Source organism: Pseudomonas petroselini (assembly GCF_045037875.1).
Classification (GTDB): domain Bacteria; phylum Pseudomonadota; class Gammaproteobacteria; order Pseudomonadales; family Pseudomonadaceae; genus Aquipseudomonas; species Aquipseudomonas petroselini.
On sequence record NZ_CP173614.1, the window covers coordinates 3,277,288 to 3,738,660 of the forward strand.

Annotated in this window: 349 protein-coding genes, 1 tRNA gene, 8 pseudogenes and 2 riboswitches (1 of these 360 only partly in view); of the genes and pseudogenes, 164 read left to right on the plus strand and 194 right to left on the minus strand. The window is 61.5% G+C overall.

Translation table 11 applies throughout. From position 1 onward, the window contains the following. Window positions 1–10 precede the first annotated feature (10 nt). Complete coding sequence (locus tag ACI512_RS15335) at window positions 11–181, plus strand: metallothionein (RefSeq protein ID WP_012723680.1); 171 nt, start codon at window positions 11–13, stop codon at window positions 179–181. A gap of 962 nt (window positions 182–1,143) precedes the next feature. Here ACI512_RS15335 and ACI512_RS15340 read toward each other — a convergent pair. After that, entirely contained in the window at window positions 1,144–1,416 is a 273-nt protein-coding gene (locus ACI512_RS15340) for a hypothetical protein (protein WP_046036226.1), read from the minus strand. A gap of 16 nt (window positions 1,417–1,432) precedes the next feature. Further along, on the minus strand, window positions 1,433–1,675 hold the full coding sequence (locus ACI512_RS15345; protein ID WP_064054525.1) for a DUF6555 family protein: 243 nt from the start codon (window positions 1,673–1,675) through the stop codon (window positions 1,433–1,435). Window positions 1,676–1,792: 117 nt separating this feature from the next. On the opposite strand from ACI512_RS15345, the gene ACI512_RS15350 reads away from it, so the two are divergent. The 3 genes from ACI512_RS15350 (at window position 1,793) to ACI512_RS15360 (ending at window position 3,811) form a co-directional block, all read left to right on the plus strand. Beyond that, window positions 1,793–2,557, plus strand: a complete 765-nt coding sequence (locus ACI512_RS15350) for an AraC family transcriptional regulator (RefSeq protein ID WP_405121862.1) — start codon at window positions 1,793–1,795, stop codon at window positions 2,555–2,557. Window positions 2,558–2,647: 90 nt separating this feature from the next. Then, complete coding sequence (locus ACI512_RS15355) at window positions 2,648–2,821, plus strand: DUF1427 family protein (protein WP_012723684.1); 174 nt, start codon at window positions 2,648–2,650, stop codon at window positions 2,819–2,821. Window positions 2,822–2,851: 30 nt separating this feature from the next. Further along, window positions 2,852–3,811 (plus strand): zinc-binding alcohol dehydrogenase family protein, encoded by a 960-nt coding sequence (locus ACI512_RS15360; RefSeq protein WP_236381243.1) that lies wholly within the window; start codon window positions 2,852–2,854, stop codon window positions 3,809–3,811. A gap of 49 nt (window positions 3,812–3,860) precedes the next feature. On the opposite strand, the gene ACI512_RS15365 is transcribed toward ACI512_RS15360, so the two are convergent. The 3 genes from ACI512_RS15365 to ACI512_RS15375 form a co-directional block, all read right to left on the minus strand. Beyond that, a complete protein-coding gene (locus ACI512_RS15365) occupies window positions 3,861–4,904 on the minus strand; it encodes a purine nucleoside permease (RefSeq protein WP_236381242.1) in 1,044 nt (347 codons plus the stop codon). Window positions 4,905–4,918: 14 nt separating this feature from the next. After that, entirely contained in the window at window positions 4,919–5,866 is a 948-nt protein-coding gene (locus ACI512_RS15370; protein ID WP_046036232.1) for a nucleoside-specific channel-forming protein Tsx, read from the minus strand. A gap of 155 nt (window positions 5,867–6,021) precedes the next feature. Beyond that, entirely contained in the window at window positions 6,022–6,960 is a 939-nt protein-coding gene (locus tag ACI512_RS15375) for an AraC family transcriptional regulator (RefSeq protein ID WP_236381241.1), read from the minus strand. Window positions 6,961–7,170: 210 nt separating this feature from the next. Here ACI512_RS15375 and ACI512_RS15380 point away from each other — a divergent pair, with 210 nt between their 5' ends. Next, window positions 7,171–8,481: a sugar ABC transporter substrate-binding protein gene (locus ACI512_RS15380; protein ID WP_236381240.1), complete on the plus strand. Its 1,311-nt coding sequence runs from the start codon at window positions 7,171–7,173 to the stop codon at window positions 8,479–8,481. 19 nt (window positions 8,482–8,500) lie between these two features. Continuing rightward, window positions 8,501–9,274 (plus strand): L-iditol 2-dehydrogenase, encoded by a 774-nt coding sequence (locus ACI512_RS15385; RefSeq protein ID WP_236381238.1) that lies wholly within the window; start codon window positions 8,501–8,503, stop codon window positions 9,272–9,274. A gap of 6 nt (window positions 9,275–9,280) precedes the next feature. On the opposite strand, the gene ACI512_RS15390 is transcribed toward ACI512_RS15385, so the two are convergent. Then, window positions 9,281–9,973, minus strand: coding sequence for an NUDIX hydrolase (locus ACI512_RS15390; RefSeq protein WP_012723691.1), 693 nt, complete (start codon window positions 9,971–9,973; stop codon window positions 9,281–9,283). A gap of 146 nt (window positions 9,974–10,119) precedes the next feature. Between ACI512_RS15390 and ACI512_RS15395 the strand changes: the two genes are divergently transcribed. From ACI512_RS15395 to nadE, 3 genes are read left to right on the plus strand one after another with little or no spacing between them, the layout of a single operon-like run. Continuing rightward, a complete protein-coding gene (locus tag ACI512_RS15395) occupies window positions 10,120–10,767 on the plus strand; it encodes a nicotinamidase (protein WP_046036236.1) in 648 nt (215 codons plus the stop codon). Between the two features lie 11 nt (window positions 10,768–10,778). Continuing rightward, window positions 10,779–11,996, plus strand: coding sequence for a nicotinate phosphoribosyltransferase (gene pncB / locus ACI512_RS15400; RefSeq protein ID WP_236381236.1), 1,218 nt, complete (start codon window positions 10,779–10,781; stop codon window positions 11,994–11,996). Window position 11,997: 1 nt separating this feature from the next. Then, a complete protein-coding gene (gene nadE, locus ACI512_RS15405; RefSeq protein ID WP_236381234.1) occupies window positions 11,998–12,807 on the plus strand; it encodes an ammonia-dependent NAD(+) synthetase in 810 nt (269 codons plus the stop codon). 100 nt (window positions 12,808–12,907) lie between these two features. Here nadE and ACI512_RS15410 read toward each other — a convergent pair whose 3' ends face one another. After that, window positions 12,908–13,396, minus strand: coding sequence for a type VI secretion system tube protein Hcp (locus tag ACI512_RS15410; RefSeq protein ID WP_064054518.1), 489 nt, complete (start codon window positions 13,394–13,396; stop codon window positions 12,908–12,910). Window positions 13,397–13,580: 184 nt separating this feature from the next. Here ACI512_RS15410 and ACI512_RS15415 point away from each other — a divergent pair, with 184 nt between their 5' ends. Both ACI512_RS15415 and ACI512_RS15420 read left to right on the plus strand, forming a co-directional pair. Beyond that, window positions 13,581–14,495, plus strand: a complete 915-nt coding sequence (locus tag ACI512_RS15415; RefSeq protein WP_236381232.1) for an NAD synthetase — start codon at window positions 13,581–13,583, stop codon at window positions 14,493–14,495. Beyond that, window positions 14,492–14,980 carry a hypothetical protein gene (locus ACI512_RS15420; RefSeq protein WP_236381231.1) on the plus strand — a complete coding sequence of 163 codons (489 nt, stop codon included), beginning with the start codon at window positions 14,492–14,494 and terminating at the stop codon, window positions 14,978–14,980. The genes ACI512_RS15415 and ACI512_RS15420 overlap by 4 nt, the downstream gene beginning before the upstream one ends. 4 nt (window positions 14,981–14,984) lie before the next feature. Here ACI512_RS15420 and ACI512_RS15425 read toward each other — a convergent pair whose 3' ends face one another. The 7 genes from ACI512_RS15425 to ACI512_RS15455 are packed head-to-tail and all read right to left on the minus strand — an operon-like array spanning window position 14,985 to window position 21,424. Further along, window positions 14,985–16,016 carry an ABC transporter substrate-binding protein gene (locus ACI512_RS15425; RefSeq protein WP_236381230.1) on the minus strand — a complete coding sequence of 344 codons (1,032 nt, stop codon included), beginning with the start codon at window positions 16,014–16,016 and terminating at the stop codon, window positions 14,985–14,987. 14 nt (window positions 16,017–16,030) lie between these two features. After that, window positions 16,031–17,128: an FAD-binding oxidoreductase gene (locus ACI512_RS15430; RefSeq protein ID WP_236381229.1), complete on the minus strand. Its 1,098-nt coding sequence runs from the start codon at window positions 17,126–17,128 to the stop codon at window positions 16,031–16,033. After that, on the minus strand, window positions 17,125–18,468 hold the full coding sequence (locus ACI512_RS15435) for an FAD-dependent oxidoreductase (RefSeq protein WP_405121863.1): 1,344 nt from the start codon (window positions 18,466–18,468) through the stop codon (window positions 17,125–17,127). Before ACI512_RS15435 ends, ACI512_RS15430 begins: the two co-directional genes overlap by 4 nt. Then, the gene (locus ACI512_RS15440; protein ID WP_236381227.1) at window positions 18,465–18,755 is read right to left on the minus strand and encodes a (2Fe-2S)-binding protein; all 291 of its coding nucleotides are present in this window, start codon (window positions 18,753–18,755) and stop codon (window positions 18,465–18,467) included. Before ACI512_RS15440 ends, ACI512_RS15435 begins: the two co-directional genes overlap by 4 nt. Next, window positions 18,755–19,549 carry an ABC transporter permease gene (locus ACI512_RS15445; RefSeq protein WP_046036242.1) on the minus strand — a complete coding sequence of 265 codons (795 nt, stop codon included), beginning with the start codon at window positions 19,547–19,549 and terminating at the stop codon, window positions 18,755–18,757. The genes ACI512_RS15440 and ACI512_RS15445 overlap by 1 nt, the downstream gene beginning before the upstream one ends. A gap of 4 nt (window positions 19,550–19,553) precedes the next feature. Beyond that, on the minus strand, window positions 19,554–20,399 hold the full coding sequence (locus ACI512_RS15450) for an ABC transporter permease (RefSeq protein WP_064054511.1): 846 nt from the start codon (window positions 20,397–20,399) through the stop codon (window positions 19,554–19,556). Then, window positions 20,396–21,424 carry an ABC transporter ATP-binding protein gene (locus tag ACI512_RS15455; RefSeq protein WP_122811665.1) on the minus strand — a complete coding sequence of 343 codons (1,029 nt, stop codon included), beginning with the start codon at window positions 21,422–21,424 and terminating at the stop codon, window positions 20,396–20,398. The genes ACI512_RS15450 and ACI512_RS15455 overlap by 4 nt, the downstream gene beginning before the upstream one ends. 243 nt (window positions 21,425–21,667) lie before the next feature. Here ACI512_RS15455 and ACI512_RS15460 point away from each other — a divergent pair, with 243 nt between their 5' ends. Together ACI512_RS15460 and ACI512_RS15465 are read left to right on the plus strand one after the other, a co-directional pair. Beyond that, window positions 21,668–22,498, plus strand: a complete 831-nt coding sequence (locus tag ACI512_RS15460; protein WP_405121864.1) for an IclR family transcriptional regulator — start codon at window positions 21,668–21,670, stop codon at window positions 22,496–22,498. Window positions 22,499–22,682: 184 nt separating this feature from the next. After that, window positions 22,683–24,260 carry a hypothetical protein gene (locus ACI512_RS15465; protein ID WP_236379926.1) on the plus strand — a complete coding sequence of 526 codons (1,578 nt, stop codon included), beginning with the start codon at window positions 22,683–22,685 and terminating at the stop codon, window positions 24,258–24,260. Window positions 24,261–24,265: 5 nt separating this feature from the next. On the opposite strand, the pseudogene ACI512_RS15470 reads toward ACI512_RS15465, so the two are convergent. Together ACI512_RS15470 and ACI512_RS15475 are read right to left on the minus strand one after the other, a co-directional pair. Further along, a pseudogene (locus tag ACI512_RS15470) lies at window positions 24,266–24,628 on the minus strand (cation:dicarboxylate symporter family transporter); the annotation flags it as partial. 118 nt (window positions 24,629–24,746) lie between these two features. Further along, window positions 24,747–25,541 (minus strand): annotated as a pseudogene (locus tag ACI512_RS15475) (lyase family protein); the annotation flags it as partial. Between ACI512_RS15475 and ACI512_RS15480 the strand changes: the two are divergent. Then, window positions 25,528–25,950, plus strand: a pseudogene (locus tag ACI512_RS15480) (GntR family transcriptional regulator); the annotation flags it as partial. The pseudogenes ACI512_RS15475 and ACI512_RS15480 sit on opposite strands and share 14 nt — an antisense overlap. Here ACI512_RS15480 and ACI512_RS15485 read toward each other — a convergent pair. Together ACI512_RS15485 and ACI512_RS15490 are read right to left on the minus strand one after the other, a co-directional pair. After that, window positions 25,947–27,005, minus strand: a complete 1,059-nt coding sequence (locus ACI512_RS15485; protein ID WP_405121894.1) for a methyl-accepting chemotaxis protein — start codon at window positions 27,003–27,005, stop codon at window positions 25,947–25,949. The pseudogene ACI512_RS15480 and the gene ACI512_RS15485 overlap by 4 nt on opposite strands. 69 nt (window positions 27,006–27,074) lie before the next feature. Further along, window positions 27,075–27,587, minus strand: a pseudogene (locus ACI512_RS15490) (MCP four helix bundle domain-containing protein); the annotation flags it as partial. A gap of 187 nt (window positions 27,588–27,774) precedes the next feature. Between ACI512_RS15490 and amiE the strand changes: the two are divergent. Then, window positions 27,775–28,080 (plus strand): annotated as a pseudogene (gene amiE / locus ACI512_RS15495) (aliphatic amidase); the annotation flags it as partial. Window positions 28,081–28,254: 174 nt separating this feature from the next. Further along, window positions 28,255–29,610 (plus strand): MATE family efflux transporter, encoded by a 1,356-nt coding sequence (locus ACI512_RS15500; RefSeq protein ID WP_012723742.1) that lies wholly within the window; start codon window positions 28,255–28,257, stop codon window positions 29,608–29,610. On the opposite strand, the gene ACI512_RS15505 is transcribed toward ACI512_RS15500, so the two are convergent. Continuing rightward, the gene (locus ACI512_RS15505; RefSeq protein ID WP_236379930.1) at window positions 29,594–30,181 is read right to left on the minus strand and encodes a TetR/AcrR family transcriptional regulator; all 588 of its coding nucleotides are present in this window, start codon (window positions 30,179–30,181) and stop codon (window positions 29,594–29,596) included. The two genes, ACI512_RS15500 and ACI512_RS15505, sit on opposite strands and share 17 nt — an antisense overlap. Window positions 30,182–30,321: 140 nt before the next feature. On the opposite strand from ACI512_RS15505, the gene ACI512_RS15510 reads away from it, so the two are divergent. After that, complete coding sequence (locus ACI512_RS15510) at window positions 30,322–31,494, plus strand: MFS transporter (protein WP_064054506.1); 1,173 nt, start codon at window positions 30,322–30,324, stop codon at window positions 31,492–31,494. Here ACI512_RS15510 and ACI512_RS15515 read toward each other — a convergent pair whose 3' ends face one another. Continuing rightward, on the minus strand, window positions 31,495–31,860 hold the full coding sequence (locus tag ACI512_RS15515; protein ID WP_012723745.1) for a type II toxin-antitoxin system HicB family antitoxin: 366 nt from the start codon (window positions 31,858–31,860) through the stop codon (window positions 31,495–31,497). Continuing rightward, window positions 31,857–32,108 (minus strand): type II toxin-antitoxin system HicA family toxin, encoded by a 252-nt coding sequence (locus tag ACI512_RS15520; RefSeq protein ID WP_038846635.1) that lies wholly within the window; start codon window positions 32,106–32,108, stop codon window positions 31,857–31,859. The genes ACI512_RS15515 and ACI512_RS15520 overlap by 4 nt, the downstream gene beginning before the upstream one ends. A gap of 210 nt (window positions 32,109–32,318) precedes the next feature. On the opposite strand from ACI512_RS15520, the gene ACI512_RS15525 reads away from it, so the two are divergent. Together ACI512_RS15525 and ACI512_RS15530 are read left to right on the plus strand one after the other, a co-directional pair. Beyond that, window positions 32,319–46,358 (plus strand): non-ribosomal peptide synthase/polyketide synthase, encoded by a 14,040-nt coding sequence (locus ACI512_RS15525; RefSeq protein WP_405121865.1) that lies wholly within the window; start codon window positions 32,319–32,321, stop codon window positions 46,356–46,358. 3 nt (window positions 46,359–46,361) lie between these two features. After that, on the plus strand, window positions 46,362–58,211 hold the full coding sequence (locus ACI512_RS15530) for a non-ribosomal peptide synthase/polyketide synthase (RefSeq protein WP_405121866.1): 11,850 nt from the start codon (window positions 46,362–46,364) through the stop codon (window positions 58,209–58,211). A gap of 158 nt (window positions 58,212–58,369) precedes the next feature. Here ACI512_RS15530 and ACI512_RS15535 read toward each other — a convergent pair whose 3' ends face one another. Further along, the gene (locus ACI512_RS15535; RefSeq protein ID WP_236383717.1) at window positions 58,370–60,805 is read right to left on the minus strand and encodes a TonB-dependent siderophore receptor; all 2,436 of its coding nucleotides are present in this window, start codon (window positions 60,803–60,805) and stop codon (window positions 58,370–58,372) included. A gap of 110 nt (window positions 60,806–60,915) precedes the next feature. After that, window positions 60,916–62,568, minus strand: coding sequence for a cyclic peptide export ABC transporter (locus tag ACI512_RS15540; RefSeq protein WP_044287024.1), 1,653 nt, complete (start codon window positions 62,566–62,568; stop codon window positions 60,916–60,918). Between the two features lie 200 nt (window positions 62,569–62,768). On the opposite strand from ACI512_RS15540, the gene ACI512_RS15545 reads away from it, so the two are divergent. Further along, window positions 62,769–63,599: a N(5)-hydroxyornithine transformylase PvdF gene (locus ACI512_RS15545; RefSeq protein ID WP_231807729.1), complete on the plus strand. Its 831-nt coding sequence runs from the start codon at window positions 62,769–62,771 to the stop codon at window positions 63,597–63,599. A gap of 874 nt (window positions 63,600–64,473) precedes the next feature. On the opposite strand, the gene ACI512_RS15550 is transcribed toward ACI512_RS15545, so the two are convergent. Genes ACI512_RS15550 through pvdM form a run of 3 tightly spaced genes read right to left on the minus strand, consistent with a single transcriptional unit; the run spans window position 64,474 to window position 68,007 of the window. Then, complete coding sequence (locus tag ACI512_RS15550; RefSeq protein WP_046036819.1) at window positions 64,474–65,334, minus strand: formylglycine-generating enzyme family protein; 861 nt, start codon at window positions 65,332–65,334, stop codon at window positions 64,474–64,476. A gap of 33 nt (window positions 65,335–65,367) precedes the next feature. Beyond that, window positions 65,368–66,639: an aminotransferase class V-fold PLP-dependent enzyme gene (locus ACI512_RS15555; protein WP_236383875.1), complete on the minus strand. Its 1,272-nt coding sequence runs from the start codon at window positions 66,637–66,639 to the stop codon at window positions 65,368–65,370. 18 nt (window positions 66,640–66,657) lie between these two features. After that, window positions 66,658–68,007 carry a pyoverdine-tailoring dipeptidase-like protein PvdM gene (gene pvdM, locus ACI512_RS15560; RefSeq protein WP_405121867.1) on the minus strand — a complete coding sequence of 450 codons (1,350 nt, stop codon included), beginning with the start codon at window positions 68,005–68,007 and terminating at the stop codon, window positions 66,658–66,660. Window positions 68,008–68,149: 142 nt separating this feature from the next. On the opposite strand from pvdM, the gene ACI512_RS15565 reads away from it, so the two are divergent. The 5 genes from ACI512_RS15565 (at window position 68,150) to ACI512_RS15585 (ending at window position 99,381) form a co-directional block, all read left to right on the plus strand. Then, the gene (locus tag ACI512_RS15565) at window positions 68,150–69,775 is read left to right on the plus strand and encodes a PvdJ/PvdD/PvdP-like protein (protein WP_236380537.1); all 1,626 of its coding nucleotides are present in this window, start codon (window positions 68,150–68,152) and stop codon (window positions 69,773–69,775) included. Window positions 69,776–70,246: 471 nt separating this feature from the next. Further along, the gene (locus ACI512_RS15570) at window positions 70,247–83,107 is read left to right on the plus strand and encodes a non-ribosomal peptide synthetase (protein WP_236380540.1); all 12,861 of its coding nucleotides are present in this window, start codon (window positions 70,247–70,249) and stop codon (window positions 83,105–83,107) included. Continuing rightward, entirely contained in the window at window positions 83,104–94,425 is an 11,322-nt protein-coding gene (locus ACI512_RS15575) for an amino acid adenylation domain-containing protein (RefSeq protein WP_405121868.1), read from the plus strand. Before ACI512_RS15570 ends, ACI512_RS15575 begins: the two co-directional genes overlap by 4 nt. Before the next feature lie 1,842 nt (window positions 94,426–96,267). Next, a complete protein-coding gene (gene macA, locus ACI512_RS15580) occupies window positions 96,268–97,419 on the plus strand; it encodes a macrolide transporter subunit MacA (protein WP_236381304.1) in 1,152 nt (383 codons plus the stop codon). 3 nt (window positions 97,420–97,422) lie between these two features. Then, entirely contained in the window at window positions 97,423–99,381 is a 1,959-nt protein-coding gene (locus ACI512_RS15585; RefSeq protein WP_236381305.1) for a MacB family efflux pump subunit, read from the plus strand. Between the two features lie 70 nt (window positions 99,382–99,451). Here ACI512_RS15585 and ACI512_RS15590 read toward each other — a convergent pair whose 3' ends face one another. After that, window positions 99,452–100,123 carry a helix-turn-helix transcriptional regulator gene (locus ACI512_RS15590; RefSeq protein ID WP_405121869.1) on the minus strand — a complete coding sequence of 224 codons (672 nt, stop codon included), beginning with the start codon at window positions 100,121–100,123 and terminating at the stop codon, window positions 99,452–99,454. A 155-nt stretch (window positions 100,124–100,278) separates the two neighbouring features. Continuing rightward, window positions 100,279–101,514 carry a methionine gamma-lyase gene (locus ACI512_RS15595; RefSeq protein ID WP_046034022.1) on the minus strand — a complete coding sequence of 412 codons (1,236 nt, stop codon included), beginning with the start codon at window positions 101,512–101,514 and terminating at the stop codon, window positions 100,279–100,281. Window positions 101,515–101,637: 123 nt separating this feature from the next. Here ACI512_RS15595 and ACI512_RS15600 point away from each other — a divergent pair, with 123 nt between their 5' ends. Both ACI512_RS15600 and ACI512_RS15605 read left to right on the plus strand, forming a co-directional pair. After that, window positions 101,638–102,108, plus strand: a complete 471-nt coding sequence (locus ACI512_RS15600) for an Lrp/AsnC family transcriptional regulator (protein ID WP_012723762.1) — start codon at window positions 101,638–101,640, stop codon at window positions 102,106–102,108. A gap of 372 nt (window positions 102,109–102,480) precedes the next feature. Then, complete coding sequence (locus ACI512_RS15605; RefSeq protein ID WP_012723763.1) at window positions 102,481–102,918, plus strand: carboxymuconolactone decarboxylase family protein; 438 nt, start codon at window positions 102,481–102,483, stop codon at window positions 102,916–102,918. Between the two features lie 3 nt (window positions 102,919–102,921). On the opposite strand, the gene ACI512_RS15610 is transcribed toward ACI512_RS15605, so the two are convergent. Then, on the minus strand, window positions 102,922–105,084 hold the full coding sequence (locus tag ACI512_RS15610; protein ID WP_236381306.1) for a TonB-dependent siderophore receptor: 2,163 nt from the start codon (window positions 105,082–105,084) through the stop codon (window positions 102,922–102,924). 87 nt (window positions 105,085–105,171) lie between these two features. Beyond that, window positions 105,172–106,059 (minus strand): helix-turn-helix domain-containing protein, encoded by an 888-nt coding sequence (locus tag ACI512_RS15615; protein ID WP_046034024.1) that lies wholly within the window; start codon window positions 106,057–106,059, stop codon window positions 105,172–105,174. 210 nt (window positions 106,060–106,269) lie between these two features. Here ACI512_RS15615 and ACI512_RS15620 point away from each other — a divergent pair, with 210 nt between their 5' ends. Together ACI512_RS15620 and ACI512_RS15625 are read left to right on the plus strand one after the other, a co-directional pair. Then, entirely contained in the window at window positions 106,270–107,358 is a 1,089-nt protein-coding gene (locus tag ACI512_RS15620; RefSeq protein WP_012723766.1) for a polyamine ABC transporter substrate-binding protein, read from the plus strand. Continuing rightward, entirely contained in the window at window positions 107,355–108,650 is a 1,296-nt protein-coding gene (locus ACI512_RS15625; protein WP_236381307.1) for an FAD-binding oxidoreductase, read from the plus strand. The genes ACI512_RS15620 and ACI512_RS15625 overlap by 4 nt, the downstream gene beginning before the upstream one ends. Window positions 108,651–109,019: 369 nt before the next feature. Here ACI512_RS15625 and ACI512_RS15630 read toward each other — a convergent pair whose 3' ends face one another. Next, the gene (locus tag ACI512_RS15630; RefSeq protein ID WP_064053916.1) at window positions 109,020–110,276 is read right to left on the minus strand and encodes a hypothetical protein; all 1,257 of its coding nucleotides are present in this window, start codon (window positions 110,274–110,276) and stop codon (window positions 109,020–109,022) included. Window positions 110,277–110,417: 141 nt separating this feature from the next. Next, on the minus strand, window positions 110,418–111,311 hold the full coding sequence (locus tag ACI512_RS15635) for a LysR substrate-binding domain-containing protein (RefSeq protein WP_236381309.1): 894 nt from the start codon (window positions 111,309–111,311) through the stop codon (window positions 110,418–110,420). A gap of 127 nt (window positions 111,312–111,438) precedes the next feature. Here ACI512_RS15635 and ACI512_RS15640 point away from each other — a divergent pair, with 127 nt between their 5' ends. The 3 genes from ACI512_RS15640 to ACI512_RS15650 are packed head-to-tail and all read left to right on the plus strand — an operon-like array spanning window position 111,439 to window position 113,704. Beyond that, on the plus strand, window positions 111,439–112,443 hold the full coding sequence (locus tag ACI512_RS15640; RefSeq protein ID WP_236381310.1) for an aldo/keto reductase: 1,005 nt from the start codon (window positions 111,439–111,441) through the stop codon (window positions 112,441–112,443). Between the two features lie 17 nt (window positions 112,444–112,460). Next, window positions 112,461–113,258: an SDR family NAD(P)-dependent oxidoreductase gene (locus ACI512_RS15645; RefSeq protein ID WP_012723771.1), complete on the plus strand. Its 798-nt coding sequence runs from the start codon at window positions 112,461–112,463 to the stop codon at window positions 113,256–113,258. A 29-nt stretch (window positions 113,259–113,287) separates the two neighbouring features. Beyond that, on the plus strand, window positions 113,288–113,704 hold the full coding sequence (locus ACI512_RS15650; protein ID WP_405121870.1) for an SRPBCC family protein: 417 nt from the start codon (window positions 113,288–113,290) through the stop codon (window positions 113,702–113,704). A 78-nt stretch (window positions 113,705–113,782) separates the two neighbouring features. On the opposite strand, the gene ACI512_RS15655 is transcribed toward ACI512_RS15650, so the two are convergent. Together ACI512_RS15655 and ACI512_RS15660 are read right to left on the minus strand one after the other, a co-directional pair. Beyond that, window positions 113,783–115,177, minus strand: coding sequence for a HAMP domain-containing sensor histidine kinase (locus ACI512_RS15655; RefSeq protein WP_236381313.1), 1,395 nt, complete (start codon window positions 115,175–115,177; stop codon window positions 113,783–113,785). Then, the gene (locus ACI512_RS15660; protein WP_010564812.1) at window positions 115,155–115,838 is read right to left on the minus strand and encodes a response regulator transcription factor; all 684 of its coding nucleotides are present in this window, start codon (window positions 115,836–115,838) and stop codon (window positions 115,155–115,157) included. Before ACI512_RS15660 ends, ACI512_RS15655 begins: the two co-directional genes overlap by 23 nt. Window positions 115,839–116,141: 303 nt before the next feature. Here ACI512_RS15660 and ACI512_RS15665 point away from each other — a divergent pair, with 303 nt between their 5' ends. Next, a complete protein-coding gene (locus ACI512_RS15665) occupies window positions 116,142–117,047 on the plus strand; it encodes a hypothetical protein (protein WP_405121871.1) in 906 nt (301 codons plus the stop codon). 286 nt (window positions 117,048–117,333) lie between these two features. Here the strand turns inward: ACI512_RS15665 and ACI512_RS15670 are convergent, their stop codons facing one another. After that, complete coding sequence (locus ACI512_RS15670) at window positions 117,334–118,242, minus strand: MurR/RpiR family transcriptional regulator (RefSeq protein ID WP_012723775.1); 909 nt, start codon at window positions 118,240–118,242, stop codon at window positions 117,334–117,336. 284 nt (window positions 118,243–118,526) lie between these two features. Here ACI512_RS15670 and iolC point away from each other — a divergent pair, with 284 nt between their 5' ends. The 13 genes from iolC (at window position 118,527) to ACI512_RS15735 (ending at window position 133,917) form a co-directional block, all read left to right on the plus strand. Beyond that, a complete protein-coding gene (gene iolC, locus ACI512_RS15675; protein WP_405121872.1) occupies window positions 118,527–120,464 on the plus strand; it encodes a 5-dehydro-2-deoxygluconokinase in 1,938 nt (645 codons plus the stop codon). Between the two features lie 169 nt (window positions 120,465–120,633). Further along, on the plus strand, window positions 120,634–121,527 hold the full coding sequence (iolE, locus tag ACI512_RS15680; protein WP_043205231.1) for a myo-inosose-2 dehydratase: 894 nt from the start codon (window positions 120,634–120,636) through the stop codon (window positions 121,525–121,527). Further along, the gene (iolB, locus tag ACI512_RS15685) at window positions 121,524–122,312 is read left to right on the plus strand and encodes a 5-deoxy-glucuronate isomerase (protein WP_012723778.1); all 789 of its coding nucleotides are present in this window, start codon (window positions 121,524–121,526) and stop codon (window positions 122,310–122,312) included. The genes iolE and iolB overlap by 4 nt, the downstream gene beginning before the upstream one ends. A 28-nt stretch (window positions 122,313–122,340) precedes the next feature. Next, window positions 122,341–123,162: a TIM barrel protein gene (locus ACI512_RS15690; RefSeq protein WP_236383212.1), complete on the plus strand. Its 822-nt coding sequence runs from the start codon at window positions 122,341–122,343 to the stop codon at window positions 123,160–123,162. 56 nt (window positions 123,163–123,218) lie between these two features. Beyond that, on the plus strand, window positions 123,219–125,150 hold the full coding sequence (gene iolD / locus ACI512_RS15695; RefSeq protein ID WP_236383223.1) for a 3D-(3,5/4)-trihydroxycyclohexane-1,2-dione acylhydrolase (decyclizing): 1,932 nt from the start codon (window positions 123,219–123,221) through the stop codon (window positions 125,148–125,150). Window positions 125,151–125,169: 19 nt separating this feature from the next. Then, window positions 125,170–126,180, plus strand: a complete 1,011-nt coding sequence (locus ACI512_RS15700; protein WP_236383224.1) for a Gfo/Idh/MocA family protein — start codon at window positions 125,170–125,172, stop codon at window positions 126,178–126,180. 152 nt (window positions 126,181–126,332) lie between these two features. Continuing rightward, window positions 126,333–127,361, plus strand: a complete 1,029-nt coding sequence (locus ACI512_RS15705; protein WP_250949245.1) for a Gfo/Idh/MocA family oxidoreductase — start codon at window positions 126,333–126,335, stop codon at window positions 127,359–127,361. A gap of 127 nt (window positions 127,362–127,488) precedes the next feature. Next, window positions 127,489–127,665, plus strand: coding sequence for a hypothetical protein (locus ACI512_RS15710; protein ID WP_012723783.1), 177 nt, complete (start codon window positions 127,489–127,491; stop codon window positions 127,663–127,665). A gap of 48 nt (window positions 127,666–127,713) precedes the next feature. Next, the gene (locus ACI512_RS15715; RefSeq protein ID WP_250949243.1) at window positions 127,714–128,649 is read left to right on the plus strand and encodes a sugar ABC transporter substrate-binding protein; all 936 of its coding nucleotides are present in this window, start codon (window positions 127,714–127,716) and stop codon (window positions 128,647–128,649) included. 65 nt (window positions 128,650–128,714) lie between these two features. After that, window positions 128,715–130,268 carry a sugar ABC transporter ATP-binding protein gene (locus ACI512_RS15720; RefSeq protein WP_043205233.1) on the plus strand — a complete coding sequence of 518 codons (1,554 nt, stop codon included), beginning with the start codon at window positions 128,715–128,717 and terminating at the stop codon, window positions 130,266–130,268. A gap of 27 nt (window positions 130,269–130,295) precedes the next feature. Further along, a complete protein-coding gene (locus tag ACI512_RS15725) occupies window positions 130,296–131,318 on the plus strand; it encodes an ABC transporter permease (RefSeq protein WP_016975559.1) in 1,023 nt (340 codons plus the stop codon). A gap of 420 nt (window positions 131,319–131,738) precedes the next feature. Next, on the plus strand, window positions 131,739–132,143 hold the full coding sequence (locus ACI512_RS15730) for a TraR/DksA C4-type zinc finger protein (protein WP_003191666.1): 405 nt from the start codon (window positions 131,739–131,741) through the stop codon (window positions 132,141–132,143). A gap of 547 nt (window positions 132,144–132,690) precedes the next feature. Further along, window positions 132,691–133,917 (plus strand): methyl-accepting chemotaxis protein, encoded by a 1,227-nt coding sequence (locus ACI512_RS15735; RefSeq protein ID WP_375232518.1) that lies wholly within the window; start codon window positions 132,691–132,693, stop codon window positions 133,915–133,917. Window positions 133,918–134,138: 221 nt separating this feature from the next. Here the strand turns inward: ACI512_RS15735 and ACI512_RS15740 are convergent, their stop codons facing one another. The 3 genes from ACI512_RS15740 to ACI512_RS15750 form a co-directional block, all read right to left on the minus strand. Further along, entirely contained in the window at window positions 134,139–134,375 is a 237-nt protein-coding gene (locus ACI512_RS15740) for a DUF2789 domain-containing protein (protein WP_064053904.1), read from the minus strand. A 67-nt stretch (window positions 134,376–134,442) separates the two neighbouring features. After that, the gene (locus tag ACI512_RS15745; RefSeq protein WP_093546923.1) at window positions 134,443–134,673 is read right to left on the minus strand and encodes a hypothetical protein; all 231 of its coding nucleotides are present in this window, start codon (window positions 134,671–134,673) and stop codon (window positions 134,443–134,445) included. A gap of 110 nt (window positions 134,674–134,783) precedes the next feature. Further along, entirely contained in the window at window positions 134,784–135,059 is a 276-nt protein-coding gene (locus tag ACI512_RS15750; RefSeq protein WP_064053902.1) for a hypothetical protein, read from the minus strand. Window positions 135,060–135,476: 417 nt separating this feature from the next. On the opposite strand from ACI512_RS15750, the gene ACI512_RS15755 reads away from it, so the two are divergent. Then, on the plus strand, window positions 135,477–135,926 hold the full coding sequence (locus ACI512_RS15755) for a hypothetical protein (RefSeq protein WP_046034041.1): 450 nt from the start codon (window positions 135,477–135,479) through the stop codon (window positions 135,924–135,926). Between the two features lie 133 nt (window positions 135,927–136,059). After that, window positions 136,060–137,076: an ABC transporter substrate-binding protein gene (locus tag ACI512_RS15760; protein ID WP_064053901.1), complete on the plus strand. Its 1,017-nt coding sequence runs from the start codon at window positions 136,060–136,062 to the stop codon at window positions 137,074–137,076. A gap of 320 nt (window positions 137,077–137,396) precedes the next feature. Here ACI512_RS15760 and ACI512_RS15765 read toward each other — a convergent pair whose 3' ends face one another. Then, complete coding sequence (locus tag ACI512_RS15765) at window positions 137,397–139,523, minus strand: TonB-dependent siderophore receptor (RefSeq protein ID WP_236383830.1); 2,127 nt, start codon at window positions 139,521–139,523, stop codon at window positions 137,397–137,399. Window positions 139,524–139,618: 95 nt separating this feature from the next. Continuing rightward, the gene (locus ACI512_RS15770) at window positions 139,619–140,008 is read right to left on the minus strand and encodes a DUF2946 domain-containing protein (protein ID WP_250949528.1); all 390 of its coding nucleotides are present in this window, start codon (window positions 140,006–140,008) and stop codon (window positions 139,619–139,621) included. A 92-nt stretch (window positions 140,009–140,100) separates the two neighbouring features. Here ACI512_RS15770 and ACI512_RS15775 point away from each other — a divergent pair, with 92 nt between their 5' ends. Beyond that, on the plus strand, window positions 140,101–140,538 hold the full coding sequence (locus tag ACI512_RS15775) for a DUF3995 domain-containing protein (protein ID WP_078048046.1): 438 nt from the start codon (window positions 140,101–140,103) through the stop codon (window positions 140,536–140,538). Here the strand turns inward: ACI512_RS15775 and ACI512_RS15780 are convergent. Genes ACI512_RS15780 through ACI512_RS15790 form a run of 3 tightly spaced genes read right to left on the minus strand, consistent with a single transcriptional unit; the run spans window position 140,481 to window position 146,143 of the window. Further along, window positions 140,481–140,984, minus strand: a complete 504-nt coding sequence (locus ACI512_RS15780) for a DUF6896 domain-containing protein (protein ID WP_250949527.1) — start codon at window positions 140,982–140,984, stop codon at window positions 140,481–140,483. The genes ACI512_RS15775 and ACI512_RS15780 overlap by 58 nt on opposite strands. A gap of 47 nt (window positions 140,985–141,031) precedes the next feature. Continuing rightward, window positions 141,032–141,391 carry a hypothetical protein gene (locus ACI512_RS15785; protein WP_236383930.1) on the minus strand — a complete coding sequence of 120 codons (360 nt, stop codon included), beginning with the start codon at window positions 141,389–141,391 and terminating at the stop codon, window positions 141,032–141,034. Between the two features lie 6 nt (window positions 141,392–141,397). Next, window positions 141,398–146,143 carry an RHS repeat-associated core domain-containing protein gene (locus tag ACI512_RS15790; RefSeq protein WP_405121873.1) on the minus strand — a complete coding sequence of 1,582 codons (4,746 nt, stop codon included), beginning with the start codon at window positions 146,141–146,143 and terminating at the stop codon, window positions 141,398–141,400. Window positions 146,144–146,396: 253 nt separating this feature from the next. On the opposite strand from ACI512_RS15790, the gene ACI512_RS15795 reads away from it, so the two are divergent. Together ACI512_RS15795 and ACI512_RS15800 are read left to right on the plus strand one after the other, a co-directional pair. After that, window positions 146,397–148,898, plus strand: a complete 2,502-nt coding sequence (locus ACI512_RS15795) for a TonB-dependent siderophore receptor (protein WP_405121875.1) — start codon at window positions 146,397–146,399, stop codon at window positions 148,896–148,898. A 91-nt stretch (window positions 148,899–148,989) separates the two neighbouring features. After that, entirely contained in the window at window positions 148,990–149,319 is a 330-nt protein-coding gene (locus ACI512_RS15800; protein ID WP_231809423.1) for a hypothetical protein, read from the plus strand. A 4-nt stretch (window positions 149,320–149,323) separates the two neighbouring features. Here the strand turns inward: ACI512_RS15800 and ACI512_RS15805 are convergent, their stop codons facing one another. Beyond that, entirely contained in the window at window positions 149,324–150,223 is a 900-nt protein-coding gene (locus ACI512_RS15805; RefSeq protein ID WP_236381890.1) for a LysR family transcriptional regulator, read from the minus strand. Between the two features lie 109 nt (window positions 150,224–150,332). Here ACI512_RS15805 and ACI512_RS15810 point away from each other — a divergent pair, with 109 nt between their 5' ends. The 4 genes and pseudogenes from ACI512_RS15810 (at window position 150,333) to ACI512_RS15825 (ending at window position 152,782) form a co-directional block, all read left to right on the plus strand. Continuing rightward, window positions 150,333–151,385, plus strand: a complete 1,053-nt coding sequence (locus ACI512_RS15810; protein ID WP_064053894.1) for an AbrB family transcriptional regulator — start codon at window positions 150,333–150,335, stop codon at window positions 151,383–151,385. Between the two features lie 66 nt (window positions 151,386–151,451). Beyond that, a pseudogene (locus ACI512_RS15815) lies at window positions 151,452–151,874 on the plus strand (fumarylacetoacetate hydrolase family protein); the annotation flags it as partial. 196 nt (window positions 151,875–152,070) lie between these two features. After that, window positions 152,071–152,517 (plus strand): GNAT family N-acetyltransferase, encoded by a 447-nt coding sequence (locus tag ACI512_RS15820; protein WP_064053893.1) that lies wholly within the window; start codon window positions 152,071–152,073, stop codon window positions 152,515–152,517. A 4-nt stretch (window positions 152,518–152,521) separates the two neighbouring features. Next, window positions 152,522–152,782 carry a hypothetical protein gene (locus ACI512_RS15825; protein WP_236381898.1) on the plus strand — a complete coding sequence of 87 codons (261 nt, stop codon included), beginning with the start codon at window positions 152,522–152,524 and terminating at the stop codon, window positions 152,780–152,782. Window positions 152,783–153,048: 266 nt separating this feature from the next. Here ACI512_RS15825 and ACI512_RS15830 read toward each other — a convergent pair whose 3' ends face one another. Beyond that, a complete protein-coding gene (locus ACI512_RS15830) occupies window positions 153,049–153,993 on the minus strand; it encodes a diguanylate cyclase (protein WP_043205241.1) in 945 nt (314 codons plus the stop codon). 103 nt (window positions 153,994–154,096) lie between these two features. Between ACI512_RS15830 and ACI512_RS15835 the strand changes: the two genes are divergently transcribed. Then, entirely contained in the window at window positions 154,097–154,234 is a 138-nt protein-coding gene (locus tag ACI512_RS15835; RefSeq protein WP_279615285.1) for a hypothetical protein, read from the plus strand. Here ACI512_RS15835 and ACI512_RS15840 read toward each other — a convergent pair. After that, window positions 154,231–154,371 carry a hypothetical protein gene (locus tag ACI512_RS15840; protein ID WP_163825752.1) on the minus strand — a complete coding sequence of 47 codons (141 nt, stop codon included), beginning with the start codon at window positions 154,369–154,371 and terminating at the stop codon, window positions 154,231–154,233. The two genes, ACI512_RS15835 and ACI512_RS15840, sit on opposite strands and share 4 nt — an antisense overlap. A gap of 211 nt (window positions 154,372–154,582) precedes the next feature. Here ACI512_RS15840 and ACI512_RS15845 point away from each other — a divergent pair, with 211 nt between their 5' ends. Genes ACI512_RS15845 through ACI512_RS15860 form a run of 4 tightly spaced genes read left to right on the plus strand, consistent with a single transcriptional unit; the run spans window position 154,583 to window position 156,406 of the window. Next, window positions 154,583–154,894 carry a YXWGXW repeat-containing protein gene (locus ACI512_RS15845; protein ID WP_236381900.1) on the plus strand — a complete coding sequence of 104 codons (312 nt, stop codon included), beginning with the start codon at window positions 154,583–154,585 and terminating at the stop codon, window positions 154,892–154,894. Between the two features lie 20 nt (window positions 154,895–154,914). After that, window positions 154,915–155,493 carry an RNA polymerase sigma factor gene (locus tag ACI512_RS15850; protein ID WP_231809420.1) on the plus strand — a complete coding sequence of 193 codons (579 nt, stop codon included), beginning with the start codon at window positions 154,915–154,917 and terminating at the stop codon, window positions 155,491–155,493. After that, on the plus strand, window positions 155,490–155,921 hold the full coding sequence (locus ACI512_RS15855) for a hypothetical protein (RefSeq protein ID WP_064053891.1): 432 nt from the start codon (window positions 155,490–155,492) through the stop codon (window positions 155,919–155,921). Before ACI512_RS15850 ends, ACI512_RS15855 begins: the two co-directional genes overlap by 4 nt. Beyond that, complete coding sequence (locus tag ACI512_RS15860) at window positions 155,918–156,406, plus strand: periplasmic heavy metal sensor (protein ID WP_236381907.1); 489 nt, start codon at window positions 155,918–155,920, stop codon at window positions 156,404–156,406. Before ACI512_RS15855 ends, ACI512_RS15860 begins: the two co-directional genes overlap by 4 nt. A 57-nt stretch (window positions 156,407–156,463) precedes the next feature. Here the strand turns inward: ACI512_RS15860 and ACI512_RS15865 are convergent, their stop codons facing one another. After that, window positions 156,464–156,778, minus strand: a complete 315-nt coding sequence (locus tag ACI512_RS15865; RefSeq protein ID WP_012723812.1) for an SCP2 sterol-binding domain-containing protein — start codon at window positions 156,776–156,778, stop codon at window positions 156,464–156,466. 56 nt (window positions 156,779–156,834) lie between these two features. Further along, entirely contained in the window at window positions 156,835–157,545 is a 711-nt protein-coding gene (locus ACI512_RS15870) for a histidine phosphatase family protein (protein ID WP_236381909.1), read from the minus strand. 195 nt (window positions 157,546–157,740) lie between these two features. Between ACI512_RS15870 and sohB the strand changes: the two genes are divergently transcribed. Next, on the plus strand, window positions 157,741–158,766 hold the full coding sequence (gene sohB / locus ACI512_RS15875) for a protease SohB (RefSeq protein ID WP_012723814.1): 1,026 nt from the start codon (window positions 157,741–157,743) through the stop codon (window positions 158,764–158,766). Between the two features lie 210 nt (window positions 158,767–158,976). On the opposite strand, the gene dhaL is transcribed toward sohB, so the two are convergent. From dhaL to ACI512_RS15910, 7 genes are all read right to left on the minus strand, one after another. Continuing rightward, window positions 158,977–159,621 (minus strand): dihydroxyacetone kinase subunit DhaL, encoded by a 645-nt coding sequence (gene dhaL / locus ACI512_RS15880; protein WP_236381911.1) that lies wholly within the window; start codon window positions 159,619–159,621, stop codon window positions 158,977–158,979. A gap of 3 nt (window positions 159,622–159,624) precedes the next feature. Beyond that, window positions 159,625–160,626 carry a dihydroxyacetone kinase subunit DhaK gene (locus ACI512_RS15885; protein WP_064053887.1) on the minus strand — a complete coding sequence of 334 codons (1,002 nt, stop codon included), beginning with the start codon at window positions 160,624–160,626 and terminating at the stop codon, window positions 159,625–159,627. Window positions 160,627–160,681: 55 nt separating this feature from the next. Further along, the gene (locus tag ACI512_RS15890) at window positions 160,682–161,797 is read right to left on the minus strand and encodes an alcohol dehydrogenase catalytic domain-containing protein (RefSeq protein WP_064053886.1); all 1,116 of its coding nucleotides are present in this window, start codon (window positions 161,795–161,797) and stop codon (window positions 160,682–160,684) included. A gap of 26 nt (window positions 161,798–161,823) precedes the next feature. Next, window positions 161,824–162,579, minus strand: coding sequence for an SDR family oxidoreductase (locus tag ACI512_RS15895; protein ID WP_236383546.1), 756 nt, complete (start codon window positions 162,577–162,579; stop codon window positions 161,824–161,826). 146 nt (window positions 162,580–162,725) lie between these two features. Next, the gene (locus ACI512_RS15900) at window positions 162,726–163,733 is read right to left on the minus strand and encodes a substrate-binding domain-containing protein (protein ID WP_236383548.1); all 1,008 of its coding nucleotides are present in this window, start codon (window positions 163,731–163,733) and stop codon (window positions 162,726–162,728) included. 34 nt (window positions 163,734–163,767) lie between these two features. Next, the gene (locus ACI512_RS15905; protein ID WP_231808231.1) at window positions 163,768–164,757 is read right to left on the minus strand and encodes an ABC transporter permease; all 990 of its coding nucleotides are present in this window, start codon (window positions 164,755–164,757) and stop codon (window positions 163,768–163,770) included. Next, window positions 164,754–166,241 (minus strand): sugar ABC transporter ATP-binding protein, encoded by a 1,488-nt coding sequence (locus ACI512_RS15910; RefSeq protein WP_231808232.1) that lies wholly within the window; start codon window positions 166,239–166,241, stop codon window positions 164,754–164,756. The genes ACI512_RS15905 and ACI512_RS15910 overlap by 4 nt, the downstream gene beginning before the upstream one ends. 283 nt (window positions 166,242–166,524) lie before the next feature. Here ACI512_RS15910 and rpiB point away from each other — a divergent pair, with 283 nt between their 5' ends. From rpiB to ACI512_RS15925, 3 genes are all read left to right on the plus strand, one after another. After that, window positions 166,525–166,986 (plus strand): ribose 5-phosphate isomerase B, encoded by a 462-nt coding sequence (rpiB, locus tag ACI512_RS15915; protein WP_236383552.1) that lies wholly within the window; start codon window positions 166,525–166,527, stop codon window positions 166,984–166,986. A 63-nt stretch (window positions 166,987–167,049) separates the two neighbouring features. Beyond that, window positions 167,050–168,030 (plus strand): sugar-binding transcriptional regulator, encoded by a 981-nt coding sequence (locus tag ACI512_RS15920; RefSeq protein WP_405121876.1) that lies wholly within the window; start codon window positions 167,050–167,052, stop codon window positions 168,028–168,030. A gap of 374 nt (window positions 168,031–168,404) precedes the next feature. Then, complete coding sequence (locus ACI512_RS15925) at window positions 168,405–169,973, plus strand: TerC family protein (RefSeq protein WP_405121877.1); 1,569 nt, start codon at window positions 168,405–168,407, stop codon at window positions 169,971–169,973. Here ACI512_RS15925 and ACI512_RS15930 read toward each other — a convergent pair. Continuing rightward, window positions 169,930–170,286: a thioredoxin domain-containing protein gene (locus tag ACI512_RS15930; protein WP_250949348.1), complete on the minus strand. Its 357-nt coding sequence runs from the start codon at window positions 170,284–170,286 to the stop codon at window positions 169,930–169,932. The two genes, ACI512_RS15925 and ACI512_RS15930, sit on opposite strands and share 44 nt — an antisense overlap. Window positions 170,287–170,359: 73 nt before the next feature. Continuing rightward, window positions 170,360–170,608, minus strand: coding sequence for a hypothetical protein (locus ACI512_RS15935; RefSeq protein WP_231808235.1), 249 nt, complete (start codon window positions 170,606–170,608; stop codon window positions 170,360–170,362). Between the two features lie 332 nt (window positions 170,609–170,940). Between ACI512_RS15935 and ACI512_RS15940 the strand changes: the two genes are divergently transcribed. The 8 genes from ACI512_RS15940 (at window position 170,941) to ACI512_RS15975 (ending at window position 177,477) form a co-directional block, all read left to right on the plus strand. Next, window positions 170,941–171,789: a transporter substrate-binding domain-containing protein gene (locus ACI512_RS15940; protein ID WP_012723817.1), complete on the plus strand. Its 849-nt coding sequence runs from the start codon at window positions 170,941–170,943 to the stop codon at window positions 171,787–171,789. 51 nt (window positions 171,790–171,840) lie between these two features. After that, window positions 171,841–172,503, plus strand: a complete 663-nt coding sequence (locus tag ACI512_RS15945) for an amino acid ABC transporter permease (RefSeq protein ID WP_236381704.1) — start codon at window positions 171,841–171,843, stop codon at window positions 172,501–172,503. A gap of 11 nt (window positions 172,504–172,514) precedes the next feature. After that, on the plus strand, window positions 172,515–173,177 hold the full coding sequence (locus ACI512_RS15950; RefSeq protein ID WP_012723819.1) for an amino acid ABC transporter permease: 663 nt from the start codon (window positions 172,515–172,517) through the stop codon (window positions 173,175–173,177). Continuing rightward, complete coding sequence (locus ACI512_RS15955; protein ID WP_236381706.1) at window positions 173,174–173,956, plus strand: amino acid ABC transporter ATP-binding protein; 783 nt, start codon at window positions 173,174–173,176, stop codon at window positions 173,954–173,956. The genes ACI512_RS15950 and ACI512_RS15955 overlap by 4 nt, the downstream gene beginning before the upstream one ends. 16 nt (window positions 173,957–173,972) lie before the next feature. Beyond that, entirely contained in the window at window positions 173,973–174,362 is a 390-nt protein-coding gene (locus ACI512_RS15960; RefSeq protein ID WP_012723821.1) for a RidA family protein, read from the plus strand. Between the two features lie 107 nt (window positions 174,363–174,469). After that, window positions 174,470–175,234, plus strand: coding sequence for an IclR family transcriptional regulator (locus ACI512_RS15965; RefSeq protein ID WP_012723822.1), 765 nt, complete (start codon window positions 174,470–174,472; stop codon window positions 175,232–175,234). Window positions 175,235–175,242: 8 nt separating this feature from the next. Next, window positions 175,243–176,451 (plus strand): amino acid deaminase, encoded by a 1,209-nt coding sequence (locus ACI512_RS15970; RefSeq protein ID WP_236381708.1) that lies wholly within the window; start codon window positions 175,243–175,245, stop codon window positions 176,449–176,451. Between the two features lie 117 nt (window positions 176,452–176,568). Beyond that, on the plus strand, window positions 176,569–177,477 hold the full coding sequence (locus ACI512_RS15975; protein WP_236381710.1) for a sugar kinase: 909 nt from the start codon (window positions 176,569–176,571) through the stop codon (window positions 177,475–177,477). 120 nt (window positions 177,478–177,597) lie between these two features. On the opposite strand, the gene ACI512_RS15980 is transcribed toward ACI512_RS15975, so the two are convergent. The 18 genes from ACI512_RS15980 to gloB form a co-directional block, all read right to left on the minus strand. Then, a complete protein-coding gene (locus ACI512_RS15980; protein WP_003174397.1) occupies window positions 177,598–177,873 on the minus strand; it encodes a peptidylprolyl isomerase in 276 nt (91 codons plus the stop codon). A gap of 43 nt (window positions 177,874–177,916) precedes the next feature. Then, entirely contained in the window at window positions 177,917–180,412 is a 2,496-nt protein-coding gene (locus tag ACI512_RS15985) for a PAS domain-containing sensor histidine kinase (protein WP_236381719.1), read from the minus strand. Between the two features lie 135 nt (window positions 180,413–180,547). Next, entirely contained in the window at window positions 180,548–182,506 is a 1,959-nt protein-coding gene (locus tag ACI512_RS15990) for an acetoacetate--CoA ligase (RefSeq protein ID WP_236381721.1), read from the minus strand. A 99-nt stretch (window positions 182,507–182,605) separates the two neighbouring features. Next, window positions 182,606–183,379: a 3-hydroxybutyrate dehydrogenase gene (locus ACI512_RS15995; RefSeq protein ID WP_236381723.1), complete on the minus strand. Its 774-nt coding sequence runs from the start codon at window positions 183,377–183,379 to the stop codon at window positions 182,606–182,608. A 7-nt stretch (window positions 183,380–183,386) separates the two neighbouring features. Continuing rightward, complete coding sequence (locus tag ACI512_RS16000) at window positions 183,387–184,778, minus strand: GntP family permease (protein ID WP_046034062.1); 1,392 nt, start codon at window positions 184,776–184,778, stop codon at window positions 183,387–183,389. 292 nt (window positions 184,779–185,070) lie between these two features. Beyond that, window positions 185,071–186,471 carry a sigma-54-dependent Fis family transcriptional regulator gene (locus ACI512_RS16005; protein ID WP_102060309.1) on the minus strand — a complete coding sequence of 467 codons (1,401 nt, stop codon included), beginning with the start codon at window positions 186,469–186,471 and terminating at the stop codon, window positions 185,071–185,073. Between the two features lie 59 nt (window positions 186,472–186,530). After that, entirely contained in the window at window positions 186,531–188,102 is a 1,572-nt protein-coding gene (locus tag ACI512_RS16010; protein ID WP_405121895.1) for an ABC transporter ATP-binding protein, read from the minus strand. Window positions 188,103–188,113: 11 nt separating this feature from the next. Further along, window positions 188,114–189,136 (minus strand): ABC transporter permease, encoded by a 1,023-nt coding sequence (locus ACI512_RS16015; protein ID WP_405121212.1) that lies wholly within the window; start codon window positions 189,134–189,136, stop codon window positions 188,114–188,116. Next, window positions 189,136–190,197: a microcin C ABC transporter permease YejB gene (locus ACI512_RS16020; protein ID WP_012723832.1), complete on the minus strand. Its 1,062-nt coding sequence runs from the start codon at window positions 190,195–190,197 to the stop codon at window positions 189,136–189,138. Before ACI512_RS16020 ends, ACI512_RS16015 begins: the two co-directional genes overlap by 1 nt. Then, window positions 190,197–192,056, minus strand: a complete 1,860-nt coding sequence (locus ACI512_RS16025) for an extracellular solute-binding protein (protein ID WP_012723833.1) — start codon at window positions 192,054–192,056, stop codon at window positions 190,197–190,199. Before ACI512_RS16025 ends, ACI512_RS16020 begins: the two co-directional genes overlap by 1 nt. A 130-nt stretch (window positions 192,057–192,186) precedes the next feature. Further along, window positions 192,187–192,468 carry a peptidylprolyl isomerase gene (locus ACI512_RS16030; protein ID WP_010210937.1) on the minus strand — a complete coding sequence of 94 codons (282 nt, stop codon included), beginning with the start codon at window positions 192,466–192,468 and terminating at the stop codon, window positions 192,187–192,189. Between the two features lie 499 nt (window positions 192,469–192,967). Then, window positions 192,968–194,581, minus strand: a complete 1,614-nt coding sequence (locus ACI512_RS16035; protein ID WP_405121213.1) for an ABC transporter ATP-binding protein — start codon at window positions 194,579–194,581, stop codon at window positions 192,968–192,970. Window position 194,582: 1 nt separating this feature from the next. Beyond that, entirely contained in the window at window positions 194,583–195,602 is a 1,020-nt protein-coding gene (locus ACI512_RS16040; RefSeq protein WP_012723835.1) for an ABC transporter permease, read from the minus strand. A gap of 1 nt (window position 195,603) precedes the next feature. Next, on the minus strand, window positions 195,604–196,680 hold the full coding sequence (locus ACI512_RS16045) for a microcin C ABC transporter permease YejB (protein ID WP_236382275.1): 1,077 nt from the start codon (window positions 196,678–196,680) through the stop codon (window positions 195,604–195,606). Further along, entirely contained in the window at window positions 196,681–198,519 is a 1,839-nt protein-coding gene (locus tag ACI512_RS16050; RefSeq protein ID WP_236382273.1) for an extracellular solute-binding protein, read from the minus strand. After that, complete coding sequence (locus ACI512_RS16055) at window positions 198,516–200,345, minus strand: extracellular solute-binding protein (protein WP_231809026.1); 1,830 nt, start codon at window positions 200,343–200,345, stop codon at window positions 198,516–198,518. The genes ACI512_RS16050 and ACI512_RS16055 overlap by 4 nt, the downstream gene beginning before the upstream one ends. A 208-nt stretch (window positions 200,346–200,553) precedes the next feature. After that, the gene (locus ACI512_RS16060) at window positions 200,554–201,969 is read right to left on the minus strand and encodes a lytic transglycosylase domain-containing protein (RefSeq protein WP_046034069.1); all 1,416 of its coding nucleotides are present in this window, start codon (window positions 201,967–201,969) and stop codon (window positions 200,554–200,556) included. A 98-nt stretch (window positions 201,970–202,067) separates the two neighbouring features. Next, window positions 202,068–202,835, minus strand: a complete 768-nt coding sequence (gene gloB, locus ACI512_RS16065) for a hydroxyacylglutathione hydrolase (protein WP_236382271.1) — start codon at window positions 202,833–202,835, stop codon at window positions 202,068–202,070. Window positions 202,836–202,900: 65 nt separating this feature from the next. On the opposite strand from gloB, the gene ACI512_RS16070 reads away from it, so the two are divergent. From ACI512_RS16070 to ACI512_RS16090, 5 genes are all read left to right on the plus strand, one after another. Then, a complete protein-coding gene (locus ACI512_RS16070) occupies window positions 202,901–203,671 on the plus strand; it encodes a class I SAM-dependent methyltransferase (RefSeq protein ID WP_043205244.1) in 771 nt (256 codons plus the stop codon). An 18-nt stretch (window positions 203,672–203,689) separates the two neighbouring features. Next, window positions 203,690–204,142 (plus strand): ribonuclease HI, encoded by a 453-nt coding sequence (rnhA, locus tag ACI512_RS16075; RefSeq protein ID WP_003173571.1) that lies wholly within the window; start codon window positions 203,690–203,692, stop codon window positions 204,140–204,142. An 82-nt stretch (window positions 204,143–204,224) separates the two neighbouring features. Continuing rightward, window positions 204,225–204,965, plus strand: coding sequence for a DNA polymerase III subunit epsilon (gene dnaQ, locus ACI512_RS16080; RefSeq protein WP_163825756.1), 741 nt, complete (start codon window positions 204,225–204,227; stop codon window positions 204,963–204,965). A gap of 141 nt (window positions 204,966–205,106) precedes the next feature. Then, on the plus strand, window positions 205,107–207,362 hold the full coding sequence (locus tag ACI512_RS16085) for an Orn/Lys/Arg decarboxylase N-terminal domain-containing protein (RefSeq protein WP_012723843.1): 2,256 nt from the start codon (window positions 205,107–205,109) through the stop codon (window positions 207,360–207,362). 8 nt (window positions 207,363–207,370) lie between these two features. Beyond that, window positions 207,371–207,952 carry a GNAT family N-acetyltransferase gene (locus tag ACI512_RS16090; protein WP_064053935.1) on the plus strand — a complete coding sequence of 194 codons (582 nt, stop codon included), beginning with the start codon at window positions 207,371–207,373 and terminating at the stop codon, window positions 207,950–207,952. Here ACI512_RS16090 and ACI512_RS16095 read toward each other — a convergent pair. Next, window positions 207,949–208,842 carry a LysR substrate-binding domain-containing protein gene (locus ACI512_RS16095; protein WP_236383781.1) on the minus strand — a complete coding sequence of 298 codons (894 nt, stop codon included), beginning with the start codon at window positions 208,840–208,842 and terminating at the stop codon, window positions 207,949–207,951. The genes ACI512_RS16090 and ACI512_RS16095 overlap by 4 nt on opposite strands. Before the next feature lie 109 nt (window positions 208,843–208,951). On the opposite strand from ACI512_RS16095, the gene ACI512_RS16100 reads away from it, so the two are divergent. Next, window positions 208,952–209,293 carry a hypothetical protein gene (locus ACI512_RS16100; RefSeq protein ID WP_064053865.1) on the plus strand — a complete coding sequence of 114 codons (342 nt, stop codon included), beginning with the start codon at window positions 208,952–208,954 and terminating at the stop codon, window positions 209,291–209,293. 61 nt (window positions 209,294–209,354) lie between these two features. Here the strand turns inward: ACI512_RS16100 and ACI512_RS16105 are convergent, their stop codons facing one another. Further along, window positions 209,355–209,591, minus strand: a complete 237-nt coding sequence (locus tag ACI512_RS16105) for a hypothetical protein (RefSeq protein ID WP_064053864.1) — start codon at window positions 209,589–209,591, stop codon at window positions 209,355–209,357. A gap of 227 nt (window positions 209,592–209,818) precedes the next feature. Here ACI512_RS16105 and ACI512_RS16110 point away from each other — a divergent pair, with 227 nt between their 5' ends. Next, window positions 209,819–210,376 carry an NADPH-dependent FMN reductase gene (locus tag ACI512_RS16110; RefSeq protein ID WP_236383782.1) on the plus strand — a complete coding sequence of 186 codons (558 nt, stop codon included), beginning with the start codon at window positions 209,819–209,821 and terminating at the stop codon, window positions 210,374–210,376. 168 nt (window positions 210,377–210,544) lie between these two features. Here ACI512_RS16110 and poxB read toward each other — a convergent pair whose 3' ends face one another. After that, window positions 210,545–212,269, minus strand: coding sequence for a ubiquinone-dependent pyruvate dehydrogenase (gene poxB, locus ACI512_RS16115; RefSeq protein WP_236380476.1), 1,725 nt, complete (start codon window positions 212,267–212,269; stop codon window positions 210,545–210,547). 77 nt (window positions 212,270–212,346) lie between these two features. After that, window positions 212,347–213,579, minus strand: a complete 1,233-nt coding sequence (locus tag ACI512_RS16120) for an NADH:flavin oxidoreductase/NADH oxidase family protein (RefSeq protein WP_236380479.1) — start codon at window positions 213,577–213,579, stop codon at window positions 212,347–212,349. Between the two features lie 71 nt (window positions 213,580–213,650). Between ACI512_RS16120 and ACI512_RS16125 the strand changes: the two genes are divergently transcribed. Then, the gene (locus ACI512_RS16125; RefSeq protein WP_236380486.1) at window positions 213,651–214,064 is read left to right on the plus strand and encodes a MerR family transcriptional regulator; all 414 of its coding nucleotides are present in this window, start codon (window positions 213,651–213,653) and stop codon (window positions 214,062–214,064) included. A 105-nt stretch (window positions 214,065–214,169) separates the two neighbouring features. Here ACI512_RS16125 and ACI512_RS16130 read toward each other — a convergent pair whose 3' ends face one another. From ACI512_RS16130 to ACI512_RS16140, 3 genes are all read right to left on the minus strand, one after another. Then, window positions 214,170–214,664, minus strand: a complete 495-nt coding sequence (locus ACI512_RS16130; RefSeq protein WP_012723852.1) for a DUF934 domain-containing protein — start codon at window positions 214,662–214,664, stop codon at window positions 214,170–214,172. Beyond that, window positions 214,648–216,306: a nitrite/sulfite reductase gene (locus ACI512_RS16135; RefSeq protein WP_012723853.1), complete on the minus strand. Its 1,659-nt coding sequence runs from the start codon at window positions 216,304–216,306 to the stop codon at window positions 214,648–214,650. The genes ACI512_RS16130 and ACI512_RS16135 overlap by 17 nt, the downstream gene beginning before the upstream one ends. A gap of 426 nt (window positions 216,307–216,732) precedes the next feature. Beyond that, entirely contained in the window at window positions 216,733–216,948 is a 216-nt protein-coding gene (locus ACI512_RS16140; protein WP_231809868.1) for a DUF2970 domain-containing protein, read from the minus strand. A 170-nt stretch (window positions 216,949–217,118) separates the two neighbouring features. Here ACI512_RS16140 and ACI512_RS16145 point away from each other — a divergent pair, with 170 nt between their 5' ends. Continuing rightward, window positions 217,119–224,105, plus strand: a complete 6,987-nt coding sequence (locus ACI512_RS16145; protein ID WP_236380490.1) for an NEL-type E3 ubiquitin ligase domain-containing protein — start codon at window positions 217,119–217,121, stop codon at window positions 224,103–224,105. Between the two features lie 112 nt (window positions 224,106–224,217). Continuing rightward, window positions 224,218–231,234 carry an NEL-type E3 ubiquitin ligase domain-containing protein gene (locus tag ACI512_RS16150; protein ID WP_236380494.1) on the plus strand — a complete coding sequence of 2,339 codons (7,017 nt, stop codon included), beginning with the start codon at window positions 224,218–224,220 and terminating at the stop codon, window positions 231,232–231,234. Window positions 231,235–231,254: 20 nt separating this feature from the next. Here ACI512_RS16150 and metH read toward each other — a convergent pair whose 3' ends face one another. After that, the gene (gene metH, locus ACI512_RS16155; protein ID WP_064053857.1) at window positions 231,255–234,965 is read right to left on the minus strand and encodes a methionine synthase; all 3,711 of its coding nucleotides are present in this window, start codon (window positions 234,963–234,965) and stop codon (window positions 231,255–231,257) included. A gap of 165 nt (window positions 234,966–235,130) precedes the next feature. On the opposite strand from metH, the gene ACI512_RS16160 reads away from it, so the two are divergent. Next, a complete protein-coding gene (locus ACI512_RS16160) occupies window positions 235,131–237,422 on the plus strand; it encodes a fatty acid cis/trans isomerase (protein WP_405121214.1) in 2,292 nt (763 codons plus the stop codon). A gap of 303 nt (window positions 237,423–237,725) precedes the next feature. Further along, on the plus strand, window positions 237,726–238,310 hold the full coding sequence (gene nfuA / locus ACI512_RS16165) for a Fe-S biogenesis protein NfuA (protein ID WP_003190728.1): 585 nt from the start codon (window positions 237,726–237,728) through the stop codon (window positions 238,308–238,310). Between the two features lie 186 nt (window positions 238,311–238,496). Here the strand turns inward: nfuA and cobM are convergent, their stop codons facing one another. The 4 genes from cobM to ACI512_RS16185 form a co-directional block, all read right to left on the minus strand. Continuing rightward, the gene (cobM, locus tag ACI512_RS16170; RefSeq protein ID WP_064053855.1) at window positions 238,497–239,243 is read right to left on the minus strand and encodes a precorrin-4 C(11)-methyltransferase; all 747 of its coding nucleotides are present in this window, start codon (window positions 239,241–239,243) and stop codon (window positions 238,497–238,499) included. A 69-nt stretch (window positions 239,244–239,312) separates the two neighbouring features. Then, window positions 239,313–239,705: a cobalamin biosynthesis protein gene (locus ACI512_RS16175; RefSeq protein ID WP_064053854.1), complete on the minus strand. Its 393-nt coding sequence runs from the start codon at window positions 239,703–239,705 to the stop codon at window positions 239,313–239,315. Further along, window positions 239,702–240,406: a CbtA family protein gene (locus ACI512_RS16180; RefSeq protein WP_064053853.1), complete on the minus strand. Its 705-nt coding sequence runs from the start codon at window positions 240,404–240,406 to the stop codon at window positions 239,702–239,704. Before ACI512_RS16180 ends, ACI512_RS16175 begins: the two co-directional genes overlap by 4 nt. Before the next feature lie 11 nt (window positions 240,407–240,417). Continuing rightward, a complete protein-coding gene (locus tag ACI512_RS16185; RefSeq protein WP_012723860.1) occupies window positions 240,418–240,606 on the minus strand; it encodes a CbtB-domain containing protein in 189 nt (62 codons plus the stop codon). 96 nt (window positions 240,607–240,702) lie between these two features. Beyond that, window positions 240,703–240,909: riboswitch (cobalamin riboswitch) on the minus strand. A gap of 890 nt (window positions 240,910–241,799) precedes the next feature. Further along, window positions 241,800–241,999, plus strand: a riboswitch (cobalamin riboswitch). Between the two features lie 92 nt (window positions 242,000–242,091). Here ACI512_RS16185 and cobW point away from each other — a divergent pair. From cobW to ACI512_RS16205, 4 genes are all read left to right on the plus strand, one after another. Next, on the plus strand, window positions 242,092–243,153 hold the full coding sequence (gene cobW, locus ACI512_RS16190; protein ID WP_405121215.1) for a cobalamin biosynthesis protein CobW: 1,062 nt from the start codon (window positions 242,092–242,094) through the stop codon (window positions 243,151–243,153). A gap of 3 nt (window positions 243,154–243,156) precedes the next feature. Next, window positions 243,157–246,918, plus strand: a complete 3,762-nt coding sequence (gene cobN, locus ACI512_RS16195; protein WP_405121216.1) for a cobaltochelatase subunit CobN — start codon at window positions 243,157–243,159, stop codon at window positions 246,916–246,918. A gap of 219 nt (window positions 246,919–247,137) precedes the next feature. Beyond that, window positions 247,138–248,136 (plus strand): ATP-binding protein, encoded by a 999-nt coding sequence (locus ACI512_RS16200; protein ID WP_012723863.1) that lies wholly within the window; start codon window positions 247,138–247,140, stop codon window positions 248,134–248,136. A gap of 53 nt (window positions 248,137–248,189) precedes the next feature. After that, window positions 248,190–248,792, plus strand: a complete 603-nt coding sequence (locus ACI512_RS16205) for a VWA domain-containing protein (protein WP_236380594.1) — start codon at window positions 248,190–248,192, stop codon at window positions 248,790–248,792. 108 nt (window positions 248,793–248,900) lie between these two features. On the opposite strand, the gene ACI512_RS16210 is transcribed toward ACI512_RS16205, so the two are convergent. After that, window positions 248,901–249,848, minus strand: coding sequence for a DUF1853 family protein (locus ACI512_RS16210; protein WP_236380593.1), 948 nt, complete (start codon window positions 249,846–249,848; stop codon window positions 248,901–248,903). 146 nt (window positions 249,849–249,994) lie between these two features. Between ACI512_RS16210 and ACI512_RS16215 the strand changes: the two genes are divergently transcribed. From ACI512_RS16215 to ACI512_RS16270, 12 genes are all read left to right on the plus strand, one after another. Beyond that, window positions 249,995–250,885, plus strand: a complete 891-nt coding sequence (locus ACI512_RS16215) for an NAD(+) kinase (protein ID WP_003217892.1) — start codon at window positions 249,995–249,997, stop codon at window positions 250,883–250,885. Next, window positions 250,882–251,856: a metallophosphoesterase gene (locus ACI512_RS16220; RefSeq protein WP_375232514.1), complete on the plus strand. Its 975-nt coding sequence runs from the start codon at window positions 250,882–250,884 to the stop codon at window positions 251,854–251,856. Before ACI512_RS16215 ends, ACI512_RS16220 begins: the two co-directional genes overlap by 4 nt. A gap of 39 nt (window positions 251,857–251,895) precedes the next feature. Continuing rightward, entirely contained in the window at window positions 251,896–253,245 is a 1,350-nt protein-coding gene (locus tag ACI512_RS16225; RefSeq protein WP_012723867.1) for a 26S protease regulatory subunit, read from the plus strand. After that, on the plus strand, window positions 253,245–253,730 hold the full coding sequence (locus ACI512_RS16230; protein WP_122810660.1) for a hypothetical protein: 486 nt from the start codon (window positions 253,245–253,247) through the stop codon (window positions 253,728–253,730). Before ACI512_RS16225 ends, ACI512_RS16230 begins: the two co-directional genes overlap by 1 nt. Further along, window positions 253,730–254,653 (plus strand): lipopolysaccharide assembly protein LapB, encoded by a 924-nt coding sequence (locus tag ACI512_RS16235; RefSeq protein WP_064053847.1) that lies wholly within the window; start codon window positions 253,730–253,732, stop codon window positions 254,651–254,653. The genes ACI512_RS16230 and ACI512_RS16235 overlap by 1 nt, the downstream gene beginning before the upstream one ends. A gap of 50 nt (window positions 254,654–254,703) precedes the next feature. After that, window positions 254,704–254,964, plus strand: coding sequence for a YeaC family protein (locus tag ACI512_RS16240; protein WP_012723870.1), 261 nt, complete (start codon window positions 254,704–254,706; stop codon window positions 254,962–254,964). After that, on the plus strand, window positions 254,961–255,791 hold the full coding sequence (locus tag ACI512_RS16245; RefSeq protein WP_012723871.1) for a DUF2797 domain-containing protein: 831 nt from the start codon (window positions 254,961–254,963) through the stop codon (window positions 255,789–255,791). The genes ACI512_RS16240 and ACI512_RS16245 overlap by 4 nt, the downstream gene beginning before the upstream one ends. 13 nt (window positions 255,792–255,804) lie before the next feature. After that, the gene (gene pepN, locus ACI512_RS16250) at window positions 255,805–258,462 is read left to right on the plus strand and encodes an aminopeptidase N (protein WP_043205254.1); all 2,658 of its coding nucleotides are present in this window, start codon (window positions 255,805–255,807) and stop codon (window positions 258,460–258,462) included. Between the two features lie 226 nt (window positions 258,463–258,688). Then, window positions 258,689–259,405 (plus strand): YafY family protein, encoded by a 717-nt coding sequence (locus ACI512_RS16255; protein ID WP_012723873.1) that lies wholly within the window; start codon window positions 258,689–258,691, stop codon window positions 259,403–259,405. A gap of 52 nt (window positions 259,406–259,457) precedes the next feature. Beyond that, window positions 259,458–259,793, plus strand: coding sequence for a nuclear transport factor 2 family protein (locus tag ACI512_RS16260; protein ID WP_012723874.1), 336 nt, complete (start codon window positions 259,458–259,460; stop codon window positions 259,791–259,793). Window positions 259,794–259,808: 15 nt separating this feature from the next. Next, a complete protein-coding gene (gene zapE / locus ACI512_RS16265) occupies window positions 259,809–260,912 on the plus strand; it encodes a cell division protein ZapE (RefSeq protein ID WP_236380592.1) in 1,104 nt (367 codons plus the stop codon). A gap of 172 nt (window positions 260,913–261,084) precedes the next feature. After that, the gene (locus ACI512_RS16270; protein WP_236380591.1) at window positions 261,085–261,576 is read left to right on the plus strand and encodes a GNAT family N-acetyltransferase; all 492 of its coding nucleotides are present in this window, start codon (window positions 261,085–261,087) and stop codon (window positions 261,574–261,576) included. A 106-nt stretch (window positions 261,577–261,682) separates the two neighbouring features. Here ACI512_RS16270 and ACI512_RS16275 read toward each other — a convergent pair whose 3' ends face one another. From ACI512_RS16275 to ACI512_RS16290, 4 genes are all read right to left on the minus strand, one after another. Continuing rightward, window positions 261,683–261,904, minus strand: coding sequence for a hypothetical protein (locus ACI512_RS16275; RefSeq protein ID WP_064053844.1), 222 nt, complete (start codon window positions 261,902–261,904; stop codon window positions 261,683–261,685). A 144-nt stretch (window positions 261,905–262,048) separates the two neighbouring features. Then, window positions 262,049–264,292, minus strand: a complete 2,244-nt coding sequence (locus ACI512_RS16280; protein ID WP_236380590.1) for a TonB-dependent siderophore receptor — start codon at window positions 264,290–264,292, stop codon at window positions 262,049–262,051. Between the two features lie 114 nt (window positions 264,293–264,406). Further along, entirely contained in the window at window positions 264,407–266,155 is a 1,749-nt protein-coding gene (locus ACI512_RS16285; protein ID WP_236380589.1) for a phosphoethanolamine transferase CptA, read from the minus strand. Between the two features lie 160 nt (window positions 266,156–266,315). After that, the gene (locus ACI512_RS16290; RefSeq protein ID WP_012723880.1) at window positions 266,316–266,495 is read right to left on the minus strand and encodes a DUF6026 family protein; all 180 of its coding nucleotides are present in this window, start codon (window positions 266,493–266,495) and stop codon (window positions 266,316–266,318) included. Window positions 266,496–266,764: 269 nt separating this feature from the next. On the opposite strand from ACI512_RS16290, the gene gnd reads away from it, so the two are divergent. Genes gnd through ACI512_RS16305 form a run of 3 tightly spaced genes read left to right on the plus strand, consistent with a single transcriptional unit; the run spans window position 266,765 to window position 270,089 of the window. After that, window positions 266,765–267,748 carry a phosphogluconate dehydrogenase (NAD(+)-dependent, decarboxylating) gene (gnd, locus tag ACI512_RS16295; RefSeq protein ID WP_012723881.1) on the plus strand — a complete coding sequence of 328 codons (984 nt, stop codon included), beginning with the start codon at window positions 266,765–266,767 and terminating at the stop codon, window positions 267,746–267,748. After that, the gene (zwf, locus tag ACI512_RS16300) at window positions 267,745–269,268 is read left to right on the plus strand and encodes a glucose-6-phosphate dehydrogenase (protein ID WP_093545352.1); all 1,524 of its coding nucleotides are present in this window, start codon (window positions 267,745–267,747) and stop codon (window positions 269,266–269,268) included. Before gnd ends, zwf begins: the two co-directional genes overlap by 4 nt. After that, window positions 269,265–270,089: an HAD family hydrolase gene (locus tag ACI512_RS16305; RefSeq protein ID WP_236379725.1), complete on the plus strand. Its 825-nt coding sequence runs from the start codon at window positions 269,265–269,267 to the stop codon at window positions 270,087–270,089. Before zwf ends, ACI512_RS16305 begins: the two co-directional genes overlap by 4 nt. A gap of 66 nt (window positions 270,090–270,155) precedes the next feature. Here the strand turns inward: ACI512_RS16305 and ACI512_RS16310 are convergent, their stop codons facing one another. After that, complete coding sequence (locus ACI512_RS16310) at window positions 270,156–270,416, minus strand: hypothetical protein (RefSeq protein WP_231807975.1); 261 nt, start codon at window positions 270,414–270,416, stop codon at window positions 270,156–270,158. 342 nt (window positions 270,417–270,758) lie between these two features. Between ACI512_RS16310 and ACI512_RS16315 the strand changes: the two genes are divergently transcribed. Further along, a complete protein-coding gene (locus ACI512_RS16315) occupies window positions 270,759–272,084 on the plus strand; it encodes a sigma-54 dependent transcriptional regulator (protein ID WP_231807974.1) in 1,326 nt (441 codons plus the stop codon). Window positions 272,085–272,200: 116 nt separating this feature from the next. Here the strand turns inward: ACI512_RS16315 and ACI512_RS16320 are convergent, their stop codons facing one another. The 8 genes from ACI512_RS16320 to ACI512_RS16355 all read right to left on the minus strand — a co-directional run bounded on the left by ACI512_RS16320 (window position 272,201) and on the right by ACI512_RS16355 (window position 283,485). Continuing rightward, entirely contained in the window at window positions 272,201–273,505 is a 1,305-nt protein-coding gene (locus ACI512_RS16320; protein ID WP_236379726.1) for a hypothetical protein, read from the minus strand. Window positions 273,506–273,554: 49 nt separating this feature from the next. After that, window positions 273,555–274,301, minus strand: coding sequence for a hypothetical protein (locus tag ACI512_RS16325; RefSeq protein ID WP_064053839.1), 747 nt, complete (start codon window positions 274,299–274,301; stop codon window positions 273,555–273,557). Window positions 274,302–274,340: 39 nt separating this feature from the next. After that, window positions 274,341–275,021 (minus strand): C39 family peptidase, encoded by a 681-nt coding sequence (locus tag ACI512_RS16330; protein WP_012723888.1) that lies wholly within the window; start codon window positions 275,019–275,021, stop codon window positions 274,341–274,343. 75 nt (window positions 275,022–275,096) lie between these two features. Continuing rightward, window positions 275,097–275,843, minus strand: coding sequence for a hypothetical protein (locus ACI512_RS16335; RefSeq protein WP_236379727.1), 747 nt, complete (start codon window positions 275,841–275,843; stop codon window positions 275,097–275,099). A 67-nt stretch (window positions 275,844–275,910) separates the two neighbouring features. Next, window positions 275,911–276,462 carry a hypothetical protein gene (locus ACI512_RS16340; protein WP_012723890.1) on the minus strand — a complete coding sequence of 184 codons (552 nt, stop codon included), beginning with the start codon at window positions 276,460–276,462 and terminating at the stop codon, window positions 275,911–275,913. Continuing rightward, window positions 276,462–276,911, minus strand: coding sequence for a hypothetical protein (locus ACI512_RS16345; RefSeq protein WP_231807971.1), 450 nt, complete (start codon window positions 276,909–276,911; stop codon window positions 276,462–276,464). Before ACI512_RS16345 ends, ACI512_RS16340 begins: the two co-directional genes overlap by 1 nt. A 329-nt stretch (window positions 276,912–277,240) precedes the next feature. Next, window positions 277,241–278,236, minus strand: a complete 996-nt coding sequence (locus ACI512_RS16350) for a FecR family protein (RefSeq protein WP_046033784.1) — start codon at window positions 278,234–278,236, stop codon at window positions 277,241–277,243. Window positions 278,237–278,397: 161 nt separating this feature from the next. Further along, window positions 278,398–283,485: a dermonecrotic toxin domain-containing protein gene (locus ACI512_RS16355; protein WP_236379728.1), complete on the minus strand. Its 5,088-nt coding sequence runs from the start codon at window positions 283,483–283,485 to the stop codon at window positions 278,398–278,400. A gap of 206 nt (window positions 283,486–283,691) precedes the next feature. On the opposite strand from ACI512_RS16355, the gene ACI512_RS16360 reads away from it, so the two are divergent. After that, on the plus strand, window positions 283,692–284,729 hold the full coding sequence (locus ACI512_RS16360) for an Ldh family oxidoreductase (protein WP_236379729.1): 1,038 nt from the start codon (window positions 283,692–283,694) through the stop codon (window positions 284,727–284,729). A gap of 50 nt (window positions 284,730–284,779) precedes the next feature. On the opposite strand, the gene ACI512_RS16365 is transcribed toward ACI512_RS16360, so the two are convergent. After that, complete coding sequence (locus tag ACI512_RS16365) at window positions 284,780–285,100, minus strand: YqjD family protein (protein ID WP_010172915.1); 321 nt, start codon at window positions 285,098–285,100, stop codon at window positions 284,780–284,782. A 163-nt stretch (window positions 285,101–285,263) separates the two neighbouring features. On the opposite strand from ACI512_RS16365, the gene ACI512_RS16370 reads away from it, so the two are divergent. After that, window positions 285,264–285,518 carry a hypothetical protein gene (locus ACI512_RS16370; protein WP_003190904.1) on the plus strand — a complete coding sequence of 85 codons (255 nt, stop codon included), beginning with the start codon at window positions 285,264–285,266 and terminating at the stop codon, window positions 285,516–285,518. Here the strand turns inward: ACI512_RS16370 and ACI512_RS16375 are convergent. After that, window positions 285,490–286,410 (minus strand): LysR family transcriptional regulator, encoded by a 921-nt coding sequence (locus tag ACI512_RS16375; RefSeq protein ID WP_236379730.1) that lies wholly within the window; start codon window positions 286,408–286,410, stop codon window positions 285,490–285,492. The genes ACI512_RS16370 and ACI512_RS16375 overlap by 29 nt on opposite strands. A 90-nt stretch (window positions 286,411–286,500) precedes the next feature. Between ACI512_RS16375 and ACI512_RS16380 the strand changes: the two genes are divergently transcribed. Beyond that, window positions 286,501–287,427: a carbon-nitrogen hydrolase family protein gene (locus tag ACI512_RS16380; RefSeq protein WP_236379731.1), complete on the plus strand. Its 927-nt coding sequence runs from the start codon at window positions 286,501–286,503 to the stop codon at window positions 287,425–287,427. Between the two features lie 227 nt (window positions 287,428–287,654). Here the strand turns inward: ACI512_RS16380 and ACI512_RS16385 are convergent, their stop codons facing one another. Together ACI512_RS16385 and ACI512_RS16390 are read right to left on the minus strand one after the other, a co-directional pair. Next, window positions 287,655–288,116, minus strand: coding sequence for an LEA type 2 family protein (locus ACI512_RS16385; protein WP_012723897.1), 462 nt, complete (start codon window positions 288,114–288,116; stop codon window positions 287,655–287,657). Window positions 288,117–288,128: 12 nt separating this feature from the next. After that, complete coding sequence (locus tag ACI512_RS16390) at window positions 288,129–289,556, minus strand: nucleobase:cation symporter-2 family protein (protein ID WP_012723898.1); 1,428 nt, start codon at window positions 289,554–289,556, stop codon at window positions 288,129–288,131. Window positions 289,557–289,792: 236 nt separating this feature from the next. On the opposite strand from ACI512_RS16390, the gene ACI512_RS16395 reads away from it, so the two are divergent. Then, complete coding sequence (locus tag ACI512_RS16395; protein ID WP_064053830.1) at window positions 289,793–291,418, plus strand: methyl-accepting chemotaxis protein; 1,626 nt, start codon at window positions 289,793–289,795, stop codon at window positions 291,416–291,418. A gap of 137 nt (window positions 291,419–291,555) precedes the next feature. Here ACI512_RS16395 and ACI512_RS16400 read toward each other — a convergent pair whose 3' ends face one another. The 5 genes from ACI512_RS16400 to ACI512_RS16420 are packed head-to-tail and all read right to left on the minus strand — an operon-like array spanning window position 291,556 to window position 296,652. Then, window positions 291,556–292,533: an NAD(P)-dependent oxidoreductase gene (locus ACI512_RS16400; RefSeq protein ID WP_236379733.1), complete on the minus strand. Its 978-nt coding sequence runs from the start codon at window positions 292,531–292,533 to the stop codon at window positions 291,556–291,558. Further along, window positions 292,530–293,822, minus strand: coding sequence for an MFS transporter (locus tag ACI512_RS16405; protein WP_064053828.1), 1,293 nt, complete (start codon window positions 293,820–293,822; stop codon window positions 292,530–292,532). Before ACI512_RS16405 ends, ACI512_RS16400 begins: the two co-directional genes overlap by 4 nt. 45 nt (window positions 293,823–293,867) lie before the next feature. After that, window positions 293,868–294,809 carry a sugar kinase gene (locus ACI512_RS16410; protein WP_231809725.1) on the minus strand — a complete coding sequence of 314 codons (942 nt, stop codon included), beginning with the start codon at window positions 294,807–294,809 and terminating at the stop codon, window positions 293,868–293,870. Further along, on the minus strand, window positions 294,802–295,584 hold the full coding sequence (locus ACI512_RS16415) for a sugar phosphate isomerase/epimerase (protein ID WP_064053826.1): 783 nt from the start codon (window positions 295,582–295,584) through the stop codon (window positions 294,802–294,804). The genes ACI512_RS16410 and ACI512_RS16415 overlap by 8 nt, the downstream gene beginning before the upstream one ends. 42 nt (window positions 295,585–295,626) lie before the next feature. After that, on the minus strand, window positions 295,627–296,652 hold the full coding sequence (locus ACI512_RS16420; protein WP_329615456.1) for a LacI family DNA-binding transcriptional regulator: 1,026 nt from the start codon (window positions 296,650–296,652) through the stop codon (window positions 295,627–295,629). 262 nt (window positions 296,653–296,914) lie between these two features. On the opposite strand from ACI512_RS16420, the gene ACI512_RS16425 reads away from it, so the two are divergent. The 3 genes from ACI512_RS16425 to ACI512_RS16435 all read left to right on the plus strand — a co-directional run bounded on the left by ACI512_RS16425 (window position 296,915) and on the right by ACI512_RS16435 (window position 303,585). Continuing rightward, a complete protein-coding gene (locus ACI512_RS16425) occupies window positions 296,915–298,903 on the plus strand; it encodes a hypothetical protein (RefSeq protein ID WP_236379734.1) in 1,989 nt (662 codons plus the stop codon). Between the two features lie 131 nt (window positions 298,904–299,034). Continuing rightward, on the plus strand, window positions 299,035–301,071 hold the full coding sequence (locus tag ACI512_RS16430) for a hypothetical protein (protein ID WP_236379735.1): 2,037 nt from the start codon (window positions 299,035–299,037) through the stop codon (window positions 301,069–301,071). Window positions 301,072–301,329: 258 nt separating this feature from the next. After that, complete coding sequence (locus ACI512_RS16435) at window positions 301,330–303,585, plus strand: autotransporter outer membrane beta-barrel domain-containing protein (protein ID WP_064053823.1); 2,256 nt, start codon at window positions 301,330–301,332, stop codon at window positions 303,583–303,585. A 54-nt stretch (window positions 303,586–303,639) separates the two neighbouring features. Here the strand turns inward: ACI512_RS16435 and ACI512_RS16440 are convergent, their stop codons facing one another. The 5 genes from ACI512_RS16440 to ACI512_RS16460 form a co-directional block, all read right to left on the minus strand. Then, a complete protein-coding gene (locus ACI512_RS16440; protein WP_236379737.1) occupies window positions 303,640–304,227 on the minus strand; it encodes a LysE family translocator in 588 nt (195 codons plus the stop codon). 39 nt (window positions 304,228–304,266) lie between these two features. After that, on the minus strand, window positions 304,267–305,121 hold the full coding sequence (locus ACI512_RS16445; RefSeq protein WP_231809729.1) for an AraC family transcriptional regulator: 855 nt from the start codon (window positions 305,119–305,121) through the stop codon (window positions 304,267–304,269). 73 nt (window positions 305,122–305,194) lie between these two features. Beyond that, window positions 305,195–305,836: a DUF1345 domain-containing protein gene (locus ACI512_RS16450; protein WP_236379738.1), complete on the minus strand. Its 642-nt coding sequence runs from the start codon at window positions 305,834–305,836 to the stop codon at window positions 305,195–305,197. 606 nt (window positions 305,837–306,442) lie between these two features. Then, window positions 306,443–309,535 (minus strand): efflux RND transporter permease subunit, encoded by a 3,093-nt coding sequence (locus ACI512_RS16455; RefSeq protein WP_236383233.1) that lies wholly within the window; start codon window positions 309,533–309,535, stop codon window positions 306,443–306,445. A gap of 6 nt (window positions 309,536–309,541) precedes the next feature. After that, window positions 309,542–310,684, minus strand: coding sequence for an efflux RND transporter periplasmic adaptor subunit (locus ACI512_RS16460; RefSeq protein ID WP_236383236.1), 1,143 nt, complete (start codon window positions 310,682–310,684; stop codon window positions 309,542–309,544). 171 nt (window positions 310,685–310,855) lie between these two features. Between ACI512_RS16460 and ACI512_RS16465 the strand changes: the two genes are divergently transcribed. Then, the gene (locus ACI512_RS16465; RefSeq protein WP_064053817.1) at window positions 310,856–311,557 is read left to right on the plus strand and encodes a response regulator transcription factor; all 702 of its coding nucleotides are present in this window, start codon (window positions 310,856–310,858) and stop codon (window positions 311,555–311,557) included. A gap of 3 nt (window positions 311,558–311,560) precedes the next feature. Continuing rightward, window positions 311,561–312,862, plus strand: a complete 1,302-nt coding sequence (locus ACI512_RS16470; protein WP_236383237.1) for an ATP-binding protein — start codon at window positions 311,561–311,563, stop codon at window positions 312,860–312,862. On the opposite strand, the gene ACI512_RS16475 is transcribed toward ACI512_RS16470, so the two are convergent. The 3 genes from ACI512_RS16475 to ACI512_RS16485 are packed head-to-tail and all read right to left on the minus strand — an operon-like array spanning window position 312,863 to window position 314,615. Continuing rightward, window positions 312,863–313,531: an anti-sigma factor domain-containing protein gene (locus ACI512_RS16475; protein WP_064053815.1), complete on the minus strand. Its 669-nt coding sequence runs from the start codon at window positions 313,529–313,531 to the stop codon at window positions 312,863–312,865. Next, the gene (locus tag ACI512_RS16480; RefSeq protein ID WP_236383240.1) at window positions 313,528–314,043 is read right to left on the minus strand and encodes a sigma-70 family RNA polymerase sigma factor; all 516 of its coding nucleotides are present in this window, start codon (window positions 314,041–314,043) and stop codon (window positions 313,528–313,530) included. The genes ACI512_RS16475 and ACI512_RS16480 overlap by 4 nt, the downstream gene beginning before the upstream one ends. A 50-nt stretch (window positions 314,044–314,093) precedes the next feature. After that, a complete protein-coding gene (locus tag ACI512_RS16485; protein WP_012723914.1) occupies window positions 314,094–314,615 on the minus strand; it encodes a DUF3455 domain-containing protein in 522 nt (173 codons plus the stop codon). A 138-nt stretch (window positions 314,616–314,753) separates the two neighbouring features. Between ACI512_RS16485 and ACI512_RS16490 the strand changes: the two genes are divergently transcribed. Both ACI512_RS16490 and ACI512_RS16495 read left to right on the plus strand, forming a co-directional pair. Further along, window positions 314,754–315,524: a class I SAM-dependent methyltransferase gene (locus ACI512_RS16490; protein WP_231809498.1), complete on the plus strand. Its 771-nt coding sequence runs from the start codon at window positions 314,754–314,756 to the stop codon at window positions 315,522–315,524. Window positions 315,525–315,615: 91 nt separating this feature from the next. Then, window positions 315,616–316,401 carry a sulfite exporter TauE/SafE family protein gene (locus ACI512_RS16495; protein ID WP_236383245.1) on the plus strand — a complete coding sequence of 262 codons (786 nt, stop codon included), beginning with the start codon at window positions 315,616–315,618 and terminating at the stop codon, window positions 316,399–316,401. Between the two features lie 402 nt (window positions 316,402–316,803). Here ACI512_RS16495 and ACI512_RS16500 read toward each other — a convergent pair whose 3' ends face one another. Beyond that, the gene (locus ACI512_RS16500) at window positions 316,804–318,045 is read right to left on the minus strand and encodes an acyl-CoA dehydrogenase family protein (protein WP_236383868.1); all 1,242 of its coding nucleotides are present in this window, start codon (window positions 318,043–318,045) and stop codon (window positions 316,804–316,806) included. 267 nt (window positions 318,046–318,312) lie between these two features. Between ACI512_RS16500 and sfnG the strand changes: the two genes are divergently transcribed. Next, window positions 318,313–319,398, plus strand: a complete 1,086-nt coding sequence (sfnG, locus tag ACI512_RS16505; RefSeq protein WP_405121217.1) for a dimethylsulfone monooxygenase SfnG — start codon at window positions 318,313–318,315, stop codon at window positions 319,396–319,398. Here the strand turns inward: sfnG and ACI512_RS16510 are convergent. The 3 genes and pseudogenes from ACI512_RS16510 to ACI512_RS16520 form a co-directional block, all read right to left on the minus strand. Beyond that, window positions 319,397–319,607: pseudogene (locus tag ACI512_RS16510) on the minus strand (ribosomal-protein-alanine acetyltransferase); the annotation flags it as partial. The gene sfnG and the pseudogene ACI512_RS16510 sit on opposite strands and share 2 nt — an antisense overlap. Window positions 319,608–319,756: 149 nt before the next feature. After that, entirely contained in the window at window positions 319,757–320,518 is a 762-nt protein-coding gene (gene map, locus ACI512_RS16515) for a type I methionyl aminopeptidase (protein WP_236379616.1), read from the minus strand. Next, the gene (locus ACI512_RS16520; protein WP_064053810.1) at window positions 320,518–320,718 is read right to left on the minus strand and encodes a ParD-like family protein; all 201 of its coding nucleotides are present in this window, start codon (window positions 320,716–320,718) and stop codon (window positions 320,518–320,520) included. Before ACI512_RS16520 ends, map begins: the two co-directional genes overlap by 1 nt. Window positions 320,719–320,992: 274 nt before the next feature. Here ACI512_RS16520 and ilvA point away from each other — a divergent pair, with 274 nt between their 5' ends. Continuing rightward, window positions 320,993–322,015 (plus strand): threonine ammonia-lyase, biosynthetic, encoded by a 1,023-nt coding sequence (gene ilvA / locus ACI512_RS16525; RefSeq protein ID WP_082893942.1) that lies wholly within the window; start codon window positions 320,993–320,995, stop codon window positions 322,013–322,015. Between the two features lie 234 nt (window positions 322,016–322,249). Beyond that, window positions 322,250–322,519, plus strand: a complete 270-nt coding sequence (locus ACI512_RS16530) for a DUF1652 domain-containing protein (protein ID WP_043205265.1) — start codon at window positions 322,250–322,252, stop codon at window positions 322,517–322,519. Here the strand turns inward: ACI512_RS16530 and ACI512_RS16535 are convergent. From ACI512_RS16535 to ACI512_RS16575, 9 genes are all read right to left on the minus strand, one after another. Beyond that, entirely contained in the window at window positions 322,516–322,914 is a 399-nt protein-coding gene (locus tag ACI512_RS16535; protein WP_236379617.1) for a hypothetical protein, read from the minus strand. The two genes, ACI512_RS16530 and ACI512_RS16535, sit on opposite strands and share 4 nt — an antisense overlap. Window positions 322,915–322,992: 78 nt before the next feature. Beyond that, window positions 322,993–323,262 carry a DUF2790 domain-containing protein gene (locus ACI512_RS16540; RefSeq protein ID WP_043205266.1) on the minus strand — a complete coding sequence of 90 codons (270 nt, stop codon included), beginning with the start codon at window positions 323,260–323,262 and terminating at the stop codon, window positions 322,993–322,995. Window positions 323,263–323,346: 84 nt separating this feature from the next. After that, window positions 323,347–324,285, minus strand: a complete 939-nt coding sequence (locus ACI512_RS16545) for a carbohydrate kinase (RefSeq protein WP_236379618.1) — start codon at window positions 324,283–324,285, stop codon at window positions 323,347–323,349. Between the two features lie 12 nt (window positions 324,286–324,297). After that, window positions 324,298–325,779: a xylulokinase gene (xylB, locus tag ACI512_RS16550; RefSeq protein ID WP_236379619.1), complete on the minus strand. Its 1,482-nt coding sequence runs from the start codon at window positions 325,777–325,779 to the stop codon at window positions 324,298–324,300. Between the two features lie 78 nt (window positions 325,780–325,857). Beyond that, a complete protein-coding gene (locus tag ACI512_RS16555; protein ID WP_236379620.1) occupies window positions 325,858–327,339 on the minus strand; it encodes a mannitol dehydrogenase family protein in 1,482 nt (493 codons plus the stop codon). 18 nt (window positions 327,340–327,357) lie between these two features. Beyond that, window positions 327,358–328,473: an ABC transporter ATP-binding protein gene (locus ACI512_RS16560; protein WP_236379621.1), complete on the minus strand. Its 1,116-nt coding sequence runs from the start codon at window positions 328,471–328,473 to the stop codon at window positions 327,358–327,360. Between the two features lie 37 nt (window positions 328,474–328,510). After that, the gene (locus ACI512_RS16565) at window positions 328,511–329,341 is read right to left on the minus strand and encodes a carbohydrate ABC transporter permease (protein ID WP_064053806.1); all 831 of its coding nucleotides are present in this window, start codon (window positions 329,339–329,341) and stop codon (window positions 328,511–328,513) included. A gap of 10 nt (window positions 329,342–329,351) precedes the next feature. Beyond that, window positions 329,352–330,242: a carbohydrate ABC transporter permease gene (locus ACI512_RS16570; protein WP_046033800.1), complete on the minus strand. Its 891-nt coding sequence runs from the start codon at window positions 330,240–330,242 to the stop codon at window positions 329,352–329,354. 154 nt (window positions 330,243–330,396) lie between these two features. Further along, a complete protein-coding gene (locus ACI512_RS16575; protein WP_405121218.1) occupies window positions 330,397–331,719 on the minus strand; it encodes an ABC transporter substrate-binding protein in 1,323 nt (440 codons plus the stop codon). 272 nt (window positions 331,720–331,991) lie between these two features. Between ACI512_RS16575 and ACI512_RS16580 the strand changes: the two genes are divergently transcribed. Beyond that, window positions 331,992–332,276, plus strand: coding sequence for a chitin binding peritrophin-A domain-containing protein (locus tag ACI512_RS16580; protein WP_405121219.1), 285 nt, complete (start codon window positions 331,992–331,994; stop codon window positions 332,274–332,276). A 91-nt stretch (window positions 332,277–332,367) separates the two neighbouring features. Here ACI512_RS16580 and ACI512_RS16585 read toward each other — a convergent pair whose 3' ends face one another. From ACI512_RS16585 to ACI512_RS16595, 3 genes are all read right to left on the minus strand, one after another. Further along, window positions 332,368–336,126: a hypothetical protein gene (locus ACI512_RS16585; protein ID WP_236379622.1), complete on the minus strand. Its 3,759-nt coding sequence runs from the start codon at window positions 336,124–336,126 to the stop codon at window positions 332,368–332,370. 98 nt (window positions 336,127–336,224) lie between these two features. After that, the gene (locus ACI512_RS16590; protein ID WP_064053802.1) at window positions 336,225–337,130 is read right to left on the minus strand and encodes an AraC family transcriptional regulator; all 906 of its coding nucleotides are present in this window, start codon (window positions 337,128–337,130) and stop codon (window positions 336,225–336,227) included. A gap of 72 nt (window positions 337,131–337,202) precedes the next feature. Further along, window positions 337,203–338,492: a glycosyltransferase gene (locus ACI512_RS16595; RefSeq protein ID WP_236379623.1), complete on the minus strand. Its 1,290-nt coding sequence runs from the start codon at window positions 338,490–338,492 to the stop codon at window positions 337,203–337,205. A 158-nt stretch (window positions 338,493–338,650) separates the two neighbouring features. Here ACI512_RS16595 and tpx point away from each other — a divergent pair, with 158 nt between their 5' ends. The 8 genes from tpx (at window position 338,651) to ACI512_RS16635 (ending at window position 353,443) form a co-directional block, all read left to right on the plus strand. After that, the gene (tpx, locus tag ACI512_RS16600; protein ID WP_012723935.1) at window positions 338,651–339,151 is read left to right on the plus strand and encodes a thiol peroxidase; all 501 of its coding nucleotides are present in this window, start codon (window positions 338,651–338,653) and stop codon (window positions 339,149–339,151) included. A gap of 231 nt (window positions 339,152–339,382) precedes the next feature. After that, window positions 339,383–340,687 (plus strand): MdtA/MuxA family multidrug efflux RND transporter periplasmic adaptor subunit, encoded by a 1,305-nt coding sequence (locus ACI512_RS16605; protein ID WP_236379624.1) that lies wholly within the window; start codon window positions 339,383–339,385, stop codon window positions 340,685–340,687. After that, entirely contained in the window at window positions 340,684–343,785 is a 3,102-nt protein-coding gene (locus ACI512_RS16610) for an MdtB/MuxB family multidrug efflux RND transporter permease subunit (RefSeq protein WP_046033802.1), read from the plus strand. Before ACI512_RS16605 ends, ACI512_RS16610 begins: the two co-directional genes overlap by 4 nt. Continuing rightward, a complete protein-coding gene (locus tag ACI512_RS16615) occupies window positions 343,782–346,889 on the plus strand; it encodes an efflux RND transporter permease subunit (RefSeq protein ID WP_405121220.1) in 3,108 nt (1,035 codons plus the stop codon). The genes ACI512_RS16610 and ACI512_RS16615 overlap by 4 nt, the downstream gene beginning before the upstream one ends. A gap of 152 nt (window positions 346,890–347,041) precedes the next feature. After that, window positions 347,042–348,445: an efflux transporter outer membrane subunit gene (locus ACI512_RS16620; RefSeq protein ID WP_236379626.1), complete on the plus strand. Its 1,404-nt coding sequence runs from the start codon at window positions 347,042–347,044 to the stop codon at window positions 348,443–348,445. Window positions 348,446–348,660: 215 nt separating this feature from the next. Next, entirely contained in the window at window positions 348,661–350,418 is a 1,758-nt protein-coding gene (locus ACI512_RS16625) for a tectonin domain-containing protein (protein WP_405121896.1), read from the plus strand. A 127-nt stretch (window positions 350,419–350,545) separates the two neighbouring features. Continuing rightward, window positions 350,546–352,642, plus strand: a complete 2,097-nt coding sequence (locus tag ACI512_RS16630) for a bifunctional diguanylate cyclase/phosphodiesterase (protein WP_236379628.1) — start codon at window positions 350,546–350,548, stop codon at window positions 352,640–352,642. 54 nt (window positions 352,643–352,696) lie between these two features. Then, the gene (locus ACI512_RS16635) at window positions 352,697–353,443 is read left to right on the plus strand and encodes an SDR family oxidoreductase (protein WP_046033806.1); all 747 of its coding nucleotides are present in this window, start codon (window positions 352,697–352,699) and stop codon (window positions 353,441–353,443) included. Between the two features lie 31 nt (window positions 353,444–353,474). Here the strand turns inward: ACI512_RS16635 and mapR are convergent, their stop codons facing one another. The 3 genes from mapR to ACI512_RS16650 form a co-directional block, all read right to left on the minus strand. Beyond that, window positions 353,475–354,884, minus strand: coding sequence for a GntR family transcriptional regulator MpaR (mapR, locus tag ACI512_RS16640; RefSeq protein ID WP_236379629.1), 1,410 nt, complete (start codon window positions 354,882–354,884; stop codon window positions 353,475–353,477). A gap of 67 nt (window positions 354,885–354,951) precedes the next feature. Then, complete coding sequence (gene ccoG / locus ACI512_RS16645; protein WP_236379630.1) at window positions 354,952–356,361, minus strand: cytochrome c oxidase accessory protein CcoG; 1,410 nt, start codon at window positions 356,359–356,361, stop codon at window positions 354,952–354,954. A gap of 184 nt (window positions 356,362–356,545) precedes the next feature. Beyond that, window positions 356,546–356,785, minus strand: coding sequence for a DUF3203 family protein (locus ACI512_RS16650; protein WP_012723944.1), 240 nt, complete (start codon window positions 356,783–356,785; stop codon window positions 356,546–356,548). Between the two features lie 137 nt (window positions 356,786–356,922). Between ACI512_RS16650 and ACI512_RS16655 the strand changes: the two genes are divergently transcribed. Beyond that, a complete protein-coding gene (locus ACI512_RS16655) occupies window positions 356,923–357,414 on the plus strand; it encodes an MgtC/SapB family protein (protein ID WP_012723945.1) in 492 nt (163 codons plus the stop codon). Here the strand turns inward: ACI512_RS16655 and ACI512_RS16660 are convergent. After that, window positions 357,392–357,568 carry a hypothetical protein gene (locus ACI512_RS16660; RefSeq protein WP_163825743.1) on the minus strand — a complete coding sequence of 59 codons (177 nt, stop codon included), beginning with the start codon at window positions 357,566–357,568 and terminating at the stop codon, window positions 357,392–357,394. The genes ACI512_RS16655 and ACI512_RS16660 overlap by 23 nt on opposite strands. A 205-nt stretch (window positions 357,569–357,773) precedes the next feature. On the opposite strand from ACI512_RS16660, the gene ACI512_RS16665 reads away from it, so the two are divergent. The 4 genes from ACI512_RS16665 to ACI512_RS16680 are packed head-to-tail and all read left to right on the plus strand — an operon-like array spanning window position 357,774 to window position 366,596. Then, window positions 357,774–359,762 carry an alpha-1,4-glucan--maltose-1-phosphate maltosyltransferase gene (locus tag ACI512_RS16665; protein WP_405121221.1) on the plus strand — a complete coding sequence of 663 codons (1,989 nt, stop codon included), beginning with the start codon at window positions 357,774–357,776 and terminating at the stop codon, window positions 359,760–359,762. 34 nt (window positions 359,763–359,796) lie between these two features. Further along, window positions 359,797–363,144 carry a maltose alpha-D-glucosyltransferase gene (gene treS / locus ACI512_RS16670; RefSeq protein ID WP_236379632.1) on the plus strand — a complete coding sequence of 1,116 codons (3,348 nt, stop codon included), beginning with the start codon at window positions 359,797–359,799 and terminating at the stop codon, window positions 363,142–363,144. Beyond that, complete coding sequence (gene glgB / locus ACI512_RS16675) at window positions 363,141–365,378, plus strand: 1,4-alpha-glucan branching protein GlgB (protein ID WP_012723949.1); 2,238 nt, start codon at window positions 363,141–363,143, stop codon at window positions 365,376–365,378. Before treS ends, glgB begins: the two co-directional genes overlap by 4 nt. Window positions 365,379–365,429: 51 nt before the next feature. Then, window positions 365,430–366,596 carry a diguanylate cyclase gene (locus tag ACI512_RS16680; RefSeq protein WP_236380803.1) on the plus strand — a complete coding sequence of 389 codons (1,167 nt, stop codon included), beginning with the start codon at window positions 365,430–365,432 and terminating at the stop codon, window positions 366,594–366,596. Window positions 366,597–366,599: 3 nt separating this feature from the next. Here the strand turns inward: ACI512_RS16680 and ACI512_RS16685 are convergent, their stop codons facing one another. From ACI512_RS16685 to ACI512_RS16695, 3 genes are all read right to left on the minus strand, one after another. After that, complete coding sequence (locus ACI512_RS16685; protein ID WP_236380806.1) at window positions 366,600–368,780, minus strand: GAF domain-containing protein; 2,181 nt, start codon at window positions 368,778–368,780, stop codon at window positions 366,600–366,602. A 153-nt stretch (window positions 368,781–368,933) separates the two neighbouring features. Next, window positions 368,934–369,785: a CAP domain-containing protein gene (locus ACI512_RS16690; RefSeq protein WP_250948392.1), complete on the minus strand. Its 852-nt coding sequence runs from the start codon at window positions 369,783–369,785 to the stop codon at window positions 368,934–368,936. Window positions 369,786–369,866: 81 nt separating this feature from the next. Beyond that, window positions 369,867–371,081 carry an MFS transporter gene (locus ACI512_RS16695; RefSeq protein WP_405121222.1) on the minus strand — a complete coding sequence of 405 codons (1,215 nt, stop codon included), beginning with the start codon at window positions 371,079–371,081 and terminating at the stop codon, window positions 369,867–369,869. 112 nt (window positions 371,082–371,193) lie between these two features. Between ACI512_RS16695 and ACI512_RS16700 the strand changes: the two genes are divergently transcribed. Then, window positions 371,194–372,099, plus strand: a complete 906-nt coding sequence (locus tag ACI512_RS16700; RefSeq protein WP_236380809.1) for a LysR family transcriptional regulator — start codon at window positions 371,194–371,196, stop codon at window positions 372,097–372,099. Between the two features lie 21 nt (window positions 372,100–372,120). Continuing rightward, a complete protein-coding gene (locus ACI512_RS16705; protein ID WP_064053785.1) occupies window positions 372,121–372,810 on the plus strand; it encodes a GNAT family N-acetyltransferase in 690 nt (229 codons plus the stop codon). Here the strand turns inward: ACI512_RS16705 and ACI512_RS16710 are convergent. Then, complete coding sequence (locus ACI512_RS16710) at window positions 372,779–373,384, minus strand: TetR/AcrR family transcriptional regulator (protein WP_231807494.1); 606 nt, start codon at window positions 373,382–373,384, stop codon at window positions 372,779–372,781. The two genes, ACI512_RS16705 and ACI512_RS16710, sit on opposite strands and share 32 nt — an antisense overlap. 69 nt (window positions 373,385–373,453) lie before the next feature. Here ACI512_RS16710 and ACI512_RS16715 point away from each other — a divergent pair, with 69 nt between their 5' ends. Further along, entirely contained in the window at window positions 373,454–374,053 is a 600-nt protein-coding gene (locus ACI512_RS16715) for an NAD(P)H-dependent oxidoreductase (protein ID WP_064053783.1), read from the plus strand. A 111-nt stretch (window positions 374,054–374,164) separates the two neighbouring features. Further along, window positions 374,165–374,428: a hypothetical protein gene (locus ACI512_RS16720; RefSeq protein ID WP_012723958.1), complete on the plus strand. Its 264-nt coding sequence runs from the start codon at window positions 374,165–374,167 to the stop codon at window positions 374,426–374,428. Window positions 374,429–374,492: 64 nt separating this feature from the next. Here ACI512_RS16720 and ACI512_RS16725 read toward each other — a convergent pair whose 3' ends face one another. The 3 genes from ACI512_RS16725 to ACI512_RS16735 form a co-directional block, all read right to left on the minus strand. Further along, window positions 374,493–374,879, minus strand: a complete 387-nt coding sequence (locus ACI512_RS16725; protein ID WP_043205271.1) for a hypothetical protein — start codon at window positions 374,877–374,879, stop codon at window positions 374,493–374,495. Between the two features lie 32 nt (window positions 374,880–374,911). Beyond that, window positions 374,912–376,168, minus strand: coding sequence for a 3-phosphoshikimate 1-carboxyvinyltransferase (locus ACI512_RS16730; RefSeq protein WP_236380811.1), 1,257 nt, complete (start codon window positions 376,166–376,168; stop codon window positions 374,912–374,914). Window positions 376,169–376,366: 198 nt separating this feature from the next. Continuing rightward, window positions 376,367–376,930, minus strand: a complete 564-nt coding sequence (locus ACI512_RS16735) for a UPF0149 family protein (RefSeq protein WP_236380812.1) — start codon at window positions 376,928–376,930, stop codon at window positions 376,367–376,369. A gap of 301 nt (window positions 376,931–377,231) precedes the next feature. Between ACI512_RS16735 and ACI512_RS16740 the strand changes: the two genes are divergently transcribed. Both ACI512_RS16740 and nudC read left to right on the plus strand, forming a co-directional pair. Next, a complete protein-coding gene (locus ACI512_RS16740) occupies window positions 377,232–378,044 on the plus strand; it encodes a crotonase/enoyl-CoA hydratase family protein (RefSeq protein ID WP_046033823.1) in 813 nt (270 codons plus the stop codon). 5 nt (window positions 378,045–378,049) lie between these two features. Beyond that, window positions 378,050–378,883, plus strand: coding sequence for an NAD(+) diphosphatase (gene nudC / locus ACI512_RS16745; RefSeq protein WP_046033824.1), 834 nt, complete (start codon window positions 378,050–378,052; stop codon window positions 378,881–378,883). On the opposite strand, the gene ACI512_RS16750 is transcribed toward nudC, so the two are convergent. The 5 genes from ACI512_RS16750 to ACI512_RS16770 all read right to left on the minus strand — a co-directional run bounded on the left by ACI512_RS16750 (window position 378,851) and on the right by ACI512_RS16770 (window position 383,651). After that, window positions 378,851–379,630, minus strand: coding sequence for a TSUP family transporter (locus tag ACI512_RS16750; RefSeq protein WP_236380813.1), 780 nt, complete (start codon window positions 379,628–379,630; stop codon window positions 378,851–378,853). The genes nudC and ACI512_RS16750 overlap by 33 nt on opposite strands. Before the next feature lie 183 nt (window positions 379,631–379,813). Continuing rightward, window positions 379,814–380,530, minus strand: coding sequence for a phosphatidylcholine synthase (gene pcsA, locus ACI512_RS16755; protein WP_012723966.1), 717 nt, complete (start codon window positions 380,528–380,530; stop codon window positions 379,814–379,816). 148 nt (window positions 380,531–380,678) lie between these two features. After that, window positions 380,679–381,593, minus strand: coding sequence for a class I SAM-dependent methyltransferase (locus tag ACI512_RS16760; protein WP_043205274.1), 915 nt, complete (start codon window positions 381,591–381,593; stop codon window positions 380,679–380,681). Between the two features lie 168 nt (window positions 381,594–381,761). Then, a complete protein-coding gene (locus ACI512_RS16765) occupies window positions 381,762–382,250 on the minus strand; it encodes a DUF1289 domain-containing protein (protein WP_122810628.1) in 489 nt (162 codons plus the stop codon). Between the two features lie 150 nt (window positions 382,251–382,400). Further along, a complete protein-coding gene (locus ACI512_RS16770) occupies window positions 382,401–383,651 on the minus strand; it encodes a ribonucleotide-diphosphate reductase subunit beta (protein WP_005788524.1) in 1,251 nt (416 codons plus the stop codon). A 258-nt stretch (window positions 383,652–383,909) separates the two neighbouring features. Here ACI512_RS16770 and ACI512_RS16775 point away from each other — a divergent pair, with 258 nt between their 5' ends. Beyond that, window positions 383,910–384,536: a transcriptional regulator gene (locus ACI512_RS16775; protein ID WP_236380816.1), complete on the plus strand. Its 627-nt coding sequence runs from the start codon at window positions 383,910–383,912 to the stop codon at window positions 384,534–384,536. Here ACI512_RS16775 and ACI512_RS16780 read toward each other — a convergent pair. Together ACI512_RS16780 and ACI512_RS16785 are read right to left on the minus strand one after the other, a co-directional pair. Beyond that, window positions 384,524–384,904: a RidA family protein gene (locus ACI512_RS16780; protein ID WP_236380819.1), complete on the minus strand. Its 381-nt coding sequence runs from the start codon at window positions 384,902–384,904 to the stop codon at window positions 384,524–384,526. The two genes, ACI512_RS16775 and ACI512_RS16780, sit on opposite strands and share 13 nt — an antisense overlap. Then, entirely contained in the window at window positions 384,901–385,866 is a 966-nt protein-coding gene (locus ACI512_RS16785) for a threo-3-hydroxy-L-aspartate ammonia-lyase (protein WP_236380821.1), read from the minus strand. Before ACI512_RS16785 ends, ACI512_RS16780 begins: the two co-directional genes overlap by 4 nt. 238 nt (window positions 385,867–386,104) lie before the next feature. Between ACI512_RS16785 and ACI512_RS16790 the strand changes: the two genes are divergently transcribed. Continuing rightward, entirely contained in the window at window positions 386,105–386,623 is a 519-nt protein-coding gene (locus ACI512_RS16790) for a sigma-70 family RNA polymerase sigma factor (RefSeq protein ID WP_046034241.1), read from the plus strand. Further along, window positions 386,620–387,540, plus strand: a complete 921-nt coding sequence (locus ACI512_RS16795) for a FecR domain-containing protein (RefSeq protein WP_236380823.1) — start codon at window positions 386,620–386,622, stop codon at window positions 387,538–387,540. The genes ACI512_RS16790 and ACI512_RS16795 overlap by 4 nt, the downstream gene beginning before the upstream one ends. 159 nt (window positions 387,541–387,699) lie before the next feature. Here ACI512_RS16795 and ACI512_RS16800 read toward each other — a convergent pair whose 3' ends face one another. From ACI512_RS16800 to ACI512_RS16810, 3 genes are read right to left on the minus strand one after another with little or no spacing between them, the layout of a single operon-like run. Beyond that, complete coding sequence (locus ACI512_RS16800; RefSeq protein ID WP_236380825.1) at window positions 387,700–388,416, minus strand: ABC transporter ATP-binding protein; 717 nt, start codon at window positions 388,414–388,416, stop codon at window positions 387,700–387,702. Continuing rightward, the gene (locus tag ACI512_RS16805) at window positions 388,413–389,234 is read right to left on the minus strand and encodes an ABC transporter permease (protein WP_405121223.1); all 822 of its coding nucleotides are present in this window, start codon (window positions 389,232–389,234) and stop codon (window positions 388,413–388,415) included. The genes ACI512_RS16800 and ACI512_RS16805 overlap by 4 nt, the downstream gene beginning before the upstream one ends. 10 nt (window positions 389,235–389,244) lie before the next feature. Then, entirely contained in the window at window positions 389,245–390,201 is a 957-nt protein-coding gene (locus ACI512_RS16810) for an aliphatic sulfonate ABC transporter substrate-binding protein (RefSeq protein WP_236383864.1), read from the minus strand. Window positions 390,202–390,519: 318 nt separating this feature from the next. Here ACI512_RS16810 and ACI512_RS16815 point away from each other — a divergent pair, with 318 nt between their 5' ends. Further along, entirely contained in the window at window positions 390,520–390,735 is a 216-nt protein-coding gene (locus ACI512_RS16815) for a molybdopterin-binding protein (RefSeq protein WP_003173733.1), read from the plus strand. A 55-nt stretch (window positions 390,736–390,790) separates the two neighbouring features. Here ACI512_RS16815 and ACI512_RS16820 read toward each other — a convergent pair whose 3' ends face one another. Beyond that, entirely contained in the window at window positions 390,791–391,936 is a 1,146-nt protein-coding gene (locus ACI512_RS16820) for a MalY/PatB family protein (protein ID WP_236383863.1), read from the minus strand. A gap of 404 nt (window positions 391,937–392,340) precedes the next feature. Here ACI512_RS16820 and ggt point away from each other — a divergent pair, with 404 nt between their 5' ends. Next, window positions 392,341–394,065: a gamma-glutamyltransferase gene (gene ggt, locus ACI512_RS16825; RefSeq protein WP_231809316.1), complete on the plus strand. Its 1,725-nt coding sequence runs from the start codon at window positions 392,341–392,343 to the stop codon at window positions 394,063–394,065. Between the two features lie 143 nt (window positions 394,066–394,208). On the opposite strand, the gene ACI512_RS16830 is transcribed toward ggt, so the two are convergent. From ACI512_RS16830 to ACI512_RS16840, 3 genes are all read right to left on the minus strand, one after another. Continuing rightward, window positions 394,209–394,727: an AAA family ATPase gene (locus tag ACI512_RS16830; protein WP_236381784.1), complete on the minus strand. Its 519-nt coding sequence runs from the start codon at window positions 394,725–394,727 to the stop codon at window positions 394,209–394,211. Further along, window positions 394,724–395,287 carry a nicotinamide riboside transporter PnuC gene (pnuC, locus tag ACI512_RS16835; protein ID WP_102060432.1) on the minus strand — a complete coding sequence of 188 codons (564 nt, stop codon included), beginning with the start codon at window positions 395,285–395,287 and terminating at the stop codon, window positions 394,724–394,726. Before pnuC ends, ACI512_RS16830 begins: the two co-directional genes overlap by 4 nt. A gap of 260 nt (window positions 395,288–395,547) precedes the next feature. Beyond that, on the minus strand, window positions 395,548–397,182 hold the full coding sequence (locus tag ACI512_RS16840; RefSeq protein WP_236381782.1) for a methyl-accepting chemotaxis protein: 1,635 nt from the start codon (window positions 397,180–397,182) through the stop codon (window positions 395,548–395,550). Between the two features lie 219 nt (window positions 397,183–397,401). On the opposite strand from ACI512_RS16840, the gene ACI512_RS16845 reads away from it, so the two are divergent. Continuing rightward, the gene (locus tag ACI512_RS16845; protein ID WP_012723992.1) at window positions 397,402–398,232 is read left to right on the plus strand and encodes an undecaprenyl-diphosphate phosphatase; all 831 of its coding nucleotides are present in this window, start codon (window positions 397,402–397,404) and stop codon (window positions 398,230–398,232) included. After that, window positions 398,229–398,612, plus strand: coding sequence for a DUF1294 domain-containing protein (locus ACI512_RS16850; protein ID WP_012723993.1), 384 nt, complete (start codon window positions 398,229–398,231; stop codon window positions 398,610–398,612). Before ACI512_RS16845 ends, ACI512_RS16850 begins: the two co-directional genes overlap by 4 nt. Here the strand turns inward: ACI512_RS16850 and ACI512_RS16855 are convergent. Together ACI512_RS16855 and ACI512_RS16860 are read right to left on the minus strand one after the other, a co-directional pair. Further along, window positions 398,601–398,957 carry an MmcQ/YjbR family DNA-binding protein gene (locus ACI512_RS16855; protein WP_236381780.1) on the minus strand — a complete coding sequence of 119 codons (357 nt, stop codon included), beginning with the start codon at window positions 398,955–398,957 and terminating at the stop codon, window positions 398,601–398,603. The two genes, ACI512_RS16850 and ACI512_RS16855, sit on opposite strands and share 12 nt — an antisense overlap. Continuing rightward, the gene (locus ACI512_RS16860) at window positions 398,954–399,862 is read right to left on the minus strand and encodes a LysR substrate-binding domain-containing protein (protein WP_231809317.1); all 909 of its coding nucleotides are present in this window, start codon (window positions 399,860–399,862) and stop codon (window positions 398,954–398,956) included. Before ACI512_RS16860 ends, ACI512_RS16855 begins: the two co-directional genes overlap by 4 nt. 125 nt (window positions 399,863–399,987) lie before the next feature. On the opposite strand from ACI512_RS16860, the gene ACI512_RS16865 reads away from it, so the two are divergent. Both ACI512_RS16865 and ACI512_RS16870 read left to right on the plus strand, forming a co-directional pair. After that, complete coding sequence (locus ACI512_RS16865; protein WP_012723996.1) at window positions 399,988–400,599, plus strand: FMN-dependent NADH-azoreductase; 612 nt, start codon at window positions 399,988–399,990, stop codon at window positions 400,597–400,599. A 207-nt stretch (window positions 400,600–400,806) separates the two neighbouring features. Next, the gene (locus tag ACI512_RS16870; protein ID WP_236381778.1) at window positions 400,807–401,844 is read left to right on the plus strand and encodes a dienelactone hydrolase; all 1,038 of its coding nucleotides are present in this window, start codon (window positions 400,807–400,809) and stop codon (window positions 401,842–401,844) included. On the opposite strand, the gene ACI512_RS16875 is transcribed toward ACI512_RS16870, so the two are convergent. The 3 genes from ACI512_RS16875 to ACI512_RS16885 form a co-directional block, all read right to left on the minus strand. Beyond that, the gene (locus tag ACI512_RS16875; protein ID WP_236381776.1) at window positions 401,838–403,013 is read right to left on the minus strand and encodes an MFS transporter; all 1,176 of its coding nucleotides are present in this window, start codon (window positions 403,011–403,013) and stop codon (window positions 401,838–401,840) included. The genes ACI512_RS16870 and ACI512_RS16875 overlap by 7 nt on opposite strands. Window positions 403,014–403,309: 296 nt before the next feature. Next, window positions 403,310–404,896 carry an ABC-F family ATPase gene (locus tag ACI512_RS16880; RefSeq protein ID WP_080567188.1) on the minus strand — a complete coding sequence of 529 codons (1,587 nt, stop codon included), beginning with the start codon at window positions 404,894–404,896 and terminating at the stop codon, window positions 403,310–403,312. Between the two features lie 142 nt (window positions 404,897–405,038). Further along, window positions 405,039–406,277, minus strand: coding sequence for an MFS transporter (locus ACI512_RS16885; RefSeq protein ID WP_012724087.1), 1,239 nt, complete (start codon window positions 406,275–406,277; stop codon window positions 405,039–405,041). A gap of 155 nt (window positions 406,278–406,432) precedes the next feature. Here ACI512_RS16885 and ACI512_RS16890 point away from each other — a divergent pair, with 155 nt between their 5' ends. Continuing rightward, entirely contained in the window at window positions 406,433–407,245 is an 813-nt protein-coding gene (locus ACI512_RS16890) for a bifunctional 2-polyprenyl-6-hydroxyphenol methylase/3-demethylubiquinol 3-O-methyltransferase UbiG (RefSeq protein ID WP_236381774.1), read from the plus strand. Between the two features lie 147 nt (window positions 407,246–407,392). On the opposite strand, the gene ACI512_RS16895 is transcribed toward ACI512_RS16890, so the two are convergent. Beyond that, window positions 407,393–407,779: a TIGR03067 domain-containing protein gene (locus ACI512_RS16895; protein ID WP_236381772.1), complete on the minus strand. Its 387-nt coding sequence runs from the start codon at window positions 407,777–407,779 to the stop codon at window positions 407,393–407,395. A gap of 361 nt (window positions 407,780–408,140) precedes the next feature. Here ACI512_RS16895 and ACI512_RS16900 point away from each other — a divergent pair, with 361 nt between their 5' ends. Together ACI512_RS16900 and lpxO are read left to right on the plus strand one after the other, a co-directional pair. Then, the gene (locus tag ACI512_RS16900) at window positions 408,141–409,457 is read left to right on the plus strand and encodes a Wzz/FepE/Etk N-terminal domain-containing protein (RefSeq protein ID WP_236381770.1); all 1,317 of its coding nucleotides are present in this window, start codon (window positions 408,141–408,143) and stop codon (window positions 409,455–409,457) included. Between the two features lie 249 nt (window positions 409,458–409,706). Continuing rightward, window positions 409,707–410,606 carry a lipid A hydroxylase LpxO gene (lpxO, locus tag ACI512_RS16905; protein ID WP_046034230.1) on the plus strand — a complete coding sequence of 300 codons (900 nt, stop codon included), beginning with the start codon at window positions 409,707–409,709 and terminating at the stop codon, window positions 410,604–410,606. A gap of 19 nt (window positions 410,607–410,625) precedes the next feature. Here lpxO and ligD read toward each other — a convergent pair whose 3' ends face one another. Further along, the gene (ligD, locus tag ACI512_RS16910; RefSeq protein WP_405121224.1) at window positions 410,626–413,130 is read right to left on the minus strand and encodes a DNA ligase D; all 2,505 of its coding nucleotides are present in this window, start codon (window positions 413,128–413,130) and stop codon (window positions 410,626–410,628) included. Between the two features lie 3 nt (window positions 413,131–413,133). Continuing rightward, complete coding sequence (locus ACI512_RS16915; RefSeq protein WP_236383775.1) at window positions 413,134–413,967, minus strand: Ku protein; 834 nt, start codon at window positions 413,965–413,967, stop codon at window positions 413,134–413,136. A gap of 183 nt (window positions 413,968–414,150) precedes the next feature. Between ACI512_RS16915 and ACI512_RS16920 the strand changes: the two genes are divergently transcribed. After that, window positions 414,151–414,465 (plus strand): hypothetical protein, encoded by a 315-nt coding sequence (locus ACI512_RS16920; protein ID WP_236383774.1) that lies wholly within the window; start codon window positions 414,151–414,153, stop codon window positions 414,463–414,465. 12 nt (window positions 414,466–414,477) lie between these two features. Beyond that, window positions 414,478–415,635: a PQQ-dependent sugar dehydrogenase gene (locus ACI512_RS16925; protein ID WP_236383773.1), complete on the plus strand. Its 1,158-nt coding sequence runs from the start codon at window positions 414,478–414,480 to the stop codon at window positions 415,633–415,635. 68 nt (window positions 415,636–415,703) lie between these two features. Here the strand turns inward: ACI512_RS16925 and ACI512_RS16930 are convergent, their stop codons facing one another. Both ACI512_RS16930 and ACI512_RS16935 read right to left on the minus strand, forming a co-directional pair. After that, on the minus strand, window positions 415,704–416,183 hold the full coding sequence (locus ACI512_RS16930) for a nuclear transport factor 2 family protein (RefSeq protein WP_064052436.1): 480 nt from the start codon (window positions 416,181–416,183) through the stop codon (window positions 415,704–415,706). A 56-nt stretch (window positions 416,184–416,239) separates the two neighbouring features. After that, entirely contained in the window at window positions 416,240–416,803 is a 564-nt protein-coding gene (locus ACI512_RS16935) for a TetR/AcrR family transcriptional regulator (RefSeq protein ID WP_236379519.1), read from the minus strand. Between the two features lie 123 nt (window positions 416,804–416,926). Between ACI512_RS16935 and pssA the strand changes: the two genes are divergently transcribed. Beyond that, entirely contained in the window at window positions 416,927–418,270 is a 1,344-nt protein-coding gene (gene pssA, locus ACI512_RS16940) for a CDP-diacylglycerol--serine O-phosphatidyltransferase (protein ID WP_236379520.1), read from the plus strand. Window positions 418,271–418,333: 63 nt separating this feature from the next. Here the strand turns inward: pssA and efeO (ACI512_RS16945) are convergent, their stop codons facing one another. From efeO (ACI512_RS16945) to ACI512_RS16965, 5 genes are all read right to left on the minus strand, one after another. Further along, window positions 418,334–419,152: an iron uptake system protein EfeO gene (gene efeO, locus ACI512_RS16945; protein WP_093544625.1), complete on the minus strand. Its 819-nt coding sequence runs from the start codon at window positions 419,150–419,152 to the stop codon at window positions 418,334–418,336. A 27-nt stretch (window positions 419,153–419,179) separates the two neighbouring features. After that, the gene (efeB, locus tag ACI512_RS16950; RefSeq protein ID WP_405121225.1) at window positions 419,180–420,484 is read right to left on the minus strand and encodes an iron uptake transporter deferrochelatase/peroxidase subunit; all 1,305 of its coding nucleotides are present in this window, start codon (window positions 420,482–420,484) and stop codon (window positions 419,180–419,182) included. 14 nt (window positions 420,485–420,498) lie between these two features. Then, window positions 420,499–421,701 (minus strand): iron uptake system protein EfeO, encoded by a 1,203-nt coding sequence (gene efeO, locus ACI512_RS16955; RefSeq protein WP_093544622.1) that lies wholly within the window; start codon window positions 421,699–421,701, stop codon window positions 420,499–420,501. 10 nt (window positions 421,702–421,711) lie between these two features. After that, on the minus strand, window positions 421,712–422,557 hold the full coding sequence (gene efeU / locus ACI512_RS16960; protein ID WP_012724102.1) for an iron uptake transporter permease EfeU: 846 nt from the start codon (window positions 422,555–422,557) through the stop codon (window positions 421,712–421,714). Window positions 422,558–422,671: 114 nt separating this feature from the next. After that, entirely contained in the window at window positions 422,672–424,066 is a 1,395-nt protein-coding gene (locus tag ACI512_RS16965) for a J domain-containing protein (protein ID WP_236379522.1), read from the minus strand. A gap of 130 nt (window positions 424,067–424,196) precedes the next feature. Between ACI512_RS16965 and ACI512_RS16970 the strand changes: the two genes are divergently transcribed. Next, window positions 424,197–425,240, plus strand: a complete 1,044-nt coding sequence (locus ACI512_RS16970) for an AraC family transcriptional regulator (RefSeq protein ID WP_236379523.1) — start codon at window positions 424,197–424,199, stop codon at window positions 425,238–425,240. 205 nt (window positions 425,241–425,445) lie between these two features. On the opposite strand, the gene ACI512_RS16975 is transcribed toward ACI512_RS16970, so the two are convergent. The 6 genes from ACI512_RS16975 to ACI512_RS17000 all read right to left on the minus strand — a co-directional run bounded on the left by ACI512_RS16975 (window position 425,446) and on the right by ACI512_RS17000 (window position 434,886). Further along, window positions 425,446–425,754, minus strand: a complete 309-nt coding sequence (locus ACI512_RS16975) for a hypothetical protein (RefSeq protein ID WP_236379524.1) — start codon at window positions 425,752–425,754, stop codon at window positions 425,446–425,448. Window positions 425,755–427,284: 1,530 nt separating this feature from the next. Next, window positions 427,285–428,700, minus strand: a complete 1,416-nt coding sequence (locus tag ACI512_RS16980; RefSeq protein ID WP_405121226.1) for an efflux transporter outer membrane subunit — start codon at window positions 428,698–428,700, stop codon at window positions 427,285–427,287. Continuing rightward, window positions 428,697–431,876 carry an efflux RND transporter permease subunit gene (locus tag ACI512_RS16985; protein ID WP_064052427.1) on the minus strand — a complete coding sequence of 1,060 codons (3,180 nt, stop codon included), beginning with the start codon at window positions 431,874–431,876 and terminating at the stop codon, window positions 428,697–428,699. Before ACI512_RS16985 ends, ACI512_RS16980 begins: the two co-directional genes overlap by 4 nt. 15 nt (window positions 431,877–431,891) lie before the next feature. After that, window positions 431,892–433,133 carry a multidrug efflux RND transporter periplasmic adaptor subunit MexE gene (gene mexE / locus ACI512_RS16990; protein WP_012724112.1) on the minus strand — a complete coding sequence of 414 codons (1,242 nt, stop codon included), beginning with the start codon at window positions 433,131–433,133 and terminating at the stop codon, window positions 431,892–431,894. Between the two features lie 211 nt (window positions 433,134–433,344). Further along, the gene (locus tag ACI512_RS16995) at window positions 433,345–433,872 is read right to left on the minus strand and encodes a sterol desaturase family protein (RefSeq protein WP_012724113.1); all 528 of its coding nucleotides are present in this window, start codon (window positions 433,870–433,872) and stop codon (window positions 433,345–433,347) included. Between the two features lie 99 nt (window positions 433,873–433,971). After that, complete coding sequence (locus ACI512_RS17000) at window positions 433,972–434,886, minus strand: LysR family transcriptional regulator (protein ID WP_102060448.1); 915 nt, start codon at window positions 434,884–434,886, stop codon at window positions 433,972–433,974. Window positions 434,887–434,992: 106 nt separating this feature from the next. Here ACI512_RS17000 and ACI512_RS17005 point away from each other — a divergent pair, with 106 nt between their 5' ends. Both ACI512_RS17005 and ACI512_RS17010 read left to right on the plus strand, forming a co-directional pair. Next, on the plus strand, window positions 434,993–435,808 hold the full coding sequence (locus tag ACI512_RS17005) for a phytanoyl-CoA dioxygenase family protein (protein WP_012724115.1): 816 nt from the start codon (window positions 434,993–434,995) through the stop codon (window positions 435,806–435,808). 79 nt (window positions 435,809–435,887) lie between these two features. Further along, entirely contained in the window at window positions 435,888–436,856 is a 969-nt protein-coding gene (locus tag ACI512_RS17010; RefSeq protein WP_236379526.1) for an ABC transporter substrate-binding protein, read from the plus strand. Window positions 436,857–436,865: 9 nt separating this feature from the next. Here ACI512_RS17010 and ACI512_RS17015 read toward each other — a convergent pair whose 3' ends face one another. The 4 genes from ACI512_RS17015 to ACI512_RS17030 are packed head-to-tail and all read right to left on the minus strand — an operon-like array spanning window position 436,866 to window position 441,518. Further along, window positions 436,866–437,375 carry a response regulator gene (locus ACI512_RS17015; RefSeq protein ID WP_231807949.1) on the minus strand — a complete coding sequence of 170 codons (510 nt, stop codon included), beginning with the start codon at window positions 437,373–437,375 and terminating at the stop codon, window positions 436,866–436,868. Beyond that, window positions 437,372–439,687: an ATP-binding protein gene (locus ACI512_RS17020; protein WP_405121227.1), complete on the minus strand. Its 2,316-nt coding sequence runs from the start codon at window positions 439,685–439,687 to the stop codon at window positions 437,372–437,374. The genes ACI512_RS17015 and ACI512_RS17020 overlap by 4 nt, the downstream gene beginning before the upstream one ends. Then, window positions 439,684–440,337 carry a response regulator transcription factor gene (locus ACI512_RS17025; RefSeq protein WP_122811522.1) on the minus strand — a complete coding sequence of 218 codons (654 nt, stop codon included), beginning with the start codon at window positions 440,335–440,337 and terminating at the stop codon, window positions 439,684–439,686. Before ACI512_RS17025 ends, ACI512_RS17020 begins: the two co-directional genes overlap by 4 nt. Then, window positions 440,334–441,518 carry a sensor histidine kinase gene (locus tag ACI512_RS17030; protein ID WP_236379528.1) on the minus strand — a complete coding sequence of 395 codons (1,185 nt, stop codon included), beginning with the start codon at window positions 441,516–441,518 and terminating at the stop codon, window positions 440,334–440,336. Before ACI512_RS17030 ends, ACI512_RS17025 begins: the two co-directional genes overlap by 4 nt. 170 nt (window positions 441,519–441,688) lie before the next feature. Here ACI512_RS17030 and ACI512_RS17035 point away from each other — a divergent pair, with 170 nt between their 5' ends. Continuing rightward, on the plus strand, window positions 441,689–442,207 hold the full coding sequence (locus ACI512_RS17035) for an SgcJ/EcaC family oxidoreductase (RefSeq protein WP_012724121.1): 519 nt from the start codon (window positions 441,689–441,691) through the stop codon (window positions 442,205–442,207). A gap of 57 nt (window positions 442,208–442,264) precedes the next feature. Here ACI512_RS17035 and ACI512_RS17040 read toward each other — a convergent pair whose 3' ends face one another. Both ACI512_RS17040 and ACI512_RS17045 read right to left on the minus strand, forming a co-directional pair. After that, on the minus strand, window positions 442,265–444,340 hold the full coding sequence (locus tag ACI512_RS17040; RefSeq protein WP_236379529.1) for a TonB-dependent receptor: 2,076 nt from the start codon (window positions 444,338–444,340) through the stop codon (window positions 442,265–442,267). Between the two features lie 51 nt (window positions 444,341–444,391). After that, window positions 444,392–444,781: a DUF2946 family protein gene (locus ACI512_RS17045; RefSeq protein WP_012724123.1), complete on the minus strand. Its 390-nt coding sequence runs from the start codon at window positions 444,779–444,781 to the stop codon at window positions 444,392–444,394. 283 nt (window positions 444,782–445,064) lie between these two features. Here ACI512_RS17045 and ACI512_RS17050 point away from each other — a divergent pair, with 283 nt between their 5' ends. Beyond that, on the plus strand, window positions 445,065–446,405 hold the full coding sequence (locus ACI512_RS17050) for an ABC transporter substrate-binding protein (protein ID WP_236379530.1): 1,341 nt from the start codon (window positions 445,065–445,067) through the stop codon (window positions 446,403–446,405). Window positions 446,406–446,408: 3 nt separating this feature from the next. Here the strand turns inward: ACI512_RS17050 and ACI512_RS17055 are convergent, their stop codons facing one another. The 6 genes from ACI512_RS17055 to ACI512_RS17080 all read right to left on the minus strand — a co-directional run bounded on the left by ACI512_RS17055 (window position 446,409) and on the right by ACI512_RS17080 (window position 454,591). Then, window positions 446,409–448,031 carry an ABC transporter ATP-binding protein gene (locus ACI512_RS17055; RefSeq protein WP_236379531.1) on the minus strand — a complete coding sequence of 541 codons (1,623 nt, stop codon included), beginning with the start codon at window positions 448,029–448,031 and terminating at the stop codon, window positions 446,409–446,411. After that, a complete protein-coding gene (locus tag ACI512_RS17060; protein WP_250948460.1) occupies window positions 448,028–448,927 on the minus strand; it encodes an ABC transporter permease in 900 nt (299 codons plus the stop codon). The genes ACI512_RS17055 and ACI512_RS17060 overlap by 4 nt, the downstream gene beginning before the upstream one ends. Before the next feature lie 3 nt (window positions 448,928–448,930). Next, on the minus strand, window positions 448,931–449,881 hold the full coding sequence (locus ACI512_RS17065) for an ABC transporter permease (RefSeq protein WP_064052407.1): 951 nt from the start codon (window positions 449,879–449,881) through the stop codon (window positions 448,931–448,933). Then, window positions 449,878–451,488, minus strand: coding sequence for an ABC transporter substrate-binding protein (locus ACI512_RS17070; protein ID WP_236379542.1), 1,611 nt, complete (start codon window positions 451,486–451,488; stop codon window positions 449,878–449,880). The genes ACI512_RS17065 and ACI512_RS17070 overlap by 4 nt, the downstream gene beginning before the upstream one ends. A 62-nt stretch (window positions 451,489–451,550) precedes the next feature. After that, a complete protein-coding gene (locus tag ACI512_RS17075) occupies window positions 451,551–453,983 on the minus strand; it encodes a TonB-dependent receptor plug domain-containing protein (RefSeq protein ID WP_405121228.1) in 2,433 nt (810 codons plus the stop codon). A 281-nt stretch (window positions 453,984–454,264) separates the two neighbouring features. Beyond that, window positions 454,265–454,591 carry a DUF2388 domain-containing protein gene (locus ACI512_RS17080; RefSeq protein ID WP_012724130.1) on the minus strand — a complete coding sequence of 109 codons (327 nt, stop codon included), beginning with the start codon at window positions 454,589–454,591 and terminating at the stop codon, window positions 454,265–454,267. A gap of 216 nt (window positions 454,592–454,807) precedes the next feature. Between ACI512_RS17080 and ACI512_RS17085 the strand changes: the two genes are divergently transcribed. Continuing rightward, window positions 454,808–454,894: transfer RNA gene (locus ACI512_RS17085), tRNA-Leu, on the plus strand. A 172-nt stretch (window positions 454,895–455,066) separates the two neighbouring features. Next, on the plus strand, window positions 455,067–456,383 hold the full coding sequence (locus ACI512_RS17090) for an integrase arm-type DNA-binding domain-containing protein (RefSeq protein WP_231807940.1): 1,317 nt from the start codon (window positions 455,067–455,069) through the stop codon (window positions 456,381–456,383). Window positions 456,384–457,130: 747 nt separating this feature from the next. On the opposite strand, the gene ACI512_RS17095 is transcribed toward ACI512_RS17090, so the two are convergent. Together ACI512_RS17095 and ACI512_RS17100 are read right to left on the minus strand one after the other, a co-directional pair. Further along, complete coding sequence (locus tag ACI512_RS17095; protein ID WP_029290773.1) at window positions 457,131–457,487, minus strand: type II toxin-antitoxin system RelE/ParE family toxin; 357 nt, start codon at window positions 457,485–457,487, stop codon at window positions 457,131–457,133. Between the two features lie 2 nt (window positions 457,488–457,489). Beyond that, the gene (locus ACI512_RS17100) at window positions 457,490–457,780 is read right to left on the minus strand and encodes a type II toxin-antitoxin system ParD family antitoxin (protein ID WP_029290775.1); all 291 of its coding nucleotides are present in this window, start codon (window positions 457,778–457,780) and stop codon (window positions 457,490–457,492) included. A gap of 449 nt (window positions 457,781–458,229) precedes the next feature. Here ACI512_RS17100 and ACI512_RS17105 point away from each other — a divergent pair, with 449 nt between their 5' ends. From ACI512_RS17105 to ACI512_RS17120, 4 genes and pseudogenes are all read left to right on the plus strand, one after another. Beyond that, a complete protein-coding gene (locus ACI512_RS17105; protein ID WP_029290777.1) occupies window positions 458,230–458,790 on the plus strand; it encodes a TetR/AcrR family transcriptional regulator in 561 nt (186 codons plus the stop codon). Between the two features lie 702 nt (window positions 458,791–459,492). Next, window positions 459,493–460,047 (plus strand): OsmC family protein, encoded by a 555-nt coding sequence (locus ACI512_RS17110; RefSeq protein ID WP_029290780.1) that lies wholly within the window; start codon window positions 459,493–459,495, stop codon window positions 460,045–460,047. A 72-nt stretch (window positions 460,048–460,119) separates the two neighbouring features. Beyond that, on the plus strand, window positions 460,120–460,893 hold the full coding sequence (locus ACI512_RS17115) for an SDR family NAD(P)-dependent oxidoreductase (RefSeq protein ID WP_029290782.1): 774 nt from the start codon (window positions 460,120–460,122) through the stop codon (window positions 460,891–460,893). A gap of 93 nt (window positions 460,894–460,986) precedes the next feature. Further along, window positions 460,987–461,373: pseudogene (locus ACI512_RS17120) on the plus strand (TetR/AcrR family transcriptional regulator); its annotated part runs 201 nt beyond the window's last position; the annotation flags it as partial.

The following is a 461,373-nucleotide window of genomic DNA, read 5'->3' on the forward strand; positions in this document are numbered from 1 at the left end:
GAGTCTGACCATGCCAGATGAAACCTGTGCCTGCCCACACTGCAAGTGTGTGCTGGGTGTTGACGCGGTAATGAAGGACGGTAAAGGCTATTGCTGCCAGGGCTGTGCCGAGCACCATGCCCATGGTGAACCGTGTTCGGCGGCCACCGGCTGCGAGTGCGCCAAGTCGGCCAAGGGCTGAACGCAGTCAAAATGTGGGGCTGGCTTGCCGGCGATGGCGGTGAGTCAGTCACCTTGGCTCATCGATTGACACCCCCTCATCGCAGCAGAGGTATCTACACAACTTTGTAACAACCACGCTAACCCTAACCACGATGCGAAGCGAGCCGCTCTCGATCGTGATCTTGATCTTGATCTCGCTTTTGATCTCAGGCGCCCCGTCAAACACGCTGGCCGGAATTCGACAGGGATTTGGGGGGTAAACCGGCAGGGATGCCGGTTTAGCCGCCCCGCGCCATGGATGGCGCGTGGCGGCGGCCCCCCAAATACCTGTCGGATTACGGGCACACCGAGCGTGAGCGAGGTGCCGAGTGTTGGGGCGAAGCGTTTTTGGTTACTTTTGGCGCTCTTCCAAAAGTGACCCGGTGTAAGAGCGGAACCATAAGCCGCCGTTACCTAAATAACGGATATGTACCCTGTCTGATCCAACATCGAGGCCAGCTGTCAGGCCGCCACGGGAGCAAGCTCCCTTGCCACAGGTCCAGCGCCATACCCAGAGTGGTGTAGATACAGATGCCCCGATGGGGCTGAATCAGTCATCTGATGAATTGACTGACACACCGCTATCGGGGGCAAGCCCCCTCCCACATTTGGATCGCGGTCTAACCGTTAGATGGCGGTGGGCTGTCAGGCAGCCGGCGGGAGCAAGCTCCCTCGCCACAGGTCCTGCGCCATAGCCAGAATTGTGTAGATATAGATGCCTCGACGATGGCGCTGAATCAGTCACCTGATGAATTGACTGACACACCGCTATCGGGAGCAAGCCCCCTCCCACATTTGGATCGTGGTCTAACCGTTAGATGGCGCTGGGCTGTCAGGCAGCCGGCGGGAGCAAGCTCCCTCGCCACAGGTCCAGCGCCATACCCAGAGCGGTGTAGATACCTAGGGCCATCGAGCTCCCACAGGTAAGCTGCGGTTTATTGCCTATTGGGTTTCCAGTTCAAGCCGCAAGCTATGGTCAGACAGGTGCTGGCTATCCTTCACCACTGCACGAGTACGCCGCCCCTCCAGCGCAAACACCACGGTCTGCGCCGCGTGCAGATCGTCCGGCAAAGGCTGGAACACCTTCAGCACAGTCCCGCCCGCTCGCCGTTGCACGCTCACTTGGCACTCGACATGCTTGGCCATGGGCCCAAAAAGCGTTTCCTGGGTGTAATCAATGCGCGCCTTGCCATTGACCGGTATGGATAAATTCATGTTTGTCACTCCCTGATCAAGCCTGGGCGCGCGCGTCCGAGCGGCGCCATTGTACGTGGGTAATACCGAACTTTTCGGCTTGCTGCTGGCTGGTCTTCTTCACTTGCTCGCGGGCGAACCGACCGATACGGCCCACCCCTGCGTCACAGCTTGCCCAGTGCCAGGCTTCTGCTGCATCGAGCTTTTCCAGGCGAATGATGAAGGACTTTGGTTCACCGTGCAGGCAGTAGTCGATCACAAATAGTTTTGCGTTATTCATTGGTCCATTAACCCTCCATGTATAAACAAGTGATCGTCCCGTGCCGCAAAAATTCACTCGGATTCTCCAGCGGTGGTCATTACCATGGCGACTCTCCCTTGATTGATGTGCATCCCCATGGCCCTGGCCGCGCCCCCCGACCTCAGTGATCACGCCGTTCCCGTACAGCCCTTGGCGCGTACCTACCCGCGTGGGCTGTACGTGGAGCCGCATAGCCACGAATGGGGCCAGTTGCTCTATGCCATGAGCGGCGTGATGTGGGTCGAGACGCCCCGTGAAGCCCTGGTGGTGCCGCCTCAGCGTGCGGTGTGGCTGCCGCCGGGGGGGGAACATGGGATCCGCGTGGTGTCGGATTTGCAGATGCGCAATATCTACTTGCGACCAGCATTGGCAGCGACGTTGGACAGCCAGGTGCAGGTGATTGAGGTGGGAGGGCTGCTCCGCGAGTTGATCGTCACGCTGGTGGACGAGGGCGACAACGGTGAGGCGGCGTACTACGACGCGGTGGTCAGCCTGGCCTTGCTGGAGCTGCAACGGGCGCGCCGCTCGCCGATCCGCATCGCCATGCCAGTTGAGGCTGACCGTCGACTGATCAATGTCTGCCAGGCGGTCATGGCCGCGCCCTCCCTGGAGATCCCTTTTGAGCAACATGCCGAAACCGCTGGTGCCAGCGTGCGCACCCTGGCGCGGTTGTTCCAGCACAACCTGGGCATGGGCTTCGCCGAGTGGCGTCGCCAGGTGCAATTGGCCACGGCGGTGGCGGAATTGATCCAGGGTCAGTCGGTCAGCGGGATTGCCCGCTCGCTCGGCTATTCACCCAGCAGCTTCAGCGACATGTTCCGCCGCGAACTCGGCGTGGCGCCCTCGCACTACGCCGGTTGAACGGATGGCCGAAATCCTGAAGCACTTGGCCGATGCTTCAGGAATCGCCTCTCTACACTGAGCGCCTCTCACCACACGGCGCTGCTCACCATGAACTATCTGATTTCCCTCGCCATCGGCCTGTTTGTTGGCGTGATCTATGGTGCCCTGGATTTCCGCTCGCCCGCGCCCCCGGCCATCGCCTTGATAGGCCTGATGGGCATGCTGCTGGGCGAAAAGCTCTGGCCCATGGGCCGGCAGCTGGTGGGCACCTGGTTGTCTTGACCTCCTTTTTTTCTTCGATGGATATTGGCCATGAAAGCACTGCAATTTACTGCCACCGGCGATCTCGCCGCCCTCGGCTTTGTCGACGTCGCCACCCCGGTGCCGGCCGCGGGTGAAGTGCTGGTACAGATCAAGGCCGCGGGCCTCAACCCCAGCGACGTCAAGAACGTGCTCGGCCGCTTCCCCTACACCACCTTGCCACGCATTCCCGGCCGCGACTTTGCCGGTGTCGTCGTGGAGGGGCCACAGGAACTGGTGGGTCAGGAAGTCTGGGGCACCGGCCGCGACCTGGGGTTCTTTGCCGACGGTTCCCACGCCCAGTACCTCACCGTGTCGGCCAAGGGTGTGGCGCATAAACCCACCCACCTGAGTTTTTCCCAGGCCGCGAGCCTCGGCGTACCGTACACCACCGCCTGGGACGCCCTTGAGCGTAGCGGGGTGACCCAGGGCACGCGCTTGTTGGTGATTGGCGCCAATGGCGCGGTGGGCAGCGCGACCCTGGCCTTGGCGAAAATCCGCGGCGCCCAAGTGCTGGCCGCCGTGCGTCGACCGGAGCAGGTTGACGTCTTGCAAGCGCAGGGCTTCGAGGCGATTGCCCTGGGCACGTCGGAAGAACTGGGTGCGCAGGTGAATGCCGTGTTCAAGGGCGGCGCCGATGTGATCTTCGACACCACCGGTTTCTGGCTGCCGGCGGCCGTGGCGGGCCTGGCGCCGTTCGGTCGTATCGCGATTATCGCGGCACCAGTGGACGGTCATGTGCAACTGCCGGCCCTGGCCCTGTATCGCAAGGGCGGCTCGGTGGTGGGGATCAATTCGCTGCTCTACAACGGCGAGCAATGCGCGGTGATGCTGGAACAGTTCGGGCGCTTCTTTGATGAAGGCTTGCTGCCGTTGCCGACGGGCTTGCGTGAAGTCGCGTTGGCAAATGGCGTGGAGTGTTACGAAGAAGTGAACCAGGGCAGCCCCGACAAAATCATCTTCCTGCCCTGACACGATGAAATGTGGGAGGGGGCTTGCTCCTCCCACCTGTCGATCTCCATCAAGCTTCGGGAACACCTTTCTCCCAGGCCGACCAGTTCTTCAGGATCGCCTGTACCAACGGGTTGCCCGTGCGATACAGGTTCTCGAGCGCCGGCACGAAGCCGCCTTGATCGGCGTATTTCAGCAGGTTGTCCACTTCGCTGTAGCCAGGGTAAGGGCGGTCGAAGTCCGAGCCGGCACGTACCACCGCCAGGCGCTGGATATCCACCAAGCCTTCGCGGCTGGCGCGCAGCAACGCTTCATAGGTGGAGTTGTCTTCCTGTTGGGTGGTGCAGTATTCACCTTTGTTGTCGGTCAGCAGCTTGGTCCAGACTTCGGCACGTTCGCTGAGGCGTGTGCCGGAGAACCAGGTATTGCCGGCCAGCGTGTCGCAGCGGGTGACCTGCGGCGGTTGGTTGGCAGGGGCGGCGGGGTAGTGTTTGCGCCAGGCGCTTGATTCCTTGCTTTCCGTCAGCTCGACGTTGTGCGACAAGGCGAAGGCCTTGGCCTGCAATTTGGGATTCAGCTCAAACACTTCGGTCTTGTAGTCCAACGGTGGTTTTTCGTTGGGGCCCTTGGTGTTGATGCCGATATAGCCGGTCGGCCAATCCTTGGGCGCGTCCCGTGAATCCAGCTCCCACTGGGTGCCGAACTCCACCAGGTAATGCGCCCAGGCGGCGGTGCCGATAGTCCCATGCTTGGGGTTGATCCCGGCGATCCCGGCGATCAGGAAGTAGCTCTGGCGCAGGTCGAACTTGGGCGACAGCGCCAATGCCAACGTGGACGCGGCGGCATTGGTCTGGCCCATGCCCGTCACCAGCAGGCACACGTCCTGGGTGTTGCAGCGGATCACCGGGTATTCGGCGGACAGCCCTGGTACACGCACTTCCTGCTTGAGTTCCAGGCGATCGATCCAGGTTTGCGCCTCGGGGGCGAACATGGTGATCAGCATCACCTTGGGTTTGATCGGCGCAGGTGTATTCGCCAGCACCACGTGGGGCAGCAGCGCCAGGCCGACAGCCATCGAGAAGCCGGTAACAGAGCGACGGGTAAATGCTTTCATCTATAGCTCCTTGATCAGAATTGGTAGCCCACGCCGGCGTAATAACCCCAGCCGTCGGAGCGGGCGCGGAAGTTGCCTTCGCCGAAATTCAACTCGCTGCCGTCTTCCCAGTTGCCGCCGTTATGGAAGTAACGGCCGACCAGGGTGAACCGCAGGTGGGTAAACGAATACAGCAGCACGTTGGTGGCCACCACGGAATTGGCGGTGCGCGCCGGGTTGTCCTTGTGCAGGTCCGAGCCGAAATCGTAGTTGGTGAAGCCGATATAGGTCAGTGAGGCGCCGTTGTCGAATTTGCCGATGGGCACGATGTACTTCATTTGCGCGCGGTAACCGTCCCAGGAATATTCATTGCTGGCACCATAGTTTTCCCACTGGTAACGCCCGTAGAAGTTGGCCGACAGGTTGACTCGCGAGTGGGTGTCAATGTCGGTGCCGAGGCCGCTGTACAGGGTGTTGGCGCGATTTTCCTTATTGCTGCCATGGTCGTAGATCCAGTCGAACGCGACATACCATTCCTTGAACGGCCCGATGGCGAGGCTGCGGCCTGCGAGGTAGTCGATGGAGATACGTGGCTCATGCTCCATGAACACGGGCGAGCCATGGTCCCATACGCCTTTGTCATTGCTGTTGCCGATGGTGAGGATCTTCGGCACGTCGATATAGCCGTACAGCTCGAAGGGCCCTTTGCGGCCGAAGTATTCGTACTCCAGGTAGATATCATCCTGCGGCTTGGGGCCGAAGCTGATGTCTTTGCTGCCGATCAACGTCAGGTCCTGGTTGAACCAGTCCGACAGGTACACGCCTTTTTTTGCCGGGTTTGCCTCAGGGCTGAGCGTTTCGCCCTGTGCTGAGTCATCGACAGGTTTTTCCTGCGCCAAAATGGGAGCGCTGAGTACTCCCGTAACGGCAGCCAGTAGCAAGGAAACACCAAAGGGGGTAGGACGCCTTGAGGTGAAGTGCATTGAAAATCCCTATTCGTACGCGGTTTAGACCCGATGCTTCGGGGAGAGGTGAACTGGGTGGCCAAGTTCATACCGCAAACGTTTGCACAGGTTGTACCAACTTTGCTCAATCGATTGATCAGCCTGCAAAAAAACGGGATTAGTCGACCTTTTGGTCAGAATTGACTGGGTGTCATTTTTTCAATGCGCTGGAACAGGTGCATGGCTGTTTCCCGCCGATAGTCACTCGGTGTCTGGTTCATTTCGATCCGGAAGTGCCGGTTGAAATTGGACAGGTTGGCGTAGCCCACTTCAAAGCAGATATCGGCCACCGACATATCACTTTGCAGCAACAGCCGGCAGGCGCGTTGCACGCGGAACTTGCGCATCAAGTCGATAAAACCGTGGCCGGTGTTGCGCTTGAAGAAACGCGAGAAGCCCGGTTCGCTCATGTCCAATTGTTGTGCGATCACCGACAGGCGCACATCGCCCGTCAACTCGCGCATCAAATAGTCGAACGCCTTGTTGATGCGTTCGGCGCTGCGTGCGTCCAGGGTCGGCGCATAGCAGGGGCTGGCCAGGGCCTTGACCTGTTGCGTCGGCGCATTTTTCAGGCTGTCGAGCAGTTGCAGGAACAGGATCAACCGTTGCAGGCCCTGGGCGTTGCCGATGTCTTCCATCAAGTGCGCTGCCTTTACAGCGGCCTCGCCAATAAATTCCAGGCCACGACGGGCCTGTTCGAACAACGCCGAGAGGTCCCCGAGCTCCGGAAGCGTCTTGCGCAGGGCGAGGAGGGCGGCGCCGTCGAATTGCAGCACCACGTCGCGGCCGCTCAGGTATTCGCCGGGCGCCAGCTCACCGATCCAGTCGTGGGGCAGATCGGGGCCGATCAGTGCCACATGCCCGGCACTGAACGCACCAATGTAGTCGCCGGCCACCAGCTTGCCGTTGCCCTGGCGGATCAGGTGGATTTCGAATTCAGGGTGGTGGTTCCAGCGCGCCAGCTCATAGGGATAGTCGTGTTCGAACCAGCGAAAGCAATGATCCGGTTCGGGCAGGATCACTTCGAGTTCGGCGGGACGGTGTTCGAACAGTTGGGCGCGGCTGATGGGCATGGTAATGCCTCTTGTATGGGTGGACTCGCCTCAAAATACGCGGGTTGGCGATACCCGCGCTACCCCCGGTTTCGCTTGGCACTGATACTTTTTTAACTGACAGGCGACGGTTAAAAAAGTATCAGTCGAGCATCCGCCCTGCGTTTGTGAGGGCCTGGCCAAGCTGCTGTAATCGGCCCTCAACAACAAAAACAACAGGTGGAAACCGCTATGTTCAAGCTCCCGCAAGCGTTGTTCCTGCTTTCCGGCCTGGCAGTGGCCATGCCCGGCCAGGCTGCTGACACCGTCACCATCGCCACGGTCAACAACAGCGACATGATCCGCATGCAGCGCCTGTCCAAGGTGTTCGAAGCACAGCACCCGGACATCAAGCTCAACTGGGTGGTGCTGGAAGAAAATGTGCTGCGCCAGCGCCTCACCACCGATATCGCCACCCAGGGCGGGCAGTTCGACGTGCTGACCATCGGCACTTACGAAACCCCGCTCTGGGGGGCCAAGCACTGGTTGGAACCGCTGACCCAGCTGCCCGCCGATTACGACGCCGACGATATCTTCCCCTCGGTACGCCAAGGCCTGTCGGTCAATAACACCCTGTACGCCTTGCCGTTCTATGGCGAAAGCACCGTCACCTATTACCGCACCGACCTGTTCAAGCAGGCAGGCTTGACTATGCCGTCGCATCCTACCTGGACCCAGCTCGGCGAGTTCGCCTCCAAGCTCACCGCCAAGGATAAGGACCAATACGGCATGTGCCTGCGCGGCAAGGCCGGTTGGGGCGAGAACATCGCCTTGCTGAGCACCATGGCCAACGCCTTTGGCGCACGCTGGTTTGACGAGCAGTGGAAGCCTGAGCTGACCAGTCCCGAGTGGACCGCCGCGGCCAATTTCTACGTCAACACCCTCAAGCAATACGGCCCGCCGGGCGTGTCCAGCAACGGCTTCAACGAAACCCTGGCGCTGTTCAACAGCGGCAAGTGCGCGATCTGGGTCGATGCCAGCGTGGCCGGTTCCTTCACCACCGATAAAAGCCAGAGCAAGGTCGCCGACAACGTCGGTTTTGCCGCTGCGCCGACCGAAGTCACCGATAAAGGCTCGTCATGGCTCTACGCCTGGTCCCTGGCGATCCCGGCCACGTCCAAGCACAAGGACGCCGCCAAGGCCTTTATCAGTTGGGCGACTTCCAAGGATTACATCCAACTGGTCGCCGACAAGGAAGGCATCACCAACGTACCGCCTGGCACCCGCCAGTCCACCTACAACGAGGCGTACCTGAAGGCCGCCCCGTTTGCCCAGGTGACCCTGGAAATGATGAAACACGCCGACCCCGCGCACCCATCAGCCAAGCCGGTGCCGTACGTGGGCATTCAATACGTGACGATCCCTGAGTTCCAGGCCATCGGCACCTCGGTCGGCAAGCTGTTCTCGGCGGCGCTGACCGGCGGCATGTCGGTTGACCAGGCCCTGCTGCAAGCGCAGTCCACCACCGAGCGCGAGATGAAACGCGCCGGTTATCCGAAGTGATTTTTGACGGGACATACCCATGAAACGACTGGAAGGTAAGAGCGCGCTGATCACCGGATCGGCGCGCGGTATCGGCCGCGCCTTCGCCCAGGCCTATATCGCCGAAGGCGCCACGGTGGCCATCGCCGATATCAACCTGCAACGGGCCCAGGCCACAGCGGCTGAGCTGGGCCCACAAGCCTATGCGGTAGCCATGGACGTCACCGACCAAGCGTCCATCGACGGCGCGATTGCCGCCGTGGTGGCCCAGGCCGGCAAGCTGGATATTTTGATCAACAACGCGGCGCTGTTCGACCTGGCGCCCATCGTCGACATTACCCGTGAAAGCTATGAACGGCTGTTCTCGATCAACGTCGCCGGCACGCTGTTCACCCTGCAGGCCGCCGCGCGGCAGATGATCAGCCAGGGCCACGGCGGCAAGATCATCAACATGGCCAGCCAGGCCGGGCGCCGGGGCGAGGCGCTGGTGGCGGTCTACTGTGCGACCAAGGCAGCGGTGATCAGCCTGACGCAATCGGCGGGGCTGAACCTGATCAAGCAGGGCATCAACGTCAACGCCATCGCACCGGGCGTGGTGGATGGGGAACATTGGGATGGGGTGGACGCGTTGTTTGCCAAGCATGAGGGTCTGGCACCCGGGGAGAAGAAAAAGCGTGTAGGGGATGAGGTGCCCTTTGGACGGATGGGCACGGCGGAAGATTTGACCGGGATGGCGATCTTCCTGGCCTCGCAGGAGGCCGACTATGTGGTGGCCCAGACCTACAACGTCGATGGCGGCAACTGGATGAATTGACGCCGCCTACTCGGCGAAACTTCGATCAAAGAAGTAAATGTCCCCAGGCTTCAGGTTTTCCACCGTCGCCTGGGGCCTGCCGCCTTCACCCTGCTTCTTGCGCCCCGTCTCCCGCAGATACCCCGCCTCGGTCAGCTTCAACATGCGCTGGCGAATACTGGTCTTCAACACCGGCCGTGCGAGCACCAGGGAAAAGATCGTGGTCGCCTCCGGCGCGCTGAATTCATTGCCCAGGAACATCAGCGGCAAGCTGCTGTACAGCGACTTTGAAAACAGGCGTTCCTGTACCGATGCCACGATCATGTTGTGATCGAACGGCAGCTTGATGCTGCCGTCCGCCACGGCATTCAGTGAATACCAGGCTTGATGCTCGCCGAGCGTCACCTCATCCGCCACGATCGCCAGGTAGTACGTGGACGACGACCAGCAACGCGGGTCGCGAAACGCATCGCCCACCGTGCCGACTTGCTCGCTCCAGGCCAGTTCAAACCCTACCTTGTCACTCGCCCGCAAGCGCTCCACCGCATCCTGGAGGCGCAGATCTTGCACGCCGCCATTCACCACCACCCCCGGCAACGCCCAGTGCCCGGCGAACGGCTCGGCGTCGCGTTTGTTCAGCAGCAGCTTCAATTCGCCCGCGCGGCGGCAGTAGAACAGTACGCACAGGTCGACGGTGTGGAGGTAGGCGCTAAGCGGCATGTGAGCTCCTTGCGAATAACAATGGGGCACAGTCTAACGGATCAAACAGATATGTCATGTACTGACGCCAGGATAGATAACCAAATGTTTCTTGCAATGAAAGTACATGACGTGTACTTTTGTTTCCAGGCCACAGGAGAAACGCCATGACCCTCGCGAAAACCGCCATTGCTTCATTCGACGTCGACGCCCAGAAGAGCTTCACGCCACTGTGCCCCAACGAGTTGCCTGTGGCCGGCGGTGACCAGATCGGTGCCGAACTCAACTACATGGCCAGCCTCGCCGGCCATCGCGTCGGCAGCAAGGACGCCCACACCCCACACGCTCCCTGGGTGGTGTCGCAGCACAGCGAGATGCTGCAACCCACCGGCCTGGCTCATGCCGATGTGACCTGGGTGAGCCACTGCGTCCCTGGCACCGAAGGCTTCACCCTGCTGGACGCGTTGCCCACGCCCTATGACTACGATTACTTCATCTGGAAAGGCGTCGAACCCGACCTGCACCCCTACGGTGCCTGCTACCACGACCTGCACGACAAGCTGTCCACCGGCGTCATTGAGTACCTCAAGGCCCAGGGCGTCACCCGCGTGATCGTCGGCGGCCTGGCGCTGGACTACTGCGTCAAGACCACCGCGTTGCAACTGCTCAAGGCCGGCCTGGACGTGGTCCTGCACCTGCCGGCATGCAGGGGCATCACGGAAGAGGGCGGCGTACGGGCCGTCAATGAATTGCTCAAGGCCGGTGCCGTCATCAGCAGCACCCGCGAAGAACTGGCCGCGATGGCCACGCGTTAAGGAGAGACACCATGGAAAGTGCATACGACTACGAGTCCCCGGTGATCCAGGGCTTGCTCGACACCGACTACTACACCTTCACTATGATGCAGGCCGTGTTGCACCAGCACCCGAATGTCGATGTCGAGTACAACTTCATCGTCCGTTCGAGGGAAAAACTCGGCCACCTGATCCCCGAGCTGCGCGCCGAACTTGAAAAAATGGCCGGCCTGCACATGCGCGAAGGCGAGCTGCGCTTTCTGTTCAACCCACGCTTTCGCGAATACCTCACCCCGGATTACGAGCGCTTCCTCGGTCTGTTCCGCTTCAACCTGCGCTATATCCACGTCAGTGAAGTCGACGGCCAGCTGAACATCCGCGTGGTCGGCCCGATGCTGCACTGCATCATGTTCGAACAGCCGGTACTGGCCCTGGTCAGCGAACTGCGCAACCGCGACAAATACCCTGACGTGACCCTCGAAGACGTCACCCGCAAGCTCTACCAGAAGTTCGACTGGCTGGAGAAAAACCTCAGCCGCGATGAACTGGCCGACTTGCGCGTCTCCGACTTCTCCACGCGCCGGCGCCTGTCGTTCAAGGCCCAGCGCGAAGTGGTCGACATCATGCGTCGCGACTTCCCCGGCCAGTTCGTCGGCACCAGCAACGCACACCTGGCCTACGAATTCGACCTGCCGCTGATCGGCACCATGGCCCACCAATGGCTGATGGTGCACCAGCAGCTGGGCCGGCTGCGCGAAAGCCAGAATGCCGCGCTGGAAAACTGGGTACGTGAATACCGTGGTCGCCTCGGGATCGCCCTGACCGACTGCATCAGCACCGACTTTTTCCTCAAGGACTTCGACCTGTACTTCGCCAAACTGTACGACGGTCTGCGCCAGGATTCCGGTGATCCCATCGCCTGGGCCGACAAGGTGCTCACGCGCTACAAGCAATTGGGCATCGACCCGATGACCAAGGACCTGATGTTCTCCGACGGCCTGAACTTCGAGAAATGCCTGCCGATCCTGCGCCACGTACGCGGCAAGGCCAAGTTCGGGTTCGGCATGGGCACCAGCCTGGCCTGCGATGTGGAAGGCGTCGAGCCGCTGAGCATCGTGATGAAGCTGGTGCGGGTACACGGCGAGCCGGTGGTGAAATTCTCCGATGACCCGGTCAAGAACGTCTGCGAAGACGCCTCGTTTTTGCAGTACGCAGCACAAGTGTTCAACGTTGGCAGTGTGGAGGTGTGACATGCAAGACCGTATCGCACGAGAACTGAACATCAACCGCGCGCTGGTCCAAGGCGGCGAGCCCGAGGAAATCCAACGGCGCATTGACTTCATCAAGGCCACCTTGCGCCACTCAGGCTGCAAGGCCCTGGTGCTTGGCATCAGCGGCGGCGTGGACTCGCTGACCGCCGGCCGCCTGTGCCAACTGGCGGTACAGCAACTGCGCAGCGAGGCGTACGCCGCACGCTTTATCGCCATGCGCCTGCCCTACAAGACCCAGGCCGATGAACGCGACGCCCAGTCCTCCCTGGACTTCATCACCCCGGACCACATCGACACCCTGAACATCGCCGCCAGCGTCGACGGCCTGATGGCCAGCCTGACCGCCACCGAAGCCAGCGCCGAACACGTCGATTTCATCAAGGGAAACGTCAAGGCCCGCACCCGCATGATCGCGCAATACGCCGTGGCCAACCTGCACAGCGGCCTGGTGGTTGGCACCGACCATGGCGCCGAAGCGCTGATGGGCTTTTTCACCAAGTTTGGCGACGGCGCCTGTGACCTGGCCCCGCTGTCGGGCCTGACCAAGACCCAAGTGCGCCTGTTGGCCAGCGCCCTCGGTGCCCCGGTCAACCTGGTGCATAAACACCCTACTGCCGATCTGGAAGAGTTGGTGCCCGGCAAGTTAGACGAACATGCGTATGGCTGCACCTATGCAGAGATCGACGCGTACCTGATGGGCGAGCCGGTGAGTGAGCGGGTGAAAGCGATTGTTGAGGGGGCCTATGCGAAAACAGCGCATAAGCGAGCGCTGCCTATCGTTCCTCATTAGATGCATTTTAACTGTGGCGAGGGAGCTTGCTCCCGTTCGACTGCGTAGCAGTCGCCGGCTTTCAGGGGCGCTTCACACTCCAGTGCACGCGAGCATGCTTCTAGATCTTGATGTTCTCGCGAATACTCCAGCCAAACCGGATAGGCCCACCATCCTTACCGCCATCGGCTTTCTGCGGCTGGTAGCTGACGTCCACCTTGGCGAAGTTAAGGCTGATTTCCTCTGTCAGCACATCATTGGTTGCCGCAGCGCGGGTGTCGTAGGAGGCGACCATGACTTCCTTCAAGGTGATCACCAGGTACTCCACGCTGCTATCGCCCCCGGCCTTGCGCACCACGATTCGCGCCTCGGGGTAATGCTTGCCGGTTGCGCACGCCATCATGAGGTTGGGCGAGGATTTATCCAACGACTTTTCAATCGCGATGTTGGCCATATCAACCTTGCCGGCACCACCGCCCGTGCCACTGTGCATCGAGCCTGACTGGGTCATCCTCCAGCCCCAGCGGGAAATATCGATTTCATCGCGATGCGCCTGGTCCCTGGACTCGCCCTTGATGTCTCCCAGCTTCAAAAACATATCGGTTGTCATGTCCGCTCCTTGTTTTGTCATCCGCCGATAGTGGCGCGGGAGTACTTTTCCGATTTATGGGATTGCCCACAAGGCGCAGGAAGGCGATCAGGAAGTGCCCGTCCAGAAAAAGGAAATCTTCCTACATTCCAGCAGGATATCGATTCTTTACGCTCTGCACTCTTGTGCGTTCAGGAGTAAAGGAATGGCTACCAGTGTATTGAAGGACGGTTTCCCTAAGGCTCACCTCACCACTCGCGAGCGGGTGGAAAGCAGCATTGATCTGCGCCGGTTGTTTGCGGCTATTGACGCCGATCCGGCGATTGCCGGGGCGGGGGTGGTGTATCTCGATTCCAATCTGTGGCCCTTAACGTTGCGTGAGTTTCAACCGATTTGCCGGGTGTTGCCCAAGCGAGTGATCTTGCGGGAAATGCCGGCGTCGATGGCGCAGGCGGATTTTGTGCGCCGGTTGGAGCATGAGCCACGAGAGTCGCACCTTGTATTCGAGGCGCTTGGGATGGGATTGGCGTGTGGGAGTGCGGTTTTAGGTTGGATTGTCGCGGTAAGTGGAACCGCTGCCATTCCATTTTCGGCTGGCGCCAGTTCAGTGATTGCCGCTGTTGGTTACACCTCTGCTGCGGCAAGTTTCGTTCAATGTGTCGTTGGCGGATACCGTGTGTACAACGAGCTCACCGAGCCTTCGAACAACGAATCATTGGACAGTGAACCCTGGTACCAACACACAACCGCTGCATTGGACGCTGTCGCACTGGTGGGTGCAGGTACCTCGTTCCTGACAACCCTGAGAATGGTTAAAGCGACGAAGGTGAGTACCGGAAAGAATTGGCAGCAGGTACTGAGGGGGCTTACCCGACAAGAGCGAGCGAAGCTGACGAAGGAGTTACTGAGTATTCAACACCCACATCTATCTTCGAAAATGTTGAAGTTGAGGCAGTTGGAAGGACATTTACCTAAGCGACTGACACCAGCAAAGCTGCGTCACGCGACAGTAACTCAAATTAAAGATGTTCTAGGCGCATCAATGACTGTAATGGGCAGTGCTGTATCCGGAAATTTTCACACCGTTGCCGTAGGCCTCTATGAGGAGTTTGAAGAATGATCTTTCTGATGACGATTGAGGAGTTCTGGTGTTTTCTGAAACGTTACTTTCCCGTTCATATGGCAGCGCTTTTTGCTCAAGGCTTCGCCGTTGCCGTTGGCGTACCTATGATGTTTGACGGTTATTTTCGTGGATTGCCTGTTGGCGAAAATCTCAAATATTCCTTTTTTTCGGTGCTCGGTTTGGCTTTTCTTATTGCTCACTGCAACTTCATGATCGTGCGTGGCTATCCAAGCTGGCTATGGATCCCGGTAGTTCTGATGGTGCTTAGTCTGTTGGGTGTTTTACCGACCATCGAACACCGCCCTCACAAGGTGTTCTATGTGCTAGGCCTGTTATTCCCGCTGCTGGCTCTATTGCTGATCAATAGTAAACGTCACCGAGAAGCCCGAGCTGAATGGGTAAAGCTTCGTCAACAGCGTCTGCGCATCGCGAAGATAATCCGTACCCAGCGTCAACGAGTTCGGCGCCGGGCAGGGTTATGAAGTTCTACCGCTCAATCGACCGACTCCACCGCGCATTCCACTCCGGCCGCGCTTGGTTGACCTGGTCCCAATCAATCGAAATCGCGGTCTGCAAGTAACCCTGCATGGCTTCCACACGCGCCCGGGTCTTGTCGGTGGTTGGTGTGGTCGGGTTCGACGGAATCTGGTCACCTTCCTCCAACGCTGGTGCCTGGGCCTCGGCGGTCAGCAAAAAGGCCGCGAGTTTCTGCGCCAGTTCCGGTTGGTCGTTGCGCGCGATCACGCATTCGGCCACGTTCAGCACCACCGCGCCTTCCTTGGGTTGTGCATATTCCATCGGCACGCCGAGCAGTTTCTGGGTGGCGACCTGGGTCGGGGTGAGGGGGAAGATCGCGGCTTCGTCGGTCTGCACCATCTCGGAGATTTTCGCCGAGCTGGCGATGTATTCCAGCACGTTGGGGCCGACGGTTTTCGGCCAGGCCTTGAAGCCGGGCTCGACATTGGTTTCGTCGCCGCCCTGGATGCGGTTGAACATCAGGAAGCCGTGCAGGCCGAAGGTGGACGACGCCAGGGACTGGAACACCACTTTTTCCTTGAAGCGCGGGTCGGCCAGGTCCATCCATGAGGTGGGCGCGGCCCAGCCTTTTTCCTTGAACATCTTGGCGTTGTAGCCCAAGCCGGTGACACCAAGGGTCACGGCCACGGCTTCCTCCTTGATTCTGGCCTTGGCCGGGATCTGTTCCAGGGTCGGGCTGGGCGCCAGCTTGTCGCACAGGCCCATGGAGATGGCGCGGTACATGATGCCGTCGTCGAGGAACATCACGTGCATCTGTGGGTTGTCTTTGTTGGCCTGGACCTTGGCGAGGATGTCCGACGAGGTGCCGGGCACGATCACCACCTTGACGTTATTGGCCTTTTCGAACGCGGGCAGCACCTTGTCGGCGTACACCCGTTCCATGGTGCCGCCGTTCATGCCCAGGTACAGCGTGGGCGCGGCGTGCGCGGTGGACGCGAGCAGGGCGAGGGACAAGCAGGACAGCGCAATACGTGGGTTCATGGATGTTTTTCCTCTCAGGCTTGGAAACGACGGATGGAAAACGCTTCGATGGGTTGGCGGCTGGCCCCGTTGCAGACGATCTCTGCCAGGGCTTCACCCACCGCGGGACCGAGCTGGAACCCGGCGCCGGCAAAGCCGAAGCCATGGAGCAGGCCAGGTTGGGTGCTGCTGGGGCCGATCACCGGTTCGTGATCGGGTAGATAACCTTCGGTGCCGCTCCACGTGCGAATCGCCTGGGCACCCTTGAGGAACGGGTACAGCTCGCCGGCATTGCGCAGGATCTCCAGCACCGCTGCCTGCCCCGGCCGCGCGGTCAGCGGGCCCAGGGCAAAACCGCGACCGCCGCCGAGGATGCAGTTGCCCCGGGCGACCTGCCGCGCATAAATCCCGCCGCCTTCAACGCCGGTGCTCACATTCATCACCACCGGCAGCGGCTCGGTGACCAGCATCGCTGGATGCGCCGAGGTGATCGGCACCGCTTCGCCAAACTGCGCGGCGACGGTGCCGGCCCAGGCGCCGGCACAGTTCAGCAGCCAGGGCGCTTGCAGGTGCAGACCGTTGGCGCACTGCACCTGAAAGTGCTGGCCGTCATGTTCTACGCCAATCACCTCAGCCTGCTCGTACACCGATGCGCCAAGGCGCTGCGCGGCACGGGCGAAGGCCGGGGACACCAATCGTGGGTTGGCGTGGCCGTCTTGCGGGCAAAACGAGGCGCCCACCGCAATATCGCCGACCCAGGGAAAGCGTGCGCGCAGTTCGGCGTAGTCGAGCAACTGCAAGCCCAGGTCAAAGCCACGGGTCTGCTCGGCATACGCCTGCAACGCGGCGAAATCAGCCTGACTGCGCGCCAGCTTCAAATGCCCGGAGCGCACGTATTCGCCGTCGATGCCGATCAGGCCCGGCAAGTCGGCCCACAGTTGATGGGCGCGCTGTGACAGCGGCAACTGATGCAATGGCCGGCCCTGGCGGCGCACACCGCCATAATTCACGCCGCTGGAATGCGAGCCACAGAAGTCCCGTTCCACCAAGGCCACGCGCCGGCCTTTCTGCGCGAGCATCAAGGCCGCCGACGCGCCGACAATCCCACCGCCCAGCACGATGACGTCGATCATGACTGCGCCTCCACGCCAAACGGCAGCGGCTTGATTGGCGCCTGGCCACGCAAGCGGCCGACGTTTTCGATGCCCCGGCCGCTGCGCTCGGCGACTATCTCCGCTGCCGCCGGCCCGCACATGCGGCCCTGGCAGCGGCCCATGCCGACGCGACAGTGGGCCTTGACCCGATTGATTTCCCAGTGGCCTTCATCCACCACCGCACGTATATCGCCGGCGCTGACTTCTTCGCAGCGGCACACCATCAACGCATCCGGTGCCTGTGCCGCCCACTGCTCAGGGAAAGGAAACGCGGTTTCCAGGCCCTGGCGAAAGCGCTGGATACCCGCCAGTTGTTGTTCCAACACGGCGGGGCGGCGGTGATCAATGGCATTGCCCGCGCCCTCCAGTACCGCCAGAGCAGCACGTTCGCCGGCCATCTGCGCGGCGTCCGCGCCCATGATCCCGGCGCCGTCGCCCGCCAGGTACACACCGCTGATACTGCTGCGCCCGGCGCTGTCGCGTTGTGGAAGCCAGGCGCGGTTCAACGTGTTCCAGGCGAATTCACAACCGAGCAGATCCGCCAGTTGCGTCTCGCTGCGCAGGGCATGGGCAAAGCCCACGGCGTCGCATGCCAGGCTGTGCTCACCCCAACGAATAGCGCTGACCCGCTGTTCGCCTTCGATCTGCGTGAGCGTGGCGCCCTGATGCACGGCAATCCCATGGGCCGTCAGCCAGGCGCGGTAATACAAGCCCTTGGCCAAGGTCGCCGGTTGCCCGAGCAGCGCCGGCAGCGCTCGGCACTGCGCGCTGAACGGTGCGCTATCGAGCACCGCCACGACCTTGGCCCCGGCTTTGGCGTACTGATAGGCGACCAGGTACAACAACGGCCCGCTGCCACAGAACGCCACGCGCTCACCGATGGCGCAGCCCTGGTATTTCAAGGCGATCTGCGCCGCGCCGAGGCTGTAGACACCGGGCAAGGTCCAGCCCGGCACCGGCAGGATGCGGTCGGTGGCGCCGGTGGCGACGATGATCTGCGCGTAGTCGAGGCTCTCGGCGCGGCCGTTGTTGAGCATATCCAGGCGGCCGTCCTCGGCGTTCCACACCAGGGTTTGCGGCCGGTAGTCGATCAGCGGCGCCAGCTCATCCAGGGTGCGGTGCACGGCTTGGGCCTTGCTCGCTTCAAATCCGTAGAGCTGCCTGGCGGTGCGTTGGAAACCTTGGGGTTGGCGCCGATAAATCTGCCCGCCACCGCGCAGGCTCTCATCCACCAGGCAGGGTGTGATGCCGTGGTCGAGCAGGGTGCGCGCTGCGCTGATGCCTGCCGGGCCTGCGCCCACAATCACCACCGGCTTCATGGCTGGCGCCCCGGATCGCGGCTGACCGCCTCACCTTCTTCCAGCAGCGTCGAACAGGCGCGCACGCGGCGCCCATCTTCAAGGCGCACCCAGCAGTCCTGGCACGCGCCCATCAGGCAGAAACCGGCACGCGGTTCGGCGCTGAAGTCACTGCCGCGCAGGTGCTCGGCGCAGGTCAGCACGGCGGTGAGCACCGTGTCACCCAGCAAACCGCTGGCAGGCTGGCCGTCCAGGGTGAAGGACAGGACCGGGCGTTCGGTCTCGGCTAAGCGTTTGAACAAGGCCATCAATGTTTCCCCACCAGCACGCGGTCCAGGCCGTAGACCCGATCCAGCAGAATCATGGTCGCCGCCGTCAGCGCAATCACCAGCGCCGACACCGCCGCCATCATCGGGTCGATGGACTCGGTGGCGTACACATACATGCGCACCGGCAGGGTTTGCGTGGCCGGCGAGCTGACGAAGATCGACAGCGTCACCTCGTCGAAACTGTTGATGAAGGCTAACAACCAACCCCCGGCGACACCGGGCAGGATCATCGGCAGGGTGATCTGGCGAAACAGCGTGAAACGGCCAGCCCCCAGGGATTCGGCGGCATGCTCGGCGCTGCGATCAATACCGATGGCTGCAGCCAGCACCAGGCGCAGCACATACGGCGTGATGATCACCACATGGGCCAGCATCAGCCAGGTAAAACTCCCGTTGACGCCCATCAGCGCAAACAAGCGCAGCATGGCCACGCCCAACACCAGGTGCGGGATGATGATCGGCGACAGGAACAACGCACTGAAAAAGTTGCGCCCCGCAAACGAATACCGGCTGATCGCCAACGCCGCCGGTACGGCAATCAAGGTGGCCAGTGTCGCAGCGGTGAACGCCAGGATCAGGCTGTTATAGAACGCCTGGATAAAATCCGCCCGCTCGAACACCGCGCGAAACCAGCGCAGCGAGAAGCCCGACGTGGGCAGGCTCAAGGTGTTTTCGGGCGTGAAGGCCACCAGGCACACCACCACCAGCGGCGCCATCATGAACAGCACCACCAAACCGTGGAAACCAAGGGCCAAAGGACCGTTTCTGGACATGCGCTTAAACCCCCAGGGACTTTTTGTAGCGGCCTTCGACCATGCGGTTCCAGCTCAGCATGATCAGCAGATTGACCAACAGCAGCACCACCGCGATGGTCGCGCCCATGGGCCAGTTGAGTTCCGAGAGGTACTGGTCGTACACCACGGTGGCGACCATTTTCAGGCGACGCCCGCCGAGCAGGCCGGGGATCGCAAAGGAGCTGGCGGCCAGGCCGAACACGATCAAGGTGCCGGACAGCACGCCGGGCATGACCTGCGGCAACACGATCTTGCGCATCACCGTGGCCTGGCTGGCGCCCAGGGACAACGCGGCTTGTTCAGCCGACGGGTCGAGTTTCTGCAGGGAGGTCCACACCGGGATGATCATGAACGGCAGCATCACGTGCACCAGGGCGATGATCACCGCGAACGGCGTGTACAGCAGCTTCACCGGGCGCCCACCGAGGAACTGGATCACTTGGTTTACCAGCCCGTCCGCGCCGAGCAACAGGCTCCAGCCAAAGGCGCGCACCACCACCGAAATCAGCAAGGGCGTGAGGATCAGAATCAGGAAGATCGAGCGCCACGGCGTGCCCATGCGACTGAGGATGTAAGCCTCGGGCACACCGATCACCACGCACAGCAGGGTGACCAGCGCGCTGATCCAGAAGGTGCGCCAGAAAATCTCGTAAAAGTACGAATCGCTGAACAATGACAGGTAGTGCGCGAAGGTCCATTCATCGGCCTTCACGCCCACCTGGTAGTCAAAGACGTTGAACGACAGCACCAGGGTCAGGCCCAACGGCAGGATCAGCAGCCCGACAAACAGCACCAGCGCCGGCAGCGAGAGCAGGTAGCCGCGACTCATGGGTGCACCTCATCCGCCGCCAACACGCGCAACAGGCTGGCGTGCCAGTCCAGGCCTACCGCTGTGCCGCAACGCAGCGGCGCGTTGCCGTCGTTGCTGCGCACCACGGTGACTTCGCCGAGGGCGGTGTCGATGTGGTACAGCCATTGACTGCCGAAGAAGTAGCGATTGATGACCTGGCCTTGCAGGCGACCTGTGCCTGCGTCCACCAATTGGATCTTTTCCGGGCGCAGGCTCAGGGTCAGTTCGCCGTCGCCGCTCTCGTGGCGCACTTGCGGGGTGCCGAGTGTGTCGTAGTCGCCCGGCAGCAGGTTGGCCTTGCCGACAAAGTCGGAGATGAAGCGCGTACGCGGGTGTTCGTAGAGCGTGTAGGGCGCGTCGATCTGGGTCACGCGCCCGGCCTGCATCACCACCACGCGGTCGCTGATCGACAGCGCTTCGGCCTGGTCGTGGGTGACCATCAACGTGGTGATACCGACGGCGCACTGGATGCGGCGGATCTCGAACTGCATCTCTTCGCGCAAATTAGCGTCGAGGTTGGACAACGGCTCATCGAGCAGCAACACCGGCGGCTCAATCACCAACGCGCGAGCCAGGGCCACGCGCTGGCGCTGGCCGCCGGACAACTCCCGTGGGTAGCGGTCGGCGTGCGGCGCCAGGCGCACCAGTTCCAGCACGGTCTTGACCTTGCTGGCGATCTCGGCGGCCGGCACTTTGCGCATCTTCAGGCCGAAGGCGACGTTGTCGCGCACGCTCATGTGCGGGAACAGCGCGTAGCTCTGGAACACCACGCCCAGGCCACGGCTGGCGGGCTTGGCGTGGGTGATGTCGCGGCCGTCGAGCAGGATCTGCCCGCCGCTCACATCGACGAAACCGGCGATCATTTGCAGGGTGGTGGTCTTGCCGCAGCCCGAAGGGCCGAGCAGGGAAACGAACTCGCCTTTTTCCACCGCGAGGTCGGTGGCGACCACCGCGTCGACGGCGCCGTAGCGTTTGCTCAAGGCGTTGAGTTGGAGAAATGCCATGTCTGCGTTCCACCTTTTTTTGAGTCGCGTCGAGACGCGCTTTTTTGTTTTGGGCAGATGCGAAAAGGGTGTTGCGGGTGCGTTGGCGCTCGATCTCAAGTCGGCTGCCGGTTGTTGTTCATTTCGCCCCTGTGGACGCAGATTAGGACGAAGACTAGGATGGGCGGAAGATAGAATTTCACTGAACGGACTGTTATTTTCAGTTTTATTCACTCACCGGAATTTGCAAAGAGATGGATTGTTATGGATTCCACTGATCGAAATGAAAAGGGCAAAGAAGTCGGGGTGGGCGGAGTGTCTCGTCTGTTCGCGCTGCTGCGCACCTTGGGTGAAGTGCCGGAGGGTGGCGAACGCGTTACGCAGCTCGCGCAACAGGTGGGCCTGTCCCAACCCACCACCCACCGCCTGCTGCGCAGCCTGATGGACGAAGGCATGGTCGAGCAGGACGCACGCAGCAAGCGCTATCGCCTCAGCCTGGAGTTCTTCGCCCTGGCGGCCAATGCGGGCAAGACCGGCAACCTGCGCGACCTGGTGCGGCCGAGCATGCTGCGCCTGAGTGCTTCACTGGGCGACTCGCTGTTCCTGCTGGCGCGCAGCGGCTTCGATGCGATCTGCCTGGACCGCAGCGAAGGCCCGTACCCGATCCGCACCTTCACCGGCGATATCGGCGGGCGTGTGGCATTGGGCGTGGGGCAGGGCAGCCTGGCGATCCTGGCGTTTTTGCCGGAGGAAGAGCGCGAGACGGTGATCCGCTACAACCTGCCACGGCTCAAGGACTTCCACCTGTATGACGAAGTGCTGTTGCGCTCGGAAGTGGAGAACGTGCGCAACCTGGGGTATGCGGCGCGCAATACCGGGGTGCTGGAAGGCATGGCGGGGTTGGCGGTGCCGATACTGAATCGGGACGGGCATGCGGTGGCGGCGTTGAGCGTGGCGACCATCAGTGACCGCCTGGGGCCGAGCCGGTTGCCGATGGTGGTGGAATTGTTGAAGCGCGAAGCGGCGGCGATCGGGCCACGGATCAATCCGTTTGATCCGACGTTGCGCAGGCCCTCACACACCTTCGGCGGGTAACCGATTTCAGCCTCGATGAAGAGCAAAAAATGTGCGAGCGGGTTGCTTTCCCGCCCGGTAAGTGCTGGTTTTTACCGATGTTCCACTGGAACCGTTGCTCTTTGTGTGGCCACAGATGGGTGTCGACAAAGCGTCCAACCGAGCGTTGGTCGGCTGTGATGCATCTACTCCCTGAGGTGTTGCCATGGTAAATACTCAATACGGTCAAAATTATCCACTCAGTTTCAATCGGCCTGATCTTGACGGGCAACCCACCTCGCGGGAGGACAAATACAAGCACACTTCAAATTTGGATCTGGTGAAGACGTTTGGGAATAACTTTGACTACTTCGTCAATACCAAGACCGGCTTCGTGGACCAGGCCAAACTCCGTGAAGTGGCGGCTCGTCCGCTGACCGGTAATTCCGTTAACGACAATATGACGCTATTGGCAGGCGAAATCCTGAATCGCCCGGACGTGAACCGTAAGTTGGATAAGTTGAATGAGCGCGGTATACACGACGGTCTTGTTGACCGTGAAAACGTTGAACAGCTCGTTGATTACTACACGAGCGATGACGCGTCTGCCGGCCAGCAGTCCAGGGCCGGAGAGCCGAGCACTGCACCGTCATTTTCGCAGGCTTACCCTGCGCAATATGAGCGTCCCATTAATAACGTCGGAGCGTTTAACCAGGCTGCGATGAATCATTCACCGGGGGACTATCGCGCGCCCTCAAATACTACGGTTGCACGGGATTTTGCCGATAGCTTCAGTTACTTCCAGGGACCGTCCGGCTTTGTCACACGTGCAGTCCTTGAGGACGCTGCCAACCGTCCATTGACCGGTCACCCGGTGCACGACCGCATGACAATGCTGGCCAACGAGATTCTCAGCCGTCCTGCAATGAGTCATTTGCTCGATGCAATCAACCATGGCGGCCTTGAAGATGGGCTGATCAGCCAGGGTGACGCGAACAGGGTGGTTGATTACTACCAAACCCAAGAGGCACCGTCCATGCAGAGTGGGGCCGGAAGGTACACCGGTTCCATGCAGCGCCAACGTATTGAAAACACCTATGACGAGAACTATCGCCCCCAGGCATTCGGTACAAATGCGGCCATTCAACCTCTTTCCTGGGTCATGTCCGCATCGTCTCAAGGCGAAGGCATGAGCCCGCAGAATACTGAGGTCGCTTATGCGTTCAAAGGCACCAAGGACTCAGACTTGGCGAGCGAGTTGGGTAATAATTTTGATTATTTCAAACCCGACGCGAATGGAAAAATCACTCAGGGAGCGCTTCGTGAAGTCGCGGGTCAGCCCTTGACTGGCAATGCGTCGGATGACCGGATGACTCTGTTGGCCAGGGAAATCATCAGTCGGCCGGGATTCAATAGCAAACTGGATTCCGACCATGATGCTGACAAGTCCGACGGAATTATTGGGCGCGACACTATTGAAAGGGTGTCCAGGCAGAATGCAGCGCCAAGCTATGAAAAAATGAGTGACGTTGAACTGCTTCAGGCCCTTGACGAAAAGTTCAAACAGTATTGGGGCGCGGATAACTATATCAGCTTCGATAGTTTAAAAAGTGCTGCTGCAGAGTCTCCACCGACAGACCGGTCTGGACTCGCGGCTGAACTTCTCCGGCGCCCGGGCCTGATGAAAGAGGTCGATATTGGCACTGATGGCAAAGGCGGCAGGGGCGCAGAAGATGAAAGGTTTAATTGGGTCAATGTCGACTACGTGAGAGGAGAAAAACAAGCGCAGTCGTTACGGGGTTGAGTGTGGGCCGCGGCGGCGCTGCTCGGGTGGGCGTCGTGCATGCCGGAGCCGATCTGCAACAGGTTGCCCCACAACAGGCCGATGGCCAGGGCAAGGGTGGAGACCACTTCGAAGTAGATCAACGCGCGCAAGCCGACCTTACCGACGCGCTTGATATCGCCGGCCGAGGCGATGCCGTGGACCACGGTGAAAAACACCAGCGGCGCGACGGCGGTCTTGATCAGCTTGAGGAAGATATCGCCAAGGATCTTGAAACTGGCGGCCAGCTCGGGGGCGAGAAAGCGGAAGGCGATGCCGAGGAACATGGCGGCGACGACCTGGAAGGTCAGGTCCTTGTAGAGCGGTTTTTTTGCGGGGGTGGATGACATGTCTGTGATCTCATTGTTGTTATGGGCACATGTTAATAGGTGGCTCTGCCCTGCTTTTTGTGGTGAGCGGGCTTGCCCCGCGCGAGGCAAGCTCGCTCACTACAAAAGCCAGGCCAATTCAGCGTTTGACTGAGCCGGGGCGCGCCAGCGCGATGTCCACCATCTGCGGCGCGAGCCCCAGGTAGTTGGCCGCGTCGGTCAGGCGTTGCAGTTCGGCCAGGTCCAGTTGCGCGGTGGCTTCACCCTGGGCGAGCAGGGCGTCGAGCATCAGCCCGGCGTGTTGGCGCACGCCCTTGGCGGCGGCGTACATCAGCTCGCAGGAAATCGGGTTGCGCTTTTGCGGCATGGTGCTGCTGGCGCCACGGCCCTTGACGAACGGCTCGTACACTTCGCCCAGCTCGCTGGTCATCATCATGATGTCGAGTGCGATCTTGCCCAGGGAACCGGTGACCAGCCCGAGGAAGTTCAGGGTCTCGGCCAGCCCGTCGCGGGCCACGTGCCAGGTGGCCTGCGGTACGCCCAGGCCGAGTTCGCTCATCAACGCTTCCTGGACTTCCAGGCCTTTGTCGCCGAGGGAGGCGAGGGTGCCCGCAGCCCCGGCGAACTGGCCGATTTCGACGCGTGGGCGCAGTTCCACCAAGCGCTCGGCGTGGCGGTCGAACATGCTCAGCCACACCGCGCACTTGTAGCCGAAGGTGATCGGCAGCGCGTGCTGCAAGTGCGTGCGACCGGCCATGGGGGTGTCGCGATAACGCTCGGCCAGGCCGGCGAGCAGCCCGCGCACGGTCTGGATATCGCGCTCGACGATGGCCAGTGCGGCGCGTACTTGCGGGACCACGGCGGTGTCCATGATGTCCTGCGTGGTGGCGCCCCAATGCACGTAGCGGCCCGCTTCACCACAGATCGCCGACATCGCCCTGGCCCGGCGCCTGGGGCTGGAACCGGGCGGGCATTACTTCTGCGTGTCGAGCATCAAGGTCGATGCCGGCGCCGGCAACGCGCCGTTGTGCTGGACCGACGTGTATGCCGAGCAGACCTTTGCCGAGGTGATTCCCGAAGCACGCAAGCACCCGGGTGAACTGATCGCGACTCTGATCGGCAAGGCCTTCTCGCGGCACATCGATGTGGTCGACCAGCAGGTGCGCCCGGTACAGTTATCGTCCGAATTGACCGCCAGCCTCAAGGCGCAGAGCGGTGCGCTGGGGCTGACCATCATTCGCCAGTACCGCGAGGAGGCCGGCCTGCTGATCGCTGTATCGGAATCGGTCGACCCCGCCGACCGTTTCACCCTGACCATGCAGATGAAACGCGACAAACACTAGGCCACGTTGAAAAACGCCACCTTGGTGCTCAAGCGATCCGCCAGCTCCGCCAGTTCGTGATTGGAATTTTCTACCTGCTCGGAGCCCGCCGCCGATTGCACGGTGGAGCTGTGGATGCGCGTGACGTTCTGTGCAACCTCTTCAGCCGCCGCGCTTTGCTGCACGGAAACACTGGCGATCTGCGCGTTCATCGCATTGATCGCGCCGACTTCCTGGCTGATCTTGCCCAGCGTCAACTGAGAGTCGCGGGTCTGTGTCACGGTGGCCTGGGCCAGGCTGCGGCTGCGTTGCATGATGTCGGCGGCGTCCTGGGTGCCGCTTTGCAGCTTGCCGATCATGTCGCGGATTTCCTGGGTGGACTCCTGGGTGCGCGTCGCCAGGGAGCGCACTTCATCGGCCACCACCGCAAACCCTCGGCCATGTTCACCGGCACGCGCGGCCTCAATCGCCGCGTTCAGCGCCAACAGGTTGGTCTGGGCAGCGATGGCGTTGATCACTTCGATCACGGTTTCGATGTTTTCACTGTCGCTGGACACCTGGTTGACCCGAAGGGTGGCCTGGTCGAGGATCGTCGCCAATTCTTCGATGGACACGGTCACTTCGCCCACCAGGCGGTGGCCGCTGTCCACTTCGGCGTCGGCCAGGATAGTCGCCTTGGAGGCGGCGGAAGCGTAGCCCGAGACCTCGCTGACCGAGGCGGCCATCTGCGTGATCGCGGCCGCCACGTGCTGGGCTTCGCTGGTCTGCAGGTTGATCTGCTGGCGGTTATCGCTGGCCACTGACAGCAGGGTGACCGAGGAATGGCGCAGGGCCTGGGCTGCCGAGCGCACTTCGCTGATGGTGTCGCTCAGGCGTGCCAGGGCGTTTTTCAGGATGCCCATTACGCTGTCGGGGTAGCGGGTTTCGATGCGCTGGTTCAGCTCGCCATCGGCCAGGCGGCGGATCGCCTCGGCGACTTCCTCCGGCTCTGCGCCAAGGGTGGCCTTGACCTTGCGGATAATCAGCAGTGACACCAGCACGCTCAAGATGATCGCGACGGCGCTGGCCAGCACCATCAGCACGGCAAAGCTGCCGGCGGCCGATTGCACGGTATCCAGGCGTTGCTTGATGTGCGCTTCTTCGAAGTCGATCAGCGCATTCACGCGTTTGAGCCACTCGGTGTAGTGGGCCGAGGCCTGGGCCAGCAGCAAGTCCTGGGCGCCGGCGATGTCATTGCTGCGACGCAGGTTGATCACCCGTTCGGTGGAAGCCAGGGCCTGGGTCTCGATGGCCTTGATATCACCCAGCAGACGGGTTTCCTCGGCGCTGGCGGTGGTGTTGGCGAACAGGCGGTCCAGCATCACGGCGGAGTCCTGGTAATCGCGCTTGAGCTGGTTGATCTCGGCCAGATGGCGGTTGAGCGCCGGTTCATCCTTGACCAGTACCGCATCGCGAATGGCGATGGCGCGGTTGTGCACGCTGCCACGGAAGTTGATCGCGTAGCGCTGGACGACGGCGGCTTTTTCACCGACATCCTTGAGCGTACTGTCGATAAAACCCACGCGTTGAATACCGACGGCAGTGATCAGCACCAGCAACGACAGGGTGGACGCGAAGCCCAGCCCGATACGCATTGCCAACGACACAGGGTTTTTCATGAAAGGCTCAATATTCAAGGGGGCAGGAGTGATGGCTAAAAGCTATCTTCGCGGCGGAATTTAACGACCTGCCTGCCTGGCGTCCAATCAGTAAATACTTAAGCTGTCATCGAGCGAATTGATGGAATAAAACCGCGACACCGTCGTTCATACGTCATCCAACGTATTTCCCGTTTTTCCTGGCCGCCCGAGACTGGATCGCACGCACCGCGTCATCGCAAGCAAGATTGCCGAGATCATTGTCGGCATGAAACAGGGCCTGCCCGGCATGGACGTGGTGGTGTTCCCGGAATACAGCACCCTGCGGATCATGTACGACCATGACGAGATGATGGCGACTGCCGCGAGCATTCCCTAGTGCCCGATCGAGGGTGGGTATCCGGGGGCCCGCACCTACGTGTGCGACGGGCCCAAGGGCATGAAGATCAGCCTGATTCATCTGCGACGACGGCAACTACCGGAGATCTGGCGCGAGGGGCGCTGGCCAGGCGCTTGCGGGTCGAACTAGAACCTGCGATTGCCGAATGCCTGTTGCAAGGCAATGCCCGACACCTGAGTGCGACAGTGCGCAACGCCTGTTGGGTGGTCGAACCCGAAAGCACAGGAAGATAGGATCCACTTACGGTATAACCCTCGGACGCTTTAGTTCTTCGAGGCCCCGTTTTTCATGCAAAGCCCTTTGCAACGCCCGCTGTGGCAGATCTACCTGATCTTTCTGGCACCGATGGTGCTGTCCAACTTCCTGCAAAGTTTTTCCGGCACCCTCAACGGTATCTATGTCGGGCAAATGCTCGGCACCCAGGCGCTGGCGGCGGTGTCGGGGATGTTTCCCATCGTGTTTTTTTTCATTGCCCTGGTGATTGGCCTGGGGGCGGGCGCCTCGGTGTTGATCGGCCAGGCCTGGGGGGCCCAGGAAACGGCAATGGTCAAGGCAATCACCGGCGCGACCCTGACCCTGGGCGCGCTGGTGGGTGTGATTGCCGCAGTGTTGGGCAGCCTGTTTGCGCGCCCGGCGTTGCAGGCGTTGGGCACGCCGGTTGATGTCCTCGACGATGCGGTCGGCTATGCGCAGAAGATGATGCTGATCATGCCGTTGCTGCTGGTGTTCATCCTCTACACCCAGTTGCTGCGCGGTGTCAGCGACACGATCTCGCCATTGCTGGCGCTGATGGTTTCGACCCTGGTCGGCCTGCTGCTGACCCCGGCGCTGATTCGCGGCTGGGTCGGCTTGCCACCCTTGGGCATCCAGAGCGCGGTGTATGCCGGGCTGGTGGGCAACGCGTTAGCCATGCTGTTTTTGATCTTGCGCCTTCGGCATAAAAACCATGTGATGGCGCCAGATCGCGAACTGCTCGCGGCTTTGCGCCTGGACCGTGTGATTCTTGGCAAAGTCCTGCGTATCGGCTTGCCCACCGGCCTGCAGATGGTGGTGCTGTCGCTGTCGGAATTGGTCATCCTCGCCTTGGTCAACGGCCATGGCTCCCAGGCCACGGCGGCCTATGGCGCGGTGACGCAGATCGTCAACTACGTGCAGTTCCCCGCGCTGTCGATTGCCATCACCGCGTCGATCCTCGGCGCCCAGGCGATTGGCGCCGGGCGTCTGGAGCGCATCGGCCCGATCCTGCGCACCGGCCTGTTGATCAACACCTGCCTTACCGGTGGCCTGATTGTGCTGGGTTATGTCTTGTCGCACTGGTTGCTCGGCCTGTTCATCACCGACGACGCGGCGCGGGTCAATGCCGAACACCTGCTGCACATCATGCTGTGGAGCATCCTGGTGTTCGGCTTCCAGGCCGTGATCGGCGGGATCATGCGCGCCAGCGGTGTGGTGCTGATGCCGGTGGTGATCTCGATTTTCTGTGTGCTCTGCGTTGAACTGCCGATGGCTTACCTGTTGAACGCCCACTTCGGCCTGGAAGGGGTGTGGATGGCGTTTCCGGTGACCTACCTGGCCATGCTGGTATTGCAGACTGCGTATTACCGCTTGGTGTGGCGACACAAGCAGATCAAGCGGTTGGTGTAAGGCTGAGGCCACGCAACAACAGCTCCAGGCCCTGCAAACCTTGCTCCAGCCGCTCGCCCGGATGCTCATCCCGGGCGATCCACAGGGCGGTGTTGACCAGGCTGCCGTTGATCAATTGCGCCAGCGCGGTGCTTGGGGCGGGGCGGATGACACCGGTTTGCATCAAGGCTTCCAGCCGTTCGCGCAATGACTCGACACACTGTTGCTGGGAGCCGGTATCGCCCAGTACGGCCGGCGCATCCTGCAACACAATGCGTTGGATTTCGGCGTTCTGAGCCATGCGCAAATAGGCGCGGCAACGTTCGCAAAAGCCGGCCCATGGATCAGTTGCTTCATCTGTGATGCGCTGTAAGTGTGTGTCCATCTCACTGTCGAGTTGGGCAACCACGGCGGCCAACAGCCCTTTTTTGTCACCAAAGTGATGGTACAACGCGCCGCGTGTCAGGCCGGCGCGAGCGGTAAAATCGTCCATCGATGTGTTCGCGTAGCCTTGGGTGGCAAAGGCCTGTCGCGCGCTGGCGATCAGCCGGGCGCGGGTGTCTTCGATCATTTCGGCACGGGCTCGGCTCATGGTAGGTCTCACAATGGGCAAGTGAACGATTGACATACGTCGCGTATGTTACGCATGATTTGTCACATACGCACCGTATGTATTTTGCCTCGGTCATTGCAGATAGCAAGTCGCAGGCATTCAGGAAGAGGTCCAGCAGGATGGCAAACCCTTACGCCGAGTTGTTCCAGGTCCCCGGCGCCCGGGCTTTTGTACTGGCAGGCATGCTGGCGCGCATGCCTGTGTCGATGACGGGGATTGGCTTGATCACCATGCTTTCCCAGGTGCACGGCGGTTACGGCCTGGCGGGTTCGGTGGCGGCGGTGTTTGCCCTGGCCACGGCGTTTTGCGCACCCCAGGTATCACGGCTGGTGGACCGCTACAGCCAGGGCCGGGTGCTGCCGATTGCCGCGCTGATCGGCGGCGGGGCTTTGTTGATGTTGCTGCTGTGCACCCGCTTGCAAGCACCGAACTGGACGTTGTTCCTGTTTGCCGCCTTGGCCGGTTGCATGCCGAACATGTCGGCCATGGTGCGTGCGCGCTGGACCGAGTTGTACCGTGGCCAGCCCAAGTTGCAGACTGCGTTCGCCCTGGAGTCGGTGCTGGATGAGGTGTGCTTCATCATCGGGCCGCCCATTTCGGTGGGTTTGAGCGTGGTGCTGTTCCCCGAGGCGGGGCCCTTGGTGGCGGCGCTGTTACTGGCGGTCGGCGTCACCACCTTTGTATTGCAACGTGAGACCGAGCCTCCCGTCCATGAACATCAGGACCATCACGGCGGCTGGCTGATTGCATCGCCCTCGGTGCTGATCCTGATGATCCTGCTGCTGGCCATGGGCGTGATCGTCGGCGTGGTGGACGTGGTCAGCGTCGCCTTTGCCCAGCATCAGGGCCAGCCGGCGGCGGCGAGCATCGTGCTGTCGGTGTACGCCATCGGTTCGTGCCTGGCGGGGCTGGCGTTCGGTACCCTCAAGCTCAAGGCGCCGTTGCCCAGGCAGTTCCTGTTCTGCGGCGTGGCCACCGCGTTGACCACCTTGCCGTTGCTGCTGGTGAGCAACATCCCGGGGCTGGCGGTGGCGATCTTTATCTCCGGGCTGTTCTTCGCCCCCACGTTGATCGTGTCCATGGCCCTGGTGGAGCGGGTCGTGCCCGCCAGCCGCCTGACCGAAGGCATGACCTGGCTGATCACCGGCCTCAGCATCGGCGTGGCCATCGGCGCCGCCAGTTCCGGTTGGATGATCGACCACTTTGGCGCCACCAGCGGGTTCTGGGTCGCGTTGGTGGCCGGGGCGGTGGTGCTGGGGGCCGCGGTGCTGGGGTATCGGCGGTTGGGATAATCAGCCTATCGCTGGGCAAGCGTCTGCACTGTGGTGTTGCAGAAAATCGCTCAAGGCTTGGCGAGTCAGGTCATTAAGGGTCACTTTCTTGCGGGTCGCCGCCAGGGCCGCCGCCAAGTGCAGGTCATGGCCGACCCGGACATTGAAGGACCCCTTGCAAGGCTTCTCCGGTGTGTGGCCCAGGGACTGGCACGTAGTGAGGTAGTCGTCCACCGCCTCCCGGAATGCGGCGTCCAGTTCTGCGACGGTTTTTGCTTCGTAGCTCACCAGCGCCTTGATGAACAGAATCTTGCCGAACAGGCAGTTGTCTTCGAGGCTGGCTTCGATAGAGCCGATGTAGCCTTTGTGTTTCAGTTGATTGTTCACTGAATCAGTTCTCCTGATTTCAATTGCTCGATGATCTGGCGCCGAATGTAGTGTTTCAGTTCGTTGCCAGGGTGAGGCTTGTGCAAGGTGATCATTGCACTGGGGTCACCGATGTCGAATTTGACGCGGCTTCCAGCCCCTTCAATCTGTGTGTAGCCCAACCGGCGCAGCAGCGTCACGAGTTCGGGCCAGGTAAATGCCATGTGCTCGTTGAGCAGTTTGGCGAGCAGCTTTTCATTTTTGGACACGGCGTTCCTTGCGTGTAACTAAATGTAGTTGCAAAAAGTGGTGTTCGTCAATGCTAGCTCGTGTTCCGGAGGGCTTGCTGAGATTGATGTAACCCTTGATGACACCTCGCGCCGCACCTCCCATTTCCCCGCTAATTTTTCCCTCTCCGGTTCGTTTTATAGGGACGACGTGCCTTTGTGCTTCCTGCCTATTGCTCCGGACTCCAAGAAATGAATGCTGAAGACTCCTTGAAACTTGCTCGCCGGTTTATCGGGTTGCCCCTGGAAAAGCGCCAACTGTTCCTGCAGGCCTTGCAGAAAGAAGGCGTGGACTTTTCCCGGTTTCCGATTCCGGCAGGGGTGCAAGTGGAGGATCGCCAGGCGCTGTCCTACGCGCAGCAGCGCATGTGGTTTCTCTGGCAATTGGACCCGGCCAGCGGGGCCTACAACCTGCCGGGTGCCGTGCGGCTCAAGGGCGCGTTGAGCCTGGATGCGCTGGAGCAGGCGTTTGCCAGCCTGGTCGCGCGCCACGAAACCCTGCGCACCGTGTTCCAGCGCCAGGCGGATGAACGCCTGTTGCAGGTGGCGGCCGACACGTCGTTGACCGTCGAGCAACTCGATCTGAGCCATCTGGCCCTCGCCGAGCGTGAAGAGGCCGTCAACGCCGCTGCGACCCGTCAATCGCTGCTGCCGTTCGACCTGGAAAACGGTCCGCTGCTGCGCGTGCAACTGCTCAAGCTCGACGCCCAGGAGCACGTGTTGCTGCTGACCCTGCACCACATCGTCTCCGACGGCTGGTCGATGAACGTGCTGATCGACGAGTTCATCCGCTGCTACGACGCCCATGAGCGCAGCGAAGCCCCACAATTGCCGGCCTTGCCGATCCAGTACAGCGACTACGCCCTGTGGCAGCGCCGCTGGCTCGAAGCCGGCGAGCAGGCGCGTCAGCTGGAGTACTGGCAGGCGCGCCTGGGTGATGAGCACCCCGTGCTGGAGCTGCCCACCGACCGCCCACGCCCGGCCATGCCGAGCTATCAGGGCACGCGCCATGATTTCGCGATCGACCCGCAGCTGGCCGCGCAATTGCGCACCTGTGCGCAAAAGCACAATGTCACCCTGTTCATGCTGTTGCTCGGTGCCTTCAACGTGCTGCTGCATCGTTACACCGGGCAGGGCGATATCCGCGTCGGCGTGCCGATCGCCAACCGCAACCGCACGGAAGTCGAAGGCCTGATCGGCTTTTTCGTCAACACCCAAGTCCTGCGCACCGAGCTGACCGGGCAAACCCGTATCACTGAGCTGCTGCAAAGCATCAAGGAACACGCACTGGGCGCCCAGGCCCATCAGGAGTTGCCGTTCGAGCGGCTGGTGGAAGCGCTCAAGGTCGAGCGCAGCCTGAGCCATACGCCGTTGTTCCAAGTCATGTACAACCACCAGCCGGTGGTGGCGGATATTGCCGGCGTCAGCACCGCCTCCGGCCTGGAGTTGTCGCTGGTGGAGTGGCAAGGCCGTACCACCCAGTTCGACCTGACCCTCGACACCTATGAAAAATCCGGCACCCTGCACGCCGCGCTGACCTACGCCAATGACCTGTTCGACGCGCCGACCATCGCACGCATGGCCGGGCACTGGATCAGCCTGTTGCAGGCCATGGTCGCCGAGGGTGAACAGCGCATCGGCGAGTTGCCGATGGTGGCCGCAGAGGAACAGCAATTGCTGGTCCACGCGTGGAACCAGACCGCCGAGGTGTACCCGACCGAGCGCGGCATTCACCACCTGATCGAAGACCAGGTGCAAGCCACCCCTGGTGCGCCGGCACTGGTGTTCGGTGCAACCACGCTGACCTACGCCCAGCTGGATGCGCGCGCCAACCAGCTGGCCCACGCCTTGCGTGAGCAGGGTGTTGGCCCGGACGTGCTGGTGGGGATCTGCGTCGAGCGCTCCGTCGAAATGGTGGTCGGCCTGCTGGCGATTCTCAAGGCGGGCGGTGCCTATGTCCCGCTCGACCCCGAATACCCGCAGGAACGCCTGGCCTACATGATCGAGGACAGCGGCATCCAGTTGCTGCTCAGCCAGCAACGCTTGTTGCCGTTGCTGCCTGTCGATGGCATCCAGGTGATGGCTTTGGACCGCCCCGCCAGCTGGCTCGATGGCCACAGCACCGAGGCGCCGAAGGTCAGCCTGCACGCGCTGAACCTCGCTTACGTGATCTACACCTCGGGCTCCACCGGCAAGCCCAAGGGCGCCGGCAACAGCCATCGCGCACTGGTCAATCGCCTGTGCTGGATGCAGCAGGCCTATGGCCTGGACGCCAGTGATGCGGTGTTGCAGAAAACCCCGTTCAGCTTCGACGTCTCGGTGTGGGAGTTTTTCTGGCCGCTGATGACCGGCGCGCGCCTGGTGGTGGCGGCCCCCGGTGAACACCGTGAGCCGGCGCGGCTGATCGAGACCATCGGGCAGCATGGCATCACCACTTTGCACTTCGTGCCGTCGATGCTCCAGGCGTTTGTCCATGAGCCCGGTGTGCAGGCCTGCGCCAGCCTCAAGCGCATCGTGTGCAGCGGCGAAGCCTTGCCGCTGGATGCGCAGCTGCAGGTGTTCGCCAAGTTGCCACAGGCCGGTCTGTTCAATCTCTATGGGCCAACCGAGGCCGCCATCGACGTGACCCACTGGACCTGCGTCGACGAAGGCGCCGACAGCGTGCCCATCGGCCGGCCCATCGCCAACCTCGGTACCTATGTGCTCGATGCCCAGCTCAACCCGGTGCCTGCCGGCGTCAGCGGCGAGCTGTACCTGGGCGGCACTGGCCTGGCGCGCAGTTACCATCGACGCCCGGCCCTGACTGCCGAGCGTTTTGTGCCGAGCCCCTTCGGTGATGGTGCGCGTCTGTATCGCACCGGCGACCGCGTACGCCAGCGCGCCGATGGGGTGATCGAATACCTGGGGCGCCTCGATCATCAGGTCAAGCTGCGTGGCCTGCGTATCGAACTGGGCGAGATCGAGACACGCCTGATGCAACACCCCTCGGTGCGCGAAGCCGTGGTGCTGGTGCAGGGCGGCAAGCAACTGGTGGCGTACCTGGTGCTGGAGGACCCCGCGCCGGTCGACCTCAAAGCCTGGCTGCTCAGCAGCCTGCCCGAGTACATGGTACCCAGCCATATGGTGCTCCTGGCCAAGCTGCCCGTGACCGCCAACGGCAAGCTCGACCGCAAGGCCCTGCCGTTGCCGGATGCCGCGCCACAGCAGGCCTTTGTCGCTCCGGAAAACGACCTGCAGAAAGCCGTGGCGGCGATCTGGAGCGATGTGCTGGGTGTGGAACAGGTCGGCCTGGACGACAACTTTTTCGAACTGGGCGGCGATTCGATCATCTCCATCCAGGTGGTCAGCCGTGCCCGCCAGGCAGGCATTCGCCTCAGCCCACGGGACCTGTTCCAGTACCAGAGCGTGCGCAGTCTGGCGCGGGTGGCGACCTTCGAGCAGGCGACGGCTATCGATCAGGGGCCGGTGACCGGCGAAGTGATCCTCACGCCCGTGCAACACAGCTTTTTCGAGCAGGCGATCCCGGCGCGTCAGCACTGGAACCAGTCGTTGCTGCTGACCCCGCATGAACCCCTTGAGCCCGCGCGCCTTGAGGCCGCCTTGACCCGGTTGATCAACCACCACGACGCCCTGCGCCTGCGTTTTGTGCAGCAGGCAGACGGTTGGCGGCAAGCTCACGCCGAGCCGGTTGCCACTGCTTCGTTGTGGCAGTCTCACGTCGCTGACGAGGCCGAGTTGGCCGCACTGTGCGACGAGGCGCAACGCAGTCTCGACCTCGAACAGGGCCCGCTGCTGCGCGCGGTCCTGGCCGTGATGGCCGACGGCACCCAGCGCCTGCTGCTGGTGGTGCATCACCTGGCGGTGGACGGCGTGTCTTGGCGCATCCTGCTCGAAGACCTGCAACAGGCTTACCGCAACGCTGCGTTGCCGGCCAAGACCAGCGCCTACCAACTGTGGGCGCAGCAGTTGCAGCGCCATGCGCAGACGCTGGACGAGCAACTGCCGCATTGGCAGGCGCAGACCGCGAGTGCCGATCTGCCGTGCGACAATCCCCAGGGTGGCCTGCAAAATCACTTGGGCAACACGCTCGAAGTCCGCCTCAGTGCCGAACACACCCAGCAACTGCTGCAAGACGCCCCGGCGGCCTACCGCACCCAGGTCAACGACCTGCTGCTGACTGCGTTGGTGCGGGTCATCAGCCGCTGGAGCGAGCAGCCCGCCGCGCTGATCCAACTAGAAGGCCATGGCCGCGAAGACCTGTTCGACACGGTTGACCTGAGCCGCACCGTCGGTTGGTTCACCAGCCTGTTCCCCGTGCGCCTGCACGCCGATGGCGAGCTGTCGGCGGCGATCAAATCGGTGAAGGAGCAACTGCGCGCCGTGCCGCACAAAGGCATCGGTTACGGCCTGCTGCGCTACCTTGGCACGCCTGACGCCCGCGAAGCGTTGTCGGCCTTGGCCGCGCCACGCATCACCTTCAACTACCTGGGCCAGTTCGACCGCCAGTTCAACGAGTCGGCGCTGTTCGTCCCGTCCACCCTGGGCAGTGGCCAGGCCCAGGACCCGCAGGCGCCGCTGGCCAACTGGCTGACCGTGGAAGGGCAGGTGTATGGCGGTGAACTGGCCTTGCAGTGGGGGTTCAGCCGCGAGATGTTCGAGGTGGCGACGGTCCAGCGCCTGGCCGATGACTACACGGCGGAACTCCAGGCCCTGATCGAACACTGTTGCGCCACGCCGGCGGGGCAGGTCACGCCTTCGGACTTCCCTCTGGCACGCCTGACCCAGCAGCAACTGGATGCCTTGCCCATTGCCGGGCCGGCGATTGCCGATCTCTACCCATTATCGCCGATGCAGCAGGGCATGTTGTTCCACACCCTCTATGCACCTGAGGCCGAGGCTTACATCAACCAGTTGCGCCTGGACATCGAAGGCTTGGACCTGCTGGCGTTCGGCCGTGCCTGGCAAGCCGCGCTGGACCGCCATGACATCCTGCGCAGCAGCTTCCACTGGCTCGGCCTGGACAGCGCGCACCAGGTGATCCAGCGCCAGGTCGATGTGCAGTTGCACGTGATCGAAGACATCGACGCCGATTGCGATGCGCTCGCCGTGGCCGAGCGCGAGAAAGGTTTCGCACTGAATGCAGCGCCGCTGTTTCGCCTGATGCTGGTACGCGGTGCCGGTACGGCCTGGCACCTGATCTTCACCAGCCACCACATTCTCATGGACGGCTGGAGTAACGCCCAGTTGCTGGGTGAAGTCATCGCTCATTACGCCGGGCACGCCGTGCCGGCGCCACTGGGGCAGTTCCGCGATTACCTGGGTTGGCTGCAACAGCAAGCCTCGGGCGAGGCGTTCTGGAAAGCCACCCTGGCACCGTTGCAAACGCCAACCTTGCTGGCGCAGGCGCTGCGTGTACCGTCCGAAGGCAAAGGCATGGCTGAGCATCAGGTGCTGCTGGGCGACGACTTCACGCGTGCCCTCGGCGAGTTTGCCCGCCGCCACAAAGTCACCCTCAACACCGTGCTTCAAGGCGCCTGGAGCCTGTTGCTGCAGCGCTATACCGGGCGGGACTGCGTGGCCTTTGGTGCCACGGTGGCGGGGCGCTCGGCACCGTTGCCGGGGATCGAACAGCAACTGGGCCTGTTCATCAACACGCTGCCGATTGTCAGCGCGGCCTCGCCCGCGCTGTCGGTGGCCAACTGGCTGAGCGAACTGCAAGCCCTCAACCTGAGCCTGCGCGACCACGAACATGTGCCGCTCTACGACATCCAGGGCTGGGCGGGGCAGCAGGGCACTGCGCTGTTCGACACCTTGCTGGTGTTCGAAAACTTCCCGGTGGCCGAAGCCTTGAAACAAGGTGCGCCCGCCGGCCTGACCTTCGGCCGCCTGCACAACCATGAACAGACCCACTATCCGCTGACCCTGGGGATCGAGTTGGGCGCCAGCCTGCGCCTGGAGTTCGGTTACGACCAGGCCCGATTCAGCGCGCAACAGGTCGCTCGACTGAGCGGCAACCTGCATCACCTGCTGGTGCAGATGCTCGCAGACGCGCAGGCACCGCTTGGCAACCTGCGCCTGCTCGACGCCGCCACTCGCCGCGACGTGCTCGCCCATAGCTGGGCGCCCGGTGCCGCCCCGCGCCAGCTGCGCGTGCACGAACGTATCGCCGCCCAAGCGGCCGCCACGCCCGACGCGCTGGCGGTACAAGCGGGCGACGCGTGCCTGAGCTACGCACAGCTGAACGACCGCGCCAACCGTCTTGCCCATCGCCTGCTGGCGCTGGGTGTTGGCCCAGGCCAGCGCGTTGGCCTGGCAGCGCGACGTGGCCCGCAGTTGATCGTCAGCCTGCTGGCGGTGCTCAAAAGTGGCGCCGCCTATGTGCCGCTGGACCCGAACTATCCGACCGAACGCCTGGCCTACATGCTGGCGGACAGCCGCCTGGACCTGCTGCTCAGCGAAACCGGGCTGCTGGCCGACCTGCCACTGCCCCAAGGGCTGGTGCGTTTGGACTTCACCGCGGCCGGTGCAGAGTTGGCTGACTACCCGTCGACCCATCCAGCCAACCAGGCCGCCGCTGCCGACCTGGCCTATGTGATCTACACCTCCGGCTCCACCGGGTTGCCCAAGGGGGTGGCCATCGACCATGCCGCCCTCAGCCAGTTCTGCGACAGCGCCGAGGCTTACAGCCGCTTGAGTGCTGCTGATCGCGTGCTGCAATTCGCGACCTTCAGCTTTGACGGCTTCGTCGAGCAATGCTACCCGCCGCTGTGTGTGGGCGCGGCGTTGATCATGCGCGGCGATGAGCTGTGGGATGCCGGGCAACTGGCCCGCGAAATCGTCGAGCAGGGCGTGACCCTGGCGGACTTGCCGGCTGCGTACTGGTATCTGCTCGCCAAGGAATGCGCCGTCGACCGACGCACCCTGGGCAACCTGCGCCAGGTCCACGTGGGGGGCGAGGCGATGTCGGTGGAAGGGCTGCGCGCCTGGCACGCCGCCGGCCTGGGTGGCGTGCGCCTGGTCAACACCTACGGGCCCACCGAGGCCACCGTCGTGTCCAGCGTGCACGACTGCCAGTGGGCGGACGCCAGCGATGCGTTTGGCGTGCCGATTGGCCGGGCCATCGCAGGCCGCGCCTTGTATGTGCTGGACAGTGGTTTCGAGCTGCTGGCCACCGAGGGCGTCGGCGAGCTGTGCATCGGCGCCGAGCACGGCCTGGCGCAACGCTATTTTGACCGCCCGGCGTTGACCGCCGAGCGCTTCCTGCCGGACCCGTTCTCCGCCGTGCCGGGTGCACGGCTCTACCGCAGTGGCGACCTGGCCCGTTACAACGAGGCGGGTGCGCTGGAGTACGTCGGGCGTATCGACCATCAAGTGAAAATTCGCGGTTTCCGCGTGGAAATGGGCGAGATCGAAGCCAGCCTGCAAGCCTTGCCGTCGTTGCGTGAAGCGGCGGTCATCGCACAATCGAGCGCGACGGGCACGCAATTGGTGGCGTACGTGGTGCCCGTCACGGGGCAGACGCTGGACCCGCAAGCACTGGCGGCCACCTTGCGCCAGTCCCTGCCGGACTACATGGTGCCAGGGCACTGGGTCATCCTCGAGGCCTTGCCGTTGAACAACAACGGCAAGCTTGACCGTCGCGCACTGCCGGCGCCGGACCTGAATCAAGCGCACCAGGCCTACCTGGCGCCGCAAAATCCACTGCAGGCGCGATTGGCTGCTATCTGGCAAGCAGTGTTGCAAGTGGAACAGGTGGGGCTCAACGACCACTTCTTCGAACGTGGCGGCCATTCGTTGCTGGCGACCCAAGTGGTCTCGCGGGTGCGTCATGACCTGAAGCTGGAAGTGCCGTTGCGCACACTGTTCGAACAACCGACGCTGGAAGCGTTCGCAGCCGCTTGCGCCGGGTTGCAGACCGCCAGGGCGCTGCCGCTGGTGGCGGTGACGCGGGACCAGCCGCTGGCGCTGTCGTTCGCCCAGGAGCGCCAGTGGTTTCTCTGGCAACTGGACCCCACCAGCGCGGCATACCACGTGCCGAGTGCACTGCATCTGCGCGGCCGCTTGGACGTCGCGGCGCTGGAGCGGGCGTTCCAGGCCCTGGTGCAGCGCCATGAGCCGCTGCGCACCACCTTTGTGGAAGAGGGCGAGCACACCTGGCAAGTGATTCATCCATGCCTGGCGATGCCGATCAAACACCAGCGGGTCGCGGCCTCGGCGATCGAACACGCGGTGGCGCAGGAAATCCAGCGCCCGTTCGACCTGGTCAATGGCCCGCTGATGCGCGTCAACTTGCTGGAGGTCGAGGCTGAGCACCATGTGCTGGTGATCACCCAGCACCACATCATCTCCGACGGCTGGTCGATGCAAGTCATGGTCGACGAGCTGGTGGCGCTCTATCAGGGCCAGTCCCCGTTGCCTGCGCTGCCGATCCAGTACGTCGACTATGCCCAGTGGCAACGTGACTGGATGGCGGCCGGTGAAAAACAGCGCCAACTCGACTACTGGCGCACCCGTCTGGGCACCGAGCATCCGGTGCTTGAGCTGCCGCTGGATCACCCGCGGCCGGCGCTGCAAAGCCATCGTGGCGCACGCCGCCAAGTCCAGCTCGACAACGCGCTGGTCGCTGAGCTCAAGGCCCTGGCCCAGCGTCAGGAGGTGACCCTGTTCGTCGTGCTGCTGGCGTCGTTCCAGACCTTGCTGCATCGCTACAGCGGCCAGTCCCGGATCCGCGTCGGCGTACCGATCGCCAACCGTAATCGCCTGGAAACCGAGCGTCTGCTGGGCTTCTTCGTCAACACCCAGGTGCTGCAAGCCGACGTGCACGGGCAGATGGCCTTCGACCAACTGCTCGCCCAGGTCAAGCAGCAGGCCCTGGACGCCCAGGCGCATCAGGACCTGCCGTTCGAACAACTGGTCGAAGCCCTGCAACCGGAGCGCAGCCTCAGCCATAACCCGCTGTTCCAGGTGATGTTCAATCACCAGGACAACCTGCGTGCAGCCCCGCTGCAGTTGCCGGGCCTGGACCTGCAAGCGGTGGATTGGGCCGGGCACAGCACCCAGTTCGATCTGAACCTGGAAACCGAAGAGTCCGCCGAAGGCCTGTGGGCGTCCCTGACCTACGCCACCGACCTGTTCGATGCCACGACCGTCGAGCGCCTGGCCGAGCACTGGCAAAACCTGTTGCGCGCCGTGGTGCACGATGCATCCCAGGCTGTGGATGAGCTGGCGATGCTCAGCGCGCCGCAATGGCAACAGATGGTCGAGGCCTGGAATGACACGTCGGTTGATTACCCCCGCGAGCGTTGCGTGCACCGGCTGTTCGAGGCCCAGGCCCTGGCACAACCGGACGCGCTGGCGCTGCAGTTCAATGGCCAGGCCCTCAGCTACGGCGAACTCAACCGTCGCGCCAACCGCCTGGCCCATCGCCTGATCGCGGCGGGCGTAGGGCCGGACGTACTGGTGGCGGTGCATGTCGAGCGTTCGCTGGACATGGTGATCGGCCTGTTGGCGACCCTCAAGGCGGGTGGTGCCTACGTGCCGCTCGACCCGCAATTCCCGGCGGACCGTCTGGCCTTCATGCTTGAAGACAGCCGTGCGCGAGTGTTGCTGACCCAGCCGCACCTGGATGGCAGCCTGGCGCACTCGCAGGGTGTGCAGGTGCTGATGGTCGAGGCGGATGACAACGCCGCCGAGCACAACCCGCAGGTCAACGTCACGCCGGAACACCTGGCCTACGTGATCTACACCTCCGGCTCCACCGGCAAGCCCAAGGGTGTGATGGTGCGCCACCAGGCGCTGTGCAGCTTCACCTGCGGCATGGCCGGCACCCTGGACATCGGTGCTGACGCCCGCGTGTTGTCGCTGACCACCTTCTCGTTCGACATCTTTGCCCTGGAGCTGTACGTGCCGCTGACGGTCGGCGCCACCGTGCTGCTGAGTGGTCAGGAACTGGCCCTTGACCCCGAAGCCATCATCGACCTGGTGCACAGCCAATCCGCCAACGTCCTGCAAGCCACGCCGTCGACCTGGCGCATGCTGCTGGAAAGCCCGCGCGCCCAACGGCTGCGCGGTATCAAAAGCCTGTGCGGCGGCGAAGCACTGCCGTCGGACCTGGCCCAGCGCCTGCTCGACCTGCAAGGCCCGCTGTGGAACCTCTATGGCCCGACGGAAACCACTATCTGGTCGGCGGCCCATCGTCTGCACGAGGCCCAGCCTTTTGTCGGGCGGCCTATCGCCAATACCGCGTTGTTCATCCTCAATGCCGGCTTGACCCCAAGCCCGGTGGGCGCGGCCGGTGAGTTGCTGATCGGCGGCGTCGGCCTGGCGCGCGGTTACCACGAGCGCCCGGCGCTGACCGCCGAGCGTTTTGTGCCCAACCCGTACGGTGCGCCGGGCGAACGCCTGTACCGCACCGGCGACCTGGCCCGCTACCGCGCCGACGGTGTGGTGGAGTACATCGGCCGGGTCGACCATCAGGTCAAGGTACGTGGGTTCCGCATCGAACTGGGTGAAATCGAAGCCTGCCTGCGCGAGCAGGCCGGTATACGCGAAGCCGTGGTCCTGGCCGACAACGACCGCTTGATCGCCTACCTGGTGAGTTCCGCGCCCGACGCGCCGGAGGTCTACAAGGCGGCCCTGCGCGAGCGCCTGCCGGACTACATGGTGCCGGCGCACCTGATGTTCCTCGACAGCCTGCCCCTGACCCCCAATGGCAAGCTCGATCGCAAGGCATTGCCGGCGGTGGACACGGCGCTGTTGCGCACAGGTCATGTGGCGCCCGTGACGCCGCGTGAACAGCAGGTCGCGGCCATCTGGGCCGACGTGCTGGACCTGCCGCAGGTCGGTCTCGATGACCACTTCTTCGAACTGGGCGGGCATTCGCTGCTGGCCACGCGGGTGGTCTCGCGGGTTCGCCAGGCACTGGCGCTGGAAGTGGCGCTCAAGACCCTGTTCGAAAACCCGCTGCTGGGTGACTTCGTGCAGGCCCTGGGCGAGGAGGGCGTGGTTGCACCGGCCTTGCTCAAGGCCGACCGCCGCCAACCGCTGCCGCTGTCCTACGCCCAGGAGCGCCAATGGTTCCTCTGGCAACTGGACCCACATAGCACCGCGTACCACATCCCAAGCGCCTTGCGCTTGCGAGGGTCGCTTGACCTCGGCGCGCTGCAACGCAGTTTCGATACCTTGCTGGCGCGCCATGAAAGCCTGCGCACCCATGTGCGCCAGGACGCCGCCGCTACCGTGCAGGTGATTGAGGACTCGGGCCTGATCGAAATCGACCTGGCCGACACCGATGAAGCCAGCCTCAAGGCCCGGGTCGCTGAGGTGGTCGCGCAGCCATTCGAGCTGCTGCGCGGACCGCTGCTGCGGGTCAACCTGCTGCGCCTGGCGGCTGATGATCATGTGCTGGTGCTGGTGCAGCACCACATCGTCTCCGATGGCTGGTCGATGCAACTGATGGTCGAGGAACTGGTGCAGCTGTACGCCGCCTTCAGCCAAGGCCACATGCCAGACTTGCCAGCCTTGCCGATCCAGTACGCCGACTACGCCCTGTGGCAGCGCAACTGGATGGAGGCCGGCGAGAAGGCCCGCCAGCTGGCGTACTGGCAGGCCCAGTTGGGTGGCGTGCAGCCGGTGCTGGAGTTGCCGTTCGACTACCTGCGCCCCGCGGTACAAAGCCACCGTGGCGCACGCCTGGGCATTGAGTTGCCACCGCAGCTCCTGGCCGGTTTGCGCCGCTTGGCGCAAGGCGCCGGTGTGACGTTGCCGATGGTGCTGCTGGCGTCCTACCAGGCGTTGCTGCACCGCTACAGCGGCCAGGAAGACGTACGCGTCGGCGTGCCGATTGCCAACCGCAATCGCCTGGAAACCGAGGGGCTGATCGGCTTCTTCGTCAACACCCAGGTACTCAAGGCCGATATCCACGGGCAGATGAGCGTCGTGCAACTGCTGCAACAGGTACGCCAGCGTTCCCTGGAGGCCCAGGCCCACCAGGACCTGCCGTTCGAGCAACTGGTAGAGGCCCTGCAACCCGAGCGCAGCATGAGCCTGAGCCCGCTGTTCCAGGTGCTGTTCAACCATCGCGTGACCTCGGCAGCCAATCACCTGCAGCGCCTCACCGAACTCGATGTCGAGGTGCTGAGCTGGGATGAGGGCGTTGCCCAGTTCGACCTGGCACTGGATGTGGAGGAAACCCAGGCGACCCTGCGTGCCTCCCTGAACTACGCCACCGACCTGTTTGCGCCCGCCACGATTGAACGCATGGCCGGCCACTGGCAGAACCTGTTGCAGGCGATGGTCGCCGACCAACAGCAACCCATCAGCCAACTCAACCTGCTGGGCCAGGACGAGCAACAACACATTCTTCAGCGGTGGGACCAGACCGACGCCGGCTTCTCGGCCAAGCGCCTGGTTCACGAATTAGTCGCCGACCGCGCCCGGGAAAACCCGGAGGCAGTTGCGGTGAAGTTCGACGCACAAACCCTGAGCTATGGCGAGCTGGACCGCCAGGCCAACCGCCTGGCCCATTCATTGATCGCCCGTGGCGTGGGCCCCGAAGTGCGCGTGGCGATTGCCATGCCGCGCAGCGCCGAGATCATGGTGGCGTTCCTCGCGGTGATGAAAGCCGGTGGTGTCTACGTGCCGCTGGACATCGAATACCCGCGTGACCGCCTGCTGTACATGATGCAGGACAGCCGCGCGCAGCTGCTGCTGACCCACACCCGTGCCTTGCAGCAACTGCCGATCCCCGACGGCCTTGATAGCCTGGCGATTGATCGTACCGAGGAATGGACAGGTTTCAGCGACACGGCACCGCAGGTGAAACTGGATGGCGACAACCTCGCCTACGTGATCTACACCTCCGGCTCCACCGGCATGCCCAAAGGCGTGGCGGTGTCCCATGGCCCGTTGGTGGCGCACATCATTGCCACTGGCGAGCGTTATGAAACGTCGCCGGCCGATTGCGAACTGCATTTCATGTCGTTCGCGTTCGATGGCTCCCACGAAGGCTGGATGCACCCGCTGATCAACGGCGCCAGCGTGCTGATTCGCGATGACAGCCTGTGGCTGCCGGAATACACCTACCAGCAGATGCATCGCCATCACGTGACCATGGCGGTGTTCCCGCCGGTGTACCTGCAGCAGTTGGCCGAACATGCCGAACGCGACGGTAACCCGCCGAAGGTTCGTGTGTACTGCTTCGGCGGTGATGCCGTGGCCCAGGCCAGCTATGACCTGGCGTGGCGCGCGCTCAAGCCGACCTACCTGTTCAACGGCTACGGACCGACCGAAACCGTGGTCACGCCGTTGCTGTGGAAGGCCCGCCGTGGTGACCCGTGCGGTGCCGTCTACGCACCGATCGGCACATTGCTGGGCAATCGCAGCGGCTACGTATTGGACGCGCAACTCAACCTGCAACCCATCGGCGTAGCCGGTGAGTTGTACCTGGGCGGCGAGGGCGTGGCCCGGGGTTACCTGGAACGCCCGGCCCTGACCGCCGAGCGCTTCGTACCGGACCCGTTCGGCAAGCCCGGCAGCCGTGTGTATCGCAGCGGCGACCTGACCCGTGGCCGCCCGGATGGCGTGGTGGACTACCTCGGCCGTGTCGACCATCAGGTGAAAATCCGTGGCTTCCGTATTGAGCTGGGCGAGATCGAAGCGCGTCTGCGCGAACAGGACAATGTCGGTGAAACCGTCGTGGTGGCCCAGGAAGGCCCGACCGGCAAACAACTGGTCGCCTACGTGGTACCGGCAGACACCCACCTGGCCGATGAAGCCGAGTTCCGCGACAGCCTGCGCCGCGCGCTGAAAACCCACCTGCCGGACTACATGGTGCCGACGCACTTCATGTTCCTGGCGCACATGCCGTTGACCCCCAACGGCAAACTCGACCGCAAGGGCTTGCCCGAACCGGACGCGAGCCTGTTGCAACAGGCCTATGTGGCCCCCGAAACCGAGCTGGAACAGCAGGTCGCGGCGATCTGGGCCGACGTGCTGCGCCTGCCGCAGGTGGGCCTGAACGACAACTTCTTCGAAGTGGGCGGCCATTCCCTGCTGGCGATCCAGATCACCTCGCGGGTCCAGGCCGAACTGGGCCTGGAAGTGCCCTTGCTGGAAGTGTTCCAGACCGAAACGCTGCGCGCCTACGTCCAGGCCGCCGCCACCTTCCGCGCCGGCAGCGCGGAAGATTTTGATGATCTTCGTGACTTTTTGAGCGAACTAGAGGCGATTTGACCCATGCTTTCCAACCCTAATATCGATCTGGTTTCGCGCTTTCTTCGCCTGCCTCTGGAACAGCGCCAGCAGTTTTACCAGCGCCTGCAAAGCCGGGGCATGAGCTTCGCCCAACTGCCGATTGCCTCGATCCGTGAGGACGGCCAGAGTCTGCCGTTGTCCTACGCGCAGGAGCGCCAGTGGTTTCTCTGGCAACTGGACCCGGACAGCGCCACTTATCATATTCCCGGCGCACTGCGTCTGCAGGGCCGACTGGACCTGGCGGCCCTGCAACGCGCATTCGACAGCCTGCTGGCCCGCCATGAAAGCCTGCGCACACGCCTGGTACAGGACGGCGAGCGCCTGCTGCAAAGCGTAGCGCCCGAGGCGCGCATCGAGATTCACCAGGACGTTGCCGACGAACACCCATTGATGGCGCGCATCGAAGCCGAGATAGCCCGGCCTTTCGATTTGCAGGCGGGGCCGTTGTTGCGCGTGACCTTGCTGCAACTGGCCGAAGACGAGCATGTGCTGGTGATGGTGCAGCACCACATCATTTCCGATGGCTGGTCGATGCAGGTCATGGTCGAGGAACTGGTGCAGTTCTACGCCGCGCACAGCCAAGGCCAGGAGGTGCAATTGCCGGGCTTGCCGATCCACTACGCCGACTACGCGCTGTGGCAGCGCAGTTGGATGGAAGCCGGGGAGAAGGCCCGTCAATTGGCCTACTGGCAGGACCTGCTGGGCGGTGAGCAACCGGTGCTGGAATTACCCCTCGACCATCCGCGCCCGGCGCAGCAAAGCCATCGCGGCGCCAGCTTACAGGTGCATCTGCCGGCGGACCTGGTGGCCGGTATCAAGCGCCTGGCCCAGCAAGAGGGCGTGACCCCGTTCATGCTGTTGCTGGCCTCGTTCCAGACCCTGCTGTTTCGCTACAGCGGCCAGTCGGACATCCGCATCGGCGTGCCGAATGCCAACCGCAACCGCGTGGAAACCGAGCGGCTGATCGGCTTTTTCGTCAACACCCAAGTGCTCAAGGCCGACCTTGACGGGCAGATGAGCTTCGCCGAACTGCTGCAACAGGCCAAGCGCCGCGCCCTGGAAGCCCAGGCGCACCAGGACTTGCCGTTTGAACAATTGGTGGTAGCGCTGCAACCTGAACGCAGCCTGAGCCATAACCCGCTGTTCCAAGTGATGTTCAACCACCAGACCGACGCCCAGGGCGGGCGCGATGGCCAGCAATTGCCTGGCTTGCGGGTGGCGGAGCTGGATTGGGAGAGCCAGACCACGCATTTCGACCTGAGCCTGGACACCCATGAGTCCGCCGAAGGCCTCTGGGCGGCGCTGACCTACGCCACCGACCTGTTCGAAAGCGCAACCATCGAACGCTTGGCGCAGCATTGGCAGAACCTGCTCCAGGCGGCAGTGAGTGCACCACGCAGCCGTCTTTGCGCGCTGTCGATGCTCGATGCCCCCGAACAACAGCGGATGCTCAAGGACTGGAATGCCCCCGCCACCGTCGCGGCGCCGCACGCCGTGCACCAGTTGTTCGAGGCCCAGGCCCGCGAACATCCGGCGCGCCAGGCGCTGGCCTTGGATGAGCAAACGCTGAGCTACGGTGAACTGAACCGCCAAGCCAATCGCCTGGCGCACTACCTGATCGCCCAGGGCGTAGGCCCGGAGGTGCTGGTGGGCATCGCGGTCGAGCGCTCCTTTGCCATGGTGGTCAGCCTGTTGGCGGTGCTCAAGGCGGGTGGCGCCTACGTGCCGCTTGACCCTGAATACCCGCGTGAGCGCCTGGTGCATATGCTCGACGACAGTGGTGTGCGACTGGTGTTGACCCAATCCCACCTGCGCGACCGCTTGCCATTGCCGGCCGATCTGACGGCGCTGGACATCGACCTGGCCGACGCGCAGTTGGCGCAGTGTGCCGAGCACAACCCGCCTACCGCGTTCGAGCCCCGCAGCCTGGCGTATGTCATCTACACCTCCGGCTCCACCGGCAAGCCAAAAGGCGTTGCCATCAGCCATGCGGCATTGAGCGAGTTCGCCGGTATCGCGGCCGAGTATTCGCGCCTGGTCGCGGACGACCGCGTACTGCAGTTCGCGACGCTGAACTTCGATGGTTTTGTCGAGCAGCTGTACCCGGCCCTGACCCTGGGCGCGACGGTCGTGTTGCGCGGGCCGCAGTTGTGGGACGGCGCTGACCTGTACCGGCAGATTATCGACCAAGGCATCACCCTGGCCGACTTGCCCACCGCCTACTGGAAACTGTTCCTGCAGGATTGCCTGGCAGCGGGGCCACGGCCCTATGGCGCATTGCGCCAGGTGCATATCGGCGGCGAAGCGATGCCGCTGGATGGCCCGGTGCTGTGGCGGCGCGCGGGGCTGGGGCATGTACGCCTGCTCAATACCTACGGGCCGACCGAGGCCACGGTGGTGTCCAGCGTGCTCGATTGCAGCGATGACAACGCCGTGATTGGCGCCACTGCCAGCCCGATTGGCCGCGCGTTGCCGGGGCGTGGCCTGTATGTGTTGGACCGTGACCTTAACCTGTTGCCGGTTGGCGCGGTGGGGGAGCTGTACATTGCCAGTGCCAGTGGCTTGGCCCGTGATTACCTGCAACGCCCGAGCCTGACCGCTGAACGTTTTGTCGCCGACCCGTTCAGCACCCTGGGCGAGCGTCTTTACCGCACCGGTGACCTGGCGCGTTATCGCGCCGACGGGGTGATCGAATACGTCGGTCGCGTCGACCATCAGGTCAAAATCCGCGGTTTCCGAATCGAGTTGGGTGAGATCGAAGCGCTGCTGTTGGCCCAGGAGGCCGTACGCGAAGCCTTCCTGCTGGCGGCTGACAACCAGTTGGTGGCCTACCTTGTGCCGGCCCAGCCGTTGTCCGCCGCCGAGCATGCGGCGGCGGGCGAAACGCTCAAGGCCACTTTGCGTGAGCAACTGCCCGATTACATGGTGCCTGCGCACCTGATCTTCCTCGACCGCATGCCGTTGAACCCCAACGGCAAGCTTGACCGCCAGGCGCTGCCCAAACCCGATGGCAGCGCGGTGCAACAGGCCTGGCAGGCACCGGTTACGCCACTGCAACAGCAGGTTGCGGCGATCTGGGCTGATATTCTTGGCGTCGAGCGTGTGGGCCTGACCCACCACTTCTTCGAACTGGGCGGGCATTCGCTGCTGGCCATGCAGGTGGTCTCGCGCATTCGCCAGGCATTGAGGCTCGAAGTGCCGCTCAAATTGCTGTTCGAGCAGCCGCGCCTGGAGGGGTTTGTCGCCGCACTGACCACCCAGGCCCCAGGCGCGCCGACCGCGCCCGCGCTGTTGCCGGTAGGGCGGGACCAGCAGTTGCCGCTGTCCTACGCCCAGGAGCGCCAGTGGTTTTTATGGCAACTGGAGCCGCAAAGCGCCGCGTACCACATCCCCAGCGCCTTGCGTTTGAAAGGGCAGCTTGACCTGGGTGCACTGCAACGCAGTTTCGATACCTTGCTGGCCCGGCATGAAAGCCTGCGCACCCATTTGCGCCAGGAGCGCGACCGCACGGTTCAAATCATTTCACCGCAGGTGTCGTTGCCGATAGCGCACGCTGAGGTGCAGGAAGCGCAGCTCAAGGCGCGGGTCGAGGCCGAAATAGCCCAACCCTTCAATCTGGAACAAGGGCCTTTGCTGCGGGTTTCGTTGCTGCGCATCGCCGCTGATGAACATGTCTTGGTATTGGTGCAGCATCACATCGTGTCCGATGGCTGGTCGATGCAGCTGATGGTTGAAGAGCTGGTGCAACTGTATGCGGCCTACAGCCAGGGACAGGTGTTGCAATGGCCGGCGCTGCCGATTCAGTACGCCGACTACGCCGTATGGCAGCGCAACTGGATGGAGGCGGGCGAGAAGGCCCGTCAACTGGCGTATTGGCGCGACATGCTCGGCGGTGAGCAGAGCGTGTTGGCGTTGCCGTTCGACCACCCACGTCCGGCTGTGCAAAGCCATCGTGGCGCGCGCCTGGCATTCGAACTGCCCGGCGCGTTGACCCAAGGCCTCAAGGCCCTGGCCAAGCAGCAGGACGTGACCTTGTTCATGCTGCTATTGGCCTCGTTCCAGACGTTGCTGCATCGCTACAGTGGCCAGGAAGAGATCCGTGTCGGGGTGCCGATCGCCAACCGCAATCGCAGCGAGACCGAGCGTCTGATCGGTTTCTTCGTCAACACCCAGGTGCTCAAGGCCGATCTCCACGGCCAGATGAGCGTCGAGCAACTGCTGCAACAGGCCCGGCAACGGGCGCTGGACGCCCAGGCCCACCAGGACCTGCCCTTCGAACAACTGGTGGAAGCGCTGCAACCCGAGCGCAGCCTGAGCCACAACCCGTTGTTCCAAGTGATGTTCAACCACCAGACCGACGTGGGCCAGGCTCAGGTTCAGCAGCAACTGCCGAATCTTTCGGTAGAAGGGCTGGAATGGGAAAGCAAGACGGCGCATTTCGACCTGGACCTGGATATCCAGGAATCCACCGAAGGTATCTGGGCCACGCTCGGCTATGCCCAGGACCTGTTTGAGGCCAGTACCGTGCAACGCATGGCGCGACACTGGCAGAACCTGTTGCAAGGCATGGTTGCCGACCCACGGCAGAATCTCAGCCAATTAAACCTGCTGGACAACGCCGAACGGCAACAGATTCTTCAACTGTGGAACCAGAGCGATGCCGGCTTCTCGGCCAAGCGCCTGGTGCACGAGTTGGTGGCCGACCGCGCCGGGGAAACCCCCGAGGCGGTGGCGGTGAAATTTGGCGAGCAACAGCTGACTTACGGCGAGCTGGACCGCCAAGCCAACCGCCTGGCCCATGCATTGATCGCCCGTGGTGTCGGCCCCGAAGTGCGCGTGGCGATTGCTATGCCGCGCAGCGCCGAGATCATGGTGGCGTTCCTGGCAGTGATGAAAGCCGGTGGCGTCTACGTGCCGCTGGACATCGAATACCCGCGTGACCGCCTGCTGTACATGATGCAGGACAGCCGCGCCCGATTGCTGTTGACCCATTCGGCGGTGCAACAGCGCTTGCCGATTCCAGACGGCCTGGAAGTCCTTGCCGTGGACCAGACGCAAGCCTGGTCCGCTGACGACGACACCGCACCCGAGGTGGCGCTGGACGGCGACAACCTGGCCTACGTGATCTACACCTCCGGCTCCACCGGCATGCCCAAAGGCGTGGCGGTGTCCCACGGCCCGTTGGTGGCGCACATCATTGCCACCGGCGAGCGTTATGAAACCGGCCCGGCCGATTGCGAACTGCACTTCATGTCGTTCGCCTTCGATGGCTCCCACGAAGGCTGGATGCACCCGCTGATCAACGGTGCCAGCGTGCTGATTCGCGATGACAGCCTGTGGCTGCCGGAATACACCTACCAGCAGATGCATCGCCATCACGTGACCATGGCGGTGTTCCCGCCGGTGTACCTGCAGCAGCTGGCCGAACATGCCGAACGCGACGGTAACCCGCCGAAGGTTCGTGTGTACTGCTTCGGCGGTGATGCCGTGGCCCAGGCCAGCTATGACCTGGCGTGGCGCGCGCTCAAGCCGACTTACCTGTTCAACGGCTACGGCCCGACCGAAACCGTGGTCACGCCGTTGCTGTGGAAAGCCCGCCGTGGTGACCCGTGCGGTGCCGTCTACGCACCGATCGGCACACTGCTGGGCAACCGCAGCGGCTACGTATTGGACGCGCAACTCAACCTGCAACCCATCGGCGTAGCCGGTGAGTTGTACCTGGGCGGCGAGGGCGTGGCCCGAGGTTACCTGGAGCGCCCGGCCCTGACCGCCGAGCGCTTCGTGCCGGACCCGTTCGGCAAACCCGGCAGCCGTGTGTATCGCAGCGGCGACCTGACCCGTGGCCGCCCGGATGGCGTGGTGGATTACCTCGGGCGCGTCGATCATCAGGTGAAAATCCGTGGCTTCCGTATAGAACTGGGCGAGATCGAAGCGCGTCTGCGCGAGCAGGACAGTGTCGGCGAAACCGTGGTGGTGGCCCAGGAAGGGCCGAGCGGCAAGCAACTGGTCGCCTATGTGGTGCCGCTGGACCCGTTGCTCGTCGACGACGCCGTGGCGCAGTCGACCTGCCGCGAAGCCTTGCGCCGCGCCCTGAAAACCCGCTTGCCGGACTATATGGTGCCCACGCACCTGATGTTCCTTGAGCGCATGCCGCTGACGCCGAACGGCAAGCTCGACCGCAAGGGCCTGCCGCGCCCGGATGTCAGCCAGATGCAGCAGGTGTACGTGGCGCCACAGAGTGAGCTGGAGCAGAAGATCGCGGCGATCTGGTCCGACGTGCTGCGTCTGCCACGTGTCGGTTTGCACGATAACTTTTTCGAATTGGGCGGTGACTCGATCATCTCGATCCAGGTGGTCAGCCGTGCCCGACAGGCCGGTGTGCGCTTCACGCCCAAGGATCTGTTCCAGCACCAGACGGTCCAGAGCCTGGCGGCCGTGGCCCGGGAAGGCGAGGGCGCGGTGGTGCTGGATCAGTCGGCATTGACCGGCGAGTTGTTGTTGCTGCCTGTCCAGCAGGCGTTTTTTGCCGATGACATTCCCCAGCGTCACCACTGGAACCAGTCGGTGGTGCTACAGCCACACCAGGCGTTGCAGGCGCCGCTGCTGGTGGCGGCGCTGCAGGCCTTGATCGTGCATCACGACGCCCTGCGCATCGGTTTCGTCCAGGGCGCGGCAGGCTGGAGCGCGGCGTATCGCGGGCCGCAGCAGCATCAGGCCGAGCAGGTCCTGTGGCAGACCACCTTGAATGCGGTCGAAGAGTTGGAGGCCCTGGGTGAGGAAGCCCAGCGCAGCCTCGACCTGAGCGAAGGGCCGCTGCTGCGTGCAGTGCTCGTGGATCTGGCCGACGGCTCCCAGCGCTTGCTGCTGGTGATTCATCACTTGGTGGTGGACGGTGTGTCCTGGCGCATCCTGCTGGAAGACCTGCAAACGGCTTACCGCCAGCTTGCCCAAGGTGCCACGGTCGTGTTGCCCGCCAAGACCAGCGCGACCCGGGCCTGGGCCGAGCGTCTGCAAACCTATGCACGCAGCGCCGCACTGGCGCAGGAACTGGCCTGGTGGCAGACGCAGTTGCAAGGCAGCCCCACTGGCCTGCCGGGGGCCGATCCACAGGCCAGCGTGAGCAACCGGCATGCACTGAGCGTGACCACCCATCTGGATCAGGCTTTCACGCGGCGTCTGTTGCAGGACGCCCCCAGTGCTTACCGCACCCAGATCAATGACCTGTTGCTGACCGCACTGGCGCGTGTCGTTGTGCGCTGGACCGGTGATGCGTCGATGTTGATCCGCCTGGAAGGCCATGGCCGTGAAGACCTGTTCGACGAGATCGACCTGACCCGTACCGTCGGCTGGTTCACCAGCCTCTACCCGGTGAAGCTGGTGCCGACCGATTCGCTGGCCGGCTCCCTCAAGCAGATCAAGGAGCAGTTGCGTGCGATTCCCGACAAGGGCCTGGGCTTTGGTGCCCTGCGTTACCTGGGGAATGCCGAGGCTCAACAGGCCCTGAGTGAACTGCCGCGCCCACGCATCACCTTCAACTACCTGGGGCAATTCGACGGCAGTTTTGACGGCGGCGAACAGGAAGGCTTGTTCGTCCCCTCCGGTGATGGCAGTGGTGCCGAACAGAGTGCCGAGGCACCGCTGGGCAACTGGTTGGAAATCAACGGCCAGGTCTACGCCGGCGAATTGAAGTTGAACTGGAGCTTCAGCCAGCAGATGTTCGATGAGGCGACCGTACAACGCCTGGCGGATGACTACGCGACGGAACTCAAGGCGTTGATCGAGCACTGTGGTGTCAACCAGGGTGTCACGCCTTCGGACTTCCCGCTGGCGCGCTTGTCCCAGGCGCAACTGGACAGCTTGCCGGTGACGGTGGCTGACATCGAAGACGTTTACCCGCTGTCGCCGATGCAGCAAGGCATGCTGTTCCAATCGCTGTACGGCGAAGGCTCGGGTGACTACATCAACCAGATGCGCATCGATGTCGAGGGCCTGGATGTACCGCGCTTCCGCCAGGCCTGGCAGGCGGCGGTCGACAGCCATGAGATCCTGCGCAGCGGTTTTCTCTGGCAGACCGAGCTTGAGCAGCCGTTACAGGTGGTCTACAAGCAGATGCGCATGCCGTTCACCGAGCTGGACTGGCAAGGTCGGCCCGGCAGCAGTGCGGCACTCGATAGCCTGGCCGAGTCGGCGCGGGCCCAGGGGTTCGTGCTGGAACAAGCGCCGTTGCTGAGCCTGACGGTGGTCCGTACGGGGGCGTCCGGTTATCACTTGATCTACACCAACCACCACATCTTGATGGACGGCTGGAGTGGTTCGCAGTTGTTTGGCGAGGTGTTGCAACATTACGCCGGTGAACCGCTGCGTGCGCCCATCGGGCGTTACCGCGATTACATTGCCTGGCTGCAGGCACAGGACAAGTCGGTCAGCGAGGCATTCTGGAAAGAGCAACTGCGCAACCTGCAGGAGCCAACCCGCTTGGCCCGTGGTGTACAAGCTGCGCACAGCGAGGCGCTGGCCGTCAACGGCGAGCATCGTCTGAACCTCGACGCCAGCCAGACCGCTCAGCTCAAGGCCTTCGCCCAGCGCAATAAAGTCACCCTCAATACGCTGGTGCAAAGCGCCTGGCTGCTGCTGTTGCAGCATCACACCGGGCAGTCCACCGTGGCGTTCGGCGCCACTGTGGCAGGCCGTCCGGCGCAATTGCGCGGTATCGAACAACAGGTCGGTCTGTTCATCAACACCTTGCCCGTCGTGGCCACGCCGGATGCACAGATGACGGTCAGCCAGTGGCTGCAGCAGATCCAGGCGCAGAACGTGCGCTTGCGTGAGCAGGAGCATTCGCCGCTGTTCGAGATCCAGCGTTGGGCCGGGCTGGGTGGCGAGGCGCTGTTCGACAGCATTCTGGTGTTTGAGAACTACCCGGTGTCCGAAGCGCTGGAGCAGGGCGCACCTTCGGGGCTCACGTTTGGCGCCGTCCACAGCCTGGAGCAAACCCACTATCCGTTGACCGTCTTGCTGGGCATTGGTGACACCTTGGGCCTGGAGTTCAATTACGACCGCCAGGCATTCAGCGCGGCGCATATCGAACGGTTGGCCGAGCACTTCCAGCAGGTGTTGCAGGCATTGGCAGTGGACGGCGCACAGCGTCTGGCAACGTTGCCTTCGCTGGCCCGTTCCGAGCGCGAAACGGTCCTGCATGCCTGGAACGCCACGGCCACGGACTACCCGCTGCACCTGCCGGTGCATCAGTTGATCGAAGCCCAGGTGGTGCGCACGCCGGACGCACCGGCGCTGGTATTTGCCGGGCAGGTGTTGAGTTACGCCGCGCTTAACCGCCGGGCAAACCGCTTGGCGCATCGCCTGATGGCGGCTGGCGTCGGGCCGGATGTCCTCGTGGGGCTGGCGGTTGAGCGTTCGATTGAAATGGTCGTTGGCCTGCTGGCGGTACTCAAGGCAGGTGGCGCTTATGTGCCGCTGGACCCGGAATACCCCCGCGATCGATTGGCCTACATGCTGCAAGACAGCGACGTGAAGCTGTTGTTGACCCAGGCGCATTTGCTGGAGCAACTGCCGATTCCAACGGGCTTGCACAGCCTGGTGCTGGAGCAGGGCGATGAGGGGTTGCAGGCCTACGCCGAGCGGAATCCGCAGGTCGCCGTCGATGGCGAAAACCTCGCCTATGTGATTTACACCTCGGGCTCCACCGGCCAACCCAAAGGTGCGGGTAACCGCCATTCGGCGCTGACCAACCGGCTGTGCTGGATGCAGCAGGCGTATGGCCTGGACGGCAGTGACACGGTCTTGCAGAAGACGCCGTTCAGTTTCGACGTGTCGGTGTGGGAGTTCTTCTGGCCGCTGATGACCGGTGCGCGCCTGGTGGTGGCAGCGCCGGGTGACCATCGTGATCCGGCCAGGCTGGTGAGCCTGATCACCGCCGAGCAAGTCACTACGTTGCACTTTGTGCCGTCCATGCTCCAGGCCTTCTTGCAGGATGCCGGCGTCGGCGCCTGTCACAGCCTGCAGCGCATTGTGTGCAGCGGTGAAGCGCTGCCGGTGGATGCCCAGCAACAGGTGTTCGCCAAACTGCCACGTGCCGGGTTGTACAACTTGTATGGGCCGACCGAAGCGGCAATCGACGTGACCCACTGGACCTGCGTCGACGAAGGGGGTGACGCCGTGCCGATTGGTCGGCCGATCGCCAACCTGGGCTGCTACGTGTTGGACGGCAACTTGGAACCGGCACCCGTTGGCGTGTTGGGTGAACTCTATCTCGGCGGCGTCGGCCTGGCGCGCGGTTATCACCGTCGGCCGGCGCTGACCGCCGAACGCTTTGTGACCGATCCGTTCGGCAGTGGCACCCGGTTGTATCGCACCGGGGACCTGGCGCGTTATCGCGACGATGGGGTGATCGAGTACGCCGGGCGCATCGATCACCAGGTCAAGCTGCGTGGCTTGCGCATCGAGTTGGGTGAAATCGAGGCCCGCCTGCTGGAGCACGCGTGTGTGCGTGAAGCGGCGGTGCTCGCCGTGGACGGTACGCACTTGGTGGGCTATCTGGTGCTGCAGGCGCCGAGCGAGGATTGGAAAGCACAGGTGGCGATGCACCTGGCGGCGCAGTTGCCGGACTACATGGTGCCGGCGCAGTGGGTGGTGTTGACACAGATGCCGCTGAGCCCCAATGGCAAGCTGGATCGCAAGGCGTTGCCTAAACCGGAGGCGCAAGGCGCGGACGCTTATCAGGCCCCGCAAAGCGCCATCGAGCAGCACGTCGCGGCGATCTGGCGTGATGTCCTCGGTGTCGAGCGCGTAGGGCTGAACGACAACTTCTTCGAGTTGGGCGGTCACTCCTTGCTGGTGCTGATGCTCAAGGAGCGTATCCGTAAAGTCAGCGGTGTCGGCTTGTCCGTCAGCCAGTTGATGCTTAACCCGACGGTACGCGGCCAGGTCAACTGCCTGCAGGGCGACGCGCGCAGCTCGTTGATCGTCAAGCTCAACAGCCAGTCCGAAGGCACACCGTTGTTCATGTTCCACCCAAGCTTCGGTTCGGTGCATTGCTACACCGCGATTGCCCTCGCGCTCCGGGAGCAGCGTCCGGTGTTCGGGGTGATTTGCCGTGCATTGGCCGAAGACGGTGCAGCAGTACCCGAATGGCAAGCCATGGTCGAGGATTACGCCGAGCAACTCCTGTTGGCCCAACCCCAGGGCGCCTTCCGCCTGGCAGGCTGGTCGTTGGGTGGCAACCTGGCGATGGAAGTCGCCTACGTGCTGGAGCAAGCGGGACGTGATGTCGAGTTTGTCGGCTGGATCGACGCCGCGCCGCCGCAGTGGCTCACGCCTTATTGGCAGGCGGTCGTCACCGAGGATGACCGTGAAGTCTCGGCGAACGAGCGGCGTGCGGCCTTGTTGGGCGTGATGTTCCCGGCGTTTGCCGTGCGGATTCAGGCGGCCTGGCAGCAATGTCAACGCGATGCCCAAGACGAAGCGGGGCAATGGCAAGGGTTTATCGCCTGGGCCGAGCAGACCCTGGGCGACGCTTTTACCGGTATCAAGGACGAGTTGCTGCGTGGCAATGAGGCGCAGATTTCCTGGGAGGTCGACCGCGCGCTCAGTGAGCGTCTGTCGGCGGCGGACTTCAAGCCGATCAAGGCCCCGGTCAGTTGCTGGTGGGCGTCCATGAGCCGCGCCGGGCAGTTCAAGGAGCTGATCGAGCAGCACATGGCAAGCACCCTTGTTCAGGGGCGGATCGAGCGTTCAGTGGTGATCGAGACTGATCACGACGGGATCATCGACAGTGCCGAGTTCATCCGTAGCCTGGTGGCCGCAATGGAATAACACCTCAAGTGATGAACACTGAACCTGTGGCGAGGGGGCAAGCTCTCTCGCCACAGGGGACTCGCCACAGGGGAGGGCGGGGCACAAAAAAGCCCGATGAAAGCAGCGCTTCCATCGGGCTTTTGGTTGATCGCCGCCAGGGCGATCAAGGCATCACATCAGAAGTCCCAGCGGGTGCTGAACATCACGTTGCGCGGCTCGCCGTAGGCCGCCGAGTTATAGAAGCCCACGTTGGTGTAGTAGGACTTGTCGAAGATGTTGTTGAAGTTGACAGTCGCCGAGAGGTTCTTGGTGACCTGGTAGCGGGTCATCAAGTCCACCAGCCAATAGGACTCCTGGGTGATGTCCTGGTTGGTGTTGAGCTGCGAGTTGTAGATTTCATTCCAACCCTTGCTCTGCCAGCGCAGGCCGCCACCGATGGTGAACTTGTCGAGGTCGCCCTTGAGTTTGTAAGTGGTGTTCAGGTTGACCTGGTGCTCAGGTTCGAAGGTGGAGATCTTCTTGTCGTCTGCGTCCCGCACGATCTTGTGGGTGTAGCCACCCTGTACTTGCCAGCCCGGCGCCAGCTCACCTGAGATTTCTGCTTCGTAACCCTTGGTGACGGCCTTGGAGCTCTTGAACGCATAGTTTTGCGGGGAAGGAGTCTGGTTGTTATAGGCATCGTCCGGGATGGCACGGTTGTCTTCATGCACTTCGAAGTAGGCAATGCTGGTGTTCAAGCGACCGTCGAGAAACTCGCCCTTCAGGCCCAGCTCGTAGTTTTGGCCTTCGTCCGGTTCCAGCAACGTCTGGTTGCGGTCTTTGTACGTGCTTTCCTGGGGTTGGAAGATATCGGTGTAGCTGGTGTACACCGAGAGATTGTCGTTCAGGTCGTAGATCACGCCGGCATACGGCACGAACCGGCCGGTTTCCTTGTAGGAAGGGTTGATACCGGTGACGTGGTAGTTGGCGACGCGCCCACCGAGGATCACGTGCAGGTCATCCATCACGTTCAAGCGTGTGGTCATGTAGTAGCCGGTCTGGCGGATGGTATCGTCGTTGTATTGCTGGACAGGGCCGTAGATCGGCTTGGCAATGTGGCCATTCCAGTTATAGAAATCGACTTTATTGCCGCCTGGCCATTCCGGCGACCAGTACCCCTTGCCTTGCCAACGCGACGTGCCGATTGAGCCGCCCACCACCAGTTCATGTTCGCGGCCAAACAGGCTGAAAGGCCCGGTGGCGTAGAGGTCGGCGGAGGTGCTTTTGGTTTCGCCGGTGTATTTCTGACCGTTGACCTCGGCGGTGCCATCGGCTGCCGGCTGGACAAACTGGATCGAACCGAGGTCGGCATGGTAGCTGTTGATCTTGTGGTCGAGCTGGAATTTGGTGACCCAGCCGTCACCCATATCATGCTCAAGCATGGCAAAGGCGGTGCGGGTGTTCTGTTCCCAGGAGCTCCAGGTGGCGCCGTTGTTGTAGGAGCGTGGCATCTTGTTGATGCTGCCGTTGGAGTTGACCAGCGGGAACGAACCGGACCAGCTGGAGCCTTTGGGCGTGTTGTCCTGATAGTCGAAGCCGACAGTCAACATGGTGTCGGGGGACAGGTCGAACTCGGTAATGCCGTAGTAGGTTTCGGTCTTGCGCGAGTAATGGTCCATGAAGGACTTTTTGTCCTGGTACGCCGCCACTGCACGGCCCCGGACATTGCCGCTGTCGGTCAACGGGCCGCTCACATCCACTTCGCTGCGATAGTTGTCCCAGGAGCCGGCGCCCAATTGCACATGGCCCTTGAACTCCGACGTCGGCTTCTTGCGGATCAAGTTGATGGTCGCGCCCAGGGAGCCGGCGCCGTTGAGCAGGCCGGTGGCCCCCTTGAGCACTTCGACGCGATCGTAGATCGCCATGTCGCTGAGGGTGTTCCCCGCCGAGTAGCCGACGTTGCGCACGGTGGACGGAATACCGTCGTACTGGAAACTGTTGACCGAGAACCCACGCGAGTAATAGTTGGTACGGTCGGTGTCATAGGCCGATACGGTGATGCCAGGCGTGTGGCGCATCACGTCATCGACGCTGTTGAGGCTGAAGTCCTCGATATGTTGACGGGTAATCACCGTGATCGACTGCGGGGTTTCCCGCGGGGTCAGGGTCAGCCGCGTGGCCGTGGCAATGGTGCCCGGCGTGTAGGAGCCGGAGCCCTCGGTGATGTTGCCCAGCACGTTGCCGGTCACTTGGGTCGGACTCAATTCCAGCCCGGCGGACGCGCCGGCGGCGGTAACGGTCAGCGCGTTGCCACTGAGGCTGTGAGTGGTCGAAGTGCCTGCCAGCAAGGTGTTGATCGCCTGCTGCGGATCCAGTTTACCTTTGATCGCCGTGCTGTTTTTTCCCGCCACGTCGGTCGGGCTGTACAGCACCTGCAGGTTGGCCTGGCGGCCGAATTCCTGCAGTGCACTCCCCAGTGCCTGTGCTGGAATATCCAACTCGATCTCCTGTGCCTGCACATAGCTGGCAACCGGCAGCGATACCGCTAGGGCAAGCGCGCTCGGCAGGAGGTTGATGTTCAGGGCCCTGGTTAGCGCTTTGCTCAGTGGGCTGAGACCGAGTCGTGCTGACATGGATGGTTTCTCTTCTATGTTTTAAGTGGGCAAATTTTAATGTTTGTTGAGGTTAGTTCTCATTACCACTAGTGAGACGTTCCTACTTCTGAAAACCGGAAAAGAAAATGTCATGCAGGCTCCATTTCATGCACCACCTGGCCGGCGCGCAGCCGTACCAGCTGATCGGCGATGTCGAAATAGCGGTCGTCATGGCTGATCACGATGATGGTTTTGCCCAGGCGCTTGAGGTCCGGCAGCAGCTCGGTATAGAAAATCCGGCGGAAGGCCGGGTCCTGGTCGGCGGCCCATTCGTCGAACACCAGCACCGGGCGTTCTTCCAGCCAGGCGTTGACCAGTGCCAGGCGCTTGCGCTGGCCGGTGGACAGGTCTGTGGTGCTGAACACACCGTCCTTGACGCTGACCTTGTGCGCGATCTCCAGGCGTTCCAGGTATTTAGTGGCGCTGTCCAGTGACTGGGTGGCGCTGCCCTGGACCAGGTCGTCGAACAGGTAGTAGTCGGCGAATACCGTGGTGAACAACTGGCGATAGTCATCGCGCTCGGGGTCGGTCACGGCCTCGCCGTTGAGCAGGATTTCGCCGGACTGCGGCGGGTAGAGCCCCAGCAGCAATTTGATCAGCGTGGTCTTGCCACTGCCGTTTTCGCCGACGATAAATACGATGTCGCCTTGGGCAATGCTCAGGTTGATCGGCCCCAGGTGAAACGGCTCGCTGCCTTCCACGGCCGGTGGGCTGTAGCTCACGTTTCGCAGTTCCAGGCTGTTGACAATCGGTGTCGGCGCCTCGCTGTCATCCATCAGCAGGTGCGGTTCAGGCGAGGAGAAGCGCTCCGACAACTCGCTGATACGCCCGAAGGCAATCTTCGCCTTGCCCACCACGGGCAGGTAACCCAGCAGGTGTTCCAGCGGGCCTTTCATGTACAACAGCACCAGCACGAAGCCGGTGATCACGGTCGGGTCCGGGTTCGGGTTATAGGCCTGCATCGCCAGGGCCAGGCCGATGACCACGAAGAACAGCATCGAGCCGAAGGTCTTGGCGAGGATGTAGATGTTGACCGAACGCACCTGGATATCGCTGATGCGGTCCGCCGTTTCCTGGATACGGTGGGTGTTCATGCGAAAGCGCCGTGGCCGATGCATGCGCAGTTCCTTGGCGCCGGACGCGATGGCGTTGTAATAACGCTGCAATTCGTCTTCATGGCTGCGTGCCAGGTCGAAGCCTTGGATTCCTTTGCCGCCGGCGATGAACTGCACGGCGCTGCCGATCACGATGGCGACGACCATCATCAGGAACATCGGCACCGACAGGTACGCCAGGTAGCCCAGGCAGCCGAGCGTCACCGTGGCGGCAATGGCCAAGGGCGTGAACGCGAAGGAGAAGTCGCTGATGGTGTCGACATCGTGGGTCAGCACCGGGATCAGTCGGTGGGAGCGGTAGCGCTCGATTTGCCCGATGGGCGCCGACAGCACCTTTTCACCCAGGTCTTTGCGCAGGGCGGCAATGATCCGTTGACCGACGTAGTTGGTGCCGATGTCGGAAATGATCGAGCTGACCAGCGCCAGCACGCACAAGGCTGCAAAGGTCAGGATCACGCCCTGGGTCATGCCTTGTGGCGAGTGCAGGGCATTATTGATCGTCGCCAGCAGCAACGTGATGGCCAGGCCGCCGGCCATGCCCAGGGCGACGGAGACGGTCACTATAGTGCGAAAAGGCCTGAGCAATGCGAGCAAACCGTTGAAGGCGCCGCGCTTGGGGTCGGTCATAAATACTTCCCGGAAAGTGAAAAAGAGGGGGCTGGGCACACAGACCCTTACCCATGACAAACGAAGTGTCGGCGCGACTATTTAGCTCGGCGTGCCCGGCGGTGGCCGCGATGGATAAATTGGGCGGGGCCTGGTTCGTTCTTGTGGTGTAGGCGCACGCGTATCGGCGCGTGCCTGATCTATCCAGTGAGAGCGAAACAATGACGAAAAAGAACCTGGTGTATGTGTGGTCCCTGCGCAATGCCGCTGCCGACAAGGCCGGGCAGCCGGTGGCCTACAAAGACCACGAGCGCTACATGATGTCGGTGCTGGAATCCCTGGCGGGGGCGCTGAACGACACGCCGCTGGGCGAGGCCTACAACCTGGTGGGGGTGGTGTATGACGATGACGAGCAGAACCCGCGTGACCAGCAATTGGTCAGCGACTACGGTTTTGCCTACACGCCGGGTCGTCAGTGGCTGTACCCGGCCGACTTGCGGGTGCAGGGGCGTCTGGTCAATGACTTGCTGTTGAGCGTGCCGTCCACCTATCGCCGCCTGCCACGGGGCAGCGCGGAACACATCGCCGGCAAGCAGGACTTCGAACGCCGCCTGCACGACACGCTGGTGGAACTGAAGGCGGATATCGTGGTGCTGGACGGCCTGCTGGTGATCCTCGACGAGCTGGTGCGTCCCGGTGCACCGTTTGCCCGCCGCATCATGAACATTCACCCGGGCATTACCCGCATCGAATCGCCCTACGAGCGCCGTGGCGCCTACGCGACCTGGAACGCCCTGTACGGTGCGCGTGGGCTGACGGTCACCGATTGGGCGACCAAGGCCACGACGCCATCGGAGCCGCTGTACCTCACGGGCGCGTCGTTCCACTACGTGGACAACGGCATCGACTCGGGCGAAGTGTTCCATGACGTGCTCAAGACCGAGATCTCGCCGGAGGACACCATCCTCGAACTGCGCTGGAACAACTTCAACAACAGCCTGTTTCCGGCGCTGCATGAAGGGTTGGCGTTGTTGGCGCGGAAGGGGCTCTAAAGCGGGCACAGTTAAAAATGTGGGAGGGGGCTTGCTCCCGCTGGCGGCCTGACAGCCGAGCGCCATCTAACGGTTAGACCGCGATCCAAATGTGGGAGGGGGCTTGCCCCCGATAGCGGTGTGTCAGTCGATTCATCAGGTGACTGATTCAGCGCCATCGGGGCATCGGTATCTACACCACCCTGGGTATAGCGCTGGACCTGTGGCGAGGGAGCTTGCTCCCGCCGGCGGCCTGACAGCCGAGCGCCATCTAACGGTTAGACCGCGATGCAAATGTGGGAGGGGGCTTGCCCCCGATGGCGGTGTGTCAGTCGATTCATCAGGTGACTGATTCAGCGCCATCGAGGCATCGGTATCTAAACAATTCTGGGTATGGCGCTGAACCTGTGGCGAGGGAGCTTGCTCCCGTGGCGGCCTGACGGCTGACCTGGATGTTGGATCAGACAGGGTACATATCCGTTAGTTAGGTAACGGCCACTATGGGTTCCGCTTTTACAGCGGCTCACTTTTGAAGAGCGCAAAAGTAAGCAAAACGCTCTTGCCCCAACACTCGGCACCTCGCTCACGCTCGGTGTGCCCGTAATCCGACAGGTATTTGGGGGGCCGCCGCCACGCGCCATCCATGGCGCGGGGCGGCTAAACCGGCATCCCTGCCGGTTTACCCCCCAAATCCCTGTCGAATTCCGGCCAGCGTGTTTGACGGGGCGCCTGAGATCAAAAGCGAGATCAAGATCAAGAGCGACTCGCTTCGCATCGTGGTTACCGTGGTTGCTACAGCGTTGTGTAGATACTTATGCCGCCGATGGCGGTAGGTCAGGTACTGATACACCCCCATCGGGGGCAAACCCCTTCCCACATTTGATCTCCTGCGTTATTACAGGTCGCGCACCACCCGAAACCCAATCCAATCCCCCCGCGTCTGCGGGTAGATGTTGTTGCGGTTGCCGGAGCGCGAGAACACTGGCGCTTCTCCCCAGTCATTGCCGCGAATCATGTAGCCCTCGCAGTTCGGCTCCATCCACGCACTGCCGTCGGTAGGCGCGCCGATGTAGTTGGCGTGCTCGCAGTCGGCCACCCGTTCGTAGACGTTGCCATGCATGTCGTACATGCCAAATGCATTCGGCGGGTAGCTGCCGACCGGCGACGAGTAGCTGTACCCATCGGCCGGGCCATAGGTGTTGGCGTGCTTGGCGATGCTGTAGCCCTTGCCCTCATCGAACGGGAAGGGGAACGGTCCGGTAGAACCGGCGCGGGCAGCGTATTCACGTTGGGCTTCGCTGACCATGTGGTACTGCTGGCCGGTTTTTTTCGACAGCCAGGCCACGTACTGCTTGATGTCCTCCATGTCCATGCACACTGCCGGCTGGCGCGGGCCCTGGGGGTAGCGCGGCTTGCTGGCGATGCATTCGCGGCCGGGGCGGGTGTCACCGTCGGCGATCTTCACTCCGGTCTGGCGGATGTAGCTGTCCCATTCGCCGGCGGTGATGTGGAAGCGGCTCATGGCGAACGGCTTGGCGAAGGTCACGTCGTGCATCGGGCCTTCATCCGGCTCGCGGCCGACTTCATCCTCTGGCGTGCCCATGGTGAAGGTGCCGGCGGGCAGCACCACCATTTCCGGGCAGTCCTTGCAGTCCTTGAACACTTTGCCGGGTTGTGGCGCGGCGGCCTGGGCCAGGCTTGGCAGCAAGGCACCGCACAGGGCGGTGAGTGCCAATGCCGTGAGGGGTTTGTTCATGGAGTCCTCTCATTCAACGTGGAAAAGTGTGCGTTACACCCGCTGGCCCAGCAACGTCATGAAGCGCTGGATTTCTGCGGAAGAGTTAAGCAGGCCAGGCGCGGTGCGGATCACCGGGCCGACATCACGGTCTACCGCGTCAATCACCACACGGTTTTTCATCATGTAGGCGGCTACGGCGTCACTGTCCTGGCCCTTGACCCTGAAAAAGGTAAAACCGGCCGACAGTTCGGGGCTGTGCGGGGTCACCAGTTCGATCTGCGGGTGTGTCAGCAGTTGCTCTTTCAGTTCGGTGTTCAGCGCATGGATGCGCGCCTGCACCTGCGCCTTGCCCAGCTGCAAGTGCAGCTTGAAGGCCTCGTCCGCTGCCCAGCGATGCTCAAAGGCGTGGTAGCCGCCTGGGGTCATGCTGGTGGCGAAGTCTTTGTCTTCGGAGAAGGTCGGCACCATGGGAATCACGTAGTTGTTTTGCGGGTCGCGGGCGCACACCAGTCCGGTGCCGCGTGGGCCGAACATCCACTTGTGGGTGCCGGCGATGAAGAAGTCGCAGTGCATGTCCGGGAAATCGAGGTTTTCCACGCCGAAACCATGCACGCCGTCGACCACGTAGAGGAGGCGGTCCTTGTCGTCACGGTTGCGGTTGTGTTCTTCCACCAGTTTGCCGATTTCGCCGATGGGCAGTTTCACGCCGCTGCCGGACTGCACCCAGGTCATGCCGAGTACGCGGGTGTTGGGGCGGATATTGCGCTGGATGTTGCCCAGTACCTCGTCGACGGACACGCGGTTGGCGTTGTCGAACAGGTGAATCTTGCGAACCTGGGTCTGCTCCTTGCGCACGCGAAAGTCCAGGCTGTACTCGGTGGCATAGTGTTCGTGGACGGTGGTGAGGATCTCCTGGTCCGGCCGTACCTTGATCCCGCCATAAATCATCGCCAGCCCTTCGGAGGTGCTGCTGGTGAGGGCGATCTGCGCCGGTGCGGCCTTCAGGTAGCGGCCGGCCCACTCGCGCACCTGGCCTTCGCGCTTCCAGGCTTCCTGCAGGTCCCAGTCCATGGCCAGCCCTGGGTTGCGGTCGATCTGTGCGCGGTAACGCTCAATGGCCTCGCGCACCGGCTTGGGGTGCGTAGCCACCAGGAAATTGGAAAAGTGCAGGTAGTCCGGGTCCTGGTTGAACAGTTGCTTGAGCCCCGTCCATGGGGCATCGGTTGCGTTGGCGGCGACGGCCTGCGGGAGCAGGGCGGCGCCCAGTGGCAGGCTGGCGGCAAATACACCAGCCTGTTTGAGGAACGTACGGCGGTCGGTCATGGACGGGCTTCTAGATGATTAGCGGTTGGCCAAGGGCTTGGCGGCTTTTTGTACCTGGTCCCACACCCGCAGGAAGTTGCCTCCCCACAGCTTGGCGATGTCGGCTTCGGAGTAGCCGCGCTGGATCAGTTCGGCGGTGACGTTGCGTATTTCGCCGACGTTGTTCCAGCCCTCGACGCCGCCGCCGTCATTGAAGTCCGACGCCAGGCCGACATGGTCGATGCCGATCTTGCGCACGGTGTAGTCGATGGCATCCCCCAGGTCCTTGAGGGTGGCCTTGGGTTCCTCATCGAGGATGGCGTACAGCGCGCTGGCGTACTCGCCGAACTTGTGTTCGGGCCAGGCGGCGATGATTGCGTCGCCCGGCATCAGCGCCATGGCCAGGTTGGGCAGGGGGGGCAGGTCAAAGCGGGCGCGCAGGGCGTTGAGCTTGTCTTGGGTCGGCTGGCTCAGTGGGCGCAGGTAGGCGGAGAACCCCACGATCTGTACCACGCCACCGCTGTGCTTGATCAGTTGCAGCTCTTTGTCGCTCAGGTTGCGCGGGATATCCACTGCCGCGCGCGGTGCCGAGTGCGACGCCACCATCGGCGTACGACTCAATTGCGCCACTTGCTCCAGGGCTTTGGTCGACATCTGCGACACATCGATGATGACCCCCAGGTCATTGAGGCGGTGCACCGCTTGCTTGCCGATCTCCGACAAACCGTCGAGGGCGTCGGTGGAGTCATTGAAAAACGGCAGCGGGCGCGACGAGTCCGACCAGGCGTTATTGCCCACATAGCTGAAGCCGAACATGCGCATGCCGCGTGCCGCCCACAGGTCCAACTGGTTCAGGTCGTTGCCCAGCGGGTAGGCGTTGAGCATGCTGATGAAAATCGCGAATTTGCCCTCGCCATGCAGGCGCCGGAAATCATCCGGGGTGTAGGCGATGCCGACTTGGTTGGGGTAGTCGCGCACCATGCCGCTGATAATCGTGTAGCGCACTTCCTGTTCGTGGCGCGCGGCTTCGACAAAACCGTCGGTGGGCTTGTGCGGCGCGTTGGGGCCGTTCCAGATTTCCGGCCAGCCGAAAATCGTCAGGGCTGCACCGGACAGGCGCCCGCGTGCCGCCTTGGCCAGGTCGAACTGGCCCTCACCGTCCTTGTCGGCCTCGTTGCCGGCGGTGCCGAAATCCACCGGCACGGTGATGTGGCTGTCGAACGACAGCAGCCGATCCTGCATTTCATTGGCCTGCTTGATCACCTCCAGCGGGTAACCGGCATTGCCCTTGAACCAGTGATCCCAGACCAGGAAACCGGCCCCGGCACCGATGGCCAGTGCCAGCGGCAAGCCGATATACAGCGCCTTTTTCGAACGTGGTTTTGTCATTGCCATCTCAGTCAGTTGAGGCCTTCGCTATCAGGGAAGAACGAGTGATGGGCGGGGAAATTTAGGCGGGCAGGGCGCGGCGGTAAATTTCCCCGGCGTGCAAACGTTCTAGCTCTGATAAAGCCGTTTCCTAAGGTAGACAATGACCATCTCTCGACGTGGGTTCATCGCAGGCCTGGCACTGACAGGCGCCGCTGTGCCGGCAGCCTTCTATGCCCATCGCGAGTTGACGCGCGAAGAAGAATTCCCCATCACCCCCGGCGAAGCCACCGTGGACCTGGCCGACACCGCCGGCCAGCACCTGGCGAACACGCTGCGCGGGGTCTGGGACCTGCGCCTGGAAGGCCGCGATGCCGGCCTCAAGGGCCTGCCGTTGCAAGGCCTGGCGCTGTTGCTCGACATCGCCCCCCGTGGGCGTGGCCTGCGCGGCTACCTGGACACCGCCGCCAACCTGCGCGCCGAAGGCGAACCGCGTTACCGCGTGCTCGGTGATCTGCTGACCGGGGAGAGCGCCGTGCTGTACTGGCGGTTGATCGACCGGGACTCGGCCGATGGCACGCCGGCCTATGAATTCAAGATGACCCTCGACGAAGTCTGGGCCGACTTCGGCAACGCCGGCAGTGGCACCCTCAGCGGGCAGATCCTCGACCTCGACCGCCCGTTGGCGCTCGTTGAGCGCGACAACCGTTTCATCGCCCATAAACAGTGGTTCCCCGAAGCCCGCCAGCGTATCGGCCTCAACCCGACCTTGCTGGCCTGGCTGATTTCCCCCGAACACCGCCTGTTCCACCAGCTGTGGCACGCCAGTCGTGACCAGTGGCACAAACTCTCCGAAGAAAAACGCGACGCCCTGCGCGGCATCGGCTGGCAGCCCGGCCCGCGTGGCCAGGAGCGCGACGCACGGGGCAGGCGCAAGGACCGTAACGGCTCGGGGATCGACTTCTTCTTCATGCACCGGCACATGCTCGGCACCGCGCGCTCAATGCAGGAACTGCCCTCATGGCCGCAGTTCCCCGAGCCGCAACCGGTCCTGGAGCGTGATCGCCTGGCCTTTCTGCGCTATTTCGACAACCACGATGGCTTCGCGCTGCCACCGACCTGGTCGGCGCCGGACGACGGCGACTACACCCAGTGGGTCAGCGACATCAAGAGCGCCGAGACCTACCACAGCAACTTCCAGGTCTGGGAGTCCCAATACCGCGACCCGCGCTACCTGGCCAAATTCACCCTGGGGCAGTTGGGCTCCGAGATGGAACTGGGCCTGCACGACTGGCTGCACATGCGCTGGGCCTCAGTGCCGCGCGACCCGTCGAACGGCGCGCCCGTGCCCTTCGCCCGCGACCCCTCCGACTTCGCCCCGCGCTGGTACGCGGCGGAAAACGACTTCCTCGGCGACCCGTTTTCCTCGCACGTCAACCCGGTGTTCTGGCACTTCCACGGCTGGATCGATGACCGTATCGAAGACTGGTTCCGCGCCCATGAACGCTTCAATCCAGGCGAAGTCAGGCGCATGGAGGTCAACGGCGTAGCCTGGTTCGCACCGGGCCGCTGGGTGGAAGTCGGCGACCCTTGGCTCGGCCCGGACACCCATGGCTGCAGCACCACGCCGGGCCTGCAGATGGGCCGGTCGATGGAGATGGACCCGGAGACCATGAAGCTCGCGCTGCGCATTACCTTCGGTGAAGACGAAAACCTATTACAGGGCCTGTTCAAGCGCGTGCCAAGACGACCGTGGTACGCCCGCCACCTCAAACTGCCCTCCGCCTGAATCTGTGGTGGGCAGGCTTGCTGTGGTGGGCAGGCTTGTTGTGATGGGCGGGCTTGCTGTAGTGAGCGGGCTTTTTGTGGTGAGCGGGCTTGCCCCGCGCTGGGCTGCGAAGCAGCCCTAATCCGGCCAACTCGTTTTACCTGAAAGAACGCGGTGGCTGTGTTGGGGCCGCTTCGCAGCCCAGCGCGGGGCAAGCCCGCTCACCACAACAAGCCCGATCACCACAAGGGCCCGCCAGCCACAGGCGTAAGGTGTTTTCATTGAGATTGAACCAACCCTGATCTCTCTTGTCCCCGCTTACCATGTCACCCCCCGCCTGCCAAATCCCTTAATTTTCCAAGCCTGCCGGAAGCCTCTCCAGGCCCCCGGCTGCGCCCGCTTTTTTTGGATGCGCGGCGCCCAGCACCCGATTTACGCGGCAGCTGAAAACGGACTTTCTCCTCAACCGTGACTTACCAGGCAGGTTACCCCATGCAGTTCAGCGAATTATTGGCAGCGATTTCCACCCATGCGATCCGTCTGCAACTGGAAGAAGGCGACCTGATCATCCTCGGTGACGACGAGGCGTTGGAGGATGCGCTGTGGGATCAACTGATTGCTCACAAACCCCGGCTGCTGGCACTGGTGGCCGAGCATGGCGGTGACTGGCTGAGTCCGGCCTACCGCATTACGCCGGACATGCTGCCGCTGGTCAGCCTCGACCAGGCGGCTATCGACCGTATCGTCGCGGCCATCCCTGGGGGCGCGGCGAATGTGCAGGACATCTATCCGCTGGCGCCGCTGCAGGAAGGCATGCTTTACCACCATCTGTCGGCGGAGCAGGGTGACCCCTACGTGCTGCACGCGCATTTCGAGTTCGACAGTCGCGCACGTTTGCACGCCTTTACCGAGGCGTTGCAATGGGTGATCGATCGCCACGATATCCTGCGCACCTCGATAGTCTGGGAGCGTCTCGACGAACCGCTGCAAGTGGTGTGGCGCAAGGCAAGCCTGGCGTGCGAGGCCGTGGATTTCGATGCGCGCAACGACCGCATGGACCTGGGCCAGGCACCGCTGCTGCGCCTGGTGTTTACCCAGGATTCGCTCACCGGGTGTGTGGCGGCAACCCTGCTGTTTCACCACACCATCCTCGACCACACCGCCCTGGATGTGGTGCGCCATGAAATCCAGTTGTACCTGGCCGGCGAGCAAGCCCAAGCGGGAGAGCCGGTGCCGTTTCGCAGCTACATCGCCCAAGTGCGCCATGTCGTCAGCGAGCAGGCCCATGAGGCCTTTTTCCGCAAGATGCTGGCGGATATCGAGGAACCGACACTGCCTTTCGGTTTGCAGGACGTACAGGGTGACGGCCTGGGTATCGACGAGGCACGCCTCGCCGTCGACAGCGCACTGAGCCGCCGTCTGCGCACCCTGGCGCGGCCGCTTGGCGTGAGCGTGGCGAGCATGATGCACCTGGCATTGGCGCGCGTATTGGGCGTGGTCTCCGGGCGCGACACGGTGGTGTTCGGCACCGTGATGCTCGGCCGCATGGGGGCGGGCGAGGGCGGTGAGCGGGCCTTGGGCATGTTCATCAACACCTTGCCCTTGCGCGTAGATGTGGGCGAGCAGAGTGCGCGCGCCGGGGTCAAGGCGACTCACGAACGCCTCACCACCTTGCTCAACCACGAACATGCCTCCCTGGCGCTGGCCCAGCGTTGCAGTGGCGTTGCCGCACCGACGCCGCTGTTCAGCGCCATGCTCAACTACCGCCACAGCGCCGCCACGGACATGGCCGAGGTGATCGAGATCGCCGAGGGCATCCGCGTACTCAGCGCCGAGGAACGCACCAACTACCCGCTGACGGTCAACGTCGATGACCTGGGTGAAGATTTCGCCCTGACCGTGATGGTCGACGCGTCCATCGGCGCCGAACGTGTCGCCACCTACCTGCATACCGCTCTGGAAAGCCTGGCCGAGGCCCTTGAACAGCGACCGGATATGCCGCTCAGCGGCCTGACTATCCTGCCCGACACCGAACGCCACAGCCTGTTGCATCGCTTCAATCACAGCCCCGCGCTTTACGCCGACACCGCCCTGATCCACCAGCACGTCGAAACCCACGCCGCCGCCCAGCCTGAAGCCATTGCCTTGCGCTTCGACAACCAGCGCCTCACCTACCGCCAGCTCAACGAGCGCGCCAACCAAGTCGCCCACCGCCTGCTGGCCCAGGGCATCCGCCCGGATGACCGCGTGGCGATCTGCGTGGAGCGTGGCCCGGAAATGATCATCGGCCTGCTGGGCATCCTCAAGGCCGGCGCCGGCTACGTGCCGATCGACCCGGCGTACCCGCTGGAGCGCATCGCCTACACCCTAACCGACAGCGAACCCTTGGCCGTGTTGGTACAAGCCAACACGCGCCATCTGGTTGGCGACTTGCCACAGGTCGACCTCAACGGCCTGCGCGGTGAATCCATCGTCAACCCGCGGGTCAAAGTCAGCCCGGCCCACCTGGCCTATGTGATCTACACCTCCGGCTCCACCGGCCAGCCCAAGGGCGTGATGATCGAGCACCGGCAGGTCGCCCGCTTATTCACGGCCACCGAGCACTGGTTCGACTTCAACCGCAACGACGTCTGGGCGCTGTTTCACTCCTTCGCCTTCGACTTCTCGGTCTGGGAAATCTGGGGCGCACTGATGCACGGCGGCCAGTTGCTGATCGTGCCGCAACTGGTCAGCCGCTCACCGGACGAGTGCTACACACTGCTGTGCGAAGCGGGCGTGAGCATCCTCAACCAGACGCCCAGCGCCTTCCGCCAATTGATCGCCGCACAAGGCCAGAACCCGCAGTCCCATTCCCTGCGCCAGGTGATCTTCGGCGGCGAAGCGCTGGAGCCGGGCATGCTCAAGCCGTGGTACGCCCGGGCGATCAACGCCGGCACGCAGCTGGTGAACATGTACGGCATCACCGAAACCACCGTGCACGTGACCTACCGCGCCCTGGAGGCGGCGGATGCACAACTGGTCGGTGTCAGCCCGATTGGCGTGCGCATTCCCGATTTGCAACTGTATGTGCTCGACGCGCGTCGCGAGCCGTTGCCGCTGGGTGTGGTCGGTGAGTTGTACGTGGGCGGCGCCGGTGTGGCGCGCGGTTACCTCAACCGTGACGCGCTGACCGCCGAGCGCTTCCTGCCCGACCCGGCCACCGGCCTGCGTATGTACAAGACGGGTGACCTCGGTCGACTGCTGGCCGACGGCAGCGTCGAATACCTGGGCCGCAACGATGACCAGGTGAAAGTCCGCGGTTTCCGCATCGAACTGGGCGAGATCGAAGCGCACCTGGCCAGCGCCGAGGGTGTGCGTGACGCCGTGGTGATCGCCCGTGAAGATGCGCCGGGTGACAAGCGCCTGGTGGCCTACGTGATTGCCGAAGGCGCACTGCGCGCCGCCGACCTGCGTGACCACCTGCTGCTGAGCCTGGCCGAACACATGGTGCCCAGCGCCTTTGTGCAGTTGGATCAATTCCCGTTGACCACCAACGGCAAGCTTGACCGCAAGGCACTGCCCGCACCGGACGCCGGTGCCCTCGCTCGACGGGGTTATGAAGCCCCCCGAGGCGCGGTGGAAACCGCCATCGCGGCGATCTGGCAAGACCTGCTCAAGCTCGAGCACGTGGGGCGTGACGACAACTTCTTCGAACTGGGCGGCCATTCGCTGTTGGCGGTCAAGCTGATCGAACGCATGCGCCAGGTTGACCTCAGCGCCGACGTGCGTGTGCTATTCGGCCAGCCGACCCTGGCGGCACTGGCGGCGGCGGTGGGCGGGCAGCAAGAGGTGCAGGTCCCGACCAACCTGATAACCCACGCCACCACGCACATCACCCCGGACATGCTGCCCCTGGTGGAACTGGACCAGGCGGCCCTCGACCACATCATCCAGCGCGTGCCCGGCGGCATCAGCAACGTGCAGGACATCTACGGCCTGGCACCGTTGCAAGCCGGTATTCTCTATCATCACCTGGCAACCACCGAGGGCGATCCCTACGTGTTGCAGGTGCAGTTCAGCTTCAACGACCAGGCGGCGGTGGACGCGTTTATCCAGGCCCTGCACAGCGTGATCGAGCGCAATGACATCCTGCGTACCGCGATCCTCTGGGAAGGCCTCAATGAGCCGGTGCAGGTGGTGTTGCGCCAGGCCGCGCTGGCCGTCGAGCGTATCGACGAGCCTTTTGAGCAACTGCAGCAACGCTTCGATCCTCGCCACTTCCGCCTCGACCTGAGCCGTGCCTCGCTGATGCGTTTTGCCTACGCCGAGGAACAGGACCGTTTCGTCGGCATCCTGCTGCTGCACCATATCCTGCTGGACCACACCGCCCTGCAGGTGTTGGTGGAAGAAATGAGCGCGAGCCTGTCCGGCAACAGCGCGCAATTACCCGACGCCGTGCAGTACCGCAACTATGTGGCCCAGGCACGGCTTGGGGTCAGCCAGGCGCAGCACGAAGCATTTTTCAGCGAGATGCTTGGCGATATCGACGAGCCGACCTTGGCCTTCGGGTTGCAGGACGTGAATGGCGACGGCAGCGGCATCCTTGAAGCCCAGCTGCCACTGGAACCGGCCTTGAGCCTGGGCCTGCGTGAACAGGCGCGGCAATTGGGCGTGAGCACGGCGAGCCTGGTGCACCTGGCCTGGGCGCAGGTGCTCGGGCAAGTGTCCGGCCAGCAGGCGGTAGTGTTCGGCACCGTATTGCTGGGGCGCATGCAGGGCGGCGAGGGCGCCGACCGGGCGCTGGGGATGTTCATCAACACCTTGCCGCTGCGCGTCAGCCTGGGCAGCGTCGGCGTACAAGCCGGTGTACGCGCCACCCACGCGCGCCTGGCGCAGTTGCTCGGGCATGAGCACGCGTCGTTGTCCCTGGCCCAGCGTTGCAGTGGCGTGCCGGGTTCGCTGCCGTTGTTCAGCACCTTGCTCAACTATCGTCACAGCGCGCCGGGCGAGGCGCCGGGGCACAGCCCGTTCGCGGCCTCCGGCATCCAGATTCTCAGTTCCGAAGAACGCAGCAATTACCCGCTGGTGCTCAACGTCGATGACCTGGGCACAGGCTTTGCCCTGACCGTGCAAGGCGTGGCGAGCCTGGACGTGCAGCGCGTGGGCGACTACATGCTCACCGCGTTGCGCCACCTGGTGACCGCCTTGCAGCAGGCGCCCACCACGCCGCTGCAGGCCATCTCGATCCTGCCGGCCGCCGAGCGCCACCAATTGCTGGTGGACTTCAATGCCACTGCCCGTGACTACCCAGCGCACCTCACCGTGCATCAACTGTTCGAAGCCCAGGCGCTGGCCCGTCCGGAAGCGGTGGCAGCGGTGCATGGCCCGCTGTCGTTGAGCTACCGCGACCTCAACCGGCGCGCCAACCGCCTGGCTCATCACCTGCTCAACCAGGGCGTGCAGCCGGGCGAAAGCGTGGCGATTGCGCTGCCACGTTCGCTCGACCTGTTGATCTGCCAACTGGCGATCCTCAAATGCGCGGCGGTGTATGTACCGCTGGACGTCAATGCGCCGGTCGAGCGCCAGGCGTTTATCGTGCAAGACAGTGGCGCGCATCGGGTGCTCACCAGCCTGGTCGACCTGAACCTGGACGGCCTGTCGCCGCGTAACCCTGAACTGCCCCAGTCCTCGGAGAGTGTCGCCTACATCCTCTACACCTCCGGTTCCACCGGTGCGCCCAAAGGCGTGCAAGTGCCGCACCGCGCCATCTCGCGACTGGTGCTCAATAACGGCTATGCCGAGTTCAACGCGCGGGACCGCGTGGCGTTCGCCTCCAACCCGGCGTTCGACGCCAGCACCCTGGATGTGTGGGCGCCGTTGCTCAATGGCGGTTGCGTGGTGGTGGTCGAGCACGCGGTGCTGTTGTCCCAGGCCGCGTTCGCTGCGCTGTTGCAGGAGCAATCCGTCAGCGTGCTGTGGATGACCGCGGGGCTGTTCCACCAGTACGCCGATGCGCTGATGCCGGTCTTCCGCCAGTTGCGCTACCTGATTGTCGGCGGTGACGTGCTCGACCCGCAGGTGATCGGCCGGGTGCTCGAACACGGCAAACCCCAGCACCTGCTTAACGGCTACGGGCCCACCGAAGCCACCACGTTTTCCACCACCTTTGAAATCACTCGGGTCGGCGAGGGCGGTATTCCCATCGGTAAGCCGATCGCGAATGCCCAGGCCTACGTGCTGGACGCGCGCCAGCAACCGGTGCCGCTGGGCGTGGTCGGCGAGCTGTACATCGGCGGTGCGGGCGTCGCCACGGGCTATTTGAACCAGCCGCAACTGACCGCCGAGAAATTCATCCCCAACCCGTTTGGCGACGGCGTGCTGTACCGCACCGGTGACCTGGCTTGCTGGCAGGCCGACGGCACCTTGCTGTACCAGGGGCGCAACGACCTGCAGGTGAAGATCCGTGGTTTCCGTATCGAGCCCGGCGAGATCGAAACCTGCCTGGCCAGCTTCCCAGGCGTGAAAGACACCGTGGTGCTGGCCCGTGAAGACGAACCGGGCGACAAACGCCTGGTCGCCTACTACACGGCCGGTGCAGCGCTGGAGATCGAAGCCCTGCGTGCGCATTTGCAGGGCCAGTTGCCGGACTACATGGTGCCGTCGGCGTATGTGTGGCTGGAGCTGTTGCCGCTCACCGCCAACGGCAAACTCGACCGCAAGGGTCTGCCGGTGCCGGGCCAGAGCGCGCTGTTAAGTCGTGGTTTTGAAGCCCCGGAAGGCGAAGTGGAAACCCAGCTGGCGCAGATCTGGCAGGACGTGCTCAAGCTGGAGCGGGTCGGGCGTCATGATCATTTCTTTGAACTGGGCGGGCATTCGTTGCTGGCGGTCAGCCTGATCGAGCGCATGCGCCAGGTTGGCCTGAGCTGTGACGTACGCGTTTTGTTCAACCAGCCAAGCCTGGCGGCGCTGGCCGCTGCAGTGGGCAGCGGCCGGGAAGTCGTGGTGCCGGCCAATGGTATTCCGCTGGGTTGCACGCAGATCACCCCGTCGATGCTGACGTTGGTGCCGCTCGACCCGGCGGCCATCGAGCGTATTGTCGCGAACGTGCCGGGTGGTGCGGCGAATGTGCAGGATATCTACCCACTGGCGCCGTTGCAGGAAGGCATTCTTTACCACCACATCAGCGCCGAGCAGGGCGATCCGTACCTGCTGCAATCGCGCATGGCGTTCGACAGCCTGGAGCGTCTGCATGGGTTCATGGGCGCGCTGCAACAGGTGGTGGCCCGCCACGACATCCTGCGTACCGGCGTGGTCTGGGAAGGCCTGGACAGCCCGGTGCAAGTGGTGTGGCGCGAGGCGCAACTGGTGGTTCAGGAGGTTGCCCTTGACCCGGCGGACGGCGGCATCATCGAGCAACTGCACGCACGTTTCGACGCTCGCCACTACCGTCTGGATATCACCCAGGCGCCGTTGCTGCGCATGGTGTACGCCCAGGATCCGCAGCACAACCGGGTCGCCGCGATCCTGCTGTTCCACCACTTGGCGCTGGACCACACCGCCATGGCAGTGGTGGGCCAGGAGATGCGTGCGTTCATGTTCAACCAGGCCCAGGACTTGCCCGTGGCGGCGCCGTTTCGCAATTACGTGGCCCAGGCGCACCTGGGCGTCAGCGTGGAGGAGCACGAGGCGTTCTTCCGCGACATGCTCGCCGACGTGGAGGAACCGACCTTGCCGTTTGGTGTGCAGGACGTGCAGGGCGATGGGCGTGATATCGAAGAGGCCGAACAGCCGGTGGACGCCGCGCTGGCACGGCGGGTGCGCGAGCAGGCGCGGCAGTTGGGGGTCAGCGCGGCGAGCCTGATGCACCTGGCCTGGGCACAGGTGCTGGGGCTTTTGTCCGGGCGTGACGACGTGGTGTTCGGCACCGTGTTGATGGGCCGCATGCAGGCCGGTGACGGTGCGGACCGCGCGCTGGGCATGTTCATCAACACCCTGCCGCTGCGCGTCGACGTGGCGGCGACTGCCGCTGCTGCGGTCAAGGCGACTCATGGGCGCTTGAGCGCCTTGCTCGGCCATGAACACGCGTCCCTGGCGCTGGCCCAGCGTTGCAGCGGCGTGGCGAACGCATCGCCGTTGTTCAGTGCGTTGCTCAACTACCGTCACAGCAGCCCTGACGAAATGGCCCGCGATGGCCATGGCATCTGGGAAGGCGTGCAATTGCTCGGCGGTGAAGAGCGCAGCAACTACCCGTTGACCTTGAGCGTGGACGATTTGGGTGAGGGCTTCGGCCTGACCGTGTTGGCGCTGCCGCAGATCGGCGCCCAGCGCCTGTGCGCCTACATGCACAACGCCGTGGAGCAGTTGGTGGCCGCCTTGGAAAGTGCACCGCAGACCGCGCTCAACCAACTGCCGATGCTGGCGGCGACGGAGCGCGAAACCCTGCTGCGCGACTTCAACGCCACCGGCCATGATTTCCCGCAGGGGCAGACCGTCCACGGTGCCTTTGAGGTCCAGGCCGAACGCAAACCCCAGGCCGTCGCGGTGCTGCAAGGCGGCGAGGCGTTGACCTATGAACAACTCAACCAGCGCGCCAACCAACTGGCCCATCACCTGCTCGCACTCGGTGTACAGCCCGACGACCGTGTCGCGCTCTGCTGCCGTCGTGGCCCGCAGATGCTGGTGGGCTTGCTGGGCATCCTCAAGGCCGGTGCCGGTTACGTGCCCATCGACCCGGCGTATCCCGCCGAGCGCATCGCCTACCTGCTTCACGACAGCGCACCCGTGGTGGCGGTGGCCGAAGCCAGTACTCGCGCGTTATTGGGCGAGGTCGCCAGCGTAGACCTGCATGACCCACGCTTGCAGCACCTCGCCGTCACCAACCCACCACTCGACACGCTGACCCCGGCGCACCTGGCCTACGTGATCTACACCTCCGGCTCCACCGGCCAGCCCAAGGGCGTCATGGTGGAACACCGTACCGTGGAAAACCTCGTGCATTGGCACTGCGAAGCCTTTGGCCTGGGTGCTACGGGCCACACCAGCAGCGTCGCCGGGTTCGGTTTTGATGCGATGGCCTGGGAGGTGTGGCCGGCACTGTGCGTGGGGGCCACCTTGCACCTGCCGCCGGCCAACGTCGGCAATGAAAACATCGATGAGCTGCTGGCCTGGTGGCTGGCGCAGCCGCTGGACGTCAGCTTCCTGCCGACGCCGGTGGCCGAATACGCCTTCAGCCAGCAGCTGCAACACCCTACGTTGCGCATCCTGCTGATCGGCGGCGATCGCCTGCGTCAGTTCACTCACGAGCGGCGCTTTGCGGTGATCAATAACTACGGCCCCACCGAGGCCACCGTGGTTGCCACCTCCGGCCGCGTGCGCGCCGGGCAGGTGTTGCATATCGGTCGGCCGATCGCCAATGCCAGCGTCTACTTGCTGGACGCGCAATTGCGCCCGGTGCCGGTGGGGGTGACGGGCGAGCTGTATGTGGGCGGCAGCGGTGTGGCGCGGGGTTACCTGAACCGGCCGGACCTGACTGCCGAACGCTTCCTGCAAGACCCGTTCAACGCCGGGCGCATGTACCGCACCGGCGACCTGGCGCGCTGGCTGCCCGATGGCAACATCGAGTACCTGGGCCGTAACGATGACCAGGTCAAACTGCGCGGCGTACGGGTGGAACTGGGGGAAATCGAAAGCCGCCTGGCCGCCCTGGACGGCGTCGGCGAAGCGGTGGTACTGGTGCGCGAAGGTCGCTTGATTGCCTGGTTCACCGCACAGCAACCGCTGGACATCGACACCCTGCGCACGCAGCTGCAAGCCCAATTGCCCGATGCCCTGGTCCCGGTCGCCTATGTGAAGCTGCACGCATTACCGCTGACCGCCAACGGCAAGCTCGACCGCAAGGCGCTGCCGGAACCCGATCACGCCGCGCTGCTGACCCGTGTATACGAAGCGCCCCAAGGCGAAGTTGAAACCACCTTGGCGCGCATTTGGGCCGAGGTCTTGCACGTCGAACAGGTCGGTCGCCATGACCACTTCTTCGAGCTGGGCGGCCATTCGTTGCTGGCCGTCAGCCTGATCGAACGCATGCGCCAGGTCCGCCTGAGTGCTGATGTGCGCGTGCTGTTCAGCCAGCCGACCCTGGCCGCACTGGCCGCCGCCGTCGGCAGTGGTCGCGAAGTGCAGGTGCCGGTTAATCGCATTCCCGCCGACTGCCGGCGCATTACGCCGGACCTGCTGACCTTGGTGGAACTCGACCAGGCAACGATCGACCAAGTGGTCGCGCAAGTACCCGGCGGCACGGCCAATGTGCAGGACATCTACCCGCTGGCGCCGTTGCAAGAGGGCATTCTCTACCATTACATCACCGCTGAGCAGGGCGACCCGTACCTGCTGCAAACGCACCTGGCGTTTGACAGCCTCGAACGTCTCAACGCCTTCACCCAAGCGTTGCAACAGGTGATCGATCGTCACGATATCCTGCGCACCGGCGTGGTCTGGGAGGGCTTGGCGCAACCGCTGCAGGTGGTGTGGCGCACCGCCGAACTGCAGGTGCAGGCACTGCACCTGCAAGGCGATGTACTGGCCGGCCTGCACGAAAGTTTCGATGCACGACGCTATCGCCTGGACATCAGCCAGGCCCCGCTGATCCGCCTGATGTACGCCCAGGATCCCGTCCATCAACGGGTGGTCGCGGTATTGCTGTACCACCACATCGTCCTTGACCACACCGCGTTTGACGTCGTGCTGCGGGAAATGCAGGGCTTCCTGCTCGGCCGGCAAGTGCCAGCGGCTGCACCGATGCCGTACCGCAACTACGTGGCTCAGGCGCGGTTGGGCGTGAGCGAACAGGAGCACGAAGGCTTTTTCCGCGCAATGCTCGGCGACATCGACGAGCCGACCTTGCCCTTCGGCTGGCAGGACGTCCGCGGCGACGGCAGCGCCATCGAGGAGCACAGCCTGCGCATGAACAGCGACCTCAACCGCCGCTTGCGGGCCCAGGCCCGGCTGATGGGGGTGAGCACGGCGAGCCTGTTTCACTTGGCGTGGGGCCAGGTGCTGGCGGCGACATCGGGCCGCCACAGCGTGGTGTTCGGCACCGTATTAGTCGGACGCCTGCAAGGCGGCGAGGGCGCAGACCGCGCCCTGGGGGTATTTATCAACACCTTGCCGCTGCGCCTGGACATCGACGGTCAAGGCGCACGTGCCGCCGTACGGGCGACCCACGACCGGCTCAGCGCCTTGCTCGGCCATGAACACGCGTCCCTGGCGCTCGCCCAGCGTTGCAGTGGGGTCGCTGCCCCGGCCCCGCTGTTCAGCTCGATGCTTAATTACCGTCACCGTGGCGCGGCCACCCGCTCGCAAGAGGCGCAGCAGGCCTGGGAAGGCATGCAGACCCTGGTCAACGACGGACGTACCAACTACCCGTTGACCTTGAACGTGGACGATTTGGGCGATGGCTATGACATCACCGCCCTGGCACGCGTCGATGCGCAACGCGTGTGCGATTACCTGCAGACGGCGTTGTCGGGCCTGGTCGAGGCGTTGGAGCACTCGCCGCAACACGCGCTCGATCGTTTGCCGATCCTGGGCGCCGAAGAGCGCAATACGCTGCTGGTCGAATTCAACTCAACCGAGGTGCCGTACGATCTCGATCAGACCCTGCAGGGGCTGTTCGAAGCCCAGGCCGAGCGCACGCCGGAGGCGGTGGCGGTGATTGCCGCAGAGCAACGGCTGACCTACCAGGCACTTAACGAACGCGCCAATCGCCTGGCCCATCATCTGCGTGAGCGCGGCGTACTCCCGGATACACGGGTGGGGATCTGCCTCGAGCGTGGCCTGGACATGGTGGTCGGCCTGTTCGCCATCCTCAAGGCCGGCGGCGCCTACGTGCCGCTGGACCCGGCCTACCCCCAGGAGCGCATCGCCTACATGCTGCAGGACAGCGCGCCGGTGGTGGTCCTCGCGCAAGCGACCACCCACGCGCTGCTGGGCGACGTGCCGGTGATCGAGCTTGATCACGTCACGTGGCAGCACCAGCCCGCGACCAACCCCCAGGTCCCGGGCCTGACCGCTCGCCACGCCGCCTACGTGATCTACACCTCCGGCTCCACCGGCGAGCCCAAGGGGGTGATCAACGAGCACGCCGGGGTGGTCAACCGCTTGCTCTGGATGCAGGACGCCTACGGGCTCAACGCTGAGGATGCGGTGCTGCAGAAAACCCCGTTCAGTTTCGACGTGTCGGTGTGGGAATTCTTCTGGCCGCTGTTCACCGGTGCGCGCCTGGTGATGGCGCGTCCGGGCGGGCACAAGGACCCGTCCTATCTGTGCGAAGTGATCGAGGCGCAGCGGATCACCACCTTGCACTTCGTGCCGTCGATGCTCGACGTATTCCTCGCCCATGGCGATGTGAGCCAGGCCGAAGGGTTAGTCCGTGTGATGTGCAGCGGCGAAGCCCTGCCGGGCAGCCTGGTACGGCGCTTCAAGCAGCAATTGCCGGGCATCGGCCTGTACAACTTGTATGGCCCCACCGAAGCGGCGGTGGACGTGACCGCCTGGAACTGTGCGCGGCCCGAAGTGCCGGACAACACACCGATTGGCAAACCCATCGCCAATACCCGCATGTACGTCCTGGATGCACAGTTGCAACCGGTGCCATTGGGCGTGGTGGGCGAGTTGTTTATCGGCGGGGTGCAGGTGGCGCGGGGTTACTTGAACCGTGCGCAACTGACGGCCGAGCGCTTCCTCAAGGACCCGTTCACCGGCGGGCGCCTGTACCGCACAGGGGACGTGGGCCGTTACCTGCCCGATGGCAATATCGAGTACCTGGGGCGTAACGACGACCAGGTAAAAATCCGTGGCCTGCGTATCGAACTGGGGGAAATCCAGGCGCGCTTGAGCGAACACGCATCGGTCAAGGACGCCGTGGTGGTGGCCCGCGACGAGCGCCTGGTTGCCTACTACACCGGCGAGCACACGCCCGTCGAAAGCCTGCGTGCCCAACTGCTATTGCACCTGCCGGACTTTATGGTGCCTGCGCTGTTCGTGCACCTCGACGCGTTGCCCTTGAGCCCCAACGGCAAACTCGACCGCAAGGCCCTGCCGGCACCGGGCATGGACGCACGGCGGGTACGCGCGTTCGACCCCCCCGAAGGGGACACCGAAATCCTGCTGGCCCGGCTCTGGGCTGAACTGCTCAACGTGGAGCGGGTAGGGCGGCATGACAATTTCTTTGAACTGGGTGGGCACTCGCTGCTCGCCGTCAGCCTGATCGGGCGCTTGCGCCAGGAAGGCATGGAAGCCGACGTGCGCGCGTTGTTCGAACAGCCGACCCTGGCTGGCTACGCCGCATTGACTGAACGAATGGAGATCGTCCTGTGAGCATCAACCAACTGCTGGCGACGCTAAAGACCAAGGACATCCAGCTGGCGCTCAAGGGCGAACAGCTATCGGTGCAGGGCAACAAGCACGCCTTGAGCGACCCGGCAATCCTCGCCGCCTTGCGCGAGCACAAACCGGCGTTGATCGAACTGATCAAGGCCGGTGAATACTCGGCGACGAAGGCGGGCGTGGTCGACGTGCCCGCCAATGGCATCCCGGCGGACGCCGAACGCATCCTGCCGGCGATGTTGACGTTGTCGACACTGAGCCAGGACGAAATCGACCGTATCGTCGCCAGCGTCGACGGCGGCGTGGCGAATATCCAGGACATCTACCCGCTGGCGCCGTTGCAGGAAGGCATTCTGTTTCACCACGTCAGTGCCGAGCGGGGCGACCCGTACGTGATGCAATCGCAATTTTCCTTCGACAGCCTGGAACGGTTCGAGGCGTTTGCCCAGGCGCTGCAAGCGGTGATGGACCGTCACGACATCCTGCGCACAGGGGTGGTCTGGGAGGGTGTGCAGCAACCGTCGCAAGTGGTGTGGCGCCGCGCGCGCCTGCCGGTGCAGGCCCTGGCGCTGGACCCGGCCGATGGCGACATCGCCACGCAACTGCACGCCCTGTTCGATGCTCGCCACTATCGCCTCGACGTGTCCCAGGCGCCGTTGCTGCGTCTGGTGCGGGCCGAAGACGTGGCCAATCAACGTATCGTTGCCAGCCTGCTGTTCCACCATATGGCCCTTGATCACAGCGCCCTGGAAGTGGTGTGCCACGAGCTGCAGGCCTATCTGTTGGGGCAGGGCGCAGCGTTGGGCCAGGCCGTGCCGTTTCGCAATTATGTGGCTCAGGCGCGGTTGGGGATCAGCGAGCAGGAACACGAACACTTCTTCCGCCAGATGCTCGGCGACATCAGCGAACCCACCTTGCCGTTTGGCTTGAGCGATGTGCAGGGCGATGCGCGGGGCATTACCGAGGTACACCTGGCGCTGCCGGCGGTGCTGTCGCAACGGCTGCGAGCACAGGCACGGCAACTGGGGGTCAGCGCCGCCAGCCTGTTCCATTTGGGGTGGGCGCAGGTGCTGGGGGTGTTGGCCGGCAAGGAACAGGTGGTGTTCGGCACGGTGTTGATGGGCCGCATGCAGGGCAGTCATGACACAGACCGGGCGCTGGGTATCTTCATCAACACCTTGCCGTTTCGCGTGGACGTGGGCAGCGAGGACGTGCGCGCCGGGGTCAAGGCGACTCATGCGCGGCTGACGACGTTGCTGCGGCATGAACACGCACCGTTGGCGCTGGCCCAGCGGTGCAGTGGTGTGGTGGCGCCGACGCCGTTGTTCAGCGCCTTGCTCAATTATCGCCACAGTGCCTCGGCGGCCAGTGACGAAGCGATCTCGGCCTGGCAGGGGATCGCTGCGCTGAGCGCTGAGGAACGTACCAACTACCCCTTGACCCTGAGTGTCGACGACCTTGGCGATGACTTTGCCCTGAGCCTGCTGGCCAGCAACCTGGTCGATCCGCAGCGCGTGTGTGCCTACGTGCAAACCGCCTTGGAGAACCTGCTGACCGCGCTGGAGCAGGCGCCAGGCACTGCGCTCAACCACGTGTCAGTGCTTCCGTTCGCCGAGCAGCAGTGGTTGTTGGAACACTTCAACGCCACCCACACGGATTTCCCCCAAGGCACCACGCTGCACGGGCGCATCGAAGCCCAGGCCGCGCTGACGCCTGATGCGATTGCCGCCGTGCATCAGGGCCGCCAGCAGACGTACGCCGAACTCAACCAGCAAGCCAACCTGCTGGCCCATCACTTGCTGGCGCTGGGGGTCAAGCCCGACGACCGCGTTGCCATCGTCGCCCGCCGTGGCCTGGACACCCTGGCCGGCCTGTTGGCGATTCTCAAGGCCGGCGCCTGCTATGTGCCGGTGGACCCGTCGCACCCGGCCGAGCGCCTCAACTACCTGCTCAGCGACAGCGCCCCGGTGGCGGTGTTGACCCAGCAGGCCTTGCTGGAACGCCTGCCGGCCCTGGATGTGCCGGTGATCAACCTCGATCGCTACACCTGGCAGCACCATTCGGCGAGCAACCCCAAGGTGGCGGTCACGCCGTCCAACCTCGCTTATGTGATCTACACCTCAGGCTCCACCGGCCTGCCCAAGGGCGTGATGGTGGAGCACCACACCGTCGCCAATCTGGTGGACTGGCATTGCAACGCCTTTGACCTGTGCGCCGGGCGCCACACTGCCAGTGTTGCCGGGTTCGGCTTTGACGCGATGGCCTGGGAAGTCTGGCCGGCGCTTTGCGTCGGCGCGACCCTGCACCTGCCACCGGCCCATGACGGCGCCGAGGATGTCGACGCGCTGCTGGCCTGGTGGTGCGCGCAGCCCTTGGACGTGTGCTTCCTGCCCACGCCGGTGGCCGAGTACGCCTTCAGCCAGCAGATCGAACACCCGACGCTGCGCACCCTGTTGATCGGCGGTGATCGCCTGCGCCAGTTCGGCCGGGCGCAGCGCTTTGACCTGATCAACAACTATGGCCCCACCGAAGCCACGGTGGTCGCCACCTCCGGCAAGGTCGAGGCCGGCCAGCCGTTGCACATCGGCAAACCCATCGCCAATGCCACGGTGTACCTGCTGGATGAGCAGCAACGGCCGGTGCCGCTGGGTGTGGCGGGGGAGTTGTACGTGGGCGGCAAAGGTGTGGCGCGCGGCTATCTGAACCGCCCGGAGCTGACCGACGAACGCTTCCTGCACGACCCGTTCAACGCCGGGCGCATGTACCGCACCGGCGACCTGGCGCGCTGGCTGCCGGACGGCAATCTTGAGTACCTGGGCCGCAATGATGACCAGGTGAAGATCCGTGGCATGCGCATCGAGCTGGGCGAAATCGAAGCCCAGCTCAACCAGTTGGCGGGTATCCAGGAAGCCGTGGTGCTGGTGCGTGAAGAGCGGCTGGTGGCGTATTTCACTGAAAACCGCCAACTCGACCCGTTGGTGGTGGCCGAACTCCGCGGCCACCTGGTGGCGCACTTGCCGGACTATATGGTGCCGGTCGCCTACGTGAAGCTAGACGCGTTGCCCCTGACCGCCAACGGCAAGCTCGACCGCAAGGCCCTGCCGGCGCCGGACATGGCCGCCGTGTTTACCCGCGAGTACGTGGCCCCCGAAGGTGAAATCGAAAACGTGCTGGCGCAGATCTGGGCCGATGTGCTGCAAGTGGAGCGGGTGGGGCGTCGCGATCATTTCTTCGAGCTGGGCGGGCATTCCCTGCTGGCCATGCGCATGGTCTCGCAGATCCGCCAGCGCCTGGGCGTGGAGTTGCTGCTCGGCGACTTGTTTGCCAATGCCGAACTCGCGGCGGTCGCCGAGGTGTTGGCCCAGTCCGGTCGCAGCACCTTGCCGGATATCCTCCCGGCCAATCGTGACGAAGACACGCCGCTGTCTTTCGCCCAGCAGCGCCTGTGGTTCCTGGCGCTGATGGAAGGCGCCAACACCGCCTACAACATTCCTATCGGCCTGCGTCTGCGTGGGCAGTTGCACGTCGAGGCGCTGCAACGTGCGCTGGCCCGCATCGTCGCGCGCCACGAAACCCTGCGCAGCCGCTTTGCCCAGCACGGCGATGACGCCCAGGTATTAATAGTACCCGCCGAAGACGTGCTGCCCCTGCAAGTGCAGGACCTGCGCCGCCACCCGCAACCCCAGCAGGCGCTGGACGCGTTGATCCACGGCGAAGCCTCGGCACCCTTCGACCTGGAGCGCGGCCCGCTGCTGCGCGGGCGTTTGGTGGTCATGGCTGACGATCACCATGTGTTGCTGCTGACCCTGCACCACATCGTCTCCGATGGCTGGTCCATGGGCGTGCTCACCCGTGAACTGATGGCGCTGTACCAGGCCTTCAGCCACGGCCAGGCGGACCCGTTGCCGCCGTTGCCGATCCAGTACGGCGACTTCGCCGTGTGGCAGCGCCTGTGGCTCAGCGGTGAAGTGCTGCACCGCCAGAGCACCTATTGGCAGCAGACGCTGGCGGGTGCGCCGGCCTTGCTCACGTTGCCCACCGACCGCCCGCGCCCGGCAGAGCAGGACTACGCCGGCAGCAGCGTCGACGTGCGCCTGGACGAACGCCTCACCGCCGGGCTCAAGGCGTTGAGCCAACGTCACGGCACCACGCTGTACATGACCCTGATGAGCGCCTGGGCCTCGTTGCTCGCGCGGTTGTCCGGGCAGCAGGATGTGGTGATCGGCTCACCCGTGGCCAATCGCACGCGCAGCGAGGTGGAAGGGCTGATCGGCCTGTTCGTCAACACCCTGGCGGTGCGCATCGACACCTCCGGCGAGCCGAGCACCGAGGCGCTGCTGGCGCGGGTCAAGGCCCAGGCCCTGGCGGCGCAGGCCCACCAGGACCTTCCGTTCGAGCAAGTGGTGGAAGTCACCCGCCCGCCGCGCAGCCTGGCCCACAGCCCGCTGTTCCAGACCCTGCTGACCTGGCAGGACAGCAGCGCGCCGACCCTGGCCCTGGGCGACCTGGCTTTGGAAGGTATCGTCGAGAACAGCCACTTTGCCAAGTTCGACCTGTCCCTGGACCTGGGGGAAGTGCAGGGCACGATCATCGGTGCGTTGGAATACGCGGTGGCGCTGTTCGATGAGTCGACAGTGCAGCGGTATATCGGTTACTTCACCCGCGTGCTGCAGGCCATGGTCGATAACGACCAGGCGGTGCTGGAGCAGGTGCCGCTGGTGGACGAGCGCGAGCGTCAGCATCTGCTGTTCGACTTCAATGCCACCGATGTGGCGTACAACCTCGACCAGACCTTGCATGGCCTGTTCGAAGGGCAGGCGATGCGTACGCCGGATGCCGTGGCCGTCAAGGCCGGTGACCAGGTATTGACCTATGCCGAGCTGAATGCGCGGGCCAACCAGCTCGCTCACCACCTGTTGGCGCTTGGCGTACAGCCGGATTCACGGGTGGCGATCTGCGTCGAACGGGGCCTGGACATGGTCATCGGCCTGTACGCGATCCTCAAGGCCGGTGCCGCCTATGTGCCGCTGGACCCGGCGTATCCGCTGGAGCGTATCGCCTACATGCTGCAAGACAGCGCGCCTGTCACGGTGCTGGCCCAAGGCGCGACACGTGCACTGCTGGGGGACGTGGCCGTGGTCGACCTGGACCAGCCGACCTGGCAGCACCAACCCGTCGACAACCTGCCAGTGGCTGGCGTCAGTGCCTACGTGATCTACACCTCCGGCTCCACCGGCCAGCCCAAGGGCGTGATCAACGACCACCCCGGCGTGGTCAACCGCCTGCTGTGGATGCAGGACGCCTATGGCCTGCAAGCCCATGACCGGGTGCTGCAGAAAACCCCGTTCAGCTTCGATGTGTCGGTGTGGGAGTTCTTCTGGCCGCTGTTCACCGGCGCCTGCCTGGTGATGGCGCGCCCTGGCGGTCACAGAGACCCGGCCTATCTGTGCGAGGTGATTGCGGCTGAGCGCATCACCACGCTGCACTTCGTGCCGTCGATGCTGGATGTGTTCCTGGCCCATGGCGATGTGAGCCAGGCCGAAGGGTTAGTCCGCGTAATGTGCAGCGGCGAAGCCTTGCCCGGCAGCCTGGTGCGGCGCTTCAAGCAGCAGTTGCCGGGCAGCCAGTTGCATAACCTGTATGGCCCGACCGAAGCCGCCGTCGATGTGACGGCCTGGAACTGTGCCGGTGCGGTGACGCCGGACAACACACCGATTGGCAAACCGATCGCCAATACCCGCCTGTACGTGTTGGATGCCCACCTGCAGCCGGTGCCATTGGGCGTGGTCGGCGAGTTGTTCATCGGCGGCGTACAAGTGGCGCGCGGCTACCTGAACCGGCCTGAATTGACCGCCGAGCGTTTCCTCAAGGACCCGTTCACCGATGGCCGCCTGTACCGCACCGGTGACGTCGGCCGCTACTTGGCGGATGGCACGCTGGAGTACCTGGGGCGCAATGACGATCAGGTGAAAATCCGTGGCCTGCGTATTGAATTGGGGGAGATCCAGGCACGCCTCACCGACTACCCGCCGGTCAGCGAAGCCGCCGTGATCGCCCGCGACAATCGGCTGATTGCCTACTACACAGGCACGTTCAGCGACATCGACGCGTTGCGCGCTCACCTGCTGAACCATCTGCCGGAATTCATGGTGCCGGCCATTTTCGTGCATCTCGACGCCTTGCCGCTGAGCCCCAACGGCAAACTCGACCGCAAGGCACTGCCCGCGCCGGGCCTGGATTCAGTGGTGGCGCGTGAGTACGAAGCACCCCAGGGCGATACCGAAATTGCCTTGGCCAGCCTCTGGGCCGAACTGCTCAATGTTGAGCGCGTGGGCCGTCACGACAACTTCTTCGAGCTGGGCGGGCACTCGCTGCTCGCGGTCAGCCTGATGGGACGCATGCGCCGCCTCGGGTTGTCGGCGGATGTGAAGGTGTTGTTCGGTCAGCCCACGTTGTCGGCCTTGGCGGCGGCACTGGGCGGTGGTCGTGAAGTCGCGGTGCCGGACAATGGCATTGCGGCCGATTGCGCTTATATCACCCCGGACATGTTGCCATTGATCCCGCTGGATCAGCCGGCCATCGAGCGTATCGTCGCCTGCATCCCCGGCGGTGCGGCGAATGTGCAGGACATCTACCCGCTGGCGCCGTTGCAGGCCGGCATGCTCTATCACCATCGCGCGGTGCAGACCGGCGACGACTATGTGCTGCGGGCGCAGTTTGCGTTCGACAGCCCGCAGCGGATGCACGCGTTTGCCCTGGCCTTGCAGGCGGTGATCCAGCGTCACGACATCTTGCGTTCGTCATTCCATTGGGACGGCCTGGAAGAGCCGGTGCAGGTGGTATGGCGCGAAGCCCCGCTGTGCGTCGAAAACGGGCCGGTGCCGGAACGGCTCGATGTGGCCCAGGCACCGCTGATGCGCCTGGTGTGCACCGAGGACACTGCCACGTTGCTGTTTCACCACTTGGTGATGGATCACGTCGCCCTGGAGATCCTGCAACACGAACTGCAGGCGTTCCTGTCGGGCACGCAGCACACGTTGGGCGCGGCCGTGCCGTACCGCAACTATGTGGCCCAGACCCGCCTGGGCGTTGACGATCACGAGGCGTTCTTTCGTGAGATGCTCGGCGAGATCGATGAACCGACGCAAGTCGACAGCCTGGGCCGCACGGAGCAAGTGCAACGGGCCCTCGACCCGGCGTTGAGCCAACGCCTGCGTACTCAGGCGCGCCAGTCCGGGGTGAGCGCCGCCAGCCTGATGCACCTGGCCTGGGCCCAGGTGCTGGGCAAGGTCTCGGGCCGCGAGCAGGTGGTGTTCGGGACCGTGATGCTCGGCCGCCTGCAAGGCGGTGAAGGCGCCGAGCGCGCCATGGGCGTATTCATCAACACCCTGCCGCTGCGGGTCGACCTGGGCCAGCACTCGGTGCGCGACGCTTTGCGGGCCACTCACACGCGCCTGACCCACTTGCTCAGCCATGAGCAGGCGCCGTTGGCATTGGCCCAGCGCTGCAGTGGCGTGCCCGCAACGACGCCGCTGTTCAATACGCTGTTCAACTATCGCCACAGCGCGCCGCAAGCGGCAACCGAGGCGTTACAGGGTATCCAGTTGCTCAAGGCCGAGGAGCACAGCAACTACGGCCTGTCGTTGAGCGTGGATGACCTGGGTCAGGGGTTCTCCCTCAAGGCCGTGGGGCAGGGCGCCCGCCGTTTGTGCGATTACCTGCAGGTTGCCGTGGAGCAGGTGGTGCAGGCGTTGGAACAGGGCGGTACGACTGCCATCAGCCACGTGCCGATCCTGCCCGCCGCCGAACGCCAGCAACTGCTGGATTTCAATGCCACCACGCGGCCCTTTCCGCGCGAGCACACGGTGCAACGCCTGTTCGAAGCCCAGGCCCAGGCCCGTCCTGCAGCGCTGGCGGCGCTGCAGGGCGAGCAGTCACACGGCGTCGTGACAATGAGTTACGGCGAACTCAACACGCGCGCCAATCGCCTGGCTCATCATCTGATGGGCCTTGGGGTGCGTCCCGCCGATCATGTGGCGATCCTGCTGCCGCGCTCGCTGGACCTGCTGGTCAGCCAGTTGGCCGTGCTCAAATGCGCTGCCGCGTATGTGCCGCTGGATATCAACGCCCCCGCCGAGCGCCTGGGCTTCATGCTGCAGGACAGTGGTGCGGCCTGGCTGCTGACCCGCAGCGACGCGTCTGTTGACTACCCGGCGCAGCGCCTGGACCTGGACACCCTGGCCCTCGATCCGCAACCGAGCCACAACCCGGACCTGTCGCAGTCCTCCGACAGCGTGGCGTACATCATGTACACCTCCGGCTCTACCGGCACGCCCAAAGGCGTATTGGTGCCCCATCGCGGCATCACGCGCCTGGTGCTCAACAACGGCTACGCCGACTTCAACGCCAGCGACCGCGTGGCCTTTGCCTCCAACCCGGCGTTTGACGCCAGCACCATGGACGTATGGGGGCCGTTGCTCAACGGCGGCCAGGTGCAGGTGATCGACCACGCCACCTTGCTCGATCCGACGGCCTTTGGCGTGGCCTTGGCGGACGTGACGGTGCTGTTTGTCACCACGGCGCTGTTCAACCAGTACGTGCAGCTGATTCCCCAGGCCCTGGCGGGCTTGCGCATCCTGCTGTGCGGCGGCGAGCGTGCCGACCCGGCGGCATTCCGCAGCCTGTTGGCGCGTGCACCGGCGTTGCGCCTGGTGCATTGCTACGGACCGACCGAAACCACCACTTACGCCACTACCTACGAAGTCCGGTCGCTTGCGGAGGACGCCGACAGCGTGCCCATCGGTCGACCGATTTCCAATACACAGATCCATGTGCTGGATGCGCAGTTGCAGCCGGTGCCATTGGGCGTGACCGGTGAAATCTGCATCGGCGGGGATGGCGTGGCCAAGGGGTACTTGAATCGACCGGCGCTGACGGCTGAAAAGTTTGTGCACGACCCATTCGACGCGGACGTCTTGATGTACCGCACCGGCGACCTCGGCCGCTGGACGGCGGACGGCCTGCTGGAATGCATCGGGCGCAATGACGACCAGGTGAAGATCCGTGGTTTCCGCATTGAATTGGGCGAGATCGAAGCGCGCCTGGCGACCTTCGCGGGTATTCAGGATGTGGTGGTGCTGGCCCGCGAGGACGCGCCGGGAGACAAGCGCCTGGTGGCGTATTTCACCTGGGCCGATGAACCCGTCGCCATCGACAGTGTGCGCGCCTACCTGCAGGGCCAACTGCCGGAATACATGCTGCCGTCGGCCTTTGTGCCGCTGGCGCACCTGCCGTTGACGGCCAACGGCAAGGTCGACCGCAAAGCCTTGCCGGTGCCTGCCCTGGAAGCCTTGAACCGCCGCGATTTCGAGGCGCCAGTCGATGCACTGGAGCAGAGCCTGGCGGCGCTGTGGACCGAGGTGTTGAAGGTGGAGCAAGTCGGTCGTCATGACAGCTTCTTCGAGTTGGGCGGGCATTCATTGCTGGCGATCCGGCTGGTCAGCCTGATGGACGAAGCGGGGTTGGCGGTGTCGCTGGCCGAGCTGTTCCAGCACGCGAGCGTGGCCTCGGTGGCCGCGATGCTGCGCCAGCGTACGGATGCGCCGGTGCGCGACACCTCGGTGATCACGGTGCGCAGCAGCGGGGCGCAAGCGCCGTTGTTCCTGGTCCATGAGTTCAGTGGCATGGACGTGTATTTCCCGGCGCTGGGCCAGCATCTGCCCGGTGACTATCCGATTTACGGCCTGCCAGGCTTGGCGCTGGGCGAGCCGCACCTGAACACCATGGAAGGCCTGGCGGCGCGGCTGGTCGGGTTGATTCGCGGCATTCAACCCCATGGGCCTTACCGGGTCGCCGGCTGGTCGTTCGGCGGGGTGCTGGCCTATGAAGTGGCGATGCAACTATTGGGGCTGGATGAACCGGTGGCATTCCTCGGTTTGATCGACAGCTACGTGCCGCGCATGACCGACCAGGGCAAGGCGCGCTGGAGCGGGCCGGACGCGCTTAAGCGGCACTTGTTGTTGCAGTGCACGGCGTATTGGAAAGCACAGGGAGGTGTGGATGAACTGGCGAGCCTTGGGCAATTGGAGTCGCAGATTGGACAGCTGGACTTTGCGGGCCTGCTGCAACGCTGTCGCGATCAAGGTCTGCTATACGCGCAAATGGCAGCGGCTGCGGACGCGGACCTCTTGAGCTTTATCGAACGGGAAGTCGGGCACGGGCATGCGCTGGCGCACTACAGCGTGTTCCCGTTGCCGGTTGCGGTGCATCTGTTCAGCGCGAGTGAGCGTCCGACCGAATTGTCACGACGCAGTGATTCGCTGGGTTGGATCGATGCCTTGGCGCCAGGGCAATTGCGCCAGGTGGAGGTGCCGGGAGATCACCAGAGCATGATGCAGGCGCCCCATATCCAGGCGCTGGGGCAGGCGCTGACCGAGGCCTTGGCGACGAGTGCGCCGGTGGTTCAGGCGCAGCATCAACCGTTGCTGCGAATTCAGAGTGGCCGGGCGGGGTATGCGCCGGTGTTCTGCGTGCCGGGGGCCGGAGATAGCGTCACCGGGTTTGTGGGCCTAGGCGAAGCGCTGGGGCGCGACTGGCCGCTGTTCGGCTTGCAGCCGCGCGGGTTGGAGGGTCAGGCGGTGCCCCATAGCCAGGTGGAAGCGGCGGCGCGGTGTTACTTGGCGGCGCTGGAACAGGCGTATCCGCATGGGCCGGTGCATTTGGTCGGGCACTCGTTTGGTGGCTGGGTCGCGCTGGAGATGGCGTTGCGGTTGCAGGCGGCCGGGCGGGAGGTGGCGTCGTTGACGGTGATCGACAGTGAGTCGCCTGGTGGGGCCGCGAAGGTTTACACCACCACGGCGGCGTTGATGCGCTTGATTGAGGCGATGCAGTTGTCGGCCGGGAAATCGCTGGGGATTGATCGGGTCGACTTTGCCGGGTGTGATGAGGTGACGCAGCGCCAGCGGCTACACGCAGGCATGGTCGGCGTTGGGTTGTTGCCGGGGCGCGCGGCGGTGGATGCGATGGATGGGCCGGGGCGGACGTATGCGGCGGCTTTGCGCACGGCGTATCGGCCTGTTCAGCGTTTTAACGGTGTGGTGCGGTTGGTATTGGCTGAAGACCCAGCGCTGGATGCGGCGGGGAATCAGCGGGAGCAGGGGGGGATGATTGAGGGGTGGCGGCGGCAGGGGAGTGGGTTGCAGGTTTGGTATGGCGGGGGGAATCACTTTACGTTGCTCAAGGCGCCGAATGTTTTTGGGTTGGCGCGGTGGTGGTTGGGTGGGGTTGTGGTTGGGGAGGTGGTGTCTTGAGGTTTTGCTTGGGGTACACATCCGTTGCTGCGGTAACGGCGGCTTATGGTTCCGCTCTTACAGCGGGTCACTTTTGGAAAGGCCCAAAAGTAACCCAAAGGCCTTCGCCCCACCACTCGGTGCCTCGCCTAGGCTCGGCATGCCCTCACTCCGGCTTTGGAGCGTGGGCCGCCGCGATGGGCCATCCTTGGCCCAGCGCGGCTAACCCGGCGTCCTGCCCGCGTGGTTTTACGGGGCGCCGAAGATCAAAAGCCAAAGCCAAAGCAGGGCGCGGCGGCCTTAAAGCCGACCGGTATTGCGTTTGTCGATCGCGGTCCAAATGTGGGAGGGGGCTTGCTCCCGATGGCGGTGTGTCAGTTGATGCATCTGTGGCTGTCCCACTGCTATCGGGAGCAAGCCCCCTCCCAGAGTTTGATCTCCATAGATCAGGTAGATATCAGTCCGCGGCTAACTCGGCGTCCTGCCGGGTTACCCACGCTCCAAAGCCTGCGTTCGGCCAGCGTGGTTTTACGGGGCGCCGAAGATCAAAAGCCAAAGCAGGGCGCGGCGGCCTTAGAGCCGACCGGTATTGTGTTTGTCGATCGCGGTTCAAATGTGGGAGGGGGCTTGCCCCCGATGGCGGTGTGTCTGTTGATGCATCTTTGGCTGTCCCACTGCTATCGGGAGCAAGCCCCCTCCCACAGTTTGATCTCCATACATCAGGTAGATATCAGTCCGCGGCTAACTCGGCGTCCTGCCGGGTTACCCACGCTCCAAAGCCTGCGTTCGGCCAGCGTGGTTTTACGGGGCGCCGAAGATCAAAAGCCAAGGCAGGGCGCGGCGACCTTAGAGCCGACCGGTATTGCGATTGTCGATCACGGTTCAAATGTGGGAGGGGGCTTGCCCCCGATGGCGGTGTGTCTGTTGATGCATCTGTGGCTGTCCCACTGCTATCGGGGGCAAGCCCCCTCCCACAGTTTGATCTCTATACATCAGTTAGATATCAGTCCGCGGCTAACTCGGCGTCCTGCCGGGTTACCCACGCTCCAAAGCCAGCGTTCGGCCAGCGTGGTTTTACGGGGCGCCGAAGATCAAAAGCCAAGGCAGGGCGCGGCGACCTTAGAGCCGACCGGTATCAGGTTTGTCGATCGCGGTTCAAATGTGGGAGGGGGCTTGCCCCCGATGGCGTTGTGTCAGTTGATGCATCTGTGGCTGTCGCACTGCTATCGGGAGCAAGCCCCCTCCCACAATTTGATCTCCATGCATCAGGTAGATATCAGTCCGCGGCTAACTCGGCGTCCTGCCGGGTTAGCCACGCTCCAAAGCCTGCGTTCGGCCAGCGTGGTTTTACGGGGCGCCGAAGATCAAAAGCCAAAGCAGGGCGCGGCGGCCTTAGAGCCGACCGGTATTGCGATTGTCGATCGCGGTTCAAATGTGGGAGGGGGCTTGCCCCCGATGGCGGTGTGTCTGTTGATGCCTCTTTGGCTGTCCCACTGCTATCGGGAGCAAGCCCCCTCCCACAATTTGATCTCCATACATCAGGTAGATATCAGCCTGCTTTTGATCTGCTTTTGATTTTGATCTCAGGCGCCCCGTCAAACACGCTGGCCGAACGCAGGCTTGAATCCGTGGGTAACCCGGCAGGACGCCGGGTTAGCCGTCCTGGGCCAAGGATGGCCCATGACGGCGGCCCACGGATTCAAGCCGGAGTGAGGGCACACCGAGCCTAGGCGAGGTGCCGAGTGTTGGGGCAAGAGCCTTTTGGTTACTTTTGGGCTCTTTCCAAAAGTGACCCGCCGTAAGGGCGGAACCCATTTCAGCCGTTACCCAAATAACGGATATGTACACGATCAAAGGTTACCTATGGAAAAGTCACGGTTACGCAAACTAGGAATGCTCGCAACACTGGCCATCGCCATCGGCCTGATCATCTACACCGTGCAAGCCCCCGCCGATGCGCCGCAATACCTGACCGCCACCGCCGAACGCGGCGATATCGAAAACGCCGTCCTCGCCACCGGCCTGCTCGAAGGCATCAAGCAAGTCGACGTCGGCGCCCAAGTCTCCGGCCAATTGAAGTCCCTCAAGGTCAAGGTCGGCGACAAGGTCAAGAAGGGCCAATGGCTCGCCGAAATCGACCCACTGATCCTGCAAAACACCCTGCGCAAAGCCCAGGTCGACGAAGAAAACCTCCAGGCCCAACGCCGTGCGACGGCGGCCCAGCTCAAGCAAGCCAAGTCCGTGTACGAACGCTACAAGGGCCTGCAGGACGACGAGTCGGTATCGCGCCAGGACTTCGAAGACGCCGAGTCCACCTTCCAGGTCCAGCAGGCCAACCTGTTGTCCCTGGATGCCCAGATCAAGAGCGCCCATATCCAGATCGACACGGCCAAGGTCAACCTGGCCTACACCCGTATCGTCGCGCCCATCGACGGCGATGTGGTCGGCGTCGTCACCCAGGAAGGCCAGACCGTGATCGCCAGCCAACTGGCGCCAGTGCTGCTCAAGTTGGCCGACCTGGACACCATGACCGTCAAGGCCCAGGTCTCCGAAGCGGATGTGATTCACATCAGTCCCGGCCAGCAGGTGTATTTCACCATCCTCGGCGAGGCCGACAAACGCTACTACGCCAAGCTGCGCGGCACCGAGCCGGCGCCGCAGAATTTCCTTGAAACCCAGGCCGCCGGCACGCCGAAGCAGAACACCGCGGTGTTCTACAACGCGCTGTTCGATGTGCCCAACCCCGACCACCGCCTGCGCATCGCCATGACCGCCCAGGTGCGTATCGTGCTCGACACTGCCCAGGCCGCGTTGATGGTGCCGGTGGCGGCGCTTGGCGCACGCAACAACGATGGCAGCTACCCGTTGCGGGTGCTGGACGCCAAGGGCAAGGCGGTTTCGCGGGATGTGAAGACCGGGATCAACAACAACGTCAAGGTGCAGATCCTCGACGGCCTGGCCGAAGGCGACAAAGTGGTGATCGGCGACGCCACGCCGGCCGTGGCGGGGAACTGACGCATGACCCAGCCACTGTTGGAACTCAAGGGCATCACCCGTAGTTTCATGGCCGGCGAGCGTGAATTCATCGCGCTCAAGGGCATCGACCTGACGATACATGCCGGGGAAATGGTCGCGATCATCGGTGCCTCAGGCTCCGGGAAGTCCACCCTGATGAACATCCTCGGCGGCCTGGATTACGCCACGGCGGGCAGCTACAAGATCAATGGCATCGAGACCCGCTCGCTGGGGGACGAGCAGTTGGCCGAACTGCGCCGCGACTACTTTGGTTTTATCTTCCAGCGCTATCACTTGCTGGCGCACCTGAGTGCCTTGCACAACGTGGAAATGCCGGCGATTTACGCAGGCACACCGGAAACCGCGCGGCACAGTCGCGCGCGGGAATTGCTCACGCGCTTGGGCCTTGCGGGCCATACCACCCATCGCCCCAGTCAGCTCTCGGGCGGGCAGCAGCAACGGGTGAGTATCGCCCGAGCGTTAATGAACGGCGGCGAAGTGATCCTTGCCGATGAACCCACCGGTGCCCTCGACACCCACAGCGGCAAGGAGGTGATGCGCATCCTCGCCGAGCTGCACGCGGCCGGGCACACGGTGATCATCGTTACCCACGACCCCAAGGTCGCGGCGAATGCCCAACGTATCGTCGAGGTGAGTGACGGCGAGATTGTCAGCGACAAGGCCAACGACGGTGTCGGCCTGGAACTGCCCAGCGACACCCCGATTGAGCCCAGGCGCAGCGGCGCCCGGCGCTTGGTGGCGAGCCTGGGGTTGTTCAAGGAGGCGTTCAACATGGCCTGGGTCGCGCTGGTGTCCCATCGCATGCGCACCTTGCTGACCATGCTCGGCATTGTCATCGGCATTACCTCGGTGGTGTCGATCTCGGCCATCGGTGAAGGCGCCAAGCGCTATGTGCTCAAGGACATCCAGGCGATCGGCAGCAACACCATCGATATCTTTTCCGGCACCAGTTTCGGCGACAGTCGCGCCTCGGCCATCGAGACCTTGATGCCCTCGGATGTGGACGCGTTGAACCAGCTGTATTACGTCGACAGCGCCACGCCGGTGGTGGGCCGCAACCTGTTGCTGCGTTTTGGCAATATCGACCTGGATGCGCAGGTCAATGGCGTCAGCGACCGCTATTTCAAAGTGAAGGGCCTGAAGCTCGAGGCCGGTATCGCCTTCAGCGAAAGCGACGCACGGCGTCAGGCCCAGGTGGTGGTGATCGACCACAACACCCGGCACCGTCTGTTCGGACCAAATGTCGACCCGCTGGGCCAGGTGATCCTGGTGGGGAACCTGCCGTGCACGGTGATTGGGGTGACCGCCGACAATAAAAACATGTTCGCCGCCAGCAAGGCGCTGAACGTGTGGGTGCCCTATGAAACGGCGGCGGGGCGTTTGCTCGGCCAGCGCCATCTGGACAGCATCACCGTGCGTATCAAGGACGGCCAGCCGAGCAAAGTGGTGGAAGAAAATGTCAATAAACTCATGCTGCAACGCCATGGCACCAAGGATTTTTTCACCAACAACCTCGACAGCATCATGCAGACGGTGCAGAAAACCAGTCGCTCCCTGGCGCTGTTGTTGTCGTTGATCGCGGTGATTTCGCTGCTGGTGGGCGGTATCGGCGTGATGAATATCATGTTGGTGTCCGTCACCGAGCGTACCCGTGAGATCGGCATTCGCATGGCGGTCGGCGCGCGCCAGTCGGATATTCGCCAGCAGTTCCTGGTGGAAGCGGTGATGGTGTGCCTGATTGGCGGGCTGATCGGGATCTCGCTGTCGTATGCCCTGGGGTTTCTGTTTTCGTTGTTTGTGAAGGAATGGGAGATGGTGTTTTCACTGGGCTCGATCATCACCGCATTTGCCTGCTCGACGCTGATCGGCATTGTGTTTGGCTTTGTGCCGGCGCGGAACGCGGCACGACTGGATCCGATTGAAGCACTGGCAAGGGATTGAGACCGGTCTGCCAATGAGGAGCCAATGTGGGAGGGGGCAAGCTCCCTCCCACATTGTGATCGGTGTTGTCTTAAAAACCAGCGGTGTCCTCAGTGGCATACATCCACCGCAACAGCGAATGCCGGCCACTGATCCCCAGCTTGATCGCCGCGCGTTTCAGGTAACTCTCGATGGTGTTGACCTTCAACGCCAACTGCTCCGCCAGCTCCGGCGCGGTACGCCCGGCCAGCAGGCCCACGCACACCTCAAGCTCCCGCTTGGACAGGCTCAACCCCGATTGCACCAGGCGCTCTTCAATGCGTCGGCGCAGGGTTTCGATGCCTTGGTTTTCCGCCACCACATGCTCGCTGCCCGTGCGGCATGGCTGGATCGCGCTGATGTGCTTTTCCACCATCGGCAATAGCAACGTGGAGAAGTCCTGCAGCATGCTGCGCTCCTGCGGCGAAAAGCTGTCGGACTGGTGTGAGCGATACACCGACAGCACGTAGCGCACGTTGTCCCTGCGGCGGGTGAGGTGCAGTTGGGCGGCGGGTTGTTCTTCGCCCAGTGGCGCGACCGAATCGGTGTAGATCGGGCTGATCTTGCGTTGGGTGTGGCCGTCGGCGCTGACCTGCAATTGCGTGATGTGGGTGGCGTCCACTGCCAGTTGAGTGAGGATCAGGTCATGCAGCATGCGTGGGAAATGGCGACTGCCGGTGCTGGCGATGACCTTGCCAATATGGGGGAACAACTGTGAGTTCATCATTTCGTCCATGAGGCGTGCAGGTATTCGGCTTTATAGCGGCGGGGATTAAGATGCTAGCCAATGCGAATAACCTACCGTGATAGTCCTTTCCGCCGGAACCTATGCTAGTACAGCCTGGCGACGGGAAGGGGATCCAATCTGAAAAAATCGGATTAAATATTCACAAGCTTAGAAGGACGCGTAACGGTACGGGCGCACTTGGCCAGCGCCTGCTGCACATCCGCCAGCAGGTCGGCGATATCTTCCAGCCCCACCGACAAACGCACCAACCCTTCGCTGATGCCGTGCGCCGCCCGCTCCTCCGGTGTGTAGGTGGAATGGGTCATGCTCGCCGGGTGCTGGGCCAGTGACTCTGCATCCCCCAGGCTGACCGCACGCGTGAACAGTGTGAGCGCATTCATGAAGCGCCGGCCGGTGTCGATCCCGCCCTTGAGTTCGAAGGCAATCATGCCGCCGGGCAGTTTCATCTGCCGTGTCGCCAGTTCGTACTGGGCGAAAGAGCGCAGACCGGGGTAAGTCACCCACTGCACGGCCGGGTGCGCCTGCAAGGCTTCGGCCACCGCCTGGGCATTGCTGCAATGGCGGTCCATGCGCAGGGCCAGGGTCTTGAGGCCGCGCATCAACAGCGAGGCGTCCTGGGGCGACATCACCGCGCCGGTCAGGTCCTTGAGGCCTTGCAGGCGAATACGCTGGGCCAGGGCCTGGCTGCTCACGGCGATGCCCGCGGTGATATCGCCGTGGCCGCTGAGGTACTTGGTGGCTGAATGCACCACCACGTCGGCGCCCAGGTCGAGGGGGCGTTGCAGATAGGGGGTGCAGTAGGTGTTGTCGATCACCACGGTGACGTTGGGCTGCTGGTGGGCGAGGGCGGCCACGGCGGCGATATCCACCAGTTGCAAGGTGGGGTTGGCCGGGGTTTCGCAGTAGATCATACGGGTGGCGGGGCAGAGTGCCGCTTGCAGGGCGGCCAGGTCGGTGAGGTCGACATGCCGCACCTTGATACCGAACTCGCCGATGCCGTGGTGCAGTAGCGCGAAGGTGCAGCCGTACAGCGTCTGACTGACGATCACTTCATCACCGGGACGCAGCAGGGTCCAGAACGTGGCGGCGATCGCCCCCATGCCGGAACTGAAAGCCACTGCCGCCTCGCCGTTTTCCAACGTCGCCATGCGTGACTCCAGCAGTGCCAGGGTCGGGTTGGAAATGCGCGTATAAAAGTGGCCGGCGGCTTCGCCGGCAAAACACGCGGCGCCGTATTCGGCGGTGGGGAATGCGAAGGTGGCAGACAGGTAAATCGGCGGTACGAGCGCGCCGTGATGGTCCTTGGGGTCGTAGCCGTGGTGGATGGCGCGGGTGGAAAAGCCGAACGTGTTGTGTTTATTGTTCATGTCGGACGCTCCTTATTTCCTACAATGCTATGCTCATAACCAGAGATGAACTTTGCAATGTTTGCTGCCAATTCCCGCGTCCTGGGATGAAAATCGTCTAAAAATAACAATCAGAGGCACGTTATGCCCGTCAGTCTCGACCGCACCGATAAAGCCCTTTTAAACGCGTTGCAAGGCAACGCCCGACTCACGGTGGCTGAGTTGGCCGACCGCGTCTCCCTGACGACCTCACCGTGTTGGCGCCGGGTGCGCAACCTGGAGGAGAGTGGGGTGATCAGTGGGTATCAGGCGATCCTCTCGCCCAAGGCGCTGGGGTATGGGGTGACGGCGTTTGTCAGCATTATGATGGAGAGTCATACCCAGGAGATTGCCAGGGCGTTTGAGCAACGGTTGTTGGAGATTCCGGAGGTGGTGGCGTGTCATAACGTGTCGGGGCGCTATGATTTTTTGTTGGAAGTGGTGGCTAGGGATCTGGAGTCGTTTGGTGAGTTTGCGCGGGAGGTGTTGCAGACGCTGCCTTGCGTTAAGGAAATTTATTCGAGTTTTTCTTATAAGTCGGTGCGGGCTTTGCGGGTTATTCCGTTGCCGGGGTGATGGGGGTGTGTACATATCCATTACGTCGGTAACGACGGCCTGGAGCCGGCCGATTTCTTACTGTCGATCTCGGTCAAATGTGGGAGGGGGCAAGCCCCCTCCCACAGTTTGATCTTCTATACATCAGGTAGATATCAGCCTGCTTTTGATCTGCTTTTGATCTTGGGCGGCCCCCAAATCCCTGTCGGATGACGGGCACACCGAGCGGCCCGCTGCAAGCGCGGAACCAATAGCAGCCGTTACCCCAATAACGAATATGTACCCAACACACACAAACAATTGGTCACCCCGTCTTACCCAAAATTGGATATTCCTCCCCAAAGCCCCGATGACTAACCTAGCCATCAATCCCCACTGGCCCGGAATATCACCATGCAAACCCGTACCGATTTCTACACCGCCTCCCCAGACGCCATGAAAGCCATGCTCGCCCTGGAAGCCGCCGTCGGCAAACTGTCCATCGAGCTGCCACTGCTGGAACTGGTGCGCTTGCGCGTATCGCAGATCAACGGCTGCGCCTTCTGCCTCGACATGCACACCGCCGATGCACGCAAGGGCGGCGAGACCGAGCGCCGCTTGTACACCCTGTCGGCCTGGCGCGAAACGCCGTTCTTCACCCCACGTGAGCGCGCTGCCCTGGCCTGGGCCGAAAGCCTGACCTTGCTCAGCCAGACCCATGCCCCGGATGAAGATTTCAACACGTTGGCCGCCGAGTTCAGCGCTCAGGAGCAGGTCGACCTGAGCGTGGCGATCGCCACCATCAACAGCTGGAACCGCCTGGCCGTGGGCTTTCGCAAGATGCCCAAGTAATCCTTAGAAGTTGACCGATGCACTCAGGCGCGCCGTCAGTGGCGCGCCCTGGAACAGGTAGTCATCGCCCATGTACTCGCCCGCGTCGCGCCAGTAGCGCTTGTCGAACAGGTTGTCGACGCTCAGGCGAAACACCGTCTCATAGCCGTCCACTTGGCTGGTGTAGCGGCTGCCCACATTCACCACCGCGTAATCTCCCACCTCGACAGTGCCGGTGCGGTTGGCGGACTTCTTGGCGCTGTACTGCACGCCACCGAGCACCGCCAGGCCGTTCACCCATGGCAACGCATAGTCCGCATACACGCTGGCGCGCAGCTTGGGCACGTTGATCGCCTGGTGGCCTTCATAGTCCGGCGTACCGCTGCCGGTGACCCGAGCACGAATCGCGGCCACGCTGGTTGCGATTTGCAGGCGCTCGGTGGCCCAACCGTTGGCCGACAGTTCCAGCCCGGTGTTCTTCTGCTCGCCCTGTTGCACGTAGGTGAAGTTGCCGGCGCCGTCAGGCTTGGCGTACTGGTAGGCCTGACGGGTCTGGAACACGGCGGCGGCAAAGCTGATGCGGCGCCAGTCGTATTTGACCCCGGCCTCGAGTTGCCGCGAGGTGGTGGGTGCCAGGGTTTCATCGGCGTTGCTGGCGAACCATGGCGCGGTACCACCCAGGGACAGGCCTTTGCTGTAGCTCGTGTAGAGCGAAATGCTCTCGACCGGTTTGTAGATCAACGATGCCTGCGGCAGGAACACGTATTGCTGGGTGTGGCGCGCCTGGCTGCCAGTGACACCGTCGAAGGCCTTTTCGTCCAGCCGCACTTCGCGGCCACCGAGGATCGTCTGCCATTGCTCGTTGAAGCGGATGCGGTCGGTGACGAACAGGCCGTACTGGCGGCTGTCGAGGGTGCGATGGCTGGCGTTGAGGGGGTTGTCGGTCGGCGTGAACGAGGGCGCGTCCAGGTCGATGTTGGTGGTGCCGATCAGTTCGTTAACCGATTTTCGCTTGTCGATCACCCGGCGGAACGCACTGGTACCGAACGTCAGCTCATGGCCGAGGCCGGCGGTGTCGAACAGCCCGGTCAGCGCGGCCTGCACCTCATCGTCGCGGCGGGTGTCGTCCGGGCTGCGGTAGTCATAGACGTCGTAATTGCCTTCGGGGCTGAAGTAGTTCGGTACGCTTGACGTGCAACGGGTCGACCCATAGCAACCCCAGGCAAACGAACTGTAATCGTCGATCACCACCTTGCTGCGGGCCGCGCTGAGGCGGCCTTTCCACTGATCGCTGAATCGGTATTCGAACGTGCCATTGAGGTTCAGCGAGTCGATGCCCACCTGTTTGGAGCCGGTCTGATGCCCCAGCAGTTTCTTCGGCGAGGCGCCGTGTGGCACCTCCGTGCCGCCCAGCAATTGGTAACCCGGCACCGAGCGCTGTTGCTTGTCCTGGTACTCCGCGTCCAGTTGCAGCACGGCGTCCGGGCTGATGTTCCAGTCGAACGCCAGGGCCACAAAATCGCGCTGGCCGTTGGCGTGTTCCACATAGGAATTGAGGTCTTCATGGGCGACGTTGGCGCGCAGGCCGAACTGCTGCTCGCTGCCGAACCAGCCGCCAACGTCGGTGGCGACATAGCCGCTGCCGCGATCGTCGGTGGACACGGTCACCGAGCGCACATCTTCCGGGCGCTTGGTCACGTAGTTGATCACGCCGCTGGGCTCGGAGATGCCGCTTTGCAGGCCCGCCAGGCCCTTGAGCACTTCCACCTGCTGCTTGTTTTCCAGCGCAACGTTCTGCTCGCCGGTGATGGTGCGCCCATTGATCTTGTAGCTGCTGGCCGCGTTCAGCGAGAAGCCGCGCACCACAAAGTTTTCGTAATAGCCGATGGGCGCATAGCTGTCGCCCACCGAGGCATCGTTACGCAGCACTTCGCTGAGCAGGCGCGCTTGCTGGTCCTTGATCAGCGCGGCGTTGATCACGGTGATCGAGGCCGGGGTGTCCAGCAGCGGCGCGTCATCGAAGCTGCCGACCGAGGCGGTTTCACTGCGGTAGCCTGACGTGTCCTGGCCTTGGACCTTCACCGCCGGCAGCTCAATTTCAGCCGCCAGGCTGTTACCGATGCTGCCACTGAGCAGCAGGCCGAGGGCGAAACGTGAGGTGACGACGGGACGAAAACGCAAAACCATGGGGGCAAGGCCTTAAAGCGCAGGGCGGGGGGCGCATAAGCTAGGCATATCGGCCAGGTTTTACAAGGTATTGAGAAGGTTTCTCCGTTAGTGGCGATGTTTCAACGTTTCACTGGGCAATTCCTTGAACAGCGCGCGATAACTGTTGGAAAACCGCCCCAAATGCCAGAACGACCAATTCATAGCGACCTCCGCCACCGTGGTGCCGGGTGAGTTCAATAACTCCCGTCGCGCCCCATTCAACCGTCGCAGCCGCAACCACTGCGCCGGGCTCATGCCGGTGTAGGTCTTGAAGCCCTGCTGCAACTGGCGCAACGGCACGCCGGCAATCCGGGCCAGTTCCAGCAGGTTGACGGTTTCGTCCGGAACGTCTGCCGCCCATTCGCCAATGCGCGCCATCAACTGGCGTTCGTCGCTGCGCCGCTGCAACGCGTGGCGGTCCAGGCAGACGCAGGCGTTGTCGAGGATGAACAGGCAATCGTCCAGCAACTGTTGGGTGAGGGGGGCGGGGTCGGTGACCGTGGGCAAGCGTGTCAGCGTGCTACTTAACCAACGGCTGAACAGCGCATTCTGTTGGCACGTCAGCGGGGCCATGAACAAGCCTTCGAGTGTTGCCACATCCAGCCCATGACGCTGCACAAATTGCGGCCCGAACACCACCGCCACTTCGCGGTAGTTTTCCGGGGTGATCCAGGTGTTGCGGCTTTCGCCATTCAGCACGTACAGCGCGTTGTCGCTGCCGTCGAAACAGAACGCCAACGACCCTGACGGCGCGTTGAAATGCTGCTCCACGCGGGTGTTCATGCGCTCTTCGTACACCTGCACGCCTTGCAGGTCGAGGTAGCGGATCTGCCCGGCGAAATGCCCTGGGGACATCTGCTGGTACTGCTGCACCCAGCCGGGTGTCGCACCGCATTGAGCGGCCACATCACCGGTGGTGAAGGCCTGTACCCGCAAAGCGGTCGACTGTGTCATGGGATACCCTGGGCGCACTCTAATGGTGCGTTGTGGTGCGTGCAAAGTGGATAGATGCCGACGGGCAGCAGCCTCAAGATAGACCTCAATGCGCCAGGTGTACAAGCCGACGCCAGTCCCCCAGCCATGGACTGCGACAGGCTCAAGCGATACGTGGGCGTGTGGGTTCGTGCTGTTGAGCGTCTAAAAAACCAATAAAGGGGTGTCGATATGCGTCTTGTGAAACAGCTTCTTCCGCTGGCACTGGTGGCGGCATTCAGCAGCACCAGCCAGGCGGCACCGACGGTGAGCATCTACAACTGGACCGACTACATCGGCGAGACCACTCTGGCCGATTTCCAGGCCAAGACCGGGATCCAGCCGGTCTACGACGTATTCGACTCCAACGAAACCCTGGAGGGCAAGTTGCTGGCCGGGCGCACCGGCTATGACGTGGTGGTGCCGTCCAACCACTTCCTGGCGCGACAGGTCAAGGCCGGTGCGTTCCTCAAGCTCGACCGTGCGCAACTGCCCAACTTCAAGAACCTCGACCCCAAGCTGCTCGCGCTGCTGGAGAAAAACGACCCCGGTAACGCACACTCGGTGCCGTACCTGTGGGGCACCAATGGCATCGGTTACAACGTCGACAAGGTCAAGCAGGTGCTCGGCGTCGACCGTATCGATTCGTGGGCGGTGCTGTTCGAGCCCGAGAACATCAAGAAGCTCAACCAGTGCGGCGTGGCCTTCCTCGATTCGGCGGACGAGCTGTTCCCGGCCATCCTCAACTACCTGGGCAAGGACCCGCGCAGTGAGAATCCCGAGGACTACAAACAGGCCGAAGCCAAGCTGCTGACGCTGCGGCCGTACATCACCTATTTCCATTCCTCCAAGTACATCTCGGACTTGGCCAACGGCGATATCTGCGTGGCCTTCGGCTATTCCGGCGACGTGTTCCAAGCCGCCAACCGCGCCAAGGAAGCCAAGAACGGCGTGAACATTGCCTATTCGATTCCCAAGGAAGGCTCCAACCTGTGGTTCGACCTGTTGGCGATTCCCGCTGACGCGAGTAACCCGAAAGAGGCCCACGCGTTCATCAACTACCTGCTCGACCCTGAAGTGATCGCCAAGGTCAGCGCCTCGGTGGGCTATGCCAATGCCAACCCGGCCGCCAAGGCCTTCATGGCCCCGGAACTGGTGAACAACCCCGAGGTGTACCCGCCACAGGCCGTGCTCGACAAACTCTACATTTCCACCACGCCCACCCCGGCGACCATGCGCCTGATGACCCGTGCGTGGAGCAAAGTGAAGACCAATAAATGATCCAGTCAACTGACCACGCCCACTCCTACTACCGGGCCACGGCCAACGCCCTGGCGGAGCGTCCGGCACTGGGCACCGACCTGACCGCTGACGTGTGCGTGATCGGCGGCGGGTTCACCGGCGTCAACACCGCCATCGAACTGGCCCAGCGTGGGCTCTCGGTAGTCCTGTTGGAAGCCCGGCGCATCGGCTGGGGCGCCAGCGGGCGCAATGGCGGGCAGTTGATTCGCGGCATCGGCCATGACGTGTCGGGGTTCGCCAAGCATGTGGGCGAGGAGGGCGTGCGTTACCTGGAACGCGCCGGGATTGAGTCGGTGGCGCTGGTGGGCGAGCGCATTCGCGAGCACAGCATCGACTGCGACCTGCGCTGGGGCTTTTGTGAATTGGCCAATACGCCAGCACAGTTCGCCGCGTTCAAGGCCGAGCAGGCACACCTGGCCGAACTGGGGTACGTGCATGAAACCCGCCTGGTCGGCCCACAGGACATGCAACAGGTGGTGGGCTCGACAGTGTATGCCGGTGGCCTGGTGGACATGGGCTCCGGGCATTTGCATCCGCTGAACCTGGTATTGGGTGAAGCACGGCTGGCCGAGTCTCTCGGCGTGCGGATTTTCGAGCACACCGAAGTGCTGGAACTGCTCCACGGAGACACTGTGCAGGTGCGCTGCGCCGGTGGCACCGTGCGCGCGGCCAGCCTGGTGCTGGCGTGCAATGCGCACCTGGAGGAACTGGAGCCCCGTTTGAGCGGCAAGGTGCTTCCGGCCGGCAGCTACATCATCGCCACCGAGCCGTTATCGGAGGACATCGCCACCCCGTTGATCCCGCAAAACCTCGCGCTGTGCGACCAGAAAGTCGGCCTGGACTACTATCGACTGTCCGCCGACCGACGCCTGTTGTTCGGCGGCGCCTGCCATTACTCCGGACGCGACCCAGCGGACATCGCCGCCTATATGCAGCCGAAAATGCTCAAGGTGTTCCCGCAATTGGCCCAGACCGCCATTGAGTTTCAGTGGGGCGGCAAGATCGGCATCACGGCCAACCGTTTTCCGCAGGTGGGGCGGTTGAAGCAGTACCCGAATGTGTTTTATGCCCAGGGGTATTCGGGGCATGGGCTGAACGTGACGCACTGGTGTGCAAGGCTGCTGGCCGAGGGTATCCACGCCGGTCACAGCCAGGGCCTGGATATGTTCAGCCAAGTGCCGCACATGACGTTTCCCGGCGGCAAGGCGCTGCGTTCGCCGCTGTTGGCGCTGGGGATGATGTGGTTTCGGTTGCGTGAGATGTTTGGTTAACAACATTTAAGGAGGTCAGGTTTTCAGCTGCTTTTTTGTTTTTACAGGTGTTCGGACTAAATATTCCTGTGATCCAATTTCGGTCAGTTCTTAAAGGAGTAAAAATCAACTTCCCAGGAATTAACGGCTGAAAACATTTGAAAATTTATTGATAGTTGTCCTGGGAATTGATACCAAAAATCATACCCATACGGCGTACCTATCTCTGACGACTTTCCTTTCAGACTCATCGCGCATGTATAGGTAGAGACAAATGCCAAGCTCAACGTTAAGACCCAGCAGCACAACCCGGTTGCTATCTTCACGACGACCTCCTGTTGAGTAAAGGTTCTCTGGCAGTGCCAGAGAACGATGCTTAAGACTTAAAGTTCAGGGTAATGTCGCGGTGACCGCCTTGTTGTCTTCCGTAGCATTTAAGGCTGTTCCATAAACAATCGATCCAGAAGGGTTGATGCCATTGAGCTGGCTTATCGACCCGCTCGGAAGCTGCGGCACCGCTGCGGTTCCCGTGGCGGAGGTCCAATATCCACCACAGGGGTGTTGGTTGGCATCAATGCAGTTCAGTGCAATCGTATCGTTGTCTGCAAAACCCGCGACGGTGGTTTGGATGCTGCCTGGCAATGGCTGGATTGACTGCACGCTGAACGAGTCAGTCGGGTCTTGCACGAAAAGTGGTTTGTCGACGCCTGAAGGGTCATTACCGTACGCGACGTAGTGCCCGGCGTTGTTGATCGCTACGGCGTGGTTTTGCGCATTCAGCGGCATTGTGAGCAGATCCGGGAGGCCGGTTAGTGTTCCCCAGAATGCGGTTTGTGGCACTTCATCGGTCGAGCTATTGAAGAAGCAGGTACCGAGCACCTTAAGCTGATCGTTCATGCCCACGGCCGAGCAGTAACTGGCTCCCGGAGGGACAGCCAGAACCGTCATGACGTAGGCGCTACCGTTCCAGGTTGCGATCGTAGGGACCGGGGTAGCATCTTCACCGGGACAGTTCATGACGATACTGGGGTAGCCGTTGATCAAGGTGTTGTTCACATCGACTCCGGAGCAGTTATCTCCGTAGCTTGAAACCCTGCGGGGTGTGGCATTTCCCGCGGTGTACAACACCACCGTAGCCAGTAAGCTCTTATTGAAGCTTTGGGCCAGTACTGTCCCCTGTTGGTTCACTGCGGTTGGCAATGTCTGCACGTCGGCAGGTCGAAATAGGGGAAACAGGAGGGTCCCCGGCAACGGTGCCGTCTTCGTCGGTACGCTATTAGGTGTCGCAGTATTCCAGAACACCGCAAACCGCCGATTGGTAGCGTTGGAGCAACTTCCAACTATCCAGCCACTGTTGGTGATGGCTTCGACTCGGCAGGGCTTCCTGTTGACCAGCGGTGGCAAGATCTGTTGAGGGCCGGCCGGTGTTGCTGCGTACCAGGGATTGTTATTGGCACTGACACTAAAGGGGGAACAGTTACCAACGACCTGTGCGTTATCGTTGACTCCGACCGTTTCGCATTGCGCTCCGGCAGCGTTACCCGAACTGATGAACGTTGCCGCGTTAACCGTCGCAGCATTACCGCAAAACAAGGCGACACCGATCAGTGCCATTGGAGTGATCGCGTTTTTTCCGATACGTTGCATGACAAGTCCGTCCCTGGAATGTTTGCCTTCCAAGCCAAACGCGCAGTGGCTGCACGTTGGTTTCAACGCCAGTAAACGCCGTGGGCAGGCCTTAAACAACTGTCATTTCTAACAGGTACAAACAAGTGCTCTGGCTAGCGTTCAGCCCTCGGGCTCGGTCAACACCCTCCTGAACGTCTCCACCAACGGCCGCAAATTAACCCGATGCCACGCCGCCCACAGCGGCGTGGTGTAGGTCATCCACGGCAACTCCCGCAACACCACGCCCGGTGGTGCATTGCGGCTCAGGCCTTTTTGCACCATCGCTACGCCCAGCCCCGAAGCGACCAGCCCCAAGGCGGTAAACGGCTCACCGGCCTCCATGGGGATCTGCGGGGTGAAACCGGCGCGGATGCAGGCGGCGACGAAGTCGTCGGCGGGGTTGGCGCCGGGTTTGCGCTGCACGCCGATCCATTCCTGGTCGGCCAGGTGTTCCGGCAACAGCGCGTTTTGGCGGGCCAATGGATGATGCTCGGGCAGTGCCAGCAGCATGGGGTCGTCGAGCACCTGCAGCGCGGTCAGGTCCGGATCATCGGCGGCGGGTGGTTCGCCGACCAGGGCAATGTCAAGGCTGCGTTGGCGCAGGCCTTCGAGTTGTTCGAGGGATGGCAGGTTGTACAGCTTGATATGCACGGTGGGCCGGTCGTCCCTCAGGACGCGCAAGGCGTTGGGCAGTACACCGGCGTGCATGGCGTTTTCGATATAGCCGATGCACAGGCCGCCTTCTTCACCGCGGCCCAGGCGCTTGCCCAGGGACTCCAGGCGATTGGCGTGGGTCAGCAGCGCCTTGGTTTCCGCCAGGAAGGTCTGGCCGTCACGGGTCAGGCGGATGCGTTGCTGGCTGCGTTCGAACAGGGTCAGGCCCAGGCGCTCTTCGAGCTGGGCGATCTGCCGGCTCAGCGGCGATTGGGAGATGTGCAGGCGCTCGGCGGCCCGGCCGACGTGTTCTTCTTCAGCGACCACTTCGAAATAGCGCAGTTGACGGAGATCGATCATGTTGGACCTTTTCTTTAAGACCTGTAGCGACTCAAGTTGGTCGTAGTATGTCTTGGACGGTCCGATCCAGGCAATCTAGCCTCTGCTCAACGGTCACCGCGACCACGAACCGATTGAGGATCCCACCATGAGTTTTAAAGACACACTGCCAGGCGTTCTGGGCTTCGGCACCGCACCGCTGGGCAATATGTTCCGCGCCATCCCCGAAGCAGAAGCCCAGGCCACTGTCGAGGCCGCCTGGAACGCCGGCGTGCGCTACTTCGACACCGCGCCGTTCTATGGCTCGGGCCTTTCAGAATTGCGTCTGGGCCAGGCGCTGTCGCAGTACAACCGCGATGACTTCGTGCTCAGCACCAAAGTCGGCCGGGTGATTCTTGATGAAGTCGAAGAAAGCCCCCGTGACCTTGGCGAAAAAAGCGGCGTGTTCGAACACGGCCGCCCGAACAAGATGGTCAACGACTACAGCGCCGATGCAACGATGCGCTCGATTGAAGACAGCCTGGAACGCCTGCAGACCGATCGCCTGGACATCGTGTGGGTCCATGATATCGCCCAAGACTTCTATGGCGACCAGTGGCTGGAGTACTTCAACCAAGCCCGCACCGGCGCGTTCAAAGTCCTCACCCGGCTGCGCGAAGAGGGTGTGATCAAGGCCTGGGGCCTGGGTGTGAACCGCGTCGAGCCCTGCGAACTGACCCTGGACCTGACCGAAGCGCAACCCGACGGCTTTTTGCTGGCCGGCCGCTACACTCTGTTGGACCACGATCGCGCCCTGCAGCGCCTGATGGACGCGGCCCTGGCGCAGCACGTCGAGATCGTCGTCGGTGGCCCCTACAGCTCCGGCATTCTCGCCGGTGGTGAGCATTTCGAATACCAGCAGGCCAGCCCGGCGATCATCCAAAAGGTCGAGCAGATCAAGGCGATTGCCCAAGCGTTTGGCGTGAGCGTGAAAGCCGCGGCCCTGCAATTCTCCCTGGCGCACCCCGCCGTGGCGGCGGTGATTCCAGGCGCCAGTCGTCCGGGGCGGATTGCCGAAGACGTCGCGGCGTTGTCAGAGAAAATCCCGGCAGCCTTCTGGCAGGCCCTGCGCGATGCCCGATTGATCTCGGACCGTGCACCCCTGCCGCGTTAACTTCAGGAGTTCAACCGATGAAAATTGATGTAAGCGGTAAAGTGGCCATCGTCAGCGGCAGCACCGCCGGTATCGGCCTGGGTATCAGCCTCGCGCTGGCACAGTCCGGCGCCACGGTGGTGGTGATCGGACGTGACGCCGGCAAGGTGGATGATGCATTGGCGAGCATCCGTCAGGCCGTGCCAGGCGCGGACCTGCGCGGGTGGGTGGCGGACCTCGGCACGGTCGAAGGCGCAGAAAAACTGTTCGCCGCCGAACCGCGTGCCGACATCCTGGTCAACAACCTGGGCATCTTCAACGATGTGGATTTCTTTGAGGCGCCGGACAGTGAGTGGACGCGCTTCTACGAGGTCAACGTGATCTCCGGCGTACGCCTGGCGCGCCATTACGTGCCGGGCATGGTCGAGCAAGGCTGGGGGCGGGTGATCTTCGTGTCGTCGGAATCCGGTGTGGCGACGCCGGCGGACATGATCAATTATGGCGTGACCAAAAGCGCTAACCTGGCGGTGTCCCATGGCTTGGCCAAGCGCCTCGCAGGGACGGGTGTGACGGTCAACGCCGTGCTGCCGGGCCCGACCTTCACCGATGGCCTGGAGCAGATGCTCAAGGACGCGACCCAGAAATCCGGGCGCAGTGCGCGGGACGAGGCGGATGTCTTCGTGCGTCATGCGCGGCCGACGTCGATCATCCAGCGGGCGGCGAATGTGGATGAAGTCGCCAACTTGGTGGCTTACATTGCTTCACCCCTGTCTTCTGCCACCACCGGTGCCGCGTTGCGGGTCGACGGTGGTGTTGTCGACAGCATGGCAATCTGAATTGTTTTTCATTTTAGGGAGTATTAATCGTGGCAACAGCGTCTTCGGTCATTGAAGTTCCGGTTTCGGCCGATCAGGTCTGGCAATTGGTCGGCGGCTTCAACAGCCTGCCGGACTGGCTGCCGTTTATCGTCAAGAGCGAGCCCAGCGATGGCGGCCGTGTGCGGCATCTGGAAACCGCCGATGGCGGCGTGGTGGTCGAGCGTTTGCAGACGTTTGATAACGTGGGTCGTACTTACAGCTACACCATCGAGCAGTCGCCGTTTCCGGTGAGTGCGTACCTGGCGACGTTGCAGGTTGAAGCGCTGAGTGAGACGTCGGCGAAAGTCACCTGGTCCGGTGTGTTCACCCCGGCGGTGGGGACTACGGATTCGGCGGTGGAGGAGTTGTTTTCCGGTGTCTACAGCGGTGGGTTGGAGGCGTTGCGAGCCAACTTCCCGGACTGATTCCATCCTTCAGGCCCAGCAATAAAATGTGGGAGGGGGCAAGCCCCCTCCCACCTGTGGACCTCACTGCCTGATGGATCAGGCTTCAGGCATCAACTGTTGGCGGCACTCCAGAATCAGGCGCGCGCCCCCTTGCGCGCTCGTACCCACTTCCAACTTGAACCCATGCAAGTTGATGATCGCCGCCACAATCGACAAGCCCAGCCCGAACCCGCCTTGCTGGTCGCTTTCATCCACGCGATAGAAACGCTGGAACACCGCGTCACGCTCCGCCGCGGGTATACCCGGCCCCGAGTCATGCACTTCAATGCGCGTACTGCCGGCATCATTGACCCCGCGCAGCATCACTTCGCCGCCCGGAGGGGAGAACTTGATCGAGTTGCTCAGCAGGTTGGCCAGGGCTTCGAACAAGAGGGCGCGGTCGCCGGTGATCCACGGCAGGGACTCCGGGATTTCCAGCCTCAGCTGCAATTCGCCTTCTTCGGCCAGGGGCAGGTAGAAGTCATGCAGTTCGCGCAGCAGCGGTAACGGGTCCATGACCAGGAAACCTGAGCGCCGCTGGTGGTCTTCCAGTTCGGAGATCCGCAACAGCCCGCGAAACCGCGCCATCAGGGTGTCGGTTTCGGCAATCGCGTCGTCCAGCTTCACCGCATAGTCCGACTCCGCCTCAGCCTCCTGTTTGATGCGATACAGCTGCGCACGCAGGCGCGTGAGCGGGGTGCGCAGGTCATGGGCGATGTTGTCGCACACACCCTTGACCTCGTTCATGAGCTTCTCGATGCGGTCGAGCATGGCGTTGACGATGGCGGCAAGCATGTCCAGTTCGTCACGCCGATCGGACAGCGGCAGGCGGTGGGTGAGGTCACCGGCGACGATGGCTTCGGCGCTGGCCTGGATGCCGCGAATGCGCCGCAACGGACGGCGGCGTAGCAAGTGCCAGCCGGCGGCACCGGGGATGATCGTCAGCGACAGCGCCCACAACAGCGCATGCCAGATGATGCGGGTCACGCCAAACAACGAACCGTTGGCACGCACCAGCACCAGCCAGCGGCCGTCGTCGGTGTGGGTGGCGACGGCGTCGCAGCTGTCCTTGGGCAGTTTGGGGTCGTCGGAGTCGACGCAATTGGCCAGGGCGTGAATCTTGCCGTCCAGGGGCAGGTCCGGCGGCATCGCGCGGATCGGCCCGTTCAAGGGCCGGAACTGCTCGTCGAACAGGCCGTAGGCGTCCACGCCCTTCATGTCGAAGGTCATGCTGGTGGTCAGGGCTTCCACCAGTTCTTCGCCGTCAAAACGCTGGAACAAGTGCTGGCGCTGCAGCAGGGAATGGCGCGACAGGTCGCCCAGGTACCCGGAAACCTCGTAATACAACACCCCCATCAGGATGCAGCTCCAGGCCACGAACAACGAACTGTACAGCGCCAGCAAACGGCTGCTGGAGGAGCGCCAGCCTTTAGAGGGGTTCAGCAATGACATAACCGGAACCTCGTACCGTGCGGATCAGCGGCGTGAGGCCCGGTGGGTCGATCTTTTTGCGCAGGCGACCGATGTGCACGTCGATGAGGTTGGTACCTGGGTCGAAGTGATAGCCCCAGACTTCCTCGAAAATCATCATCCGCGACAGGATCTGCCCGGTGTTGCGCATCAGGAACTCGAGCAGTTTGTATTCGGTGGGCAACAGGCTCAGGGGCTGGTCGGCGCGGCTGGCTTCGCGGCTGATCAGGTTCAGTTCCAGGTCGGCCACGCGCAGGGCGGTTTCGAATTCCTTGACCGTGCTTTTGCGTCGCAGCAGCACTTCGACACGGGCGGCCATTTCATCCGAGGCGAACGGCTTGGTGAGGTAATCATCCCCCCCGGCCCGCAGGCCGCGCACGCGTTCGTCGACATCGGAGAGGGCACTGATCATCAGGATCGGTGTTGATACACCAATAGTGCGCAGGGTTGTGACGATGGCCAGGCCATCGAGTTCCGGCAGCATGCGATCAAGGGTGATCAGGTCGTAATCCCCACTCACTGCGCGGACCAGGCCTTCGCGGCCGTTGTCTACCCAGTCTACATCCAGTCCATGGCTACTCAGCTCGGCGACGATCTCGCGGGCTGTTACGGCGTCATCCTCGATGGTCAAAATACGGGTCATAGGATTACCTGGTGAGCGATTGACACTAGAAGTGGACACATTTTGCCAAGAAATGCCTGAACGCTTCCTAAATAAAACTTCATCTTGGCAAAACTGACACAGATTTCATCACCGCTCAGTGCATGGAATGCATAACGCCCGCCTTAAACGATCGATTCTTGCAACTTGCATGGTTTTGGTAAGTTCAAAATACTTAAACTATTGATTTATAAAGATTTTAAATTTAATAGCGACTGGCATGGTGACTGCACTGTCCCTTTTGAGACTTGTAACACTATTTTTCTGCCTTGGAGCAAAACAACAATGATCACATCCTCATCCACGCTGCAAGAGTCGAGCGCGCTCTCCGGGGTTTCCTGGGGGGCGATCTTTGCCGGTGCCGCTGCTGCGGCTGCGTTGTCGCTGATCCTGGTACTGCTGGGCTTCGGCCTGGGCTTTTCGGCGGTGTCGCCGTGGGCCGACAGCGGTATCAGTGCCAAGGGGCTTGGCATTTCCACGATTGTCTGGCTGGCGTTCACGCAGATCGTCGCGTCCGGGCTGGGCGGTTATATCGCCGGTCGGTTGCGCGTGAAGTGGGCCAATATGCACGGCGATGAGGTGTACTTTCGCGACACCGCCCACGGCTTCCTGGCCTGGGCTGTTGCCACGCTGATCACGGCGATGCTGGTAGTGGGTTCGGTCAGCAGTGTCGTCAGCGGTGGCGTCAAAGCCGGCGCGAGCGTTGCAGCGGGCGCCGCCAGTGGTATCACCCAAGCGGCCGGCAGTGCCGCCAAGGGCGTCAACGGCGGCGACTTCGATTACTACGTTGACAGCCTGTTCCGCGATGATCGCCCGGTTGCCGTCAGTGAAGACGCGGCCCACGGCGTGGTTGCACGCATCTTCACTCGCACCCTGAGCAACGACGGCCAGCTTGCCGCCGAAGATCGTGCCTACCTGGCCCAACTGATCAGCCAACGCACCAACCTCAGCCAGGCGGATGCCGAGGCGCGAATCGACAAGGTCTACGGCGATGCCCGTAAAGCCGTTGAAGACGCCAAGCTCAAAGCCAAGCAAGCCGCTGACACGGCCGCCAAAGTCGCTGCGTATACCTCGCTGTGGACCTTTATCGCGCTGTTGATCGGTGCATTTTTCGCCAGCTTCGCAGCCACCTTCGGCGGTCGCCGTCGCGATGCCGTGGTGTATGTCGACACCGAACACTTCGTACGTTAATTCAAGGAGAACATCATGCGCTCATTACTTCTGTGGTTCCTCGGTATCCCAATCCCGATCATCATCATGATCGCGATATTCGTGCACTGATAGCGCGTCTTACTCGGTAAAAAACTGTGGGGGCGGGCTTGCTCGGGAATGCGGTGTATCAGTCACTCATGAGTTGACTGACACGGCGCTTTCGCGAGTAAGCCCGCTCTCACATTGGGTGGTGTGTAGCGCCAGCCAACTTGTCACCACGGCGCGCGCTGGCGGCTATTTACTGATCAAAAGGTGGGGCAGCAGGTCAGTCATCAAACCCAACCTGCTCGTGGATCTCGTCCACTTTCAACTCCAACCGGTACGCCACCGCAATAAACAGCGCCTGGCACAGGCACAGGGTGGCGCTCAACGAGCGGAAGGCAAACGACGAACCTTCATTGACCAACAGCACCGCGTTCGCGCGCTTGGCCAGGGGCGACAGGTTGCTGTCGGTGATGATCAGCGTCTTGGCCTGGTGGTGCTGGGCGATGCGCAGGCAGTGCTGGGTCTCTTTGCCGTAGGGCGTGAAACTGATGGCGATCACCAGGTCATTGGCGCGCACGCTGCGCATCTGCTCGCGGTAGCTGCCGCCCAGGCCCGAGATCAGGTGGATGCGCTTGTTGGTGTGCTGCAGGTTGTAGACCAGGTAATCGGCCACCGCAAAGGAGCGGCGCACGCCAACCACGTAGATGTTGTCGGCGTTGACCACCAGGTCCACGGCCTTGTCGAAGGCCACGTCATCCAGTTCCAGCCCCAGGCGCTCGATTCCGGACAGGGTGGCGTTGACGCACTCGCGCGCCAGGTCGCCGCCGCTGGCTTTCTGCGACTTGTTGGCGATCATGCTGCGGATGCGCTGCTGGTAGTTCTGCACCGGTGTGGTCTTGTGGGTGTAGGCCTCGCGAAACAGCGCCTGCATCTCACTGAACCCACTGAAACCGAAGCGCTGGGAGAAGCGCACGATGGCCGACGGGTGCACTTCGCACTCACGGGCGATGTCGCTGATGCGGTCGACCATGATCCGGTCGCTCTGCTGGCTCATGTAGCTGGCGATGCGCTTGAGTTGGCGCGGCAGGCTCTCGTATTCGTCGGTGATCAGCTGCAACAGGCGCTCGGCATTGATCGGAGGGCTGGCGATAGAGTCTTCCAGGGTGGTCTCGGGATCGGTGCGGGACATGGGCAATCCTTCTGGCGTGTTCTTCTGATGCGCTGATGGGTGGCGCAAGTCTACAGGGTAGGCGCAAAAAAATACCTCGGCATCACGGCGGCCGTGGCCTGCTGAAACGATGCACTGCCGCTTGCATGCTCTTGTACAAGCTTAATGGAAAAAATATTCCAATGAAAAAATATATGGAATAAATATTGATTGGTGCCGCAGGACGTTCTAGTCTGCTCCCACCAAGAGCGTTTGCCGTCGCCACGGCGGCACAACGCAGGCTGATAAAAATAACAGGAGCCAGCATGGGCCAGACTCGTTTTGCCAGTGGGCGTCAATTGGATCTGATTTGCCTCGGGCGCCTGGGCGTCGACCTCTATGCACAGCAAGTGGGTGCGCGGCTTGAGGACGTATCCAGCTTTGCCAAGTACCTCGGCGGATCCTCCGCCAACATCGCTTTCGGCACCGCGCGGCTGGGGCTCAAGTCGGCGATGTTGAGCCGGGTCGGCGACGACCATATGGGGCGCTTCCTGGTGGAATCCCTGGCGCGTGAAGGCTGCGATGTCAGCGGCATCAAGGTCGACCCGGAGCGCCTTACCGCGCTGGTGTTGCTCGGCCTCAAGGACCGCGAAACCTTCCCTTTGGTGTTCTACCGCGAAAACTGCGCCGACATGGCCTTGCGTGCCGAAGACATCAACGAAGCCTTTATCGCGTCGAGTAAAGCCCTGCTGATCACCGGCACGCATTTCTCCACCGACGGCGTGTACAAGGCCAGCATCCAGGCGCTGGATTACGCGGCCAAGCACAACGTCAAGCGCGTGCTGGATATCGACTACCGCCCGGTGCTGTGGGGCCTGGCAGGCAAGGCAGACGGCGAAACCCGTTTTGTTGCCGATCAGAATGTCAGCCAGCACGTGCAGAAAATCCTGCCGCGCTTCGACTTGATCGTCGGCACCGAAGAAGAATTCCTGATTGCGGGGGGCAGCGAAGACTTGCTCACCGCCTTGCGTAAGGTGCGCGAATTGACCCCGGCGACCCTGGTGGTCAAGCTCGGTCCGCAGGGTTGCACAGTCATCCACGGCGCCATTCCCGCGCGGTTGGAAGACGGCGCCATCTACCCCGGTGTGCGTGTGGAAGTGCTCAATGTGCTGGGCGCCGGCGATGCGTTCATGTCGGGGTTCCTCAGTGGCTGGATCAACGATGCGAGTGATGAACGGTGCAGCCAGTTGGCCAATGCCTGCGGCGGCCTGGTCGTTTCGCGGCACGCCTGTGCGCCGGCGATGCCGACGCCTGCGGAGCTCGAGTACCTGTTCAACAGCCCGGTGCCGATTACGCGCCCGGATCAGGACGTGACGCTGCAGCGCCTGCACCGCGTGACGGTGCCGCGCAAGAACTGGAAGCAACTGTTCGTGTTTGCCTTTGACCACCGCTGGCAGTTGGTGGACCTGGCGCAGAAAGGTGGCCAAGACACGACGCGCATCAGCGCCATCAAGCAACTGTTTATCCAGGCCATCGAACGCGTCGAGCAAAAACTCGCTGAGCAAGGCGTGGAAGCCGACGTCGGCCTGCTCGCCGACCAGCGCTTCGGCCAGGACGCCCTCAACGCCGCCAGCGGTCGCGGCTGGTGGATCGCGCGCCCGGTGGAGGTGCAGAACTCGCGGCCGCTGGCGTTCGAACATGGCCGCTCGGTGGGCAGCAACCTGATTGCCTGGCCCCAGGAACAAATCATCAAGTGCCTGGTGCAATTCCACCCGGACGACGAGCCGCTGCTGCGCCTGGAACAGGAAGCGCAACTCAAGGCGGTGTACGAGGCGTCTATCGTCAGCGGCCATGAACTGCTGCTGGAAGTCATCCCGCCCAAGGATCACCCGTCCACTTACCCCGACGTGCTCTATCGCAGCCTCAAGCGCCTGTACAACCTGGGCATCTACCCGGCGTGGTGGAAGATCGAGGCGCAGTCGGCCGAGGACTGGAAGAAGCTCGACGAACTGATCCAGGAGCGCGACCCGTACTGCCGAGGCGTGGTGCTGCTGGGCCTGAATGCCTCGGCCGAGTTCCTCGCCGATGGCTTCCAGCAAGCCAGCCAGAGTATGACCTGCCGGGGTTTTGCCGTGGGGCGCACGATCTTCCAGGAACCGAGCCGGGCGTGGATGGCGGGTGAGATTGATGACGAGACCCTGGTCCAGCGGGTGCAAGCCACCTTCGAGCAGTTGATCAACGCCTGGCGCAGTGCCCGAGACTGAATATCGTCCTCAACTTGAAATGCAATCCAATGTGGGAGGGGGCTTGCTCCCGATGGCGGCAGTCCAGTTACAGAAGTGTTGCCTGACACGCCGCTATCGGGAGCAAGCCCCCTCCCACAAAGAGCAAATCTCACTCGGCTTAAGTTAGATAAAAATAAAAGGTGCAGCCATGCCCGCAATCCGAATTGGCATCAACCCGATCTCCTGGAGCAACGACGACCTGCCGGCCCTGGGCGGTGAAACGCCCCTGAGCACCGCCCTGAGCGAAGGCAAGGAGATCGGCTACGAAGGCTTCGAACTCAACGGTAAATTTCCCAAGGATGCCAAGGGCGTCGGCGACGTGTTGCGCCCCTACGACCTGGCGTTGGTCTCCGGTTGGTACTCCAGCCGCCTGGCCCGTCGCTCGGTGGCCGAGGAAATCGAAGCCATCGCCGGTCATGTCGAGCTGCTCAAACAGAACGGCGCCACGGTGCTGGTGTACGGCGAGGTGGCCGACTCGATCCAGGGCTCGCGCATCCGCCTGATCGAACGCCCACGTTTCCACAGTGAACAGGCCTGGCAGGACTACGCTGACAAACTCACCGAACTGGCGCGTTTTACCCTGTCCCAGGGCGTGCGCCTGGCGTACCACCACCACATGGGCGCTTATGTTGAATCCCCGGAAGACATCGACCAACTGATGAACCGTACCGGCCCGGAAGTCGGCCTGCTGTTCGATTCCGGCCACTGCTACATGGGCGGCGGCGAGCCGATCGACGTGCTGCGCAAGCATATCGGGCGTATCTGCCACGTGCACTTCAAGGACGTGCGCAAACCCGTGGTGCAACTGGCGCGCAACCAGATGTGGAGTTTTCCGGATTGCATCGTCAATGGCACCTTCACCGTGCCCGGCGATGGCGATATCGACTTCGCCGAATTGCTCGATGTGCTGCTCGCCGCCCAATACCAAGGCTGGCTGGTGGTGGAGGCCGAGCAGGACCCGGCTGTGGCGCCGAGCTATATCTATGCGAAAAAAGGCTACGACACCTTACGTGCTCTGTTGAATGAGAGGACCGGAAAATGAGCTTGTTGGTCAAAAGCAGCAAACGCGGAAAAACCATGGTCGCCCTGGAAGAAGGGCGCCTGGAGTACGTGGGCTTTGCCGCCTACCGCCTGAGCCTCGGCGAAACCCTGCCGGTCAGCGCCGGTGATCAGGAGCTGTGCCTGGTGCTGCTAAGCGGCCGGGTGAACATTGAGGGTGAAGGCTTCAACTGGCAGAACCTGGGGGACCGCCAGTCGGTGTTTGAAGACAAATCCCCGTTCGCCGCCTACCTGCCACCGGGCACCGATGCGCAAGTTACCGCCTTGAGCGATGTACAGATTGCCGTCTGCGCCGCTCCCGGCACAGAAGGCTACGAACCACGCCTGATCCGCCCGGAAAACTGCAAGCGCAGCGTGCGCGGCAAAGGCGCCAACACCCGCTACGTGTGCGACATCCTGCCTGACAGCGAGCCGGCGCATTCGTTGCTGGTGGTGGAGGTGCGCACGCCGTCCGGGCACTCGTCGAGCTACCCGCCGCATAAACACGACACCGACGACTTGCCGCACCAGAGTTTCCTTGAAGAGACCTACTACCACCAGGTCAACCCGCCCCAGGGCTTTGTGTTCCAGCGCGTCTACACCGACGACCGCAGCATCGACCAGGCCATGGCGGTGGAAAACAGCGACCTGGTGGTGGTGCCCAAGGGCTATCACCCGGTCAGCGTGCCGTATGGCTACGAATCCTATTACCTCAACGTAATGGCCGGCCCCAAGCGCGCCTGGCATTTCCATAACGACCCGCAGCACAGCTGGCTGCTGGACCTTTAATCAGCGGTTTGGACGGAGAACAACAACAATGCAATCGCCTTTACGTTTCGCCCTTAACCGCATGGTCGCTCCCCAATTGTCCCTGCCGGATTTCATCCAATTGGCGGTAGCACTCAAGTGCGATGCCATCGAGCTCCGCAACGACCTGGCGGACAGGCAAATTGAATTCGGCACCCCGGCCAGCCGTGTGCGCGAACTGTGCGCGGTGCAAGGCATCACGGTGCTGTCGATCAACGCGTTGTACCCCTTTGATGTGTGGAACGACGAACGTCGTGCCCAGGCGATCACGCTGGCGACCTACGCGCGCGAATGCGGCGCCCAGGGCCTGGTGATGTGCCCGTTCAACGAGCCGGGTGACACGCGCAATGAAGCCCAGCGCGCTGCCGGCTTGCGCACCGCCCTGAGCGAGCTGGCGCCGATCCTGCGCGAATACGGGATTCTCGGCTTTATCGAACCCCTGGGTTTTGAAGCGTGCGCGATGCGCCGCAAACGCGTGGCGGTGGACGCGATCCAGTCCATCGGCGGCCTGGATGTGTTCCGCCTGGTGCACGACACCTTTCACCATCACCTGGCCAGCGAGCATGAGTTCTTTCCGGAACTCACCGGCCTGGTGCATATCTCCGGCGTGGAAGATGCCGAGGCACCGCTGAATTCGATTCGCGACGGCCACCGCGTGCTGGTGGGCGAGGGCGACATCCTCGGCAACGCGGCGCAGATCGACACCTTGCTCAGCAGCGGCTACAGCGGCTACCTGTCGTTCGAGCCGTTTTCCGAGAGCGTGCATGGCCTGGCCGACATCCAGCAAGCGTTGGGCGCGAGCATCGCCCACCTGCAGAAATCCCGGACCTGATACCGGACAGGTAATCGCGGTTGATCGACAGATTTGCATTCATTCAAGGTGCGAACATGACCACAACAAGATTGACCATGGCCCAGGCCCTGGTGAAGTTCCTGGATAACCAATACATCGAAGTCGATGGCGTGCAGAGCAAATTTGTCGCCGGGGTGTTCACGATTTTCGGCCACGGCAATGTTCTGGGCCTGGGCCAGGCCCTGGAGCAGGACAGCGGTGACCTTGTCGTGCATCAGGGTCGCAACGAGCAAGGCATGGCCCACGCGGCCATCGGTTTCGCCAAGCAGCACCTGCGCCGCAAGATCTACGCGTGCACCGCCTCGGTCGGGCCCGGTGCGGCCAATATGCTCACCGCCGCCGCGACCGCCACGGCCAACCGTATTCCGTTGCTGCTGTTGCCGGGCGACGTCTACGCCAGCCGTCAGCCCGACCCGGTGCTGCAACAGATCGAACAGTTCCACGACCTAAGCATCAGCACCAACGATGCCTTTCGCTCGGTGAGCAAATACTGGGACCGCATCAACCGCCCCGAGCAGTTGATGACTGCTGCGATCCACGCCATGCGCGTGCTCACCGACCCGGCCGAAACCGGCGCCGTGACCCTGGCATTGCCCCAGGATGTGCAGGCCGAGGCTTGGGACTATCCCGATTACTTCCTGCAGAAACGCGTGCACCGTATTGAGCGTCGCCCGGCCACTGCCGCGATGATCGGTGACGCGCTGGCGGCGTTCCGAGGCAAACGCAAACCGCTGATCATCTGCGGTGGCGGCGTGAAGTACTCCGGCGCCAATGCCGCGCTGCAAGCGTTTGCCGAGCGTTTTGATATTCCCTTTGCCGAGACCCAGGCGGGCAAGAGTGCTGTCGTCTCCAGTCACCCGTTGAACGTGGGCGGGATCGGTGAAACCGGCTGCCTGGCGGCGAACCTGCTGGCGCCCGAGGCCGACCTGATCATTGGGATCGGCACGCGCTACACCGATTTCACCACCTCGTCCAAATCACTGTTCAAGCACGCCGAGGTGACGTTTCTCAACCTCAATATCAGCCCGTGCGACGCCCTGAAGCTCGACGGCGTGCAGGTGCTGGCCGACGCGCGGGTCGCGCTTGAAGCGCTCGCCGATGCCCTGGGCGACTACCGTTCCGGCTGGGGCGAGCAGGTGCGCGACGCCAAGGCGCAGCTGGATGCCGAAGTGGACCGCGTGCATCAGGTGGAATACGCCGGCGACGGCTTCGTGCCGGAGGTCGACGACCACCTGGACCGTGCAGTGCTGCGGGAATTCATCGAGCTGACCGGCTCGTGCCTGACCCAAAGCCGCGTGCTGGGCGTGCTCAACCAGAGCCTGGCGGATGACGCCATCATCGTCGCCGCCGCCGGCAGCCTGCCCGGCGACCTGCAACGCGCGTGGCGCAGCAAGGGTGTCAACACCTACCACGTCGAGTACGGCTATTCGTGCATGGGCTACGAGATCAACGCCGCCCTGGGCGTGAAACTCGCCGAACCAACCAAGGAGGTCTACGCCCTGGTCGGTGATGGCTCCTACATGATGCTGCACTCGGAGCTGGCCACCTCGATCCAGGAGCGGCGCAAGATCAACGTGGTGCTGCTCGACAACATGGCTTTCGGCTGTATCAACAACCTGCAGATCGGCAATGGCATGGACAGCTTCGGCACCGAATTCCGCTTCCGCAACCCTGAGAGCGGCAAGCTCGATGGTGGCCTGGTCCCGGTGGATTTCGCCATGAGCGCGGCGGCTTATGGCTGCAAGACCTACAAGGTCAGCACCGTGGAACAACTGGAATCGGCGCTGGCGGACGCGCGTACGCAAACGGTGTCGACGCTGATTGATATCAAGGTGCTGCCCAAGACCATGATCCACGGCTACCTCTCGTGGTGGCGCGTGGGCGTGGCGCAGGTGTCCACCAGCGAACGCACGAATGCCGCCGCAAAAAAACTCAATGAACACCTGGCGAAGGCCCGGCAGTACTAATAACAAGAGGAGTGTTTGTATGTCTTTGAAGCTTGGAGTGATCGGTACAGGCGCCATCGGCCGGGACCATATTCGTCGTTGCAGCCAGACCTTGCTCAACAGCCAGGTGGTGGCGGTGACCGACATCAACCTTGAGCAGGCCGCCAAGGTGGTTGCGGACCTCAAGCTGGACGCCGAGGTGTACCCCGATGGCCATGCCTTGATCAATTCGCCGCAGGTCGAGGCGGTGCTCGTCACCTCCTGGGGCCCGAGCCACGAAGCGTTCGTGCTCGCCGCCATCGCCGCCGGCAAACCGGTGTTCTGCGAAAAACCCCTGGCGGTCACCGCCGAGGGGTGTCGCCGGATCGTCGACGCCGAGGTGGCCTACGGCAAGCGCCTGGTGCAGGTCGGCTTCATGCGCCCGTACGACGAAGGCTATCGCGCCCTCAAAGCGGTGATCGACAGTGGCCAGATCGGCGAGCCGTTGATGCTGCACTGCGCCCATCGCAACCCCACGGTGGGCGAGAACTACAAGACCGACATGGCGATCACCGACACCCTGATCCACGAGCTGGATGTATTGCGTTGGTTGCTCAACGATGACTACGTGTCGGTGCAAGTGGTGTTCCCGCGCAAATCCAGCAAGGCCCTGGCGCACTTGCGTGACCCGCAGATCGTACTGCTGGAAACCGCCAAGGGCACACGCATCGATGTGGAAGTGTTTGTGAACTGCCAGTACGGCTACGACATCCAGTGCGAAGTAGTGGGGGAGACCGGTATCGCCAAACTGCCGGAGCCATCCCAGGTGCAACTGCGCAGCGGGGCGAAGCTGTCCAATGCGATTCTGATGGACTGGAAGGATCGGTTTATCGGTGCATACGACGTGGAGTTGCAGGCGTTCATCGACAGCGTGCGCGCCGGGCAGGTCGGCGGGCCGTCGGCGTGGGACGGGTTCGCGGCGGCGGTGGCGGCGGATGCGTGTATCGAAGCGCAGGGCAGTGAGCAGATTGTGAAGATGAGCTTGCCGGATCGCCCGCGTTTCTACGGCTGAATCACTGGAGAAATACTGTCAAAAATGTGGGAGGGGGCTTGCCCCCGATGGTGGTGGATCAGATAGATATTTATTGACTGACACACTGTAATCGGGGGCAAGCCCCCTCCCACATTTGAATCGGGTTTTCACTTCAAGCAAGGAGTGTAGGTATGCGAATCGGACTAGTCGGCTACGGCCATGGAGGGCGCTTCTTTCATGCGCCGCTGATTGCCACACTGCCAGGCGCCACCTTTGTCGGGGTGGTGACGCGTTCCGCAGAGCGCCGCCAGCAATTGGCAACCGACCACCCCGGCCTCAAGGCCTTTGATTCCATCGGCCAGATCGTCGAAGCCGGGGTCGATGCGCTGGTGATCTCCACCACGCTTAAAGGGCGTCCCGCATTAGTGCTGGAAGCCATCGAACACGGCGTTGCGGTGGTCAGCGACAAACCCTTCGCCGCCAACGCCGAACAGGCCCAAGCCCTGATCACTGCGGCTGAACGCCAGGGCTCTTTGCTCAGTGTCTACCAGAACCGGCGCTGGGACTCGGACTACCTGACCCTGCGCAAACTCATCGACGCCGGCGCTCTGGGCACCATCACCCGGTTCGAATCCCGCGTGGAACGCTACAGCCCGCAAGCCGTGGGCAACGCCAGCGGTGGCGGCTGGCTGCGCGACCTGGGCAGCCATTTGGTCGATCAGGCCCTGCAACTGTTCGGGCCGGTAGATCGGGTGTTCGCCCAACTGCACTACACCGCCGAACACCCCACGGTGGATCATGGCTTCTTTGTCTCCCTGACCCATGCCAACGGGGTGATCTCTCACCTGTGGGGCAATGCCTTGCAAAACAGCCAGGCCCCGCGTTTCAGGGTCAGTGGCACCGCCGGCTGCTACACCGTCGAGGGTTTGGACGGCCAGGAAGACGCCTTGATGGCCGGCAAGTCGCCGAAGACCGAAGGCGAGCATTGGGGCGCTGAAGAACACCGACGCTGGGGCTGGTTCGAACAAGGCCCGGAACGCGAGCGAGTGCCGTCGGAGAAGGGCTGCTGGACGCAGTTCTATCGGCAGTTGCAACTGGCGGTGCAAGGGCAGGGGCCGTTGCCGGTGGACGCCTATGATGCGCTGGAAACCACCCGTATATTGGACGCCGCACGCCTGAGCGCCGAGCGCCAGCAGGTGGTTTCAACAAAAATAGAATAAAATTCTAAAACAGGTTGATATGGAAATTATTTTCCAATAAAGTCTTTTCCAGGTTGCATAAAGTACGTTCGGACTCGATTCGCACGACTCAACAAAAACAAGATCAAAAACAACCAGGTACCGTCAGATGAAAATCTTCAACGCTGTACTGCGAGTTTTACGCCCTGCCCACACGCCACGCGGCCTGCCCCGCGCCCGGCCGTTCTACTTCTCCTTCCTTAATGTGCTGTGCGTCGAAAACAAAGGCGCGCTGGTGTGCTGCATTCCAGGCGCACCGGTCGTCCGGCTGCCTGCCGAGCTCTGAAAAACGCAACGTCCAAAAAACCAACAAGAAAGTGGAGACAGACCGTTCATGAAGACCCCGATCCGTTTTACCGCGCTGGCCTTGTCCATGCTGCTGGCCAGTGGTTTTGCCTCGGCTGCCGACTTGAAGATAGGCGTGAGCATGTCCGCCTTCGATGACACCTTCCTGACTTACCTGCGCGAAGACATGGACAAGCAAGCCAAGTCCTATCCCAAGGGCGATGGCGTGCAGCTGCAGTTCGAGGACGCGCGTGCCGATGTGGTCAAGCAACTGAGCCAGGTCGAGAACTTTATCAGTCAGAAAGTCGACGCGATCATCGTCAACCCGGTGGATACCGCCTCAACCAAGAACATCATCAGTGCGGCGACCAAGGCGGGCATCCCGCTGGTCTTCGTCAACCGCCGCCCCGACCAGAAAGACTTGCCCAAGGATGTGGTCGCGGTGACCTCCGATGACATCGAGGCGGGTCGCCTGCAAATGCAATACATCGCTGAGAAACTCGGCGGCAAGGGCAAGATTGTGATCCTGCTGGGTGACCTGGCGAACAACTCCACCACCAACCGCACCAAGGGCGTGAAGGAGGTACTGGCCAAATACCCGGACATCAAGATCGAACAGGAACAGACCGGCATCTGGCTGCGTGACAAGGGCATGACCCTGGTCAACGACTGGCTGACCCAAGGTCGCGAATTCAACGCCGTGTTGGCCAACAACGATGAGATGGCCATCGGTGCGTCCATGGCCCTGAAGTCGGCGGGTACCAAGCCGGGCAGCGTGCTGATCGCAGGTGTCGACGGCACCCCGGACGGTCTGAACGCGATCACCAAGGGTGACATGGCCGCGTCGGCGTTCCAGGACGCCAAGGGGCAGGCGGTGGGATCGGTGGAAGCGGCGCGCAAAATGGCCAAGAAGGAGCCGGTCGAGCAGAACGTGATTATTCCGTTCCAACTGATCACTCCGGAAAACGTCGCCCAGTTCAAGTAGCCCTGACATAACAACAATAAACCGGCAGGGCGGTCGTGCCCGCCCTGCCGATGGAGTACCTCCCTATGCTCGCTCAAGCCGCTGTCTCGCAGCCCCCCGGCCTCCAGCCGTTGCCGCTGGACGAACCCTACCTGCTGGAAATCGTCAACATCAGCAAAGGCTTTCCCGGCGTCGTGGCCCTGGCCGACGTGCAACTGCGTGTACGCCCTGGCACGGTGCTGGCGCTGATGGGCGAGAACGGTGCGGGCAAATCCACGCTGATGAAAATCATCGCCGGCATCTACCAGCCCGACGCCGGGGAAATTCGCCTGCGCGGCAAGCCGATCGTATTTGAAACGCCCCTGGCGGCCCAGAAGGCCGGGATCGCAATGATCCACCAGGAACTCAACCTGATGCCGCACATGAGCATCGCCGAGAACATCTGGATCGGCCGCGAGCAGCTCAACAGCCTGCACATGGTCAACCACCGCGAAATGCACCGCTGCACGGCAGAATTGCTGGCACGCCTGCGCATCAACCTGGACCCCGAGGAACACGTGGGCAACCTGAGCATCGCCGAGCGGCAGATGGTCGAGATTGCCAAGGCCGTGTCCTACGATTCCGACATCCTGATCATGGATGAACCGACGTCGGCCATTACCGAGAAGGAAGTGGCCCACCTGTTTTCGATCATTGCCGACCTCAAGGCCCAGGGCAAAGGCATCGTCTACATCACGCATAAAATGAACGAAGTATTTGCCATCGCCGATGAAGTGGCGGTGTTTCGTGACGGCCACTATATCGGCCTGCAACGCGCCGACAGCATGAACAGCGACAGCCTGATCTCGATGATGGTCGGCCGTGAACTGAGCCAGTTGTTCCCGGTGCGCGAGACGCCGATCGGCGACCTGCTGCTGTCGGTCCGCGACCTGCGCCTGGACGGTGTGTTCAAGGACGTCTCCTTTGACCTGCATGCCGGCGAGATCCTCGGCATCGCCGGGTTGATGGGCTCGGGCCGCACCAACGTGGCGGAAACCATTTTCGGCATCACCCCAAGCGACGGCGGGCAGATTGAACTGGACGGCAAGGCGGTGCGTATCAGCGACCCGCACATGGCCATCGAGAAAGGCTTTGCGCTGCTGACCGAGGACCGCAAGCTCAGCGGCCTGTTCCCGTGCCTGTCGGTGCTGGAAAACATGGAGATGGCCGTGCTGCCGCATTACTCGGGTAACGGCTTTATCCAGCAGAAAGCCCTGCGTGCGCTGTGCGAAGACATGTGCAAGAAGCTGCGGGTGAAAACCCCGTCCCTTGAACAGTGCATCGACACCTTGTCCGGCGGCAACCAGCAGAAGGCGTTGCTGGCGCGCTGGCTGATGACCAACCCGCGCCTGCTGATCCTCGATGAACCCACGCGGGGCATCGACGTTGGCGCCAAGGCCGAGATCTATCGCTTGATCTCGTTCCTGGCCAGCGAAGGCATGGCGGTGATCATGATTTCCTCCGAGCTGCCCGAAGTGCTGGGTATGAGTGACCGGGTCATGGTGATGCACGAAGGCGAATTGATGGGCACCTTGGATCGCAGCGAAGCGACCCAGGAAAAAGTCATGCAGTTGGCCTCCGGGATGACGGCAGTCCACTGACGTACAGAATAAAAAAGGTGATTGGCTATGAACGCAATAACGGATAACAAACCGGCGACGGTGCCAACCAAGAGTCGTCGACGCATGCCCACCGAGCTGAGCATCTTCCTGGTGCTGATCGGTATCGGCCTGGTGTTTGAATTGTTCGGCTGGATCGTGCGTGACCAGAGCTTCCTGATGAACTCCCAGCGCCTGGTGCTGATGATCCTGCAGGTGTCGATCATCGGGCTGCTGGCCATCGGCGTGACGCAGGTGATCATCACCACCGGTATCGACCTGTCCTCCGGCTCGGTGCTGGCATTGTCGGCGATGATCGCCGCGAGTTTGGCGCAGACGTCCGATTTTTCCCGGGCGGTATTCCCGAGCCTGACCGACTTGCCGGTGTGGATCCCGGTGGCCATGGGGCTGGGTGTGGGGCTGTTGGCGGGTGCGATCAATGGCAGCATCATCGCCGTTACCGGTATCCCACCGTTTATCGCCACCTTGGGCATGATGGTCTCGGCGCGCGGCCTGGCGCGTTATTACACCGAAGGCCAGCCGGTGAGTATGCTGTCGGACTCGTACACGGCCATCGGCCATGGCGCGATGCCGGTGATCATCTTCCTGGTGGTGGCGGTGATCTTCCACATCGCCTTGCGCTACACCAAGTACGGCAAGTACACCTACGCCATCGGCGGCAACATGCAGGCAGCGCGGACGTCGGGGATCAACGTCAAGCGTCATCTGATCATCGTCTACAGCATCGCCGGCTTGCTCGCAGGTTTGGCCGGTGTAGTGGCCTCGGCTCGCGCTGCGACGGGTCAGGCCGGCATGGGCATGTCCTATGAGCTGGATGCGATTGCTGCGGCGGTGATCGGCGGCACCAGCCTGGCGGGCGGGGTAGGGCGCATTACCGGCACCGTGATCGGCGCGCTGATCCTCGGGGTGATGGCCAGCGGGTTTACCTTTGTCGGGGTGGACGCGTATATCCAAGACATCATCAAGGGCCTGATCATTGTGGTCGCAGTCGTGATTGACCAGTATCGCAACAAGCGCAAGCTCAAACGCTGAGATCGTCTTACGGCCAACACCAATCAAATGTGGGCGCTGGCTTGCCTGCGATTGCATCCACTCGGTAGCCCTGACGGACCGAGTCGCCTGCATCGCGGGCAAGCCCGACGCCCACACTTGATCTTTATCAGGCCGTTCTAACCGTTTGTCTTCTATATAGCTCCACAACACTGAATTTCTTGCTATAAACGCACTCCGATAACCATTCGCCAAGCCCGTCCTGGTGCCTTTTGGGGTTATCTCGGAAAAATTGCCTGTCATTTCAGTTGCTGCGCCCTCAAGTCGGCCTTAGACTGCCGCCCCTCGTAAATTGAGTGCCGGGTGGCGCTTGAAATGGACGGCGCCTTTCCGAGACCTGCAGAGGTCGACCGGAACGCTCCCTTATTCGCCTTAATGCACGTATTTTTTATAGAGAAATCAATGACAAAGGAAAAGTTGCTGGCCATGCCGGCGGATGACTACATGAATGCCGAACAGCACGCTTTTTTCGAGAAGTTGCTGCAAGACATGAAAGTGGAGCACCACGAGCGCATCGAACAGAACCGCATCGCCATTGAAAGCCTGGACACCCCGGCTGACCCGGCTGACGCCGCTTCCGTGGAAGAAGAGCGCACTTGGCTGGTCAATGCCATCGACCGCGACCAGCGCATGCTGCCGCAACTTGAGCGTGCACTGGAACGCATCAAGGAAGATTCTTTTGGCTGGTGCGATGACAGCGGCGAGCCTATTGGCCTCAAGCGCCTGCTGATCAGCCCAACCACCAAATACTGCATCGAAGCGCAAGAGCGCCACGAGCAGATCGACAAGCATCAGCGCCAAGCCTGATGCGGTGAAGCTGGGGGATCGCCACGCCGTTCCCCCAGGGAAAGACCCCGTTACACCCCGTCTATTGATCTGCTGCAAGCTACCCCACTAAAGGCCCATGGATAATGGCCCGATAGTGGCGTTTAATGCAGTGACAATAACGACAAGCAGTGGGGTGGCGAAGATGGCTGGAGACGGATCTCTGATGGGCGCAGCAGTGCCACCGCAACCGGTGGTGCGCGGCTTGCCCGGCTGGTTCACGCAGCTGATGCAGAGCGTCGCCCTGGTGTTGCTACTGCTGGGCCTGGCGTTTGCCAGCCTGCCGCTGTACCTCTGCCTGCCACTGGCCTTGCTGGTGATCTGGCTGCCTCAGCTGAAACGCCGCACGCCGGTTATTGCGTCTGCCGAGGCCGTCGATGCCATTGGCGAGCTGACTCGCGACCTGTCCCACACCACCAGCCATAACGCATTGTCCGCTGCCGGCGTGGCCTATTCGGTCAAGCAACTGGCCGCCCGGTTGCAGTCGCAGTTGAGCGCCGCCAAGCAGATTGTCAGCAGTGCCGAAGTGATGATTGGCACCGAAAAGATCACCTCCCAACTCAGTCGTGAGGCTCTGGAAGCCGCGAGCCAAGCCCATCAGCGCAGCACCGAGGGCCGCGAAGTGCTGGCCCAATCAATTACCCGCATGCACCAACTCAGCCAGCGCGCCAACGCGAGCCGTGAACTGATCGAAGCCTTGAGCCAGCGCAGTGAAGAAATCCAGCGGGTGACACTGGTGATCCAGTCCATCGCCAGCCAGACCAACTTGCTGGCGCTCAATGCGGCCATTGAAGCGGCGCGGGCCGGTGAACACGGTCGTGGCTTCGCGGTGGTCGCGGATGAAGTGCGCGGGCTGGCCGGCCGCACGGCCACGGCCACCGATGAAGTTGGCGTGATGGTGGCGGATATCCAGCAACGTACCGCCCAGGTGGTGGAGCAGATTCGCCAGCTTTCGGCGGACCTGCACACTGGCGTCGAGCAGGTGGAGCACGCTGGCGAGCAGTTGCAAAGTATCGCAACGCTGGCGGCGGGTGTGGAAGGCCAGGTGAATGAAATCGCTCAGGGCACCGACACCAATCGCACCCAGCTCGACAGCCTGTTCCATGCCGTGGAACAGATGCGCAGCGACCTGGCCGTCAGTGACCAGCAAACCCGTCAACTGGCCGATGCCGCCGTGCAGATGGAGGGTCAGGCCGAAACCATCAGCGAGCGCCTGGCGGCAGTCGGGCTGGATGACTACCACCAGCGTATCTACGACCTGGCCCGCGAAGGTGCGAGCCGGATTGCCGCGCAATTCGAAGCCGATGTGCAACAGAACCGCATCAGCCTGGATGACCTGTTCGACCGCAGCTACACGCCGATTGCCAACACCAGCCCGAGCAAGTACCACACCCGGTTTGACGGCTACACCGACCAGGTGCTGCCGGCGATCCAGGAGGCGCTGTTGCCACGGCATGAAGGGTTGGTGTTCGCCATCGCCTGCACACCGCAGGGCTATGTGCCGACGCATAACAAAGCGTTTTCCCAGGCGCTGACCGGCGATATCCAGGTGGATGCGGTGCAGAACCGCACCAAGCGCAAGTTCGAAGACCGCACCGGGATCCGCTGTGGCAGCCATCAACAGGCAGTTCTGCTGCAAACCTATACCCGCGACACTGGGGAGCTGATGCACGATCTGTCGGTGCCGATCATGGTCAAGGGCCGGCACTGGGGCGGCTTGCGCCTGGGCTATAAACCCGAGGCTGTGAGGCGCTGACGTAAATTAGGCTTTTCCGGAATGGGCATAAGTATCGACACATATTGTAGTGAGCGGGCTTGTCCCGCGCTGGGTGGCGAAGCCGCCCCAATAAAGACATCGCCGAGTTCCAGATAGAACTAGGTCGCTTGGTTTGGGGCGGCTTCGCCACCCAGCGCGGGGCAAGCCCGCTCACTACAGGGAGATTTTTCAGCCTTTGAACGTTGTGTAGATATCTACCGTCAGTGCGGTTGATGCAGGCGTTGGTTCAGTTCGTCCACCGCGATCGCCCATTCGGCGTCTTCGCGCAGCTCTTCCTTGAGAAAACCTGCCTGTTGTGCGGACCAGAAAGGCGCATCGATCAACTTCACGTCGTCAGGCAAAGGGTGCGCGGCGATAAAGGCGTCGATAGCGTCCGGGGTTGAATCCAGGCCCAATTGTTCAAACAGGGTTTCAAGGGTGGGGATTGGCGCGTCCATTTCGTTCTCCATGCAGGGTGGTCGTTATGCATGGGAGGGTTGTGGCGCGGTAGAGTTCTATCGGATGTCAGGAATTCAGGGCCCCAGCATCCACAGCGGTCTTTAACGCCTTGGCGGCGTCCTTTGCGGCGATGGCGGCGGCGTCGGCGGTTTTGAACCAGCGGTCTTTTTCCACCTGGTGTGTGGTGACAGTGGTCAGCGGTGGCTTGGCCCGCATGACGATCACTGCTTGAAATTCACCGTCTACCTCCCTTGCGTCGCCATGGATGAAAAATTCGCCGATATCAAATTCCGTCACGTAGAGCCTTCCCTTGGAGATTACTGCACTGGAGAAACCTGGCCCGCGGGGCACAAACTTCAGTGGACGGGCCAGTATGGCAGTTGTTGCGGGTCGGCGGCGCAGTTAAGTTACCCGGCGGACGAAACGATTGCGCTGTGGGAGGCCTGCAACAGGGCCTCAAGTTTCTTGGCCAGCTCACAGGCCTTGACATGATCGCTGCGAAAGCCTTTGATTCGACCGCTGAGCACTTCACGGATGTGGAAGAAGTTTCTGCCGGCGGGTACGACTTGGTAGAGAACCGAATCCGAGTACCCACCAAAGCCGTTCAAACGGTAGAATTGAGCGCTGTCCTGACAGGATGAACGGGTGTGCGAAGACATAGCGCTGTAGGGTGATCGTTGCATGGCCTGCTCCTTTCGATCTAGCCGGATGACGTTATTGCAGCGTTTTGAGTGGTTTTGATCCTTGCTGCTGTTTTAGTATTGTTGTCGCTGGCCCGCGCACGGTTCCATGACAGTGTGTTTATTTGTGTTTGCGTGTCGGAAAACTGCATTTTTAATCAGGTTATTCTCTGAAGTTGGTCGGCGCGTATTCTCGTGCCGTGGAACCTGTGATCTCCTGTGGTGCCTGATGACCTCGCACAAGGTCTATCGCATACGTGCGCACTCGTCTTACGGCGCGATGGCGGGATTATCTTCAGTTTTTTTCAAAGAATGAGTGATGTGGTCGTGCCGTGATGGCCGTTTTTTTGTGCTGCCCGCTCTGGCGGACAGCGCTCTTTTCGATGTGGGGGCGTTTCCTTGGCAGTCAGTAATCTGGATATGCACGCGTTATTCGTGCTGGGTGATTTGCGCGCAAAGTTGGTTAAACAGTTTCAATCCCGTTTCGTTTACATCACCGAGCAGACGCCGGAAGGCATCTACATCGCCGAAATCGACACCGAAGCGGCGATGGTGGTGGATGACAAGCCCCGCCTGGAACTCAAAGTCGGTGACCATTTCCGCGCCGCGGTGTTGCCGAGTCGTGAAGGCGGCAAGTTCGAGTTGAAGTTCCGCGACATCAAGTTGACCGTCTATGGCTTGGGCGAATACGCCTTTGTGTCTTCAGCCGAAGGCCAGGGCATTGTGTTCAAGGAAGGCCACAGCGTGATGCTGGTATTTGCCGCCACCGAGCAACTGCAGGAAGGCCTGACCAAAACCCTGAAGGCCGTGACCGGCAAGGCCGCCAAATGGCGCAAGGGTGAACTGGTGACGTTCAAGGCCAGTGAATAATCAGTAAAAACAGCGAACCCCCGTTATCTCCCGGAACCTCTACTACAGTTGAGTTGACTTAATTGTTCAGAGGCTTCGCGCATACGCAGCAAAGCCGTCCGCCATTGGCTGCGATATCGCGAGGTGCGAAGGCATGAAAGGATTGAGAACACTGTTGGCAGCATCCCTGACGACCCTGGCACTGTCAGCGACGACGTTGCCGGTTTCAGCGGCCCAGGCACCGATCCATTTTGCTGACTTGAACTGGGAAAGCGGCAGTCTGATCACTGAAGTATTGCGGGTGATTGTCGAGAAGGGCTACGACCTGCCCACCGACACCTTGCCGGGCACCACCATCACCCTGGAAACCGCCCTGGCGAAGAACGACATCCAGGTGATCGGCGAAGAATGGGCCGGCCGCAGCCCGGTGTGGGTCAAGGCTGAGGCCGAAGGCAAGGTGGTAGGCCTGGGCGATACCGTCAAAGGCGCAACCGAAGGCTGGTGGGTGCCGGAATACGTGGTCAAGGGTGACCCTGCCAAAGGCATCAAGCCCCTCGCACCCGAGCTCAAGAGCGTGAAGGACCTGGCGCGCTACAAGGACGTGTTCAAGGACCCCGAATCCCCAGGCAAAGGGCGCTTTCTCAACAGCCCGATCGGCTGGACCTCGGAAGTGGTCAACAAACAGAAGCTCAAGGCCTACGGCCTGGATGACAGCTACGTGAACTTCCGCAGCGGTTCGGGCGCGGCACTGGATGCCGAGATTGCCTCGTCGATCCGCCGTGGCAAGCCGGTGCTGTTCTACTACTGGTCGCCGACGCCGCTGATGGGACGCTACAAGCTGATCCAGCTGGAAGAACCGCCGTTTGATGCCGAGGCGTGGAAGACCCTGACGGATGCAGATAACCCTGATCCGAAGCCGACGCGGTCGTTGGCGTCGAAGTTGAGTATCGGCGTTTCTACGCCGTTCCAGAAGGAACATCCGCAGATTGCCGAGTTCTTTGAAAAGGTCGAGTTTCCGATTGAACCGCTGAATAAAGCCTTGGCGACCATGAGCGAAAATCACACCGCGCCACGTGAGGTGGCCCAGGCGTTTCTCAAGGAACATCCCGAGGTGTGGAAGGCGTGGTTGACCGAGGATGTGGCGCAGAAGGTTGAAGCCAGCCTGAAATAACCACGGATCTTTCAGTTCAATGCAGATCAAGTGTGGGAGGGGGCTTGCTCCCGATTGCAGCGTCTTAGTCACGGCATGGTTGACTGATTCACCGCTATCGGGAGCAAGCCCCCTCCCACATTCAGTTGCATTCCAAGATTAGAACCGGGTCTGGCGCAGAAGGTTGAAGCCAGCCTGAAATAACCACGGATCTTTCAGTTCAATGCAGATCAAGTGTGGGAGGGGGCTTGCTCCCGATTGCAGCGTCTTAGTCACGGCATGGTTGACTGATTCACCGCTATCGGGACAAGCCCCCTCCCACATTCAGTTGCATTCCAAGATTAGAACCGGGTCTGTACCGCCAACTCAAAGGTTCGTGGCGAGCCCAAGTAATACGCCGGCGACACATGCGCAAACTCGGCATACACCTCATTGGTCAAGTTGCGCACCCGGCCCGTCACCGAGGTGTGCGAGTCCACCTTATAGCGCAGGAACGTTCCGAACAGCGTGTAGGCTGGTACCGTCTGGGTGTTGGCATTGTCCGCATACACCTCGGCCACATACCGCGCATCCACGCCACCTTGCCAGTCCTCGGCAAAATCATACGTCAGCCACAGGTTGCCCACGCGCTTGGGCACGTTGGTGGGCGTGTTGCCTTTGCGTGAGACCACCGCGCCGCTGGCGACTCTCTCATTGAAGTCATCGTATTCGGCGTCAACCCAGGCGAAGTTGCCTTCCGCCAGCAGCCTTGGCGTGATGCGCAGTGAACTCGCCAACTCGATGCCCCTGGAAGACTGCGCGCCGACCGGGATGCTGTTGGTGGGATCCAGCGGATCGGTCACGGCAAAGTCCTTGCGCTCGATCTTGTAGGCCGCCACGGTGGCCGAGCCACGGCCGTCCAGGTAGTCGAACTTACTGCCCACTTCCCACTGTTTGCCCGTCGAGACCTCAAACACTTGCGTGGTGGTCGTCGGTTGCTCAGCGGCGGTGCTGTATTGCACATACACATTGGCCGAGGGGATGAACTGATAGGTCAGGCCCACGCGGCCGGTCACCGGTTCCCAGCGGCGTTTGAAGTGGCGGGGGTTGGTGGCGGTTATCGCCCGGTGATTGGTGACGTCCAGGTCGATGGCGTCATACCGCAAGCCGGTCAGCAGCGACAGTTTATCGGTGAGGCCCAGACGGTTCTCCACGAATAATGCCTGGGTGGTGACTTCGTTGGTCTTGTCCTTGCCGAAGTTCTCTCGGGTTCGCGGGATGTCATAGAAGTGGCCGGGATCGAAGTTGTTCGGGTCTACCACGCTGTTGCCTGGCACATTCAGTGGGGTGTTGGTGGTGCTGTTGACCTTGTACTCGAAACCGCCGGACCAGGTGGTCGAGAGGCCGAAAATGTGGTCCTCGTGGCGCCACTCGAACTGGTTGCCGTTTTGTTCGCCCTGATGGCGCACCTGATAGGCCGTCGAGCGGTTTACCGCGCTGTTGTCGGCGTTGTACTGGTAGGTCTCCAGGTTGCGGTAATCGCGCTGGCTGTCCAAGTGGTAGAGGGTGTTTTTCAGCGTGGTGCTGTCGTTGAGGCGGTAGTCGATGATCGACCGCACCCAGAGCGTGCGCTGTTCGTAGCGGCCGTCGGCGACGTTGTAGTTATTGAAGCGGCTGCGCTTGTCGATCTTCAGTTCGCCGACCTTGGGGTTGAGCACCGGCGTGCCCCAGTAGGGGCTGTCTTCATGCTCGTCCTGGTATTCCAGCGCCAGGGTGTGGGACAGGTTCGGGGTGAGATCGCTGAGCAAGGAAAACGCCAGGCTCCAGGCGTCGCGCTGGTCGCGGTCGATGTAGCTGTGGTTGGTGTTGCGGCTTACATCCAGGCGAGCGTAGTGCTGCACCTCGGCGCCGGGGTCGGTCAGGGCATGATTGACACCGAAGGCCATGCCGGCGGTGTCATAACTGCCGTAAGTGAGTTGCCCTTCGGCAGCCTGTTCCTCACGGGTGGCCAGCTTGGTCACGTAGTTGAGCGAACCGCCCACTGAGCCTGCGCCGTTGATCAGCGAGGAGGGGCCGCCCACCAGCTCCACCCGGTCATAGATCCACGCATCCACCGGGCGTGCCAGGCCGGTGGCGACGTTGATGCCGTTGAACATCTGGGTGATCTGGCTGCTGGTAAAGCCACGGTAGGAGACAAACCCGCCAAACCCCGGTGGAGCGCTGGCGTTGACGCCGGGCAAGGTATTGGCCGCATCGCGGAAAGTCTTGGCGCCGTGGCGCTCGATGTCATTGCGAGTGGCGATGGCCACTGACGCCGGGGCTTCCCGCACGCTCAAGCCCAACCGCGACGCCACGCCGCTGGATTGGTCCAAAGCCAAACCGGGCTCGGCGGCTTGTTCGCCATCGATGGTCGTCGGGGCCAACTCAAGGGCCCAGGCGCAGACAGGCAGGCAGCCGAACAGGCCCGCCAACAGGGGTAGATGTTTCATGGTTGAATCCTGAAAAACTTGGCTTGAAAGCAACGCACAGCCATCCGTATTTCCTGGCGGAAACGGTGCTCAGTGCAGATCAGAAAGCGAAGGACTCAGGCGAAGGCAGGCGGCGCGCGCGGGTGGGCCGTGGGCCAGGTGAAGCGGGCAGGGATGTCAGCAGCCAGGACTACGGCAGGCGGGGGGGCATGAGGCCGTGGCAACACCGCCACATTCAGGCTGGAACTCAGCGCAGGGCCCATGCCGCCGGTGGAACACAGCGGACAACCAAACGCCTTGGACAGCGTAGGCAAATTCTCTTCAGGGGCATTGGACGGCGTGGGCGCCTGGGTGCGCGGGTCTACCGTACAAAACTGACCGCCGATGCCATTGAGCTGCATCCCGACCATCTGCCCATGACCGATGCTGCAGGCGAACACATTGAACAGGACGCAGCAGTAAAGCATCCAGGCAATGAGCGAGCGATCGGCACGGGCAAGTTTCATGGGGCGGCACTTTACCATCAGCCGCCGACGAAATGCCTGCAGAAAATCTCAGGGCGACTATTCTGTTTCGCACCTTTCAGGGAGAGCCAGCCATGAGCTTTGTTGTCGCACGATGGATTGTCGGCGTTTTTACCTGCATCAGCATGGTCCACCTCTACTGGGCCGCCGGCGGCAAACTCGGCAGCCTCGCCGCCATCCCCCAACTGCCCGGCGAATTCGCCAGCGGCCCAAAGCCAGCGTTCAAGCCCTCGGCGCTGGGGACGTTCCTGGTGGCGATGGGGCTGGTGGCAATTGCGCTGTTGGTGTGCCTGCGGGCTGGACTGTACTTCTCGGCGGTGTCCCATGGTGCGTTGCAGTGGGGGATCAGCGCGATTGCCGTGGTGATGTTTGCAAGGGCGATTGGGGATTCGGAGTTGGTGGGGTTTTTCAAGAAGGTGGGTGGGTCGCGGTTTGCGAGGTTGGATACGTATTTTTATTCGCCATTGTGTTTGGTGTTGGGGGTGGGGTTGTTGGTGGTGGCGTGGGGGTGAGGGCCTGATTGCTCGTCAGGATGTGCATTCAATATTAAAGGTTGAATGTAGTACAAGTTGGACATGGAACCGGGGATTTTCTTGGCTTTTCCAAGTTTCAGGTACTCGTCGAATTCATGTGTTAGGTAATTTTTGTCTGTATATTTTTTGTATTTGCGCGGTAGCTCACATGCGTAAATATACAATCGCCAAACGTCAAAGCCGTCGACCCTATCATCAGGCCCGTAATCAAAATCGATGTATAGGTCAGATAGGTAAACGCAGCAACCAATACCGTGCAATTCGTAGGTCACGTCATCGGTGACAGAGCCTCGCTGGGGGATTTTCTTGGAACGCCATAACCGCAGAACGTTTTTAGTTCCGAAGCGTCGTTCGAGTAATTGCGTTGCATCATTCACTTTGGTCAGATATTCCGATATTAGGGTTTCTAATGTCTGCAACTGCATATATGTGCCTGCACTAGGGTATGCCTGTTTATAAGAGGGCTAATTTTTCAATTTTTCGAATTTGTTGTGTTGTGGTATTGTATTAAGCAAGTCAATAGTACTTGCATGAATTTTTTCTGATCAATGACAGGTGCGCTGAAGTAGGTGGCCATGCTTTTAAAAACTGCATCAAAACTGTCGTTTGCGGCTAAAAAGTGTGTGATAGAAGCGATGAACCACTCCTGCTCACTCCTCGTGTAATCTAGAAAGTCCGGCTTAGTCAATTCGTCAAAAAGCTCTATAAGTTCTCGCTCTTTATTTATGTTTTTTGAGGCGATAAGCCTCTCTCTCTCTAAGTTATCCGTATTTTCAATGTCATAAGTGAACAAGAGTCCGCGGATTATCGACATGTCAGGTTTTTTTTTCATTTTTAGTCATTTCTCCGTATATGCGGTTTTTGGCTTGCCTTGATTGTTCAGTATCACTCTTGCTTTACGTTGTTTGCTGTATTCCATTCCATCTTTTGAATATCCTTCGCCAACAACCTTGCCCATATCCATTGGTCGTAATGATGCTGCGAGTCCGTTTCTTCTAAAAATGAGCTGAGCTCGGTATATTGAGTTTAACTGATCCCTGTGACTGAGGTAATGAGTTGCAGCGGGGGGGTATTTAGGTTCCCCTGTTTTTGGACCTGATGTGTAGCGCTCAATAATTCCCGTCGTCGGATTCCTTGCGGTATTCAATCGTTCGAGCTGAGATTCGAGTGTTGTTTGTGCCCCGTGCTTTTCTAGGAAATGTGCTCCTGGAGTTGCTTTCTCAAGCTCGTCTAAGCGTCTATAGGCGTTAGCCTCAGCAAGTTCATCAACTCTTGCCTGGCGCTCAGCACGCGTCAGTTGCGGTAAAGCTGGCTCCCCATTATTAAGACTTGGCGCAGAGTTTTTAGCAGTAGCGCTTGGCTTGCAACCATCTCCGCCAGGACATGAGCTTAAGCCTAACGGATCAACCCACCCCGTAGGATTGGGCACGTACTGGTACGCATTGATCCCACCCGCCAGCTTCACCGGGTCCGGCGTCAGGTACCGACCAATATCCGGATTGTAGTAGCGATGGCGGTTGTAGTGCAGCCCGCTTTCTCGATCGAAGTATTGGCCCTGGAAGCGTAGCGGGTTGTCGATTTTTCCTATGTCGAGCCGGGTGATTTCGCCGTACGCGCGGTAGTGCGCGGACCAGACGATTTCTCCGCCGTTGTCGGTGAGTTCCTGCGGGGTGCCGAGGTGGTCGAGTTGATAGTGGTAGACCTTGGTTTCTTTTGGGCCGAATCCTTCCAGTAGAGCCAGTGGACGAAAGCTGTCCGGTTCATAGAGGTAGCTGCGGTGACGGTCCGCGTGGTGCTCGGCGATCAGTGTGTCGCCTTGCCAGAAGAACTCGGTGGTTACGTCGTCGACGGTTTTGCTGATACGCCGCCCAAACGGGTCGTAGCGGTAGCTGGCGGTCTGGCCGTTAGGTTGGGTGATGCCGATCAGCCGATGCTGACAGTCGTAGCGGTACTCGGTGACGAGTGAGTGGTCTTTGCCGCGGCGTTCGCGGATGAGGTTGCCGAAGGCGTCGTAGTCGTAATGGTGGTCGCCTTGGATCATCAGGCGGTTGCCGGCGACGATGTCGGGGCCGGGACGGTCTTGCATGAGCAGGTTGCCGGCGGGGTCGTGGCCGAAGCGTTCTGGCTCGCCTTGGGTGTGGTCGGCCCGGGTGAGGCGGTTTAGTGGGTCGTAGTGGTAGCGGTGCTCGCCTTTGCGGGTGTCGAGCAGGCGGGTGAGGTGGCCGGATTTGTCGTAGTCGTAGTGGCGTTGGTAGAGGGTGTATTCCGGTTGGGTGACGGCGTGGGCGTGCAAGCGTTGCTGGTCGTCGTAGTGGTAGTGGCTGATCAGTTGGCCTTGTTGGCGTTGGTGTTCCTGGCCGGCTTTGTAGAGATGCGAAGTGAGGATCTCGCCGTTCAGTTCGACGGTGGCCAGGTGGCCGCCTTTGTCGTGGTTGAAGGTGAGGCGGTTGTTGTCGGGCAGGCGCAGGTTTGTTAGTTGGCCGCAGGTGTCGTAGCCGTAGCGCAGGGTGCCCCAGCCTTGGTGTTCGGCGGTGAGGCGGTTTTGGGCGTCGTATTCGTAGGCCAGGGCCCAGTGGCCGTCTTCGACGCTTAGGAGGTTGCCCTGGCGGTCGTAGGCGTAATCAACCTTGCTGTCATCAGGCAGGATTTTTCTTACGAGTCGACCGGCATGGTCGCGCTCGTAGCGGGCAATCAGCTGACTGCCGTCATCGCCGTGTTCGGTCTTTTCCTGAAGATTGCCGTTGAGGTCGTAAACGTAAGCCGTGCGCTGACCGTCAAACCCGGTTTCCTGTTGGATCAGGCCGTTGCTGTGGTACTGAAGTCGGTAGGTTTCGCCAACCTCGTTTTCGATCTCGGTCAGCAGCAAACGCACGTTGTCGTAGCGGTAGTTGACCTGGCTGCCATCGGCGTTGAGGCGACGGCTGATCAGGTGCAGGCCGTCGGCGTATTCGTAGCGGGTGATGTTCCCCAGTTCATCACGTTCGGAAGTGATTTTTCCGTAGGGGTTGTAGCTGTATTGGCGCGTATCCCCGCCGGGATTGGTCAGTTTTACCAGGCGACCTGCTGCATCCCACATATACTGGGTCAGCGCCCCATGCTCATCCTCACGCGCCACCTGCCGGCCAAGATCGTCGTAGCGATAACGCTTGATCCCACCATTCGGCAACTGCTCCTCAAGCAACTGCCCACGTTCATTCCAAACCAGCTTCTGACAGCTGTGATCGGGATACCAAACCCCAACCAACTGCCCATATTTGTTGTAGCTGTAGTCAGTAGCGTTGCCGTCAGGATCGGTCCTACGCGTCACATCGCCCTGATCATTGCGCTCATACTTCCAAACCGCTTCACCACGCCGCACAACCCGTACGAACCCATTGTCATGCTCGTAGGTCGTCGGCTCATCCTCCCCCGGAAACAACGCCACCAAGCGTCCGGCTTCGTCGTACTGATACGCCGTCACCGCTCCCAGTGGGTCCTGCTCAACCGTCAGCCGGCCTTTTTCATCGTAGGATTTAAAGTGCTCGGCCCCGTCCGGATCGACCCGCTGCACCAGCCGCGCCCGCTGGTCATGGACATAGACTTCCTGACTACCATCCGCGTTAAACACCGTAACCTGCCCGTTGTCATCCCAGGCATACCGCGTGTCCATCTGCGAGAAACTGGCCCAGTGCCGCACACACCGCGCCGCCTTACCAGCCCGTTCCCACTCCCAAAAGAAACTCGCCCCACCGGCCAAACCACGCTCAAGAATGACGTGCTGTTCGTCGTACCGATAAACCTCGCTTTCGCCGACAGCGTTAGTCGCCGAAATCAGTCGCCCAGCGCCGTCATACGCGTAGGAAACAACGTTCTGTTCCGTCACCCAGACAAAAGGCTCAAGACCCGTGGCCCGATGGATCTGATAATCCACCGCCACGATCCGCCCCGACGCATAACGCAAAAACAACGAACGCCCGACACCGTTATCCAGCCGCTCAATCTGCCCCAGATAATTGCGGGAAATGCGCAACCGGTTGTCATACGCATCGCTGATCGCCGTCAGCACACCGTCGCGAAAGTGGTAGAACCGTGACGCCTGCGCCAGCACCAACTCATCGGGCGAAGCCCCCAAGTAGATCGCCGCTTCCGCCAAACTATTGGTAATCGCAGGCCGCGAAACCGTGGGCAAGGGCAGGGTGGTCGACCGATTTTCATGATCGGTCCACACCACCGAATCACCGGAAACACTCAGCCGATGCGCCAGCGAGTGACTCCAACCAAACCCCAACCCACAATCCATTTCCACCGCACTGGTGCGGTACAAGCGCGTCCACTCAAACGGCAACACCCCGTCCAACGCCCCATCGGTCAGCGTCAGCAGTTCCTCGCCGGTGACCATCGACACCGGGCAACCGTTAGTGGCTGTTTTGTCGGAAGAGGCAGCCGCATCCCCGTTGGGATTGCGAGCAGCAGCCGGCACATCATCCACATGCTCTTTCTGCTTCAGCACCGCGTTCTGCCGCGCCTTCCAGCGCATCTGCATCGTGCCTTGCTTCAGCGCGCCGACCACCCCGCGAACCGCGACCGCCTTATAGCGATCCACGGCCTGCAGGAACTTCGTCAGAATCGCCAAAAGACCCTTAACAAAGCTCACCGCTGCATCAAGAATCTGCGCCCCATACTTGACCAAGCGCAGACTCAAATACGCCACACCCGCCGCCGGCAAGGCGATGGTCAACACCACGCCAATCACCAAGTCGATCAGCAGCGACACCACAAACCCAGCTGCCACTTTCGCTATTTCACTGGGTGGCAATGCATCCAACCAGATCATCGCCGTGCGCAACATCAGGTACAGCGCTGCCTCGTCACTGGCCAGCAACATGGCCTGTTCCATGACCTTGGGCGCATCGGTGGCGATCTGCGCCAACTTGGCCGCTTCGGTGCCCAACTGCTCGACGTACTTCAGCGGGTCTTCAAGAATCGCCTGCACGAGCTTGATGCTGTCCCACACATCACGAATCGCCGCCCAGCTGCCCGCCAACAGGCCGCTGCCAATTGCACTGGCGGTTGAGCGTTCCCAGTGCGGTTTGAAGCCAGACCACTGCTCCCGAAGCCACCGCTCCAGATCCCCGGTCAGCCCGGCGTAAGAGGCAAACAGCGCGTCGACCTGTTCCTCGGACACCCCGCCCTGCACCCGCACCTGATAGCGCTCGCCCGCCGCGCAGTGGTGCGAGCCCTTACCCTGTTCATCCAGCATGATCACGGTGGAACTGCCATCATCCAGCCCGATGACCTCGACCGGGATATTGCCAATCGGCACGTCATACACCGACTCGAACAGGCTCTCGATCTTCAGCTCGCCGCCCACCGGGCAGCGGGTCACGGTCGAAAAGTCAGCATCGGAAAGGCTCACCGATTGCTGCGCATCCCCCACCCGCAACACCCGGTCCATCCCCAACAACGACGGCATGTCCAGCCCATGGCTCACGGCGTCCAGCGCACGCGAATACCACGCGCCCATCTGCTGGCGATAAATCACCAGGCTTTGATGAAAGCCGTCCAGTTCATGTTCGATCAGGGCAATGTGGGAAGCGTGGGTCATCCGTGACGTCTCGACAGAGGGCAAGGCGTCGGAGCATGCCGCAGCAAAAAGCGGCTGGATGAACGGTTGAGAAATTCAGAAAAGGCCGACTACACAGCGGGAAAATCCGCGAGAAACCCAGCTAAACGGCTACATAAAAAAGCGATAAACCTGATTGCATTCGCACGTCTAAAATAAAAATCGCTCTCATCCTTGCCCGATTTCCCGACATGGCCGTCATGGTTAATAGAACCTCCCTTACGCAGGATTTCCCATGTCGCGTCTCGCTCGTCCCTTGCATCCACTGGCCCTGTCAGTGGCGATGGCTTTTGCCGCCGTGCCGTTGCTCACCGTCCAGTCCTCCTTCGCCGAAGAGAGCAGTAGCACCGTGCGCAGTTTCTCGATTCCTGCCGGTGACTTGAGCCAGGCGCTCAATAGCCTGGCCGAGCAGGCGGGGTTGGTACTGGCATTCGATGCAAGCTTGACCCGGGGCAAACGCAGCAAGGGATTGAGCGGTCCATACGACACCGATGTGGCGCTGAACCAGTTGCTCACCGGCAGCGGTTTGCAAGCGTTGAAGATCTCCGCCGATCGCTACCGTCTGGAAGCCATCCCGGAGAGCGGCGGCGCCATGGAGCTGCAGGCCACCACCATCAGCGGCGCCTACCAGAGCGAAAGCCCGACCGGGCCGGTGTCCGGCTATGTGGCCACGCGCAGCGTGTCGGGCACCAAGACCGATACCGCGCTGATCGAAACCCCGCAGTCGATTTCCATCGTCACCAAAGACCAGATGCGTGCGCAAAACGCCGAGAGCCTCAACCAGATCCTGCGCTACAGCGCCGCCGTCATCCCGGAAACCCGTGGCGCCACCGCGTCGCGTCTCGACCAGTTGACCATTCGCGGTTTCTCCCCGGCCACTTACCTGGATGGCCTGCGCATGCCATCGAGCCGTGACGCCTTGCCGCAAAAAGACGCCTTCGACCTGGAACGCGTGGAAGTGCTGCGTGGTCCGGCGTCGGTGTTGTACGGGCAGGGCACGCCGAGCGGGGTGATCAACATGGTCAGCAAGCGCCCGTTGGACACGCCGTTTCACGAAGTGGGTGTGGAATACGGCACCTTTAACAAGAAGCGCACCACCTTCGACTTGAGTGGCCCGCTGGACGATCAGGGCGTGTATTCCTACCGTGTCGCCGGGCTTTTCGTCGATGCGGATGGCCAGGTAGAGCACACCGAGACGCGCCGTCAGTCATTGTCCAGCGCCTTCACCTGGCGCCCGGACGACGCCACCTCGCTGACCCTGCTCGGGCATTTCCAGAAGGACCCCAAAGGTGCGTCCTACGGTTCGGTGCCGGCCTGGGGCTCGGTGCTGCATAGCCCGACCGGGCGCAGCATCGATGTGGATTTCTACGATGGCGAAAAGAACTTCGAGAAAAGCGACCGCGAGTACTACTCCATTGGCTGGGCGTTCGAGCATCACTTCGATGACGTGTGGACCGTACGCCAGAATGCGCGGTACCTGCGCAGCGAAGGCCAGTATCGCAGCCTCTACAGCAACTACCTGCAGACGGATTACCGCACCATTCGCCGTTCGACCATCGCCAGCGATGTCAACATGGATGCCTACACTCTCGACAACCAGTTGCAGGCCAAATTCGACACCGGCCCGCTGCAGCACACCTTGTTGATGGGGCTCGACTACCAGAACACCAGCACCGACACCCTGTCCGGGTCAGGCGTCTACACCGCAGGCCCGACCCTGGATATTTTCAATCCGGTGTATGGCGCGGCGGTCCCCGTGCCGGCCTACACCACCGATGGCACCTCGCGCAGCGAACAGACCGGTGTGTACCTGCAAGAGCAGATGAAGTGGGACAAATGGGTGTTGCTGCTGGGCGGTCGGTATGACTGGGCCAGCACCGATAACAGCACGCAGACCCTCAGCAGCGGTGCCAAGAGCAAGTCGTCCCTGGACAGCAAGGCGTTCACCGGCCGTATCGGCCTGGTTTACCTCTTCGATAACGGCCTGGCGCCGTATGCCAGCTACGCGGAGTCGTTCAACCCGCAATCGGGTACCGGTTACGGCGGTTCGGTGTTCAAGCCGACCGAGGGCAAGCAGTATGAAATCGGCATCAAGTACCAGCCGCCGGGCAGCAACAGCTTTATCACTGCAGCTATTTTCGACCTGCGCCAGACCAACGTGCTGACCACCGACCCGGACCCCACTCACCTGTGTGGCACCGGCCGTTGCCAGAGCCAGGACGGCGAAGTGCAATCGCGTGGCTTTGAACTGGAAGGCAAGGCCAGCCTCAACGATAACCTGGACATCACCGCCGCCTATGCCTACCTGGACAACCGCCTCAGCAAGTCCAACAACACCGTGCGTTATGCGCCCATCAGCGACATCGGCGTAGGCCCGGCCATCGCTGCCGAAGGCACCACCACGTACGGCGTGCCGCGCCACACCGCCTCCGCGTGGGCCGACTACACCTTCCACGACGGCCAGCTCAAAGGCTTCGGCGTTGGCGCAGGCGCGCGGTATGTCGGTTCGTCCTGGGGCGATACCGCCAACACCCTCAAAGTGCCGGGCTATACCCTGTTTGACGCAGCGGTGCACTACGACATCCCGAACATTACCCACCTCAAGGACAACCTGCGTTTGGCCCTCAACGCCACCAACCTAGCGAATAAAGAGTATGTCGCGTCCTGCTATTCCTACTCGTGGTGCTGGTATGGCTCACAGCGCACCGTGCAGGCAAGTGCGACTTACCAGTGGTGATAAGGGGCAAATAAGGCACTTTAATGGCCCCCTTGTAACAAAATCCTCGCCAGAATCGCTTTTATTTTCAGGTGGTTAGGTGGGGATGCAAATGCGCACTGTTGGAATCATGCTGATCGCCTGCTCCCTGGCCGGCGGCGCGGCTGCCGTGCAGGCACGGGAGCTGCGCGAAGGTGACAAGTACATGTGCAGTTGGGGGGCCGGCACCGCCGCCAGGGCCCAGCAGCTCAAGTTGTCCGGGGTGTCGCTGTATGCGGCGCGGCAGAAGATCCAGTCCATGAAATTCAATAAATCGTGGATGCGCATGATGGCCATGGGCATCACCGAACAAACCTACGACAGCCGCTCGCGGCTCAAGCCTGAGGCGATTCGCCAGGGTTTCTACCAAGATTGCGTGCGCTATAAAGTCGCGCGTAAGTGACCGTTTAGCCCGGCAACGGTGAGCGCTCATCGTCCTGGAAATACGCCTTTGCCGTTTCAATAAACCGCTGATTGGCCTGGGACAGGTACTCGTTGGCGCGCCAGCACAGGTTGAAGTGCATGAACTGCGCGGGCTCGAAAGAAACACCCGCGAGCCCGGGCTCCTGCTCCTGCACTGAGCGCAGCAGGGTGGATATGCCCATTCCGCTGCGGGTGGCGGTAATCACCAGCGGCACGAAATTACTCTCCAGGGCAATGCTGAACCGAACCCGAGCCGCGCTGCAAAAGGCGTCCAGCAGATGGCGCTGCAGGAAGGTGTTGTCGAACACCAGCATCGGCTCGTCCTGCAAACGCGCGGCCGGGATGGACGACGCTGCCGCCAGTGGGTGCTGCGCATGCATGCACAACACCATTTCGTCACTGCCGAGCAACACCGACTCCCAATCCGGATCGACCCGCCGCGACTCCAGCAGCGCCACATCGATGTCCCGCGTGGCCAGGCGATTGCTGATGTCATCGGCGCTGCCTTCCACCACATGCATGGCGATGCCGGGGTAGCGGGCGCGAAATTGCATCAGCAATTCGGGAATATGACGGATGCCATACATCGGCGGCACGCCGACGCGGATCTCGCCGCTGTGCAACTGGGTCAGGTCCTGCAATTCACGCCGGGCACCGGCCAACCCTTCAAGGCACGCCTCGGCACGCGCCAGGAACAATTGCCCCTCGGCCGTCACGCTGATCTGCCGCGTGGCACGATTGAACAGGGCTACGCCCAGCTCCTCTTCCAGGCGACTCACCGCCATGCTCAGCGCCGGTTGTGCCACGTGCAACGCCTGGGCCGCCTTGGTGAAGCTGCCTTGACGGGCGATTTCGACGCAGTACTCCAACGCTTTCAGGTTCATACGGGCTCGCATAACAAAGTGTGATGAGTTGCTTCACAAATAGATATTTTCTGTGATGAAGGCAAGTCTATAACCTGTCGGCATTCTTCTCCATGCCGAGTGCCACACGATGCCCAACTTTCGCGCCTATTGGCTTGTCACCCTGATCGTCGGCGCCCTGGGCGGTAGCCTTGCCAGTTGGGCGGGGTGGCCATTGCCGTGGGTGATTGGCTCGCTGGTGGCCGTGATGCTGACTCGCTGCGCCGTTGGCCGGGTGCCGGAGATTCCCCATGGGCGCCACGTCGGGCAACTCATCGTGGCGGTCGCCATCGGCTGTCATTTCACGTTGCCGGTGATGCAGCAGGTGGCGGCCCACCTTGGGCTGATCGTCACGGCCGTGTTGCTGACGTTGGTGCTGGCGTTGTGTTCGGTGCTGATCCTGCATCGCTGGGGCGTGCCCTTCGGCACGGCGTTCTTCGCCTTGATGCCCGCCAATTCCAGCGAGATGGTGCACCTGGGTCGCCAACGGCAGGCGGATACTGCGTTCATCGCGGCCGCCCACAGCATCCGGTTGCTGCTGATCCTGCTGACGGTTCCTGCCGTTGCCACCTTCGGCCTGCCCGCGGTGGCTGCGCCTGCGCCATTGCCGGTGATCTGGCCATGGCTGATCTTCATCCTGGCAATGGGCTGGCTGGCGGCCCTGGGTTTCAAGCAATGCAAGCTGCCCAACCCGTGGACGTTCGGGCCGTTCCTGATCTGCGCGGTGGGGGTGGGCTGCAATAACTTGTCGATGAGCATGCCGGGCTGGCTCAGCGGCAGCGGGCAGTTGCTGATCGGCTGTGCATTGGGCGTCGCGTTTGACCGCAGTTTCTTCCGTCGTGCGCCGGGTCTGCTGGCCAAGGTGCTGCTGTTATTGACCGCTTCGGTGATCACCACAGCGTTGGCTGCCTGGGCGCTCGGCGCCGGGTTGGGCATGCCGTGGTTGTCGCTGGCCCTGGGCATGATGCCCGGCAGCGCACCGGAAATGAGCCTCACCGCCGAGGCCCTGGGCCTGGCCGTGACGCTGGTGACGGCGATGCAGGTGATCCGCATGCTGCTGATCCAGGCGGCGTGCTTGCCACTCTATCGCCTGCTGAACCCGGAGAAGCAGGTGCAAGCACCGGTCAGTGCAAAATCTGCGTAAGCCTGTCCAACTTCGCCTTGGCGCTCCTCGCCATACTGGGGCCAGGTAAATGAAGAGGAACAGGCGATGACTGACTACGTATTGACACCCACCCCAACCCCATCCCTCGCGGTACAGGGCAGTGCGGCGCGCTTCCCGCTGCGCCGGGTGTTCTGTGTGGGCCGCAACTACAGCGAGCACGCGCGTGAGATGGGGCATGACCCGGACCGTGAGCCGCCATTCTTCTTCATGAAACCGGCGGACGCCGTGGTGCCGGCCGAAGGCGTGATCGCTTATCCGCCGCTGACCGCCGACTTGCACCACGAAGTGGAACGGGTGGTGGCCATCGGCAAAGGCGGCGTGAACATCAGCCTGGAACAGGCGTTTTCCCACGTCTGGGGGTACGGTGTCGGCATCGACCTGACCCGTCGCGACCTGCAAGCCCAGGCGAAAAAGCTTTCGCGTACCGCACTGCAACCGGTGAGTGCGGTAGGGCACCCGTCCAGCGGCGCACCCGCGTTACTCAACTGACTTGCGATCCCCTGGACCTGGAAGACATCCCCATCGACCAGGCCCCCGAGCTGTCGCCGGGGCAGTTTCGTCGCCAACAGCAGGGGGATGCGGTGTAGGCCACAGGTTTACAAATCCACGACAATCGCTGTGTTTGTATTTGCATACAATTGCGACCTTCATCAGGGAGGCCAGTATGCAAACAACGATCCGGGCGGCGACACAGGACGATGTCGATACGCTGTTCACTATCCGTACTTCAGTGGTGCAAAACCACTTGAGCGTCGCGCAGATGGCCGGTTTGGGCATCACCCCGCAGGTGCTGGCCGATAGCATCCGCGCCGCGCCCTGCGCATGGATCGCTGAAGTGAATGGCCAGCCGGCCGCCTTCAGCATGGTCGACCTGGCCACGGGCGAGGTATTTGCGCTGTTCGTGTTGCCGACCCACGAGAACCTGGGCCTGGGCCGTCAACTCATGGCGGTGGCCGAAGCCGCGTTGTTTGAACACCATGCCACGCTGTTTTTGATTACCGATGGGCGCGACCACGTCCGTGCCAACGGGTTTTATCGGCGCCTCGGCTGGGCGGTGACGGGGCAGGTCGAGGGCGACGACGTACGTTACGAGAAGAGCAGGGCGCCGTAAGCTCATGAACGCACCCGAGCTGCCGTCCTCCAATAGCTTTCGCTACTTCGCCGTCGCGGTACTCTGCGTCGCGGTGTTGCTGGGGATCTATTTCGTCCGGCTCAACGCCGACGTGGACCGCGAACGGGAAGCCGCCAATGAGCGCCTGGCACTGTGCAGGCAGGTGGAAAGTGTGGCGCGTTCGGTGTTGTCTAATACTCTTGAAACCCGAGACACATGCGAGCAGTTGATCGGGCACACACCGAAAAGTGCCACACCGCGTTAATCCAATAACCCTTTTTTATAAGTGGAAATATAGGCGCTAGTTGCACCAAAAAGTGGCACTTATATGCCTGGCTACCTTAAAAAAGGTGTGGTTATTGAACGACTTACGGCGCTTTTAATCCGACGAAAGGAATAAAATAATCTTGTTACGGCTTTTTACAGTCGGTACTATAGCCGGGCGTTCACCTCCCACGGTTTATGCATTTTTAAATCCCAAGTTTCCATCAGCTACTTGGGATTTTTTTTGCCTGAAATTTGGCCTCGAGGTCAAACTTCGGCGTTGCTGAACTCCGCACGCATCCGCCCGTTACGTTTGGCCTGGTACAGCAACTTGTCGACTTCTTCGACAAATACCAGCATCGGACTCTCAGGTTTTACCAGGCGAGTGCCGACGCCGAGGCTCAAGGTCAGCAGGTTCGAGACCGCCGAAAAACCATGCTCGATCTGCTGCTGGCGGATCAGATGCAGGCAGCGTTGCGCAACTTGCCTGGCCGACGCGGCATCGGTTTCCGGCAGCAGCCACACAAATTCTTCGCCACCGATACGCGCAATGAAATCCCGTGGCCGGTTGGCTGCCTTGGACAGGGTGTGCGCGACGTGACGCAAGCACTCATCGCCCTTGATGTGGCCGTAGTGGTCGTTGTACTGCTTGAAAAAATCGATATCCAGAATGATCAACGACAGGGGTAGCTGGCTGCGTTGGGCGCTGGCCCATTCCCGTTCCAGCACGGTGTCGAACATGCGGCGGTTGGCGATGCCGGTCAGGCCATCCTGGTAGGAATATTCCTCGAGTTGTTTTTGCAGGCGCACCAAGTGCTCTTCGGTTTTCTTGCGCTCACTGATATCGAACATAAAACCGATCAGCGCCTCGACCTCACCGTCCTTACGCACCACATGCACCACGTCACGAATCCACACGTAGTCGCCGTTCACGGTCAGCGCCCGGTAATCCGCCTCATGGTCCACCCCGGCGCGAGATTGCGATACGCAGAAATTCACCACGTATTCGCGGTCGTCCGGGTGCATGCGCTCGACCCAATCGTCCACGCTGACCCAGCTTTGCGGGGTCCAGCCGAGTAATGTCTCGATCTGCGGGCCGATGTAGCTGAAGGTCATCGTCTGCCAATCGATGCGCCAGGGGATGGCCTTGGTCGACTCCAGCAAGGTCTTGTACACATCGCTGTCGGGCTGGCTCGGAGGGTCGATGCTCATGGTGGGCTGCTCACAATGATGGCCAAAAGCCAAGAGCGTCTTTTGATCGGCGCGTGGAGTCAAGTGCTCACCGACGCAGCAGACGGGAGGTATCTTTGAACCGGTGTCCGGTCGGGTCGAGCTGTTGCTGACGGGCGTGTCCCCCAAGGGTTTGGACAGCATCCGTTCCATCTCAAACCTGATTGGCGAGTTGCGCACCGAGATCAAGGCCGGGCGCCGTGGGTTTGCGGCGGTCAGCTAGCCGTTGACGGTGTGGGACGGCGTGTCGAGCGCGCCGTAATAACGCCAGCAGCAATGGCGGTGTTCCGGCACGATCACACAGCCGCTGAGGCTGACGATCAGCAATGCGGCAACCAGCATGGAAAGTCGGCGGTACATGGTGTTTCCTCTCGGGTTGATCAGCGTTAATCCTTCAACGCTGCCAGCTGCATAAATCCGTCGCGAAGCTTTCAAACATTTCATCAAGCCCCGCCATCCCCTGGGCAATACTGCCCATAAATAATCCGCGCGTTGTGCGACGGATTATTTCCTACCCGCCGTTCAACCCATCAGCGACCTGCACTTTCGCGCGTTGCATGAAGGAGTTGCCATGAGACCCCTGGCCAAATTGCGTTTTGCCTTGTTTGCTCCGCTGGCCCTCGCCGCGTGTATCAGCACCCCGGTGTTTGCCCAGACCGAAATCATCATCCGCCAGGCGCCGCCGCCGGCACGTGTGGAAGTGATCCCCGTGGAACGCCCGGGTTACGCCTGGGACCGGGGGCACTGGCGCTGGGAAGGGCGCGGCTACGCTTGGGTGCCCGGGCACTGGCAGCCGGTCATGCGCAATGCGCGTTGGGAACCGGGCCATTGGGAGGCGCATGGCCCCAACTGGTACTGGCGTGAAGGGCATTGGATCCGCTGAAGTCTTAGAGAACTGCCCGATTGAAAGACACTGATCCGGACGTTGAACTGCTGGCGCGTATCGGGAACAACGAACCCGCGGCCGTCAACGAAATGGTGACGCGCAAACTGCCGCGTCTGCTGGCGCTTGCCGGCCGGATCCTGGGGGATGCCGACGAAGCCAGGGACGTGGCCCAGGAAAGCTTCCTGCGCATCTGGCGTCATGCGGCCAGTTGGCGCAGTGGCGAAGCGCGCTTCGACACCTGGTTGCACCGGGTGGCGCTCAACCTGTGCCATGACCGTTTGCGTCGGCGCAAGGAGCGCCCGCTGGCCGAGGCGGACACGCTGGCGCTGGCAGACAGCGCGCCGCCGCTGGATGAACAGCTGGAAACCATTGAGCGCAACGCCCGCATGGCCGCTGCCCTGGCGGCATTGCCCGAGCGTCAGCGCGAAGCCATTGTGTTGCAGTACTACCAGGAGCTGTCGAACATCGACGCCGCGGCCCTGATGAATATCAGCGTCGAGGCACTGGAGAGCCTGCTGTCGCGGGCCCGACGCCAGTTGCGCAGTCAACTTGCCGACACACCCGGGCTTGCCCGCCCAGGAAGGGGAACATCATGACACCCGAACGATTTGCTTATCTGGCCGACGCCTATGGGGCCGACTTACGGCGTTGGCCTGCGGCCGAGCAAGGCGCGGCCCAGGCGCTGCTCGACAGCGCGAACCCCAGCGCCTGCGAAGCCCTGGAACAGGCGGGCTGGCTGGACGCCCAACTGGACAGCCATCAAGCGGTATTGGCTGACCCGGCCCTGGCCCGGCAGATCCGTCAGTCAGCGCCGCGCCGCGTGTCGTTCTGGTCGCGCTATGCCGCTTGGCTGTCACCTGCGGGCCTGGTGGGCGTGGGCATCGCCGGGGTCGTCACCGGCATGCTGGTGGCGTCCATGAGCGTGCCGCTGCCGATGCTGTCCTCCGAGGTGCTGCCCAGCGTCTTCGATCAGGGTGATGCGCAAGTCATCTTTACCGTCAACGCCGAGGAAGCCGAGCAATGACCGCCCAATCCCTGAAACCGTGGTTGCTTGTTTCGGTATTGCTCAATGTGTTTTTGATTGGTGGGGTGGGCGGTGGCCTGTATCACTGGATGGCCGGCGCCAAGCCTGCCGACATGGTGGTCAACCAGCATGGCTTGCGTCAGGCCATGATCAAGTTGCCGCAGGAGCGGCGCAGGGAGTTGCGTCAACTGTTGCGCCACAACAGCGCTGACAGCCAGCCGTTGATCATGGCCGGGCGTGCGGCGCGCCTGGGGGTGATCAAGCAACTGGAAGCGCCCGCGTTGGACCGGGACGTGCTGGTCACCGAATTGGCCAAGGCCCGCGAAGCGGATATGGCACTTCGCGCGTTGGTGGACACGACCTTGGCGCAGTTCGCCAGCACCTTGCCCCAGGATGAACGGCAGAAACTGGTGGAGGCGTTGTACTTGCGCGGGCAGGGTAAACCTGCAGAAAAGCTCAATAAGCCGGTGTTGAATTCGAGATGACGGGCAAAAAAAATCCCGCCTGTAAGGGCGGGATCAGGATTCAGGGTGGCCCGTGAATCAGGCAGGGAACAGCTCGCTCAGCTTCATCGCCAGCATCATGTCGCCTTCGGTGCGCAGCTTGCCGCCCATGAAGGCTTGCATGCCGTCGGTGGAACCGTCGACGATGCCTTCCAGGGTTGCGCTGTCCATGACCAGGGTCACTTGGGCGTCCGGGTTCTCGCCTTCGTGCAGTTCACAGGTCTTGTCTTTGACGACCAGAGAAAAGTTCTTGGTGTCGTCGATACGGAAACCGAACACCAGGTCCAAGCCTTCGGCAGCGCTTGGGTTGAATTTGGCTTTCATTGCTTCTACAGCTTTGGCTACGTCAGTCATGGTTTCGATCCTTTAGGGTGGAGTCCAGTGACCTAGGGGTCACGGTTGGCCGCAGTTCATCGGAACGTGATGAGCTGCGGCGCCTTCAACAGTTGCAAGTGGGTATGACTGTTGAAGGAAGCCAGTGCCACCTCGCGACCACGGAATTTCAGCTGGTTGAGCGAGGTGTTAACAATTTGCCAGTTCAGTTCGAAGGCCTGGGCCGCGGGCATTCGGGTAATCAGGTGGAGCAGGGCGGTGATGGTGCCACCGGAGGTGAACACTGCGATCTTCTGCGAGTTGTCCGCCGCTTCCAGAATGCGTTGCAGGCCACCTTGGACGCGCTCCACAAAGCCCAACCAGCTCTCCAACCCAGGTGGGTCATAGGTGCCGGCCAGCCAGCGGTCAATGATCAGGGCGAAGATGCGCTGGAATTCGCTGCGGTTCTGCGCGGCATTGCGCAGGATCTCCAGGGCCTCGGGTTCGGTGCTGAGCAGGTCGGGCAGCAGCGCGCGGATGATCGCTTCTGCATCGAATTCGTTGAACGCGCTATCGGTTTCCAATGCCGGCACCGGCAGGCCGAGGGTGTGGTACTGATCGAAGGCGGCGGTGGCGGTGTGCTGCTGGCGGCGCAGGTCTCCGGCCACGCAGCGGTCGAACACCAGGCCCATGTCCGCCAGGTGGCGACCGAGCACTTGCGCCTGCTCCACGCCGACGGGCGACAGGACGTCGTAGTCGTCTGCACCGAAGGAGGCCTGGCCATGTCGAATCAGATAGATGCTGCCCACGTCCGTTTTCCCGGTACGTTGAAAGTCAGGCGAGGTTATGAGGATGCCTGCGAGCTGTCAATGAAAAAACATACGCTTGTTTTAAAAGCGCGTTAGAGCGCTGGGTTGCTGGCTGTTTGATCACTGGCCCGAACGCGATGCCGTCGGTATGCTGGGGCAATCCGCGCCCGGCGCACCGCACTTGTAAGGAGAACTATGGATTTTTTGGCCGAATACGCGAGCTTTCTGGCGAAGACCGTCACCCTGGTGGTCGCTATTCTGGTGGTATTGATCAGCTTTGCCGCGCTGCGCAGCAAGGGCCGTCGCAAGTCCGCCGGCCAATTGCAGGTCAGCAAACTCAATGATTTCTACAAGGGTCTGCGTGAGCGCCTGGAGTCGAGCCTGCTCGACAAGGACCAGCTCAAGGCCCTGCGCAAGTCCGAAGGCAAAGCCGAAAAGAAGAAGGGCAAGCACAAAGCCGACGCCAAGCCTCGGGTGTTTGTGCTGGATTTCGACGGCGATATCAAGGCCTCGGCCACCGAGAGCCTGCGTCATGAAATCACCGCCTTACTGAGTCTGGCCACGCCCAAGGACGAAGTGGTGCTGCGCCTGGAAAGCGGCGGTGGCATGGTCCACAGCTATGGCTTGGCCTCGTCGCAACTGGCGCGTATCCGTCAGGCCGGCGTGCCCTTGACTGTTTGCATCGACAAGGTCGCGGCCAGTGGCGGCTACATGATGGCGTGCATCGGCGAGAAGATCATCAGCGCCCCGTTTGCGATCCTCGGCTCGATTGGCGTGGTGGCGCAGTTACCCAACGTCAATCGCCTGCTGAAGAAGCACGATATCGACTTTGAAGTCCTGACGGCCGGCGAGTACAAACGCACCCTCACGGTGTTTGGTGAAAACACCGAGAAAGGCCGCGAGAAGTTCCAGGAAGACTTGGACATCACTCACCAGCTGTTCAAGAACTTCGTCTCGCGTTACCGCCCGCAGCTGGCCATCGATGACGTAGCGACCGGGGAAGTGTGGTTGGGGGTTGCAGCCCTCGACAAGCAGCTGGTCGACGAGCTGCAAACCAGCGACGAATACCTGGCCACCAAGGCCAAGACCGCCGAGGTGTTCCACCTGCACTATGCCGAGCGCAAGAGCTTGCAGGAGCGCGTAGGTCTGGCGGCCAGTGGCTCGGTAGACCGGGTGTTGCTGACGTGGTGGAGCCGGCTGACCCAGCAGCGGTTCTGGTAATCCGATTGCCAGAATGCAGATGATCTCTTTCTAACGATAGCTACCACTGTAGTGAGCGGGCTTGCCCCGCGCTGGGCTGCGAAGCAGCCCCCATCCAGTCACCGCGCGCTTTCAAACAAACCGCGGTAGTAGGGTTTAGGGCCGCTTCGCAGCCCAGCGCGGGGCAAGCCCGCTCACTACAGGTTGCTCTGTGCACTCAAAAGAAGTCTGCTAAGCCAACCTAGGCTGTATTGAGTCGGCCAACCGCGTCAGGATCAGGCAGCACGACACCGCCCCCGCATCCAGCACCCCCAGCGACCGCTCGCCGAGCCGACTGGCTCGACCAATCTTCGCCACCAGATCTTTCGTTGAGTCTCGTCCCTGGGACGCAGCGCGTTTCATTGATTCCAGAGCATCACTGAAGGAGGCGCCGGATGCCTGTGCCTGCTCAAACGCCTCCACCGCCGGAATCAACGTATCCATCAGGCACTTGTCGCCGACGCCCGCTTCGGTAATGTCCTGCAGCGAGGTCAAGCCCCCGCGCAGCAACTGCGCAAACCTCGCGGCGTCGATGTTATCGCTGTAGCGCACTTCATCGGCCATGCCGATAAACAGGCTGCCGTACAGCGGGCCCATGGAGCCGCCGATCCCTTCCATCAAGCTGAGGGTCAGCTCATCCAGTGCTTCGGCCAAGGTCAGTTGGCGGCCTTCGATCGTGCGCCCGCAATGGGCGAAACCCTTGGCCATGTTGATGCCGTGGTCGCCATCGCCAATGGCGCCGTCGACCTCGCTGAGGTACTCACGGTTGGCCACGATCACGCTGACCAGGTCGGCGACGATGGCGCTGCCGTCACGGGTGGAAAAATGCTGGCTCATGGTTCACTCCGCCTGGGTCATGCCGATGGAGCGGCAGGGTTGGTCGATCAGGGTTGTAAGCTCCGCGTCGAGGCCGAGCAGGGTCAGGGTCACGCCCATCATTTCCAGGGACGTAAAGTAGTTGCCGACATAGCAGCGGTGAATCTTCAAGCCTTTGGCCTTGAGCTGTGTTTCGACCTCGGCATAGAAGATATACAGCTCCATGATCGGCGTGGCACCGAGACCCGAGACCAGCACCACCACGCTGTCGTCCTGGCTGAAGTCGCGGTCGGCCAGGATCGGCGCCAGCATGCGTTCGGCCATCGCGGCGGCGGGCTCAATCGGGATCACCTCAATGCCCGGTTCGCCATGATGGCCGATGCCAAGCTCCATCTGGCCATCGGGAATCTGGAAGTTCGGCTTGCCCACCGCCGCAATGGTGCAGGGCGTCAGGCCGATACCAATCGAGCGGCAGTGGTCGACGGTTTTCTGCGCGACCCGAATCACGTCGTCGAGGTCGTAGTGCTGGGCGGCCGCGGCGCCGCCGAGTTTCCACATGAAAATTTCCCCGGCCACGCCACGACGCTTGGCACTCTCGGCCTTGGGGGCGGACGCGACGTCATCGTTGGCGACCACCGTGCGGATGCGCATGTCTTTGCTGGCGGCCATTTTCATCGCCAGTTTCACGTTCATATTGTCGCCGGCGTAGTTGCCGTAGAGGCAGGCCACGCCTGCGCCCTGGTCGGCGGCGCGGAAGGCGTCGAAGAAGCTCTTGGCGGTAGGTGAGGAAAAGACCTCGCCGACGGCCACGGCATCCACCAGGCCTGGGCCGACGTAGCCGAGGAAGGCCGGTTCATGGCCCGAACCGCCGCCGGTCACAATGCCGACACGGCCGGGCGCAGGCGGCGTGGCTTGGGTGATGACTCGTGGATTGGTCTCGTATTGGCGCAACTCGGGGTGCGCGACCAGAATACCGCGCAGCATGTCCTCGACCACGTGGTCCGGATCGTTGATGACTCGATTCATAACGCGGGTTCCTGTTCTTGTTCTAAAAGGCAACAATGGTCAGCTGCGTGTGTTCTTAAGGTTCGAGGACTACCTTCAGCGACTTGTCGCCACGCTCCATCACCGCAAAGGCTTCCTTGAAGTCCGCCAAGGCGAATTTATGGGTCACCACGTCGCGCATGTCGATCTTGCGGTTGCCGATGAAGTCGATGGCACGTGGGTACATGTACGGCCCCAGGTGTGAGCCCAGCACGTCCAGTTCCTTGCGGTCGCCAATGATCGACCAGTCCACCGTCGCCTCGTCATTGAACACGCTGAACTCGACGAAACGCCCCAGCTTGCGCAGCATCGCCAGGCCCTGGTTCACCGCCTTGTGGTGCCCGGTGGCCTCAATGTAAATGTCGCAACCGTAGCCCTCGGTGATCTCGCGGATTTTCGCCAGCACATCCACCTCGGCCGGGTTCCACACTTCGTCGGCGCCCATGCGCAGGGCGAGGGCGGCGCGTTCGGGCTTCATGTCCAGTACGATGAGTTTTTTTGGGTTGCGCATGCGCACCGCGCCGATGATCCCGAGGCCCAGAGTGCCGGCGCCGGCGACCACCACCACGTCGTCGAAGTCCACGTTGGCGCGTTCCGCAGCGTGCAGCGAGCACGCCAGCGGTTCGATCAGGATCGCTTCGTCCGGGGCGATGGAGTCCGGTACTTTGTGGATGATGCCTTCCTTGGTGAAGATCATGTACTGGGCCATGGCGCCCTGCACATTGTTCTGGAAGCCATACAGGTCATGCTTCTGGCACATCCAGTATTGGCCGTGGTTGCAGAAGCGACAGCCCCAGCACGGCACGATCTGCTCGGAGATCACCCGGTCACCGATTTTCACGCCGCGTTTCTCTGCGCCGGGGCCGAGGGCGACCACGCGGCAGACGAATTCATGGCCGGGAATCATCGGCGGTTTCACATAGCGCGGCTGCTCGGCGTCACCCCAGAACGAAGGGGCGCCGCGATAGGTCTTGATATCGCCCATGCAGATGCCGCACAACTCGACTTTGGTGAGGATTTCATCGGGACCGGGCGTGGGCACGTCGACGGTTTCCAGGCGGTAATCTTCAGGGCCGTGGCAGACCACGGCCTGCATGGTTTTCGGGATGACCGGGGACAGTTGCTCAGGTGTGCGTTCGGTGACGGTGGACATGACAAAACCTCACGACAAAAAATGAATTACTGAATGCTGTAGCCGCCGTCGATCACTATATTGGCGCCTGTGATCATCTGCGCCGCATCGCTGAGCAGGTACAGCGCCAGCCCGGCGATTTCTTCCGGTTGCGCAAAGCGGCCCGCCGGGATCTGCAATTTGGCCTTTTCACCCACTTCACCGGTCCAGGCCTTTTTGCCCAGGGCCGTCTCGACGATGGTCGGGGAGATGGCGTTGACGTTGATCTGCGGCGCCCATTCCATGGCCAGTACCTTGGTCATGCCGACGATGGCCGCCTTGCTCGCGCAATAGGCGACGTGCCGGTCCAGGCCGATCACGGCGGCCTGGGAAGCAAGGTTGACGATCCGCCCGCTGCCGCTGGCGAGCATGTACCGGGCGCAGGCCTGGGCCACGAAAAAACTGGCCTTGAGATTGATGTCCAAGGTGGTATCCCAGGCGTTTTCGTCGACGTCGAGGGCCTTGTCCAATAGCGCTACGCCGGCGCTGTTGATCAGGTAATCCAGGCGTTGGAAGTGTTCGAACACGGTGTCGATGGTGTGTTGCACCTGGGTGATCTGGCTGAGGTCGACGGCGATTCCCAGGTTACCGGCGCCGAGGCTGGCGGCAACTTCGACGACTGCGGGGTCGCGGTCCAGCAAGGCCACGCGCGCGCCACGATCCACCAGCAGGGTGGCGCACGCCAGGCCGATCCCGGCGGCGCCGCCGGTGATCACCGCGCAACGGCCGCTGAGGTCGAAAGCTTGGTTCCAGAATCCAGACATGAATGACTCCATTTTCGAAAACGGTGGAGATCCAATGTGGAAGCGGGCGTGCCTGCGATGCGGACACCTCGGTGTGTCAGTCACACCCGATGGATGCCATCGCAGGCAAGCCAGCTCTCACACTCGACCGTATTTCAAGTCAACATCTATTTACCGCCGCTGACTTGTTTGTAGAGGGCGTCGGCGTTGGCGTTAGTGACCGGCACCCACGGCAGGATGTAGGTCTTGGCGGTGCCATCGCCCCATTTCACGTCCTTGGCATAGCGCTCCCAGATCACCGACTTCGGCGTGTAGTCCTTGCCGGCCAGCGCCCGCAGCGCCACGTCCAGCGCACCCTGGGATTGGGCCTGGGCGTCCTGGAGGAAGGTGGTGACTTCGTCTTTCTTCGCCGCCTGGATTGCATCCGGCATGCCATCGATCGAGGTGACGGGCACGTCCTTGGAGGTCAGCCCGTGAGACTTCAAGGCCTGCACGGCGCCCAGGGCCATGTCATCGTTCTGCGCAATCACGCCGTTGATACCTTTTGGGTGGGCGTTCAGCCAGTCTTCGGTCAGCGCCAGGGCCTGCGCGCGGTCCCAGTTCGCGGTCTTTTTCTCGATGATCTTGATGCCTGGGTGTTTGCCCAGCACTTCCAGTTCGCCTTTTTCCCGGTCGATCTGCGCCGACTGGCCGATCGGCCCCTGAATGATCACCACGTTGCCCTTGCCGTTGAGCTTGTCGACCATGGCCTGGGCCTGGAGGCGGCCGCCTTCCACGTCGTCATTGCCCACATAAGGCACGGCGGCATCGGCGACTTTGGTATTAGAGGCAATAACCACCACGTCGTTGCTCATGGCCGCCTTGACCGTGCCGACACCGGCCTTGGTGTCGATGGGCACGAACAGGATCGCGTCGTAGTGCTGGGTCACCATGTTTTCGATCTGGTTATTCTGGGTCAGGGCGTCGTAGTTGCCGTCGAACACGGTCAGCTGCACGGTGCCGTCCTTGACCGCCGGGTGTTCCTTGAGCTCGCGGACCCAGTTCTGCATGAACTGGCCCTTGAGGCCGTAGACGGCTGCGCCGATTTTGTAGGTCTTGCCATCGGCGGCCATTGCGATACTGCTGGCGAGCAGGGAGAGGGCCGCCGCGGCGGCCAAGGTGGTACCAAGTTTCATAAATAGAACTCCAGTTATTGTTATCGGTCGTTCTCTAGCGTTTTTTCTTGCGCCACACGTCGATCAGTACTGCGAACACGATGATCAGGCCCTTGGCGACCTGCTGGTAATAAGAGGACACGCCGAGCAGGTTCAGCCCGTTGTTGATCACGCCGATCAACAATGCGCCAAACAGTGTGCCGACAATGCTGCCGGTACCGCCCGACAGGCTGGTGCCGCCGATCACCACGGCGGCAATCGCGTCCAGCTCGTAGGAAACCCCGGCCTGGGGCAGGGCGGAGGTAGTGCGCGCCGACAGCACCACGCCGGCCAATCCGGCGAGCAGGCCCGAGACCACGTACACCGAAAACATCACCTTGCGCACGCCGATGCCTGAGGTGCGTGCGCTCTTTTCATTGCCGCCCACCGCGTACACATAGCGGCCGTAGGTGGTGTAGCGCAGCACCATCCAGAACATCAGCGCGACCACGGCGAAGATGATGATCGGCACACCGATCGGGCCGATCTTGCCGATGCCCAACGCCAGGTACGCGTCGGGCAGGTCGGTGATCGGGCTGCCGTCGTTGAGGATAAAGGTCATGCCCCGCGCAATACTGAGCATGCCCAGGGTGGCCACGAACGGCGGGATCGACAGGTTGGCGACCATGAAGCCATTGACCACGCCGAGCATCGCCCCGGCAAACATCCCCGCACTGACCGCCGCCAGCAGGCCGTAACCCTGAGTCGCGACCATGGCGCTGCACAACCCGGCAAAGGCCAGGATCGAACCCACCGACAAGTCGATGCCCTTGGTGAGGATCACGTAGGTCATACCCACCGCGAGGATGCCGTTGATGGAGGTCTGGCGCAGGATGTCCATCCAGTTGCGCCAGGTCATGAAGTATTCGCTGGAGAACGCCATCACCACGCACAGCAGGATAAACACCAGCGGCAGGCCGAAACGGTCGAGAGACAGGTGCAGGCGATTGCGCGGCGCGGCAGCAATGGGGGCAGCGGCAGGTGTAGACAGTGTTTTGGCATTCATGAGGCAAGACTCAACAAGGCTTCCTGGGAAAGGGCGGTGTCGGTGCTGATGGTCACCAGCCGGCCGCCTTTGAATACGGCGATGCGATCGCTCAGGTGCAGCAACTCCGGAGCTTCCGACGACACCACGATGGCGGCGCCACCGGCACGCACGAACTGGTCGAGCAGGTGGTAGATCTCCTGCTTGGCGCCTTCATCGATACCGCGGGTGGGTTCGTCACACAGCAGGCACACCGGCTCGGTGGACAGGCACTTGGCGAGCACCACTTTCTGCTGGTTGCCGCCGCTCATGGAGGCCACCGGCAACGCCAGGGAAGTGGTCTTGATCTGCAGGCGCTTGACCATGTCCTGGGCCAGTTGGGTTTCCTTGCGCGCATTGATCAGCGACCAACTCGACAGACGCTTGTAGGCTGACAATGCAATGTTGGAAAGAATGCTGCCGGTCAGCACCAGGCCGCTGTCCTTGCGGTCTTCGGTGACCAGCGACATACCGGCATTGATGGTCGCCTTGGGCAGCCCGATCGGCATGGGTTTGCCCTGCAGCGTGACGCTGCCGGAGTCAGCCACCGTGAGGCCATAGATGCAGTTGAGGAATTCGCTGCGCCCTGAGCCCATCAAGCCATAGATGCCGAGGATTTCACCCTGGCGCAGTTGCAGGCTGATGTCGTGGAACTCGCCGGCGCGGCTCAGGTTGTCGACCTGCAGGCAGGTGTCGGCGGCACATTCGCGGCCGACCTTGTGGTCGATGCGGGTCAGTTCTTGGCCGACGATGCCGCGCACCAGATGGTTGCGGTCGATATCGGCCATGCGCCCGCTTTCGACAAAGGCGCCGTCGCGAAAGATGCTGTAGTCATCGGCGATCTGCGCCAGTTCGCTGAGGCGGTGCGACACATACACGATACCGGCGCCCCGGGCGGTGAGGCGGCGTATGGCCTTGAACAGGGTTTCCGCTTCGCGCTCGCCGATGGCTGAAGTGGGCTCGTCCATGATCATCACCTGGCAGTCATGGCTGAAGGCCTTGGCGATTTCCACCAGTTGGATCTGCGCCACGCTCAGGCGGTGCATGGGGCGGGTGGCGTCGACCTCGAACTCCAGGCTTTCGAGCAACTCGCGGGTGCGGCGGTTCAGGGTCTTGGTGTCGACAATGCAGCCGGCGCGACGTGGTTCGCGTCCCAGCCAGATATTTTCGGCGACGGTCATGTAGGGGATGGGTTCCAGCTCTTGGGTGATCATCGTGATCCCCGCCGCCAAGGCTTCACTCGGGCGGTTGAACTGCACCGCTGCGCCGTTGAGCAGGATGCTCCCGGCATCACGCGGGGTGATGCCCATCAGGATACTCAGGAATGTCGATTTGCCTGCGCCGTTGCCGCCGCACAGGGCGTGGACGCTACCGGCCCGCAACGAGAGGCGGCCGTCACGCAGGGCAGGAACCCCGGCGTAAGCCTTGGCGACGTGTTCAGCCTGGAGCAGTAATGGCGTGGCCATCGGCGTGTCCTCGTGCTGTGAATTCTTATTAGGTCGCAGAGTCATGTTTCGCTGTGCACATATGTGTATCAAATGAAATTCTGATCAGTCAATCTCTTTAATGTAAAAGCGCTGATTCTCATCTTTGTCGGCAATAACGCCTTTGCAGAGGCGTTTGACTGACGAGTCAGTTAAATCAAGCTTGACAGAGAGGGGCGTATGACCGAGAAATGTCTGAGCGGAATTTCACTGAATGATCATTTGATCAGTCGTAAGTACGATCACGGCAGCGGAGCCAGACGCCATGAACACACCTTTCCCGGTGGCTATCGGATGCGATGAAGCGGGTTTTGAGCTCAAAGAGCTGTTGAAGCGTCATATCGAGGCGTTGGGCTATCCAGTGACGGACTTCGGCACCCATTCCACCGTGCCCGTGCTTTACCCGGACATCGCCCTGGCCGTGGCCACGGCGATCAATGCCGGGCAGCAGCGACTGGGCGTGCTGGTGTGCGGCACCGGGATCGGCATGGCCATTTCCGCTAACAAGGTGCTGGGCATCCGGGCGGCCCAGGCCCATGACACGTACTCGGCGGAGCGCGCACGCAAGAGCAACGATGCGCAGATCCTGTCCATCGGTGCGCGGGTGATCGGCGCCGAGCTGGCCAAGAGCATCGTCAAGTCGTTCCTGGAGTCGGAGTTCGAAGCCGCGCGTTCCGGGGCCAAGGTGGACCGCATCAATGCGATCGAGCGCGATGGGCATCAGTAGTGGACTAAACGGGGCCAGAGTCGGGAGAATGCGCCTTTGACGCCGAAACGGAAGCCCGTCCCCATGAGTGACAGTACCCAGCGCATTGCCAGCGATATCGATCAGATGACCGAAGTGGCGATGCTCTATTACCTCGAGAACGTCACTCAGGAAGCCATTGCCAAGCGCTTCGACCTGTCGCGGGCAAAGGTCAGTCGCCTGCTCAAACGTGCGCGCGATGAGGGTATTGTCGAGGTGCGCGTGCTGCAGCATCCGGCCATGAACAACGAGCTGGAGCAGGCGTTGGTCGCGCGCTTCAAGCTGGATCGCGCGTTGATCGCGGTCGATCATAGCGACCCCGATACCCAGCGTTCGGCCGTCGCCAGCCTAGTGGCCAACTACCTGAACAAGACATTGAGCGATGGCATGATCGTCGCCGTCGGCATGGGGCGCAACGTGGGTGCGGTGGCCGATAACGTGTTCCTGCCGGTGACGCGCAACTGCACGTTTGTTTGCGCGATCGGCGGTTCGCTCAAGGCTGGCGAATACATGAACCCCGACCATATCTGTCGGCGCCTGGCCCTGCGGTTTGGCGGTGAAAGTGAAAGCCTGTACGCCCCGGCCCTGGTGGCCAACCCGGAACTGCGTGGCGTGTTGATCAATAACGATACGGTGCGTTCGACTCTCGACCGGGCGCGGCGGGCGGATATCGCGTTGATTGGCATTGGTGACATGAGCGAAAACAGCAACATGGTGCGCATGGGCTGGTTCTCGCCCCAGGAAATCGCCCAGGCGCGGTTGTCCGGCACCGTGGGTGACATGATGGGGTACGACTTTATCGACATCCACGGGCAGCCCGCGGTCAACGCCATTCAGGGGCGGGTGATCGGCCTGACGGTACAGGAGTTGTTTCGGATCCCGGATGTGGTGGCGATTGCCAGCGAGAACACCAAGGCGGCGGCGACGCTGGGGGCGTTGCGGTCGGGGGTGATCAACACGCTCGCCACGACGGTGACGAATGCCCATACGATTTTGGCGCTTGACGACGCGACGCGCAAAACCTGACATGGCGCAGATTAAAACGTGGGAGCCGGCTTGCTCGCGAATGCGGTGTATCAGCCAGCCTAGGTGTAACTGAAATACCGCTATCGGGGGCAAGCCCCCTCCCACATGGGCTTTGGGTGCGCTTGAAGTACAGATTTTGTAATAGTTTTGCGTTGTAGGAAATTTGTGTTTCGAATGTAGGATTCAAGTCCTTTTGTTATTTCAGGACTTGCATGAACACCCTCTCGGAGCCTCCCAGTCGTCTTTCCCCAAGACATCCGCTGCCGCTGCTGCCTTTCGAACACCCCGTATTCCGACTGCTAGCCTTGTACCGGTCCACTGACCGCACTTTGCCGTGCCCGGCATTCTGAACATTGACTGAAGAGACTCTATAAATGGAATGGTTAGCGGATCCAACGGCCTGGCTCGGCCTGTTGACCTTGATTGTGCTGGAACTGGTGCTCGGCATCGACAACCTGGTGTTTATCGCGATCCTGGCGGACAAGCTGCCACCGGAGCAGCGCGATCGTGCGCGCCTGATCGGTTTGTCCCTGGCATTGCTGATGCGCCTGGGTCTGTTGGCGAGTATTTCCTGGTTGGTGACCCTGACCCAGCCTCTGTTCGAGGTGTTCGACAAGAGCTTCTCCGGGCGTGACCTGATCATGCTGTTTGGTGGTGTGTTCCTGTTGTTCAAGGCCACCATGGAATTGCATGAGCGCCTCGAAGGCCACGTGGCCCAGCGCACGGGCAATGTGGCCTTCGCGATGTTCTGGCCGATCGTGGCGCAGATCGTGGTGCTCGATGCGGTGTTCTCCCTCGACGCGGTGATCACTGCCGTCGGCATGGTGGACGAGCTCGCGGTGATGATGATCGCAGTGATCGTATCCATCGGCCTGATGATTGTGGCGAGCAAGCCATTGACCCGCTTCGTCAATGCGCACCCGACCGTGATCATGCTATGCCTGGGCTTCTTGATGATGATCGGTTTCGCCCTGACCGCCGAAGGCCTGGGCTTCCATATTCCGAAAGGCTACCTGTACGCGGCCATTGGTTTCTCGATCCTGATCGAAGTGTTCAACCAGATCGCCCGTTCACGCCGCAAGAAGTCCGCGCAAGGTGTGTTGCCGGTGCGTGAGCGCACCGCCCACGCGGTGATGCGTTTGCTCGGCGGCCGCAGCCTGGCGGTGGAGGAGGTGGATGAAGAGGTTGCCGATCTGCTGGGCGAGTCGGACGCGAGCCAAGGCCCGCTGTTTGATAGGCGCGAGCGTGTGATGATCAGCGGCGTGCTGCAATTGGCCGAACGGCCGATCCGCACGCTGATGACGCCACGGGCCAAGGTTGACTGCATCGATCTGGCGGATGATCCCGACAGTATTCGTCTGAAACTGATGCATTCGTCCTACTCGCGGCTGCCGTTGATCCGCAACGGGGCCGTCGACGAGCCGCTGGGCTTCGTGCACAAGAAGGAGCTGCTCAAGGAATACCTGGCCGGCAATGAGCCGAACCTGGAGCACTTGGCGCGCCGCGCTATCAATCTGCTTGAGAGCTTTTCGATCCTCAACGCCTTGGAGCAGATGCGCCAGGAGTCGACCCATATTGCGTTCGTGATCAACGAATTTGGTGACTTCATGGGCGTGCTGAGCATGACCGACATTCTCGAGTCCATCGCTGGTGAGTTGCCGGACGCCAGTGAGATCGAAGGGCCGGATATCGTTGAAGAGGGTGCCGGTTTCCGCGCCAATGGTGCGCTGAACCTCAATCAGGTGCGTCAGCGGACGGGCTTTAAGGCGATGGCGACTGAGGATTACCAGACGCTGGCCGGTTTGGTGATGAGCTTGCTGGACCGCCTGCCGATGGTGGGCGATAGCCTGGAGCATGAAGGTTGGCACCTGACGGTGGCGGTGGTGGAGGAGCGGCGGGTCACGCAGGTTCATCTGGAGCCTGCTGCCGCGCATAGCGGCTGAATACCTCCTTGAGTGTTTGCTCCTGGGTTTCCCAGGGGCCAAACCCCTTGAGTATTTCCTTGATTTTGCCATTGGCGTGCACTACCAACGTGGGCGTGCCGGTGACCTGTTCGAGCCTGGGCGTTTTGGCTGTATCAAGCACCACGCTTTTCACTGTCGGCTCGTAGTTTTCGGCGATGGGTTCAAAAAGCTCCACAGCGCTCGCGCACGCCGGGCAGGTCTGCGACACAAACAGCATGAAAACGGTTGAGTGCGCTGCCAGCATGGACTGATAGTCCTCATTGCAGGCAATGATGTCCTTGGCAATTCCCATGATGATCTCCCTGTCGGCTTCGGTGTTCTGGCCAAAGCTAAGCTGGGATATCACCCCCGTCTACTGTCAACCTTCACAGGTCGCCGTCACGCTCTACGCGTTCGCGCGCCTTGCGTGCTTGGCTCGCGCATTTCTTGTATTCCAGGTTGTCCCGTGAGGCCTTTGCCTGGCGGTAGCCATGGTGGTTCTGACTGGTGTAGTTGGTGCTCAAGGCGTCATTGAGCTTGCGCAGTTCTTCTTTGCATTCGCGACGGTCGTTGCTGGCCGAAGCGCTGCCGGCCGTCAGGAAAGCGAGCAAAACCAGGGTGAGACGGAGCTTCATCAGGGCGGGGTCCTTGTCGGCAGAGATGTGCCAAGGCTAGTCCAGCGTGGGGATTTTTCCAGGCTGTCTGCGCACTGCAACGGTGCGCGGCAAGGTCGTTGTGGCGCACTTGAGTGAGGCCTGTCACCGGCATGTGGGGCGTTGGGTAGCAATGTGACTCCAGATGCTGGCGTAACGCCTTGCCGCCCGTGAATAGTCATCTGACTGATATATAACGAATTATATACGTCATATTTTTCTGTTACCGCGTGTGGCACACTTTCTGCTGTCTATTCCGTTGTTACATACTAAGTTCCGGTATAGCGGAATACACAACTCCTGGAGTGCTTGTCATGCATCACCGACCTTCCGTGTTTAAAGCGTGTGTTTTTCTCTTCGCCGCATCGGCTTCCCTCGCCAGCGTAGTGCAGGCGGCGGACAGCAAGCTCGATGATGTGCTCAAGCGTGGGCACCTGATCGTGGGTACAGGCAGTACCAATGCGCCGTGGCACTTCCAGGGAGCGGATGGCAAGTTGCAGGGGTTTGATATCGACATCGGCCGCATTGTGGCCAAAGGCTTGTTCAACGACCCGAGCAAGGTCGAGTTCGTGGTGCAGTCGTCCGACGCGCGGATTCCCAACCTGCTGACCGACAAGGTCGACATGAGTTGCCAGTTCATCACCGTCACCGCCAGCCGTGCGCAACAGGTGGCCTTCACCCTGCCGTACTACCGCGAAGGCGTGGGCCTGCTGCTGCCGAACAACAGCAAGTACAAAGAGATCGAAGACCTGCAGGCCGCCGGCGACGGCGTCACCGTGGCCGTGCTGCAAAACGTCTACGCCGAAGAGCTGGTGCACCAGGCGCTGCCCAAGGCCAAGGTCGACCAGTACGACAGCGTCGACCTGATGTACCAGGCCGTGAACTCCGGTCGCGCCGATGCCGCCGCCACCGATCAGTCCTCGGTCAAGTACCTGATGGTGCAGAACCCAGGCCGCTACCGCAGCCCGGCTTACGCCTGGAGCCCACAGACCTACGCGTGCGCCGTCAAGCGTGGCGACCAGGACTGGCTGAACTTCGTCAACACCGCGCTGCATGAAGCCATGACCGGCGTGGAGTTCCCGACCTACAAGGCCTCGTTCAAGCAATGGTTCGGTGTGGACCTGCCGGAGCCGGCGATCGGTTTCCCGGTTGAGTTCAAGTAAATCGAAAACCTGGGGCGTCGCTGAAGGCGCCCCAATCAGGTACTGCCGACCATGAACTATCAGTTGAACTTTGCCGCCGTGTGGCGCGACTTCCCCAGCTTGCTGGCGGGGCTCGGCCTGGGCCTTGAGCTGGCGCTGCTGTCGATTGCGATTGGCTGCGTGATCGGCTTGATGATGGCGTTTGCCATGCTGTCCAGGCACAAGACGCTGCGCGTGCTCGCCTCGGTGTACGTCACGGTGATCCGCAATACGCCGATCCTCGTGCTGATCCTGTTGATCTACTTCGCCTTGCCCAGCCTGGGCATCCGCCTGGACAAGATCCCGTCGTTCATCATCACCTTGTCGCTGTACGCCGGTGCCTACCTGACCGAAGTATTCCGCGCCGGGCTGTTGAACATTCCCAAGGGCTTGCGTGAAGCCGGGCTGGCCATCGGTTTGGGTGAGTGGCGTATCCGCGCGTATATCACCGTGCCGGTGATGCTGCGTAACGTGCTGCCCGCGCTGTCGAACAACTTCATTTCGCTGTTCAAGGACACCTCGCTCGCCGCCGCCATCGCGGTGCCCGAGCTGACCTATTACGCCCGCAAGATCAACGTCGAAAGCTACCGGGTGATTGAAACCTGGCTGGTCACGACCGCGCTCTACGTGGCTGCCTGTTACCTCATCGCCATGCTGCTCCGTTACCTGGAACAGCGCCTGGCGATCCGTCGTTAAGGAAGGTTTCCATGTACGAATCCCCCAGCTGGTTGCATGAGTTGTGGATCGCCCGGGATACCCTCTGGGCGGGCTTCCAGGCCAGCGTTTATGTGTCAGCGCTGGCGATTATCTTTGGCACCCTGATCGGCATCGTCGCCGGGTTGGTCCTCACCTACGGCAAGTTCTGGATGCGTGCGCCGTTCCGCCTGTACGTCGACCTGATCCGTGGCACGCCGGTGTTTGTGCTGGTATTGGCGTGTTTCTACATGCTGCCGGCGCTCGGTTGGCAGATCAGCGCGTTCCAGGCCGGTGCGGTCGGGCTGACGCTGTTCTGCGGCTCCCACGTGTCGGAAATCGTGCGCGGTGCGCTGCAAGCCATTCCCCGTGGGCAACTGGAAGCGGGCAAGGCGATCGGCCTGACGTTCTACCAGTCCCTGGGTTACGTGCTGTTGCCCCAGGCGCTGCGCCAGATCCTGCCGACCTGGGTCAATTCCTCCACGGAAATCGTCAAGGCCTCGACCTTGCTCTCGGTGATCGGCGTGGCCGAGTTGCTGCTGAGCACCCAGCAAGTGATTGCGCGCACTTTCATGACCCTGGAGTTCTACCTGTTCGCCGGGTTTCTGTTCTTTGTCATCAACTACGCCATCGAGTTATTCGGGCGCTACATTGAAAAGCGGGTGGCCTTGCCATGAACCAACCTCACACCAACCCACCGCTGCTGAACATCCGCGGCCTGCGTAAACAATACGGTGAGGTCGAAGTGCTCAAAGGCGTCGACCTGTCCATGCAGCGCGGCAATGTGGTGACCTTGATCGGGTCCAGCGGCTCGGGCAAGACCACGCTGTTGCGCTGCGTCAACCTGCTGGAAGAATTCCAGGGCGGGCAGATCACCCTGGATGGGGAGTCCATCGGCTACATCGAAATCGCCGGCAAGCGCGTGCGTCACCCCGAGCGCGTGATTGCCCAGCACCGGGCGATGACCGGCATGGCGTTCCAGCAGTTCAACCTGTTCCCGCACTTGACCGCGTTACAGAACGTCACCTTGGGCTTATTGAAAGTTAAGAAAATGCCTAAGGACGAGGCAGTGGTATTGGCAGAAAAATGGCTGGACCGTGTAGGACTTTTGGAGCGCCGCAACCACTTTCCCGGCCAGCTGTCCGGCGGCCAGCAACAGCGCGTGGCGATTGCCCGTGCGATTGCCATGAACCCCAGCCTGATGCTGTTTGACGAAGTCACCTCGGCCCTCGACCCGGAATTGGTGGGCGAAGTGCTCAGCGTGATCAAGGGCCTGGCGGAGGAGGGCATGACCATGTTGCTGGTCACCCACGAGATGCGCTTTGCCTATGAAGTCTCGGACAAGATCGTTTTCATGAACCAGGGCCGCATTGAAGAGCAGGGCACCTCGAAGGATATTTTCGAACGCCCGCAATCGCCGCGGCTGGCGGAATTTCTCAAGAACATTCGTTTTTAATCAGGAGCATAGTTTTATGAGCATCACTCGTTACGGTGCCGGCAGTACTGCCGGCGGCGGCCAGCCCCGTCCCTTCGCCCGCGCCGTGGAAGCGGACGGTTGGTTGTACGTCTCGGGCCAAGTGCCTGCGGTGGACGGCGAAATCATCACCGGCGGGATCATCGAGCAAACCCGCCAGACCCTGCGCAACGTGGTGGCGATCCTTGAAGAAGCCGGCTACGAGCTCAAAGACGTGGTGCGCGTTGGTGTGTGGCTGGAAGACCCACGGGACTTCTGGAGTTTCAACAAGGTGTTCGGCGAATACTTCACCCCGGAACACGCCCCGGCGCGCGCCTGTGTGCAGGCCAACATGATGGTTGATTGCAAGGTGGAGATCGATTGCGTGGCCTACAAGAAAAAAGGCTAAATGCCCCCACTCTCAAGCGCACCGCAAATCCAATGTGGGAGGGGGCAAGCCCCCTCCCACAGTAGAATTGTGTCGTACCCAACAACTTCGACCGGACCGAAATTGCCATGACCGAAGACACCATCAAACGCCGCGCCAAAGGCCTGGACCGTGCATTCGATATCCTCGATTTTCTCAAGGAAATCGGCCAGCCCCTGCGCCCGAATGATATTGCCAGCGGCATCGGCAGCCCCAAGTCCACCGTCTACGAATTGGTCGCGTCCCTGCTGGAGCGACGCATTCTGGAAACGGTGGGCAAGGACGGCCACGTCTACCTCGGCCGCCAGTTGTACTTTCTCGGCCAGGCGCACTTGCGTCATTTCGACCTGACCCGCGAGGCCGACCACGCCTTGCAGGAGATCGTCAGCCAGACCCACGAAACCGCGCAGATGTGCCTGCTCAACGGGCGCAAATACACAGTGGCGCTGATGCGCGAGGGCGAGCGGCATTTTCGCATTTCCTCGGACATCGGTGAAAACGCACCGATCCCGTGGACGGCGTCCGGGCGCCTGTTGCTGGGGCACTTGAGTGACCAGCAGATCGTCGACCTGATCGACCATGATGACTTTATCCTGCCGGACGGCCAGCGCCTGCCGCTGGAGACGTTCCTGGCACAAATCCGCCAGGCCACCCTCGATGGGTTCTTTTCCTTCGACAGCGTGGCCGACACCTTTACCCATTGCTTTGCCGCCCCGGTGCGGGACGCGCAAGGCATCAGCATTGCGACCCTGTGCATCGTCGCCCCACGCGCCGATGCCAGCAAAAACTACAACGACTATCGCCGGGTGTTGATCGAAAGCGCCAACAACCTGGCCCGGCGCATCAACGAATAGGAGTTTCCATGTCTGCCCTCAACGCTGTTGAAAAAGGCGCCGCCGCCGTCGGTGCCCACCTGGTCCGCGATGTCAGCCTGCCGGCCCTGGTGCTGCACCGCGACGCCCTGGAACACAACATCCGCTGGATGCAGGACTTTGTCAGCAAGAGCGGCGCGGAACTGGCGCCCCACGGCAAAACCAGCATGATGCCGGCGCTGTTCCAGCGCCAGCTCGCCCAAGGCGCGTGGGGCATCACCCTGGCCAACGCGGTGCAGACCCGCGCCGCCTATGCCGGCGGCGTACGCCGGGTGCTGATGGCTAACCAACTGGTGGGCGCGCCGAATATGGCGCTGATCGCCGACCTGCTGGCCGACCCGGATTTCGACTTCCACTGCATGGTCGATCACCCCGATAACGTTGCCGACCTGGGCCTGTTCTTCGCCGCCCGTGGCTTGCGCCTGAACGTGATGATCGAATACGGCGTGGTTGGTGGCCGTTGCGGGTGCCGCAGCGAGCAGGAGGTGCGCGACTTGGCCAAGGCGATCAAGGCGCAGCCGTCCCTGGCCCTCACCGGTATCGAAGGCTATGAAGGTGTGATCCACGGCGAGCACGCCATCAGCGGCATCCGCGACTTCGCGGCCAGCCTGGTGCGCCTGGCGGTGGACCTGCAGAACAATGGTGCTTTCGACTTGCCCAAGCCGATCATCACGGCCTCGGGTTCGGCCTGGTATGACCTGATCGCCGAGTCGTTCGAAGAGCAAAACGCTGCCGGTCGCTTCCTCAGCGTGCTGCGCCCCGGCAGCTACGTGACCCATGACCACGGCATCTACAAAGACGCGCAATGCTGCGTGCTCGACCGTCGCAGCGACCTCAGCGAAGGCCTGCGCCCGGCCCTGGAAGTGTGGGCCCACGTGCAATCGATGCCCGAGCCGGGCTTTGCGGTGATCGCCCTGGGCAAGCGCGACGTCGCCTACGACGCCGGCCTGCCGGTGCCGCTCAAGCGCTACAAGGCCGGGATTCTCCCGGCGCAAGGCGATGACGTGGGGGCGTGCAAGGTCACGGCGGTGATGGACCAGCACGCGTTCATGACCGTAGCGCCAGGGGTTGAACTGCGTATTGGCGACATCATTTCGTTCGGTACCTCGCACCCTTGCCTGACCTTCGATAAGTGGCAGGTCGGTTGCCTGGTGGATGAGCAGTTGCAGGTGATCGAGTCTTTGCATACCTGCTTCTAGACCGCGTCGATCGTATCGGGGGCAAGCCCCCTCCCACATTTGAATGGGTTCACACATCAAACGGTGGGAGGGGGCTTGCCCCCGATGAGGCCATCAGCCACGCCCGAGACAATCATTATGAACACCCAACTCCGAATCGCCCTGATCGGCGAATGCATGATCGAACTGCAACACCGCTCCGACGGCAGCTTGCACCAGAGCTTCGGCGGCGACACCCTGAACACCGCGGTGTACCTGCGTCGCGAACTGGGCGACACCGGCAGCGTCGACTACGTCACCGCCCTGGGCGACGACAGTTTCAGCGATGCCATGTGCCGGCAATGGACGGAGGAAGGCCTCGGCCTGGGCATGGTCCAGCGCCTGGCGGGACGTTTGCCAGGCTTGTACTGCATCCAGACCGACGCCAACGGCGAGCGCAAATTCCTCTACTGGCGCAACGAAGCCGCCGTACGCGACTGCTTCACCACGCCCGCCGCCGAACCGATCCTGGCCGCTTTGCCGGACTATGCCGTGGTGTATTTCAGCGGCATCACCCTGGCAGTGCTGGGGGAAATTGGCCGTGGGCGTTTACTGCAGACCCTTATAGAAACCCGTCGGCGCGGCGGCAAGGTGGTGTTCGACAACAACTTCCGGCCGCGTTTGTGGGCCAGTGTCGAGGCGGCGCGCGCGGCGTATCGCACGGTGTTGGCAGAAGTGGATATCGCCTTGCTGACCGAGGATGACGAGCGGGCGTTGTTTGGCTATGCCGACAGTGAGCAAGTGTTCGCGGCGTACCCGGCGATTGAAGAAGTGGTGCTCAAACGTGGCGCGGATGCGTGCCTGATCCGGTGCAAGGGTGAGCGGTTTGCGGTGCCGGCGATCAAGGTCGAACAGGTAGTGGATACGACGGCGGCGGGGGATTCGTTCAGTGCAGCGTACCTGGCCAGTCGGTTTAAGGGTGGCACTCCGGAGGCGGCGGCTTTGGCCGGGCATCGGTTGGCCAGCCGGGTTATCCAGGTGCCGGGGGCGTTGATTCCCAGGGGGTGAATGGCCGCCTGCGGCGGATCGGGGGCAAGCCCCCTCCCACAAGTGACTGCATTCCTCCAGATGAAATGCGGTCAACTGTGGGAGGGGGCTTGCCCCCGATAGCGGTCCGCAGCCAACCCCTCAATCCCGGTAAAACACCTGCACCAAGTGATACCCAAACTTGCTCTTGATCGGCCCGTGAACCACCTTCACCGGCTTCTTGAAGATCACCGCATCAATCGCCCCCACCATCTGCCCTGGCCGCACCTCGCCCAAATCACCGCCGCGTTTGCCGGACGGGCAGGTGGAGTACTTCTTGGCCAGCACATCAAACGCCTCGCCCTTGGCGATACGCTGCTTGAGTTGTTCGGCTTCTTCGCTGGTTTTCACCAGGATATGACGGGCTTGGGCTTTCATTGATCTCTACCAGGTGTGCGACGGCGCGCGATTATGCCTGAACTCATGGGTCGACGCTGATCATGCTGCGGATTTTGGTCGCCAGCAGGTCGATGGAAAACGGCTTGGCAACCATGTCCATGCCGTCCTCGAGAAACCCCTGGCGCTCGGCGGCTTTCTCGGCGTAACCGGTCATGAACAGCACGCGCAGGCCCGGCCTGTGCTGGCGGGCGATCTCGGCCAGTTGTCGGCCGTTCATGCCGGGCAGGCCGACGTCGGTGACCAGCAAGTCCACGCGCAGGTCCGATTCCAACAGCGGCAATGCGGTACGCGCATCGGCGGCCTGGTGTGCGGTGTAGCCCAGCTCATCGAGTACATTGACCACCAACATGCGCACCGCCGGGTCGTCCTCGACCACCACGACCGCCTCACCCGCGAGCGCCAATGGCGCCTCGCCCGAGTGGGGCGGCAGGTTGCTTTCCAGCGACGTACCGTGCAGGCGCGGCAGGTACAGGCGCACGCAGGTGCCCTGGCCCGGTTCACTCTGAATCGTCACGTGGCCACCGGACTGCTGGGCAAACCCGTAAATCATCGACAGCCCCAGGCCGGTGCCCTGGCCGATGGGTTTGGTGGTGAAGAAGGGGTCGAACGCCTTGGCGAGGATTTTCGGCGCCATGCCGGTACCGTTGTCACACACACCGAGCATCACGTAGTCGCCGGCCTTGACCGGTTCCAGGGTGGTGATGTCGGTGCCGTCCAGGTAGCTGTTGGCGGTTTCGATGAGTATCTCGCCGCCATCGGGCATGGCGTCACGGGCATTGATCACCAGGTTGAGCAGGGCGTTTTCCAGTTGGCTGGCGTCGGTGTTCACCGGCCAGATGTCGTGGCCCAATTGCACGTTGAGTGTGATATGCGCACCTTTGGTCCGCCGGAATAAATCTTCCAGGGAGGCCACCAACTGGTTCGGGTTCAGCGGTTGAAGGTCCAACGACTGGCGCCGCGAGAAGGCCAGTAACCGGTGGGTCAGGGCGGCGGCACGATGGGCCGAGGACACGGCGGCATCGGTAAAGCGCCCGATGTCATCGCTGCGCCCGGCGGCGATATAGCGCTGCATCAGGTCCAGGCTGCCGATGATACCGGTGAGCATGTTGTTGAAGTCGTGGGCGATACCGCCGGTGAGCTGGCCCACCGCTTCCATCTTCTGCGCATGGCGCAGGGCATCTTCGGCGCGTTCGCGCTCGAACATTTCGTTTTGCAGGCGTTGGTTGGCCTCGGCCAGTGCCTGGGTGCGCTGGGCGACCCGTTCCTCAAGGTTTTCGTTAAGGTGGCGCAGGGCTTCTTCGGTGAGTTTGCGTTCGGTCTCATCGATCACAAAGATGTAGAAACCATTCACCGAGCCGTCAGTGCTGAAGCGCGGCAGGTACTTCATCAAGGCATGCCGTGGCCGCCCGTCGCAGTGCGGTGTGATGGTCATGAAGCTGCAGGGCTTGCCCTTCAGCGCGGCGGCGATCTTGTCCGCGCGCCCGGCATACACTTCGTCACCGAGCACTTCGCGGATGGTCTTGCCGTACAGCTCCTGGGGCGTCATGCCGTACCACTCCAGGTACGCACTGTTGTTCAGGCGAAAACGCTGTTCATGGTCGACATAGCCGATCAGCACCGGCATGGCGTTGATGATCAGTTGCAGTTCGGTCTGGCTTTGGCGCAGCGCCTGCTCGGTGTGTTTGCGCTCGGTGAGGTCCAGCGCGGCGCCGAGGAAGCGCGCCGGGCGGCCTTGGTGATCCTTGTAGCAACGTCCGCGGGCGAACACCCAGCGCACCTGGCCGTCGGCTTGCAACAGGCGGTACTCCTCGGCGTACTCGGTGCCGAAGGTGATGCAATGCTTGATGCTGCGCGCCACCATGCCCCGGTCTTCGGGGTGCACGCCTTGCAGGTAGTCGCTGATCGGCAGCCTGCCAGCCTCGCTGGGGTCGACGCCGTGCAGGTAGGCGAAGTGGGCGTCGGCGATAAAGTGGTCTTCGCCGATATCCCAGTCCCAGGTGCCCACCGCGCCGGTCGCCGCCAGTGCAAGCTGCAAGCGTTGTTCGGTGTTGTGCTGGGCCTTGCGGCGTTCGTTGGTTTCGATGGCGGTGACCAGGATGCCGGCGACACACCCGCTTTCGTCGCGGATCGGGCTGTAAGTCAGGTCCAGCCATATTTCAGTGTCGCGATTATGGCGTTGCAGTACGAAGCGCTGCTCGCTGAAGGTACGCACCTGGCCACTGAACACGGCGTCGTAGATCGGCGCGGTAAAGCTTTCCAGCTCCGGCCAGGTCTGGTGCGCCGGTTGGCCCATGGCGTCGGGGTGCTTGTTGCCGGCCAACTGGGCGAAGGCGTCGTTGTAGAGTTGCGTCAGTTGGTTGCCCCACAGCAGGAGCATCGGCATCGGCGAGTGGACGACGATATCCACGGCCGTGCGCAGGCTTTGCGGCCACTCATTGGCCTCACCGAGGGGGCTTTGCGCCCAGTCCAGCCGCGCAATCATTGCGGCGGCTTCGCTGCCGGTGGAGGTTGCCTTCATGTAAAAACCCTGAGCGTAACGCTTTGAAAGATGACAACACCCATTATCCCGTGAGTCGGGAATGGGTGACTACCCCCGAAAAATAGCATGCATTCGGGGATTGTCTTCAAATGAGTGCGTCAGCGCTGAAACCTTTCATCTTTCAGTCAGTTCGCGCCGGTCGCGAAACTGTTCCAGGGCTTGCGGGTTGGCCAGGGCGTCGGTGTTCTTCACCGGTTCGCCGTGCACCACATTGCGCACCGCCAGTTCAACGATCTTGCCGCTGATGGTGCGGGGGATATCGGTGACAGCGAGGATCTTCGCCGGTACGTGGCGGGGTGTGGTGTTGGCGCGGATCACTTGGCGGATCTGCTGCTCAAGGGCTTCATCCAGCTCGACACCGTCATTGAGGCGCACGAACAGCACCACCCGTACGTCATCCTGCCAGCGTTGGCCAATGGCCAGGCTCTCCAGCACCTGCGGGACTTTTTCCACCTGGCGATAAATCTCTGCCGTGCCGATACGCACGCCACCGGGGTTGAGCACTGCGTCGGAACGCCCGTGAATCAGCAGGCTGCCGTTGGGGCGTTGCTCGGCATAGTCGCCCTGGGCCCAGACACCGGGGAACTGGCTGAAATACGAGGCGCGCAGCTTCTGGCGATCCGGGTCGTTCCACAAGCCGATGGGCATGGCCGGAAAGTGCCGGGTGCACACCAGTTCGCCTTTTTCGCCAACCAGCGGCTGGCCCTGGTCGTCCCACACTTCAATCGCCATTGCCAGGCTCTTGCACTGCATTTCGCCGCGCCGCACCGGCAACACCGGGTTGCCGATCACAAAGCAGGAGACGATATCGGTGCCACCGGACATGGATGACAGGCACAGCTCGCCCTTGATCTCGCGGTACACGTAGTCGTAGCTCTGCGGCGACAGCGGCGAGCCGGTCGAAATCAGCCCTTTGAGGCTGCCCAGGTCATGGCTCAGGCGCGGTTGCAACCCGGCCTTTTCCAGCGTGGCGAGAAACTTGGGGCTGGTGCCGAACACGCTGATCTTTTCCGCGTCGATCAGGTCAATCAGGCGCTCCGGTCCCGGATGAAACGGCGAGCCGTCATACAGCACCGCCGTGGCGCCGATGGCCAGTACCGACACCAGCCAGTTCCACATCATCCAGCCGCAGGTGGTGTAGTAGAACAGGCAGTCATCGCGGGACAGGTCCGCATGCAGGCCGTGTTCCTTGAGGTGCGTGAGCAGCACGCCGCCGGTGCCGTGGATGATGCACTTGGGCACGCCGGTGGTGCCGCTGGAATAGAGAATATAAAGCGGATGATCGAACGGCACCGCGACGAACTCAGGTTCGCCGCCAGGCCGGTAGAAGTCCGACCACCGCGTGACGCGGGCATGGGTCTGATAGTCCTCGACCCGTGCCTGGGGCCGTGCGTACGGCACAATGATCAACTGCTCCAGGGACGGCAGGCGTGCGAGGATTTCATTGAGCTTGGCGGTCTGGTCGATGTCTTTACCGGCATAGCGGTAGCCCGCGCAGGTGATCAGCACCTTGGGCTCGATCTGGCCGAATCGGTCGATCACACCCTGGGTGCCGAAGTCCGGCGATGAACACGACCAGATCGCCCCGAGGCTGGTGGTGGCAAGCATGCCCACCAGGGTTTGCCAGGTGTTGGGCATGCATGCGGCGACGCGGTCGCCCTGAGTGACACCGGCAGCCCGCAAGCTTTTTTGCAGGCCAGCGACATGGGCGGCGAGTTCGGCGTAGGTCAATTGTTCGCGTTGGCCGTCTTCGCTGATGGCCACCACGGCCGGGTGATCATCGCGGCGGCGCAACAGGTGCTCGGCAAAGTTCAGGGTCGCGCCGGGAAACCACTGGGCGCTGGGCATCTCGGCGTCTTCGATCAGCACCGCGCTGGGCGGGCTGCGAAACTGCACGTCGAAGAACGCCACGATCGCCCGCCAGAAGTCCGGGCGCTGGTCGATGCTCCACTGGTGCAGGGCCGGGTAGTCGCTGAGCTGCACGCTGTAGCGGTCATTGATAAAGCGCCGGAACTGGTCCATCCGCGTGTTGGCGATGCGCTCCGGGGAGGGTTGCCAGAGGATCTCGGACATAGGCAGGTCTCTTTTTATGTATTAATTCATCCAGAGAACACCGGGCCAATGTGGGAGGGGGCTTGCCCCCTCCCACATTTTGAATGCCAGTGTCCGCTGTTACTGGGCCAGCCAGCCGCCGTCGATATTCCACGCGGCGCCGCGCACTTGGCTGCCGGCTTCGCTGCACAAAAACAGCACCAGTTCACCCAACTGCGGCGGCGTCACAAACTCCAGCGACGGCTGCTTCTCCGCGAGCAAATCATGCTGCGCTTGTTGCGGGTCTACGCCGTTGGCGGCGCGATCATCGATCTGCTTCTGCACCAGCGGCGTCAGCACCCAGCCAGGGCAAATCGCGTTGCAGGTGACGTTGCTGGTGGCCGTTTCCAGCCCGACCACCTTGGTCAAGCCAATCACGCCATGCTTGGCCGCCACGTACGCTGCCTTGCCCACCGAACCGACCTGGCCATGCACCGAGGCGATGTTGACGATACGCCCCCAGCCCTTGGCCTTCATCCCCGGCAAGCTCAAACGCGTGCTGTGGAACACCGACGACAGGTTGATCGCGATGATGGAGTCCCAGCGCTCGGCGGGGAAGTCTTCGACCGCCGCCACGTGCTGGATGCCGGCGTTGTTGACGAGGATGTCCACGCCGCCGAATTCACGCTCGGCGTAAGCGATCATGTCGGCGATCTGCGCCGGGTCGCTGACGTCGGCCGGGTGGTGGCCGACCTTGCCGCCGAAGGCCTGCACCTGGGCGATGACCGCACGGGCGTCGCCGAAGCCGTTGAGGATCAGGTTGGCGCCGGCCTTGGCCAGGCTCAGGGCGATGCCCAGGCCGATGCCGCTGGTGGAACCGGTGACCAGGGCGGTCTTGCCGTTCAATGTCGTCATGAAAACCTCACACAATGCCGGTGGCATAGAAAGTACCGATCACCACGAACACCGCGAGGGTCTTGATGATCGTGATGCCGAAAATGTCTTTGTAGGCTTCGCGGTGGGTCAGGCCGGTGACCGCCAGCAGCGTGATCACCGCGCCGTTGTGGGGCAGGGTGTCCATGCCGCCGCTGGCCATGGCCGCGACGCGGTGCAGCACTTCAAGGGGGATATTGGCCGCATGGGCCGCCGAAATAAAGCTCTCGGACATGGCCGCCAGGGCGATGCTCATGCCGCCGGAAGCAGAACCGGTGATACCGGCCAGCAGGGTCACGGTGATCGCTTCGTTGACCAGCGGGTTGGGGATGCCCTTGAGCCAGTCCGCCAGCACCAGAAAGCCCGGCAGCGAGGCGATCACCGCACCAAAGCCGTATTCCGACGCGGTGTTCATCGCCGCCAGCAGCGCACCGCTGACCGCGCTTTTACTGCCTTCGGCGAGTTTGCTTTTGATCGCCGACCAGCCAAACACCAGCACCATGACGATGCCCACCAGCAATGCGGCCTGCACCGCCCAGATCGCCGTCAGCTTGGCGATTTCGGTGGTCACCGGCGTGCTCATTCCCGGCAAGCTGAGGCTGTGGGTCTTGCCGTACCACTGCGGGATCCAGTGGGTGAACAACAGGTTCATCACGCCCACCAGGATCAGCGGCGACAGCGCGATCCACGGGTTGGGCAGGGTGAGGTTCTCGGCGGTTTCCGGCTCGTTGCGCAGCTCGGTGCCATAACCTTCACCGGCACGTTGCGCCTTGTTGCGCTGGCGCGCCAGGTACAGCATGCCGGCGCAGAACACGAAGATCGTACCGATCAACCCCAGCCAGGGCGCGGCCCAGGCCGTGGTGTTGAAGAACGTGCTGGGGATGATGTTCTGGATCTGCGGCGTGCCGGGCAGGGCGTCCATGGTGAACGAGAACGCGCCGAGGGCGATGGTCGCCGGGATCAGGCGCTTGGGGATATTGCTCTGGCGGAACATCTCCGCCGCGAACGGGTACACCGCAAACACCACCACGAACAGCGACACGCCGCCGTACGTGAGCAGGGCGCAGACCAGCACAATCACCAGCATCGCCTGGCGCGTGCCGAGCAAGCGGATCGCCGCCGCCACGATCGAGCGTGAAAAGCCCGACAGCTCGATCAGCTTGCCGAACACCGCGCCAAGCAGGAACACCGGAAAGTACAGTTTGATGAAGCCGACCATCTTTTCCATGAACACCCCGGTAAACGCAGGGGCGACGGCGGAAGGGTCAGTGAGCAGGACAGCGCCGAGGGCGGCGATGGGGGCAAACAGGATAACGCTATAGCCACGGTAAGCAGCCAGCATCAGCAGCGCGAGGGCTGCCAGGGCAATGATCACACTCATGGTGTGTCTCCATCGAATTGTTATTTTTGTGGGTGAGGCTTTGGAGAAGGGCTATAGCGAGATGTGTGCCAATTATTTAAGTGGTTGAAATATATGAATAAATTTCGAAAATCGTATGAGGCTTTTGAATCTTGTCTCAAACTTGAGACAAATGAAGGCACCTGTGGGAGGGGGCTTGCTCCCGATGACAGTGTGTCAGTCAATAATATCTGGCTGACACACTGCTATCGGGAGCAAGCCCCCTCCCACATTAGAAAGTCTCTATATTGATAATGGTGTCTCTTTTTAGAGATCAGTCGATGCCCAGGGCCACCATCTTCTTGTACAGCGTCGACCGCCCAAGCCCCAACCGCTTGGCCGCTTCCACCACATTCCCCTCGCACGCCCTCAACGCCGCGCCAATCACCTGCCGATCAAACCGCTCCCGCGCTGCGCTGAACGACTCACCCTCAACCGCCGGCACGGCACTGCCACGTTCCACGGGGGTGAAAGTGCCAATCGCCGCACGAATCTCACCGGCATTCAGCACCAGGTCATCACTCAGCAACGCCGCCCGCTCCAGCACATTGCGCAGTTCACGGATATTCCCCGGCCACGCATGCTGTGCCAGCAAGGCCAACGCCGCGTGGTCCAGTTCATGCTGGCTGCGCAGCTCCTCCAGGATCGCCTCGCTCAATGCCGGAATATCGTCCAGCCGTTCACGCAACGGCGGCACCTGGATCGGCAGCACATTCAGCCGGTAATACAGATCGGCGCGGAACTCACCGCGCTTGATCGCCGCTTCCAGGTCCATGGACGTGGCCGCGATCACGCGCACATCGCTGTGCAGCATCTCGTTGGAGCCGACCGGCTCGAATTCCTTTTCCTGCAGCACCCGCAGCAGTTTGCTTTGCAGCGGCAGCGGCATGTCGCCGATTTCATCCAGGAACAAGGTGCCGCCCTGGGCAATCTGGAATTTGCCCGGACGGCCCTTGCGGTCGGCGCCGGTAAACGCGCCCGGTGCGGTGCCGAAGAACTCGGCCTCCAGCAGGTCAGCGGGAATCGCGGCGCTGTTGATACTGACAAAGGCCTTGTGCGCCCGCGTGGAGGCACCGTGAATCGCCTGGGCCAGCAATTCCTTGCCGGTGCCGGTCTCGCCCAGCAGCAATACCGGCGATTCGGCACTCGCACTGCGCCGCGCCCGGCGTTTCACTTCGAGGCTGGCAGCGCTGGTGCCGATGAAATGCGCGAAGTTGTACTTGCTCTGGCGTGAACGCAGCAGCGAGCGCGTCGAGGCCAGCTCTTGCTGCATGCTCAGGTAGCGCTCGATCAGCGGCGACAGGTTGCGCAGCTCATCAAACAACGCGAACCCGATTGCGCCGATCACCGCGCCGGCCTCGTTGTGGATCGGCAAGCGCATCACCACCAGTGGCCCCTTGGGCGTGTCCTGGATATCCAGCAGGATCGGCTGGTCATTGCGCACCACCTGGCGCAACAGGCTATTGGAAATCACCTGCTCGCATGGCTGGCCGATGGCTTCGTCGGCGCTTTTCAGGCCGAAGCGCTTGGCGTAGCGCTCGTTCATCCAGACGATATTGGCGTCGCGGTCGACAATCACCGTGCCTTCGCTGGACTGCTCGATGATCTCGAACAGCGACTGGATGGCCAGGCCACGAACCTGTTGGTAGTCCTTGAGGTTATCGGTGATGTTCATGTTTAGGCCACCAACACAAATTGGACATGGAATCGCGATCCTTGTGGGAGCGGGCGTGTTTACAAGGGGATGTGCGCCGCTGCCAGCAGCTCTTGGGTGTACGGGTGTTGCGGTGCATCGAACACCTCATGGCTGGCGCCGCGCTCCACCACCTTACCGTCCTTGACCACAATCATGTCATGGGCCATGGCCCGCACCACGGCCAGGTCATGGCTGATAAACAGGTAGGTCAGGCCGTATTTCTCCTGCAGCTCACGCAGCAATGCCACCACTTGTTTCTGCACGGTGCGGTCGAGGGCCGAGGTCGGTTCATCCAGCAGCATCAGCGCCGGCTTGAGTACCAGGGCGCGAGCGATGGCGATGCGTTGGCGCTGCCCACCGGAAAATTCATGCGGGTAGCGGTGGCGACTGGCCGGGTCGAGGCCGACGTCCTTGAGCACCTGGATCACCTGCGCATCGCGGTCGGCCAGGCTGCACGGCGCGTGCACTTCCAGGCCCTCGCTGATGATCTGTTCCACGGTCATGCGTGGGCTGAGGCTGCCGTAGGGGTCCTGGAACACCACCTGCATCTGCTTGCGCCAAGGGCGCATTTGCTGGTTATTCAACGGGTCGAGCGCTTCGCCTTGGAAGCGGATGCTGCCGGTGGAGTCGAGCAAACGCAGGATTGCCTGGCCCAGCGTGGACTTGCCTGAGCCGGACTGGCCGACAATCCCCAGGGTCTTGCCGCGCTGCACGCTGAGGCTGATGCCGTCCACCGCACGCAGGTAGGTCTTGCGGCGGAACAACCCGCCGCCAAGGGGGAATTGCACGGTCAGGTCATCCACTTGCAACACCGTCTCGCGCGCATCGCTGCACAGCGCATCACCGGCCGGTTCCGCATCCAGCAGCAACTGGCTATAAGGATGCTGGGGCGCGGTGAACAAGGTCTCACAGTCGGCCTGCTCAACGATCTCGCCGGCGCGCATGACGCACACGCGCTGGGCGATACTGCGCACCAGGTTGAGGTCATGGCTGATCAGCAGCAGCGACATGCCCAGGCGTTGTTGCAGGGATTTGAGCAGCAGCAGGATCTTGCGCTGCACGGTCACATCCAGGGCGGTGGTGGGTTCGTCGGCGATCAACAGCTCCGGCTCGCAGGCCAGGGCCATGGCGATCATCACCCGTTGGCGTTGGCCGCCGGACAATTGATGCGGATAAGCCTTGAGGCGTTCCTGGGGTTTCTGGATGCCCACCAGCTCGAGCAATTCGAGGATGCGCGCCTGCGCCGCCTTGCCGCCCAAGCCCTTGTGCAGCAGCAGGGTTTCGCCGATCTGCTTTTCGATGCTGTGCAGCGGGTTCAGGGAGGTCATCGGCTCCTGGAAGATCATCGCAATGCGGTCACCGCGCAGTTTCTGCAACGTCGAGGCCGAGGCGCCGATCAACTCCTGGCCGCGATACGTGATGGAACCGGTGGTGTCGGTGCCCGCTTCCGGCAGCAGTTGCAGGATCGAATGGGCCGTCACCGACTTGCCCGAGCCCGACTCACCCACCAGCGCCAGGCACTCGCCGGGGCGAACGTCCAGGCTCAGGTGGCGGACCACGGTCTGGCCACTGAAAGCGACGTTGAGGTCGCGGATTTCGATCAGGTTCATAGGGGAGGCACTCATGAACGGGGGTCGAAGGCGTCACGCAACGCCTCGCCGATAAAGACCAGCAGCGACAGGATCAGCGCCAAGGTGAAAAACGCCGTGAGGCCCAGCCACGGCGCTTGCAGGTTCTGCTTGCCCTGGGCGATCAGTTCACCCAGCGACGCGCTGCCCGCCGGCATGCCAAAACCGAGGAAATCCAGGGCGCTCAAGGTGGCAATCGCCCCGGTCAGGATAAACGGCAGGTAGCTCAACGTAGCGGTCATGGCGTTGGGCAGGATATGCCGGCGAATGATCTTGCCGTCGCCCAAGCCCAGGGCTCGTGCGGCCTTGACGTATTCCAGGTTGCGTCCGCGCAGGAACTCGGCGCGCACCACGTCTACCAAGGCCAGCCAGGAAAACAGCGCCATGATCCCCAGCAACCACCAGAAATTCGGCTCCACAAAACCTGACAGGATGATCAGCAGGTACAGCACCGGCAGCCCGGACCACACCTCCAGCACGCGCTGGCCGATCAAATCCACCCAGCCGCCGTAATAGCCCTGCAATGCACCGGCGGCAATGCCGATGGCAGCGCTGATCGCGGTGAGCGCCAAGGCAAACAGGATCGACACGCGTGCGCCAAAGATCACCCGCGCCAGCACATCCCGCGACTGGTCATCGGTGCCCAGCCAGTTCACCGCCGAGGGCGGGCTGGGGGCAGGGCGGGTCAGTTCGTAGTTGGGCGTGTCGTCGCTGAACGGGATCGGTGGGAACAGCATCCAGCCGCCGTCCTGCTCTATCAGCTTTTGCACGTAGTCACTGCGGTAGTCGGCCTGGAACGGCAACTGGCCGCCGAACTGCTGCTCGGTGTAACGCTTGAACACCGGGAAATACAGCTCGTTCTTGAAACTCAGCACCAAGGGCTTGTCATTGGCGATCAACTCGCCGCCGAGGGTCAGGATAAACAGGCCGATAAACAGCCACAGCGACCACCAGCCACGACGGTTCTTCTTGAACCGCTCGAAACGCCGACGCGCCACGGGAGACAGATTAAGCATCAGGCGTTCCTCGCGGCGAAGTCGATACGCGGGTCCACCAGGGTGTAGCAGAGGTCACCGATGAGTTTTATCAAGAGGCCGAACAACGTAAAGATAAACAGCGAACCGAACACCACCGGATAATCGCGGGACACCGCGGCTTCGTAGCTCATACGGCCCAGGCCGTCGAGGGAGAAGATCACCTCGATCAGTAGCGAGCCGGCAAAGAACACCGCGATAAACGCCTGCGGAATGCCCGAGATCACCAGCAACATCGCGTTGCGGAACACATGCCCGTACAGCACGCGCCGTTCGCTCAAGCCCTTGGCGCGCGCCGTCACCACGTACTGGCGGGTAATTTCATTCAGAAACGAGTTTTTGGTCAGGATGGTCAGCGTGGCGAACCCGCCGATGACCAACGAGGTGACCGGCAAGACCAGGTGCCAGAAATAGTCGGCGATCTTGCCCACGGTGCTCAGCTCTTCGAAGTTTTCCGACACCAGCCCGCGCACCGGGAACCAGTTAAGCGAGGTGCCGCCGGCAAAGACCACGATCAGGAACATCGCGAACAAGAACGCAGGCATCGCATAGCCGATCACAATCGCGGTGCTGCTCCATACGTCGAAGCTGCTGCCATGGCGCACCGCCTTGCGAATCCCCAGGGGTATCGACACCAGGTAGGTGATCAGCGTGGCCCACAGGCCGAGGGAAATGGTCACCGGCATTTTTTCCAGGATCAGGTCGATCACGGTCTTGCCGCGAAAGAAGCTGTTGCCGAAGTCCAACTGCGCATAGCTCTTGAGCATCAGCCACAGGCGTTCCGGCGCGGGCTTGTCGAAGCCGTACTGTTTTTCGATGTCGGCGATCAGCTTCGGGTCCAGGCCACGGCTCGCGCGGGAGCCGCCGCTGATGCTTTCGCCGGATGAACCACCGACGCCACCGCCGCCAATCCCTTGCAGGTGAGCGATGGCTTGTTCCACCGGCCCGCCAGGAGCGGCCTGTACGATCACGAAATTCACCAACAGGATGATCACCAGCGTCGGGATGATCAGCAGCAGGCGCCGCACGATATAGGCAAACATCAGCGTGCACCTCCGCGTTTGTTCAGCTCAGCCTTCATTTGCTCGTTGGTTAGGGGCGTGGGGCTGATTTCCCACCAGGTTTCCAGGGCTTCGTCGTTTTTCGCCTCGATGGCCGGGCGGCCGAAGCGGTTCCACCACGCGGCGGACGTGCCGGGCGGGTAGTAATTGGGAATCCACAGGTAGTTCCATTGCAGCACGCGGTCCAGCGCGTGGGCGTAGGTGAGCATCTGCGCCTGGGTGTCGGCCTTGACTAGGCCCTTGATCAGGCTGTCGACGGCCGGGTCCTTGAGCACCATGTAGTTGTTGGCGCCGGGGTCAAAGGCGGCGGCCGAGCCGAAATAGTTGTAGAGCTCCATGCCCGGCGAGGTAGTGACCGGGAAGCCGGTGACGATCATGTCGTAGTCCCGTGCCATCACCCGGTTCACATATTGGGAGGCGTCGATACGGCGGATATTCAGGGTGATACCGATCTGCGCCAGGTTGCGTTTGTACGGCAGCAACAGGCGTTCGAGGCCAGATTGGGCGTTAAGGAAGGTAAACTCCAGCGGCTCGCCCTCGGCGTTAACCAGCTTGTCGCCGTCCGGTTTCCAGCCGGCCTCTTCCAACAAGGCCAGTGCCTGCAGCTGTTTGTCGCGGATCATGCCGCTGCCGTCGGTAACCGGCGCCTTGAACACTTGGGTGAACACCTCGTCGGGCACCTGGCCGCGCAACGGTTCAAGAATCGCCAGTTCTTCTTGGGTCGGCGGCTGGCTGGCCGCCAACGGGCTATTGGAAAAGAAGCTTTGTTGGCGGATATACATATTGCGCATCATCTGCCGGTTGGCCCATTCGAAGTCCCACAGCATCGCGAGGGCCTGGCGCACGCGGCGGTCCTTGAAGACTGGTTTTTGCACGTTGAACACATAACCCTGGGCCGGTTGCGGCATCTCCTTGGCCAGGTGCGCGCGTTGCAGGCGACCGTCATCCAGGGCCGGGCCGTTGTAACCGATGGAATAGCCGGTGGCGGAAAATTCGCGGTTGAAATCGTAGGCGCCGCCGCGCAGTACCTGGCGGGCCACTTCGGTGTCGCCGAAATATTCCAGGCTCAGGTGATCGAAGTTGTACAGGCCACGGCTGACGGGCAAGTCCTTGCCCCACCAGTTCGGGTCGCGGGTAAAGGTGATGGTGCTGCCGGAGTCGATCTTGCTGACCTTGTACGGGCCGCTGCCCAAGGGCGCTTCATAGCCGCCGCCATTGGCGAAGTCGCGGGTCTTCCACCAGTGCTCCGGGAAGACGGGCAGGGTGGCGATATCCAGGGGCAGGGTGCGATTTTCATTGCTGGAGAAATCGAAGCGTACCTGACGCTCGCCCTCGACCTCGACGTGCTTGACGTCGGCGAACAGGGTGCGAAAGCGCAGGCTGCCTTGGGTCATCAACAGGTCGAAGCTGTAGCGCACGTCTTCGGCGGTGATCGGCTTGCCGTCGGCAAAGCGTGCCTTGGGGTTGAGGAAAAAGCGCAGCGACAGGCCATCGTCGGCGCGTTCCATCTTCTCGGCGACCAGGCCGTAGACCGTGTAGGGCTCGTCGAGGGAGCGCTGGGCCAGGGGCGCGTAGAGCCAGCCGTCGACCTGGGACACGCCGATGCCTTTGTCGATATACGGCAGCACATGGTCGAAGCGCCCAATCTCGATGGCCGAGCGGCGCAGGCTGCCGCCTTTGGGGGCGTTGGGGTTGGCGTAGTCGAAATGGGTAAAACCGGCGGGGTACTTGGCCGGTTCGCCGTACACCGTCAGGTAGGGTTGGGGCGCCGCGATCACGGCGGAACTGGCCAGCAGCAGGGCCAGGGTCGAGCTCAGCATGTAGGAAAAAGCCAATCGCATTGTCAGCCTTGAACGCCGTGTGAAGAATAAAAGGGATTTGTACGCTAACGGCATCAGCGTCGCCAGTCATCACATGCACAACGGCCCACCAAAAGGCGGGCCGTTGTTTATAGCATCAGCACAGACAGGATCAGTCCTGGCGGCTGGTGACTTCCAGCAGGTGGTAGCCGAACTGGGTTTTCACCGGGCCTTGCACGGTGTTGACCGGGGCGCTGAAGACGACGGTGTCGAATTCCTTGACCATCTGGCCTGGACCGAACGAACCCAGGTTGCCGCCGTCGCGGCTGGAAGGGCAGCTGGAGTTGGCTTTGGCGATTTCTGCGAAATCGGCGCCGCCTTCGATTTGGGCCTTGAGTTCGTTGCACTTGTCTTCAGTGGAAACGAGGATGTGACGGGCGGTGGCTTTGGCCATGGGGAGTAACTCCTTGAGTAAAAAGGGTGAGCGTACCGGATTCAGGCGGTTATTTCCTGGCAAAGTTCCGTGGGATTGGCGTACATATCCGTTTCTTCGGTAACGGCTACTTAGGGTTCTGCTCTTACAGCGGGGCACTTTTGGAAGCGCGCCAAAAATGCTTCGCCCCACTACTCGCTGCCTCGCCTAGGCTCGGCATGGCGTGGTGTAGATCAAAAGCAGAGCTGGTTGATCTCTCCGCCCAGAGTGGCGGCCTTGGAATCGGCCGGTTTCTGACTGTCGATCTCGGTCAAGTGTGGGAGGGGGCTTGCTCCCGATAGCAGTGGGGCAGTTACAGAGGTATCAGCTGACACACCGCCATCGGGGGCAAGCCCCCTCCCACCGTTTGATTTCCCTACATCAGGTCGATACGTTTGGCTGGGCCGGTATCCCGGCTCTTTTCAAAAGTGACCCGCCGTAAGGGCGGACAGCCATCCCCCATTAACGGATAGGTACTGCGTCAATCTACACGAGCAGCAGGCACCAAAAACGCCGCCTCCAGCAACTGCCGCGTATACCCATGCTGCGGCGCAGCAAAAATCCCCGCTGCATCCCCCTGTTCCACCACCTGCCCATGCCTCACCACCATCAACTGGTGACTCAACGCCTTAACCACCGCCAAATCATGGCTGATAAACAGATAGGTCAAGTTGTACTTAGCCTGCAAACTGCGCAATAACTCGACCACCTGCCGCTGCACCGTGCGATCCAGCGCCGAGGTCGGCTCGTCCAGCAGAATCAGGCGTGGCTTGAGCACCAACGCCCGGGCAATGGCAATACGCTGCCGCTGACCGCCAGAGAACTCATGCGGGTATCGGTGCCGTGATTCCGGATCCAGCCCCACTTCCTTGAGCGCCGCAATAATCGCCGCCTCCTGCTCGGCAGGCGTACCCATCTTGTGGATGCGCAGCCCCTCGCCGACGATCTCACTGACGCACATCCGCGGGCTCAAGCTGCCAAACGGGTCCTGAAACACCACCTGCATTTCCCGACGCAACGGTCGCACCTGTTGCTGGGTGAGCCGATCCAGTTGCTGACCTTCAAAACGAATGCCGCCCTTGCTGCCGATCAACCGCAGAATCGCCAGGCCCAGGGTGGATTTGCCCGAGCCGCTTTCGCCGACGATGCCCAGGGTCTGTCCCTGGGGCAGGCTGAAGTTGATGCCGTCCACCGCCTTGACGTAATCGACGGTGGTGCGCAAAAAGCCCTTCTTGATCGGAAACCACACTTTCAGGTCATCGACTTCCAGCAACGGCGGGCCAATCACATTGGTCGCCGGGCCGCCGCTGGGTTCCGCCGCCAGCAGTTCCTGGGTGTAGGGGTGCTGGGGCGACTGGAACAGCGTCTCGCAATCGGCCTGTTCAACGATGCAGCCTTTTTGCATCACGCACACGCGATGGGCGATGCGCCGCACCAGGTTCAAGTCATGGCTGATCAGCAGCAGCGCCATGCCTAGCCGTGCCTGCAGCTCCTTGAGCAATTCGAGGATTTTCAACTGCACCGTCACGTCGAGGGCCGTGGTCGGCTCATCGGCGATCAGCAGTTCGGGTTCATTGGCCAGCGCCATGGCGATCATCACCCGCTGGCGCTGGCCGCCGGAGAGTTCATGGGGCAGGGCCTTGAGGCGCTTGTGCGGCTCGGGGATGCCCACCAATTCCAGCAACTCCAGGGTGCGCTGGGTGGCGACCTTGCCGGTGAGCCCCTTGTGCAGGCCCAACACTTCGTTGATCTGTTTCTCGATGTTGTGCAGCGGGTTCAGCGAGGTCATCGGCTCCTGGAAGATCATCGCAATGCGGTTGCCGCGAATGTGCCGGATGGTTTTTTCTTTCAGTGTCAGCAGGTCCTGCCCGGCATAGTTGATGGTGCCGGAAGGATGCCGCGCCAGCGGGTAGGGCAGCAGGCGCAGGATCGAGTGGGCGGTGACCGATTTGCCCGAGCCGCTTTCGCCCACCAGCGCGATGGTTTCGCCGCGCTTGATGTCGAAGCTGACGTTGTTCACCACGCGTTGGTGATGGTCGCCGGTGACGAACTCGACGGAGAGGTCGCGGATTTCGATCAGATTGTCCTGATTCATCTCATTTCCTCGGGTCGAAGGCATCGCGAGCGGACTCGCCGATAAACACCAGCAAACTCAACATGATCGCCAGCACGGCAAAGGCACTCATGCCCAGCCACGGCGCTTGCAGGTTGGATTTGCCCTGGGCCACCAGCTCGCCCAGCGATGGCGACCCGGCCGGCAAGCCGAAGCCGAGGAAGTCCAGGGCGGTGAGCGTGCCTATGGCGCCGGTGAGGATGAACGGCATGAAGGTCATGGTCGAAACCATCGCGTTGGGCAGGATGTGGCGGAACATGATCGCGCCGTTCTGCATGCCCAAGGCCCTGGCCGCGCGCACGTATTCGAGGTTGCGGCCGCGCAGGAACTCGGCGCGCACCACGTCCACCAGGCTCATCCAGGAAAACAGCAGCATGATCCCCAGCAGCCACCAGAAGTTGGGCTGCACGAAACTGGCGAGGATGATCAACAGGTACAGCACCGGCAACCCAGACCAGATTTCCAGGAAGCGCTGTCCGGCCAGGTCGACCCAGCCGCCATAGAAGCCCTGCAAGGCCCCGGCGATTACGCCGATGATGGAGCTGAGCACCGTGAGGGTCAGGGCAAACAGCACCGACACGCGGAACCCGTAGATCACCCGCGCCAACACATCGCGCCCCTGGTCATCGGTGCCCAGCAAGTTCACCGAAGAGGGCGGCGCCGGTGCGGGCACCTTGAGGTCGTAGTTGATGCTCTGGTAGCTGAACGGGATCGGTGCCCACAACGTCCAGGCGTCCTTGGCCTTGAGCAGTTCCTGGATATAGGGGCTCTTGTAGTTGGCCTCCAGCGGGAATTCACCGCCAAAGGTGGTCTCCGGGTAGCGCTTGAGCGCCGGGAAATACCAGCCGCCGTCGTAGTGCACGGCCAGCGGCTTGTCGTTGGCGATCAGCTCTGCGCCCAGGCTCAGCACGAAGAGGATCAGGAACAGCCACAGCGACCACCAGCCGCGCTTGTTGGCCTTGAACCGCTCGAACCGGCGGCGATTGAGGGGGGACAGGTTCATCTCAATGCTCCCGGCTGGCAAAGTCGATTCGCGGATCGACCAGGGTGTAGGTGAGGTCGCCGATCAGTTTCACGATCAGCCCCAGCAGGGTGAAGATGAACAGCGTGCCGAACACCACCGGGTAGTCGCGGTTGATCGCCGCTTCAAAGCTCATCAGGCCCAGGCCGTCGAGGGAGAAGATCACCTCCACCAGCAATGAACCGGTGAAGAAGATGCCGATGAACGCCGAGGGGAAACCGGCGATCACCAGCAGCATGGCGTTGCGGAACACATGGCCGTACAGCACACGGTGGTTGGTCAGGCCCTTGGCTTTGGCGGTGACCACGTACTGCTTGTTGATCTCGTCGAGAAAGCTGTTCTTGGTCAGCAGGGTCATGGTGGCGAAGTTGCCGATCACCAGCGCGGTAATCGGCAGCGCCAGGTGCCAGAAGTAATCGAGGACCTTGGCGCCCCAGCTCAACTCGTCGAAGTTGTTCGACGTCAGCCCGCGCAAGGGGAACCAGTCGAAATAACTGCCGCCGGCAAACACCACGATCAGCAGGATCGCAAACAGGAACGCCGGGATCGCATAACCGACGATGATTGCCGAACTGGTCCATACGTCGAAATGGCTGCCATGTCGGGTGGCCTTGGCGATCCCGAGGGGGATCGACACCAGGTACATGATCAGCGTGCTCCATAACCCGAGGGAGATGGACACCGGCATCTTTTCCTTGATCAGGTCGATAACCTTGGCGTCACGGAAGAAGCTGTCGCCAAAATCCAGCTGGGCGTAGTTCTTGACCATGATCCACAGGCGTTCCGGCGCCGACTTGTCGAAACCGTACATCTTTTCGATTTCCTTGATCAGCGTCGGGTCCAGGCCCTGGGCGCCACGGTAACTGCTGGAGCCGGCCACCGACACTTCGGCCCCGCCGCCGGCAATGCGGCTGGTGGCGCCCTCAAAGCCTTCGAGCTTGGCGATCATCTGCTCCACGGGGCCACCGGGGGCGGCCTGGATGATGACGAAGTTGATCAGCAGGATCCCGAACAGCGTCGGGATGATCAGCAACAGGCGGCGAAAGATATAGGCCAGCATTTAATCGCCTCCGCTCGCCGGATCGGCGTTGGTGCTTGTGTCTAAAGGAATAGCCGGTTTGACGTTGGGTTTGGCCCACCAGGTCGCGGTGCCGACGTCGTAGCGCGGCGGGACCTTGGGGTGCCCGAGGTGATTCCAATACGCCACGCGGTAGGTCTTGATGTGCCAGTTGGGGATCACGTAGTAGCCAAATTGCAGTACGCGATCCAGCGCCTTGGCGTGGGCCACCAGGCTTTTTCGCGAGTGTGCATCGATCAGTTCTTCTACCAGCTGGTCGACGGCTGGATCCTTGAGCCCCATGTAATTGCGGCTGCCCGGCTTGTCGGCGCTGGAGGATTTCCAGAATTCCCGTTGTTCATTGCCCGGTGAGGTGGACTGGGGGAAGCTGCCCACCAGCATGTCGAAATCCCGCGAGCGGATCCGGTTGACGAATTGCGAGACGTCCACTCGCCGGATCACCAGGTCTATGCCCAGGTCGGCCAGGTTGCGCTTGAACGGCAACAGGATGCGTTCGAACTCCGTCTGGGCCAGCAGGAATTCGATTTTCACCGGCTTGCCGGTGGTGTCGACCATCTTGTCATCGACGATCCGCCAGCCGGCGTCCTGCAGCAACTGGTACGCCTCGCGCTGTTGGTTGCGGATCATGCCGCTGCCATCGGTCTTGGAGGGTTCGAAGGCCTGGGTGAAGACTTCGGGCGAGATCTTGTCGCGCAGCGGTTCGAGAATCGCCAGCTCGTCCGGGCCGGGCAGGCCGGTGGCGGCCATTTCCGAGTTTTCGAAATAACTGCGGGTGCGGGTATAGGCCCCATTGAACAGCTGCTTGTTGCTCCACTCGAAATCCAGCAGCAGGCTGATGGCCTTGCGCACGCGCACGTCCTGGAACATCGGCTTGCGCGTATTGAACACAAAGCCCTGCATCCCGGTGGGGTTGCCGTTGGGGATTTCTTCCTTGATCAAGCGGCCCTCAGTCACTGCCGGGATGTTGTAGGCATTGGCCCAGTTTTTCGCGCTGAATTCCAGCCAGTAATCGAACTGCCCGGCCTTCAGCGCCTCCAGCGACACGGTGCTGTCGCGGTAATAGTCGGTGATGCGGTTATCGAAATTGTAGAAACCTTGGGTGACTGGCAGGTCCTTGGCCCAGTAATCCTTGACTCGCTCATAGCGGATCATGCGCCCGGCCTTGACCTCGGCTACCTTGTACGGCCCGCTGCCCAGCGGCACTTCCAGGTTGCCCTTGGCGAAGTCGCGGGTCGCCCACCAATGTTTGGGCAATACCGGCAGTTGCCCGAGGATCAGCGGCAATTCGCGGTTATTGGTGCGCTTGAACTTGAACAGCACCTTCAGCGGGTCTTCGGCGATCACTTCGTCGACGTCGGCGTAATACGTGCGATAGATCGGCGAGCCTTCCTTGATCAGTTCCTGGAAGGTGAACACCACGTCTTCGGCACGGATCGGGTGGCCATCATGGAAGCGTGCTTCGGGGCGCAGGTAGAACCGCACCCAGCTGTTGTCGGAGGCTTTTTCGATCTTGCCGGCGACCAGGCCGTATTCGGTGATGGGCTCGTCCAGGCTTTGCATGGCCAGGGTGTCGTAGATCAGGCTCAGGTTATCGGCCGGCACACCTTTGCTGATGTAGGGGTTGAGGCTGTCGAAGCCGCCCATGGCCGACTCGCGGAACGTGCCGCCCTTGGGGGCGTCCGGGTTGACGTAGTCGAAGTGCTTGAAGTCGGCGGGGTATTTCGGCGGTTCGTTGTACAGCGTCAACGCATGTTGCGGAGCGGCTTGGGCCACGGTGCACAGCAGCAGGCTGCCGAGCAGGGCAGTACGCAAATACATCATTGGGCTTTCTCCGAAGCTTTCAGCCACCACGCGCTCAGGCCCAGGCTGTAGGGCGGCGTGGTGACAAAGGCGAACCGGTTGCGGTACGCCAAGCGATGATAGTTGAGGTACCAGTTGGGAATGCTGTAGTGCTGCCACAGCAGCACGCGGTCCAGGGCACGGCCGGCGGCCAGTTGCTCCTCGCGGGTCTTGGCGGCCAGCAGTTGTTCCAGCAGGTGATCGACAATCGGGTTGGCGATGCCTGCGTAGTTCTTGCTGCCCTTGATCGCGGCCTGGCTGGAGTGGAAGTACTGCCACTGCTCAAGGCCGGGGCTCAAGGTCTGGTTGAGGGTGATCAGGATCATGTCGAAGTCGAATTGATCCAGGCGCTGCTTGTACTGGGCGCGGTCGACGGTCCGCAGGCGTGCGTCGATGCCGATGCTGATCAGGTTCTCGACGTAGGGCTGCAGGATGCGCTCCAGGTTCGGGTTGACCAGCAGGATCTCGAAGCGCAGCGGTTGACCGTCCTTGTTCAGCAGCCGTTGGCCTGACAGTTTCCAACCGGCCTCGCCGAGCAACGCCAGGGCGTGGCGCAGCGTCTCGCGGGGGATGCCGCGGCCGTCGGTCTGGGGCAGGCTGAACGGCTGGGTAAACAGGTTGGCCGGCAACTGGTCGCGGTACGGCGAGAGCATCAGCCATTCATGCCCCGTGGGCACGCCGGTCGCGGCGAACTCGCTGTTGGGGTAGTAGCTCAAGGTGCGTTTATAGGCGCTGCTGAACAGGGTGCGGTTGGTCCATTCGAAGTCGAACATCAGTCCCAGGGCTTCGCGCACCTTGGTCTGGCTGAAGGTCGGCCGCCGGGTGTTCATGAACAGGCCTTGGCTTTGGGTCGGGATCTGGTGGGCGATCTGCGCCTTGATCACATCACCCCGGTTCACTGCCGGGAAGGTGTAGCCGTTGGCCCAGTTCTTGGCCTGGTGCTCGATATAGATATCGAACTCGCCGGCCTTGAAGGCTTCGAAGGCCACGTCGCTGTCGCGGTAGAACTCCACTTCGACCTTGTCGTAGTTATAGAAACCCTGGTTGACCGGCAGGTCCTTGCCCCAGTAGTCCTTGACCCGTTCGAACACCAGTTGCCGCCCAGGGCTGACCTGGGTGATACGGTATGGCCCGCTGCCCAGCGGCGGTTCGAAGGTGGTGGCCTTGAAGTCGCGGTTCTTCCAATAGTGCTGGGGCAATACCGGCAACTCGCCCAGGCGCAGGATCAGCAACGGGTTGCCGGCGCGCTTGAACACAAAGCGGATGCGGTGACGGTTGAGGATATCCACCCGTGCCACTTCCTGCAGGTTGGTGCGGTATTGCGGGTGGCCTTCGGTCAGCAGCGTGCGATAGGAAAACGCCACATCGTAGGCGGTGATTGGCTTGCCATCGTGGAAGCGCGCCTGGGGGCGCAGGTTGAACACCACCCAACTGCGGTCCTCGCTGTACTCTACCGACTGCGCGATCAGCCCATAACTGGAGGTGGGTTCATCGCCGGACGGCGCATAAAGGCCGGTGCCGACCATCAATGGCTCATTCAGCTCATTCACGCCGTATTGCAGGAAATTGGGCGTGGAAACCGGGCTTGAGCCCTTGAAGGTATAGGGATTGAGGGTATCGAAGGTGCCAAATGCCATGACCCGCAATGTCCCGCCTTTCGGCGCTGCAGGGTTTACCCAATCGAAGTGGGTGAATTTGGCCGGGTACTTGAGGCTGCCGAACTGCGTATAACCGTGGCTCTCGGTAATCGTCGCGTTCGCACCAAAGCTCAAGGCCAGACTTATTAGTAGAAGGAGGGGACGCGTCAAGTCAGAGATCCGATCCAGGCGGCTTGGGCTTTATGATCGGTACAGTAACAGCTTGTTCCGGTTGGAAAAAGCCAGTCGGCTGATGCAGGGCCAATGTGGGAGGGGGCTTGCCCCCGATAGCGGTAGACCTGCCAATGAATCTGTTGGCTGGTACATTGCTATCGGGGGCAAGCCCCCTCCCACATTGGTTCCCCAGTGTTCATGAAACTTAGCGTGGACCTGATACCACCAGCATCTGCCCTGGCTTCAAGGCCTGGCCTGTGCGCGGGTTCCAGCGCTTGAGATGTTGCATCTCAACGTTGAAGCGCTTGGCGACGATGTACAGCGAGTCGCCTTTCTTGACTTTGTACTGCACGGGCTTCTTGCTGTCGGCCTTGGCCACCAGCTTGCGCGTGTCCTGCATTACCAGCGTCTGGCCGACCTTGAGGGCCTGGCCGTTGAGTTTGTTCCAGCGTTGCAGGTCATGCACGTCGACCTTGTTGGCCTTGGCGATAAGCGTGAGGTTGTCGCCACTGCGCACTTTGTAGCTGCGGCTGCGGCCGGCCACCCGGGCGGTCTCGACTTCGTCGAACACCTGCTTTTTCGGACGCATCGCCAGTAATTCTTCCGGCTTCATCGTCGACAGGGTGCTGGTGAGCAGTTGCGCCTTGGAGCTGGGCACCAGCAAATGCTGGGGACCGTCCAGGGTGGTGCGTTGTTTCAGGGCGGGGTTGAGCTGGAACAGTTCGTCTTCGTCGATCTCGGCCAGCGCGGCAACCCGTGACAGGTCCATGCTCTGCTTGACTTCAACCACTTCGAAGTACGGCGTGTTGGCGATCGGGTTCAGGTTGACGCCATAGGCCTCGGGCGCCAGCACCACCTGGGACAGTGCCAGGAACTTGGGCACGTAGTCCTTGGTTTCCTGGGGCAGGGGCAGGTTCCAGTAGTCGGTCGGCAGGCCGAGCTTCTCGTTGCGCTCGATTGCCCGGCTCACCGTGCCTTCGCCAGCGTTGTAGGCGGCCAGGGCCAGCAGCCAGTCGCCGTTGAACATGTCGTGCAGGCGGGTCAGGTAGTCGAGGGCGGCGGTGGTGGAGGCGGTGATGTCGCGGCGGCCGTCGTAGGCGCGGGTCTGGCGCAGGTTGAAGTAGCGCCCGGTGGAGGGGATGAACTGCCACAGGCCGACCGCATCGCTGCGCGAATAGGCCATCGGGTTGTAGGCACTTTCAATCACCGGCAGCAGCGCCAGCTCCAGGGGCATGTTGCGTTCTTCAAGGCGTTCGACGATGTAGTGAATGTAGAGGCTGCCGCGTTCTCCGGCGTTCTCCAGGAAGGAAGGGTTGCTGGCGAACCACAGGCGCTGTTGCTCGATGCGCGGGTTTACACCTAGGCCTTCCTGCAATTGAAAGCCCCGTCGCATGCGTTCCCAGACGTCTTGGGGCACTTCGGGTGCAGGCTTCTCTGACAGCCAGATGACGGGTTTCTGTTTGATCTTGGCGCTAAGGTTCGGCTTGGGTTGCACGGTGGATTGTGCGGTGAAATTGCTTGATTGGCAGCCCGCCAGCGTGGCGGACACAGCCACCGCCACAGCTTGAGCCAGGCGGGTCAATGCGTCTGAATGGTTGGATTTACGAATAGATGACGACATTGGCTGGAAGTAAGTTCCGGGCAAAAATGTCGGGCGATTCTAGAAACCCGTTCGGTTCCGGTCAACCATTCAGAAATTACGTATCAGATTGCTTCTGGTTAGAACTTATCTTTCCACGCCCTCAAGCTAGCAAACACCTCGGCCCCAGAGCGGTTGTCGCGCCCATTCCGTTCGTCCGCTTTTTGTTTAACGGATGTTTCAGAGGTACGTAGGAAAGGGTTGGTCAGCCGCTCCAGGGCCAGGTTGGAAGGCAATGTGATCTCGCCACGGGCGCGCAGTTGGCGGACGCTTTCCACTCGTTCGGCGATATCGGCGTTATCCGGTTCCACCGCTTGGGCGAACTTGAGGTTACTTTGTGTGTATTCGTGGGTGCAGTACACCCGGGTGTCGGCCGGCAGGGCGGCCAACCGTTCAAGGGAGGTGTACATCTGTTCCGGCGTGCCTTCGAACAGGCGCCCGCAGCCGGCGGCGAACAGGGTGTCGCCGCACAGCAGCACGCCGGTGTGATAAAAGGCGATATGGCCCAGGGTGTGGCCGGGCACTGTATAAATGTCGAAGTCCCAGCCGAGTACCGTGATGCGGTCGTTATCGTTCAAGGCCACGTCCCGTGCGGGGATCTTCTCGTTGGCCGGGCCGTAGACCTTGGCGTTGGTAGCGCCTTTGAGCTGTTCGACGCCGCCGACATGATCATGGTGATGGTGGGTGACCAGGATGTCGCTGAGGGCCCAGCCTGGATGCTGTTCGAGCCAGTCCAGCACCGGGGCGGCATCGCCGGGGTCGACCACGGCGCAGCGTTGGGTGTGCGGGTCCTGTAACAACCAGATGTAGTTATCGGTGAAGGCGGGCAGGGCACTGATCTGTATCATTCTTCGATTCGCCAAGCTGAACACATTGGTGCATCTTAGAACGTCTAGGCGAGTTGGAGAATGCAATGACTGATAAAGCGTTCGCCCAGGCCGATCCTGAGTGGCTGGCCCTGATCAGCGCCGCCCGCGAATGGCTGTCCGGTCCCATCGGGCAATTTCTGCTGGACGAGGAACGGCGCATGCTCGAAGACGAGCTGGGCCGGTTCTTTGGTGGCTATCTGGTGCATTACGGCCCTTCGGCCGAGACGCCGCCGTGTGCGCCCCAAGTGCAGCGCAATGTGCGCTTGGGGGCGCCGTTGCCGGGGGTGGAGATCGTTTGCGAAGAACAGGCCTGGCCCTTGAGCGAGCACGCCGCCGACGTGGTGGTGTTGCAGCATGGCCTGGATTTCTGCCTGTCACCCCATGGCTTGCTGCGCGAAGCGGCGAGCAGCGTACGGCCGGGTGGCCATTTGCTGATTGTGGGGATCAACCCCTGGAGCAGCTGGGGCCTGCGCCATGCGTTCGCCCACGATGGCCTGCGCCAGGCGCGTTGCATCTCGCCGCAGCGGGTGGGCGACTGGCTTAACCTGCTGGGCTTCGCGCTGGAGAAACGCCGCTTCGGGTGCTATCGTCCGCCGCTTGCGTCGACCAAGTGGCAAGGCCGCCTGGCCGGTTGGGAGCGCCGCGCAGGTGCCTGGCAGTTGGCGGGTGGCGGCTTCTATCTGCTGGTGGCGCGCAAGATCGTGGTTGGGCTGCGGCCGGTGCAGCAGGTGCGCCGTGAGCCGATGGGCAAACTGGTGCCGATGCCGATGGCCAAGGTCAACCGCAAGCAAAGCGATGCGCAACCCTCTTCTTGAATGAATACCGAGTAACCGATGACCGATAGCGTAGAACTCTTCACCGATGGCGCCTGCAAAGGCAACCCGGGCCCTGGCGGCTGGGGCGCGTTGCTGGTGTGCAAGGGCGTGGAGAAAGAGTTGTGGGGCGGTGAAGCCAACACCACCAACAACCGCATGGAACTGATGGGCGCGATTCGTGGCCTGGAAGAACTCAAGCGCCGCTGCAACGTGCTGCTGGTGACCGACTCGCAATACGTGATGAAGGGCATCAACGAGTGGATGGTCAACTGGAAGAAGCGTGGCTGGAAGACCGCGGCCAAGGAACCGGTGAAAAATGCCGACCTGTGGCAGCTGCTGGACGAGCAATGCAATCGCCATGACATCACCTGGAAATGGGTGCGCGGTCACATCGGCCACCCTGGCAACGAGCGCGCGGACCAGCTTGCCAACCGGGGCGTGGACGAAGTGCGCGGCTACAAGCAGAGCTGATGGCGACTCACGTGTTAAGATCGCGCCCGTTGACGCACACCACACTGCACACCACACCGTTGAGAGCTGAACCCTGATGGCCATCCGATCTGTTGTACTCGATACCGAAACCACCGGCATGCCGGTGACCGACGGCCACCGGATCATTGAAATCGGCTGTGTCGAATTGATGGGTCGCCGCCTCACCGGTCGTCACTTCCACGTCTACCTGCAACCGGACCGCGACAGTGACGAAGGCGCGATCGGCGTCCACGGTATCACTGACGAATTCCTCAAGGGCAAGCCGCGTTTTGCCGAAGTCGCCGATGAGTTCTTCGAATTCATCAACGGCGCCCAGTTGATCATCCATAACGCGGCGTTCGACGTCGGCTTCATCAACAACGAATTCGCCCTGATGGGGCAGACCGATCGCGCAGACATTTCCAAGCACTGCTCGATCCTCGACACCTTGATGATGGCCCGTGAGCGTCACCCCGGCCAGCGCAACAGCCTCGATGCCTTGTGCAAACGTTATGGCGTCGACAACTCCGGCCGTGAACTGCACGGCGCCTTGCTCGACTCCGAGATCCTCGCCGACGTCTACCTGACCATGACCGGCGGGCAGACCAGCCTGTCCCTGGCGGGCAACGCGTCGGATGGCACGGGCTCGGCGGAAGGCTCGGGTAACCGTCCTTCGGAAATCCGCCGGCTGCCGGCTGATCGCAAGCCCACGCCTATTATTCGTGCCAGTGAGCAAGACTTGGCCGAGCATGCGGCAAGGTTGGAAGCGATTGCCAAGTCGGCGGGTGCGCCGGCGTTGTGGACTCAACTGACCCAGCAATAGCCTGGCTGCACGCAATCCAAAGGTGGGAAGGGGCTTGCCCCCTCCCACCGTTGATCTCCATCTGCCTGCGAAATCTTCATTCGCCACATCCACTCCCAGCTTCTACCCTTGAGTGCATAGCCCTCAGGACAACAAGCACTCATGTACAAAGACCTGAAGTTCCCCGTCCTTATCGTGCACCGCGACATCAAGGCCGACACCGTCGCCGGTGACCGGGTCCGAGGCATCGCCCGAGAGTTGGAACAGGAGGGCTTCAGTATTTTCTCGGCAGTGGACTACGCCGAGGGCCGGCTGGTGGCCTCCACCCATCATGGCCTGGCGTGCATGCTGATCGCCGCCGAAGGCGCTGGCGAGAATACCCATCTGTTGCAGAACATGGTCGAGCTGATCCGGCTCGCGCGGCTGCGGGCGCCTAATCTGCCGATCTTTGCCCTGGGCGAGCAAGTCACCCTGGAAAATGCGCCGGCCGACGCCATGAGCGAGCTTAACCAGCTGCGCGGCATTCTGTACCTGTTCGAAGACACCGTGCCGTTTCTCGCCCGGCAAGTTGCCCGTGCGGCGCGCACTTACTTGGATGGCCTGTTGCCGCCGTTCTTCAAGGCGCTGGTGCAGCACACCGCTGATTCCAACTATTCCTGGCACACCCCCGGCCATGGCGGCGGCGTGGCCTACCGCAAAAGCCCGGTGGGGCAGGCGTTCCATCAATTTTTCGGGGAAAACACCCTGCGTTCGGACTTATCGGTGTCGGTGCCCGAACTGGGCTCGCTGCTGGACCACACCGGGCCGCTGGCCGAAGCCGAGGCCCGCGCCGCCCGCAACTTTGGCGCGGACCACACCTTCTTCGTGATCAACGGCACGTCCACCGCCAACAAGATCGTGTGGCATTCCATGGTCGGGCGCGATGACTTGGTGCTGGTGGACCGCAACTGTCACAAGTCGGTGTTGCACTCGATCATCATGACCGGCGCCATCCCCTTGTACCTGTGCCCGGAGCGCAACGAACTGGGGATCATCGGCCCGATTCCCTTGAGCGAATTCAGCCCCGAGTCGATCCGCGCCAAGATCGACGCCAGCCCGTTGACCCGTGGCCGGGCGCCCAAGGTCAAGATGGCCGTGGTCACCAATTCCACCTATGACGGCCTGTGCTACAACGCCGAGTTGATCAAGCAGCAATTGGGCAACAGCGTCGAGGTGCTGCATTTTGATGAGGCCTGGTACGCCTACGCGGCGTTTCATGAGTTCTTCGCCGGGCGCTACGGCATGGGCACTTCGCGCACGCCGGACAGCCCGCTGGTGTTCACCACCCACTCCACCCACAAACTGCTGGCCGCGTTCAGCCAGGCTTCGATGATCCACGTGCAGGACGGCGGCGCGCGTCAGTTGGACCGTGACCGTTTCAACGAAGCCTTCATGATGCATATCTCGACGTCGCCGCAGTACAGCATCATTGCTTCGCTGGATGTGGCCTCGGCGATGATGGAAGGTCCGGCCGGGCGTTCGCTGTTGCAGGAAATGTTCGACGAAGCCCTGAGCTTCCGTCGGGCGCTGGCCAACTTGCGCCAGCACATTGCCGCCGAGGATTGGTGGTTCACCATCTGGCAACCGCCGTCGGTGGCGGGCATCGACCGGGTCGTCACCGCTGATTGGCTGTTGCATCCCCAGGCTGACTGGCATGGCTTTGGCGAGGTCGCCGAGGACTACGTGCTGCTGGACCCGATCAAAGTGACGCTGGTGATGCCCGGCCTCAACGCCGGCGGCGCCCTGAGCGATTGCGGGATTCCGGCTGCCGTGGTCAGCAAGTTCCTCTGGGAGCGTGGTCTGGTGGTGGAAAAGACCGGGTTGTATTCCTTCCTCGTGCTGTTCTCCATGGGTATTACCAAAGGCAAATGGAGTACCTTGCTCACCGAATTGCTGGAGTTCAAGCGCAGCTACGACGCCAACGTGAGCCTGGCCAGTTGTTTGCCATCGGTGTTTGCCCAAGGCCCCACGCGCTATCAAGGCCTGGGCCTGCGCGACCTGTGCGACCAACTGCATAGCTGTTACCGTAGCAACGCCACTGCAAAGCACCTTAAACGGATGTATACCGTTCTGCCGGAGATCGCGATGAAACCCGCGGATGCCTACGACCAGTTGGTCAGGGGGGAAGTGGAAGCGGTTTCCATCGATGCCTTGCCAGGGCGCATCGCAGCCGTGATGCTGGTGCCTTATCCGCCCGGTATTCCACTGATCATGCCGGGCGAGCGCTTCACCGAGTCGACGCGTTCGATTATCGACTACCTGGCCTTTGCCCGGACGTTCGATAGCAGTTTCCCCGGTTTTGTCGCCGATGTTCATGGGTTACAACACGAAGATGACGGCAGTGGTCGTTGTTACACCGTCGATTGCATCAAGGGTTAAGAATGTTTATGCAAGCTGTAATGAACCCGAAGTATCCAGGGCTCAGTGTACGGGTCGCCGACGAAGGCTTTGACGCCTATGTGTGGGGCAATGATTTCAGCTTTGAAGTCAGCGCCTACGGTGAGCCGCAGATGGGCAAGCGGGTCGATCAATGGCCTGTGGAGCGCATCTTGCCGTACCGCAAGTGCTATGGCATCGATCCGGAAGAGTTCGCCAGTTTTCGCGACGCGCCCGACAGCGCGATCTTCATGGCCTACCTGGACGACCGCCCGGTAGGACACATCGTGGTCAGCACCAATTGGAACGGCTTTGCCCATGTCGACGAATTGGCCGTGGCCTTGCCCGCCCGGCGCCATGGCGTGGCCAAGGCGCTGCTGGATGTGGCGCAGTTCTGGAGCCGCAAGAAAAACCTGCCCGGCATGATGCTGGAAACCCAGAACAACAACCTCGGGGCCTGCCGTTTGTACGAGCGCTGCGGCTACGTGATGGGCGGCATCGACCACCTGCGCTATCGCGGCATTGATCCGCAAACCCGCGAAGTGGCGATTTTCTGGTATCGGCTGTTCAAGAGCGAAGTCGACAAGGCTTAGCCCGCCAACAGGCCTTCGGCCTTCTGCGTCACGATCTCCAGCAATGCATTCAGCGCTGGGGAGGTCACGCCCTCCTTGAGGGTCAGCGCATACAGGCTGACCATGATTGGCGGCGACACCGGGCACGCATCCAGCCCGGCCTCGCGTGCGCCGAACGCGGTGAAAGGGTCGACCACCGCCAGGCCTTCTCCCGCTTCCACCATGCTGCGCATCATCTGATAAGTCTGTACGCGCGTCTGCACCACCGGCAGCGGGCGCAGGGCTTGCAGCTTGGCATCCAGCAAGCGGCTGAGCGGGTCCTGGCCTTCGAGCCCGATCATCGCTTGCCCGGCCAGGTCCTGCAGCGCGATGTACTTCTGCTTGGGTTTGAGCCAGCCATGCGGCGCGAGCAATTGCAGCTTGCCTTGGGCCAGCACGGTGCTGTGGATCTGTGGGTGTTCCGGGTCATGCAGGCTCAGGCCTACGTCGGCTTCGTGCAGCAGCAGGCTCCTGACGATCTCGCGGGTCGGCTGGCTTGACAGGTTGCACGGCGTGTCCTGGAAGCGTCGGCGCAGCAGCGCAATGCTTTGCGGCAACAGTTGATTGGCCAGGGGCGGGGTGCAGAGGGCGCGCAGGGTCGGGGCGTGATGGTGTTTCAGGCGGCTGGCGAGGCGCTGCACTGGTTCCAGCGCCTCATACACGTGGGCGATTTCCGCCTGCAGCTCCAGGGTTTCCCGTGTCGCCTGCAAGCGTCCACGGACGCTGGCGAACAGCATAAAGCCCAATTGCGCCTCGGCCTCCTTGAGCGCCGCGTCCACATCGCCCACGGGGAGTTGCAACCACTCGGCGGCCAAGCCTGGGTGTCCGGTCTGCAAGATGGCTTGAATCACTTCGATATGACGTAAACGCATCGCCGGAGTCTATGTGCAGCGCGCCGGGGATTCAATAGAATGGCTGCGCTGATCATCAACGACCAAAGCCGGCTGCCGGCATTAACAACAAAAACAGGTCTGGTCTCACATGCCTCTACCCTCGATCCTCGGGGTAACGGCCAAGCAACTGCTGGTCTTGGTGACCGTCGGGTGCGTGGCTGCTTATCTCTTCAACGCTCAAAACGAAAGCACGCCGGAAAACCTGGCACTTGAAACGTTCATCCGTTCCCAGGAACAGGTGGCCGAACAGGTGGGGGCAGTCTTGGAAGTGGCATTGGTCAGGCAGGTGGTCGCGTATCCGGGTTACCACAGCGCGGGCTACCAGCGTTCGATGTTTGCCGTGCAGGGCGAGCGGGGACGCTTGATGGTGACCTTGAAGAAGGTCGAGGGGGAGCAGGGCATTGAGGTCACGGAGATCCGCCGGCCGTGATCACCCCAGCCCAGTCGACGCCATCAATGGCCAGGACTGAGCAGGTGGATAAGGCGTGATCTTATGACGCGAGGGTGGTTCGCGACTCGCGCACGAGAATCGTGCCCGATTGAATCAACTTGAATTCGTCGCCTTCCAGCTTTTCTACACGATCGCCAATGGCCAGCTTGTAGGTGGTGGTAGGTGCCGAGCCAGCCAGGTCGCCTTGCGCCGGGTTGGATTCCTGGAACTCATGCACCGAATACACACGTCCTTCTGCGTCTCTGGCATGAAACTGTCCGACTAGTACTGCTGCCATCTGTTTAGAACCTCTGGAGATAAACACTCGATTTGCGGTTCTGTAGACCGTCAGGGAGCGGGGTAGTTTACTTACGGAATAAAAATACTATTCGCTTATCTTTTCAGATGATTCCTACATGTCACTGCGTGATGCAAATGCCCGGAGGATTATCAAAACCTTCTGGTGAACACGCCGCGAAGACTCTATAACTACAAGCTCCTTTAGTCAGACGTCGGGAACCCCCAATGAGCAAGGTCTACACCGTAGCCGTCCTGGTTGGCAGCTTGAGAAAAGACTCGATCAACCGCAAGGTCGCGCTGGCATTGGCCGAACTGGCCCCTGCCAACCTGAAGTTGAACATTGTGGAAATTGGCGACTTGCCGCTCTACAACGAAGACATTGACGGTGCGACACCGCCGGCAGCCTACAGTACTTTCCGTCAACACGTGAGCTCATCCGACGCGCTGCTGTTCGTGACCCCGGAATACAACCGCTCCGTGCCCGCGCCCTTGAAGAATGCCATCGACGTAGGTTCTCGGCCCTACGGGCAGAGCGCCTGGAGTGGCAAGCCGGGGGCGATCATCAGCGTGTCGCCGGGGGCGATTGGTGGTTTTGGCGCCAACCATCACCTGCGCCAGTCCCTGGTGTTTCTCGATGTGCCCTGCATGCAGCAGCCGGAGGCCTACCTGGGCGGCGCGGGCAGTGTATTTGACGAGGCGGGCAATGTGTCTGAAAAGACCAAGCCGTTCCTGCAGGCGTTTATTGATGCTTACGCCATGTGGGTGGCCAAGCAGCACGGCTGATTACCCGCCCACTTAAAGCTGTTTACTCTCAATGTGGCGAGGGAGCTTGCTCCCGTTGGGCCGCGAAGCGGCCCCAGGCCTTTGTTTGAAAAGACTGGGACTGCTACGCAGTCAAACGGGAGCAAGCTCCCTCGCCACAGCTAAGGCGCTTCCTTGCGCCAATGAGGGTCAGCGCAACCAGTTGGTGCGCGCCAGTTCGATCACCTCATCGCCCCGGCCGCTCATCACCGCCTTGAGCATGTACAGGCTGAAGCCCTTGGCTTGTTCCAGCTTGATTGTCGGCGGCATCACCAACTCCTGGGTTGCGGTGACCACATCCACCAGCACCGGGCCATCATGGGCCAGGGCGCGGCGCAGGGCGGGCTCCAGGTCTTCGGATTGCTCCACGCGAATGCCGAGGATGCCCATGGCGTTGGACATGGCGGCGAAGTCCGGGTTTTTCAGTTCGGTACCGGCGTCCAGGTAACCTGCGGCTTTCATCTCCATCGCGACAAAGCCCAGCGAGGCGTTATCGAACACGATGACTTTCACCGGCAGTTTCAACTGCGCCAAGGAAATGAAATCCCCCATCAACATGGCAAAGCCGCCGTCACCGGACATCGAAATCACCTGGCGATCCGGGAAGGCCGCCTGCGCGCCGATGGCCTGGGGCATGGCATTGGCCATCGAGCCGTGGTTGAACGAACCGATCAGGCGGCGCTTGCCGTTCATCTTCAAATATCGCGCAGCCCACACGGTCGGTGAGCCGACGTCGGCGGTAAAGATTGCATCGTCATCCGCCAACTCGCTGAGCAAACGCGCCACGTATTGTGGGTGGATCGGCCGATTGGCCTTCGACGGTTGAGCCAGGTCATCGAGCCCTTGGCGGGCTTTTTCATACTGCTTCAAGGAGGTCTCGAGAAAGCTGCGATCGGTCTTGCGCGTCAAGCGCGGCAGCAGGGCGTCGATGGTTTCACTGACATCCGCGGCGATGCCCAGGTCCAGCGTGGCGCGGCGGCCGAGGGCCTGCGGGTTGCGGTCAACCTGGATGATCGTGGCGTCAGTGGGGTAGAACTGGCGATAAGGAAAGTCGGTGCCGAGCATGATCAACGTGTCGCAGCCGAGCATGGCGTGGTAACCGGAGCTGAAGCCGATCAGGCCGGTCATGCCCACATCGAACGGGTTGTCCCACTCCACATGTTCCTTGCCGCGCAGGGCATGCACCACGGGTGCGCCCAGCGCGTCAGCCAGGGCCACCACTTGGTCATGGGCGCCGGCGCAACCGCTGCCGCACAGCAGGGTGACCTTCTGGCTGCTTTCCAGGAGCTCGGTGAGGCGTTGCAGGTCTTGTTCCGCGGGCAATGTGCGCGGCGCGTGCAGGGCTGGCCAGGGCTTGAGCTTATCCTCCACTTCCAGCAGCGATACGTCACCCGGAATCACCACCACTGCCACGCCGCGATTGAGGATCGCCGAACGCATGGCGCGGTGCAGCACGTGGGGCATCTGCTCGGGGTTGGTGACCAGCTCGATAAAGTGGCTGCACTCCTTGAACAACTCTTGGGGATGGGTTTCCTGGAAATAGTTCAGGCCGATCTCCGAAGAAGGAATCTGTGCGGCGATCGCCAGCACCGGCACATGGTTGCGATGGCAATCGAACAAGCCATTGATCAAGTGCAGGTTACCCGGCCCGCAGCTGCCGGCGCACACCGTCAGTTCACCCGTGGCCGCTGCTTCGGCACCGGCGGCGAAGGCCGCCACCTCCTCGTGGCGCACGTGCATCCACTCGATGCTGTCCATGGTGCGCAGGGCGTCGGTGAGGCCGTTGAGGCTGTCGCCGGTCAGGCCCCAGATACGCTTGATGCCCGCCTGTTCAAGGGTGGTCGCCAATTGCTGGGCCAGGTTGATTTTCGCCATGAAGAACTCCAATCGTCAGTGAGGTTAAAAACTGCTGATCAATAGGGGACAGTTCGATCACGGCGAATGCTCCGCCTTTAATGTGAAGATTGCGTCATAGCCGCCCGGTACTGCCGCGTGCGCCGCGCCAGAAACCATTGGTCGCGCACCAGCGCCATGCACGGCACGACGTTGGCTTTGGGCGAATGGCCGCGGCTGAGGCGGCGCATCTGGTAGCGCACCACGGCGAGTATGGCGAGAGAGGCCAGGGGCTTGCGTTGCCAGTCGATAGGCTTGAGTTGCGGGTTGGGGTCGCGGCCTTCGCGCCAGTGCTGGATCAAGTGGGGTTCCAGCGTCAGGGCGGTGGCGATCCCGGCCATGGCGACGCCACTGTCCAGTACCTGTTGCACTATGGGCAGGCGACGGATGCCGCCGGTGACCATCACCGGCATCTTGGCGATGGTTGCCAGTTGACTGGCGAACTCGAGGAAGTACGCCTCACGCGCCAGGGTGCGGCCGTCACGCGCTTCGCCTTGCATGGCGGGTGCTTCGTAACTGCCACCGGATAACTCCAGCAGGTCGATGGGTAGCGGGTTGAGCATTGCGACCACGGCACGTGCATCGGCTTCTGCAAAACCGCCACGTTGGAAGTCGGCAGAGTTGAGTTTGACGGCGACACAAAACGACGGGCTGACGCTGGCGCGTACCGCACGGATCACTTCCAGCAACAGGCGCGCGCGGTTCTCCAGGGCGCCGCCCCAGCGGTCAGTGCGTTGGTTGCTCAATGGCGACAGGAACTGACTGAGCAAGTAGCCATGGGCGCCGTGGATCTGCACGCCGGTAAACCCGGCTTTTTCGGCCAGGCGTGCGCTGGTGGCAAAGCGCTGGATCACGTCCTGGATGTCGTCTTCGGTCATGGCCTTGGGCGTGGCAAACATCTTCGAGAAACCACCGAGGTCGAGCGCCACGGCGGACGGTGCAATGGCTTGCTGGCGTAGGTTGGCCGGCGTCTGGCGGCCTGGGTGGCTGAGTTGTACCCAGAAGTGCACGCCGTTGCCGCGGGCGACGTCGGCCCACTCACTGAAGCTCGCCAGGTACTGCTCATCCTCAAGGGCCACGCCGCCGGGGCCGGTCATGGCGCGGCGGTCGACCATCACGTTGCCGGTGATCAACAAACCGGGATTACCGGCGGCCCAGGCTTTGTAAAGCTGCTTCAATTCACGGGACGGCGCCTGATTGCCATCGGCCATGTTTTCTTCCATCGCCGCTTTGGCGATGCGGTTGGAGAGGACTTGGCCATTGGGCAGTTGCAGGGCTTCAAAGGGTGACATGGGTTGACTCCTGAGCAGAGGAGGTCTCAGGCTAAGCTTAAAGTTAACTTTAATGTCAAGCAGGTGCGGTGATGAATATTGGTGAGCTGGCAAAGCAGAGCGGGCTGGCGGCGTCGCGGATCCGCTTTTATGAGGCCGAAGGGCTGATCAGCCAGGTGGGGCGCCAGGCAAACGGTTACCGGCGTTACGCGCCGGAGGCGCTGCAAACCCTGCAACTGATCCAGAGCGCGCAGCAGGCAGGTTTTACCTTGCAGGAACTCAAGGCATTAATGCCGGCGCCGGGGGAGTACAAGCGTGAGGCGTTGATCGAGGCACTGGAATGCAAGGTCGTGCAGATCGAAGAGATGCAGGCGCAGTTGGCCCACAGCAAGGCGCAGTTGCTGGGGGTGATCGAGGCAGCGCGGGCGCAGCCGGAAGGCGTGCCGTGTTCGATGGGGCAGAAGCAGGTGCTGGCGTCGATCAAGACCGGTCTACAGAGCAAGTAGATGCCAATGTGGGAGGGGGCTTGCCCCCGATAGCAGAGGGCCAGTCAACAGATTCATTGACTGATCCACCGCCATCGGGGGCAAGCCCCCTCCCACATTTGAGACTCAGCGCCGACGGAACAACGGCAGCGGTTCATCCGTTGCTGCCTGGTACGTCACCGAGAAGTCCTTGAGGCTTTCCAGCGCTTCGTACGGGTCTTTGTCGGCGCGCAGGGCGAATGCATCGAACCCGCAGCGGCGCAGGTAGAACAGTTGGTCGCGCAGCACGTCGCCAATCGCGCGCAGCTCGCCTTTGTAACCGTAACGGTCGCGCAGCAGGCGTGCGTTGGAGTAGTTACGCCCGTCGGTGAAGGCCGGGAAGTTCAGGGCGATGACTTGGAAGTGTTCCACGTCCTCACCGATTTCTTCGGCTTCTTCATCGGCGTCCAGCCACACACCCAGGCCGCCATCGCGGGCCTTGAGGGCGTGGCCGTGTTCGCGCCACAGTGCCAACGGCACGATCAGGTCGTCGCAGTTGGAGATGCCGTCGAAGCTCGCGTCCTTGGGCAGCAGGTGCCAGGTTTCGTCGAGGACTTCGTTGTTCTTAATGATTCGCTGCATAGACGCGCTCCTTGAACAGGTCAATGCCGATGCGCTGGTAGGTGTCGATGAAACGCTCATCTTCGGTACGCTGTTCGATGTACACGTCGATCAGCTTGCCGATCACCTCGGGCATGGCTTCCTGGGCGAAGGACGGGCCGAGGATCTTGCCCAGGCTCGCATCGCGGCTGGCGCTGCCACCCAGGGACACTTGGTAGAATTCTTCGCCTTTCTTGTCCACGCCCAGGATGCCGATGTGGCCGACGTGGTGGTGACCACAGGCGTTCATGCAACCGGAGATGTTCAGGTCCAGCTCGCCGATGTCGAACAGGTAGTCCAGGTCGTCGAAACGGCGCTGGATCGATTCGGCGATCGGGATCGACTTGGCGTTGGCCAGGGAGCAGAAGTCGCCGCCCGGGCAGCAGATGATGTCGGTCAGCAGGCCGATGTTCGGCGTGGCGAAACCGCCTTCGCGCAGCTCGCCCCACAGGGTGAACAGTTGGCTCTGCTCCACGTCCGCCAGGATGATGTTCTGCTCGTGGGAGGTGCGCAGTTGGCCGAAGCTGTAGCGCTCGGCCAGGTCGGCCACGGCGTCCAGCTGCTTGTCGGTGATATCGCCCGGTGCAACACCGGTCGGTTTCAGCGACAGGGTGACTGCCACATAGCCCGGCTTTTTGTGCGCCAGGGTGTTGCGGGTGCGCCAGCGGGCGAAGCCTGGATGCTCTTTATCCAGCGCTGCGAGCTCGGCGTCCTGATTGCTCAGGGCCTTGTACTCCGGGTCGACGAAGTGTTTGGCGACGCGGTGCACTTCGGCTTCGGTCAGGGTGGTCTGGCCGCCGCGCAGGTGTTCCATCTCGGCGTCGACTTTCTGGGCGAAGACCTCAGGGGTCAGCGCTTTTACCAGGATCTTGATCCGGGCCTTGTATTTGTTGTCACGACGGCCATAGCGGTTGTAGACCCGCAGGATGGCGTCGAGGTAGCTCAACAGGTCCTGCCACGGCAGGAACTCGTTGATAAACGCGCCGACCACGGGCGTACGGCCCAGGCCACCGCCGACCAGTACACGGAAACCCAGCTCGCCGGCCGCGTTGTGCACCGGCTCCAGGCCGATATCGTGCACTTCGATGGCGGCGCGGTCCGAGGTCGAGCCATTGATGGCGATCTTGAACTTGCGCGGCAGGTAGGCGAATTCTGGGTGGAAGGTGGTCCATTGACGGACGATTTCGCACCAGGGGCGTGGGTCGATCAGTTCGTCAGCGGCCACGCCGGCGAATTGGTCGGTGGTCACGTTGCGCAGGCAGTTACCGCTGGTCTGAATGGCGTGCATTTGCACGGTCGCCAGTTCAGCCAGGATGTCCGGCACATCTTCCAGCGCCGGCCAGTTGAACTGTACGTTCTGGCGGGTACTGATGTGGGCATAGCCTTTGTCGAAGTCACGGGCAATCTTGGCCATCATGCGCGTCTGGCGCGAAGTCAGTTGGCCATAAGGCACGGCCACCCGCAGCATCGGCGCAAAGCGCTGAACATAAAGGCCATTTTGCAGGCGCAGAGGGCGGAACTCTTCTTCGCTCAGTTCACCTGCTAGGTAGCGTCGGGTCTGATCACGGAACTGCTTGACGCGGTCCTCGATGATGCGCTGATCGTATTCGTCGTATACGTACATATAGGTCCTGTTCTCGGCAAATCTGCGCGCACGGCCGCGCACTCCCAACGGAGCGGGGGCACGATACCAGTTTGCGTTTATGCGCAAAAGTGATGTTTGAGTATATGCAAAGAACCAAATCGACTAATGAGATTGATTATCTCGATATCCACATTTGTCATAGGGGCAAGTGTGGACTTTACTGTGGTCGAGTCTTAATGCAATCACCTATAAAACCGACAAGAGGCGATGCGATGAGCAATTCGACAAAAGCCCGTAAACCCGACAGCACCGTTGATGCCTGGGCCATTCTGTTCCTGATCATCCTGGTGGTGGGAACCGCCGTGTTCTGGGTCAGCCATCAGTAGGAAGAGGGCGAGATCCGCAGCAGGACCCGTAACATCCGGAATAAGGGAACGGCCCGCCCGTTCCCTTATTCCGCGTGCTCTACACCCCCGCAAAGTGCAACACCAACTTGACGACGCCGAACAGCGTCAAGGCGAACACGGCCGTGAACAGAATGCCCAGGACGACAAAGTGGCTGGGCTTGCCGTGCGTGAAGTCACGTGCGCGATTCTTCCCGCTTTGCACGCCGAAGGCGGCAGCGACCACGCTGTGGAGCATTTGCCAGAACGTTGGCGGTTTGTTGCCTGAGTCGTCCATAACACCCTCCCGGTTCAGGGTTAGCGCCCTGTGTATCCAGCATAGTCAGTTCCGCGGCAATGACCGCAGCGAAACCAATACAACAGAACCCGCGCAACTATGCACCGCTTCGCCCGTTGATCCGCGTGATGTCCTGAGGCTCCCTAAACAGCATCAGGAACCCATGCCTCATGTCACCACTCGACAGCCCCCTCAGCGAGGGGCTTCACGTCACCTTTATCAAAGGACGCCTGCCCAAGTGGCTCGAACAGCTGACGACCGCCGACATCCAGCGATTGCATCGCGCGCGCGACCCGCTGCAGGCGTTAACAGCCGCCCAGCCTGAGCTTTTTGCCAGTGCCCGGCCTGAGTTGCGCCGAGCATTGCTGGATAGCCAGGCCGGCTACTTGTCCGCCAGTCAAACCCTGGCCAAGACCCTGGCGAACTTCAAGACCCTCACCGACTTCGCCACACCGTTGCTCAACCAGGCGTTGCGCGACACTTTTGGCCTGGCACCGGACGTCAACAAAACCCAGCTTTTCCATCTGCGCGCGCCCAATCGTGCCGACGCCCAGAGCCTATTGCAGGCGGCACTGCGCAACTTCGAGGCCGATGAGCCGTTCGATGAGGTGGCCCTGCAGGAAACCAGCGCCTTGGCGCCAGAAGAGGCACTGGAACAACACCGGTACGATGAAACTGAGCACTACCCGTTTGGCAAGGTGCGTTACCGCATTCGTGACAAGCTGGCGATCAAGCCCGAAGCATTTGCCCAACTGTGTCGCAAGCTGGACCTGGGCACGCAGTATCAGGACCACATTGGCGCGGTGTTTGAAACCCCGGCCACGGCCGACGAGGTACGCCGGCAGACAATCGCGGCCAACAAGGCCGGTTTGCGTTTGCAGGCGCACATAGCGCGCTTGCAATCCAATCTTGATGAAACGGCCTACGCGACCTTACTGGCGATACTCGATGGCCAGCCTGGGCCAATGCTGGATGGCTACCCGGTGGCGTACAGCCAATTGACCGTGCTGGGCGCGGCATTGAGCGATGTGCTGATTATCGGCTCAGCCCCACGCAAGCCTGGGACTACGCTGGTCTTTCCCACGCATTTGCCGGTACCGCCTGCGAGTGAGTACCTGGTACGTGATACGCGCATCATCGTCTACATCCCGGGTGATCCGGCCAGTCCGGTCAAGGAGTACCCGTCACTCAAGGCGTTTGCCCAGGCATTGGCCGTCAAGCTGCGTTCGCCGACTTATCAGCGCTTCTTTGCGGGGTTCTTGCCCCAGGACGAGTCGGCGAACTTTTTCCGCCGCCTCAGGCTTCAGCTCAAGGTGTACCGCTGGAACCCAAGCCCGACACCGCCTGGGCCTGGCTATAACCCTGACGGGTTCGTCGATGGCATCTTCGAGGAGGTCTGGAACGACGAACTCGATCTGCACCCCGACGAGACGTTTCACAAGCCCGAGATTTTTTCCACGCTGTATGACCGCCATCTGGAGCGGATCAAGGCGAATGCCAGGTTGCTGGCGGTACCCACCGCAGAGGTCGACCACAAGGCTTGGATCGAGCGGCTCAAGCACTATGCCGAGTGGGGCCTGAACGTGCTGAATGTCGCGGCGTTTTTCGTGCCGGGCCTTGGGGAAGTGATGCTGGCGGTGACTGCGGCCCAACTGACGTACGAGGTGTACCAGGGCGTCGAGGCCTGGCAGGTGGGGGATGCCGATGAGGCTTGGCAACATCTGGCGTCGGTGTTGCAGAACGTTGTCTTCATGGCAGCGCTGGGCGCGGTGGCGGCCAGGGCTCCGGTAATCAAGGCCAGTGCTTTTGTGGACGGTTTGCACAGGGTCAAGCTGCCTTTTGGTGAACCACGCCTGTGGAACGCCGACCTGCGTGCGTACAACAGCGCAGTCATGTTGCCTCCCGCCCTTAAGCCAAACGCCATGGGCCAGTATGAGGTCGGCGGCAAGACTTACATTCGTCTGCAGGGCCAGGTGTATGAAAAGACCTTCGACGCCACGCTCAACCAGTGGCGGATCAAGCACCCCAGCGATCCCAACGCCTACCAGCCGGTGTTGAGCCACAACCACGCGGGCGCCTGGCGCCACCGCTTCGAACGGCCACACACCTGGGATCGTTTGACGTTGTTGCGCCGGATAGGGCCGTCGACCGATGCCTTCAGTGATGCGCAGCTGCTGCAGTTCGCCGAAATCAGCGGTGTCGACGACGACGCTTTGCGCCGGATGCATAGTGATCACAAGGCGCCGCCTGCACAGTTGGAGGAAACCCTGAAGCAATTTCGGATTGATCGGCAGGTGCATGAACTGATTGACCAGGCGCGCGCGGGGCAGCGCGTGCCGGACAACCGCTACAACTATGTGCCGCCGCTGGTCGTCGACATGCCACGTTGGCCGCGCGGGCGCTGTATCGAGGTGTTCGACGGGCCTGGGCTCACGGGCAAGTCAAGCCGGTGGGGCACGTCGGTCGGGGGCGTCAAGCCGGTGATTCAGGTCACGCACCTGCAAGTGTCCAGCAGCCAGCTGCCCGAGCTGATTCTGGCGGCGTTGGATGAGCCGGAAATTACCGGTTTGCTTGGCGGTGAGGGCGCACGGGTGGTCGCTGAGCGGGTCGCGGTGTTCAGGGAGCAGATTGCCGATTTTCTGCAAACCCAGAAGGCGACGATCTTCGACAGCATCGCGCGCGGTACCGAGCCCGTCGTGCCCGCGTTGGAGGACGTGCGGCGCAGCTTTCGCGGGCTCTCGACCACAGCGGCGCGCGAGGTATTGGCTAACGCTACGCCAGCTGAGCACGTGCACCTGTCGCAGACCAAGCGCCTGCCGCTGAAGATGGCGGAACGGGCCCGGATCCTGCAGCAGCAGGGCCGCTTGAGTCGCGCGTGCGCGGGGCTCTATCTGGAAAGCCTGGCCTCCACCGACAGCGACCGCCTGGCACTGCACGCCCTGGAGCATCTGGCAGGTTGGTCCGACGCGGTGCGCCTTGAAGTGCGAGAGACCGGCGTGGAAGGGCCGTTGCTGGACAGTGTCGGCAGCGAGACGGCACCGCAGCGCAAATACCTGGTCAAGCATGACAATCAATTTCAGGCCTTCGACGATAACGGCAACGCGTTGAACAGCGTGCCCCGGCACGGACGCAATCTGTTTGCATCCATCCTGCACGCGTTGCCGGACGGCGCGCGCGGTGATTTGGGGCTGCCCCATGTGGGCCAGTCCGGCGAGCTGCAAAAGGCCCTGGCTGAGTATGCGGTGGGGCATCGCGAGACGATGTCCCGTGCCTTGGGCCAGCAGCCGATCAAACCGCGCTTCAAGCGGCTGCAGCCCGGTTACACCGGCTACGTGCTCAGCGGGCGCGGGGCAGGGTTCCCGGTCAACCCGCAATGGGTGGCCAGGGTGCGTGATATCTATCCGCAGGTTGACCACCGCTCGGCCATCCAATTTGTCCAGGGGCAGTTACTGGCCGGTCGAACTGATCAGCAAATGCTCAGCCTGCTCAGCAGTCGCCAGAGTGAGCTGGAGCGCTTACAGGGCACGCTGCAACAGTGGGTCGGGGCGCACGAGCCTACAGAGCGTTTTCAGGCCACGGTGGAGCAGTCGCCTGAGCGCATCGTGGCCGAAGGTCTGCGTCTTATGAGGCGTGCGCTGGCCAGTGAGTTGATCAACTGTTGGCGCTCGACGCCCTATCGTGGCGTAGCTGTCAACGAACACCTGGATTTATCGGGCGTCGAAAACCTGCCCCGGCTGGAGGCGGATTTTTCCCATGTGGTCAGGCTGACAGTCAACGCTGCCGACTTGGAGGGGCCCGGCGGTGCGGCGTTGTTCGAGCAATTCCCATCGGTCAGCCGCCTGTCGGTATCACTGGCCGAAGGCGCAGCGCTGCCGCCGGCTATCACACGCAACGCCGCAATCACCGGCTTGCATGTGCACGGCGACGGCCTCGTGTATTCGGCTGCACTGCAGCAGCAGTTGAACGGCATGACGTACCTTGAACACCTGAGCCTGAGAGGGACGATGGAGGGCATCGACGTCAGTGAACTAAAGAAGCTCAAGTCGCTGGACCTCACGTTTTGCCAACTGACCCGTTGGCCGACAGGCGTGCTGGACCTGCCACAGCTGGACGCATTGAGGCTGGACGGCAACCCGATTGCAAGCGTGCCGGCGCGGTTATTCGTCGGTCACGAGCGCTTATGGCGCGGGTTGAGCCTGGGGTGGTCAAGGCTCGACCACGCGTCGTTCATGTCGGTGTATCGCTACCTGTTTGAGCATCCCGCTCACTTGGCGGACGTCCGGAGCATGACCGAAATGTACCGCGTAGAGTGTTTGGAGGGGTTATTAAACACGGCCAGAGAGCATTATCCGGTGGGTTTACGGGCGCCGGGAATTTCGGTTGAGGCCATGCTCGATGAAATCGGCACCTTGCGTCAGGCGTACGCTGACCTGGTCCGCGAACTGGATGAGTGGAAGGTCAAGGCGGTCAGGGTCGAACGCTATGCGGCTGACCGCTACCACCGGGAGGACGTTGCTGACCGGCTATTGGCGTGCTGGCGCAACGGTTTTTTGGAGCGTTTCGCTGATATGCGTGAGATGCCACCGGTGAATAGAGTGCTTAACCTGTCAGGTGGCAGGCTGAACGACCTACCGCATTTACCTGGGGGGGCTTATCCGCACATCCGCAGTTTGAACCTCCGCGGACTGAGTCTGACCGAGCCTGAACTCAGCACGTTTTTGCGCAAATTCCCCCAGGTCGAACGTCTCGATTTATCCCGGATGCGGTTGGATGATCTGCCGTCGGCGATTGAAGGCATGAGGCAGCTTAAAGAGTTAGAGCTGCAGGGCAATTATTTGACCGTCAACCCCGTTATGCAGGTTCGCCTGAATCAACTGACTGCCCTTGAGCGCCTCGACATGAGCCGAAACCGCCTTGGCACACTGGACGTCAGTGCTCTGCGAGCGCTCCAATCGCTGAACGTGAGTGCCACCGCTATCGTTGAATGGCCAAGCGGGGTGCTCGACTTACCGCACCTGCAACACCTGAGTCTGGGCCGCAGTGGCATCACCACTGTGCCTGAGGTGGTACAACCCCACCAAGTGCGGCTTGTGGCCACGGCTAATTTGCGAGGCTGCCCATTGACCGACACCGCCTTTGTACGGCGTGACGAGATTATCGCGCGCTTCCGGGCGGGGCAGGGGTCGTCAGCGAATGCCCACTTGTTACAGACACGAACAAATTGGGGTGAAAGGGAATATTACCCAGCGTCTGACGACGAGCTTCGCGCCTCGAGCGTGTTACCTCAGCTTTCATCCGAGCCGCTTGAGGGTGAGCCGCCATTGAGCGCCCCGGCAAGGTTGCGCCTGCTGGACCCGACAATGGGCGAAAGGGAAGCGCAGCAGATCGTCGACCATTTGCTGAGCCAGCACTTCACGCCGCTGCAAATCGACGCACGCCTCTCGGTGTGGCGCCAGGAGTACCAGGCATTCAGACACGCGCTCAACACCTGGATTGACATCAAACCCTTCCCATTGCTCGACGAAAGGGTAACGCCGACGTTGCGGCGAAGGGCTGCCGACGCGATTCTGAGTGTATGGCGCCAAGAAAACCTGGCGCAAATGCCTGCGCGGGAACTCATCCTGGATTTGTCGCGGGCGCATGTGGGCGATTTGCCCGCGTTGCCCGCAACACTGGAACAGGTCACGTCCCTGAGCTTGAACATGGCCAGGATCAGTGAGCAGGGCTCCAATGATTTTCTCAAGGCGTTCCCCAATCTGCGCCACCTTGACCTGGGCGGTAATGGGCTCGATCAGTTGCCCGAGGCGGTCAGCAGCCTGCAACACTTGGTCCAACTGGATGTTTCCAATAACTACCTGACCCACACGCCGGCGTTGCAACAACGGCTTGGCAGCCTGCCCGAACTGCAACGGCTCAATCTGGGCTGGAACAGCCTGGAAGGCTTGGACTTCAGTGCATTTATCCGGCTGGAGTCCTTGGATTTGCGTAGCAATCAATTGACTCAATGGCCCCACGGCGTCCTTCAGGCCCCGGAACTCAAGTACCTGGACCTGCGCAACAACCAGTTGACGAGCATCCCCGAAGAAGCCCTGCAAGGTCATGACCCGTTGATGCGTGGCACCGACCTGCGGGACAACCTGCTGTCCCGTGAAACCATGGCGCAGATCTATGACTACTGGCAGGACACTCACATCAACTTTCGCTTCACCTCGCGTGAGCTTGAGCGTGGTTTCGAGGGCGCGGATACCGAGACGACCTCCTATGAAGTGAGTGAAGCCGACAGTGACAGTGAGCCTGAGGACGTGACCGAGCAAGAGGCCCATCAGCTCGACCGCTGGCTTGGCAGCGCTGAAACCGATGCGGCTCAAAAACAGCTTATTTGGCGGGCACTCAAGGCTCGTGAAGGTCACCAACACTTCTTCAGTGTCATTGCCGAACTCAAGGAAACCCGTGACTTCACCACTGATCGGCGTGGGCTCACCGCACGCGTGTGGCGATTGCTGGAGGCTGCCCACAGCGACGACGCGCTCCGGGAGTTGCTGTTTGCCCAAGCGAATGCGGACTACACCTGCGGTGACGGGCGGATGCTCAACTTTACCGACCTGACCCTCAAGGCGTTGGAGTTCAATGCCTTGAAAAACGTCGAAGCCGGGCAGGAAGGGCCCGTACTGCTGCGACTGGGTAAAGGGTTGTTTCGTCTGGATAAAGTCGAGGCATTGGCCCATGAGGTCATTCGGCGCAAGCCGCGAATCGACCCGGCGGAGATTCGCATGGCTTACCGTGTGGGCCTGGCCGAGCGTCTGCAATTACCCGAGCAGCCGCAGGGGATGTTGTATGTCGGGGCGTCCGGCGTGACGCCGGCAGACCTCGATGTCATGTTTGCCCAGGTGACCCAGGCGGAGCAGGGTGAAGAGCTGCTCCAGGACCTGATAGCGCGTGGGTTTTGGTCGGACCACCTGAAGATCAAATACCGCAGCCGGTTCGTCGCGCTGCAAGCCCGTCGAGAGGCGGAGCATGTGCGCCTGGAAAATCTGTATCCCGACTTTGGCGAGCGCTATCGGGAGGCCTTGGTCCATTGCGACCTGGAACTTCAAATTGAAGCCGTCGACCTCGCACTTGAATTGACCAGGCTGGAACGCACCGAGATCGGCCAGTAAAGCCCTAAAGGCTCAGCGGCTTGCCGGCAGCGACGGCCTAAACATCTACCGCCTTGCCGGCAGGTGGCGGTGATTTCCTGATGCCTCTCTATGAGGTATCAGGAATAACCCCATGCCAACACCTTCCAAGGGGCTTCATGTCCCATTTATCAAGAGCCGCCTGCCTGACTGGACGCGGCATTTGCACGGCGCTCACCTGCAGGCCATGACCCGGGCGCGTGATCCCGCCCAACGGTTTATCAAGGCCCACCCGGCCGTTTTCGCCCAGGCCTCCTCGGTGCTGCGTCAAGGGTTGCTCGACAGCCAGATGCAAAGCACCACCTCAAGCCAGCAATTGGCCAAGACCCTCAAGGATTTCCAAGGCATCACCGAATTCTGCAAGCCGCTGCTGACGCAGGCCTTGCGCACCACATTCGGGCAAGCGCCTGATCCGGTGGCAACCCATCTGTTTCATCTGCGCGCGCCGAACACCGTCGACCAGCAATCGCTGTTACAAGCAGCACTGCGCAACTTCGAGGCCGATGAGCCCTTTGACGAAGTCTCCCTGCAGGAGACCAGCGCACTCGCCCCCGAGGGCTCGCTGGAGATGCACCTCTATGACGAGACCAGGACTTACCCGTTCGGCAAAACCCGCTACAGCATTCGCGATAAGTTATCGATCAAACCCGCGGCGTTCGCCAGCCTGTGCCGGGAACTGGACCTGGGCAGGCAATACCAGGAGCACCTGAGCCAGGTGTTCGAGGCGCCGGACAACGCTGCCACCGTACGCCAACACACGATCATGGCAAACAAGGACCGCTTGCGCGTGCAGGCCCACATTGCGCGGATGACGTCGGCCATTGATGAAGCGGCCTTTACCCTGCTGTTGGCGGTGTTGGAGGGCAAGGGCCAAGCCAAGCTTGATGGCAAGCCGGTCGCGTTCAGTCGCTTGGAGGTGCTGGGTTCAGCATTGAGCGATGTGCTGATAATCGGGGCAAGTTCCCGCCGAACCAGAGCGCTCCTCAAAAAACCCTGGCTTAATCTATTACCCGGCAGTGGTCTGGTCCAAGAGTCGACACCTCCCGAGACGCGCTTCATTGTGTATATACCCGGGGATCCGGTCAGTCCCGTCAAGGAATACGCCACGGCCAGCGAATTCTCCAAGGACCTGGCGATCAAGCTGCGATCTCCCCAGTATCAGCATTTTTTCTCAGGCTTTGTGCCTCAGGATGAATCGGCACAGTTTTTCCGCCGGCTCAAGCTTCAACTCAAGGTCCATCGTTGGAACCCGAACCCGGTCTACCCACGTTCCTCCTACAACCCCGGCGCCTATGCCGGCGGGATTTATGAGGAAGTCTGGAACGAAGCGCTGAACCTGGGGATGGAGGAGGACTTCATCGACGGTGAAGTGTTCGGCGCGCGCTATGACTTTCATCTCGCCAGGATAAAATCCAACGCCAAATTGCTGGCCATACCGACCGCCGATGTTGACCACAAGGCCTGGCTAGAGCGACTCAAGCACTACGCCGAATGGGGCTTCAACGTACTCAACGTGGCGGCGTTCTTTGTGCCTGGGCTGGGTGAGGTGATGCTGGCTGTCACGGCTGTGCAACTGAGCTACGAGGTGTACCAAGGCGTGCAGTCGTGGCGGCATGGCGACGCCGAGGAGGCGTGGACGCACCTTAAATCGGTGATGGCGAACGTCGCCTTCATGGCGGCATTGGGCGCGGTGGCGGGTAAAGCGCCACCCATCGTGCCCTCGAGGTTCGTCAATGGCATGACCAAGGTCGCACTGCCGTTCGGCAAGCTGCGCTTGTGGCATCCAGACCTGGCGACCTACAAAAGCAGTGTCTCCCTTGAGGGCCTCACCCCCAATGCCTTGGGGCAATTTGAAGTGGGGGGCAAGACTTACGTCAATATTGACGGCAACGTCTATGAAAAGACCTTCGACCCAACCCTCGACCAGTGGGCAATCAAGCACCCGACCGACGCGGATGCCTACCAGCCGATGCTGCAGCACAACGGTCACGGCGCCTGGCGCCACACCCTGGAACGTCCGCTGGAATGGAGTCGCACCGCGTTGTTGCGGCGAACAGGGCCGCACATGGAGCGTTTTTCCGATGCGCAACTGGAGCAGATCGCCGATGCCAGTGGGGTCAGTGACGATGAGCTGCGAGCGTTACACGTCGATCACCACGCACCGCCGCCGGTGTTGTCGGAGATGGTCCGGGTGTTTGAAGTGGATCAGCAAGCAGACGAGGTGATCGGGCAGATTCGCCAAGGCGCGTGCCTGGAGGGCCATTGCCAATTCATGGTGCCGCTGGCCGTGGAAATGCCGAGTTGGCCGGCTGAGGAGGTCGTCGAGGTATTTAACGGTCCTGGGCTGGCGGGGGACTCGCAGCGATTTGGTTCGGTTTCGGCGCCCAGCCATACAAGGCCGACCATCAAGATCACCCAGGCCGAAGTCGATGCCGGGAAGCTGCCGGAGCGCGTATTGGCAGGCCTCGACGAAGCGCGCACCCGGCAACTGTTGGGCAGCGAAAGTGCGAAAGAAGGCGTAGATCGAACGCAGCTGTTCAGGGACCGTTTGGCCGACCGGGCTCAGCTCAGAAAACAGGCCTTGGTAAAAAACCTGATGAGTCGACAAGCCTCTCCCGATGTCGATACCCAGGCACTTCAGCGCAGTTTCCCATCCTTGTCGCCGGAAGCGGCGGGGCAGGTACTGGGCGGCGCGAGTGCCGAGGCGTTGAGCCAGCTCCGCAGCACCGGTCGCATTCCCTTGCGGCTGGCAAAAGAAATTCGTGTTCACCTGCATCAAGGCAGCTTGAGTCGGGCGCTAGCCGGTTTGTACCTGGAGAGCATGGCGTCGTCGGCCAGTGACCGGTTGGCGCTGCACACCCTGGAACGCTTGCCCGGCTGGTCGGCGGATATCCGCGTCGAAGTGCGTGCCCGCGGCCTTAAAGGGCCGCTGGTAGACAGCATTGGCCGCGAGCAGGCGCCGACGCGCTTTTATTTGCTCTGGAACGAGGACGCCTTTCGTGCCTTCGATAGCGAAGGGCGTGCGTTGAACAGTGTGCCCAAGGCCGGCCGGAACCTGTTCGAATCGCTGGTGGAAGTGCTGCCCGATACCTTGCGCGATGCATTGCAGGGTCATCCGGGCGAGGCGTTACACAAACAGGTGACTGACTATGCACGCAGCCTCCGCGATGACATGTCCCGCATCCTCAAGCGCGAACCGCTCAAGGGCGGGGCCGGGCGATTGGTACGTACAGCCTCTGGCCGGATTGGCTACGCTGCCAGCGGTGATGTCGCGGGCTTTGCTGATGAGCCGCTGATCGCCAGGGTGCGCAGTGTTTATCCTAATGTGTCTGATGAACAGGCCTTGCAGTTCATCAGGGAGCGCATGAGTGCGGGTGACTCCGAACAGCAGGTTTTCCACCTGTTGGAAAACCGCCGCAGGGAGTTTGTTGAGCTCTGCAGGGTGCTGCTGACCTGGGCCCATGCTGACGCACAAGGGGCTCCGGGGCTGCGCAGAAATTTTTATGCCGCGCAGATCCTCCGGTGCTGGCGAAACGGCTTGCGGCGCGGGCAGGCGGCGGTTTTCGAGCTTGATCTACTGGGCGCAGAGGCGTTGCCGCAATGGGCGGCCGACTTCTCGCATGTGCGCAAGCTGCGGATAAACAGCACCCAACTCCTCGACGGCACGTTGAGGCAAGCGTTTCCCGCGCTGGAAAGCCTCGATCTTCAACTCGTTGCTGCGGACATGCCCGCCCTGGCGGGTGAGTTGTCCACGCTGGACACCCTCACCGAGCTAAAGCTTGAGGCCGCAGAGTACTCGCCAGACCTGGTGCAAGCGCTGCAGGGGATGACTCAACTGAAGAAGTTACACCTGACCGGTCAACTTCCAGCCTTGGATTACAGTGTGTTGACGAACTTGCGGGACTTGACCCTGGCGGGGCCGTCGAATCAATGGCCGACGGGGCTTCTCGCGCATGCAGGCTTGGCGTCGCTGGACCTGTCAGGTCTGGATATCCCCTCGCTGCCCGATGCGCTGTTCAGTGGGCACGCGCCGTTATGGCGCAGCCTGCGCTTGAACTGGGGGGCGCTGGAGCCCCGCGCCTTCAGGCGGGCGTTTGACTACGTGCACGAAAACCCGGCTCATCTGGTGGATGAGTCGCAGATGGTCACGCAGTACTGTCTGCAGCGCCTTCGCACGTTGAATAGTCAGGACCGAGGGATGGCGGGCAACGCCTTGCTAGCTTTCAAGCAGGACGGACTGGCGGGGCGCGCGCTGCTGGATCATGTCGAGGCATTGCTTGAGCGCTATCGCGTCACGGACGAGGCGCTGGTGACGTGGCAGGAGTCGCCCGTGCGCGTCGATGGCGGGGAAATGTTCGTCGAACAACGTCGGGTGCTGGCCGACAGGATTCGCAAATGTCGGCGTGATGCGCTGGCTGCCCGGTATGGCGCGCGCGAGCCGGTGGCTGGCCCGTCTCGTATCGGTGCGCAGACACTGCGCACAGTGTTGGACCGTGAGTACTCGGGTTTGGGGCGCGAGCCGTTGAACGAGGTATTGGACCTGACGAACTATGGCGCGCCAGGTGATCTGCCGGCGCTGGGGGATGAGGTATTTCCCCAGATCCGTCACCTGATCCTGTCGGATGCAAAGCTATCCGCAACGCAGGTCGATGACTTCCTGCGCAGCTTTCCTGAGCTGCGGGTGCTCAACCTGAGTGGCAATAAACTGACGGAGCTGCCACGGGCCCTTGAGACGTTGGGGCAACTGAGCGAACTGAATCTGGCGGGGAATGAACTGACGATCACCGCGTCAATGCAGGCGCGGTTGAACCGGCTGACCTCCTTGCAGAGGCTCGACCTATCGAGGAACCGGGTCGGCAACCTGACCGTCAGCGCGCTCAGGGACCTGGTGTCGCTGGACCTGGGGCAGACCCAGGTTCGGGCCTGGCCGGAAGGTGTGCTAACCCTGCCAAAGCTGGGTTTTCTGGATTTGAGTCATAGCGCTATTACGGAGATTCCCGATGCCGCGCTGGTTGGCCACGATGTCCTGTTGGCGGGTACCTCGTTGCGGGGTTGCCGGTTGAGCCCGCAAGCGATGAGCAAGGCGCAGACATTCGCTAACCGCACCGCGCCTGGGTCGCCCTTGGCAACGATGTATGCCAGGCCATTCGGCATTGAGCGCACTGTGTTGGCCGCAGGGAGAACCGGAGGTGATCCGATGTATTTCCCGATAGAGGCCTCGGAGCAACCGGACTTGTTGTTGCCGCTGCCGCTGGACGCTGCGGGTGGGGGAGGCCTGACATCGGCCGAACAGCTGCAACGCCTGGATCCGCAGTTGAGCGCGGCGCAAGCCATTGAACGAATAGACGCCTGGCTGGAACAGGGCGTGAGTGCCACGCAAATTGAAACCACGCTGCGCCAGTGGCAGCAACAGCAGGCGCACATGATCGAGCGCTTTAATGCCTGGATCGACACGCCTGCTGTTCGCACCCGCATCGGGTGGGTGAACGCGGTTGACCGCCGCCGCGCCGCTGACCAGCTTCTGACGTGCTGGCGCGAAACACTGCGCGAGGTGCATGCCCCGCAGGACATCCCTAACGACTATGCGCTGGATTTGAGCGGCTTGATCCTTGGCGACTTGCCGGCACTGCCGGTCACGCTCAACCATGTCGGTGCGCTGGACCTGAGCAACGTCAGGCTAACGAGCGCTTCGGACGAGTTTCTGCGCGCATTTCCACGATTGAACAGCCTGACGTTGAATGGCAACGGGCTGGGCGCATTGCCGGAGGCGGTAACGCAGTGTGAACGCCTTGTTCGGTTGAGCGCCAGCCAGAACGGTTTTCTTGACGCAGCACGGTTGCAGCGCCAGTTGCGTGCTTTGCCCCTGTTGCAGGTGCTGGACCTGGAAGGCAATCGTCTGCCTGACTTTGATGTCACCGGCCTTGACCGGTTGCAAAGCCTTAATCTGAGTGGCAACCGACTCAGCGATTGGCCGGTGGGCGTGCTGCAGTCACCCCAACTGACTCGCCTGGACTTGCGGAGTAATTTGGAAATACAGCGGATTCCGCTCGACGCCTTTCTGCCCGAGCATGCCGGTTTGATGGCGGGCACGGACTTGTCCGATAACCTGTTGCTGGAGGAGGAGTTGATACGCTTGCGTGAATACGAGCGCGAAACCGGGCGAGGGCTTGGGTTTACCACGCAGGAAGTTGACCAAATGATCGCGGGGTACGGGCCTGAAGCTGATGACGAGCACTTTGGCGATCACCCTGACGTAGAGACACCTGCGGCGCAAAAAGCCCGATGGTTCGACGGCGTGGCCGCCGACTCGGAAAAGCACCAGATATGGCGCGAAGTGTTGGCCCAGGACACCACGCAGGACTTCTCGAACATGTTGGCGCAACTTCAACACACCAGTGATTTTCAGCAGGACCGCGTCAGGCTGACAGAGCGGGTTTGGGACGTTCTGGAGGCTGCGCACAGCGACCCGGCGTTGAGCGAACGCCTGATGCTCATTGCACGGACCTCAAGGAATAAGGCGACCTGTGGTGATGGTCGAATACTGTTGTTCAACGATGTGGAAGTCGGGGTCTATGAGTTCAATGCCCTTCGTCGCATGGATCCCTCCGATAAGGGACGCACGTTACTGAAGCTTTCCAGGCGTCTGTTTCGCCTGGGGGAGGTTGAGGCGCTGGCGAGAAAGCGCATTCAGCGCTTCCCTGGCACGGACCCGGCGGAGATCCGCCTGGCGTATCGAACCGGGTTGGCGCAACGCCTGGATCTCCCCACGCAGCCCTCTACCATGCTCTACCGCGGCGTGTCAGGGGTACAGGCTGCTGACCTGGACGTGGCCTACGCCAGCGTGATGGCCGAAGAACAGACCCCGGCGTTTATCGAGCAACTGATCACGCGTGACTACTGGAAAAGTTATCTGCAGGAAAAATACCCAACCGAGTTCGCTAAGGTGCAACAGACGCTGGCCGACCAATCGGAGACTCTGGAAGAGCAGTATCCTGACATCAATCCAGCGTATCTCGAGCAAGTCGATGCGTTGCAAAAAGCCAATGAGGTTGAGCTACGCGGGTTGAGAAGAGAACTCTCCACCCGCGAAATCGCCGAACTGGGCAACTAGCCCGGCAAGCGCCTGGCTGATCAGTTGTCATACCCCAGGTTCGGTGCCAGCCACCGCTCGCTCACGCTCAGGTCCTGGCCTTTGCGGGCGGTGTAGCTCGCCACCTGGTCCTTGTCGACCTTGCCCACGGCGAAGTACTGCGCCTGTGGGTGGGCGAAGTACCAGCCACTGACCGCCGCTGCCGGGAACATTGCGTAGTGCTCGGTGAGGAACACGCCGCTGCGGCCCGCCTGCATTTCGCGGGCTTCAGGGTCCAGCAGTTGAAACAGCTGGGCTTTCTCGGTGTGGTCCGGGCACGCCGGGTAGCCGGGCGCAGGGCGGATACCGCTGTACTGCTCCTTGATCAGCGCCTCGTTATCCAGTTGCTCGTCCTTGGCGTAGCCCCAGTGCTCTTTACGCACTTGCTGGTGCAGCCACTCGGCGCAGGCTTCGGCCAGACGGTCGGCCAGGGCCTTGACCATGATCGAGTTGTAGTCGTCGCCAGCGTCCTGATAAGCCTTGGCGACCTCTTCGGCGCCGATGCCGGCGGTGGTGATGAAACCACCGATGTAGTCGGTCACTCCGCTGTCTTTTGGTGCTACGAAGTCAGCCAGGGAGAAGTTCGGCTTGCCGTCGGTCTTGATGATCTGCTGGCGCAGGTGGTGCAGCTTGGCAATCGGCTGGCCATCGTCACCGTAGACTTCCAGGTCATCGTCCTGCACCTGGTTGGTCGGCCAGAAGCCGAACACGGCGCGGGCGCTGATGAGTTTTTCGTCAATCAGCTTGTTGAGCATTTCCTGGGCGTCGGCATACAGCGCGGTAGCGGCTTCGCCGACCACTTCGTCTTCGAGGATGCGCGGGAATTTACCGGCCAGGTCCCAGGAGATGAAGAACGGCGTCCAGTCGATGTATTCGGCCAGTACCTTGAGATCGATATTGTCCAGTACCTTGGCGCCGGTAAAGGTCGGCACCACCGGGGTGTAGGTGCTCCAGTCGAACTGCGGCTTCTTGGCGATGGCCGCCGGGTAACTCAGGCGCTCAGTACGCGCGCTGCGGTTGGACGTCCGTTCACGCACGTCGATGTATTCCAGGCGGGTCTTCTCGACGAAGCCGGCCTTGAGTTCCTTGGACAGCAGCTGCGTCGCCACACCCACGGCGCGCGAGGCGTCGGTGACGTAGATCACTGCATCGTTGCTGTACTTGGGCTCGATCTTCACCGCCGTGTGCGCCTTGGAGGTGGTGGCGCCACCGATCATCAGCGGCAGGTGGAAGTCCTGGCGCTGCATCTCGCGGGCCACATGCACCATTTCGTCCAGGGACGGCGTAATCAGGCCGGACAGGCCGATGATGTCGCACTTCTGCTCCTTGGCCACCTGCAGGATTTTCTCTGCGGGCACCATCACGCCCAGGTCGACGATGTCATAACCGTTGCAACCGAGCACCACGCCGACGATGTTCTTGCCGATGTCGTGCACGTCGCCTTTCACGGTGGCCATGAGGATCTTGCCCTTGGCTTCCGGCTTGTCGCCTTTTTCCAGCTCGATGAACGGGATCAAGTGGGCCACGGCCTGTTTCATCACACGGGCGGATTTCACCACCTGGGGCAAGAACATTTTGCCGGCGCCGAACAGGTCGCCGACGATGTTCATGCCGGACATCAGCGGGCCTTCGATCACCTCAATCGGACGCGCGAACGACTGCCGGGACTCCTCGGTGTCTTCAACAATGTGGGTGGTGATGCCCTTGACCAGCGCGTGTTCCAGGCGCTTGTTCACCGGCCAGCCACGCCATTCCTCAGTCTCGGCTTCCTTGACGCTGCCGTCGCCTTTGTACTTGTCGGCAATGGCGAGGAGGGCATCGGTGCCTTCCGGGGTACGGTTGAGCACCACGTCTTCCACCGCATCGCGCAGTTCGGCCGGGATCTGGTCGTAGATCTCCAGTTGGCCGGCGTTGACGATGCCCATGGTCAGGCCGTTGCGGATTGCGTAGAGCAGGAACACCGAGTGGATCGCCTCGCGCACCGGGTTGTTGCCACGGAACGAGAACGACACGTTGGACACGCCGCCGGAGGTCAGCGCATACGGCAATTCGTCACGGATATAGGCGCAGGCATTGATGAAGTCGACCGCGTAGTTGTTGTGTTCTTCGATACCGGTGGCGACCGCGAAGATGTTCGGGTCGAAGATGATGTCTTCCGGCGGGAAGCCGACTTCATTCACCAGGATGTCGTAGGAGCGTTTGCAGATCTCTTTCTTGCGCGCTTCGGTGTCGGCCTGGCCGGCTTCGTCGAACGCCATCACCACCACGGCGGCGCCGTAGCGCTTGCACAGCTTGGCGTGGTGAATGAACTGCTCGACGCCTTCCTTCATGCTGATGGAGTTGACGATGCCCTTGCCCTGGATGCACTTGAGGCCGGCTTCGATCACTTCCCACTTGGAGGAGTCGATCATGATCGGGACGCGGGAGATGTCCGGCTCGCCGGCAATCAGATTGAGGAAGGTCACCATGGCCTTCTTCGAATCAAGCATGCCCTCGTCCATGTTGATGTCGATCACCTGGGCGCCGGCTTCCACCTGCTGCAGGGCGACTTCGAGGGCTTCGGTGTAGTTGTCTTCACGGATCAGGCGGGCAAAACGCGCCGAACCGGTGATATTGGTGCGCTCGCCGACGTTGACGAACAGTGAGCTGCGATCAATGGTGAACGGCTCCAGGCCCGACAGGCGGCAGGCCTTGGGAATGTCCGGGATCACACGCGGCGCATACCCGGCCACGGCCTTGGCGATGGCCTCGATGTGGCCCGGCGTGGTGCCGCAGCAGCCGCCGACGATGTTGAGGAAGCCGCTCTGGGCGAATTCTTCGATGACCTTGGCGGTTTCCGACGGCAATTCATCGTACTCGCCGAATTCGTTCGGCAGGCCGGCGTTCGGGTGTGCGGAAACGTGGGTGCTGGCCTTGTTCGACAACTCTTCCAGGTATGGACGCAGTTCGCTGGCGCCCAAGGCGCAGTTCAGGCCCACCGAAATCGGCTTGGCATGGGCCACGGAGTTCCAGAACGCTTCGGTGGTCTGGCCCGACAGGGTGCGGCCGGAGGCGTCGGTGATGGTGCCGGAGATCATGATCGGCAGTTCGATATTCAATGTTTCGAACACGCCTTGCACGGCGAAGATCGCAGCCTTGGCGTTGAGGGTGTCGAAGATGGTCTCGATCAGGATCAGGTCGGCGCCGCCTTCGATCAGGCCTTGGGTGGCCTCGGTGTAGTTTTCCACCAGTTCATCGAAGGTGACGTTGCGGTAGCCGGGGTTGTTCACGTCCGGCGACAACGAGCAGGTGCGGCTGGTCGGGCCGAGCACGCCGGCGACGAAGCGCGGCTTGGCGGGGTTCTCGAGGGTCTTGGCGTCGGCGATCTTGCGCGCCAGGCGTGCGCCTTCTACGTTCAGTTCGTAGGCCAGCTCTTCCATGCCGTAGTCGGCCATGGAAATGCGGGTGGCGTTGAAGGTGTTGGTTTCGAGGATGTCGGCACCGGCATCCAGGTAGGCTTTTTCGATACCGCCGATCACGTCCGGACGGGTGATCACCAGCAGGTCGTTGTTACCCTTGACGTCGCTTGGCCAGTCGGCGAAGCGTTTGCCACGGTAATCCTGCTCCTCCAGCTTGTAGCTCTGGATCATCGTGCCCATACCGCCGTCGAGGATCAGGATACGTTCCTTGAGGGCTTGATGAAGGGCTTGCAGACGAACGCTACGATCGGACATGGGACTACTCTGGTCAGGCATTACGGAGGGCGTGGATCATAGCAAACCTGTGCCGATTTGCGGCATGTCCAGGTTTTGCATGAATATCGTTCAAGTTGGTGGCCTGTCGACATCGGTAGAATCACGGCAATTTTTCAGCGCACGCATTGAATCGGGACCGGATACATGTCACTTCGCCTCATCACCAGCGCCGTCCTGGCGCTGGTCGCCTGCATTGCACAGGCCGACGGACCCGCCCCGGCGATTTCGTACACCCGCGACATTCAACCGATTTTTACCGAGAAATGCGTGGCCTGCCATGCCTGCTACGACTCCGCCTGCCAACTCAACCTGGGCAGTGCCGAGGGGGCGGCGCGCGGAGCGAGCAAAATCCCGGTCTACGATGGCGAACGCAGCCAGGCCACGCCGACCACCCGGTTGTTCTATGACGCCTTTGGCAAGCAAGCCTGGCAGCAGAAGGGCTTCTACTCGGTGCTGGACGCCCAGGGCAGCCAGGCTGCCTTGATGGCGCGCATGCTGGAGTTGGGCCATAACGCCCCGCTGGTGCCCAATGCCAAGCTGCCGGATGACATCGTGCTGGGCCTGAACCGCGCAAACCTGTGCGCCATGCCCGGCGAGTTCAATGCCTACGCCGGTGCCCATCCCAAGGAAGGCATGCCGCTGGCGGTCACCGGCCTGACCGACCAGCAGTACCAGACCCTGCAACGCTGGCTGGCTTCCGGCGCGCCGATTGATGAGCAAGGCCTGGCGCCAAGCGCCAAGGAAGCCCTGCAGGTGCAACAGTGGGAGAACCTGTTCAACCAGCCCGGCGCCCGCGAAAGCCTCGTGGCGCGCTGGTTGTTCGAGCATTTGTTCCTCGCTCATATCTACTTTGAGAACGGCGAGCCGGGGCATTTCTTCCAGTGGGTGCGTTCGCGCACGCCGAGCGGTCAACCCATCGACCTGATTGCCACCCGACGCCCTAATGATGACCCCGGCACCCGTGTGTATTACCGCCTGTGGCCGATGCAGGGCGTGATCGTGCATAAAACCCACATCGCGTACCCGTTCAGTGCCGAGAAGATGGCGCGCATCAAGGCGTTGTTTTACGCCGATAACTGGCAGGTCAACGCCTTGCCGGGCTACGGCCCTGGCCGGCGCGCCAACCCGTTCGAAACCTTCGAAGCCATCCCGGCCAAGGCGCGCTACCAGTTCATGCTGGATAACGCCGAATACTTCGTACGCACCTTTATTCGCGGGCCGGTGTGCCGTGGGCAGATCGCCACGGACGTGATCCGCGACAACTTCTGGACGCTTTTCCAGGACCCGGACCACGACTTGTACATTACTGATGCGCGCTATCGCGGCCAGGCCACGCCATTGCTGGCCATGCCTGGGCAGAACGATGACGTCGGCAGTGTACTCAGCCTATGGCTGGCCTACCGTGACAAGCGCAATGAGTACGAGGCCCTGCGCCGTGACAGCTACGCCGACCTGCCGCCGCCGAGTTGGTCGAGCCTGTGGGCGGGCAATGACAATGCCTTGCTGAGCATCTTCCGCCACTTCGACAGTGCCTCGGTGACCAAAGGCCTGATCGGCGAAGTGCCGCAGACGATGTGGCTGTTCGACTACCCGCTGCTGGAGCGTACGTATTACCAGTTGGCGGTGAATTTCGATGTGTTCGGCAATGTGTCGCACCAGGCCCAGACGCGGTTGTACTTCGACTTGATCCGCAATGGCGCTGAGCAGAACTTCCTGCGCCTGATGCCGGCTGATTCCCGTGATGGCTTTATGGATGACTGGTACCAGAACAGCGGGAAGCTCAAGCTGTGGCTGGATTACGAGGCGATTGATGACGATAAACCCACCGGCCTGCATCTGGATGAAAAAGACCCGAAGCGCGATTTTGCCAAGCAGTTGCTTAGCCGTTATGGCGATTTGAACGCCAGTCCGGATCCGATCAACCGTTGCAGCGGTGCGTATTGTTCCCGTGACGGTGTTGATCCGGCCTTACAGGATGCTGAGCAGGCGCTTAGCCGCTTGACGTCGCGCCCGGCCGCCGGGCTCAAGGTCATCGACCAACTGCCCGAGGCCACGATGCTGCGTGTCGAGACGGCCGGCGGCAAGCGCGTGGTCTACAGCATGCTGCGCAACCGGGCCCACAGTAACGTGGCGTTTCTGCTGGGGGAGGCCTATCGCTACCAGCCGGGCCTGGACACGCTGACCCTCTATCCGGGCGTGCTCAGCAGCTACCCGAACTTCATGTTCAACATCCCGGCTCAGGAAGTGCCGGAGTTTGTTGCGCAGATGGAGCAGGCTCACGATGCCAAGCGGTTTGAAAAGATTGTGGATCGGTGGGGTGTGCGGCGTAGTCATCCGTTGTTTTGGCAGTATTTCCATGATTTGTCGCGGTACATCCGTGAGACCACGCCGGTGGAAGAGGGGGTGTTGGACATGAATCGGTACGAGAATTTGTGAGGGGGCCGGTGTTGTGTGTGCCGTACTCGGTTAAAACTGTGGGAGGGGGCTTGCCCCCGATAGCAGTGGGACAGCTATAGAGGCATCAACTGACACACCGCCATCGGGAGCAAGCCCCCTCCCACAGTTTGATCTGCATGCATCAGGTGGATATCAGCCTGCTTTTGATCTTAGGCGCCCGTTGAACACAAATAACAGCTAGGCACACCCATCAAAAAAACCACTATCCCGACAAAAACACTAGGACTTTGTACCTACGTAATATTTTGGCGTAAACTGCCGGCAAGCCTGTGAGGAGTTTCCATGACTGCCATAACCATTACCGACGCCGCCCACGATTACCTGGCTGACCTGCTGTCCAAGCAGAACACCCCAGGTATCGGCATCCGCGTCTTTATCACCCAGCCCGGCACCCAATACGCTGAAACGTGCATTGCCTACTGCAAGCCAGGGGAAGAGAAACCTGAAGACACCGCCCTGGGGCTCAAAAGCTTCACCGCGTACATCGACGCCTTCAGCGAAGCCTTCCTCGACGACGCCGTGGTCGACTACGCCACCGACCGTATGGGTGGCCAATTGACCATCAAGGCGCCAAACGCCAAGGTGCCGAACGTCAACGCCGACAGCCCGGTCAACGAGCGCATCAACTACTACCTGCAAACCGAGATCAACCCTGGGCTGGCCAGCCACGGGGGTCAGGTCAGCCTGATCGATGTGGTGGATGACGGCATCGCCGTGCTCAAGTTCGGTGGCGGCTGCCAGGGCTGCGGTCAGGCGGATGTGACCTTGCGTGAAGGCATCGAGCGCACCTTGCTCGAGCGTATTCCGGAGCTCAAGGGTGTCCGTGACGTGACCGACCACACGCAGAAAGAAAACGCCTACTACTGAGTAAGGTGTTCGCTGCGGACAGAAAAACGGCGCCCCGTGAGCGCCGTTTTTTATGCTTAAAATTCAATGGCTTGCGTTAATTATCTAACAAACAAGATTAACTGTTGAAGTAAGCCCGCTCCGGCATTTTTATTTTAATTTATTAATTTAAATCAGCTGCTTGCGATTAAAAGTGCATGTTGATTGTCATGGTCGGTACAGATGCGCATGCCCGGCCCGGTACAGCGACGACTCACTGAAACTGTCACTCGCCAACACCCGGCCCACCACGATCAGCGCCGTGCGCCGAAACCCTTTCGCCGCCACCTTCCCGGCAATGTCACTCAGCGTGCCCACCGCCCAATCCTGGTCCGGCCAAGTCGCCCGGTGCACCACGGCAATCGGGCAATCGGCGCCATAGTGTGGCAACAGTTCGGCGACGATCTTTTCCAGGTGGTTGACCCCCAGGTGAATCGCCATGGTCGTGCCATGTCGCGCCAGGCTGTCGAAGTCTTCACCGGCGGGCATCGTGGTTTTATCGGCGTAGCGGGTCAGGATCACGCTCTGGGCGATGTCGGGCAGGGTCAGTTCCGTTTCCAACAACGCCGCACACGCCGCGACTGCGGTCACGCCGGGAATGATCTGGAATGGGATACCCCACTCGCGCAGATGGCGGATCTGTTCGCCAATCGCCCCATACAGGCTCGGGTCGCCGGAGTGCACGCGGGCGACGTCCTGGCCTTTGGCATGGGCGGTCTTGATCAGGTCGATGATCTGTTCCAGATGCAGTTCGGCGCTGTTGACCACGGTTTCTGCCTGATGTCCTTCCAGCACGGCAGCGGGTACCAGCGAGCCGGCATAGATGATCACCGGGCAACTGCGGATCAGCCGCTGGCCTTTGACGGTGATCAATTCCGGGTCGCCGGGGCCTGCGCCGATGAAGTAGACGGTCATGGTGATTCCTGTCGAAAAACGGGCGAGCATGAATATTGTTCATGATCGGGAAGGGCAATTATCGGGATTTCAGCCGGCGCAAGCCAATGCAAAGGTGGCCTGCGCGTTTTTTTTGCGCGTGATCAGCAGGCGGGCAGGGGCGTCAGCAAGGTGTTCGGCGAGTGCCAGGGCGGCGCTTTCGGCGATGCCGTAACAGCCGGTATGGGCAAAGGCGATCGCGGATTTGTGGCTCAGGCGGTCTGCGAAAGGCGCCAGTTGTTCTGCGCTGAAACAACGCAGCGGCAGGTTCAGGGCCGCGGCCAGTGCCAGTAGCCCCGGTTCATCCTGTTTGCGCGCGATACTGGCCAGTGCGGTGATGCGCTGGCGCTCGATACCGCCCTCGGCCAGGGCGGCATCAAACAGGCCCAGCAGGGTATGAACATCACAGCCGCGCTGGCAGCCCAGGCCGACCACCAGGGTCATGCGGAGTATTGATCGTCGCGGTTGCGGCGGAACAGCCAGGCGCTGATCAGGCCCAAGGCCAGCCAGAACGCGACGTTGGTCAACTGCGAAGCGATCTTGAACTGTGCTTCCAGGGCTTGCGGTGCCAGCATCGAATGCACCTCAGGCTGCGGCGCGCCGATTACGTGCGGTACTGCAAGGATCGCCACGCCCAGCACTTTCAGCAACCCGTTGCGACCGAACACGATCAAAGCGATACCTGCGGCGGTAGAGGCGGCGGTGCCGATCCACCACGTCTGGCGCAGCGCCAGGTCGGCGGCGGCGGTGCCTGGCAGCTCGGGCGGCAGGCCCATTGTCGGCGCCAGTACAAAGGTTGCATAACCGGCCAGGCCCCAGAGCAGGCCTTGAGCCGTACGGGTCGGTGCGCGCAGGGTGTACAGGCCGGCCAGCATCAGGGCGAAACCGACGGCGACCACCAGGTTGCCGCCCGTGGTGGACAGCACGCGCTGCCAGCCATCTTCCGGCTCCCAGGCTTCGGCGTCGTGGGTATGCGCGGCAGCACCGGCAGCGTGTTCATGCGTCACTTCAGTGACGGTTGGGGCCTTTTCAAAGGTTTCCGCCTGCAGAATCAGCGGGGCGACCCAGAAGCTTTGCAGCAGGGTGAGCAGCAGGGCGGCCAGGAGACCGGTGAAACCTGCGGTTTGCGCAATACGCTTGATCATGTCGGCAGGTCTCAGTGGCACGGGAACGCGGCGCTGTGGCGGGTATCGTGGGCGGCGTTGTGCACGGCCTCGATGTGCGAGAAACCGGCGAAGTACACCAGGCACGCGCCGAGGATCGACGCGCCGATGGCGGCGGTCAGGCGTTGGCTCAACGTAGAGGTGCTGCTGGCGGAGTGCGAGGTGCTGCTGATGATCGACATGGCGCGTCCCTTTCAGGTGTCAGGGTGAAACGAGCGCATGAAAACCCCGCGAGCCAGGCACGCAGATTTCTGAACAGCGCCCGCCCACCGCGGGTTTGTTATCTGATTTTTTCGGGCCGGTCTCCGGGCTTGCGAGGGGCTCAATGCCTGAAAACGTCGCCTTCCCATGCCGGCTGGCACAGTGGATATGACGTTTCGCTCGCTTACCGTTGCGGGGGCAGCACCGGACTGTCATGCGTGTGTGCATGAGTCACCGGTTTCCCGTTTCACCCTTTGCAGGGCACCCGAAACAAGATGTGTAGGAGAGCATGGGGGTGGGAGGGGAGTCAATTGGGGATGTGGGTACATATCCGTTATTTGGGTAACGGCGGCTTATGGTTCCGCTCTTACAGCGGGTCACTTTGGAAAAGAGCCCCAAAGTAACCAAAGGGCTCTTGCCCCAACACTCGGCACCTCGCTTAGGCTCGGTGTGCCCTCACTCCGGCTTGAATCCGTGGGCCGCCGCCACGCGCCATCCATGGCGCGGGGCGGCTAACCCGGCGTCCTGCCGGGTTACCCACGGATTCAAGCCTGCGTTCGGCCAGCGTGTTTGACGGGGCGCCTGAGATCAAGATCAAGATCAAAAGCAAGAGCACGGCGGCCTAGTAGCCGACCTGAGTGGTTGGATCAAAAGCAGGTACGTGTAAGAGCTGGCTTGCTCTCGATGGCGGTGTGTCAGCTGATGCAGTTGTGGCTGTCACCCTGCAATCGGGGGCAAGCCCCCTCCCACATTTAGACCGCGATCAACAGACGCAACTCCGGTCGGCTTTAAGGCCGCCGCGTTTGCCTTTGCTCTACACCACTCAAGCCGGCTGTCAGGCCGCTGTGCTTTTGCTTTTGCTTTTGATCTTAGGCGCCCCGTTAAACACGCTGGCCGGAATTCGACAGGGATTTGGGGGGTAAACCGGCAGGGATGCCGGTTTAGCCGCCCCGCGCCATGGATGGCGCGTGGCGGCGGCCCCCCAAATACCTGTCGGATTACGGGCACACCGAGCCTAAGCGAGGTGCCGAGTGTTGGGGCAAGAGCCTTTTGGTTACTTTTGGGCTCCTTTCAAAAGTGACCCGCCGTAAGGGCGGAACCCATATCTGCCGTTACCGCAGCAACGGATATGTACCCAACCCAACCCCATCATTGACCATCCCCCAAGCACTGCGTAGCCTTGCACCCTCGAGGTTCTTCGGCCCAGGCCGAAGCTAAGAAGGGAACGCGGTCCAAGCCGCGGCTGCCCCCGCAACTGTAAAGGGTTCATCTGACTGCCACGCCACTGCCACCAGGCGGGAAGGCGCAGCCAGCGCCGGTCGCAAGACCCGCAAGCCCCAAGCCAGGAGACCTGCCTCGTAACCGATTTTCCACTTCAACCGGGCGGGGTGATCCGGTGACGAAATCCGCTGCTGCGCGCCGTCGCAGGGCCTATCGTCCCGTATGCCCGCCCCCAAGGGCATCCGATGAAAACACTGGCCAAACTTCCCGTCACCATCGTTACCGGCTTTCTCGGCTCGGGCAAAACCACCTTGCTGCGCCATATGCTCGACAACGCCCAGGGCCGTCGCATCGCGGTGATCGTCAATGAATTCGGCGAGTTGGGCATCGACGGTGACATCCTCAAGCAGTGCTCCATCGGTTGCACCGAAGAAGAAGCCAACGGCCGCGTCTACGAGCTGGCCAACGGCTGCCTGTGCTGCACCGTGCAGGAAGAATTCTTCCCGGTGATGCGCGAATTGGTCGCCCGTCGCGGCGACCTTGACCATATCCTCATCGAAACCTCCGGCCTGGCCCTGCCAAAACCCTTGGTGCAAGCCTTCCAGTGGCCGGAAATCCGCAGTGCCTGCACCGTTGACGCGGTGATCACCGTGGTCGACAGCCCAGCCGTGGCCGCAGGCACGTTCGCCGCGTTCCCGGACCAGGTCGATGCCCAGCGCAAACTCGACCCGAACCTCGACCACGAATCGCCACTGCACGAGCTGTTTGCCGACCAGTTGGCCAGTGCCGACCTGGTCATCCTCAATAAAGCCGACCTGATCAGCGCCGAAGACCTGGCCCGCGTGCGCCTGGAAGTCGCCGAAGAACTGCCGCCGGCGGTGAAGATCATCGAAGCCAGCAGCGGTCGCCTGCCGTTGGACGTGCTGATCGGCCTGGGCGCCGGTGCCGAAGAGCATATCGACGGTCGCCACAGCCATCACGATCATCACCACGACGGTGAAGACGATCACGATCACGATGCGTTTGACTCCATCTCCATCGACCTGCCGCAAGCCGACGAAGCGCTGCTGCTCGACGCCCTGACGCAATTGGTGGTGCAGCACGGCATCCTGCGTGTCAAAGGTTTCGCCGCGATCCCGAACAAGCCAATGCGTCTGCTGATCCAGGGCGTGGGCACGCGTTTCGACAAGCATTTCGACCGCGCGTGGGGCGCCGACGAAGCGCGCATCACGCGCCTGGTGCTGATCGGCCAGGACCTGGATGCGACAGGTCTCGAAGCGCAACTGCGCGCAGCCCTCAGCGTTTAACCCATGCACCTGCTCAGGACTCAGCCCGGTGGTTTTGTCTCGGACGACAATATTGCCGACCTTGGCCAAACCCCCGCTGAACTGGTGATCCTGTGCAGCGGTGATTCCAGCCTGGCGCTGTTGGCCGAAGCGGCCCAGCAGTTGCCCGACGACTACCCCAGCTTGCGCCTGGCCAACCCGATGCAGGTGCAGAACCATGCCTCGGTCGACCTGTACGTCGATGAGGTGCTGCGCCACGCCAAGGTCATCCTGATTTCGCTGCATGGCGGCATCGGTTATTGGCGCTACGGCATCGAGCGCTTGGTGGAGTTGGCCGAGCGTGGCGTGCAGTTGATCCTGGTACCGGGGGATGATCGCCCGGACCCGGAGCTCAGCGCCTTGAGTACCGTCGGCGCAGAAGAGCGTGATCGCCTCTGGCAGTTCCTGCGCCAGGGCGGCCTGGGCAATGCCTTGGATTTCTATCGCTGCCTGGCCAGTGGTTACCTGGGCCGCGACTACGCCTGGGAAGCGCCGCACACCCTGCCGCGCACGGCGATTTATCATCCCCGTCACGCCAATGCCCGTCTGACCGATTGGCAGGCCGACTGGAACGCTGACTGGCCGGTGGCGGCGGTGCTGTTTTATCGCTCGCATTTGCAGGCGGCCAATACCGGTTTTATCGATGTGTTCTGCCAGCGTTTGCAGGCGGCGGGCCTCAACCCGTTGCCGATGGCGGTGGCCAGTTTGAAAGAGCCGGGCTGCCTGACGGTGGTCGAGGACTGGCTGGATGAGGTCGGCGCGGCGGTGATCCTGAACACCACCGGCTTTGCCCAGTCCAGCCCCGAAGCGCCGCACCTGCGTCCGTTTCGCCGCAATATCCCGGTGATCCAGGCGATCTGCGCCCAGGACAACCAGCCCGGCTGGGAAGCCAGCGAGCAAGGCCTCGGCCCGCGTGACCTGGCCATGCACATTGCCTTGCCGGAGCTGGACGGGCGCATTATCAGCCGGCCGATCAGTTTCAAGGACCTGGCCTGGCGCAGCGAGCGCAGCCAGTCGGATGTGGTGTGCTACCGCGCCGCACCTGAGCGCATGGATTTTGTCGCTGAGCTGGCGCGGCGTTGGGTCGAGCTGGCGCGGGTGCCGAATGCGGATAAACGCATTGCGCTGATCCTTGCCAACTACCCGACCCGCGACGGCCGGATCGGTAACGGCGTGGGCCTGGATACCCCGGCCGCCGCGCTGAATATCCTGCGTGCCCTGCAAGCCGAAGGCTATCCGCTGCCGGACACCTTGCCCGACAGCGGCACGGCGTTGATCCACGACCTGTTGGGCGGTGTCACCAACGACCTGGACAGCCTCGACCTGCGCCCGTGCCATCAAAGCCTGGGGCTGGATGACTACGAGGTGCTGTTCCAGCGCTTGCCCGAGGCCAATCGCCAGGCGGTGCTGGAACGCTGGGGCCCGCCGCAGAACGACCCGATGTGCCGCGACGGTCGCATGATGATCGCCGGCCTGCGCCTGGGCCTGACCTTTGTCGGCATCCAACCGGCGCGGGGTTATCAGGTGGACGCCAGCGCGGTGTATCACGATCCGGACTTGGTGCCGCCTCACGCGTACTTGGCGTTTTACTTTTGGCTGCGCCACACCTACGGCGCCCATGGCGTGATCCATGTGGGCAAGCACGGCAACCTCGAATGGCTGCCGGGCAAGGGTGTGGGCCTGTCGGAGAACTGCTGGCCCGACGCGCTGCTGGGGCCGCTGCCGAATATTTACCCGTTTATCGTCAACGACCCGGGCGAGGGCGCCCAAGCCAAGCGGCGCACGCAGGCGGTGATCATCGATCACCTGATGCCGCCGCTGACCCGTGCCGAAACCTACGGCCCACTGCGCAACCTGGAGTTGTTGGCCGACGAGTATTACGAAGCGCAATTGCTCGACCCGCGCCGCGCCCTGGCGTTGCAGAAAGACATCCTCGCGCTGGTGCGTGAAACCCGCATCGACCAGGAGCTGGAGCTGGAGAGCGATGCCGACGCGGCCGTGTGGCTGCCGCGCCTGGACACCTACCTGTGCGACCTGAAGGAGTCGCAGATCCGCGACGGCCTGCACATTTTTGGCGAGTCGCCCGCCGGCCGCTTGCGTATCGACACCTTGCTGGCTTTGCTGCGCATCCCGCGTGGCGATGGCCGTGGCCCGCAGTCGAGTGTGCTGCGGGTGCTGGCCAAGGCGTTTGACTTGGGTTTCGACCCGCTGGACTGCGCCCTGGCCGAACCCTGGACCGGACGGCGTCCCGAGGTGTTGCAGAAGATCGACGCTCAGTTGTGGCGCACTGCCGGTGATACCCGCGAGCGCCTGGAGCTGTACGCGGCGCGGTTGATCGAGCAGGCGTTGGAAGGGCCGCTGGAACAGTTGGAAGAGCCCGGCTGGGAAGACGTGAAAGCCGTGATCGAAAGCCTGCGTATCGTCGTGGCGCCACGCCTGGACGCCTGTGGCCCGGCGGAAATGCGCGGGCTGCTGGACGCCTTGGGCGGCCGTTTCGTGCCCGCTGGCCCCAGCGGTGCGCCGAGTCGCGGGCGTTTGGATGTGCTGCCCACCGGACGCAACTTTTTCAGCGTCGACGTGCGCAACCTGCCCACCACCACCGCCTGGCGCATCGGTTTCCAGTCGGCCAACCTGATTCTGGAGCGACACCTCCAGGACCATGGCGACCATCTGCGCCAGCTCGGCCTGTCGGTATGGGGCACCGCGACCATGCGTACCGGTGGCGATGATATCGCCCAGGCCATGGCACTGATGGGCGTGCGCCCGGTGTGGGCGACGGGCAGCCAGCGCGTGGATGACTTCGAGATTCTGCCGATCAGCTTGCTGGACCGGCCGCGCGTTGACGTGACGCTGCGGGTGTCCGGCTTCTTCCGGGATGCCTTCGCTAACCTGATCCGCCTGTTCGATGCAGCGGTGCAGGCGGTGGCCGCGCTCGACGAACCGGACGCTATGAACCCGTTGGCGGCCAAGGTGCGCAGTGAGCGCGAGGCCTTGCTGGCGTCCGGCCTGGACGCAGAGGCTGCGGCGAAACAGGCCGGCTGGCGCATCTTCGGTGCCAAGCCTGGCGCCTATGGCGCGGGTGTGCAGGGCGCGATCGACGGGCGCCTGTGGCAGAGCCGCGAAGACCTGGCCGAGGTCTACCTGAACTGGGGCGGCTACGCGTATGGCGGCGCCGACGAGGGCACCGCCGCCCGCGAACAGTTCGCCCAGCGGTTGAGCCAGGTGCAGGCCGTTTTGCAGAACCAGGACAACCGCGAGCACGACCTGCTTGATTCCAATGATTACTACCAATTCCAGGGCGGCATGCTCGCCGCCGTGGAAACCCTGAGCGGTGACAAGGCTGCCAGCTACCATGGCGACCATAGCCAGCCGGACCTGCCGAAGATCCGTACCTTGAAGGAAGAGCTGAACCGGGTGATCCGTTCCCGCGCCGCCAACCCCAAGTGGATCGAAGGCGTGAAGCGCCATGGCTATAAAGGTGCGTTCGAGATGGCGGCGACCGTGGACAACCTGTTTGCGTTCGACGCCACTACCGCGCTGATTGACGATCACCAATACGCCTTGTTGGCCGACGCCTATTTGCTCGACCCCGACACCCGGGCCTTTGTGCAACAGCACAACCCGGATGCACTGCGCGATATGACCGAACGCATGCTGGAAGCCCAGCAGCGTGGGATGTGGCAAGAGCCGGGGGCGTACCGTGAGGCGTTGGAAAACCTGTTGCTGGATATAGAAGAAGACAATTGATAGCGCGCCAGACGCACTTTTGTAGTGAGCGGGCTTGCCCCGCGCTGGGCTGCGAAGCGGCCCTGACAAGGTCACCTCATTTTTTCAGGTATAACGCGGTGTATCGCAGGGGGGGGCGGCTTCGCCGCCCAGCGCGGGGCAAGCCCGCTCACCACAGGGCAAGCCTGCTCACCACAGGGCAAGCCCGTTCACCACAGGCAGGATTTAAAGAGAATTCGCATGACTGATATTCCCCATTTTCCGCTGTCCGCCGTGGTCGGCGCCGACGACCTGAAACTGGCGCTGTGCCTGACCGCCATCGACCCAAAGATCGGTGGCGTGCTGATCGAAGGCCCGCGCGGCATGGCCAAGTCGACCCTGGCGCGCGGCCTCGCGGACCTGTTGGCCAGCGGACAGTTCGTGACCTTGCCGTTGGGCGCCACCGAAGAGCGCCTGGTGGGCACACTGGACCTGGACGCCGCATTGGGCGAGGGCCGTGCGCAATTTTCACCCGGCGTATTGGCCAAGGCTGACGGCGGCGTGTTGTATGTCGACGAGGTCAACTTGCTACCCGATCACCTGGTGGACCTGCTGTTGGACGTGGCGGCGAGCGGCACCAACCTGATCGAGCGCGACGGCATTTCCCATCGCCATTCGGCGCGGTTTGTGCTGATCGGCACCATGAACCCGGAGGAGGGCGAGTTGCGCCCGCAACTGCTCGACCGCTTTGGTTTCAACGTGGCGTTGAGCGGGCAGACCTTGCCGACCGAGCGCGGGCAGATCATCCGTCGGCGGTTGGATTTCGACAGCGATCCCGCGGTGTTCTGCGTGCAATGGTCGGAGCCTCAAGCAGCCTTGCGCGAACGTTGTACCCAGGCGCGGGCGCGGCTCGACAGTATCGAGTTGGATGACCGGGCGCTGGCGCAGATCACCGAGCGGTGCTTCGCCGCCGGTGTCGACGGCCTGCGCGCGGACCTTGTCTGGCTGCGAGGCGCGAGGGCGCATGCCGCATGGCGGGGGGCCAACGCCATCGCCGAGGAAGATATCGAAGCCGTTGCCGAGTTTGCCCTGCGCCATCGCCGTCAGGAGCAAGCGCCACCGTCCAGCCCGCCTCCTGAAGGCCAGGCACCGAAACCGTCGGACACCTCGCCCGGCCAAGGCCAATGGGGTGATATGCCCGCCCCGGCGTTACCCACCGGCGCTCGTCGGGATGTGCCCGCCTGGCCAAAAAAGCCCTAGGCATTCGCCCCCGGCCTGACGCGGGGGCGGATGCCCGGCCCAAGGCAGGGCGATTGGACAGCGGCAGGCACGGCAAGGCACGCAGCGCCAAGCAAGGCGCGATCAATTGGCCGGGCACTTTGCTCGGTGGTCGGCCGCAATCGCGAGAGGACGTGCTGTTTCACCTGCGCAGTCGTGCGGCCCATGAGCTGTGGCTGGTGATTGTCGATGCGTCGGCGTCTACACGGCGGCATCGGGCGTTAACCGACGCCAAGGGCTTGTTGGCGCAATTATTTGATGACGCTTACCGCCAACGGGCACGGATGGCGTTGTTGACCGCGAGCGGGCCAGTGCCGAAGTGGCAGGTACAGGGGTTGAAAGCGGCCAAGGGCTTGGCGGGCTGGCTGGAGCAGTTAGGGGCGGGCGGTGGCACGCCATTGCTGGCGGCATTGACCGAAGCCGGGGAATGGCTGGCGGTACGGCGCAAGCGATATCCGGCTGAGCGGCAGCGCTTGCTGGTGATTACTGACGGGCGACTCAAGGATATTAACGGGTTGTCGCTGCTGGCGTGTCCGGGGTTGTTGGTGGATATCGAGCGCGGGCCGATCAGGTTGGGTCGGGCTCGGGAGTTGGCGATCAGGTTGCAGTTGGAGTATCGGCATATCGATCAGCTGTAGTGCCTGGGCAACCGCTATCGGGGTGCAAGCCGCCTCCCACAGAAGAAATGTGCTCACCTGTGGGAGGGGGCTTGCCCCCGATGAGGCCCTGAAACTCACTACAAAAACTCAGCCAGCCCCCGGCACATTCGGCCAAAGATCCGCCACCAGGAATAACCGCTCAGCTTCCTCCCAATCCTCACCCACCTGCACCAGCCGCACCAGCAACTGCGCCGGTGCCATCGGGTCCAGGTCGGCCAGCCAGCCCTGCATCCGCGCTTCACTCCACACCTCATCCGCCGCGTAATGCGCCGGCGCCAACCACGCATGCCGGGGCAGGGGTTGCCAGTAGCCCGGTGCGCTGGCGCTGACAAATGCCTGCCAATCACGCTGATGCAGCCAACGCCCACGCAAATGCTGGGGATGGGCGCCAACGGGCGCCTGGGCTTGGCCAGGCCAGGGATACAGCAGATAACCGCCCAGCCACAAGTGCGCGTCGAATTGTTGGATGTCCAGCGCTTCCAGCGCCTCACGGCTTTCCGCCCGCGCTGAAATCGGCAGTTGATGCTGGGCCAGATGCGCGAGCTTGCGGTCCAGTCGGTCATGGCAGCCCGGACCCAGCCATTGCGCGGCGTCCTGGCCGTTGCCGTCTTGCGGCCCGAGATAGAGTTTGATCGCCAGTTCCAGGTGATGCACGCCATCACGGTCGCGCAGCAGCATGTCCAGCTCGCCGAGGGTATGCCCGGCGCGGCGGATCGGCAGGTTGGCCGCCAACAGCTCCACGCCCGGCGCATGCTGCACGGCGAATTGCCACAGGCGCTCGTAATACAGTCCCAGGCGTCGGGTGCGCGACAGGTTCAGCCACTGCTGCAGGGCGCTGCTGTCCTGGTCCAATTGTCGCAGCCAGTGTTCGAGCCGATGCGGCGCTTGCACCCAGTCGCTGCCGGTCAGCGGGTGGCGCTGCGGCCACGGCGTTTGCGCGAGCATCGGCGGGGCAAGCATCACCCACGCCAGGTCGCGCACTTCGGGGTGGCGCAGCTGGCGGGGCAGGTTGTGCAGATCGGGGAACACAGTCATGGTCCGAGCATAGCCTTTTAACGACGGTGCAGGGGGCCGAGAACCATTGTCATCAAGGCTTCACGGCGACAAAGGATTTTGCCTGACGCGGCCTTTCGCCCATAATCGTTCTTTTTTCGCCGCACCCCACATCCCGCAGGAGCCCCATGGAGCAATTTCGCAATATCGGCATTATCGGTCGCCTGGGCAGTACCCAGGTGCTGGACACCGTCCGCCGGCTGAAAAAATTCCTGCTGGAACGCCACCTGCATGTGATCCTTGAAGACACCATCGCTGAAATTCTGCCGGGCCACGGCCTGCAGACCTCGTCGCGCAAGATGCTCGGTGAAGTCTGCGACATGGTCATCGTGGTCGGCGGCGACGGCAGCCTGTTGGGCGCCGCTCGCGCGCTGGCGCGGCACAATGTGCCGGTGCTGGGGATCAACCGGGGCAGCCTGGGTTTCCTCACCGACATCCGCCCGGATGAGCTGGAAGTTGAAGTGGCCAAGGTGCTCGACGGCCATTACCTGGTGGAGAACCGCTTCCTGCTGCAAGCTGAAGTGCGCCGTCACGGCGAGGCCATCGGCCAGGGCGACGCCTTGAATGACGTGGTGCTGCACCCCGGCAAATCGACGCGGATGATCGAGTTCGAGCTGTATATCGACGGCCAGTTCGTGTGCAGCCAGAAGGCCGACGGCCTGATCGTCGCCACGCCCACCGGCTCTACGGCCTACGCGCTCTCGGCGGGTGGCCCGATCATGCATCCCAAGCTGGATGCCATTGTGATCGTGCCGATGTATCCCCATATGTTGTCGAGCCGGCCGATTGTGGTCGACGGGAACAGTGAGCTGAAAATCGTGGTGTCCAAAGACATGCAGATCTACCCGCAAGTCTCCTGCGACGGGCAGAACCATTTTACCTGCGCCCCCGGTGACACCATCACCGTGAGCAAGAAGGCACAGAAGTTGCGGTTGATCCACCCGCTGGACCACAACTATTACGAAGTGTGCCGCACCAAGCTGGGCTGGGGCAGCCGCTTGGGGGGTGGAGGCGACTGATGCTCGATCCCGCGCGTAGCTACGACCTGATTGGTGACGTGCACGGTTGCGCCCATACCCTTGAGCATTTGCTCGACCGGCTGGGCTACCACAAGCAGGGCGGCACCTGGCGCCATCCGTCGCGCATGGCGGTGTTCCTCGGCGATATCATCGACCGTGGCCCACGCATCCGCGAGGCGCTGCATATCGTCCACGACATGGCTGAGGCCGGCCAGGCGCTGTGCATCATGGGCAACCACGAATTCAACGCCTTGGGTTGGAGCACACCGGCACCGCCAGGCAGTGGCAAGCAGTTTGTGCGTGAGCACAGCCCACGGCATGCGCGGTTGATCCAGGAAACCCTGACCCAGTTCGAACACCACCCGGACGATTGGCACGACTTCCTCGGCTGGTTCTATGACATGCCGCTGTTTGTCGACGCCGGGCGTTTCCGCGTGGTGCACGCGTGCTGGGACGAGGGCTTTATCCAGCCGCTGCGCGCGACCTTCCCCGACGGCTGCATCGACCAGCACTTCCTGCAGGCCGCCGCCGTGCCGGGCAGTTTTGCCTGCAACGCCTTCGACCGCCTGCTGCGCGGCACCGATATGCGCCTGCCGGATGGCCTCACGCTGACCGGTGGCGACGGCCTGACGCGTTCGTTCTTCCGCACCAAGTTCTGGGAAGACGACCCGAAAACCTATGGCGACATCGTGTTCCAGCCCGACGCCTTGCCGGAGCCGGTGGCGCGTACGCCGTTGTCGTCCACCGAAAAGAATTCCCTGCTGCGCTATGGCGTCGACGAGCCCTTGCTGTTCGTCGGGCATTACTGGCGCAGCGGCAAGCCGGCGCCGATCCGCGACAACCTGGCCTGCCTGGACTACAGCGCGGTGCTGTACGGCAAGCTGGTGGCGTACCGCCTGGACCAGGAAACCCGTCTCGACCCGCGCAAGTTCGTGTGGGTCGATGTCGAGCGGCCGGAGGTGCTCACATGAGCCTCCTGCGCACCGCAACCGCACTTTTGAGGAACCTCCATGGATGATTCGACGTTCGACCAGCTGGAGGCCGCGCTGTCCGCTGCCCCCGGCAACGTCGCACTGCTGACCCTGTTGCTGGGCGCCAGCCTTGAGCGTGGTGAACACGCGCGTGGGTTGAAGCTGTTGCCGGCCGACCTTGAGCAATGGCCAGAGGCCGCAGCCTTGAAGCTGGCGGCGGCGCAACTGTTGCTGGCCGATGGGCAAGCGCAGAAGGCGTTGCCCTTGATCGAAGGTGCAGACCCCGCTGCGCGCCTGCTCAAGGCCCGTGCCTTGGCGGCACTGGAGCGCCTCAAGGAAGCCCAGGTGGAATACCGCGCAGCGGTGGACGCCAACCCGGCCCTGGAAGACATGGCGTTGTGGCGCCGCCTGAATGTGTCGGTGGTGGACTTCCCTGGCGCCGAGGGCCGCCCGCGGCTGCGCGTGATCTCCAATGACGACACCGACCAGAGCGAAGTCGTGCGCCTGCTGGTGCCGGAAAACGAAACCCTGACCTTCGATGATATCGGCGGTCTGGATGAGCTGAAAAAGACCATCCATAAAAAGATCATCCTGCCGTACCAGAAACCGGGCCTGTTCCAGCGCTTTCGCAAGAAAGTCGGCGGCGGGGTGCTGCTGTACGGCCCGCCGGGCTGCGGCAAGACCATGCTGGCCCGCGCGACGGCGGGGGAATGCAAGGCGACGTTTTTCAACGTGGCGATTTCCGATGTGCTGGATATGTACATCGGCGAGTCCGAACGCAAGTTGCACGCGCTGTTCGAGCAGGCGCGGGCCCAGGCGCCGGCGGTGATGTTTTTCGACGAGGTTGAAGCGCTCGGTGGCAAACGCGCCAATACCCGCGAGTCGACCTCGTCCAAGCTGGTGAGCCAGTTCCTCTCCGAGATGGACGGTTTTACCAATGACAACCACGGCGTACTGATCCTTGCCGCGACCAACGTGCCGTGGTCGGTCGACTCGGCATTCCGCCGCCCCGGCCGGTTTGACCGCGTACTGTTTGTGCCGCCACCGGATCGCCCGGCGCGGGAGGCGATGCTCAAGGCGATGATGAAAGGCCGCCCCATGGCTGACGACATCGACTTTGCCTTCTTGGCCAAGAACACCTCGGGCTTCTCCGGCGCCGACCTCAGCGAGCTGGTGGAAACCGCCGCCGACGAGGCCATTGAAGCATCTATCGAGAGTGGCGCCGAGCAGTCGATCTGTGACCGGCATTTCAAGCACGCCTTGAAAGAAGTGCGCGCCACCACCCTGGAATGGCTGACCACGGCGCGTAACTACGCGCGGTATGCCAATGAAGGCAACCAGTACGACGAAGTGCTGGCCTTCCTCGACAAACACGGGAAGGGTCGCTGATGGCGCAGTACGGTGGGTATCGCATCGAAGATGAACCGCGCCCGGGCGCCTTGGCCAAATGGGCGGTCTCGCCGTTCTGGCCGCTGCTGGGCCTGATGCTGGGCGGTGCCTGGCTGGGCTTGCCGTGGTTTGTGTTCAACTCCATCGCCGTCGGCAGCCCGACGCGGGTGCGCGAATGGGTGCTGGCCGGCGTGGCACTGCTGGGCAGCATTGTGATCGGTTTTGTATTGCTGCAACTGGTGGGCGCCGGTTATCTGCAAACCCAGGCGCAAATCCAATACGCGTTGCTGGTGCTGGTGGTGTGGAAACTCACCCTGGGTTACCTGCTGTATATGCAGCAAAACGCGACCATCGAGATTTACCAGTACTACGGCGGCGAGCTGAGCCGCTTTGGTTTTCCCTTGGCGTTGATTGGTGGCTTCGTGCTCAAAGGCATGGTCGTCAAATGGCTGCCGTACACCCTGTGGTACCTGGTGGTGAGCTGATGAATACCGACTATCTGCTGCAACTGGCCTACCAGCGCCTGCAGGCTGACCACAATGACGGCGCCATCGACGCACTGCGCCAACTGCTGGCCAGCGATCCGCATTCCGCCGAGGCGCATGCCTTGCTGGCGATCTGCTTGATGAACATGCGCCGCGTGCATGCCGCCAAGCGCGAAGTGCAACTGGCCCTGGCCGCCGACGCGCAGCTGCCGCTGTCCCACTATGCCGCCGCGCAAGTAGCGATTGCCTTGCGCAAGTTCAAGCTGGCTCAGGAACACGTGAGCCAACTGCTGGACATGGAACCGCTGAACCCGGCGTATTACCGTTGCCAGGCCGAGTTGTACCAGCTTACCGGACGCCTGGCGCAGAGCCGCGAGCCGCTGGAAAAAGCCTTGCAACTGGGCCCCGACGACCCCGCCAACCTGGTGGCCCTGGCGCAGTTCCACCGTGCTAGCAGCCAGTGGGACCAGGCGTACCAGTTCGCCCGCCAGGCCTTGCAGGCTGACCCGGCGAATGCGGCAGCGGTGGTGGTGCTCGGTCACCTGTTGTTGCGTGAAGGGGATATCAATGGCGCCCGTGACCACGCGATCTGGGCCTTGCAGGAGAACGCTACCAACGTCGCCGCGCTGCACCTGCTCACGGCAGTCAAGGCACGCAGCAATGTGTTCCTCGGCACCTGGTGGCGTTTCAATAGCTGGATGAACGAGCGCAGCGCCACCCGCGCCATCATCCTGCTGTTGTGCATGTTCGTGGTCTACCGTGTCGTAGTGATTACGCTGACGGACCAGGGCTATCCGCAAGTGGCGGAGATGGTCAACTGGTTGTGGCTGGCGTTTGCCGCCTACACCTTCGCGGCGCCGCAGATCTTCCGGCGCTTGCTGGACAAAGAGCTTGTACAGGTCAAGCTCTCCAAGGAATTCTGACGGGCCGCGCCCGTCAACCCTGTACTCGCTGAACCTCAGAGGCTGTTCACATGTCATCTTTTGCTGAAATGATCGAAAACATCACCCCGGACATCTACGAGAGCCTCAAGCTCGCCGTGGAAATCGGCAAGTGGTCCGATGGCCGCAAGCTCACCGCCGAGCAGCGCGAGCTGTCGTTGCAGGCGATGATCGCCTGGGAACTCCAGAACCTGCCGGAAGAGCAGCGCACCGGTTACATGGGCCCGCAGGAATGCCAGTCGAAATCGACCACCGTGCCGAACATCCTGTTCAAGTCGGATGCGATCCATTGATTGAAATTGGTCGCGGTGCAGTCAGCAAGATGTCGGTGCAACTCGGTGAGCCGACCGTTCAATACGCGTTTCGCCTCGGCGATACGGAGGTGCCGGTCAACCCGTTGATCGGCACTCACGTGCGCCTGGAATACCTCGGCGCCATTCATTGCAGCCATTGCGGCCGCAAGACCAAGACCAGCTTCAGCCAGGGCTATTGCTACCCGTGCATGACCAAGCTGGCCCAGTGTGACCTGTGCATCATGAGCCCCGAGCGTTGCCATTACGACGCCGGCACCTGCCGCGATCCAGGCTGGGGCGAGAAATTCTGCATGACCGACCATGTGGTGTACCTGGCGAATTCGTCGGGGATCAAGGTCGGCATTACCCGCGCCACCCAGTTGCCGACGCGCTGGCTAGACCAGGGGGCGAGCCAGGCGTTGCCGATCATGCGCGTGGCCACCCGCCAGCAATCGGGCTTCGTCGAGGACCTGTTCCGCAGCCAGGTGGCCGACAAAACCAACTGGCGTGCACTGCTCAAGGGCGATGCGCAATCGGTCGACCTCAAGCAGGTGCGTGACGACCTGTTCGCCTCCTGCGCCGAAGGCTTGGTGAGTCTGCAGGAACGCTTTGGCTTGCAGGCCATCCAAACGATTGCCGACATTGAACCGATCGAAATCCGTTATCCGGTCGAGCAGTACCCGACCAAGATCGTCAGCTTCAACCTGGACAAGAACCCGATAGCCGAAGGCACGCTGCTGGGGATCAAGGGCCAATACCTGATCTTCGACACCGGCGTTATCAATATTCGTAAGTACACGGCCTACCAGCTCGCCGTGCATCAGTAGAAGGATGCCACCCATGCGCACCGAACAACCGAAGATGATTTACCTGAAGGACTATCAGGCGCCGGACTACCTGATCGACGAGACGCACCTGACCTTCGAGTTGTTCGAGGACCACAGCCTGGTCCACGCGCAACTGGTGATGCGCCGCAACCCTGAGCGCGGCGCCGGTTTGCCGCCGCTGGTGCTGGACGGCCAGCAACTGGAGCTGTTGAGTGTCAACTTGGCCGATCAGGAACTGACGGCCGATGATTATCAACTGACCGACAGTCACCTGACGGTGCATCCCAAGAGCGAGACTTTTACCCTTGATACCACGGTAAAAATCCACCCGGAAACCAACACGGCCCTGGAAGGCCTGTACAAATCCGGCAGCATGTTCTGCACCCAGTGCGAGGCCGAAGGCTTCCGCAAGATCACCTACTACCTCGACCGCCCGGACGTGATGAGCACGTTCACCACCACGGTGATCGCCGAGCAACATCGCTACCCGATCCTGCTGTCCAACGGCAACCCCATCGCCAGCGGTCCCGGCGAAGACGGCCGTCATTGGGCGACCTGGGAAGACCCGTTCAAGAAGCCTGCCTACCTGTTCGCGTTGGTGGCCGGTGACCTGTGGTGTGTCGAAGACACCTTCACCACCATGACGGACCGTGAAGTGGCACTGCGCATCTACGTCGAGCCGGAAAACATCGACAAGTGCCAGCACGCGATGACCAGCCTCAAGAAGTCGATGCGCTGGGACGAAGAAACCTATGGCCGCGAGTACGACCTCGACATCTTCATGATCGTCGCGGTGAACGACTTCAACATGGGCGCCATGGAGAACAAGGGCCTCAACATCTTCAACTCCAGCGCCGTGCTGGCCCGCGCCGAAACCGCCACCGACGCCGCGCACCAGCGGGTCGAGGCGATCGTTGCCCACGAATACTTCCACAACTGGTCGGGCAACCGCGTGACCTGTCGCGACTGGTTCCAGCTGTCGCTCAAGGAAGGCTTCACCGTGTTCCGTGATTCGGGCTTCTCGGCCGACATGAACTCGGCCACGGTCAAGCGTATCCAGGATGTGGCGTACCTGCGTACCCACCAGTTCGCCGAAGACGCCGGCCCGATGGCCCACGCGGTGCGCCCGGACAGCTTTATCGAGATCTCCAACTTCTACACCCTGACGGTGTACGAAAAGGGCTCGGAAGTGGTCGGCATGATCCATACCTTGCTCGGTGCCGAAGGCTTCCGCAAAGGCAGCGACCTGTACTTTGAACGCCATGACGGCCAGGCCGTGACCTGCGACGACTTCATCAAGGCCATGGAAGACGCGAACGGCGCCGACCTGAGCCAGTTCAAGCGCTGGTACAGCCAGGCCGGTACGCCGCGCCTGGCGGTGAGCGAGTCTTACGACGCCGCGGCCAAGACCTACAGCCTGACCTTTCGCCAGAGCTGCCCGGAAACCCCGGACAAGGTGGAAAAACTGCCGTTCGTGATCCCGGTGGAGCTGGGCTTGCTGGACGGGCAGGGCGCAGGTATTGCCTTGCGCCTGGCCGGCGAGGCGACTGCGGGTGCCACCTCGCGGGTGATTTCGGTGACCGAGGCCGAGCAGACCTTCACCTTCGTTGATATCCCGGAGCAGCCGTTGCCTTCGCTGCTGCGCGGTTTCTCGGCGCCGGTGAAGCTGAGCTTCCCGTACAGCCGTGACCAACTGATGTTCCTGATGCAGCATGACAGCGACGGCTTCAACCGCTGGGATGCCGGCCAGCAGTTGTCGGTGCAGGTGTTGCAGGAACTGGTTGCCCAGCATCAACAAGGCCAGGCCTTGAAGATGGATCAGCGCTTGATCACTGCGTTGCGCAGTGTGCTGAGCGACGAGCGTCTGGACCAGGCGATGGTGGCGGAAATGCTGTCGCTGCCGGGTGAAGCCTACCTGACTGAAATCAGCGAAGTGGCGGATGTGGACGCCATCCATGCGGCCCGTGAGTTTGCCCGCAAGCAACTGGCGGACAACCTGCATGAAGCGCTGTGGTTGCGTTACCAGGCCAATCGCGCGCTGTCCAAGCAAACGCCGTACGTGGCGGCGGCTGAGCACTTTGCCCGGCGCGCATTGCAGAACATCGCGTTGTCTTACCTGATGCTCAGCGGCAAGCCGGACGTGTTGGCGGCGACACTGGAACAGTTCGACACCAGCGACAACATGACCGAGCGCCTGACCGCGCTGGCGGTGTTGGTGAATTCGCCGTTCGAAGCGCAGAAGGCCCAGGCATTGGCGGTGTTTGCCGAAAACTTCAAGGACAACCCATTGGTCATGGACCAGTGGTTCAGCGTGCAGGCCGGCAGCACGTTGCCGGGTGGGCTGGAGCGCGTCAAGGCGTTGATGGAGCACCCGGCGTTCACCCTGAAGAACCCGAACAAGGTGCGCGCATTGATCGGCGCATTTGCCGGGCAGAACCTGATCAACTTCCATGCGGCGGATGGCTCGGGCTACCGCTTCCTGGCGGACCTGGTGATCCAGTTGAACAGCTTCAATCCGCAAATCGCCTCGCGCCAGTTGGCGCCGCTGACCCGCTGGCGCAAATACGACAGCGCGCGTCAGGCGCTGATGAAGGCGGAACTGGAGCGCATTCTGGCGTCCGGCGAGTTGTCGAGTGATGTGTTTGAGGTGGTCAGCAAGAGCCTTGCGTAAGCGGCAGTGTTGAATAAAAAACGGCCTGTTCACCAGGCCGTTTAATGAGAGGGTCACCCCCACACCCTGCGAAGGCTGCGCTTTCGCAGGGTGTTTTATTTTCGCAGACCCTGACCCTGACCCCAGCCTGCAATGTAGGCGGTCAAGGGGCTTTTTTACTGCTGACGTTTTCTGACAGGGGGCTCTGCTAAGCTGCGGCACGTTTCCTTTTTCGGCAGGCATTCCTGTGTCGCGTACCACTCGTCTTCTGACTTTGCTCCAGGCCCTGCGGGGTAAGAAACGTCCGGTGACCGCTGCCGTGCTGGCGGCGCAGTTGGAGGTGTCCGAGCGTACGCTGTACCGCGATATTGCTGAGCTGACGGCCTTGGGCGCACCAATTTTTGGCGAGGCGGGGGTAGGGTATGTGCTGCGCAGCGGCTTGTTTCTGCCGCCCTTGATGTTGAACGCCGAGGAAACCGAAGCCATCGTGCTCGGCTTGCGTTATGTGGACCAGCGCGGCGATGACGTGCTCAGCCGCGCCGCCGCCAATGCCCTGGCAAAAATCGCCGATGTGCTTGACCCGGCCGCCCAGGAAGCCTTGCGCAACCCGACGCTGCTGCCCGGTCCGCCAGGGTTCGGCTACCCGGAAAACCGTGTGCCCCTGAATGTATTTCGCGATGCCATCCGCCACCAGGCCAAGTTGCACATTGATTACGCGGACGCCAGCCAGACCCAAAGCCAACGCCTGATCTGGCCACTGGCCCTGGGGTTCTTGAATGAGGTGCGGGTGATCGTGGCCTGGTGCGAGTTACGCGGCGCCTATCGCACCTTTCGTACCGACCGTGTGGCGAGTGCCGAAGCGTGCGGTGAGCGTTATCCGGGGCGCCGCAGTGACTGGCTGCGGGCCTGGCGCAAGTTGATGGAGCAGAGTGAGTCCGCGCCGTTTACTCCTGACAAAAACTGACACAACCCTGGCTTAGCATGGCCGCACAAATCATCTGGAAAGGAGCTGTGCCATGTCTATCCCTGAGTTGGCGCCGGCCATCGCGGCCTATCTCGCGGCGGCCAATACCCGTGACACCTCGGCTGTCGCCGAGTGCTTTGCCGAGGATGCCAACGTGTTCGATGAGGGCCAGCACCGTGTTGGCACCGCCGCCATTGCGCGCTGGATGGAAGACACCGGGCGTCGTTACCAACCACGGGTCGAAGTGCTCAAGGTGCAACACCGTACCGGCAAGGTGTTGGTCAGCAATGTGGTGTCCGGCAATTTCCCCGGCAGCCCATTGGAGCTGCGCTACACCTTTCGGTTGAATGCGCAGGGCAAGATTTCACGGCTGGATATTTCCCTGTAGGTCATACTGGCGGGCATGACTTTCGACTCGCCCCTCGCTGCCTACCAACACGCCATTGCTCAACCGGGTTTCGTTGCCGACGACGCCCAGCGCCAGGCGGTGGATGCCCTGCAAGCCTGCCACCATGCCCTGCACCACGGCCAGGCGCCGATTGCCGGTGTGTACCTGTGGGGGCCGGTCGGGCGTGGCAAGACCTGGTTGATGGATCAGTTCTACCAAAGCCTGCGGGTGCCCGCGCGCCGCCAGCATTTTCATCACTTCATGGGGTGGGTGCATCAGCGCTTGTTCCAACTGACCGGTACTCACGACCCCTTGCAGGCTCTGGCGCGGGAGCTGAGCCAGGCAGTACGCGTGTTGTGTTTCGATGAACTGTTCGTCAATGACATTGGTGACGCGATCATCCTCGGGCGCCTGTTCCAGGTGATGTTCGAGGAGGGCGTGGTGATGGTCTGCACGTCGAACCAACCGCCCGATCAGTTGTATGCCGATGGCTTCAACCGGGAGCGTTTTTTGCCGGGGATCGCGGCGATAAAGCAGCACATGCAAGTGGTCACGGTGGACGGCGGGGAGGATCACCGGTTGCACCCGGGCGCGGGTATTCAGCGCTACTGGGTCAATCAGCCCGAGGCGCTGGCGGGCGTGTTCGAGCAGTTGGCCGAAGGCCAGCCCACCCACCGCGGGCCGGTTGTCGTGGGGCATCGTTCCATCGTCGCCGTGCGGTCCGGCGCCACGGTGCTCTGGTGCCGCTACGCCGACCTGTGCGAACAGCCCCTGGCCGCAATGGATTTCATGCTGTTGTGCGATCGCTTCAAGGCGATCCTGCTGGGCGAAGTGCCCAACCTCAGCGCTCAGAAACGCCCGGGCCGGATTGCACGCGGCACCGAAGACGGTGCCCTGCGTGTGGTGGCCGGTGATCGCGAATTGCCGGCGTTGTCGGTGCACGATGACAGCGTACGTCGGTTTATCGCCCTGGTGGACGAGTGCTACGACCGCAAAGTGCCGTTATTTATCGAGGCGCAGGTGCCTTTGGAGAGCTTCTATACCGAGGGCTATCTGGAATTCCCGTTTCGCAGGACACTGAGCCGTCTGCAAGAAATGCAATTGCAGCGCTTTGGCTGACGTCTGTGCGAAAAAACCTAGGAATCGGCTGATTGCGAATTTTCGAAGGGTCAACCTTCGCGCTTTCATGCGCATATTTGTAGTTAATCTCCTTCATCTGCCTCCTGCTCCACGCTTACAATCGTGCCCCTCACAGGGAGCGATTCCCTTGTAATCGTGATCGAGGATGGAAATGGACACCCCAGATATCCTGGTGCTGCAAGCCAGCTACACCAACCCCGTGCATGCCGAAGCGATTGGCCATGTGCTCAACCACTACGCCGAAGACCCGATGGGCGGAGGCCACAGCCTGCCCGCCGACTTGCTGGAGCAACTGCCGGGTGAACTGGCCAAGCGCCCCCATGCGTTCAGCGTGCTGGCGTTTGTGGGGGGTGAGCCGGCGGGGCTGGTGAACTGCTTTGAAGGTTTCTCCACGTTTGCGTGTCGCCCGCTGGTTAACGTCCACGATGTGGTGGTGATGGGTGCTTTTCGTGGTTTGGGGTTGAGCCAGAAAATGCTGCAGAAGGTCGAGGAAATCGCCCGGCAGCGGGGCTGCTGCAAGATCACTTTGGAGGTGCTGGAAGGCAATGCTGTGGCTCAAGCGGCGTATCGCAAGTTCGGCTTTGATGACTCGAAATTTGATCCGGCCCATGGGCGCATGTTGTTCTGGAACAAACCGCTTTAATCAATAAGTGGCAAAAAAAAGGCGCCATTAAATGGCGCCAAGTTCACCTTAGCCATAGGAGCGGAATGGTAAAGGGCAGTGCGGTTAAATCAAATGCGCAGTTGAATCAAGTATTCGGTTGTTGCTCGGCGGTGGATTTATCGGTCGCCTCTTTCTTCATGTTTTTTCCATCGGCCTGCGCGGTTTGTTCAGCGGTGCCGTGGGTCTTTTGCTGCATGAACGCGAAGTCGTTGTAGAACGCCTTCGAACGCTCCGAACCGCCTTCGGCAAAGGCCGCGGCAGAGGTCAGGGTCATCAGGGTGGCAAGCATCAAGGTGGAGAGTTTCATGGCAGTGTTTCCATTAAAAGTGATCGGTATCCGCTCTGTCCTTGATCAGATTCATGGGGCGAGTGTGGAGTCGATTTATTAAGTAGGAATTAACGCGAAAAAAACCAGAAGTTAACAATTTCGTTAACTCCTGGTTAAAAAATCTTACAGCTTCCAATCCAGTGCCAAGGTGATCGAACGTGGGTCACCCCAATACACGCCGTTATAGAAACCGACGCGCTCGTAATATTTTTTATCAAATAGATTGTTGACGTTGACCGACGCCGAAACATGTTCGTCAAACTGGTAGCGCGACATCAGGTTGACCACGGAGTAGGCCTGCTGGGTGATTTTCGCCCGCGTGGTGATCCGGTTTCCGTCACCGTCCCGAGCGCCTGTCGGCCTGTTGCTGAAATCGTAGATTTCGCTCTGCCAGCTCACGGCGCCGCCGACCGTCAGGTTGCGCCATGAGCCCGGTAGCCGATAGGCGCTGGACACCTTCAGCAGGTTCAGCGGCTGGCCGGTGTTGTTGCGCTTGTCGGAGCCATTCACCGAGTGGGTATAGGTATAGCCTGCCGTCAGGTTCCAGTCCGGCATCACCTCGCCGGCCACCTCCAGCTCGAAGCCATTCACCTTGTTACCTTTACCGCCGGACTTGTAGTACTCCTCGCCTGTGGTCGGGTTCGGCGGTACCGAATCATCCCGCTCCGCGACGTTGTCCTGTGTGCTCCAGAAATACGCAGCCGCCACGTTCAGTCGCTCCTCCAGCAGACTGCCCTTGATCCCCACCTCATAGTTGCTGCCCACCACGGGCTCCAGGTATTTCTTGCTGGCGTCCTTTAGGCTTTGCGGCTTGAAGATGTCTGTGTAGCTCGCGTAAACGGTGTATTGCGGGGTGATGTCGTAGAGCAGCCCGGCATAGGGCGTCCACATATCGTTGTGGGTCTGGCGGGTCTTGTTGGCGGCGGTCAGTTGGTTGTCGGCGTTATAGGCAGGCGCAGCGCTGACCAGTTCCCAACTGCCGTAGCGGCTGCCCAGTACCGCATGCAAGCGTTCGGTCAGGCTCAGGCGCGTGGCCAGGTAGCCGGCCTTCTGCTGCTTGCTGCTGTGCTCGCCCTTGAGGTCAGTGACGGTGTCGGCAAACTTGCCGATCCCGCCCATGTGTTTCCAGTCTTCGATGCTGTAGTAGCTGGCAGGCAGGCTGCTGCGCATGAAGGGGGAGACGTCGCGTTGCGTGGCCTCGCCATAGCCCATCATCAGTTCATGCTCTCGACCCAGCAACGCGTAGCTGCCGGCGAGGTTGAGATCAACCGCCTCCATTCTCGAGGTGCCGAGCATATGGCTTGCCCATGCCGTCATGCCGCTGCGGTCAGCGTTGGGGAACCCCGCACCGCCGTAGTACACCTTGCCATCCGTGTCGCTTTGTCGATGGGTGTAGGCGGCCTTCACATGCCAGTCGCCGCCCAGGCGATGGTCGAGGGTGGCGAAGGTGGTCTTGTCCGTCAGTGGCCAGGAACTCCAGTGCGCCGCCATATTGGTGGAGCGTGAGAGCCCGGCCTTGCCACCCTGGCTGTTCCAGTAAGGCACGGTGCCCCAGGAAGTGCCTTGGACCTGTTTGTTCTGGTAATCAAAGCCCACGGCCAGCACGGTATCGTCTGACAGGTCGCCTTCGAGAATGCCGTAGCCGACTGCCCGCTGCAGCCCGTAGTTGTCGCGGAACGACTGGCTGTCGCGGTAGGCCAGCACCGTGCGCCCGCGCAGCTTGCCGTCGTACGCCAGGGGGCCGCCGACATCCACGTAGCTGTAGTAGTTGTCATGGCTACCACCGCTGATGCCGGTTTTGGCCTGCCACTGGGCGGTGGGGCGCTTGCGCACCATGTTCACCGTGGCCGACGGGTCGCCGGCGCCGGTGGTCAAGCCCGTGGCACCGCGAACCACCTCGATGCGGTCGTAAATGATGGTATCGGAATCCGACTTCATGTAGCCGAAGGTGTTGAGCATCCCGTCAATCTGGAAGTTGTTGATGCCATAGCCACGGGACGAGTAGGACACACGGTCGGAGTCGTTGTGCTGGACGTTGATGCCCGTGGTCTGGCGCAGCACTTCGGTCAAGGTGTTGAGGTTGAAGTCATCCATTTGCTGGCGAGTGATCACCGAGATGGACTGCGGGGTTTCCTTGACGGACAGGTTCAGGCGGGTGGCGGTGCTCATCGAACCGGTGGTGTAGGCCCCGGTGTGCTCGGTGGTAGCCCCGAGGCCATCGGCACTGATGCGCGTGGCACCGAGTTCGAGGGTGTTGTCTTTGAGGGTGTAGCTTTCGGGGTCGGTTTCAGCCAGCAGGTCCGGGCTCACCACCACGCTGAAGAGGCCGAGGGTAAAGGTCATGGAACGGGTAAAGGGCGCAAACATCGCGGAAGACTCCTTGTCGTCTTTGCAGCCTTCTCAGTAAGAGAAGGCCTTGGCTCAAAGACGAAAGGAGGCGTGGAACTTTAGGCTTAAACGAGAATGATTGTTATCTTTCTGTTACAGCGGTGCTTGGAGTACCACCTCGGTGGTGGCCTTTTTCGGTTTGATCAGGCTGAAGTCGATCAAGCCTTTCTGCTGGCGCTCGTAGGGGTTGCCGATCAACAAGGGGCGTGGCTTGAAGCTGTCGCTGACCAGGCTCTTGCTGCGGTCCCATTCATCGAAATTCAGCCCGGCCAGGTCGGCCCAGGTATGAATCAACTGCGAACTGCTGTACGGGCGTTGCAGGTCGCCGGCGAAACTCCAGTCGTGGGTTTCGCGCCATTTCGGTGAGGCGTAGGCCATGAACGGGATGGTGTACATCGGCGCTGTCGGCTTGCCTTCGTTGCGGCCCAGGGTGCTGTGGCCGGCGGAGTCGAAGACGTCTTCACCATGGTCCGACAGGTACAGCAGGAAGCCGTTGGGGTCGGTCTTGGCGTAGTCCTTGATCAGGCTCGACACCACAAAGTCGTTGTACAGCACGGCATTGTCGTAGCTGTTGTAGGTCGGCAACTGTGCATCACTGACGCCATCCGGCACGCCCTGGCGGTCGGTGAACTTATCGAAGGTCGGCGGGTAGCGGTACTGGTAGCTCATGTGAGTGCCCAGCAAGTGCACCACGATGAACTTGCGCTCGGCAGGGTCGGCCAGGGCCTTGGAGAAGGGCGCGAGCACGTCACCGTCGTATTGGCGGGCGTTTTGGTTGCGGTTGTTGTTCAGGTACACCTGCTCGTCGGCCTGTTCCGAGAACGTCGTGAGCATGGTGTTGCGCTTGGTCATGGTCTGCTGGTTGGTGATCCAGTAGGTCTTGTAGCCGGCCTGCTTCATCACGCTGACAATCGACGGGGTCTTGAGGTACAGGTCCGGGTTTTCTTCGTCGGCGAAGGTCAGCACCTGTTGCAGCGCTTCGATGGTGTAGGGGCGCGGGGTGATGACATTATTGAACACGGCCAGTTGGTCGCGCAGTTTGTCCAGCTCGGGCGTGGTGTTGCGCGGGTAGCCATAGAGGCTCATACGCTGACGGTTGGTGGACTCGCCGATCACCAGCACCAACGTGGACGGCTGGCCGGCCATGCTGTCCTTGAGGTTCTTCAAGGGCGGGATCTGGCTGGCGCTGGTGAGCATGCCTTGCATGTTGTCCAGCTGTTCGGTGTAGCGACGGTACGCCACGATCATCTGCCACGGGACGGCGGGTTCGATACGGGTTTCAAAGCGATCGATGGCCTGTTCCATGTTGTCACTGGTGGCGATCTGCTTGACCAGCGGATAACCCACCACCGCCACAACAATCGCTGCGGCTGCCAGCATCGACTGGCCGCGAGGCAGGTAGACCGGGCGCAGGCGCGTCCACAGGAATACGGCGAAGGCGGTGTGGGCGATGAACGCCAGCACGATCCACCAGGCAAAATACTGGGTGGCGTATTCGCCGGCTTCAGAGATGTTCGACTCGAACATGATGAAGATGACGCTTTGGGAAAATTCCTGCTGGTAGATGAAGAAATAACCCAGGCTGGCCATGGAGCACGCCCATAGCACCACACCGATCAAGGCGGCGAGCAGGCGCGTACGGCGCGGGAACAGCAGCATCGGCGCCAGCCACAGCGCACTCATGAAAAAAGCTTGGCGAAAGCCACTGAAACCGGAGGTGCCGGTCAGTTGGATCAGCAGTTGGGTAATACCCGAGAAGTACCAGAAAAACAGAAACAACCAGCCAAAACCGGCCCAATCAAAGCCTTTCGCAGACGTGGTGCTGCGTTTGAACATCGCCATCCAGCGCTCCAACCCGATAATTTTTCAGTTGACGCGCAGGGGCGCACGCAACAGAGGCCACCCTTGCATGGGGTGGCCCTTCGGGCGGGAGTATCGGGAGGGGCATGTGAAAACTTTGTGAGATTTATGTAGCCGTTATCTTACAAAGTGGTGACGAGGCTTAGCAGAGTGCAGGCTGGGCGCTGGAAGGCTGGTCCAGCTGGGCTTGGATGATGTGCGAACGCAGGCGCAGGACTTCCTGCTGCAGTTGATCGCGTTCGTCCTTCAACTGACGCAACTCATCACGGCGGATGTTGACGTAGAGGGTCTGTGGCGGGCGGGTCATCTGTGCTGTGCTCATTGCTTACCTCGCAAATAGCCGGTAGATCGCGGTGCCAGAACGCTTGATTCGAGGTTCTCGGCATCAGTCGGAAGCAATTCTGAATTCTTTTTTGGAACAAGGGAACTTTTTTATTTTTCACGGTCCTGTGACTTTTATTACCGTGATGGTGAAATGATGGCTACTTTTTTGTCATGAAACTACACGGATCCGCTCTGGACTAACCCTCATTAGCCTCATTGCGCTATAAACTATGTCACACATTTTTTAGTAGTTAGGAGCATCAGCACATGCAACTGGGGATTATCGGACTAGGCCGCATGGGCGGGAATATTGCACGGCGCCTGATGCTCAATGGGCATACCACCGTTGTTTACGACCGTAACGAAGCATTTGTAAAAGGCCTGAGTGAAGAGGGCGCCACCGGCGTTGCCGACCTCAAGGCGCTGGTGACCGGGCTGCAGAAGCCGCGCACCGTGTGGGTGATGTTGCCGGCAGGCGCGCCCACTGAAGACACCATCAATGAATTGAGTACGCTGCTCGAAGACGGTGATGCAATCATCGACGGCGGTAACAGCAACTATAAGGACGACGTTCGCCGGGCCAAGGCCCTGGCTGAAAAAGGCCTGCACTATGTCGACGTCGGTACCTCCGGCGGCGTGTGGGGCCTGGAGCGTGGCTATTGCATGATGATCGGTGGCGACGCCCAGACCGTGCAGCGCCTTGATCCGATCTTCAAGAGCCTGGCGCCGGGCCTGGGCAACATTCCGCGCACCAAGGACCGTTCCGCCAGCGCCGACCCGCGTGCCGAGCAGGGCTATATCCACGCCGGCCCTGCGGGCTCCGGTCACTTCGTCAAGATGATCCACAACGGCATCGAGTACGGGATGATGCAGGCGTTTGCCGAAGGTTTTGACATCCTCAAGACCAAGAACTCGGAAAACCTGCCGGAAGACCAGCGCTTCGACCTCAACGTCGCCGATATCGCCGAAGTCTGGCGCCGTGGCAGTGTGGTGTCGTCTTGGTTGCTGGACCTGACCGCCGACGCCCTCGCCACCGACCCGAAACTGGAGGGCTATTCCGGCTCGGTTGCCGACAGTGGCGAAGGCCGCTGGACCATCGAAGCCGCCATGGAACAAGCCGTGCCGGTACCGGTGTTGTCCACCTCCTTGTTCGCACGCTTCCGCTCGCGCCAGCAAAGCACCTACGGTGACAAAATGCTCTCTGCCATGCGCTTCGGCTTTGGTGGTCACGTGGAGACTTCCAAAAAATGACCGCCAACGGCAAGAAACTCAAGGCCGAACCCGCTCCGCCCACCACCCTGTTTCTGTTTGGTGCCCATGGTGACCTTGTAAAGCGCCTGCTGATGCCGGCGTTGTACAACCTCAGTCGGGATGGGCTGCTGGCCGATGGCTTGCGCATTGTCGGCGTTGATCACAACGCCATCAGCGATGCCGATTTCGCCAAGAAACTCGAGGACTTCATTCGTACCGAGGCCGCGAGCAAGGTCAAGGGCAACGCGGATAACGCCCTCGACCCACAACTGTGGGCGCAATTGGCCAAGGGCATCAGCTACGTCGAGGGCGATTTCCTCGACGACAGCACTTACGCCGACATCGGCAAGAAGATCGCCGACAGCGGCACCGGCAACGCGGTGTTCTACCTGGCAACCGCACCGCGCTTCTTCAGCGACGTGGTGCAGCGCCTGGGCAGTGCCGGCCTGCTGACGGAGACCGACGACAGCTTCCGTCGCGTGGTCATCGAGAAGCCCTTCGGCTCCGACCTGGCCACCGCCGAAGCGCTGAACGCCAGCCTGCTCAAGGTGATGAGCGAGAAGCAGATCTATCGCATCGACCATTACCTGGGCAAGGAAACGGTGCAGAACATCCTGATCAGCCGCTTCTCCAACGTGCTGTTCGAAGCGTTCTGGAACAACCATTACATTGACCACGTGCAAATCACCGCCGCCGAAACCGTCGGCGTAGAAACACGGGGCAATTTCTTCGAAAAAACAGGCACGTTGCGCGATATGGTGCCCAATCACCTGTTCCAACTGCTGGCGATGGTGGCCATGGAGCCGCCTGCAGCCTTTGGCGCCGACGCCGTGCGCGGCGAGAAAGCCAAGGTGATTGGCGCCGTACGCCCTTGGTCCCTGGAGGATGCGCGGGCCAACTCGGTACGCGGGCAGTACACCGCCGGCGAAATTGGCGGTAAACAATTGCCGGGCTATCGCGAAGAAGCCAACGTGGCGCCTGACAGCAGCACCGAGACCTTCGTCGCCCTCAAGGTGATGATCGACAACTGGCGTTGGGTCGGCGTGCCGTTCTACCTGCGCACCGGCAAGCGCATGAGCGTGCGCGACACCGAAATCGTCATCTGCTTCAAGCCCGCGCCGTATGCGCAGTTTCGTGACACCGAGGTCGATGAGCTCAAGCCCACCTACTTGAAGATCCAGATCCAACCGAATGAGGGCATGTGGTTCGACCTGCTGGCGAAAAAGCCGGGGCCGACCCTGGACATGGCCAATATCCAGTTGGGTTTTGCCTATAAGGACTTCTTCGAGATGCAACCGTCTACCGGGTACGAAACCCTGATCTACGACTGCATGACCGGCGACCAGACCTTGTTCCAGCGCGCCGACAACATCGAGAACGGCTGGCGTGCGGTGCAGCCATTCCTTGATGCGTGGAAGGAAGATGACGGGATCCAGGCCTACAAGGCGGGTGAGGATGGCCCGGCCGCCGCCGACGCCTTGCTGGCCCGTGATGGCCGCAGCTGGCACAGCCTCGGATGAGTGACGCAGCGATTCATCCCATCCGTTTTATCCTCAGTGACGTGGACGGCACCTTGCTGCATCCCGATCACAGCCTCAGCCAACGCACCGCCGACGCGGTGCGCGCCTTGCGCGAAGCCGGAGTGTTGTTCAGCCTGGCCAGCGGGCGCCCGCCCAAGGCCATGCTGCACCTGATCGAAACCTTTGGGATCGATGTGCCGGTGGCGGGCTTCAATGGCGGCACCTTGATCAACCCGGATGGCAGCATCCTGGTTGCCCATCATCTGCCGGCGGAAGCGGCGCTGGTTACCCTGGCGCTGTTTTCAGCGGAGTCGGAGGTGGAAGTGTGGGTGTTTGCCGATGGCGACTGGTTGCGCCGTGACCCGCCAGGGCCGATGGAGCCGCGCGAGGCGAATGGCCTGGGCTATGGGCCGGTGGTGGTGGAGAGTTTCGAGCCCTACCTGGACCGGGTCGACAAGATCGTCGCCGCGAGTCACAACACGCAATTATTGGTGGAGCTGGAAGCGCGATTGCAACCCAAGGTGCAGGGGCTGGCCCAGGTGTCGCGTTCGCAACCGGTGTACTTGGACGTGACCGCGATGCTGGCCAACAAGGGCGAGGCCTTGAAGACCTTAGCGGCGCACCTGGGGGTGCCCATGGAGCAAACGGCGGCGATTGGCGATGGTGGCAATGACCCGGCGATGTTTCAGGTGGCCGGGTTGTCGATTGCCATGGGGCAGGCGGAAGAAACCGTCAAGCGCCAGGCCAGTGTGGTGACGGGCAGCAACATCGAAGATGGCGCCGCCGAAGCAATCGAACGGTTTATTCTCGCGGCACCCTAAGCGACGCGTGTTCTAACTCTGAACTTGCGCGCCGTTAACATAGGGCGCGCAAGTTACACGGTCGACTTACTTTGGCATTACCCAGGACTGCAACTGGTGGCCCTCTTTGTCGAGTTCGGCACGCGCTTGCAACAGCAAGTTTTCCAGTTGCGCCGGGTCGGTATAGGCACTCGACGACAGTTGTTTGCTGCCGATACGGTTATTGGTACGGTCGATGACGCTCAGGCTCAGGGCGCCGTTGCCATCGTGCCAGGCCACGCACTGAAAGGGTTGGAAAGCACGGTCTGCGATCAAAAGAGCTTCGTTGATGCGGAGCGGGGCGTTCATGTGGGTTCTCTCTCATTGCCCATTCAAGTGAGTGCCGGCGGTTGGGCTGACCGTGCGGCGGGTTACTTGTACTGATGCACGATGGCGGGGTACGGGTCACATGTTAGAGCAACTATTTTCAACTTTTAGTGATGGACGTCATGTAAGCGGCTGTTTTGAAAGCTGAATGAAAGTTCTGGCAGTGCCTAACTTTTTTGGCGTAAACGCGCGAAAGTGGCTTTTTGCCCAGACTTATAGCGAAACGGTACAAGCCCCGCGTCAAGACCTTGCTAGGGTTAGCAGCAGACGTCACAAACTGTTGTTTCTAAATAACTTTAACAATTTTGACGCCAAGGAACAGTCATGGGTGGACCCCCCGTTCAACGTCGATTGCTAGTGGTTGACCCCTGTGACGACTGCCACGGTCTGTTGCCCGGTTTGCGGACGGCGGGGTGGGCCGTCGACAGCTGTACGTTGGAAGCGGTGGGTGACCGATCCTGTGATGTCGGTCTGTTGCGCCTGCAGCCCTACCATCTGGAGCGTCCGGAAGCGGTCAAGGAGCTGATCGGCCGCAGCGGCACGGAATGGATCGCCGTACTCAGCCAGGACGTGTTGCGCCTGCAGAACGTCGGTGACTTCGTCTGCGAGTGGTTTTTCGACTTCCATACTTTGCCCTTCGACGTTGCCCGCGTACAGGTGACCCTGGGGCGCGCGTTCGGCATGGCACGCTTGCGGGGCAAGGGCCCGACGCCGCTGGACGAACCCGAGCATGAACTGCTGGGGGACAGTCGGCCGATCCGCGAACTGCGCAAATTGCTCTCCAAGCTGGCGCCCACTGAATCCCCGGTGTTGATCCGTGGCGACAGTGGTACCGGTAAAGAGTTGGTGGCCAAGACCCTGCATCGTCAATCCCAGCGCCACGCCAAACCGTTTGTGGCGATCAACTGCGGGGCGATCCCGGAACACTTGATCCAATCCGAACTGTTTGGGCATGAAAAGGGTGCGTTCACCGGTGCCCATCAGCGCAAGGTCGGACGTATTGAAGCCGCGAACGGCGGCACGCTGTTTCTCGATGAAATCGGCGATCTGCCGATGGAACTGCAAGCCAATCTGTTGCGTTTTCTGCAGGAAAAGCAGATCGAACGCGTGGGCGGCAGCCAACCGATTCCCGTGGATGTGCGCGTACTGGCGGCGACTCACGTCGATCTCGAAGCCGCAGTGGAGAAGGGCACCTTCCGCGAAGACTTGTATTACCGCCTCAACGTCTTGCAAGTGGTCACCGCGCCATTACGCGAACGCCATGGCGACGTCGCGATGTTGGCCAACCACTTTTCACGGTTCTACAGCCAGGAAACCGGCCGCCGCCCCCGCAGCTTCAGTGACGACGCCCTGATCGCCATGGGCGAGCACGCCTGGCCGGGCAATGTCCGCGAGCTGGCCAACCGCGTGCGCCGCGGCCTGGTACTGGCCGAAGGGCGCCAAATCGAAGCCGTTGATCTGGGATTGCAGGGCCGGCAGGCAATTTCGCCGCCCATGGCTACACTGGAAGACTACAAGCACCGCGCCGAACGCCAGGCACTGTGCGATGTGCTCAACCGGCACAGTGACAACCTGAGTGTCGCCGCCCGCGTGCTGGGGGTGTCCCGGCCCACGTTCTACCGGTTGCTGCACAAACACCAGATCCGCTAGGGCGGGTAAACCGAAAAGCCCCGCAACGACCCTTATCGTTGCGGGGCTTTTCCTTTGTTGTGGTAAACGGGCTTGTCGCACCGCCCGCGTTGGGCGGCGAAGCAGCCCCTCCTCAATCAAAAGTAATACGGAAACTTCAGGCTGAACGTAAAGTCCGGCGCATCATCCGTCATCCCGATCGCCAGGTTCGGCACAATCGTCAGGTTGTCCGATGCGGCAATCGTCATCCCTACGTTGAAGTAGCCGGCGTTGGCGTCGCTGGACACCACCGACTGCCAATCCCCGCCATTAGGTTTGAGCTTGCTCTTGCGCTGTATCAGGTCGGAGACTGAGAACGACATACTCATCTTTTCGTTCAACGCGAAGGCAACGCCCATGCCGACCTGGAAGCTGTCGCCAAGGCTGACCTTGCCGCCGACTTTCTGGTTGACGTCACTGCTGATGTCATCGAATGACTCTTCGAAGTTGTGGGTGTAGGACAGCGAACCAAACAGCACGGCCGGGTCGAACGTCTTGACCAGGGATATGCCGGGGGTAATCGACCAGACACCGTTACCCGTAGGCAGGTTTTCCGGGACGTACAGGTTGTCGTTGGCGGTAGACCTGACCAGCTTGATGCCAAAGGGTTCTTTACCGGTTGGCGCCTTGACGCGTACCGACACCACCGCATCCGGCAGGGTGGGGGTTTCATCCAGGAATTTGTATGCCACGCCGAAGTTGACGTCGCCGATGGTCGGGTCGCGGCTCACCGACTCTTCCGATGTGGCGTTGCCATTGTTACCGGCACCGCCCGACTGGTAGGTCGATTCGCGGTAGATCACCGGTACGTTCACATCAAACTGCCAGCGGTTATCGAGGTTGTAGCGACCGGTCAGGTCAAGGGTCCAGTTGTCCGACTTGATCCGGTCCAGGTTGATATTGCCGAGGAAGATCGAGTCCAGCGCCAGGAAGCCGTTAAGCGTCAACTGGCGGGCGTCGTAACGCGCATAAGAGACACCGGTTTCAAAGCTGAACTTGCCATTGCCGAAAAAGCCGCTGGCCTCGTTATAGAGGTTACTGACGCTTTGCGCAGGCGCCGAATCGTCCTTGAGGGACTGACCATAGGAACTGCCGCCGCCGCCCGCACCACCCGAGGCGGCCGCAGCGCCGGTACCGGCGACGGTTGCACCGCTGGCCTTCTGGAAGTCCGCCGGGGATTTCGCCAGGCGCTTGGGCGCCGGTGTCGCCGGTTGATCCTCAACCTGGCGTACCCTTTGCTCCAATACCGCCAGGGCTTTTTGCTGCACGTCGTACCGCTGTTTGAGTTCCAGGAGTTCTTGTTTGAGGGTCTCGATATCGGCGTCTGGCGCGGCATACAGCATGGATGCTGGCAAGAGCGTACTTAAACAGACCACCGCGCGTAACGATAACGATCGATGCATGAAATAAGCCGTCCTTTTCTAATGCGAAAGTGTCGAGGGTCAGCGTAGTTCAATAACCGAGAGTGCGTAGGCCTTTAAGTTGATCCAAATTGCAGTTCAACGCCGGGTTGTTCAGTCCGTTATTGCCCATTACCACGTTGAGCTGGGTCATGTTGTTGACGAAGTTGGTATTACCGGTCAACACCGTGCCTTGCAGCACTTGCCCGCCGCCAATCTGCTGGAGGCTATTGCCTTGGTTATGGTTGGCCTGGATCGCCATCTGCAAGCCGCCATTGTTGGCCGATACGCTTACGCGGCCCGCCGCGCTGTCGCCGGTAACCGTACCGCCGGCCACCAAGACATGCCCCGATTGCACAATATTGGAAGGCGCAAAGCCGTTTTCAGTGACGTTGATACCGACATTGTTGTACGCCGTGTTGCCGTCGCCGGCGGTGCGCACGCTTTGCGTCACGCCGGTGCCAGTGCCCAGGCCTGCGCCTCCGGTGACGTTGCCGGTGCCGGTATTCTGGTTCGTACCGGTGCCTGCCGAGCCGGTGGTCTGCACATAAAACTGAGGGGTAATGGTCGATGAATCGACTTGCATGCTGGCTTTGCCGGTGATGGTGTCACCCACGGCATTGGTCCAGGTGCTGCTCATGACAATACCGAAGCTGATGATCCGCCCCGGCATCACGTAGCGGCCGCGCAGCTCGGCCATTTCCGAATCCTTGAGTTCGATCGGTTTGAACCCTGATGAAGCATAAGCGGGCATTGAGGCTGCCAGACACAAGACCGTCAGCCAACGGGAAGTGTTCATCTTTCGCTCCTGGAGCGTCCTGCCCCTTATTGCGCTTCTTTAGAAGAAGTCGCTCTGGATGAAACCGAAATCCATCAGCTCGGCATCGCCTACGGGCCTGAACTCATTCAACTGGTTCTTGGCGGTCAGTGGCGTGGGCGGGTCGAGCAAGGCATTGGCCTTGTCGTAGCCTTCACCCAGCACGGCGAAAACGATGCCATTCCAGCCCTTGACGAAGTCGTCGTGTGAATAGCGCTTATGGCCCAGCACGGGGTCGCCGATATAGACCCAGTCCTTGTCCGCGCGCTGCAACACCACGAAGTGCTTGTAGCCACGAATTTCCAGCAGCACCACCACAGGGATCTTCACGGTCACCAGGGTGTCTGGCCCGATCTTGTAACCCCGGGCACGCATGCCGATGCTTTCGAGGTAGCGCTTCATGTCCAGCATGGAAAAGCCCTGGGTGCGTACCAGGTCCTGGTCCGCATTGACCAGCATGCCTTTGATGACGTGGTCTTCGTCTACGTCCAGCCAATAGCCCTGGCGCAGAATGGTGGCGAGTGCCGCAGCACCGCAGCTGAAATCGGTTTTCTGTTCCACCAGGTTGGCGAACCGGCGCTCACGGATACTCTCGACCTTCTTGTAGATGACTGCACCGCCAGGCATGGCGGAGATCGCCATGGTGCCTGCCCATGTAGGGCCGGTGAGCAACATCAGGAGGGTGAGGGTCGCGAGGCGCATGATCGTGTGACCTGCTGGCTACTGATATAAAAAACAGGGAGTAAAAAAGGGCCTTGTTGCCAAGGCCCCTTTGGATCAGAAGCGCACGCCGCTGGCGCAGACGCTGCAACCCTGGCCGATCGACAGGCTGTTGCTGCCTTGGTTGCCGGCACCGGATTGCAGGTTCACACCCACGTTGCCGGAGTTGCGGTTAACCGAGTTGTCGAGGCTGGAGTTGTTGGACACGTACTGAGGTTTGCTGCCATGGCCATAACCGTGGCTGGTAGCAGCGGTGTTGAGGTAGTTGTTGGCGAGCGAGTTTTGCTCGGTGTTGGCGGCCGCTGCGATGTTTTTGCCATCAGCCGTGGTGATCGCCAGGTTGTTTTTGCCTTGGTTGCCTTGACCGGCTTGGCCGTTGTAACCCAGGTTGCCGGAGTTACCGTTAGCCGAGTTGTCCAGGGAGGCGTTGTTTTGCGTGCCTTTGTTGACGAAGTTGTTCAGCCCGCTGTTTTGATTCACATCGACCACGGCAAACACGGTGGCGAAGTCGCCTTTGGCGCTGGAAATCGCGCCAGAGTTGTCGGCTTGGTTGCCGCTGCCGGCTTGAACGTTCACACCGACGTTACCGCTATTGCCGGTCACCGAGCCATCGGCAGAGGCGTTGTTTTCGGTTTTGGTGTCGTCAAACTTGTTGCCGACGCTGTTTTGTACATCCGTGACCACGGAGGCAACCACGCCGGTTGGTTGAGGCGCAGGGTGCCAGCCACCACCTGCTTGGGCAGCAGCAGCCATCAGGGCGGCGAGAGCGAAAACCAGTGGTTTCAGGGCCATTTGAGGTTTCATGGTGTTTCTCCTTGCTTCTAATTAGTTGGTTAAGTGTTGGTACGGTCTAGCCAGTGCTACCAAGCTGTTACTTGATAGTGATGCCCAGGGTGTTAGCCACTCGGTTCCCCACCCCAGCACTCTGGTTCACCTGAATCACTCCTCGGCTGCCTGTGAAGGCCTGGTCGCTTGTCACGACCTGGCGGCTGCCAGTGGTGGGGGTGAGCCCTGAGTCGGTTGCCAGCGTCGTCGTGTTCTGTTGCAACAGGACGCTGTCGTCTATGGCTTGCGGGCCAGGGTTGATGCTGATCCGCACGGCATTGACTGATTGGTTATTGGCCCCGGCTGACTGGTTGATGCCCAACATGCCGTTGCCATTGGTAAAAGAGGTGCCCTCGATCGCTGCCTTGGCGGCCAGAGAGGGGTCGACCTTGCCGTTCATGTTCTGGATATTGCGGGTGGTGCCCTGGCCACCAAGTGCGACGGCGCGGTTGTTGGCGGTTTGCTGCTGGTTGCCCGCCGCCTGGTTGATCATCACGTTGCCGTTGTAGGCTTGGCCGCTGTTGTTGATCACCGCGGTGTTGTCGGCCATCGCCGAGGCACTGCCCAGCAGGGCCAGAAGGAGCAGGGAACGGTTCATTATTTGCCCCCCATCATGCTGCCGATGTTGTTCAAGGGCGCCATGCCACGCTGGATCGAATCGCTGATCTGCCCACCCACGGAAGCGCCGGCACCGTGACCGGCGGCTGAGCCGGAACCGAGTGTTGAGACACTGTTTTGGGTGTTGTTCAGGCCCGGAATGTTTCCGTTGGGCAGGATGGCGCGGGTAATGCCCGAGCCGCTGGCGATGCCACCGATGTCCATGTCACTGAGCTCACCCGTGGAGCCAAGGATCTCGTGGCTTGGATTGGCGTTGGCGGTGGTGGGGTAGGGATCTTTACCAAATGAAGGTCGGCCGTACATGTGCCCTTGTACGTCGCGGCCGGTCACGATCACGCCGTCACCTGCCAGGGTCGGAAGACTGATGCTGGCGCTGAGTACACAGCTGACCAGCAGTACGTTCATCGAACCTTGAGTGAGTGTGATCACGGCGGCATTCCTTATTCTTCACGCTGACCCTAAACAGCGTTGTAAGGGAGAGAGCAGAAGCCGTGCCGCTTTTTATTTATCTTTGTTATTCAATGGGTTGCGTTTAATGCGAGGCAAAATGATGGCCGCACTGTATCAGCCGTGAGACAGCGACCCTTAAAGCCCAGGCTACCCAGCCACTGCACAACCGCTTCACCTCCCTGTATCAGCGTTGAAACACCGCGCATGACAAAACGATGAACGCGCTCACCGTGGGCGGTTCAGGGCATGCAGGTGTAAAAAAAACGGACACTTCGGGCGCGCGCAAGCCTACGCCGGAGGGCGAAGACTCAGCCTTTAGGGGCTTTACGCGGGATGGAATTGAGTACGGGGTTGCCGTCTTGGTTCTGGGTCAGGTAGACCGGCAGCACCTTGGGCAGGGAGGGCACGAGGTTGTTGACCTCGTTGATGTTGTAGATGCCGCCGATGCGGATCGCCCCGGTGCTGGCGTCGGCCAGCATCACCGGTTTGCTCAGGTAACGATTGATCAGCGGCAACGCATCGGCCAGGGCCAGGTTGTCGAGGATCAGCTTGCCCTGGCGCCAGGCCAGTGCGGTGTCGTCCGGGTTGATCGGCTGCACGCGAGGCGTGGCGTCACCCTGCTGATAGCTGGCCTGCATGCCGGGCGTGAGGGGCACGCTGCCGTGTACCGCGTCGCTGGCGATTTGTACCGAGCCTTCGAGCAGCATCACCCGTACCTGGTCTTCGTATTTCCACACGTTGAACTGGGTACCCGTGACGCGTACCTGGCCATTGCCGGCGCGCACGATAAACGGGTGGGCGTTGTCATGGCTGACCTTGAAGAACGCCTCACCCTTGTTCAGCGTGACCCGGCGCTGGTCCTTGTAGTTGCTGTAGACCAGCTCGGTGCCGAGGTTGAGTTCCACCTGGCTGCCATCGCCCAGGGTGACCTGGCGTAAACCCGTGGTGGCGTCGAAGCGCTCATAGGAACTGGGCAACCAACCGGCTTCCCAGCCGGTAAAAGCGGCGAGGGGCAGGGCGACCAGGCAAATCGCCGCCGCCACTGCGTAGGTGCGCGCCCGGCTGCGGGGCTTGAAGGGCACCACTACTGGCGCAGGTTCGTGGCGTGGCAGGTGGTCGGCGACGTCCCAGATTTCGAGCATGGCCGCATATTCAAAGGCATGCAGCGGATGGGCATCGTGCCATTGGGTAAACGCCTGACGTTCGCCCTCCGTGCAGTCAACGGCGTGCATGCGCATGCACCAATGCGCAGCGGCATCGGTGATCGCGTCATATTCGGCTTCTGATAGAGACTGTTCGCGCATTGACCCATCCTGATTTCCCACATTCTAACTTCACGGGCCCGTGACGAGAACAGCGGTCATGGCGATTGCACATCAATGTTGAACGAATTTAGGCGATACAGCGGTTGAAACCTGCCATATAGCACTCATTCTCATTAATTGGCGTGTCCAGTCTCCTAGGTTCAAGGTGTCGTCGGTGTGGGGTCGAGATGGCGTCCCATCTCGCAGATAAGACGGGCGATGGAGTCGGCGTTGCACAGAATCGTGTCAATGCGTGCGTCCGGTGATGTGCTGTCCAGAAACGCGTCGCGCGCATCTTCCACAGTCGTACTGCCCGTGGACTTTTGGACGGCTTTGAAGATGGGGTCATCGGAGTCCATAGAGTCGAAGCTCTCCCACATGCCCGAGAAGTCGTTCCAGCGTGAGAACAGTTGGTGACGCGGGGTGGCCAATGACAGGGCTTCACGCTGCATCTGCTGCAAACTGTCGCGGGCGAGCCGGCCGGCCACGGTCAAGATTTCGATCAGGTCCGAGAACGGCCGGCGTGATTCAGCCGTGCTGATATCGTGGGCGGGCGTGTAGAGATGGGCGAACTCGTGAATCAGCGTGGCCGCTCGCGCATGGCCGTCAATGTCGAACGGTTCGGTCAATAGATGGGTGTATTGGTGCAGTTGTTGATCAAAAAACCGTTCGGTGAAAAACACTTGCTTGCTCTGGTCTTTGGCGATGACGAACGCTATAACGCCTTCAGAGGGATCACTGCCGGTGCCCACCACGAACCGTGAGCTGTTCAACAGATCAAGGCTGGGGTCCACCAAGGCTTTGCACACCGGGATCAGGACTTTTCTCATTTTTTTCAGCATGCTTTCGTCGATGTTGTCGGCGTCGAACAATTGCCTCAGGAACCCCTCCAGGCGGGTACCGGGTGTCAGCTGCTTGAGCTGCACCAGGTTGTGCATGGCGTTGAACGCATAGAAACGCGCCAGATCCAGCGCTTCGATGATCTGCATGGCCTTGGTTGGATACAGGCGGCGAATCTCCTCCATACCCGTCGCTTCGATGTTCAAGAACATCTTTGCGTTAAAGCGGGTCACGTAGCGATTACCCAGTCGCGAAAGCGCTTTGCCGTATTGCAGCCTGTGATTGTGCGGCTCCAGGACCAGACGCTGCAGACGGGTACTGGACACCAGGGGGCCGTCGCTGCCGGGGGCTTTGCCGGCTATTCGCAGTCGCTTGGCGTGCTTGATCGGGTAGACCTTACCTTCCACTGCGCCGTAGAGCGCTTTGCCATCGGAGGTGGCGTAGAGCCCGGTTTTCGGCTGTATGTGCAAGTCCGCCAAGGCCACATCGTTGACTTCGTAGGATTGCAGGCGCGTACGCCTGGGGTCTGTCACGTCGATGTCCGTGAGGGTTGGCGCGATCGGGGCTGCAGGGGTTTTCAGGTCGCGTTCATCCACCTCGTTGAACACCGGCGGTTGCGCCTTGGGCACCGGCGTGCGCACTAATTGCTCCACCGTCGCCATTCGCGCAACACCGAAGATGAACGATCGCAGTGCATCCTGCCAATGGTGCTGTTGCAGGGCCTCGGCCGAGTCCTTGAACAGGGTATAGCTCTGCCAGATCAGCAAGGGTAGCTGCAGTTTGCCCGGTAAGAACCTTGCCGCGCGCTGCACGCCGCTGCTCAACAGGTGCTTGATGGTGTCCCAGAAGTCTTGGCCATCAGGGTCAAGCTGATGCTCAAGCATGCGTCCCATCACCTGCCGGTTGTCCTGGTACAGCTGTTTGATGGCGTGGCCCTTGATCGGCTGATTGGCCAAGGTGATTTCCGATGTCGCACCTTTGGTACCCGCCAGCAGGTTTTTATACGTGGCCTTGTGCGCACCCAGCAGGTGGGCAACGATCCAGTCTTGCAGCCTGCCGGGTACGTTCAGTTGGTTGAGAAACTGCGCCGTGCTCTCGAACTCCTTGAAACACTGGCTTGGGTAGTACGGCGCATAGAGAATCAACGGGCCTGTGGTGCCGGCACTGATCAGATAAAGGCCCAGCGCCTTGGCGATGCTGGCGCGAGGTGTCGCAATCATTTCAAGGGGGCGAATACTCGCCGTGGCACCGTCGACGGCGGCTCGCGCGATGGCGTCCGGCATGTCGAATACCTGGCGAATCAGGGTGTAGCCGGCGTCCGATAACTGCTCCTGCAGTTTCAGCGCATGGGCGTGTTGCAACAGCTGCCACGGCAATTGCTGGACGAAACGCCGCTCACGCGCCTGGGCGCCCGGTTGGTCGGTTTCCAGTTTTTCCTTGAGGTAGTCCTGGCCGTTTTTGACAATTTTCAAGTTCACGAGGAGTTGGCGGACAGTCGATTCGGTCAGGGTCTTGGCGCCCGATTCCACGGTGAAGGAACTCGCCTGCTCGTTGATGTGCGCCAGGGCGTAATCGACGAGGTTCTGCCGCTGCCCACCCAACGCAAGTGTTGGCGTTATAAACACGTCTTCGGGGTAAAGGGCGTCGTCCACCAGCATGTCGCTGAGCGTGTCGTGGACATGCTGGCGCAACGAGAACAGCTCATACAGGTAGTCTTTCTCATCCAGCGTGTTGCGTCGGTATTGTTCCAGCAACTCGGCATGGTGGCGCTGCTCATCAGGTGGCGCCATGCCCAACCAGGCCGGCAGCGAGCGTTGCGTGACAAAATAATGCGCGAGCTGCGCGGCGCCCTCCAGGGGCGACGCGGGAAGCACGGCTAAACGATTCAAGAATGCCTTGCCGGTCGGCTTCTGTGCCAGCCAATGCGCCCTTTGTGCGATGTAGTGGTCGATCCACGACTGCTGGCGGTTTTCACTGATGGGCTCGGTGATCAGCCAAAACGCCCCCAAGGTATATCTGGCATGGGGCAGGCGTTGGCGCGGGTCAAGGTTTTCCAGGAGCGCCAGGCGTGCGTCGGGATCTTCCAGCCGCGCCTTGAGTTGTTCTTTCGCCAGCGACGGGGACGCGAAGCTTTCCAGGCCCCACGCCGGGGTCCAGAGAATCGCGCGGCCCGAGTGATGGTGGTCCAGGCCGCCGCGTTCGGTGAGCATCAGGCAATTGGCCAAGCGGTGGCGCAGGCTTTGCCCTTCACGTTCGACGGTGACGCAGTAGACATCCGGGATGAACCCTTGGAGGTCCTCCCGTCGACGGCGGTCGGGGGTGTCGCTGTCAAAAACGGCCTGGATGATCGACTCGTCCCTGGCGTCCAAGCTCTTGTTCAGGCGCCGCAGGTGCGCCTGGCTCAATATCGCCTTGGACATCATGTCGCCCATCAGCGGCAACAGGCTTTCAAGGCGTGCACGGGGAATATCGCCGATGTCCTGGTGTTTAAAATGAGTCAGCACGCCCTCGACCATCCGATTGAGGGCCTTGACGTCCAGGTTGGACAGTTTCTCGGCATGATTGCCGTTGCGTGGCTGATAAACGCCGTAATGACGGGTCTCGGGAACCGGTCCGAGACCTTCGGCCAGGCGGCCGATGAAGTGATCCTCCAGGCTTTGGCTTTCCAGAGGCAACGCCACGGCACGCTGGTCGGCGCTGTCAGCGTAGCGATTGATGAATACCCTTGCCGGATCGAGCTGTTGGCGCTCACGCTGTCTCAAGTTATCGATCAGCGGGTCCATGACCGAGGGCAATGGCTTCATCAGGTCTTCCAGTGCCTTTGGGATATCAATCAGTTGTTTGTACAGCCGTTCTGCGCGCTTGGCGGCGGCCGACACCGGCCGCGTGGGGTCGGCCAATACGGAGTGAGTGGTCCAGCGCTGTGCGCTGTCCAGCGCCAGAAGCCGGTCGTCGACCATGAAGCGCACGTCCAGGGCATGGTCCAGCAGCGCCGAGAGGTTGATATCGCCGCGTTCGCGACGGAACTGGCCGAGCACATAGATCAGGTTGTTTACCTGCTTATCAATGATGCGTTCCATCAAGTGTTCGAACACGTTGCCGACGATGAGATTGCCGGTGACCTGAGGCTCGGTAAAGCCGATAAACAGCAGGCGCTCCTCCAGGGACATAAAGTTGTAGACATCGTCTTCATAGGCGGGCGCCTTCACCATCGCCTTCAAGGTCTGGATCAGGTCGGCGTGGTCGGCCAGCACTTGCAGCCCTTTGGGCGGCGAGTAAAACCAGGTGTGGGCGTTGCCAATCATCACGCAACTGGTCAACTCGACACCATGCGCCGCGTGTTCCCAGAACCGCACGGTCTCCCAGCGCAGCCCGCCACTGGCCTGGGCGCGCGGAGCACCGTCAGGGAGGAACAGTGCGGCCAGTTCATCCGCTTCTTCAGGGGTGATGATCGCGTCCTGGCGTTTGAGCAGTAGATCGATCCGGGCCTTGTGCGCCATCGTTTGTGCCAGGAATGTGCGACGCGAGGTGCCGTGTGGCGTGTCGGTGTTCCAGAAAGTCTCCAAGGTGTTTTGCAAGAACGACGACAACTGCCGTGACGCCTGTTCCAGGCCGTTTTCCCACGGGGTCAGTGCTTTGGATGCGGGGGTGTATTGGGGATGGAAAAACTCACGTGTCTGCCCCACGGGCCAAGCCTGCTGACGATAGCGCAACAGCAGTGCATCGGTGATCGGCAGCGAATTGACCCATTGTCGTGGTTCACCGTCGGTGGGCCCCACCTTGAAAAAGTTGACCCGCGCGCGGCTGGGGTCGAGCGTGGGCAGGAGTGGGCGAAACACGCTTTTGAGCAGGTCCTGAAGCATCGTCTCCAGGCTGGGCAGTTTAACCAGCTCGGCGAGCATCGCCTGCAGGTTGAGCGTTTGCTGGTGGTCCAGGGCTTTTTTTTGCGCCTGGAAAACATCCTGTGCAATATCCTCGGCCGTCAGCACCAGGCGGTTGTCCAGAATCAAGCCGGCGCGTGTGCCCAGCGCGATGAACTGCAACAGGTCATCCGCTTGTGTGGCGTCCCTGAGTCGTTCGGTCAGCTCGACGAGCAAGCGTGCACGGTTATCGAACTTCTCCAAACCTCCGTAGGGCGTATAGAGAAACGCCGGGGTGTAGTCGCCTGTCGAACTCATCATGAAGCTGCCCGCCAGCTCCAGCGCCGACGGGGTGTTTTTGTTCAGCCAGAGGGCTTGGGCGATCATCGGCGGTTCTTGCGCGCGTCGCGTGGCGTCGGTGGCGAATGACAGGTTGCGCAGAAACCCGATGTCCTTGGCGGTGATGCTGAAGTGCCGTTCGCGTTCGCGTTCCTTCCAGCCTGTGCGCAAGGCTTCGGTAAAAAAGTAAGGCGGTTGTACCTGGCTCATGAGGCGTTCCTTAAAGACGTTCAGACGGTGCGACGGCCCCGTCCGGTGAGTCTTGAGGCTAAAGCGCGGTACAGCGGCCCGGCAGTAGATATGTCTGGTGCGCGCGGCGCGCGGTGGTCGACAGCCGCGAGGGAAACCCTGTTTAATCGAGGGTGCCGATTGTTCGTACGCAGTTGCCGATTCCAATAATTAAACGGGAGCTACAGATGTCAGCATCGCCTTTGGACCAAGAACCTTCGCTCACGCGGCTCAGCAGTGCGCAGTTGACCCAGCTGTTGCGGCGGATCTTTATCCGGCACGGCACCTCTGAAACAGTGGCCCAGGTATTGGCCGAAAACTGCGCCAACGCCGAGCGCGACGGTGCCCATAGCCATGGGGTGTTCCGCATCCCCGGTTATGTGTCGACGCTGGACAGTGGTTGGGTCAACGGCAAGGCGGTGCCCATCGTTGAAGACGTCGCCAGTGGGTTTGTGCGGGTCGATGCGGCCAATGGTTTTGCCCAGCCGGCGCTGCACGCCGCGCGCGCGCTGCTGGTGGACAAGGCACGCAGCGCCGGGATTGCGGTGCTGGCGATCCGAAACTCCCATCACTTCGCCGCCCTTTGGCCGGATGTCGAGCCGTTTGCCGAAGAAGGCCTTGTCGCGCTCAGCGTGGTCAACAGCATGACCTGCGTGGTGCCGCATGGCGCCGACCGGCCGCTGTTTGGCACCAACCCGATTGCATTCGCTGCGCCCCGTGCCGACGGGCCACCGCTGGTGTTCGACTTGGCCACCAGCGCAATCGCCCACGGCGACGTGCAGATCGCCGCGCGCAAGGGCGAACGTTTGCCACCGGGCATGGGCGTGGACAGCCTCGGCCAGCCCACCCAAGACCCGAAAGCCATCCTTGAGGGGGGCGCCTTGCTGCCCTTCGGCGGGCACAAAGGCTCGGCGTTGTCGATGATGGTCGAACTGCTGGCTGCAGCGCTGACCGGGGGTAATTTTTCGTTCGAATTTGATTGGTCAGGCCACCCAGGCGCCAAGACGCCGTGGACCGGACAGCTGGTGATTCTGATCGATCCCAGCAAATCGGCCGGGCAGGGCTTTGCCGAACGCAGCCAGGAATTGGTGCGCCAGATGCACGGCGTGGGGCTCAAGCGTCTGCCGGGTGACCGACGTCATCGCCAGCGAGAAAAATCCAAGGAAAACGGGATCGCCATTGGCGCCGAAGACGTGGCGAACTTGTACCGATTGGCGGGGGAATGATGCAAATGATCGCGAGGGCGCCGGGCGGCACCCTCGCGGGTAAACGTGGATCAGTTACGGCGGCCCAACAACAGGCCGACCACTAGGCCAAAGCCTGCGGAAATGGCCACGGTCTGCCATGGATGGCCACCGATGTAGGTTTCGGTCGCATCGACCACAGGCTTGCTGCGCTCGCGCACATTGGACACCGAGTCCAGGGCTTGCTTGAGCTTGATGGCGACCTGCTCGCGCAGGGTTTCGCCTTCTTCGCCCACCAGGGAGGCGCTGCTTTTGAGCAGTTTGTCCGATTCCTCGATCAGTGCAGTCAGCTCACTGAACGCTTGATCCTTGATTTGTTCTTCGACGGCTTGCGCGGCAGATTTACGGGCCATTGTGTGACTCCTTGCAGGTAAAGGTGGCAGTGAACAATGGAGTCTCGGGCTGAGGCAAAAGTTGCAGTTTTTTTGCCCGGCAGCCTTTTCAGCTGCAATCCGAATCAAGAAATTTCGACCTACAGTGTAAGATGTCGCCTATTTGTGCAGCAGGTAATTCAACATGAGCTTCAATCTGGCCAACAAGACCCTCGCCGAACGCGCCGAGCTGGAAGATGAAAAGTCCCGTCTCTACGACCTGTGGCAAACCAACTTGGGCAAGGCCAAGGGTGAGGCGGCGCGGTTGTTCGGCGAGCGTGCCAAACGCAAGGGCAAGTGGGCCGAATGGGTCCGTGCGGAGCTGGACGGCATGTCGCCGCCGGAGTTCTCCAACATGGTGCGCAGTGAGGTCAACAAGTTGATGGCGGCGGCGAAGTAAAGCTGGCGACAATCGCCTCGTGCACTTTGAGCAACATCGGATCCAGCTGGGCCTGGGTCAGCCACCCCAGTTCCACCGGGTAACGCGGCAGTGCCAGCGGGCAGGGCAGTGTGCGCAAGCCTGTCAGGCTGGCGATGGCCTCGGCGGCATGCCCCGGAATGGTCGCCACTGCCTGGCTGCCCTTGAGCAGAAACGCCAGCGCGGCAAAGTGGCTGGTCGACGCACACACCTGGCGGCTCAGCCCCAGCGCCGCGAGCCCCTCATCGGTAATCCCGACAAACCCGCCTGACGACACCAGCACATGCTCGCGTGCCACGAACTCGTCCAGGCTGATGCCTTGCTGGCCCGGCGCCAGGCTGTTGGGGTCGACCAGGCAAGCGTAATCGCCTTCTCCCAGCACCCGCCGACTCAGCCGGCGTTCGGCAAAACCTCCCGCCGTGATCGCCATATCCAGGCTGCGATCAAGCAGGGCGTTGCCGACGATCTGGCTGTGGGTCTGACGGAAAATCACTCGCAGTTTCGGCAGGCGCTGCGCGATGGCCTCCATCAGTCGGCGGCCGTAAGCGATCTCGAAATCATCCGACAACCCTACCACCACGGAGCGGCCCTGATAGTGCTGGGTTTGTGGATCGATCATCGCCAGGCTTTGCCGACAACGGTCCAGCGCTTCGCTGATCACCGGTTTCAACTGATTGGCGCGCAAGGTCGGCGCCAGGCCCCGGCCGGTGCGCACAAACAGCGGGTCGCCGTACACATCGCGCAAACGCCGCAGGCCGGCACTGATCGCCGATTGCGTCACACCCAGGCGCAGCGCCGCGCGACTGGCGCTGGACTCATCGTGCAGGGCCTCGAAAGTCTTCAGCAGGTTCAGGTCAACGTTTGCGATATTCATGTGGCTCATATCATTCAGCATTGAAGTGGGCTTTATTCATGATCGAGGCTCGCCGGAGAATGGGCAACCCTATTATTCGGAGTGTGTGTGATGCCTGTTTCTACTGTGGCCGCTTTACAGATAGGCGCGTTGCCGGGTGGCAAGGCCGAGACCTTGGCGCAAATCCTCGGCTACGAGGCGGAGATAATGCGCAGTGGCGCGCAATTGGTGGTGATGCCCGAGGCGCTGCTCGGTGGCTATCCCAAAGGCGAAAGCTTCGGCACGCAACTGGGTTATCGCCTGCCCGAAGGCCGCGAAGCCTATGCGCGCTACTTTGCCAACGCGATCGACGTACCCGGCGTGGAGACCGAGGCGCTGGCCGGTTTGTCCGCCCGTACCGGCGCCAGCCTGGTACTCGGCGTGATCGAGCGCAGCGGCAGCACCCTCTACTGCACGGTGTTGTACTTCGAACCCATCGGTGGCTTGGTGGCCAAGCACCGCAAGCTGATGCCCACCGGCACCGAGCGGTTGATCTGGGGCAAAGGCGATGGCTCGACGTTGCCGGTGATCGACGCGGCGGTGGGGCGTATCGGCGGTGCGGTGTGCTGGGAAAACATGATGCCGCTGCTGCGCACGGCAATGTACGCCAAGGGCGTAGAGGTCTGGTGCGCGCCGACCGTGGACGAGCGCGAGATGTGGCAAGTGAGCATGCGCCATGTCGCTCATGAAGGCCGCTGTTTTGTGGTGAGTGCGTGCCAGGTGCAGGCATCGCCGCAGGCGTTGGGCGTCGAGGTTGCCAACTGGCCGGCTGAGCGCCCGTTGATCGCTGGTGGCAGCGTGATCATCGGCCCCATGGGCGACATCCTCGCCGGACCGTTGCAGGGCGAAGCCGGGCTGCTGACGGCACAGATCAATACGGATGACCTGGTGCGTGCGCGCTACGACTATGACGTGGTGGGCCACTACGCCCGGCCGGATGTGTTCGAGTTGGTCGTGGATGAGCGCGCCAAGCCGGGCGTGCGCTCTATCACTGACTGACACACGGTCGAAATGTGGGAGGTGGGTGAGCCCTGATGCCCGTCAGTTAAGGGCGAATAGTGTACCTGTGGCGAGGGAGCTTGCTCCCGTTGGACTGCGCAGCAGTCCCAGTCTTTCAAGTAAAGAGCCGGGGCCGCTTCGCGGCCCAACGGGAGCAAGCTCCCTCGCCACAGGTTACTTTCTCCCCTTTCAACCGCTTTTGATATTTATCGCTTATTCAGGCGGCTTTACCACGTCGCGGTGTTCGGTAGGTCCAGCGTGCCACGGTCGACGAAGCGCATCGTACCGAACAGCCCGCCCGCCAGTTTGCCTCGCAGCACGTAGGGCAGGTTGTTCAAGCTTTGGGTCTGGCTCAGGCCCAGGGTCTGACGTAACACGGAGAATGCCGAAACACTGACCGGCACCGTCAGAACCGTCTCGGAAAAGCGTGGAATGGAGCCGCTCTGATCACTCACACCTGACGCCAGCGGCCGGCCATTGACCTCGAGGTCCAGGGCCACGCCGTTGTAGTCGATTGCCGTTTCATTGGGGTTCTGCACCCGCAGCTTCACGGCGAAGCGTACTTCCAGGTCCTGGCTTTGCAGGGGCTCGATGCCCACCACGTTGATGTTCACCGGGTCGCGGTTGGGGAACAGGGCGCAGGCGCTCAGGGTCAGCAGCAACAGCGATAGAACCATGAGCTTGCGCATCTAAAAGTGCTCCTATTTCGTGACGTCCGGGTCCTGCATGACTTTGAGGGTAGAGGACTCCGGATCAAATTCATCTTCTTCCAGCTCTATGAACTCTTCCGGCAGGAAAATGTTCAGCAGGATTGCACAGAACGCGCCCACGGTGATCGGCGATTCAAAGATGTTATGCAGCGCCTTGGGCAGCTCGCGCAGCACTTCCGGCACGGCGGCGACACCCAGGCCCATGCCGAGGGAGATCGCCACGATCAGCACATTGCGCCGGTGCAGCCCTGCTTCGGCGAGGATCTTGATCCCGGCCACGGCCACGGTGCCGAACATGATCAACGTGGCGCCGCCCAGCACCGGCTTGGGCATCAGTTGCAGCACCGCGCCGATCATCGGGAACAGGCCCAGCAGCACCAGCAGGCCGGCGATAAAGTACGCCACGTAGCGGCTGGCCACGCCGGTCAACTGGATCACGCCGTTGTTCTGGGCGAAGGTTACCATCGGCAGGCTGTTGAAGGTGGCGGCCATCGCTGAGTTGAGGCCGTCGGCCAGCAGGCCGGACTTGATGCGCTTGATGTACAGCGGGCCCTTGACCGGCTGCTGCGAAATCATCGAGTTGGCGGTCAGGTCACCGGCCGCTTCCAGGGGCGAGATCAGGAAAATCACCGCCACCGGGATAAACGCCACCCAGTCGAACGAGAAACCGTACTTGAACGGCACCGGCACGCTGATCAATGGCACCTGCGGCAACGCCGCCATGTCCACACGGCCCAGCAGCCAGGCCACGACGAAACCCAACGTCAGGCCAATCACGATTGAACCCAGGCGCAGGAACGGGTTGTTGAAGCGGTTGAGCACCACGATCGTCAGCAGCACCAGCGCCGCCAGCCCCATATTGCTCGCGGCGCCGAGGTCGCTGGCGCCAAAGCCGCCGGCCATGTCGGTGACCGCCACCTTGATCAACGACAAGCCCATCAAGGTAATGATGGTGCCGGTGACCACCGGGGTGATCAGCTTGCGCAGCTTGCCGATGAACTGGCTGAGCGCCACTTCGATAAAGGCGGCGAAAAAGCAGATGCCGAAAATCGTCGAGAGGATCTCATCGGTGCCGCCGCCGCGGGCCTTGACCATGAAGCCCGCGCTGAGAATCACACTGATAAAGGAAAAACTGGTGCCCTGCAGGCACAGCAACCCGGAGCCGATCGGACCGAACGTGCGCGCCTGCACGAAGGTGCCGAGCCCCGACACAAACAGCGCCATGCTCACCAGGTACGGCACTTCGCTTTCCAGGCCGAGTACGCCACCGACGATCAGCGTGGGGGTGATGATGCCGACAAAACTGGCCAGCACATGCTGCAACGCGGCAAAAACCGCCGCGGTGAAGTGCGGGCGGTCTTCCAGGCCGTAGATCAGGTCGGATTTATAGCGCGGGCGGGGGGCTTGAGCGTCAGACAAAATGCGGGCTCGGGTCAGAAAAGGGAGGCGCAGGATGCCAGAAACTGCCTATGCTCAGAAGTGTAAATAAATATTTATAAACCCCCTGCGCAAAATCCAAGGCCCGGCCGATAACGCTTATAGGCCCACATACCAATGACAACAGTGGTGACCAAGGTCTGGGCAGCGCGTTGACGCTGACGGATCGTTTCGCGGCAGGGACGCTCGCAAACACAATTTCTGAGAGCACCCCGCCTATGTCCCTCCGTCAGCTGAATATCGCCCCTCGAGCGTTTCTCGGTTTCGCCTTCATTGCGTTGTTAGTGATTTTACTGGGGGTGTTTGCGGTCAACCGCATGACGCAGATCCGTCAGTCCTCGGTGGACATGAGCGCCACGCAACTGCCTAGCGTGACCTTCCTCGGCAACATCACGGAAAACGTATTGCGCCTGCGCATCCTGTCGTTCCGTGTACTGGTCAACCGCGAACCCGCCGGCCTGCAGGAAGCCGAAACCCGCATCGGCGTGCTGGCGGACAAGGTGAAAACCGCCCAGGCCGGCTATGCGGCGTTGCCTATGGGGACGGAGGAGGTGGCGTTGTACAAGACGTTTGTCACCACCCTGGACAACTACCTCAAGGCCCAGGCCGATATGCTGGTGCTGTCCAAGCAAGGCAAGGTGGATGAAATGCGCGCCTTGATCAATACACGGATCAAGGACGGCACCGACCAGATGGGCGAGCAGTTGAACAAACTGATCGCCCTCAATGCGGCGGATGCCAAGCAAGCCGACGCTGAAGCCGGGCAGAGTTACCAGGGCGCCATCACCGGCGTCATCGTGGTCTCGGTGGCCGCCGCATTGCTCACCGTGTTGCTGGCCTGGTTGCTCACCCGCAGCATCGTCACCCCACTGCGCAAAGCCGTGGAAGTGGCCGAAACCATCGCCGGTGGCAACCTGAGCAAAACCATCGAAGACGACGGCAAGGACGAACCGGCGCGGTTGCTCAGTGCCTTGTCCACTATGCAAGCCAACTTGCGCCAGACCATCCAGCACATCGCCGGATCGGCCACCCAGTTGGCGTCTGCGGCTGAAGAGCTGAGCGCGGTCACCGAAGAGGCCTCCAAAGGCTTGCAGCAACAGAACAATGAAATCGACCAGGCGGCCACGGCGGTCAACGAAATGACGGCGGCCGTGGAGGAGGTGGCACGCAATGCGGTGTCGACTTCCGAAGCCTCCGGGCAGTCCAACCAAGCTGCGCGCGAAGGCCGCGACCGCGTGATGGAAACCGTTGGCGCGATCCAGACCATGACCCTGGACGTGCAGAACACGGCGGCGATGATCGAAGGCCTGGCCACCCAAGGCCGTGACATCGGCAAAGTGCTGGACGTGATCCGCGCGATTGCCGAGCAAACCAACCTGCTGGCGCTCAACGCCGCCATCGAAGCGGCACGTGCCGGTGAAGCCGGTCGCGGCTTTGCGGTGGTCGCCGACGAAGTGCGGGCCCTGGCCCATCGCACCGCGCAGTCGACCCAGGAGATCGAGAAAATGGTCGCCGGTATCCAGAACGGCACCGGTGAAGCCGTGCAGTCCATGCAACAGAGCAACCAGCGCACCCAGGGCACCCTGGAAATGGCCCGCGCCGCCGGCGTCGCCTTGGAGCAGATCACGCAGTCCATCAGCCTGATCAACGAACGCAACCTGGTGATTGCCAGCGCGTCGGAAGAACAGGCGCAGGTTTCCCGTGAAGTTGACCGCAACCTGGTGAACATCCGCGACCTGGCGACCCAGTCGGCGGCGGGTGCCAACCAGACCAGCGCGGCCAGCCATGAGCTGTCGCGGCTGGCGGTGGATTTGAATGCGATGGTGGCGCGGTTTGTGATCTGAGTCACTGTGACGGGCGGTTAAGAAATGTGGGAGGGGGCTTGCTCCCGATGGCGGCGTGTCAGTCAGCAAACGCCTGAATGACACACTGCCATCGGGAGCAAGCCCCCTCCCACATGTGTTTTGTGGTGTGTCAGGCGTTAGTGTTTCCAGGCGAGCGGGTTGACCAGGTTCTTCGGTTTTTCCCCGGCCAACGCCTGCAACAGATTATCTACCGCACACGTGGCCATCGCTTCGCGCGTCTCATGGGTGGCCGAGCCGATATGCGGCGTGGCCACCACATTGTTCAAGCGCAACAACGGCGAATCGTGATCCAGTGGTTCCTTCTCAAACACATCCAACCCCGCCGCCCGGATCGTGCGCTGTTGCAACGCTTCCACCAGCGCAGCTTCATCCACCACCTTGCCCCGCGAGATATTGATAAAGATCGTTTCCGGGCCCATCCGCGCGAACTCATCGGCGCCAATCAGCTTCTCGGTCTGCGCGGTGAGCGGCAGCGTCAGGCAGACAAAATCGGCCTGTTGCAGCACGTCGTTCAAGCTGCGGTACTGCGCGCCAAAACGCGCCTCCACCGCCGGTTTGGGCGAATGGCTGTGGTAAATCACCGGCATGCCAAATCCGAAATGCCCGCGTTGGGCCAGGGCTTCGCCGATGCGGCCCATGCCGATGATGCCCAGGGTCTTGCCATGCACGTCGCTGCCGAAATGCGCCGGGCCGATGTTCTTGCTCCACTGGCCGGCGCGCACCATATCGGCCAGTTCGACCACGCGGCGGGCAGTGGCCAGGATCAAGGCAAAGCCGGTGTCGGCGGTGGTTTCGGTGAGCACGTCCGGGGTGTTGCTGAGCAGGATGCCGCGCGCTGTCAGGTAATCGATATCGTAGTTGTCGACCCCCACGGATACGCTGGCCACGGCCTCCAGTTTGGGCGCAAGGTCCAGCAATTTGGCATCCAGGCGCAGGCTGGCACCCAGCAGGCCCTGGGCCATGGGCAGGGCATCGCGCAGTTTTGCCAGGCCGGTGTCGTCCAGCGCTTCAATCAGCGTGACCTCGGCCTGTTCATGCAGGCGGGCCATCAGCGGCGCGGAGAGTTTTTTGTACAACACGGCAGACTTTTTCATGCGGTCTTTACCTTCAATTCCAGGTTTGGCTCCGGCGTGCGGTCACTGGCGCCGGGCTTGAGAAAAATCGTCAGCACCACCGACAGCATCAACGCGCCGCTCATCAGCAGGTACGAAGCGCCGGGCGAGCCGGTGCTGCTATTGAGGTAACCCACCAGGTACGAGCCGCCGAACGACCCGAGGGCGCCCATGCTGTTGATCAGCGCCATGGCGCCGCCGGCGACGTTGGCCGGCAGGATTTCCGGCACAATCGCGAAAAACGGCCCGTAAGGCGCGTACATGCACGCGCCGGCAATCACCAGCAAGGTGTAGGACCACCAGAAGTGTTCGGCGCCGAGCGCGTAAGAGGCATAGAACGCGATGGAGGCGATCAGCAGCGGCGGCCACACAAAGCGTTTGCGTTTTTGCAGCTTGTCCGAGCCCCACGACACCAGCAGCATGCCGATCACCGCCGCCAGGTAAGGCAGCGCCGACAGCCAGCCGGCCTCGACCATGTCCATCTGCAAGCCGGCCTTGAGGATCGACGGCAGCCACAGCACAAAGCCATACACGCCGATGCTCCAGCAAAAGAACTGCAGCGCCAGGATGATGACCTTGGGCGAGCGGAAGGCTTCGGCGTAGTTCTTGACCGCCTTGATGCCCACCTGTTCGGCGGCCAGGGCGGTTTCCAGGTTGTGCTTTTCGCTGTCACTGAGCCACTTGGCATCCTTTGGACGCTCATCGGCCAGCTTCCACCAGATAAACGCCCACAGCACCGCCGGCAGGCCTTCGATGATGAACATCCAGCGCCAGCTGAAATGCTGCACCAGGTAGCCCGAGACCACCGACATCCACAGCATGGTCACCGGGTTGCCGAGGATCAGGAAGGTATTGGCGCGCGAACGTTCGGCACGCGTGAACCAGTGGCACAGGTACACCAGCATCGCCGGCATCACCGCGGCTTCGACCACGCCGAGCATGAAGCGAATCACGATCAGCATGTAGGCGTTGGAGACCACACCGGTCAGGGTGGCCAGGCCGCCCCAGAGGATCAGGCTGACGAAAATCAGCTTTTTCACGCTGCGCTTTTGCGCGTAGATCGCCCCCGGCACCTGGAAGAAAAAGTAACCGAGGAAGAACAGCGCCCCCAGCAATGACGACATGCCGGGGGTGATCATCAGGTCTTCGGCCATCCCGGAGGCGGCGGCGAAGCCGTAGTTGGCGCGGTCCAGGTACGCCAGGCTGTAGGTGATAAAAACGATGGGCATGATGTACCACCAACGGCGGGTGGCGAGTTTCACGGTGTCCATGGGGTTGCTCCTGAGCTTGTTGTAGTTGTGGCAACAGGGTGTGAGTTATGCAACGGATCGACTGGGTAACTCTGAACGCTTGGGCAGGCCTTCCATGTCGCCGCGGCTCTGCACGGCGCGGCTGCCGATCCAGTTGCCGCGCTGTACCGCCTCGCGGAAGCTGAGGTTTTCCAGCAGGGCGCTGATCATGCCCACGGCAAAACCGTCGCCGGCGCCGACCGTGTCCACCACGTTTTCCACGCGTACGGCGGCGACAAAGCCTTGGTCCATCTGGGTGCGGTAGTAGGCGCCGTCCGGGCCGAGCTTGATCGCCACGGCTTCGGCGCCCTGGTCGAGGTAGAACGCGGCGATGTCGGCCGGGTCATCGAGACCGGTGAGCAAACGGCCTTCGCCCAGCCCCGGCAGGACCCAGTCGGCCAGGCCGGCGAGGGCGTTGATTTCGCGGATCATCGTCTGTTGGTTGGCCCACAGCGATGGCCGCAGGTTGGGGTCGAACGACACGCTGTGCCCGGCCTTGCGCATCTGCGTCATGAGCTCGACGGACAATTCGCGTGTCGCCTCGGACAACGCCGGCGGAATGCCCGTGGCGTGCAGGTGGCGGGCTTGCAGCAAGGCTGGGCTGATCGCGGCAACGGACAAGTGACTGGCCGCCGAACCCTTGCGGAAATACTCCACCTGGGGATCGTCTCCGGCGTCTTCACGGGACTTGAGCTGAAAACCGGTGGGGTGCAACGGGTCGACCGCCACATGTCGGCAGTCCAGGCCTTCCTTGCTCAGGGTGTCGACCACAAAACGCCCGAGGGAGTCATTGCCCACCCGGCTCAGCCAGGCCACGTTGAAGCCCAGGCGTGACAGGCCGATGGCGACGTTGCTGTCGGCCCCGGCAATGCGTTTGTGAAACTGCCCGACCTGGGCGAGGTCGCCGGTGTGCTCGGCGACGAACATCGCCATGGTTTCACCAAACGAGAGGATATCGATCTCAGACATGCGCATTCTCCGCACGGGGTTGGCCCAGCAGGGCGAGGGCGGCAACTTGCTGCGCGGTGACCGCGACCAGGTCATCGCCCTGCAACGGAAATTCCACCGCCCGGGTAATACCTTGAGTCATGTGTTTGAGCAGTTGTTCCCACAGATGCAGGTCGGTGGCGCCAGGCGGCAGCGCGACCAGCTTGCCGTCCGCGCGGCGCGCCACGGCCTTGCAGTGCAGGTAGTCCACATGCCGTCCCAGCAGGCGCGCGGCGGTGAGGGCGGACTGGTCCTGCCACTGCCAGTTGCCGATATCGAAGGTCATCTTCACCGGTAAACCGAGGCGCTCGACTTCGGTGAAGAAACGCTGCATCGGCTCGATCCGGCCGCCGTGCAAGGTCTGGTCGTTCTCCACCAACAGTCGGACGGGGTGGCGGTTGAGCAGGGCGTGCAGGCTTTCCAGGTCATTGGTGTCGGTGAAGTAGCCGAGGGAGACTTTCAACCAGCGCGAGCCGAACGCCTGCGCCCGATCCAGGGTGGCCGCGAGCTCGGCATTCGGTTGGGCGCGGCCGGCGACCCACAGTTCCAGGGGCGATGAGAACACCGACTCCAAACCCTGCTCGGCAGCGGCCTGGGCCAGTTCGTGGGGGTGTTCGACGCTCAGCAATTCTTCACGCCATTCGATACGTTGGGCGCCTGCGGCCGTCAGCAGCGCGACAAAACTCAATTGGCCCTGCTGGCGGACAAGGTCGGCGCCGTAGCTGGAAAGGCTGATGGAGACGGGGTACTTATGCATTGTTGTTTACCTCTGAAACCGGTTTCATTTTTGTGCGAAAAATCAACAGATGGGAGCCGGGGGTTGGGTTGAGCCTCGGATGATGAGTCGTGGCAAGAAATCCAAGGTGCGGGTCGGCTCAGTGTCACCGCGCAAGCGCTTGAGCAAACAGTCGAACGCGGTGGCGCCGATGGCCTCGGTCGGCTGGGCGAGGGCGGTGATGCCGTTGCCTACCAACGGGTACCAATCAAGGTCATCCAGGGCGATCAGGCCGACGTCATCGAACAGGTTGCAGCCCAGGTTTTTCAGGGCACGGGTGCAAGTCAGCGCCGCCACGCCGTTGGCGCAAAACAGGGCCTTGGGGCCGGCATTGGCGAGAAAGGTTTCCAGGCGATTTTCCAATTCGCCATCCAGTTCCAGCACCGCACCGGTCAGTGCTGGGCGGCGAGCAATCTCGGCCTTGAAACTGTCCAGGCGCTCCAAGCGCGAACTGGTGCCATCGGGGGCTTCGCTCACCAGCAGCACATGGCGATAACCCTGTTGCTCCAGGTGCTCCACGGCCATGCGCACCGCCGCCGGGTTATCCAGACCCACCAAGTCGCTGTGCAGAGGCTCTACCTTGCGGTCCACCAGCACCAGGGGCATCTCGCGTTGCAGTTCCAGCAATTGGTCGAGGTGATGACCGAGGGTGTTTACGATCAACCCTTCGATGTTGTACGAACGCAGTGCCGCCAGGTGCTGGCGCTCCTGCTCGTCATCACGGTCGGTATTGCACACCACCAGGCTGTAGCCGTGCTGACGGCAAGCGGTTTCGACACCGTGCATCACGGCAATGGAATAGGGGTTGCGGATATCGGCCACCAGCATGCCGATCAGGCGGGTGCGCCCACGTTTGAGGCCACGGGCCATCTGGTTGGGGCGGTAGCCGAGTTGTTCGATGGCCTGCTCGATGCGCAGGGCAATGGCATCCGAGAGCAGGGCGCGGTCGTCGCCGATAAAGCGTGACACGCTGGCCTTGGAAACACCGGCGCGTTCGGCGACGTCAAGCATGGTCACGCGGCTGCGTTGGGCAGCGGAAAAAGTGGTCACGAGGGCGGGCCTTTCTTATTGGAATAGACGAATGCTGGAGCAGCCTGAAACCGGTTTCAGGAAACACCATACGAAATAAGTCGTCAAGAAAAAACCGTGAACGTCTCCCGCCTCATCGATTGAAATCCGACCAGCGGCCGATGCTACCTATGAGTTCTGACAGTATCGGGCGCAAGTGATTGAGTATTTAATTTCCTCAACCGTTGACCAGCCTTTTCTCGATTGCTGGTTCTTTTTTCGTAGCAATGTTGAGGACGTTGTCATGCCGGCCAATTCCAATACAGGCATCAGCGCTGGGGCTTACACACCGAACCCCAACGGCGTGCTGGCACTCGATCCGATGGACATTCCAGGCGTCGACCCCTTGGACCCCACCGGGTTGATACCGGCCGCGCGGATGCTCGCGCCACTGGAAGTTCGGATTCCCCAGTGGGGACCGCCGCCTGAACCGCTGGATACCCCTCATATCCTGACCATTTATTGGGCCAGGGGGGGCAGCGTGGTTTACCAGGATTCGAAGACGGTCAACGCGCCGCCACCCGCGCTGCCACTTGAACATGTGATGTTTATTCCATTGGTCGTACTGCGAGCCCAATCGGGTCCTGTTGAATTGTATTACTCCGTCACGGATTCATTCGGTGGGATCACCGTACTGGACCCTAAGAGAACACTGACTGTCGACATGGATGAGCCGCAGTTATTGAACCCTGCGGATCACCTTGAGTTTGTGGTTCCTCCCTCACCAGCAGTGGGTGAGGCCTATCTGCAGAACAACGACCCGGTCGCGTTTCACGTTCCGCCTTATACGGGCCGAAATGACGGCGATGTTATTCATTTTTACCTGTCCAACTTGCCCAACCCGCCGGTTGCCGGTGAGGATGGAACTTATGAGTGGGCGTCGAGTAGCGACCCGTTGATCGCCTATCTGTCGGCAGATAAGTTTCGCGCGCTGTCCAATGGCCCTGCTTATATTTTTCATCGGATTTTTGACAGGGCCGGCAACTTCAGTGACCTCAGTGCCGGTTTGCCATTCCAGCTGGCGCTGATCCCATTGCCGGGGCCACGACCTTTACCAGAAATCTTCCCGCCTGAACGTTACTTTGATTCATTAATCAATCGTGAAGATGCCAGGGCCGGCATCTTTGTCAGGGTTAATAGCTACACCGACTGGGCGCCAGGGGATCAGGTTCGCGTGTACTGGAAGGGCCGTGCCACGCCGACCCAGGAAGTCTTTGGCTTCCCCACTGACGTGCCGATTGATTGGGCGGTGCTACGTGGGCCGTTGACCGACCCGTTGGCGGCGGAAACCGTGCCAGTGCGCTACGAGATTATCCGCGGCAGCCTGCCGCCTTTCCCGTCCTTCGCAATACCTGTCAATGTCAATCTGACCATCGCCGGGCAGGACCACGCCAATGCGCCGGCATTGCTCAATCTGGATCTGCCGGTGGCGGAGGTGAGGGGGCTTGTTTCAAACACCCCGAACGTCGTCAACCATGATGACAATCCGGCAGGGGCCCGCGCCCGCGTGCGGCTTTACGAAAACCCGCTGACGGGCCAGCTCCTGCGGTTCTTCTGGAACGGCGTTGGGCCGGTTGCGACCTACACCGTCCAGCCAGGCGATGTGGAAGGGCAGTTGGTGTTTTCCACTGTGATTCCCTGGGCCGTGATGGAGGGGGTCATCAATCCGGCATTACCGGTGTATTACACCACCAGTAATGGGGTGAATGATCAGCAATCGGATAACACGTTTGTGAATGTTAATACAGGTACGCTGATTTCTTTCCCAGCGCCTGTGCTGAAACATACATTGGTAGGGGCGGCTGCTTATTTGAGCTGTTGCTCTAAGCCTGAGGTGTTTTATGGTGTTGAGTGGTCTATAGGACCCGGTCATCAATTTGAGCTTAATGATGTTGTAAGGTTCTTCTGGGAAGGTTATTCAAGTAATAACTGGGCACCACCGGTTATTGAAAGTTCGAGATACGCTGAAAGTCAAAGCTTCAATAATTACAATGATCTGGCAAATGGGTTGAATGTCACGGTCAAGCCCTATGAAGATAAAATTGTGCCGATGCGAAACTACGGCTCGGCGCGAGCCTGGTATCAGGTCAGGCGTGGTGGTGTGCTCATAGGTGAATCGCTGAGTAAATATATTCGAGTTGATCTGAACTACCCGGTAGGAGGTTACTGCAAGGCGGGTGATGTTATTACGTGTTCGAATGAAGGTGAGGCAACACTCGTTTCGCGTAAGTAAGTATTCAGCGTTGGCTGAACAGATGTAGTAACTAGGTTTAAATCATTGAAAAAGCGGTTTTTGCGATGTTACTTCGCACGCTTGTGTGCACCCTGAAATTAACGACCCACGTGAAGAAGTTGGAGAAAAACATGAACAAAAAGACTTTGGATGCCATTCAGAACTTCAAAAATTCGCGTCTGGCCAACCCTGGAATATTGGCACTGGACGATGGCACGCTAGAGGGGCAGGTGCCTGGTTTTCCTGGCTTGATTACACGAGCAGCTGCGCTGAAAGAGACGTTGGAATTTACCATTCCCCCATGGGGAGACGCCAGTACCGATCCCCTTAAACCTGACAACGTAAAGGTCTGGTTGTGGGCTAATGATGAAAACAAGCCCGAAGAGCCTTTCAGCCAAGAGTTTGTGTTTTCAGTTCCGGCAACAGGGCATCCCGTGAATATTGCGCGTGCACGTCGTGGTCCCGGTATTCACAGGATTGAATACGAAGTTGAATCTCTAGTTGGCAACGGTGGGCTGTCTGACTTTCAGTTGTTGATTGTCGATCTCGACGCACCCTACGAGGATTTCGTCGGCACCATCCCTGCCCCCATTCCTCCCGCTGACCTGCCTGACTCCGTCGGTTCTGATTACTTCCAAGGCAAGCCCAACGAATCGGCCATATTCACCATTCCCCCCTATGCGAACCAAGGCCAAGCCCCAGGCGATCGGGCACTGTTCTATTATGCCAACTCGGATGAAGCCTACCTACCCGTCGTTGGTAATCCGGATCCCTTTTGGCCCATTCCCGCAGACCGTTCCTTTCCTCTGCCGTTGTCGGTTGTCCAAGGCCATCCTGACGGGCTGAAGAGTTTGCGCTATGTCATCGTCGATGCATCGGGTAATCAATCGCGGCAGTCCGGCGCCTTCAACTTCGATGTGAGCCTGTTTCCCAATCCGTCCAACCTTAAAGCGCCCACCATCGATTTGGCCGTTCCCGGTGATGGGTTGACCAACCGGGCGGATGTGGCGGCACTCAATGGGTTGGTCGCACGCATCCCTCAATACGACAACGTGCTGCGCTCAGACGATATGCTCAGTGTCACGCTCACGACCAGTATCGGCTCGCGAACCTTGCCTGACTTTCCCGTATCGAGTGCGACATTCCCGATACCTGTTCCGGTTGATTATGCAACGTTGGTAGCCCTCTACGGCGCCACGAAAGGCTTGCTTGCGCTGACGGTTTCTTATGCGGTCAAGCGTCGTTCGGTCAATTACCCTTCAGTGCTGACGGCTGTGACCGACCTGGATCTTTATGTGGTAGGACCTGATCCAACCGGACCGGGTCTGATCAACCCAGACTTGAACAGAGTGCTTGTTAAAGGGAGATTACTATTGGGCGGTGAGGGGCCTGACAATGAGTTGAGACCCGAACATGCCCCCCGTGATGCGATTGCGCGTATTACGCTTTGGGACAAACCACCTACACCCGACGCCTTTCCTTTTACGATCAGACTCTTTTATGACGGGCTGTTTGTTCCGCCTGAGAGGCTCGTAACCAATGGTGCAGCCAATCAAATAATTGATCTGGACATTCCATGGGCTGCCATCGTTGCGGGTAAAAACGGTACCAAACTGGCGTGGTACACCATCGGGTCGGCAGGCACTACTAATATTCAACAAGCAGACCCTACAACAGTGGATGTAACGGCGAACTTTGTGCAGTTGGATGCACCCGTTGTTCAAAGAACCACACCGGTTGGTGTCATCAATTGCAACAGCTTCCTACCGTCAGGCACTGCGCCGGTTAATCTTCTGGTAAATATTCCGCCGAGCACTCAGTTTGCGATAGGCATGGTAGTGACGCTGGATTGGCAGGGTTATAGTGATGATGCGGCTACTCTTCCAGTAGCCGCTGCCGTCGGTACGGTTACCAAGACCATTCAGACACAGTCTGAAATCAATCAGGGATTCACCGTAGATCTTGGGCCCTACGCAACGATCTTTAAAACCATTCAGCCGACGTTTTCAACGAGACTTGCCGGTTCGGCAAAACTTCACTACAGCATTCCGCTGGCCGGTGGTCCTTTGTCTTCAAATGACGCGACCCACCTTGTACGTGGCCACAGAACGGGTTCAGCAGGTTCTAACGGAACCTTCTGTGATGGAGCTGCCGTACCCGGCCCATAGTTGCGTCTGAGGGCTGATGCCCAAGAGCGGTGACCCCGCTCTTGGGCATTTTTTTGTCTAAAAAATGCATCACTTTGCCTGAGGCAGGGCAAATGTTTGGAGCATAGATGCCAGTCTTTACTTCGGCTACTTAGGATTCTTCCTACATATGACGGTAATCACTCTGGATACCTTGGCACCCCTCGATTGACAGGCTCCTACGCACTTTGGAACCGGTCAGATTTTTCCGTAAAGGAACGCCACCCAGAGGTACGTCAAATGTCGTCTGTATTCAATTTCAAACCATCTCCTTTAAGTCTTGCGTTGAAGGTCAACGCTGTCACGTTGCTCATGCTGGTGGCGCAAGCTGCTGATGCGCGTCCTGTCACCAAACCTGATGATTTCGTGGTGCCAGGCTTTACCCCGGACCGGTTTGAGTTACAGCCCGGCTCCGGGCTCACCGTCAAAGGTGCAACCACCAAGGAAATTCGTGCTGAGTCCGCCACCCTGGTGGTTGAGCCGGGCAGTTCGACTCAGGACATCACGGCGTACTATTCCGATATCCGTATCGACGGTAGCGAGATCATCGCTCGAAGCACGTCGTCTACTGCGCTGCGTGCTCTGGACAGCAACGTGTTGATCACCAACAGTAATATTGTCCACAACAGTGGTACCGGTCTGGTGGCGGGTCGAAATGACAGCAGCACAGCAGGTTCCACTGTCAAAGTCTTGGGCAGCACGATCACTGGCAGTCAACGTGGCGCTGCTGTCACCGCTTATAGCGTGCTGGACTTGATCGATTCAAAGGTAGAAGCAACAGGGGCCGCTGGTTTGGGGCTGGCGCTGTACAGCGGTCAGGCCAATGCCACCAACAGCCAGATCGTGGGGGGTAAGTACGGTGTGCAAATGGGCATCGATGGCAGCTCCGGCTTCATGGAGAGCGGCCTTGTGCTGGACAACTCCAGTGTTCAGAGCAAAGACGGTGCCGCGATTGTCACCCGCGACGGCATCAACGCCGACATCCAGGTTCGAAACGGCTCAAGCCTTTTCGGTAGCAACGGCAACCTCCTGGAGGTGACCGACGGCTCTACCGCCAACCTGAATGTCGACCGCAGCGAGCTGTTCGGTGACATCGTGGTCGAAGAGGGCAGCACTGCCAAAGCGCAGCTCAACAATGGCGCCTGGCTGACCGGCCAGTTGAAAAACGTCGCCGAGCTGAGTGTGAACGATGCATCCCACTGGGTACTGGTGGGCGACAGTAACGTCACGGCTCTGAAGATGGGCGGCGGCGCCGTGCATTTCGGCGGGCCGGATGAGTTCTACCGGTTGGACGTGAAGAGCCTGGAAGGCAACGGCACGTTCATCATGAATACTGACTTTCTGACCCATCAGACCGACTTCCTCAATGTGGACGGCAAGGCTGAAGGCAACCATAGCCTGATGCTGGCCGCCAGCGGTTCGAACCTGGCCGACGGCGAGCCGATCAAAGTGGTCCACACCGAAGGTGGTGATGCGCAGTTCAGCCTGGCCAGCGGTACGGTAGATGTCGGGGCTTACGCCTACGGCTTGCAGAAGGATGGCACCGATTGGTTCCTCGATCCCAACCGTAAGGGCACCAGCACCAGTGCCCACTCGGTGCTGGCCCTGTTCAACAGCGCGCCAACCGTGCTGTACGGCGAGATGAGCATCCTGCGTACGCGTATGGGCGAATTGCGCTTCAGTGAGGGCGCGGGCAACGGGATGTGGATGCGCAGCTACGGCAACAAGTTCGACGTGGCGGCGAACAAGAACGGTGCGGGCTACACGCAGCGCCAGAAGGGTTTCACCATCGGTGCCGATGCGCCGTTGTCGAGCGGCGACGGGCAATGGATCGCTGGTGTCATGGCCGGTACCAGTACCTCAGACCTCAGCCTGACCCGTGGGAGCACCGGTGAGGTCAACAGTTACTACATGGGCGGTTATGCCACCTGGCTCGACGCCGAAAGCGGGCTGTACTTCGACGGTGTGGCCAAGCTCAACCGCTTGCACACTGAAAACGACGTGACCATGAGCGACGGCAAGAAAGCCAAAGGTAACTACGCGCAAAATGCCGTGGGCGCCTCGGCTGAGTTCGGTCGCCATATCAAGCTGGACAACGATTTCTTCGTTGAACCGTACGGGCAGTTGTCGGCGACCATTACCCAGGCGCAGAGCTACGAGTTGACCAACGGCCTGCAGGCCAAGGGTGACCGCTCCAGCTCCGTGGTGGGCAAGCTTGGCGTGACCGCCGGCAAGAACATCCAGCTGGAAAGCGGTGGTGTGTTGCAGCCTTACTTGCGTACCGCCGTGGCCCATGAGTTCGATCAAAGCAACAAAGTGTTCATCAACGACCAGAGCTTCAACAACGACCTGTCGGGTTCGCGTATTGAGCTGGCAGCCGGTTTGGCGATGTCGGTATCGGAGAGCGTCAAGTTGCATGCTGACGTCGAAACCAGCCAGGGCAAGAAGATTGACCAGCCATGGGGTGTCAACTTCGGCGTACGTTACGACTTCTAAGGCACTCGTTCATTTGAGCAGGGGGACGCTTCGGCGTCCCCCTTTTTTTTGCGTTCAGACCCGCACACTCAGCCAGGTCGAGCCCAGCAGAAGCAGGGCCATGCACCGGTTGAAACGTTGCATCGCACGCGGCGAACGCAGGAACCTGCCCGACCCCGCACCCAGCACAGCCCAGGCCCCGAGACATGGCAGCGATATCAGGAAAAACACCAGGGACAGGCTCAGCACCTGGCTCTGGCGCTCGGCACCGTTACCCGCAAATACACTGACCACCGCAAGCGCCATCATCCAGGCCTTGGGATTGATCAGTTGCAGGCTGGCGGCACCGGTCATGCCCAGCTGTCTTTGGGTTGAATGCGCTTGCAAGGCCTGGGGCGGCGCGCGGTAAATCTGCCAGGCGAGGTAGCTCAACCAGGCCACGCCGGTCCATTGCATGGCGGTTTGAACCCTGGGCAAATGCGCCAGTGAGTGGCCGACACCCGAGCCAACCAACAGCACAATCCCGGCAGCACCCAGGCAGGCTCCCAGAATGATCGGCAGGGCGGCTTTGAAGCCATAGCGCGCGCTGTTGCTCAGTACCAGGATATTGGTAGGCCCAGGGGTAATTGACGCAACAAAGGCAAACAACACAAACGGCAGCATGGCGGGAGACTCCAGAAGATCAATCGATGGCGTCGATCTTCACAAGCCGGCGTGTGACCTGTCTGGAAGATTTGAGCAGCGCTTGCGGTACGCGGCAGGCGTCAAGCCGTAGGCGCGCACGAACCAGCGGCCGAGGTGACTTTGGTCGGCAAAACCCAATGCAATCGCGACATCGGCCGGTTGCTCACCCCTGGCCAGCAAGTGCCGGGCGCGGGCCAGGCGCAGTTGCACCAGATACGCATGGGGCGGCAGGCCAAACGCGCTCTTGAACGCGCGACTCAGACGGAAGCGGTCGACGCCGCAGGCCAGGGCCAGTTCGTCCATGCCCACGTCAACCTGCAGATGGGCATGGAGGTATTCCCGGGCCTTGTGCGCCACCCGCGGCAGACGTGGGTCTTCGCGGTAGCGGGTGCGCCAGTAGAGTTGGCCGGTGAGGCGTTCCAGCAATTGGTCCATGGCGCGCTGGCGCACGATGCGCAGTTCGCCGCTGTGCAGGGTCCGGAAGGCCTGGCTGGTGGCCAGCGCCAGGCGCGGGTCGCTGGTCAAGGTGCTGGTGAAACTCAGCTGGCTGCCCTGCGGTGCTTCTTCGAACACTGCGCTTACTTCCCGCGCCAGCCATTGTGGGTCGAGGTAGAGCATGTGGTAGGTGAAGCCGCCAGCGGTGGGCGCATCGCCGTCATGCAGTTCGCCGGGTTCCACCAGGAACACCTGGCCGGGCACGCTGTGGTGGCGGGTGCGGCGGCAATTGAATTGCTGCACGCCTTGTTCGGTGACGCCGATCAGGTAGCTGTCGTGCCAATGCGGGTCATACGCATGGCCTTCGAAATGCGCGCGCAGGGTCTCGATGCCGGTGTCGGCGTCCTGGGACAGGTCGATCCAATTGTGCGCGGTCATCACTCACCGAAGCGGAATACGTGAGGTTATTAGCGCCCAGCGCCGGGTGGGCGTCTAGAAGGTTTGTGCAGCATCAACCGAACAGCCCGGCGGCGATATTGATCGAGAACCCCAGGATCGCCGTGTTGAACAGAAACCCGATCAACGATTGTCCCAGCACCACCTTGCGCATGCCCCGGGTGGCCACGCCTACATCCGAGGTCTGCACCGCCACGCCAATGGTGAAGGAGAAGTACAGGAAGTCCCAATAGTTGGGGGTCAGCAGCCCTTCGGCGAAGCGCAGCGCCGGCTCCTTGCCGCCCCAGGTGTAATACAGACGGGCGTAATGCACGCTGAAAATCACCCCGATCAGCAGCCATGAACCGATCACCGTCAGCCCGGTAAAGCCGTAGTGCAGCAGGCGTTCGGAGGTGGCCAGGTCTTTGCTGCCGACCAGTTCGAAGGTGATGGTCGCCAGGCTGGCAATGGCCGCGATGCACACCGTGAACAGCACCAGCCCGGCGTTTTCATCTTCGACCTCGGCGATGCGCTTCACGTCCTCGGCCTTGGCGCGGCGGGCCAGCCACAGCATCAGCACCAGATAAGTCCAGACCCCGGCGTTCCAGCCGATGAGGATTTTGCTGACGAGGGAGTCGGCCGGCGCCAGGAGGCCCACGGCAAGGCCGAGCACGGCGGCGGCGGAGAGGCGAGGGTGGGTGCGGGCCAGGAAGGGCATAGAGACTCACAGCTGACGAGGTGTCAGTAGACTGTACCTGATCCCGAATACAACCCATAACCCTTGTGGGAGGGGGTTTGCTCCCGATAGCGGTGTGTCAGTCGATTCATCAGGTGACTGCTACACAATTCTGGGTATGGCGCTGGATCTGTGGCGAGGGAGCTTGCTTCCGTGGCGGCCTGGCAGACGACCAGGCTGTTGGATCAGACCGGGTACATATCCGTTATTTAGGTCACGGCTGCTATGGGTTCCGCTTTTACAGCGGCTCACTTTTGAAAAGCGCAAAAGTAAGCAAAACGCTCTTGCCCCAACACTCGGCACCTCGCTCACGCTCGGTGTGCCCGTAATCCGACAGGTATTTGGGGGGCCGCCGCCACGCGCCATCCATGGCGCGGGGCGGCTAAACCGGCATCCCTGCCGGTTTACCCCCCAAATCCCTGTCGGATTCCGGCCAGCGTGTTTGACGGGGCGCCTGAGATCAAAAGCGAGATCAAGATCAGGATCAACAGCGACTCGCTTCGCATCGTGGTTAGTGTGGTTGCTACTGCGTTGTGTAGATGCCTATGGTCATCGGGGGCAAGCCCCCTCCCACATTTTTTCCCGTGTCTACTTGGGGCTTTTTTTGACCAGCTTCATCACCACCACAAAAAACACCGGCACAAACACCACCGCCAGCGTCGCGGTGATCATCCCGCCGATCACACCCGTGCCGATCGCCTGCTGGCTGGCCGAGCTGGCCCCCGTGGCAATCGCCAGCGGCACCACGCCGAGGATGAACGCCAGGGACGTCATGATGATCGGCCGCAAGCGCAACCGTGCAGCCTTCAAGGTGGCGGTGATCAGGTCTTCACCCTGGTCGTACAGGTCCTTGGCGAACTCGATGATCAGGATCGCGTTTTTCGCCGACAAGCCAATGATGGTGATCAAGCCGACCTTGAAGAACACATCGTTGGGCATGCCGCGCAAGGAGACGGCCACCACTGCACCGAGCACGCCCAACGGCACCACCAGCAACACCGAGGTCGGAATCGACCAGCTTTCATACAATGCCGCCAGGCACAGGAACACGATCAGCAGCGACAGGCCGAGCAGCAACGGTGCCTGGGCGCCGGACAGGCGCTCCTGCAGCGACAATCCGGTCCATTCCTGGCCCAGGCCGGCCGGCAACTGGCTGACCAGTCGCTGGATCTCATCCATCGCCTCACCGGTGCTGTGCCCCGGTGCCGCTTCGCCGGAAATCGCGATGGCCGGGTAGCCGTTGTAACGGGTCAACTGCGTCGGGCCCTGGGTCCACTTGGCTTCGACAAACGCCGACAACGGCACCATCTTCCCGGCGTTGTTGCGCACGTTGATCTTCATCAAGTCCGCCACCTGGCTGCGCTGGTCACCCTCGGCCTGCACCACCACCCGCTGCATGCGGCCCTGGTTGGGGAAGTCATTGATGTAGGCCGAACCGATGGCCGAGGACAGCACGTTGCCGACGTCGGCAAACGACACGCCCAGCGCGTTGGCCTGCTTGCGGTCCACCTCCAACTGCACTTGCGGGGCTTCGGCCAGGGCGCTTTCGCGCACGTTGGCCAGGATCGGGCTTTTTGCGGCGGCGGCCAGCAACTCGGTGCGCGCCGCCATCAAGGCGGCATGGCCGACACCACCACGGTCCTGCAAGCGGAATTCGAAGCCGCTCGAGGTGCCCAGGCCATCGACAGGCGGCGGCAGGATCGCATAGGCGATCGCGTCCTTGAGCTCGCTGAAGGCCATGTTGGCACGGTCGGCAATCGAGGACGCAGAGTCATCGCTGCTGCGTTCCGACCAATCCTTGAGCGTGGTAAACGCCAGCGCCGCGTTCTGCCCCGAGCCGGAGAAACTGAAGCCCATGATCATGGTGGTATCGCCCACCCCAGGCTCGCCGGCGTTATGCGCTTCGATCTGCTCGGCCACCTGCACCGTGCGGTTCTTGCTCGCACCCGGTGGCAACTGGATGTCAGTGATGGTGTAGCCCTGGTCTTCCACCGGCAGGAACGAGGAGGGCAGGCGGCTGAACATCCATCCCAGGCCGACCAGCAGCACCAGGTAAATCAACAGGTAGCGGCCGCTGCGCTTGAGGGCGTAGGCCACCCAGCCTTCATAGCGGTCGGTGAGCTGTTCGAAGCGCTTGTTGAACCCGCCGAAGAAACCGCCCTTGGCGTGGTGCTCATCCTTGGCAATCGGCTTGAGCAAGGTGGCGCACAGGGCTGGGGTCAAGGTCAGGGCCAGGAACGCCGAGAACAGGATCGAGGTGGCCATCGACAGCGAGAACTGCTGATAGATCACCCCCACCGAACCCGCCATGAACCCCATCGGCAGGAACACCGCCACCAGCACCAGCGTGATGCCGACGATGGCACCGGTGATCTGGCCCATGGCCTTCTTGGTCGCGTCCTTGGGCGACAGGCCCTCGGTGGCCATGATCCGCTCGACGTTCTCCACCACCACGATCGCATCGTCCACCAGGATGCCGATCGCCAACACCATGCCGAACATGGTCAGTACGTTGATCGAAAAGCCCAGCAACAACATGGTCGCGAAGGTGCCCATCAACGCAATCGGCACCACCAGCGTGGGGATCAGCGTGTAACGCACGTTCTGCAGGAACAGGAACATCACCGCAAACACCAGCGCCATCGCCTCGAGCAACGTGTAGACCACCTTGGTGATCGAGACTTTGACGAACGGCGAAGTGTCGTACGGGATCTTGTATTCCACATTGGCCGGGAAGAAGCGCGACAACTCGTCCATCTTCGCCCGCACCAGCGTCGCAGTGTTCAGCGCGTTGGCACCCGGTGATAGTTGCACGCTGACCGCGGTGGACGGTTTGCCGTTCAGGCGCGTGGAGAACTGGTATTCCTGGCTACCGACTTCCACTCGCGCCACGTCGCCGATGCGCACGGTGGAACCGTCCGGGTTGGCCTTGAGCACGATGTCGGCGAATTCGGCCGGCGTCGACAACTGGCCCTTGACCAGCACCGCCGCGGTGATTTCCTGGCTGTTCGTACCCGGCAAATCACCGATGCTGCCGGCGGATACTTGGGCGTTCTGCGCGCTGATCGCGGCGTTCACATCGGCCGGGGTGAGGTTGAAACCGATCAGTTTCTGCGGGTCGATCCAGATGCGCATGGCGCGCTCGGCACCATACAGCTGGGCCTTGCCCACACCGTCCAGGCGCTTGAGTTCGTTCATCACGTTGCGCGCCAGGTAGTCACTGAGCGCTACGTCATCGAGCTTGCCGTCGTTGGACGTGAGGGTCACCAGCAGCAGGAAGCCGGCGGAGACTTTCTCCACTTGCAAACCTTGCTGGGTCACCGCTTGCGGCAGGCGCGGTTCCACGGCCTTGAGGCGGTTTTGCACGTCAACCTGAGCCATTTCCGGGTTGGTGCCCGGCTGGAACGTCGCGGTGATGGTGGCCGAGCCCAGGCTGCTCTGCGACTCGAAATACAGCAGGTGGTCGGCGCCGTTGAGCTCCTGCTCGATCAGGCTGACCACGCTTTCGTCCAGGGTCTGGGCCGAGGCGCCTGGGTACACCGCATGGATCTCGACTTTCGGCGGCGCGACGTTGGGGTACTGCGCCACCGGCAGTTGCGGGATGGCGAGCGCGCCGGCCAGCAGGATAAACAGGGCCACCACCCAGGCGAAGATCGGGCGGTCAATAAAGAACTGCGGCATGACAGGTTATTCCTTTACGAGCGGGCTGGCGTCCACTTCAACTTTTTCACCGGGGCGCGCATGTTGCAGGCCTTCGACGACGATACGGTCACCGGGCTTGAGGCCGCTGCTGACGATCCAGCGGTCCTCGATCACCGCGCCCAACTCCACCGGTTGCTGGGTCACCGTTTGCTCGGCGTCCAGTAGCAGCACCATCGGAATGCCGGCGCTGTCACGGGTGATGGCGCGTTGCGGCACGCTGATGCCTTGCTTGTCGACGGCCTGTTCCAGGCGCACCCGTACAAAGCTGCCGGGCAGCAGGTCGAGGTCCGGGTTGGGGAATTCGCTGCGCAGGATGATCTGCCCGGTGCCAGGGTCGACGCTGATCTCGGCGAACAGCAATTTGCCCGGCAATGGGTAGAGACTGCCGTCGTCCTGGATCAGCGTGGCTTTGGCCTGGTCTTGGCCGACCTGCTTCAAGCTGCCGGCGCGGAAGGCCCGGCGCAGATCATTCAGCTCGCGGGTGGACTGGGTCAGGTCGGCGTGGATCGGGTCCAGTTGCTGGATGATCGCCAGCGGCGTGGCCTCGTTCTGGCCGACCAGTGCGCCTTCCGTCACCAGCGCCCGGCCGATGCGCCCGGAAATCGGCGCGGTCACGGTGGCGTAGCCCAGGTTCAGCTTGGCGCGCTCGACCGCCGCCTTGTTGGCGGCGACCTCGGCGTTGGTCTGGCGCACGGCGGCGCGGGCGTTGTCGTAGTCCTGGCCGCTGATGGCGTTGCCTTCCACCAACTGGCTGTAGCGCTGCTCTTGCAGGCGCGCCTGGAAGGCATTGGCCTCGGCCTTGCTCAGGTTGGCCTGGGCGCTGTCGAGATCGGCCTTGAACGGCGCGGGGTCAATGCGAAACAGCACGTCGCCCTGTTTCACGTCGTGGCCTTCCTTGAACACCCGCTGCATCACCACGCCGGCGACTCGTGCGCGCACTTCGGCAATGCGCGGCGCGGCAATGCGCCCACTCAGTTCGCTGGTGATGGACAGGGGCTTGGCGGCGAGGGTTTCGATGCGCACTTTGGCCAGGGGCATTTCCGGTGCCTCGGCGGCGGATTTGTCACACGCGCTCAGGGCCAGGGTGAGGGCCAGCAGGCAAAACGGCGCAAACAGATTCTTCGACATGCTCTTATCCCAATATTGACTGGCGCATCCTAAAGTCACCTGCGCCGTGGTGCTGTGAAGCTGTGTAGGTGGTGTGTGAAGAAATGTAAGGTGCGGCGCGCGGGGCGCCGGGGGCGTATATCCTTGCACAATCCTGCACCACACCAACAAACCGCATTATTTGGAAACACCATGCCCAACATCCTCCTGGTGGAAGACGACGCCGCACTCTCCGAGCTGATTGCCAGCTACCTGGAACGCAATGGCTACCAGGTCAGCGTGCTCAGCCGCGGCGACCACGTCCGCGAACGCGCCCGCCTGAACCCGCCGGACCTGGTGATCCTCGACCTGATGCTGCCCGGCCTCGACGGCCTGCAGGTGTGCCGCCTGTTGCGCGCCGATTCGGCGGGCCTGCCGATCCTGATGCTCACCGCCCGCGACGACAGCCACGACCAGGTGCTGGGCCTGGAAATGGGCGCCGACGATTACGTGACCAAACCCTGCGAGCCGCGTGTGCTGCTCGCCCGTGTCCGCACATTGCTGCGGCGCAGCAGTTTGTCCGAGCCCCAGGCGGCCAACGACCAGATCATCATGGGCAACCTGTGCATCGACCTGTCGGAACGCACCGTGACCTGGCGCGGGCAGTCGGTGGAGCTGTCCAGCGGCGAATACAACCTGTTGGTGGTGCTGGCGCGGCACGCCGGCGAAGTGCTCAGCCGCGACCAGATCCTGCAGCGCTTGCGCGGTATCGAGTTCAACGGCACCGACCGTTCGGTGGATGTAGCCATCTCCAAGCTGCGCCGCAAGTTCGACGACAACGCCGGTGAGGCGCGCAAGATCAAGACGGTGTGGGGCAAGGGCTACCTGTTCAGCCGTTCCGAGTGGGAATGCTGAGCCATGTTTCGTGTACTGCTGCGCCTCTACCTGATCACCATCGTCACCTACAGCCTGGCGATTTACTTGATCCCCTCGCTGGTGATCCAGCTGTTTGAACACCGCTACATGAACTACAACATCGAGCAGACCCGCGGCCAGCAGAAGCTGATCGTCAAGCAATACCTGCGGGCGCCGGTGGAACGCTGGTCACAGGTGACCGAGCAATTGGGCCACGACTTCGCGCCGCTCAAAGTGCAGTTGCTGCTGCGCCAGGACGCCAGCTATAGCCCCGCGCAGGAAAAACTGCTGGAGCAAGGCAAATCGGTGGTGCGCCTTGGGGAATGGGGCTGGATGGAGGAAATCAGCTCGCCGATCAATGAGCAATTCGTGGTCAAGCTGACGATCCCGCCGGATCCGATGGACATGAACGTGCTGTACTGGGCCATCAACGTGCTGATCGTCGCCGCGCTGCTGGCCTGCCTGCTGGTGTGGCTGCGCCCGCACTGGCGCGACCTCGAGCGCTTGAAAAGCACCGCCGGGCAATTGGGCCGGGGCAACCTGGCCGAGCGCACGCGTATTCCGGCCAGCTCCAGCATTGGCAGCCTGGCTTCGGTGTTCGACACCATGGCCGACGACATCGAGCACCTGCTCAACCAGCAGCGCGACCTGCTCAACGCCGTCTCCCATGAACTGCGCACACCGCTCACACGCCTGGATTTCGGCCTGGCCCTGGCGCTTTCCGAAGACTTGCCCGAGGCCAGCCGAGAACGCCTTCAAAGCCTGGTGGCGCATATCCGCGAGCTGGATGAACTGGTGCTGGAGCTGCTGTCCTACAGTCGCCTGCAAAACCCGGCGCAACTGCCGGAGCGGGTCGAGGTGGTGCTCGATGAGTTTATCGACAGTGTGCTTGGCAGCGTCGATGACGAATTGGAAAACCCCGAGATCGTCATCGACGTGGCGCTCGATTGCGCGGTGGAGCGGTTCAGTCTTGATCCGCGCCTCACCGCCCGTGCCTTGCAGAACCTGCTGCGCAATGCCACGCGTTACTGCGACAAACGCATCCAGGTGGGCGTCAAGGTGTGCCCCAAGGGCTGTGAAATCTGGGTCGACGATGACGGTATCGGCATCCCGCTCGACCAGCGTGAACGCATCTTCGAGCCGTTCTACCGCCTTGACCGCAGCCGTGACCGCGCCACCGGCGGCTTCGGCCTGGGCCTGGCCATCAGCCGGCGCGCCTTGGAGGCCCAGGGCGGCACCTTGACCGCATTGGCGTCGCCATTGGGCGGCGCGCGGTTCCGGGTGTGGTTGCCCAGCGGCGCTTGATCACAGCACTTTGACGGCGCGACCGATCGCCTGGATCGGCCCGGTGGGCTTGCCGGTCGGCGAGCCGCGCGGGTCTTCCAGGGTCAGTTCGAACAGCTGGTTCTGCGTCAGCGGCGGCAACTGGTCCAACGGCACCGACAGCGTCTGGCCGGGTTTGACCAACCCCAGCGACACCGGCCCTTGCCAACCATCGCCCTTGGTCCAGAACTGCAGGGCCTTGTCCGCCGGTACTTCCATCACGCCCAATGGGATCAACTGAATCTGCTGGTTATTGCTGGCCTGAATCACCCAGCCCGGGGCCTGGCTTTGCGGAGCCACCAGCACCACCACAAAGCTGGGTTCCAGGTTGGGCGGACGGGTCAGCAGCAGTGCGGCCAGCACCAGCGTAGCCACCAGCCCGGCACCGGCCAGGCCACGCCATACGGCGAGCAGATCCCACCAAGGTGTGCGGGCGCCGGCGGTGCTGCGTTCGATGCGTGGCCACAACTCGGAGGAGGGGGGCACGGGCTCCGCCAAGGCGGTCAACGGCAACAGGCGTTGCTCCCAGGCGTCCACTGCCGCGCGTAACTCGGCGTCGTGGCTCAGGCGCTGTTCCACTTCCGCGCGTTGTTCGCCAGGCAGGGTGCCCAGCACGTATTCGCTGGCCAGTTCGTCCAGTGGGTTGCTCATGTCATGCACTCCCGCAGCGCGGCGAGGCTACGTTTGATCCAGGCCTTGACGGTCCCCAGCGGGGTGCCGAGTTTCTGGGCGATTTCGCTGTGGGAATAACCGTCGACATAGGCATGCAGGATGCATGTGCGACGGGTCGGGTCGAGCTGCTCCAGGCAGGTGTGGACTTGCCCCGTGCGTGCGCTGAACTCAAAGGTGTCGGTTGCAGCGACTGGCTCATGTTCGTCGCCCAACGGGACTTCGCGATAATGGTTACGCACGACGTTGAGCGCCAGGTGGCGGGTCAGGCTGAACACCCAGCCACGGGCCGACCCGCGACAGGGGTCAAAACTGCCGGCGCCGCGCCAGATCTTGATGAACGCGTCATGCACGATATCTTCGGCCAGGGACTTGTCCCTGACGATACGCAGCGCCACGCCAAGCAGATGGCTGCTTTCCTGCTGATAGAGCGCGCGCAAGGCGCGTTGATCGCCACGGGCGCAGGCCAGCAGACAGGCTTCGTAATCAAACACGCGGTGCTCCCCCCAACCAACGTCATTGGGGGCAGCGTAGCCGTATTTATTCAGTTGGCTGCCCAGAAGATGTAATCAGCCTTGTACTTGACCACTTCCTGCTTGCCCTTGTTGGCCGCCGTGCACGCGCTGTTCGGTGCTACGCCCCCCTCTAACGCAACCCGCTGGATGTAACTCACACCGCTCATCGCGCCCTTGCCTTCGGCCGGGTTGGCCTTGACCAGTTGGTACGGAAGGTTGCCTGCACCGGACGGCGCCACGGCCAGCTGGGTGCCGGTGACTGTCGAACCGTCCTTGGCCTGCCAGGTGGCGGGTGGACCGAAATAGGTGCCGACTTGCTTGCCGCTGCGGTCATTCAACACGGCCTTGGGGCCGACGAAGGTCCATTCGGTCTGGCCGGCGGCGTTGGCTTTGTCCCGGCACTCGTAGGTGATTTCGCCGACGCCGGTGGTCTCCAGCGCCACCTTGTGGCCGTCCGGCACTTTGATGCTGTCGGGCAAGCCGGTCTGGGCAAAGGCTGCGGGTGCGGCGGCGAGCAGGGCGGTGAGGCAGAACAGTGCTTTAGCGTTCATGGGTACTTCTCCATTTCAGTAAAACAGCGGGGTGACTGAAAGGACTACCCATGGCACACACGATTGGATGCAGTGATTAGAAAATAAACGCGGGAGGGCGCACACTGTGCCCCCGCTTTACCCGAAGAGAGATTGGCAATGACTGGTGTTCACACGTCTGCTCAACAAGGTTTCTCTACCCAGGCCGTGACCTACGCCCAAGGTCGGCCGGATTATCCAAGGCAACTCACGGGCTGGCTGGCCGAGACCTTGCGCATCGACGCACAGTCGAGCGTGGTTGACCTGGGTGCCGGCACCGGCAAGTTCACCCGTTTGCTCAGCACCCTGGCGCCGACGTTGACCGCCGTCGAGCCCGTGGCGGCGATGGGCGCGCAGTTGCGCAAACTGCTGCCGGATGTGCGCCTGGTCAATGGCACCGCCGAATCCATCCCATTGCCTTCCGCCAGCGCTGACGCGGTGGTATGCGCCCAGGCATTCCACTGGTTTTCCACCGAGGCTGCCCTGGCGGAAATCCATCGCGTGCTCAAGCCCGGCGGCCGCCTTGGCCTGGTGTGGAACGTGCGCGATGAGTCGGTGGATTGGGTCGCTGCCATCACCGACATCATCACGCCCTACGAGGGCGACACCCCGCGTTTTCATACCGGGCTCTGGCGCGAGGCCTTCAACGGCGTGTACTTTTCCGCCCCCGACGTGACCTATTTTCCCTACAACCATGTCGGCAGCCCTCAGGAGGTGATCATGGATCGCTTCCTCTCCGTGAGCTTTATCGCCGCGCTGGCTGATGGGCCCAAGGCGAGTGTCACCGCGCAATTGCAAGCGCTGATCGACACCCACCCGGCGTTGAAGGGGCGTGACACGGTTGCCTTTCCGTATCAAACCCAAGCCTACGTCTGTCATCGCCTGAGCTAAAAGGCATAAAGTCAGATCATATTGATATAAGTCGTTATAAGAAAAATCGCTATCCTGCGGCCAGAAATTTATAAGGCCGCAGGTAGCTTTGATGGATGTAGGTAATGTTGGTTTCGTGGTGGCTGGCCTGATCGTTGGTTTTATCGTAGGGATGACCGGTGTGGGCGGGGGCTCGTTGATGACCCCGATCCTGCTGTGGTTCGGCATCAACCCGGCCACGGCGGTGGGTACCGACCTGTTGTACGCGGCGATCACCAAGTCCGGTGGGGTGCTGGTGCATGGCAAGAACAAGAACATTGACTGGACAATCACCGGTTGGCTGACCTTGGGCAGCGTGCCTGCGGTGGTGCTGACGCTTTGGTTCCTGGCCAGCCTGCACACTGATCCCAGTGCGATGAACGCGGTGATCAAGCAGGCGCTGGGTGTGGTGTTGCTGCTGACGGCGCTGGCGATTCTGTTCAAGAAAAGCCTGCTGGCGTTTGCCCAGCGGCATGCGGGCGATGACTATCACATGAGTCCGCGCAACCTGAATGTGTTGACGGTGGTGACGGGTGCGATCCTGGGGACCATGGTTGCCCTGACCTCCATCGGTGCGGGTGCGCTGGGGACTGTAGCGTTGTTTATTCTGTATCCGTTTCTGGCCACGCGGCGGCTGGTCGGGACTGAGATCGCGCATGCTGTGCCGCTGACCCTGGTGGCGGGGTTGGGGCATGCCAGCATGGGGAATATGGATTGGCATTTGTTGGGGTTTTTGTTGATGGGGTCGTTGCCGGGGATCTATATCGGTAGCCATATGACTGGCAAGTTGCCGGATGGGGTGTTGCGCCCGTGTTTGGCGGTCATGCTCATGGCTATTGGCTACAAATTGGCCTTCTGATTGGGGGGGCATATCCGTTATAAAGCCTGTACGGACCGGACACAGGGTTGACGGGGCGCCTAAGATCAAAAGCAAAAGCGCGGCGGCCTTAGAGCCGACGGGTGTGGCACCTGTCGATCGCGGTCCAAATGTGGGAGGGGGCTTGCCCCCGATAGCAGTGGGGCAGTCACAGATGCATGAGCTGACACACCGCCCTCGGGGGCAAGCCCCCTCCCACAGTTTGATCTCCATACATCAGGTAGACATCGGCCTGCTTTTGATCTTGATGTCAGGCGCCCCGTCAAACACGTTGGCCGGAGTGAGGGGATGTCGAGCCTAAGCGAGGCACTGAGTGTTGGGGCGAAGACCTTACCCGCCCCCCCCCCCCAAATAACGCATACACCCCCCAACCCAACAGCCAACTCAAGCCCCAGTCCCTGGCCCATTCCCAATCTGCCAAACAAACGGCGGCTCAACCCCATTGATCACCCAATTCCCCACAATCCTTGCCTTGTAGATCACCGGATTATGCGACGACACCGTCCGCGCATTCCGCCAATGCCGATCCAGCGCTTTCCCCTGGCGCACATCCGAAGCCCCCAATGCATTGAACAATTCACTGGTCGCACGCTGGATCAACTCAGACACCACCACCTGCGCGGTAGCCGACTCAATCTCCGCCGCCACGTTGGCCTCACGCTCCACTGCATCATCCCCACCAAACCGCGCCACGTACGCGCGTTGCGCCGGCAGCGTCGCTTTCAACGCGCTGGCCTCGGCGGCGTAGACCAGCGCAGCCACTTCGCCCACCACCTGTTGAACCTGTGCGTCCTGGCTGACATGGGGCGCATTGCCATGGCTGTAGATGCGTTTGCGGCTGCGCACCTGATGCGCCACATCGCGCAATGCCGCACGGCCAATGCCAGCCAGACTGGCCAGTAACACGAGCTGGTAAAACGCGGTCTGGTATTTGAATCGGGTGGCAAAGTCGATGACGTTGTCCGCGTCCACCACCGCATCGGTAAAGCGCGACGTGCCGCTGCCGGTGGTGCGCTGGCCAAAGCCGTCCCAGTCATCGCTGTGCACCACGCCCGGCTGGCGGGCGCGGGTGGCGGCGATCACATCGGCGCCGGTGTCGCTGCGTTGGGCGTACACATCGATCCAGTCGGCGAAAATGCTGCCGGTGCTGTAGAACTTTTCGCCGTTGAGTTTCCAGCTGTCGCCGTCGGGGCTGACCTGGGTGACCACATCGCCGATGGCCACGTTGCCGATCTCGGTCCAGGCGCAGCCGACGATATCGCCGTCCACGAAACGCTTGAACCACAGGTCGCGGCCGGCACTGGGCGGCGCGTTCAGACGGTCTTCGGCAAAGGCAAAATGCCCGCGCAGGGCCTGGGGGACATTGGAGTCGGCTTCGGCCAGCTCGATCAGCAACTCAAATAACTGCGGCAGGGACGCGCCGCCGCCGCCGTACTCCACCGGCACCCGCACCGCGCCAAAGCCGGCCTCTTTGAGCCACTGGATCGGCTCGTGGGGCAGGCTGCGCTGCTGTTCGCGCGCCAAGGCGCCTTCGGCGATGCGCTGGAAAATCGGCCGAAAGCGAGCGGCCAGGGTCGGGTAGTCGACACCGGTGGACAGCGGGTTGATGACGTGTTGTTCGGTCATGGGCAAGGCTCCGGGGCAGTGATCAATGCGAAGAGTGATTGCACAGTCCGTGCCGGGTGCCAGGGCCAATGTTTACGCGCCGTTCACGGCCTGTGCTGTTGCCCCAGCAACAGCGATCCAGCAAACCGTCGCAATCCCTGACATTTGCCGGTAAGCCGTGCCTGCCGGGTTTTTTCGCCGCAACCCTCATGGCGCGGGCGTTTCTCGTGGCCTGGCACGCTTGCTGCTCAAGCCTTGGGTACATCCCTATGTACGAGGTACCGCTCGATGAGTCAGCAAGCCGTGAAATTTGCCTATTGGGTGCCCAACGTCAGCGGTGGGCTAGTGGTCAGCAAGATCGAACAACGCACCCATTGGGGCATTGATTACAACCGCAAACTGGCGCAACTGGCCGAGGCGGCCGGCTTCGAATACGGTCTCACCCAGATCCGCTTCACCGCCGGCTACGGTGCCGAAAACCAGCATGAATCCGTGGCGTTCAGCCATGCGCTGCTGGCCGCGACCACCACGCTCAAGGTCATCGCCGCGATCCTGCCCGGCCCGTGGCAACCGGCGCTGGCGGCCAAGCAACTGGCAACCATCGACCAGCTCACCAATGGCCGTATCGCGGTGAATATCGTCAGCGGCTGGTTCAAGGGTGAGTTCCAGGCCATTGGCGAACACTGGCTGGAACACGACGAGCGCTATCGCCGTTCCGAAGAGTTCATCCGCGCCCTCAAAGGCATCTGGACCCAGGACGACTTCACCTTCAAGGGCGATTTCTACCGCTTCAACAACTACACCCTCAAGCCCAAGCCGCTGGGCCAGCCGGAAGTGTTCCAGGGCGGCAGCTCGCGGGCGGCGCGGGACATGGCCGCACGGGTGTCGGACTGGTACTTCACCAACGGCAACACCCCGGAAGGCATCAAGGCCCAGGTCGATGACATTCGCGCCAAGGCGGCGGCGAATAACCATTCGGTCAAAGTCGGCGTCAACGCCTTCGTGATCGCCCGCGACACTGAAGAGGAGGCCCGTGCGGTGCTGGCGGAAATCATCGACAAAGCCGGCCCGGAAGCCGTCAACGCGTTTGGCGACGCCGCTAAGCAAGCGGGCAAGGCCTCACCGGAAGGCGAGGGCAACTGGGCCAAGTCCAGCTTTGAAGACCTGGTGCAGTACAACGATGGCTTCAAGACCAACCTGATCGGCACGCCACAGCAGATCGCCGAGCGTATCGTCGCGCTCAAAGCGGTAGGTGTGGACCTGGTGCTGGCGGGTTTCCTGCACTTCCAGGAGGAAGTCGAGTATTTCGGCAAGCGCGTATTGCCGCTGGTGCGCGAGTTGGAAGCCAAGGCCGGGATCAAGCAGGTGGCGTGAGCAAGGTTTTTTCCAGGCGCAGGGCAGGGCTGTGGTCTTCGTAATAGTCGTTGACCACTGCCGCGCAGGCCTCGCGCTTTAGCAACTGCTGGCCCAGCCCAACGCCGCGTACGCGCGCTGCGCCGCCGAAACAGCACCAGTGCATAGCCGAGCAGTTGCCCGTATTCTTCCGCCACCAGCAATTGGCCGTGGGCGCAGCTGATCGCCCATTAATTCAGGCACATCGAAGGGGGGTGAAACGGATAGCGGGTACGACGATGTAAATGTGGCGAGGGAGCTTGCTCCCGTTGGCGTGCGTAGCCCGCCTTTCTTTAGGGCCGCTGCGCAGCCCAGCGGGAGCAAGCTCCCTCGCCACAGCTCATTCGCCAGTCTGCACCTGCAAGGTCAGGACTTCAAAACCATCCGCCGTCACCGCCACGGTATGCTCCCACTGCGCCGACAAGCTGTTGTCCTTGGTCACCACCGTCCAGCCATCCTTCAGGCTGCGCACTTTGGCGCTGCCCTGGTTGAGCATCGGCTCGACGGTGAACACCATGCCTTCACGCAGTTCCAGCCCGGTGCCGGGACGACCGAAGTGCAACACCTGCGGTTCTTCATGCATCTGCCGGCCGATGCCGTGGCCGCAATACTCGCGCACCACGCTGTAGCCGTTGGCCTGCGCGTGGCTCTGGATGGCATGGCCGATATCGCCCAGGCGGGCGCCGGGCTTGACCTGGCGGATGCCGGCCCACATGGCTTCGAAGGTCATCTCGACCAGGCGCCGGGCTTTGGGGGCGACGGTGCCGATCATGTACATCTTGCTGGCGTCGGCGATATAGCCACCTTTTTCCAGGGTGATATCGATGTTGACGATGTCGCCGTCCTTGAGAATCTCCTTGGCGCTGGGCATGCCATGGCACACCACCTCGTTGATCGAGGTGTTGATGGAGAAGGGGTAGTCGTATTGGCCGAGGCTGGCGGGACGGGCTTTGAGGTCATGGCGGATGAAGGTTTCGACGGCGCTGTCCAGCTCCAGGGTGGAGCGGCCGGCGGCCACGAAGCCATCGAGCATGGTGAAGACCTGTGCCAGCAGGCGTCCGGATTCACGCATCACGGCCAGTTGTGCGGCGGTCTTGATCATCAACGGCGCCCCCGGATCAGGTCGGGCTTGTCCAGCAACAGTTTGTTGATCAACTCGTTGTAGGGCAGGCTGGGATTGAGTTCGGCGAGCAGGCCGATCTTGATCCAGAATTCGGCCTGGGCGTTGATGGAGCGGTCCATCGCGGCGCTGGCCAGGCGCAGTTGTTCATGCAGTTGGTCGGTGATCTTGACGATGCCCATGGTTTTCACTGTACGGTATGGATATACAAAGCGTATACGTTTCGTATGTTCAACGTAAACCCCCTCACCGCGAAATGGCGCTTGGCCATTGACTTGCCCGCCCGTCGCCGGTTAGTTTCGCCCTATGACTTTTCAAGCCTTCCGCAGCCAGCCAAGCATTATTACCGGCATTCCTCATTTGGCGGGATAGCGCACGGCTGCACCCAAACCCGCCCTAGAGGCGGGTTTTGTTTTTCCGTCTCCAGGGTCTTTGACAAAAAGCCAGGAGACACCCATGAGCACCTGCACCGCGCCCCACACCGCCGACCCGGGACTGCTTGAACATTATGTGAAAAAAATCCTCGCCGCGCCGGTCTATGACCTGGCGGTGCGCACGCCCTTGCAGGCAGCCCCGGCCTTGTCGGCGTTGCTGGGCAACCAGGTATTGCTCAAGCGTGAAGACCTGCAACCGACGTTTTCCTTCAAGATCCGCGGCGCCTACAACAAGCTGGTGCAGCTCACGCCGGAGCAAAAGGCCCGCGGGGTGGTCACCGCGTCGGCGGGCAACCATGCCCAAGGTGTGGCCCTGGCGGCGCGGGAGCTGGGAATCAAGGCGCGCATTGTGATGCCCAGCAGCACGCCGGAACTAAAGGTGCTGGGCGTGCGTTCGCGCGGTGCGGAAGCGGTGCTGCACGGGGCGAGCTTCCCCTTTGCCCTGGCCCATGCGTTGCAACTGGCCGAGCAATCCGGGGGCACCTTCGTTTCGCCGTTCGATGACCCCGAGGTGATCGCCGGCCAAGGTACCGTGGCCATGGAGATCCTGCGCCAACAACAGGGGCCCCTGGATGCGATCTTCGTACCGGTGGGCGGCGGTGGCCTGATCGCCGGGGTCGCCGCCTACGTCAAATACCTGCGGCCCGAGGTGCGCATCATCGGCGTCGAACCCGAAGGGTCCAGTTGCCTGTTGGCGGCGCTGCGGGCCGGCGAGCGGGTGGTGCTGCCCAGTGTCGACGGGTTTGCCGACGGCACGGCGGTGGCGCAGGTCGGTGCTTATGGGTTTGAGATCTGCCGCGACTGGGTGGATGAAGTCATCACGGTCAGCAATGATCAGTTGTGCAGCGCGATCAAGCTGATCTACGACGATACGCGCTCCATCACCGAGCCGTCCGGAGCGCTGGCGGTAGCAGGCCTGCGTGAATACGTGAGCAGTCACAATTTGCGCGGGCAGACTCTGGTGGCGATCAATTCCGGGGCGAACATCAACTTTGATAGTTTGCGACATGTTGCTGAAAGGGTCGCCGCGCAAGGTGCCGTTTAAACAAACGTGCAGGGTTAAACGTTTAATCGCAGCGGTTCGACGACGATTTAATCGATACTGTTTAAGTTATATAAACAAGCACAGTGCTTATGAGGAATGGTTACAACAGGGGCCGATTTTGCCGAGTAGGCTTGGGTGTTGTAAGCGTCTTCCAAGGTCGGTAAGACGTGGCGGGCAAGGGCCCGCGGGATTAATAACAATCTGTTGGCAGTCTCAGGAAAGGAGAGGTTGACCATGCTTTCGGAATTAGAACTTCGCAGCATTATTGAAGGAAGTTTCCTGCCCAAACGGTGCGAATGCACCAAAGCCGAAGATGCGTCGCTGACGATCAAGGTCTACGACGAGCGCGACCGTGACCGGGTGGATTTGGAAGTCAAAGGCATCAACGCGGAAAAACTCGACAGCAGCCGCGCCATTTGTAACCTGATTGCCGGGTTGCGTGAAGACCTCAAGCACACCCATGCACCCGCCCTGCAACGAGCGGGAGGGCGCAGCCTCTACTAGCTGGACGCTTGAGTGTGAGGGACCGACGACCTGTGGGCCTGGATGAACGCCAGGCCCAATACGGTTTCCGTTGCCACCGCCAGCAAGATGCCCGGCCCGGCATTCCCATTGATCCACTCACTGAACCCCAGCACTGCCAGCACCAGGCACCCGGCGATAAACCCGGTGGTGAGGGCCCGACGCGTGTCTGAAGGCGGCGCGTGACGTGCGCGGTAGAACATGATGCCGATGCCCAGGAACAGCGCGGCGTTGCGGCGCGACACCAGCCCGGCGCCACTGGAATACTCGACACTCCACACCCACAGCAGCAGGTCGGGACGCAGGCCCCAGATAAGCGCGAGGGCGAAGCACAGCAGCGCGGTGAAGGTGGCGAGGGTGCGGAAACTCAACAGCATGGCGAATCCTTTCGGCCTTGGGACAAGCCCGCAAGACTACTCCTATTTGCGCGGGCTTGGCGTGTTTGCCTCATCGACTCAGTTCTGGAAATCGCAGGCGTCGGACATTTTCCGATAGCTCACGTCTTCCACCTTGCCCGCCTTATCCAAGAACTTGATATCCGCCTTGATGACTTTGCATTCGTCAGTCGGGGTTTCGTTCATGGCCAGGACCTTGTCGATATTCATCGGCATGCCGTACCGGTAAGGCACGGGTTTGGCAGCGGCAGGTTGATCGTCGGCCTGGGCCAGGCCTGACACCGCTGCCAGCGCCAGGCTGGCGCTGAGCATTAAGGTGCGCAGTTTCATGGTGGTTCTCCGCAAGTGGGTACAACTTCACTCTCGACGTGCGGGATTAACCATCGATTAATGTTTAGCTGGCTGACAAAACCTTCATCCAAGCTGCTGGCGATACGGCAAGTCCGGCCCGGTCTTGGTGCAGGTCAACGCCGCGGCGCGGATGGCAAAGCCCAGCATGGCGTCGATCTGCGCACGCGTGAGCTGTTGCAGGCCTTCCACTGAATCCAATTGCTGCTCGGTCAACCAGGAAATCAACGCGGCCTGGAAGGTATCACCGGCGCCTACCGTGTCGGCCATCACCACCTTGACCGCCGGTGCAGACCAGTGGCCATGCTGGCGGCTGTAGACGCTGGCGCCCTCGCCACCACGGGTCAGGAAAACCAGCTGGCAACGGTGTTGCAGCCAGCCTTGCAGCACGCTTTCCGGCGACTGGTCGGGGTAGAGCAGGTGCAGGTCTTCGTCGCTGACCTTGATCAGGTCGGCATGCTTGACCAGTTCCGCTACGCGGTTGCGCCACAGCTGGATATCGGGCTGCGGGTTGAGCCGCACGTTGGGGTCGAGGCTGATCATGCGCTTGCCGCTTTCGCGCTTGACCAAACTCAGCAGGGTGTCGCCGATCGGTTGCACCACCAGCGAAAACGAGCCGATATGCAGGCCGCGAATGTCAGCCCCCAGCGCGGGCAGGTGGTCGATTTCCAGCAGGCGGTCGGCGCAGCCTTCGCCACGGAAGTTGTACTGCGGTGAACCATTGGCACCCACGGCGACCATCGACAAGGTGGTCGGCGCGGCGAATTCCACCAGGAACTGCTCGCTGACACCTTCGTCCTTGAGCACCTGCAACAAGCGACGGCCAAGGAAGTCGGTGGACACTCCGCCGAACAATCCGGCGTCGATGCCCAGGCGACGCAAGCCCACCGCGACGTTGAACGGCGAACCGCCGGCAATCGCCTTGTAATTGACCTTGGAAGCCTGCCCGCTGGCGTCTTCCTCGCTGAAGAAATCAAACAGCGCTTCACCACACACCAGATACATAGTCGTTCGCTCTTAAAGGGTTGCCACGTGCTGTTGATAGCGCTCGTAAGCCTGTTGATAGGCGCTGACGCTGGCCGCCACCGGCAGTGTTCGGCTGGCCGGGTCGACGCTCACGCATTTGTCGCACAGGCTGGCCAGGGATTCGCCGGACTGGCTCCACGCCGCCTGGATCGCCGCGCCCAGGGCAGCGGCTTCGCTTTGTTCGGTGCAGATCACTTCGGTGTTCATGATATCGGCAACCATCTGCCGCCATACCGGGCTTTTCGAGCCACCGCCGATCAAACGGATGCTCTGGCTTTGCAGGCCGGTCTGGCGCAGCAGGTCGAGGCCGTAGCGCAGGCCGAAGGTGGTGCCTTCGACCACCGCACGGCACAGGTTGGCGCGGGTCAGGTTGGTCATGGTCAGGCCGTGCAGGCTGCCGGTGGCATGGGGCAGGGCAGGCACGCGTTCGCCGTTGAGGAACGGCAGCATGCTCACGCCGTCGGCGCCGATGGGCGCCTGTTCGACCAGGGTGTTGAACGCGGCCAGGTCGAGGTCGAACAGCTCGCGGATCACCCCGGTGGCGTTGGTCAGGTTCATGGTGCAGATCAGTGGCAGCCAGCCGCCGCTGGACGAGCAGAACGTCGCGACCGAAGCCTGCGGGCTGACGTTGGGCTGGTCGGCAAACGCATACACAGTGCCCGACGAGCCCAGGCTCATGGTGATCACGCCGGGGGCGATGTTACCGGTGCCGATGGCGCCCATCATGTTGTCACCGCCGCCACTGGCGACGATAGCGTTGGGGTTGATGCCCAAGCGTTCGGCGATGGCGGGCAGGATGCTGCCGACCGCCTGATCGGCCTCAATCAGCTGCGGTAAGGCCTGTTCCAGGCGACCGCTCGGATCGATGTGCTTAAGCAGTGCCACGTCCCACTCACGGCTGCGCACATTGAAATAGCCGGTGCCCGAGGCATCGCCGTATTCCGCGACGGCGCGACCGGTGAGCCAATAGTTGAGGTAATCGTGGGGCAGCAGGATATGCGCGATGCGCGCGAAAATGTCTGGGTGCTGCTCGCGTGTCCAAAGCAGCTTGGACACGGTGTAGCCCGGCGCAATCGCTACGCCGAGGCGTTCCAATGAGCCGCTTTCGCCGCCGAGGTAGGCCAGCAGGCGGTCGTTCTCGGGGGCGGTTTCGGTGTCGCACCACAGTTTGGCCGGGCGCAATACCGCGCCGTGCTCGTCCAGTAGCACCAGGCCGTGCTGTTGGCCGGATACGCCGATGCCCAGGATGTCCTGACCGTCCACGCCGGCTTGTTGCAGGGCGCGGTGGGTGGCTTCGGTGAAGGCGTCCAGCCATTCCTGGGTGTGCTGTTCGCGACGGCCATTGGCGCCGCTGATCAGGGTGTGGCTGGCGGCGCCGAGGCCCAGGACTTTGCCGCTGGAGGCGTCGAGGACGATGGCCTTGGTGCCTTGGGTGCCGCAGTCGATGCCGAGGTACAGGTTTTGCTGGGTCATGAGGGTGTGCTCAGCAGTTTATTGTTCGAGTTGGCAATGCATTCCAATGTGGGAGGGGGCAAGCCCCCTCCCACATTGCTAAGCCGGTTTCTTCAGGAGTTGCTGCAGTGTTTCGGTCACGCCGTTATCACGCAAGCTCACATAACACCGCTCGAACGCTGCCACAAACTCAGCCGACTTGGGAATAGCCGTGCCAAAAATCTCTTCCACACCCAACAGGCGCTTGCTGATCAGTGCATCGTCACACACCAATCCCTGGCAGAACTCGGCACGCGGGTCGGGGATCTTGTAGCTGACGCCATGCTCATCCACACCCTTCAAATACAACGCCCACGCCGCCACCACCAGCGCCGCACGCTCCGTCTCGCGCCCATCGGCAATCAACCGATTGATCGTCGGCACGGTGAACTTGGGAAACTTTGACGAACCGTCCGAGCACACCCGCTCCAACTGGTCGGCAATCGCCTGGTTGGAGAAGCGGTCCACCAGCGTCTGCTTGTACTCGGTCAAGTCGATACCCGGCACCGGCGCCAGGTTCGGCGTGACATCCAGGTCCATATACGCCCGCATATACGCCACGAACACCGGATCGTTCATGGTCTCGTGCACGAACCGATAGCCCTTGAGAAAGCCCAGGTAGGTCAGGGCCAGATGGCTGCCATTGAGCAGGCCGATCTTCATCTCTTCATAGGGCGTGACGTCATGGGTGAACTGCACGCCGACTTTTTCCCAGGCCGGGCGACCGTTGACGAATGTGTCTTCCAGCACCCATTGCACAAAGGGTTCGCACACCACCGGCCAGGCATCGTCGATCGCGTGCTCGTCGTGCAGTTGCTGGCGATGGGCGGTGCTGGTCATCGGTGTGATGCGGTCGACCATGGCGTTCGGGAAGCTCACGTTGGCCTTGATCCAGTTATGCAGTTCGGCGTTGTGCAAGGCGGCGAAGGCCAGCAGTGCCTTGCGCGTCACGGCGCCGTTGTGCGGCAGGTTATCGCAGGACATCACGGTGAAGGCCGGGATGCCGTTGGCGCGGCGTTGGGTCAGGGCGGCGCAGATGAAGCCGAACACGGTTTTCGGCGCGCTCGGGTGGGCCAGGTCGTGCTGGATCTGCGGCAGGTGGGCCATGAACTCGCCGTTGCTGTCGTCGATGCAGTAGCCGCCTTCGGTGATGGTCAGCGACACAATACGGATGGCCGGGCTGGCGAGCTTATCGATCAGCGCCTGGGCGCCGTCTTCGGCCAGCAGCATGTCGCTGATCGAGCCGATCACGCGCACTTCGGTGTCGTCGTTATCGCCCAGTTCATACAGGGTGAACAGGTAGTCCTGGCCGGCCAGGTCGTCGCGGGCCTTGCGGTCCTCAGCGCGCAGGCCGACGCCGCAAATGCTCCAGTCCAGGCCTTCGCCGGTATTCATCAGTGCATCGGTGTAATACGCCTGGTGCGCGCGATGGAAACCGCCGACACCTATATGAGCGATGCCTTGGGTGGTGCTGGCAATGGCGTAGGCCGGCAGTTTTACTTCCGGGGCCAACTGGGTGAGGGTGTGTTTATTCAGCTTCATAACGTCATACTCGCGAAATCAGGCGGCGGCGCGCAGTGGGCGGGCCACGGCCACGCCGTCGGTGTCGAACAGATGGCAGTGCGCCGGGTCCAGGTGCAGGTGCAACGTCTCGCCATACTGGCTGGCCATGTCGCCGCGAATCCGCAGGGTCAACGGTTCGCCGGTAGCGGTGATGACGTGGCAGAAGGTGTCGCTGCCCAGGCGTTCACCGACGTCGGCGGTGACGGTCAGGGTGTTCTGAACTATTGAGCCAGAGGCGTCGGCGATTTCCAGGTGCTCCGGGCGAATGCCGAGCGTAACGGCACTGCCCACGCTCAGGGTTGCGCCGCTCAAAGGCAGGCTGATGGTGGTGCCGGCGTCCAGTTGCACTTCGCAACCCTGGCCCTCGACACGGGTGACGTTGCCCTTGAGGAAGCCCATCTTCGGCGTGCCGAGAAAGCCCGCCACAAACAGGTTGGCCGGCTGGTGATACAGCTCCAGCGGCGAGCCGACCTGCTCGATACGGCCACTGTTCAACACCACCACTTTGTCGGCCAGGGTCATGGCTTCGACCTGGTCGTGGGTCACGTAGATCATGGTCGCCTGCAACTCTTTATGCAGGCGCGACAGCTCCAGGCGCATCTGCACCCGCAGGGCGGCGTCGAGGTTGGACAGCGGTTCGTCAAACAGGAAGATCTTCGGGTTGCGCACAATCGCGCGGCCGATCGCCACACGCTGACGCTGGCCGCCGGACAGTTGCTTGGGCTTACGCTCCAGCAGCGGGCCCAGCTCGAGGATGCGCGCCGCTTCGCTGACCTTGCTTTCCACCAGCTTCTTGTCGACGCCGGCCAGGTCCAGGGCAAACGACATGTTCTTGCGCACGCTCATGTGCGGGTAGAGCGCGTAGGTCTGGAACACCATCGCCAGGTCACGCTTGGCCGGGGTCACTTCGGTGATGTCGCGGCCATCCAGTTCGATGGTGCCTTCGCTGACTTCCTCCAGGCCCGCGATCAGGCGCAGCAGCGTGGATTTACCGCAGCCCGACGGGCCGACGAAGACCACGAATTCCTTGTCGTTCACTTCCAGGTCGATGCCCTTGATGATCGAGAAGCCTTCGAAGCCTTTTTGCAGATTCTTGATTTTCAGGTTGGCCATGATGGGCCTCCACGTGCAGAATTTTTATAAGAAACCGTTACTTCACGGCGCCGAATGACAAACCGCGTACCAGCTGTTTCTGGCTGATCCAGCCAAAGATCAGGATCGGCGCGCAGGCCAGGGTCGAAACGGCGGACAATTTGGCCCAGAACAACCCTTCGGGGCTGGAGTAGGAGGCGATCAACGCGGTCAACGGCGCAGCGGTGGATGAGGTCAGGTTCAGCGACCAGAACGCCTCGTTCCAGCACAGGATCAGTGACAGCAACACGGTGGACGCCAGGCCGCCCTTGGCGATCGGCAGCAGCACGCGGACCATTTCCTGCCACAGCGTGGCGCCATCCAGGCGGGCGGCTTCGAGGATGTCCTTGGGGATGTCCTTGAAGTAGGTGTAAACCATCCACACCACAATCGGCAGGTTGATCAGGGTGTAGATGATGATCAGCGCGATGCGCGTATCCAGCAGGCCAAAACTCTTGGCCAGCAGGTAGATCGGCATCAGCACGCCCACCGGCGGCAGCATCTTGGTGGAGAGCATCCACAGCAGCGTGCCCTTGGTACGTTTGGTTTCGTAGAAGGCCATGGAGTAGGCGGCCGGCACCGAGATCAGCAGGCACAGGGCGGTGGCGCTGAAGGAAATCAGCACCGAGTTCCACGCATAGCTGAAGTAGTTGCTGCGTTCGTTGATGTGCAGGTAGTTCTCCAGCGTCGGCGTGAAGATGAACTGCGGCGGCGTAGCGAATGCGTCGATTTCGGTCTTGAAGCTGGTCAGCACCATCCAGAAGATCGGGAAGAAAATCAGGATCGCGATGGCCCATGCCAACGTGCCGAGCAACAGGCTTTGCAGGCGGCGTGATTGTTGAAGCGTCATGGCACGGCCCTCAAGGCTTGTCAGTCAGGTTTTTGCCGATCATCCGCACCAGGATGATCGCCGCGATATTGGCGATGACCACGGCAATCAAGCCGCCGGCCGAGGCCATGCCCACGTCGAACTGCACCAGCGCCTGGTTGTAGATCAGGTAGGCGAGGTTGGTCGAGGCGTAACCGGGGCCGCCGTTGGTGGTGGTGAAGATTTCGGCGAACACCGAAAGCAGGAAGATCGTTTCGATCATCACCACCACGGCAATCGGGCGGGCCAGGTGGGGCAGGGTCAGGTGCCAGAAGATCGCGATGGCGCCGGCACCGTCCAGGCGCGCGGCTTCCTTTTGTTCCTGGTCGAGGGACTGCATGGCGGTCATCAACAGCAGGATCGCAAAGGGCAGCCATTGCCACGACACAATGATGATGATCGACAGCAACGGGTAGTGTGCCAGCCAGTCCACGGGCTCAGCGCCGAAGAACTTCCACACGGCGGCGAGGATCCCCGACACCGGGTGGAAAATCAGGTTCTTCCAGATCAGCGCGCCGACGGTGGGCATGATGAAGAACGGCGAGATCAACAACACCCGTACCAGGCCGCGACCGAAGAACTCACTGGCCTCCAGCAGGGCGCTGATCAACACCCCGAACACCACACTGATCAGCAGCACGCTGCCCACCAGCAACAGGGTATTGGTGGCGCCGGGCAGGAAGCCCGAGTCGGTGACGAAGTAGGTGAAGTTCTCCAGCCCCACGAATTGGTTTTCACCGGGGTAGAGCAGGTTGTAGCGAATCAGCGAGAAGTACAGGGTCATGCCCAGGGGCACGATCATCCACAGCAGCAGCAAGGCCACCGAGGGGCTGACGAGGAACCAGCCGGGGTTGGCCAGGCGGTTTTTGGCGGGTGTATTCATGGTATTCACGACCGGTACAGAGCAAGAATCGGAGTGCGGTCAGTGTGGGAGGGGGCTTGCCCCCGATAGCGGTGTGTCAGTCACAAAATCATCAACTGGTAGATTGCTATCGGGGGCAAGCCCCCTCCCACATTTGACTGTGGGTGGGTCTGGGTTATTTGGGGTAGCCCGCCCGCTTCATTTCACGCTCGGTGGTGGTCTGCGCGGCGGCCAAGGCTTGGTCCACCGTCTGCTGGCCGGTCAGCGCGCCGGAGAAGAACTTGCCGACCTGGGTACCAATGGCCTGGAATTCAGGAATGGTCACCAACTGGATACCGATATACGGCACCGGCTTGAGCGTCGGCTTGGTCGGGTCCGCGACTTTCAGCGATTCCAAGGTTACCTTGGCAAACGGCGCGGCCTTCATGTACTCGTCGCTGTAGGTCGACTTGCGCGTGCCTGGCGGTACGTTGGCAACGCCGTCGGTCTTGGCGACCAAGGCGCCATATTCCTTGGAGGTGGCCCAGCTGGTGAACACCTTCGCGGCGTCCTTGGCCTTGGAGCTTGTGGGGATCGCCAGGCTCCAGGAGTACAGCCACGACGTGCCTTTGTCGGTCTTCTCGTGAGGGGCAAAGGTAAAGCCAACATGGTCAGCCACTTTGCTCTGGGTCTTGTCGGTGACGAACGAGCCGGCCACGCTGGCATCCACCCAGATGGCGCATTTACCGCTATTGAACAGCGCCAGGTTTTCGTTGAAGCCGTTGCTGGAAGCCCCCGGCGGGCCGGATTTCTTCATGTTGTCGACGTAGAAGTTCAGCGCGTCCTGCCATTCAGGGCCGTTGAATTCAGGTTGCCACTTCTCGTCGAACCAGCGCGCACCGTAGCCGTTGGCCAGGGTGGTGATCAGCGCCATGTTCTCACCCCAACCGGCTTTGCCGCGCAGGCACAGGCCGTATTGCTCTTTGCTCTTGTCGGTGAGTTTGGCCGCGAATTCGCCGATCTGAGTCCAGGTCGGGTGCTCGGGCATGGTCAGCCCGGCGTCCTTGAACAGGTCGGTGCGGTAGTAGGTGATCGAGCTTTCGGCGTAGAACGGCAGGGCGTACAGCGAACCCTTGACTGACAAACCGTCACGCACCGAAGGGAATACATCGTCGAGGTCGTAGGATGCCGGCAGGTCCTTCATCGGCTCCAGCCAGCCTTTGGCGCCCCAGAGTGCTGCTTCGTACATGCCGATGGTCAACACATCGAACTGCCCGCCCTGGGTGGCGATGTCAGTGGTGAGGCGCTGGCGCAGCACGTTTTCTTCGAGCACCACCCAGTTCAGCTTGATCTCCGGGTGCTCGGCCTCGAAGGTTTTCGAGAGCTTCTGCATGCGGATCATGTCGCTGTTGTTGACGGTGGCAATGGTCAGGGTCTGCGCGCCAAGGCTGACGGCGCTGAGGGTCATACATGCAGTTATGCAAGTAGAGGCAAGCAGAGCTTTTGCTGTGAACTTCATCGCGCACTCCATTTCCGCGCCCAGGGGGCTACAGAAGGACAGTTATTGTTGTTGTGTCTTCCCACGAGGCGTCAGGAAGAGTGTGCGTTGATTACAGCCTTGAAATGGCGTTGTGACAAATCCTTGGGAGCACTGCGGCTGATACTTTTTTGCACTGGGGTTGCAGGGTGAGCAGTGCCGCTCAGACGCGCGCCAACCTGTGAGTTCTGACAGTAGACGCTAAAAGGCCACAGAGGGTTAATGGTTTGGCACAACCCAACCAGGAGATGTTCATGAACTGTTCTCGCGTAAACCTCAAAAACAACACGCTTTATAAAATCGCATTGGGCTTGGTCGTTGCTGTTTCGATCAGTGCCTGTACAACAGAACCTACTCCTCCAGTCGAAACAAATGAGCTACCTTGTCGAGTGGCGGGCTATTTTAAAAGTCAAGATAGGGTCGGCGGGTTCTACCGCTGTGTTTGGAACGCTTCCACTAATCGGTGGATTCAATATCCGTATACTTGCCCCACGGGCCTGGAATTCAGCGAACAGTTACAAGCGTGTGTAAAACCCTGATTTTTTCGCCAGGGTCTATTCATCGGTAGCATAAACAAGCGAGTGCACAGGGATCAGTACATGTACTGATCCCTGTTTTTTTGCATTTGCCTCAAATCGGATAAGGGGTCTGGATGATGCAAATATCATCCAGGTCATAGACCCCGCCGGTGGTTGGGTTTCTGAAGGCTATCGACGCGACAAACGGATTGCCGGGCAAGTAGCCGAGCGGGATGTCGACATTCAGCCAGGTATTGATGGCGGGGACCTGAGGCGAGCTACTCAGTGTACCCAGCCGGATTTCAATGAACGTTGGCGCGCCAATGGCGGCAAACTTGTTGATCCGATACCTGAAACTGATCCGGTAATAGCCTGCGGTGGCAGGCGTCAAGGTTTTGTACAGTCGGACCCCGTTGCCAGTAATGGGGCCTGCCTGCCAAAAGAAGTTGCCATTGGGTTCGCGTCGGATGCCCACGTTAGTCCACTCACTGAGCCAGTAATTCACGTAATTGTCGGTGAACGTCGTGCAGTCGTGGACCATCACGCTTTTTACTGTGTAACGCGTTGGCGGAAACTCAATCGCCCGCCACTCATCCCTGATACCGTTGAGCGCGACCTTCAACTGCAGGGTCAGCAGGCTGTTGTTTCCAAGGTCGTGCAGATAACTGCTCAGCACCGTTTCCAGGTGATAACGCTGGCTGATCCAGGCAGCGTCTACCTCGCCACTGACCGTGCCGTCCAGCAGGGTCAAGTTGTGCGCCTTACCGTTGCGGTCGGTACCGAACAACCTGAACCATACGGGTTGGTGCCGGGCAATAAATGGCCATATCCCCGTCCGAGCTGTGGCGTTACTGATCGTGTCCAAATCGATTATGCCGGCGGGTGTGGCTTCATCGATCTGGAGCACGGTTTTTTTCAGGTCGGCTTGGGACAACGGGTCAAGATTCACCGTGAGCAAGACAGAGGGCCGGGTATCCGCACCTTTGGTTACCGTGTACCTGATCGTGAATTGGGTCCTGGTGTTGCCGATATTGGCGGCAATCAATGCGGCGTCCAGGGGCACATTGACGGTGCCATCGGCTTCCCCATAGATCGGCCCGATCGTAGCCGAGCCGGCGCCGGCGCTGCCTAGAACTTCCACATAGATCTCGTCGGTGGTGCTCATCGGACCATAGCTCACCCGCAGATTTGCACCGTATTGTGCATCCAGCGCCTCCAATGTCACCAACGTGCCGGACCCGCTTGCTTCTTCCAAGATGGGCACCGGGTACTGCGCAGGCAAGGCCCTGACGGTGTAGTCGCGTTGCCAAAACCTTACGGCATTGGACAGGTCCAGACTCTGGTCGAAGGTGACGGCACAGCGCATGCTCAATTGCGTGCCGTCCTTGAGCTTGCGTATCTCCGCAATGGGCGCCAGTGGATGAAGACCGTTCTGCTCGCCGTCCAGTCCCACCAGGTCGCCATAGCTGAAGGCATGGTAGAACTGATTGTCGTCTGCGTAGGTGCCGAGCAGTTCGAACCACACCCGCTGAAAGTGATGGATGAAGAACCAGGGATCAACCAAAGCGCGTTCGGTGCCCTTCAGTGTGCTGAGGTCGAGCACCGCATCCAATGTATGGCCTTCCAGATAGGGTTTGGAGAATGGCGGTGGTAACAACTCCAGGTTCAACACGGGCGATGGCGTTCTGTGCAGGCCCCGGATTACGAAGTACTGAACCTGGATAAAGTGCCCTTGTGCCTGGATGTTGGCACCCACTACATCAGGGTCGATGTCGGTGTACAGGACCTTCGATGTATTGCCATTCTGGGTTTCGCAATAGGTACCAATTCCCGGGATTCCGCTCCAGCAGGTCTCGACTTGGTCGGTGGGCCGCAATTGCGCAATATTGGCCACGACGGTCGCTCCCCCTGTTGCGGCAACTGCCGCCAGTTGGTCGGGGTAGCGGGTTGCTTCTGCGACTTCCGGTCGTATCAGCGTGAGTGCTTTTCCTACAGTGATAAGTAGAACATCCGAAAAGCGCTTCGCGCTACCGTTCGCCGGTTGGAGTGTGTAGCTGAGGCGTATTTCTCCATCGTTATTGGCAATGGCATATTTCGCATCTACCGGAACCACCACCTGCCGGCCTGCCGTCGATGAGTTCAGTTTTATGTCATCATTGGTGGAACCGTTGCTGGCAGAACCTCTCAAATACCACTCGAAAATGTCGTCGGGCGCCGTACGCGTTTCGGTCAAGGTCACGTTGAGCGTGGTGCCGATAATGCTGTCAATGTCCAAATTGTTGAACAGGTCTACATATTGCAGTTTCGGTTCAGGCATTGAGCGTACGGCTGCGCCGAAGGTCACTTCCAGAACCTCGGACTCGCGTACCGCCTGAATGCCTGAGCCCATGATCCGCATCCGGCCATCGTTGACGAGATAGAACACGCGGACCAACCCCAGACCGATGAAACGCGAAAAATGCTCCTGGAGCACTGTGCGCGGGGGCGGAGGTGGCTCTTTCGCGCCAGCCAGCAATTCTTCTTCGTACTCGACCAACCTGCCTGTCGAGTCCAGGGCTTCCATGCGGAAGGTCACGCCCCAGTCAGCGTCATAGGGCGAAAATTTTGGGAAAAAGGCCTGGAAATAGGGGATCGATGGGTCAATAAAACCACCTTCGTTTTTATCGATGGTCATTGCAGGCATCGACTTTTTCGTGCCGGAAACCGGGACGTTCAAGCGTCGCGAGGCTCCGAGGAGACCTCCAGTGGCGGTGGTCAGTGTGTAGAGCAATTGGACGTGGCCATTGACCGCCATTTCAATATATTTAGGGTCAATGTCAGTGGTGGCCGACAGGCCGATTCGAGCGGGAAACGCGGGTAATGGGGTGGCGGTATTCCCGCCGTCATCATCGAAGACGACGACTGTCAGGTGGATCAGCGTGCCGACAGGTGTGGTCGTGCCATTGGGTAGGCGCCTGGGAACGAAGACCTCCCCTTTATAGGGGCCATCGCCCGCAACGTCTATATTGACTGCTGTCACAGAGTTCCCGTTGACCACCAAATGCGGCCTTTCGAGCGCGTTCGGGTCCAGGTCCGCTTCTACATTCAGAGGTTTCGACCACTGCGGTACCTCCCCGGAATAGTTGAACACGATGTCGAAGACCCGAAAGTAAATCACCACCCAGCCACTGCCCCCGGCGATGATGGTTGACTCCGGCACATGCACGACAATCGGCTTGATACCGTCGAGGTGGTCCTGATCTATCTCCTGGAATACCTTAAACCCGTTCCACCAGGTTTCAATCGTGTCCCCCACCGCCATCTTCGGGTAGGGATCAACTGTCAAGTCCACGCCTTGCTCAGCCCGTTCGGGGTCGAGTACACCGTCCACCAGATCAGGCGGTAAATGCATGATCAGCCGCGAGTGATAGTAGGGATTGGTGCTGACGCCCCCGGGGCGGTCGGTTTTGACAAGCCAGGTTTGATATGGGGAGGTGCTCAGGGTGTCGCTGCCCACTCGTTTCACTTGGCCAAAACATGGATAAATATAGCCCCTCGGTACCAACCCTTCAGGGATCACCAGCGTGACAAAGGTCTTTTTCGGATCCAAATCTTCTTGCCTGATTTCACCAGCGGCAAGGGCGTAAGTGAAACTGCCCATGAATAACTTGAACGTGTCGCCCTTATTGAAGTTGAACCACTTGCTGAAACGTACGGTAAGCCAGGGCTGCACCAGTCGAATGTTCAATCCGATATCAGCGCCTGGAATCGGCTGCACTGCGTCGCTGACAAACGGGGCGTCCAGCGGTTCGGCAATGACGGGGGGCTTTGGCCCATGGCGATGGGGCTTGCAGACAGGGCAGGGCAGGTTGGAGGACGTGATTTTTTTCATAGTGAGCGCTCCTTATGCAGCATAAAGCTGGGTAAGGAAATCACACACCCCTCGGTGTGGCGCGTATAGCTGTCAAAGTTGACAGTAGCGACGGGTGGTCAGGCCAGGTTCTGCTCCGTCAAGCGCTGCACCGCCAATCTTCTGTAATGCGACGGCGTCATGCCCTTGAGCTGCTGGAAGCGCCGGTTGAAGTTAGAAATGTTGTTGAACCCCGACTCGAAGCATACATCCGTCACCGCCTTATCACCGTCAGCCAACAATTCGCAGGACTTGCTGATGCGCAAGCGGTTGACGAACTCAATAAACGTACGGCCGGTGGCCTGCTTGAACACCCGGGAAAAATACGTCGGCTTCATCCCCAGGTAATCCGCTACTTCCTCCAGCGGCAATTCACGCGCGTAGTGGGCGAAGATGTAGTCCACCGCGCGGTTGGTGCGGTCGATGCTGTGCTCGTCGGCCAACTGCGGTGTCGTCACCCCTGAAAGCAACTGGTAGTCCTCACACGCACTCAGCACTTCCAGCAGGATAAAGAAGTGCCCCAGGCGCGCCATGCCCTGGGCGTCCTCGATGCGTTGCATCAAGATCATGGCTTGCGCGATGGTTTTTTTGCAGCGGAACTCGATGCCGTACTGCGCCCGTTCCAGCAACGGCGCCAGGGTCTTGAGTTCGGTGAAGATGTGGCTGCCTTGCTCGAACAATTCATCAGTGAAGTTCACCAACATGTCGCGCTTGGGCACCACCTCGTCTTCCTCCACCTGGCTGATCCAGTTGTGGGGCAGGTTGGGGCCGGTGAGGAACAGGCTTTCAGGGTAGAAGTTGCCGATATAGTCGCCGATGAACACCTTGCCGGAACTGGCGACGATCAGGTGCAGCTCGTATTCCTTGTGAAAGTGCCAGCGCACCAGCGGGCAGGGGAAACCGTGCTGGCGATAGATGATGGACAGGCCGTTGTGGTCGTCCATCAGCTCGTAGGAAGGGTCGGTGATGCGCGTTGCTCGGGTCATGCTGCCGTCGCTTTATTGTGGTTGCTGCGTAGGATAATGCCCCCTCGCGCGCGACCTCGCCAGCGTCGATGTTTATACCAGGCGGTTTTTCGCCTCGATCCACTGGGACATGTACTGCGTACTTTTATGCGCGTGGTGGCGCAGCATGCTGCCGGTAAAGTTGTCGCGGCGATGGTCAGCGAGATGGCGGCGGCACTGTTCCAGGCACGCCACCAGCGCCGGTCCGTGAACAGCCTGGTCGTAGCGGCGGCCCAGCAGCTGGCGCCCGTCTTCCTGGGCCTGGTTCCAGCGATCGCGGTCCTGGTAAAGCGCTACGGCAGCGGCGGCGAGGGCCGGCGCGCTGTGTTCGATCAGGCCCGGCCATGGCTGTTCATCACCCATGGCCTCGGCGCCGATGGGCGTGGTGATATTCGGTGTGCCGCAGAGCATCGCATCCGCCAGCTTGCCCTTGATGCCGGCGCCGAAACGCAGGGGCGCCAGGCAGATACGCGCGGCAGTCATTACCTGCAAGGCGTCTTCGGCCCAGTTCATCACATGAAAACCCTGCGTCGGGTTGTGTAAGGCCGTGGCCTTGGGCGGGGTGTAGGCGCCATAGATGTGCAACTGCGCCCCTGGCAATTGCTGGCGGATCAGCGGCCACAGGCTGTTTTTCATCCACAGCACCGCGTCCCAGTTGGGCGCGTGGCGGAAGTTGCCGATGCTGAGAAAGTGCGCACGCTCTTCAAACGGCGCGAAGGCTGCAGTCGGCGGTTCCAGCATCAGCGGGCACCAGTGGAGCAGGGCGGCAGGGACCTTGAAGTGCTCGGTGAGCAGGCGGATTTCCACGTCGGAGATCATCAGGCTGATGTCGCAACGGTAAATCGCGGCGATTTCGCGCTTGGCCAGGTCGGACTCGGCCATCAGGCGGAATTCCTCCTGCAACGCCGGGGAAAACAGCGCGCTGAAGTCGTCGCTGTCGGGGTGGGCCTTCAGGTGATCCTTGAAGCGCTGGTGACGTGCGTCGCGCAGGCTTTGCAGGTCGGAGGTTTCCAGTACGCGCAGGGCGTTGGGGCAACATTTCTCGACGCGCCAACCGAACTGTTCTTCCATCATGAAGCGGTCGAACAGCACGATATCCGGGGCCAGTTCGCGGATAAAATCATCGAAACTGCTGTTATTGAGCGCGATGGCGCATTCGGCGATGCCCAGCGCAGGCAAGTCGGCCTTGTGCTCGCCGCGGGTTGCGGGGCTGCTGAAGGTGATGTCCCAACCTTGCGTCAGAAAACTTTCAAGAATTTGCATCATATGCCCGCCTGCGGCCGAGGAACGCGGTTCCGGCCAGACATAACCAATGACCAGGACTTTGGTGGCAGGCTGATTCATCAACAACAGGTTCCTTGAAGGGCAGGGCGGAAGGCGCGCAATTAAACCATAACCGGCGACATGACAATTTATGTCTAGCGGTAGGTAGCCATCGCACTTTGTGGTTAACTTCCGCTTCTCGAATTCGTTTTATCAAACCCAGCATAAGGATTCTGTTCATGGCCCAAGTCACCCTTCGTGGTAACCCCGTCCAAGTTGAAGGCGAACTGCCGAAAACCGGTTCCACCGCCCCTGAGTTCAGCCTTGTCGCTGTCGACCTGTCGGAAGCTTCCCTGGAAACGTTCGCCGGCAAGCGCAAAGTACTGAACATCTTCCCAAGCGTTGATACCCCGACCTGCGCCACCTCGGTACGCAAGTTCAACGCCCAGGCCAACGACGTGAGCAACACTGTCGTGCTGTGCATCTCGTCTGACCTGCCGTTCGCCCAGAAGCGTTTCTGCGGCACCGAAGGTCTGGACAACGTGCTGAGCCTGTCGGACTTCCGTAACGCCGACTTCGCCGTTGACTACGGTGTGTCTCTCGCCGACGGCCCATTGCAAGGCCTGACCGCCCGTGCCGTCGTGGTATTGGACGAAAACAACAACGTGCTGCACAGCGAACTGGTCAGCGAAATCGGCCAGGAGCCGAACTACGAAGCAGCCCTGGCTGTTTTGAAGTAACTGTTTCGGTACGTTACTGCCGTTTTGCAGTAACACGTTTGCTGCATAATTGCGGCCTGGCCTAGTCCAGGCCGTTTTTATTTGTGCCTCAGGGGCTTAGCGAAATAGCGAACGGACTAAGCCCAGAAGTTAAAAGTTGTAAGCCCAAGGTAAATAGCCGGTAAAGGCGCTTTTCTTAATGCGCCCCAGTGCTTATCTTTCAGCCTCCCAAAGAAGAAGCTCTCGCGCCCAATGGTTGATCAATCCATGCAATCCTCCCCCCGCAAGTCCCGCCGTTGGCTGTTTGGCCTGCTCGTGCTGCTGGTTATCGCCGGCCTGTGCTGGAAATTCTGGCCCGGCAGCCACAAGGAGGATGCCGAGCAGAAGCCTGCCGGGCATGCCGGCAAGTCGGGGATGATGCGCCCGGGTTTCGGCGGCTCCACCGGCCCGGTGCCGGTGCGCGTGGCACCGGCGGTGCTGGGGGAGTTCCCGGTCTACTACAAGGCGCTGGGCACGGTCACCGCGCTCAACACCATCAATGTGCGCAGCCGGGTGGGCGGCGAGCTGGTGAAGATCGCCTTTGAAGAAGGCCAGATGGTCAAGGCCGGCGACCTGCTCGCCGAGATCGACCCGCGCAGCTACCAGAATGCTCTGCTCCAGGCCCAGGGCACGTTGATGCAGAACCAGGCCCAGCTGAAAAACGCCCAGGTCGATGTCCAGCGTTATCGCGACCTGTACGCCCAGGACAGTATCGCCAAGCAGACCCTCGACACCGCCGAAGCGCTGGTGCTGCAATACCAGGGCACGGTCAAGACCAACCAGGGCGCGGTGGATGACGCCAAGCTCAACCTCGAATTCACCAAGATCCGCGCACCGATCAGTGGCCGCGTGGGCCTGCGCCAGGTGGACGTGGGCAACCTGGTGGCGGCCAACGACACCACCTTCCTCGCGGTGATCACCCAGACCCAGCCGATCAGCGTGGCCTTCACCCTGCCGGAAAACACCCTGGAAACCGTGCTCGCCCGCTACCACGCCGGCAATAAGCTGCCCGTGGAAGCCTGGGACCGCGGCGACGTGAAAAAACAGGCCACTGGCGTGCTGCAGAGCCTGGACAACCAGATTGACGTCACCACCGGTACCCTGAAATTCAAGGCCCGTTTCGATAACAAGGACCAGGCGCTGTTCCCGAACCAGTTCGTCAATGTGCACCTGCTGGCCGACACCCTGCACGACGTGGTGCTGGCACCCTCGGCGGCGATCCAGTTCGGCAACACCGGCACCTTCGTCTACGTGCTCGACGGTGACAAGAAGGTCAAGGTGCAACCGCTGGTGGTGGGAGACACCGACGGCGACAACACCGTGATCAAAGAGGGCCTCAAGGCTGGCGATCGGGTGGTGCTGGAAGGCACCGACCGCCTCAAGGACGGCAGCGAGATCGAAGTGGTCAACGACAGCAGCGAAGTGCCGACCACCCCGACCGAACACCTGCAAGGCAAGCCTGCGGCTAAAGGGGAGACCGGCAGCACCGCCGGCAAGGCGCAAAAGGTCGGTTCATGAACCTGTCGCGGCTGTTTATCCTTCGCCCGGTCGCCACCACGCTGAGCATGCTGGCCATTGTCCTGGCCGGCATCATTTCGTACCGCTTGCTGCCGGTATCGGCCTTGCCCCAGGTGGATTACCCGACCATCCGGGTGATGACCCTGTACCCCGGCGCCAGCCCGGATGTGATGACCAGTGCGGTCACCGCGCCGCTGGAACGCCAATTCGGGCAAATGCCCGGCCTCACGCAGATGGCGTCCACCAGCTCCGGCGGCGCGTCGGTGCTGACCCTGCGTTTCAACCTCGACATCAATATGGATGTCGCCGAGCAGCAGGTGCAGGCTGCGATCAACGCCGCCACCAACCTGCTGCCCAAGGACCTGCCGGCGCCGCCGGTGTACAACAAGGTCAACCCGGCGGACACCCCGGTGCTGACCTTGGCAATCACCTCCAAGACCATGCTGCTGCCCAAGCTCAATGACCTGGTCGATACGCGCATGGCGCAGAAAATCGCGCAGATCAGCGGCGTCGGCATGGTCAGCATCGCCGGCGGCCAGCGCCAGGCCGTGCGCATCAAGGTCAACCCCGAGGCCCTGGCGGCCAACGGCCTGAACCTGTCGGACGTGCGCACCCTGATTGCCGCCTCCAACGTCAACCAGCCCAAGGGCAACTTCGACGGCCCGACGCGGGTGTCGATGCTCGACGCCAACGACCAGTTGGTGTCGCCCCAGCAATACGCCGAACTGATCCTGGCCTACAACAATGGTGCGCCGCTGCGCCTTAAAGACGTGGCACAGATCGTCGACGGTGCCGAAAACGAACGCCTCGCTGCCTGGGCCAACGAAAACCAGGCCGTGCTGCTGAATATCCAGCGCCAGCCGGGGGCCAACGTGATCGAGGTGGTGGACCGTATCAAGGCATTGCTGCCGAGTATCACCGATAACTTGCCGGCCGGCCTCGACGTGACGGTGCTGACCGACCGCACCCAGACCATCCGCGCCTCGGTAAAAGACGTGCAGCACGAATTGCTCATCGCCATTGCCCTGGTGGTGATGGTGACTTTCCTGTTCCTGCGTCGGGTCAGCGCCACGATCATTCCCTCGATTGCCGTGCCGCTGTCGCTGGTGGGCACCTTTGGCGTGATGTACCTGGCGGGTTTCTCCATCAATAACCTGACGCTGATGGCCCTGACCATCGCCACCGGGTTTGTGGTGGACGACGCCATCGTGATGCTGGAGAACATCTCCCGTTACATCGAAGAAGGCGAAACGCCGCTGGCCGCCGCGCTCAAGGGCGCCAAGCAGATCGGCTTCACCCTGATTTCCCTGACGCTGTCGCTGATCGCGGTGCTGATCCCGCTGTTGTTCATGGCCGACGTCGTGGGGCGGCTGTTCCGCGAATTCGCCATCACCCTGGCGGTGGCGATCCTGATCTCCCTGGTGGTGTCCCTGACCCTCACGCCGATGATGTGCGCGCGGTTGCTCAAGCGTGAACCCAAGATCGAGGAGCAGAGCCGCTTCTACAAGGCCAGCGGCGCCTGGATCGATTGGCTGATCGCGCGTTACGGGAGCATGTTGCAGTGGGTGCTCAAGCACCAGCCGCTGACCCTGCTGGTTGCCATTGCCACGCTGGGCCTGACCGTATGCCTGTACCTGGTGGTGCCCAAGGGCTTCTTCCCGGTGCAGGACACCGGGGTGATCCAGGGCATTTCCGAAGCGCCGCAGTCGATTTCGTTCGCGGCCATGAGCCAGCGCCAGCAACAGTTGGCCAAGATCATCCTGGCCGACCCGGCGGTGGAAAGCCTGTCGTCCTATATTGGCGTGGATGGCGATAACGCCACCCTCAACAGCGGGCGCTTGCTGATCAACCTCAAGGCCCACGGCCAGCGTGACCTGAGCGCAGCCCAGGTGATCACCCGCCTGCAGCCGGAAATCGACAAGCTGGTGGGCATCCGCCTGTTCATGCAGCCGGTGCAGGACCTGACCATCGAAGACCGCGTCAGCCGCACCCAGTACCAATTCAGCATGTCCTCGCCGGATGCCGAGCTACTGGCGCTGTGGAGCGACAAGCTGGTCCACGCGTTGAGCCAGTTGCCCGAACTCACCGACGTGGCCAGCGACCTGCAGGACAAGGGCCTGCAGGTGTATTTGGTGATCGACCGCGATGCCGCCTCGCGGCTGGGCGTGAGCGTATCGACCATCACCGACGCGCTGTACGACGCCTTCGGCCAGCGGCAGATCTCCACCATCTACACCCAGGCCAGCCAGTACCGCGTGGTATTGCAGGCCCAATCCGGCGAAACCCTGGGGCCCGAGGCGCTGAACCAGATCCATGTGAAGACCACCGATGGCGGCCAGGTGCGCTTGTCCAGCCTGGCCCATGTGGAACAGCGCCAGGCCCAGTTGGCGATTGCGCACATCGGCCAGTTCCCGGCGGTGATGATGTCGTTCAACCTGGCCCCCGGCGTTGCGCTGGGCAAAGGCGTGGAGCTGATCAACCAGACCCAGAAAGACATCGGCATGCCGGTGGGCGTGCAGACCCAGTTCCAGGGCGCGGCCCAGGCGTTCGAGGCGTCGCTGTCGAGCACCTTGCTGCTGATCCTGGCGGCGGTGGTCACCATGTACATCGTGCTGGGTGTGCTCTACGAGAGCTATATCCACCCGATCACCATTCTCTCGACCTTGCCTTCGGCGGCGGTGGGGGCATTGCTGGCCCTGCTGCTCAGTGGCAATGACCTGGGCATGATCGCGATCATCGGCATCATTCTGCTGATCGGTATCGTCAAGAAGAACGCGATCATGATGATCGACTTCGCCCTCGACGCCGAACGCAACCAAGGCCTCGACCCGCAGACCGCCATCTACCAGGCGGCGCTGCTGCGTTTCCGGCCGATCCTGATGACCACCCTGGCGGCGCTGTTTGGTGCGGTGCCCTTGATGTTGGCCACCGGTTCCGGCGCGGAATTGCGCCAACCGCTGGGTTTGGTGATGGTCGGCGGCTTGCTGGTAAGCCAGGTGTTGACGCTGTTCACCACCCCGGTGATCTACCTGTACTTCGACCGTCTCGGCCGCCGCTGGCGCAAAGAGCCGCAAAGCCTGGAGCCGGTTGAGTCATGAACCTGTCCGGACCTTTCATCCGTCGGCCGGTAGCGACCATGCTGCTGAGCCTGGCGATCATGTTGCTGGGCGGTGTCAGCTTCAACCTGCTGCCGGTGTCGCCGCTGCCGCAGATCGACTTCCCGGTGATCGTGGTGTCGGCCAGCTTGCCCGGCGCCAGCCCCGAGGTAATGGCGTCTACCGTGGCCACGCCGCTGGAGCGCTCGTTCGGCGCGATTGCCGGCATTACCACCATGAGCAGTTCGTCGAGCCAGGGGTCCACCCGGGTGATCCTCGCGTTCGATTCCGACCGCGATATCAACGGCGCGGCGCGGGAAGTGCAAGCGGCGATCAACGCCTCGCGCAACCTGCTGCCCAGCGGTATGCGCAGCATGCCCACGTACAAGAAGATCAACCCGTCCCAGGCGCCGATCATGGTGCTGTCGCTCACCTCGGACGTGCTGCAGAAAGGCCAGCTGTACGACCTGGCCTCGACCATCCTCTCGCAAAGCCTGTCCCAGGTACCGGGCGTAGGCGAAGTGCAGATCGGCGGCAGCTCCCTGCCGGCGGTGCGAATTGAGCTGGAGCCCAAGGCGCTCGATCAGTACGGCGTGGCCCTCGACGATGTACGCAACACCATCGCCAACGCCAACCAGCGGCGGCCCAAAGGCTCCCTGGAAGACAGCCAGCGCAACTGGCAGATCCAGGCCAACGACCAGTTGGAGAAAGCCAAGGACTACGAGCCGCTGCTGATTCGCTACCAGAACGGCGCAGCCCTGCGCCTGGGGGATGTCGCCAAGATCAGCGACGGCGTGGAAGACCGCTACAACAGCGGCTTCTTCAACAATGACTCGGCGGTGCTGCTGGTGATCAACCGCCAGTCCGGTGCCAACATCATCGAGACCGTCCGCCAGATCAAGGCACAACTGCCGGCGTTGCAGGCGGTGCTGCCGTCCAGCGTCAAGCTCAGCCTGGCGATGGACCGCTCGCCGGTGATCACCGCCACCTTGCACGAAGCCGAGATGACCCTGTTGATCGCGGTGGGGCTGGTGATCCTGGTGGTGTACCTGTTCCTGGGCAACTTCCGCGCTTCGTTGATCCCGACCCTGGCGGTGCCGGTGTCGCTGGTGGGCACGTTCGCGATCATGTACCTCTACGGTTTCTCGCTGAACAACTTCTCGCTGATGGCGCTGATCCTGGCCACCGGGCTGGTGGTGGACGATGCCATCGTGGTGCTGGAGAACATTTCCCGGCACATCGACGAAGGCGTGCCGCCGATGAAGGCGGCGTACCTGGGGGCCGAGGAAGTCGGCTTTACCCTGTTGTCGATGAACGTGTCGCTGGTGGCGGTGTTCCTGTCCATCCTGTTCATGGGCGGGATTGTCACCAACCTGTTTCGCGAGTTTTCCATCACCTTGTCGGCGGCGATCATTGTCTCGCTGATCGTCTCGTTGACCCTCACGCCGATGCTCTGCGCGCGCTGGCTCAAGCCGCATGTCAAAGACCGGATGACCGGTTTGCAGCGCTGGAGCCAGAAGATCAACGACCGCATGGTCGCCGGCTACGCCACCAGCCTGGACTGGGTGCTGCGCCATCGTCGCCTGACCCTGCTCAGCCTGTTGCTGACCATTGGTATGAACGTGGCGTTGTACGTGGTGGTGCCGAAAACCTTCATGCCCCAGCAGGACACCGGCCAGTTGATCGGTTTTGTGCGCGGTGATGACGGGCTGTCGTTCAGCGTGATGCAGCCGAAGATGGAGACCTTTCGCCAGGCGGTGCTCAAGGACCCGGCGGTGCTCAGCGTGGCCGGCTTCATCGGTGGCAACAACGGCACCAACAACGCGGTGATGCTGGTACGCCTGAAGCCCATCAGCGAACGCAAGATTTCCGCCCAGGCGGTGATCGAGCGCCTGCGCAAGGACGTGCCGCTGGTGCCGGGCGGTCGTCTGTTCCTGATGGCCGACCAGGACCTGCAATTCGGTGGCAGCCGCGACCAGACCAGCGCGCAGTATTCCTACATCCTGCAAAGCGGCGACCTCGCGGCACTGCGCCTGTGGTACCCGAAAGTGGTCGCCGCCTTGCGTGAGCTGCAGGAGCTCACCGCCATCGACGCCCGCGAAGGCCGGGGTGCGGCGCAGGTCACGCTGATTGTCGACCGCGACCAGGCCAAGCGCCTGGGCATCGACATGGACATGGTCACGGCGGTGCTTAACAACGCCTACAGCCAGCGGCAGATTTCCACCATTTACGACAGCCTCAACCAGTACCAAGTGGTGATGGAGGTCAATCCCAAGTACGCCCAGGACCCGATCACCCTCAACCAGATGCAGGTGATTACGTCCACCGGCGCACGGGTGCCGTTGTCGACCATTGCCCATTATGAGAACAGCCTGGCCGATGACCGCGTCAGCCACGAAGGCCAGTTCGCCTCGGAAAACATTGCCTTCGACATGGCGCCCGGCGTGACGGTGGAGCAGGGCACGGCCGCCATCGAGCGGGCGATTGCCAAAGTCGGGTTGCCGGAAGACGTGATCGCCAAGATGGCCGGCACCGCCGATGCCTTTGCGGCCACGCAGAAGGGCCAGCCATTCATGATCCTCGGCGCGCTGGTGGCGGTGTACCTGGTGCTGGGCATTCTGTATGAAAGCTACATTCACCCGCTGACGATTCTGTCGACCCTGCCGTCGGCGGGGGTCGGCGCCATGCTTGCCATTTACCTGACAGGGGGCGAGTTCAGCCTGATTTCCTTGCTGGGCCTGTTCCTGTTGATCGGGGTGGTGAAGAAGAACGCGATCCTGATGATCGACCTGGCGTTGCAGTTGGAGCGCAACGACGGGCTGGGCCCGCTGGAATCGATCCGCAGCGCCTGCCTGTTGCGTTTGCGGCCGATCCTGATGACCACCCTGGCGGCCATCCTCGGTGCCTTGCCTTTGCTGCTGGGCACGGGCGATGGCGCGGAAATGCGCCGCCCCCTGGGCCTGACCATTATCGGCGGCCTGGTGTTCAGCCAGGTCCTGACCCTTTATACCACCCCGGTGGTTTACCTTTATCTCGACCGCGCGCGCCATCGCTTCAACGCCTGGCGCGGCGTGCGGACCGATGCTGCCCTGGACACTGCGCTATGACCGATCCAATCAACGCCCCCGTAGGCACCGGTATCCTGTGGCGAGGGAGCTTGCTCCCGTTGGGCTGCGCAGCAGCCCCCAAAATGCTGGGGAGCGCTTCGCACTCCAGCGGGAGCAAGCTCCCTCGCCACAATAAGGGTGCCAAACTGTTGATGATGGTGCTCTGCGGCGCGCTGCTCAGCGCCTGCGCCATCGGCCCTGACTACAAGCGTCCTGACGTCATCGAACCTGCGCAATTCAAGGAAGCCCAGGGCTGGCGCCAGGCTACCCCAAGTGACTCCCTGGCCCGTGGCGCCTGGTGGGAATTGTACGGCGACCGCCAGCTCAATGACCTGGTGCTGCGCCTGAACACCTCCAACCAGACCGTGGCCCAGGCCGAGGCCCGTTTCCGCCAGGCCCAGGCCCTGGTGCGCAGCTCGCGCGGGGCGTTTTACCCCAGCGTCGACCTGAGCGTCGGGAAAACCCGTGCCAGCCAGGGCACCGGCAGTAGCAGCGCCAGCCTCAGCAGTTCAAGCAGCGGCATCCGTGACACCCTCAACGCGCAATTGGGCGTGAGCTGGGAGGCGGACATCTGGGGCAAGCTGCGCCGTGGTCTGGAAGCCAACGAGGCCAGCGCCGAAGCCAGCTCGGCAGACCTGGCGGCGATGCGCCTGAGCCAGCAGTCGGAACTGGTGCAAAGCTACCTGCAACTGCGCGTCATGGATGAACAGACACGTTTGCTGCAAGCCACCCTGGAGACCTACCAGCGCTCCCTGCAAATGACCGAAAACCAATACCGCGCCGGTGTGTCCGGCAAGGATGCGGTGGCCCAGGCGCAAACCCAACTGAAGACCACCCAGGCCAGCCTGATCGACCTGATCTGGCAGCGTGCCCAACTGGAAAACGCGATTGCCGTGCTGATCGGCGAGGCGCCGGCCAACTTCAACCTGGCGGTGAGCAAGGACATACCGGCGCTGCCGCAGATTCCAGTGAGCCTGCCCTCGCAACTGCTGGAGCGCCGCCCGGACATCGCCTCGGCCGAACGCTCAGTGATCGCCGCCAACGCCAATATCGGCGTGGCCAAGGCCGCCTACTACCCGGACCTGAGCCTGAGCCTGGCCGGTGGTTACTCCAGCAGCACCTACGCCGACTGGATCAGCCTGCCGAACCGCTTCTGGTCGGTAGGGCCGAAGTTGGCCATGACCCTGTTTGACGGTGGCCAGCGCTCGGCGGAAGTCGACCGTACCGTGGCCTCCTATGACGAGACCGTGGCCAAATACCGCCAGACCGTACTGGATGGTTTCCGCGAGGTGGAAAACTACATGGTGCAACTCAAGGTGCTGGAAGACGAGGCGGTGGTCAGCAACGAAGCGCTGGAGGCCGCACGCGAGTCGCTGCGCCTGACCCAGAACCAGTACAAGGCCGGCCTGATTGCCTACCTGGACGTGGTCACCGTACAAGCCACCGCCCTGAGCAACGAACGCACGGTGCTGACCTTGCTGCAGACACGCCTGGTGGCGAGCGTGCAACTGATCGCGGCATTGGGCGGTGGTTGGGACGGGCAGACGCGTCAGTAGCGCAAGGTGTCATAGCTGGATCGATGTCTACCTGTCAGAACTGACAGTATAGATTGGGTTCCTAGTCATGTAGCGTCTGGAATGACGCCGCTTTTTATAGGCGGTTCATATCCAGCTCGGCAGGACGAGGTGCTCAAATGCGTCGGCTCATAGGTCTGATCTCTGCCCACGATTGGTGGCGTAAAGCTGGGCAAACGGCGGTCCTCGTACTGGCGATGTCTGGCGTCTCATCCACCGCGTGGGGTGTTGAAGGGCTATGGACCCAGGTCCACTGGAACCCAGCCAGCCGCGCCTTACAGGTCTCAGCCAGTGCCACACGCATGTGGGCTACCGACGTCAATGACTATATTTATGAGTTGACCGGCTCCAGTTGGTTGCTCAAACCTGGTCGGGCCAGGCAGGTTTCAGTCAGCGCCAGCGGCGATGTCTGGGCACTGAATGCAGCCGGGAACATTTATCGTTGGGTGTCTAATAACTGGCAGCAAATCGATGGTCAGGCGGTGCAGATATCTGCCGCACCTGACGGCGCGTTATTCGCGGTAGATGCGGGGGGCAATCCCAAGCGCTGGGCACCCGCTAACCAGCAGTGGGTCGCACTCCCAGGAAAATTAATCAAAATTGCCGCAGCGCCCGGTGGAGAGGCGTGGGGTTATAACGCCTCGAATCTGCTGTATAGGTGGGTCAATAACGGTTGGCAGTCGGTTCCAAAGCCCCTCGGTGTTACCGCCCTGTACGACTTATCAGTGGGCAGTGATGGCACTGTTGTTTTATTGAGCTCGAACGCAGGCATCTGGAATTGGCTGGATACAGAGTCCAGCTGGAAGTCCATTGCGGGGGCAGGCACCAGCGTTTCGGTTGCGGACATAAACAATATCGTCGTGCTCAACAACAGCAACGGGACACTCTGGCAACTGGCTCACCGTTCATCCATTGACATGCTCGTTGTGCATGCACATCCAGATGACGAAGGCATCTTTGGCGGAGGTGTTCTGCCTTTTTACACTCAGGTCCAGCAAAAGCGTGTTGCGGAGCTGATAATGGTCACCCGAGGCACCACTGGCCATGCTCCCTTAATGGCTGAGTCACTCAACCGAATGCAGGAGTTGCGTAATGCTGTCGACGTTTACGCAGGCAGGGCCAACCGCGGGTTGGGGGTATATGCGCCGAGTCTTTATCGCTCCGGAAATGTACTGCTGATTGATGGCGGCTTTGTCGACACAGGCTGCTGCAGTCCCGACCCTGCACAATCCTGGGGGAAAGATGGCCGTGGTTGGGGATCCTCCAACGTGGTAACACAAGTAACCCCTGGATTTGGCAACACTCACAGGATAGCTTCGGGTCGCGAGGCAGCAGCCTGGGTCGTTGCACGAACTATTCGACGTTATCGTCCTCTGGTGGTTGTCAGCGTGCATAATTTTACCGGCGACTACGGTCATTCCAATCACACTGCGACGGCAATTGGAGTGGTTGAAGGGGAAAGAATGGCGGCGGACGCGTCGAAAAATATTGACGGACTGGCGCCATGGACTGTCAGAAAGCTTTACATCCGAGGTTCGCCGCTTACTAACTATTACGTGGGCGGCAACCCAGAATGGGGCCGGATTACCTGGGGGGACTTTAAACCTGGCAGTGCCGTTAATGGTTTTTTCCATCAGGCATCCGAGGCTTCGCAAATAAATAGCCAGACGCCACGCCAAGTCGCTAATTTGGGGTTGGCCCAACATTTATCCCAGGGCGATGTGAGGGCTACGACGGTATTTGTCGCCACCCCATTCGAGCCTAATTACTCCGAATGGTGGACGCTCTACCGATCGAGTGTCGGGGCCGATGCGCTCAGTTCTTTCCGGGTTCCCGGAGATCGTACGGCGACCCATTACCAAGGGTGGGGCCGCTTGAGTTTTTTTGACAACGTACTTGTTAAGAAACATCGGGCCCTCAAATCTGCTGAAGTGCCTGATGTTTCCAGCCAGTAGATTGGCGTCAAAAAGCCACTAATGGCCCTCTGATAATTAATCAAGTACGCAAGAATTATTCTCGCTACAATCGCCCGCTTTGCCACTTGGCACGGGCGTCTCAGGCCCGTTGCGCACGAGAAGTCCCATGCTCATCGGTAGTTATTCACCCTCACTGGTCGTGATTTCGCTGTTCGTCGCGATCCTGGCTTCCTACACCGCGCTCGACCTGTCCGGCCGGATCGCCACCGCCAAGGGACGCGGTGTCTATTTATGGATAACCGGCGGCGCCATGGCGATGGGCGTGGGCGTGTGGTCGATGCACTTCATCGGCATGCTGGCGTTGCGTTTGCCGTTTGCCCTGGGGTTCGACGTAGGCATCACTGCGTTGTCATTGTTGATTGCGGTGTTGTCCAGCGGCTTTGCCTTGTGGCTGGTCAGCCAGCCGCGCTTACCGGCCTGGCAGCTGGCATTGGGCGCGCTGATCATGGGCACCGGCATTGCCAGCATGCATTACACCGGCATGGCCGCGATGCGGATGACGCCGGGTATCGACTACGACCCGGCCTTATTCGGCGCTTCGCTGCTGATCGCGGTCGCGGCGTCCGGCGCTGCGCTGTGGATTGCCTATAACCTGCGGCGCAATACCCCGTACGTACGCCTCGCTCGCGGTGGGGCGGCGGTGGTGATGGGTTTTGCCATCGTCGGCATGCATTACACCGGCATGGCGGCGGCACGGTTTGCCGATGAGAGTTTCTGCGGTGCTGCGCTGAACGGCCTGAGCGGCAAGGGCCTGGATAATTTGGTGCTGGTGACGACCCTGGCGGTGCTGGCCATCGCTTTGCTGACGTCGTTGCTGGATGCGCGTCTGGAAGCCCGCACTGCGGTGCTTGCCGACTCTCTGACCCAAGCCAACCAAGAGCTGACCCACCTGGCCCTGCACGACATGCTCACCGGTCTGCCCAACCGCACTTTGCTCGCTGACCGTATTCAGCAAGCCATGCAGGCGGTGAAGGAGCAGGGTGGCTGCTTCGCACTGATGTTTATTGACCTGGATGGCTTTAAGCCGGTCAACGATGCCTTCGGCCATCATATGGGTGACCAGTTGCTGAGCGAAGTAGGGTTGCGCCTGCGCGAAGACCTGCGCAGCCAGGACACCCTGGCGCGCATCGGCGGCGATGAGTTTGTGTTGCTGGTGCAACTGACCCAGCCGGACGACGCCCTCGGCCTCGCCGAACGCCAGGTGGTGCTGATCAACCGCGCCTTCCGGGTGGCCGAGCATGAGTTGAAGATCTCCGCCAGTGTCGGCATCGCCCTGTTCCCCGGCAATGGCAACAGCCCCCAGGAGCTGTTGATGAACGCCGACGCCGCGATGTACCACGCCAAGGGCATGGGCAAGAACGGCTACAGCTTCTTTGATGCGTCGATGAACACCAATGCGCGCAAACAATTGCAGTTGTTGCAGGACTTGCGCAACGCGGTCGAGCAGCAGCAGTTCCGCCTGTACTACCAGCCCAAGTTCGATGCGCTCAGCGGTATCCCGGTGGGTGCCGAAGCGCTGCTGCGCTGGGAGCATCCGCAGCAGGGCCTGCTGTTGCCGGCGATGTTTATCGAAATGGCGGAAAAGACCGGGCTGATCATTCCCATCGGCGAATGGGTGCTTAACGAAGCCTGTCGTCAAATGAGCCTGTGGTATGCAGAAGGTTACGAACACTGGCGTATCGCCGTGAACCTGTCCGCGTTGCAGTTCTGCCACGTCGGGCTGGTCAAAAGCGTGGCCGCGGCGCTGGAACGTCACCAGTTGCCGGCCAACAGCCTGACCCTGGAAATCACCGAAACCACGGCCATGAGCGATGCCGATGCGAGCATGACCGTGTTGCAGCAGCTGTCGGACATGGGTGTCGATTTATCCATCGATGACTTTGGCACCGGCTACTCCAGCCTGATGTACCTCAAGCGCCTGCCGGCCAACGAGCTGAAGATCGACCGCGGTTTTGTGCGCGACCTGGAGCACGACAGCGACGACGCCGCCATCGTTTCGGCCATCGTCGCCCTTGGCCAGGCCCTGGGGTTGCGGATTGTTGCCGAAGGCGTGGAAACCGATGTGCAGCAGAGTTTCCTGACGCGGCTGGGGTGTAACTCCCTGCAAGGTTACCTGTTGGGCCATCCGCTGCCGGCTGACGTTTTCATGGCCGATATCGTGCGCGCCGAAAACGCCGTAGCGCCTGACAAAAGCCGTGCGTGACGGGTATTCTTGGATCCGACCCTAAACACCAGGTTGAATCAGGAGACCGCACGCATGGACAAAGTCCTCATCATCACCGGGGGCAGTCGTGGGATTGGCGCCGAGACGGCATTGCTGGCCGCTCACCAGGGCTATCGCATCTGCATCAACTACCAGTCCGACGAAGAAGCGGCTCACCGCGTGCTCGAACAAGTGCGTGCGTTGGGCGCCCAGGCCATTGCGGTGCGGGCGGATGTGAGCATCGAGGATGAAGTGATCGCGCTGTTCAATCGCGTCGACAGCGAACTGGGCCGGGTCACCGCGCTGGTCAACAATGCCGGCACGGTGGGGCACAAATCCCGCGTTGATGAGATGTCCGAGTTTCGCATCCTGAAAGTCATGAAGACCAACGTGCTCGGTCCGATCCTGTGCGCCAAGCACGCGGTGCTGCGCATGTCGCCCAAGCATGGCGGGCAGGGTGGCAGCATCGTCAACGTGTCGTCGGTGGCCTCGCGCCTGGGTTCGCCGGGCGAGTATGTCGACTATGCGGCGTCAAAAGGCGCGCTCGATACCTTCACCCTGGGGTTGTCGAAAGAAGTCGCCGGTGAGGGCATTCGCGTCAACGCGGTGCGCCCCGGCTATATCTACACCGACTTCCATGCCCTGAGCGGCGACCCGGACCGCGTCAGCAAGCTTGAGTCCGGCATTCCCATGGCCCGAGGCGGGCGCCCGGATGAAGTGGCGGAAGCGATTATCTGGTTGCTGTCGGATAAGGCCTCGTATGCCACCGGCACGTTTTTGGACCTGGGGGGCGGTCGTTGACCGACTGACGCCATCGCGGGCGACCCTTGGCTCAGAACGACCGCACAATCCGCCCCAATGTCTCCATGGCCTTTTCCGACGCCTCGGTCCACGGGCTGCCATAGTTCAGGCGAAGGCAGTTGCGAAAGCGCTGGGTCGCCGAGAAGATCGGCCCCGGCGCAATGCTGATGCCTTGCGCCAGCGCCATCTGGAACAACTTCAATGAATCCGTCTGCTCCGGCAACTCCAGCCACAGGAAGTACCCGCCGGCCGGCTGGCTGACGCGGGTCTGCGCCGGGAAGTAGCGCGCGATGGCGGCCAGCATGGCGCTTTGTTGTTCTTCCAGGGCATAGCGCAATTTGCGCAGGTGCCGGTCATAACCACCGTGCTGCAGATAATCGGCAATCGCCGCCTGGGCCGGCATTGACGGGCACAACGAGGTCATCAATTTCAGCCGTTCGACCTTCTGCGCAAAGCGCCCGGCCGCGACCCAGCCCACCCGGTAACCGGGGGCGAGGCTTTTGGCGAACGAGCCGCAATGCATCACCAGGCCTTCGGTGTCGAAGGCCTTGGCCGGTTTTGGCGCCTGTTGCCCGTAATACAGCTCGGCGTACACGTCGTCTTCGATCAGCGGCACTTGATGGCCCCGCAGCAGCTCCACCAATGCCTGTTTCTTGGCTTCCGGCAGGGTCGCGCCCATGGGGTTCTGGAAGCTGGTCATGGTCCAGCAGGCCTTGATCGGATAGCGCTCCAGCGTCTGTGCCAGGGCATTGAGGTCGATGCCATCGCGCGGGTGCACGGGAATTTCCACCGCCTTGAGTTTCAAGCGTTCCAGTACTTGCAGGCAGGCATAGAACGCCGGGGCTTCGATGGCCACCAGGTCACCGGGTTCAGTGACGGCTTGCAGGCACAGGTTCAAGGCCTCCAGCGCACCATTGGTGATCAGCAGTTCCTCCATGGGCAGCATCAGGCCCCCGACCATGTACCGCAGGGCAATTTGCCTGCGCAGTTGCGGGTTGCCCGGCGACATGTCGGTGACCACCAGGCGCGGGTCCATCTCACGGCTGGCGCTGGCCAAGGAACGGGCCAGGCGCGGCAGCGGGAATAGCATCGGGCTGGGGAACGCCGAACCGAAAGGCACGGTGTTCGGGTCTTTGATCGAGTCGAGCACCGAGAACACCAGCTCGCTGACATCCACCTCGGTGGACTCATGCACCTGTTCGCTCACCTCCGGCTCGGAAAACGGGCTGGGCGCATGGGTGTTGACGAAGTAGCCGGAGCGCGGCCGCGCGCGGATCAGGCCACGGCGCTCCAGCAGGTAGTAGGCCTGGAACACCGTGGACGGGCTGATGCCGTAAGTCTGGCTGGCATAGCGCACCGAAGGCACCCGCTGGCCGGGGCCGAGCACGCCGGTGCGGATCAGTTCTGCGATGTCGTCGGCGAATTTTTCGTAGCGTTTCATGGGGGCCTAATTACTTTCTTAAATTGTACGCAGGGCTAAATGGGGGTGCTGGCTCGCCTGACAGGCCTCAGCGGTTCAGCGGCGCCACGAAGCGACTCTCGGCAGCACTGTAGATCCACGGCTCATCCACATCCGAGACCTTGAAGCGCAGGGTCTGCGAACTGCTCGCCGGTTTATCCGCCAACAACGCCACCGACACCGGCACATCGCTGATTTCCCCCGCTGCCAGGCTGATCTCAGTCTTGCCTTGCAACTGGAAGCCATCGGCGTCCATCAACGCCAGGCGGTAATCCTGGCGCTGCTGGGTCTTGTTGATCACCTTGAGGCTGTAGATGTTTTCGATCTGGCCCTGAGCGTTCTCGCGGAACAGGCCACGGTCCTTGGTCACGTCCAGCGACACCATCGGCCGTTCCACCAGCGCCACCACCAACGCCGCGATCATCACTAGCAGCACGGCACTGTAGCCGATCAGGCGTGGCCGTAGCAGGTGGGTCTTGCCGCCTTGCAATTGATGTTCGCTGGTGTAGCTCACCAGGCCGCGCGGGTAGCCCATTTTGTCCATGATCGAATCGCAGGCGTCGATGCACGCCGCGCAGCCGATGCATTCCATTTGCAGGCCGTCGCGGATGTCGATACCGGTAGGGCACACTTGCACGCACAGTTGGCAGTCGATGCAATCGCCGAGGCCGACATCGGCGGGTTTGACTTCACGCTTGCGCGGGCCACGGTGTTCGCCGCGCGCCACGTCGTAAGAAATGGTCAGGGTGTCTTTGTCGAACATGACGCTCTGGAAACGCGCATACGGGCACATGTGCATGCACACCGCTTCACGCAGCCAGCCGGCGTTGAGGTAGGTGGCACCGGTGAAAAACAGCACCCAGAACAGGCTGACGCCGCCCATTTGCCAGCTCAGCAGTTCGGCGGCCAGGGGGCGGATCGGCGTGAAATAGCCGACAAACGTCAGCCCTGTCAGCACGCTGATACCCAGCCACAACGTGTGTTTGGCCGAGCGCCGCGCCAGTTTGTTCAGGCTCCAGGGCGCGGCGTGCAGCTTGATACGCTGGTTGCGCTCGCCCTCGGTGACTTTTTCGCACCACATGAACAGCCAGGTAAACGCGCTTTGCGGGCAGGTGTACCCGCACCACACACGGCCGGCAAACACCGTGATCGCAAACAGGCCGAACGCGCAGATGATCAGCAGCGCCGAGAGCAGGATGAAGTCCAGGGGCCAGAACGTCGCGCCAAAGATGTGGAATTTGCTTTCAGCCAGGTCCCATAGCACCGCTTGCCGGCCGCCCCAGTTCAGCCACACGGTGCCGAAAAACGCCAGGAACAGAACGCCTGCACCGGCCACGCGCAAGGTGCGGAACAGGCCGGTGAAACTGCGGGTATGAATCAGGTTGTCGCTGGATTTGGCCTTCACCTTCTTTGGGTGCAAGGGCTCAAAGGTGTCCACGGTGGGGATTCTATCGCTCATGGTCGTTCGCTCATCAGCCTCCATCAGGCGGACGAACTATGCGCGTGGGGCTGTGTGCATAACAGACTCAGGTAGGGCGATAAAAAGCGGATCAGATGACAGGGGCGCAAGGGCCTGCGTCAATGTGCTGCACCCCATGGCGCCTGGGGTGCAGCAGTGTCTGGGGGGAACTGATACAGATCAATTAAATCAGCGAACCAGGTTCGTCGGCCTTTACATGCTGGCGCCCATCGTGCGCCCCGGCGACTGTCAAGGCGTCGGCCTCGGCTTCGGTGATGTAGATGCGCTCGGCAGCCAATTCGACGTAGGACATGGATTTTTCAGTGTCGGTCACGATATTGACTCGGGTCGCCGGCACGCTCTGTTCCTGGCCGTTGTCATCGAGCATGAAGTAGCACAGCTGGTTTTCGATACGTAGGGGCATGCCGTTCTCCTTATTCGTGAGCTATGTAATGCGTGGGCTATGTAAGGTTAGGGGCCGCCGATGTGCAGGGGTTCCAGGCAACTGACTGGCGGTCGCTGCTGTCCATCCTTTACCAACAATGACAAAGGACGGCATCCATGGACGCCTGGTGGCATGAAGTGTGGCAAACCCTGCAGGCCGAATTCGCCGATATCGGCGACGCGAAGCAGCTCACCCAGATCACGGTGCGCCTGCTGATTGCCGCGATCCTGGGCGGCATCCTGGGGTTTGAACGCGAGAGCAAGGGCAAGGCCGCCGGGGTGCGCACGCATATGCTGGTGGCCTTGGGGGCGGCACTGTTCGTGATGGTGCCGCAGATGTCCGGTAATCAGGCGGATGCCATGAGCCGGGTGGTGCAGGGCGTGATTGCCGGGATCGGCTTCCTGGGCGCCGGTACCATCATCAAGGGCAAGGATGATGAAGAGGGCCATGTTAAAGGCCTGACCACCGCAGCCGGTTTGTGGATGACCGCTGCGATTGGGGTCTCGGCCGGGTTGGGCCGGGAATCGACAGCGGTACTGAGTACGTTGCTGGCCTTGGCGGTGTTCAGCGTGATGCCAAAAATCGTCAAGCGCTTTGAGAAGGACTGACGATCACCGGTGGCATGGTCGTCGGCGGTTCTTCAACCGGCGGCGGCTCATTCTCCGGCGGTTCCTTTTCCGGAATCGGTGCGGGCTCGGTGGGCGGCAGGGTGGGGTTGTCGATATTCGGGTCGGGTGTTTCAGCCGGGATCGGGATATTCATCGGTGTGGCCTCCTTTGTGCTTTGCTCTACCGGTGGACAGTGGGCCGGGCGAATTGATTCCCCGCTCAATGGCGACACATCCACCTGAACTTTTATCGACGGCAAAGGTTCGGACCTATTACGGCCGTGCTCAGGGAGAGCTCGGCCGCCTGAAGAATTCGGATCACGCAAAGAGCGTCCACAGGGCGTAAGGGGAAGATGCTCGATGACTGCTGAAACACAGGTTCCAGGCACGTCCATATTGCCGCTGTCCCAGGCGCTGTTGCTGCCCAGGATCGCCATCGAAAGCACCACTCCCGTGATTGACGGCGGCGAATTCGCCGTCAAGGCCGTGGTCGGCCAACGGGTCAACGTCACCAGCAAAGTGTTCGCCGACGGCCATGACAAGCTCGCCGTGCTGATCCGCTGGCGCCCGCTGCAGGATGAAAGCTGGCACAGCGTCGTGATGACCGACGTGGGCAACAATGGCTGGGAAGGCGCGTTTACCGTCACCCAGCAGGGCCCTCATGAATATTGCATTGAAGCCTGGATCGATACCTTCGCCAGCTTCTGCTACGAGTTGCGCAAGAAACACGAGGCCGGCGTACCGGTCAGCCTGGAATTGCAGGAAGGTCGCAGCCTGGTGCTGCAAGCCGCCGAACGCAGTGACAACGAGCTGCGCGATCGCCTGATGCTGCTGCACCATGAACTCTCCGGCCTGCTGGAAACCGAGCAGGTTGCGCAGTTCCTGCACGAAGACAGTGCACATTTGATGACGCAGGCCGATCACCGCGCCTACCTGAGCATCAGCACCGTTTACCCGATTGACGTTGAACGTGAGGCTGCGCTGTTTGCCAGCTGGTACGAGTTGTTTCCACGTTCGATCACCGACGATCCCGCGCGCCACGGCACGTTTAATGACGTGCACTCGCGGTTGTCGATGATCCATGACATGGGCTTCGACGTCCTGTACTTCCCGCCGATCCACCCGATCGGGCGCAGCCATCGTAAAGGCCCGAACAACTCACTGACCGCCGGCCCCGATGATCCGGGCAGCCCCTACGCGATTGGCAGCGAGGACGGCGGCCATGAGGCCATCCACCCGCAGCTGGGCAGCCGCGATGACTTCCGCCGCCTGGTGCAGGCCGCCGCCGACCACGGCCTGGAAATCGCCCTGGACTTCGCCATCCAGTGTTCCCAGGACCATCCGTGGCTCAAGGAGCATCCGGGCTGGTTCAACTGGCGCCCCGACGGCACGATCAAATACGCGGAAAACCCGCCGAAAAAGTACCAGGACATCGTCAACGTCGATTTTTATGCGGCGGACGCCATCCCAGGCCTGTGGACCGAGCTGCGCGACGTCGTGGTGGGTTGGGTGGAAGAGGGCGTGAAGACCTTTCGCGTCGATAACCCTCACACCAAGCCCCTGCCTTTCTGGCAATGGCTGATCAGCGATGTGCGGTCCAAATACCCCGACGTGATCTTCCTCGCCGAGGCGTTTACCACGCCGGCGATGATGGCGCGCCTGGGCAAGGTCGGTTACTCCCAGAGCTACACCTATTTCACCTGGCGCAATACCAAGGCCGAGTTGAGCGAATACCTGACCCAGCTGAACGAGTCGCCGTGGCGCGAATGCTACCGGCCGAACTTCTTCGTCAATACGCCGGACATCAACCCGCCGTTCTTGCATGAATCCGGGCGCCCGGGCTTTTTGATCCGTGCCGCGTTGGCCACCATGGGCTCGGGCCTGTGGGGCATGTATTCGGGGTTCGAACTGTGCGAAGCGGCGCCGGTACCGGGCAAAGAGGAATACCTGAACTCGGAGAAGTACGAGATCCGTCCACGGGACTTCACCGCCCCCGGCAATATCATTGCCGAAATCGCTCAACTCAACCGCATTCGCCGGCAAAACCCGGCGTTGCAGACGCACCTGGGGCTGAAGCTCTACAACGCCTGGAATGACAGCATCCTGTATTTCGGCAAGCGCAGCGAGGATGGCAGCAACTTCATTCTGGTGGCGGTGAACCTTGATCCCTATAACGCCCAAGAGGCCAACTTCGAGCTGCCGCTCTGGGAGTTGGGCCTGCCGGACGATGCCGAGACTCAGGGTGAAGACTTGATGAACGGCCACCGCTGGACCTGGTATGGCAAGCACCAGTGGACGCGGTTGGAGCCGCAGATGCCGTTTGGGATCTGGCGTATCACCACCCCTTAATCCCAGCGCGGTTCACGTATTCCAGGAGCTTCCAATGGCGAAGAAACCCAACGCTGCCACTTTTATCAAAGACCCGCTCTGGTACAAAGACGCGGTGATCTACCAAGTCCACGTCAAATCGTATTTCGATTCCAATAACGACGGTATCGGTGACTTTCCCGGCCTGATCGCCAAGCTCGACTACATCGCCGACCTGGGTGTGAACACCATCTGGTTGTTGCCGTTCTACCCCTCGCCACGCCGCGACGATGGCTACGACATCGCCGAGTACCGTGGCGTGCACAGCGACTACGGCACCATGGCCGATGCCAAGCGGTTTATTGCCGAGGCGCACAAGCGCGGGCTGCGGGTCATCACCGAGCTGGTGATCAACCACACCTCCGACCAGCATCCCTGGTTCCAGCGTGCGCGCAAGGCCAAGCCCGGTTCGGCGGCGCGGGACTTCTACGTGTGGTCGGATGACGACCAGAAATACGACGGCACCCGCATCATCTTCCTTGACACCGAGAAGTCCAACTGGACCTGGGACCCGGTTGCGGGCCAGTATTTCTGGCACCGCTTTTATTCCCACCAGCCCGATCTCAACTTCGATAACCCTCAGGTCATGAAAGCGGTGTTGTCGGTGATGCGCTACTGGCTGGACATGGGCATCGACGGCCTGCGCCTGGACGCCATCCCGTACCTGATCGAACGCGATGGCACCAACAACGAAAACCTGCCTGAGACCCACGATGTGCTCAAGCAGATCCGCGCCGAGATCGACGCTCATTACCCGGACCGCATGCTGCTGGCCGAGGCCAATCAATGGCCGGAAGACACCCAGCTGTATTTCGGTGACAAAAAGGGCGACGACGGCGACGAATGCCACATGGCCTTCCACTTTCCGCTGATGCCGCGCATGTACATGGCGCTGGCGCAGGAAGACCGCTTCCCGATCACCGACATTCTGCGCCAGACCCCGGAGATTCCCGCCAATTGCCAGTGGGCGATCTTCCTGCGCAACCACGATGAACTGACCCTGGAAATGGTCACCGACAAAGAACGCGACTACTTGTGGAACTACTACGCCGCCGACCGCCGCGCGCGCATCAACCTCGGCATCCGCCGGCGCCTGGCGCCGTTGATGGAACGTGACCGCCGTCGTGTCGAACTGCTCAACAGCCTGCTGCTGTCGATGCCCGGTACACCGACCCTGTATTACGGCGATGAAATCGGCATGGGCGATAACATCTACTTGGGTGACCGCGATGGCGTGCGTACGCCGATGCAGTGGTCCATCGACCGCAACGGCGGTTTCTCACGCGCCGACCCGGCCAGCCTGGTGCTGCCGCCGATCATGGACCCGCAATACGGCTACCAGTCGGTGAACGTCGAGACCCAGGCCCAGGACCCGCATTCGTTGCTGAACTGGACCCGGCGCATGCTGGCGGTGCGTAAGCAGTCCAAGGCGTTTGGCCGTGGCAGCCTGAAAATGCTCTCGCCGAGTAACCGGCGCATCCTCGCCTATACCCGCGAGTTCACCGGTGAAGACGGGCGCAACGAGATCATCCTCTGCGTGGCCAACGTGTCGCGCAGCGCCCAGGCGGCCGAACTGGACCTGTCGGCGTTTGCTGGCATGGTGCCGGTGGAGATGCTCGGCGGGAATGCCTTCCCACCCATCGGCCAACTCAATTTCCTGCTGACCCTGGCGCCTTACGGCTTCTATTGGTTTGTGCTGGCGCCGGAAAACCAGATGCCCAGCTGGCATGTGGAACCGGCCCAGAGCATGCCGGACTTCACCACGTTGGTATTGAAAAAACGCATGGAAGAACTGCTGGAAGAACCCTGCCGCGCCTCGCTGGAGCAAACAGCACTGCCGGCCTGGCTGCCCAAACGCCGCTGGTTCGCGGGCAAGGACACGGCGATCGACAGCGTGCGCATCGCCTATGGCGTGCGCTTTGGCGACGCGCAGCACCCGGTATTGCTCAGCGAGCTTGAGGTCAGTGCGGGTGGCCAAATCAGCCGCTATCAGCTGCCGTTCGGTTTCCTCGGTGAAGACCAGTTCACCAGCGCCTTGCCTCAGCAATTAGCCTTGGCCCGTGTACGCCGGGTGCGCCAGGTGGGCTTGGTGACCGATGCCTTCAGCCTCGAGCACTTTATCCGCGCCGTGATCCAGGGTTTGCAAGCGGGCACCGTGCTGGACTCAAGCGAAGGCGAGCTGCGCTTCACCGCTACGCCTCATCTGGCCAAGCTGCAACTGACGGATGAGTCCGAGGTGCGCTATTTGTCGGCCGAGCAGTCCAACAGTTCGGTAGTAGTGGGCGAGAGCCTGGTGCTTAAGCTGATCCGCAAAGTCGCCCCCGGCGTGCACCCTGAGTTGGAGATGAGTGCTTACCTGACCGAAGCCGGCTACCCGAACATCTCGCCGTTGTTGGGCTCGATGATTCGCCACGACGCCGAGGGCCAGGACAACCTGCTGATGATTGCCCAAGGCTACCTGAGTAACCAGGGCGACGCCTGGGGCTGGACTCAGAACAACCTGGAACGGGCGATTCGCGACGAGCTGGCCGAAGCCATCTCCGAGCAGGAACAGCACTACAACGCCCTGGGCGAGCTGGCGGATTTTGCCGGGTTGCTCGGCCAGCGCCTGGGCGAAATGCACGGGGTGCTCGGCGCGAAAACCACTAACAAGGACTTCAAGCCTGAAGTCACCACCGCCAAGGACACCCAGGCCTGGGCCAAGGATGTCGGCGCGCAGCTGGACCGTGCGTTGCACTTGCTCAACCTTCATCAAAACCAGTTGAACCCGGCGGATCAAGCGCTGGTCACTGAGTTGCTGGCGCAGAAAAAAGCCATCACCCGCCATGTGCAGGCGCTGGCGAAAGCCACCCTGGGCGGGTTGCGTATTCGGGTGCATGGTGACTTGCACCTGGGCCAGGTGCTGGTGGTGAAGGGCGATGCCTACCTGATCGACTTTGAAGGTGAGCCGGCGCGACCGCTGCACGAACGACGCGGCAAGCACAGCCCGTATAAAGATGTGAGCGGCGTGTTGCGCTCCTTCGATTACGCGGCGGCCATGGCCCTGAATGTACAAGGGGTGGATCACTCGCCCGAAGCGGACCAGGCGCGCAAACGCGTGACGGACCGTTACCTGAAAGAAGCACGCCAGGCCTTTATCCGGGCGTATCAGTCCGCTACGTCTACACTGGCGCATGACTGGCAGGATGCCAAAGGCCAGGACGCAGCGCTGACGTTGTTCAGCCTGGAGAAGGCCGCGTATGAAGTGGCTTACGAAGCGGAAAACCGCCCGACTTGGTTGCCGGTGCCCCTGCAAGGGTTGCACGGACTGTTGAGCGGGCTTGCACCTATATCGAACACTGCACGCGGTGGGGAGACGTCATGAGCTTTACAAATAAAGAACCGCTGCAAGCGAAGTTGACTGCATTGCCGGCGTCCAAGGACGTCGAAGCGCTGGTACGCGCCGAGCATCACGACCCGTTTTCGATTCTCGGGCCGCACGATGATGAGCACGGTGGCCAGTTTATCCGCGCCTTCCTGCCGGAGGCCTTGAGCGTCCACGTTCTGGCACGCGACAGCGGTGAACAGCTCGGCAGCCTGGACGCGAGCCAGGTGCCGGGGTTGTTCGTCGGTCAGTTCAAGACCCGCGAACCCTATTTGTTGAAGATCCAGTGGGCCGGCGGTGAGCAGATCACCGAAGACCCTTACAGCTTCCAGCAACTGCTGCTGGGGGAGATGGACCTGTACCTGTTCGGCGAAGGCAACCATCGTGACCTCAGCAGTTGCCTGGGTGCCCAGGTGACCAGCGTCGATGGCGTGCAGGGTGTGCGCTTTGCCGTGTGGGCGCCGAATGCGCGGCGGGTGTCGGTGGTGGGCGACTTCAATATCTGGGACGGCCGCCGTCACCCGATGCGCCTGCGTCATCCGTCCGGCGTGTGGGAGATCTTTATCCCACGCCTGCAACCGGGCGCGGCCTACAAGTACGAAATTCTCGGCGCCAATGGGATCCTGCCGCTCAAGGCCGACCCCATGGCGTTGGCCACCCAGTTGCCGCCGGACACCGCCTCGAAGGTGGCCGAACCGTTGCAAGTGGACTGGCAGGACCACGCCTGGATGCAGTCGCGGGTCGACAAGCAAAAGCCCACGGCGCCGCTGTCGATCTACGAACTGCATGTGGGCTCCTGGCAATGCGAGTTGGATGAAGCGGGCGAAGTGGCCCGCCAGTACAACTGGCGTGAGCTGGCTGAGCGCCTGGTTCCCTATGTGCAGCAACTGGGCTTCACCCACGTCGAGCTGATGCCGATCATGGAGCACCCGTTTGGCGGCTCTTGGGGCTACCAGGCACTGTCGCAATTCGCCCCGACGGCGCGGTTCGGCTCGCCGGAAGATTTCGCCTATTTCGTCGACGCCCTGCACCAGGCCGACATCGGTGTGATCCTCGACTGGGTGCCGGCGCATTTTCCCACCGATACCCACGGCCTCGCGCAATTTGACGGCACCGCGTTGTACGAATACGCCAACCCGCTGGAAGGCTTTCACCAGGATTGGGACACGCTGATCTACAACCTGGGCCGCACCGAAGTGCACGGCTACATGCTCGCTTCGGCGCTGCATTGGCTCAAGCACTTCCATATTGACGGGCTGCGTGTGGATGCCGTCGCGTCGATGCTCTACCGCGACTACTCGCGCAAGGCCGGCGAATGGGTGCCGAACCGTCATGGCGGTCGCGAGAACCTCGAAGCGATTGATTTCCTGCGCCACTTGAACGACGTGGTGGCCCTGGAAGCGCCCGGCGCGCTGGTGATCGCGGAGGAATCCACGGCCTGGCCGGGTGTCAGCCAGCCGACCCAACAGGGCGGCCTGGGCTTCAACTACAAGTGGAACATGGGCTGGATGCACGATTCCCTGCACTACATCCAGCAGGACCCGGTGTACCGCGCTCATCACCACAACGAGTTGAGCTTCGGCCTGGTGTATGCGTGGTCCGAGCGCTTTATCCTGCCGATTTCCCACGATGAAGTGGTGCACGGCAAGCACTCGCTGATCGACAAGATGCCCGGCGACCGCTGGCAGAAATTTGCCAACCTGCGCGCTTACCTGGCGTTCATGTGGATGCACCCCGGTAAGAAACTGCTGTTCATGGGCTGCGAATTCGGCCAGTGGCGCGAGTGGAACCACGACCAGCAACTGGACTGGTACCTGTTGCAGTACGCCGAACACAAAGGCGTACAAAAGCTGGTCGGCGACTTGAACCGGCTGTACCGCGAAGAACCGGCCTTGCACGAGCAGGACGACGCGCCGCAGGGCTTCCAATGGCTGATCGGCGACGACGCAATCAACAGCGTCTATGCCTGGCTGCGCTGGAGCAAGGACGGTAAGCCGGTGCTGGTGGTCGCCAACTTCACCCCGGTGCCGCGTGAGGGTTACAAGGTCGGCGTGCCCTTTGCGGGGCGTTGGAGCGAAGTGATCAACAGTGACGCCGACATGTACGCAGGTTCCAATTACGGTAACGGAGGCGAGGTGTTTACCCAAGATGAACCGAACCATGGGCAAGCGGTGTCACTGGCGTTGAATCTGCCACCACTGGGGGTACTGATTCTGCGGCCGGAACCGCTTTAAAGGCTCTATCTTGCTGGATTCTGTTGTCCACGCTGGTGGCAGGGTGCCACAATGGCGCCTTTGTCGTGGCAGTCGAATCAGGCGGATTTCATGAATGGCCTTGGGCGTGGGCAGGACCAGGATTGCTTTATAGAGGAGCAGGTGCGGACTGACCGTTTGCACCAGCTGTTCCGGCAATCCTTTGCCGCGATATTCGGCAGTTACCTGGCCGCTCTCATGCTCTGCTGGCTGTGCTGGGACCGGTTTGACCATCAGGTCATCCTGGTCTGGCTGGGCGCGTTGGCGGTGTCCTCGCTGTTGCGCGTGAAGATGTTCATGGAGTGGTTTCGCTGCCCCAACGCCGAGCGCACGCCCAAGCGTTGGGAACGCCGTTACTGGCTGACGCTGATGCTGTCTGCCGGGATCTGGGGCGCTGGCGCCCTGGCGGTGATGCCCACCGATGACCGGCTGTCCCAGGCACTGGTGATGTTGTTCACCGTGGGCATGTCCGTCAGTGCCGTGTCCTGTTATTCGGCTTACCGCTACATGACCCTGACCTCCCTGGCCCTGGTGTTGCTGCCGTGCACGCTGTGGCTGTTGTTCCAGCCATCTTCCATGCAAGTCGGCGTGGCCATCGCGGTGCTGGTGTTTTCCACCTTTGTGGTCAGCGCCACGCGCAAACTCTCGGATGCCTTGGAAAAGGCCTTCCGCCTGACCCGGCAAATGGAACGGGCCCACACTATTTCCACTCGCGCGGCCCAGACCGATGAACTCACTGGCCTGATGAACCGCCGTGCGTTTTTCGAACATGCCCAGGTGCTGTACGAGCAATGCCGCCACAACCGACAACCGCTGTGCGCGCTGATGATGGACATGGATCACTTCAAGCAAATCAACGATACCTACGGCCACCAGGCCGGTGATCAGGTGCTGCGCCAGATTGGTGGGGTGATCAGTGCGTCGTTCCGCCAGGCCGATGTGTACGGACGCTTGGGCGGCGAGGAGTTTGCGGTGCTGCTGCCCAATACGTCGTTGGACACCGCGCGCACTATCGCCGAGCAGTTGGTCAAGGCGATCTCGGGCCTGGCTTCGGAGCCGGTGCATGGGTTGAGCGCCAGCCTGGGCGTTGCGTCCACCCACACCCAGGACCAGGACCTGCACGGGCTGATGAACACCGCCGACAAAGCGCTGTACCGCGCCAAGGCCCAAGGCCGCAATCAGGTGGCGGTGGCGGAGTAGGGCTCAAAGCATCGCTTTGGCCAGGGCCCGCGCAACCTGATCGGCGGAGTAGGGCTTGGCAAGGAATTCGAACCCTTCGTAGCCGCTGTCGGCCAGCTCTTCGCTGTAGCCGGAGGTGAGCACCACCGGCAAGTCCGGGCGCCGTTGGCGCAGCACTTTGGCCATGGCCACGCCGGTCATGCCCGGCATTACCACGTCCGAAAAGATCCCGTCGAACGCCAGGGCATCCGCGCCGGCCAGCGTGAGTGCCTGCTCGGCATCGGTGGCCCAGGTGGTCTGGTAACCGAGGTCCTGAAGGATCTGGTTGGCAAAGCGGCCGACTTCGAGGTTGTCTTCCACGATCAGGATATGGCACTGCGCCGTATCATGGGTGGGCGACTGGCTTTCCGGCGTCGGGTCGGGCTGCGCCACCTGCTGCGCCACTTCGGGCAGGTACAGGGTGAACACGGTGCCTTCGCCAGGGCGGCTTGCGACGTCGACGTTACCCCCGGACTGCTTGGCAAACCCGAAGACCTGGGACAGCCCCAGCCCGGTACCTTTGCCTACAGCCTTGGTGGTAAAGAAAGGCTCGAAAATGCGCTCGAAGGTATCAGAGGAAATACCTGTGCCGGTATCCGCCAGGGAAATGCTCACAAAGGGCTGGCGTGCCTCTTCATCGCCACGGATACGCGGCATCGAGTCCACATTCGCCACGCGTAAGGTCAGGGTGCCTTGCCCGTCCATCGCGTCCCGGGCATTCAGGGCGATGTTGATCAGTGCGGTCTCGAATTGGCTCGCGTCGACGCGCACGTGGCAAGGGCGCTCTGGCAACTGCACCTGCACATGGATGCGCGCACCGGTAACGCTTTCGAGCATCTCGCCGATGTTCTTGACCCGTTGGCCCGCATCGAAGACTTCCGGGTTGAGCGGTTGGCGCCGGGCGAAGGCGAGCAATTGGCTGGTGAGCTTGCTGGCGCGCTCCACCGTGTCGGACACCGCGCCCATGTAGCGCTGGCGCCGCTCCTCGGAGAGTCCGGGCTGACGCAGGAAGTCCACTGACGAACGAATGATGGTCAACAGGTTGTTGAAGTCATGGGCGACGCCGCCGGTCAATTGACCGATGGCTTCGAGTTTCTGCGATTGGCGCAGCGCGGCTTCGGCCTGGGTGAGGGCGTTGGTGCGTTCTTGCACCCGCTGTTCCAAGGTGGCGTTGAGCTCGGTATAGGCTGCCAGGCCTTCGCGCACAGCGACGTCGGCGCGCACCCGCTCGATATGGGCCCACGAGCGCTCGGTGACCTCGCCGACCAGTGCCAGGTCGTAGGGCGACCAGGCGCGGGCCGTTTTGTGGTGCACGGCCATCAGTGCGGTCAGGCGACCGTCCTTGATCAGCGGGAAGCACACGGTGGCGAGCGCGCCCAAGGCCTGATAACTGGCGGCGATTTCGGGAGCGAATTCGAATCGGTTGTCCTGGACCACCAGCGGCTCGCCCGCGCGCAGGCGCTGCACTGCCAATGCGCCGAATGACGCCAGGCTGTAGTGGCCCAGGATGCTCGGCGAGCCAGGCGCCGCCCAGTTGCCGCGAATGGTGAAGCCGTCTTCGTCGGCATCCATGTCGGCATACGCACAGTTGGACACCTGCAGGTGCTCGGCCAGCAGGCGCGTGGTGGTGGACATGATACTTTCGGCGTCGGTGGCATTCGCCACGGCGCTGCCGACGGCATCCAACACCGCCAGGCGGCGGTTCAGGAAGACGGTGGTGGTGGTTTCGGTGACGGTATCCAACATCCCCACCACCTGGCCCTGAGGGTCGCGGATGGGGCTGTAGCAAAAAGTGAAATACGCCTGCTCCGGCCCGTCGCCACGCTCGATCATCAGCGGGAAGTTTTCAATAAAGGTCGCATGCCCGTTGAACGCCGCGTCGGCGATTGGGCGCACCTGCTCCCAGACTTCGCGCCAGGTTTCGCTGAACGGGCGCCCCAGGGCGTCGGGTTTGTTGCCCAGGATTGGAATAAACGCATCGTTGTAAAGGGTGGTCAGGCTCGGCCCCCAGATGATGGCCTGGGGGAAGCTCGACGCAAAGCACAGCGCCGCGGTGGTCTTGAGCACATCCGGCCACTCTTCCAGCGGTCCCAGCGGCGTACTCGCCCAATCATGCAGGCGGACCCGCTCAGCCATGTCGCTGCTACTTTGCAGCCAATTCATCATCGCAAGAACACCTTGTTTGCCACAGTCTGTCGAACGCCTGAGAGGGTCAGGTCAGCAATCAACAGACCGGCATGGCCGCTGCCAAGTTCAGCGGCATTATCCATGAGATGGCGAATTGATGCCTCCTCCGTTCGGATAGATCTGTGAGCGTGTTTATTGCGCGCCGAAAACCCCTGTCCAATAAATCCCGGCATCACTTTTCGGGTCCATGGCATACGCCGCACCCAGTTCGCGAAATTGCGGGTTCATCAGGTTGGCGCAATGGCCCGGACTGGCCAGCCAGCCGTCCACCACCTTGCGCGGCGTATCCAGGCCGGCGGCGATGTTTTCGCCAATATTCTTCGCGCTATACCCGGCCAGTTCGGCACGGTCACCGGGGGTGCGCCCGTCGTGGTCGAGGTGGTCGAAGAAATTGCCGTTGGCCATGTTGCGCGTGTGGCTGTTGGCGGCGTCGGCCAGGGCGTCATTCCAGGACAATGGTGTGGTTGCGGTAAACGCCTGGGTGCCGCATTGGCGCGGTTGCGCACGCGCGGTGTTGATCAGGTTGAGCAGTTTTTTGCCTTCGGTCTGCCAATCGCCCAGGCCGCTGGTCAGCAGTGGACGGGCAAGCACGATGCGCCAGTCCTGGCCACTGTTGCTTACGCCGATATCGACAAATTGCGGGTCCAGCACCACCCGGCAGAAGCTTTCGCGCACGGCCTTCATGGCTGACTGGGCATCCTTGGGCCCGGACAGGCTGATGGCCTGCACGTTGACCATCGGGTACGCGGCCCGGGCCAGCGCTTGCTGCAAATCGCCGACGTTGGTGGCCGGCAGCACCAGCCGCGTATCGCTGGCCAGCGGTGGCAGTTCCTGGGAACCCTGGTCGCCGCAGCGTTGTACCTGGCTGCGGTATTGGTTGATCTGTTGTACTAACTGACTCTCTTCATTCGCCATCGCGCTGGCGCAGAACACCGTACTGGCGGCCAGCGTCGTGAGACCCATCATCAATGACAGAACGCGCATGGACGTTACCCTTGAGCTTGAAAGTGCCCATGATGCGCGATGTAACCCGGTCTGGTGCAACGCCTTTTTTGTTTTTTTGCCTCAATGGGTGTTCTTGGCGGTATTAAAGGCGCTGGAGCGGCGCAATGCCATCACACCGGCCAGCAGGATCAAGCCCAGTGCCACGCTGAAGGTCACATGCAGGCCATGGGCCACGGATTGCGGGAGCGCACGGGTGACATCCGGGCTGGCCCACGCGAACACCGCCCCCAGCGCTGAAGCACCGAGGATCAGGCCTAGATTGCGTGACAGGTTCAGCAGGCCCGACACCGTGCCGCGATGCGCCGCCTCTATATCGCTCATCACCGCCGTGTTGTTGGCCGCCTGGAACAGGCTGTAGCCCGTCGTCAGAATAACCAGCGCGGCCAGATAGGCGATCAGTCCAGACGCCAGCGACAGCAGCAGCGCCCCACACCCCAGCACGCTCAGCCCGGCGAGTGTCATGCGTTGGCTGCCGAGGCGGTCGGTCAGGCGGCCGGCCGGGATACCGGTGACGGCCGCCACACAGGGGCCGACGGCCATGGCCAGGCCCATCCACTCCGGGGCCAGCCCCAGGCCCCTGGACAAATAAAAGGGCCCGACCACAAAGGTGGCCATGATCACGGCGGCCACCAAGGCACTCATGGCCAGGCTGCTGCGCAATGACGCGTCCTTCAGTAAAGACCAGACACCAGAGGCCGCACCGGCGGGTACCTGCGCACGATCAACCGGCAAACAGCGATAAGCGAGGGCGGCGGCCAGCAGCCCCAACGGCACCCCGACCAGGAAAATCGCGCGCCAACCCCACAGGCTCAGCAATACCCCGCCCAGGCTGGGACCCATGGCAGTGCCGACGGCGGACATCGTGCCCAGCCATCCCATGACCCGGCCGGTACGTTCCCGGGTGACGGTATCGCCCACCATTGCCAGGGCCATGGCCATCATCACTGCTGCGCCGAGGCCTTGCAGGACGCGCGCGGCAATCAGACCCTCCAGCGAGGGGGCCAGCCCGCACAGCCCGCACGCCACGGCGAACAGCAGCAAGCCGCCGAGCAATACGCGTCGATGGCCCCAACGGTCACCCAGGCGCCCGGCGCTGACGATCACTGCCGTGATTGCCAGCAGATAGGCCAGCACCACCCACTGCACCGCGTGAAACGATGCATCAAACGCCTGCGCCAGGCTGGGCAGGCCGACATTGGCGATGCTGGTGCCGAGGGAGGCCAGCAACATGGACAGGGACAGGCTGACGAGGCTGCCGCGAGAAGAGGGGGGCATGGGTAATCCTTGAGTGAAGGCAACTGTCACAAATCTACGGCGTGGCCTACCATGGCGGAAGACGCATGGGTTGCAGTTAATACCTGCATATGACGCCTGATAAGGAGCACCGATGGCCGATTTAAATTTGCTGGTCACCCTGGATGTATTGCTCGCCGAAGGTAGTGTGGCCGGCGCGGCCAGACGCTTGCGCCTGAGCCCCTCGGCGATGAGCCGCGCTTTGGCGCGTTTACGCGAAACCACCGGCGACCCGTTGCTGGTGCGCGCCGGTCGCGGCCTTGTGCCTACGCCGAGGGCGGTGGAACTGCGCGAACAGGTCAGCCGCCTGGTGCAGGAAGCCAGCGCCGTGTTGCGGCCCTTGCACACGTTGGACATGGCTCAGGTCGAGCGCACTTTTACCCTACGTACTAGCGAAGAGTTCGTCGAAAATGTCGGTGCGGCGTTGTTGGCACGTACGGCACGAGAAGCACCCGGTGTGCGCCTACGCTTCATCCATAAAACCGACAAGGACAGTGCGCTGCTGCGTGACGGCAGCGTCGACCTGGAAACCGGCGTGGTCGACCCTGCGGCCAGCCCCGAAGTGCTGACCCAGGCGCTGTTCCGTGACCGTTTGGTTGGCGTGGTACGCAGCGGCCATGCGCTCAGCCAGGGCGACGTCAGCGCCCGGCGGTATGCCGAGGGCCAGCACGTCTACGTATCACGCCGTGGCCAGGACCGTGGCCAGATCGACGACGCGCTTGAGGCCCAGGGCCTGACGCGCCAGATCAGCACCATCGTCGCCGGGTTCGCCACCGCCATTGCCCTGGCCCGCGACACCGACCTGATCGCCAGCGTGCCTGAACGCTACACCCTCCATCAACGGGAAGGCCTGCATCGCTTTGAGCTGCCGGTGGCGCTGCCGACCTTCACCGTCGCGATGCTGTGGCACCCCAGGCTCGATGCCGACCTGGCCCATCGCTGGTTGCGCGGGTGTTTGCGCGAGGTATGTGCCGAGCAGGTACAATTCGCGCTGCCTTGATGCTTAATCCCAGGAATCTGCATGTTCAGCCTTACCCGCTACACCACACCGTGCCCGGAGCCTATCAATGCTCAGATCCTGCAGATGGTGGTGGACAACCTCACCGACATCAGCAGCGTGGCGCTGCCACCGAGTAACCTGCTGTACAACATCTACCAGTACGCGATTGGCTTTGAGGTGCATCTGTACCTGGAAGCGCTGGACGGTTCAAAGGGCATTGCCGTCGAGTTGGTCGTGGCCACCGATCCGCAAGACCCGCAGAAGGTGATGGGCTTTGTGCTGTACCTGCCGGTGAAGGAGGCTCCCGAGGCCTGCGGAATCGCTTTCATGGCGGTGCAAGTCGGCTATCGGCGCCAGGGCGTGGCTCGCGGGATGATGCGCGACGTGCTGAGCCGTCATCCCCATGCGGAACTGGCCTGCTCCATAGAGAAGGTGCCAGCGTTTGAAAGCATGGGCTTTCGGGTACGTGGCGCACGTGAGACTCAAGTGCTGATGAACACGCGGGACTACGGTACCGACGGCCTGATGGGCGTGCTGGATGTGGCGGCGATCTATAGCTCGCTGGAGGTGCGGCAGATTCATACCTACCTGCTGCAAAAGCACGGCAAGCGCGCGATGGTGGATGCCGAGAAGCAGCGTGACCGCCACTTGGATCAACTGGCACGTAAGGTCCAGGCATTTATTGCTCGTGGTGAACACGGCCGCGATTGACCATCGCCAGGATAGTCGCCAGCAATTCCTGCTGCGCTTCTTCACGGCTGATCTCGCCACTGAACGCCGCCTGGGACAGCGCTTCCGCAGCGCCCAGCATCGCCCTTAAGCCAGCCTTGGACACGTGGCCGAAGGGCGACAGCGCGTCGCGACACTTATCGAGGAAGATCGCCTCGTAGTGGCGCTTGAGGGTTTCCAGCTCCGGCGAGCTGCTCAAGGCCGCAATCACCCCCGGGATTTCCCGGCCCTGCAACAACACGCACTCCACATAGGACGCGGCGATCACCCCGGCGCGATCCTCAAGGGTGGCGCTGCTGGCCTCTATGGCGTCGACAAACACTTGGTTCTGGCGCGCATCGAAATCCTCATACAGCGCGACGAGCAACCCCGCACGGGTGACGAAATGGTCGTAGACCACCGGTTTGGTCACGCCCGCCAGTTCCGCCAGGCGACCGAGCGTCAGTGCTTCGGTGCCTTCATCGCGCACCAGTTGCCAGGCCACATCGAGTAATTGACGCAGGCGTTCTTCACGGGACAGGCGTCGACGTGGGGCAGGGGATTCGCTGCTTGACATGCTTATATACCAAAAGTAACTTACTAATCGTAACTTAAGCCCAGCGTAACCCCAAAGGGAGTCCCTGTCATGCACGCACTTATCGTTGTTGCACATCACGACCCGCAATCCCTCACCCACAGCGTGGCTGCGCAGGTGGCCGCCGGGCTCACTGCCGCGGGCCACACTGTTGAAATCGCCGACCTTGCCGCCGAAGGTTTTGACCCGCGCTACACCGCCGCCGACCATGCGGTTCACCGAACCCGCGCCACGCCACCCGCCGATGTGCGGGCCGAACAGGCCCGCATCGACCGTGCCGACGCCCTGGTGCTGGCGTTCCCTATTTACTGGTGGTCATTGCCGGGCCTGCTCAAAGGCTGGATCGACCGCGTATTCATCAACGGCTGGGCCATCGAATACGGCCCCGATACGCCGGTGGTGAAAAAGCTGCGGCACCTGAACGTGCATCTGCTGGCCTTGGGCGCAGCGGATGACGATGCGTTTGATCGACACGGCTATGCCCAGGCGATGCGCACGCAGATCGACTACGGGATCTTCGATTACTGTGGCGCGCAGGTGCTGACCTCGGCGCTGTTGCTCGACTCGGAAAGCGGCGGGGCGCAGGCGCATTTGGAGAAGGCGTGGGCCGTGGGGCAGGGTTTGTTCGACGTCGAGACAGTCGCCGGTTGATTCAACCTTCGCGAATCCAGCAGACGGGCGGTGAAGATGTTGTGGCGGGCATGGAACTTGGAACGATTGGACGATCACTCATGGTGTTCACAAACACTTGAGATAAAGTTAATGACGTCAATTTCTTCTGCACCTGGAACCGCGTTCATTGCCCCCACCATCGATACGTCTTACGGAAAGCCCACGCAAGATCAAGTGAGGCAAGATCAACAAAACGATGCGAAAAAAAACCATCCCTTTCCGAACGTCTCGCCTGAACAACTGCAGACCTTGAACAGCGAGCAACTGCAGAGGCTCAACAAATATCCCGATATGAGCTATCAAGACGTGAGGGGTGGGCATGGAATGGTGTTTGCCAACGGTTTCGTCTGGTAACGGGTTTAGCTACGACAGACGCTGTGCCTGCGGCAACTGGGTGCTGACGCGTTTAACGGGCTGACTACTGTCCAAACAGGTCATGTGCATCAAGCAACCGATAAGCAACCTCCGGCCGTTTTTCCATACCTTTACGGATTGCGGCCGGAATCGACAACCGAGTCTTGCGACACAAGCCTGGCAGTTTGTCGATCACAATCTGAATCCCACGCATGCTTTTGACTTCAGTGTGGCCGGGTGCGACATGTACGCGGATACCCAGTTGCAGGTACATCAAGCGCTGCATGTGTTCCAGGTCTTCCAGGCTTTGAAGGTTTTCCAGGCGCTCCAGCAGCTTCTTCTCTTCCTGGCGGGTCAGTCGCAGGATGCGTTGGTCTGCCGAGGGGGTGCCAAGCAGTTGTTCGCGCTCGCAGTCACATAACGCAGGTGGGCAGGGTTGGCGAATTGTCATGATCACTCCCTCCCCACACCGTTGCCGACAGTTTAGTAGGTCAGTTGAACGCCCAGGCTACCCAGGGCATTCCAGTATTCAGGATAGGTCTTGCCCACGCAGTCGGGGTCCTGGATCTTGATTCCTGACACTTTCAAGCCCGCCAGCGCAAAGCACATGGCGATGCGGTGGTCGGCGTGGGTGTCGATCAGCGCGGTGCAGGAAGTGCCGGCCAGGGCCGGGTCGCTGGCCACCAGCAGGTCATCGCCCTCGATGGTCGCCAGGCCCGGACGGATTTCGTTCAGGCCGTCATGCAGCGCCTGGACGCGGTCACATTCCTTGACGCGCAAGTTGGCCAGCTCAGTGAAGCGCACCGGGGTGTTGTTGAACGCAGCCAGCACCGCCAGGGTCGGGATAGCGTCCTGCATCTGCGAGCCAACCACCGTGGCTTGCATGTTCGGGAACTGCGCGATCACGGCCTGGGCCTTGGCGTCCGGCTGGGTGAAATCCTGCGCGGCCACGCCGATGTCGATACGGCCACCAGTCAGCACTTCTGCGGCCCACAGGTAAGTGGCGGCGGAGGCGTCAGGTTCGATCAGGTAATCATGGGCGGTGTAGCCGCCAGGGGCGACGCGCCAGGTGGTGTCGTTGACGGCTTCAACCTGGGCACCGAAGGCACGCATGCAGTCCAGGGTCAGGTCCACGTAGCCACGGGCGCCGATGTCCTTGCCGGTCAGCGCCACTTCAATCGGCGCTTCGCCGCAGGCTGCGAGCATCAGCAGGGCCGATACGTATTGGCTGGACAGACCGCCGTCGATCTCGAAGCGCTTGGCCTTGATCTTGCCCACGCCGTGCACGGTGACCGGTGGGCAACCGGTGGGGCTGTCGACCTGGATACCGTTCTGGCCGAGGGTCTCCAGCAGCGGGCCGATTGGGCGTTTTTGCATGTAGTCATCGCCGTCGAGCACCACGGTGCCTTCAACGGTGGCCACGGCGGCGGTGAGGAAGCGCATGGCGGTGCCGGCGTTGCCGAGGAACAGTGGCTGCGGCGGCAGTTGCAGTTTGCCTTGGCCGGTGACGACGAAGGTGGTGTCGTCTGGTTCGTCGATGGTGACGCCCATTTGGCGCAGGGCCACTGACATGTGGCGGGTGTCGTCGCTCTTGAGGGCGCCGCTGAGGCGGCTGGTGCCCTTGGCCAAGGCGGCCAGCAGCAGGGCGCGGTTGGTGATGGATTTGGAGCCGGGGGGTGCGACCTTGCCGTTGAGGGGGGCGTTGGGCGGTGTAACGGTCACGGTTTTCTGCGAACTCAAGGTACAAGGCTCCTGATTCAAGGCAAGGTGGGATGGAGTGGCCGACGGGCGGATTTGAATGATCGGGTATAGGTGTGGTGCTTGTCGAGCTTGCGATGGCGGTGGTGCGGTGTGCCTATCCGTTATTTGGGGGGGGCCGCCCCCAAATCCCTGTCGAATCCCGGCCAGCGTGTTTGACGGGGCGCTTGAGATCAAGATCTACAGCACGTATCGCTTTGCCAACCAATAATCATGCAACGCCCGCGCTGCCGGTTCGATTTCGCTGACGCGTTGCTGGTGTGCTTGTACGTCCAGTTCGGCGGGCAGTTCGAAGTTGTCTTGTTCGGCGCACCAGGAGATTTTTTCCAGCAGGGCGGCCTGTTCTGCCGGCAGTTCCGGCCAATTGCCGATGGCGGCGCCGCGGATGTAGCCGAAGCACCATTCTTCGGCGAGGGTGACGTTCTGGCCCTGGTGTTCGGTTTCGTCGAAGCGGGCCTTGAAGCCTTGCGCGTCGGTGGCCAGTTGGCTGGCCAGGGTGTTGATGTGGCGCACGCACAGTTCGAGGAAGCTTTGCGCTTCGTCCATGTTGTTCCAGTCGGGGTTTTGCCCGCCCCAGATCGCCGGGAACCACTCTGCCACATCCACTTGGACCGGGCTGGAGACCAGCGCGGTGAAGTAGCCGTCGAGTTCGGCCAGGTTCAGGACCGAATGGTCGTCGCCGTACTTGAGCAGGGTGTCTTCGATGAATTCGAAGTCGGCGGCGGTGAGGGGTTGGGCGTGCATGGGCATATCCTTTAAACGTCGAGCGCCGCAGGTGAGGCGGCTTAAAGCGCGAAGGATGGCGTGTGTGCAGGGTTTTATCCAGCGCTTTGCAGCGTTTTACCCGCGCGGCTGGCACAGCTTGCTCACGCAGACCGAACCGACCACGGCGAGGATGATCGCCAGCAGTGCGCCATTGGCCAGGTCGATAACGGTGCGCCCACAACATTTCATTACGTTTGCCCGTCCTGTTTTTGGCTGATGCGTCGTGGTGCACCCTTGTTATAGTTCGGGCCTCATCACTCGCCAGCCAGGGATCACTGCCATGTCCGAATACCAAGCTTTCGTCGTCGAACTCGCCGGCAACGTTGCCCATGTGCAGATCAACCGTCCGGAAAAGATCAACGCGATGAACGCGGCGTTCTGGACCGAAATCATCGACATCTTCCAATGGGTCGAAGACACCGACGCCGTACGCGCTGTGGTGCTCAGCGGGGCCGGCAAGCATTTCTCCTCCGGCATCGACCTGATGATGCTGGCCTCGGTGGCCAACGAGTTCGGCAAGGACGTGGGCCGCAACGCGCGCCTTTTGCGCCGCAAAATCCTCGAACTGCAAGCCTCGTTCAATGCCGTCGACAACTGCCGCAAGCCGGTGCTGGCGGCGATCCAGGGCTATTGCATCGGCGGTGCCATTGACCTGATCAGCGCCTGCGACATGCGCTACGCGGCTGACGGCGCGCAGTTCTCGATCAAGGAAATCGACATCGGCATGGCGGCCGACGTCGGCACCCTGCAGCGCCTGCCGCGCATCATCGGTGACGGCATGCTGCGCGAGTTGGCCTATACCGGCCGCCAGTTCGGCGCCGAGGAGGCGCGCAGCATCGGCCTGGTCAATCGCGTTTATCCCGATCAGGACAGCCTGTTGGCCGGGGTGATGGAAATCGCCCATGAAATTGCCGCCAAATCGCCGATTGCGGTCACCGGCACCAAGGCCATGATCAGCTACATGCGTGACCATACGGTCAATGACGGCTTGGAATACGTTGCCACCTGGAACTCGGCTATGTTGCAATCCAACGACCTGCGCGTGGCCATCGCGGCCCATATGAGTAAGCAGAAACCCGAATTCGTGGATTGACTGACATGACCCCAGGCTGGATTACCACAACGCTGCTGGACAACGACACCCCCGGCGGCTGGGCCGTTGCCCGCAGCCGCGACGGCTTTTTGCATGACACCAATGGCCCCTTGTTCCCCCGGGAATGGCTCAAGCGCCAGGACCTGTCAGTGTTCGCCGAACACGGCATCGGCCACCTCGACGGTGAGCCGGTGTACCTGCTGGAACTCAATAGCGCCGGTGAAGTGCCGGGCTGCAGTTGGCAAGGCCTGCGCGGCTTCATGCTGCAAGGCGATCACACCTTGTACAAAGTGCTGGGTTACGCCGCGCAGATCGGTACGTGGGCGCGCGAGCATCGGTTTTGCGGCAGTTGCGGCCAGCCCATGGTCCAGGTGCCGCGCGAGCGTGCGATGTATTGCCAGGCCTGTGACCTGCGCAGCTACCCGCGGATTTCGCCGAGCATGATCGTGCTGGTGACCCGTGGCGACGAGATCCTGCTGGCGCGTTCGCCACGCTTTGTCACGGGGGTGTACAGCACGTTGGCGGGGTTTGCCGAGCCGGGTGAGTCGGCCGAAGACTGCCTGATCCGCGAGGTCCGCGAGGAAGTGCAGGTGGAGGTCAAGAACATCCAGTACATGGGCAGCCAGTGCTGGCCGTTCCCACATTCGATGATGCTCGGCTTCCATGCCGAGTACGCCGGTGGCGACATCGTGCCCCAGGCCGACGAGATCGAGGACGCGCAGTGGTTCAACATCCACAACCTGCCGCCGCTGCCGGCGTCACGCTCGATTGCGCGTTACCTGATCGACCTCTACCTGGCCCGTCGCCTAGGCCACGCTGAACCAGTGCTGCCAGGCTAGGCGCACCGTCAGGCCGAGGACCACGGTGATGAACACCGGGCGAATGAATTTGGCGCCGCCGCTGATCGCGCTGCGTGCGCCAAAGAACGCGCCACACATCACCGATACGCCCATGGCCAGGCCGACGATCCAGTCCACCGAGCCGTTGAAGATAAACACCGACAGTGCCGCCGCGTTACTGACGAAGTTCATGCTGCGCGCCACGCCGCTGGCCTTCACCAGGTCGATGGGGTGCAACAGCATCGTGCTGACGGTCCAGAACGCGCCGGTGCCCGGACCTGCCACGCCATCGTAGAAGCCCAGGCCGAAGCCCTGGGTGGATTGCCACTTCTTCTTGATCGGCGCGTCGGCATCCAGCGGCGCCTTGGGCGTGCCGCCGAACAACAGGTAAAGGCCGCAGCCGAACACGATCACCGGCAGCATCTTGTTCAGGGTTTCAGCCGGCAGGTAGTGGGCCACTACCGCGCCAGCGAGGGCGCCAATCAGCGTGCCGACAATGGCGTGCACCCACTGGCGCGGGTGGAACAGCTTGCGGCGGTAAAAGGTGAAGCTGGCGGTGGCCGAGCCGAAGGTGGAGCTGAGCTTGTTGGTGCCCAGTACCAAGTGCGGCGGCATGCCGGCGGTGAGCAGGGCGGGCGTGGTGAGCAAGCCCCCGCCGCCGGCGATGGCATCGATGAAACCGGCGATAAAGGCGACCGCCGCCAGGATGGCAAGGGTGGTGAGGTCTACGCTGAGTTCGAGGGACATGGGCTGGGCTTATTATTGGCAGGGCGCTAAGCGAAAGGCCGCCATCTTACTCGCGGGGAGTCTGCAAATCCAAATGTGGAAGGGGGCTTGCCCCCGATGGCAGTGCTCCAGCTGACTCATCTTTAGCTGGCCCACCGCTACCGGGGGCAAGCCCCCTCCCACATTTACAGAGTGTTCACCGGGTCATTTGTGTGTTCCCAGCCACTCCAGGGCCGTGCGCCAGATACAAATCCCGAGGAAATACGCCGACATCAGCGACCACAACCCAAACGTCCACGGGTTGGTGTTGGGATAGTCCACCACCATCAAGAAGCTGCACAGCAACCAGATCGTGGTCACGGCGATATTGATCGGCATGAACCGCTTGACGCGGAACGGGTGCAGGAACTTCATCGGCGTCACCGTCAGCAGCGCCAGGCCAATCACGGTGAGCAAGGTCACCCAGGCTTCCGGCTGGATGATATAGACGCACAGCGCAACCACGTTCCACGCGGCGGGGAAGCCGACGAAGTAGTTGTCTTTGCTCTTCATGTTCACGTTGCAGAAGCAGAACAGCGACGACACCAGGATCACCGACACCGTCAGCAGGTGGGTAAATTCCGGCAGGTCGATATAGCGGTAGATAAACAGTGCCGGAATAAACACGTAGGTGAGGTAATCGATCACCAGGTCGAGCACCGAGCCGTCGAAACTGGGCAGTACCGTGCTGACATTCACCCGTCGCGCCAGTGAGCCGTCGACACCGTCCACCACCAACGCCAGGCCCAGCCAGAGCAGGCAGGCCTTGGGTGAGTTTTCCAGCAGCGCCAGGGTGGCCAGGAAGGCCAATACCACACCGGTGGCGGTGAAGCCGTGGGCGCCCCAGGCTTTGAGTCTGGCTACATGCAGGGTCGATATCACGGGCGGATCTCCAAAAGGTGAAACAGGGCAGCCGACGACGTGACGCCGTCGAGTCTGGCCGGGGGATGCAGGTATCGACCGGGAAGGGGGTAAGAAGGTTCACCACCCGGCGTATCACTTAGCGTAGCAAGCGTAGGCAGTTTCGGCATCAGCCTTGGCGGAACACCAGTGCCTTTAAGCCACTTTGCGCGTCAATATCAGGAAATTCCGGCGGGTTTTGCAGCCGTTCGACAAAGCGCAGCCCAGGGGCCTCGCGTGTCACGCCGTCGATCAGGAAGTCTTCGCCAAAGGCCGGGTCGTTCATGCAGGCCAGCACCGTGCCCTGTGGCGTGAGCAGATCCGGCAGGCGACGCAGGACGCGCTGGTAGTCCTTGGTCAGCAGGAAGCTGCCTTTCTGGAACGACGGTGGGTCGATGATCACCAGGTCGTAGGGGCCGCCATGCGTGACCTTGGCCCAGGACTTGAACAGGTCGTGGCCCAGGAAGCTGACCTTGCTTAGGTCATGACCATTGAGGCGATGGTTGTCGCGGCCACGGCTCAGGGCGCCACGGGCCATGTCCAGGTTCACTACGTGGTCGGCGCCACCTTCGATGGCCGCCACCGAAAACCCGCACGTGTAGGCGAACAGGTTGAGCACCCGTTGGCCTTTGGCCTGTTCGCGTACCCAATTGCGCCCGTAGCGCATGTCGAGGAACAGCCCGCTGTTCTGTTTTTTACCCAGGTCGATCAGGTAACGCAGCCCGCCTTCGGTGATGGTCAGCTCGTCGACGGGGCCGCCCACCAGCCATTCGGTGGTGCTTTGCGGCAGGTAGCGGTGTTGCAGGGCGACGGTGTAAGTGCCGAATCGGGTTTGCAGCAGTTGCTTCAAGGCTTGCAACTGCGCCGCTTCCGGCGCCTTGAACAACGCCACCAGCAGCACGCCTTGCAACCAGTCTACGGTCAATTGCTCCAGGCCCGGCCAGCAGCGGCCACGGCCGTGGAACAGGCGCCGGGTTTCCGCCGGTGGGGTGGCCAGGGCCGTGAGCAAGTGGGCGTGCAGGGTGGCGAGTGCGTCTGGGTTCATCGTTAAACGTCGTTCGTTGAGCGGGCGGCATTTTAAACACAATTGCCGGTGCGAGGGGGCTGGATGAATGGCGCGATGCCCTGGCTTCGCTGGTGGCCAACGCCGGCCCCGCGCGGGCGCGGCAGGTCCTTGACCTGCGGAGTGATGCAACTCCAAATGGGGTGTTGTCTAGAACGTGGCGATCAGGGCCGGCCCAAACGCTTCCTTGAGAAAGCCCGGCGCGATATACCGCTCGTAATGCGCTTCGGACAGCAGGAAAAATTCCCGGTCAATCGCATCGCGCAAATCCGCCAGGCTGCGCTCACGAAATTCCGGCAGCAACGCCAGCCCATACGCATCCAGCTTGGAAATCACCCGCGCACCCCGGGCAATCAGTTGGTACGCCCAGCAATACGGCGATTGGTGCGGCACAAAACGGATCTTGCGATTTTCCAGTTGCTGGCGCAGCAGGTGCGTATCAAACACCTCGAGTTTGCTGGCCATCACCTGCACCAGCAATTGCTCCAGGCGCAGCCACACCGCTTGTTTTTCCTCGGCGTTGTAGCCATTCCACTGGATCACTTCATGGTGATAACGCTTGCAGCCCCGGCAGACCAGGTCCCCGTAAACGGTGGAGCACAGGCCGACGCAAGGTGTTTTGATGGTTTGATTGGGCATAAGAGGCAATTTGCAAAGATCTATAGCGCACCGCAACCCCTGTGGGAGGGGGCTTGCCCCCGATCGCGGTGCATCAGTCACTGAAGCTTGAACTGAACGAACATCATCGGGGGCAAGCCCCCTCCCACATGTTGGGGTCTCGTCCGTGGATCAGTCCCAGCTCAACGCGCCGCCGGTCTGGTATTCGATCACGCGGGTCTCGAAGAAGTTTTTTTCTTTCTTCAAGTCCATGATCTCGCTCATCCACGGGAACGGGTTGGTGGTGCCTGGATACTCTTCCTTCAAGCCAATCTGCGACAGGCGACGGTTAGCGATGAACTTCAAGTAGTCTTCCATCATCGCCGCATTCATCCCCAACACGCCGCGTGGCATGGTGTCGCGGGCGTATTCAATCTCCAGCTGAGTCCCTTGCAGAATCATCTGGGTCGCTTCTTCCTTCATCTCGGCATCCCACAGGTGTGGGTTTTCGATTTTGATCTGGTTGATCACATCGATACCGAAGTTCAGGTGCATCGACTCGTCGCGCAGGATGTACTGGAACTGTTCCGCCACGCCGGTCATTTTGTTGCGACGGCCCATGGAGAGGATCTGGGTGAAGCCGCAGTAGAAGAAGATGCCTTCCAAGACGCAGTAGTAGGCGACCAGGTTACGCAGCAGCTCTTTATCCGTCTCGACGGTGCCGGTTTCGAACTTCGGATCGGAGATCGAACGGGTGTACTTCAGACCCCAGGCAGCCTTTTTGGCGACCGATGGAATCTCGTGGTACATGTTGAATATCTCGCCTTCATCCATGGCCAACGATTCGATGCAGTACTGGTAGGCGTGGGTGTGGATTGCTTCTTCGAAGGCCTGGCGCAGGATGTACTGGCGGCACTCCGGGTTGGTGATCAGGCGGTACACGGCCAGCACGAGGTTGTTGGCCACCAGGGAGTCGGCGGTGGAGAAAAAGCCGAGGTTGCGCATGACGATGCGGCGTTCGTCGTCGGTCAGGCCTTCGGGGTTTTTCCACAGGGCGATGTCGGCGGTCATGTTGACCTCTTGCGGCATCCAGTGGTTGGCGCAGCCGTCGAGGTATTTTTGCCAGGCCCAGTCGTACTTGAAGGGCACGAGTTGGTTGAGGTCGGCGCGGCAGTTGATCATGCGCTTTTCGTCGACGGCGACGCGGGCGGCGGAGCCTTCGAGTTCGGCGAGGCCTTCGGCGACGTCGAGTTTGTCGAGGGCGGCCTTGGCGCGGATGATCGCAGCGGAGTCGTTGGCGGTCACGTTACGGGCTTCCAGCGCGGCGGCGGCGCCGGCACCGTCGAGGCGGTCCATGTTGGCTTCGCTGGCGTGGCCAGCGTTGGCGCCCTTGATCACCGCTGCACCGGTGTCTTCGTTGTCGACTTCATCCCAACTCAGCATTGAAATACTCCCTTCTGGTCTGTTCTGACGGCCTATTGGGCCGTCCAAAATATAAAATTTGCAGGCGGTTAGGCATTGAAATACGGCGCATTGTGTGGTCGGTATTTACCGATACTGCACACTATGTAGTGGTCTGTTCTGTTTGTGGGCACACTATATGGGGTGTGATGACGATGGTCAACGCACAAGATGTGCGGTCTGGGGTCGCTGCCGGGCGCTTGATTGACGCCCTGTCCAGGACTGGATATGTTGTCTTGCATGAAAAAGACCCTGCCCGAAGACACCCACCTGATCAGCCAGCTCGAACAGATCGCCGAAGGCTTGAGCAAAACCTTCAGCCCGTTCTGCGAAGTGGTGCTGCACGACTTGCGCGACCCGCAGCACGCGATCCTGGCCATCCATAACAACCTCTCGGGCCGCCAGCCTGGCGACCCGGCCACTGAGCTGGGCGTGGCGCGGATTGCCGATCCCGAGTACCCGCAAGTCATTGCCAATTATCAGAACCAGTTCGCCGACGGCCGCCAGGTCAAGAGCACCTCGATCGGCATCAAGGACGCCCGCGGTCAATACGTCGCGGCCTTGTGCATGAACGTCGACCTCTCGTTGTTCCGAGGCTTGCAGGGCATGCTGGAACAGTTCGGCTCCGTCAGTGGCGACACGCCCCGTGAGTCTCTCGACCCGTCCGGCGCCGACGCCATTCGTGCGCGCATCGATCAGTTCGCCGCACGCCTGGCCACCACGCCGCGCGCGCTCAAGACCGCGGACCGGCGTGCCTTGATGCGTGAGCTCAAGGATGCCGGCTGCATGGATGTGCGTCGGGCCATGGAAACCGTAGCCTCGCATCTGGGCGTGTCGCGCGCGGCGGTCTACACCTACGCCAAGTAACGCGCGACGGCTTCAATCTCCACCAGATACCCGTGATGCAACTCGGGCACCGGCACCACCGCGCGTGCCGGGCGGTGATCACCCAGTGCGCCGGCGTAGACCTGGTCGAACGCCGGCCAGTGTTCGACCCCCGCCACGTACACCGTGACTTTCACCAGATCCTGCGGCGTGCAGCCGGCCGCCTTGAGGATTTCCAGCACATTCGCCAGTGCGACCTGGGCCTGTTCGGCAAACGGCGCCGACAGGTTATGCCGCCCGTCCGGGCTGACCGGCAGTTGCCCGGAGATATACAGCGTGTCGCCGTGGCGGATGGCCTGGGAATAATGGCCGGCAGGCTTTGCCGCCGTGGGGGTGTGGATGATGTTCATGGCGCCTCGCTGAGCAGGGTGGCGTACTTCTGGAGATCGACGTTGCCGCCGGTGACGATGATGCCCACGCGCTGGCCCTTGAACTGGTCGCCCAGCGCGTGCAGTGCGGCCAGGCCCAGGCAGCCGGTGGGTTCCACCACCATTTTCATGCGCTGCATGAAGAACTTCATCGAGGCCACCAACTGTGCGTCCGACACCGTAAGGATGTCGTTCACCTGCTCGCGGATGATCGGGAAGGTGTAGTTGCCCAAATGCTGGGTCTGGGCGCCGTCGGCGATGGTCGCCGGGGTGTCGATATGTACGATGTTGCCGGTGCGAAACGAGCGCTGGCCGTCGTTCCCCGCCTCGGGTTCGACGCCATACAACTGGCACTCCGGCGACAAGGCGCGGGTCGACAGCGCCGTGCCCGACAGCATGCCACCACCGCCCAGGCCGACGAACAACGCGTCCAGGGGGCCGGTGAATTCCAGCAGTTCCTTGGCGGCGGTGCCTTGGCCGGCGAGGATATGCGGATGGTCGTAGGGCGGGATCAGGGTCATGCCGTGTTCGTTCGCCAGCTTACGGCCGATCTGCTCGCGGTCCTCGGTAAAGCGGTCATACAGCACCACGCTGGCGCCATACTCGCGGGTGGCCGCGACCTTGGCGGCAGGCGCATCGCCGGGCATCACAATCGTTGCCGGTATGCCCAGCAAACGCGCCGCCAGGGCGATGCCCTGGGCATGGTTGCCCGACGAGAACGCCACCACCCCGGCTTCGCGTTGCCGTGCGTCAAACTGCGACAGTGCATTGAAGGCGCCGCGAAACTTGAATGAGCCGGTGCGTTGCAGGTTCTCGCACTTGATGAAGACCTCGGCACCAATCTGTGCGTTGAGCGTTCGAGAGGTGAACACCGGCGTCAGGCAGGCAACGCCCTCCAGGCGTTGGGCGGCGGCGATGACGTCTTGGTAAGTCGGCAGGTGCATGGGACGGACCTCAATGGCATGTCTGGATAAAATATCCATAACAAGACAGATAGTAAAGGTTCGTGTGGTAGCGCTAGCGTTTCGAACCTCTCTGATCGCAGGAGGGTACGATGTTGGTCCGACTCGCCGACTGCATCGCCCACTTAGCGCAAGGTTGAAAAGATCATGGTGTCTGACTGCGATATTAAATAGAATTAATCTCATTTGAGACTCACTCGCGCCGCGCAGGTCGCTTGCCATGAATGATGCTGTTGTTTCGACCCACGCCCCCGAGCTGACGTTGTCGAGCCTGTACCGCGACCATCGCAGTTGGCTGGAAAGCTGGCTGCGCCGGCGCTTGGGCAATGCCTGGGATGCCGCGGACCTGAGCCAGGATACGTTTTTACGGGTACTCGCCAGCGCCCAGCCGATTGCGCAGATGCAGGAGCCGCGCGCGTATCTGGTGACCGTCGGCAAGCGCCTGCTGGTGAATTTCCATCAGCGGCGCAGCCTCGAACAGGCCTATCTGCAGGCCTTGGCGAACCTGCCGGAAGCCTGTGTGCCGTCGCCCGAGCAGCGCTGGCTGGTGCTGGAAACCCTGCAAGCCCTGGATGAATTGCTCGATGGCTTGCCGGTGCTGGTCCGCCGCGCCTTTCTCTGGAGCCAACTGGAAGGCCTGGGCTATCGGGAGATCGCCGAGCGCCTCGACGTCTCCGAGCGCACGGTAAAACGCTACATGGCCCAGGCTTACGAACATTGCCTGCTGGTGGACCTGTGAGCCGTGACGTGGCGCGTGCCGCCGCCCAATGGCTGGCGCTGCTGGAGTCTGGCGCGGCCACCGAGCATGACCACGCCGCCTTGCAGCACTGGCGGGACAGCCACCCTCAGCACGAACAGACCTGGCAAAAAGCCCAGACCCTGCGCCAGCGTTTCAGCGCCTTGCCCCAGGCCTTGGCGATGGCCAGCCTCGATCGCCCGCAACCGGGACGCCGCGCCGTGCTCAAGCGCGCGTTGGCTATCGCGGCCTTGGTGCCTACGGCCTGGTTGGTCAGCCGTCAATTGCCCATCGAGGTCTGGCGCGCCGACCTGCACACCGCCACCGGTGAGCGCAAGCGTATCCCCTTGGATGACGGCGGCAACCTGCAACTCAATACCGCCACGGCGGTGGATGTGGACCTGGCACAGCGGCGTATCACGCTGGTGGACGGTGAGTTGGCGCTGAATCTACCCGGCGCGACCGCGATGACCGTGCAGACCCGCTACGGCGAGTTGAGCGTCAGCCAGGCCGACGTGTGCATACGACAACAGGCGGCCGGCTGTCTGGTGTCTGTGCTCAAGGGCGCAGTCCAAGTGCGCGACCGGAATGGGCAGATGGCGACCCTGCAGGGGGGGCAGCAAGCGCCGCTGAAAGCCGGTGGGTTGGGTGCCTGGGTGCCGTTTGATGTGTCGCAGCTGGGCTGGCGCGACGGTGTGCTGACGGCGCAGAACCAGGCGCTGGGCGATTTTTTGCGGGAGCTGGAACGTTATCGGCCAGGTGTTTTGCGTTGGGAACCGAGCCTGGAGAATTTACGTGTGACCGGCAGCTTCCGCCTCGACGACACCGACCGCATCCTCAATTTGCTTGCCTCGACCCTCGGGCTCGAGCTGCAGGCGCGGACACGGTATTGGGTGACATTGCGCAAAGCAATGACCTGATCACACCGTTAGTGTAGTGAGCGGGCTTGCCCCGCGCTGGGCTGCGAAGCGGCCCCAATAAAAACACCGCGGTCTGTCAGACAAAGCTCGGTGTTTGGTTTTAGGGCCGCTTCGCGCCCCAGCGCGGGGCAAGCCCGCTCACTACAAGTCTCGGTGTTGTTAGATTACATGGGCGCGGTGCAGCTCGGTCAAGGCCAGTGCCTTGAGCCGGGCCAGCAGCGGATCACGCCGGTCCCTTGGGTGCGGCAGGTCCACCGCCAGTTCCTGGCGAATGCTGCTGGGCCGGTTGTCCATCACCAGCACACGGTCGCTCAGGTACAGCGCCTCGTCCACATCATGGGTCACCAACAGCAAGGCGATGGCATGGTGTTTGGCCAGTTGCAGCAGCAGGTCCTGCAACTTCATGCGGGTAAACGCGTCCACTGCGCTGAAGGGTTCATCCAGCAACAACACCTGCGGGCGTGAATACAGGCCCCGCGCGATGGCGACCCGCTGCGCCATGCCGCCGGACAACGCCTTGGGCAGCGCCTGGGCAAACCCCTTGAGGCCGACTTCCTCGATCAGTTGCGTGACCCAGGCCCTGTCGTAGTGGTTGTCATCGCTGAAACCGATGTTCTGTTCCACCGTGAGCCAGGGCATCAGCCGGGGTTCCTGGAACACAAAGGCGACTTCGCCCTCCGGGCTGTGCAGTTCGCCCTGGAAGTCCTTTTCCAGGCCGGCGACGATGCGCAGCAAGGTGCTTTTGCCACAGCCGCTGGGGCCCAGCAGGCTCACGGCTTCCCTCGGGTGCAACGCCAGGCGCACCTCGTTCAGTACGGTGGTGTGGGCGAAGCTTTTACGCGCCACGTGAATGTCCAGCAGAGGCTGTGCGCTCATTGTCCGGCTCCCTGAAACGTATCGCGCCAGGCCAGGCAGCGCTTCTCCAGTGCCGCGAGCAGGCCATCGCTGACCTTGCCCAGCAGCGCCAACACAATGATCGCGGCCAGCACGATATCCGGCCGCGAGGTTTCCCGCCCGTCGCTGAGCAAATAACCCAGGCCCTTGGTGGCCGCGATCAACTCAGCCGCCACCAAAAACATCCACGCCAGGCTCAAGCCGCTGCGCAACCCGGTAAACAGGCCGGGCAGGGCGGCGGGCAGTAAAATGCGGCGCACCAAGCGGCGGCGATTGAAACCATACATTTGCCCGACTTCCACCAACTTGCGGTCGATATCGCGGATGGCCGCAACCCCATTGAGGTACACCGGGAAGAACGCGCCGATTGCGATCAGCACGATTTTCGACGTTTCGTCGATGCCCAGCCACAGCAACAACAGCGGCACCCAGGCCAGGCTCGGGATCGAGCGCAGCCCGGCGAAGGTCGGTTCCAGATAGGCTTCGGCCTCACGGCTCAAGCCGACCCACGCGGCAAACATCAACGCCAGGCTGGCGCCGATGGCAAAGCCCAGCAGCACCCGGCCGAGGCTGGCGCTGATGTGTTTCCACAGTGCACCTTCGGCGAGGTCCGTCAGGGTCACGGCGATTTCGCTGGGCGCCGGCATCTGGTACGACGGCAGCCAACCCACACGTACCACCACTTCCAATACCAGCAGGATCAGCGCCGGCACCACCAGGCCCTTGAGCCGTCTCGGCCAGGCACTGCGGTTGATCGTCACGGGCGCGGCAAGGGGCAATGCTTGGGTTTTGCTGGTCATCACGCGCTCCTTAGTGGCCGAACGAGGTGTCGATCAACTGGTCGATCACCTGGTCCACATTCACGCCTTTGCGCACCAACTCTTCGGACACCAGGATCGGCGCGGCGGCCTTGGATGACAGCACATCCTTGCTGCTCAGGAACGGCGTGCTGAGGTCGGTGCGCGACAGTTGCAGCTTGGCCACTTCCAGCGGCAGGCCGGATTCGTCGGCGAGCAGCTTGGCGAATTCATCCGGGTGCTTCACCGCCCAGTCGCGGGCCTTTTCATAGGCGCCAAGCACTTTGGTGATGGTCTGCGGATGCGCCTTGGCGAACTGCTCGGTGACGCTGACCACGCCATAGCTGTTGAAGTCCTTGTTGCGGTACAGCAAGCGCGAACCGGCCTGGATTTCGCTGGCGGCCATGTGCGGATCGAGACCGGCCCAGGCGTCCACGTCACCTTTTTCCAGGGCGGTGCGGCCATCCGGGTGTTGCAGGTGTACCAGCTCCACATCGTCTTTTTTCAGCCCGGCCTTTTGCAGGCTGCGCAGGGTGAACAGGTACGGGTCGGTGCCTTTGGTGGCGGCGATTTTCTTGCCCTTGAGATCGGTGACGCTCTTGAACGGCGAGTCCTTGCGCACTACCAGGGCCGTCCATTCGGCGCGGCTGTACACATACACCGATTTGATCGGGCTGCCGTTGGCGCGGCTCAACACCGCCGACAGGCTGGCGGAAGAAGCGAAATCCACGCCGCCACTGTTGAGGTATTCCAGCGACCGGTTGCTGCCCTGGCTTAGGACCCAGCCGACCTTGCTGTTCGGCAGGGCCTGTTCCAGCCAGCCAAAATGCTTGAGCACCAGGCTGACGGGCGAGTAGTAGGCGTAGTCGAGATTGACTTCGGCGGGGTCGGTGTCGGCGGCATGGGCCAGCGGTTGCAGGCACAGGGCGAGGGCGCAGGCCACGAGTAAGCGTCGGGTGAAGGGGGTCATGGAACAGCTCCGGCAAGGCATTGAGAGAAGGCTTTTCTTATATCCAGAAAAATTAAACGGCATGTTCCATCATGCTTTTCGGGAATATGCAGTCTCTGTGCCATCTGGTTCGGAGGCGTGTTTACGGGGCTTGAAGGGGATAAAGCTGTAGCGCGAACGCGCAAACTGTTGATCAGCTGTTGGTGATGCAACAGTTCTTATATATCTGTATCGAATAAATAAAGAGTTATATATTCCTTTTAATGTCTTCGTGGGTGGCGCATGTTGAGGGCCTGCGCATTCGTGCGGATTGACCCAACAGCCAAAAGGAAAGCCGACATGACCATTAAAGCGATCAACGTGCGCAACCAGTTCAAGGGCGTCATCAAGGAAATCCTGCTGGGGGAAGTGGTGTCGGAGATCGACGTGCAGACCGCGTCCGGCATCGTCACCTCGGTGATCACCACCCGCTCGGTGCGTGACCTGGAGTTGAAAGTGGGCAGCGAAGTGATTGCCTTTGTGAAATCGACGGAAGTGTCCATCGCCAAGTTGTGAACCCAATCGAATGAGGGCGCTGGCAAGCCCGGGCCCTCATTAATAGGTGCATGCTTCAGCGTTGGCGAAGGGCGCGTTCCATGCGTTGCAGGCCTTCTTCCAGCATCGTCCGTGGGCAGCCGAAGTTCAGTCGCACGAACTGTTGGCTGTCATCGCCGAACTCGATACCGGCGCTCAACCCGACCTTGGCCTGCTCCAGGAAAAACTGCTGCGGATCATCCAGGCCCAGGGCGCTGCAATCCAGCCACGCCAGGAACGTGCCTTGCGGCACCTGCATCACCACGCCGGGCAGGCGGGTTTGCACGGCATCGAGCAGGTAGTCACGGTTCGCTTGCAGGTACTGCACCAACGCATCAAGCCAGTCGCCGCACTGGCTGTAGGCGGCGCGGGTGGCCTCCAGGCCCAGGGGGCTGACGCTGTCGACCATGCCGCAACGCGCCTGGTTGAAGCGTTCGCGGATCTCGGCGTTCTGGACCACTGCAAAGCAAGTTTTCAGTCCGGCGACGTTATACGCCTTGCTCGCCGACATCAGCGTGATCGTGCGCTGGGCGATCTCATCGCTGAGGCTGGCAGTGGGAATGTGGCGACGGCCGTCAAAACACAGCTCGGCGTGGATTTCGTCGGAGATAATCAGCGCGCCGTGTTCCAGGCAGGCGTTGGCCACGGCCAGCAGTTCTTCGCGGGGGAAGACTTTGCCCATGGGGTTATGCGGGTTGCTCAACAGCAGCGCGCCGGCGCCGGTCAGCGCCTGACGCATGGCTGGCAGGGGCGTGAGGTATTCGCCGTCGACCAGCTCGAAGGGGACTTCGATGCGCGGCAGGTTCCAGTGCCCCGGCGCCAGGCGGATCGGCCGGTAGTTGGGGGTTTGCAGTACCACCGGTTGGCCGGGTTGTACAAAGGCGTGCAGTGCCATGTTGAAACCCGGTTCGACGCCGGGCAGGAACAGCAACTCATTCGGCTGTACGCGCCAGGCGTACTTGGCCCACAAATCGGCAATGATCGCCTCACGCACATCCGGGCCGGCGACGCTGTAGCCGAGCACCTGCTGGTCGAGGCGCGCGTGCAAGGCTTGCAGCACGGCCGGTGGGGCGGCGATGTCCATGTCGGCGATCCACATCGGCAAAACGTCGTGCGGGTAGCGGTTCCACTTGGTGCTGCCGGTGCCTAGGCGGGGGTGGATCGTGTCGAAATCAAAGCTCATGGGGGGCTCGTGTCAGGGCGTCGGGCGCGGGAATGGGGCTGATTCTAGCGTCATTATTTTTATAGGCCAGGGTTGATTGGTGCTTACCGTTGTTGAGGTGTGCCGTACTGGGTTGAAACTGTGGGAGGGGGCTTGCTCCCGATGGCGGTGTGTCAGTTGATGCATCTCTGGCTGTCCCACTGCTATCGGGAGCAAGCCCCCTCCCACAGTTTGATCTCCATACATCAGGTAGATATCAGTCTGCTTCTGATCTTAGGCGCCCCGTTAAACACGCTGGCTGGAGTGAGGGCACACCGAGCCTACGTTCTATGACCGACAAGTTCTGTAATAAAAACGCCATTGCGCTGGGGATTACCTGTGCGCCGGGCTATTTTGGTGCGTCTCAATAACTAGAGTAGCCATGGATGAAATACCAACCCTTCAGCCGTACCTTGATTGCCACAGCCCTGGTGTTGACGGTCAGTGGTGTGCACGCCGCTTCCCAGGCCCCGGTGGCCGGTGAAAATGGCATGGTGGTGACGGCCCAGCATTTGGCCACTCATGTGGGCGTGGATGTGCTCAAGGCCGGCGGCAACGCGGTCGATGCTGCTGTAGCGGTGGGCTATGCGCTGGCCGTGGTGTACCCGGCGGCGGGTAACTTGGGGGGTGGCGGTTTCATGACCGTGCAACTGGCGGACGGGCGCAAGACCTTCCTCGATTTCCGCGAAAAAGCCCCGCTGGCGGCCACCGCCAATATGTACCTGGACAAAGACGGCAACGTCATCGAAGGCCTCAGCGCCAAGGGCCACTTGGCCGTCGGCGTACCCGGCACCGTGTCGGGGATGGAACTGGCCCTGAGCAAATACGGCACCCTCAAGCGCGCCCAGGTCATCGCACCGGCGATCAAGCTGGCGGAAAACGGCTTTGCCCTGGAGCAAGGTGATATCGACCTGCTGCACACCGCCACCGGCGAGTTTGAAAAAGACAAGGACATGCGCGCGATCTTCCTGCACAACGGCCAGCCGCTGCAGGTGGGTCAGAAACTGGTGCAGAAAGACCTGGCCAAGACCCTCAAGGAAATCTCGGCCAAGGGCACCGACGGTTTCTATAAAGGTTGGGTCGCCAAGGCGCTGGTGGATTCCAGCCAGGCCGGCAAGGGCATCATCACCCAGGCGGACCTCGACAAATACAAGACCCGTGAGTTGGCACCCATCGAGTGCGACTACCGTGGCTACCACGTGGTCTCGGCACCGCCACCAAGCTCGGGCGGCGTGGTGATCTGCCAGATCATGAACATCCTCGAAGGCTACCCGATGGCCGACCTCGGCTATCACTCGGCCCAAGGCCTGCACTACCAAATCGAAGCCATGCGCCACGCTTATGTGGACCGTAACAGCTACCTCGGCGACCCGGACTTCGTGAAGAACCCGATCGAGCACCTGCTGGATAAAAACTACGCGACCAAACTGCGCGACGCCATCGAGCCGCAAAAGGCCGGGGATTCCCAGGCCATCAAGCCGGGCGTATCACCTCACGAAGGTAACAACACCACCCACTATTCCATCGTCGACAAGTGGGGCAATGCGGTGTCGGTGACCTACACCCTCAACGACTGGTTCGGCGCGGGCGTGATGGCGAGCAAGACCGGGGTGATCCTCAACGATGAAATGGACGACTTCACCGTCAAGGTCGGCGTGCCGAACATGTACGGGCTGGTCCAGGGTGAAGCCAACGCCATCGCGCCGGGCAAGGCGCCGCTGTCGTCGATGAGCCCGACCATCGTGACCAAGGATGGCAAGGCTGTGATGGTGGTGGGCACGCCAGGTGGCAGCCGCATCATTACCGCGACCTTGCTGACCATCCTGAATGTCATCGACTACAAGATGAACATCCAGGAAGCCGTGGACGCGCCGCGTTTCCACCAGCAGTGGATGCCGGAGACCACCAACCTTGAGACGTTTGCCGTGAGCCCGGACACCCAGAAGATCCTGGAAAGCTGGGGCCATAAGTTTGCCGGTCCGCAGGATGCCAACCACTTGGCGGCGATCCTGGTGGGCGCGCCGTCGCTGGGTGGCAAGCCGGTGGGTAACAACCGCTTTTATGGGGCGAATGACCCGCGTCGTAATACGGGGCTGTCGCTGGGGTACTGACGGGGGGGCGGGCTTGTCGATTCTTCGCGCCGCCCGCGCTGGGTTGCGTAGCAGCCCCAATAAAAACACCGCGTTCTGCCTGACAGAGCGCGGTGTATGGTTTTAGGGCTGCTACGCAGCCCAGCGCGGGGCAAGCCCGCTCACTACAACAGCTTTTCTACTGCGGTGAATGCGGCGCTCCGGCGTTTTTCCCAATTTCCCCTGATGACCACGATGGGTTGCTGGTGCTGCTGCATCCAGTCCAGGCTGTCCTGGAAAAACGCCCTGCGGTCGGCCAGCTCAGGTTGGCAGCGTTGCCCATCGGCAGTCCACTCCACATCTTCCGGCGACAGCAGCAGGTGCAGGTCGTAGTGCCGAGCCAGCAGTTCGTCGTCCAGCCAGGCCGGGTAGTCGCCAAACAGGGTCTGGCTCCACAGTTTGTTGGTCAGCAAGTGCGTATCGAGGATCAGCAGGCGGGGCTGTTCGGCGCGGGCGGCGTCTTCCCAGGCGAGTTGGCCACGGGCGATGGCCGGGATATCCGCAAGGCAGGTATCACGCTGGTGATGGTCGATGAATTCGCGCACGTATTCACGCACCATCAACCCGCCAAACTGCGCTTGCAGCTCCGTCGCCAGCCAACTTTTACCACTGGATTCCGGCCCGGCCAGTACCACCACCTTCATGCGTGCAACGCCGGGTCGGCGCGCCATTCGCGCCAGCCTTGCACGGCGATCACGGTAAACAGCGCGTAGAGCGCGGCGGTGAGGTAGAGGCCTTTGTAGACAAACAGCCCGACGAAGATCACGTCCACGGCAATCCACAGTGGCCAGCACTGCACGCGCTTCTGCGCCATCCAAAGTTGCGCCACCAGGCTGAAACCGGTCAGGGCGGCATCCAGCCAGGGTTGGGCGGCGTCGGTCCAGTGCGCCATGGCGGCGCCGAGCAGCAAGCTGCCGATTGCCCCTACCGCCAGGCTGGCCATGATCGCCGGCACACCGAGGCTGGTCACTTGGCGGCCCTGCTGGACCTCGCCGGCGCGGGTCCACTGCCACCAACCGTAGACTTGCAGCGCGGCGTAGACCACCTGCAAGAGCATGTCGGAATAGAGTTTTACGTCGAAAAACACCCAGGTGTACAGCAACACCATCACCAGCCCGATGGGCCAGCACCAAGGGTTCTGCTTGACCGTCAGCCATACGGCGATCACCCCCAGGGCGGCGGCGAACAGTTCAAGCCCGGACATGGTGGTTCCTTGGGAGAGTGGGAGAGGGCGGGGATTGTAACCAAAGAAGGTGGGTGTAGGAATTGGCTGTTGTGGTGAGCGGGCTTGCCCCGCGCTGGGCTGCGCAGCAGCCCTAAAACCAATCGCCGCATACTGTCGGCAATACGCGGCGTATTTATTGGGGCCGCTACGCAGCCCAGCGCGGGGCAAGCCCGCTCACCACAACAAGCCTGCTCATCACAATAGGCCTGCTCACCACAACAAGCCCGCCCACCACAAAACTACACTTTGAATTGGCGCAGCAGGCCGTCGAGTTGTTCGCTCAACCCGCGCAATTGCGCACTCGCCACGCTCGACTGTTCCGCCGCCAGCGCCGTGCTGTGGGACAAACCGGCGGCCTGGGTGACGTTCTGGTTGATGTCTTCCACCACATGGGCCTGTTGCAGGGTGGCGCTGGCAATCGACGCATTCAGGCCGTTGAGGTTATTCAGGGCTTGCCCGATGGCGGTCAGGCTGGCGCCGGCCTGGCCGGCCTGTTCGATGGTCAGTTGCGAGGCGCTGTGACTGTCGCTGATCACTTTGACCGCCGCTTCCGAGTGGCCTTGCAGGCGCTCGATCATACCCTGGATCTCGGCGGTGGACTTTTGCGTGCGCTGGGCCAGCAGGCGCACTTCGTCGGCCACCACGGCAAAGCCACGGCCTTGTTCGCCCGCGCGTGCCGCTTCAATCGCCGCGTTAAGGGCCAGCAGGTTGGTCTGGTCTGCAATGGAGCGGATGACCTCGAGCACGCTGCCGATCTGGGTACTCTCGGCGGACAGGGTGCGAATCACTTCCACCGCCTGGCTGATGGTGCCCGAGAGCTGGTCGATCTGCTGCAGGCTGCCGTCGATGTTGACCTGGCCTTGCTGCGCCTGGGCCTGGGCATCGCGCATTTCGCTGGCGGCGTGTTCGGCGTTCTTGGCCACGTCCTGCACGCCGTAGGTGACTTCGTTGATGGCCGTGGCCACCAGTTCCATCTGCTGGGACTGTTGCTGGCTGCGGTCATGGGCCTGGGTGGCGTTGGCGCCCAGCTCTTGCGAGGACTGGCCCAATGCGTTGGCGCACGCCTGCAACTGGGTTACCACCAGACGCAGCTTGGCGGTAAAGCTGTTGAAGTGTTGGGACAGTTGGGTGACTTCGTCCTGGCCATGGGTATCGAGGCTGCGGGTGAGGTCGCTTTCGCCGCTGGCGATGTTGCCCATGGCATTCACGGCGTCCTGCAGCGGGCGCACAATGCTGCGGGCGATCAACGACACCAGCAACGCCATGACCACCGCGATGCCCAAGCCGATAAACGAGGCTTTCCAGACCTGGGCGCTGAACTCGGCCTGTACATCATCCACGTAGACCCCGGAACCGATGATCCAGCCCCACGGCTCGAACAGTTGGATATACGAGGTCTTGGCCACGGGCGCTTCGGCACCCGGCTTCGGCCAGCGATAGTTGACGATGCCCGCGCCCTTGGCCTTGGCCAGGATCACGAATTCGTTGAACACGGCAAACCCGTCAGGGTCGCGGATCGCCGACAGGTTCTGGCCGTCGAGCTTGGGGTTGGCCGGATGCATGATCATCACGGGCGTGAGGTCGTTGATCCAGAAATAGTCGTCATGGTCGTAGCGCAAGCCGCGCACCGCGTTCATGGCTTGTTTCTGGGCGGCTTCGCGGGTCATCACGCCGGTGGTTTCGAGGCTGTGATAAAACGTCAGGATACCGCTGGCGGTCTGGACCACGTGTTGGGTCTGCAGGCGCTTGGCCTGGTAGAGGTCGTCATGGATCTGCTTGAGCATCAGCAAACCCAGGGCCATCAGCATCAGCACGGCGACTATCAGGATCAGCCAGAGCCGTCGGCTGATCGACATATTGCGCAAACTGTTCATCGTCCTGTCACTCCGGGCTTTTTATAATTGTGGGCGCCACATCGACTTTTACGCCTTGTCTGATAGGCTTTCGGCCTGTAATCGAAAAACCTGAGTACTGTCTGATTTTTCACAGGATTTTTGCAGCGCGGGGTTGAAACTCAGCGCTGTGTCTTGTCGTCAGTGAACCATTAAAAAGATTAACAAGGCTTGCCGTAGAGCAAGACCTTTGGGGGAAGTATGGATTTTTGGACCGCCATTCAGGCAGTGATTCTTGGCGTTGTGGAGGGGCTTACCGAGTTCCTGCCGATTTCCAGCACCGGCCACCAGATCATCGTCGCCGACTTGCTCGACTTTACCGGCGACCGTTTCAACGCGTTCAACATCATCATTCAACTGGGCGCCATCCTGGCCGTGGTGTGGGAGTTCCGGGGCAAGATTTTCGAAGTGGTCAGCGGCCTGCCGACCCAGCGCAAGGCCCAGCGGTTTACCGTCAACCTGCTGATCGCCTTTATGCCGGCGGTGGTGTTGGGGGTAATTTTCGCTGACGTGATTCACCACTACCTGTTCAACCCGATCACCGTGGCCACGGCCCTGGTGCTGGGCGGCATCGTCATGTTGTGGGCCGAGCGTCGTGAACATGAAGTGCATGCCGAGACCGTCGATGACATCACCTGGAAAGACGCGCTCAAAGTCGGCCTGGCGCAGTGCCTGGCGATGATCCCTGGCACCTCGCGTTCGGGCTCGACCATTATCGGCGGCCTGTTGTTCGGGCTGTCACGCAAGACCGCCACCGAGTTTTCGTTCTTCCTGGCCATGCCAACCATGGTCGGCGCGGCAGTGTATTCGGGCTACAAGTACCGTGACCTGTTCCAGCCGGCGGACCTGCCGGTGTTCGTCATCGGCTTCGTGACCTCGTTTATCTTCGCGATGATCGCGGTCAAGGGCCTGCTCAAGTTCATTGCCAGTCACAGCTATGCCGCGTTTGCCTGGTACCGCATTGCGTTCGGTTTGCTGATCCTGGCGACCTGGCAGTTTGGCTGGATCGACTGGACCGCGGCCAAGGCATGATGATCCAGCACCCACGCCTAAAGGCGGCGATCTTTGTGCTGCTGTGCGCGGCGCCGTTGTTGGGTTCGGTATTGGTGTGGCAGCGTGGCGAGACGCTGATCCCGCTGGTGGCCTATGGCGTGGTCAGCGTGATCGCGTTCTTCCTGTACTGGAGCGACAAGCGCAAGGCGCGCACCGACAGCTGGCGCACGCCGGAAAATATCCTGCACGCCGTCGAGCTGGCAGGCGGTTGGCCGGGCGCGTTGATTGCGCAGCAGGTGTTCCGGCACAAGACGCGCAAGGTGTCCTACCAGGTGCTGTTCTGGGTGATCGTGTTGCTGCACCAGGTGTTTTGGCTGGACCAGATGTTCCTCGGCGGTACCCTGGTTTCAATCCTCTAGCAACAACCCGATCTGCGTGCGCTTGGGCAGTTTGCTCACCACCAACTGGTGGGAGCGCTGCAACAAGCCACGCAGCTCCTCGGCGCTTAGCGGGTAGGGCGTGTTCATGATGATCCACTGCGCACGTGCCAGGTACGGCGCCGGGTGGATGCCCGGGCGGTCCACGTGGCCGAGGAACAATTCCTTGTCGACCTTGAACGCCAGCGAGTCACCGCGCAGGTTTTGCAGGGCGAACATCTTGTTGCCGGCAATCGAGAATACCCGCACGCCGCCCCATTTGTAGTCCTCCCGCGCGCCGGGCAGGCTCAGGCAGAAGGTCGCGACTTGGGCTTCGGTCATCTTCATAGCAGGCGGTCTCCACAGCCTTTGAAACCTTCTTCCAGGTAATCGATCCAGGCGCGAATGGCTGGCAACACGCCACGGCGATGCGGGTACACCGCTTGCAGCCAGCCGCCCGGCAACGACCACTCCGGCAGCAGTTGTACCAACTGGCCGCTGGCCAGTTCGGCTTCACAGTACATCATCGGCAGTATGGTGAAGCCCAGGCCCATGATGGCGCTGGCTTTGCGCACGATAAAGTCGTCGATACCCAGCCGGGCCTCCATCGCCAGGTCGTGGGCATGGCCCTGCGGGTCGATAATGCGCTGATGCACCAAGCGATCCGCCTCCAGCGCCCCGAGGATCGGCAATTGCTTGAGGTCCTCAAGGCTGGCCACCTGACGACCGAGCATCAACGCGGGGCTGGCCACCAGCACGGTCTGCGCCTGACGCAGGCGCTTGGTGACCAGCAAGGGGTCTTCATCACCGAGCTCGCGCACACGCAGGGCCACATCGATACCCTCGGCCACCAGGTCGACGCGGCGGTTGACCAAGGTCATCTCCAATTGCACCTGAGGGTGGGCTGCGAGAAAACCCGCGACCAGTTCCGGCAGGATGTGCTGGGCCATGCCCACCGGGCAGCTCACCCGCAGCCGCCCACGGGGCTCGCTGGACATGCTGGCGACGGCCTCATCGGCCATTTCCGCTTCCAGTAGCATCGCCTGGCAATGCCGCAGGTAACGCTCGCCGACGGCGGTAAGCGTCAATTGGCGGGTGGTGCGTTGCAGCAGGCGCGCGCCGAGGCGTTCTTCCAGCTCGGCGATGCGTCGCGACAATCGGGACTTGGGAATCCCCAGCAGGCGCCCGGCCGCCGCGAAGCCGCCGGCTTCCACGACTTTGGCGAAATAGTAGAGGTCGTTGAGGTCTTGCATGGTCAGCCTATTGTCCTGTCAGTGGGACAAACTATCGCATTTTAGCTGACTTATCGACTATTCGTTTGATGCGTAGGATCACCACCATCTGATCGCCCCTGTCGATCCCACCTCGGAGATCCACCATGAAACTGTTGCATATCGATTCCAGCATCCTCGGCGACAACTCGGCGTCCCGTCAGCTCAGCGCCGGCGTGGTCAAGGCCTGGCAAGCTGCGGAGCCGGGTGTGGAAGTGACCTACCGTGACTTGGCCAGCGAAGGCATCAACCACTTCTCCGGCGCGACCTTGGGCGCCCTGGGTACCGCTGCCGAGCTGCGTGATGCCGCGCAAAAGCATGAGGCCGAGCTGAGCGCATCGTCGCTGGCCGAGTTCCTCGCCGCCGATGCGGTGGTGGTGGGTGCGCCGATGTACAACTTCACTATTCCAACCCAGTTGAAAGCCTGGATCGACCGCATCGCCGTCGCCGGGCAGACGTTCCGCTACAGCGAAGCCGGTCCGGAAGGCCTGTGCGGCAACAAGAAAGTCATCATCGTGTCCACGTCCGGTGGCATGCATGCCGGGCAAGCCACGGGTGCCGCCCATGAAGGCTACCTGAAACTGCTGTTTGGCTTCCTGGGCATCACCGATATCGAGATCGTGCGTGCCGAAGGCCTGGCCTACGGTGACGAAGTGCGCAGCAAAGCCCTGAGCGACGCCAACGTACTGATCAACGAACAATTGTTCGCCGCCGCGTAAGGCTTGTGTAAATTTCGCCCTTCCTCGGTTTCAATCTGAAGCCGGGCGCCTAAACTCTGTATTCTGCTCGCCTGAAAACGACCGGAGTACGGAGTTTTTTCGTTTACCCGCTGTCATTACTTTGGCCCAGGTTGTGCAAGCATGGGTTTAACAACCTGGACGTTTCTTCGATATGTCGGTTCTCACGCAGCAAAGGTGGACATCCCCATGATGCGTCTTTGTGCTGTTATGGTTCTTTCCCTGCTCGGCGGCCTGATTTCAGTGCACGCTGCGCCGGCACCGCACCCGCATTGGAGTGTGGGTTTCCATCGCATGACGTTTCTTGATCCGCTGGACCTGCAGCCGATGAAGGCCGTGGCCTTTTACCCGTCCACCGGGCTTGAGCACACCACACAATTGGGTGCGTACCACGTCGCTGCCACCGAAGACTCCAAGATTGCCATCGGCCGTTTCCCGATGTTGATGTTGTCCCACGGCAACACTGGCACGCCCCTGGCCCTGCATGATCTGGCCACCTCATTGGCGCGCAAAGGCTTCGTGGTGGTGGCGGTGTTGCACCCCGGCGACAACTACAAGGACCACAGCCGCCTGGGCACGGTGAGTAACCTGTATGGCCGGCCGATTCAGATTTCCGAAGCGATCACCGCGACCTTGGGCGACCCGATGCTTTCGCCGTTCGTCAACATCGACCAAGTGGGGGTTATCGGTTACTCCGCCGGGGGCGAGACCGCGTTGATCCTGGCCGGTGCCAAGCCGGAGTTCGACCGGTTGCGCCGTTATTGCCAGGAGCGCCCGGAAGACCGCGACGCCTGCACCACCAAGGGCGAACTGGTGGTGGACCGTGACGACCTGCAACCGCAGTCCGACCCGCGTATTCATGCCTTGATGCTGATGGCACCGCTGAGCCTGATGTTTGGTCGCCACACCCTGGCGGATGTGCATGTGCCGGTGCTGCTCTACAGCGGCGACGGCGACAAGCTGGTGGCCGTGGACAAGAACGCGGCGGCCCTGGCGCGCAAACTGCCGGAACCGCCGGACTTCAAACTGCTGGCCGGGGCCGGGCACTTCGTGTTCATGGCGCCGTGCGACAGCGATCAGTTGGCCGCAATGCCGGCGATTTGCACCGATGCCGATGGCGTCGACCGCGAGGGCATTCACCGCGACCTGATTTCCGAGGCGGGGCGTTTTTTCAGCCACACCCTCGGCCAATCCACCCGCGCCGGTTTGCAGACGGCTGATCAGTAAGCGCGGCGCTTGAGCAGTAGCGTCAGGCCCAGTGCGATCACCGACAGCAGCGCCGCGCAGAAGAAGATCCAGCCATAGCCGAGGTTCAGCGCCACGGCGCCCATCAATGGCCCGGCAATCGCCAGGGCCAAATCAAAGAACACCGCATACGCACTCAGTCCCGCGCCACGGCTGCTGTTGGGCACCTGCTTGATGGCTTCCACACCCAGTGCCGGGTACACCAGTGACAAGCCAAAGCCGGTCAGCCCGGCCCCCATCAATGCCACCCCGGTGGACGGTGCGAGCCAGAGCAGCGTCAGGCCCAAGGTCTCGATGGTCATGCAGGCAATCGCGGCACGGAAGCCACCAAAGCGGCTGATGGCCGAGATAAACACCAGACGCGACAGGATAAAGCACACGCCGAACACGGTCAGGCAGTACGCTGCGCCGGCCCAGCCGCGATTGAGGTAATACAGGGTAATAAAGGTGGTGAGGGTGCCGTAGCCGATAGATGCCAGGCACAGGCTGGCGCCAAACGGTGCGATACGCCCGAATACTGCCCAGAACGGCAGTCGCTCACCGCGCACTACCGGCACCGAGGGTTTGTTGCGGATCAGCACCAGGCCCAATGCGGACAACACCGACAGCGCAATGCCGAGGCTGTTGTAGCCATACTCGGCCACCATCACCACGCCCAGCGGCGCACCGATGGCGATGGCACCGTAGGAGGCAATGCCGTTCCACGAAATCGAGCGCGCCGTGTGTTCGGCACCGACGGCGCCCATGCACCAACTGATGGTGCCCACGCCGATCAGCCCTTGGGCTACGCCCAGCAACAGCCGCGCGACGATCAGAATGCCCAGGCTCAATGACGGCAGGCTGTCCACCAGCGTCGCGAAAAACGTCAGCACGCCACTCACGAGGATCCCCGCCAACCCCAACACGATCGCACGTTTGGTGCCGACGGTGTCGGACATGCGCCCGGCCATGGGGCGGCTGAGCAGGGTGGCCAGGTATTGCGAGCCGATCGTGACACCGGCCACCACGGCGCTGAAGCCCAGTTGTTCGTGCACATAGCCTGGGATCACCGCAATCGGCAGGCCGATGCAGATAAAGGCGATAAAGGTGTAGAAGACGATGGAGACGATCTTCAGGGTGATCGACATTGAACTGGGAGCGGCGGCAGGCATGGGCACTCATTCGCGGGCGGGCGGTGAGGGCATGATGGCAAGGGCCAGGGGGAAAAGAAAGCAGGCTAACTACTTTGCCTGATGAACAGGTGTGTTGTTGTGGTGAGCGGGCTTGTTGTGGTGAGCGGGCTTGCCCCGCGCTGGGCTGCGAAGCGGCCCCAATAAAAAACACCGCGTTCTGTCTGACAGAGCGCGGTGTTCTTTTTTAGGGCCGCTTCGCAGCCCAGCGCGGGGCAAGCCCGCTCACCACAGCAAGCCCATTCACCACAACAAGCACGCTCACTACAAGGGGTGTTTTAGAACACCACGCCTTGGCTGCGCAGGTAGTCATCGTAGGTGCCGCTGAAGTCGATCACGCCATCGGCGCTCAACTCGATGATGCGGGTGGCCAGGGACGATACGAACTCGCGGTCGTGGCTGACGAAGATCAGCGTGCCTGGGTAGTTTTCCAGCGCCAGGTTCAGTGCTTCGATGGATTCCATGTCCAAGTGGTTGGTCGGTTCGTCCATGATCAGCACGTTCGGCTTTTGCAGGATCAGCTTGCCGAACAGCATGCGACCTTGCTCACCACCGGAGATCACCTTGACCGACTTGAGGATCTCGTCGTTGGAGAACAGCATGCGGCCCAGGGTGCCACGGATCACTTGCTCGCCTTGGGTCCACTGGCCCATCCAGTCGAACAGGCTCATGTCGTCTTCGAAGTCGTGGGCGTGGTCCTGTGCGTAGTAGCCCAGTTCAGCGGCTTCGGTCCACTTGATGCTACCGGCGTCCGGCGTCAGTTCGTTGACCAGGGTGCGCAGCAGGGTGGTCTTGCCAATGCCGTTCGGGCCGATGATCGCCACGCGCTCGCCCGCTTCAACCTGGAAGCTGAAGTCCTTGAACAGCGGCTTGCCATCGAAGCCTTTGGCCATGCGCTCGACGATGACCGCCTGGCGGTGCAGCTTTTTGGTCTGTTCGAAACGGATGAACGGGCTCACGCGGCTCGAAGGCTTGACCTCGGCCAGTTGGATCTTGTCGATCGCCTTGGCGCGGGAGGTGGCCTGCTTGGCTTTCGAGGCGTTGGCCGAGAAGCGGCTGACGAAGGATTGCAGTTCGGAGATCTGCGCCTTCTTCTTGGCGTTGTCCGACAGCAATTGCTCGCGGGACTGGGTCGCCACGGTCATGTACTCGTCGTAGTTGCCCGGGAACAGGCGCAGCTCGCCGTAGTCCAGGTCAGCCATGTGGGTGCACACGCTGTTCAGGAAGTGACGGTCGTGAGAGATGATGATCATCAGGCTGGAGCGCTGGGTCAGGATGTTTTCCAGCCAGCGGATGGTGTTGATGTCCAAGTGGTTGGTCGGTTCGTCGAGCAACAGCACTTCAGGATCGGAGAACAATGCCTGGGCCAGCAGCACACGCAGCTTCCAGCCTGGGGACACTTCGCTCATCGGGCCAAAGTGCTGTTCCAGGGGAATACCCAGGCCCAGCAGCAACTCACCGGCCCGCGATTCGGCGGTGTAGCCGTCCATTTCGGCGAACTCGGTTTCCAGCTCGGCCACGGCCATGCCGTCGTCTTCGCTCATTTCCGGCAGCGAGTAGATACGGTCGCGCTCGGCCTTGACCTTCCACAGCTCTTCGTGGCCCATGATCACGGTGTCGAGCACGGTGAATTCTTCGTAGGCGAACTGGTCCTGGCGCAGTTTACCCAGGCGTACATTCGGCTCCAGCATGACCTGGCCGCCGGACGGATCCAGGTCGCCGCCGAGGATTTTCATGAAGGTCGACTTGCCGCAACCGTTGGCACCGATCAAACCATAACGGTTGCCGGCGCCGAACTTGACCGAGACGTTCTCAAAGAGCGGCTTGGCGCCGAACTGCATGGTGATGTTAGCTGTGGAGATCAATTACTTTACCTATCAATGGGTTGCGAGCGTGACGGCAGGAGCCTTCAGGCATGCGTCAACAGCGACATCAAGGCGCGAAACCCGGTCGCTGAGCAGAAAATTTGGGATGTGTGTTGGAATTTGGCGCGCATTGTCGCATATGTCAGGCGACAGTTGTATGTCGAGCGAAGGAAGGTTTCTCCAACGTCTCCGGCATCGCCAGCCATAACAGCGCCAAGGCCAGCGCCGCCACGCCGGCCAGGGTCAGGAATGCCGCGTTGTAGCCGGCCTCTTGCACCACAAAACCTGCCAGGCTGCTGCTCAGCGCCGCGCCCAGGCCAAAGACGGTGGAGAGGGCGCCCAGGCTAACGTTGAAGCGGCCGGTGCCTTGGGTCAGGTCCTTGACGATCACCGGGAACAACGCGCCGAAGATGCCTGCGCCGATGCCGTCGAGCATTTGCACGGCCACCAGCCAGTAAGGGTCGCTGGACAGGGTGTAGAGCACGCCGCGCAACGGCAGGATCATGAAGCCGGCCATCAGCAACGGCTTGCGTCCCCAGATGTCGGCCTTCAACCCAACCAGCCAGGCCATCGGCACCATCACGAGTTGCGCGGCGACGATGCACGCCGACGTCAGCGGGGTGGCCATGTGCAGGTTGATCTGCGCCAGCTTTTGGCTGACCAACGGCAGCATCGCCGCATTGGCCAGGTGGAACAACGCGCAGCAGATGGCGAACAACAACAGCGGGCGGTTCGCCAGCAATACCTTCATGCCGGACGGTTGCTCATGATCGGTGTGATGCGCCGGGTCGAAGCCTCGGGCGACGTCGTGGTCGATCGCCTCGGCCGACACGCAACTGATCGCGACGATACTGGCCACCGCCATAAAGGCCATCAGGTAGAACACCACCACCGGCCCGAACAGGTAGGCCAGGCCGCCGGCCAACAACGCGGCCACGGCATTGCCGGCGTGGTTGAAGGTTTCATTGCGCCCTGTGCGGCGGGTGAACGCGCGGGGGCCGGTGATGCCCAGGGAGATCGCGCTGATCGCTGGGGCAAACACGGACGCGGCAACGGCGCTGGCAGCCTGGGTAAGGGCGACCAGGCTGAAAGAGCTGACAAAGGGCAGCAGCAGGCAACTGGCGGTGACCACGATGGCGGCCAGCGCAATGACCGCGCGCTTACTGCGGGTACGGTCGATCAACGCACCTGCCGGCCCCTGGGTGAGCAGCGCGGCGATACCCGCCAGGGTCATGACCACGCCGATACTGGCCGGGTCCCATTTGTGCACGGCCAGCAAGTAGATGGCGAGGTAGGGACCGAGTCCGTCGCGCACATCCGCCAGGAAGAAGTTCAGGCTGTCCAGGGACAGGGTATTACGCAGGTCGGAATGTTTGGCCACGGCGAGAACTTCTGAGGCGGCGTTCAGGGGTTGAACACTCACAGCGTAAATGACCTACAGGCGTGGCGTTAAGTTTCGCCCGTTTCTCGGGGTTTTAATCCGCAGGCACTTGGCTTATTTTCAGAGCCCCATTCAATGGATTATCTGGAGACGCAATGGACATGCCCTCACCTCAACAGGCGGTCGCCTGCAACAAGGACGCCTGGGACCAATCTGCCAGCCTGCACAAAACCACCGACACTTGGAATGCGCTGCTCAGCGGTGTCGGCAAGCCTGATTTTTCATGCCTGGACCCTACCATCACCCGCGTGCTGCAAGACGTAGGCGTGGCCGGTAAAGACGTGGTGCAACTGTGTTGTAACAATGGTCGCGAGAGCCTCTCGTTGTTCAGCCTTGGCGCGCGCTCGGTGGTGGGAGTGGACCAATCGCCCGCGTTTCTGCAGCAGGCCCGTGAGCTGGCGAGTGTCTCGCCGCATAACCCTGAGTTCGTGGAAAGTGATATCCATCAGCTGCCGCACGTGTTGCACGAGCGTTTCGATATCGCCTTGGTGACCATCGGTGTGCTGGGCTGGATGCCGGACGTGGCGCTGTTCATGCACCACGTTGCCAGCACCCTGAAACCCGGCGGCACGCTGGTGATGTACGAAACCCATCCGTTCCTGGAGGTGTTCGATCCTCGCGCGCAAAACCCATTCCTGCCGGCCAGCTCCTACTTCCAGCGCGAGCCCTTTGTGCTGCAGGAGTCAATTGTTTATGAAGGCCAGGGCGAGATTGCCGGGCCCACCTCTTATTGGTATGTGCATACCTTGGGCGACTTGGTAAACGCCGCGATCTGCGCGGGCTTGCAGATCAGCCACCTGGAGGAATATGCCCATTCCAACCGCGAAGAGCTTTACGACCAGTACGAAGACCAGCCTGCGCAATTGCCGATGTGCTTTACCTTGACGGCCATCAAGCGTGCCGATTGAGGCGTCATTCCACAGGCAAAAAAAAGCCCACGAAAGGACGCGGGCTAAGGGATTCACTAGAGATTCACTGGAGTAGGTAGGCTTCACCCTATAGACCCGAAAGTGAAGGCCCTGTGAAAATACTGTCACAGGTTCGTAAGGCGTCGTTCAGGAGCGCCGCACGAACGTGCGCATGGTTTGACCTGGGCCAGTACTGAATACGATTGGTCTGGGCATACTTTCATCGGCTGCAATGAACACAAACTCATCCCCTTCGAGGCGATAACTGGCAGGCAAGTGTTTGCCGGCGTCATCCCCTATGGAGTCGACCCAGGTAATGCCCTTGGGAACGGTGCTGCTGTCCAGGAAAAACCGGCCAGCCAGCAATACCTCGCCACTGACGGTTTTCACTTCGAAGCGGTCGCCGCTAATCGTGGTGATTGCGCCGGGGGCGCTGTGCGCGTCGACGGGATTAAGCACGCCGCTGTCTTCGAGTGAGGTTTGCTCCCAGGCACCTTGGAGGGCTTGAAGGTCTGAGTCGGAAATGGATGACATACAAATTCCTTTTTGCTGAGGGGGTGAAGGCCTGATGCGTAGTCAAGCGTAGGAAGGGTCCTGTTTTTTATTTTCTTATGCAATTTTTCGTTATGAACACAGGCAATTGGCGTACTTTGCCTGCCCTCCGGGTAACGTCTTGTAACGGAGCGTCAATGCTCTGGGTGTCGGTCACTAATGACACCCGTGTCACTGAAATGAAACCGCTTGCTGCTTAGGCTGACGTTTCAGTGAATTGGGTGGCTCCGTTACCGCAGAGGGCCATGCGTGTCGTGTGGCCGGACGTTGCCCCCTGTTTATTCAGTTGTTGATCAGGTCTGTTGTCGGACGCTGAATTTCAACTCACCAGGGTGTAAGACATTTGAACAACACTCCCCAGCTGCATCAATACTTGCCTACGGATGAAATTGATCTGTTTGAACTGTTTCACGCGATCTGGAAGCAAAAAAAACTGATCATCGGTTGCACGATTCTGGCGGGCCTTCTGGGAGTAGGTTACGCGTTCCTTGCGCCGAGGGTTTACCAAGTCAGCAGTGTGTTGCGGCCTGCGGCAATCAATGAGCTGGATGCACTCAACCGCTCCGAAGTCTACAAGTTACCGCCGGCCGATGCGCTGGCCAAAGTCGGTGCACAGCTGGATTCCTACGAAACGCGGCTGGGCTTCTTCAGGGCCAACCTGCCTTTGTTCGAGGCCTTTCAACAACCTGGGCGAAGCCTGGAACAGAGCTTCGAAGCGTTCAATCAGAACGCTATCAACTTGGTGGGCGCAGATCCCAAGAAACCCGACGCACTCAACAATTACCTCCGCTTGGAAATGCAGTACCCCAATGGGATTGATGGGGTGGCGATTCTAAACGGGTTAGTAGCCTATGCGATCACGCAGCAACGCGAGCAAGTGGGCGCGGACCTCAAGGTGATCGTGAACAACCGCCTGAACGAGCTCAAAGGCAAGATCGACGCTGCACGCGCCAACTACGAAACGGGCAAAGCGTCAAAAATCGCCAGGTTGCTGGAGGCGGATAAGGTCAAGCGCGCTCAATTGAAGGATGAACTCTCCGCGCTGCGCTTGCAGATGAGAATGCAACGCGTCAGCCGCCTGGCAGAATTGGCCGAGGCTATTTCCATCGCCAAGTCCATCGGCATCAACAGCCCCACCACGCCTTCCGCCATGGGAGCCAGCGCGGTTCGTGGGGCCGGCCAGGTGATGCGCACCGAAGTCACCAACCAGAAAATCCCGCTGTACTTCATGGGCACCGAGGCGCTGGAGGCCGAGCGCACAGCGTTGGCGCAACGTTCCAATGATGACTTCACCAACAATCGGGTTGCCGAAATCAGCAAGGAGTTGCGCATGCTTGATGTCAATCGCGAAGTGGAGGTGCTCAACAGCCGTAAGGATGAGGACATATTCCTGCAAGGTGTGGAGCCACTGTGGGCGGAGGAGGCCCGGCTGCGCGGCCTCAGTATCGATATGAGCGCGCTGAAGTTGGTGACGGTGGACCGCCAGGCGCAGGAACCGCTGGGGCCGATCAAACCGAAAAAAGCCCTGATTATTGCATTGAGCCTGATGGCAGGGCTGATGCTCGGTGTTTTGGTGGCGTTGATTCGGCATTTCGCACAAGTGCGCCGGGAGAACGGGCCATTTTCGGTGATCGATGAGCGTCGTTTACCCCCTCGGTAAGATGGATTAACCGCACCGCGGGCGTGCCCCTGAGCAAGCCCGCTCAACACATTCAGAAGACAGCTTTTCACAATTCTTAGTTAACTTTTGGTTACAAACTGTGGCTAAATAACTGCCAATGGCAACGCACCGATCTCTCAGACGGTGGTGCCGATTGTGTGAATTGTGATTTCAGGTGCTGCTATCCATCCTCGGCCGTCGTGGGCACGCAGGAGCAGCCTGTTCTCTTCTGACGTGTGACGAAATCCCTTGAAGCTCATCATTGTTGTTCTTTACGTTGCCTCGATTGCGTATGTCCACCTGCGTGGCCGGGTGCGACACAAGCTGGGCCGCCAGCTCAGTGATCATTCGACCTTTCTCGCCCCGATCAACTGTTTTCTCTATCTCTTCTCCAAGCTGCCCAGCCGGCCCTACCTGTCGCCCAGCGATTTTCCCGACCTGAGCCCGCTCCAGGAACACTGGGAAGAAATCCGCCAGGAAGGCCAGAACCTGATGCGCGCCGGGGAAATCAAGCGTTCGGACCAATACAACGACGTCGGCTTCAATTCGTTCTTCAAGTCGGGTTGGAAACGCTTTTACCTGAAATGGTATGGCGACAGTCACCCGTCGGCGATGAAGCTGTGCCCGCGCACCACGGCGTTGGTCCAGAGCATCGGCTCGATAAAGGCCGCGATGTTTGCCGAGCTGCCGCCGGGCTCAAAATTGGTACGCCACCGTGATCCGTATGCCGGCTCGTATCGCTATCACCTGGGCCTGGATACGCCGAATGACCCAGGTTGCTACATCAACGTGGATGGCGAAAGCTACTCCTGGCGTGATGGCGAGCCGGTGATGTTCGACGAGACTTATATCCACTACGCGGAAAACACCACACAGCAGAACCGCATCATCCTGTTCTGCGACATTGAGCGTCCGATGAAGTACCGCTGGGCGGCGGCTTTCAATCGTTGGTTCAGCCGTACCGTCATGGCCGCTGCGGGTTCGCCCAATGATGACGGTGACAAGACCGGTGGGCTCAACCGCGCGTTCACGCGGCTGTACAAGATCCGTCTGCGTGGCAAAGAGCTGAAAAAGCGCAACCGTACCCGTTATTACCTGGAAAAGTGGGCGATCTTCGCTGGTTTGGCAGCGATCTTCCTGCTGATCTGATCGTCACGTTGGGCGCCATTCACACCGGTGGACGGGCGCCCAATTTGTCCCACATCTTCTTGCTGAGTTTCTGTCGGTTGGTATACCCGGCCCAGGGATCAGCCTTCAAACCGTTCAACCGCTGCTGCACATTGGCGACAGTCCATTGCTGCGCGCTGCGTAAACCCTTCAACTCCTCACGGCTGATCGGCACCGACACCGGCAGGCCTGGGCGTGCCCGCACGGAGTAGGCCGCCACGGTGCTGGCGCCCCGCGCGTTGCGCAGGTAGTCGATAAAGATCTTGCCGACGCGGTTTTTGGGCCCTGACGTCGCGGTAAAACGCTCGGGCAGTTGCTCGGTCATGAACTGGGCGATGGCCTTGGCGAACGCCTTGACGGTGTCCCAACCGTCGCGGCGCGCCAGGGGCACGACCAGGTGCAGTCCCTTGCCTCCGCTGGTCTTGACGAACGCTTGCAGCCCCAGTTCATCCAGCACCGACAGGGTCAGTTGCGCCGCTTCCAGCATGGCTTTCCAGGGCAGCGCCGGGTCCGGGTCGAGATCGAGCACAAACAGGTCGGGGGTTTCGATCTTGTCTGAGGTGGCGCCCCAGGTGTGAAATTCCACGGCGCCCATTTGCACGGCACCGATCAACGCGCGGGCGCTGTCGATTTCCATCAGGCGCGCATGCCCTGGGTCGAGTGCCTGATCCAGGTGCTTGATGTTGGGAATGGCCAGGCGCTCCGAATGTTTCTGGAAGAATGGCTCGCCTTCGATGCCTTCAGGTGCTCGCAGCAATGAAACAGGGCGGTGGCGCAGGAAGGGCAGGATCCACTGGCTGATGCTGTCGTAGAACTGCGCCAGTTGCTGCTTCCGGGTGCCGCTTTGCGGGTCGATCACCCGGTCGGGGTGGGTGATAGTTACCGCAGCGCTGGTTTTTTTCGCGGGTTTCATGGCGTTGGCCGTTCGTGGTTGCTCGTGAATGATCTCGGCGGCCGGTTTGTCGCTGCGCAGCCCCACGAATGCCGCCTGGCGGACCACACCTTCCCGGGTCCATTCGGCGAATTGCACCTCGCCAACCAACGTCGGCGCCACCCAGTGCACGCCACGGGCCTGGGCGCTGCTCAGCGGCTTTTCCAGCGGCGATGCCTTGCGTTCCAGGGGCTTGAGTTGCGCGTAAATCGCTTTCAGTGCCGCGTGATCAAAGCCTGTGCCCACACGCCCGGCATACACCAGCCCGGCATCGTCATTCACCGCCAGCAACAGCGCGCCGAAACCACTGCGTGAACCCTGTGGCCGGGTGTAGCCGACGATCACGAACTCCTGGCGCAGGCGGCATTTAAGCTTGATCCAATCGGCACTGCGACTCGACACATAGGGGCTGCCCAGGCGCTTACCGATCACGCCTTCCAGGGCGAGGTCACAGGCACTTTCGAAGATGTCGCGAGGGTGGGCGGTGAAGGCTTCGGAGAATCGCAGTAACTTGCTTCTGCTTGCGGCCAGCGCGTCCTTGAGCGCGGCGCGGCGTGTCTCCACAGGCGCCTGGCGTTGATCCTGGCCGTTGAGGAACGGCGCATCGAACAGGTAGTAGACAATGTCCAGGCTGCGGCCGATATCGAAGGCGTTTTGCAGCGCCTGGAAGTCTGGCAGGCCGTCGCCGTTCAGGCTGACCACCTCGCCGTCGAGCCAGCTGTCCTTGAGCTCGAGGGCCTGCAGGGCCTTGACCTGGCGCGGCAGGCGTTCGGTCCAGTCATGGCCGTTGCGGGTGAACAGGCGCACCTCGCCGTCGCGAATGCGCGTGAGCATGCGGTAACCGTCGAACTTGATTTCGTACTGCCAGTTGCCTTCGGGGGCGCGGTCGACCAGCGTGGCCAATTGTGGGTTGAATTGTTCGGGGAGGGCGGTTGCCGCTGCTTGTTGTCGCGTGGCTTTGGTGCTGGGCTTGGCGTTGGATTTAACGTTGAATTTAACCTTGGATTTACCTGCCGAGGCGTCGCTGACCACGCTGTCCGGTTGAGCCTGAACGATGTCGTAGTCGTCTGCCGGGCGTGCCTGCGCGTCCTTTTCCTTGATCAACAGCCATTGTTCCTTGTCGCCGCTGCCCTTCAGGCGGGTGCGCACCAGCGCCCAGTCGCCGGAGAGTTTTTCGCCGACCAGGGTGAATGTGAGCTTGCCGGCGGCGTAGGCCTTACGCGGGTCATCATGGGGCTGCCAGATGCCGCGATCCCACACAATGACGTCGCCGGCGCCGTATTGGCCGGCGGGAATACTGCCTTCGAAGCTGCCATAGCTGAGGGGGTGATCTTCCACGTGGACGGCCAGGCGCTTTTGGCTCGGGTCCAGGCTCGGGCCCTTGGGCACCGCCCAACTGAGCAGCACGCCGTCGAGTTCCAGGCGAAAGTCATAGTGCAGGTTGCGCGCGTCATGTTTCTGGATCACAAAAGACAGCGCCGACGCGTTGCGTTTGCCGGCAGGTGCACAGCCTGCCGGTTCGCCGGTAACGCCGAAGTCGCGCTTACGGTTGTACTCGCTGAGGGGCTTTGGCATGGGTCATGAGGCCTTGGTGGATTTCTTCGCCGCCGGCTTCTTGGCGGGCTTGCCGGCCAGGCTGCGCTTGAGCAGTTCCGTCAGGTCGATCACGTCGGCGGACTTGCGCGCTTCGCTGTCCTGGCTGGTTTCCACGTCTTCGATCTTGCCGGCCTTGGCCTTCTTGGCCACCAGCGCCATGATTTTTTCCTGGAAACTGTCACGGTAGTCATCCGGCTGCCAGTCGGCGCTCATGTCTTCTACCAAGCGCTTGGCCATGTCCAGTTCGCCCTTGGCTAGGCTGGGTTTGGTCACGTCGCTGCCCAGTTCCAGGTCGTCTAGGCTGCGGACTTCGGCGGGCCAGCGCAGCATCACCAGCACCAGCGCCGATTCCAGTGGCATCAAGGCCGCCAGGTGCTGCTTGGTGTGCAGCACCACATTGGTCAGCGCAACTTTGCCGGTTTTTTTAAGGGTTTCCCTTAGCAGCGCGTAGACCTTGCCGCCCCGTTTATCCGGCGCGAGGAAGTAGGGGGTGTCGATGTTCTGCAACGGGATCTGGTCACTGGCGACAAACGCGATGATTTCGATGGTCTGGGTCGACTTGGGGTGGGCCGAGCGGATTTCCTCTTCGCTGAGCACCACATAGCGGCCTTTTTCGAACGCAACGCCTTTGACGATGTTCTCTTTCGTCACCTCTTTACCGGTGGTCTTGTTGATGCGCTTGTAGCCCACCGGGTCCATGCTGCGCTTGTCGAGCCAGTCAAAGTCCACGCCCTGTGATGACGTGGCCGAGACCAGCGAGACCGGGATATGCACCAGGCCAAAGCTGATGGCGCCTTTCCAGATTGCCCGTGGCATAGGTGCGATTCCTTAAGTAGAGGCTGTGTTCTGGTGACTCGGACGCTGTACGAAAAGTTTCCACCGACAGATGCGCGGACAGATCGTGTTACACCTGATGAGAAACTATTTAGTGTCGAAAGCCGAACCCTAGGCGTAGCGTGTTATCGAAAGCAGGTAATCCTCGCCCTGAGAGGTTTCGTCATGAATAGCGGTATGCGTCACGTTGCAGTGCTGCTGGTGGGCCTGGCCCTTGCGCCTTTGGCGCATGCGCAAAACCTGCCCGGCAACAACAACGCCAACAACGGCCCGATCCACCGGGCCAACCCCAATAGCATGCAGGGCACTCAGCCCAATGCGCCGGCCATTCGCGGTATCCAGACCGGGCCGACCACGCGCACGCCGACCCTGGAGAACGGCGGTATCGGCAATCGTTACCCGCAACGCGATGCCGCCCCCAGCCGTCCGACCACCGAAACCAAAGCCCCCACCTATGATGCCAACGGCAATCGCCGGTAAGGATTCCGCCTTATGTTTCTACGCAAAACCCTTCTAGCCGCTCTTTGTGCAACCACGTTGCTGCCGTTGACCACGGCTTTCGCCGCCGACGCCCAGCAGTTTCCCAGCGAACAAGGCAGCATTACCGCCACCCCCATCGCCAAAGGCCTCGATCACCCGTGGGCAGTGGCCTTTCTGCCGGACAAGCAAGGCTTCCTGGTTACCGAACGTCCTGGCCACCTGCGTTTTGTCAGCCCGGACGGCAAGCTCTCCGCGCCGCTGAAAGGCGTGCCTGAAGTATGGGCCAAAGGGCAGGGCGGCCTGCTGGACGTGGTGCTGTCGCCCGACTTCAAGCAGGACCGCATGGTCTACCTGTCCTACGCCGAAGGCGGCGGCAAGGGCGGTACGGCCGGCACTGCGGTGGGCCGTGGTCGCCTGGCGGCTGATCTCAGTGGCTTGACCGACTTCACCGTCATCCTGCGCCAGGAGCCGAAGCTGTCCACCGGCAATCACTTCGGTTCACGCCTGGCCTTTGACCGTGATGGCTACCTGTTCGTGACGCTGGGGGAAAACAACGATCGCCCGACCGCCCAGGACCTGGACAAATTGCAAGGCAAGGTCGTGCGCATCTATCCGGACGGCCGCGTGCCGGACGACAACCCCTTTGTCGGTCAAGAAGGCGTGCGCCCGGAGATCTGGTCCTACGGCCAGCGCAACCCTCAGGGGCTGGCGTTGAACCCCTGGAGTGGCACGATCTGGGAAAACGAACACGGCCCGCGTGGCGGTGATGAGATCAACATCATCGAGCGGGGCAAGAACTACGGTTGGCCGCTGGCAACCCACGGCATCAATTATTCGCTGACACCGATTCCCGAAGCCAAGGGCAAGACGCTGGAAGGCACAGTGCCGCCGCATCACGTCTGGGAAAAATCACCGGGTATCAGCGGTATGGCGTTTTATGATGCGGATCGCTTCAAGCCTTGGCAGCACAACGTGTTTATCGGTGCGCTGGTCGACCAGGAGTTGATCCGGTTGCAGTTTGATGGCGACAAGGTGATTCACGAAGAGCGCTTGTTGGGAGGCTTGAAGGCGCGGATCCGCGATGTGCGGCAGGGACCGGATGGGTTCTTGTATGTGCTGACGGATGAGGATGATGGGGTTCTGTATCGGGTAGGGCTGAATCAGGACTGAAGTGCCGTAGCCGCACGTGAGGGGGCAAGTCGAATCGTCGCACCGCCCCCTCACACATTTGCCAGGTCTTAAAGCCCCAGATCAGAAAGCCCCGGATGATCATCCGGGCGCCGCCCCAGCGGCCAGTGGAACTTGCGTTCGCTTGCCTTGATCGGCAGGTCGTTGATGCAGGCAAAACGATTGGCCATCAGGCCGTTCTCGTCGAACTCCCAGTTCTCGTTGCCATAGGAACGGAACCAGTTGCCGGAGTCGTCGTGCCACTCATAGGCATAACGCACCGCGATGCGGTTGTCGGTAAACGCCCACAGCTCTTTGATCAACCGATAATCCAGCTCCTTGGCCCATTTGCGGGTCAGGAAGCCCTTGGCGTCTTCGCGGTTGTAGGCAAATTCGGCGCGGTTACGCCAGTGGGTGTCGAGGGTGTAGGCCAGGGATACGCGGTGCGGGTCGCGGGAATTCCAGCCGTCTTCGGCCAGGCGGACTTTTTCGATAGCCGACTCGCGCGTGAACGGCGGCAGCGGCGGGCGTGTTTCTGCGGCGGATGACATGGGCATTTTCCTCAAGACAATAAGGTTTCAGTCGAAAGTTGCGCTGACCTGTGCGTTCACAGTCCCAATAACGTTCGCGCCATGCATTGCGCATTATCGGCAGCTGTTGAATCACCCATCACCAGGGCAACGGTGATGGCGCCATCGATCAGGATCAGCAGTTGCGCGGCCTGCTGTGCCGGGTCGGGGGTGCCATGTGCTTGACAGAGTTCAAGTGCGTACTCGAACAGTTTCTGTTTGTGGGCCTTGGCCAGCAGGCGCACCGGGTCGTGCGGGTTGCCGGTTTCGCCGCTGGTGTTGATAAACGCACAGCCGCGGAAATCCGCTGTGTCGAACCAGGCCTTGAGCGCGCTGAACACCGCGAGCAGCCGTTCACCCGTGCCTTCGCTGCGTTCCACTTCGTCGCGCAGCCACTGCATCCAGCGCTCGTCACGACGTTGCAGGGCGGCAATCACCAATTCGTCTTTGTTGGCGAAGTAGCGGTAAACGCTTTTTCTCGAGACGCCGGCGGTTTTCACCAGGAAGTCCATGCCCGTGGCGGCGATGCCATGGCGATAGATCAACTTTTCGGCCACGTCGAGGATGATGTCGCGGGTTTCACTACCGGTCATATCGTTCATGTTGCAAACAGTAGAACGATCGTTCTTCTTGGTCAATAAATTTTTACATGCCGCGCAGCAAGACCTGAGCACCCCCATGGTGTAAGCTCGGGGACTCTTCGGATTCGACCCATTGCGAGCCTTATGCCGTCGTTCTTCAAACGCTCCCTGTTGCCCAAACTGCGCGGTTTCCCCCTCACTCCCGAGGCCCTTGAGGTGCTGTCCGGCGCCGACGCGTACCGCCGTTGCCTGCTGGAAAAAATCGCCCAGGCCACGCGGCGTATCTACATCGTCGCGCTGTATCTGCAGCAGGACGAAGCGGGGCAGGAGATCTACGATGCCCTGCACGCGGCCAAGGCTGCGCGGCCGGAGTTGGAGATCGTGGTGGTGGTCGACTGGCTGCGCGCCCAGCGTGGCTTGATCGGTGCCGGGAAACAGCCGGGCAACAGCGCCTGGTACCAGGCCATGACCCAAAGCCACAGCAGCGACGTGCCGGTGTATGGCGTGCCGGTGCAAACCCGCGAGCTGTTCGGCGTGCTGCACCTCAAGGGCTTCGTGATCGACGACAGCGTGCTGTACAGCGGGGCGAGCCTGAACAACGTGTACTTGCACAAGTTCGACAAGTACCGTTTCGACCGCTACCACCTGATCCACAGCAAGCCCCTGGCGGACTCGATGCAACACCTGGTGGAGCACGGGCTGATCGCCTCCAAGGCCGTTAATCGCCTGGACCTGCCCAACCCTCCCACCACGCGCAGCTTGCGCAATGATATCGGCGACTTGCGCAGCCGCCTGAAACACGCGACCTATGACACCACGACGGGGCAGTTGCCCAATGGTCACCTGTCGGTCAGCCCGTTGCTCGGGGTGGGCAAGAACAACCCGCTGAACCGGGTGATCCTCGAACTGATCGCCAGCGCCCAGCAGCAACTGACCATCTGCACGCCGTACTTCAACCTGCCGCTGCCGGTGACCCGCGAGATCAACCGTGCCCTGGCGCGTGGGGTGAAGATCGACATCGTCGTCGGCGACAAGACCGCCAACGACTTCTACATCCCGCCGAGCGAGCCATTCAAGGTCATTGCCGCGCTGCCGTACCTGTACGAAATCAGCCTGCGCCGCTTCGCCAAACGCCATCAGCCGATGATCGACAGTGGCCAACTGAACCTGCACCTGTGGCGCGACGGCGACAACACCTACCACCTCAAGGGGATGTGGGTCGACCAGCGCTACACCTTGCTCACCGGTAACAACCTCAACCCGCGCGCGTTCCGTCTCGATTTGGAAAACGCCTTGTTGATCGATGACCCCCAAGGCCAGTGGCTGGCGCCGCGGCGTACCGAGCTGGCGCAGATTTTTCAGCACACCACGCGCATCGAGCGTTATCAGGATTTGCAAACGCTGCCGGACTATCCCGAAGCGGTCGGCAAGTTCCTGCGTCGGGTCAGCCGCGTGCGCATCGAGCGGTTGCTGTACCGGATCCTGTAAACCGGCAGGCAAAAAAAAGACCCAGCCCCTTCAACAGGGCTGGGTCTTTTTTTTGTGCGGCGTTTAGTTCAAGCCCAGCTTGCCACGCAAGGTGGACAGGTCCTCCGCCAGGGTATTGACCGGACCCACCAGGGCCTTGCGGTCGTTTTCCTTGACCTTGTCGTAGGTCTCGAAGCCGCCGTCCTTGGTCTTGTACTTGGCCAGGATCTTGTCCACGCTGGCGAAGTTTTTGTCGACCTTGGCCAGGAAGGCCTTGTCTTGTTTCTCGATCTGCCCACGGAACAGGTCGACGATTTTCTTCGCGCCGTCGATGTTGCCCTGGAAGTCATACAAGTCGGTGTGGCTGTAGCGGTCTTCTTCGCCGGAGATCTTGGTGGCGGCGACTTCTTCCAACAGTGCTGCGGCGCCGCCCACGACTTTCTCCGGTGGGAAGGTCAGGCCGTCGACGCGGGTCTTGAGGTCGTTAACGTCGGTGTTGAGCTTGGCGGTGAGGGTTTCCAGGCCTTTGGTGGTGTTCTGCGAAAACAGCGCGTATTCGATGCGGTGGAAGCCGGTGAAGTCTTCGGCGGTCACGCCTTTTTCGTGGTCGTCGACGCGGGAGTCGATGGATGCATCGAGGTCGCTGAACAACTCGGCGATCGGCTCGATGGACTCATAGTGCACACGGGTCGGCGCGTAGAGTTTCTTGGCGGTGGCCAGGTCGCCTTTGTTGATGGCGTCGGTGAACGCTTGGGTCTGGGTGACCAGTTCACCGATTTCTTCGGTGACGTAGATTTTGTAGTCCGACACCGGCCCTACCAAATCCAGCGGCGCGGTAGCGGCGAAGGCTGCCAGCGGCGAAAGGGTCAGCAATAACGACAACGCGATAAACGACTTTTTCATGGGAGGGTTTCCGCTCTGGGGTTTGTTTTAGGTAGGGGCAGTGGTGTGAGGGTGCGTTGCAGCCAGCAGCGTGCGCCCGAGGAAATCCTTCGGTCCCGTGACCCCCGGTAAGGTGAAGAAATACCCGCCGCCGACCGGCTTGAGGTATTCCTCCAGGGGCTCGCCGTTGAGCCGGGTTTGCACGCTGATAAAGCCTTTCTCCAGGTCAGCCTGGTAGCAGATGAACAACAGCCCCATGTCCAGCTGACCGTTTTTGTTGACGCCGTTGGAGTAGTTGAACGGCCGGCGCAGGATCAGGTTGGCCTGAGTCTGCGGGGTGCGCGGGTTGGCCAGGCGGATGTGGGCATCGAGCTTGGTCAACTTGCCTTCCGGGTCCTTGCTGTAGTCGGGCACCTGGGTTTCTTGGTCGCCGTCCATAGGCGCGCCGGTGGGCTTGATGCGGCCGATGATGCTTTCCTGCTCTTGCAGCGGGGTACGGTCCCAGCGCTCGACGAAATTGCGGATGATGCGCACGGCCTGATAGCTGCCGTTGGCCGCCCAGGCCGGTTCGTCGCTGCCAGGCTGCACCCATACAATCTGGTTCATCGCCTTGTCATCGTTGGAGTTCGGGTTGGCCGAACCGTCACGGAAACCGAGGAAATTGCGTGCGCTCTGGGCCGGCTCGCCAGGTTTGGCAGGCGCCTGGGGCGGCACGCTGCCTTCCTGTTTCCAGCGCACCAGCAGCAGGTCCGGCAGGTTCTTCACGATGTCGCGCAGGGCGTGGATATTGGTGTCCGGGGTGTTGGAGCTGAATTGCAGGCTCAGGTCGCCGTGGCACTGCGCCGGTTCCAGCGCATCGTTGGGGAAACCGACCATGCGGCTCAAGCGCTTGGGCTTGACCGCCGCGAGGCCGAAGCGCTCATCGAACAGTGATTCGCCGACGGACACGGTGATGGTCAGGTTGTCCGGTGTGACCACCGGGCCGAGGATTCCTGAGTCGGTGGGCGGCAGCTTCGGGTCGACTTGCGGCACGGTGCCGCCGGTCATCAGGAAGGCGATGCGTTCGTTCAAGGTGCGGAACAGGCGCTCCAGGTCTTCACGATCACTGGCCAGTACGTCGAACGCCACGAGCATGCCGCAGGCCGGGCGTGGGGTGACGATGCCGGTTTGGTGCGTGCCGAAGAAGTCGTGGTGGTCCTGGGTTTTATCACTGCGTGGCGCGGTGGTGACTTGCTCGGCGGCGGCGGCCATGGCCGGGCAGGTCAGGCTGCTGCCGGCTATGGCAGCGCCGGTGGCCGCCATGCCCAGGAGGACACGCCGGCGTTGGAGGTCAAACTGTGCTGAATCGCTCATGTATGCGGTCGTCTTCACTGCAGGCCGGAAAGGCCAAGGGCGGGGTCGATTCCATCGAGTGCAACGGCCAGAGCCTTGGCCTTGTCGGCGATCTGCTTGCGCTGATCGGCGGTAATGCTGTCGTAAGTGGCATAGCCCTTGTCGACCTTGAAGCCCTGGAGTTCGGCATCGAAGGCGGCGAGGGCGCTGTCGACCTTGGGCAACAGGTCGGCGGCGGATTTGCTCAGCAGCGGTCGCATCAACTCGACGACCTTGTGGGCGGCCTCCAGGTTGGCGGCGAAGCCATTCAGGTCGACGTGGCTGTAGCGCTCCTCTTCACCGCTGATGGCACGTACATCGGCCAGGCTGTTGAGGTTGCGTACCACGATGCTCACCAGTTGCTCCGGCGGCAGCGACTGGGCCAGCAATTGTTGCTTGAGGGTGGTGACGTCGGTTACCAGGCGCTGCGCAATCGGCGCCAGGCCGTCGAGGCTGCGTTGCTGGAACAGGCTGTATTCCACGCGGTGGAAGCCACTGAAGGCCGGGTCCTGTTCGCGTTTTTCAAAGTAGTCGGCGCGGGCGTTGATCGCATTGTCCAGCTCCGCCAGGCGTTGAGACGCCGGGGCCAGTCGCTGGTAGGCCTCACGGGCGGGAACATAGAGCGCTTGAGCCTGGGCGAGGTCGCCGCTGTCGATGGCTTGCTGCAAGGCGGTCACCGCCTTGATCAGCGCGCTGCCCTGGCTGCTCAAGTACACGCGGAACTCCGACAGCGGGCCAATAAACGCCACCATCGACGGCTTGGCCTTGGCCTGTGCGTCGGACTCGGCGGTGGGCGTCACGTGCAAGGTGCCACGTGGATTGCTCAGCAGGCCGCAGGTGATTGCATAGTCGCCGGGCAACAGGTTGGCATTGATCACCTGGCTGAGGCCGGGGGCGATGTTTTCCCGTTCTTCGACCACCAGCACGCCGTCGAGGATTTCCCATTCCACCGCACGGTCGGAGCGGTTGATGATGCGGAAGCTGGCGCGGCCGGCCGGTACCGTCAGTTCATTCGGCTCACAGGCGTGGCCATGAATGGTCACGGCAATTTCATTGTGGTTGGTCTGGCGCTTGCTGGCCGCCAACTGCGAGGCGTAATAGAACAGGCCACCGGCGGCGATCATCACGACCACCGAGCCCGCCACGGCCCAGCGCAGGGCGCGGGGTGGCGAAGCCGGTTGAGGAGTTGGGTTGGACAAGGGACGGTCCTTACTGGCTGGAAACGGAAGAGGGCGCGGCGGCAGGCTTGGACGGCGCGGCGGGCAGGAAGAACATCACCAGGGCCACCACCAGGTAAATCAGGTAGGCGCCGAGGGTGCTGATGGTGGGGGCTTCCTGATAGCCGAACATGCCGGCAAGTACCGAGCCCAGCGGGCTGTCCATTGGCAGCGCGGCGCTGAAGTCGAACAGCACGGTCTGCAGGTGATTCCACACGCCGGCTTCGTGCAGCGCTTGCACTGAATTGGCGAGGATGCCGGCGGCCACCACCAGGATAAACAGGCCGGTCCAGCGGAAAAACGCACCGAGGTTCAGGCGCATGCTGCCGGTGTAGATCAGGAAACCCACGATGATCGCGAGGATCAGGCCGAGCAGCGCGCCAATCGGTGCGCCTGGGCCTTCGCTCTGCTGGAACACCGCCAGCAGGAAGAACACGGTTTCCAGGCCTTCACGGGCCACGGCGAAAAACACCATGAGAATCAGGGCGGTGACTTGATGCTTGGAGCCCGCCAGCGCGTGATCAAGGGATTCGTGCAGCGAGTGCTTGATGGAGCGCGCCACTTTGCGCATCCAGAACACCATGGAACTGAGGATGCCCACGGCGACCAGACCGACGATGCCTTCGAACAGCTCCTGCTGCTTTTGCGGGAATTCGGCGCTGACCAGCTCCAGGCCACCACCGACCAGCAGGGCCAGCGCAGCGGCGAGAAACACGCCGATCCATACGGCGGGCATCCACTGGCCCCGGCCGGTCTGCTGCAGGTAACTGGCGATAATGCCAACAATCAATGCGGCTTCAATGCCTTCGCGCAGCATGATGAGAAAAGGAACGAGCATTCGGCACCGCGTCACAACTAGATAGGAGGCTAAGTTGTAACATAATGATACTCATTACTAAACAGGCAATCTTTACATTTGCTGAACCGTGGCTGAACAGCTGTTGAGGGCGTGTCAGCCACGCCTGCCGAACAACCGCTGTGCGAGACCCAGGCCCTGCAGCGTCGCCACGTAGCCGATAAAGGCGTAAGGGCCAAGGATGACGCAGATCAGCGCGCCCAACAGCCAGCACGGCAATATCTCGCGGATGAACAAGGGCGAGGGTCGGCGAAAGCTCAGCCAGCGTGACAGCGGCGAGAGTCCGTCGTCGATTTCACCGTAGCCATCGGTGGCGGGACGCCAGATCGCCAGGATCAACAACGCCGGAATGGCAATCAGGAAGGCCCAGGTTGGCGCCATTCCGAGGGTTTCCATCAGGGGATGGTCGGTCACCTGTTGGTCGTGGATCGTCCAGCCGGCGGCCATGCCCAGTAAGGCTACGAACATCGGCCACGGTCGGGTGGCACGTTCCCAGTCGCGCCAGAAATACGGATCGCCGCCGGGCATCAGGGCGCAGAGTGACGGGTACTGGCTGAGGATGGTTTCGCTGAGCGTACGGCAGGCGTTCCAGTCGGACTCGCCAAAGCGCCGGGCGAAACGTTGCCGTTGCGCCAGTGGCATGTCGCCAAACAGCAATTTGGCTGCGCGACACTCCGCATCGCGCGAGTCCAGGCTGGCCTGCGCGAGTGTATGCGCCTTGAAACGCTCCAGCGCATTGCGCGCCTGGAGCTGCGACCATTCAGGCTCGGGGCAGGGGTTTTCCAAGTCCTTATCGGACCAGGCTTGCTGGGCGCACAAGGTGTCGAACAGGTCCTCGGACCAGCATCGGCTCGCCAGTAGGGCACGGGCGAGCAGGTCGTTGATCCGCGCGTGGCGCGGCAGCGGCTTGAGCCATTCAGTGTGGTTCAGTTCGCTCAATGCGGCCTTGAAGGCTTCGACCTGTTGTTGATCGAGCAGCCCGACCAACCGCTGTTCGACGTGCGCAAACATCTGTTCCAGCAGCGCATCAAGGCGGTATGCGGGCAAGCGTGCGGGGGCTTCGCGTAACCAGGGGGTCAGCCAATGCAGGTGGGTGACGGCCCACTCGCTGATGGCGGGGTCTGTCGACGTCAGGCAGCGCTGCAACAGCAGGGCCTCAAAGGCGTCGGCGTACTCACTGTCCCTGGCTTGCTGGTAGAGGTGGCGCAGTTCACTGGGAGTGGCCTGCGCCACCAAGGCTCGGGCCTGTTCGACACGCGTGTCCGGTTCGGCCGCGGCAGGTTGCACGCTGTCGACGGGCACCGGCTGCGGTGTTTCAGCGGGCGCCTCGAAACGGCTCCACGCCAGGGCATGCTCATACGCCTCGCGCAAGCGCTGGAAGCCGCTGGGGTCCTCATCCGGACGATGCTGCTTGAGCAAGACGGCGTACTGACGCTTGATTGTGCGGGTGTCAGCGTCATGCGGTAGCCCAAGTACTTCCCAACAACTCATCGGTGCAACTTCCTGTCAGTAAAAATCCTGGCGCAGAATACCCGAGACCGGTTGCGCGGCGCCTACTCTTTTGTCGCGTGACTGCCTAAGATGGCGGCACTTCACGCCACCCAGGGCACGGACTGCGCCAATGTCGGAAAAAGACACCATCTCCCTCCACCTCGTGCGCGAAGCCTTGTTGCAAAGCTGCGCCCCTGGGGCGGCCACTGCCGAAGTGCTGCTTAAAGCCGGCATCGACCCGCAGCGGCTGGCCGAGCCCGGCGCGCGGGTCTCGGCCACGACCTATGCACGCCTGTGGCGCCTGCTGGCGCGGCGCCTGGATGATGAGTTCTTCGGCATGGACCCACGCAAGCTCAAGTCCGGCAGCTTGGCGTTCCTCTGCCATGCGGCGATGGCGCAGCCGACCTTGGCCACTGGCCTGGAAACCGGCCTGGGGTTTCTGTCGTTGATGCTCGAGCGCCTGCCCGCTGAATTGGTGCGTCAACAAAGTCTGGCGGAGATTGTGTTGCTCGAACCCGAGTCTGAACCTAACCGTGTCTTCACCTACTTTACCTACTGGATGATTGTGCACGGCGTTGCCTGTTGGCTGGCGGGACGGCGGATTCCGATCCTGGCGATTGAACTGCGTTGTCCGAAACCGGACTTCTGCGACGACTACCAGATCATGTTCTCCGACAACCTGCGTTTCGATCGGCCGCGTACCCGCATGATCTTCTCCGCCGACTGCCTGGACCTGCCGATCAAGCGCACCGCTGAAGAACTAAAACGCTTCCTGGCCCACGCGCCCGCCAACATCCTGGTCAAATACCGCGACCCCGACAGCCTCGCCACCCGCATCAAGCACGACCTGCGCCAACTGCCCCCCGACACCTGGCCGGAAACCGAAGGCCTCGCCGCCAGCCTGTGCATCTCCGCCTCCACCCTGCGCCGCCGTCTGGCGGAAGAAGGGCAGACGTATCAGGGGCTCAAGGACAGTGTGCGCAAAGAGCTGGCGATTGTGTGGCTGGCGGAGCCGCAGATCAGTTTTGCCGAGATTGCGGAGCGGTTGGGGTTTGCTGATACGAGCTCGTTTTATAAGGCGTTTCGTAAGTGGAGTGGGTCTAATCCTGGGCATTATCGGAGTTTGATTCTCAATGATGACAGCCAGAGAATGTCACTATTGACGGGCGCCTGACAGATGCCGGTGTGTGCTGTGTATGAATAATCGTGTACGGCTTCGTCCGTTGGGTGGGGGCGAATCAGGTGCATGAATGCAGCCTTGTCTCGAACGAATGGTGATGATGCTGTTCGGTATTGCCTGTTACAGCAACGGCTGCGTAATGAATGGCGGATCAACGATGCTCTGATTGAGAAAACAATCCGCCCTTAGAGTTTGGGTTTTAATATAAATATAATTTTATTCTGCCCCCTCCTCCTGAAAGGATTGAGCAAGATCCAGGGTCTCTCCTCGAAATAATGTCATTTTTAGTGGGATTAAAGAAGCTTACATTTATGGCATTTTTACCGCGAAAGGTACGGCACTCATCAGGATCGCTTAAAGGCAGGGCGTCCGTTCGTGCAGGAAAAATCCATTGGGTGAGCGAGAGTCCAAGTAATAATAGGATTGTGATTTTCATGATGGTCTCTTTTTTATGTTGTGCATGTGTTAAGTCTGCGTGAAAGGTTGATGTTTTCTGGGTGATCTTCACAAACTAATCCCGGCTCTTTGTGGTCCAGTGTCAGGATTGAGTCAGTCGTAGTAAAAAACGGGGCCAAACAGTTTGCAACTGTCATTTCTAACAGATCTATACCCGTTGTATTTAACGGTTCCGGGCTTTCTTTGTTTGAGCAGTTTCACCGTTTTGTCGCCTGCCAGTGAAATCTGCGTTTGCCGATTGTTTTACGTGGGAATTTTCAATAACCAAAAAGTCCCGTTACCGGATGGGCTAGGGGCAAAAAAGCTGGAAGCTGCCAACCAAAGGCGCGACTGATAGCGGACACGCACGGCCAGGTAGCCACGCCTGACAGATGTAAGAGTTCACCCCTGAGCCCATTTCAAAAAATGGCCGAAAAACTCGCCCGGTAAACCATGACAACGCTAATGAGCGATATTACATGTGCAGCCTTTTCCATTCGAAGGTGTTGCAGGTGCCTCAGCCATATGGGTTTACCAACGACCGCCGACAAACCTCAACCAAGCCCACGGTGTCTAGACCTGAGCAAATTTTTCGCCGCGAAGTACGATCGCCTCAGCAGTCATATGCACGGCGTCGCCCGTCATGGCACCGGTTTTCGCAATGAATGATCGATGTTGAAGATCTCCGCCAAGAGCTATCTGCATAACGAGGAAGGTTTATTTGACTTTGTGTTGTCACTTCAGCGGTTGCAATGCCGTGTTGGACCATAAAGCGCGATAACGTGGATCTGTGGCAAGTGCAGGACTTTCCCCGCGTTCTTATACGTTTCCTCAAGAGAATGACTCGTGGCGGAATACTTTTTCGCTAATTTACCTATCGCGAAAAGTAATAATACTGACCGATATTATCTGCTACAGCATTTGCTGCGCAACGAATGCCGGGTGAATACGGTATTCTGATTAAGGGGAGAGGTTCGCCCTGGGAGATGGGGGTTAATGTATATAAAATTTGATCTTGCCTTTGTTTTTAATTGTAAAGTCTAAACAGAGATTGAAGCTATGCCGTGAGTAGCGATCAGTGTTGTATAAATTTAAATAGCTTAAGGGGGAGGCCCGTGTGGCGGTACGGACTGGACACGCATCGTAACCGTCTAAAGGCTGGGCGTACGTTCTCGTAGGAAAAGCCCACTGAGCGAATGAGAGTCCAACTAATAACAACAGAATTGTGTTTTTCATGATGTTCTCTTTTTTGGCTTTGTAGGGCATGCAGTAAGTAGTAGGCGAGAAGTTAATGGTGTCTGGAATTGCCCCACAAACTAATCCCGGCACTTTGTCGTCCAATGCGATGGTTGAGTCGGTAGTAGTAAAAGGCGCAGCTCAAGGTTTTGCAACTGTCATTTCTAACAGGTCTGTACCAGTGGCCTTAAACGGTACCGGGCTTTGTTTGTTTGAGCGGTTTTCCCGTTTAGTCACTTGTCAGTGAAATCTGCGCTTGCCGATTGTTTGACTCGGCTCTTTTCAGTCACCAAAAAAAGCCCCGTGACCCAATGGACCACGGGGCTAGAAATTGGCTGGATGCGACCAACCAAAGGAGCTCTTTACATCACTTGGCGGTAGCGACCACCGTATCCGGCTTCCACCCACCCCCCAGCGCCTTGTAGATCGCCACAATCCCGCGATACAGGTCCACTTCGGCCTGGGCCTGGGAGTCCTCGGCTGCCAAACGCTCACGTTGCGCGTCGAGCAATACCAGGAAGTCCACTGTGCCTTCGCGATAGCGGATCGCGGCCAAATCGGCGGCGGCGCGGCTGGATTCGCTTTGGCGGATCAGCGAGACCAGGCGTTGTTGACGCTTGCCGTAGTCGGTGAAGGCGTTCTCGGATTCTTCCAGCGCCAGCAACACTTGCTGCTCGTAGCTTGCCAGGGCGCCATCGGCCTCGGCATCGGCGCCGCGCAAGCGGGCGCGCACGCTGCCCAGGTCAAACGCGGCCCAGGTGATGCTCGGGCCCAGGGCCCAGGCATTCGCGGCGGATGAACCGATCTGCGAGCCGCGCCCGGCGGTAAAGCCGAGGAAGCCGCTGAGGCTGACGCGTGGGAACAGGTCGGCCTTGGCCACGCCGATACGCGCGGTGGCGGCGGCCAATTTGCGTTCGGCGCTGAGGATGTCCGGGCGACGTTGCAGCAGTTGCCCCGGGTCGCCGATCGGCAGCGCTTTGGCAATCGCCGGCAGGTCTTTCGGGCCCAGGTCTACGCTGAGCTTATCGGGCCGCTGGCCGAGGAGGGTGGCGATGCGGTTACGCTCGCGCACTTGTTCGGCCTGCAGTTGCGGCACGCTGGCTTCAACCGCCGCGAGGCGTGCGTCGGCACGCTCCACGTCGAGTTGGTCGCCCACACCGGCATCGCGCAGGCTGACGGTGATGGTGCGCGATTCCTGCTGGTTCTTCAGGTTGTCCAGGGCAATGCGTTCACGCAGTTGCGCGCCACGCAGTTGACCGTAGGCGTCCACCAGTTCGGCGATCAGGGTGACTTGCAGCTGGTACAAGTCAGCCTCGGCGGCCTGCTGGTCGGCGTCGGTGGCTTCCAGGTTGCGCTGGATGCGGCCGAACAGGTCGAGCTCCCAGGCCATGTCCAGCCCGAGGTCGTAACGTTCGGTCTTCACGCGGCGAGTGGTCTGGCCCGGAACCTGGCCTTTGCCCTGGTCACTGCTGGCCCGGCTGGTGATGGTCGGCATGGCGTCATTGCTGGCGTCATCGCGGATCGCCCGTGCGGCCCGCAGGCGGGCAAAGGCGACGCGCAGATCACGGTTGCCTTGCAGCGACTGCGTGACCAACTGGTTGAGCGTCGGGTCCTCGAACTGCTGCCACCAGATGCCTTCGAACTTGGCGTGATCGTACTGCTTGGCATCGGCAGCGGCCGTGATATTGGCCGCCTCCGGGGTCTGGGTTTTGTAGTCCGGGCCTACGGCACAGGCGCTCAGCGCCAGTACCAGCAAGCTCGGCAGAAAGACTTTCACACTCATTGCTGTGTCTCCAGCTTCAAGGCCTTGGCCGCTTTGCGCGCTTCGCTGCGCTCCACATAGCGACGGATCAGTACGTAGAACACTGGCGTCAGCAACAGACCGAAGAAGGTCACACCGATCATCCCGGAGAACACCGCCACGCCCATGGCATGACGCATCTCGGCACCGGCACCGCTGGACAACACCAGTGGCACCACACCCATGATGAAGGCGAACGAGGTCATCAGGATCGGCCGCAGACGCAAACGGCAGGCTTCCAGTACCGCAGCGAGCGGGTCGAGGCCTTCTGCCTGTTTATCCTTGGCGAACTCGACGATCAGAATCGCGTTCTTACACGCCAGGCCCACCAGTACGATCAAGCCGATCTGGGTAAAGATGTTGTTGTCGCCGCCCGAGATGATCACCCCGGTAATCGCCGACAGCAGCGTCATCGGTACGATCAGGATCACCGCCAACGGCAGGCTCCAGCTTTCGTATTGGGCCGCCAGTACCAGGAACGCCAGCAGTACGCAGAGCGGGAACACGAACAGTGCGGTGTTGCCCGAGAGGATTTGCTGATAGGTCAGGTCGGTCCACTCGTAGGTCATGCCGTTGGGCAGTTCCTCTTTCAACAGTTTTTCAATCGCCGCCTGGGCCTGGCCGGAGCTGTAGCCCGGTGCCGCGTTGCCGTTGATTTCAGCGGTGATAAAGCCGTTGTAGTGCATCACGCGGTCCGGGCCCGAGGTGTCGCTGACCTTGATAAAGGTCGCCAGCGGGATCATCTCGCCTTTGTTGTTGCGCACTTTCAGCTGGCCGATCTGGTCTTCATCCAGGCGGAACTGTTGCTCAGCCTGCACGTTGACCTGGTAGGTCCGACCGAAGCGGTTGAAGTCGTTGGCATACAACGAACCCAGGTAGATCTGCAGGGTGTCGAAGATGTCGCTGATCGCCACGCCGTGGGTCTTGGCCTTTTCACGGTCGATGGCGGCATCGACCTGGGGCACGTTGACCGTGTAGCTGGTGAACAGGCCGAACAGCTCCGGCGTGGTGCGGCTCTTGGTGATGATGTTCTGCACTTCTTTGTACAGCTCGTCATAACCCAGGTTGCCACGGTCTTCGATCTGCAGGCGGAAGCCGCCGATCGTCCCCAGGCCCTGAACCGGCGGCGGTGGGAAGATCGCCATGTAGGCTTCCTGGATGTCGCTGTATTTGCCGTTCAACGCGCCGGCAATTGCACCGGCGGACATGCTCGGGTCTTTACGCTCGTCGAACGGCTTCAAGGTCACGAACACGATGCCGCTGTTCGGGCTGTTGGTGAAACCGTTGATCGACAGGCCTGGGAAGGCCACGGCGGCTTCCACGCCCGGCTGTTTCAGCGCGATGTCGGACATGCGCTTGATCACGTCTTCGGTGCGGTCCAGGCTGGCGGCGTCCGGTAACTGGGCGAAGGCCACCAGGTATTGCTTGTCCTGGGCCGGCACGAAACCGGTCGGGGTATGGGCAAAACCGAACCAGGTCAGCACCATCAACCCGGCGTACAGGAACAGCGCGATACCACTGCCGCGAATCACACGGCGTACGGTGCCGACATAGCCGTGGCTGGCTTTGTCAAAGAAGCGGTTGAAGGGTTTGAACAACCATCCGCCGAAGAGCTTGTCGAGAACCTTGGAGAAGCGATCCTTCGGCGCGTCATGGCTGCGCAGCAACACGGCGGCCAGGGCCGGGGACAAGGTCAGCGAGTTGAAGGCCGAAATCACTGTCGAGATCGCAATGGTCAAGGCGAACTGCTTATAGAACTGCCCGGTCAAGCCGCTGATAAAGGCCGCCGGAATGAACACCGCACACAGCACCAACGCCGTGGCGATGATCGGACCGGTCACTTCGCTCATGGCTTTTTCAGTCGCCGCAAACGGTTCCAGGCCCAGCTCGATGTTGCGCTCGACGTTCTCCACCACCACGATGGCGTCGTCCACCACGATACCGATGGCCAGTACCAGGCCGAACAGCGACAACGCGTTGAGCGAGAAGCCAAACAGGTGCATCACCGCAAACGTACCGATCAAGGATACCGGCACCGCCACCAACGGAATGATCGAGGCGCGCCAGGTTTGCAGGAACAGGATGACGACCAATACCACCAGGATTAACGCTTCGAAGAGGGTATGCACCACGGCTTCGATGGAACCACGCACGAAGATGGTCGGGTCATAGACGATGCTGTAGTCCATCCCTTGCGGGAAGCTCTTTTTCAGCTCATCCATCTTGCCGCGGACTTCGTTGGAAATCTCGATGGCGTTGGAGCCTGGGCGCTGGAAGATCGGGATCGCCACGGCCGGCTGGTTGTTGAGCAACGAACGCAGGGCGTATTGGCTGGAACCCAGCTCGATCCGCGCGATGTCTTTGAGGCGGGTGATTTCACCGTTAGCGCCTGAACGAATCACGATGTTCTCGAACTCTTCCTCGGTCACCAAGCGACCTTGGGTGTTCACCGACAACTGGAACGCGGTGGCAGTCGGCGCAGGTTGTGCACCCAGCGCACCCGCGGCCACTTGACGGTTCTGCTCGCGGATCGCGGTCACCACATCGGTGGCAGTGAGGTTGCGCGAAGCGGTCTTGTTCGGGTCCAGCCACACCCGCAGGGAGTAGTCACCCATGCCGAACAGCTGCACATCACCCACACCGCCCAGCCGCGCCAGCTCATCCTTGACGTTGAGCAAGGCGTAGTTGGACAGGTACAGCATGTCGTAGCGCTGATCCGGGGAGGTCAAGTGCACCACCATGGTCAGGTCGGGGGAGGCCTTGTCCACGGTGATACCGATGCGCGTCACTTCTTCAGGCAATTTCGGCTGAGTCCGGGTCACGCGGTTTTGCACTTGCACCTGCGCGTTGTCCAGGTCGGTGCCCAGGGCGAAGGTGATGGTCAGCGTGAGCTTGCCGTCGGCGGTCGACTGCGAGGACATGTACAGCATGTTCTCGACGCCGGTGATCGCCTGTTCCAGCGGCGCGGCCACGGTTTCACCGATGACCTTGGGGTTGGCGCCCGGGAAGTTGGCGCGTACCACCACCGTCGGCGGCACCACTTCCGGGTATTCGCTGATCGGCAATTGGAACAGCGAGATCGCACCGGCGATCAGGATCAACAGCGAGAGCACCGCTGCGAAGATCGGCCGCGAAATGAAGAACTTGGAAAAATTCATCTTGAGTCGTATCCCTTAACCGCGTGGAGTCGCAGCGCTGGCAAGTTTGGGCGCGGTTTTTTCCGGCGCCACTTGTTCCAGGTTGCTGGCTTCAAGCGCTTGTCGTTGTTGGGCCAAGGCGGCGAGGGTTTCTTTGCTGGCCATCGGAATGGTTTCCGGGGCGACCGGCGAGCCAGGGCGCACGCGCTGCAGGCCCTTGACGATAATGGTGTCGTCTTTGTTCAAGCCGCTGCGCACGATGCGCAAACCTTCGATCTTCGGCCCCAGCTCCACCGAGCGATAAGCCGGCTTGTCGCCTTCCATCACCAGCACGAACTTCTTGCCCAGGTCGGTGCCGACCGCTTCGTCGTTGATCAACACGGCGGAGTAGGTGCCGCTGCCGACCAGCTTCAAGCGGGCGTACAGGCCAGGGGTGTATTCGCCTTTGCTGTTATCGAACACGGCGCGACCGCGGATGGTGCCGGTGGCCGGGTTGACCTGGTTGTCGACGAAGTTCATCTGGCCCAGGTGCGGGTTGCCGGTTTCGTTGGACAGGCCCAGGTACACCGGGGTGGTCGCACCACGACGGCCTTGGCGAGCCAGTTCGGTGTACTTGAGGAAGACGCGCTCATCGGCGTCGAAATAGGCGTAGACCTTGTCGGTGGAGACCACGCTGGTCAGCGCCGTGACATCGGCGGTCACCAGGTTGCCGGCGGTGATTTCGGCACGGCTGACGCGGCCGCTGATCGGCGACGTCACGCGGGTAAAGCTCAGGTTCAGCTTGGCCAGGTCCAATTGCGCCTGGATCCCGGCGACGGCGGCGCGGGCTTCCTGGGCGGAGGTGGTGCGCGAGTCGGCCAGTTCGGCGGAGATCGCATTGCTCTGGCGCAGGCGTTCGCCACGTTGCGCTTCGTTGTCGCTACGGGTGGCAGCGGCGCGGGTTTGTTGCAACTGGGCTTCAAGGCGACGCACTTCGGCCTGGAACGGGCGTGGGTCGATCTGGAACAGCAGGTCGCCTTTCTTGACCAAAGCGCCTTCAGTGAAAGCGACTTGGTCAATCTGGCCAGAGACCCGTGGACGAATCTGTACGGTTTCAGGCGCTTCCAGGCGACCGGTGAATTCATCCCACTCGTTGACCGGTTGTTCCAGCACCTTGGCCACGCTGACTTTGGCCGCTGGCATGGCGGCCGCTTGGTCCGGGGTCTTGCCGCACGCGCTCATCACCACCACGGCCAAAATCGCCAGGGGGAAGCGCAAATGTTTGAGTGACTGTTCCATGAGGTGTATCCGCCAATGTATTTGAGATGGGCGGATCATGCGCGGCGAGGGGGTATGTCACGAATCGAATGAGGCAAAGGTAACTATCATTCGGAATGATATAAGCGAGGTGTTAGCCCTCTAGCATGGGGGTTTCGTTAGGGGGCTATCAATAGGAATGATGACAAAAGACTGTTGCGGTGTGCGCAACAGGTCCCGTCAGCTTGAACGCTTAATCGTAATGGGTGAGGGGTTCAGCGCGAACGTAGGTGCCAAACACATGGTCCCACAGCGGCGACGACACCCCGAAGTTCTTCTCCACACCTTGGCGATGGTGCAGGTCATGATTGGCCACCAGCGTCGGCATAAAGCGGTAAGCCCAATGCGCGGGGCGGTGCATCACGTAGTGCACCGAGATGTAATAAAAGTAACCCGCTACCACGCCGATAAAGGCCGAGGTCAGGCCGCTGTACCAGGCAACCAGCAACAGCGCGGCAAAGGTTGAGCTGGTTTTCCAGCTCGACACACCGATGTAGGCGAGTACGTCGATATGGTGGGTCCAATGTTCCCGGCGATACAGTGAATGGAACAGAAAACGGTGTGCCGAGTATTCCACCAGGCTCCAGGCCAGCAGGCCGGCGATGGCCAGTGCGGGATCGAAGGGCGCCAAGTAAATAGCGAGGATAACGAAGAGAGGAGCGGTGAAAAAATCGAGGTAATACGCGAGCGATGACATCAGCCATTTATTTGAAGCGGCCATGTGCGGAATATCCCTGTAGTGCGCAATGGAGGGGGGGGTGGGGATTCTCAGGTGCGGCGCCGCCGCAGGCAACCGCGCCATGAGGGCTGTGTCACAGATTCAGAAGATTGCGAACGGTTGTCGCTGCGAGAACCAGGCCAACGCCTGAGCCTTGAACGCTTCGGCGGGCGGCGTCAACGGGTAGCGCCGGTCGTAGGCCAGCACGATGCGTTGCGTGGGCAACTGCTGTTTGATGGGTCGACACACCAAGGGCTGGCCATCGTAGCTGTGATCGCCGAAAGGGCGGGTGTAGGTGAGTGCCACGCCAAAGCCGTTGGCAACCAGGCTGCGCTGGAATTCAAAGCTGTGGGTGGGTTGGACGCTGCCCGGTGTCAGGCCAAAGCTGTTGAACAAATCCAGAATGTGCTGCCAGCTGTGGATCTGATCCATCACCACCAGGTTGCATGCACTGAGTGCGGCCATATCAACGCGTGTTTCCTGCGCCAAGGGGTGATCTGCCGCCAGCAAGGCATGGGCAGTCAATTGGCACAGTTCGACGCGCTCCGTGTTGACCGGCAAGCCCAGGTCGTAGGTCAATGCAAGCTCCAGCGTGCCTTCACCGAGGCGTTTTCCCAAATATTCAAACCCGCCTTCACGCATATCCACGCTGATGCGGGGCGACACCTGCTGCAAGCGCCTGAGAATCTGGGGCAGACAGTAGGGGGCAATATCGGCATAGCAACCCAGTACAAGGTCTCCGGCAAAATCGTCGGGTTCGCTGCCTATATCTGCAAACGTTCGCGCTTCAGCGAGTACGCGTTTTGCCTGCGCCATCACCGTTCGGCCAAACGGCGTCAACGACACACCCAGACCGCGTTGGCGCACAAATAGCGGTTGGCCGTAAAGGCCTTCAAGCTCAGTGATCGCGGTGGATATCGACGGTTGGGAAACGTGCAGTTCCTCGGCAGCCAGGGTGAGGTTGCCGTGCTTGGCCGCAGCCAGTGCGTAGCGCAATTGACGCAAGGTGAAGTTCATTGGTTTTTCTTGGGTGATAAATCAAGAGTTGTTATTTTATCTTATTTGAGCGGCATGGAATATTGGGCCTGCACACCCTTCATCTTGTTATTGGGAGTTTCAGGCCATGACCCACCGTTCATACACCGTCGACCCAAAAGACATCGACGCCTTCCAGCGTGATGGCGCGGTGTGCCTGAGAGGCGTCTTCAGCGACTGGATCGCACACATTGCGGCAGGCATCGAGCGCAACCTCGCTGAGCCTGGCGGGTACGCCAGCCGCTACGTCGAGCAAGGTGACGACTCGTCCGGCGGTTTTTTCGATGACTACTGCAACTGGCAGCGTATTCCTGAGTTTCGCGCAATCATCGAACAGTCGCCGGCAGCGTCCATCGCCGCGCAGGTAATGCAGTCGCGCACCGCGCAGTTCTTCCATGACCATGTCCTGGTCAAAGAGCCCGGTGCGCAAAAAGCCACACCCTGGCATCAGGACATTCCGTATTACTTTCTTGAGGGCAGCCAGTCCGTGAGTTTCTGGATTCCGGTGGATCCGGTACGTGAGTCAACCCTGCGGCTGTTGCCCGGCTCCCATCGTTGGGAGCAAGGGATAAGGCCGGTGCGCTGGGCCGATCAAAGCGACTTTTACCAAGGGGCCGACGACTATCGAGATGCACCGGATCCGGATGCGGAGGAGGGTATGCCGGTACTGGAATGGGAAATGCAACCCGGTGATGCGGTGCTGTTTGATTTTCGAACGGTGCATGGCGCCAGGGGCAATGGTTCCGCACAGCGTCGCCGGGTACTGTCGCTGCGCTGGGTGGGTGATGACGTTCGCTACCTCGAACGCCCTGGTCGCACCTCTCCACCGTACCCGGGGCACGCCATGCAAACAGGCCAGCGGCTGCGTGAAGACTGGTTTCCTACACTACATAAAGCTGGCTGACACATAACTTTTCAGAGCGTATTTCGCTGCCATCTGCCCCTCCCTGATCTGACCCTTTCACTGCATAGGTGCACCGATGATGAAGCTGAATAGAAACGTGATGGCTGGCCTGCTCTCGCTTGGGCTGTTTGCGGGCAGCGCAGCGACCCAGGCTGCTAGTTGGTGCGATTCGGGCAAACCGGTGAAGTTCGCCGGATTGAATTGGGAGAGCGCCATGTTGCTGACTGACGTGCTGCAAACCCTGCTCAAGGAGGGCTATGGCTGTACGGTCGATACCTTGCCTGGGAACTCCATCACCATGGAGAGCGCGTTGAGCAGTAATGACATTCAGGTGCTGTCCGAAGAGTGGGTGGGGCGCAGCGAGGTCTGGAACAAGGCCGCCGCCAGCGGCAAGGTCGTGGGGGTGGGCGCACCCATCGTTGGCGCGACCGAAGGGTGGTACGTGCCCCGCTACGTGGTGGAAGGGGATGCCAAGCGCGCGCTGAAAGCCAAGGCGCCAGCGCTCAAGACGATTGCCGATCTGGCGCAGTACGCCGAGCTGTTCAAGGACCCGGAAGAGCCCGGCAAAGGCCGTTTCTACAATTGTCCGGCGGGCTGGACGTGCGAGCTGGAGAACAGCGAAATGCTTAAAAGCTATGGCCTGGAATCGCGCTATACCAACTTTCGACCAGGTACCGGCCCGGCTTTGGATGCGGCGGTGCTGTCGAGTTACAAGCGGGGTGAGCCGATCCTGTTCTATTACTGGACGCCAACGCCGTTGATGGGGCAAGTCGACCTGATCAAGCTGGAGGAGAAACCGGGGGTGGATAAGAAGATCAGCATTCAGGTGGGTTTATCCAAAGCTTTCCATGAGCAAGCACCTGAACTGGTCGCGGTGCTGGAAAAGGTCAATTTGCCGATTGACCTGCTCAACCAGAACTTGGCACGGATGACCAGGGAGCACATCGACTCTCCCAAGCTGGCAAAGCTGTTCCTCCAGCAACACCCGGAAATCTGGCACGGCTGGGTGAGTGAGGCGGCAGCCAAAAAAATCGACGCTACGCTGTAGCCGGTCGGATTAACAACGTCGTATCGCCGGTGAACCCGGCCCTCCCTCAAGCGTGCTGGGCGCGGTCATAGTGCCGCGTCGTTGCAACAACTCGATCTGGTCCGCCGGCACCCGCGTGCGCAAGGTTTTGTACAGCACGCGGGTTTCCAGCAGGTTCCACACCCGCAGCATGGTTTCCAACGCATCCAAGGGTTTGCTGATGAAGTCCCTGGCACCGAGTGCCAGGGCGCGCAAGCGGGTGTCGCGGGTGGCGTCGGCGGTCAGCACCAGGATCGGCAGGTATTCACCGTTGGGAATGCGTCGGTTGAGTTGCTCCAGCACCGCAAAACCGTCGAGCTCGGGCATGTGCAGGTCAAGAATGACCAGGTCCGGTTCGAAGCTGTTGAACAGCTCCAGGGCGCGCAATGGCTCGGTGCTGCTCAGTACGTTGGTCAGCCCTTCACGTGCCAGCAATTGTTCCACCAGCTCAAGGTTCGGGCGTTGGTCGTCGATGATCAGGATGCGCAGGTCAAGGTTCACGCGGGCTCCGGAAAGTACTGGTCGAGGTGGGCTAAAAAGGCCGGCACGTTGATCGGCTTGTGCAGAATGGCCGTCGCGCCGGCTGCGTGCAAGGCTTGGCGGGTGAGGTCGCTGGCATCGGCGGTGAGCATCAGCACCGGTGTGTCCTGGGTGATCGCGGAGCGGCGCAACCGCTGCAGCACGGCCAAGCCGTCGATGTCCGGCAGTGACACGTCCAGCAGAATCAACTTGGGCGCATGCTGCGCGGCCAGGTCCAGGCCGAGTTGGCCTTGCATGCTGGACAGCAGTTTTATCCCCGGCCTGCGGTGCAGCAACGTCTCGATCAGCGCGAGGCTGGAGAGGTTGTCTTCGATATACAGCACCTTGCCTTGGGTGGCGGGGGCGACGGGGGCAGGGCGTATCGACACCGTCTCGGCGACGGCGGCGGGCAGGCCATTGGATGCCTGCACACTCACGAACGGCAACTCCAGCGTGAAGCGTGAACCGATGCCCTGTTGGGTGTGCACGCTCAGTTGGCCATCCATCTTTTCCAGCAGGCTTTTACTCAGCGCCAGGCCCAGGCCGCTGCCTTCCACATTCGGGTCGGCGCCCAGGCGCTCGAACGGTTTGAACAACTGCCCGAGCTTGTCCGCCGGGATGCCTTTGCCGGTATCGCACACCGCCACGCCGATGCGCGACCCTTCGACCTTGACCTCAATGCTCACCTGGCCCTGAGGCTGGTTGTATTTGATCGCATTGGACAGCAAGTTCAGCAGCACCTGGGTCAAGCGTTGAGGGTCGGCCGCGATGCCGATATCCGCCGCCAGCGCAGGCAGCGGCTGCAACTGGATACCGGCGTCGGCAGCCATGGGAGACACCAGCGCCAGGGCTTCCTGCAGTGCGCCCGCCAACCGGATCGGCTCGATGTTCAACGGCAGACGTCCGGCCTCGATCTTGGCAATGTCCAACACTTCGTTGATCAGCGTCAGCAGGTGTTGGCCGGCTCGCAGGATATGCCCGACGTGCGCTTTTTGCCCTGCGGCCGAGTCCATGTCGAGCAGTTGCGCAAAGCCCAGGATCGAGTTGAGCGGGGTGCGCAGCTCGTGGCTCATGCGCGACAAAAACTCGCTCTTGGCCCGGCTGGCGCGCTCGGCCTCCTCACGGGCGTTACCCAGCGCCATCTCCGCCGCGCGGCGGTCGGTGATGTCGCGGGTAATCTTCGAAAAACCGCGCAAAGCCCCGGTCGCGTCGAACTGTGCCGTGATCACCACGCTGGCCCAAAAACGCGTGCCGTCCTGGCGCAGGCGCCAGCCTTCTTCCATGTAATGCCCGTGACGGGTGGCCTCATCCAGGGCCATGGCCGGGTGTTGCGGGCATTCCTGTGGCAGGTAGAACACCGAGAAATGCTGGCCGATGATTTCCTGCTCGGTGTAGCCCTTGATCCGCTCGGCCCCGGCGTTCCAGCTGGTGACGTGGCCCGCCGTGTCGAGGGCGAAAATCCCGTAGTCCTTCACCCCGTCGATGATCAACCGTAAACGTTCTTCGTTCTCGCGCAGCGCGCGTTCGCGTTCCGCCAGCAGCAAGCCGGCCTCCACCAGCCGCGTGCCCAACTGGCCAATCTCGTCATGCTCCGGCGGTTGTGGCAACAGCGGTTGGCCGAGGGCCAGGCGTTGTGCGTTGCCTTGCACATTCTGCACACGCGCCACAATGCCCTTGGACAAGAACAGCACCGCGACAATAGCCCCGAACAACCCGCAGATCGCCGCCAGCCACGTGGACAGTAATAACCGCTGGCGCGTCTCGACCGCAGCGGCGGTGCGCTCGGCCAGCAACGAGTCCTCCAGCATGAGCATGTTGGCGATATGTTGGCGCAGGGCGTCGAGGATGTGTTTGTTGCTGACCAGAATATCGGTCATCGTGGCGGTGCTGGTCGTCGGGTCGCTGAGCATGTCTTCCAGCCCCTCGACTTTGCTGTTGATCAGCGGCCTGATGGCGACGAGTTGTTCGCGCACGCGCTGATCGCGCACATTGCCGTCGAGCCGCTGCAGGGCCGCTGCAATCTGTGGCTTGGCGTTCAGGTAGCCTGGCAGGAAGTCCTCGCGACGCGTCAGCAGGTAGCCACGCACGCTGGCAGCCGCCTCGGCCAACAGCGTGTGTACGGCGCGGATATCGCTTTGCACGCGCAATACCCGACGCACGTCTTCTTCGGCGCGTGCGGTCTGCCGCTCGGTGGTGTAGATCAGCACCAGCGACAGCAGCAGCACCACCAACGGCAGGGAAATCACCACCAGCGCCTTGCCCCGCAGGGGCAGGTCGGCCCACCGTCTTTTCATGACTGTGTCACCAGGCCCAGTGCGATGCCGCGCACAGCCGCCTGGGTTCGATCGGCGGCACCGAGCTTGCCGATGACCCGTTCAACATGGGCCTTGGCCGTGCCGGTGGTAATCCCCAGGTGCTCACCGATTTGCCGGTTGCTCATGCCGTTCGCCACCAGCCCGAGCACCTGGCGCTCCCGTGGGGTCAGGTGCTCGGTGGGTAGGCTGCCGGCGGCGTTGCGCTCGGTCATGCGTCGCAACAACCGCGCGCTCACCGCCGTGTTGAGCGCTTCTTCACCGGCGGCGACTCGTTGCAACGCCTCGATCACCTCGTCGCGGCTGGCGTCTTTGAGCAGGTACCCCACGGCCCCGGCGTTCATCGCGGCTTCCAGATGGTCGGGGCTGTCGTCCATGGTGAAAATCACCACCTTGATGGCCGGCAGGCGCTGTTGCAGCAGGCGCGCCGCGCCCAGTCCATTGAGCACCGGCATCCGAATGTCGAGGATGACGATATCCGGCAGCAGCTGTTCACACAGCTCCACCGCTTGCTGCCCATCGCGGGCCTGGCCGACGACTTCGAACTGCGGGTGACCCGCCAGCAGTGCGACAAAACCGGTGCGTGTGACTTCATGGTCGTCCGCCAGCACCAGGCGCAAGAGTCGGCTCATTGCGGCATTCCATTCAGAGGGGCAGGCACGCGAGCGTGCAGTTGAGTGCCGGCACCGGGGGCGCTGGTGCAGATGAACTGCCCGCCCAGCAGGCTGGCGCGCTCGTGCATGGTGGCGAGGCCCAGGTGCTGCGCATCCTGGGCGTCGAGCGGTTGGCCGGGGTCAAAGCCTTTGCCGTTGTCGTCTATGCGCAGCGAAACCTGGCCGTCGTGCAGGGCCAGGGCCAGTTGCACATGGCCAGCCTGCGCATGCTTGAGCACGTTATTGATGGCTTCCTGGCCGATCCTGAACAGGGCGATTTCCACCTGGCTGGGCAAGCGCTCCGCGTAGCCGGTGGACCATTGCACGCTGACGCCGGCTTCGCGCAGGCGGTCAGCCTCTTTGTCGAGCGCCTTGAATAACCCGAAATCGTCCAGCACAGTCGGGCGCAGGCCGGCGATCAGTTGCCGGCCTTCACCCACCGAGTGCTGGGCCAAGGTCAGAATCGCCTGCAGGTCCGCGTTCAAGGTGCCTGGCAGCGTCGGGCAGCGCCCGGCAAACCCTTGCAGGCGTTGATGCAACCCCGCGAGGGTTTGCGCCAACCCGTCGTGCAAGTCGTAGGCCACGCGTTTGCGCTCGTCTTCCTGGGCGCGCAGCAGCCGGTTGACCAGGTCGGACAGCGTCCTGTCCCGCGCCTTCAGGGTGGTCAGCAGGCGATCGTTCTGCAGGTGCGCGGCCAGCAGCGTGGCGAGCAATTGCAGCGATTCACTGTCTTCGTGGTCGGGCGCGCGCAGGCTGACGCTATTGCCCAGCACCAGCACGCCCAAGGCATCGCCGTCGCCACCGCGCAACGGCACCTGCAACACACTGGGCAGGGCACTGCCCGGCAGCTCCAGCCAGCACGGATTGCGCAGGCGCCGGTCAGCGACGGCGGCAAGGCTGCTGAGGCGATCCTGGCTGCCGTGACGCGCGGTAACCGTGATGCCGCCCTCGGCATCCCACTCCTGAATCAACCCATGGTCCATCGCCAGGAACGCGCATGCCCGCGACAGAACGCGCTCACGCATGGCCTCCGGCGCCAGTTGGGGTAGCGCCTGCCCGGTATCGACCAGCAACCGCAACCGCGCGGTACGACTTTCGGATTGTCGATAATGCGCGCGGATAGCCAAGGCACTCCCGGGATCGTGTGGTGTGTTTTGCATGCTTGGGCTCCGCTGTCGACACAGTCTCGCAGGCGCGAGGGAGGCTATTAAACCTTGGCGAGCGGGTTGGGCGCCATCTGCCAAATGGCATAGGCAAATGGCTCCGGTTGGCCGATGTCGGCCGGGCAGGCGATTGGCAAAGTGGGCTCACTCACAACAGGAGCATCCCAATGAACGTTAAAGCCGTGTCGATCGCCGTGATTTTTGCCTTGAGCGCCCCCTTTGTGCAGGCGGCCCAGACCGCTCCCTACGTCTACCGCGACGTGGCCCAGGCGCCTGCCAATGCGCAAGACCGCGAGATTGCCGGGTTGTTTGACCGTTGGAACAGCGCGCTGCAGACCGGTAACGTCAAGTCGGTGGTCGACTTGTATGCACCGGGCGCGGTGCTGCAGCCGACCGTGTCCAACCAGGTCCGTACCACCCCGGAGCAGATCACGGATTACTTTGATCACTTCATGACCCTCAAGCCGGTAGGGCAGATCAATTACCGTGAAATCCGCCAACTGGGCAGTAACGTGGCGATGGACAGCGGGGTCTACACCTTCACCCTGACCGAGAAGAATGGCAAGGTGCGTCATGTGCAGGCCCGCTACACCTTTGTCTACGAGCAGGTCGGCGGCCAGTGGAAAATCCTCAACCACCACTCCTCGGCGATGCCCGAGGTTCAGGCGAAACACGCAAAGCAGTAACCGCAGATCGCACAGTCCACGCCCTGGCGGGTGTGGACTTTTTTGCGTGTGCGCCGATCAGAAATCCAGCGTCACCCCGCTGTACAACGCACGCCCATCACCCGGTGAGTGCAGTGACGCACGCGCACCGTCCGGGTCATACCAGACGTACTCGTAGTAGCGGTTGGTGAGGTTTTTCAGCTGCAGGTCAACGCTGACCGACTCGGTCACCTGATACGTCGCCCCCAGGTTCATCAGGACATAGCCGCCGTAGGTGCCCTTGGTGTTCTCGCGCTCCAGGTAGTAGTTCGTCTGGCCGTTCATCCAGGCGGTCAGTTGCAGCGACGGCGTGGCCTTGTAGCTGACGCCCGCGTTGTACAGGTGATGGGGGATGTGTTCGATTTCCTGACCGTTACTGTTGGGCAGCGTGGCGCTGGCCTTGAGGATTTTCGAGTACTGCCAGGCGTAGGCCATCCAGATGTCGGTGCGCGCGTTCGGGTGCAGGTTCAACTGGGCGTCGTAGCCCCAGCGGCGGGTTTCGCCGACATTATCCGACTCGCCACTCGGGTCGTTGAGCCGGCGGCTGACTTCGCCACTGGCGTCCTGTTGCCAATACGCCACACGGCCGTCGATCCAGTGGGCAGGGGTGAATTTAATGCCGGTTTCCCAGCCTTCATTGATCGACGGCGCCAGGTCGGTGTCCCTGGGCGGAATCTTGTAGGCCGCCGCGCCGGTGCCCACCTGGAAGGTACGTCCCCAGTTGGCGTACACGCTGGCCACCTCCCAGGGTGAATACACCACGCTGAGCTTGGGTTGTTTGACCAACCCATAGTCATTGATGTCGTAATCCAGGCCGGTCATTTCATTGGTGAAGTCCCCCTGGATCTTGTCGACGCGATACGCCGGGATGATCTTCAGCGACTCGAACGGTTTGATCTCGGCCTGGATATAGGCACCGTAAGTGTCGAAGTCAAATGGCTGGTCGCGGGTTTGTGCCTGGCGCGCCCGGTCACGGGTGCGGTAGCGCTCGCTCTTGTTCTGTTGCTGCTGCATGTCCGCGCCGCCTTCCAGGGCGAAGTCGTACAGCCAACTGACCTGCGGGCGCCAGGTCAGGGAGGTGAGGGCGCCGTACTGGGTTTCGTAGGCGTCGCGTTCCTGCTGGGCGCTGGTGCGCCAGTATTGCGTCCAGCGCCGGTCGTCGAAGGTGTTCACGTAGGTTTTCGCCGACCAGGCCAGGGTCTCGGCCAGCTCGGTGTCGACATGCACACTGAGCTGGTTCATGCGCCGCGTGCCTTTGTCGGTGGCGTTGTAACTGTTGGTCATGCGCGGATGCTGGTGGGCATCCTCTTCACTCAAGTAGCCGGGCTCCTGTGCCTCGGTTTCATAATGCCGGGCGATCAAGCCGATACGGTAGCTGTCGTCGTCCGGCGTATAGAACCATTTGCCGGACAGCGAGAATTTGTCCGCCTCGGCATGATCGCGGTAGCCATCGGCCTTCTGGTACGCGAAGAAGTAGTTCTGCGTCCAGTTGCTGCCTTGGATGCCTTTGGCGAGTTGAGCTTCCTGGGTGTTGTAGCTGCCATAGCGCAGCCGTGCCCGGGTGTATTCGCCGCCTGTGCGGGTGAGCATGTTGACGTTGCCGGCGATATTGTTGAGGCCATAGCGCGCATCGCTGGTGCCGCGCACCACCTCGATACTGTCGAGCTCCAGCGGGAAGATCATGTCCAAGAACGGCATGTTGCCGTCGTTGCTGTTGCTGGGGATGCCATCGATCAGCAGCTTCACCGCATTCACTTCGCCTTCGCCATTGAAGCCGCGAAAGGAGATCTTGCCGGACGTCGTGCCCTGGTTGAACTCGGTGAGCATGACCCCCGGCGCGCGGCTGAACAGCTCCCAGCTGTAGTTGACCGGCATCTTTTCCAGGATGTCCGCGCCGAGGATATCCACCGAGCTGAGTACGCTGGCGGTGCTCAGCGGGCCGCTGGCACCCGTTGCGCCTTGCACCGTGACGGTACCGAGGGTGAGGGTCGAATCCTCAGTGTTGCCAACGGCGGCAAGCGGGTGAAGTGTGAACAGGCCGGTGGAAAGCAGCGGCCACAGGTAACGCGAACCCGGGCGACGTTTTGCGCCGGGCACAGGGAATAGAGCAGGCATAAGCCAGACCTCTTGATGACCAAAAGACGAACACAACGAAGGTGGGGTCGATCAGGCCACAGGGGAGGCGCGCGGGGTCAGGTTCGGCCAGCGAACCCTGGGGTGCAGCGCGGGCAGTGTCGGGTTGTCGAGGACGGTATCCGGCGTGAAGCGCGGCAGCCAGTGCCGGTAATAGTCGGACGGCAGTGCGGCCAGCCCGGCATGACCACAGCAGCAGTCGCTGTGCTTCATCGCGGGTTTGGCGGGGCCGGACTGCGAGAGGTCGATCAGCCGGTCAAACCCTGGCGGCAGGGCCTGGGAGGCGCCCCCGGAACAGAATCCGCCCCACAGCATCAAGCCGGTATCCGGCGTCTGCATGGCACGGCTCAGCGGCATGGCCAGCATGTTCAGCAGCAGGGCCAGGCAGGCGATCCAGGGGCTGATGCGTTTGAACGTAGCCATCAGAGCAGTCGACGCAAGGGGGGCGGATATTTAGCCGCAGTTCGGGGATGAAGTAAAAGTGCTTTCCCGCGCCATTTCGCCGCAGGCCTGGCGAATGCAGTGTTGGTGGCGCAACAGACATTCAATAAAGTGCCCGATTTTGCGGGCCGAGGGCTCCCCCGGTCACGCGTGAGCACCTGAGTTTGAGGGCTCAAGGGGTTGGCATGGATTGTGTTGTGAGGTGATTGGCGCTGACCCGACCACGGGAGGGAAACCCCCAACCTTTTCATAAGAAACCACACCCATGCACAACGTCTTGCAACGCACTGTTTTCGCCAGCCTGCTGGCACTCGGCGCCCTGGGCGGGCCATTGTCCACGCTCGCCCAGGCGGCCAACGACCGACAGTTCATCCCACTGGCCACCTACCGGGTCGGTGCCTATGCCTCCAGCGGTATTCCGTGGTGGGCAGGGGAGATCGACTATTTCCGCTACATCAACGAAGTCGAGGGCGGCGTGAATGGCGTCAAGCTGGTCTGGCAGGAATGCGAGACCGAATGGAAAACCGACCGCATCATCGAATGCTACGAGCGCTACAAAGGCGGCCTGGACGGCGCCCCCACCGCATTCTTCTTCACTCACAGCACGCCGGCGTCCTACGCGTTGATGGACCGTGCGGCGGTTGATCACATTCCGCTGATCGACGGCGCGGGCGGGCGTACCGAGTCGACCGATGGCCGCGTGTTCCCTTACGCCTTCCCGCTGCTGCTCAACTACTACGGCCAGGCGTCGGTGGGGATCAATTACATCGCCCAACGCGAAGGCGGCCTGGACAAGCTCAAGGGCAAGAAAATCGTGACGGTCTACCACGATTCCGCCTACGGTCGTGAAACCCAGGCGGCCATGCAGCTGCTTGCCGAAAAGTACGGTTTCGAGAACATTCAGATCCCGGTCGCCGACCCCGGCAACGAGCAGTCCACCCAATGGCGCCAGGTCCGCCAGCTCAACCCGGACTGGGTGTTCTTGCGCACCTGGGGCGTGTCCACGCCGGTCGCCATCAAGACCGCCGTGCGCTTTGGCGTGCCGGTGGACCGCCTGATCGGTGATGTGTGGGCAGGCTCCGAAGCCGATGTGATTCCCGCCGTCACTGCCGCCAAAGGCTACCAGGCCCTGGCGCCATTCCCCGGAGGCGACACCTTTGACATTCATAAGAAGCTCAAGCAGTTCATTCTCGATCCCGGCAAAAGCAACCTCAAGGACGCCAGCTACTTCGGCAAGGTCTACTACAACATCGGCCTGATCAACGCGGCGATTGCGGTCGAAGCGCTGCGCACCGGCCAGGCCAAGTTTGGTCACCGTGCGCTCAATGGCGAGGAAACCCGCTGGGCCTTCGAACACCTGGACATCGACGCCGCGCGCATCAAAGCATTGGGCCTTGAAGGTTTGCTGGCGCCACTGAAGTTGACCTGCGCCGATCATGAAGGTGGCGGTTCGGCCCGCGTGCAGCAATGGGACGGGCAAAAGTGGGTGCTGGTGACCGACTGGCTGCAAGCCGACCGCGCCACCCTGCGCCCGCTGATCGAGGCCAAGTCCGCCGCGTATGCCCAGGAGAAGGGCATCGTGGCGCGGGACTGTTCGGCGCCGTAACCCTCAGGCGGCGGTGGCGGTCACGTGCCGGCCAGGGATGGCGGCAATCAGTTCACGGGTGTAGTCGCTGGCCGGCTGGTTGAAGATCTGTGCGACCGAACCCTGCTCAACCACGCGGCCATTGCGCAGCACCAGCACCTCATGCGCAAAGTTAGCCACCACCGACAGGTCGTGGGACACCAGCACATAGGCAATCCCCATCTCCCGTTGCAGCTCTTCCAGCAGGTCGAGAATGTGCGCCTGCACCGACACATCCAGGGCGCTGACCGGCTCGTCGAGCAGCAGCAGGTCGGGTTTCAATGCCAGGGCCCGGGCGATGGCGACCCGTTGGCACTGGCCGCCGGAGAGTTCGCGCGGCAGACGATCCAGAAAACTCACCGGCAAGTGCACGCGGCTGATCAACTCCCGTGCCGCCTGCTCCAGGGCCGGCCCCTTTAGCACACCGAACGACACCAGCGGCTCGACGATGCTGTCGAACACGCTGAAGCGCGGGTCGAGGGCGGCAAACGGGTTTTGCTGCACCAGTTGCAGGCGTTGGCGCAGCGGGCGGAATTCGCGCCAGCTCAGGTGAGTGACGTCCTGCTGTTCGAACCAGACCCGACCCCGTGTGGGTTGTTCCAGGCCCAGGGCGATGCGCAGCGCGGTGCTCTTGCCCGAGCCCGACTCGCCGACGATGGCCAACGTCTGGCCGGGAAACACCTGCAGGCTCAGGTCTTCCAGGGCCACAAAGGTCGAGTCCTCACCCTTGACCTTGGGCAAGGTGAACGTCTTGCCGACGTTTTGCAGGCGCAGGATCGGCGCCTGCAGCGGGTCAATCTTGATCAAGGGTTCGCGACGCTTGGCGAACGCCGGTGCGGCGGCAATCAATGCGCGCGTGTAGTCATGCTGCGGTGCGTTCAGGATCTGCCGTGGCGGGCCTTGCTCGACCACTTGGCCTTGTTGCATCACCAGGATCCGGTCGGCGCGGTCGGTGGCCACGCCCAGGTCGTGGGTAATGATCAGCAGCGAAATCCCGCGTTCACTGACCAGGCGTTGCAAGTGGTCGAGAATCTTGCGCTGCACGGTGACGTCCAACGCGCTGGTGGGCTCGTCGGCGATGATCAGGCGCGGGTTGCCGGCCAGGGCGATGGCGATCAGCACGCGCTGGCGCATGCCGCCGGAGATCTCATGGGGGTATTGGCGGGCGCGCAGCACCGGTTTGTCGATGCCGACCTGTTGCAGCAACTCGACAATGTCCGCATCCACCGCGGGGTAGCGTTTGCCTTTGGCCAATATCAGCGCCTCGGCGATTTGCTGGCCGACGCGCAGGGTCGGGTTGAGGCTGACCATTGGGTCCTGTGGCACCAGGCCGACGGTGCGGCCGCGCAGGGTGCGTTTCTGCCGCTCGCTGGCGTGGGTCAGGTCGTGGCCGTCGACCCATAATTGCCCGGCGCTGATCTGTGCAGTGTCGGGCAGCAGGCCGAGGATGGCGTTGGCCAGGGTCGACTTGCCCGAACCGGACTCGCCGACAATCGCCACGGTCTCGCCTTGGGCGATGGCGAACGACAGCGTGCGCACCGCTTGGTTGACTTGCCCGCCGGAACGGTAGGTGACACTGAGTTGGCGAACATCCACTAAAGCGCTCATCGCTGGATCTCCTCGAAGGTGCGGGCAATATGGTTGAGGCTGAACACCACTGCGACCAGGAACAGGCCGGGCAGCAGCGACACCCATGGAGCGGTGATCAGAAAGTGCCGGCCGTTGGCGATCAAGGTGCCCCATTCGGCGGCCGGTGGCGCGGCGCCAAAACCGAGGAAACTCAGGCCGGCAGTGGCCAGGATGGCCGCGCCAAAGTCCAGGGTCGCGAGTACCGCCACCGGTCCCCAGGCGTTGGGCAAGATGTGCCGCAGCAAGGTGCGCGCCCAGCTGGCGCCGCCCAGGCGCGCGGCCTCGACGTAGGGCAGGGTCTTGACCCGCAGCACTTCGGCACGGGTGGTACGGGCGAACCCTGGGATAATGCCGATGCCCACGGCGATGGCCACTGGCACGGTACCGAAGCCGATGGCCGTGACGATTGCCAGGGCCAGCAGCAGACCGGGCAGGGCCAGCAGCACATCGACGAAGCGCATGATCACGGCATCAATGCGGCCACCGGCAAAGCCCGACAGGATGCCCAGGCCCAGGCCGCCCAACAGCGCGATACCGACGGCCAGGAACGCCGCGAGTACCGACAGGCTGGCGCCGTATACCACCCGGGTGTACAGGTCGCGGCCCAGCTCATCGGTGCCGAACCAGTGGCTCAGGTTGGGGGCGCGCAGCTTGTCGAGGGGGGACGTGGCGTAAGGGTCAAAGCTGCTCAACAGGTGCGGCGCGACGGCCGCCACCAGGGAAAACACCACCACCAACAGCGCCAGGCTGAACCCCGGCCGGCGCAGCAGCGGCAATACCACCGCCGTCGCGCGTTGAAGGCGGCTGCGGCGCCGCCAGAGTGCGGGGCTGGCCGGGATGGCCTTGCGGCCCAGGTTCTGCTCAAGGATGGTCATGGTCTAGGACACCTTTGGCGTGTGGGAGATACGCGGGTCGAGCCACGGGTAGAGCAAGTCGACCAACAGGTTGACCAGGACAAACGCCGCCGCCGACACCGCTACAATCGCCAGCACCACTGGAATGTCCTGGCGCAACACCGCCTCCTGTGCCAGGCGGCCAATGCCGGAGCGGGCAAAGATGGTTTCCACCAGCACCGCGCCGGACACCGTGTTGCCGACCTGCAGGCCGATCAGCGTGAGGATCGGCAGCGCGGCATTCTTGAACCCGTGGCGCGCCTGCACCTGGCCACGGCTCAGGCCCTTGGCGTAAGCGGTGGTGATGTAGGACTCTTTCCAGACACCCTGGAAACTGCGTTGCAGCACCTGGGCGTACACCGCCGCGCTCGGAATCGCCAGGGTGATGGCGGGCAGCACCAGGCTTTCAACGCCCCGGCTGCCAGTGGCGGGGAACCAGCCGAGGCCGAAGGCGAACACCTGGATCAACAGCAGGCCCATCCAGAACACCGGCACCGAAAAGCCCAGGGACGGCAGGCGCGCCAGGGCTTTTTTCAACGGTTGCCAGCGGATATAGGCGGTCAGGTAGGCCAGGCCGATGCCACCCAGTAGCGACAGCACGATGGCCAGGCCTGCCAGGGACAAGGTCTGCGGCAGGCGTTCGGCGAGCAGCTCGGCTACCGGGCGGTTAAGCGAGAGTGACTGGCCAAAGTCGCCCCGCAGTGCGCCCAGCAGCAGGTCGAAATACTGCTCGAACAGGCCCTTGTCGAGGCCGTAGTAAGCCCGCGCTTTTGCCAGGTCTTGCACCGACAACGAGTCGGCTTCCATGCCCGAGGCGCTGAGCATGATCGACAGCGTGTCGCCCGGCAGCAGATAAAGGATGAAATACGTGATGCTGTAGGCGCCCCACAGCACCAGCAGCGCTTGGCCCACCCGACCGATCAGGTAACGGCTCATGGCGTGCCGATCTCGATATCACCCAGCAGCGCAAAGCCTTCGGCGGTCCAGCGGAAGTTCTTCACCTTGGGCGACGTCGCCGCCTGCCACACGCGTTCATACACCGGGAATGCCGAGCTTTCATCAATCAGCAGGTCTTGCAGGTCGCCGTAGGCTGCGGCGCGCTGTTGGCTTTGGGTCGCGGTGATACCGGCATCAAACAAGGCTTTGGCTTTGTCCAGCGCCGCCGGCTCGTAGGTGTTGGTGGCCAGGGTCGAGCTGTTGGCGCTACGCGGGTCCAGGATGGTTTGCAGGATGATCGGGTCGGCGCGGGTCATGTAGTTGATCGTCAGGTCGTAATTGCCCGCGGAGTTGTTGGCGACCCATTCGGCGCGGGTGACCACGCTGAGTTTCAGCTCGATCCCGACCTTGCGCAGTTGGTCCTGGATCAGCACGTCGCCCGCGGTTTCCGCTGGGCTGATGTTGTAGCTCAGGCTCAGGCGCTTGCCGTTCTTGTGCCGGTAACCGTCCGCACCCTTGGTCCAGCCGGCTTGATCCAGCAGTTGCTCGGCGCCCGCCGGGTCGTAGGCGAGCTTATTGCCCTGGCTTTTGAAGTAAGGCGTGGTCACGTCGAAAATGCCGTCCACCACCGGGAACTCGGCGTTGTAGACGGTGCTGGCGTAGCTCTTGCGGTCGAGCGCCTTTTGCACGGCCAGGCGCACGTGCGGGTCCGCGAGGATGCGTTCGCCACGGGTGTTGGGGTACAGGTTGAGCGCAGGCCCTGGCAGCGAGCGGCTCTGGATGGTTGCGCCCTTGGACTGGAACAGTTTCAGGTCGACTTCCGAGAACGGGTTGCGCGGCCACAGGATGTCGGCCTTGCCTTGCAGGAACAGGCCGTTGCGCACGCTTTCTTCGGGGATATAGCTGATGTCCACGGCGTCCAGGTGCGCTTCGCCCTGGTTTTTCATGTTGGCCGAGGCCCAGGCGTAACCCTTGCGCTTGGTCAGGTGCGCACCGACTTCCGGGGTGTAGCTGGCCAGCACGAAGGGCCCGGTGCCGATGATCTTGCCCAGGGAGCGCTCCTTGACGGTCAGGGCGTAGGAGGCGGGCGCGAGGATCGCCAGGTTGGTCGTCGACGTGGCTTGCAGGAAGCCGGCGTTGGGTTTCGAGAGCACCAGTTTGACGGTGAAGTCGTCCACCACTTCGGCGTGGTCATAGCCCGCCAGGTAGGTGGCGCCGAAGGTCGCCGGCAGCTGGGTCGCCAGGGCCTTGTCACTGTCGAAGGCGATCTTCACCGCCTTCGCATCGAAGCGCTCGCCATTGCTGAACGTGACGTTATCGCGCAGGTGGAAGGTGTAGGTCAGCGCGTCGTCACTCACTTCCCAGCGTTTGGCGAGCCAGGGAATGATTTTGCCGGTCTGCGGGTCCTGGTCGGTCAGGGACTCGGCGACATTGCGCAGCAGCACGCGGTGTTCCAGCCAATAGACCTGGAACGGGTCGACACTGACCAGGGTGGTGTTGTCGCCGAAGAACGCGATGTTCAGGGTTTTGCCGGCCTGGGTGTCATTCCCGGGCGAGCAAGCAGCGAGGCTTAGCGCCAAGGCGCAGGGGGCCAGCAGACGGCTCATCAAGTTGGAGGTATTCAATGGGGTGCCCTCATGTGGCGTTTCGGGTGCATGCACGGTGTGAATCAGAAGTCGTAGGCCAGCTTGGTGTACCAATAGCCGCCGCCTGGGTAGAACGGCGGGTTGCCGTAGGCCGCCAGGCCGAGGTTGCTGTACACGGCGTTTTTGTCGGGACGTACGTCGAAGATGTTGGTACCGCCGATGCTGACGGTGACGCTGTCGACGAAGGTGTAGCTGATGTCCAGGTCGGTGATCCATTTGGCGCCGAAGCTGCGGTCGCCGGTGGGGTTGACGGCCAGGGTCTTGACCGCGCCATAGCGGGCGGTTTGCAGGTTGACGGCCAGGTCCTCGATCTTCCAGTTGGCGCCCAGGATCCACTTGGTCTTGGGTGAAGCGTCGGTGAGGTCGCCTTCGCGGTCGCGGCCCACCAGGGTCACGCCGGAACCGGCCAGCGCACTCGGCGTGTCGCGGGTGCCTTCAATGGTGGTCTTGTTCCAGTTGAAGCCCAGGCTCCAGCGCACATCGCCCCAGGCGTCCAGCGGGGTGGTGTGGTCAGCCACCACATCCAGGCCCTTGGTGCGCGTGTCAAAGGCGTTGGTGTAGTAGTTGACCCAGGTGCCGGTGGGCACGCCTTGCGCGGCGAGGATGGCGTTGATCGCGCCATTGCCGCGGTCGTAGATATTGCTGGTCAGGGCGATGCGGTCGTCGATGTCGATCAGGTAGGCATCGGCGGTGATGCTGGTGCGTGGTGCCGGTTGCCAGGTCAGGCCCAGCCCTAAGTTGCGCGACTTCTCCGGCTTGAGGTCATCGCCACCGAGGGCCTTGGCCAGGTTGCTGCCCGACGGCGTCAGGCGGGTCACGGCCGGCACCACATTGCCGTTCACATCCACCGCCACCCGGTTGTCGGCCACGGTGTAGCCAATTTGGGTCAGGGAGGGTGCACGGAAACCAGTGCCCACGGTGCCGCGCACGGCCACGGTGTCGGTCAGTTCGTAGCGCGAATTCACTTTCAGGCCGAAGGTATTGCCGGAGTCATCGTCGTAATGCTCGACGCGACCGGCCACGTCGAGAAACCAGCGCTCGGTCAGGTCGAAACCGAGGTCCAGGTAACCCGCGTAGTTGTTGCGGATCAGGCTCACTTCATCTTCCGGACGAATCGTCACGGCGGCCTGCGCGCCGGAAGCGGCGGGGTAGGTGCCGGTGAGATAAGCCTCGGGGTCGCCGGCGAACGTACTGAAATGCTCCCAGCGATGCTCCAGGCCCGCCGACACCTGCACCGGCGGCGTCAGCTTGAACAGGCTGTCGTAGCGGCGAGTGAAGTCCAGGTTGTTGACCCACTGCTCGAAGCGGAAGGTTGCCAGGTTGTCGAATTGGGTCGGTGATGCGGTGCCCAGCGACGGGTTGATGTTCAGGTCGCTGGAATGGTGCACGTTGTTGCGCCCGTAGGTGGTGCTCAGGTCCCAGTTCCAGTCGGCCACCAGGCCCTTGCCGCCGAACAGGAACTGGTAGTCACGGTCCTTGATGTTGTTCAGCGGGAAGTAACCGTCGGGAAACACCTCAGGCACCGCCGCCGTGCCGGTGGGCAGGCGGAAGTAGTTGGCGGCTTCGGCGTCACGCTCACCGTAGGTAGAGAACGAGTACAGCGTGAGGTCTTCCAGGGGCAGTTCGGCGTTGTAGGCGAGGTTGAAGGCCTTCAGGTCGGGGTCGCCGTTCTTGATCGCCACCCGGTCCCAAGCCGCTTCCTTGGCCGGGTCATTGAAGGCCCGCACGCTGTTGTCGGCCTTGTCGTTCCAGGAGGCGCTGCCGCGTTTGCGCGCATCGGCCGAAAGGTGGAAGAAGCCGCCATCACCCCACTTGAAACCCTGGTCGCCCGCGACCTTGATGGTTTCGCCCTGGCCGGTATACAGCTGCCCATAACTGGTTTCCAGGTGCCCGCCGTCATGGGTGGACTTGAGGATGATATTGATCACCCCGGCCACCGCGTCCGAACCGTATTGCGCGGCAGCGCTGTCTTTGAGTACCTCGATATGGTCCACCGCGCTGACCGGGATCAGGTCGATGTCCACCGCGTTCGCGCCGCTGTTGTCGATGGAGCCGCGCTGGCCGGTGGCACCGTTGTGCCGACGCTTGCCGTTGACCAGCACCAACGTGTAGGCAGGCCCCAGGCTGCGGTTGCTCAGCGGGCGGGTCACCGAGTTGTAGCCGGCGATGTTGGTGCCGAAGTTGAAGGACGGCAACAGCTTGGCAATCGCCTCGGACAACTCGGCGCGGCCGGTCTTGAGCAACTGGTCGCTGTTGATCACATCGATCGGCGCCGGGCTGTCGGCCACGGTGCGTTCCTGGCCACGCAGGCCGGTGGAGATCACCGTCACAGTGCCGAGCTTGGCGTCCTCGGTTGCCGCCTCGGCGAAAGTGGGCGTGACCGCCAGGAGCAGGGAACTGGTCAGCAGCGACAAGTGAAAGTTGTTGAGCGCGGCGGGAGAGGCGATGTGTGGCATAGCGAGAAGGATCCCTTAAGCCTGGTAGGCTCCTGATGGTCGGAGGTACGTCCTCCACCAGGTATGGGGTCGGTCTGTGAAGCGAAGATAATCCTATAAAAAAGCTGAGTGAAAGTCTTTTTTGGAATAAGCTAATTATCAGATAATGTTATTTATATTATTTTTAAGATTACCTATTTTTATTATTGTGGTTGGCGTTCAACGGCAGTTGAATCGTTGAATAAGAGGCGCGCGGAGGCTGGTTCACTCAAGCAGCCCGCGTCGGACACCGGGGCTGTGGGTCAGAACGCCGTGGCAATTGCCTGGGCCAACTGCATGTCAGACATGAGCGGCGTGTTGTAGGTGGAACGATAAAACCGTGATGCTTGTTCAAACCGTGCCCCACGGATCTCACCGCCTGAACCGATAAACGCCAGCGCATCACTCTTGGACGATGTGAACTGCTCTGGAATGGCGGAGGTCAGGGCTGTGGCCCCTGAGACAAGCAAAAAGGGCGCGACCGACGTGAGCATCAGCGCGCCTTGAACCGGGTTGTTGTTTTCGGCCGCTACGACCGGAGTGCCGAGCAATGCCAGGCTGGCGATTGCGATAACCTTGAATGAATCCATTCTGCAGCGCTTCCATGCGTTTTGGGTGGGCGTGACTTTAACAGAGTAGCGGGAGGCTCTTCGAGCCGGAAACCTGTTGCTTTGCCTTTATTCGCGTATCTAGATCACTGATCTACCAAGCTTTTTCAGCCTTCCCGTTGTGCAAGAAAGCTGCCCCGCGAACTTGCGTCGAAGCGGCTGGATCTATATATTCCCAACCCTGCAACACGCGCTACCGCCCGAATGGCGAAACTGGTAGACGCATGGGACTTAAAATCCCCCGCTCGTAAGGGCGTCCCGGTTCGATTCCGGGTTCGGGCACCATCTTGCATTCCACTGAGCGCTTTTGAATTCTTTGGAAGCCTTGAAAAACCTGCCTTCTGGCGGGTTTTTTCGTTTTAGCGTTCCGTCGGATTCTTGTCCATTCTTCTGGAATCCACTCATTTAGAGGGTAGAGTTAGGGGTAGTCTTTGGTTCGATTAAGGAGAGTACCCTTATGTCGCGCACAACTGCTCCGCTTACCGACGCTGCTTGCCGTTTAGCCAAGCCCACCGACCGTGCCTACAAGCTTTTCGACGGCGACGGCCTCTACCTTCTAGTCCAACCCAATGGCCGTAAAGGCTGGCGTCTCAGGTACGTAAAGCCTGACGGCCGCGAGGGGTTGACCTCCCTCGGCAGCTATCCCGTGATTGGCCTGGCCGAAGCTCGCCAGAAGCGTTTAGATGCGAAGCGGATGCTCGCAGACGGCATTGATCCCGTCGAGAACAAGCGTAAAGCCAAAACGGAAGATGCTGTTAATGGCCGGACTTTTGAAAGCGTTGCGTTGGACTGGCACAAGAACATGTCGGCCAGATGGACACCCGACCATTCCAAAAATGTGTTCAACCGTCTGAATAACTATGTGTTCCCGTTTATCGGTGCTCGCGCGATTGCTGATCTCGATACTTATGATCTGATGCAACCTTTGGAGGCGATCAGAAAACGTGGAACGATTGACGTCGCCTTAAGGGTACAAAGATACCTGCAAAGTATTATGCGTGAGGCAAAACGCCTTCGTCTTATTCCGATAAACCCTGCTTACGATCTTCAGGGCTTGATCAAAGCGCCGCGAGTCTCCCATCGGCCTGCATTGCCCCTGTCACGCCTGCCTGAATTGCTGGCACGAATCTATGCCTACAAGGGCCGAGAGCTGACCCGGCTAACGCTCATGCTCTCGCTGCACGTGTTTGTTCGCTCGAGTGAGTTACGTTTCGCTCGTTGGTGTGAGTTCGACCTTAAGCGTTGCGTATGGGAGATCCCGGATACTCGGCCGGAGCTGGAGGACGTACGCCATTCAACACGGGGGACGAAAATGGCGGGCGATGTCCATCTTGTGCCTTTATCGCCGCAAGTTGTGGCCGTGCTTGAACAGATCCACACCCTCACTGGCACATTCGACCTGGTGTTTGCCGGTGATGCTAGGGCCTGGAAGCCGATGTCAGAAAACACCGTGAACAAAGCGTTGCGCACCATGGGATACGACACGAAGACAGAGATTTGTGGTCACGGATTCCGCTCAATGGCCTGTAGCGCACTGATCGAGTCAGGTCTGTGGTCTGAGACGGCCATCGAAAGGCAAATGAGTCATAGAGAGCGCAACAGCGTTCGTGCCGCCTATATTCACAAGGCAGAGTTCATTGAAGAGCGCAGGCTGATCATGAACTGGTGGAGCCAATATCTTACGGCGAATCTTCGGGAGCATGTCACGCCTCATGAGTTTGGGAATCAAGTCGGCCGGAATGTCACACTATTAAAAGTCAACGTAGTGCGATGAAGTTGGCGTAAGGGTAGTGCCCCGTTGGGATGGCGACTAAAAGATCGTTCGCCAATTGATGTCCTCACTCCGGATAATTTCGACGCGACCACACGGATCGTGTGTAGTGTTATGGGCTCAAACTGAAGTGTTAACTCAGTCAAACTCTTGCTCTCCGAAAAACATTTTGACTTGGCTCTAGATCGGTATTTACAGCCTGAAAAAAACAAATTTTGCCCCCAGTTTTGCCCCCAATTGCACAGGGTGGGCGAGCGATCGCGAATGGCTATTTCTGACCCGGAGCGGGGTGGCCGTGACTGGCATTCAGTGCGCCTTTGTGTACTGGATGACCAACCCGAATCTGGAAAATTCTTGGTCGTTAGATGAGTCGATATCCTTAATCGGAGTTGTCCGGGCCGCCTTTCAGCACCTGTCCTGAAATTGGCAGTGTGAAATGCTCATGCTCTGCGAGATGTTGCAATGGCGCCGGTCGCCAGAGAGATCGATCCGCGTGTCCATCGACAACCGGAGCGTAATGCCAGGCGCCTGGCCACGGAAAGCGCTTAAGAAGCGGTTGTTCGGTATTGAAAGTGGCAGGCAACGTTGCGCATCGTGCTTCTGGTGGTGGGTCTCGATAATCCGGTCGGGCCCATAACTTCCCGCTTCAATTGGCCACTGAGTCGGCGGGCAGCGAAGGCGCTCAGGTTGCATGTTGAGGCGGGCGCCTTACCTTCGCTGTTCATGGACAGCTAAGCCTTTGGGCCAGGATCAGTCATTAGGCAAGTGCAATTGCACTTCCATGGCGTCATGAAGGAGTCGGACGACCTCGATCACGTCGTCGCTTGCTACACGATAAAACACGATATGGCGTGGGCTTTTGACCGCCCCATGGGGCTGTTTGGCCTGCTGGCGTGAATAGATGAGGTGATAGCTGCGAAGGCCCGGTGCCAGCTCACCGCGTTCGTAGCTGCCAATGCGATAAGGCGTGTCGGCAATCGCTTGCAGCGCGGCGAGGATTAGCGCCTGATACCGCTGGCGTGCTTGATCGCCGAACTGCGTCTGGGAGAGCCTGAGGATGTCGACAATGTCGGCGCGCGCCGCGTTGGAAATCCGATACTGCGACATGCTCAGTGTTTCTCGCGCGCGGGTAGGGTTGCCTCCAGGCTCAAGCCCTCGAGGTAGTGCTCCAGATCCCCTTCGTTCAACTTAGTAAAGCGCCCTTGCTCAAGGTCCATGATGCCGATAGAGGTCGCCTGACGCAGGGCCTCAATTTTGGCGGTGTCTTCGGCGACGCGCTGTTCCAATAGCCGCAAACCTTCTCGCATCACTTCGCTGGCATTCTGATAACGGCCGGACTGCACCAGGTCATGGATAACCTGTTCCTGGTGAGGGGTGAGTACAACGTTTCGCGTCGCCATGATTAGCTCCAGCTCTGGACATACAGGTCCTTTCGACTATTGGCATATTATGCCATTTTACCTGCCAGCACATAGTTTGGGACTTGTATCTGACGAACTGTGTCGTGCGGGGTCATCCTTCGCGCCGAACAGCGCGTGCTGGCTCCGGACTGCATGCGCACAGAGTTCAAAGGATGTAGCAGGCGGGGCGTTGAGGGCCGTTTGATTCGTGTGGGCCTTGAGGCCTCAGCCTGGACAAGCCCTGCTTGATGTGTCCGGCGTTCTCACCGATCGTTTGAACGCGCCGCGGACGTTTGTCCTATGCCGCGTTTCCGTACAGGCCTCAAGATGGAAGAAGCATTCCGCAGGAGGCACAAAGTATAGGCAGCTCAGTACTTTGCAAGGCGAACGCTGTCTTATGAGGTGTGACTAATTTATGATGTCTAGATGATAAATTTGGATACACGATCATGAGTACACGTTCAGACCTTTTGACCAGCGCCGAGGTTCTGCTGCGCACGAAAGGCTATGCGGCCTTCAGCTATGCCGACCTTGCGGACGACATCGGCATTAAAAAAGCGAGTATTCACCATCACTTCCCGACCAAGGAAGGCTTGGCAATTGCCATCGTCGAGAGCTACCTGTTCCGGTTTAAAAAGCAGCTGGACGCTATCAATGATGAACACGTCAGTGTTGTCGACCGGCTGAATGCGTTCGCCTTGATGTTCGCACACAGCAGTCTAAACGGGATGCTCCCACTCTGTGGAGCCCTCGCCGCAGAGCTTCTGGCCCTGCCTGAAAGCCTCAAAGAAATGACAAAGGATTTCTTTGAGATCCATCTCACTTGGCTCCAAGCAAACATTAAGCAGGGTCAAGATCGAGGAGAGCTTAAAGCCGACCTGGATGTAATCAGAGTTTCAAGGTTCATATTGAATACTTTGGAAGGTGCGAGCTTTGTTTCTTGGGCGATGAGCGATGATTACGAGAAATCTTCGGGATTTGATTTGATTTTATCTACCCTTCGTCACTGAAAACTCTAGCAAGCACACTTATCGACTCTATCGCTGCATTCCCTTTCCAGGGGGCATCTTTCATCGCTGTATCTTTAGTACATCTTTCAAAAGCTTCTCGATTTGGTCGCCTGCCAAGAGCAGGCGGCCTTGAGTTATTTGATTCAGGGCCGCGTGCCGATCTACGCTTGTATCAATTAGTGCAGACTAAAATCCACCGAATAGATCACTCGGTATTATCTGGTGTGCGGTAGATTTGCAGCCAATGACGCGAAGGCTTGCTTGTAGGCGGCGCTTTTTCGTGATCGCGAATTGTACAGTACCGTCCATGCTTAGCGACGACCGCGCTCTTGGCTGCGTTCAAAGTGACTTCTTGAAACGAACCTCCATCTCGCCCCAACACGTGCCCTGGTGCATAAGCAGCCATAAAACCTCCCTGATTTTTATCCATGTGGTGACGGCCTTATGCCATCAATTCGTACGATCACACAAATTTCACCCGATGCATAGAGGTGTGAAAGATCGTTTCATGGCGTCGCTTTCGAAGTGACTCTGTTGGTCACGACACTCACTGTGTTGTCATCAATATTCCCAATTCCTCTATGCAGCCTAGCTTTTCAAAACTATTGGTATCGTCACCTCTCTTGTAAGCCAACCAACTACTTGGTAGGCTTGTTTCTCTTCCGGTCTAATCGTCCGGCTTATCTGAAGAGGAACGTCCACATGAGCAGCAACCTGAATGGTATCGATGTCGCCGCACTCCAGAATTTCGCCGAAGGCGTTGCTGGTGATGCGACCAAGCGCCACGCAAGCTTCAACGTTAAAACCGCTTGGAAGGGTCAGACCCGTTCTGTAGCCAAAGTCAGCCGTTACAGCTTGGCCGGTGAGACCTATTCCCGCGATTTTGAAATTGCAGCCGATGAGCCGAATGAATTGCTGGGCGAGAACACCGCGCCCAACCCTCAGGAGCTGCTGATGGCTGCTCTAAACGCCTGCATGTCGGTCGGCTATGCCGCCAATGCCGCAATGATGGGCATCAAGATTCACAGCCTGGAAATTGAGACCGACGGCACTCTCGACCTGCGTGGCTTCCTGGGGATCGACGAAAGCGTTAACCCAGGCTACGACGAGGTGAGTGTCGTGATTCGCCTGCACACAGATGCTTCGCGTGAGCGTGTTGAGGAGCTGCACAACGTGGTGCTCAAGACTTCGGTCAACTACGCCAACTTCTCTAAAGCCATCCGCATGCTCCCTAAGCTCGAAGTCATCGAAGGCTAACTGTCCTGGTCACAGGTCAGCACGGCACCTGGCCGCTGACCACCTCTCACTTATCTGATACCGGAGTCTGTAATGGACGATTTTTTTAAAGGCAAAAAACTGTTGGTCGTCGGCGGCACGAGCGGCATGGGTCTGGAAACAGCGCGCCAGTTTTTAAAGGCGGGTGGCAGCGTGGTTCTCACCGGCAGTAAACAGGATAAAGCCGATGCTGTGCGCGCCGAGCTGAGTCCGCTGGGGAACGTATCAGTGATCGTTGCCAACCTCATGACCGAGGAAGGGATGAATCATGTACGCAGCGAAATCAATGCCAACCACAGTGACATCGGCTTTATGGTGAACTCTGCAGGCATATTCATTCCGAAGCCTTTCATCGAGCACGATGAGGCTGACTACGACATGTACCTGGATCTGAACCGCGCCACATTCTTTATCACGCAGGCAGTGGTCAAAAATATGCTTGCTGCCAAGCGCGAAGGCTCCATTGTCAACGTCGGTTCGATTGGCGCGCAAGCTGCGCTGGCCGGCTCTCCAGCAACTGCTTATTCGATGGCCAAGGCGGGCCTGCACGCAGTCACTCGAAACCTGGCAATTGAATTGGCTCACTCAGGTATCCGAGTCAATGCCGTTTCGCCTGGCATCGTTCACACCTCGATCTACGAAGGCTTCATGGACAAGGAGGCGATCCCGGATGCAATGAAGTCGCTGAACGATTTCCACCCACTGGGTCGAGTCGGTGTTCCTGAAGACGTCGCTAACACCATCCTCTTCTTACTCTCCGATAAAACCTCCTGGGTGACCGGTGCTATCTGGGACGTTGATGCAGGGGTGATGGCGGTACGTGCCTAAACACCGAGGCAAGCGCGCTGTGTAGCGCCTCTCAACGGGGCGCTTTCCAGCAGGCTGTTTCGGTGACAAGGGTGCTGGCTGTAGGAGTTTCAAATGTCTATCACGACAAAAGCCGCGCTGCTGAGCTACGCGGAAACCCAGATGCGCTCAAAGGGTTACTCAGCGTTCAGTTACGCGGATCTCGCAGCGAAAGTCGGTATTAGAAAAGCCAGTATTCACCATCACTTTCCTACCAAGGAGTGCTTAGGCGCGGAGCTTATCAACGACTACATCGCTCGGTTCAACGAGACGTTGGTGTCAATCGAGATCATGCATCCCGAGCCACAGCAGCGCTTACAGGCTTTTTCCCGACTTTTCGTGATAAGCGCGAATGAGGGGCTGCTGCCGTTATGCGGCGCCTTGGCGGCAGAAATGGCTGCGTTGCCTTTGTCGCTCCAAGGCCTCACAAGGGACTTCTTCAATTCGCAGCTCACCTGGCTC

What these genes read in the sequence shown, in the direction of transcription:
- ACI512_RS16240 (WP_012723870.1), top strand. Translation starts at nt 254,704, where the DNA reads ATGTCATCTTTTGCTGAAATGATCGAAAACATCACCCCGGACATCTAC.
- ACI512_RS16655 (WP_012723945.1), top strand. Translation starts at nt 356,923, where the DNA reads ATGGACGCCTGGTGGCATGAAGTGTGGCAAACCCTGCAGGCCGAATTC.
- ACI512_RS16050 (WP_236382273.1), bottom strand. Translation starts at nt 198,519, where the DNA reads ATGATGTATTTGCGTACTGCCCTGCTCGGCAGCCTGCTGCTGTGCACC.
- ACI512_RS15765 (WP_236383830.1), bottom strand. Translation starts at nt 139,523, where the DNA reads ATGAAACATCTACCCCTGTTGGCGGGCCTGTTCGGCTGCCTGCCTGTC.
- ACI512_RS15385 (WP_236381238.1), top strand. Translation starts at nt 8,501, where the DNA reads ATGAAACGACTGGAAGGTAAGAGCGCGCTGATCACCGGATCGGCGCGC.
- ACI512_RS15970 (WP_236381708.1), top strand. Translation starts at nt 175,243, where the DNA reads ATGTCTGCCCTCAACGCTGTTGAAAAAGGCGCCGCCGCCGTCGGTGCC.
- iolB (WP_012723778.1), top strand. Translation starts at nt 121,524, where the DNA reads ATGAGCTTGTTGGTCAAAAGCAGCAAACGCGGAAAAACCATGGTCGCC.
- nfuA (WP_003190728.1), top strand. Translation starts at nt 237,726, where the DNA reads ATGACTGCCATAACCATTACCGACGCCGCCCACGATTACCTGGCTGAC.
- ACI512_RS17105 (WP_029290777.1), top strand. Translation starts at nt 458,230, where the DNA reads ATGAGTACACGTTCAGACCTTTTGACCAGCGCCGAGGTTCTGCTGCGC.
- ACI512_RS16965 (WP_236379522.1), bottom strand. Translation starts at nt 424,066, where the DNA reads ATGAGTTGTTGGGAAGTACTTGGGCTACCGCATGACGCTGACACCCGC.
- ACI512_RS16735 (WP_236380812.1), bottom strand. Translation starts at nt 376,930, where the DNA reads ATGCACGCCCAACCCCTCACCGCCGCCGACTTCGAATTCATCGAAGAC.
- rnhA (WP_003173571.1), top strand. Translation starts at nt 203,690, where the DNA reads ATGACCGATAGCGTAGAACTCTTCACCGATGGCGCCTGCAAAGGCAAC.
- ACI512_RS17025 (WP_122811522.1), bottom strand. Translation starts at nt 440,337, where the DNA reads ATGAGCCGACTCTTGCGCCTGGTGCTGGCGGACGACCATGAAGTCACA.
- ACI512_RS17040 (WP_236379529.1), bottom strand. Translation starts at nt 444,340, where the DNA reads ATGCCTGCTCTATTCCCTGTGCCCGGCGCAAAACGTCGCCCGGGTTCG.
- ACI512_RS17115 (WP_029290782.1), top strand. Translation starts at nt 460,120, where the DNA reads ATGGACGATTTTTTTAAAGGCAAAAAACTGTTGGTCGTCGGCGGCACG.
- ACI512_RS15705 (WP_250949245.1), top strand. Translation starts at nt 126,333, where the DNA reads ATGCGAATCGGACTAGTCGGCTACGGCCATGGAGGGCGCTTCTTTCAT.
- ACI512_RS16160 (WP_405121214.1), top strand. Translation starts at nt 235,131, where the DNA reads ATGTCACTTCGCCTCATCACCAGCGCCGTCCTGGCGCTGGTCGCCTGC.
- ACI512_RS15370 (WP_046036232.1), bottom strand. Translation starts at nt 5,866, where the DNA reads ATGCACTTCACCTCAAGGCGTCCTACCCCCTTTGGTGTTTCCTTGCTA.
- efeU (WP_012724102.1), bottom strand. Translation starts at nt 422,557, where the DNA reads ATGCTCGTTCCTTTTCTCATCATGCTGCGCGAAGGCATTGAAGCCGCA.
- ACI512_RS16535 (WP_236379617.1), bottom strand. Translation starts at nt 322,914, where the DNA reads ATGCTGTTGAGTTTCCGCACCCTCGCCACCTTCACCGCGCTGCTGTGC.
- ACI512_RS16860 (WP_231809317.1), bottom strand. Translation starts at nt 399,862, where the DNA reads ATGCAAGACCTCAACGACCTCTACTATTTCGCCAAAGTCGTGGAAGCC.
- ACI512_RS15410 (WP_064054518.1), bottom strand. Translation starts at nt 13,396, where the DNA reads ATGACAACCGATATGTTTTTGAAGCTGGGAGACATCAAGGGCGAGTCC.
- ACI512_RS16465 (WP_064053817.1), top strand. Translation starts at nt 310,856, where the DNA reads ATGCCCAACATCCTCCTGGTGGAAGACGACGCCGCACTCTCCGAGCTG.
- ACI512_RS16095 (WP_236383781.1), bottom strand. Translation starts at nt 208,842, where the DNA reads ATGCGTTTACGTCATATCGAAGTGATTCAAGCCATCTTGCAGACCGGA.
- ACI512_RS16715 (WP_064053783.1), top strand. Translation starts at nt 373,454, where the DNA reads ATGCACGCACTTATCGTTGTTGCACATCACGACCCGCAATCCCTCACC.
- ACI512_RS16200 (WP_012723863.1), top strand. Translation starts at nt 247,138, where the DNA reads ATGACTGATATTCCCCATTTTCCGCTGTCCGCCGTGGTCGGCGCCGAC.
- pepN (WP_043205254.1), top strand. Translation starts at nt 255,805, where the DNA reads ATGCGCACCGAACAACCGAAGATGATTTACCTGAAGGACTATCAGGCG.
- ACI512_RS15905 (WP_231808231.1), bottom strand. Translation starts at nt 164,757, where the DNA reads ATGAATGCCAAAACACTGTCTACACCTGCCGCTGCCCCCATTGCTGCC.
- ACI512_RS15555 (WP_236383875.1), bottom strand. Translation starts at nt 66,639, where the DNA reads ATGACCGACCGCCGTACGTTCCTCAAACAGGCTGGTGTATTTGCCGCC.
- ACI512_RS16520 (WP_064053810.1), bottom strand. Translation starts at nt 320,718, where the DNA reads ATGGGCATCGTCAAGATCACCGACCAACTGCATGAACAACTGCGCCTG.
- ACI512_RS16415 (WP_064053826.1), bottom strand. Translation starts at nt 295,584, where the DNA reads ATGCATAAGTACCCCGTCTCCATCAGCCTTTCCAGCTACGGCGCCGAC.
- ACI512_RS17020 (WP_405121227.1), bottom strand. Translation starts at nt 439,687, where the DNA reads ATGAAAAGACGGTGGGCCGACCTGCCCCTGCGGGGCAAGGCGCTGGTG.
- ACI512_RS17000 (WP_102060448.1), bottom strand. Translation starts at nt 434,886, where the DNA reads ATGAACTTCACCTTGCGTCAATTGCGCTACGCACTGGCTGCGGCCAAG.
- ACI512_RS15975 (WP_236381710.1), top strand. Translation starts at nt 176,569, where the DNA reads ATGAACACCCAACTCCGAATCGCCCTGATCGGCGAATGCATGATCGAA.
- ACI512_RS17050 (WP_236379530.1), top strand. Translation starts at nt 445,065, where the DNA reads ATGCACAACGTCTTGCAACGCACTGTTTTCGCCAGCCTGCTGGCACTC.
- ACI512_RS16820 (WP_236383863.1), bottom strand. Translation starts at nt 391,936, where the DNA reads ATGAGCTTTGATTTCGACACGATCCACCCCCGCCTAGGCACCGGCAGC.
- ACI512_RS15395 (WP_046036236.1), top strand. Translation starts at nt 10,120, where the DNA reads ATGACCCTCGCGAAAACCGCCATTGCTTCATTCGACGTCGACGCCCAG.
- ACI512_RS16455 (WP_236383233.1), bottom strand. Translation starts at nt 309,535, where the DNA reads ATGCCGCAGTTCTTTATTGACCGCCCGATCTTCGCCTGGGTGGTGGCC.
- ACI512_RS15375 (WP_236381241.1), bottom strand. Translation starts at nt 6,960, where the DNA reads ATGCCCATCAGCCGCGCCCAACTGTTCGAACACCGTCCCGCCGAACTC.
- ACI512_RS16450 (WP_236379738.1), bottom strand. Translation starts at nt 305,836, where the DNA reads ATGCCCTTCCTGGCCCGCACCCACCCTCGCCTCTCCGCCGCCGCCGTG.
- ACI512_RS15660 (WP_010564812.1), bottom strand. Translation starts at nt 115,838, where the DNA reads ATGACCCGTATTTTGACCATCGAGGATGACGCCGTAACAGCCCGCGAG.
- ACI512_RS16370 (WP_003190904.1), top strand. Translation starts at nt 285,264, where the DNA reads ATGAGCTTCAATCTGGCCAACAAGACCCTCGCCGAACGCGCCGAGCTG.
- ACI512_RS15530 (WP_405121866.1), top strand. Translation starts at nt 46,362, where the DNA reads ATGCTTTCCAACCCTAATATCGATCTGGTTTCGCGCTTTCTTCGCCTG.
- ACI512_RS16610 (WP_046033802.1), top strand. Translation starts at nt 340,684, where the DNA reads ATGAACCTGTCGCGGCTGTTTATCCTTCGCCCGGTCGCCACCACGCTG.
- ACI512_RS15760 (WP_064053901.1), top strand. Translation starts at nt 136,060, where the DNA reads ATGAAAGGATTGAGAACACTGTTGGCAGCATCCCTGACGACCCTGGCA.
- ACI512_RS15355 (WP_012723684.1), top strand. Translation starts at nt 2,648, where the DNA reads ATGAACTATCTGATTTCCCTCGCCATCGGCCTGTTTGTTGGCGTGATC.
- ACI512_RS16855 (WP_236381780.1), bottom strand. Translation starts at nt 398,957, where the DNA reads ATGAAGATGACCGAAGCCCAAGTCGCGACCTTCTGCCTGAGCCTGCCC.
- ACI512_RS15525 (WP_405121865.1), top strand. Translation starts at nt 32,319, where the DNA reads ATGAATGCTGAAGACTCCTTGAAACTTGCTCGCCGGTTTATCGGGTTG.
- ACI512_RS17090 (WP_231807940.1), top strand. Translation starts at nt 455,067, where the DNA reads ATGTCGCGCACAACTGCTCCGCTTACCGACGCTGCTTGCCGTTTAGCC.
- ACI512_RS16805 (WP_405121223.1), bottom strand. Translation starts at nt 389,234, where the DNA reads ATGACCAGCAAAACCCAAGCATTGCCCCTTGCCGCGCCCGTGACGATC.
- ACI512_RS16700 (WP_236380809.1), top strand. Translation starts at nt 371,194, where the DNA reads ATGGCCGATTTAAATTTGCTGGTCACCCTGGATGTATTGCTCGCCGAA.
- ACI512_RS16830 (WP_236381784.1), bottom strand. Translation starts at nt 394,727, where the DNA reads ATGAAGGTGGTGGTACTGGCCGGGCCGGAATCCAGTGGTAAAAGTTGG.
- ilvA (WP_082893942.1), top strand. Translation starts at nt 320,993, where the DNA reads ATGAGCACCTGCACCGCGCCCCACACCGCCGACCCGGGACTGCTTGAA.
- ACI512_RS16335 (WP_236379727.1), bottom strand. Translation starts at nt 275,843, where the DNA reads ATGAAACCTCAAATGGCCCTGAAACCACTGGTTTTCGCTCTCGCCGCC.
- ACI512_RS15360 (WP_236381243.1), top strand. Translation starts at nt 2,852, where the DNA reads ATGAAAGCACTGCAATTTACTGCCACCGGCGATCTCGCCGCCCTCGGC.
- ACI512_RS16570 (WP_046033800.1), bottom strand. Translation starts at nt 330,242, where the DNA reads ATGAATACACCCGCCAAAAACCGCCTGGCCAACCCCGGCTGGTTCCTC.
- ACI512_RS16680 (WP_236380803.1), top strand. Translation starts at nt 365,430, where the DNA reads ATGGCGCCTTTGTCGTGGCAGTCGAATCAGGCGGATTTCATGAATGGC.
- ACI512_RS15420 (WP_236381231.1), top strand. Translation starts at nt 14,492, where the DNA reads ATGATCTTTCTGATGACGATTGAGGAGTTCTGGTGTTTTCTGAAACGT.
- ACI512_RS15845 (WP_236381900.1), top strand. Translation starts at nt 154,583, where the DNA reads ATGAGACCCCTGGCCAAATTGCGTTTTGCCTTGTTTGCTCCGCTGGCC.
- ACI512_RS15425 (WP_236381230.1), bottom strand. Translation starts at nt 16,016, where the DNA reads ATGAACCCACGTATTGCGCTGTCCTGCTTGTCCCTCGCCCTGCTCGCG.
- zapE (WP_236380592.1), top strand. Translation starts at nt 259,809, where the DNA reads ATGACTTTCGACTCGCCCCTCGCTGCCTACCAACACGCCATTGCTCAA.
- ACI512_RS16840 (WP_236381782.1), bottom strand. Translation starts at nt 397,182, where the DNA reads ATGAACAGTTTGCGCAATATGTCGATCAGCCGACGGCTCTGGCTGATC.
- ACI512_RS16935 (WP_236379519.1), bottom strand. Translation starts at nt 416,803, where the DNA reads ATGAACGATATGACCGGTAGTGAAACCCGCGACATCATCCTCGACGTG.
- ACI512_RS16100 (WP_064053865.1), top strand. Translation starts at nt 208,952, where the DNA reads ATGCCTCTACCCTCGATCCTCGGGGTAACGGCCAAGCAACTGCTGGTC.
- nadE (WP_236381234.1), top strand. Translation starts at nt 11,998, where the DNA reads ATGCAAGACCGTATCGCACGAGAACTGAACATCAACCGCGCGCTGGTC.
- ACI512_RS15455 (WP_122811665.1), bottom strand. Translation starts at nt 21,424, where the DNA reads ATGGCATTTCTCCAACTCAACGCCTTGAGCAAACGCTACGGCGCCGTC.
- ACI512_RS16430 (WP_236379735.1), top strand. Translation starts at nt 299,035, where the DNA reads ATGAACAAAAAGACTTTGGATGCCATTCAGAACTTCAAAAATTCGCGT.
- pncB (WP_236381236.1), top strand. Translation starts at nt 10,779, where the DNA reads ATGGAAAGTGCATACGACTACGAGTCCCCGGTGATCCAGGGCTTGCTC.
- ACI512_RS16460 (WP_236383236.1), bottom strand. Translation starts at nt 310,684, where the DNA reads ATGTCGAAGAATCTGTTTGCGCCGTTTTGCCTGCTGGCCCTCACCCTG.
- ACI512_RS15965 (WP_012723822.1), top strand. Translation starts at nt 174,470, where the DNA reads ATGACCGAAGACACCATCAAACGCCGCGCCAAAGGCCTGGACCGTGCA.
- ACI512_RS16185 (WP_012723860.1), bottom strand. Translation starts at nt 240,606, where the DNA reads ATGTCGATCATCAGCAGCACCTCGCACTCCGCCAGCAGCACCTCTACG.
- ACI512_RS16705 (WP_064053785.1), top strand. Translation starts at nt 372,121, where the DNA reads ATGTTCAGCCTTACCCGCTACACCACACCGTGCCCGGAGCCTATCAAT.
- ACI512_RS17100 (WP_029290775.1), bottom strand. Translation starts at nt 457,780, where the DNA reads ATGGCGACGCGAAACGTTGTACTCACCCCTCACCAGGAACAGGTTATC.
- ACI512_RS15795 (WP_405121875.1), top strand. Translation starts at nt 146,397, where the DNA reads ATGTCGCGTCTCGCTCGTCCCTTGCATCCACTGGCCCTGTCAGTGGCG.
- ACI512_RS15840 (WP_163825752.1), bottom strand. Translation starts at nt 154,371, where the DNA reads ATGTACCGCCGACTTTCCATGCTGGTTGCCGCATTGCTGATCGTCAGC.
- iolC (WP_405121872.1), top strand. Translation starts at nt 118,527, where the DNA reads ATGGGCCAGACTCGTTTTGCCAGTGGGCGTCAATTGGATCTGATTTGC.
- ACI512_RS16605 (WP_236379624.1), top strand. Translation starts at nt 339,383, where the DNA reads ATGGTTGATCAATCCATGCAATCCTCCCCCCGCAAGTCCCGCCGTTGG.
- ACI512_RS16150 (WP_236380494.1), top strand. Translation starts at nt 224,218, where the DNA reads ATGCCAACACCTTCCAAGGGGCTTCATGTCCCATTTATCAAGAGCCGC.
- ACI512_RS16785 (WP_236380821.1), bottom strand. Translation starts at nt 385,866, where the DNA reads ATGCACCTGCCGACTTACCAAGACGTCATCGCCGCCGCCCAACGCCTG.
- ACI512_RS16800 (WP_236380825.1), bottom strand. Translation starts at nt 388,416, where the DNA reads ATGAGCGCACAGCCTCTGCTGGACATTCACGTGGCGCGTAAAAGCTTC.
- ACI512_RS16025 (WP_012723833.1), bottom strand. Translation starts at nt 192,056, where the DNA reads ATGCGATTGGCTTTTTCCTACATGCTGAGCTCGACCCTGGCCCTGCTG.
- ACI512_RS16770 (WP_005788524.1), bottom strand. Translation starts at nt 383,651, where the DNA reads ATGCTGAGTTGGGATGAAGTCGACAACGAAGACACCGGTGCAGCGGTG.
- ACI512_RS16385 (WP_012723897.1), bottom strand. Translation starts at nt 288,116, where the DNA reads ATGCGCAAGCTCATGGTTCTATCGCTGTTGCTGCTGACCCTGAGCGCC.
- ACI512_RS15790 (WP_405121873.1), bottom strand. Translation starts at nt 146,143, where the DNA reads ATGACCCACGCTTCCCACATTGCCCTGATCGAACATGAACTGGACGGC.
- ACI512_RS16360 (WP_236379729.1), top strand. Translation starts at nt 283,692, where the DNA reads ATGTCAGCATCGCCTTTGGACCAAGAACCTTCGCTCACGCGGCTCAGC.
- ACI512_RS16890 (WP_236381774.1), top strand. Translation starts at nt 406,433, where the DNA reads ATGGACATGCCCTCACCTCAACAGGCGGTCGCCTGCAACAAGGACGCC.
- ACI512_RS16315 (WP_231807974.1), top strand. Translation starts at nt 270,759, where the DNA reads ATGGGTGGACCCCCCGTTCAACGTCGATTGCTAGTGGTTGACCCCTGT.
- ACI512_RS15785 (WP_236383930.1), bottom strand. Translation starts at nt 141,391, where the DNA reads ATGAAAAAAAAACCTGACATGTCGATAATCCGCGGACTCTTGTTCACT.
- ACI512_RS16015 (WP_405121212.1), bottom strand. Translation starts at nt 189,136, where the DNA reads ATGCTTAATCTGTCTCCCGTGGCGCGTCGGCGTTTCGAGCGGTTCAAG.
- ACI512_RS16175 (WP_064053854.1), bottom strand. Translation starts at nt 239,705, where the DNA reads ATGACCCTGGTGGTCGGCCTGGGCTGCCAGCGCGGCTGTGATGTTCAT.
- ACI512_RS17030 (WP_236379528.1), bottom strand. Translation starts at nt 441,518, where the DNA reads ATGCAAAACACACCACACGATCCCGGGAGTGCCTTGGCTATCCGCGCG.
- ACI512_RS16140 (WP_231809868.1), bottom strand. Translation starts at nt 216,948, where the DNA reads ATGGACGACTCAGGCAACAAACCGCCAACGTTCTGGCAAATGCTCCAC.
- ACI512_RS15665 (WP_405121871.1), top strand. Translation starts at nt 116,142, where the DNA reads ATGATCACATCCTCATCCACGCTGCAAGAGTCGAGCGCGCTCTCCGGG.
- ACI512_RS15595 (WP_046034022.1), bottom strand. Translation starts at nt 101,514, where the DNA reads ATGAACAATAAACACAACACGTTCGGCTTTTCCACCCGCGCCATCCAC.
- ACI512_RS16120 (WP_236380479.1), bottom strand. Translation starts at nt 213,579, where the DNA reads ATGTCACCCTTTGAAGCCCTGCAACTGCCCAATGGCCAAGTCCTCTCC.
- ACI512_RS16030 (WP_010210937.1), bottom strand. Translation starts at nt 192,468, where the DNA reads ATGGCCAAAGCCACCGCCCGTCACATCCTCGTTTCCACTGAAGACAAG.
- ACI512_RS15770 (WP_250949528.1), bottom strand. Translation starts at nt 140,008, where the DNA reads ATGAAACTTGCCCGTGCCGATCGCTCGCTCATTGCCTGGATGCTTTAC.
- ACI512_RS16815 (WP_003173733.1), top strand. Translation starts at nt 390,520, where the DNA reads ATGACCATTAAAGCGATCAACGTGCGCAACCAGTTCAAGGGCGTCATC.
- ACI512_RS15940 (WP_012723817.1), top strand. Translation starts at nt 170,941, where the DNA reads ATGCATCACCGACCTTCCGTGTTTAAAGCGTGTGTTTTTCTCTTCGCC.
- ACI512_RS16325 (WP_064053839.1), bottom strand. Translation starts at nt 274,301, where the DNA reads ATGAACACTTCCCGTTGGCTGACGGTCTTGTGTCTGGCAGCCTCAATG.
- ACI512_RS15570 (WP_236380540.1), top strand. Translation starts at nt 70,247, where the DNA reads ATGCAGTTCAGCGAATTATTGGCAGCGATTTCCACCCATGCGATCCGT.
- ACI512_RS16350 (WP_046033784.1), bottom strand. Translation starts at nt 278,236, where the DNA reads ATGCGCGAACAGTCTCTATCAGAAGCCGAATATGACGCGATCACCGAT.
- ACI512_RS16925 (WP_236383773.1), top strand. Translation starts at nt 414,478, where the DNA reads ATGTTTCTACGCAAAACCCTTCTAGCCGCTCTTTGTGCAACCACGTTG.
- ACI512_RS16280 (WP_236380590.1), bottom strand. Translation starts at nt 264,292, where the DNA reads ATGTTTGCGCCCTTTACCCGTTCCATGACCTTTACCCTCGGCCTCTTC.
- nudC (WP_046033824.1), top strand. Translation starts at nt 378,050, where the DNA reads ATGACCCCAGGCTGGATTACCACAACGCTGCTGGACAACGACACCCCC.
- ACI512_RS16230 (WP_122810660.1), top strand. Translation starts at nt 253,245, where the DNA reads ATGGCGCAGTACGGTGGGTATCGCATCGAAGATGAACCGCGCCCGGGC.
- ACI512_RS17075 (WP_405121228.1), bottom strand. Translation starts at nt 453,983, where the DNA reads ATGCCACACATCGCCTCTCCCGCCGCGCTCAACAACTTTCACTTGTCG.
- ACI512_RS15740 (WP_064053904.1), bottom strand. Translation starts at nt 134,375, where the DNA reads ATGGACGCGCCAATCCCCACCCTTGAAACCCTGTTTGAACAATTGGGC.
- ACI512_RS15910 (WP_231808232.1), bottom strand. Translation starts at nt 166,241, where the DNA reads ATGGCCACGCCATTACTGCTCCAGGCTGAACACGTCGCCAAGGCTTAC.
- ACI512_RS16130 (WP_012723852.1), bottom strand. Translation starts at nt 214,664, where the DNA reads ATGCAGCGAATCATTAAGAACAACGAAGTCCTCGACGAAACCTGGCAC.
- ACI512_RS15715 (WP_250949243.1), top strand. Translation starts at nt 127,714, where the DNA reads ATGAAGACCCCGATCCGTTTTACCGCGCTGGCCTTGTCCATGCTGCTG.
- ligD (WP_405121224.1), bottom strand. Translation starts at nt 413,130, where the DNA reads ATGCCAAAGCCCCTCAGCGAGTACAACCGTAAGCGCGACTTCGGCGTT.
- ACI512_RS16020 (WP_012723832.1), bottom strand. Translation starts at nt 190,197, where the DNA reads ATGTTTGCCTATATCGTGCGGCGCCTGCTGCTGATCATCCCGACGCTG.
- ACI512_RS16920 (WP_236383774.1), top strand. Translation starts at nt 414,151, where the DNA reads ATGAATAGCGGTATGCGTCACGTTGCAGTGCTGCTGGTGGGCCTGGCC.
- ACI512_RS16470 (WP_236383237.1), top strand. Translation starts at nt 311,561, where the DNA reads ATGTTTCGTGTACTGCTGCGCCTCTACCTGATCACCATCGTCACCTAC.
- ACI512_RS16445 (WP_231809729.1), bottom strand. Translation starts at nt 305,121, where the DNA reads ATGACCGCGCACAATTGGATCGACCTGTCCCAGGACGCCGACACCGGC.
- ACI512_RS16590 (WP_064053802.1), bottom strand. Translation starts at nt 337,130, where the DNA reads ATGACCCGAGCAACGCGCATCACCGACCCTTCCTACGAGCTGATGGAC.
- ACI512_RS15860 (WP_236381907.1), top strand. Translation starts at nt 155,918, where the DNA reads ATGACCGCCCAATCCCTGAAACCGTGGTTGCTTGTTTCGGTATTGCTC.
- ACI512_RS15545 (WP_231807729.1), top strand. Translation starts at nt 62,769, where the DNA reads ATGACGAAAAAGAACCTGGTGTATGTGTGGTCCCTGCGCAATGCCGCT.
- ACI512_RS15950 (WP_012723819.1), top strand. Translation starts at nt 172,515, where the DNA reads ATGTACGAATCCCCCAGCTGGTTGCATGAGTTGTGGATCGCCCGGGAT.
- ACI512_RS16270 (WP_236380591.1), top strand. Translation starts at nt 261,085, where the DNA reads ATGGACACCCCAGATATCCTGGTGCTGCAAGCCAGCTACACCAACCCC.
- ACI512_RS16310 (WP_231807975.1), bottom strand. Translation starts at nt 270,416, where the DNA reads ATGAACGCCCCGCTCCGCATCAACGAAGCTCTTTTGATCGCAGACCGT.
- ACI512_RS16085 (WP_012723843.1), top strand. Translation starts at nt 205,107, where the DNA reads ATGTACAAAGACCTGAAGTTCCCCGTCCTTATCGTGCACCGCGACATC.
- pvdM (WP_405121867.1), bottom strand. Translation starts at nt 68,007, where the DNA reads ATGACAAAACCACGTTCGAAAAAGGCGCTGTATATCGGCTTGCCGCTG.
- ACI512_RS15365 (WP_236381242.1), bottom strand. Translation starts at nt 4,904, where the DNA reads ATGAAAGCATTTACCCGTCGCTCTGTTACCGGCTTCTCGATGGCTGTC.
- ACI512_RS16725 (WP_043205271.1), bottom strand. Translation starts at nt 374,879, where the DNA reads ATGACAATTCGCCAACCCTGCCCACCTGCGTTATGTGACTGCGAGCGC.
- efeB (WP_405121225.1), bottom strand. Translation starts at nt 420,484, where the DNA reads ATGAGCGATTCAGCACAGTTTGACCTCCAACGCCGGCGTGTCCTCCTG.
- ACI512_RS15955 (WP_236381706.1), top strand. Translation starts at nt 173,174, where the DNA reads ATGAACCAACCTCACACCAACCCACCGCTGCTGAACATCCGCGGCCTG.
- ACI512_RS16035 (WP_405121213.1), bottom strand. Translation starts at nt 194,581, where the DNA reads ATGAATCAGGACAATCTGATCGAAATCCGCGACCTCTCCGTCGAGTTC.
- ACI512_RS16635 (WP_046033806.1), top strand. Translation starts at nt 352,697, where the DNA reads ATGGACAAAGTCCTCATCATCACCGGGGGCAGTCGTGGGATTGGCGCC.
- ACI512_RS15865 (WP_012723812.1), bottom strand. Translation starts at nt 156,778, where the DNA reads ATGACTGACGTAGCCAAAGCTGTAGAAGCAATGAAAGCCAAATTCAAC.
- ACI512_RS16340 (WP_012723890.1), bottom strand. Translation starts at nt 276,462, where the DNA reads ATGAACCGTTCCCTGCTCCTTCTGGCCCTGCTGGGCAGTGCCTCGGCG.
- ACI512_RS15930 (WP_250949348.1), bottom strand. Translation starts at nt 170,286, where the DNA reads ATGGGAATTGCCAAGGACATCATTGCCTGCAATGAGGACTATCAGTCC.
- ACI512_RS16985 (WP_064052427.1), bottom strand. Translation starts at nt 431,876, where the DNA reads ATGAATTTTTCCAAGTTCTTCATTTCGCGGCCGATCTTCGCAGCGGTG.
- ACI512_RS16930 (WP_064052436.1), bottom strand. Translation starts at nt 416,183, where the DNA reads ATGTCATCCGCCGCAGAAACACGCCCGCCGCTGCCGCCGTTCACGCGC.
- ACI512_RS15735 (WP_375232518.1), top strand. Translation starts at nt 132,691, where the DNA reads ATGATTGGCACCGAAAAGATCACCTCCCAACTCAGTCGTGAGGCTCTG.
- ACI512_RS15340 (WP_046036226.1), bottom strand. Translation starts at nt 1,416, where the DNA reads ATGAATTTATCCATACCGGTCAATGGCAAGGCGCGCATTGATTACACC.
- ACI512_RS16355 (WP_236379728.1), bottom strand. Translation starts at nt 283,485, where the DNA reads ATGAGCCAGGTACAACCGCCTTACTTTTTTACCGAAGCCTTGCGCACA.
- ACI512_RS16060 (WP_046034069.1), bottom strand. Translation starts at nt 201,969, where the DNA reads ATGTCGTCATCTATTCGTAAATCCAACCATTCAGACGCATTGACCCGC.
- ACI512_RS16760 (WP_043205274.1), bottom strand. Translation starts at nt 381,593, where the DNA reads ATGAACCCAGACGCACTCGCCACCCTGCACGCCCACTTGCTCACGGCC.
- ACI512_RS15460 (WP_405121864.1), top strand. Translation starts at nt 21,668, where the DNA reads ATGGATTCCACTGATCGAAATGAAAAGGGCAAAGAAGTCGGGGTGGGC.
- ACI512_RS16865 (WP_012723996.1), top strand. Translation starts at nt 399,988, where the DNA reads ATGAAACTGTTGCATATCGATTCCAGCATCCTCGGCGACAACTCGGCG.
- ACI512_RS15345 (WP_064054525.1), bottom strand. Translation starts at nt 1,675, where the DNA reads ATGAATAACGCAAAACTATTTGTGATCGACTACTGCCTGCACGGTGAA.
- ACI512_RS16780 (WP_236380819.1), bottom strand. Translation starts at nt 384,904, where the DNA reads ATGAACATCATCCACACCCCCACGGCGGCAAAGCCTGCCGGCCATTAT.
- zwf (WP_093545352.1), top strand. Translation starts at nt 267,745, where the DNA reads ATGACCGCCAACGGCAAGAAACTCAAGGCCGAACCCGCTCCGCCCACC.
- ACI512_RS17110 (WP_029290780.1), top strand. Translation starts at nt 459,493, where the DNA reads ATGAGCAGCAACCTGAATGGTATCGATGTCGCCGCACTCCAGAATTTC.
- ACI512_RS15380 (WP_236381240.1), top strand. Translation starts at nt 7,171, where the DNA reads ATGTTCAAGCTCCCGCAAGCGTTGTTCCTGCTTTCCGGCCTGGCAGTG.
- ACI512_RS16615 (WP_405121220.1), top strand. Translation starts at nt 343,782, where the DNA reads ATGAACCTGTCCGGACCTTTCATCCGTCGGCCGGTAGCGACCATGCTG.
- ACI512_RS17035 (WP_012724121.1), top strand. Translation starts at nt 441,689, where the DNA reads ATGAACGTTAAAGCCGTGTCGATCGCCGTGATTTTTGCCTTGAGCGCC.
- ACI512_RS16365 (WP_010172915.1), bottom strand. Translation starts at nt 285,100, where the DNA reads ATGGCCCGTAAATCTGCCGCGCAAGCCGTCGAAGAACAAATCAAGGAT.
- ACI512_RS16110 (WP_236383782.1), top strand. Translation starts at nt 209,819, where the DNA reads ATGAGCAAGGTCTACACCGTAGCCGTCCTGGTTGGCAGCTTGAGAAAA.
- ACI512_RS16285 (WP_236380589.1), bottom strand. Translation starts at nt 266,155, where the DNA reads ATGGCGATGTTCAAACGCAGCACCACGTCTGCGAAAGGCTTTGATTGG.
- ACI512_RS15900 (WP_236383548.1), bottom strand. Translation starts at nt 163,733, where the DNA reads ATGAAACTTGGTACCACCTTGGCCGCCGCGGCGGCCCTCTCCCTGCTC.
- ACI512_RS15390 (WP_012723691.1), bottom strand. Translation starts at nt 9,973, where the DNA reads ATGCCGCTTAGCGCCTACCTCCACACCGTCGACCTGTGCGTACTGTTC.
- ACI512_RS16595 (WP_236379623.1), bottom strand. Translation starts at nt 338,492, where the DNA reads ATGAATCAGCCTGCCACCAAAGTCCTGGTCATTGGTTATGTCTGGCCG.
- ACI512_RS15855 (WP_064053891.1), top strand. Translation starts at nt 155,490, where the DNA reads ATGACACCCGAACGATTTGCTTATCTGGCCGACGCCTATGGGGCCGAC.
- ACI512_RS15415 (WP_236381232.1), top strand. Translation starts at nt 13,581, where the DNA reads ATGGCTACCAGTGTATTGAAGGACGGTTTCCCTAAGGCTCACCTCACC.
- ACI512_RS17065 (WP_064052407.1), bottom strand. Translation starts at nt 449,881, where the DNA reads ATGAGCCGTTACCTGATCGGTCGGGTGGGCCAAGCGCTGCTGGTGCTG.
- ACI512_RS16010 (WP_405121895.1), bottom strand. Translation starts at nt 188,102, where the DNA reads ATGAACCTGATCGAAATCCGCGACCTCAACGTCGCTTTCAGTGGCCAG.
- ACI512_RS16425 (WP_236379734.1), top strand. Translation starts at nt 296,915, where the DNA reads ATGCCGGCCAATTCCAATACAGGCATCAGCGCTGGGGCTTACACACCG.
- ACI512_RS15500 (WP_012723742.1), top strand. Translation starts at nt 28,255, where the DNA reads ATGCAAAGCCCTTTGCAACGCCCGCTGTGGCAGATCTACCTGATCTTT.
- ACI512_RS16630 (WP_236379628.1), top strand. Translation starts at nt 350,546, where the DNA reads ATGCTCATCGGTAGTTATTCACCCTCACTGGTCGTGATTTCGCTGTTC.
- cobM (WP_064053855.1), bottom strand. Translation starts at nt 239,243, where the DNA reads ATGACCGTCTACTTCATCGGCGCAGGCCCCGGCGACCCGGAATTGATC.
- ACI512_RS15730 (WP_003191666.1), top strand. Translation starts at nt 131,739, where the DNA reads ATGACAAAGGAAAAGTTGCTGGCCATGCCGGCGGATGACTACATGAAT.
- ACI512_RS17080 (WP_012724130.1), bottom strand. Translation starts at nt 454,591, where the DNA reads ATGGATTCATTCAAGGTTATCGCAATCGCCAGCCTGGCATTGCTCGGC.
- ACI512_RS15605 (WP_012723763.1), top strand. Translation starts at nt 102,481, where the DNA reads ATGCAAACCCGTACCGATTTCTACACCGCCTCCCCAGACGCCATGAAA.
- ACI512_RS16690 (WP_250948392.1), bottom strand. Translation starts at nt 369,785, where the DNA reads ATGCGCGTTCTGTCATTGATGATGGGTCTCACGACGCTGGCCGCCAGT.
- ACI512_RS16225 (WP_012723867.1), top strand. Translation starts at nt 251,896, where the DNA reads ATGGATGATTCGACGTTCGACCAGCTGGAGGCCGCGCTGTCCGCTGCC.
- gloB (WP_236382271.1), bottom strand. Translation starts at nt 202,835, where the DNA reads ATGATACAGATCAGTGCCCTGCCCGCCTTCACCGATAACTACATCTGG.
- ACI512_RS16875 (WP_236381776.1), bottom strand. Translation starts at nt 403,013, where the DNA reads ATGCCTGCCGCCGCTCCCAGTTCAATGTCGATCACCCTGAAGATCGTC.
- ACI512_RS16260 (WP_012723874.1), top strand. Translation starts at nt 259,458, where the DNA reads ATGTCTATCCCTGAGTTGGCGCCGGCCATCGCGGCCTATCTCGCGGCG.
- ACI512_RS15830 (WP_043205241.1), bottom strand. Translation starts at nt 153,993, where the DNA reads ATGAGCATCGACCCTCCGAGCCAGCCCGACAGCGATGTGTACAAGACC.
- iolD (WP_236383223.1), top strand. Translation starts at nt 123,219, where the DNA reads ATGACCACAACAAGATTGACCATGGCCCAGGCCCTGGTGAAGTTCCTG.
- ACI512_RS15435 (WP_405121863.1), bottom strand. Translation starts at nt 18,468, where the DNA reads ATGAAGCCGGTGGTGATTGTGGGCGCAGGCCCGGCAGGCATCAGCGCA.
- ACI512_RS15540 (WP_044287024.1), bottom strand. Translation starts at nt 62,568, where the DNA reads ATGACCGACCCCAAGCGCGGCGCCTTCAACGGTTTGCTCGCATTGCTC.
- ACI512_RS15775 (WP_078048046.1), top strand. Translation starts at nt 140,101, where the DNA reads ATGAGCTTTGTTGTCGCACGATGGATTGTCGGCGTTTTTACCTGCATC.
- ACI512_RS15610 (WP_236381306.1), bottom strand. Translation starts at nt 105,084, where the DNA reads ATGGTTTTGCGTTTTCGTCCCGTCGTCACCTCACGTTTCGCCCTCGGC.
- ACI512_RS15655 (WP_236381313.1), bottom strand. Translation starts at nt 115,177, where the DNA reads ATGTCATTGCTGAACCCCTCTAAAGGCTGGCGCTCCTCCAGCAGCCGT.
- ACI512_RS15700 (WP_236383224.1), top strand. Translation starts at nt 125,170, where the DNA reads ATGTCTTTGAAGCTTGGAGTGATCGGTACAGGCGCCATCGGCCGGGAC.
- sohB (WP_012723814.1), top strand. Translation starts at nt 157,741, where the DNA reads ATGGATTTTTTGGCCGAATACGCGAGCTTTCTGGCGAAGACCGTCACC.
- ACI512_RS16005 (WP_102060309.1), bottom strand. Translation starts at nt 186,471, where the DNA reads ATGAACATCACCGATAACCTCAAGGACTACCAACAGGTTCGTGGCCTG.
- ACI512_RS16850 (WP_012723993.1), top strand. Translation starts at nt 398,229, where the DNA reads ATGATGATCCAGCACCCACGCCTAAAGGCGGCGATCTTTGTGCTGCTG.
- ACI512_RS16765 (WP_122810628.1), bottom strand. Translation starts at nt 382,250, where the DNA reads ATGCCCAATCAAACCATCAAAACACCTTGCGTCGGCCTGTGCTCCACC.
- ACI512_RS15465 (WP_236379926.1), top strand. Translation starts at nt 22,683, where the DNA reads ATGGTAAATACTCAATACGGTCAAAATTATCCACTCAGTTTCAATCGG.
- ACI512_RS15510 (WP_064054506.1), top strand. Translation starts at nt 30,322, where the DNA reads ATGGCAAACCCTTACGCCGAGTTGTTCCAGGTCCCCGGCGCCCGGGCT.
- ACI512_RS16870 (WP_236381778.1), top strand. Translation starts at nt 400,807, where the DNA reads ATGATGCGTCTTTGTGCTGTTATGGTTCTTTCCCTGCTCGGCGGCCTG.
- ACI512_RS15585 (WP_236381305.1), top strand. Translation starts at nt 97,423, where the DNA reads ATGACCCAGCCACTGTTGGAACTCAAGGGCATCACCCGTAGTTTCATG.
- ACI512_RS16970 (WP_236379523.1), top strand. Translation starts at nt 424,197, where the DNA reads ATGTCGGAAAAAGACACCATCTCCCTCCACCTCGTGCGCGAAGCCTTG.
- ACI512_RS15690 (WP_236383212.1), top strand. Translation starts at nt 122,341, where the DNA reads ATGCAATCGCCTTTACGTTTCGCCCTTAACCGCATGGTCGCTCCCCAA.
- ACI512_RS15350 (WP_405121862.1), top strand. Translation starts at nt 1,793, where the DNA reads ATGGCCCTGGCCGCGCCCCCCGACCTCAGTGATCACGCCGTTCCCGTA.
- ACI512_RS16105 (WP_064053864.1), bottom strand. Translation starts at nt 209,591, where the DNA reads ATGGCAGCAGTACTAGTCGGACAGTTTCATGCCAGAGACGCAGAAGGA.
- ACI512_RS15620 (WP_012723766.1), top strand. Translation starts at nt 106,270, where the DNA reads ATGCGTCTTGTGAAACAGCTTCTTCCGCTGGCACTGGTGGCGGCATTC.
- tpx (WP_012723935.1), top strand. Translation starts at nt 338,651, where the DNA reads ATGGCCCAAGTCACCCTTCGTGGTAACCCCGTCCAAGTTGAAGGCGAA.
- ACI512_RS15615 (WP_046034024.1), bottom strand. Translation starts at nt 106,059, where the DNA reads ATGACACAGTCGACCGCTTTGCGGGTACAGGCCTTCACCACCGGTGAT.
- ACI512_RS15995 (WP_236381723.1), bottom strand. Translation starts at nt 183,379, where the DNA reads ATGACGACATTGAACGGCAAGACCGCCCTGGTCACCGGTTCCACCAGC.
- poxB (WP_236380476.1), bottom strand. Translation starts at nt 212,269, where the DNA reads ATGGCGAAAATCAACCTGGCCCAGCAATTGGCGACCACCCTTGAACAG.
- ACI512_RS16400 (WP_236379733.1), bottom strand. Translation starts at nt 292,533, where the DNA reads ATGAAAAAGTCTGCCGTGTTGTACAAAAAACTCTCCGCGCCGCTGATG.
- ACI512_RS16210 (WP_236380593.1), bottom strand. Translation starts at nt 249,848, where the DNA reads ATGACTGTGTTCCCCGATCTGCACAACCTGCCCCGCCAGCTGCGCCAC.
- ACI512_RS17070 (WP_236379542.1), bottom strand. Translation starts at nt 451,488, where the DNA reads ATGAGCCGTCTGCTGGCCCCCTGCGCCTTGGCGCTAAGCCTCGCTGCT.
- ACI512_RS16585 (WP_236379622.1), bottom strand. Translation starts at nt 336,126, where the DNA reads ATGAAAAAAATCACGTCCTCCAACCTGCCCTGCCCTGTCTGCAAGCCC.
- ACI512_RS15645 (WP_012723771.1), top strand. Translation starts at nt 112,461, where the DNA reads ATGAAAATTGATGTAAGCGGTAAAGTGGCCATCGTCAGCGGCAGCACC.
- ACI512_RS16495 (WP_236383245.1), top strand. Translation starts at nt 315,616, where the DNA reads ATGGATGTAGGTAATGTTGGTTTCGTGGTGGCTGGCCTGATCGTTGGT.
- dhaL (WP_236381911.1), bottom strand. Translation starts at nt 159,621, where the DNA reads ATGAGCCAGCATTTTTCCACCCGTGACGGCAGCGCCATCGTCGCCGAC.
- ACI512_RS16135 (WP_012723853.1), bottom strand. Translation starts at nt 216,306, where the DNA reads ATGTACGTATACGACGAATACGATCAGCGCATCATCGAGGACCGCGTC.
- ACI512_RS15800 (WP_231809423.1), top strand. Translation starts at nt 148,990, where the DNA reads ATGCGCACTGTTGGAATCATGCTGATCGCCTGCTCCCTGGCCGGCGGC.
- ACI512_RS15720 (WP_043205233.1), top strand. Translation starts at nt 128,715, where the DNA reads ATGCTCGCTCAAGCCGCTGTCTCGCAGCCCCCCGGCCTCCAGCCGTTG.
- ACI512_RS16540 (WP_043205266.1), bottom strand. Translation starts at nt 323,262, where the DNA reads ATGAAACTGCGCACCTTAATGCTCAGCGCCAGCCTGGCGCTGGCAGCG.
- ACI512_RS15820 (WP_064053893.1), top strand. Translation starts at nt 152,071, where the DNA reads ATGCAAACAACGATCCGGGCGGCGACACAGGACGATGTCGATACGCTG.
- ACI512_RS15890 (WP_064053886.1), bottom strand. Translation starts at nt 161,797, where the DNA reads ATGTCCACCGTCACCGAACGCACACCTGAGCAACTGTCCCCGGTCATC.
- ACI512_RS16775 (WP_236380816.1), top strand. Translation starts at nt 383,910, where the DNA reads ATGAAAAAGACCCTGCCCGAAGACACCCACCTGATCAGCCAGCTCGAA.
- ACI512_RS16620 (WP_236379626.1), top strand. Translation starts at nt 347,042, where the DNA reads ATGATGGTGCTCTGCGGCGCGCTGCTCAGCGCCTGCGCCATCGGCCCT.
- pnuC (WP_102060432.1), bottom strand. Translation starts at nt 395,287, where the DNA reads ATGTCCGGGCTTGAACTGTTCGCCGCCGCCCTGGGGGTGATCGCCGTA.
- ACI512_RS16320 (WP_236379726.1), bottom strand. Translation starts at nt 273,505, where the DNA reads ATGCATCGATCGTTATCGTTACGCGCGGTGGTCTGTTTAAGTACGCTC.
- ACI512_RS15990 (WP_236381721.1), bottom strand. Translation starts at nt 182,506, where the DNA reads ATGTCCGAGATCCTCTGGCAACCCTCCCCGGAGCGCATCGCCAACACG.
- ACI512_RS16790 (WP_046034241.1), top strand. Translation starts at nt 386,105, where the DNA reads ATGAATGATGCTGTTGTTTCGACCCACGCCCCCGAGCTGACGTTGTCG.
- ACI512_RS15810 (WP_064053894.1), top strand. Translation starts at nt 150,333, where the DNA reads ATGCCCAACTTTCGCGCCTATTGGCTTGTCACCCTGATCGTCGGCGCC.
- ACI512_RS15920 (WP_405121876.1), top strand. Translation starts at nt 167,050, where the DNA reads ATGAGTGACAGTACCCAGCGCATTGCCAGCGATATCGATCAGATGACC.
- ACI512_RS16560 (WP_236379621.1), bottom strand. Translation starts at nt 328,473, where the DNA reads ATGGCCAACCTGAAAATCAAGAATCTGCAAAAAGGCTTCGAAGGCTTC.
- ACI512_RS16145 (WP_236380490.1), top strand. Translation starts at nt 217,119, where the DNA reads ATGTCACCACTCGACAGCCCCCTCAGCGAGGGGCTTCACGTCACCTTT.
- cobW (WP_405121215.1), top strand. Translation starts at nt 242,092, where the DNA reads ATGAAAACACTGGCCAAACTTCCCGTCACCATCGTTACCGGCTTTCTC.
- ACI512_RS16660 (WP_163825743.1), bottom strand. Translation starts at nt 357,568, where the DNA reads ATGAATATCCCGATCCCGGCTGAAACACCCGACCCGAATATCGACAAC.
- ACI512_RS15600 (WP_012723762.1), top strand. Translation starts at nt 101,638, where the DNA reads ATGCCCGTCAGTCTCGACCGCACCGATAAAGCCCTTTTAAACGCGTTG.
- ACI512_RS17045 (WP_012724123.1), bottom strand. Translation starts at nt 444,781, where the DNA reads ATGGCTACGTTCAAACGCATCAGCCCCTGGATCGCCTGCCTGGCCCTG.
- ACI512_RS15945 (WP_236381704.1), top strand. Translation starts at nt 171,841, where the DNA reads ATGAACTATCAGTTGAACTTTGCCGCCGTGTGGCGCGACTTCCCCAGC.
- ACI512_RS15755 (WP_046034041.1), top strand. Translation starts at nt 135,477, where the DNA reads ATGCACGCGTTATTCGTGCTGGGTGATTTGCGCGCAAAGTTGGTTAAA.
- ACI512_RS16580 (WP_405121219.1), top strand. Translation starts at nt 331,992, where the DNA reads ATGAACTGTTCTCGCGTAAACCTCAAAAACAACACGCTTTATAAAATC.
- mapR (WP_236379629.1), bottom strand. Translation starts at nt 354,884, where the DNA reads ATGAAACGCTACGAAAAATTCGCCGACGACATCGCAGAACTGATCCGC.
- ACI512_RS15895 (WP_236383546.1), bottom strand. Translation starts at nt 162,579, where the DNA reads ATGTCTGGATTCTGGAACCAAGCTTTCGACCTCAGCGGCCGTTGCGCG.
- ACI512_RS16995 (WP_012724113.1), bottom strand. Translation starts at nt 433,872, where the DNA reads ATGGCCGCTTCAAATAAATGGCTGATGTCATCGCTCGCGTATTACCTC.
- ACI512_RS15630 (WP_064053916.1), bottom strand. Translation starts at nt 110,276, where the DNA reads ATGCAACGTATCGGAAAAAACGCGATCACTCCAATGGCACTGATCGGT.
- ACI512_RS15505 (WP_236379930.1), bottom strand. Translation starts at nt 30,181, where the DNA reads ATGAGCCGAGCCCGTGCCGAAATGATCGAAGACACCCGCGCCCGGCTG.
- ACI512_RS15825 (WP_236381898.1), top strand. Translation starts at nt 152,522, where the DNA reads ATGAACGCACCCGAGCTGCCGTCCTCCAATAGCTTTCGCTACTTCGCC.
- ACI512_RS16215 (WP_003217892.1), top strand. Translation starts at nt 249,995, where the DNA reads ATGGAGCAATTTCGCAATATCGGCATTATCGGTCGCCTGGGCAGTACC.
- ACI512_RS17095 (WP_029290773.1), bottom strand. Translation starts at nt 457,487, where the DNA reads ATGTCGCAGTATCGGATTTCCAACGCGGCGCGCGCCGACATTGTCGAC.
- metH (WP_064053857.1), bottom strand. Translation starts at nt 234,965, where the DNA reads ATGTCCGATCGTAGCGTTCGTCTGCAAGCCCTTCATCAAGCCCTCAAG.
- ACI512_RS16490 (WP_231809498.1), top strand. Translation starts at nt 314,754, where the DNA reads ATGACTGGTGTTCACACGTCTGCTCAACAAGGTTTCTCTACCCAGGCC.
- ACI512_RS16750 (WP_236380813.1), bottom strand. Translation starts at nt 379,630, where the DNA reads ATGTCCCTCGAACTCAGCGTAGACCTCACCACCCTTGCCATCCTGGCG.
- ACI512_RS16485 (WP_012723914.1), bottom strand. Translation starts at nt 314,615, where the DNA reads ATGAACGCTAAAGCACTGTTCTGCCTCACCGCCCTGCTCGCCGCCGCA.
- ACI512_RS16625 (WP_405121896.1), top strand. Translation starts at nt 348,661, where the DNA reads ATGTCTGGCGTCTCATCCACCGCGTGGGGTGTTGAAGGGCTATGGACC.
- rpiB (WP_236383552.1), top strand. Translation starts at nt 166,525, where the DNA reads ATGAACACACCTTTCCCGGTGGCTATCGGATGCGATGAAGCGGGTTTT.
- ACI512_RS16695 (WP_405121222.1), bottom strand. Translation starts at nt 371,081, where the DNA reads ATGCCCCCCTCTTCTCGCGGCAGCCTCGTCAGCCTGTCCCTGTCCATG.
- ACI512_RS16440 (WP_236379737.1), bottom strand. Translation starts at nt 304,227, where the DNA reads ATGCTGCCGTTTGTGTTGTTTGCCTTTGTTGCGTCAATTACCCCTGGG.
- pssA (WP_236379520.1), top strand. Translation starts at nt 416,927, where the DNA reads ATGCCGTCGTTCTTCAAACGCTCCCTGTTGCCCAAACTGCGCGGTTTC.
- ACI512_RS16330 (WP_012723888.1), bottom strand. Translation starts at nt 275,021, where the DNA reads ATGCGCCTCGCGACCCTCACCCTCCTGATGTTGCTCACCGGCCCTACA.
- ACI512_RS16685 (WP_236380806.1), bottom strand. Translation starts at nt 368,780, where the DNA reads ATGATGAATTGGCTGCAAAGTAGCAGCGACATGGCTGAGCGGGTCCGC.
- ACI512_RS15440 (WP_236381227.1), bottom strand. Translation starts at nt 18,755, where the DNA reads ATGGCCTTGTTCAAACGCTTAGCCGAGACCGAACGCCCGGTCCTGTCC.
- ACI512_RS15780 (WP_250949527.1), bottom strand. Translation starts at nt 140,984, where the DNA reads ATGCAGTTGCAGACATTAGAAACCCTAATATCGGAATATCTGACCAAA.
- ACI512_RS16915 (WP_236383775.1), bottom strand. Translation starts at nt 413,967, where the DNA reads ATGCCACGGGCAATCTGGAAAGGCGCCATCAGCTTTGGCCTGGTGCAT.
- ACI512_RS17055 (WP_236379531.1), bottom strand. Translation starts at nt 448,031, where the DNA reads ATGAGCGCTTTAGTGGATGTTCGCCAACTCAGTGTCACCTACCGTTCC.
- ACI512_RS16305 (WP_236379725.1), top strand. Translation starts at nt 269,265, where the DNA reads ATGAGTGACGCAGCGATTCATCCCATCCGTTTTATCCTCAGTGACGTG.
- ACI512_RS16710 (WP_231807494.1), bottom strand. Translation starts at nt 373,384, where the DNA reads ATGTCAAGCAGCGAATCCCCTGCCCCACGTCGACGCCTGTCCCGTGAA.
- ACI512_RS16395 (WP_064053830.1), top strand. Translation starts at nt 289,793, where the DNA reads ATGTCCCTCCGTCAGCTGAATATCGCCCCTCGAGCGTTTCTCGGTTTC.
- ACI512_RS15565 (WP_236380537.1), top strand. Translation starts at nt 68,150, where the DNA reads ATGACCATCTCTCGACGTGGGTTCATCGCAGGCCTGGCACTGACAGGC.
- ACI512_RS16375 (WP_236379730.1), bottom strand. Translation starts at nt 286,410, where the DNA reads ATGAATATCGCAAACGTTGACCTGAACCTGCTGAAGACTTTCGAGGCC.
- ACI512_RS16045 (WP_236382275.1), bottom strand. Translation starts at nt 196,680, where the DNA reads ATGCTGGCCTATATCTTTCGCCGCCTGTTGCTGATCATCCCGACGCTG.
- ACI512_RS16090 (WP_064053935.1), top strand. Translation starts at nt 207,371, where the DNA reads ATGCAAGCTGTAATGAACCCGAAGTATCCAGGGCTCAGTGTACGGGTC.
- ACI512_RS16040 (WP_012723835.1), bottom strand. Translation starts at nt 195,602, where the DNA reads ATGAACCTGTCCCCCCTCAATCGCCGCCGGTTCGAGCGGTTCAAGGCC.
- ACI512_RS15335 (WP_012723680.1), top strand. Translation starts at nt 11, where the DNA reads ATGCCAGATGAAACCTGTGCCTGCCCACACTGCAAGTGTGTGCTGGGT.
- ACI512_RS16500 (WP_236383868.1), bottom strand. Translation starts at nt 318,045, where the DNA reads ATGACCGAACAACACGTCATCAACCCGCTGTCCACCGGTGTCGACTAC.
- ACI512_RS16435 (WP_064053823.1), top strand. Translation starts at nt 301,330, where the DNA reads ATGTCGTCTGTATTCAATTTCAAACCATCTCCTTTAAGTCTTGCGTTG.
- ACI512_RS16665 (WP_405121221.1), top strand. Translation starts at nt 357,774, where the DNA reads ATGACTGCTGAAACACAGGTTCCAGGCACGTCCATATTGCCGCTGTCC.
- ACI512_RS15550 (WP_046036819.1), bottom strand. Translation starts at nt 65,334, where the DNA reads ATGAACAAACCCCTCACGGCATTGGCACTCACCGCCCTGTGCGGTGCC.
- mexE (WP_012724112.1), bottom strand. Translation starts at nt 433,133, where the DNA reads ATGGAACAGTCACTCAAACATTTGCGCTTCCCCCTGGCGATTTTGGCC.
- ACI512_RS16000 (WP_046034062.1), bottom strand. Translation starts at nt 184,778, where the DNA reads ATGAGTGTGATCATTGCCCTGGCAGCCCTCGCGCTGCTGATGCTGGCT.
- ACI512_RS16475 (WP_064053815.1), bottom strand. Translation starts at nt 313,531, where the DNA reads ATGAGCAACCCACTGGACGAACTGGCCAGCGAATACGTGCTGGGCACC.
- ACI512_RS15750 (WP_064053902.1), bottom strand. Translation starts at nt 135,059, where the DNA reads ATGCAACGATCACCCTACAGCGCTATGTCTTCGCACACCCGTTCATCC.
- ACI512_RS16380 (WP_236379731.1), top strand. Translation starts at nt 286,501, where the DNA reads ATGCCTGTTTCTACTGTGGCCGCTTTACAGATAGGCGCGTTGCCGGGT.
- treS (WP_236379632.1), top strand. Translation starts at nt 359,797, where the DNA reads ATGGCGAAGAAACCCAACGCTGCCACTTTTATCAAAGACCCGCTCTGG.
- ACI512_RS15640 (WP_236381310.1), top strand. Translation starts at nt 111,439, where the DNA reads ATGAGTTTTAAAGACACACTGCCAGGCGTTCTGGGCTTCGGCACCGCA.
- ACI512_RS16895 (WP_236381772.1), bottom strand. Translation starts at nt 407,779, where the DNA reads ATGTCATCCATTTCCGACTCAGACCTTCAAGCCCTCCAAGGTGCCTGG.
- ACI512_RS16740 (WP_046033823.1), top strand. Translation starts at nt 377,232, where the DNA reads ATGTCCGAATACCAAGCTTTCGTCGTCGAACTCGCCGGCAACGTTGCC.
- ACI512_RS15925 (WP_405121877.1), top strand. Translation starts at nt 168,405, where the DNA reads ATGGAATGGTTAGCGGATCCAACGGCCTGGCTCGGCCTGTTGACCTTG.
- ACI512_RS16555 (WP_236379620.1), bottom strand. Translation starts at nt 327,339, where the DNA reads ATGAAGCTGAATAAACACACCCTCACCCAGTTGGCCCCGGAAGTAAAA.
- ACI512_RS16180 (WP_064053853.1), bottom strand. Translation starts at nt 240,406, where the DNA reads ATGATCAAGCGTATTGCGCAAACCGCAGGTTTCACCGGTCTCCTGGCC.
- ACI512_RS15450 (WP_064054511.1), bottom strand. Translation starts at nt 20,399, where the DNA reads ATGAGTCGCGGCTACCTGCTCTCGCTGCCGGCGCTGGTGCTGTTTGTC.
- ACI512_RS16810 (WP_236383864.1), bottom strand. Translation starts at nt 390,201, where the DNA reads ATGACCCCCTTCACCCGACGCTTACTCGTGGCCTGCGCCCTCGCCCTG.
- ACI512_RS16410 (WP_231809725.1), bottom strand. Translation starts at nt 294,809, where the DNA reads ATGTCTGAGATCGATATCCTCTCGTTTGGTGAAACCATGGCGATGTTC.
- glgB (WP_012723949.1), top strand. Translation starts at nt 363,141, where the DNA reads ATGAGCTTTACAAATAAAGAACCGCTGCAAGCGAAGTTGACTGCATTG.
- ACI512_RS15535 (WP_236383717.1), bottom strand. Translation starts at nt 60,805, where the DNA reads ATGTCAGCACGACTCGGTCTCAGCCCACTGAGCAAAGCGCTAACCAGG.
- ACI512_RS17005 (WP_012724115.1), top strand. Translation starts at nt 434,993, where the DNA reads ATGACCCACCGTTCATACACCGTCGACCCAAAAGACATCGACGCCTTC.
- ACI512_RS16235 (WP_064053847.1), top strand. Translation starts at nt 253,730, where the DNA reads ATGAATACCGACTATCTGCTGCAACTGGCCTACCAGCGCCTGCAGGCT.
- ACI512_RS17060 (WP_250948460.1), bottom strand. Translation starts at nt 448,927, where the DNA reads ATGACCATCCTTGAGCAGAACCTGGGCCGCAAGGCCATCCCGGCCAGC.
- ACI512_RS15885 (WP_064053887.1), bottom strand. Translation starts at nt 160,626, where the DNA reads ATGAATCGAGTCATCAACGATCCGGACCACGTGGTCGAGGACATGCTG.
- ACI512_RS15710 (WP_012723783.1), top strand. Translation starts at nt 127,489, where the DNA reads ATGAAAATCTTCAACGCTGTACTGCGAGTTTTACGCCCTGCCCACACG.
- ACI512_RS16070 (WP_043205244.1), top strand. Translation starts at nt 202,901, where the DNA reads ATGACTGATAAAGCGTTCGCCCAGGCCGATCCTGAGTGGCTGGCCCTG.
- sfnG (WP_405121217.1), top strand. Translation starts at nt 318,313, where the DNA reads ATGAGTCAGCAAGCCGTGAAATTTGCCTATTGGGTGCCCAACGTCAGC.
- ACI512_RS16290 (WP_012723880.1), bottom strand. Translation starts at nt 266,495, where the DNA reads ATGAGCACAGCACAGATGACCCGCCCGCCACAGACCCTCTACGTCAAC.
- ACI512_RS16275 (WP_064053844.1), bottom strand. Translation starts at nt 261,904, where the DNA reads ATGAAACTCTCCACCTTGATGCTTGCCACCCTGATGACCCTGACCTCT.
- ACI512_RS15430 (WP_236381229.1), bottom strand. Translation starts at nt 17,128, where the DNA reads ATGATCGACGTCATCGTGCTGGGCGGTGGGATTGTCGGCGCGTCGGCG.
- ACI512_RS17010 (WP_236379526.1), top strand. Translation starts at nt 435,888, where the DNA reads ATGAAGCTGAATAGAAACGTGATGGCTGGCCTGCTCTCGCTTGGGCTG.
- ACI512_RS16530 (WP_043205265.1), top strand. Translation starts at nt 322,250, where the DNA reads ATGCTTTCGGAATTAGAACTTCGCAGCATTATTGAAGGAAGTTTCCTG.
- ACI512_RS15805 (WP_236381890.1), bottom strand. Translation starts at nt 150,223, where the DNA reads ATGAACCTGAAAGCGTTGGAGTACTGCGTCGAAATCGCCCGTCAAGGC.
- gnd (WP_012723881.1), top strand. Translation starts at nt 266,765, where the DNA reads ATGCAACTGGGGATTATCGGACTAGGCCGCATGGGCGGGAATATTGCA.
- ACI512_RS16845 (WP_012723992.1), top strand. Translation starts at nt 397,402, where the DNA reads ATGGATTTTTGGACCGCCATTCAGGCAGTGATTCTTGGCGTTGTGGAG.
- ACI512_RS15590 (WP_405121869.1), bottom strand. Translation starts at nt 100,123, where the DNA reads ATGAACTCACAGTTGTTCCCCCATATTGGCAAGGTCATCGCCAGCACC.
- ACI512_RS16575 (WP_405121218.1), bottom strand. Translation starts at nt 331,719, where the DNA reads ATGAAGTTCACAGCAAAAGCTCTGCTTGCCTCTACTTGCATAACTGCA.
- ACI512_RS15980 (WP_003174397.1), bottom strand. Translation starts at nt 177,873, where the DNA reads ATGAAAGCCCAAGCCCGTCATATCCTGGTGAAAACCAGCGAAGAAGCC.
- iolE (WP_043205231.1), top strand. Translation starts at nt 120,634, where the DNA reads ATGCCCGCAATCCGAATTGGCATCAACCCGATCTCCTGGAGCAACGAC.
- xylB (WP_236379619.1), bottom strand. Translation starts at nt 325,779, where the DNA reads ATGACCCAGCAAAACCTGTACCTCGGCATCGACTGCGGCACCCAAGGC.
- ACI512_RS15985 (WP_236381719.1), bottom strand. Translation starts at nt 180,412, where the DNA reads ATGAAGGCAACCTCCACCGGCAGCGAAGCCGCCGCAATGATTGCGCGG.
- ACI512_RS15960 (WP_012723821.1), top strand. Translation starts at nt 173,973, where the DNA reads ATGAGCATCACTCGTTACGGTGCCGGCAGTACTGCCGGCGGCGGCCAG.
- cobN (WP_405121216.1), top strand. Translation starts at nt 243,157, where the DNA reads ATGCACCTGCTCAGGACTCAGCCCGGTGGTTTTGTCTCGGACGACAAT.
- ACI512_RS16980 (WP_405121226.1), bottom strand. Translation starts at nt 428,700, where the DNA reads ATGAGTGTGAAAGTCTTTCTGCCGAGCTTGCTGGTACTGGCGCTGAGC.
- ACI512_RS15625 (WP_236381307.1), top strand. Translation starts at nt 107,355, where the DNA reads ATGATCCAGTCAACTGACCACGCCCACTCCTACTACCGGGCCACGGCC.
- ACI512_RS15635 (WP_236381309.1), bottom strand. Translation starts at nt 111,311, where the DNA reads ATGATCGATCTCCGTCAACTGCGCTATTTCGAAGTGGTCGCTGAAGAA.
- ACI512_RS16720 (WP_012723958.1), top strand. Translation starts at nt 374,165, where the DNA reads ATGACGTCAATTTCTTCTGCACCTGGAACCGCGTTCATTGCCCCCACC.
- ACI512_RS15725 (WP_016975559.1), top strand. Translation starts at nt 130,296, where the DNA reads ATGAACGCAATAACGGATAACAAACCGGCGACGGTGCCAACCAAGAGT.
- ACI512_RS15935 (WP_231808235.1), bottom strand. Translation starts at nt 170,608, where the DNA reads ATGAAGCTCCGTCTCACCCTGGTTTTGCTCGCTTTCCTGACGGCCGGC.
- ACI512_RS16125 (WP_236380486.1), top strand. Translation starts at nt 213,651, where the DNA reads ATGAATATTGGTGAGCTGGCAAAGCAGAGCGGGCTGGCGGCGTCGCGG.
- efeO (WP_093544625.1), bottom strand. Translation starts at nt 419,152, where the DNA reads ATGAAAAAGTCGTTTATCGCGTTGTCGTTATTGCTGACCCTTTCGCCG.
- ACI512_RS16565 (WP_064053806.1), bottom strand. Translation starts at nt 329,341, where the DNA reads ATGACGCTTCAACAATCACGCCGCCTGCAAAGCCTGTTGCTCGGCACG.
- ACI512_RS16405 (WP_064053828.1), bottom strand. Translation starts at nt 293,822, where the DNA reads ATGGACACCGTGAAACTCGCCACCCGCCGTTGGTGGTACATCATGCCC.
- ggt (WP_231809316.1), top strand. Translation starts at nt 392,341, where the DNA reads ATGAAATACCAACCCTTCAGCCGTACCTTGATTGCCACAGCCCTGGTG.
- map (WP_236379616.1), bottom strand. Translation starts at nt 320,518, where the DNA reads ATGATCAAGACCGCCGCACAACTGGCCGTGATGCGTGAATCCGGACGC.
- ACI512_RS15485 (WP_405121894.1), bottom strand. Translation starts at nt 27,005, where the DNA reads ATGGTGCTGGCCAGCGCCGTCGCGATCATCTTGAGCGTGCTGGTGTCA.
- ACI512_RS16650 (WP_012723944.1), bottom strand. Translation starts at nt 356,785, where the DNA reads ATGCCCCTACGTATCGAAAACCAGCTGTGCTACTTCATGCTCGATGAC.
- ACI512_RS15445 (WP_046036242.1), bottom strand. Translation starts at nt 19,549, where the DNA reads ATGTCCAGAAACGGTCCTTTGGCCCTTGGTTTCCACGGTTTGGTGGTG.
- ccoG (WP_236379630.1), bottom strand. Translation starts at nt 356,361, where the DNA reads ATGAGCGATAGAATCCCCACCGTGGACACCTTTGAGCCCTTGCACCCA.
- macA (WP_236381304.1), top strand. Translation starts at nt 96,268, where the DNA reads ATGGAAAAGTCACGGTTACGCAAACTAGGAATGCTCGCAACACTGGCC.
- ACI512_RS15670 (WP_012723775.1), bottom strand. Translation starts at nt 118,242, where the DNA reads ATGTCCCGCACCGATCCCGAGACCACCCTGGAAGACTCTATCGCCAGC.
- ACI512_RS16545 (WP_236379618.1), bottom strand. Translation starts at nt 324,285, where the DNA reads ATGTATCTGGTGTGTGGTGAAGCGCTGTTTGATTTCTTCAGCGAGGAA.